The following is a 461,373-nucleotide window of genomic DNA, read 5'->3' as shown; positions in this document are numbered from 1 at the left end:
ATAAAACAAACTCCGCTGGCCGTGCCAGGCCGCTGCCGTACGAGTACCAGGCCGGCAATCTTCACTGGCATACCGTCTGCCATCGTAATAAGCTCCTCCGCAGTAACGGTATGGAGCAATCGCAATTGCTCCCGCACAAAACTTACCGGATGCGCCTTCAGCGAAAGCGACGTAGTCGCATAATCATGGATCACATGCTCACCTGCCGTCATCTCAGGTAATACCGCCGGCGCCTCCACCTCGCTGTTAGAAGGCTGCCCCGCAAAAAGCCCCGTAGGTACATCCTGCAATGCCACCGTCTCCCACAAAGCCTGCCGCCGGTCCATACGCACCGAACGGAAAGCATCCGCATTCGCCAGCCGCTCCAGCACCGCCTCCTCCACACCAGCATCCCGTATCTGCTGAATACTGCAATAACCCGCACCCCGCCCGGCAAGCAGCAACTGCATGTCCTCCTCCCTCACCCCTTTCACCTGCCGGAATCCCAGCCGCAATGCACAATGATCCCCTACCTTCTCCTCCAAAGTATTATCCCAGTACGAATAGTTTACATCCACCGGCCGCACTTCCACCCCGTGTTTCTGCGCATCGATCACGATCTGCGCCGGCTGGTAAAAGCCCATCGGCATACTGTTCAGCAACGCACAGGCAAATACATCCGGATGATAACATTTCAGCCAGGAAGACACATATACCAGCAAAGCAAAACTGGCCGCATGACTCTCCGGAAAACCATAACTGCCAAACCCCTCCAGCTGCTTGAATACCCGCCGCGCAAATGCCTCCTCATACCCATTGCCCACCATCCCATCCACCAGCTTCTTTTCAAATTTCGTTACCTGCCCATGACTTTTAAAAGTAGCCATACTACGCCGCAGCTCATCTGCCTCCGCCGGCGTAAATCCCGCCGCCACGATCGCGATCCGCATCGCCTGCTCCTGGAATAAAGGCACCCCCAATGTCTTCTTCAATATCTCCTCTAACTCCTTCGAAGGATATTCCACATTTTCTATCCCATCCCTTCTCCGCAGATACGGATGCACCATATCCCCCTGTATAGGCCCCGGCCGCACGATCGCCACCTCTATCACCAGGTCATAGAATTTTTTAGGACGCAACCTAGGCAACATCGACTGCTGCGCACGGCTCTCGACCTGGAACACCCCAATCGTATCTGCTTCACTGATCATCGCATATACCTTAGGATCATCCTCCGGAATAGTAGCCAGCGTCCAATCCTCCCCATGATGCTGCCTGGTCAGGTCAAAAGCCTTCCGGACACAGGTCAGCATCCCCAACGCCAACACATCTATCTTCATAAACCCTAAAGCATCAATATCATCCTTGTTCCATTCAATACAGGTCCTGTTCTCCATCCGCGCATTCAATATCGGGCATAGGTCAGACAACTTACCCTGCGTGATCACAAAACCACCCGTATGCTGCCCCAATTGCCGCGGAAAACCAATCATCAGGTCCGTCAGCTCCAGCACCTTCGCCAGGTGAGCATCCGCCGGATGCACTTCCCACTCATTAGCCGCCAAGTAATTGATCATATCCACCGACAAGCCCATCGCCTTTCCTACATCACGGATCGCCCCCTTCTCCCGCTGCTGCGTCACCGTAGCCACAATAGCCGCCCTGTCACGACCATACTTATTGTAGATATACTGAATCACCTCCTCCCGCCGCTCATGCTCAAAATCAACATCAATATCCGGTGGCTCATTCCGCGCAGAAGAAATAAAACGCTCAAATAACAGGTCGAACTTAGCCGGATTCACCGACGTAATCCCCAGACAATAACAAACCGTCGAATTAGCCGCAGAACCCCGCCCCTGACAAAGAATACCCTGCCCCCGCGCAAAACGGACAATGTCATGAACCGTCAAAAAATAAGGCGCATAGTGCATCTCCTTAATAAACCGCAATTCATAGTTGATATTGTCAATCGCCTTCTCCGGTATCCCCTCCGGAAACCGCTCCTTCGCCCCCTCCCAGGCCAGCATCGTCAGCTCCTCCTGCGGGGTCCTCCCCTCCGTCGTTAACTCCTCCGGATACACATACTCCAGACTATCCAGCGAGAATGTACAGGCTGCCACGATCTCCTGCGTATGACGGATCGCCGCCGGATACTGCCGGAACAACCGCGTCATCTCCGCCACCGGCTTCAGATAACGCTCCGCATTCTCATGCAGCAAAAAACCAGCAGTATAAATCGTACACTTCTCCCGCACACAAGTCAGCACATCCTGCAACTGCCGCCGCTCAGGATGGTGGTAATGCACATCGTTAACCGCCACCAATGGAATATCCAGCTGTACAGACAACTGATCCAACCGGTATAATCGCTTCAGATCATCCCCTTGGTAACTCCGCTTCGCCGCCAGGTACAACGATGAGCCCAATGCCTGCCGGTACCCGCGCAGCGCTACCTTAAAATCTTCGTTATAGTCAAAGTGAATATTTAAACCGGCAGGAGGGAGCACAATAAATTTCATACCGGCACTATGCGCAAATACATCCGCCGCATAAAGATGACAATCTCCTTTCTCTGCCCGCAGATTACCTTGCGTCAATAAAGCAGAAAGCCGGCTGTAAGCATCCTTGTTCGTAGGATAAGCCAGCAACGACGGTCCATCCAGCAGGTTTAGCTGGCATCCTACAATAATACGGATACCGCTGGCCTTCGCCGCCGTATGCGCCCGCACAATACCTGCCAGCGTATTATGATCAGTAATGGCGATCTCCTTATAACCATAGGCCGCCGCCTGCTCTACCAATTCCTCCGGGTGAGAAGCCCCCCGTAAAAAAGAAAAATTACTGGTCACCTGTAACTCTGTGTAATACATACGCCCCCTTTTTACAATAACACTCAGGCAAAAAAACCATGTATGAACCAGCCATAGGTCCGCTCGGCATCATAATGCCCCAGCCGGAATATCCAATAACGCTGCCCTTCTTCATCTTCTACCGTATAATAATCCCGGTGCTGCCCCCCATCCAGCCACCACTCCCGCTCTATACGCTCCGGGCCATCCGCCTTTTTCACCACATGCACCCGCTCCTTATAACGGAAATGCATAGGCGGATAATCAGGAATAGGGGCCGCCACCACAATCGGCTCCGGCGTCGCCAGCAGCCTTACCGGCCGCGGCCGGTCTGTTCGCCAGGCAATAGCCGGCTGCTCCTCCAACCCCTCCGCCACCCGCACAGATCGCTCCGGCCAATGATGCTCCGCAGGTAAATAACGATGTACCACCCCTGGCCCCATCTTACCGGCCAACCGTTCCAGCAACCGCGCCAGCCGCTCATCCGCCAACCCCTGCCGCGTACTCCACAACACCTCCTGCTCCGGACTCAATGCCGCCACATGCGTAGCCTCCAGCAGGAAAAGCTCTATCCCCAACGCCGGCGCGATCAACGACAACTTGAGCGCAAATAACTTATATAAATGTTTCACCTGCCGAGAAGGTCGGCTCGTACCAATATCCACCGCCACGATCTTCCCATCTACCCGGTACCCCTTGAACACCGCCGCACGGATACCTTTACCCTCCCGCCGGAGCCGCTCACATAACAGCTCCAACAGCCGCTCCAACGCAATCTCAATACCCGTACGCGTCACAATAGGCTCCAGGCAAGGCAGCCGCTCTACAAACGGCACCGCCGGCTCTATAGGCACGATCACCTCCCGCTCCAACCCCACCGCCTGATCCAGCCGCACCAGCAACTCCTCCCCAAAACGACGCCGCAACGCCGATCGCTGCATGTCAATAATATGCCCGATACGCATTAACCCCAACTTCAGCAATCGCTCCGCTATGCCAGCCTCCAGGCGTAATGCCGCCGCTGGCAATCCGGACAATACCGCCCGCTGCTCCCCCGGAGCCACAATCTGACCAGTACCCCCATAATGAGCTACCGCCCACGCCGTACCAATCGTATCCGCTACCCCCACCGCCACATCATACCCTAATTGCTGCAACCTGCCCATCATATGGTCCAGATAAGCCCGCTCCCCTCCCCACAAATGCGCACAACCCGTAATATCCAGACACAACCCGTCCGGCAAGCCCACTCCCACCACCGGCGTATATTGCATACACCACGCTCCCAAGCCCTGCAGTAACCGCTCCCGCACCCCCGCAGGATCATCAAATCGCTGCAACAACGGTACGATCGCCCGCGCATCCGCCAACACCATCCCCACACTCACTCCTTGCCCCTCCGCCTGCTCACTCGCCGCCGTCACCACCTGCCGCCCATGCGATGCCGTCGTCAACACAAACGCCTCCGGCCGCAAGGCAGGCCTGCGGCGTATAAACCAATCCGTCACCAAATGCCGGAACCATATCACTGCATAACGCACCTGCATACTATCCTATATTACGCCACCGCACCGGCGATATCGCCGGCACAACCGTATCCGCTGCACAAAAACGACCTGCCGACCACCCGATCTTCCATACCCCCGTACGCCCATTCCGCACCTTCAGCAACGACACCTCCCAACAAGGATATCCCACCCCGGGCAAATCCCCCTCCGATATACTCGCCTGCGGCCGCACCTGCCAACGAGCCACACATGCCGTCGCCTCCAGCCTGCGCGGCCGGTAACGCAGCACAAATCCCGTCACATGACTCCGCTCCACCGCCAGCTGCAAACGCCTCGATACCGTAAAACTCACCTCCCGTATCTCCCCCACCACCGCCACCAATCCCTCACATTGCAACGCCTCCTCCATCGCCCACAAAATATCCTTATCCCGCTCCAAACGTATAAAGATCATACGCTCCGGCGCAATACCATACATCGCAAACGCCGGCGGAAAAACACACTCCGTCCTCCCTATCCACAAACATGCCCCTCCCCGCTCCATCATCGCCCCCAATATCCCTCCTATAAATCCCGTCGTAGCCGCCACCTCCTCCGCACTCCCTCCAATCATCTCATGAATAGCTCCCGTAGGAAACACCCCGTTCGGAAAAGCATCCGCCATCATCCCCAACCCCACCTGCACAGTAGTTGCCGCAACTGGCTTAAACCCTTGTAATAAAAGGATGTCCTGCTGCAATTGCGCAATTATCTCCGCTCGCTGACCCCGAATCATGACAGTATTAATAACTTAAAACTAATTTATTTAGCAAAACTACTAATTATATTAGCTTCTCGGGGTAATTTTTACCCACATTTGTGTACTTACTTTCTGGTAAGTAAATTCGTACCGGCAATAAAACCTCCATAGCATGGAAAGACTACAGCACCTGCAGACCTTTATAGGCAAAGTATTTACCGACTCCCCCTCCCCCTTTATGCGATGGCTACATCCTACCGTACTCTCCGCAACAGAAGGACAACTCGAATTCCAATACACCGTTCGCCATGAAATGACAAACCCCGCTGGTACCCTCCACGGAGGCGTAACAGCGGCCATCATCGACGATATTATGGGCGCAACACTCTATACTCTCAATTCTGAAACAGATCACTTCTACAGCACCCTCAACAATGTGATCGACTACTTCGCCAGCGCCAGAGAAGGCGATACCATCATCGCCGTAACCAGCATCGTAAAAAAAGGGAAACAAATCATTAACCTCCAATGCGAAGTCTGGAATAACAACAAAGAAAAACTACTGGCAAAAGGATATTCAAATGTCATTAAGACACCATTACGCTAAATAACTATACCCGCTTCACAAAACCTTGCGTCTTAAATATCCCCCCTCCGGAATAGGATAACCCAAAGCTGTCATAAAATACACTTAGCTATAAGAGCTGAATTTAATACTTTTGCCTTATCCTTATTAAACTGTCCCAACAATTGATGTCAGGTATTGTCCCTTTCATCGCTCCTTTTGTCCACTTCATTAGCCTGTTCCCAAACACTTACCTGATTAATGCTAGATTTGATTATGTTCAAGGCTTATCAGCTCAAATGGGCTATCTTCCTGTCACTCATATTTTTTATCATAGGCCTTCTCTCCCAGGTCAACAAGCTCCAGTGGAATAACATCCCCTACCTGGCCAACATGCTGGTCAACACATTCCTCCTCATCATCCCTTGCTGGCTCATCCAATACTATATCATCTCCCACCGCCTCGGCAACATCAAACAGCCCGTAAAGATCATACTCGCCATACTCCTGTCTGCCGTCGCAGGTGAAATGATCAGCTACCTGCTCATCATATCAGGTGCAGATCCCGATAACAAACCCAATGCTTTCTCCTCCGCACAGGATGTCATCATCTGGTTCTCCCGCATCTCCCTGCTCTGCATGATCATTTATGCCATCGTCCATAGCATATATACCAACATCATCCTGCAAAGGTCCAGGCTCGAAAATGAACGCTTACAACAAGCCAAACTCAGAGCACAACTGCTCTCCCTTCAACAACAACTCAGCCCGCATTTCCTGTTCAATTCACTCAGTACTCTCAAAACAATCGCACCCGATAGCGGTACCAAAACCTACATTATCCAGCTGGCCAACGTATACCGTTACTTGCTCAACTTTAATGAACACCACCTCGCCAGCATCAAAGACGAACTCACCTTCCTCCGCTCCTACCTCTATATCCTCCAGGAACGCTACGAAGAGGCCTTACATATTACCATCGATATCCCCGAACAATATTACAACAACCACATACCCCCGCTATCCCTGCAACTACTGGTAGAGAATGCCCTCAAACACAACACCATTTCGCCCGAACAACCACTCTACATCCGCATCTTCACAGACAACACACCCGCACTCATCATCGAAAATGGATTCCAGCCTAAAATGTACGTCGAAGACAGCACCGGCAAAGGACTACAGAATATCAAAGACCGATACGAACTCATGGGAGGCAAAGCCATCCTCGTACATAAAGACGAACAACATTTTACTGTCACCTTACCACTTTTTCTAAAATGAAAATATTGATCATAGAAGATGAGATCAAAACAGCCAAAGAACTCAAAGGTCTGATCGAAAATGTAGACAAAGACCTCCAGGTCATCGCCCTCCTCCATTCCGTATCCGCAGCCCGGCAATGGCTCGCCGTAAACCCACATCCCGACCTCATCTTCTCCGACATACAACTGGGCGACGGCCTCAGCTTCGACATCTACCGCGATGCCGCCGTTAACGTACCTGTCATCTTCTGCACCGCCTTCGATGAATACGCCATCCGCGCCTTCGAAATCAACAGCATTGACTACCTCCTCAAACCCATAGACGAAAACATGCTGGAACAAAGCCTCCACAAATACCAACGCCTCAAAGGCCTGTTCGACAGCACCGCCAATCAACACAACATGAACAGGATCGCCGGCATGCTCGATGCAGGCTATAAAAAGTCCCTGCTCGTCTACTTCAAAGACAAGATCATCCCCATCAAAACCATCGATATCAACTTCATCCACGCCGCCAACGGCCTCGTACACCTCCACACCACCTACGGACACCGCTATACTACCCAATACACCATGGACCAACTCGAAACACTCCTCAACCCCTGGCAGTTCTTCAAAGCCAACCGCCAATTCATCATCAACCGCGAAACCATCGAAAGCGTAGAACACTACTTCAACCGCCGCCTCTTCATCAAAATAACCGGCGAAACACCCGAAGACATCATCGTCAGCAAAATCAAATCCGCTTCCTTCCTCAAATGGATGGAACAATAGTTCACTTCATCGCCGGTTTTGTCATCTTCACCTTACTCTTTGTACCATTCACTCAGAATTCCCAGGCAGCGCTTTCGCATTCCGGTAATTTCGTGCCGTTATTGTCATCGCTGAGAATATTGAATGAAAAATGAATAGATCCTTTTGCCAGCTGCTACTGCTGCTGATACCGGCTGCCACTGCCGCTCAACAGACATATAGCCTGAAAGATTGCATCACTTACGGCCTACAACATCATCGTAACAACATCATCCATACAAACAATATACAACTGGCCAACGCACAGACCAGAGAAGCCCGTGCCGGATACCTCCCCGCCATCAACGTAGATGGCGGCATCGATAACAATATCAAAGTACAGGAATCCGTCATCCCCGCCGGCCTCTTCGGCGATAAAGACATCAAGGTAGCCTTCACTAAACAGTTCAATACCAACGCCGCCATCCAGCTCGATCAGACCATCTACGATCAATCCCTCATCAGTGGCATGAAAGCCAACAGGTATAATAAAGAACAAGCCTCGCTCAATAAACAACAAAGCGACGAAACAATCATCTATAACATCAGTACCGCCTACTACCAGATACAGGTATATCGCCAGCAACTCACCTACCTCGGGGAAAACTTGGCCAACTACCGCCAACAGATAAATATCGCACAACTGCAGGTAGATAAAGGCGTTACCCTCCAAACAGACCTGAACAAAGTAACGGTCAACTACAACAACACCCTCTCACAGGTGTCCGTCGCAGAATCCAATCTCGCACTGGCATTCAACCAGCTCAAAAATGAAATGGGATACGACCTCAATAAGTCAATCATAGTAGATAGTACAGTGAATAATAACAACGGCGGCACAGCCGAACAAACACCGTTCACCGTCACCAACCGCACCGACTATCAACTCGACATCGTCAACGCCAAACTCCTGGAAATAGACCAGCGGCGCATCAGAGCAACAGGGCTCCCCAAACTCAGCGCCTACGCCAAATACGGCGGCCTGGGCTTCGGTGACAACCTCAGCGAATCGTTCCGGGGCATGTCCTCCTTCTCCAGCGTCGGCATACGCCTGAGCATCCCCATCCTCGATGGACTCAAACGAAATGCACAATACGACCAGGCCAGGTATAAATACCATAACGCCCTGGAACAGGTCAAACTCCATGAAGACAAATTCCGCCTGGAATTCGAAAATAACCGCACTAAACTCATCAAAGCACAAAGCACACTCGACAACGATCGCCGTAACGTATCGCTCGCACAGTCCGTATTCACCACCGTCGACCTGCAACTGCAAAAAGGTGCTACCAGCCTCACTGACTGGCTCAACGCACAATATTCACTCAAAGAAGCACAGAACAACCTGCTCAACGCCCTCTATAATACCTACCTCTCCCGGATCGACCTGGAAAAAGCAAACGGTACACTCAAAACATATTATTCCCAACTTCCTCATTAATATGAAACGCAGATATATTACCATAGCAATAATAGCCGGCATCATCCTGCTCATCAGCTGGAAACTGCTTTCCAATAAAAAACAGCTGAATGAAAAGAATAAACCAGTACTCAATACCAATATCCGGGTCCCCGTTAGCGTAACCGTCGTAAAGTCAGTACCGGGTAATATCAGCTTCCGTAAAACCGGTAGCCTGTCCCCCTTCAAAACAGTAAAAGTACTGGCCACCACCAGCGGCCTACTCCTCAGATTACCGTTCGAACTGGGCGACGCCGTACAACAGGGCCAGACACTCGCACTACTCGATACCCGCCTGCTCAACATAGACCTGCAAAAAGCAACAACTAATATCACCAAACTGAAAAATGACCTCGATACCTACACCGACCTCCTCAAAGGCCACGCCGCCACTCAGGAAAAAGTGAACGAGATCAGACAACAATACCTCGCCGAACTAAACCAGGCCGACAGACTACGCCGGCAGATAAACGACGCCACCATACAGTCCCCGCTGAACGGCATCATCGCCGCCAAAGCAGTAGAACAGGGCGCGTATGTCAACAGCGGCGCCGAACTGGCCACCGTCGTCAACTTGTCAAAAGTAAAAGCACAGGTCAACCTCACCGAAACAGAAGTATACAAGATCAAAACCGGCAACCATGTCAGCATCACCGCCGATGTATACCCCGATGTTACCTACGATGGCAATATCTCTTTCATCAGCCCCCAGGCCGATGCCACCCATAATTACCTAGTAGAAGTGACCATCACTAACACCGGCAGGAACATGCTGAGAGCAGGCACATTCGTCAACGTCGACTTTGTCTACTCCGCCGGCCACGATATACTCGTCATCCCAAGGGAAGCCCTGACAGAAAGCATACAACAGGCATCCGTTTACGTAGTGCAGCAACAACAGGCCGTACGCAGACAGGTCAAAACAGGCCTCGAAATGAATGGACAGATAGAAATACGCAACGGCCTCTCCGCCGGCGACACCGTAGTCACCTCCGGACAGATCAACCTGAAAGAAGGCACCGCCGTTAACATCGCTAAATAAAAAGAAGGAACATGAACATTGCAGAGATAGCCATCAAAAGACCTTTACTGATCATCGTGATCTTTACAGTGTTGATCCTTTTCGGTATACAAAGCTACTTCAGCCTGAACTATAACCTGCTGCCCAGGATCAAGGTAAATGCCGTCACCGTTACCACCATCTACCCGGGTGCCTCCGCCGCAGAAGTCCAGCTCTCCGTTACCAAAAAACTGGAAGATGCATTCGCCTCCATAGAAGGCCTCGACCAAATATCCTCCACCTCCCAGGAAGGAGTATCCAGCATCGTCGTACAACTGAAGGCCAGCGCCGACGTCGATAAAGCAGAACGCGACATCCAACGTAAAGCCGACCAGTCAGAAAATGAACTGCCCGATAATATCGAACGTCCCAACGTCAGCAAAGTAAACCTCGACGAAACACCCGTCATCCGCGCCGCCGTCACCGCCGGCCTCTCATCCCGCCAACTATATGATCTCATCGACCTCCAACTCCAACCTATCCTGCAAAATGTCGCAGGCGTAGGACAAGTCAATATCATCGGCGGCGAAGAACGGCAAATAAAAGTCAATATCGACCAACGTAAAATGCTGGGATATCACCTCAGCATCGCACAGGTGACACAGGCCATCGCCAACGCCAACCAGTCCTTTCCCGCCGGTAGCATCGAAAACAATAAACAACAACTCACCATACAATACAACGCCAACTTCAACTCCATCGAACAACTCAGAAATACCATCGTATTTCATAATGATGAGGGAGGCAACATATACCTCAGAGATATCGCCGACGTCGCCGATGGCACCGCCAAAACCACCGCCATCAATCATATCAATGGCCTCCCCGCCATCGGTATCGAAGTGATCAAACAAACCGATGCCAACGCCGTCAACGTCAGCCGGCTCGTAAAAAAAAGTTTCGAAAAGATCGAACAGCAATACGCATCCAGCAAAATACAATTCACCATATGCTCCGATCAAAGTACATACACACTGGCATCCGCCAATGCAGTAATGGAAGACTTGGGATTGGCCATCCTCATCGTCGGTATCGTTATGTTGGCGTTCCTGCATAGCCTGCGTAGCGCCATGTTCGTCATGGTGGCCCTCCCCTGCTCCATTATCCCCACCTTCATCGGCATGTACCTCATGGACTTTTCACTCAACCTCATGACCCTGATGGCCATGTCCCTGGTAGTAGGTATTCTCGTCGACGACTCCATCGTAGTACTGGAAAATATATACCGCCACATGGAAATGGGCAGCGATCGCGTCAAAGCAGCCATAGAAGGCCGCAGCGAAATCGGATTCACCGCACTCGCCATCACCCTCGTAGATGTCGTAGTATTCCTCCCGCTGGCACTAAGCGGTGGCATCATCGGCGCCATCCTCAAAGAATTCTCCCTCGTCGTCGTCATATCTACCCTCATGAGCCTGTTCGTATCCTTCACCGTCACCCCCATGCTGGCAAGCCGCTTCGGCAAAGTAGCAACACTACACAAAAGAACCTGGTGGGGACGCATCAACACAGGATTCGAACACTTCATCGACACCCTCAGAAAAGACTATGGCCGACTACTGGCCAAAGTACTCCATAAAAAACGTTGGCTCCTCTCCGGCGTACTCGTACTCCTGCTCGGTTCATTCCTCCTCATCGGCTTCGGATGCATAGGCGCCGCCTTCATCCCCGGTGGCGACCAGGGCGAACTCGTCGTAAAACTGGAAATGGACCCCGCCACCACCATCTACCGCACCAGCCTCATCGCACAACAGGCAGAAAAGTTCATCATGGCACAACCCGAAGTCGTAAAAGTATCATCCAACATAGGCTTCGTCGGCGGTGGCGTCGCTCGTGCCGGCAACAATAACAACCAGTCCGAAATCACCGTCACCCTCGTCGATAAAAAACATCGCACCCGCTCCTCCGAAGAATGGGGCCTCCAAATACAACAACAACTAAGCAGCCGCCTGCCGGGCGTAAAAGTCAGCACAGGCATCGCCTCCATCAGCGGACAAGCAGCAGCGCCCATCCAGATCGCCGTAAAAGGAAACGATATCAATGCCATCAGAAAAATAGCACAGGCCTATAAAGACAGCATCGCCAACGTTCCAGGCGCCCGGTTCGTAGAACTGTCCGTAAAAGACCAGAAACAACAGGTAGAAGTATTGCTAAACAGAGACAAAATGACCCGCCTCGGCCTCAACGCCTCCCAGGTAGGTGCCGCCTTACAACAGGCTTTCAATGGCAACAAGGATAGCAAATACAAAGAGAATGGTAACGAATACGATATCTTGATCAGCCTCGATAACCACGACCGCTCCCGCCCCAGCGATGTCAGCAACCTCACTTTCACCAACAACCAGGGCCAGGCATTCGTACTCAGTCAATTCGCCGATATACGCCAAGGCCTCGGCGAAAGCGTACTCCAACGCAACGACCGAATGGATGCCATCACCGTCAGCGCCGAAGTAATAGGACGCCCCGTCGGCGTCGTCGCAGCAGAAATACAACAAAAAGTAAAATCCATCACCTTACCTCCGGGACTATCCGTCGAATACCTCGGCGATGTCAAAAACCAATCCGATGCATTCGGCAGCCTCGGCTTAGCATTCCTCACCGCCATCCTACTGGTATACCTCATCATGGTGGCCCTATACGAAAATGCCGTATACCCGTTCGTAGTACTCTTCTCCATACCAGTCGCACTCATCGGCGCCCTGCTGGCACTCGCCCTAAGCATGGAAACACTCAATATATTCTCTATCATAGGCATGATCATGCTGCTAGGCCTCGTTGCCAAAAACGCCATCCTCATTGTCGACTTCACCAACCAGCAAAAAACCGCTGGCAAATCCGTCCGCGATGCCCTCATAGAAGCGGGTGAAGAACGCCTGAGACCCATCCTCATGACCACATTGGCTATGATACTGGGCATGCTACCCATCGCCATCGCCGCCGGCGCAGGCTCCGAAGTCAAAAGCGGAATGGCTTGGGTCATCATCGGCGGTCTCATCAGCTCCATGCTGCTCACCTTATTCGTAGTACCTGCCATGTACCTTATCGTAGACAACATACTGGCTAAGGTCCGCAAACATCCGCCTCAAGCCATTCATCCGGCCTTAACCCCATAATTCCCTCGTCTTCAATATCCAAACAGTACACATACATTCCACAGCTTGACAGTTGTAGGTTTAAGAAGAGCGGCTGGAGTAATCATACTCCGGCCCTTTTTCATTTTTACATCATTGCAAATGGCTGAAAATCAATAATTAGCATTTTTATTATGTTAAATAGTAACTGGAAACTCACGCCCATAGCGGTTCTAACTTTCACGTCCACGTCTCCCTTTACATTTGTATATCATTCGTATATCATTCCTATAACCATCCCGCCCCTACGACCGCCTTCCAAATACCCAAAAGATAGTATCTTACCTAACTAATACATCTGATATAATGAAAAAATACAGCCTGCTTTGCCTCCTACTCCTATCCGTCGCATCCATCCATGCCCAATCCACAAAAGTCAAATTCAATACCTACTACGGTAGCTTCATCGTCACCCTCTACGACCAGACGCCCAAACACCGCGACATGTTCCTCGCCGAAATTAAAAAAGGCACCTACACCGGCGCCCTATTCAATCGCATCGTAAAAGATTTCGTAGTACAAGGTGGCGTACACGACGATACCGTCGTCCTGCAACAAAAACAACACCCCGAACGCACCATCCCAAGACTACCGGGCGAATTCAACCCCGATATCTTCCATAAAAAAGGAACCCTCGGCGCCGGCAGAGATGACAACCCCCAACAGGCTTCCTTCCTCGATCAGATCTATTTCGTCATCGGCAGAAAATACACCGAAACACAACTCGACTCCCTCGAACAACAAAAACATATAAAAATCCCCGCCAGCCACAGAACCTTCTACAAAACCAATGGCGGACTCCCCTCCCTCGATGGCCGCTATACCATCTTCGGCGAAATTACCACCGGATACCAAGTAATAGAAAAGATCAACCAACTCCCGACAGACAACAAAGAATACCCGCTCAAACAAGTGCCCTTCAGCGTAATTATCTTGTAAATAAACATACCGTGTAAAGACACATTTACCTGCTGCCCAACTTTACATGTCATAAAAAATATTCTCTATAATACTATAAACTTTACTTATATGCATTATCTTTATCGAATATACTAAAAAAGTATATATTCAATTCTATACTCATGAAAAAGACAATTCTGTACTTGACTGTAGCCACCGGCTTTCTATTCGCCTGTTCCAAAAATTCTAAAAACGACGCACCAGGCCCCGATCCAGCTCCTAAAACCGTAAACGTAAAAGATCCGAAAGCACTGACCGCCGCCGTAAAAGTATACCATGGCTCCTTAGTCAATGGCGCATTCCCGGACGCATCCGGCGCTGGCGCACCGGTATTAAGTACCACCAACTACAAAGATGTCATCCCGGCCATCTCCGGCAGGTACGCCGTCCTGCCACTGATACTGAACGTCCCTGATGGACAAAACCCCACAGCTCCCAAAGGTGCCTACGTCAAAATAGTAGGAGCCGATAGCTACTTCGACATCGATTTTTCCAAACCACTCAACGGCAGACAAGCACCGACTAAACACAATGGCATTGCCCGCGATGCATATGCCGACTCCGTTGTCGTGATCAAACTACCCGAAGACATCACAAAAGATACCTTCAAAGTAGAACTGGCTATCTATAACGCACAGAAACAAGTGAGCAACAAAGTAACCATCGCCATCGCAACCATCGCTGCCGGTGGAGGCTCCGCCAACACTGCCTTCCAAGCCACCTGGATACCTAGCCGGTATAAAGACGATTCCACCAATCTGGAATGGAAACCTGCCATGGTAGATCGTGTAGACAGCGGTTACCTCGTTTGCGTAAACAACCAACTGAATTTCTCAGAAACTAATATACCAGGTGCAAAAAAATACTACCTGGGAGAATACCACGATGTTAAAAACGAAACCACGTTTGGCGCTGGCGGACAGGGCTCAAGCGAATACCTGGTAAAAAGAAAAAACCTGGATTATAACAAGTCTACCTGCGACAACCTCGTCTATGTAGAAAACAACGACGGCAGTAAAGAGGTATTCGGCTGGTCTTACAATACCTCCACCCAGTTAATGACCCTCGTCTACGATGGCAACGGCATTAACGGAGAATTCGACTTTGAAGTAATCCGTATGAGGATCGAAAATAATAAGCTCTATATGAATGAACGACTGAAAGGCATCAGAGAATACGTGAAGAAATAATAATCATTTCAAATAAAAAAGAAGGTGTCCCAACAGTATGGCCTGCCCCCAAAAAGTGTCTAACTTTTTGGGGGCAGGCCAAGTAATGGGTACACCCTCTTTTTATTCGCATAAAAGCACCTGCACTTGTACTAACCTAATGTCTCACCCACCCGGACATAACAACATTATCGCTTGAACACATTGAACTTGTGACCGTCAGGATCAGCAAACACAAAACCGTAATACCCCTCGCCAAACGCTTCCGGCTTCGAAACAATAGTCCCTCCTGCTGCCGCTATCTCCTTCTCCCAACTATCCACCTCTTCCTTCGTATCCGCAGAAAGAGTAAAGATAATTTCATTGCCTGCCTTGGTATCAATGATAGGACCCATCATAGCCGGCTCCAGTACATCCCTTAAAAAGAAATGAATGATAAAGTCTTCGTCGCCAAAGAAGAAACTGGTCAATTGATCCGATGCCCCATTGTGCTTAAAGCCAAGTTGCTGGTAGAATTTAGTGGTACGTGCTAAATCCTGTACACTGAAATTCGCCCAGATTTTTTTTGTTTTCATAAACTAATGGTTTTATAGTGAATGCCTTGTTGTAGATACCCTGAATCACTAACGGCATAAGCAATCCAATAGAGCGTGGATATCAGTTTCAAAAGTAAGCCACGAACCTATAACACAGGGTGGCCATTTGTGCGATTTTCGAGGGCATTTCAGCCATCCTTCACACCAGGTCACCACACAAAAAAGAGGCCATCTCAAAAATATTGAGATAGCCTCTTTAAAATGCCTTATTTAATCACTGGTTGTTACTGCTGTGAAGCAGGATTAGTTACAGGCGTAGCCGGTGCATCTGTTGCTTTCTCGGGTGCCTTCTCGATCAACTCCATAAACTGATCCAGCTTAGGTGTAATAATGATCTGCGTACGTCTGTTCCTGGATTTACCAGCATCGCTGTCATTAGGAGCAATCGGGTTATACTCCCCTCTACCACCTGCTGTCAGACGCTTAGGCTCTACACCATAAGTGTTCTGTAATGCCTGTACCACCGAAGAAGCACGCAGCGCACTCAAGTCCCAGTTATTACGGATGTTCGTCTGGGAAATAGGCACATTGTCCGTATTACCCTCGATCAACACATCATAATCCTTGTAGTCCTTAATGATCTTCGCGATCTTGCTGAGCGTAGTACCAGCTACAGGAGAGATCTCATAGCTACCAGACTTATACAGCATCTTGTCAGATAAAGAGATATATACCACACCTTTCAACACCTGTACATCCACATCCTTCGATTCCTCACGGCTCAAAGAACGTGTCAGGTTGTTGGTCAGCACCATATTCAGCGAATCGCTAGTATTTTTGGTGTTTACAAGGTGTTTGATATAATTGTTGGCAGAATTGATCTCATCTACCAATTTGGAAATGTTGGTATTACCCTGGCTGCTGGAATTGAGACATTTATCCAACGCAGCCTGTAGCGCAGCTACACTCGTACGTTGTGCCTCGATTTGCTCTTCCAGGCTCTTTACACGGGTAGTAGCTCCCGATAGCTCACGCTGGGATACCTGGTACCTGCCATCCAGATCTCTGTTCTGGTTGCGAAGCTCATTATAGCTCGTCTGCAATTCGCTAAACTTCTTGTTACTTACACAGCTTTCACCTAATACGGCTACCATCAGTAGCGTTGATAATAAAACCGGTGTCCTCATGAATTTAATGTTTAATATGAAAATTATTTCACCTGATCCCACAACAGCCTAATACGAACAAAGGCTATGCCAGTCCTGCAAGTAACTGATTATCTATGCCTTAAATTATTATTGTCCCGTTGCCAGATCTATCTGAAGTTGTTTGTCCCTTTTTACTAGTCATTCCACATCTATGAATCATTACATCGCCCACATTAAACACAATATCATTGGCAAAATTCGTTGGTGGGTACGCGTAAGTCCCGTGTATAGGTCACCTTAATACCGGTACGCACAGGTTAATAGGAAATCGCAGGCGAAAATAAAGATTTAACTTTTTCCGTGCTACTTAATTATACCCTAACACACCAGATAGGACAATGTTTAACATTTCTTTCAGTAAAATACCCCGAAACCCCTGCCAGTATTAGAATTCTATTAAAAAAGTACTTTTGCCGGATAAATGCACCGTATACCATGCTGCCTTATCTGACACTCATTACTATCATACCGGGTGATGCCACTCCCATATATCTGCAGATCGCTGACCAGCTTATCGCACTCATCCGGCAAGGCAGAATAACTACTGGCGCATTCCTCCCGGGTACCCGCGAGTTGGCCGGCACACTACAGGTACATCGCAACACCGTCATCAAAGCGTACGACGAACTGATCGCCCAAGGCTGGCTCCAATCCCTCCCACGCAAAGGATTCCAGGTAGTCCCCGAACTCCCCCTCACCAAACCGCGCTCCTTCCAACCCAAAAATAACTATGCCCACGATCCGCTCACTCCCGATACCCGCTTCCAGGAAGCCATGAAAACCACCATCCCCACACATCGCCAGTACAATGACCAATCCGTCATCGTCAACGATGGCTTCCCCGACGTCAGAATGGCCCCCTTCTCCTACTTCATGAAAGTATACTACAAACTACTCGCTGACCCAGGCCTCAACCTCCTGGAACAACAACCCGACCTCGGTGGACTCGAATCCCTCAAACATAACGCCGCCCAATTCCTCAACCAAACCAGAGGCCTCAATATCACCGCCGATCACCTGCTGATCGCACGGGGCGCCCAAATGGCCATATACATCGCCGCCGCCCTCCTCCTCCAACCAGGCGATGCCGTCATCACCACCGATCCCAATTATTTCATGGCCGACGAAATGTTCCGCAAAAGAGGGGCCTCCATCCACCGGGTACCCGTCGACAACAATGGCATGGACGTCGATCAGCTCGAACAACTCCTCACCACTGCCACCTTCAAATTACTATACGTCATCCCTCATCACCATCACCCTACCACCGTTACCATGAGCGCCGCCAGAAGACAAAAACTGCTGGCACTCATCAAACAATACCAGCTATGGGTCATCGAAGATGATTATGACTACGACTTCCACTACCAGCACAGCCCCATACTGCCCCTCGCCAGCACCGGCCACGAAGGCCGTATCGTCTACATCGGCTCCTTTACCAAACTACTCGCCCCCTCCCTCCGTATAGGCTACCTGGTAGCCGGTAAAGAATTTATCAAACAGGCCGTCATCTACAAAAAACTGGTAGACCTCAGAGGAGATACCCTCATGGAAGCCGCCCTCTCCGATATGATCCACGACGGCGAACTCGCCCGCCATATCAAACGCACCCAAAAAATATACGCCGCCCGGCTCGACCTGGCCATACATCTCGTACAGGAACTGCTCAGCGATGCCGTCTCCTGCACCCGCCCACAGGGGGGCATGGCCCTCTGGCTCTCATTCAAAAAAGAATACCCCCTCGAACAGATCTTCCGATATACTGCCGCCCATGGCGTATACCTCCAGGGTAGCGCCTATCATAGCGGCAACAACAGCCACCACAATGGCTTCCGATTCGGCTTCGCATCCCTCAACGAACAGGAATTACGCAAAGCCTTACTTACCATCAAACAGGCCATCACACAGTATTCCAGATAACAAACAACAACTGGCCTATCCCACCTACCCCCATCTGGTACCTGCCACCACCTTTCTGAGTTACTAAATTTGTGGAAACAAATATGAATACATGAAAGACAACGTGACATACGCTCAACTAATAGCTCGCCTAGCACTAGGAGTGGGATTTCTCCTGCCCGTAATGGACAGGATCGGATGGATGGGTGCCCCCGGCTCCGGCAATGTAGCATGGGGCGACTGGCCACATTTCCTCGCCTACAACCACAGCCTCATGCCATTCCTCGGCAAATCACTGGCAGATATATTAGCACTCCTCGCCACCACCGCAGAAATCATCATCGGCATCGGCCTCATACTGGGCTTTAAAACAAAATGGATGGCTACAGGCGCCGCTCTCATCACCGGCACATTCGCCGTCTTTATGATCATATCCCTCGGAATAGCAGCGCCCTTTAAATATCCCGTATTCGTCTTCACCGGCGCCGGCTTACTATTATCTAATGTCTATCGCTTCAAATGGAGCATTGACGATTACATCACCACCAAATAATCCACGCAAAAAATAATACGATGAAAAAGAGACTTAACATGCACAACATCTTCCCCGATCTATATAAACACCTCACACAGATCGACCAACAAATAAAAGCCGCAGGTATTCCACCGCTCTACCTCGAACTCATAAAGATCCGTACCTCCCAGATCAATGGCTGCGCATACTGCCTCGACAAACACATCTCCGATGCCATCAAACTAGGAGAAGAACCCCGCAAAATATACGTATTGAGCGCCTGGCACGAAGCCGTCAACTGGTTCTCCGCAGAAGAGCAGGCCATCATCCGCCTCACCGAAGAAATCGCACATATCGGCGAACATGGCATCAGCGATGATGTCTACGACAACGCCCTCCAACTGTTCGGAGAAGAAAAATTAGCCTTCCTCATCTCCGCCGCCATCAGTATGAATGCCTGGAACAGACTGGGCGTAGGCCTCAACCTACACCCGGTCAAGTAAATACATCCACGTCCCCCGGGAACCGCATTGAACAGTCAGCATGAAAAATAAATGAGTGTTATTGTAACATAAGTCACCATTTGTAACCACTCTTTATCGGATACACTGCCTGAGCATAAGCCCCGATTCCGGGGGCCCAGGCTGGGGTAAATAAATCGCGTTCTACTTCCCGGGCTAAGTATATAACCCCATCCCACCATTTTAGCTACTGATCCCCATACCCAATCATAATCCATTGTAAATCAACAATCCTATTGTCTAATTTTTACTATACAGATAATTACATTTCAAATACGTTTGCAACACAATGCTCATGTCAAATGCCCGGATCTATCCTTGTTTTTTCACGTTAAAACATATATCATATGAAAGCATCATTCAAACAATTGCAGTCGTTAGCCCGTACGTTAACCAGAAACGAATTGCAGAAAATCACCGGCGGAGTAAATGCAGTAGCCGGAATATGTGACGACTGGAGATCAAAACCAAACGTCTGCTACAACTGTTGCATCACCGTCTATTCATGGAACTATTGCGCCGAACAGTGCCCTGGGAAAGGTGGTCCCAAACAAGAAGACCAGAACTGACAAAAAAGAGGCTAACCAAATCTTTGGTTAGCCTCTTTTCTTATAAGCAGTTAAAAGTTTACATGCCGACTACTGACCTACTGCCAGATCAGCATCTACATTACCCCAACCAAATTGGTTATTACGATTGTTCGCATACGTAGAAGCTCTGCGCATACGGGCAACGATACTATCTCTCGGATAAGCTGGGTATTTGCTCCACACCAATGCTGCTATCGCTGCAGTATTAGCCGTAGCTACGGAAGATCCTCCCACCGTAGATGGCTCGTCGCCAGTCATCGCAATGGAAAGCGCCAGACGGCCATTGGCAGTCTTTTCCATCACAGAGGTAAACGCTACCTGCGGCCCAACGTGACAGTTACCGCAACGATCAGTCAGGTTGTCTTTCATACCCGTTACTGCATACACTTCACTCATAGTAGCAGGGAATATCACACCTACAAAACTACCGAAGAAACTGGAGGAAGTACCAGCAGCACAGAACATCAGCTTGCCCTTGTTGTAAGCATAACGGATACCGTCAGAGATAGGACTGAAATCGATAATAGTACCCAGGCTCATACTGATTACCTTCACAGCAGGATCATTACCGCCGAGTACATAAGCGTCAGCCACACCGTTGATAGACTCCTTGGACAGGATCACCACGTTCTCCGCAGCATGTACCATCACCAGGTTACAGTTGTATGCAATACCTGCCGTATTACCGGTAGTACCGCGTGGACCTGCCAGCGCACCGGCCATGCTCGTGCCGTGACCACAAAGATCATCCGGCGTACCGCCCTGGAAGGTCACCAGCTTCTCTATCGTACGACCGGTAGAAAGCCCTTGGTTAAAACCACTGCCAAATGCAGACTGCGTAGGGCTGATACCGGTATCGATGATCATCACCTTCACACCCGCACCGGTAGACTTTGCCCATGCCTGCGGGATCTTCTGATAAGGATAGTTCCAGGACTGTTTGGCCGCAGGAGAGATCGTAACATAGTCACTACCACTCACCAGCCCTGGCTCAGGAGTATTACTGCCACAGCCAAAGTTCAGCAGCGTAGAAGCAGCACGCTGACTACTGGTAGAAGCTTCCTCCATGTAAGCACCATAACCAATAGGCTCCGCATAACGCACCATCCCTGACTTACGCAGCGCCGATAACGTCGACAACTTAGTAACCTTCACATCCACGATCGGCAACGTAGTACGTGCATACTTTACAATGGATTGCGAAGTACGCCCATTACCCTCCACACTCTCCTGCTCCGTAATCAGCCGCAACACAGCTTCACGGGCTGCCTTCCAGCTGTCATCATTAAGATCCAGCTGATGAATAGTGCCGGCAATATCCTTATAGCCCGCAGGTTGATAACCCACCGACAATATGCTATCGCCTTGTACTAACGCACTCCATGCCATCTCATCACTGGCCATCTGCCAGTTAAAATGACCCGTGGTCATCAGTCGCTCACGGATAAATGCATTGATCTTAGATTTTGGTACCACCGCTTCGGGGTTTTCATTTCCGGGAACACCAGCACGGGTTACAGGTTGATCCTTCCGGCAGGCAGCCAGGGACAATGCCACCATACCGGCAAAAAGTAAACGAGAGGTTCTCATGTCTGTAATTTAAAAGTGAAAAATTGGAAAAAAACAGCTACAAAAATGAATTAGATCGACGCCGGCTCAGCAGCGGCTAACTTATCCGCTAACGCTTCCACCCAGGCGTCATTATAAATAGTGCTCATATACGTATATCCCTTATCCGGGAAAATCATCACCGCCGTTCCACTACTTCCCGTTACCTCCAAATAAGCCTTGGCAGCATAATATACCGCCCCCGAAGAAGCACCGGCAAATATGGCCTGCTCCTGTAATAAAGCCTTACACCCGGCAATCAGCTCCATATGCGATACCATCACCACATCGTCAATATAAGCGTTGGCAATAATCGGTGGCACCCGGCTGGCGCCAATACCGGAAATATACCGCGACTTCGCCTGCGACTGGAAGATCACCGATCCTTCTATATCCACGCCAATGATCTTCGTCTCCGGCCGCACCGGCTTAATACGACTCGAAAGCCCCGTAATAGCCCCGCTCGAACTCACCGCAACAAATACATGATCCGGCTGTGGTAACGCCTCCAGTATCTCATCCGCCAATCCATAATATCCTTTGTAATTGTTAGGGTCACCATACTGATCCGCAATAAAAGAACCGGGTATCTCCGCATGCATTCGCTCCACCGTAGCTATACGCGTCAACAGGTAACCGCCCGTCTCATCCCGCTCCTGCACCTTCACCACCCGGTACGACAACAACGTCAACAAGCGCTCATTGTCCGTATTGATATTAGGATCTATCACTGGAATAAACTTCAATTGAAGCAACTTGCAAATAGATGCCACCGCCACCGCCAGGTTACCCGAACTGGAAGCAATAATCGTCGTATCCTGGTTGATAAGACCGGCCTCTATCCCTTTGTAAATAATACTATACGCCGCCCGGTCCTTGGAACTGCCCGTGAAATTGTTATACTCCAGCTTCGCAAACAGCTGCGCAGAAGCATGACGGAGTGGTATACAAGGGGTCTGTCCGATAAAGGGGGCTAACTGTTGCAGAACATGTAGCATGGAATAGGGTTTAATAATGGGTTAAACAACTAAATAACAGATCTCGGCTGCAGCTGAATAACAGCTCAGATAACAGCCTAAAGTTTATAATGCTTTTGTAAATGCCGGGCCAGCTCCCGCGCACTCGCCTCCAGGATCATCGTATGATGATCCCCGCTAACAGTCAGCTGGTCTATCGTAAACGCATGCACGTCCCATCCCAGCCACTGTTCATCCTTTTTGCGGGTAGCAGCCTTGACCACCAGTAATGGCGCCTTCACCTGCCCCTCCGGCCGGTAAGGGATCAGCCCGTGACGGATGTCCAGCTCATTCACACGTAGCACAAACGCCGCATGCTCGCTGGCTTCCCCCCAATGCTCCCGTAAATAAGCACCCAGAAATGCCGTCACCTCCCCAAATCGTAATCCCGATAAATGTACCGCCAACGCATCCACCCACTCCGGATAAGGTGTGGCAATAATGTGATACTGCTCCAGGAATTGCATAATAGCCGTAACATGCGCTGGCGTAAGCAGCTCATCAGCAGTAGCACCACTCAAAGCCTGGCTCGTAGTATCCAGTATCACCAGCAGATCAACGTCCGCTCCCGTCGCCTCCAGCTGCCGGACCATCTCGTAAGCCACATAGCCGCCGAAAGAATGCCCTATAAGCCGGTAAGGTCCCTCCGGCTGTATCCCCCGGATCCATTCAATATGCCGGGCCGCAATAGAAGGAATATCCGCCAATGGCGTCTCCCCGGCAAATACACCTTGCATCTGTATGCCATATACCGGCGCAAGTTGCTCCATGGCCCGCCCCAGCTCATCATAACCATTACTCACCCCATAACCGCCGGGAACTATAAACACCGGCGCCGCATGCACCGTTTTATTAAGGGGCAATAAGTGTTTGGATAATAATGAAGGTACTGCCGTCTCCGTTACCACTTCTCCCCCGCCAGCGGCAATATGCGCACTCAACCCCGCAATCGTAGGATGCATATATATGTCCCGGACCAACACACGCGTATGCAGCTGTTGCTGTATCGCCTGAGAAAGCCGGATAACAGCAAAAGAATGGCCGCCCCGCTCAAAGAAATTATCATGGATGCCAGGGGCACTGATGGGTAGCAAATCCTCCCAAAGCGCGGCCAGCTGATGCTCCAGCTCCGTACGGGGCGCCTCATAGGCAACTTGCCGCACCTCCTCATCCGGCAAAGGCAACGCCGCACGGTCCACCTTACCATTACCCGTCAACGGGATCGCCGCCAACTCCACCAACACCGATGGGATCATATGCGATGGTAAACGCTCCCGCAGATAAGCCAGCAACAACGCCTGGTCAAATGCTGCTCCTCCTTCACATACCACATAACCCACCAAACGCCGCTCCCCTCCACTATCCAAGGGTGCCGTCACTAAAGCGGCACTTACAGTACCATGCTCCTGCAACACACGCGAGATCTCACCGGGCTCTATCCGGTAACCACGGATCTTTACCTGCTCGTCTATACGACCCAGGTACACGATCTGACCGTCACTACGACGGTATCCAAGGTCACCACTACGATACAGACGCTCCGTAATACCGGCCAATGGCGCGCCGGCAATAAATCGACTCGCAGTCAGCTCCGCCTGATGCAGATACCCTCGTGCCAATCCGGCGCCACCCACACACAACTCCCCGGCTACTCCTATCGGACACAACTGCTGCACTCCGTCCAGCACATACAGGTCCAGCGTCGGTATAGAACGCCCGATGAGACTGCCTTGCTGCGTCTCCGCAAACCCAATACGCTGGTAACTGACATGCACCGTCGTCTCTGTTATACCGTACATATTGATCAACTTCGCCAACGGATAATGCTCCAGCCACCATACCAACCTACTCGTATCCAACGCCTCTCCGCCAAAGATCACATACCGCAACGCCAAGGGTAATGGGGACGATGCCAACTCCTCCTGCAACAGGTAAAATGCCGCCGGCGTCTGGTTCAATACCGTCACCCCTTCCCGGTGCAACAAAGCCGCAAAAGCAGCCGTATCACGGGCATCCTCCCCAGATACCAACACCACACGTCCGCCGTACAATAAGGCGCCGTATAGCTCCCATACCGAAAAGTCAAAACTGAAGGAATGGAACAAAGTCCAAACATCCGTCGACCTAAAATCATATAACTGACCCTCATGCTCAAACAACCGGACCACATTCTCATGCGTGATCATCACCCCTTTGGGACGGCCCGTAGAACCAGAAGTATAGATAATATAAGCCAGCGAACAGGTGGGTATATGTATCATAGGGACTGTCTCCGGATAAGTACCGATCACAGCGGCTGCAGCATCCAGGCACACCACCCCTTCTACCGGCAACAAATGACGGTAAGCATTACTGCTGACCACCACACTGGCCTGCGTATCCTCCAGTATATAGGCAATACGGCTGGCCGGATAAGCAGGGTCCACCGGCACATAAGCGCCGCCGGCTTTTAAGATCCCCAATATCCCCACCACCATGTCAATATTACGTCCCAGGCAGATCGGCACCAACACATCCTCCCCCACACCTTGACCGCGTAAATAATGCGCCAGCTGATTAGACCGCGCCTGCAACTGCGCATAACTGATCGTAGCCTCACCATCCGTCACGGCGATATGATCCGGCGTACGGAAAGCCTGTGCCTCCAGCAGCGCAACAATACTCACCTCCTGCGGGTAAGCAGCTTCATTACGGCTCATCGCCAGCAAAGTCGCCGCTTCCTCAGCGCCCAACATCGGCAGCAACGATACCGGTTGCTCCACATCCGATACTATACTGCGCAATAACTGCTCATAATGCAACAGCATACGCTCAATACGCCCACGCTCAAAAAGATCCGTAGCATACAACATCCCACAGGACAATCCTCCTTCCACCATCTCTACCGTCAATGTCAGATCAAACTTGGCAGCCTGCAGATCACTGTCCTCCCCGGATAACTGTAAGCCGGATAATTCCAGCGTCGCCGGCGCCGCATATTGCTGCAACAGGAATAATACCTGAAACAACGGCGTCCGGCTCATATCCCTTTCCTGCACAACGGCATCTACCACTTGCTCAAAGGGAGCATCCTGGTGCGCATAACCGTCTAATACGGTCTGCTTTACTTGCTGTAATAATTTGTTGTAACCTTCAGCGCCATCTACCTGGCTCCTCAATGCCAGCGTATTGACAAAAAATCCGATCATATCTTCCGTCTCCTGCTGTGTCCTGCCAGCCACAATCGTCCCCACACAAATATCTTCCTGTGCCGTATACCGGTATAACAACACCTTAAAGGCCGTCAGCAGTGTCATAAAGAGTGTCACCTCTTGTGATTGTGACAGCTGTTGCAATGCTGCCGTCAACGATGGGTCCAGCGACAGGTAAACAGTATCTCCCCGCAGACTGGGGACGGCCGGTCGCACCAGGTCCGTTTGTAACACCAATGGCAACACGCCGGCTAACTGCTCCTTCCAATAACCTAGTAATCCCACTCCTTCCTCTCCGGACAAACGATCTCGCTGCCAGATCGTATAGTCCGCATATTGTATGGCTAAAGAGGGCAACCGTGCCGGTCGTCGCTGTATATAAGCATTATATAATTCCGTTAGCTCCCTAGATAAAACACCCGAAGACCACCCGTCATAAGCAATATGATGCATCGTCAGCACCAGGATATGCTCCTCGCCAGACAAGATCAGCAAACTCGCCCGTAACATATGATCCCGGCATAGATCAAATGGCGCCGTCACCAACTCCCGGATATAACCTTGGCAATAATCCGCATCCGTAAATCGTGGATCAGATAAAATGTCCAGCTGCCAGCCATCCTTGTCCAGCACCTGCTGGTAATTACCCGATGGCGTAGCCGCAATAACAGTCCGCAATACTTCATGGCGATTAACGATCACCTGCAGGCTATGCGATAGCACCCCCCTGTTCAATGGCCCCGTTATACGAAGTACAACAGGTACGTGGTAATGCTGACTGCCTTCCAGCTGGTCAATGAACCATAAACGCTCCTGGCTATACGACAACGGTATCGGTGCCGTCTTGTCCTCCCGCGGAAGCAATGGCAGAGACACAGTACCTGCCTCTTTGATTAACCTGGCCCCTAAACCGGCAATAGTAGGATGATCAAAAATATACCGCACCGGCAAATCCCTTTGTAACTTCTTCCGGATCGCTGATACCAAACGGATAGCAAGCAACGAATGCCCGCCCCGCTCAAAGAAATTATCATGGATGCCAGGGGCACTGATGGGTAGCAAATCCTCCCAAAGCGCGGCCAGCTGATGCTCCAGCTCCGTACGGGGCGCCTCATAGGCAACTTGCCGCACCTCCTCATCCGGCAAGGGCAACGCCGCACGGTCCACCTTACCATTACCCGTCAACGGGATCGCCGCCAACTCCACCAACACCGATGGGATCATATGCGATGGTAAACGCTCCCGCAGATAAGCCAGCAACAACGCCTGGTCAAATGCTGCTCCTCCTTCACATACCACATAACCCACCAAACGCCGCTCCCCTCCACTATCCAAAGGTGCCGTCACTAAAGCGGCACTTACAGTACCATGCTCCTGCAACACACGCGAGATCTCACCGGGCTCTATCCGGTAACCACGGATCTTTACCTGCTCGTCTATACGACCCAGGTACACGATCTGACCGTCACTACGACGGTATCCAAGGTCACCACTACGATACAGACGCTCCGTAATACCGGCCAATGGCGCGCCGGCAATAAATCGACTCGCCGTCAGCTCCGCCTGATGCAGATACCCTCGTGCCAATCCGGCACCGCCCACACACAACTCCCCGGCTACTCCTATCGGACACAACTGCTGCACTCCGTCCAGCACATACAGGTCCAGCGTCGGTATAGAACGCCCGATGAGACTGCCTTGCTGCGTCTCCGCAAACCCAATACGCTGGTAACTGACATGCACCGTCGTCTCCGTTATACCGTACATATTGATCAACTTCGCCAACGGATAATGCTCCAGCCACCATACCAACCTACTCGTATCCAACGCCTCTCCGCCAAAGATCACATACCGCAACGCCAAGGGTAATGGGGACGATGCCAACTCCTCCTGCAACAGGTAAAATGCCGCCGGCGTCTGGTTCAATACCGTCACCCCTTCCCGGTGCAACAAAGCCGCAAAAGCAGCCGTATCACGGGCATCCTCCCCAGATACCAACACCACACGTCCGCCGTACAATAAGGCGCCGTATAGCTCCCATACCGAAAAGTCAAAACTGAAGGAATGGAACAAAGTCCAAACATCCGTCGACCTAAAATCATATAACTGACCCTCATGCTCAAACAACCGGACCACATTCTCATGCGTGATCATCACCCCTTTGGGACGGCCCGTAGAACCAGAAGTATAGATAATATAAGCCAGCGAACAGGTGGGTATATGTATCATAGGGACTGTCTCCGGATAAGTACCGATCACAGCGGCTGCAGCATCCAGGCACACCACCCCTTCTACCGGCAACAAATGACGGTAAGCATTACTGCTGACCACCACACTGGCCTGCGTATCCTCCAGTATATAGGCAATACGGCTGGCCGGATAAGCAGGGTCCACCGGCACATAAGCGCCGCCGGCTTTTAAGATCCCCAATATCCCCACCACCATGTCAATATTACGTCCCAGGCAGATCGGCACCAACACATCCTCCCCCACACCTTGACCGCGTAAATAATGTGCCAGCTGATTAGACCGCGCCTGCAACTGCGCATAACTGATCGTAGCCTCACCATCCGTCACGGCGATATGATCCGGCGTACGGAAAGCCTGTGCCTCCAGCAGCGCAACAATACTCACCTCCTGCGGGTAAGCAGCTTCATTACGGCTCATCGCCAGCAAAGTCGCCGCTTCCTCAGCGCCCAACATCGGCAGCAACGATACCGGTTGCCCCACATCCGATACTATACTGCGCAATAACTGCTCATAATGCAACAGCATACGCTCAATACGCCCACGCTCAAAAAGATCCGTAGCGTAAATAATACTCCCCGACAAGCTGTCCTCCGTAACCGACAGCGTCATACTCAACTCAAACTGCGTAGTGCTGACTCCGTGAGCAACCTCCTCAGGTACAATATCTCCTAATTGTAAAGTGGTCGACCCGGGCACATTCTGTAATACAAACAACACCTGGAATAATGGCGTCCGGTAAGTATCCCGTTGCTTGACAACCGCATCCACCACTTGCTCAAAAGGAACATCCTGGTGCGCATACGCATCCAACGTCGTTTGTTTTACTTGCTGCAACAGCTCCGCAAATGCACTATCACCTCGCACCGTACTACGGAGCGCCAGTGAATTGATAAAGAATCCGATCAGGTTTTCTGTCTCCTGTCTGGTCCTGCCGGCAGTAGCAGTTCCCACACAAATATCCGTCTGCCCCGTATATCGGTACAACAATACCTTAAAGGCTGCCAGCAGCGTCATAAACAGCGTAACACCTTGCGCTTGCGATAACGCCGTTAACTGCTGGGAAAGCATCTTATCCAAATGAAAACCCACACCGTCACCCTGCCAGTTAGCTATCTGCCGCCGCGGATGATCCGTCTGTATCTCCAGCGTAGCTGCCTGGTCCAGCTGCCGCCGCCAGTAGTCCAGCTGCGTCGCCAATAACGTACCCGAAAAATGAGCCCGCTGCCAGATAGCATAATCTGCATATTGTAAGGGCAAAGGCGTCAGAACGGCTTCCTTACCCGCTACCGCGGCATTATACAAAGCAGCCAGCTCACGCACCGTAATACTGTTAGACCACCCGTCCGAAGCAATATGATGCAACGTCACCACCAACAGGTATTCGTCTACACCTGTCACCAGCAAATGCGCACGCAACATGTGATCCCTAGATAAGTCAAATGGCGCCGTCGTCAGCGCCTGCAAATAATCAGATAATCCGGCGGCATCCTTCTCTCCTGCATAGGATATTACAGACAGTTCCCATAGGTCCTTTTCCAACACGCGCTGAAAAGGAATACCGTCCTGCATATAAACCACTGTCCGCAACACCTCATGCCGGTTTACGATACCACGTAAAGCATACGACAGGGCAGCAATATCCAGCACACCACGCAACTGTAACACCACCGGTATATGATAATGCACACTGCCTTCCAGCTGATCAATGAACCATAAACGCTCCTGGCTGTACGATAACGGGATATGTGCAGGACGGGCCTGCACACTCAGCTGCTGTCCGCCATCCTGCACCTGCTGACGAGAAGACAATAATTCACTCATGCCGCCCAGCGTCGGATGATCAAAGACTTCTCCTATACTCATATCAACACCCACTTCCTTACGTACCGCAGAGATCAACCGGATAGCCAGCAATGAGTGACCGCCCATACTGAAAAAGTCATCCCCCAATCCTATACCCGATTCTTCCAGCAACAACGCCCAGATATCGCGTAGCTGCTCCTGTAAGGGCGTCCACAACACATCAGCGGTAGCATCCGCTCGCGGTGCCTGCACCGGGTCGGGTAAAGCCTGCCGGTCAATCTTCCCATTCGGCAACTGTGGCATCACAGGTAATACCGTCACCGTAGCGGGCTGTAAATGCTCCGGCAATCCACTACGCAAATGCAACCACAACGCCTCCTCCTCATAATCAGCATCCACCGTGATATAGGCGTGTAAACCATAAACACCACTGTGATCCGCCCGCGCTATCACCACCGCTGCAGACACTCCCACACACGATTGTATCAGACTGCTCACCTCACCGGGCTCCACCCGGTAACCCCGGATCTTCACCTGCTCATCCACTCGGCCAAGGAATACAATATCACCACCTGGCAAATATTTAACACGGTCACCCGTACGATAAAATCTTAGTCCGCTACCCGCATCCAACGGGTCGCTAATAAATCGGACCGCCGTCTGCTCATCCTGGTGCAGATAACCCAACGCCACACCACCGCCGCCGATATACAACTCCCCGGGAACACCTACCGGACAGCGTTGACCACTGCCACTCAGCACATACACCCGCGTATTCCCAAATGGTCGCCCTATAGGCACCGAGCTGCCCCTAACAGCACCTGGCTGTACTACATACAACAGCTTGCCGATCGTCGTCTCCGTAGGTCCATAGTGGTTGGCTACCACACCCGTATAACCACAATCCCGGATACTATCCACCACGCCTCGATCCAACAACTCACCACCAAAGATCAACACACGATCCGGCAACAATAACCTCCTGCCGCCAGACAACGCACGCCAGTGCGATGGCACGATCTTTACACAGTCTATACGGTGGAGATCGAAATAAGCCGTCAATCGCTCCGCATCATTGATCATATCACGGGAGAACAAATGCAACACACCACCAAATACAAGCGATGCATACAAAACCGTATTACCAAGATCAGTAGCAATACTCGATACCAGCGCATAACTGCTACAATCCGCTATCGGCAATCGCTCACCCAATCCTGCCAGGTAATCATGCAGGTTACCATGACTCACCATCACCCCCTTAGGCATACCCGTGCTACCGGAAGTATAGATCACATAAGCGGTCATACCACTATCTATAACAGGCAATGACAAGGTTACTGCCGCTGTCGCTGCTGAACCAGACAACCAGGACAGCACCTCCAACTGCTCACAACTAGTAACGAATCCCAGTCGCTGACTTACCAGCACTATGGCAGCGCTCGTATCCGACAGTACATATTGCAACCGGCTTTCCGGGTAGTCCGGCTCCAATGGCACATATGCCGCGCCACTCTTCAACACCGCCAGGATCGCCACGATCATCTCCGCAGATCGTTCCATACAAATAGGTACCAGGCTACCGGCGCCAATACCGCGGCTGTACAGGTACATCGCCAGCCGGTCGCTATAGGCTTCCACCTGCGCATAAGTATACTGCTGTCCGCCAAACACCAGCGCCGTCTGCTCCGGATGCTGCGCAACCCGGGCCGTAAACTGTGACGGTACACTACGGAATACACCAATCACCTGACCACTATCTTGCAGACTGTCCAGCTGCAACTGCTCCGTACTACTCAGCAAGGGCAACTGACCGATCGCCTGCTCCACATCCGATACCACACCGTACAACAACTGCAGATAATGACTTCCCATCCGCTCAATAGTCGCCGATTCAAAAAGATCCGTACGGTACTCTATCCTCGCATAAATACCGTGTTCATATTCTTCCATCGACAGGCGGATATCAAATTTGGAGGTCGTATGCTCCACCTCCTCCTGCGACAACACCACATCGCCGAGGGAAAGCTCCGGAGCCGGTGGTACGTTCTGTAGTCCAAATACAACCTGGTATACCGGGTTCCGGCTCAGGTCTCGCTTTTGCTCTATCTCTTCCACCACGCGCTCAAAGGGTACCTCCTGCCGCTCATAAGCGGCGATAGTAGTTTGTTTTACCGCCTTCAGTAAATCAGCAAACGACTCCTCCGGCTGTATCACACTGCGCAATGCCAGCGTATTGATGAACAATCCGATGAGGCCTTCCAATTCCCGCCGGTTCCTGCCCGCAACAGGAGTACCCACACAGATATCCGTCTGCCCGCTGTAACGATATAACAACACTTTAAAGACAGACAACAACAACATGAATAAAGTAACCTCTTGCTGCTGACAAAGCATATATAATTGTCGCTTGAGCGTAGCATCTACCTCAAATAAATAAGCCGCACCGCGTATACTTTGTACCGCAGGGCGCACATGATCCGTAGGCAATAACAATGGTTGCACACCTCCCAACTGCTGCCGCCAGTAATCCAACTGCTGCGATAACCGGCCGGCATCACATTGCCTGCGCTGCCAGATAGCATAATCACCATATTGTACCGGCAACTCCGGCAACTGAGCCGCCCGCCGCTCAACAGCTGCACTGTAACATTCCACCAGCTCCTGCACCAATATACCGGTTGACCAACCGTCCGATGCAATGTGATGCATAACGATCACCAACACACAAGAACCAGCCGACAGCCTTATTAATTCGGCCCGTAACATATAGTCACCGGACAGATCGAACGGACGCTGCAATACACTTGCTATATAAACTTTTAATCGCTCCTCCGTAGCGCTGATACCACCATCCTCCTTTACATGCAGTTGCCATCCGCCCGCAGGTAGCAACACCTGGTATACACCGCCCGCATCCGACCGCATCACCGTACGGAGAATAGCATGACGCTCCATAACCTGCCGGAAAGCATGTTCCAGCGCAGCAATATCCAATATCCCATCCACCCGCAACGCCAGCGGAATATGATATTGTACACTGCCCCCCGCCTGGTCAATAAACCACATCCGCTCCTGCCCGAAAGAAAGCGGAACAGGACCGTCATTTATATCGGCGGCCGACAATGGCAATAACGTCGCTTCCGCTTCCTGCTCCTGCTGACGCCGGAAATAGGCCAGCAACGATGGTTTATAGTTCCGCAGCCGGTCCAGCAAACCTTCATCTATATCGATATCCTCCGCTGCCTCCACCAGCAATTCATCGGCTTCGTAAGAAATAGTAACACCCTGATGATGGGCTTCGTGTAACAGCCCTATGATCTGTGACAAATTATAATCAGACATGTAGCAGTTTTAAATAGGGTTATAGCTTGATGGTTTTCTTTTTGGTGGTCACTGGTATGCCTGTATTACTTTGCTGTACCGCAATATATTGTGCGAGTGCTTCAATGGTCACTAACTCAAAAAATACACCTATAGGTATCTGTAATTGTAATCGTTCATAAATCGCCGCAGCCAGTCGCATCGCCATCAGGGAATGTCCTCCCGATTCAAAAAAATGATCATGGACCCCCACTGTCGTCATACCAAGCAATTCCTGCCAGATATCCGCCAACATCTGTTCTGTGGCATTTCGCGGCGCAACAAATGCTACCGCCGCCGGCACATCCGCTACTATCTTAGCCAGGGCCTTGCGGTCCGTTTTTCCGTTCGCCGTAAGCGGGAAAGCAGAAAGCGATACCAGCGCCGCCGGGATCATATAACCGGGAAGATGCGCACCCAGATAAGTAAGCAATACCTGGTTATCCGCCGCTTCCGTTACCACATATCCCACCAGCCGCTTATTGCCTCGCTCATCCGCCTGCACTAACACCGCCGCCTCACGCACCAATGTATGCGATAACAACACCTGCTCAATCTCACCCAACTCTATCCGGTACCCGCGTATCTTCACCTGGTTGTCTAGTCGTCCCAGGTATACCAGATTACCATCAGGCAACCATTTACCCAGATCCCCAGTACGATACATCTTGCTACCGGCATACGGCCCCCAGCTACATTCCCGGAATTTATCCGCTGTCAGCTCCGGCCGGTTCAGATATCCCAATCCTACCCCTATACCGCTCACACATATCTCCCCTGGCACACCAACAGGACATAACTCACCATGCCTGTCCAATACCTGGATATTAAGATGCTGAATAGGCTTACCGATAGGCACATTGTCCGTCTCCGGCGCCTTATCCATGAAATAATGCGTAATATCATCCGATGCCTCCGTAGGCCCATATACGTTTACCACCGGTATAGTTCCATAATGAAGATGAGAAAACCACTGCTGCAACACTGGCCGGCTAACAGCCTCACCAGTCACCAGCAGATACCGGAGATGAGCGAAAGCAGGCGTATTATTGGCTTGTAATAACGTAGTCAGATAAGAAGGTACCAGCTCCAGGATCGTTACACCATTATTATTCATGGCAGGTATCAGTACATCCGGCTGCAGTAAAGCATCTCCGCCGAATATGACCGTACGGCCGCCACATACCAGCGCCGCAAACATTTGCCATACCGAAATATCAAATGTATAAGCCGCCGTAAAAGCAATTACACTGTGCTCATCCAAATGCAGATCATTCACCTTGGCATACAGATGATTCAGCATACCGCCGTGTGTCACAAGCGCTCCCTTCGGCAACCCCGTAGATCCGGATGTATAGATCGCATACGCTGGCTGCTCCGGCGATAAAACAACTGCGGGTCGCATTGCATACGCCAAAAGCTGCGGCCGGTCAGTATCCATCAATACCGTCGTCGTATCAGCGGGTAACTTCGAACGATAATGACTGCTGCTGACAACAATATTCGCCCCGCAATCGGTCAATATATACCCAATACGGTCCGCCGGATAATCAGGGTCTATCGGCACATACGCACCGCCCGCTTTCATAATACCCAATATGCCTATCACCATCTCCAATGACCGGCCTATACAAATAGGTACCAGCGTACCCTCGCATACACCCTGATCTTGCAGGTAACTGGCCAACCGGCCGGATAGTTCTTCCAACTCCTGGTAACTCAATACTTGTTCATCCAGGATCAATGCAGGCTGTTGTGGCGTACGCAATGCCTGACGGGTTATCAGCGAGGGTAATGTCTCCGTCGCCGGATAAACCGCTTTGTTGGCATTGAAATCATTGATCAGCACTTCCGTCTCGGCCGCCGTCAACATAGGCAAGTAACCGATCAATGCATGCCTATCACCGGCAATCGCCCGCAATAGTTGTTCGTAATGCCGGGCCATCCTTTCAATACTCTCTTGGTCGTACAGGTCGGCATTATATTCTATATATCCGGATACACCAGCCATATGCTCCTGCAACGACACACTAATGTCGAACTTCGCCATCGTATAGTCCGTCTGCTCCCTCGAAAGCGTGACCCCTTCCAGTGTAAGCGCAGGCCCATCGGGCGCATTCTGGAGTTCAAACATCACCTGGAACAATGGTGTTCGGCTGATATCCCGCTCTTTTACCACTACCTCTACCACCTTCTCAAAAGGTACTTCCTGGTGCGTATAAGCCTCCAGAGTAGTTTGTTTTACCTTCCGTAACAATTGTATAAAAGAAGGATGATCACGCAGATCAGTACGCAATGCCAGCGTATTGACAAAAAAGCCGATCAACCCCTCCAACTCCTGCCGCGTCCGGCCCGCCACCGAAGTGCCTACACAAATATCATCCTGCCCGCTATACCGGTATAACAACACTTTGAATGCTGCCAGCAGCGTCATAAATAAAGTACATCCTTCCGACTGCGATAATGTTTTCAACTCCTGTACCAGCGAATAGTCTAACTCAAACCACGCAGCTGCTCCCCTGTTGGTTTGAACAGCCGGACGCGGCCGGTCAGTGGGTAACTGTAATACCGCCACCCCGTCCAACCGGCTCTTCCAATATTGTAATTCCTTTTGCAATACCTCCCCTGACAAATGCCCTCGCTGCCATATAGCATAATCCGCATATTGTAAGGGCAGTACAGGCAATTCAACAGATACGCCGGTTACCGCCGCCTGGTAAAAGGCGGCTAACTCCCGCACCGTAATACTGTTAGACCACCCGTCCGAGGCAATATGATGTAACGTAACTATCAACAGATGCTCCTCCTCATCCAGCACCATAAGATCAGCCCTCAGCATATGATCCGCCGACAGATCAAAGGGTGCATGCAGCAGGTCTGTAATGCGTTTTTCCCTCGCCCGCACATCAGCATGATACAACTCCTCCGTAATAATATTCATCCGCCACTGATCCGTCGGTAATATCACCTGGTAAGGTACTCCTCCCGATGGCTGTATCACCGTCCGCAACACCTCATGCCGGTTTACGATACCACGTAAAGCATACGACAGGGCAGCAATATCCAGCACACCACGCAACTGTAACACCACCGGTATATGATAATGCACACTGCCTTCCAGCTGATCAATGAACCATAAACGCTCCTGGCTGTACGATAACGGGATATGTGCAGGACGGGCCTGCACACTCAGCTGCTGTCCGCCATCCTGCACCTGCTGACGAGAAGACAATAATTCACTCATGCCGCCCAGCGTCGGATGATCAAAGACTTCTCCTATACTCATATCAACACCCACTTCCTTACGTACCGCAGAGATCAACCGGATAGCCAGCAATGAGTGACCGCCCATACTGAAAAAGTCATCCCCCAATCCTATACCCGATTCTTCCAGCAACAACGCCCAGATATCGCGTAGCTGCTCCTGTAAGGGCGTCCACAACACATCAGCGGTAGCATCCGCTCGCGGTGCCTGCACCGGGTCGGGTAAAGCCTGCCGGTCAATCTTCCCATTCGGCAACTGTGGCATCACAGGTAATACCGTCACCGTAGCGGGCTGTAAATGCTCCGGCAGTCCACTACGCAAATGCAACCACAACGCCTCCTCCTCATAATCAGCATCCACCGTGATATAGGCGTGTAAACCATAAACACCACTGTGATCCGCCCGCGCTATCACCACCGCTGCAGACACTCCCACACACGATTGTATCAGACTGCTCACCTCACCGGGCTCCACCCGGTAACCCCGGATCTTCACCTGCTCATCCACTCGGCCAAGGAATACAATATCACCACCTGGCAAATATTTAACACGGTCACCCGTACGATAAAATCTTAGTCCGCTACCCGCATCCAACGGGTCGCTAATAAATCGGGCCGCCGTCTGCTCATCCTGGTGCAGATAACCCAACGCCACACCACCGCCGCCGATATACAACTCCCCGGGAACACCTACCGGACAGCGTTGACCACTGCCACTCAGCACATACACCCGCGTATTCCCAAATGGTCGCCCTATAGGCACCGAGCTGCCCCTAACAGCACCTGGCTGTACTACATACAACAGCTTACCGATCGTCGTCTCCGTAGGTCCATAGTGGTTGGCTACCACACCCGTATAACCACAATCCCGGATACTATCCACCACGCCTCGATCCAACAACTCACCACCAAAGATCAACATACGATCCGGCAACAATAACCTCCTGCCGCCAGACAACGCACGCCAGTGCGATGGCACGATCTTTACACAGTCTATACGGTGGAGATCGAAATAAGCCGTCAATCGCTCCGCATCATTGATCATATCACGGGAGAACAAATGCAACACACCACCAAATACAAGCGATGCATACAAAACCGTATTACCAAGATCAGTAGCAATACTCGATACCAGCGCATAACTGCCACAATCCGCTATCGGCAATCGCTCACCCAATCCTGCCAGGTAATCATGCAGGTTACCATGACTCACCATCACCCCCTTAGGCATACCCGTGCTACCGGAAGTATAGATCACATAAGCGGTCATACCACTATCTATAACAGGCAATGACAAGGTTACTGCCGCTGTCGCTGCTGAACCAGACAACCAGGACAGCACCTCCAACTGCTCACAACTAGTAACGAATCCCAGTCGCTGACTTACCAGCACTATGGCAGCGCTCGTATCCGACAGTACATATTGCAACCGGCTTTCCGGGTAGTCCGGCTCCAATGGCACATATGCCGCGCCACTCTTCAACACCGCCAGGATCGCCACGATCATCTCCGCAGATCGTTCCATACAAATAGGTACCAGGCTACCGGCGCCAATACCGCGACTGCACAGGTACATCGCCAGCCGGTCGCTATAGGCTTCCGCCTGCGCATAAGTATACTGCTGTCCGCCAAACACCAGCGCCGTCTGCTCCGGATGCTGCGCAGCCCGGGCCGTAAACTGTGACGGTACACTACGGAATACACCAATCACCTGACCACTATCTTGCAGACTGTCCAGCTGCAACTGCTCCGTATTACTCAGCAAGGGCAACTGACCGATCGCCTGCTCCACATCCGATACCACACCGTACAACAACTGCAGATAATGACTTCCCATCCGCTCGATAGTCGACGATTCAAAAAGATCCGTACGGTATCCTATATTGATACGAAGCGTACCCTCCTTTGCCTCCGACATGAAGAAAGAAAGATCAAACTTCGCAGTAGTCACATCAAATGCTTCATTATCGAGACGCAGATCCCCCAAACGGAAATCCGGCGTTTCATCAGTGTGTTCGTATACAAACATCACCTGGAAAATAGGATGACGGCTGGTATCACGCTCTTTCACCGTCACCTCCACCACCTTCTCAAAGGGAATATCCTGGTGCGCATAGGCCTGTAAAGCGGTTTGCTTCACCCGTTGCACCAGCTCCCGGAAAGAAGCCTGGTGATTTATTGCATCCCGTAATGCCAGCGTATTGACAAAGAACCCGATCAAAGGCGCAATCTCCTCCTGCTGCCGCCCCGCCGTCGAGATGCCTATGCAGATATCCTCTTGTCCACTGTACCGGGCCAGCAATACCTTCACCACCGCCATCAATAACATATGCAGCGTTACCTGCTCCGCCACGCACAGCGCATGCAATTGTGCAAGCAACGCCTCAGGAACCGCCAATTGTAAAATGCCGCCACTCATGCGCTGCGTAGCAGGTCGTATATGGTCAGTGGGCAGCTGCAATGGCGTAATACCACTTAACTGCCGCTGCCAGTAAGTCAATTGATGATCAGCAATTTCGCCAAACAGATACTGACGTTGCCAGATCGCAAAGTCAGCATACTGGATCGGTAATGGCTCCATTACCACAGGCTGATGGTTTATGTGACCATTATAAAGTAACATCAGCTCCCTCGCCAATATACCCATAGACCATCCGTCAAAGGCAATATGATGCATATTTAGTAACAGGATACTTTCACCTTCAGACAGATACAGCATATGCAACCGCAACATAAGATCCTTCGACAGATCGAATGGCCGCTGTATCAATAGCTGTATTTGCTCCGCTATCCTATCATCCGTTGCGCCTGCCAGGTTGATCCGCTCATACTGCCAATCCTTCACATCCAGCACATATTGATAAGGTGTCTCTTCCGCGACACGTATCACCGTCCGAAGTACTTCATGCCGGGAAAATATATCAGCAAATGAAAGATGCAGTGCCTGCTCATTTATGACACCGTATACCCGTATCGCCAACGGCATATGATATTGTACACTGCCTTCAAACTGATCCAGGAACCAGATACGTTCCTGGTTGTACGACAACGGAATATAAGCAGGTCGCTCCTGTACCACGATAGCCGGCCGTTGCACACCTGTCGTCGTAGCCTCCAGGTAAGCCGCCAGCGTCGATATGGTAGGATGCAGGAAAATATCCTTCACCGCAATAGATATACCCAGACTGCTGGCAATAGCCGCAACCAGTCGTGTTGCCAACAGGGAATGTCCCCCCGATTCAAAGAAGTTATCCGCTACCCCGATCTCTCCCCGCTGCAACAGCGTCTCCCACAATGGTACCAACCGGTGTTCCATCAGGGTACCCGGCGCTTTATATTTTACTACCCTTTGCCCATACAACGCTCCACGCTGTAGCAAGAACTTACGATCTATCTTCCCATTACTGGTCAACGGGAAATAGCTGATGCCCGTCCACTGCGATGGCAGCATATATTCGGGTAATACTTGCTTCAACGCGGCACGGATATCTTGCTGTAGTAATCCGCATATATCAGCAAACAATGGCACATTCGTAAACACCTCACCACCGGATAATGCAGCTGGCCGCACCAACCCCTCCAAAGGATACTTGGTAATGAGCAGCGCCATTGTAAACGCATCCGCTTCCAGGTAATACCTGCTATGATAACCCCGCCGGGCAACAAGAGCCAGCAACGCCTGCACTGCTGCAATATCCTCCGCCGGCCGCGTTAGCTGTGCAAACAAATGACCGGTATGCTGCCAAGGATGATCCCTCATTTCTTTTTCCAACGCACGCTCCCGCCATAAACGCGGATTAGGAACACCCATCAGGGCAATACCGTCCGGTACACCGCTTTCCAACATATCTAACAAGGCTGCCGGCGATTCATCTGCGACCCAGGGTCGCCAGGTTACCGACACCCCTTCCCTTTTAATACCCACATATATCACGACAGTATACCGATATAACGTCAGCTCATTTTCAGCCTTACCTTGCTTCCATTCGAAAGAAATATCCGTAATGGCTGGATATCTTTCCCGTAATGTCTCAAAGAAGGAAGGTGTAATACACAACTCCTCTTCCTGTAATATCGTCTGTTCCGTATCCCAGCCGAACTCCCGTATCGTCTTTCTCTCTGCATAACCGGCAGACAGCAATCTAGCTTTAAAGCCCTTCAGCAATCGCAGATCCCTGACATCCCCTAATACGATCCGGCCCCTTCCATCAAGCAATTGCATACATTTATCCAGGATGTCCGCTAAATACTGCTCACCGGGGAAATACTGAATAACAGAATTCATAATGACCAGGTCCACCGGCTCCATCTCCGATACACACATTTCATGTGCGGCACAAGCCTTTAACTGAGTAACCGGGTATACCCTGGCTCCCCTCGCGATCCTACGCTCTATCTGTCGTATAGAAGCCGCAGAAATATCCGTTCCATAATAATGACTGATATGTCCCACAAGCTGATAGTAGATCAAACCGGAACCACAGCCGATCTCTAATACCCGCTCTGCAGGATGATCCAGTAATACCTGCGTAATGTCATACAACCATTCACGCATGTCCTCCGCCGGTATAGCCATCCCAGTGAAGCTGTCATTCCAGCCGGATATGTTGAACTCCTGCGCATGATCCACTTCCTCCACATCCTGGTCGTACGCAGTATCATACAATTCCTTCCAGTTGTCAGCTTGCTGCTGATATAACAGGATCTCTTTTGTCGCCAACGCCTCCCGTGTAGGCACGTAAAAAGCATGTAGCAGACTACTGTCGCCCTCTTGTTGCACGACCACCGCCGCCTGCGACACATATGGCAACGAAAGCATCGTATGCTCTATTTCACCGGGCTCTATCCTGTAACCACGGAGCTTCACCTGCTGATCTTTACGCCCGGCATAAATGATATGCCCGTTGGGCAGCCGGTAAGCCAAATCCCCCGTACGGTAAAGCCGGGCATTCGCATCCGCGGAGAATGGATCCGAGATAAACTGTTTATCGGTAAGCTCCGGACGCCGCCAGTATCCCGACGCCACACCTGCACCGCCTACGCACAACTCTCCCGTAATACCCACCGGACAATGCTGCTGATGATCGTCCAGTATATATACATAAGTGTTATACAGCGGCAAACCAATACTCACATGATGATCCTGGAATGGCTCATCTGTCAGGCTCGCACATACCGTTGTTTCCGTTGGCCCGTAGGCATTCACTACCCTGATACCCCTGGACTGCAGATGTAAAGCATCTTCTTTATTGATCGGCTCCCCCGCAGACACAATCGTCCGTATACATCCCGTATGATCAGCCACCATATGCTGATACGATGGCGGTAATACAGCCAGCGATACCTCGTATCGATTGATCATCTGCTCAAACAATACAGCAGACAACAGTTCTTCCTGCCTGGGCAATACCAGGCATCCCCCGCTAAGCAGGGTATTAAATATTTCATAACAGGACGCATCAAAGCCGAACGAGGCAAACTGTAAAATCCGTAATCCCACCTCCAGGCGCAAAGCCTCCCGCTGGCTATATGCCAGGTTCACCACCCCACGGTGCCCTACAACCACTCCCTTCGGCTGCCCCGTACTACCCGAAGTATAAATCACGTATGCCGGGCTGTCCGCCGCGGGTACAATCGTCGACGCAACAGTGGATAATTCATCTACACTTAATGCAGGGTCATCCATCACGATGACCTGCAGCGTGTTGCGCTCTTCAGGCAATCTGTTGACATCCGCCTTCCGGCTGATCGCAAAAGCAGCGCCGGTATCAGAAAGGATATAAGCGATCCTCTCTTCGGGATAACCAGGATCAATGGGCACATACACCCCTCCCGCTTTTAATATAGCCCATATAGCAACGATCATCTCATGACACCGCCCCATACATACCGGTACAAGCATACCAGGTCGTATACCCGTCGCCGTCAGGTAATGCGCCAGCTGGGTAGATCGATCCGCTAACACCTTATAGCTCATAGCTCCCTGATCGGACAATAATGCCATACCTTGCGGAGTATCGGCCACCTGTAGTGCAAAACCACTCACCAGGTTGGCATCCGGTGCCAGCAGATATGGCGGCGGGCCTGGTTGGAAACCTGTTTTCAACAGGTGCACTTCCGTCTCCGTCAACATATTCAGCATCCCCGTAGACTCCTCTGGCGCAGCCACAATTGCCGTGAGCAGGGATACATAATGCCCGAGCATCCGGCGTATAGTAGCAGCTTCGAATAGCTCAGTATTATATTCCATACCCAGGTCCAACCCTTCTGGCAACTCCGTCACAGAAAGATTAATATCAAACATACTAGTAGTATGTTCGGCTCCTACCTGCTGCAATGACACATCTCCCATCTCCAGCGCAGGGGCTTCCGGCGTATTCTGCAATACAAAAGTTACCTGGAAAAGCGGGTTCTTGCTGATGTCCCGCTCTCCGCAAACCGCTTCCACCACCTTTTCAAATGGAGCATCCTGATGCTCATAGGCAGCGAGTGTCGTCTCTTTTACCTGTTGCAATAACTGCAGGAAAGTATCGCCTGGCGATACCTCCGTACGCAATGCCAGCGTATTGACAAAAAAGCCGATCAGATCCGCTGTTTCCTCCTGCTGACGCCCTGCAATAGCCACGCCTACACACACATCTTCCTGACCGCTATACTTATGCAACAATAGCTTGAATGCCGCCAGCAGCGTCATGAACAGGGTCACATCCTGCGCCCTCGACAGATGCTGCAGTGCATCAGACAATGGCTGCGGCGTACGTGTACTGATAGTGGCGCCGACATTCTTTTTAACAACCGGACGAGGATAATCCGTAGGCAATTGCAATAGCGTTAAGCCTTCCAGCTTATGCTGCCAGTAACTGATCTTCTGTTTTAATAATGAATCATTCAGGTAACCACGTTGCCAGATAGCATAATCTGCATATTGTATTGGCAGCTCAGGAAGAACGGGCAGACTTGATTCCGCGTAGGAGGCATATAGCGCCACAAATTCTTTCACCAATACAGAAAGAGACCACCCGTCAGCAGCAATATGATGTAGGGTCAACACCAATATGTACTGCTCGCCGGTGGCTATCAAATGCGAACGCAACATATAGTCGGCAGATAGGTCAAAAGGATGATGTACCAGCTCCGCTATATACGCTGCTGCATCTTCCTCCATCCGCTCTTTATCTTCGCTGATAATATCCAGTTGCCACTCATCGCCGGAAATAACCTGCTGATAAGGTCCTTCTTTATCCTGTAGCAGGATCGTCCTCAGTATTTCATGCCGCTGTACGATCATACGCAAACTATCTGCCAGCGCAGATACATGCAGATTACCGGATAGTTTAAAAACAGCAGGCATATGATACTGTACACTGCCTTCCAGCTGATCAATGAACCACAGGCGTTCCTGGTTATAAGATAACGGAATACGGGCAGGACGTCCGCCTTTGGGAATAGCGGGTAATAGTTGCCCCTGTGCGGTTTGTTGTAAATATGCCGCCTGTTGTGCCACTGTTTTATGAAGAAATAGCGACCTGACCGATATCTCCTTCTGAAAACGCTTACGTAATAACGACATAAGACGCATGGCCAGCAAGGAGTGCCCACCGATACGGAAAAAGTCATCATAAACACCAATATTGGAAATACCGAGTAACTCTTCCCAGAGTATCGCCAACAGACGTTCCGTCTCATTACGGGGAGCAACATACGTCCCTGCATGATCGCCCTGATCTATCGCTGGCAAAGCCCGCCTGTCTACCTTCCCGTTTGCAGTAAGCGGCACCTCGTCTATCGGTACTACGAACCCCGGCACCATATAGGCAGGAAGCCGTACCTGTAAATAATGACTCAACTCCTCCGTAGCCACTTCCTGTTGTAGCACGACATAAGCTACCAGTTGCCCGCCTGCACCACTATCATCTCTTAACAGCACCACCGCCTCCTTGACGGCAACATGCTGCAACAATACTTGCTCGATCTCCTCCGGCTCAATACGATATCCCCTCAGTTTTACCTGCTGGTCTATACGTCCCTTATAAATAATATTTCCATCCGGTAGCCAACAACACCGGTCACCAGTGCGATACATACAGCCCCCGGCCCCCGGCTTAAAAGTATCCGGTACGAATCGCTGTTGGGTCAGCTCCGGCCGGTTCAAATATCCTTGCGCTACCTGCACCCCGCCTATATACAGCTCCCCGTCTACACCAGGCGGCAACAAATGCCCTTCCTCATCAAGAATATATAATCTCGTATTGGCAATAGGTCTCCCTATGGGGATCATCGTAATATCATCAGCAGCGGGCACTTCCCAGCAGGTCACGTCTATCGCTGCTTCCGTCGGCCCGTATAAGTTATATAGACTGGCATGCAGCCCACTTTCGTAGAATGTTTTTGTATGTGCAGCCTTCAACGCCTCTCCGCTGCATATCACACGACGCAGACTTGTACAGTCGGACACACCGGGATAGTCCAGGAACAAATGAAGCATCGATGGCACAAAGTGTATCGTAGTGATCTGCTCCTGCTGTATCACCGTTTGCAGATAAGCCGCATCTTTATGACCACCAGGTATGGCGAATACCAGCTTGGCACCACTTATCAACGGCCACCAAAGTTCCCAGACAGATACATCAAAACAATAAGTGGTCTTCTGCAATACAGCATCTGACGTCGTCAGCCCGAAATAAGCCTGCATCCACAGCAATCGGTTCACAATACCGGCATGACCATTGATCACCCCCTTAGGTTGCCCCGTAGAGCCCGAAGTATAGATCACATAAGCAGGATCAGCTCCTGACGGAGAAGTAGATAATGACTGCGATGGATGCCTTTCCCATAAAGAGGTATCGTCCACCAAAACAGTATCAACGGCTATATCGGCAAAGAGTGCTGCATGCTCCGTAGTACTAACAACCAATCTGGCGGCGGTATCCGTTACTATATAACGGATACGCTCCACTGGGTACTCAGGATCAACAGGCACATAAGCAGCGCCGGCCTTCACAATAGCAAGGATACCTACGATCATCGACAACGAACGATCCAGGCATATCGGTACCAAAACACCCTTACGGACACCCTTGGTGTCAAGATAATATGCCAGCTTATTAGAAAGCTCATCCAACTCCCGGTAGGTCAAAGTACGCCCTTCATAAACAACAGCTATTTGCTCCGGCGTATTTAATACCTGTGTATGGAACAATGCAATGAGAGAAGATACTTCAGGGTAAACGACCTGGGTATCATTGAATACATCCAGTACCAGCTCATGCTCACGCCTTGTAATCCACGGTATATCCCTATATTGAGAAGCCTCCCCGTTTACTATCGCCTGCAAAGCAGTAGTAAAATGCCCTTGCAGCTGCGTAATATGAAATGCAGATAACAGCGTCGAATTATAACTGAAACTGATACCCAACTGCTGACCCGCACTTACGATCAAACTCAAAGGATAATTCGTCTGCTCATGGATACGAACATCCGTCAGGTCCAGCGACCAGCTACCTGTACTTAATAACTCACTCACCGGGTAATTTTCAAAAACAAGCAGGCTGTCAAACAGCTCCCCGCTACCTCCCCACAAACGTTGCACCGTATCAAGACCAGTATACTGATACTCCCGGCTCTGTAACTGCTCCTGTTGCAATGTCTGTAACCAGGTGGACACCGGCACGTCCTCTTTGAATTGCTGACGTAACACCAACGTGTTGATGTAAAGTCCCACACGACGCTCTATATCTGCCAGGCTACCCGGACGACCGGCTACCGTAACGCCATATACCACATCCCGCTGACCCGTATAGCGGTACAACAGGTATCCCCATATGCCCTGCACTAACGTATTGAGCGTAATACGCTGTGCCTGCACATAACGATGTGCCTGTGCTGTCGTCGCCTCATCAAATGCTAGTAACGACTGTACATAAGTACTGCCGCCAAGGCTACGTACCCCTGTCGTATGGATAAATGGCAACAGGCTCCCTTGCTCCAGCCCTGACAGATACTGCCGCCAGTAATCACTAGCCGACTGCTCATCCTGGCGCTCCTGGAAACGGATCAACGCTTCATAACTTTCCGTAAAACTTTCATCCACCTCCTGCCCATGCAGCAACTGCTCATAGATAGACAGCAAAGACTCTACTAGTAAGGGTACCGACCAGCCATCCAGGATAATATGATGGAACGTCCATAATAAATGATATCCGCCCCCGGGCAACTGTAACAAACTCAGTCGCATCAAAGGCGCTTCACTTAGCACAAATCCCTGCTGCAAATCCGACAGCTCATAGGCCGCGATCGCTGCTGCAATGTCTACCTCATGTCCGTAATCCAACACCGTTAATGGCAGCTCCGCCTGATGATAAACACATTGCACAGGAATGTCAAAAGTGTCGTAATAAAATCCGGTTCGTAAAATACTATGACGACGGATCAGCACAGACCAGCTCTGTGACAACAACCCTATATCCACCTGCAATAAACGACCGCTGAACTGTTCTATATAAGCACTGCCGCCTTCATCATACAAACTATGGAATAATAGCCCTTCCTGCAAAGGGCTCAGCCGGTAAATACTTGTGATCTCCGACCGCCTCGGCTGTCCCGTTCTTCCTTCAGCAGACAAAAACCGCTCTAACGCAGCATAGTGGATCTCTTTTCCCAAACCATAATCAGAGGGCGTAAAACGACGCGTTCCCTGCTGCACACAATGAGCGATCAATGCAGACAAACATGACAGATAATCTGCCGACAAAGACTCAATCGTAGCTTCATCAAAATGATGACCGCTATATCCCCAGGACAACACCAGCTCCCCTTCACTGATCATACTGTTGATCGACAGCAGGTGGCGTACCATAAAATCACCGCCTACATCTTCACCGGCAGAAAGATCCGATACCGGGGACAATAACCCCGCAGCTCCCGACACCTGGTCAAACTGCCCAAGGTAGTTGAAGATCACCTCCCAACAGTCTCTTGCTAAAGAAGGGGTAGCAGCTAAATACCGCAACACCCCGTAACCCAGGCCACGGTCCGGCACTTGCCGCAACTGTTCCTTTACAGATTGTAACTGGCCACCCGGACCTGCATCTCGTTCCAATAACAACTGCACAGGGTACAGGTTGGTGAACCAGCCCACCGTACGGCTGGTATCCAATGCCGACGCTATGTCTTCACGACCATGCCCTTCCAAGCCGATCGTTACACGATCACTACTATTCCACTTGCTCAACACCTGTAAAAGTGCACACAACAAGACATCATTAATATCCGTATGATAGGCGGCTGGTACCTCCTGCAAAAGCTGACGTGTCAGCGTTGCATTCAGCCTCACCATATGCTCTTTTATAGCTGACGTCCGCACCGGACCTTCCAGGGTATAATTTGTCCGCAATGGTTGATAACCATTTACAATATCCTGCCAGTAAGGAAGCTGTGACAATACACCGGGCCTTGCTGCATAACTTTCCAATGCAGCATACCATTGCCGGTAAGAACTACTCTTACTCCCCAACGGTGCTCCTGACAACAATAATGACAGATCTTCCAGCAGGATACGCCACGAAACCCCGTCTACTACCAGGTGATGCGCTACCAGCAGTAAGTAATCAGGAACTTCAGCTGAAGTCCGGAATAATACCGCCTCAAAAACAGGTCCCTCCTCAATATCGATATTACGTTGATAAGTTTCGCTATATGCTAATACACTCGCTGCCAACTCATCCTTCCCGGCATCTTCCAATCGTACAATAGACATAGAAGGCAAGGCGGTGCTGTAACTTTGTTGCCAGCCAGATGAAGTATGTTTATAGCTGAACCGTAAAGCATCATGCTGACGTACCAACGCGTCAATAGCACCAGCCAGCTGTATCTCATCAACAGTATCAGCTATTTTTAATAATACACTTTGGTTAAAATGAACAGCACTAACACCCCCTTGCTCAACTGTTCGCTCAAAATACCACCGTTGGATCGGTAATAAACCACTCTCTCCACTCAATAAGCCTTGCTCGGTCAGGATACTGGTCACGGCATTACTATCCAGGTAAGCAGCTAACCCTCCTATTGTCTGGTGATGGAACAGATCACGCGGATGTAACGTGTAACCTGCGCGCTTCGCACGGCTCACTACCTGGATCGTGATTATAGAATCTCCTCCCAGCTCAAAGAAATTATCCCGGACGCCTATACGGCTCACTCCCAGCAAATCAGACCAGATAGCACTTAAAGCCTGCTCGGTAGCACTCACCGGTGCCACATACTCCTGCCGTAATAAACTACCCGCATCCGGTGCCGGCAACGCTCGCTTGTCTACCTTACCATTGGCAGTCAGCGGTAAGGAACTTAAACAAAGCAAAACCGACGGGATCATGTAATCCGGCAGATGCGTCAACAGGTAACTTTGTAACAACGATTCTTCATAATCCGATGCAGGTACTATATAACCAACCAGGCGACGAATACCCTGAGCATCGGTATGTAAGATCACTACTGCTTGCTGCACATAACCACTCGCTGTCAGCACATGGGCGATCTCACCGGGCTCTATACGATAGCCTCTCAATTTCACTTGCTCATCCTGGCGACCTACATAGATCACCGTACCATCTGCCTGCCAGCGGGCCAGATCACCGGTACGATATAAACGGCCGCCTGCCACAAATGGGTCTGCTATAAAACGACTCGCCGTCAGCTCTGCCTGACCCAGGTAGCCGATAGCAACTCCAGAGCCGCCTACATACAACTCGCCTATCGCACCTACCGGCAACAGCTGCCGGCTTTCATCCAGGATATATGCACGACGGTGCCCCAAAGGACGACCTATCGGTATGTTCCCGTCTTCGTAATCAGTATCAATAATATGGGTCAGTGAAAAAGTAGTATTCTCCGTAGGACCATAACCGTTGATAATACGGATACCGGGATAGGCAGCCCGGAACCGCGACACATGCGCTGCTGATAGTTTCTCTCCTCCTGCCAGCACCGCTGATAATCCTTCAAATACAGACAGATAACTATCTACCAGCTGGTTGAACCAGCTGGCAGTAAACCACATCACCGTGGCACCGTAATGCCGGATCGCCGCCGTCAGCTGAACAGGGTCCAGCAACTGCTCCTCCGGCAGGATCACCAGCTGACCGCCATGCAGCAATGCGCCCCAATACTCAAATGTCGTCGCATCAAATGAAGGCGAACCAGTCGCGATGATCACCGTATCTGTACCCAGTGACACAAAACCACCGCCCAATACCAGGCTGGTAATATTATTGTGGCCTACCACCGTGCCCTTGGGCTGCCCCATAGAACCGGAAGTATAAATAACATATGCCGCTGCCGTTGCTGCTACTGCCGCCAAAGGAGAAAGACCTGTAATAGCCCTGCGCCAGGGTGCAGCCTCACCTACCGTCACTACAGACAGCTCCGGCCGCAGACCGGATAACAGTGCCTCATAACCGGCGTCGATCACCGCAAAACGACTGTCAATATCTGAGAGAATAAAGGAAATACGTGCAGCAGGATAAGTAACATCTATAGGCACATATACCCCGCCCGCTTTCATAATACCCAGCAAAGCTACCAGTAGACCAACTCCTCTATCCATACATACTGCCACCATGGTACCTGTCGTTACCCCCTGATCCCGCAGATAAAGCCCCAGCTGCTCACTCTCCACATCCAACAAATGGTAACTCAAAGACCGCACTCCATCTGTCACCGCTATCGCATCTGGCCGTAATAATGCCTGCTGACGAAATAATCCGGCTACACTGCTACCCATATCATAAGCGATTGCAGCACCCTGAAATCCTTCCAGTAACTGCAATTGTTCCGGCATAGTTAACCACGGTATATCCCTATATTGAGAAGCCTCCCCGTTTATTATCGCCTGCAAAGCAGTAGTAAAATGCCCTTGCAGCTGCGTAATATGAAATGCAGATAACAGCGTCGAATTATAACTGAAACTGATACCCAACTGCTGACCCGCACTTACGATCAAACTCAAAGGATAATTCGTCTGCTCATGGATACGAACATCCGTCAGGTCCAGCGACCAGCTACCTGTACTTAATAACTCACTCACCGGGTAATTTTCAAAAACAAGCAGGCTGTCAAACAGCTCCCCGCTACCTCCCCACAAACGTTGCACCGTATCAAGACCAGTATACTGATACTCCCGGCTCTGTAACTGCTCCTGTTGCAATGTCTGTAACCAGGTGGACACCGGCACGTCCTCTTTGAATCGCTGACGTAACACCAACGTGTTGATGTAAAGTCCCACACGACGCTCTATATCTGCCAGGCTATCCGGACGACCGGCTACCGTAACGCCATATACCACATCCCGCTGACCCGTATAGCGGTACAACAGGTATCCCCATATGCCCTGCACTAACGTATTGAGCGTAATACGCTGTGCCTGCACATAACGATGTGCCTGTGCTGTCGTCGCCTCATCAAATGCTAGTAACGACTGTACATAAGTACTGCCGCCAAGGCTACGTACCCCTGTCGTATGGATAAATGGCAACAGGCTCCCTTGCTCCAGCCCTGACAGATACTGCCGCCAGTAATCACTAGCCGACTGCTCATCCTGGCGCTCCTGGAAACGGATCAACGCTTCATAACTTTCCGTAAAACTTTCATCCACCTCCTGCCCATGCAGCAACTGCTCATAGATAGACAGCAAAGACTCTACTAGTAAGGGTACCGACCAGCCATCCAGGATAATATGATGGAACGTCCATAATAAATGATATCCGCCCCCGGGCAACTGTAACAAACTCAGTCGCATCAAAGGCGCTTCACTTAGCACAAATCCCTGCTGCAAATCCGACAGCTCATAGGCCGCGATCGCTGCTGCAATGTCTACCTCATGTCCGTAATCCAACACCGTTAATGGCAGCTCCGCCTGACGATAAACACATTGCACAGGAATGTCAAAAGTGTCGTAATAAAATCCGGTTCGTAAAATACTATGACGACGGATCAGCACAGACCAGCTCTGTGACAACAACCCTATATCCACCTGCGATAAACGACCGCTGAACTGTTCTATATAAGCACTGCCGCCTTCATCATACAAACTATGGAATAATAGCCCTTCCTGCAAAGGGCTCAGCCGGTAAATACTTGTGATCTCCGACCGCCTCGGATGTCCCGTTCTTCCTTCAGCAGACAAAAACCGCTCTAACGCAGCATAGTGGATCTCTTTTCCCAAACCATAATCAGAGGGCGTAAAACGACGCGTTCCCTGCTGCACACAATGAGCGATCAATGCAGACAAACATGACAGATAATCTGCCGACAAAGACTCAATCGTAGCTTCATCAAAATGATGACCGCTATATCCCCAGGACAACACCAGCTCCCCTTCACTGATCATACTGTTGATCGACAGCAGGTGGCGTACCATAAAATCACCGCCTACATCTTCACCGGCAGAAAGATCCGATACCGGGGACAATAACCCCGCAGCTCCCGACACCTGGTCAAACTGCCCAAGGTAGTTGAAGATCACCTCCCAATCGTTTCGTCCCGTCATCATTGCTGACGCCGACAGATACCGCAACACCCCGTAACCCAGGCCACGGTCCGGCACTTGCCGCAACTGTTCCTTTACAGATTGTAACTGGCCACCCGGACCTGCATCTCGTTCCAATAACAACTGCACAGGGTACAGGTTGGTGAACCAGCCCACCGTACGGCTGGTATCCAATGCCGACGCTATATCTTCACGACCATGCCCTTCCAAGCCGATCGTTACACGATCACTACTATTCCACTTGCTCAACACCTGTAAAAGTGCACACAACAAGACATCATTAATATCCGTATGATAGGCGGCTGGTACTTCCTGCAAAAGCTGACGTGTCAGCGTTGCATTCAGCCTCACCATATGCTCTTTTATAACTGACGTCCGCACCGGACCTTCCAGGGTATAATTTGTCCGCAATGGTTGATAACCATTTACAATATCCTGCCAGTAAGGAAGCTGTGACAATACACCGGGCCTTGCTGCATAACTTTCCAATGCAGCATACCATTGCCGGTAAGAACTACTCTTACTCCCCAACGGTGCTCCTGACAACAATAATGACAGATCTTCCAGCAGGATACGCCACGAAACCCCGTCTACTACCAGGTGATGCGCTACCAGCAGTAAGTAATCAGGAACTTCGGCTGAAGTCCGGAATAATACCGCCTCAAAAACAGGTCCCTCCTCAATATCGATATTACGTTGAAAGTGCTCACATCGCCTTGGGATTTCCGTTACCAGCTCACTGGTAGATATGTTGGTCAGGTCTACAACCGCCAACGGATTCGGAATATTGTTGTATAGCTGCTGCCAGCCAGATGAAGTATGTTTATAGCTGAACCGTAAAGCATCATGCTGACGTACCAACGCGTCAATAGCACCAGCCAGCTGTATCTCATCAACAGTATCAGCTATTTTTAATAATACACTTTGGTTAAAATGAACAGCACTAACACCCCCTTGCTCAACTGTTCGCTCAAAATACCACCGTTGGATCGGTAATAAACCACTCTCTCCACTCAATAAGCCTTGCTCGGTCAGGATACTGGTCACGGCATTACTATCCAGGTAAGCAGCTAACCGTCCTATTGTCTGGTGATGGAACAGATCACGCGGATGTAACGTGTAACCTGCGCGCTTCGCACGGCTCACTACCTGGATCGTGATTATAGAATCTCCTCCCAGATCAAAGAAATTATCCCGGACGCCTATACGGCTCACTCCCAGCAAATCAGACCAGATAGCACTTAAAGCCTGCTCGGTAGCACTCACCGGTGCCACATACTCCTGCCGTAATAAACTACCCGCATCCGGTGCCGGCAACGCTCGCTTGTCTACCTTACCATTGGCAGTCAGCGGTAAGGAACTTAAACAAAGCAAAACTGACGGGATCATGTAATCCGGCAGATGCGTCAACAGGTAACTTTGTAACAACGATTCTTCATAATCCGATGCAGGTACTATATAACCAACCAGGCGACGAATACCCTGAGCATCGGTATGTAAGATCACTACTGCCTGCTGCACATAACCACTCGCTGTCAGCACATGGGCGATCTCACCGGGCTCTATACGATAGCCTCTCAATTTCACCTGCTCATCCTGGCGACCTACATAGATCACCGTACCATCTGCCTGCCAGCGGGCCAGATCACCGGTACGATATAAACGGCCGCCTGCCACAAATGGGTCTGCTATAAAACGGCTCGCCGTCAGCTCTGCCTGACCCAGGTAGCCGATAGCAACTCCAGAGCCGCCTACATACAACTCGCCTATCGCACCTACCGGCAACAGCTGCCGGCTTTCATCCAGGATATATGCACGACGGTGCCCCAAAGGACGACCTATCGGTATGTTCCCGTCTTCGTAATCAGTATCAATAATATGGGTCAGTGAAAAAGTAGTATTCTCCGTAGGACCATAACCGTTGATAATACGGATACCGGGATAGGCAGCCCGGAACCGCGACACATGCGCTGCTGATAGTTTCTCTCCTCCTGCCAGCACCGCTGATAATCCTTCAAATACAGACAGATAACTATCTACCAGCTGGTTGAACCAGCTGGCAGTAAACCACATCACCGTGGCACCGTAATGCCGGATCGCCGCCGTCAGCTGAACAGGGTCCAGCAACTGCTCCTCCGGCAGGATCACCAGCTGGCCGCCATGCAGCAATGCGCCCCAATACTCAAATGTCGTCGCATCAAATGAAGGCGAACCAGTCGCGATGATCACCGTATCTGTACCCAGTGACACAAAACCACCGCCCAATACCAGGCTGGTAATATTATTGTGGCCTACCACCGTGCCCTTGGGCTGCCCCGTAGAACCGGAAGTATAAATAACATATGCCGCTGCCGTTGCTGCTACCGCCGCCAAAGGAGAAAGACCTGTAATAGCCCTGCGCCAGGGTGCAGCCTCACCTACCGTCACTACAGACAGCTCCGGCCGCAGACCGGATAACAGTGCCTCATAACCGGCGTCGATCACCGCAAAACGACTGTCAATATCTGAGAGAATAAAGGAAATACGTGCAGCAGGATAAGTAACATCTATAGGCACATATACCCCGCCCGCTTTCATAATACCCAGCAAAGCTACCAGTAGACCAACTCCTCTATCCATACATACTGCCACCATGGTACCTGTCGTTACCCCCTGATCCCGCAGATAAAGCCCCAGCTGCTCACTCTCCACATCCAACAAATGGTAACTCAAAGACCGCACTCCATCTGTCACCGCTATCGCATCTGGCCGTAATAATGCCTGCTGACGAAATAATCCGGCTACACTGCTACCCATATCATAAGCGATTGCAGCACCCTGAAATCCTTCCAGCAAAACGCGCGTTTCTTCGCCGCTGAGTAGAGGCAACTGATCAAGCCGGGTAGCCGGAGATGCAATAATGGCGGCCAGTAATCTTTCGTAATGTTCCAGGAAGCGAGCGATGGTATCCACCTCAAACAGATCCGTATTATATTCCAGGAAGCCGGAAATGAGCCCGTTTTGTTCTTCCAGCGATAGCGTAAGATCAAACTTACTGGTCGTATGCGCCGTGTCGAAAGAAGTAAGGATAAGTGAACCTGCGTCCATCATTGGCTGGCTGGCCGCATGCTGCAATTGGAACATCACCTGAAATAAAGGAGTACGACTCATATCCCGCTCTTTGATGACTGCATCCACGATCTTTTCAAAGGGCAGATCCTGGTGTGCATAAGCGTCCAGTGTTGTCTGCCGTAATAATTGCAGGAAGTCGGAAAAGGAAGGATTATTAACCAGGTGGCTGCGTAATGTCAGTGTATTGACAAAGAAGCCGACCAAACCTTCCAATTCCGGTCTTATCCTGCCTGCAGTGGGGCTGCCGACAGTAATGTCAGTTTGCCTGGTATAACGGTATATTAATACTTTAAAAGTAGCCAACAGGGTCATAAACAAAGAAACGCCTTGCTCTCTCGAAAAGACAAGTAGCTGTTCTCCCAGCGACGCGGAAATCCGGAAAGGCAACGCTCCTCCGCTATTACTTCTGACTACCGGACGGGAATGGTCCGCAGGTAACTCCAATGGCACTACTCCTTCCAGCTGATGTCGCCAGTACTCCAGCTGCTGATTCAACGTCTCCGGCGTCAGATGACTCCTTTGCCAGACTGCATAATCTACATATTGAACGGGCAGATCTGCCAGCACCGGCAGGCGGCCATTAGCATATGCTTCATATAACAGGCCCAGCTCTCTGACAATAATATCAGAAGACCAACCATCAGATGCAATATGATGTACGACAATTACCAACACATGTTCCTCCGTTCCTACGGGAATTAATTGCGCCCGTAGCATAAAATCCCTGGACAGATCAAATGGTTGCGCGATCAGTTGTTCCGTATAGCCAGATATTACCTCCGCTGTTTGCACAACAGCAGCAATATCCGGTTCATCCAGTCGCCAGGCTGATACCGGCTGCACTTTTTGATAGGCACGGCCGTCGTGTTCGACAATAACAGTACGCAACACTTCATGCCGTTCTAATAAGCTGTTAAAAGCCTTCTTTAATGCTTCTCTGTCCAAAATGCCTTTTAGCTGTAAGACCGAAGGCAGATGATAATGTGTACTACCCTCCAATCGATCGATCACCCAAATCCGCTCCTGGCTATAAGAAAGCGGAAAAATATCATCCGCCGTACGTGGTGTAACTGGGATAGCTGCCGCCTCCGGCGAAGCGTCACCCTGCTGTTGCAACAGCTGTAATATTGCCTCCCGATACTGCCGTACCTCATCCAGTAATGAAGGATCAGGAACGACATCCGGTAGTAGGGTGTATTTTATCTTATCGTTGTCACAAAATAACAGGATACCATTTGCACGGGCTTTACTGATCACCTGTAAGGCATCATTCAGATTAACTTGGGCCATTTTATTAGGGTTGAAAAGAAGTAGTAGGGTTATTGTCAGCAAATATTAAAGCTCAAAGACTTCAGACGAAGTATTACCAGCCGTATGTCCGGCCTGTAATGCATGTATATATTCGCTTAGCTGGGCAATGTCTTTGAACTGGAACAGTTTATCTACAGATATCTGTAAAGCAAGCTCCTGTCGTATTCGGGCACCGACACGCATTGCCAGCAACGAGTGGCCTCCCGAAAAAAAGAAGTCGTCATAAATACCTATCTGATCACGTTCAAGTAATTCCTGCCATATGGCAACCAGCAGCTTTTCAGTTTCATTTCTGGCGGGTACATATTCCGGTGCCACACTCATATGTGCATCCGGATAAGGTAATGCCTTTCTGTCTACTTTTCCATTGGGTGTAAGCGGTAACTGCGTCAGCGGAATAAATAAAGAAGGAACCATATACTCCGGTAACTGCTTCCTGATAACCGATACGATTCTATCCTGCTCAAATTCTTTCTCCGGTACCACATAAGCCACCAATCGTTTCATACCGCTGGTATCCGCATGAGCGACCACAGCAGCTGTCCTCACCTGTTCGCATCGCTGCAGGACATTTTCAATCTCTCCAAGCTCTATCCGGTATCCGCGTATCTTCACCTGCTCGTCTTTACGACCCAGACACTGGATATCTCCTGTTGAATGCAATCGACCCAAATCCCCCGTACGGTACAGACGACCGCCGCTTAAAAAGGGGTCTGATACAAATCGACCGGCACTTAAATCCTCCCGGTACAAGTAACCACGACCCACCTGCGGACCTCCTATACAGATCTCTCCGATCACTCCCGGGGGACATAAACCTCCTGCCTCGTCCAGTATATAGAGCGGCGTATTGTGCAATCCCTGACCGATCGTCACCGCATCTCCATGATACAGCGCCTTAATACTGGCCCAGATCGTAGCCTCCGTCGGACCATAGACGTTCCATATACAACCGCCACCGGCCGTCAGCTGCTCCTTCAGAATCCAGGGTAAGGCCTCGCCCCCTACCAGCACCTCCAGCCACAAAGGCCGCTCCCAACCACTCTCCTGCAACATATGCCATGTCGCTGGTGTTGCCTGCATATGCGTTGGCCGGTATTGAGACAACTGATCCATTAACAGGTAAGCATCCGAGGCGCCCGAGCGACTCGACACCAACACCGTACCCCCGCTTAACAAGGGCAGGAAAAATTCCAGGTACGCAATATCAAAACAGAATGTCGTTACCGCCAACAAACGGCAACTTTCATCCGTACCAAGTATATCACACATCGAATGTAAAAAGTTCGATAACGATCCATGCGGGATCATCACCCCTTTAGGCTGACCTGTAGAACCAGACGTATAAATAACATAAGCCAGCTGCTCCCCGCTAATCGATACACCGGTAGGAACAACAGGACCAGCTGCAATAGCTGACGTATCCTGATCCAACAAGATCAGTACAGATACACTACCAGGTATTTCCAGACCTGATACACTGTCCGACTCTCCGATCAGGTATCGGCAACCCGAATCTGAAAGCATATACGCCTTCCGGTCAGACGGATAAGCAGGGTCGATCGGTACAAAGGCCGCCCCCGCTTTCAGCACCCCCAACAAAGCGATCAGCATTCGCTCCGAACGATCCAGGCAGATAGCCACCAGCTCCTCCCCTACCACACCTTTACCCACCAGATAATGAGCCAGCTGATTAGCACGCTGCTCTAACTGCGCATACGACAGCGTAGTATCATTAAATACAACAGCTGCAGCACTGGCACGCCTAACCGCCACGCGTTCAAAGACTCCCGGAAACAATTGCCCGCCGTAATCTGCACGACGCGAAGTACTGGCCGACAATAACCTATTGCTATCTGCCCTATCCAGGATAGATAACGCTGCTATCGGCTGTGCAGCATCAACAACGATGGAAAGCAACAACTGTTTATAGTGATCGATCATATAGCTGATAGTCTCCGCGGCAAAAAGGCTGGTAGCATAGGTGAAACTACCGGAAAGACCGTCTGTATACTCATCCATATTTAGCGTAAGATCAAATTGCGCAGTGGATTGCCCGATATTCAGTTGCTGCCAGTTGAAAGAAGGTACTATTTCAGGAGCAGCCGCATGATGCTGCAACTGGAACATCACCTGGAATAAGGGACTCCTGCTGAGATCCCGGGTCGACACTACGGCATCCACTACCTTTTCAAAAGGTACCTCCTGGTATTTATAGGCATCCAACGTAATCTGTCTAACCTGCTGCAGGTAGTCGGTGAAATTCGTTTCACCACGAAGGGAGGTCCGCAACACAATCGTATTCAGGAAAAAACCGATCAACGGCTCCACTTCTTTACGCGACCGTCCGGCTACCGGTGTACCTACGCTTATATCCACCTGTCCGCTATAACGATATAACAATACCTTGAACGCCGCGAGCAACAGCATATAGAGTGTTACGCCATGCTGCACACTAAGTGCTTTCAGCTGCTCATAGACGGCCTTATCGATTTGGAATACCAGTTCCTTCCCGGTATTATCCTGTACCACCGGGCGCGCATAATCAAATGGCAACTCTATAGCGGCGATATCTTTCAGTTGATGACGCCAGTAAGCTAACTGATCATCCAGTAACTTACCTGTCAAATAATTACGTTGCCAGATCGCATAGTCCGCATACTGAATAGCAGGCGCTGTCAATATCGTAGTCTCTTGTAATATACTGGCGGTATAAAGCGCTATCAACGTTCTTACAATAATATCGGCAGACCAACCATCAGAGGCAATATGATGCAATACGATCACCAAAATGTTAGTCTCCTCTCCACATGAAAGCAGTGTTGCCCGCAACATGTAATCAACAGCAAGATCAAAAGGAACAGACACCAGCGCCGCTAATTCCAGCTGCAGCTGTTCCTCACTATCAAATGCCAGTTCTCTGATATCAAGAGCCCATTTATTTGCCGGCATCACTTCCTGGTAAGGAATACCATCTTTCACCTTGATCACGGTCCGCAATATCTCATGCTGTTCGATCATACCTGACAATGCCGCTTGCAATGCCGCAACGGCTACGTCACCTTCCAGCTTCAATACCGCGGGAATATGATATTGTGTACTACCGGAGAGCTGATCGATAAACCAAAGTCTTTCCTGGCTATAGGACAAGGGAATGAATGCAGGACGCTCCTGGGATACTATATCCGGTAATATCATACCAGCATGGCTGATACGCAACTGTTGCGATAGTAAAGCGATGGTGGGATGATCAAATACATCCCCGATCTGTAACTCAACATCCAGCTCTTTTCTTATGATAGATAACAATCGGATCACCAGCAAGGAGTGCCCCCCGCGTTCAAAGAAATTATCGTGAATACCGATCTCGTCTTCCTCCAGGAGATCTTTCCAGATATCCGTCAATACCTGCTCAGTGTAATCTCTGGGGGCGGCAGACACACTACCTTCCGACACCTCGTCGGTCATTGCCAGCAATGCCGGCTTATCGATCTTGCCATGGGAAGTAAGGGGGAAAGCAGCTACAATATATAACCTTCCAGGAACCAGATGCGCTGGCAGATGCTCTTTCAGATAGGCATTGACATCCTGTTTGGCCAGCGTAGCATCAGTAGTAATATATGCACTCAATTGCTGGTATCCGATACTGTCGGCATGTGTTATTACTACCGACTGTGTCACACCTATCATACGGGACAACACCCCTTCTATCTCGCCAGGTTCCACCCGGTAGCCTCTGATCTTAACCTGGTCATCCGCACGTCCGCGGTATTCTAATATTCCGTCTGGCAACCAGCGTACCACATCACCAGTACGATACACAGATAACAGGTCGTCTCCTACACTAATTTGAACGAACTTATCTGCTGTAAGGTCGGGCCGTTGCCAATATCCGGTTGCCAACCCGGCCCCGCCTATACATAGCTCGCCATAAACACCTTCCGGCAAAAGCTGTAGCTGCCGGTCCAATACATACAACTGTACATTATCTATAGCACGCCCGATCGGGATATGATCCCTGCTGCCTGCAGCCGTATCCAATGTATTAAACACAAAGGTGCTACAGCCAACAGTCGCTTCTGTAGGACCATATTCATTGATCACTTCCACATCAAGATGATAAGTGGTCCAGTACTGCAGGTGCTGCCATTCAAGCGCCTCTCCTCCGCATACCAGCCGCTGCGTGAATGGTATATTTTCATTACGCGCCATCGCCAATGCCAGTAATGGCAAATGCGCCGGCGTCAGTTTGATGAAGTCATAAGGTGCATGAGCGATAAAAAGCGGGTCTTCAAATACACTGGTACCCTGATAGCTGCCGAATACCACATACTTCCCTTTCAGCAGCGGCATAAACAATGCAGTGATAGATGCATCAAAAGTATAAGAAAGATGTGCAAAGCTGCCTGCAGGATGTTCATCATCATTCAGATACCTCGTCTGCCCGTTGTCCAGGTAATTCAGCAGGCTGTAATGAGAGACCATCACTCCTTTAGGCTGCCCTGTACTACCCGACGTATAGATAACATAAGCAGGCTGTTCTGCAGATATCTCAATGACAGGTGAAGTAACCGGCAAAAGCTCCAGTAAAGCAATATGCTGATCAGGTACAATTACCTTTCGATCCGGGGACGAGGGGATGATGGATGCCGCCTCTTCACTTGCCAGTAATAATGGAGATGAAATATCCTCCAGGATAAACGCTATCCTGGCAGCCGGGTAATCCGGATCGACAGGTACGTAGGCCGCTCCTGCTTTCAGTATTCCCAATAATACCATCGGCAGGGATACCCCTTGCTCCATACATACGGGTATCAGCATACCCGACCTTACACCAAGCGTCAGGAGATACTTCGCCAATTGATTCGAACGCTCGTCCAGCTCTCGGTAGCTTAATATTCCATCGGATGCCACAACTGCATATCGATCCGGAAATTGCATGGCCGCCCGGCCGAACAAAGTAAGGAACGTATCCTGCGCTGCAGAGACATGTACATCGCTGGTACTGATACTGTGCAGTAAATGATCCGCCTCTCCTGCATCTAACATAGTCAGCTCATCTATTGACGTAGCAGGCGCTGCTGTCACAGCATATAATAATTGTTTGAAATGCCGTATCATACCGGCTATAAACGAGGTACTGAATAAATCACTTCTATATTCTATACTACCCGTATAAGTACTGTCACTACTTTCCTCCAGGAAAAGTGTCAGGTCAAATTTGGCTGTGAGACTGGTGATCTCTTCCTGCATTACGTCCAGTATTTCTGAAGTATATACCGGCAGATCTTCGACCTGTTGCAACTCAAACATGACCTGGAACAGTGGACTCGTTGCAGTATTTCTTTCGCGGACGGTAAGCTCTACGATCTTCTCAAAAGGAGCGTCCTGATGATCATAGGCATCCAGTAACATACGTTTAACTTGCGCCAGCAACAGCGAAAATGATGGACCACCACTCAAGTCCGTACGTAAAGCCAACGTATTGGCAAAGAATCCGACAAGAGATGCCACTTCGGGCTGCATACGACCCGCAATGGTACTACCTACACAGATATCTGTCTGACCGGTATAACGGTATAACAATACTTTGAAAACCGATAACAGCAGCACGAACCGGGTCACTCCTTCCCGGTGGCATAATGCCTGAACAGACGAGGATAAGGATGGATCAAGATCGAAGCGCATGATAGCACCAGGTCTTTGCATACCTGCCCCCCTCGGCCAGGATAATGGCAGCTGCAAAATAGCAGTATCCATTAATTGATGCTCCCAGTAAGAGAGTTGGGCCAACATTCTGTCACCGGTCAAATATGTACGCTGCCAGATCGCATAATCGGCATATTGTACCGGTAATAACGGCAATGAAAATGCTGATCCTTTCACACCGGCATCATAATACGCCAGTAGCTCGCGTACAATAATACCTGCTGACCAGGCATCCGCTGCGATATGGTGTATACATACGATCAGTATATGCTCCTCCGGTTGCAACACCATCAATTGTGCCCGCAGCATAGGATCCTCGGAAAGATTAAAAGGCGACTCCAGCACCTGCCGGATCTGTTCTTCATAAGGTGCCTGTGTATCAGCGGCCTGAACAGATAATTGCCAGCTACCAGGTGCTGCTACTTCCTGCCGTACATGTCCATCAGTATTGATCAACCGGGTTCGTAACACTTCATGCCGGTCCACAACATACCGGAAAGCAGCCTCCAGTAAATCGATCCGTAACACTCCCTTCAACCGTAATACAGAAGGAATATGGTATTGTACACTTCCTTCCAGCTGATCAATAAACCAGAGACGTTCCTGGCTGTATGACAAGGGAACATAGGCCGGCCTTACGGACGCGGCTATAGAAGGTAATAGACCCTGATGTTCATCCGTAGTAATATACCTTGCCAACGCATGAATAGTAGGATGCGCAAATATAACCCTGACCGGTATCTCTCGTTGTAAGGCTTGCCGCAACAAAGCCACCAACCGCATTGCCAGCAGAGAATGTCCTCCCGATTCAAAGAAGTCTTCGTAAATACCGGGCGTAGTTCCCAGCAAATTTGTCCATATATCAGCGATCAATCGCTCTGTTGTATTTCTTGGAGCAACATATACCTGCCTGCCTGACTGACTGGTCTGCGGCACAGGTAATGCCTGTTTATTGATCTTACCATTAGCCAGTAATGGCAGCGCTTCCAGTACCATCCATTGTACCGGCAACATATAAGCAGGTAATCGTTCCTTCAGGTAACCTGTAATCGCAGCATTATCATATATCCCTTCAGGCACCACATAGGCAAGTAACCCCTGGTTCCCATCAGGCCCGGTGAAAGTAACCACGATAGCCTCCTTCACTTGCGGACAATGTTGCAAAACCGTAGAAATTTCGTCCAGTTCGATCCGGTAACCCCGGATCTTTACCTGGTTATCTATCCTGCCCATATAGATCACTTCACCATTAGCATCCCAGCGACATACATCCCCCGTTTTATACAACCGCTGCCCGCTATGTCCTTGCGGATCTGATATAAACCGCGCGTCGGTTAGTGCCGGACGACAGAAGTACGCTCTGGCCACTTGTATACCTCCTATATGTAGTTCCCCTGGCACACCAATGGGCTGTTGTTGACCGTATTGGTCCAAGATCCGGAGATACGTATTCGCCACCGGCTTCCCTATCGGTACTACATCCAAGTTCGTAATATCATTAGGTGCCTGCCAGTAGCTTACTTCAATCGCCGCCTCCGTTGGTCCGTACAGGTTTAACATCTCCACTTGTGGCAACTGCTGCCGGCACGCCTTCACATGACGAGGCAACAATGCCTCCCCGCTGCAGCATACATACTTTAACCCCGCACACTCCCCGCGTACCAGCGTATCCAGGAACACGGGCAGCATAGAGGGCACAAAATGTATCACTGTTATGCCATACCTGTCAACGGTATGCTTCAAATAATCAGCGTCCTTCTGTCCTGACGGTAAAGCAAATACCAGCCGGGCACCTGATAACAAAGGCCAGAAGAGCTCCCATATGGAAACATCAAAACAGAAAGTCGTCTTTTGCAATACAGCATCTCCCGCTCCGATAGGCTTGTAATTCTGCAGCCATTGCAGCCGGTTCACAATACCTCCATGCTCATTCACTACCCCTTTAGGCTGCCCGGTCGAACCCGAAGTATAAATGACATACGCGGCCTGCGTACTGCTGATCTCAACAGAAGGTAAAACAGTACTATAAGAGGATAAAGCGAAGCTTAGCTCATCCATGCAATGTATATCAATACCCAGCTCAGTATCAAGTGACGGAACAATCCCACTATGAGAAAGCATCATGCCTGCATTCACATCTTCCAGGATATAACGGATGCGTGCTGCAGGGTATTCCGGATCGATCGGTACGTAAGCCCCGCCAGCTTTTAGTATACCCAGCAACGCAATGATCATATCCAGGGACCGGTATAAACATACCGGCACCAGCACTTCTGCCCCTACTCCTTTAGCTATCAGGTAGTGAGCCAGCTGGTTACTGCGTTCATCCAGTGTTGCATAGGTAAGTACTGTTTCTTCAAACTGTACGGCGATAGCAGCAGGCGTTTTCGCTATCTGTGCCTGCACGAGTGCAACTATCGTATCGTATGGGTAAACAACCTCGGCTCCTTTGAAAGCTGACAACACCTGCTTTTCATCTGCCGTTAGTATATTGATTTGCCCTACAGTATCCGCCGGTCTTTCCACCACCTCTTGCAGCAATTGCTGCAAGTGCCCTAACATACGATGGATAGTATCCGACCGGAACAAATCGGTACGATAAGAAATACCGGCATATAATCCCCGCTCGTTTTCCTCCATTGCCAATGTCAACTCAAATTGAGCTTTATCCTGCTGCCATGGTAACTGTTCCAGCCGTACGTCGCCCATTTGGGATAACGGTACAGCAGGCACATTCTGCAGTACGAACATCACCTGGAAAATAGGCGATCTACTAAGGTCCCTTTCTTTTGCTACCGCCTCTACTACCTTTTCAAATGGCACATCCTGGTGAGCATAAGCTTCCAGCGTATTATGTTTTACCTGTTGTAGTGTTGTATGGAATGACTGATAGCCATCAATACGGTTCCGCATGGTGATCGTATTGTTAAAGAACCCTATCAGTGGCTCTGTTTCCTTCGACCATCTGCCTGCAACCGGTGTACCTACTACGATATCTTCCTGCCCGCTGTACCGGTGCAGCAACGTCTGGAATGCTGCCAGCAGTAGCATATATAGTGTAACTCCTTCCCGCTGCGCCAACGAACGCAAGGCATTTGTCAACGCAAGATCTAATTGTCCTTCTATCAATGCACCATCAGCTTGTAGCACAGCCGGACGTGGATAATCAAGAGGAAGGTTCAGGGGAAGTACACCCCTAAGCTGTTGCTCCCAATAGCGTAGTTGCTGCTCAAATACGCTGGCAGCCAGCTGCGTACGCTGCCACAAAGCATAGTCAGCATACTGTATAGACAGTATCGGTAATGTTGGCTGCAGTCCAAGGACAGCGGCCTCATATAAGGCAATTACCTCCCGGATAAATATTCCGGTAGACCATCCGTCCGCAGCAATATGATGCAGCACGATCACCAGTTCGTGCAGGGTCGCTTCTTTTTGGATCAGATGAGCACGCAGCATATAATCTGTAGCAAGCACGAAGGGTGCCGCTATCACATCCTGTATGTAATGCTCATCAGCGTCGTTTCCTTCTCTGATCAACAGCTCCCAGTTGTCTGGCGACAGCACCTCCTGGTAGGCGCCTTCCTGTCCCATGACAATCACAGTACGTAATACCTCATGCCGGGTTATAATGGTCTTAAGTGCAATAGTCAGTGCAGCATAGTCCAGCACTCCGGTCAGCCGGACAACCGCCGGCAAATGATATTGCACACTACCTTCCAGCTGATCTATGAACCAGAGCCGCTCCTGGCTATATGACAACGGTAACTTCGACGGTCTTTCAAAAGTACTGATCGGTGGTAGCGCAGGTGCAGCCATCGTCTGTAGATAAGTCGCCAATTCCGCCAAGCGGGGATATTGGAAGATCGCCTTCACCGATAACTCAACCTGTAATACATTCCTAACTGCAGCTATTAACCTCGTTGCCATCAGTGAATGACCACCTAACTCAAAAAAGTGATCATATACCCCGACTTGTTTTACACCCAGCAATTCCTGCCAGCTATCCGCTAGCAACACTTCCGTCTGATTCCGGGGTGCGACATAGACATGCTGCAATACACTTTCCTCCACTGGTAAGGCTGCCAATGCCTTACGGTCTATCTTACCATTGGCGGTAAGTGGCAGCTCCTGCAGACCCATGAATACACCGGGTATCATGTACGCAGGCAATTTTGTCTCCAGGAACGCAGCCATGGCTGCTTTATCCAATACTCCATCAGCTTCTACATAGCCTACCAGGTAAGGCAATAACTGTACATCGTGTTTAACCAATACCACACATGCCCGCACAGCCTCATATTGTGTCATCACACGTTCTATTTCTCCAAGTTCTATCCGGTAACCACGAACTTTCACCTGGTTGTCCATACGACCCAGATGCTCCACTGTGCCATCTGGCAGCCATCTCCCCAAGTCACCGGTCCGGTACATACGTGCACTGTGGAAGAATGGATCCGGAACAAATTTCTGCGCCGTCAACTCAGGACGCTTGAAATATCCCCTTCCAACACCCACACCTGATACACATATTTCACCCACCACACCGACAGGACACAATGCCATCATATTGTCAACAACGTAAATACGCAGGTTCTGGATCGGCTTGCCTAACGGAACATTATCCACAACGGGCGCCTCATACATAAAGTGGTGCGTAATATCGTCCGAAGCCTCCGTAGGTCCATAAGCATTCACCACCGGGATGCGGGACCACTTGTCGTGACGGAACCATTGCACCAGCAAAGAGCGCCGCACCGTTTCCCCTGTTACAAGCAGGTATTGCAGCTGCTGTAAAGCTACCTGCGAGGTAGTTTGAAATATCGCCGATAGATAGGAGGGCACTACTTCCAGGATCGTCACTGCCCTCCGCTCCGTCTCCTCAAGGAAGGAGGCCGGATCGTATATTAATTCCTCTCTATAGATGACCGTTTGTCCTCCGCATATAATGGCAGCAAACATCTGCCATACAGAGATATCAAAGGTATAAGAGGCATTGAATCCGACTATAGAGGCAGCAGTGACAGATAAGTCGTTTATCTTGGCGAAAAGATGGTTCAGCATACCCTGATGTTCTACCAGCACGCCTTTAGGCACACCCGTAGAGCCAGATGTATAGATCATATACGCCAGCTGCGTCCCCTCCGTCGCAGGTAATTCCACCGAAGCAAGATCGCTGGCAGTACTATAGCTGTCTTCCATAGTGATGACTGTAGATACAAGAGTGACAACCCGTTCTCTCAGTGTTTCAACAGTGATCACTACGCCGGCCTCACATTCAGCAATGATATACGCCACCCGATCAGAAGGGGCCGCAGTATCTACCGGAACATATGCACCGCCGGCTTTCCATACGGCCAGTATCGCGACCATCATATCTATAGACCGTTCCAGGTAGAGCGGCACCAACGTCTCCCGTTGTACGCCGGCCCTGTATAAATAAGCAGCAAATTGGCTTACACGCCTCCATAATTCACCATAGGTGATCGTCTCATCACCACACACAATAGCCATTGCCGAAGGAGATTGTATCACCTGCTGTTCCAGCAGACTGCAAACTGATTGTTCTTCAGGATATGTACGGGCCGTATCGTTGAAGCTATAGAGTAAAGTCGCTCTTTCCTCCTCGGTTAACAGTGTAAATGTGCTTATAGATTGCATAGGCGTTTCTACCACCGCCAGCAGTAACTGCCGGAAATGATGCATCATACGCTGTATGGTCTCTTCTCTGTACAGGGAAGTACTATACGTAGTATTAATATAGAGACCGCCCGCAGATGGTTGTATGGATACCGCCAGATCAAACTGTGTAGTACCCTGCGGTATACCTTCCGGTTGGATGCTTAATCCCGCGGGTGTCGTCACAGATATATCAGGCGTATTTTGCAGTTCGAATAGCACCTGGAACAATGGATGCCGCCCCAGATCCCTGTCTTTGATCACCGCTTCCACCACCTTCTCAAATGGTGCATCCTGCTGCTCATAAGCATCCAATGTAGTATGCTTCACACGTTGCAACAAGGTAATGAATGAAGGATCACCTGTCAGGTCAGTACGCAATGCCAATGTGTTGATGAAGGCTCCAATCATCGTTTCCAGTTCTTCTGCACCGCGTCCCGCAATAGACGTACCCACGCAAATATCATCCTGCCCGCTATAACGCTGTAATAATATATTGAAGGTGGCCAGCAAGGTCATGAACAGTGTACTGCCATTTTCATTGGACAATGCCTGCAATGCTGTCACCAGCGTTTGATCAATAAAAGTGCTGATAGCAGCACCCCTGCTATCCTGTATTACCGGACGTTCAAAATCAGTAGGGAGTAGCAATGGTGTGACATTCGCCAGTCGGGACTGCCAGTATTTTACCTGTTTTTCCAGGAAATCTCCCACCAGATGCCTGCGCTGCCAAATGGCGTAGTCCGCATATTGCAGCATCACCGGTGGTAGTATGTTTTGTTTACCTCCTTCTTCCTGCATATACAACGCCAACAACTCACGGACAAAAATATCGGCAGACCATGCATCGGCAGCAATGTGGTGTATAACAATTACAAGGACATAGTTATCCGTATCGCGTACCAGCAGATGTGCACGCAACATCATGTCTGCAGACAGGTCAAAAGGATCTGCGATCAAAGAAGCAATACGGGCCTGTAACATTGCATCGTCCTGCAAATTGTCATCGCAGATCACATCCAATGCCCAATCACCGATATCTGTTATCTGCTGATAAGGAATGCCCGCCGATTCCTTTATCACAGAGCGCAGTATTTCATGACGTACCAATACTTCGCGGAAAGCCACTGCTAGCCGAGTGATATTCACCTTTCCCCTAAGTGTTAACACGGCAGGCATATGATAAGCTACGCTCCCTTCCAACCGGTCAATAAACCATATACGTTCCTGACTGTAAGATAAAGGCACTCTTAATGGTCTGATCTCGGCTGTCACCGGAGGCAGCAGGTTCAACGTCTTTTTGCCTGCCATATGAGCTGCCAGCTCACGGATAGTCGGGTAGTTGAATATGTCCCGTACCGTTATCCCTGTTACAACGACACTGCGTATAGCAGCAACAGCACGGGTAGCCAGCAGGGAATGCCCTCCCATTTCGAAGAAATGATCAGTTATCCCAACCCGCGCTATGCCGAGTAAGCGTTGCCATATATCCGCGATCTGCTGCTCAAGTGCATTTTCAGGGGCTTGATAGATGCCCCCCTGGCTGCCTTTTGTAATAGTATGCAGCGATAAAAACTTACGGTCCTTCTTCCCATTATGCGTTTTAGGTAACTGCTGTAGCGCATGGAGCTCTGCAGGTATCATATAGTGCGGTAACTGCGCACGTAAATATTCCTTCAGCTCCTGGTGCAATAAAGTACTGATATCTGCAAACAACGGGATATTGGTGGTCACAGCCTCCGGAACAATATCCTCCGGTAAACTCACCGCTCCTTCAATAGGAACCAGACTTAGCAACAGATGTATACTCAGTGGATCTGCTGCCACTATCTGCCTGCAATGATAGCCTTTGGAGCTAGCTAATGCCAGCAAAGCCAGCAGCCGGTCCGTATGGCCGGTACGCCCCTTAATGTACGCTCTCAAAGGCCCCGCATGAAGAATAGCAGGCTGGCTCATTCCTTCCTGTAAAGCCCGCTCATAAGTAAGCCTGGGATTAGGTACATGACTAAATGCAATCACCGGCATTCCTGACAGTAGCTGTTGCTCCAATATCGTTTCCGGGTCTTGTAATGCAGACCAGTTCGACCAGGCCGGTGCAAAAGCAGCTGGCTGCTTCCCTACACTGATAACAACCGTATACCGGTATAGCGACATTTCATTAACACTACTTACATTCTTCCAGTTGATGGATATAGCACTGATAGCAGGTATATTCTTCATCAGTGTATAGAAATAACCGGGCGCAACACAAAGTTCTTCCTCTACCATTACTGCCTGATCCGCTCTCCATTCCAACTCCCTCATGTCCGTTTTATCTCCTGCCTGCACCAACTGTAATCGCAGGTGGAACAATGACAACAGCCGCAGGTCCCTTACATCACCAATCACAATATGTCCCGTTCCCTTCAGCTGATCTGCACTTTGTCTGATAACATCTGTCAGGTAAGCCTCTCCGGGAAAATACTGTATCACAGAATTCAGAACGATCACATCAACATCCGGAATCGCGATATTCCTTACCTCATGTGCAGGCCCTACCAATAGCGTTGTTGCAGGGAAGCGCTGTGGCTCTCCGGCAATATATGCCTGTATCTGTTTGATCGAACTGGCAGCCAGATCAGTTCCGGTATAATGGCTGATATAGGGCGCGAGTTGATAGTAGATCAAACCCGTACCGCAACCTATTTCAAGTACCTTATCGGGCGATAAAGACAAAATTGTATGCGCCGCATCGTGCACCCATTCGCGCATGTCCGCTTCCGGAATAGCTTCTCCTGTAAAGCTGTCATTCCAGATAGAAATATTAAACTCAGCATCAATATTGTCACCTGCCACAGAAGCGATATATTCTTCATCGTAAATATCCCTCCAGCTAGCTGTCTGCTGTTCATATAAGGCAGGTGCTTTCTCTGCGACATAGGACATCGCAGGTACATAGTAACCTACCAATCTGTCGTTAAGTCCTCCTTGTGTCGCAGGGATAATCACTGCAGCCTCATTCACAAAAGGACATCGCTGCAAGACATTTTCAATCTCTCCAAGCTCTATCCGGTATCCGCGTATCTTCACCTGCTCGTCTTTACGACCCAGACACTGGATATCTCCTGTTGAATGCAATCGACCCAAATCCCCCGTACGGTACAGACGACCGCCGCTTAAAAAGGGGTCTGATACAAATCGACCGGCACTTAAATCCTCCCGGTACAAGTAACCACGACCCACCTGCGGACCTCCTATACAGATCTCTCCGATCACTCCCGGCGGACATAAACCTCCTGCCTCGTCCAGTATATAGAGCGGCGTATTGTGCAATCCCTGACCGATCGTCACCGCATCTCCATGATACAGCGCCTTAATACTGGCCCAGATCGTAGCCTCCGTCGGACCATAGACGTTCCATATACAACCGCCGCCGGCCGTCAGCTGCTCCTTCAGAATCCAGGGTAAGGCCTCGCCCCCTACCAGCACCTCCAGCCACAAAGGCCGCTCCCAACCACTCTCCTGCAACATATGCCATGTCGCTGGTGTTGCCTGCATATGCGTTGGCCGGTATTGAGACAACTGATCCATTAACAGGTAAGCATCCGAGGCGCCCGAGCGACTCGACACCAACACCGTACCCCCGCTTAACAAGGGCAGGAAAAATTCCAGGTACGCAATATCAAAACAGAATGTCGTTACCGCCAACAAACGGCAACTTTCATCCGTACCAAGTATATCACACATCGAATGTAAAAAGTTCGATAACGATCCATGCGGGATCATCACCCCTTTAGGCTGACCTGTAGAACCAGACGTATAAATAACATAAGCCAGCTGCTCCACGCTAATCGATACACCGGTAGGAACAACAGGACCAGCTGCAATAGCTGACGTATCCTGATCCAACAAGATCAGTACAGACACACTACCAGGTATTTCCAGACCTGATACACTGTCCGACTCTCCGATCAGGTATCGGCAACCCGAATCTGAAAGCATATACGCCTTCCGGTCAGACGGATAAGCAGGGTCGATCGGTACAAAGGCCGCCCCCGCTTTCAGCACCCCCAACAAAGCGATCAGCATTCGCTCCGAACGATCCAGGCAGATAGCCACCAGCTCCTCCCCTACCACACCTTTACCCACCAGATAATGAGCCAGCTGATTAGCACGCTGCTCTAACTGCGCATACGACAGCGTAGTATCATTAAATACAACAGCTGCAGCACTGGCACGCTTAACCGCCACGCGTTCAAAGACTCCCGGAAACAATTGCCCGCCGTAATCTGCACGACGCGAAGTACTGGCCGACAGCAGGGATGCAGTTTCATCTTTATTCAGCATCGCCAGGCGGTCGATAGGGGTTTTCGTATCCAAAAGGATCGATTCCAGCAGTTGCGCATAATGTGACATCATGCCAGCTATCGTACTTTCTTTGAAAAGATCCACACTATATTCCACATAGATGGCCAGTCCCTCACTATCTTCATTTACAGAGACACTCAGGTCAAATAGTGTAGTGGCATGAGCAATATCTTCCTGCGTTAGCAAAGCGGCTCCCAGACGAATGACAGGTTCAGGTGGTGTGTTCTGTAACATGAACATGACCTGGAAGACCGGATGTAGATTAAGTTGTCTTTCTGTCACAACCGTATCCACTACTTTTTCAAATGGTACCTCCTGATGCTCATACGCAGCCAGTGTCGTTTTTCTTACACGCTGCAATAATTCGGTAAACAATGGCGCACCGCTCAGATCACTTCTCAGGGCCAGCGTATTGACGAAAAATCCGATCAGCCCCTCTACTTCCTGTTGTGCCCTGCCAGCCACCGCACTTCCCACACAAACGTCTGTCTGCCCGCTATAACGGTAAAGCAATACCTTAAAGGCAGCCAGCAAAGTCATAAACAACGTACATTCCTGCTCCCGGGACAATTGATAAAGACGCTCCGTCATTGTCCGGTCTAAACGTAACTGATACATAGCACCCTTGGTACCGGGATGCAGCGGCCTTGTATAATCATGTGGTAACTGCAAGACCGTTGTATCCGTCAGCAAATGCTGCCAATAAGCCAGTTTCTTATTCAATAGCGTATCGTTTAGATAATCACGCTGCCAGATAGCATAGTCTGCATATTGAACGGTGAGTGGCGCCAAAGCCGGTGACTGCTGCCGGGAGAAGGTATCATATAGCGATACCAGTTCTTTTATTAATATGCCATTAGACCAACCATCAGAAGCGATATGATGCACTACGATCACTAGTAACCACTCATCCTGTGCCGCTTCCAGCAGGTCTGCTCTCAACATATGGTCAGCTGCAAGATCAAAGGGTCTGGCAATCAACTCCTGAATGAATACGTCAGTAGCTATATCTGCTGGGATTGTTCCCTTCGCCAATCGCCAGCTCCCTGTTTCCAATATCTGCTGATAAGCAACACCATCCTCCTGCAATAATATTGTCCGTAATATTTCATGCCGGTTAATGATCTCCTGGAAGGCATGTTCCAATGATAAAAGGTCTATTGTTCCCTTCACACGCAAGACCATCGGCATATGATACTGAATAGTTCCCTCCAGCTGGTCAATAAACCAAAGCCGTTCCTGGCTGTAAGAAAGCGGTATCTTGTCGGGCCTTGTAACAACAGCAATAGAGGGTAACAGTACTTTTACTTTCTTTTGCTGCAGGAAAGCAGTCAACCTGGATATGGTGGGATAGTCAAACACATCCCCTATTTCCAATTCTACTTCTAACGTTTTTCTGACAGCAGATATCAGTCGTATCACTAACAACGAGTGTCCGCCTGCTTCAAAGAAATTATCATGGACACCGATACGGTCCAGCTCAAGCAAGGTCGCCCAGATATCCGCCATCACGGCTTCCATAGGACTATCCGGTGGGGTATAACCTACGTCTGCAATAGATTCTCCTGAGAACTTGGACAGCGCCTGTTTATCGATCTTACCGTGAGCTGTTAACGGCAGCGACGCAACAAGGGACAGCTGAGATGGGATCATATGTTCCGGCAACATCAACCGGAGAAAGGTATAGATATCTTCTTTATCAATACTCCCGGCTATCTCAGGTACGACATAGCCTGCTAATTGCTGGTAGCCGGCGCTGTCCTTACGGGCCAGCACCACCGCTTGACTTATACCTTCATACTGGTTAAGCGTATATTCAATTTCAGCCAGCTCTATTCTATACCCTCTTATCTTCACCTGTTCATCTGCACGGCCTGCATATTCGAGGCTACCGTCGGGCTGCCAGCGTACAATATCACCAGTGCGATAAATACGCTGACTACCTGTTACAGGAAAAGGTGGAGCTAAAAATCGCGATTCATTGAGGTCCTGCCGTCCGAGATATCCACGGGCCAGGCTGTCGCCGCCTATGTATAATTCACCGAAGACGCCGATCGGCACTGGCTGCGTCTCATTATCCAATACATATAACTGCACATTATCTATAGGCCTTCCTATAGCAATATTTTGTCTATTTTCCGCTGATAAGGCATGGGTATAAAAGCGATGGGTACTGCAACCTACCGTAGCTTCTGTCGGGCCATACTCATTGACGATCTCTACCGCCAACTGATGATCCAACCAGTACTGAAAATGACTGACCTCCAGCGCCTCTCCACCCACTACCAACCTCCGGCTGAATAACCTATCATTTTCATCTATCGCACGGGCGAGCAAAGGCATATGTGCCGGCGTCAGTTTGATAAAGTCATAAGGGGCATGTTCCCGGAAAAGTGGATCTTCAAATACCGATGCCGCTTTTTTACTGCCCAATACGATCGACTTACCTCCCAGCAAAGGCATGAATAAAGCAGTCAGGGAAGCATCAAAGGTGAATGAGAAATGCACAAAGCTGCCATTATTATCAGATAACGGGTCTAAATAGTGTGTCTTTTCATTACATAGATAGTTTACAAGGCTACCATGCTCTACCAATACTCCCTTAGGTTGCCCTGTACTACCAGATGTGTAGATGACATAAGCCGCCTGGTTGGCAACAGGCCACTCATTAATAGCACCAATGGGATAAAACGATAACAGATCAGCTATCGATTCTGGAATAACAAGGGTATAATTTCCGTGGGATAGGTGGGTCGATGCCGATTCACTGCATATTACCACGCTGGCTGCCACATCTTCCAACAGAAAAGTAATACGTGCAGCAGGATAATCAGGGTCGATAGGTACATAAGCTCCTCCGGCTTTCAGAATAGCTGTCAGGGAAACGATCAGGTCTATACTGCGTTCCATACAAACAGGTACCAGCATCCCTTTTGTCACACCTTGCCCTTTTAAATAATGCGCCAGCTGATTAGAACGTTGGTCTAACTCCCCAAAGCTCATTTTTCCGGTAGCCGCAATCAAAGCGGTATTCCCGGCATATCGTTTGAACTGTGCAGCCAATAATGGCAGTATACTTTCAGCAGGGAGCGGTCGTTTACTACCGGTATTAAATCCTTGGGTAACGGCAGATAAAGCGTCCTCTGTCATCATCGGCAATCTGGCAATGACAGTATCTGGCGCTGTTACCACAGCCCGCAGGAGTTGTTCAAAATGAGATGCCATTCTCGCAATAGTATCGGCGTCGAACAGGTCGCTTCTATATTCTATCCTGGCTTCCCAATCTGTTTCGTTTTCTTCCAGGAAAAGCGTAAGGTCATATTTGGCGTTAGGCTGCTCATAGGTCTCCTGGGTGATCGATATCCCTCCGGCATCAAAAGCAGCAGTACTGATAGCCTCCTGTACTTCTATCATTACCTGGAATAACGGACTGTACCTCGTATCACGCTCTGTCACGACAACTTCTACTATCTTTTCAAATGGAGTATCAGGATGATCATAGGCGCCTAACATCGTTTCCTTTACGCGCTGTAACAGCTCAGAGAAAGATGGTTGGCCTCCCAGCTGTGTCCTCAGCGCCAGCGTATTGGCAAAGAACCCTATCAATGGGGTAACCGCCTCATCATTCCTTCCGGCAATAGTACTGCCGACACAGATGTCTTCCTGTCCGGTGTATCTGTAAAGCAATAATTTATAGGCAGCCAGCAATGTCATGAACATCGTTACCTGTTTGGCCTGCGCCAGCTCCCGTAATTCCTGCATCAAAATAGCTGATAAGCGGAATACCTGGCTCGCACCTGGCCTTCCCGCCAGATCTGTCCTGGGATGATCCAATGGTAGCTGTAGTAGGGAGGTACCTGACAACTGCTGCTTCCAATAGGAAAGTTGTGCCGTCAGCTGCACGCCTGACAAATAGTTCCGCTGCCAAATAGCATAGTCCGCATATTGTACAGACAACGCTGGCAATGACATCGTATTGCCGGAACACAAGGCATTATAACAAGCGGCAAATTCCTCCATCAATATTTCCGCAGACCTGGCATCTGCTGCAATATGGTGAATAACGACTACCAGCAATTGTTCAGTTGGTGACACCGCCAATAGCCATGCCCGTATAGGCGCATCATTACCAAGGTCGAATGCCTGTTGCAGATAAGTATTGATCAGGGACTGTTCTTTTCCGGCAACAGATAGATCCGGATATACAACTACCGGTTCCCAGCTTCCCGCCGGTAATACCTCTTGCCAGGTATATTCACCATCTGTCCTGACAATTGTACGCAAGGCTTCATGCCTGTTAACTATCGCCTGCAACGACGCCACCAGATTTTTTTCATTCAAGGCGCCTTTCAACCGCAATACCGCAGGGATATGATATTGGATACTTCCTTCTAACTGGTCGATGAACCATAAACGTTCCTGGCTATAGGACAGCGGAATTCGCATTGGCCGTACGGCAGCTACAACAGGTGGTAAAAGCCCCACACCTTTATCACCACGTACCGCGTCCGCCAGCTGCGCAATACTTGGATGTGAAAATACCGTCCGTACTGGCAGTTCGATAGCCCGGCGCTTACGGAACAGTGATATAAAACGCATAGCCAGCAAAGAATGCGCCCCTATAGCAAAGATGTTATCATAAATACCTATATCTGACCTATCCAGTAAAGACTCCCAGATATCGGCGATAGTACGCTCCAATTCATTCCGTGGTGCTACATAAGCTGGTGCTTGCGTTTGCACTACATCCAACTCAGCAAGTGTTTTCCTGTCTACTTTACCATTAGCAGTCAGTGGCAAATGTTCAAGCGTTACGAAGGCCGCAGGAAGCATATATGAAGGCAACTGTCCCTGCAATACTTCCAACAGTTTCGTTTCATTATAGATGGCTTCCGGTATTATATAAGCAATCAACCGGCCATCACCTTCCACCGTTGTCCTTACTGCTACAAAAGCATCTTTAACATATCCGGAACGAATACATGCCTGTGCTATCTCACCGGGTTCAATACGATACCCGCGTAACTTTACCTGGTCATCCAATCTGCCGAGATAGACGATATTCCCATCCGGCAACCATCTGCAGAGATCGCCCGTGCGATACATACGGCCACTTCCCGCTGCCTGGAACGGATCCTTCAGGAAACGTTCCTGGTTTAGCGCCTCCCGGTTCAGGTATCCCCTGGCTACCTGTACGCCGCCAATGAAGAGCTCTCCGGCCACACCTACCGGCACCGGCCGTAAGTGAGCATCCAGTATATAGAGCTGCGTATTGGCAATAGGTTTACCTATAGGTACCATATGAGCATAAGAATAACCCGCCGTTGCCTCCCAACAGGTTACATCAATAGCTGCCTCAGTAGGTCCATAAAGATTATAAAGCGGGATATGTGGATACAATGCACTGAACTGCTGTACCTGCTCCGCTCCCAATGCTTCACCGCTACATATTACCCTGCGCAGGCCGGGATGGCTGCCTGTTGTAGCAAACTCCAGGAACAAACCCAGCATCGAAGGCACAAAGTGTAAGGTAGTAATATCATATCGCTGGATAGTATCATGTAGGTAACGTGCATCCTTATGCCCATCCGGAGTTGCAAAGACCAGCTTCGCCCCCGTCAACAAGGGCCAGAATAGTTCCCATACAGAAACGTCAAAACAGAACGTTGTCTTCTGCAATACCGCATCTGTTTCCGTCAGGCGGAAGTAATCTTGCATCCAGTAAAGTCGGTTCACAATACCTGCTTGCTCATTCATTACCCCTTTAGGCTGACCGGTAGAGCCGGAAGTATAAATAATGTAAGCTAACTGCGACGGTAGTATATTAACAGCAGGAGCCGATACCGGATAATTATTCAGTGTAGTACGCTCGGCATCAATTATAACAAGGTTCACCTCAGCAGCAAAATCCTGTAGCTGTAAATGGCTGCTACTATCCGTCAGCATAACGGTAGCAGCCGTATCTTCCAGTATATAGCGGATACGTTCAGCAGGATAAGTGGGATCTACTGGCACATAAACACCCCCTGCTTTCATAATAGCCAATATACCAATGATCATTCGTGGAGAACGATCCACACAAACAGGCACAGGCATCTCATGACTGACACCTAAATCCACCAGGTAATGTGCCAGCATATTCACCTTACGGTCCAGCGCCACATAACTAAGCTGCTCCTCTTCAAAAATGACAGCAATATGATCAGGTGTAAGTGTAACCTGCCGTGTGAAAAGACTGATCAATGTCTCAGCGGGGTAATCCTTGGCCGTATCATTAAAAGAGGTAAGTATCAGTGAGCGTTCTTCTGCTGGTAGTATCGGCAGATCATCTATCCGTTGAGATAGCCCTTGGGTAATACCGCATAACAGCTGCTCGTAATGACGCATCAGCCTTTCTATAGTATCGCGATGGAAGAGATCAGTACAATATTCAAATTCACAACAAAGGCCATCCGGCTGCTCCGTGACATTGAGTTCCAGATCAAATTTGGCTGTCGCATGTACCAAAGGCAGCTCTTCCAGGATAGCTTCCCCTAACCGTAAGGCAGATCTCGCAGGTGTATTTTGTAATACAAACAATACCTGGAACAGTGGTGTCCGGCTGGTATCCCGTTCTTTTACAACCGCTTCGACTACCTTCTCAAAAGGTAGGTCCTGGTGCTCGAAAGCATCCAGCGTAGTACGTTTTACCTGCTGCAGTAACATGCCGAAAGCAGGATTATCTGAAAGGTCACTCCGCAATGCCAGCATATTCACGAAAAAGCCAATCAACGGCTCTGTTTCTATTTGTGTCCTTCCTGCTACAGAAGTCCCTACACAGATATCTGTCTGTCCACTGTACCTGTACATAAGTACTTTAAAGGCAGACAACAGCAGCATGAACAGTGTGACGTTTTCTGCGATACACAACTCCTGCAGCGTTACCATCAGCTGCTTGTCTATATGGAACGAACAGGTGTCCCCACGATTACTTTGCTGTAACGGACGAGACTGATCTACCGGCAGCTCCAGCGGCCGCAGCCCTGCCAGCTGTATTTCCCAATATGCCAGCTGCCGGGAAAACAGCACGGACAGATATCCCTTTTGCCAGATGGAAAAATCTGCGTACTGGATCGGTAAGGACGGCAGCTGCATTACTTCCCTGGCGGCAATAGCATTATAGGCGCTGATCAGCTCTGTGATAAGAATCGCCACAGACCAACCATCGGATGCAATATGATGCATCATCAGGAAAAGTACGGTTTCTCCTGAAGCGGGTTGTATCAGGCATGCCCTCAGCATATAGGCGGTGGAAAGATCGAAAGGCGTATGTATAAGGGTCCTGACCGTTTCCGGCACGTTATCAACAGCAGGTATAGCTATGCTGTCCAGCTTCCATCTGTCAGACGGCATTACGCGTTGGTAAGCGCCGCCATCTTCCTCAATGATGACCGTCCTTAACACCTCATGACGGGATACGATCGTTTGCAATGCCTGTTCCAATAGCTGACTGTTCACTACTCCATGCACCTTAAAAGCTGCCGCCGCATGGTAGGCTATGCTGCCCTCCAGCTGGTCGAGGAACCAAAGGCGTTCCTGGCTATACGATAATGGAATATGCGCAGGACGCAGGCTGGGTATAATGGGTGGTAACTTCACTGCTGTATCTTTCGACAGATGCTTCGATAACTGCGCAATAGTAGGATACACAAAAAAATCTTTCACGGTAAGTGACGCGTCCATAGCCTGCCGGATAGCGGACACCGCCCGCGTGGCAAGTAGGGAATGTCCCCCCAGCTTAAAGAAATTGTCGTGTATGCTTATCCTTGAAATTCCCAATAGTCTTTGCCAGATATCAGTCAACAGCTGTTCTGTATCATTGGTAGCTGCGACGGAGTTGCTGGTATCCTGTATATGATATTCCCGGCTGGCCAGAAACTTGCGATCGACCTTGCCATTTTTGGTAATCGGGATATATCGCAGTGGGATCAGGTCTGCCGGCATCATATAGGAAGGCAAGGATGCTTCCAAGGAGGCTCTTAGTTCCTCCTTGAGTAGCATACAAATGTCTGTGAACAGCGGGATATTTGTAACGGGTGTTACAGATGCTGCTTTGAAGGCACTCGGTATCGCTGTGACGGTTGCCAAAGGATCTTTCGTCAGCAGCAGGTACACTTTCAGCGGGTCTTCATGCAGGAACATCCGGTGATCGTAACCAGATTGCCTTGCCTGGAGAATAAGCTGCTCCACAGCTGCCATATAGGTATCTTTGCTATTCATGCCAGCAGCCAACTCTCCTGCATTTCTTATCGCCGGGTCTTCCCACGATGCTGCCAACATACGTTCTCTGTACAAACGCGGATTAGGAACGCCACTGAATGCAAAGAGCTGCCCCGTCAATAATGCGGTCGCCGTAGTCTCGGCTCTCCGCTCATCCCAGGGGATCCATTCGTATCGTACAACTTGTCCTGTAGTTGCGGTCTCTATGACAACAGTATACCGGTAAAGACTCAGCTCATTGACATAATCAGCCTGTTTCCATTGTATGCAAACATTGGAAATAGCTGGAAAGGTAGCCTGCAATTGCTGGAAATAAACAGGAGAGATACACAATTCTTCCTCCTTCATCCAGGCCTGCTCTATGGCCCACTCCGTCTCCGCTAGATTAGTCTTTGCTGCCAAATTAGGCAGTACCAGCCTGCTTTTGAAGGCCTTCAGCAGACGAAGATCCCTGACGTCACCAATAACCAATCGGCCGCCTGGTTTCAGGAACGCCAGACATTTTTCTATCACACCCGTTAAATAACCTTCTCCCGGAAAATATTGTATCACTGAGTTGATCACAATAACATCTACCGGCTGTATGATGTCAACAGTAAGTTCATGTGCAGGCATTGCGATCAGCCGGGTAACAGGATATTTCCCGGGATCACTCTCAACGCGTTGCCTGATCTGCCGTACAGAAGTCTCTGATATATCAGTGCCTGTGTAACTGCCAATATGAGGCGCTATCTGGTAATAGATCAAACCAGTACCACATCCAATCTCCAGTACATCAACGGGCTTAAGTGACAATATGGTCTGTACAATATCTGTCTGCCAGGCTTTCATTTGCGCAGGTGGGATAGCCAACCCCGTAAAACTATCATTCCATCCCGTGATGTTAAAATCATCATCCACAGCAAAACCTTCTGTTTCCGGACGACTGTACTCCGTTTCGTACAACTCCTTCCAGCTACCCGCCTGCCGCACATAGAGCACTTCCTCTTTTTGTCTTAATAAGGCCTCATCCGGCACATAATAGGCCAGCAGTTGTTTATCCTGCCCATTAGTCGTATTGGCTAACACGGCCGCCTGTTTCACACCACGACACTGCGTCAGCAGAGCTTCTACTTCACCAGGCTCAATGCGATATCCTCTTATCTTAATTTGTTCATCTACCCTTCCCAGGTACTCAATATTACCATCCTCCGTCCAACGGGCCAGGTCACCGGTACGATATAACCGTTCTCCGGGCCTGAAAGGATGAGGGATAAACGCACGGTCTGTTAAAGCAGGTTGTCTCAGATATCCTCTTGCCAGCTGATCTCCTCCTACACACAATTCCCCGGCAATGCCAATAGCAGTGAGGGATAGTTTATCATCAAGTATATATACCGTACTGCTATATACAGGCTTACCGATATATGGTATGGTATTATTATCAGCAGTCGTTAATACATGCCAGGTGGTTACTACCGTATTCTCTGTAGGCCCATAATTGTTGACCAGCTGGTAATCCAAACCTGTAATGTCCTGGGCAGGCAGGTAATCCCCACCAGTGAGCAGATGAGTCAAGGATGTAGTGATTCCCCGAGTAGCCTGTACAATGGAAGATACCAATGCCGTGGCAACAAAACTATGCGTAATGCCTCTTGCAGTATAATAATGAGTCACGTCTTCGACTGACAATCGCTCATCGTCCGTCAGCAGGTAGATCGCCGCTCCTTTCGAAAGATAAGGCCATACTTCCCAACCAAATGCATCAAAACCAATACTGGCCATCGCAGTCGCTTTGCTGTCTGCATGCACCTGGTAAACGTCATGATGCCAGCGGGTGAGACAGTATACATTCTTATGAGTGATCATCACCCCTTTAGGCCTGCCGGTAGAACCGGAAGTGTAAATCACATAAGCTAGTTGATCAGCATCATACTGCACGGCAGGGCAATTCAAAGGTAGTTTGGACAGAGATTCGTTAATATCTTCCATACAAATGACTTCGGAAGTACCACCATGCGTGCTGCACAATTCCCGGTAAGTATGTGTTGTAAGTATCAACGGGCAATCCGCTTCCGCTAGCATATAGGCAATCCGCTCTGCAGGATACCGGCTGTCTATCGGCAGATAAGCACCTCCAGCTTTCCATATTGCCAACAGGCACACCATCAGTGGAATGCTGCGTTCCATACAGACCGGTACGATAGTCTCTTGCTTTACCCCTTTCGCTACCAGATAATGAGCCAGCTGATTAGCTTGTGCGTCCAAGGTGGCATAATTAACCTGCATCACTCCTTGGACAAGCGCCATCCGTTCAGGATGGTTGACTGCCTGCCACGCGATATCATCCAATATAGTCAGAGATGCCGATCCTGTAATACGATTGTCAACTGGGTTAAAGTCCACCAGCAACTCTTGCTCCATCTCGTCGCTTAACAAACGTAGCTGACTGATCGGCAGTGCAGGTGATTTCAGGATGGCAGCCAGCAATGTTTTATAATGCTCAAGCATCCTGCTAATAGTAGAGGCCTTGAATATATCCGTACTGTATTCTGCTTCCAGTCGCAGACCTTCCGGCTCCACCCTCGCAGACAAGCTCAGGTCGAACATACTGGTGGTACGGCTGGTAGATACCCTGCTGAGCGTTACATCCCCCAATTTAATAGCTGGCAGTGAAGGAATATTTTCCAGGATGAAAGTCACCTGGAACAGCGGGTTACGACTCATATCCCGCTCATCCAATATTGCGTCTACTACTTTTTCAAAGGGTACCTCCTGGTTAGCAGATGCACTTAACACCACTTGTTTTACACGCTCCAAAAGTATTAAAAAGTCTGGTTCTCCGGCAAGGTCTGTACGTAATGCCATCGTGTTGACAAAAAAACCTATCAGCGGTTCTACTTCCACCAACTGTCTTCCGGCTATAGCACTTCCTACACAGATATCTGATTGCCCGCTGTACCGGTAAAGTAATACCTTAAATACGGACAACAGCGTCATGAATAAGGTAGACCGGTGTTGCCGGGCAAACTGCTGTACATTTGCTGATAGTGTATTGTCGATATAAGTTACTATTACTGCACCCCGAGGACGCTGTATAGCAGGACGTGGGTAATCAGTAGGCAGTGCTAACGGCGAAATATCATTAAGTACATTCCGCCAATAGCCCAGCTTCTCCTCCATGACCGTGTTAACTACCGGAGAACGTTGCCAGATAGCATAATCCGCATACTGAACGGCCAGCGGTGGAAGCGGATCAACCGAACCGGTAGAGAAAGCCTCATATAAGGCCACCAACTCCCTGAAGAGGATATGCGAAGAAAAGTCGTCAAACACGATATGGTGTACTGTTAATACCAGTATATGTATATCCCTTCCGACCTTTATCAATTGTCCCCTGAGTACATAATCCTGCGAAAGATCAAAAGGAACATGTACCAGCGAATCGATATATGCCTGTAATGTTTCGGAGTCGATATTTATGTCGCTATCTTCCGACAGTTGTAAGGTCCAGTCGGCTGCAGGCAATAAATGCTGAAAAGCTTTCCCGTCTTTCGATAGCATCACAGTCCGTAGTGCCTCGTGGCGCGCTACAATATGCTTCAGCGCCTTCGTAAGCGCAGCTGTATCAAGCTGGCCACTGAATTTCAGCACTACCGGAAGATGATACTGGATACTACCTTCTAACTGATCAATAAACCACAACCTCTCCTGGCTGTAAGACAACGGTATATCGGCCGGATAAGGCTGCACCTTAGGTATAGGAGGTAGTGTACCTGCAGCTATACGTGACTTGGCCGGAGTTGGCAGAAAGTCTGCCGCCTGTAATTCGTTAATACTGTCCTCTATTGCTTTTAGTATATGTGCAATATCGTCATCAGTGTGAGCTGCTGACAGGAAACAGGTACGTCCTTCCCAAATATAGATACCCTTATGGATCAAATGGTAAAAGAACAGATCCATATTGCCGGTAAAGGTGAAATAGAACAGAGAACCGAAATGCTGTACCTGCATTGGTACTTCCTGCTCTTTCAACAAGGTGCTGATAGCCTTTACCAGGTAGGCTGTCCGTTCGTTCAAACGTTCCTGCAAGGCAGGTCCTCTTCTCTGTAGCTCTTCCAGCAACGCAATAGTGGTAGACATGCTCAGCGGATGCTTGCAGAAAGTACCGGCAAAAAAGGTCGTATCCGTCGCCGGATAAGATAGGTCTCCATATTGCCACATACCACCATCCAAGGCATTCATATATCGGGCACTACCACCAATGATCCCTATCGGAAGCCCGCCGCCAGCTATCTTACCATAGGTAGCGATATCCGCACGGATGTTAAAGTATGCCTGCGCACCACCGGGATGTATCCTGAAACCGGTGATCATTTCATCAAAGATCAACGCGATACCTGCTGCCTCTGTCATATTCCGGAGTGCCTGCAACAATGCCCGTGGCTGATAGCCAGGGCGCCGGCTTTGCACCGGTTCCACCAATACGGCCGCCAGTTCCTCCGCGTACATCCGTATCTGATCGACCACATCCGGATGCTGATAGTCGAATATCAATACGTCTGCCGCATTGTTGTCCGTTACGCCGGGTGCCATAGGAATACCGCCATGCTCCCCTGCCGGTAAATCCGCAGTGGCCAATGTACCATCAAAATGCCCATGGTAAGAACCAGCGAAAACAGCGATCTTCTGTTTGCCGGTTACTGTCCTGGCAAGCCGTATAGCTGTCATAACAGCTTCTGTCCCGGAGTTATGAAAGCTCACCCGCTCCATACCAGTCAATGCACTTATCAACCCGGCTGCTTTACCTGCCATAGTTGTCTGCGGCCCCAGCTGAAAACCTTTCTCCAGTTGCTTGCTTAAAGCCTGCATAACTACTTCCGGACAGTGCCCTAACAGATCTACTCCAAATCCCATCGCCAGGTCGATATATTCATTGCCATCTATATCTTTGATACGGGCGCCATAGGAGGTATCGGCTACAATAGGATATACCAGCTCCTTGGTAGAAAGCCGGAACCCCGCCGACGTCCTGTTATCTGCCAGTACAGACCGATGTAACTGCGCTGCTGATTTAGAGGCCTGGGTTCTTGCAACATAGCGGGCAATGAAATCATCCAGGTACTGCTGTTGCCGGGGACTATAATTGTTGGCCCCTACAGTCGTTTCTATTTTAGGAAAAATCGACGGTCTCGCGGCTGCTTTATCCGGCTTCACGGACATACGCGGCGTATCTCCTGCTTTGCTGTCCTGTACAGCCTTTACCGGCGTACTCGCCTGCTGCCGTTCCAGTTGGATCAGCTGTTCCATAACAGCCAGATGTCGCTGCAATAAGGAATATTGCCCGTTATGATTAACGGCTATATCAGGCAATGTCGTAGTGGGTGGAAGGATGGATTTCACTTCAACAGCCGGAGGAATAACCGTTTCCTCTTCTGAGGGCAACTGCATGGCAATGTATTTTGACATACGATCAAGGGTATTCAACTCTTCAAATAGTTGTTTCATTGTAAAAGAGACCCCATAACTCTTTTCTATCCGCCGTACGACACCAGCCAGTACCAGTGAATCAGCACCCATTTCGAGAAAATTGGCATGTCGGTCTATTGACGCTGACGGCATCTTTAATAGCTGACCAAAAATATCTGCCAGCGAAGAATATATCTGTGTATGATTACCTGAATTCGTTGCATTAGTTGACATATCCGTGCTTTTTATCACATTGTCAGCAGGAAGTTGATTAAAACGAGGAATATCCAACCAGTACCGCTGACGCTGGAAAGGATAAGTTGGTAGTGCTACTTTATGATAGATTCCTTCACTATATAAGGCAGGCCAGTTGATATGTGTACCGTGTACATGCAGTCCGAGCAAAGACTTTAACATAGTAGCCCAGCCGGCATCTTCTTTCTGCATTACGGGTAATAGTTGCGATGGAGGCAACGGATGTGTCAGCTGCACCATTGCCAGGAGATTGGGATGTGGTCCAAGTTCCATAAAAAGATCGCCTCCCGCATCGATGATGCTGTGTACTCCTTTTGAGAACTGGACTGGTTCCAGGATATGCCGGCACCAATAGGCAGCTGTAGCAATCTCTTCACCAATGGTCATACCACTTACATTGGATACCAATGTCAACCTGGGACTACTAAACGTAATACCCTCAGCTATCTGTCGGAATGAGGCTATCACTGGTTTCATCAGCGGAGAATGGAAAGCATGGGAAACCTGTAGTTCTTTCACGCCGATATTACGTTTACGGAAAACAGCCATCAACGCCTGCACCTCCGTACGGATGCCCGAAACAACCGTCAATGCCGGTCCATTAATAGCTGCGATAGATGCCGATACATTATCAGTACCCATCACGTCTTTTACCGTAACAGCATCTGTAAAAATAGTAGCCATCATTCCGGGTGTCTCCAGTGCGTCCATCAATTCAGCCCTGGTACGTATTAGCTCTAAACCATCTTCTAATGAGAAAACACCGGCTACATATGCAGCAGCATATTCACCAACACTATGGCCTGCTACGATCTCCGGCATGATCCCCCATGAACGCCACATCTCTGCCAACGCGCATTCCAGCGCATACAAAGCCGGCTGTGTATATCGGGTTTGCTTTAACAGCTCATTGCCGCTCTCGCTATCCCCTTCGTACAAAATATGGAGTAGCGAAAGATTCCATTTAGTCCGCAGGAACGCGTCACATCGTTGCAGTACCTCCCTGAACACCTGGTTGTGCTGGTACAGCTCCTTCCCCATTCCCCAATATTGTGCTCCTTGTCCTGTAAATAACCAGACCAGTTTCCCGCCTTGTATTTGTGCAGATTCATTAATGATATAAGAAGCAGGTCCACCTTCCAGATAGGCACGCAATGCCTGGCAAGCATCGTCCTTCGTACGGGCAGCTATCCCCCATCTATAATTGAACTGGCTCCGTGTGATGACACTGCTATAGGCAATATCAGCCAAACTATTGGGGTTGTTTTCCAGATAGGCGATATATCGCTGTGCCGCTGCCTTTAAAGCTGCAGGCGTCTTGGCAGTGATAACCAAGGGATAAGCTGGTAAGGCCTGCGGTAATACAGCTGACCGGGCGCCTGAAATTCCGGCCTCCTCCAATACAACATGCACATTGGTTCCACTCAGTCCGAACGCACTCACAGCTGCCTTTCGGGAGCCATTGCCGGCAGGCCATTCGGTCAAACGGTCCAATACCTGTACTTTCAGGTGCTTCCAATCGATGTAGGTATTGGGGTTATGAAAATGCAGATTAGCCGGCAGCTGTTTATGCTGCAGGCAAAGCACTGATTTGATGAAACCGGCAATACCGGCGGCTGCCTCCAGGTGTCCTATATTGGATTTTAATGCGCCTAGATATAAGGGAGCATGATCTGCCCTATCTTTTCCATATACGGCATTTAGTGCCTGCACCTCCACCGGGTCTCCCAGTTTCGTACCGGTACCATGGGTCTCCACATATTGAATATCGGAAGGTGTTACGGCTGCATCTTCTAATGCCCGGCGGATCAATTGTTGTTGTGCAATCCCATTAGGTGCCGTTAACCCATTACTCATACCATCATGGTTAACAGCAGATCCCCTGATCACAGCAAGCACGGTATCTCCATCCGCCATAGCATCTTCCCATCGCTTCAACACCACAATTCCAGCTCCCTCTCCTCGTACATATCCATCTGCCGCCTCATCAAATGTTTTGCAGCGTCCTGTGGGAGATAAGGCTTGAATATTGCACAGTTTAATTGTCGTTTCCGGTGTCAGCATCAGGTTGACCCCACCCGCTAATGCCAGGTCGCATTCCTTCAATAGAAGGCTTTTACAAGCCAGGTGAAGCGCCAGTAAGGAAGAAGAACAGGCAGTATCCAATTGCAGTACAGGACCATGAAAATCTAACAGGTATGCAATCCTTCCTACCGCAATACTCCGCTCTAATCCCAGACTGCTAAAGGCATCCTCAAAATAATCAGGTAATGTATGCCGGGCCACCAGATGTTGATAGTCGTCGGTACCCATCCCAACGAAAACACCGGTATTGCTCCCGCGTAATTGCAAGGGATCCAGCATAGCATGTTCCAATGCACCCCAGCATACTTCCAGCAGCAAACGCTGCTGCGGGTCCATTGCCGCCGCCTCCTTAGGAGAAATCCCAAAAAAAGAAGGATCAAACTGATCAACACCACCGATAAAAGCTCCCGCCTTTGTATACATCTTACCGGTGGTTACACCGGATGAAGCATAATACGCATCTACCTCCCACCTTTCCACGGGTATGTTGTCGACAGCATCCTTTCCTTGGGATAATAACTGCCAGAAATCCTCGGGAGAATAGACCCCTCCTGGCAAACGACATCCCATTCCAATCACAGCGATACGCATATCGGCAGATGGCTTTCTTCCTGGCAAAACAGCAGGCGCCGGACCGGCAGCATTACCGCTAACCAGATATTCTGCCAATGCCTGTATAGTTGGATAACTGAACAGTACTGTATTATCCACTTGCACACCCAAGTGCTTTTCCAGCTCTCCGGCAAGTGTCACCATTTGCAGAGAGGTCATTCCGGAAGCCTTGAATGTATAAGATGCATCCAATTCGCCGGCAGGTAATCCAAGATGCTGCTGTATCCATTTTATCATCCAGTCAGCGATACCGGCAGCAACCGGCGAATGCACAGAAGCAGTGGCTTCAACGGGATTTTTCTGCACGGTGGAGGCTGTCATCACTGCAACAATATCATCATAAGTTCCCTGGGAATACTCGTTGGCAAAAAGATAACGTTTGACCTTTCCACTGGTGGTCTTTGCAATCTTCCTCACAGGTATTACATGTTTCACCTCCAGCCCAAGTTTTGCAGCAATCCATCTTTTGATCTTACCTGCGGTAGGGATGAACTTGTCGGTTGGTTGTTTGCTTAATACAAACACCAGTAATGATTCTGAGCCGGTTGCCGGGTCTGTTACCCCGCAAGCAACTACCTTACCGGTTTCAAATCCATCCAGCTGCTCTACACATTGCTCCACATCATGCGGGTAGATATTCATCCCGTTTATGATGATGATATCTTTTACCCTGCCGACAACATATAATTCATCCTCCAATAAAAAACCGGTATCTCCCGTATTCAACCATCCATCCTGCCCTATTACTGACCGGGTAGCTTTTTCATTATTATAGTAAGCTCTCGTAACGCTATCGCCTTTAATGAATATAACACCTGCATATCCTTCCGGTAAAGGTTTTCCCTTTTCATCCCCTATACGTATATGCATACCATCGAGCGCGATACCCGTACCTACGATCTCCATCCACGCTTGCTGCTCAGCTGCCTTTACTTTCTGCACTGGATGAACGATATGCCCGGTGAGTACCTCGCTCCGTTTTACAAATACACTCCTGAACGGCTTTTGCTGACGGGGAAAAGTAACTTCCAGCGTTGCTTCCGCTAGCCCATATACCGGCCTGAGAGCACCGGGATGCAGTCCCCAGGCTGACAAGGTCTGGTTGAATTCCCGGCACAACGCAGCCGATACTGGTTCAGCACCGTTAAAAATGATCCTTACCAGGCTCAAATCCAGCCCGGCCGCCTTCGTGGCGTCGAATTGATTGAGATAATACCGATACCCGAAATTTGGAGAACAGGTGATCGTAACCCGGTGTGCAGCTACTTTCTCCATCCATAGTAACGGATGTCTCACAAATAGAGAAGTCGGCAACAGGAAATGTTGCGTACCTGCTGCCATCGGATACAGGTGAAATCCGATCAACCCCATATCATGCGTCAGGGGCATCCAGCTCAGGTGACGGTCCTCACTTGTACAGCCATGAGCAGATAGGGCCGTCAGAATATTATGAACAAGGTTACTATGTCGTAATGTAACGCCTTTAGGTTGGCCTGTAGAGCCGGAAGAAAACTGCAGGAAGGCAATATCATCCGGTGTACGCGGGCAAATACTCCCTTCTATCTCTCCCCGCTGTTGGTCCCCACCGGGTAATACCTGCCGGAAATACTGATGCAATGGCCGTCCTGCTTCAGCAGCCTGCACGATCATTTTCTCCTTATGAGATGGGTCTATTACCAGGTACGGCGAATGCAATGTCTCTGCTACCAGGAACAGTTTCTGCGAATTCTCTCCGTGATAACTTATCGTCAACGGCACAGGGATGATACCACCTAATATACAAGCCCAGAATATTTCAAGGAAGATCCGGTTATCATCTATCTGAAGTACAAGTTCATCGCCAGGCTGCATGCCTTGCTGCTGAAAGTATCCCAGCCAGTATAATGCATGTTTGTAAAGATGATGATAAGAAAGAAAATCTTCCTGTTGTGCACCTGTAATAAAGGTAATACCTCTGTCCTGCTGATGACAGACATGGATCAGTACTTCCGACAGTGTGGAAGGTTGCCGCATTGTGTCCATAAAGGGAGCCATTAGAAATTGAGTGGGATATACGGGCAATAGCATGCCCTCCCGTGTAATATGTACCTACACAGGAAATGATAAGGGAAAGTAAATGCAACTAGTTATTCGGCTATTAATGCCTCTTTGCGTTCATACAACAATTCCTTCTCTCCATAAAGCCGCTCAGCCACGATGCCGCGTTCATTACATTGTTTGATCAGCTGATTCGATTGTATGATCGGGTTTGATTCATCGGTATATTTGATACTGCTGATAAATTCCAGCCAGGGCTCCATCCCCATAGCATACACATACAATTCCTGTGGATCAAATATATCCACAAGTGCCACCCCTTTCTGACAATCCGAACCAGCAAGACGACGGCTGCCATCCTGTTCACGGCTTAGCTTTTTCGTAATGAGGGGGCCATATAGCCAGGTGAGAGGAGCACCATCGCACTCCATTCCCAGGAACATCACATCTACTTTTCCGATCTGATCGAATATGTGTTTATACAACTGTGCTTCGACAATCCTTGAATCTGCCAGGAACAATAACCGGAAGCCACTGATCTCTACAAGAAAACAGGACTTCGTCTGTATGTTTAAATCACTGTGTTCTCCTATAAATGGCAAACCCGTAATGGTTGTATCGGCAAACTCAATAGTCTCCATTTCGTTTACCGCGGTCACCTGCTTAAAACCGATATTCCTGAACATCAACTCCAGGTCCGGATCTTCCAGCTTACCACTGGAAGTACGGGGTACAATCAGGTTTTTGATCTTGTGACGTAAGGGTAAAAGGGTTTCAAACAGGATATGATCCTGGTGATTGTGGGTGATCAGTACATAATCAATTACGTCTGGCAGATCAGCATCGGAGAAATGCTCGAGCTCTGAATCATAGCCATAATAACTAACTAATGGATCTACCAGTATACTTACATCTCTCGTTTCTACAAGTATGCAAGCATGACCGAAATAACGCATACGGATCTTGTCGCCCGTATATTTCTTATAGACAGGGGGCGCTTCGTTAGTGAAGAAAGTATCAAAAAGTGCTTGCTGTGCTGCAGGTACACCTAAAATCTCACTGATCTCATCCAGGTTGCCTGCTTTGCGCTTCATTGCAGACAGTATATCGATGCCAGCATGGTCAAATGTGATGGGAAGATGTAAGATATTGGGTTCATCCAACCTGGGCGTGCTGAGACAGAAAGGACGGTGGTCATTATTGGTGAGCCATAACGCGATACTTTGGGAGCGCCGGTTATAGTAAGGACTCTTATATAAAAGGGATTCAAAAAAACGAAAATCTGCATGGTTATTCCTGTCATAATGCAGCTCTACATATCCTTTCAATGCAGCAGGTACCTTTTCGTATAACGTTTCCAAGCCAAACCCCTGTGCTTCTGTGGATAATAATTTATCCAGTTCTTTAACCGCTTTTGCAAAACTGATTACCTGCTGCTGACCCTCTAGCGTCTGGCGTTGCAGCTCCTTGATTTCTTCTACGCGCTTTACAGGTATGTCCATAAAGGGACCACCTTTCATCTTCGGATTTTTCACCGCATCTTCATGAATATCCGGTGCTGCAATAAAAGAGTCAATGATGTTAAGATGCCGTCCTACAACGTTCATCGCAGCGGTGGCTGGTGAAATAAGATGACTCCAGGCGTACCATCTGTCATAAAGAGGTTCCAATACCACGTTGGGTTTAAGGTAGACTTGATTCCTATTCATAAGATATGTTTTTCTGATATAAGCATTTATTGACGAAGGAATGCAGGTGCATCTTTACCTACTGGCTGCAAATGGTCGGGAGAAACATCCAGTAGAATATGTCGCATGATAATTGAAATACGCACTAATATCTTCTGGCATCCTTTGTAAGCAATTATCTCACCCCGGATACCACACAAAGGCCCGCTTGTGATAACCACATGCTGCCCCCGCTGAAAGGTAGTGGCTACAACTTCCATGGTAGCATCTCCACTCATTAAGATTTGCAGGTTTTGAATAGTGGTGGGAGGTACAACAGCAATTTCTTTTCCGAATTTTATATACTTCAGCACACCGTCCATATCCGACACGTCATAGAACTCCTGAGAATCGCGTATAAATGTGAAAATGTAGGAAGCGAACAGTGGCTCGGTGACAATCTTTTTACGATCATGCCACTGCTTGACTACGCTGGTGGTAGGAAATAAGTGAGTGACACCTCTGTTTTCCAATTGTATGGCTACTTTCTTTTCATGTCTGGGTTTCGTATAGATCAGATACCAGTTGGCTGTAGTTTGCATAGTAGATTTTTAGACAGATTATTCTTTGCATTACACAAATAGCTTCCGCTAAGGTGACTACCAAAACATAGTCTCCTTCCTGTAATTATTCTCACCAGCTGATAATTGATTGCAAAAGCAAATAGGGTGAGTTGGTCCTTAGATATGAAATATGCCTGCTACATGCTATTTCAGGCAAATTAAACGCTCATAAATGTATAGTGATAGGCATAGCTTCCGCTAAGGCCAGTAACAAAACTTCCTCTCCGTTAAGATCAGCTACCTTTTAGCAGCACTTAACATCGTGACATATTCCCATTATTGAAATGTATTTCGACTGTAATTGGCGGTTTACACTTACAGCAGGATAGGTATTGCTGTAGGCACAGTCACAAAGCAAGGTAAAGCCACTAAAAAACGATGACGAGTATTTTTCTATCAGCTTTCATGGGTAGTTCAATGGTATTTTAAAAGTGGAAAATGGTATTCATAGTCTCCCCTCACATTGATCAATCAACATAAAGGCGTTTGGGCTCGTTTCATTTGCAATAATAGAAACGCAAACAGTACCTGTACCTATAGTTAACAAAACTTCGTTCTTCTCATTTGTATGATTTCCCGATACAAGGTATAGCAATAATAAGAAAAATTAAACTATTTCGGGAGTTAACCTTTTATTATGCAAGCCGAAGATCAAACTTACAACAAAATACCTGAAGAATGAGTACAGTAGAGAAATACAGGCACACCTAACAATCGACATAAAAGACAAAAATCAGATGAAAATTCAGAATCTCTGCATCGTAAACAAATACAAAACGCCGCACAGGAAAGAGAAAAATAAGAATGTAAATACATTCTGAATAAATTCTGAATTATACATTAAAAAATCAAAACACACAGTCGATATATAAAATAAAATTATCTATCATACACTTATACTACTACATTCTTTCAAAATGATATGATAAAACTATGATGACCGCCCTCATATTTATAGAGAATATTCCAATCGTAGAAGTTACAGATCTCTTTCACAATGGCCAATCCCAGCCCGGTAAATTCATTATTTTTTACGCCTTTTTTAAACCGGCCAAATAACTGTTCAACCGGAAAATCAAGTGGCGGCGCCTCATTTGAAAATACCATAGCCGCTGGCGATATTTTAAAATATGCACTCCCTGATGGCCGTGTATGCCTGATAGCATTCACCAGCAGATTCGATATAAGTATATCACACAGATATGGATCGGCATAAACGACAGTAGGCAAAGCCATCACCGTAAAATGGATCGCTTTGGGCGCAAATAGATCATCCATAAGCGTCAGGTGCTGTTGTAGCAATTCATCCATTCGTATAGGCGTTCTGCTTTCAAAAGCATTATTATCAAGTTTCGCCAGGAGCAGTAGATTTTTGTTCATCCTGCTTAATCGCTCTACACCGGATTTTGCCTGTACGATACATTGTGCCATTTCTTCATTTACCTCCAGCTGGCTCATCCTGTCCAGTTTAGACAAAATGATGCCTAACGGCGTTTGTATCTCATGAGAGGCATTCTCCGTAAACTCACGCAAAGAAATATACTCACGGCGACTTCTATCTGCCAGGTCTTTAAGCGTCATCCGGAGTTCGTTGAACTCTTTTATAGGAGAATCATATAGCTGCAAAGGTGCCGGATTACTGACAGAGTATTGTTTCAGGCGTTGCAGGTTAAGGAAAAACGGCCCCCATATCCGTTTGTTGGATACATAATTTATCAGGACACCGGACGCTGCAAGTATAAATACCGTAAATAGTAATACATAAAATATGGTCTTATAATATTTATCCCAGCCGATGTAAGTGGTCATGACCATGATCTGGTACCGCTGTCCATCTATCTCATTTACCTGTTTCAGGTAATGATACCCTTCATGTTCGTGTTGTATAGCATCATATATCAAGGTATCTCCGAATACCGGCGCTGCAGTTACCGGTAATGAAGTAAGATCGATTTGCGCAAATGGTGCTCTCAGATGTTGCCCTGAATGCCATTCTTCGCTGACGATAGCAGCCTGCAATCGCAGCTGTTCCTGCATCTCTTCCTTTACAAGCTTCTTCAGAAAAAAATAAAGCCCTACGCCTGCAAATACAAGTATAACAGTTGTGGCAAGCAGGAAATCACGGGTAGCCCGATGTAATAACTTCATGGGATGACAAATTTATACCCCATACCATAGACCGTTTTAATATAATCTTTACCCGCATAGGCTGACAACTTCTTGCGGACATTTACCATATGTACATATACAGCGTCGTAATTATCTGCGATATTATAATGATCTCCCCACAGATGCTCCGCTATGGACTGTTTACTTACCACCCTGTTTTTATTAATAATAAAATACAACAGGAGCTCGTATTCTTTCCGCGTAAGATGGACGACCTGATCTTTGTACCACACTTCCTGCCCGATAGGATCTACTATCAGGTCATCAATATACAGGTGATTTTGTCCGTTGAAATTTTTTCTTCGTATCAACGCGCTAATACGGGCATTCAACTCTTCCAAATGGAAAGGTTTAGTAATGTAGTCATCCGCGCCCATCTTGAGACCGGTGATCTTGTCTGTCAGCGAATCTTTCGCAGATATAATCAACACCCCCGTATCGTGGTGCACTTTTTTAAGCAGGTCCAGGAGCTGCATGCCGCTTCCACCTGGTAATGTAATATCCAGCACGACTATTTCATACCTATATAACATAATCTTGTCCTCTCCTTGCTCAAAATCATATGCCTTTTCACAACGATATCCCTGTTCTGATAAATAGCGCTCCATCTCCTCCATTAGCAACGGTTCATCTTCGACAAGTAATAGCTTCATAATGCTCAGAATTAGGTCAACAAAAATGCCTTACTAGCAGTACCAGACTGGCATTGGTAACAAACTAATAATGCAATATAGCATTATATATATAATTTTTCCGATAAATAAGAGACTTATCTAGAGAGCACGCGAGGAAGGAAATCTATCTACTCTATTTACTGGGCTTCGAAGCGATAACCAATGCCGTAAACCGTCTGGATATAATCGGTACAGCCCGCTACCTTTAATTTGCGTTTCAGATTTTTCATATGCGCATACAGGAATCCGAATCCGGATACGATCGTATGCTCTGCATTGGCCAGATAATTGGCCAGCGCATTTTTCGATATTACTTTTGACCTATTGCTCATAAGATAACATAAGAGATCAAATTCCTTCCGGGTCAGGTCTATTCTGTTATCTTTCACCGTAACAGTCCTTCCGGGTACATCTACGATCAGTTCATTACATGTTATCACCTCATCCTGCTGCCGGTATCCTGTACCCGTAATTGCTTGCAGGGATAAATATAATTCCCTCAGCGAGTAAGGTTTCTTAAGTATCAATATACCTTCACACCGCTGCCGTATTTCACCTGTAAACTCACCGGATTCTACTGTCAGGATCGTTCTGGGGCCATATGAAGAATGCCTTAAAAACTGGAGTAACTTTTGTGCCTCACTGTCCATATCCGCCACATTATAAATAATAGCGTCGTAACTGAATATACCCAAAGCGGCGGCGGCCAATGCAGGTGTGGAGAGATAATCACTCCAATGGCCCTCTACCCTGAGATACTTTTCCACTTTTCTAAAAAGTGCATCATCCGTTTCTATTATCAATACTTTCATCCGTTTCAAATAAGAACAAATGAAGGAAGGAAATCTGAAGAAATTCTTAAGGATGGATGCATCAATATCGCAGCATAGGCCCATACCGCCTGTGCTATTAGAGAAAAAGGGGAATAATCCCCTGTCTTACAGGTTTTTTCCGTTGGCGGGGCGTCGTATTATTGTAACACAAAACGGTTAAGGCCCAATGGTATTGGGGGTTACAATACTATGGCTAAAACAAGTGTAAATGAGAAAGGGCGGTGTCTACCGCCTTTTGAATTACGATTAGTCAAAGCAGATCCAATGCAGTAACCACCGCTAAATTAGCGCCTGTTATCGGTTACTGCCAACAACCAAAATGCTAACGTTATGAAAAAAATGCTGCTTGCTAACTTTAAACAGCTGAACAGAGCTGACATGAGAAAAATTACAGGTGGTCTCAGATTTGCCGGCCAATGCGGTGATAATTGTGACGGATCGTGCATACCGAAAATAAAAACCCCTATGCCAGATCCTACTTCACAAGTAATTGGGACATGCCGCTCCAATAGTTCTGGTGACAGGTGTTATTGTACCAGCGCCTCCTGAGCTTGCCAAACAAATAAATAGGTACTGCGGTTTACTTCAATAGACCGCAGTTTTTTTACATGAATAGCAGGCTATACCGCCCGGCAAACATTCGTTAAATACCAGCAAGAGCAACCTAGCTGACAAAAACCAAGCGTTGGACATTTACGGCCCGCACATTTCGCAGCAGCGACGCTAATGCCGCCACCCTGTATATATTTCATTTCATGACGCGATACGGCGGGAAATTGCTTAAGATTTTTCATAATTGAGGGTTTTGATTTTCCGGCAACACCGTTGTCTAAAATTTCAGAAGGTGCAGCCCTATCTTACAGATTAATGTGATGTTAGCGACTTACACAAATACCTTGTAAGACTGTCGGCGAGTTTAGCCGGCAAAGGCATCTGATCGTATCAGAGGAGCAGGAGCCGGCGGTTAATCCACAGGGACGGCCGGCGACAGGACAGAAAGCCACGGTAGAAATCCCCGCTCCCTTAATGCCTTTCATTTCAGTGCGGGAGATTACAGTAAAGTTGTTGATTGTTTTCATTGTTGAGGGTTTAGTATATCGATGGAAGTAAAAATAAGTGCTGGACCTATCGTATATCAATACAAAGTCCCTGGGAACAAACGCAGTCTCGGATAACCGGACATGGTTGTCCAGAACAGCGTGATCCACCACACCTGGGAACAATAGTACGGCTGCCGCCGCCTTTAATCTTCCTCATCTCAGTACGAGGAACGGTAGGAAATCTATTGATGAACGTCATAGCGGTTTGGATGAAGTTAATGTATATAAGTAACTGCGAAAATGTACAACTATTGATATGGGAACGCTTTTACAAATACAGCCTGAATCGATACAATGAATTGATGCAATATCATACCTAAATGTAAAGCAAAGCCTTTGTGCTAACGGAACACCTACCCCTTATGGTGTTCATTTTATCGCGATGAACTAACGTGAATTTGCTAGGGGTGGCATAATAAGGGGTTTTAAATGAAGTTAAAGATCGCGGCAGCATCTTTAACGCAGCATGTAAAACAAACACTATGATACACGGAAGCCGTTTTTCCGGCATAGGCAATTTCGACTCGGCAGCGGAGTGGATTCTCCCGCAAGCAAACAAGCGTGTCCGTCTATCTCTAAACCTGGTCATCTCCTTATTATTTTTCCGCTCTCATCTTTACCATGAGTCTTCCATCTAGGCTGGTCTGCTGATAACATATACGCCAATCTGCTTCTTTGTTGTCGTGGCAAACTGGTTTGCCATTTTTGCCAAAGCCTTGGCCGGCACTACACCAACGTACAAAAAATGCCTCGCCAGAGCTATATACCTCCATGTAATCCGTAAACTTACCCGTAAGTAAAAACAGGAATATTCCCCCTAATTACCGGTTTTTTCCGCCGGGTCTTTACTATAGCTTCGCATTATGTTAAGAAAAAGATATCTCCCTACACCTCGTGATCCCAAAATGACACTGGCAGAAAAGAGGTTCGAAATAACTTATGAATTGACTACCAGGGGCATGCCGAAGGAATTCGTCAGGGAGGGCGCCGAAATCGCCTTGGAGCACATAAAAATTAAGCGGACAACAATAGCAGAGGCAATAGAATTCGTAATCCGTTGGATAGAAATTGCATCAGAGGAAGATCAAACTGATAGTATAGATTAAAAGGCTGTTTGTTTTCACTTACGAGAGTTACAATACCGACAATAAGCGTGTAAATAACAAAGGCGGTGTCTACCGCCTATCACCTATCCTTATAAATACGAATTTTTTTTATATCCGTATATTCTGGTCGACAGTTGGTGGTATTTCGCACTTGCATAACCTATAGCTGTAGAGACCCATTTTAACACCCAAAACGAAAAAAAACTATGAAATTTTTACCCCGTGTTGTGCTGGCATCTGCTCTGCTGGCCTCTGTACTTAGTTGTAAAAAAGAAACCAAAATTGCTGCAGATCAGCCCGGACAGTTAACAGTGGTCACCGCTCGGAGCTTCTTCGAAAACCAGGTAAAAAAGATAAGCGCAAGACCAGAAAGCGCGGATGCTCTTCCGATTGCGGGCGCGCCCAATTGGGACTCGGTCTACACGAAACATCTTACTGTTGGTGATGCCATCGCCGTACCGTTGCAAGGTGATCGCTATATCTCCATTGGGAAGTATAAGGTGATACCAAACAACTATCTGCTGATCTACAAAGGGAAAGCGGGCCTACAGCACGAAGTGGTAACAGTAATCAAATCGCCTTCAGACAGCGGTGTCGGATTTAGCGGCAACGTGATTGTACAGGATTGGTCGGGCCAGATACTGCAGGGCTACAGCTTTAAAAACGGCCTTTACAGGAAGACCAATATAACCGTTGGTAATAGAGGCCCACAGACCGAAATCGGCCAATTGTGCGCAGAAATGGATATCTGGACCTGCGTGACGGTGGGAGATTTTGGCCCGTATTGCCATTATGACCATACAGTATCTGCTTGCTCCGGCGGCGGCGGCGGAGACCAACCATGGGGTCATGAGCCGGGCACCTATCCAGTAAATCCAGACGATTATCCTGGATCTAATGGAGGATCAGGAACGGTAGGAAATGCCACTACCAACAATATGATAAGAAATCTACTTACAGAGGTAGAAAAGGTTAATGATATTATCCAGCGCGGCAAGGACCCGAATTTTGTTGACGGGGCTAAATCAGGTCTTGCAATTACACAATTATCAATAATGGGAATTGTTAAATATGTCGTAACTTTCAAATGGGATGTTAATAACCCTCAAAATGCCCAGCTAACAGAAATAAACGCAAACCTAACAGGCCTCACAATAGGGCTTGTAGACTTTAAGCAATACACTGCTACGGCGAGTGATTTAAGATATAATACCGAGTTGCGTTTTCAGATAGTTGGCGAATTCATTTATACACTCTTTATAAATGGCGTAGGCACCCTTTTCAAAATACCAATGACTATATCTGGGACCTATAACACTACCAATGGTGAATATATGTTAGTGCAATCAAAACTTAAATAAACCCCTATGGATGATATCCTTTTTAAAGCCTCGATTATCGGATGGTACCTCTTTAACGCCGGGCTTATAGCCTTAGTAATATGGGGAATATTCAAATTTTATGGCGTGCTGTCCGGGCTGCTAAAGAATCTTATCGAACTGATACAATCAGTAAAAAACAACAAAAAGTTGGGTTGACCCTGCCTTTTTGTTATATACCGATTTTTCTTCGCCACTTTGCTATATCGAAAGACGGACAAGCCTTCTTTACATTCGGCAAATCATGATGTACCTGAATGCCTGCCTTCGGATACTTGGCGTGCAATCTCTTTACAGTTAGTTCCATTGTGGCGAACTGTTTATTTGTGCGAGTGTCCATTGACTTATTATCTGCATCCGCACCGCCTATGTAGCAACACTAATTAGAACTAGGGAACTTTCTGCCAAGAAGGTTAGACAGGAATGGCGTATAACGGAAGAAGATACTTGCGAGATAGGCTTCTGTGGTAGAGAAGTTTGTATATCCCAGGCTATCCTTACCATCCATGGATCTACTCCTGCTTTATTTAACATTTGAGCAAAGGGATGTTTAACAACATGGAATGTAGCCTTTGAATTAATCCCGGCAAGTATGGCGATGTGCTTTAGGCATGTATTGTCGAGCGTATTAGCCTCATTTTTTCCATGTGCAATTGTACCTTATCTTTCGGCTCTTTTTTTAATATGGGAAGTGCATAAGGTCCCTCGGAGTGTTAATGTAGGTTAACTCGTGTTGGCGGATCGCCTGAAAGTGATTATTGAAAAGAAAGAGCCGCTACTAGAGCGGCTTTTTCTTTTCTCTTTTGTGACCGCGTCAGGATTCAAACCTGAAACCTTCTGATCCGTAGTCAGATGCTCTATTCAGTTGAGCTACGCAGCCATTGTTGTGATTGGGATTGCAAAAGTAAAAATATTTTTCAACTTAACAAATATTTACAGGTATTTTTTTCTGCAATTTTCTGATTTACACCTACTTTTACAATGTAGTATAAAGAATTGATCACGTGAAAATACAGCTCTGGAGCATTGGTAAGGACAATGATCCCTATATCAGGGATGGTATCGCTATCTTTCAGAAACGTTTACAGCATTATGTCGACTTTGAGCTCAAACTCATCCCTACTGTCAAACAAGCAGCCAGTCTCAGCATTGCTGAATTGAAAAAACAGGAAGCTAAACTGATCCTGGGCATGCTGCAACCTAATGATTACCTGGTGGCATTGGATGAGCATGGAAAGATGAAAACTACCGTAGAGTTGGCCGAATTACTACAACAAAGGACCAATGCCGGCACCCGTCAGTTGATCCTCCTCATAGGCGGCGCTTTCGGGTTAGATAGTACCATACTGGAAAGAGCACAGCTCAAATTCTCGTTGTCACCACTCACCTTTCCTCACCAGCTGGTCCGGCTTATCATGACCGAACAGCTATACCGGGCCTATACGGTACTTAATAACGAGAAATATCACCACCAATAATAACTTTTAACCGCTTTAATATTACATTGCAGTTATGATGTCATTTACCCTGGCCATAATAATATTAACCTGTCTAGTGTCTATTACTTCTTTCAGCCGTCCTGAAAAGATCGATGAGATGAGTATGTGGCCCTATATGATAAAAGAGAAGAAACAATACTATCGCTTTATCACCTCCGGCTTTGTACATGGCGACTGGGGGCATTTGTTCTTCAACATGCTGACACTCTATTTCTTTAGTAGTCAGATCGAAAGCGTATATGCCCAATTGTTTGGCAGCAAATTGTATTTCCTGGCGTTCTATCTGATAAGTATTATTTTATCCGATATTCCCTCTTATATCAAACATCATAATAACTACGCCTATCGTTCTATCGGTGCATCGGGGGCAGTATCAGCCGTGGTGTTCTCCTTCATTCTTTTCTCCCCCTGGTCATCTATCTATGTATTTTTCGTCAAGCTGCCCGCTATCATATATGGTGTATTATTCCTGGGGCTTTCGGCTTACATGTCGCGCCGGGGCGGAGACAATATCAACCATGATGCGCATTTCTGGGGTGCCATTGTCGGACTGGCTTTCCCGCTGATCCTGCGCCCGGAACTATTCAATTATTTCATCAACCAGTTGATGAGCAAGTTTCAATAGTAAAGCACCTAAGCTTTCTTCCATTCCATCAATAACACTTCTGTCGTTGCCGGTGTTACCTTAAAACGATCGTCTATACGCATGCCCGCGATCCAGGCAATCCGTTTGCCGGTTTCAATGATCCATGTCCGCTCCTTTTGGGGAAGTGACAGTTTCTGATCGATGAAAAAACGACTAAGTTTCTTTTTCTTCTGCATACCCAGCGGATAGAAGTAGTCTCCTTGTTTCCACTTACGCAACAGCAACGGAAAATGTACCTGCTTCATATCGAGGCAGGCAATTTCCGCCTCCCGCGGTATGCTATCAAGCGCCGTAACCGGTATGATACGCAATTGAAGACTTCCTTCCGGGGTGACAATGGCCGTATCTCCCTGTTCGATAACTGTAACGGGCCTTTCTGACGTATTTACTGCGTGGATCAACAACCATTGCCGGTTACGCACTATACGATGTGAATCCGTCTGTACATACTTTCCCGATTCACTATCCAGCAACTGTAATACCTGTTCTACCTGTGCAGGCGAACAGCCATAAGCACGGAATATCTCATAAGCGATCGCAGCAAGCGGTACAGCTTTTTTTAGTTTGAGCACGGGTATCATACAGGTATCACCCTGCCTGAACAATAACTGTTTCTTATGCCGGGCCACGGCCTGGTCATATAATATTTCCGCCTCCCGCATACGATCAATACTGGCTCCCATATTGCCAATAGCCTGTGGGAAAGCATCCAATATCGGGGGAATAACGTGATGCCGGAAGTGATTACGTGTATATTTCGTGGTACGATTAGAACTGTCCTCCACATAGGCCAATTGGTATGCCCCCATATATGCAATGAGGTCTTCTTTGCCGGCAAATAACAGCGGCCGTATCAACCTACCGCTTTTGGGTAATATGCCATGCATTCCAGATATACCAGTGCCCTTGGCAAAGTTCATCAATACCGTTTCAACATTATCCTGCATATGATGGGCGGTAGCTATATAGTCGTATCCTGCTTCCTTCCTTACCTGCTCCAGCCATTGATAACGTAGTTCCCTTGCTGCCACCTGAATGGATACACGTTTTTCGGAAGCGTATGCATCCGTATCAAAGTTCACCTTGAATAATGGCACCTGATATTTCCTGGCCAGCTGTGTCACAAATGTTTCGTCTCTTACGGATTCTTCCTGACGAAGTTGAAAATTACAATGTGCAACTGCAAATGAGACTCCTGATTTGCTGAACAGGTCCGTCATCACTACAGAATCAATCCCCCCACTAACTGCGAGAAGTATCTTCTGGGAAGGGGTGAATAGATTTTCTTTTAGCGTATAGTCATTAAATGCTGTCAGTAACACCGCTGCTGTTTGCTGCATGTATGGATACGTAGATTGATTGAATAATAGATCTGATATCGGTATTAGTCTGTAAGATCTTCATAAGCTGCCTGCAATTCGTTATATGCATGCATCTCCCGGGCGGCTTTGGCCATTTCCATTCCCTTTTCGTAGATAGCTATAGCAGATTCGGTAGCACCAGTCCGCTCCAGCAGCTTGCCCAGGTGGTAATACGAACCAATGTAACCCGGCTCATGCGCCAATAGCTCTTCAAAAAGAAGCCTGGCAGTATTATCATCTTCTATCTTAATATATTCCAATGCCAATGCATGTTTCAAAAAACTGTCCTGCGGACTGTCCGCCAGGAATTGTTTCAATTGTGCGATTCTATCCATCTGCTGATATCTTTTTAAGTGTCCGGATAGCCGGCATCCCTGATCTCCCTTACCCTTCGTTCAGCTTTGCGCATTTTTAAATATATTTGCTAATACCGCTTTTACAAACCAAACAGTTAAGGACATGAAGATTTTAGTATGTATTAGTAAAACTCCTGACACTACTGCAAAAATAGCTTTCACTGACAACAACACGAAATTCAATGAAGCTGGTGTGCAGTTTATTATCAACCCCTATGATGAATGGTATGCTTTGGTTCGCGCGTTGGAACTGAAAGAAACATTGGGAGCTACTGTACATCTTGTGACTGTAGGCGGGGCAGACACAGAACAGGTGATCCGGAAAGCATTGGCATTGGGTGGCGATGAGGCGTTCCGGATAGATGCAGACAGTCAGGATAGCTTTTACATTGCCTCCCAGATCGCGGCTCATGCAGCTGCGCAGGGATACGATCTGATCCTTACCGGTAAGGAAACCATCGACTACAATGGTTCCAGTATCGGCGGCATGGTCGCAGAACTGCTGGATCTGCCGTTCGTATCCATTGCAGCCAAACTGGACCTCAACGGTACGGAAGCTACGATCAATCGTGAAATTGAAGGCGGAGAGGAAGTTTGTAAGGTAACATTACCGGTAGTAGTGTCCTGCCAGAAAGGAATGGCAGAAGCACGTATCCCCAATATGCGCGGTATTATGGCCGCCCGTACAAAACCCCTGACAGTCGTTCCTGCAGCAGCAGCAGATACACTTACCACCATCGTCAGCTTCGAATTACCACCTGCCAAAGCCGGTGTGAAAATGATCAGCCCAGACAATGTCGAAGAACTGGTAAAGCTGTTACACGAAGAAGCCAAGGTGATCTAACCTGGCAATTCAAGGGACCCATTATTGTACATTTTCAAAACAAACTATTCCATGTCAGTTATAATATTTGCCGATCAGTTCCAGGGAAAGATCAAAAAAGCTGCTTTAGAAGCAGTACAGTACGGTGCCAAGATAGCGAAGCAACTCGGTACAAACGCCACAGCAGTAGTATTGGGCCAGGTAGCACAGGAAGAGCTTACTGCCTTGGGTAACTACGGCGCAGAAAAAGTTCTGCATGCAGCAGATGCCCGCCTCGATGAAGTCGAAGGGGGCGTATTTACAAAAGTACTTGTAGCAGCCGCACAACAGGAAGGGGCCAAAGTGTTGGTATTTCCCCATAATTTCGATGGCCGCGCTATCGCTCCCCGGGTAGCCGCAAAACTGAAAGCCGGTCTCGTAGCAGGTGCCATTACGCTGCCTGACACCAGCAACGGCTTTGTGGTAAAAAAGACCGTATTTTCCGGCAAGGCCTTTGCGAACGTAAACATTACTTCTGATATCAAGGTCATCGCCGTAATGCCGAATACCTTTCCGCTGGAAGCCGGTAGTGGTAGCGCTACGGTGAGTACCTTCTCCCCTGCTATCGCAGATACGGACTTTAAAGTAAAAGTAAGCAGTGTGGAGACCATTAGCGGCGAGATCCCATTGACAGAAGCAGAGGTGATTGTAAGCGGTGGCCGTGGTTTGAAAGGCCCTGAACACTGGGGGCTGGTAGAAGACCTCGCCAAAGTACTAGGTGCAGCAACTGCTTGCTCCCGTCCGGTGGCAGACTCCGGCTGGCGTCCTCATCATGAACATGTTGGACAAACAGGGTTGACGGTAAGACCTAATTTGTATATTGCTATCGGTATCTCCGGTGCTATTCAACACTTGGCTGGTGTAAACGGCAGCAAGGTGATCGTAGTGATTAACCGTGATCCTGAAGCGCCCTTCTTTAAGGCAGCAGATTATGGTATTGTGGGAGATGCGTTTGAGGTAGTTCCCAAATTAACAGCAGCGATTAAGGCATTAAAAGCATAAAGTATATGTACTTCGGTATCAGTTACAGGGCACTTGCAGGAGAAGATCAATTATTCCGGCATTTGTCACTGTAACTGATGACATTCAACTTTTTTAACTAGGAATATTTCTCTAACTTCACGGTCTTATAAAAATATCAGCGACAACGCGAGACAGATATGAGAAAAATAGAACTGGAAATAGTTGCTCTATCGCACAGCATTACGCAGACACATTCTTATGCGGTGGTATTAGGAGAGGTTAATGGATTACGCCGGTTGCCTATTGTAATTGGTGGATTTGAAGCCCAAGCCATCGCAGTAGCCCTGGAAAAGATGCAACCCAGCCGCCCCCTTACCCACGATCTGATGAAAAACTTTATGAGTGCATTTAATATAGAACTTCATGAAGTAGTGATCAGTAATTTACAGGAAGGTATATTCTATTCCAAGCTTATCTGTTCCAGCAATGATGAAACGATAGAGATTGATTCCCGCACATCAGATGCATTGGCGCTTGCCGTACGATTTGGATGTCCCATTTATACTTTTGAGAATATTTTAAACAGCGCCGGCATCCTCCTGGATGACCCTGCTGGTAAGAAAGGCACTAAACCGGTAACCCCTACCATTTCCGAACATGAAAAAGGTGCGGAAGATGATCTCCGGGCAATGAGCGTAGAAGAATTGACCATGCTATTGCAGGAAGTATTAGACCAGGAAGATTATATACGTGCAATCGCCATCCGCGACGAGATCAACAGCCGTAAAAGCAAATCCTGATAGCCGCCCGGCAAATGGTATTTTCCCTAATATCATTGTTATATCCGATCTTATTCATTTATCAGCATATTAAATGATAGTATTTCCCAATTGTAAGATCAATCTGGGTTTACATGTAACCGGCAAGCGGGCCGATGGTTTTCATGAATTGGAAACGGTCTTTTATCCACTGCCTATTACTGACGCTCTTGAAGTGGTCAGGGCGGATGAGCTGCTGTTTGAAGCCTCAGGCATTCCTATTGCCGGCCCGGTAAACGATAATTTATGTCTGCGCGCCTGGCATTTATTAAAAACGGACTTTCCGGCACTCCCTCCTGTCTCCATACACCTGCATAAATATATTCCAATGGGTGCAGGGCTGGGTGGTGGTTCTGCAGATGCCGCGTTTATGTTACAGTTGCTGAATGACAAATTTAAGCTGAACATAGATACGCCGCGTTTGCGTTCGTATGCAGCACAACTGGGTAGCGATTGTGCTTTTTTTATTAATAATCAGCCCTCTTTTGCTACCGGCCGGGGAGAGATATTGACGCCTTGCCCTGTGTCGTTAAAAGGATATGGATTTCTGGTAATATATCCGGGAATACATGTAAATACGGGTTGGGCATTTGGACAAATCATACCACAGGCACCGGCATTCGCGTTAAGTGAACGGATACTAGCGCCAGTAAATAAATGGAAAGACTTGATTACCAATGATTTTGAGGCACCTGTTTTTAAAGCACATCCGGTATTAGCGCAGGTAAAGCAGCGTTTGTATACACTTGGAGCGGTGTATGCGACGATGAGTGGAAGTGGTGCTTCGATGGTCGGAATTTTCCCAGAGGGAACAGCTATTCCCGAAAAGAAATGGGAACCGGCCTATCAGGTTTTTAGGGTAAAAGGAAGTATGTAAGGAAGGTTTTGCAATAAAGGGGCTGTGTAACTACTGACAATCAGCGGAATATAGCTACATATAAATAAAGCCGGTATCATAATGATACCGGCCTAATTATTTACAATCAGCGGTGGCTTATTTAACGGAAGCTACTAGCGTCTTGAAGGTTTCAGGTTCGTTCATGGCCAGGTCAGCCAGTACTTTTCTGTTCAGATCTATCTGTTTTTCAGACAATTTATGTATGAATTCAGAGTAGGTCAGCCCTTCTGCTCTTACAGCAGCGTTAATACGAGCGATCCACAACTGGCGATAGTTTCTTTTCTTTAACTTACGACCTACGTAACTATAGGTCAGCCCTTTTTCCAGGACGTTTTTGGCTACGGTATAGACATTTTTTCTTTTACCGTAAAAACCTTTGGCCTGCTTTAATATCTTTTTCCTCCGGGCCCTGGAAGCAACTGCGTTTACTGAACGAGGCATCTTATGCTTTTTTACTCAGGTTAATAAATTTGATAATAATTAGCGGAGACAGAGCATTCTCTTTACCAGGTTCAGGTTAGCTTCACTAACCAGGGTGCTCCCTCTCAGGCTACGTTTTCTTTTGGTAGCTTTCTTGGTCAACAAGTGACTCTTGAAAGCCTTAAACCGCTTAATCTGTCCGCTCCCGGTCACCTTAAAAGTCTTTTTAGCACGGGAATGTGTCTTTACTTTGGGCATCTTACATCAAATTTGGTCTGCAAAGGTAGGAAACTTTTTGATAAAGTTTCAGAGTATTATAAAATATTTATTCACGTCGTATATATGTGGATAACTTTTTCGCCTTTCCGCTGTTATATTAAATAATTGACTATCATAACCAAGTCCTATGCAATTTATACAAAATACTGTAAGTTAAAGCTCATAGTATCTTACACATTTTGTTATTCGTATATTATTCATATTTTTAACATCAAAATAGCAATATTTTTTAGCCATACCTTGAAAACTAATCGAAGCCTATGAAAACACTTTACACTATGTCACAAGTATGCCTATTAACGGCTACACAGAGTCTTCATGATGCCAAACCTATCCAGCGACTATTGTGATGAAAGCCGCCAACTGCTTCACCACTAATAGTTTTTTCACTCAACCTGTTTGCATCAATGAAACGATTTCTCTCCCTCATATACCTGCCACTGTTATGCGTATGGGCTAGCGCATACGGCCAAACCAAGGTCCTCATCAATGCACCGGACACTGTTTGTATGTCATCTCGGGGCGAACAGCGCTTTGCTTCCATCAATGCCACTCTTTATGGAGGTTCTGGTAGTAACGTCTGGAGCATAAATACCAACAATGTACGGTGGACCATCACACCGAGTACATATAATGTATTATATACGGCCAATCCGGGTAACCCACTTACCAGCAAATCATTAACGCTGTCGTTCACTGATCCTGGGCAGTATACTATCGTCGCTACGATGGAAGATGATAACGGTGTCACCTATACTAAAACAAATTACATTCAGGCACAGCGATGTGATATACAAGTCTGCGTAGGCCAGTTAACCAGTGCAGTCGATTTTGTCGAGGATTTCGGACAGCCCACCGGCAGGATCTGTTATCCCGGAGATGCTACCAAGCCTGCTAATCAAAAAGTAGTAGGATATACGTGTGCCGGTTATCCCCTGGGGGATAATTTTTATTTTATCAGTTCCAGTAGTAAAGGCCGTGATGAATGGGTAGATGTACCGGATCATACTGGTAACGGTAACGGTGGTATGCTGGTAGCCAACTCGTCTATCCAACCGATCAGGTTTTATCGCCGTTTACAAAAAGGATTATGTACCGGCGCGGTATATAACTTCAGTGCCTGGTTGTTGAATACAAACGGACAACAGGTATTTGAAAGCACCTGTATACTCGGAACAGACAATGGTAAACTGACAGGATACCGATATGCGGGAGTGACTTTCCGGATTGTAGATGCCAATACATTAAAGGTGATCGACTCCTTCCGGACCTATGACGTATCCATGAATCTGGATCAGCCTACCTGGCAGCGATACGGGGGAAGTTTTAAGACACCACCAGGTGTCAGTGATGTATATGTAGAAATTGTAAATAACAACCCGGGAGGATGTGGTAACGATATTGCGATAGACGATATTTCCTTCCAGTATTGTAGTCCATATATATTTGGCTTCATCGATGGCCGGCAGTCTCAGGCGCCGGCCGATAGTCTTTGTGAGGGTGCCCCTGTGGACCTTACCGCTTATTATTCCCCTAAAGACTACTTTAAAAAAGCTGTGTTCCGCTGGCAGCGAAGCGACGATGGCGGCGCTACCTGGCAGAACGTTTCCCATGTAAATGCCAAAGATTCCATATTACGTTTCGGGGTAGGAGAATTGAAAGGAAATCGTCTTACTCCTGTAGTGATCATGTTCCGCGTGAACATTTTCGAACTGGGTAATGAAAACAGTCCTTCCTGTGCGGCGCCCTCCACTCCTATTAAAATAACGATCCTTCCGGCGCCTAAGATTACGGTCTCGCAAGACCAGATATGTTTGGGAGATTCGACCGTACTGAGAGCATCGGGGGGATACTCGCGATACATATGGAAAAACACCTCCCCTCCTATCATCAAAGACACCCTACTTGTAAAACCCACCCGCGACTCCGTCTTTGGCGTGTATGGTATTGCCGACTATGGCAACAACCGTACCTGTAGGGATTCGGGGTTTGCATTGGTGAAAGTATATAATCCACCTGTCGTCAAGGCTACTGCTGATCCGATGATGTTATGTCTGGGAGAGCAGGTCACCTTAAAAGTACATGACACGTTATCTAAATTCAATGTGCTTTGGCAGCCGACCAATAAAACGACAACCACCATTACGGATATACCACCATCGCTTGGGCAGCGGAAATATGTCGTGACTGTTACCAATGTGAAATGCGTAGTCAAAGATAGTGTCACAGTAGATGTGATGCAGGTTCCCGTCGCCAATGCAGGTCCGGATCAAAGTCTATGTAATACCCCTGATTTCATCCTGCAGGGACAGGTAGCTAGCGGTCAGGCGGGAGAGTGGACCATTATATCTGACCCGGGAGGCACTGCTCTGCTGGAAGACAAGAACAAACCGAATTCCAAACTGACCAATGTAAAACCAGGTACCAGCGTCACACTGAGATGGTATGTTACCAATAGTGCATTGACCAAATGTTGGGCAGCCGATACTGTTATTATTACGAGCCTCGCTCCTATTAGTAATAATGTCATTGAGGCGGATCAGATCATCTGCCCTGCCAGCAAACCGGCGCCATTTACTGGTAAGGGAAGTCCTGCAGGAGCAACCGGTACTTATACCTACAGCTGGCAGATCAGTAACGATGGCATCGCCTTTACTAATATCGCCGGTGCTACTCAGCCAGACTATAATTATAATACGATTCCTAACAGGAACGTCCTTTACTTTAAACGTATCGTCACTTCCGGTGCTTGTACCAGTGAGAGTAATATTATTAAGGTCACGGTTTCCAATAATCCACCTACTGCCAGCCCGATGGCAGATATTACTACGGAATGTGAAATCGGTAAGGACTATACGCTGTTGTTTGACAGCCCGGTGTTTAACCACCCGGATGGCATGCTACTGACTTTCTCGTCTCCTGTAGATAATATTACCGGAACCTGTCCTACGCGTATCACTCGCACATGGACGGCGAAAGATCCTTGTAACCGGGTTGCAACAGCCACACAGACAATCATAGTCCGGGATACCAAACCCCCGGTATTCAACCAGCCATTGCCTCCGGCAGATACTACGGTCAACTGTGATGCCATCCCGGCACAACCAGTGATCACCGGAACAGATAATTGTACTACCGGCACTATCACCGCTACTTTACAGGAAACAAAAGGTCCGGTATCACCCGCCTGCGCCAGCTCATACACTCTTACCCGTGTATGGACACTGAAAGATGCATGTAATAATGCGGCTACCTATACGCAACTTATACATGTACAGGATACGACCAGGCCCACATTTAGTGTAAGCATTCCGAAGGATACCACCTTGAACTGTGATAAAGTACCAACAGCACCAACTATTACCGGAAGAGACAACTGTAATGGTAATCAAATTATTACAGCGACGATGGTGGAGACCAGGAGGAACCTGTCTGCCACCTGCGCCAGCAACTACGAGCTGACCAGGGTATGGACACTCACCGATCCTTGTGGTAATACCATGACGGGCAAACAGATCATCACCGTTCAGGATACTACTAAACCGAACTTTATGACCGTGATCCCTAAAGACACCACGGTCAACTGTGACAAAGTGCCTGCAGCGCCGACTGTTACTGGTACAGACAACTGTAATGGTGCCCAGCCCATCACTGCCACTATGGTAGAGACCAGGAGGAACCTGTCTGCTACCTGTGCCAGCAACTACGAGCTGACCAGGGTATGGACACTTACCGATCCTTGTGGTAATATCATGACCGCTAAACAGATCATCACCGTACAGGATACTACTAAACCGAACTTTACAACGGTAATACCGAAGGATACTACTGTCAACTGTGATAAGGTACCAAGTGCACCGACCGTGACCGGTACAGACAACTGTAATGGTGCTCAGCCGATCACAGCTACCATGGTAGAAACCAGGAGGAACCTGTCTGCTACCTGTGCCAGCAACTATGAGCTGACTAGGGTATGGACACTCACCGATCCTTGTGGTAATACTACCACTGCCAAACAGATCATCACCGTACAGGATACTACTAAACCAGTATTTGATGTGACCATTCCGAAGGATACCACGGTCAACTGTGACAACGTACCTACGGCGCCGACCGTGACCGGTACAGATAATTGTAATGGTAACCAACCCATCACTGCCACTATGGTAGAGACCAAGAGAAACTTGTCTACCACCTGTGCCAGCAACTACGAGCTGACCAGGGTGTGGACGCTCACCGACCCTTGTGGTAATACTACTACTGCCAAACAGATCATCACCGTACAGGATACTACCAGACCCACTTTTACTACTATGATCCCCAAAGACACCGTAGTGAATTGTGATAAGGTACCAACAGCACCGACTGTGACTGGTACAGACAATTGTAATGGTAACCAACCCATCACCGCGGCGATGGTAGAGACCAGGAGGAACCTGTCTGCCACCTGTGCCAGCAACTACGAGCTGACCAGGGTGTGGACACTCACCGATCCTTGTGGTAATACTACTACTGCCAAACAGATCATCACCATACAGGATACTACCAGACCGAACTTTACGACCGTGATCCCTAAAGACACCACGGTCAACTGTGATAAAGTTCCTACAGCACCGGCTGTGACCGGTACGGATAATTGTAATGGTAACCAACCCATCACCGCGGCGATGGTAGAGACCAGGAGGAACCTGTCTGCCACCTGTGCCAGCAACTATGAGCTGACCAGGGTGTGGACACTCACCGATCCTTGTGGTAATATCATGACCGCCAAACAGATCATCACCGTACAGGATACTACTAAACCGAACTTTACGACCGTGATCCCTAAAGACACCACGGTCAACTGTGACAACGTACCTACGGCACCGATCGTGACCGGTACAGATAATTGTAATGGTAACCAGCCAATCACAGCTACCATGGTAGAAACCAAAAGGAACCTGTCTGCTACCTGCGCCAGCAACTATGAGCTGACCAGGGTGTGGACACTCACCGATCCTTGTGGTAATACTACTACTGCCAAACAGATCATCACCGTACAGGATACTACTAAAGCGAACTTTACGACCGTGATCCCTAAAGACACCACGGTCAACTGTGACAAAGTGCCTGCAGCGCCGACTGTTACTGGTACAGACAACTGTAATGGTGCCCAGCCCATCACTGCCACTATGGTAGAGACCAGGAGGAACCTGTATGCCACCTGCGCCAGCAACTACGAGCTGACCAGGGTATGGACACTCACCGACCCTTGTGGTAATATCATGACCGCTAAACAGATCATCACCGTTCAGGATACTACTAAACCTACCTTTACAACGGTAATACCGAAGGATACTACTGTCGACTGTGATAAGGTACCTGCAGCGCCGACTGTGACCGGTACAGACAACTGTAATGGTGCTCAGCCGATCACTGCTACCATGGTAGAAACCAGGAGGAACCTGTCTGCCACCTGTGCCAGCAACTATGAGCTGACCAGGGTATGGACACTCACCGACCCTTGCGGTAATATCATGACCGCTAAACAGATCATCACTGTACAGGACACTACTAAACCGGTATTTGATGTGACCATTCCGAAGGATACCACGGTCAACTGTGATAAGGTACCTGCGGCGCCGACCGTGACCGGTACAGATAATTGTAATGGTGCCCAACCCATCACTGCCACTATGGTAGAGACCAAGAGAAACTTGTCTACCACCTGTGCCAGCAACTACGAGCTGACCAGGGTGTGGACACTCACCGATCCTTGTGGTAATACTACCACTGCCAAACAGATCATCACCGTACAGGATACTACTAAACCGAACTTTACGACCGTGATCCCTAAAGACACCACGGTCAACTGTGATAAAGTTCCTACAGCACCAACTGTGACTGGTACAGACAATTGTAATGGTAACCAACCCATCACCGCGGCGATGGTAGAGACCAGGAGGAACCTGTCTGCCACCTGTGCCAGCAACTACGAGCTGACCAGGGTATGGACACTCACCGATCCTTGTGGTAATACTACCACTGCCAAACAGATCATCACCGTACAGGATACTACTAAACCGAACTTTACGACCGTGATCCCTAAAGACACCACGGTCAACTGTGACAACGTACCTACGGCACCGACTGTGACCGGTACAGACAACTGTAATGGTGCTCAGCCGATCACTGCTACCATGGTAGAAACCAGGAGGAACCTGTCTGCCACCTGTGCCAGCAACTATGAGCTGACCAGGGTGTGGACACTCACCGATCCTTGCGGTAATACTACCACTGCCAAACAGATCATCACCGTACAGGATACTACTAAACCGAACTTTACGACCGTGATCCCTAAAGACACCACGGTCAACTGTGACAACGTACCTACGGCACCGACCGTGACCGGTACAGATAATTGTAATGGTAACCAGCCAATCACAGCTACCATGGTAGAAACCAAAAGGAACCTGTCTGCTACCTGCGCCAGCAACTACGAACTGACCAGGGTATGGACACTCACCGATCCTTGTGGTAATATCATGACCGCTAAACAGATCATCACCGTTCAGGATACCACTAAACCGAACTTTACGACCGTGATCCCTAAAGACACCACGGTCAACTGTGACAAAGTGCCTGCAGCGCCGACTGTTACTGGTACAGACAACTGTAATGGTGCCCAGCCCATCACTGCTACCATGGTAGAGACCCGGAGGAACCTGTCTGCCACCTGCGCCAGCAACTACGAGCTGACCAGGGTATGGACACTCACCGACCCTTGCGGTAATATCATGACCGCTAAACAGATCATCACCGTTCAGGACACTACTAAACCGGTATTTGATGTGACCATTCCGAAGGATACCACGGTCAACTGTGATAAGGTACCTGCGGCGCCGACTGTGACCGGTACAGACAATTGTAATGGTGCTCAGCCGATCACAGCTACCATGGTAGAAACCAGGAGGAACCTGTCTGCCACCTGTGCCAGCAACTATGAGCTGACCAGGGTATGGACACTCACCGATCCTTGTGGTAATATCATGACCGCTAAACAGATCATCACTGTACAGGACACTACTAAACCGGTATTTGATGTGACCATTCCGAAGGATACCACGGTCAACTGTGATAAGGTACCTGCGGCGCCGACCGTGACCGGTACAGATAATTGTAATGGTGCCCAACCCATCACTGCCACTATGGTAGAGACCAAGAGAAACTTGTCTACCACCTGTGCCAGCAACTACGAGCTGACCAGGGTGTGGACACTCACCGATCCTTGTGGTAATACTACCACTGCCAAACAGATCATCACCGTACAGGATACTACTAAACCGAACTTTACGACCGTGATCCCTAAAGACACCACGGTCAACTGTGATAAAGTTCCTACAGCACCAACTGTGACTGGTACAGACAATTGTAATGGTAACCAACCCATCACCGCGGCGATGGTAGAGACCAGGAGGAACCTGTCTGCCACCTGTGCCAGCAACTACGAGCTGACCAGGGTGTGGACGCTCACCGATCCTTGTGGTAATACTACTACTGCCAAACAGATCATCACCGTACAGGATACTACTAAACCGAACTTTACGACCGTGATCCCTAAAGACACCACGGTCAACTGTGACAACGTACCTACGGCACCGACTGTTACTGGTACAGACAACTGTAATGGTGCGCAGCCGATCACTGCTACCATGGTAGAAACCAGGAGGAACCTGTCTGCCACCTGTGCCAGCAACTATGAGCTGACCAGGGTGTGGACACTCACCGATCCTTGTGGTAATATCATGACCGCTAAACAGATCATCACCGTACAGGATACTACTAAACCGAACTTTACGACCGTGATCCCTAAAGACACCACGGTCAACTGTGACAACGTACCTACGGCACCGACCGTGACCGGTACAGACAACTGTAATGGTGCTCAGCCAATCACAGCTACCATGGTAGAAACCAAAAGGAACCTGTCTGCTACCTGCGCCAGCAACTACGAGCTGACCAGGGTATGGACACTCACCGATCCTTGTGGTAATATCATGACCGCTAAACAGATCATCACCGTACAGGATACTACTAAACCGAACTTTACGACCGTGATCCCTAAAGACACCACGGTCAACTGTGACAACGTACCTACGGCACCGACCGTGACCGGTACAGACAATTGTAACGGTAACCAGCCGATCACTGCTACCATGGTTGAGACCAAAAGGAACCTGTCTGCCACCTGTGCCAGCAACTATGAGCTGACCAGGGTATGGACACTTACCGATCCTTGTGGTAATATTATGACCGCTAAACAGATCATCACCGTTCAGGATACCACTAAACCTACCTTTACAACGGTAATACCGAAGGATACTACTGTCGACTGTGATAAGGTACCTGCAGCGCCGACTGTGACCGGTACAGACAACTGTAATGGTGCTCAGCCGATCACTGCTACCATGGTAGAAACCAGGAGGAACCTGTCTGCCACCTGTGCCAGCAACTACGAGCTGACCAGGGTATGGACACTCACCGATCCTTGTGGCAATGCAACCATCGCCAAACAGATCATCACTGTACAGGATACCACCAAACCGGTATTTGATGTGACCATTCCGAAGGATACCACGGTCAACTGTGACAAGGTACCTGCGGCGCCGACTGTGACTGGTACAGACAATTGTAATGGTGCTCAGCCGATCACTGCTACCATGGTAGAGACCAGGAGGAACCTGTCTGCTACCTGCGCCAGCAACTACGAACTGACCAGGGTATGGACACTCACCGATCCTTGTGGTAATATCATGACCGCTAAACAGATCATCACCGTACAGGATACTACTAAACCGAACTTTACGACCGTGATCCCTAAAGACACCACGGTGAATTGTGATAAGGTACCAACAGCACCGACTGTGACTGGTACAGACAATTGTAATGGTAACCAACCCATCACCGCGGCGATGGTAGAGACCAGGAGGAACCTGTCTGCTACCTGTGCCAGCAACTACGAGCTGACCAGGGTGTGGACACTCACCGATCCTTGTGGTAATATCATGACCGCTAAACAGATCATCACCGTACAGGATACTACTAAACCGAACTTTACGACCGTGATCCCTAAAGACACCACGGTCAACTGTGACAACGTACCTACGGCACCGACCGTGACCGGTACAGACAATTGTAACGGTAACCAGCCAATCACAGCTACCATGGTAGAAACCAGGAGGAACCTGTCTGCTACCTGCGCCAGCAACTATGAGCTGACCAGGGTATGGACACTCACCGACCCTTGCGGTAATATCATGACCGCTAAACAGATCATCACTGTACAGGACACTACTAAACCGGTATTTGATGTGACTATTCCGAAGGATACTACTGTCGACTGTGATAAGGTACCAACAGCACCGACCGTGACCGGTACGGACAACTGTAATGGTGCTCAGCCGATCACTGCTACCATGGTTGAGACCAAAAGGAACCTGTCTGCCACCTGTGCCAGCAACTATGAGTTGACCAGAGTGTGGACGCTCACCGATCCTTGCGGTAATATCATGACCGCTAAACAGATCATCACCGTTCAGGATACTACTAAACCGAACTTTACGACCGTGATCCCTAAAGACACCACGGTCAACTGTGACAAAGTGCCTGCAGCGCCGACCGTGACCGGTACAGACAACTGTAATGGCGCCCAGCCGATCACAGCTACCATGGTAGAAACCAGGAGGAACCTGTCTGCCACCTGTGCCAGCAACTATGAGCTAACCAGGGTATGGACACTCACCGATCCTTGTGGCAATACTACTACTGCCAAACAGATCATCACTGTACAGGATACCACCAAACCGGTATTTAATGTGGTCATTCCCAAGGATACTACTGTCAACTGTGATAATGTGCCTGCAATACCAACATTAACCGGTACCGATAATTGTGTGACGAATGAAATCAAAGCTGCTGGCAATGAAATAAAAGTGACGCTACCTAATAGTTGCGTGAACAATTACCGACTGGTACGTACTTGGATATTGGTGGACGACTGTGGTAACACCACGACGGCTACCCAAACTATTACGGTACAGGATACCACCAGGCCGGTATTTAATGTGGTCATTCCCAAGGATACTATCGTCAACTGTGATAAGGTACCTGCAGCCCCTACCCTTACCGGCATGGACAATTGTAATGGTAACCAACCCATCACTGCAGCGATGGTAGAGACCAGGAGGAACCTGTCTGCTACCTGTGCCAGCAACTACGAGCTGACCAGGGTGTGGACGCTCACCGATCCTTGTGGCAATACTACTACTGCCAAACAGATCATCACCGTACAGGATACTACCAGACCCACTTTTACTACTATGATCCCCAAAGACACCGTGGTGAATTGTGATAAGGTACCAACAGCACCGACTGTGACCGGTACGGATAATTGTAATGGTAACCAACCCATCACCGCGGCGATGGTAGAGACCAGGAGGAGTCTGTCTGCTACCTGTGCCAGCAACTACGAGCTGACCAGGGTATGGACACTCACCGATCCTTGTGGCAATACCACTACTGCCAAACAGGTAATTACAGTACAGGATACTACCAGACCCACCTTTACTACTGTGATCCCTAAAGACACGGTGGTGAATTGCGATAAGGTACCTGCAGCGCCGACCCTTACCGGTATGGACAACTGTAATGGCAATCAGCCTATCACTGCAACGATGGTAGAAACCAAAAAGAGTCTGTCTGCTACCTGTGCCAGCAATTATGAGCTGACCAGGGTATGGACACTCACCGATCCTTGTGGTAATACCACTGTCGCCCAACAGGTGATCATCGTACAGGATACCACCAGACCGGTATTCAATGTGCGGATACCTAAAGACACTACTGTGGACTGTGACAAGGTGCCGGCAGCAACAGCCATCACTGGTACGGACAATTGTAACGGCAATCAGCCGGTCACTGCTACGATGGTGGAAACCAGGAAGGACCTCTCCGCTACCTGCAACAGCAATTATCAGCTGACCAGGGTATGGACACTCACTGACCCTTGTGGTAACACCAACACTGCAACGCAGGTAATTACTGTACAGGATACGACCAAGCCCGTGTTTAATGTGCAGATACCGATAGACACTACGGTGAATTGTGATAAAGTACCTGTGGCACCTGCTATCACCGGTACGGACAACTGTAACGGAGGTCAGCTCATCACAGCGACCCTGCAGGAGACCAAGAGGAGCCTGTCTGCTACTTGCGCTAGCAACTATGAGCTGACCAGGGTGTGGACACTCAAAGATCCTTGTGGTAATATCATGACTGCTAAACAGATCATCACTGTACAGGATACCACTAAACCGGTATTCAATGTGCAGATACCTAGAGATACAACGGTAAATTGCGACCAGCTCCCAGCAGCGCCAGCCATCACCGGTACGGATAATTGCAGTGCCGGCAACGGATTGACAGCCTCCCTTACAGAAAGTAAGCAGGCTATTCCAAATACATGCGCCAACAATTACATACTGGTACGTAAATGGACGCTCAAAGACGACTGTGGCAATATGATAGAAGCCAGTCAAAGGATCACCGTACAAGATACTACTAAGCCAAGGTTTGGTGTGGCCATACCTCGCGATACCATTGTGGATTGCGATAAGGTGCCTGCACAACCTGTTTTAACAGGTATGGATAACTGTACAACAGGACTGATTACAGCTACCAACAAAGAAACAAGAGTGGATATTGCCGGTGCATGTGCGAACAATTACCGCCTGATCCGTACCTGGACATTGACGGATGAATGCGGTAACTTCACTACAGCTACGCAGAACATCACCGTACAGGATACTACGAAACCGGTGTTTAACGTACGGATACCAAGAGATACGACGGTGGATTGTGACAAAGTACCCGTACAACCCACGCTCACCGGTGTTGATAACTGTACGCCGGGAACGATCGTCGCCAGTGGAAAAGAGAGAAAAGAGAGCATCTTCGGTGAATGTGATAATCGCTACAGATTGATCCGTACCTGGACCATCGTTGACAAGTGTGGTAATGACTCCACCGTAACCCAGGTGATAACAGTACAGGATACTACTAAACCGGTATTTAATGTACGGATACCGAAGGATACTACCGTGAATTGTGACCAGATACCGGCTATGCCGACTATTACCGGTACAGACAACTGTACACCTGGTGCGATCGTCGCAAAAGCAGCAGAAAGGAGAGAAACCATTCCAGGTGCATGTGATAATAATTACCGCTTGCTAAGGACATGGACACTCACAGACCAGTGTGGACTGACGGTGAAAGCGACACAAGTAATATATGTACAGGATACCACCAGACCTGTATTTAACGTAGCAATACCAAGGGATACTACTGTGAACTGTGATGCTGTACCTACGCGCCCGGTACTTACCGCTACGGATAACTGCACACCTGGTGTGATCAATGTGACCGCTACAGATGTGAGGGAGGAAATACCAGGAAGCAGGTGTGCCGCTAACTATCGTATTATTCGTACCTGGACTGCTATGGACCCATGTGGAAATAGCAATACCGTTAAACAGGTAATCACCGTGCAGGATACTACCCGACCTGTATTCTCTATCCCTCAGCTGCCTAATATGACGGTAGATTGTGATAAAGTACCGGAATGGCCGGTGATGACCGCTACGGATAACTGCAGTGGCAGTGTAGAAGTGAAAACAAGCCAGACGAAAGAATTCCTGTCTGGTATCTGCGCCCGCAACTATCGACTGATCCGTACCTGGAAAGCGACCGATGCCTGTGGTAATCTGGCCACACTGCAGCAGATCATTACGGTGCAGGACACCACTAAACCAGTATTCACGGTAATGCCGCCTGCAGATACGACGGTAAGTTGCGATGCTATTCCTGCTCCGCCGGCCAACATCAGTGCGGTGGATAATTGTAGCCCTGGCAGTCAGATCAGGGTAGTGCGTACACAAGAACGCTGGGAAATACCAGGTGCCTGCGCCAATAACTTCCTGATCATCCGCACCTGGACGGCTACTGATGATTGTAATAACCAGGCAATAGTACGTCAGGTGATCACCGTGAAGGACACTACGCGGCCTGTCATCGCCCCTGCCCCTGCAGACCAGACTGTCAAGTGCGGGGAGCTGATACCTCATGCACCAGCACTTACTGCCACCGACAACTGTGACCCATCCTTCCCTAAAAAGGTGACCATGACAGAAGATCCTTACGTGAAGGATGTATGTTCCGGCTACACCATTGTAAGAAGATGGAGCATAAGAGACGCCTGTGGTAATATTGCTGACGAGCGGGTACAACGGATCACGGTACTCCCCTGTCCGAAACCACAGATAGATCCGGCGCTGCCTGTGAACTGTTCTGATAATTCTACCTTTGTATTGCAACTGGCCAGCAAAGTAAACCGGCCTACCTTCACCCTGGTGAGTGTAACACCGGCAAATGCTGTACAGGTACCGCTGTCTCAACAGACCAATATCTTCAACCTGAATGGTGCTACCGAAGCTGCATTTGTGGTGAAAGATGGTGTGACAGGATGTGTGTCCGATACGGTGGTCTTCAAACTTACATACAACGCCAAACCAGTCGTGAACCTGGGCAGGGATACGACCATCTGCGGTGGTAACAGCCTGATACTGGATGCCGGCGCCAACAACTTCGCCTATAATATACGCTGGTCTACCGGAGCCACCACACAACGTATACCGGTGTCACAAGCCGGCACTTACTGGGTGACAGTGACCAATGGTATCTGTTCTACCACCGATACGATAAAAGTAGCGATGGTACCGACGCCGCTGGTTGACCTGCCGGATACGACCATCTGTCGTGGGCAGTCTGTGAAACTGGATGCTTTTGTAGCTGGCGCCTCCTACCTCTGGAGCAATGGGTCTACGAATTCATCTATATTGGTAAGTACACAGGAACAGTACTGGGTGAAGGTGATGAAGAGCGGCTGTATTACGATCGACACCGTGAAGGTGACCGTGAATCCTCCTCCGGACATCAGCTTGAGCCGTGATACGACTATTTGCCCGGATCAGTCCATTATCCTGACGGTGAATGCAAGTGGAGGCCGTATCAGGTGGCAAACCGGTGAAACCACTAATTCCATCGTGGTTTCCAAACCGGGTAACTATTGGGTATCGGTTAGCAGCGAGAACTGTGTGGTAAGAGATACCGTGCATGTACGTATGAAACCATCTATTAAGGTAGATCTCGGTCCGGACAGACAGTTGTGCCCGGGTGCTAAGCTCACCCTCAACGGCACTAACCCGGATGCGGTGTCTTACCTCTGGAACGATGGTGATACCAATCCTGTGAAAGAGATCACACAAGGCGGCAAGTACAAGCTGGCTGTGATGGATCGCTTCTGTCAGCGAATTGTTACTGATAGTATGAAAGTGACGATGGAAGGCGCTCCTGTGATTAACCTCGGAAGGGATACGGTGATGTGTAAAGGAGAAAAACTGGTACTGCGCGCAGATGCACCAGGAGTAACGGGTATCCGTTGGAGTGATGGTTCTACCGGGCCTACACTCACCGTAACAGAAGCTGGCACCTATGCGGTTACTGTATTCAATGAATGTGGTAGCAGCACTGACCAGATCACCGTAGACTTCATCAAATGTGAGCCAAAACCGACGCTGCCGAATGCGTTTTCTCCTAACGGGGATGGCCGGAATGACATTTTCCGCCCTGTAGTAAGAGGACCGATGTACAACTATGAACTGCGTGTGTTCAACAGATGGGGTGAATTGATCTTCCTGACCTCCGATGACCACAGAGGATGGGACGGTAAATACAAAGGAGCCCCGGTTGACAACGGTACCTATGTATGGTGGCTTACTTACAAGAAAGTACCTGGCGGAGAGCCTCACGTACTGAAAGGAGAAGTGACCGTAATAAGATAACGGCAGACCAGCCAGTAAAAAGTCCCACCCTATTATGGTGTGGGACTTTTTTTTATGACGGCTATTTAACTTATGTCGCGCCAGAAATGTTTAATTTCATTGTAGCAGGAAACAGGTGTTTGTGTCCTGTTTGTATATGGCGTTTATAATAAAGCAGAGCTCATGAAAGTATATGACACTATTACGGCTGCACTAACCGATCTTCGGAAGAGAGGTTTCACCGTGGATTTTAATTTGCAGTTTGACCAGATCACTTGTAATGATCCTATTGCCAATGCCCGCATTGAAGATTTTGAAGTATTGGAAACGTATCGTTTTGAAGGTGATACTGACCCTGCCGATGAGTCGATCGTCTATGGTATTGTCACCAAAAACGGGCACAAGGGGGTACTGATCCATGCCTACGGTACTTATGCGGAAGACATATCAGAGGATATGATCCGGAAACTAAAAGTTCATGTATAAGAAAAGGGACCGTATCGGTCCCTTTTTCTATTAGTTATTATGTACACCCTTTTGAGGGTACGCTATTATTCTGTCTTGGCTTTCCCGATCTTTCCGAGATGTGTATCATGGAATCCCGTCAGCTGTTTAAGACCATAGCCGAAAATACGATCCATACTTGCATGAGCAAACAGAATCAGCCCTGCGAATAATAAGGGGTCACTTTCCAGGTAGTTACCTGCCAGGTATACCAAAATGGCGATGCCTTTATGATGCAAAAGATTGTATAAAAAAGCGCCTGCTTTATTCCCTCCCAAATATCCCAACATGCTCAGGTCTGGCAGGAGTATACATGCTGCAAACAACCACCAGGAGTATGGGCTTTGTTGTTGAAATAAGAACAGGGCCAGCAGCAACATACCAACCTCTTCCAATTGTAAAATGCGCTTCATCATGGCTGTAAATTAGTAAGAAAAGCAATACCAATAAAAAGCAAAAGGTGAAAAGAGGGTTTATAAGCTATTCATAATCAGCCAAACACTCTTTTCACCTTTATGTGAATGTTGAAGTTAAAGTTTTAGTACAATATCCTTGTTTTAATGGTATGGTTGACCTCTTTGAGCAGTGCCAATGCTTCCTGTGATAGTTCCATATCTACATCAAGAACTACGTACCCGATACGGTCATTTGTTTTAAGATACTGGCCTAATACGTTGATCTTTTTTCCGGACAAGGCTGTGTTGATCTCGGAAAGTACTCCTGGTACGTTTTCGTGTATATGTAGTATCCGATGTGTATTTTCTATAGCCGGTACGCTCAAAGCGGGGATGGTATGAGAACCGAAGCTGGCACCTTTCTCCAGGTAATTGAGCATTTTACTGCTTACATCCAGGCCGATGTTGTGCTGCGCTTCTTCTGTACTGCCTCCGATATGGGGGGTAAGGATTACGTTGGGTAGCTGTTGGAGTGGCGTTGTAAAAGCGGCGCCGTTTTTTTCTGGTTCTACAGGGAATACATCTATGGCGGCGCCGGCGAGCTGACCGCTCTCGAGTGCTGCTTTCAATGCATCCAGGTCTACCACTTCTCCTCTTGCATAGTTAATGAAGATGGCACCTTTTTTTACATCCTTCAGGGTCTGCTGATTGATCATATTGGCAGTTGCCGGTGTGGACGGTACATGGAGGGAAATGATATCAGCTTTTCCCAGAAGTTCGTGCAATTTCCTTTCCTGGGATGCATTGCCAAGTGGTAGTTTGGTTTCTACATCATAGTAGATCACATCCATGCCCATTCCCTCGGCGAGTACACTTACCTGGCTGCCGATATTGCCATAACCGATAATGCCTAACGTTTTACCCCTTAGCTCAAAGCTGCCGGCAGCTTCTTTTCTCCAGATACCTTCATGTGCAGCTTTGTTCTTATCGGGTATACGACGGATAAGCATGATGGACAATCCTATCACGAGTTCGGCTACAGAACGTGTGTTGCTATATGGTGCGTTAAAAACGGCTACTCCGAATTCGGTAGCGCTTTTAAGATCTACCTGGTTGGTGCCGATACAAAAACACCCGATAGCCTGTAATTTATTGGCTGCTTCCAGTACTTTGCGGGTAACCTGTGTCTTCGATCGTATTCCCAGCAAATGTACATCCTTAATCTCCCGGATCAGCTCTTCTTCTCCAAGCGCACCGTTCAACTTCCGAACATTGGTGTAACCGGCATTGGTAAATTCAGCTACAGCGGCGTCGCTGATATTTTCCAACAATAAAATACTGATCTTTTCTTTTGGATAACTTGTCATCTTTTGCTGGTCCATGTTAGTTTTATTTATATTCCTGTTGCTGTTCCCATGTGGGATAACAGCGTGGGCTTTGTTAAAATCAACCGTCAATTGGCTTAATAATTGTGGTGATGGGGAAAAACAAGTCACAAACCTAGTAGATGTTAAGCAATAATCAAATACCCTTGCGTCAAATTTGATTTTGTCAAAAAATAATGGGTAGTTTGCGACTTCTTTTGAAGTTTTTTTAGTTATATGACTTAAAAAAGCCTTAAAAACGCTTAAATATTGCTTATTTATTTGTTAAACCGTCAGTGGTACAATAAATTTAGCACCTTGTAATTTTTGGAAATCAGCAACTAACTCAGTAGACAGTAATAGTTAATGAAGCGATTGAAATTCATCACTGGTATATTTGCTATATCAGCTATCTCCTTCTCCGTACTCACCGGTTGTCAGAGTAATGCCGCCAGAAAAAAGGCCGCCAATAAGAAAAAAACAGATAGCGTATATACTATAGGGCTCACCGACCAAGAAAAAGCTGCTATCCTGAATGATCCACGTACGAAGCGGATGCAACAGGATCTGGCTACCTTTTATAATACCAGGCTACTTCGTTCCGGTTTTAATGGTGCGATACTGGTTGCCCGCAAGGGGGTTGTTATTTTTGAAGAATATAAAGGGGTGGAAAACTTCAAAACCAAGCAGCCGCTTACTGATAGTTCTTCTTTTCAGCTGGCTTCTGTGTCGAAGACCTTTACCGGTATGGCTACGTTATGGCTGATGGAGCAGCAGAAATTGAAGCTGGACGATACGATACAACAGTATTTCCCGGATTTCCCTTATATGGGTATCACTATACGTATGTTATTGAACCACCGGAGCGGGTTACCTAATTACCTGTATTTCTGCGATAGCCTGGTCAAGGATAAAAAACAGTTTTTAACTAATGAGGAGATCATCCGGTTGATGACTGCTCATAAGCCACCGCTGGCGCATCAGCCGGGCACGCATTTCCAATATTGTAATACCAATTATATGCTGCTGGCTGCTATCATTGAAAAGGTCAGTGGTCAGCCTTATGCTACTTTTATGGAGCAGACCTTTTTTGCTCCATTGGGTATGGGTAATACGTTCGTCTATGATCCTACCCGTGCTCCCCGCCCCCATCAGACGGTTAGTCACAAGTACAACGGACAGGCGGAGCCGGATACGAACCTAGACGGTGTAGAGGGAGATAAAGGCATTTACAGTACGGTGCAGGATATGCTGAAATGGGATCAGGCGCTGTATTCAGGTAAGTTGTTGAAGCCGGAAACTTTAAAAGAGGCGTATACCCCTTACAGCAATGAAAAGCCTGGTATCCGTAATTATGGATTGGGATGGAGACTGATGATATATCCTGACAGCACTAAGATCGTATATCACAATGGCTGGTGGCGTGGCAACAATACCGTATTCTACCGCTTTATACAGGACTCTTCCACATTGATTATATTAGGTAACAAGTACAACAGGGGCATTTACCAGGCGGTAAAGCCTATCCATGAGATTATGGGGCACGGTGCAGGAGAAGAAGCCGGGGAGGAATAATAATCCGATCCTGTGTCATGTCGTAGCGGAGGATTTTTCTTCTACCCCATGTTTCCTGTTGGGTAATACATTTTCTTTCGTCCAATCGATTTTACCGGTAAATGTATGTTGACGTACGGGACATTCAAACAGCTGGCAGTAATGGCAGCAGGAAGGAATGCAAGGGTCAGCGTGTATAAAGAGTTCCGTTTCGCCGGAGGTGATCTCCTGGTTGACCAGGTGTTCTATGGCCTTTAATTCGTCATGGGCATCGACCAGTTCCATATAATAAGGTAATGTGACATGGCAATCTATGTGATAATTGTTGCCATATTGTTGTACCCGCATGTTATGTACATCTATCCAGCTTTTCCGGCGATTCTTTGACAAAATGTCGATCACCTGTTCTACCATCTGCATATCTGTTTCATCCATCAGGCCGGAGATGGAACGACGGAGCAGCTGATATCCTTTCCGCAGGATAAGCAGTCCCATCAGCAAAGAGATTGCGGGATCCATCCAGACCCATCCGGTATAGCGGATTATCAGCAACGCGGCTATAAGTCCGGCGCTGCTATAGACATCGGTCATGATATGCTGGCCATTACCAGAGATGGTGATGGAACGTAACTTCTTGCCGGAGCGTACCAGAAAAAGTCCCAGCAACAGGTTGGCCAAGGTGGTGATTGCGATAAGTATGAGCCCCTGCCCCATTTCGTGCAGCGGCTGAGGTGTAATAAAAAACTGGATGGCTTTAAAAAGTATCAGGCAACCTGCGATAAAGATCATGGCCCCTTCAAAGCCGATGGAGAAGAATTCGACTTTCCCGTGACCATAGGGATGGTTTTCATCTTTGGGCTTACTAGCCAGGTAGATACTGTAGCAGGCAAAGGCGCCAGCGACCACGTTAATGATCGATTCGAGGGCGTCTGACAGGATAGCTACGGAGTGGGTTAAAAAATAGGCGGCAAACTTTACCCCTGTAAGCAGCAAACTTACGATCAGTGATATAAATATTACGCGTAGCTCTTTTTGTAGCAAGGTGCAGGTTTGAGTGGTTGCAAAAGGCAAAGTTGCTGTAAAATGTGTAAATGCAGAAATGTATATTATTGCTTGATTGTTATCAATATACGCCTGCAATTGTGTTACAGTACTTCTAGCTAATATCGTGGTGCCATAACCAGGTATTAACCCCTATGTCACGCATTTTGTTTGGTTGTGTTCCCTATTGGGGGCACATGAACCCCACCATCGCCGTCGCTCAGCAACTTATCAAAATGGGACACACGGTCGCGTACGCGTGCCATCCCGACATGAAGGAAGGTTTGGATAAGGCAGGTATACCTGCTATAGACAAATATGCTTTCGGTAATCTGTTTGCTGTCACCAGTAAGTTAACACATGACAAACGTGCTGCACGTAAAGAAGGTAAGAAATGGAAAAGTGAGCTGGAACAGGACACAACCAATTTCATCAGTCTTATACGGGAATGGCAGCCGGATGTATGTGTAATGGATGTCATTTTTATGCCTGGCATCATTGCGGCGGAAGCCTGTAACATTCCTTTGGCCATCAGTTGTCCTTACCCATTCATACAACTTCCCAGTAAAGATTTACTTCCCAATGGCTTTGGATTTGCTTCTTATCAGAAGCGGCCTGGTTTCTTAAGCGGATTAATCCTGTTACTTGCCGGCTTGTTTACCCGGGTGGTGACGGGGCCGATCAATGACGTGCGTGTTAAGGCAGGGCTTGCCCCTACTTACCGGCCCTTTGGAGATGTAGGGGATCTTCATTTTACCTACACGACGGCGGCATTTGATTTTGAGCGGTCAGACCTGCCCAGGCAGGTGTATTATCTTGGTCCTTCGGTAAGTAAGGAGCTGGCCGGTGCGGATGTTGACTTCCCCTGGGAATGGCTGGACGGGCGTCCGCTGATATATTGTACCATGGGCACGATACATAGTAAGCCTGCCGTGTTCAAAAAGATCATCGCGGCCAGCCGTAATGCGCCCTGGCAGATCGTACTGGCGGTGACCCGGCAGATAGACACTGCTCTGTTCGAGGAAGTGCCGGAAAATGTGCTCATCAGGAACTTTGTACCACAATCTACACTACTCCGTAAAGCTTCCCTTGTTATTTGTGCGGCGAATGGTAATACGACGAATGAATCCCTGTTATTGGGTCTTCCTCTTCTTATGTTACCACAGGTCAGTGATCATTTTGATGCGGCCCAACGTGCCGTAGAGGCGGGTGTAGCTTTAAGAATTGATCCCCCTGCACTTACAGTCGCCAAGGCGCGCAGGGCTATTGAGCGATTATTAAATGAACCAGGTTTTCGGGAGCAAGCCTTGGCGCTATCTCTTGATTTCAAAAAATGTAATGCTCCGCTGGCGGCAGCCGGTTTACTGGAGAAACTAGCCCAATTGAAGCGGCCTTTATTGCGGCCTGTACAGGTGTCACCTACGCTCTACAGTAAGGATCTGGACCAGGTTTTAGCACTACTTAACTAGCGACCCTGTATATGGCCACATTCCTGTGAATGTTAATCTTAAAAGCCATATAATGTCACGTATACTTTTTGGTTGTGTCCCTTTCTGGGGGCATCTAAATCCTACCATAGCCGTTGCGCAGCAATTGATAGCAAGAGGTCATACTGTTGCCTACGCCTGTCACCCTGAGATGCAGCCGGCATTGGATAAAGCAGGGATTCCGTTCATAGCAGACTATGCATTTTGCGAGGTATTTGTGCATCTGAACAAGATCGTCGCGACTGCCAGTTTGCTGACTGTCCGGAAAGAATTAAAGAAGTGGAATGTTTCTTTGTCTGAGTTACCGGTTGCCGGTCTGGAGGAGGATACCCGGCGATTTATGACGCTCATAGCGGAATGGCAGCCGGATGTGTGTGTTTTTGATGCGGCTTTTCTGCCCGGATTGATGGCTGCGGAGGCGTCACAGACGACCTACGTCAGCAGTTGTGCCTTCCCCTGCAGTCAGTTGCCCAGTAAGGATCTGCTACCTAACGGCTATGGCTTTCCCTCTTACCAGAAAAGACCGGGATTCGGAGATACGCTGAAGCTGATCATTGCCGGTATGTTTGCCAAACCGATCAACCGTAAGCTCAACCGTGTGCGTACTGTGTTTGGCCTGCCACCGGCGCAGCCTATGTCTTATGTAGGCTGCATGTATATGATCTACACGACTACCTTATTCGACTTCAAACGAAGTGACCTGCCTGCACAGGTCTACTACCTGGGTCCTTCTTTCAGCAAGGAACAGATGGGAGCTGACACTCCGTTTCCCTGGGAATGGCTGGATGGCCGGCCGCTGGTATATTTTACTATGGGTACTTTTTTCAACAAGAAAAAGGTATTTGACAAAGTGATAGCTGCCAGTAAGGATGCGCCCTGGCAAATCGTGATCAGTGTGTCTAAAAACCTCTCTTTGGATCTCTGGCAGGAGTTGCCTGAAAATGTATTACTACGGAATTTCGTACCTCAGTCTGCGTTATTGGAGAAGGTAGACCTGGTAGCCTGTGCCGGTGGTGTGAATACCACTACTGAATCGTTGCTAAAAGGTTTACCGTTGCTGGTATTGCCGCAAGCCAGGGATCACTTTGATGCTGCGCAACGGGTAGTGGAAGCAGGAGCAGGCATTCGTATTGATCCGGCACAGGTAAGTGTCGTTAACATCCGTAAAGCCATTACCCGGTTATTAGACGAACCTGGTTACCGGCAGCAAGCCGGTGTGATCGCCCGGGATTACCTGCAATGTGATGCGCCGCTGGCCGCCGCCTGTCTGATAGAAAAAGTAGCTTACCGTAAAGCCCCTTTGTTACGACCTGATAATGTTGAACCCACTGTTTACCGCGCTGATATTAACCGTGTACTTCAAATGATATAAATAAAAACAAATCTTATGGCCCGTATCCTGTTCGGATGTGTACCCTTTTGGGGCCACATTAACCCTACCATTGCTGTTGCCCAGAAGCTAATCGAACTGGGGCATACGGTGACGTATGCTTGTCACTCTGAAATGAGGGGAGCATTTGACAAAGCCGGAATCCCTTTTGTTGAAAACTATGAGTTTTGCGATCTGTTTGTCAAGCTGAATCAAATGGTAAGTTCTCATACTATGTCGGACCTTCGTAAGGAGTTAAAAAAGGCTAATGAGAAGCTGCTGCATATCCCGGCGGCGCAACTGGAGCCTAATGTCAATGACTTTGTACGCTTGATCGACGAATGGCAGCCGGATGTATGCGTGTTTGACATTTTCTTTCTGCCCGGTCGGCTGGCGGCAGAGGTCCGGGGTATCCCCTTTGTATTCAGTTGCTGTGCGATGTCTTTGATGTTACCCAGTAAAGACCTGTTACCGGTAGGTTATGGCTTTCCTTCTTACAGGAAGCGTCCGGACCTGCACGGCGCCATTAAGTTATTATTATCAGGTTGGTTTGCCAACAAATTGCTGCGTTACATCAACTCCATACGCGCCCGGTTCTCCCTGAAGCCGCAGGGGCATGTAGGCCAGGAGCCAGGTTATCTGTATATCAATTACAGTACGCCGGCGCTGGATTTCAAACGATCTGACCTGCCGTCACAAGTATATTATCTGGGGCCATCTATCAGTAAGGACCAATATGGTGCTGATACGGAGTTTCCCTGGGATTGGCTGGATGGGCGGCCGCTGGTATATGTTACGATGGGAACATTTTTCACCAAGAAGAAAGTTTTCGACCAGGTGATCGCTGCCAGTAAAGGGGCGTCCTGGCAGGTGGTAATGAGTGTGACCAAACATATGGACGTATCTCAATGGCAGGACATACCTGACAACGTGTTGATCCGGAATTTCGTGCCGCAATCGAAGCTGATGAAAAAAGTGTCTGCGGTGGTATGTGCCGGTGGAAGTAATACGACAACAGAGGCGCTATTGTTAGGTATCCCGTTGCTGGTGATGCCGCAGGCTACGGATCATTTTGACAATGCTCAGCGTGTAGTGGAAGCGAAGGCTGGTTTCCGGCTGGACCCGAAGCAATTATCGGTGAAGAAGATCCGGCATGCGATCACGAAAATGTTGATTGATCCTTCTTATCGTCGTCATGCCCGGGAGATTGCTGCAGATTATGAAAAATGTGATGCGCCGTTGGCAGGAGCGCAGTTGGTATTGAAGCTAGCGGAAAAAAAGCAACCGCTTTACCGTCCTTCACATATAGGCCCTACTATTTACAAGGATAATATGAACGAAGTACTGGCCAGCATTTAACACTATCCTTGTATTTTTGCAGGACGATGGATTTAAGACAAGCCATATTGCAGGAACATTCCCGTGCCCAGTGTTTGCTCATTACGAAGTGGGTAGGTCGGGACAGTAATCGTCTGGCCGTATTGCTGGCCTTATTTATGGAAGATGAATACCGGGTGGTGCAGCGGGCGGCCTGGATTATCAGTATGATCGCCCAGGAGCATCCGGATATGTTGGCACCGCATTTACCCAAGATGGTGCAACGGATGCAGGAGGACGGGGTGCCGGTGGCTGTCAAACGTAATGTGACGCGGGTATTGCAATATTTACCTATTCCGGAGGCGTTACATGATCCGGTGATGGATACCTGTTTTATGTTGCTGGAGGATGTGCAGGAGACGATCGCGGTGCGTTGTTTTGCGATGACGGTATTAGCCCGGCTGGCGAAGGCTTATCCGGACATATCGCGGTCTATCCGGCTGATCATTGAGGATACTTTACAGCAAGGTGCTTCGCCGGCTTTCCGTAGCCGTGCGCGTAAGGTATTGAAGGAATTGGACTGATAACAAACATCCAGATATCGGTCAGATATCAGCATAAAAAAGCCCGGAACATGGTATTCCGGGCTTTTTCTATTTGTAGTAAGTATACTTCCGAAGGAAGACAGGTCTATTCTTCTGACTTAGGTTCAGCGGGTGCTGCAGGTTTGGGCTCTGCAGGAGTGGCTGGCTTAGGTTCGCGAGGTTCTCTCGGTTCTTTGGCTTCGCGAGGTTCTTTACTACCACTGCCTTCTTTCTTTTTGGCGGCTTTGGGTGCAAAGATGGCGATCATCCGTTTACCTTCCATGGTCGGCATTCCTTCGAGGGCACCTACTTCTGCGAGTCTTTCTGCGAATTTAAGGAGGATCAGCTCACCACGTTCTTTGAACATGATTGCACGCCCTTTGAACTGTACGTAGGTCTTTACTTTGTTGCCATCTTTAAGGAATTTTTCCGCATGTTTGGCTTTGAAGTCGAAGTCATGATCATCGGTGTTGGGCGTAAAGCGAATTTCTTTCACTTCGCTTTTGTGCGCCTTCGCCTTCATTTCTTTTTCCTTCTTCTTCTTTTCGTAAAGGAATTTATTATAGTCGATGATGCGACAAACGGGAGGGGCTGCATTAGGGGAGATCTCCACCAGGTCGAGTCCTTGTTCTTCCGCCATACGCAGGGCTTCTTCAGTTCTGTAGACACCAACTTCAATATTCTCTCCTACCAGTCTTACTTCAGGAACACGGATCATTCTGTTGGTGCGGTGCTCCTGTTGTTGTTCTCTTCTAAAGTTCGGGTTGCGTCCCCGGTTGTTAAAATTTGGTTTGGGTCTTGGTTGCATTAATAAAAATAAGAATTACTAAATATTATTTGTTTAAGGTCCGGATACGGACGAGACCAATGTGAAAATACGAAATAGAAAATTAAAAAACAGACACTTGTAAAAGTAACACAGTCTTGTCAACTGTCAAACTTTTTATGTGTTCATTTTCCACCAGTTATTCCCATCACACGATCTGTTAGTGGTTTACCTTCAGCACGTTATTCAAACGGTTTACGATTAATCACTTCATCCTGCACCAGGCTGATGAACTGGTCTATTTCCATGGCGCCGAGGTCCCCTTTTGCTTGTCTGCGTACGGCTACTTTATTGTCAGCCGCTTCTTTTTCGCCCAGGACGAGCATATAAGGTACTTTGGCCAGTTCTGCTTCCCGTATCTTTTTACCGATCTTTTCGCTTCTTTCGTCAATCTCAGCGCGAATTTCCGCTTTTTTTAACAATTCGGCCACTTTTTCTGCGTAAGCCTGGCTTTTATCGCTGATGGGCAGGATCTTGACCTGGGTAGGTGTGAGCCAGAGGGGGAACTTACCGGCACAGTGTTCGATCAGTACGGCGATGAAGCGCTCGAGGGAGCCGAACGGTGCGCGGTGGATCATTACGGGGCGGTGCTTCTGGTTGTCGGCGCCGATGTATTCCAGTTCGAAACGTTCGGGCAGGTTATAGTCCACCTGAATGGTACCGAGCTGCCATTTGCGACCCAGTGCATCTTTTACCATAAAGTCCAGTTTTGGACCATAGAAAGCTGCCTCTCCATATTCCACGACTGTTTTCAGGCCTTTTTCGGTGGCAGATTCGATAATGGCCTGTTCTGCGAGGTTCCAATTTTCGTCGCTACCGATGTATTTGCTGCGGTCTTCCTGGTCACGCAGGGAGATCTGTGCTACATAGTCTTTAAAATCGAGGCTGGAGAACACGTACAGCACCAGGTCTATCACTTTCATGAACTCTTCTTTCACCTGATCGGGGCGGCAGAAGAGGTGGGCATCATCCTGGGTAAATCCGCGTACGCGGGTCAAGCCATGCAGTTCACCATGTTGTTCGTAGCGGTACACGGTACCAAACTCTGCGAAACGTACCGGCAGGTCTTTGTAAGACTTGGGGGATGCTTTATATATTTCACAGTGGTGTGGGCAGTTCATGGGTTTGAGCATGAATTCCTCTCCTTCTTCCGGTGTATGGATGGCCTGGAAGCTATCTTTCCCATATTTTTCGTAGTGGCCGGAGGTGATATACAGGTTTTTGTTACCTATATGTGGTGTTACCACCGGCAGGTATCCGCTTTCTAACTGAGCGCGTTGCATAAAGGACTGTAGGCGTTCGCGCAGCATGGCTCCTTTGGGCAGCCATAATGGCAATCCTAATCCTACTTTCTCGGAGAAGGTGAACAGTTCCAGTTCTTTACCCAGCTTGCGGTGATCGCGTTTTTTGGCTTCTTCCAGCAATGTCAGGTATTCGTCCAGTTCTTTCTGGCTAGGGAAGGTAATGCCATAGATGCGGGTCAGCATCTTGTTTTTCTCATTACCTCTCCAATAGGCGCCTGCGATATTGGTGAGTTTGATGGCTTTGATAAAGCCAGTGCCCGGGATGTGGGGTCCCCGGCAAAGGTCGGTAAAGCCACCCTGTGTGTAAAAAGTGATGGTACCATCCTGGAGGTCGTTGATCAGTTCCAGTTTATACTCGTCGCCTTTTTCTGTAAAAAATTGCAGGGCATCCGCTTTGCTGACTTCTTTACGCAGATACTCGTTATTCTGTTTGGCCAGTTCGACCATTTTGGTTTCGAGCTGACGCAGGTCGTCATCGGAAATAGTGCGGCCGCCAAGGTCGATATCGTAATAGAAACCATTTTCGATAGCGGGTCCTATACCGAATTTCACTCCCGGATACAATGCTTCCAATGCTTCAGCCAGCAAGTGTGCGGAGGAGTGCCACATCGTCGCTTTACCATCCGTATCTACCCACGTCAGTAACTGTAAGGTGCTGTCTTGCGTGATGGGGCGGGTGGCATCTACCACCTGTCCGTTCACTTTTGCAGACAATACTTTTCTCGCCAGTCCTTCGCTGATGGACTTGGCGACATCTAATGCAGTTACTCCTGATTCATACTGTCGAACTGCGCCATCCGGAAATGTAATATTGATCATAAATTTTAACGATTGGCAACCGGCTCCTTACCGGCGGCTTTATATCCAAAATAAAATGTTTGCGAAGTTAATAATTAGTTTTCAGTTTACAGCGCACTGTTAATTGCAATACAATTGAATATGCATGCAAGAAGTATATGCTGTAGCTGGTATGGGCTATGGGTAAACAAGTGATAACCTAAAAAAGTGGCTGGTACCATCGTCATTATCGGCTACCAGCACCAGCTGGCATTGGTCTGTACCTGGTACAAGGCATACAGATTCGATCTTTTGCTGATGAAATATGGGGGAAACGGAGGTCAGGGGCAACAGATAATCTGCCTGTACGACAGCGGCCCTGATTGCCTCTTTTGCCTGATAGATGATTCCCAGCATGCTCTCTCCTATTTCGCCGTCGTCGTAGGTACTGGCGGTCGTTTCTGTCGAGGTGGTGAAGAAGAGCCAGTCTTTTTCCGGCCAGTAACACATGCCGGATATTCCGGCGAATTCTTTTCCATATGGCAGATGCAGGGCTGTGATGAGTAAGGTGCTGTTATTTCCTTCGGGGGATGGTTGCCATATATGCGGGGGCGCACAAAGGATCAGGTGATTCTCACGGGATCCGGTATGGCCTCTGTTGGCCAGCAACAAACCATCTGGTAAGGTTGCTGCGGCTTCGATGTTCAATTCCCGGATGCCCCGGGCTACCAGTTGGGCATAGAAGGAGGTTAAGGCAAACTGTTCTACTATGGGACTTCCGTCTGACCAGTGGATGACGGCGGCAAAGTCCCGTTGCGGGGACAGGGAGCCGGAACCCAGCAGGAGTAATATAGGGTTACTGTCGTCGTCTTCCAGTACGGTGATGGCCTCCCAGTCCTGTTTTTCTGCTTTGGGCAGGCGTTCGCCATCATTATCCCGCAGGCGGATATTACCGGCAGGGCGCCATTGCTCATCGAGGCAATACACCATAGTGGCTTCGTCTCCAGTTATATAGAACCTATGATGCAGATACTCTATACCGGAAGCGGCGGGAATTTCTTTAAAATGCCTGTCTTCTATCAGTTTTAAGTGGATATTGTCGATCATATGTCTATAAATATAAGCTATCTGCCAGGAGTATGCGCCACCCGTATCCGGTGAAAGGATAAATTTAACACCCGGCGGCGGCAAACGCATGTCAGTTGTTTCCCATCAGAATTTAAAGTTCCAGGTGACGGAGGGGATGATGGGAAAGAGGGATACCTGTTTGGGTTTTATCTGCAAGCTGCCTTGCAGGACACCACCTTTCTGATCGAAATAGAGGAAATAAGGGTTCAGATGATTATAGACATTATAGACGGAGAAGACCCAGTTACTACGTAAGCGCCGGTTGGGTTTGCGGGGTTGCGGGGTGTAGGTAGCGGAAAGGTCCAGCCGGTGATAGGGGCCCATCCGGTAGCCATTGATATCGCCATATTCCTGTACGAGGTTGCCCTCGATGAAGTAAAATTTTTCGGGAAGCGAAGTCGTATTTCCTGAGCCAAATATGAAGACTCCGGAGAGGCTCCATCTTTTGCTGAGCGCGTAGTTTGCGACAACTGACAAATCATGCCGGCGGTCATATTTCGCGGGGAACTGACGGCCTTCATTGAGATCGGGGAACTGGCGCCAGGACCAGGCCAGGGTATATCCTATCCAACCGGTAAGTTTTCCTTTGGTTTTATTGAACAGGAATTCGGCGCCATAGGCCCAGCCTTTGCCGAACACGAAATCTTCTTCGGGGTCTTTCAGGGAGGGGGTATATCCTTTCCGGTATTCGATCTGGTTCTTCATGTCTTTGTAATACAATTCCACGGAAGCTTCATAGGTATTGTTGTGCAGGTTGCGGAAGTATCCCAGGGCGTACTGCCAGGCAATCTGTGGTTTGACGCCCAGCGAACTGGGTACCCAGAGGTCGGTAGGTAGTGTGGTACCGGCGTTGCTGACGAGGTGGATGAACTGGTGAGCGCGGGAGACACCCAACTTGAGTGCATTTTTGCCATTCCAGGTGTATCGTAATGCCATCCTGGGCTCCAGTCCTCCATATGCCCTAACACGTTCTCCATTGCCATATACGGTGCTGTCGGTCTTTTTCCCACCGGCGTCTCTGCTGTAGCGGGTATAGGGGCCGACCTGCAGGAAACCGCTGTAGCGAAGTCCTATATTCATTTTAAACGACGGAGATATTTCCCAGTCGTCCATGATATAGGCGGCAGCTTCGTGTGCATATTTGACGGCAGCATTTTCGGGATTCAACAAGGTCTTTTTCTGGCTGGCGGTCAGCGATGAAGGTGTAAAGCGATGATAGATATAGTTACCTCCGAGCCGGATGTGGTGTCGTGGATCGAGGTAGTAGTCCAGGTCCAGTTTGACATTATAATCCCTGATGCCGGATGCCATGCGGATATCGAAGGTATTCTGACGCCCATTGAAAGCGAACTTGTAATCGTTATATATCAGGGAGAGATTGGCAAACAATCTTCTGCTGAATACGTGGTTCCACCGCAGGGTGGCGGTGGTATTTCCCCAGGGTATCTGTATGCCGAAGCCACGGGTATTGCTACGGAAGGTGAATTTATCCTGCCCGAAGTATCCGCTGAGGTATAAGCGATCTTTATCGGAAAAGGTGTAGTTGGCTTTCAGGTTGAGATCGTAGAAATAATATCCGGAGCCATTGAAGGAGCTGCTTTTGCCGGCGAAGGGTTTTACGAGCAAGTCGACGTAGGTACGTCTGCCGGAGACGATAAAGGAGGATCTGTTCTTTTTGATGGGACCTTGTATGGACAAGCGGGAAGCGATCAATCCGATGCCCCCTTCGGTTTGAAATTCCTGGTTATTACCATCTTTCATGGTCACCTCGACGACGGAAGACAGGCGTCCACCGTAATTAGCAGGCATCCCTCCTTTTATCAACGTGGTGCTGCTGATGACATCTGCGTTAAATACGGAGAAGAAACCGAACAGGTGGCCGGTATTATAGACTGGTGCTTCGTCGAGCAGGATCAGGTTTTGATCCGGCCCACCTCCTCTGACGTAAAACCCGGCGTTGCCTTCGCCGGCAGCTTGTACACCTGGCATGAGCTGTAAGGCTCTCAGTACGTCCACCTCTCCCACCAGTGCCGGTAGCTTTTTCACCTCGCTGGTACTCATCTTAATACGGCCCATGTCGGTACTTTGTACCTGTTCGTCCTTTCGTTTTTCGGTGACGACAAATTCCCTTGTCTGGATGGAGGCGGGCGCGAGCCGGACATTAAGATGGAGGTCTTTTTTAAGCTCGATGTGTTGTTGTTGTTCCCGGAAGCCGAGGAAACTGCAAACCAATATATAGCTACCCTTGGGAAGGGTCAGCGAGAAAAAGCCGTAGGCGTTGGTTTGAACGCCTTTGTCGGATCCTTTAATAAAGATGGTAGCGCCGGGGAGGGATTCTCCATTGGTGCTGTCCCGTGCATATCCACTGATCGTCACCCTTTGCTGGGCGGATGCGGTTATGGAGGACATTAACAGACAAAACAGGATCACACATGACGGCATTGTGCCGAAATTAGCAGATAGTAACCGGGTCATAAACGATTTGCAACTGTTAGCGGCAATAGGGCAAACAGGTTATAATAAATGATATGGTCTTCTTACTCACACGGGCAAAAAAGGACAGCTGATAAGGATAGTAAATTTGCTACTTACTGAAGGACTATTGCATTCCTTAGCGGAAAGATAGCACTTTTTCTGTTATTCTGCCTCTTACCCAATATGACCTTTTCTTTAATTAGTATGCAGCGGGGATGCAGACATGACAATTAGGGTTGCAGGGGTAATGTGATGAAATATTGAGCCACAGAGATGTAAAAATAAAGATCACCGGAAGCCGGGGAAATATGCTGTAATATTGCTATTATAGCACCTGGAAAAATTTGACCTATACCATATAGCATTGCGAGCAGTATACATCCCCACGTTTGATACATGCCTTTATCATTTCTGTATGCGTGTCAGTCAGCCAAACTATTATCAACAATCCTACATCTATGAAAAGATTATTATTTACACTATTGGTTAGTGCTATTGCACACGGCATTTATGCGCAATCTGCCGAGCCGCCTCACTTTCGTTTTACCCTGAATGGTGGTTACAGTTATCGGTTAGGTAAGATACCGGAGAGTTTTCCTGCGGAGACCAAAAACTATCTGAAGAAATTGAAATCCGGGTTTAATATCAGTGCGGACGCTTTATATTATTTCAATGAAGCGTTGGGAGTGGGCGCCAAATACAGTCGCTTTCAGCGTAACCATAGTGCTGTAACGACCATCAACTATGGTGGAGGTACGATGCGTACAAATGTAGCTGATAATATTTCCATCAACTTTATCGCAGCTACTTTTGCTACCCGGGTGTTCAACTTTAAAAAGACCAATTCCTTCCATGCCAACATATCTATTGGTTACCTCGGTTACAAGGACAAAGGCTTTGTATACCGTGACCATATGACCCTTACGGGAGGAACGGTAGGTTTTGGATGGGATCTGGGCTATGACATCCGTATTACCCGTAAGCTTTCTGCCGGTGCGCAGGCTTCCCTGATCACGGGAAAGCTCAGCAGCGTAACGCAGGAGAATGCGTCCGGCAGGACAACGATAGCACTAAAAGACGATCGGAAGGAGAACCTTTCTCATGTGAACCTATCTTTGGGATTAAGGCTCAATCTCTAATTCATGGAGGTATATTCTATAAAAAATCCCTGGAGTAATTCCAGGGATTTTTTATTTCGTAACTACTTCAATATGTCCACCCTTCTTAAAAAGATCGTGTGATACAAAGTACCCCCGGATTGATTTCCCGTTCACTTTAATATCCTTCAGCATCCTGGACGTTCCTTTATGTGTGATCGTGAGTAGCTTACCTGTGTTTGTTCGCCATTTCACTTCATCGAACAATGGTACTGAAACCAGGTATTCCGGATCGGTGGCCGAAAAGGTGTACAGCCCCACGGCACTTAGTACGTACCAGGCTGACATCTCCCCTGCATCATCCATTCCGCAGAGTGCAATGTCCGGGTTGCCGATGCCATAGAAGGTATTGAGGATGGTATCAATTATTTGCTGGGATTTCTCTGGTTTATTGATAAAATAGTAAGAGAAAGGCGCTTCATGATCCGGCTGGTTACCATGGCAATACTGACCAATAAAACTTTCTACATTGCGGGCAATGTATTGCGGATTCCATGGGATGGTGAAAAGGGAGTCGAGCTTGGATTCGAAGGCGGCGGGGCCTCCGTAGAGGGATATTAGTCCTGGCATATCATGCGGTGCGAAGAAAGATATCTGCCATGCATTGGCTTCCCGGTACATATATTCGTAGTATGGATATTGTGGATTAAAAGAAGTAATCCAGCTGCCATCTGCCAGGCGGCCACGCATAAAACGGGTACCCGGGTCGAACATGTTCCGGTAATTTTGGGAGCGGGCCATCAGTATACGGTAGTTAGCAGTATCTCCAAGCTTTTTGGCTATTTGGGCCAGGGAATAGTCGTCGTATGCGTATTCCAGGGTTTTGGACACGCCGGCAGCTGCCTTCGTTTCTACGTGTGGGTTAGGAACATCCGGGTCAGCGATATATCCCTTTTCGATATATTCCCTGATGTGTGCGCGGGCACCCGGCTCCATATTGGCATTTCTCAGCAATAATTTATAGGTGGCAGCTATGTCGAAGTTGTCAATACCTCTCAGATAAGCGCCGGCAATGGAGGAAGCCCCATGGTCGCCATGGAAGAAGGTAGGAATAAAGCCCGTCTTCTCTCCTACGTCTTTCATAGATTTAATTACATCCAATGCCACGTCGGGGGAAATCAGTCCTAATAGAACATCCTTGTTCCGGTAAGTATCCCAAAGAGAGGGTTCTGTATAATAGTTAAAGTCGGCCTTTACCACCTGGCCTTTGGCATCTGTATATTCTTTATTTACGTCGCTGCGGAGTGCGGGCCAGAGCAGGGAACGGTACAGGCTGGAGTAAAGCATCGTTTGCTGTTTTTCCGTGCCTCCTTTCAGTTGGATGGCCGACAAGGTTTTTTCCCATATCTGCGTAGCCTCGTTGCGAACGGTTTCAAAGCGCTTGCTGTTAATTTCCTTTTCGAGGTTTTGTTTGGCATTGGCGATGCTTACATAGGAGATACCGATCTTTAATTCTACCGGATTATTGCCATCTGCCAGTTGTACGATTGCGTAACCCGTCTGCTGCCCCTCCTCTACTTTGTCAAGTTTTGCGATGGGTGTATTCAGTTCTGCATAAAAGTATACGCGTTCTCCGGGTTGTTGATATCCCTGAATAGTATGATCATTTACCTGTTCTATTTTCCATTCCCTGATCCGGTTATTGGATTTAGCCAGGTCGAAGAGTATCTGGCGGTCTTTACTGTTGGTATATTCATATTTATGATAACCGGCTCTCAATGTTGAGGTCAGTTGAACGTTTACTTTGTAGTCGTCCAGGTAGACCTGGTAGTAGCCTGGTGCGGCCTGTTCGTTTTGATGACGGAACCTGGATTTAAATGGTTTGCTGGCATTTGACAACGGCATTAATGGGATATTACAGAGATTCCAATGGCCTTTGTTGGTATGCGTGAATCCTAATATGGTATCATCTTCATACTCATAACCAGCGCCTGATCCGTATTTCGTGATCGGGCTCAGCTGTACCATCGCATTGGGAAGTGCGCTACCCGGGAAGGTCAAACCCGACCAGGGGCGCCAGTCTTTGGGAGGTTCATACCCGATGATTTTAGGGTCTGTTACGGCTAAGGTGCCAATAAAGGTGTTAACATACCGGGTGTATTGCGTTTTTTTGCTGTCCTACACTGATATTAACGCTGACAGTGGCCAGCAATAAGGCTCCCGATAATTGTATGAACGATTTCATAACGCGGAATATTTAGTTGCTAAAACGTTTAAATATAGTAAATGAAGTTTGTAAATTATATGCAATTATGAGGAGGGCGTAACAGGATAATGGGGTGGAGTGCGATGTGCGTTAATGAAGATGTTTTGTACCCTGTCTTTTGCGGTGTCTGCGTCAGCGTTGTGTCGTAGTAAAAGGCTGCTATCTTTTTATCCTTAAAATAAAGAGGACGTCTCGGCGGTGAGGCGTCCTCTTTGTTAGGATCGTATTGCTGATTATCAGTAGTGTAAGGTATCTGTTACTTCTCCGCAGTGGAGCATTTTATCGCCGAAGTACGGGTTGAGTACTTCGGTGGTATCGCTGAGCCAGTAGGCCCCTTTGTTATTGAATGCCATGGGACAATATTGGCGGTAGATGGTTTTTCCTTTGATCCCGGTTGTTTTGACCAGGTCAAAGAGGAGGTCGGAGATCATTTCGAAGGAGGCGCGTTTGTTGTCCAGTGTTTTTTCGAGGAGGAGTCCTGCTACTTCGGCGCTGATGCTGCCGGTATTTTCCCGGATGACGGACAGGCGGCTGGAGTCTACCTGGAGGAGGCCGAGGGGGAGGCTATCGAGGTGTTGCCGGAGGGTGAGGGCGGCGGCATTGGCGGCATTGGTATCTGCTTTCACCAGGGCGCTGCTGAGGGTATAATAATCTGCTATGACGAGTTGGAGGCTATCGTAAAACACGTCGGCATAGGGCGCTTTCAGTATGGTAGTATCGGCGGCAGAGTTGTCTGCCGGGGCTGGCTGTTGCTGGCAGGCTATGGCGGCCATCAGCCACAGGGCGAGCAGGCATCTGCTGGCTATTTTAGTCATATCGTTCTCTATTTTGGGCAAATATAGCGGAATATGCATTAGTGTGACCCTGGGGTAAAAGCTGTTGTCCGTTGATTATCGGCTAAATAAATGCTAACTTTGCCCCCTTTAATCAATTTCACATAAAGTTGTTTTATGCTGTTAGCGTTGCAGGATATAACGTTTGAGTTTGGTGCAAGGACTATTATCGAGGATTCTTCCTGGCATATTGTGCCTGGTGACCGTGTGGGGCTTATTGGCCTGAACGGGACCGGTAAGTCTACCTTGCTGCGGATCATCAACGGTGAATATTCTATCTCTAAGGGGAGTATCAATAAAATCAAAAACCTTTCTATCGGGTTCTTTAACCAGGATCTTTTAAGTTTTGAGACGGACGCTAACATCCTGGATGTGGGGATGATGGCATTTGGGGAGGCTCTTAAGCTGGAGAAGGATATTGAGCGTATCACGCATGAGCTGGAGCATAGCCAGACGGAGGAATTGCTGCATGAATTCAGTGACAAGCTGCATGCTTTTGAGGCCCTGGACGGTTATAATATCCGGCATCGGACGGCCACCGTGCTGGAGGGGTTGGGTTTCAGTACGAAAGACCTGGAGCGTCCCTACAGTGAGTTTTCCGGAGGATGGCGTATGCGGGTGCTGCTGGCGAGATTGATATTACAGCAACCTGATGTATTGATGCTGGATGAACCGACGAACCACCTGGATCTACCCTCTATTGAATGGCTGGAGAAGTATTTGCAGAACTATAACGGAGCGGTGATTATCGTATCGCACGACCGGTTCTTCCTGGATAAGATGGTGAACAAGATCGTGGAGTTATACCAACTGCAGTTGCATCATTATGCCGGTAACTATGAGGACTATGAGCGGGAGAAGGATCTTCGCCGGGAGATGCAGCAGCGGGCTTATGAGAACCAGCAGGAGTATATCCGTCAGCAGGAGCGGTTTATAGAACGATTTAAGGCGAAGGCCAGTAAGGCGGCCCAGGCCCAGAGTGCGATGAAGCGTCTGGACAGGCTGGAGCGCGTGGAGCAGGCCGACAGTGGTCCTTCCAAGATCCGGATCAACTTCAGTGTGGACAAGATGCCTGGTAAGATACTTTGTACTTTACAGGATGTTTCCAAAAACTTTGGCGACAATGTCATTTTAAAACATACGGGTGCGGAGATCAACCGGGGTGACAAGGTGGCCCTGATCGGTGCCAACGGTAAAGGTAAATCTACCCTGCTGCGTATCATTGCGGGTACGGAACCTATGAGCGGAGAGCGTATCCCGGGGCATAACGTGGTAACCAGCTTTTATGCCCAGCATCAGCTGGAGAGCCTGCAGCTGGACAATGAGATACTGGAGGAGTTGAAAAGCTGTGGCAGTGGCCGCTCTGAGATGGAATTACGTTCTTTGCTGGGATGTTTCCTTTTCACCGGTGATGATGTGTTCAAAAAGATCCGTATCCTGTCGGGAGGTGAGAAAGCGCGGGTGGCTTTAGCTAAAACTATCATCAGCCAGGCTAACTTCCTGCTGTTGGATGAGCCGACGAACCACCTGGATATGAATTCCGTACAGATGCTGATCGATGCGTTGAGTAAATATGAGGGCTCTCTGGTCCTGGTATCGCATGACCGTTATTTTGTGAGTCAGACGGCTAATAAGATCTGGGAGATTGTAGACGGTGAGATCAAGGAATTCAAGGGTACGTACGGAGAGTGGGAAGAATGGAAGAAGAGGCAGTTGGCCAACCAACAAGCTGCAGCCGCGGCGCAGGCAGCGGAAGCCAAAAGGGAAAATCAACCTGCGGCCAAGTCAGCCGCCTCTACACCTGCTGCTACACCTAAAGGCGCCATCAATAAAGAAGTACAGCGTGAGTTGCAGAAACAGCAGAAGCAGTTTCAGCAGATAGAGGGACAGCTGGCCAGCCTGAATGCACGTAAGGCAGGGTTAGAAGCACAGATGGGAGATCCGGCTATTTACGGCGACAAACAACGTTTTAAGCAAACCGAGGATGAGTACCAGGAAGTGAAAAAATTCCTTGAGCGTACCAATCAGCAATATGAGCAGGTATTTGATAAAATCATGAAACTGGAAGCTGAGATGAGCAACTAGTCAGATCATTCATAATATATTTCGGCAAAGCGCCGTCTCTATAAAGAGACGGCGCTTTGTCATTAGAGGGTTATTATCTTGATAACAAACTGTTAACAGGTAACTCCGACGTATATACCAAAACATTCATTAATTTAGTTTTTAATTCTAGAGGAGCACAACCAAATTGCGAATTCATATTTCCCTTACCTGAGTAACCGTTTCTCTATACATGATAGTAGGCAAATATCTGTCATCATTTATTCGATGCTTTCGAGAGTCAAGTATCACATTCTATAGGTAAATATCAAGGGTCCGTAGGGCGTATTGCCATTACGATCCAGTTTTCGTGTATCACGCCGTTATTATCCGTGTACCGTGTTCCATTGTCATTATCCACGTATGCATATGCAGGACATTCCAATCGAAATTAGTTTTTAGCCCTCTTTGAAATCTATACTTATGCGAATATATATCACGGTAAAGCAGCTGTTGGTAGTGGCTGTATTCATTATTACAAGTAGCGGGCCGGCGGTGGCTCAAGATGCGGAAGGTGCAGCATCTATTAATACGGGCAGTAATATGGCCGGATTTAGGAGAGCAAATGACGATGACAAATACAGGTCACCCGTTATTTTCGGTATCCAGGGTTTCTGGGGGAAGTCAAAGATCAATGATCTAAAGACGACTATCATGCCTGAGCCATTTTTCATTCACTATGATATGGATGAATTGGAGCGGCCTACCTGGGGACTGGGTATGTTTGTTAATTACCGTGACGACGAGCATCCTGTATTTGGTGGTCAGCTGGAGTTAGGCTTTTCGCAGCAAGGTAGCCGGTTGTTCTTCCAAAACTATGATAAGCAATTTAACTATACGATGGACTTCCGGTATAATTATTTTGGCGGGGCACTGCTGGGGCAGATATATCCTTTTTCCTACGGGCAAACGCTCTGTGGTTTAAAATTTGGGGGAGGTTTGCAAGTAGATGGCGTCCTTGGTTCGGAGAATATCTTTTATAAAGCGGACGGTCCGGGATATGACCGGACGCTGTTTGGCGCGGATGAGGAACAACAGGAGCAATTGCGGAATGTGATAAAGGGCAAGTTGAATATTGGTGTGGTGGCTAACATAGGATATGAATTCCCTGCAATATTAAATGTGATACGTTTAGCCGTAGATGTGCGCTATGTATTCAGCACCAATGATGTTGTGGCTACCCATGCCAATTCTTATAATTTCATCGACAATTATAATAATAGTAACTCCTGGCAGATAAGGACCTTCATCTACTTTAAAACCAAAAAGGACGATTAGTCTTTTATTAACCCCTCATCGATGAAAGTTATTCCTATATTATTAGGGTTACTCTTGCAGGTAACCGTTACACTCCATGCACAATCTATTTCTCCCGGAGGGATCAAGGCACCGTTCCGGTGGTATATTGCGGATACGGCGCTTATGCCGGCGGTGTTCAAGGCGGTGGGGATGGCCAGTGACAGTATGCCCGTATTGCAGGATGTATCTGTAAAAGCCGGGAATCTGAATGGGCATCCTGCCCTATTTTTTGCCGAAAAGAGTAAGATACGGCTGCCGTTGGATACACATCGCCTGCATGAAGCCTGCTATTTTACGGTGTATCAGTCTGCTCATCCTTCGGCAGAGCAGGTGATCTGGCATACTGCCAAAGATGAGCGGACGGGGCTGGTACTTACGACCAGCCGGATGGCGGACCTGGAGGATCTCCGGTATCTTAACTACCGCGATGTGGTACCTCAGCAGGCCAAGGTAAGCGCCTATATACAACATAAAAACATTGACAGCATACCACCGGTAAGGCAATACCTGGAGATAGGGCCACGCCCTTCCCAACCTGCTATCCCGGTCCAGTCTTTTACGGGTATGATCCCGGAGTTGGTCATTTATAACCGGGCATTAGCGGATCGCGAATTATTACGTGTCAACTCTTATCTCTGTCTTAAGTACGGTATTACGCTGGGAGAGCCGGATGGTATCTATCTCAACAGCCAGGAGGAAAAGATATGGGAGGGGCTCTCCTACCCTTCCTATCATCATAATGTGGCGGGTATTATCCGTGATGATTCGAGTGGTTTGCATCTACGGCAATCCGGCAGTAGTAATACACCGGGGCTGCTCACCATCAGGGCAACCGATTCTCTTTTTAATGGCTATTCCCTGGTATGGGGTGATAATGATAAGCTGCTGGTGCCAGCGGCTCCTGTTGCGGGCATACCGACGTTGCTCGAGAAACAATGGTTGATGGTGCAATACGGTACCACGGATACCTTCCATACGGATATCACATTGGATGCCAAGGCAATTGATGCGCCATTGCCGGCGAAGCCGGTATATTGGATGGTGGTAGATGAGAGTGGCACCGGGGATTTTACCCTTGCTGCTACCAGGTATTACAGGATGTCAGGGATCAGTCCGCAACAGGTGGTTCACTTTAAAAGTATTCCCTGGGTCAAAAATAAGGAGGGCAAAGTCTATTTCGCATTTATTGCTGCCGGAGCGCTGCTGGTATCGAGCCATATCAAGTCGCCCGAATGCCAAAGCGGATCATCCGGAAGTATCCGCATAAAAATATCGGGCGGGACATTTCCCTGCCGGATACGTTTAAAAAGAGACGGTGGGGGTGTCATCGCGGAGCGGGATGTATATGCCAGTGAGGATTTGACTATTGCAGGGATCAGTGCCGGACAATACCAACTGGAAGCTACGGATGCGTTGCGACACCGGTATACGGATGTCTTTGCGGTCAGCAACCAGGATAGTCCGGTGCCCGGTGCGGTACAATCAAGTTACTATTTGCTGCCCGGACAGCGTCAGTCTGTTAACGCAGCGGAAGGCATGCCTGCCGGCCTGCAATATGAATGGAAGGGACCTAATGGTTTTTATGCACAGCGCCCGGACGTACAGCTTACCCACGCAGGCCTATATACGCTTAAATGTGGCAAGGACGGTTGTTTTCACTATAAAACCGTGACTATACGTACGCCGCCCAAAAATATATTTGAGCGGATCCTGGTATATCCGAACCCTTCATACGATGGCGACTTTAATGCCCGGCTATCCCTTGATAAGCCGGCCAACGTGGTGATGCAGATATTTTCGGGGGATGGTCACCTGGTGAAGGAAAGGCGGCTGGATGGATATGCCAATTATTCTTTTGCTGATCACATTGACGGCAGCGGATTGTTTTACCTGACCTTCAGATCGGGTTTATCTATTTCCACGCAGCAGATCATTATTCAACGATAGTTATAGCACGACGTTCTTATGAAGCGATATCACTTATCTGTTTCGGTTGTACTTACTTTATCTATATTATTAGCGGTTATCGGTATTTCGAGGTCTTCCCTGCCGCTGGTGTCTGCGCGCTCCGGAAAGCGGGTGGACAGTGTATCAAAGACGACCGTCAGCGGGGTACGCCCTCCTGTCAGCCATATGCTTTCTTATGCGCAATATCCTGCTGATCTACCGGCCGGGCTTATTGGCGTAACCGCAGCTGTACCTGTAGATGATCCTACGGACAATCTCTTTCATATTTCGCTGCCCGGCAAGATCGACCCGGATGTTACAGCCTACCTTACCTATGAGTTATACGGTGTAGCCGGTAACGAGGGCGTAGCGCGGAGTATTAACGAGGGGGTGGCTGTTGGCGGTCAGTTTGTGGACATTCATCATAGTTGGACAACACAGACGGAGGCCATTCCAATATCTGCGCTTAAAGCCGGGGATAATATTATCCGTTTTGGATTGCCGGTTCATGCAGACTTCTACTACCGTGTGAGGCATGTCGCTATTCTTTTAAAGCAAGCAGTAGCACCTGCGGTGACTATAAAGACGGCCTTGCGTTATAGCGGTACGAACAAAGTATATATCCGGGGGATGCTGGCTACCGGATATCCACACGCTCCTGCGGAGGTATTGTGTAATGGTTATGCCGCTAACCTTTCGGGTGATGAGTTTGAAGTAGTCTTGCCTGCTGAGGCAGGCGTTGGTACGGTGGCGCTGAAGGCCATTTTTACTGATGGACGTACGGTGTCGAAACAGGTAGTGCTGACGGATCATCTATCATCGACGGTGACTTATATTCCTGCGGGAGGTAAGGCGCTCAAGGCATCTGTGGCCACCCATGTGGGTCAGGCTTCTCAGGTATTGTTGCCTACTGGTGCGGGTATCCGTATTCCGGGCGGTGTATTGTCTGAGGACCGGATAGTTACGGTCAGTACGCTGCGGGACGTGGATATAGTAGCCATGAATGTCGACCTGGTGAATGTAACCGGCGGAGCTGCGGCATATCGGTTTTCTCCGCATGCTACGCGGATGAACGGATATGCGCTGGTTAGCCTCCCGTATGACAGTGCGCTTATTCCCGAGGGATATACACCGGAGGATATACGTACTTATTATTTTGACGAAGTAGCGAGAACCTGGAAGATGCTGGCACCGGACAGTCTGATGACGGAGGGGCAGGTGTTGCAATCCGTCACCCCCTATTTCTCTGATATGATCAACGGTATCATTAAGGTACCGGAATCGCCGGAAGGGCGGGCGTATGTGCCCACCTCCATTAAAGATATACAAGCAGCATCTCCTGGCAGCGGCATATCGATGATGGCACCTCCCACTCCCAATATGCAGGGGAATGCCAGTATGGGTTTCCCTATCCGGCTGCCGGCTGGCAGGCAGGGTATGCAGCCTTCATTGGGGTTATATTATAATAGTGACGGCGATAACGGGTGGCTCGGAATGGGATGGGGTATGTCTGTTCCCAGTATCGGCATTGAGACCCGTTGGGGTGTTCCGAGGTATGATGTCAATCTGGAGACAGAGACATATACTATGGGAGGGGCGCAACTTGCTCCGCTGGCGCATCGTGCCGCGTTTGTGAAACGGACTGCTGAAAAGCAATTCTATCCGAGGGTGGAAGGCAGTTTTATGAAGATCATCCGGCACGGGGATCACCCACGCAACTATTGGTGGGAGGTGACGGATAAGAGAGGTATTCGTAGTTTTTATGGTGGCAGGCCAGGCAAAGGCGTTGACCAGTCGGCGGTATTGCAGGATGCCACTGGTAACATCGCTTATTGGCCTTTGGTGATGACGGTGGACCTGCATAATAACACGGTCATTTATCAATATGAGCTGGTGCGTGATCCTGGGGTTGCGGGAGGTACGGTGCCGGGTCAACAGTTGTATGTGAGCCAGATCTCTTATACGGGCACCGGTGACCGGCCTGGTGCTTACCAGGTTGCTTTTGTGCGGGATCGTCAACTCGGCGGAGGTCGCAGGAAGGACGTGGTGATCAGCGGGCGGCTTGGATTCAAGATGGTGACGGCGGACCTTTTAAAGCAGATCCAGGTCCGTTATCTCAATCAGCCGGTACGTAGCTATACGCTTCAATATACGGAAGGTGCTTTTAATAAGACATTGCTAAAAAGCATTGCTGAATCAGATGCGGATGGGGTGGTCTTTAATACGCATACCCTTGATTATTATAATGATGTCTATTCCAATGGGGTATTCCGGCCATTTGGCAATGTGGAGAACTGGCAGGTTGGGGATGACCAGGTAACCGGAGATATCAGTAATCCCGTACCTGGCTATGGCAATGAAAGTTCGTTACTCGGAACTTCAAAAGCGAAAAATAGCAGTAAGAGCCTGGCGCTGACGATGGGCATATGGGATGGCAACTGGTCTAAAAGTATGACTGTCGGCGGTAGTACCGGTAGTGGTACCACGAAGACGGAGGGATTGACGCTGCTTTATGATATTAACGGGGATGGGTTGCCGGACAAGGTGTTCCGGTCCGGTGGGCAGTTGTGGTATCGGAAGAACCTGGGGAGTACCGGGCGTGGATTTGGTGACAGACGGAGGATAAGCGGTATTACGCAGTTTCACGTTACGAATACGAAAAGCAGTTCCCGGGGATATGAGGTGAATGTAAGGGTTGCTTTCTGGGGTAATAATAAAACGCAAACGACGACGACAACGACGGACTATCTCGCGGATTTTAACGGAGATGGGTTACCGGATCTGGCGAGTAACGGTCAGGTATATTTCAACCGGGTGGATGCGCAGGGTGACCCTGTATTTTTGCCTGGCAGCGGAGGTACCAGCAATCCTGTTACGGCAGGTAGCAATGTATCTCCGCTGTTCCTGGCGCCGGATACGGATCTTCAGGCACAACAGGAGCGGGAATTTCCCTTACAGGATATTGTGCGCTGCTGGCAGGCACCACGAGACGGTGTGGTGGCCGTTAGTGGTGCGATACAGTTATTGAGTCCTGTTAGTGGCAGCAATAAACAGGACGGCGTACGTGTCAGCGTACAGCGCGGCGGGCAGGTATTGTGGGCTACTGTCATCGCTGCAAATGATCAGACACCTAAGATACCCGCAGCTGTTGACCACATTACGATCAGCAAAGGGGAGCGTATTTACTTCCGGATGCAATCTGTTTACAATGGGGAGGATGACCTGATTAACTGGGACCCGGTAGTACAGTATGTGACACCCGTGGTACCGGCGACGGATGCAAATGGCAGGAGTACGATGCGGTATCAGGCATCTGAAGACTTTGTGCTGCATGACAGCAACGGCATGCAGTTTAGTAAGGCCGGTACAATTAATATAGACGGGTTATTCAAAAAGGGCATTGTCTCTGATAGCGTGCGGGTGGTTATCCGGCAGGAACGTGGAGGGGTGTCGACGATTGTTGTGCAACAGGTGTTCGCAGGGCCGACTGCGCTTCAGCAACCGATACAGGTAGCTGGTTTATCGGTGCAACCGGATGACCGGTTGCGGTTTGAGTTGCTGAGTGATTCTTATATTGACCGGTCGCGTTTGCAATGGGCACCTCATTATACGTATACGATTTTTACCGACGGTACCCCTGCTACGCAAGCGAATGGGCAGCCGGTGATAGCCGGAGATATCGTACCGCGGAATGATAATTTTAACGACTGGTTCTCTCCTACGCCGGTGCTGGCAAACGTGCCACCTGATGCCGTTGTAATACATCCTTTTATTGAGAACATTGCAAGTGCTAATGGGCAGATTACATTCACTATCAAGCGTAACGGGCTACTCGTTGGCAAAACAAGTTTCGGTGCTGTCGGCGGTAACATACAAGGTGCAGCAGATATTCCTGTTGACGGTACTGTACCTGGTGCAATTTATTGTGAGTATTCCACGAATGACCGTGTGCTGGCAAAGGCGTTATCGCGTCCGCGATATGTATTGATCAGAGACAGTACGTATACTGATCTCACTGGTAACATGGTTACCGTCACGCTGCGGGACACATTGGAAGCCGGTCTTTTCACACAACCGAAGGAGGATTTCCTGGGAACGCAGTATCGGGGATGGGGACATTTTTCTTATAAAGGTACTACCCATGGTACTGCTCCGCTGGATGAAAGTAAGATCAATGTGCAAGGGTTTGCCAACTACTCGCAGAACCCGGATGTATTTGCAGACAGTAGTTTATTTAACCAGATCATAGATGCTTTCCAGGCTGATTTTATTCCTTTATATGCTGCGCAGCAAAAAGGGGTATGGGTAGGATTTGACAGCAGTGTATATGTGAGTGCTACGCAGATGAGCAGTGCACGCTTATGGATGCACGATGTTGCAGTGGATAGTTTGATGAGCGGCGGTAATGTGAAGGTTGTCAATAAGATCTCGCGGACGCAGACGAGGAGTACGGCGCTGGGATTATCGTTGTCTGATGATTATACGGGTATAGGTGGTAGTATCAGCAGGACTACTTCTGAAACCGGTACTACTAACGACCTGGATATGCAGGATATGAACGGGGACCGGCATCCGGATGTGCTGCGTAATAATGATATACAGTTCACTTTACCAACGGGGGGCTTAAGCGCCGGTACTACCCGGCATGGATTAGGGGCAGCCACTTTTAAGGGGGAGCTGAAAGGGCATTCTCTCGGCGGCAGTGGTACTTTGCCAAACGCATTCAGCAAACAGACGCCGGCTGCGGTAGCCAGTGCGCAAGCGCATAATGCAGCAGGTACTATAGGTATATCCGTTACCGGTAGTGGCAGTCTGGCAGAGAATAAGAATGAGACTGTCAGTAACTGGATGGATATCAACGGGGATGGATTGCCGGATAAGCTATATCAAAGCGGGGCGGTATCACTTAATCTCGGTTATGGGTTCAGTGCGGCAGAGTACTGGGGAAGTGCGCGAATAGAGGAAGGTGAGACGAAGGAAAAAGGGATTGGACCCGGGGTGGGACTCGGCCCAATCAAAGGCTTTAGCCGGGTGAATGGCTCCTTCCAGGCAGGGTCTAGCGTCCAGCGTAGTGAGGGGGCATCCAATACGTCTTATGCCGATGTAAACGGAGACGGTTTACCTGATAAGCTATTTTTGAGTGGCAACCAGGTAGCGGTACAGTTCAACAGCGGAGGTGGTTTTGCCTCAGCGATCAATTGGAACGGGCTGACAGAGATATCTAAGCAGACCAGCACCAGTGAGTCTTTCAATGCGGCAGTTACGGTGGTTATTCCTGTATACCTTATTTTTGTTACACTCAAGTTCTGTATCAATCCGGGATATGCAGACGGTAACAGTGTGTCGAGGGAGCAGTATCAGTTGGCGGACATTGACGGGGATGGTTATGCCGATATTTTACGCTCCATTGATGACGGAAATTTGTCGGTACAGCGTGCTATGATCGGGAGGACCAACCTGTTACGCGCGGTGAGTCGTCCTATGGGTAGTTCTTTTTACCTGGACTATGAACGTACGGTGAATACGTACGATATGCCACACAGCAAGTGGGTGTTACAATCTGTTACTTTAGCTGACGGTGTAAGTGGTGACGGTGCGGACACGACCAGATCCCGTTATACTTACAGCGGAGGGTATTATGATCGTCGTGAGCGGGAGTTTTATGGTTTTAAGCAGGTGACTGCTCACCAGCTGAATACGGAAACCGGCAATAGTATTTATCGAACTTCGGTACAGGAGTATCTTAACAAGTCTTACTATTCAAAAGGGTTGCCTGTTAAGGAATGGCTACAAGATGCCAATGGTACTACCATATATACGCAGACAGCCAACACCTATGACCTGCGACCGGTGGTGGATAGCAGTCAGTTTCCGGCGTTGGTACGTATGGACAAGCTATTTAATGAGGCTGGAGCGGGCAGTGGATTATCGACTTATAGTTTATATGACTATGACCTTGCCGGTAATGTGACGATGATTACAGATATAGGCGATGGTAGTCAGAACGACTATTTACGGGCGCAGGTGAGTTATCATAATGATGATGTGCGATATATCAAGTCTGTCGCTTCGCGTATTGATCTACAAACACCTGCTGGTTTATTACGCAGGAGGAGTACGGTGATGAATGCGCAAGGTGATGTTACGCGTATACAAACTTATTCCAGTGAAGATGCAGCGTCTGTTTATGACCTGGAGTATGATGAATATGGGAATCTATCCAGGTTGACAAGGCCAAAAAATCATAAGGGAGAGCGTCTATGGTATTGTTATACGTATGATGCGGCGGTACATACCTATCCGATACAGGTCAGGGATGCTTACGGGTATTCGAGCAGCAGTACCTACGACTATCGGTTTGGCAGCTTACTGAACAGTACCAGTATTAACGAGACGTCTATACGTTATGAGATAGATGCGAAGGGCAGGATTGTACGGATTACCGGGCCTTATGAGCTGGCTGCCAACCGTCCTTATACTATTGCATTTGAGTATCATCCGGAAGCAAAGGTACCTTATGCGTTGACGCGTCACTTGGATCCTGAATATCAATCCGACATCAGAACGATCTCATTTACTGATGGTTTAGGCAGGTCATTACAAATAAAGAAAGAAGCTGCCATCTTCAAAGCGAGGCATCAACCTGATGATGTGAAGATGATCGTGAGTGGTCATCATATCTATGATGCATTTGGAAGAGTGACCAGTACTTATTATCCTACGACAGCGAAGATAGACGCAGCAGCCGATATCGTATTGTCAAATACAATAGGTAAACTGGCCGTCAGTAACCGATACGATATACAGGATCGTCCATTGCAAACGGTCTTTGCTGATGGTGCTACTGACAGTTATCTATATACTATTAGTAACGGATATTTCAGTAGCCGGATAACAGATGCTTTGCGGAATCAGCGGGAGGTATTGACAGATGTAAAAGGTCGTAAGCGCCAGGAGAGCATTGCCGGTGCTCCCGGTGGTGGTATTACGACCCGGTATCATTACAATGCATTGGGAGCGTTACTGCAAGTGATGGACGCTGGTAATAACGTTACCAGTTATACGTACGATCTGCTGGGGAGGAAAACAAGTATGCAGCATCCGGATGCCGGATTGACAGTATTAGAATATGATGCTGCCAGCAACCTGATAGCCAGGATCACTCCGCAGATACGTAAGGAGATCCCTACCGGAGGTGCTGTTAAATATTATTATGATCATGAGCGGGTGACGGATATAGACTATCCCCGTCAATATCAGAATAAAGTAAGGTATGCGTATGGCGCACCCGGTACCGGCAACCGGGCGGGCAGGCTGACTCTCCAGATAGATGCCAGCGGTGGGCAGGAATATTATTATGGTAAGTTGGGCGAGATCACGAAGACGATCCGGACGATGTCGGTCAGCAATGTATTCTTTACCACTTATGTGAGCGAGGCGACCTATGACACCTGGAATCGTATCAAGCAACTGACCTACCCCGATGGAGAGGTGGTGACCTATCGGTATAATAAAGGAGGCAGTTTATTCAGCGTAAGCGGGTCCAAAGCCGGACATGACTACCCATATGTGAAGCAGCTGGGATATAACGAGTTTGAGCAGCGGGTATACCTTCAGTATGGTAATGGTACGGAGAACAAGTATACTTACGAACCGGATCGGCACCGTCTTTCTACTTTAAATGCTGTTGCGGCCGGTGGGCGTGTATTCATGAATCAGCAGTATCGGTATGATCCGGTAGGCAATGTATTGTCTATCCGTGATGACGCACCTGCGCAGGGTGCTATCCCCGGCGGTTCGATCGTGCACCAGTATACCTATGACAACCTGTACCGCCTTACGGCAGGTGAAGGGATGTACCGCGGTATCAATGACACGGCCTCGTACAAACTGCAGGTAGGCTATGACAATCTGTATAACATTACCAGCAAGGACATGGTCATGTCTGGTAAGGATAAAAGCTACCGGCAGGACTATCGTTATAGCGGGACGGTACCTCACCAGGCTATCCGGATCGGCGCCGCCGACTATCTCTATGACCTGAATGGCAACCTGACGACATCCGGTAAGCGGCAATATTTCTGGGACGAAGAGAACCGGTTGATGGCCGTGAAAGATGGCGGTATACTCAGTCAGTATACCTATGATGCCACCGGCGAGCGGGCGGTAAAAAGCAGTGGCGGTTATCGTGGCTCCTGGGTCAATGGTGCGCCCGCCGGTGTAGTCGTGCATGATACCAACTATATCGCCTACGTCAGCCCCTATATCGTAACCCGGCGGACAGGCTTTACCAAACATTACTATATCGAGGGACAGCGCATTGCCAGCAAGGTCGGTATCGGGCGGTTTACCAATATTTCCTTCCCCAAGCCGGCACTTACGGCGGGAGGTATCAACTACCAGGAACGTAATGCCCAGCTGCAACGGGATCGTTATGCTTACTATGCCAGCCTGGCCGTCAGCCCCGGCCCTCCTACCGACAAATACTTTTATGCCCTCCCCTATAACAACGGGATTGCCGCTCCTATCACCTACGACACCACCCGTAACAGCGTACCCCGGGGTTGGCCAGGTAACACTACCCCTGCTCCTGGTGGCCCGCCGGTCAGCGTCTCCCCCATCCCCAGCAATGACAGCGTAAAAGCAGGATATGGATTTGTAGGAACCGGTCACTTTTACGAGCAACAACAGTATTACTTCCACCCCGACCACCTGGGCAGCACCAATTACCTCACCAATGTGTTTGGCGAAGTAGCCCAGTATAATGCCTATACGCCGTATGGGGAGCTGTTCGTCGATAAACATAAGAACGATGCATTAACACCATACTTGTTCAACGGGAAAGAGCAGGATAATGAGACCGGCAATTATTATTACGGAGCGAGGTATTATGATCCGAAGGCGTCGTTGTGGTTGTCGGTGGATCCCGAAACAGCAAAGTTTGCCAACCTGTCGCCTTACAACTATACGCTGAATAATCCTGTCAAACTGATCGATCCTAACGGCGCCGCTCCTGTATATAGTTCTACTGGCACCTTTATGGGGATTACGGATAATGGCTTGCAAGGAAAAGCACTGATCATGAATCAACAGGACTTTACACAAGGCATGTCTCATTCCAGCGGTTTGGCGTCGAATTTGGGTCCCGAAGGATTACAAAAATATGCCATTCCTACTTTTATGTATAACTATAACAAGCTAAAAGACCGTCCTGACTGGGATGGCTTTGTGGGTATGCAGGAAGGAATTGACTGGGCGAAAGCGCATCCTAACCTAGACAACGACGGTAATGAAAGTAACGGGATGGGACTGGCGATACCGGAAGACTGGTTGTATGTAGATGCCAGCAAATTGGATTTTGGCATACTTGGTACCAATAGTTTGACGCAGGGTAAACGTACAAGTGTCAATTTGCTTAACTATACCCTTGAAGAAATGATGATAGCAGGTCTTTTCATTGAAGACCCTTTAATAGCAGCTATATTAGCCCCTTCTTATTCATCACTAGCCACCACCTATGCGCTTGGCAGAACGGAAATCACCCTTCTTGATAAACAAGGGCATGTGCGGGTAGAGAATGGTCCCCATAATATTTATAACTGGGATAGAGGGGGTAATGCACTTAGAAAATTCCTCATAGATGTTAACAGAGGGATTTCGGGTTTAGATGATAGTCATGGTTTTCCACTGTTTATTTATGGTACGGGTAAGTTAAATACCTGGTAATTGCTTGTAAAAATAAGAGCGGGCTCATTTCAGTAGGCCCGCTCTTATACTTTCTTGGTTTGGCAATTATTTCTTTCTGAGCAGTTGTGCTCTATTGTAATAATTTACATTGGTGATACGTTCTGTCTTCTCATCAGAGAATACCACTTCTACCTCATAAAACAGCGGCTGTTCTTCTTTATCGTCGAAATAAGTATAGCGATAAATGCGCTTAGGTCCGTCGAACAGCCACATCGATGTAAGTGATTTTCCATTACTTATCGCTGCAAGTTGTTGCCCTCCTTCAAGGAAACGCTGTTTAAACATTTCCAAGTTTTCGATGTGTGCAGTATCCGTAATCAACAAAACCTTATCAAGTTGCTGATGGTTTAAGAAAGACATGAACTTTATTGCGGTAAAAGCTTGCGCCTTATTTTCATATTCCGGTTTACGGGTCTTAGTAATTACCGGAGGCGGAGTTGATGGAGGTGGCGGCGGTGCAGATGGGTCAAATATCAGCTCATTTTTCTTTTCCTCTATCAGATATTTCTTGTCATAGTACTTTATATTACTGATTTTCTGGCGATCTTCATCATTAAAGTAAATATCCATTTTATAGACCATATCCTCCTTATCTTGTTTGTTGTAGTAACGGCAGCGATAAATGCTGGTATCTTCACCTCCGCCTCCAGTCCACATTATGGATGCCTCTGTATTATGCTTTAATGCAATAAGTTGTTCTGCTGCCGATATCAATTCCTTTTTAACCTTTGCTTTATTCTTCAGCATAGCAGGGTCCAGACATAAGAGCGCCATATTAAACTGGCGATTCTCCAGGAATTTCAATAATTGCATACTGACCTGTTTCTGTACAGGGTTTTGGAAGGATTGTGCATTAGCTGTAAGAGTTATAAAAAGAGCATACATGATTGATGTACACCTACGTCTGTTCAAGAACAATTTCATTAACCTTATTTTAATTACTATTTTTTGAATTGATTGAATGTTATTCACTCATTAAATCCCTGATCCATTTTAGGCTATCGGGTAACTCAATCGAATAATTTTCAAATTGTGCGGGAGTTGTTACAATTACACTGACACCTGGTTTCGTAGTGTCATATACTACAGGAAAACTTTTATTTACCATCAAATACCCCTTATCAGCATTCATCTGTCGATTAGCGCTTACATTCTCAAATATCACTCCTTTGATATTATATTGATAATGTATTCTACCACCTAATCCTTTTTGATCTCTAGCAAAGAAGGTAACAGTTCCTGTCGTTATACCTTTATTTGAATTCAAATGTTCCTTTTCAATTATGCTTTTCAACATAATTGAGGCCAAGGCCGCTACTAATACACATGGTATTATAGCTTTTAAAATCTTTCGTTTTGTCTTTCTCTTTAACTTAAGCATTTCTGATAAGAGCCTTTAGCTATTATTTGTGACTAATTTGCGCTTTGAGTATTTTGTTCGTATTTCAACATATCCAGGATTATGGTATTTAACAAATTAAATTGATATGCCGTCATTCCTGTTGTTGTAATATGCAGACCATATACTCCTGTTTTCCCTACTCCTTTTTTTACTAATTCTCTACTGAGAGATATATTTCCCAACCCCAAATGCGACATTCCGGCATCCACATATTTCCCAGCAGCGCCTCCTAAAATAGTTTCCCACGTAAGTGCTTGCATGGTCTTTGTCTTTGTACTCTTACCATCAAAATCAAAAATAGAGTTCTCCCAATATCCATTAAGTCTAAAATCTAAAGCATTTCCTGCCATTGCTGCTCCAAAAGGATTTTTCATAAAAGTCCCAGCCAATACCCCCGTCAAATTTACATCCTTTAATTTATTTACAAATCCCTGTTCACTACTCATAGTTACCTGAGCTGCCACATCTGCTAACCCTCCTCCTAAACCTTTAGCGGTTAGTCCCTGTATTCCAAAGCCTCCTAGCACTGCTGTAGTACCAGTTACTAACATTGACGCATATCCTTTGCCCAATACATCAGCGGTTTCGTAAAGGGCTTGTGCCATTTTGGCATTATTTTCCATTTCTGTAACAGGAGGAAATTCTTTCCACTTTGACGCTTTCCGATCATAATATTGATGTACCATGTTATAAGATCCGGACTGCATATTTACCCAATAGCCATCAATAAGGAATGCCTTTTGCCCATTTTTATAAGTATGTGATTTTGCGGTCTTCAAATTCCAGCTCTCTACAGCCGTTTGAGGTTCCAATCCATCCAGATCTATATTTCTAATTGGATCATTACCTGCATATTGATATGGAGTCAATTGTGGAAAATCATTTGCTAGTGGGTCTACTCTAAAAAAGCGACCTACCTGAGGATCGTATTCCCTATTACCATAATCATACCATTCCAGGCCTGATCCATCTTCAAACTCTTTGCTCTCTAATTTTTTACCGTTGAACTTTTCTTTATTTTCGAAATATCTCCCTCCTTTTATAGCTATATTACTGATACCCGCCATAGTCAACCCAAAAGGATAATAATGTGTTTCTTCCAATATAGATCCGGCCCCCATACCTACAACAACATTGTCAAAATAAACGTCCTGTGGACTTTCATTTGAAGTATACACATAGAGATATCCACTTTTACTCATAATCATTTTATCTCTTGAAAGTGTCTGTAGTTGGTCTGGTTCATTTCGGACTTGCCTTACTCCACTACTTTCATCTACTAATTTAAACTGTTCGTCAAATAATACAAAGTTCAAATAGGCTTTGGGCCTTTGTATATTCGCCTGAGTATTTTCTTTCTGTTTTAACCGCTGGTAATCATTACTATAAAAACTATTAGTAAAGGGGTTCTGCGTCTGATCTGCACTACTAGCATGCCCCGTAATCCCTTGAAAAGCAGTATTGAAGGCCCTAGCCAGATCTGCTACAATATCTTCAATAGGAGCATCTTGTTGATTGTTGGATGGGCCTTGAGATTTATAAAATGCTTCTGCATTAATACTTATAGTGTCTCCAGACATCACCTTTAATACTATTGAAGGGCCGACTTTTTTCCCATCAGCTTTCCCGCTCAATTTGGCAACGTACTCATTAGTTGATGTTTGCTGACTAGAAGGATAACCAACAGGCTTAGGGTTACGGGTTTCTTCAATATTACTGAAAAGTGCATTTTCCTTCGAGGCATTGGCGGCTTCCATAGTAGCTCTATACATGCTAAAATCGGTCTGTTCGGTTAATACTATGCGAATGTTGCCCAAATGATCTTTTACAAAATAGTCAAAGGCAAACGTTCCGGGTTGATTGTTTTTTGCTACCCAACGAATCCTTCCTTCTTCGTGATGCAATTGCTGTAATGTATCATTCTTATAAACAAATCCACCTATATAATCTGTCAATGTAGTCTTAGTACTTCCTCCTGTATTGTCGACTACAGTTTTCCGTAATTTACTGCCATTGGCATCATATAAGTAGAAGATAGTTCCTTTGTCTTTTATAACGGCCTTTTCCGGCAGTCCTAAATGGTTGTAAGAAATTGCATTCAATGCTATTCCTTTATTTGCATCTCGGATCATGCTACCATTATCGTCATATGTATAATCGTCATTGCCTTTCCCTTCAATTTCTTTAAAGTCGCCTAACGTAGAGTTCTTGTTATCAATCTCATCTACAACGCCCTGTAGGCGGTTACTCATATTGTTATTTTGGTAAGTATATTTCAAATCATCAATCAATCTGCTTTGTGCACCATCAATACCATAATGCTTAAGGGCTTTTATATTACCATTAGCATCATAGGCAGGTTCAGGGTTAGTACCATCTCCTACTATAACATCAAAGTTAGCATCTGTACGGTTATCCCATACATCATAAAACTGAGAGAAATCAGCTTTAAGCAATCGATTTGCGGCATCGTATGTATATCCATAGGAGCGATATTTGTTATCTCCAGCACTTCTCCAGGTGAGACCTGCTACACTTCCATTCATGAAATTATTATTGTAGCCGTAGTCGTAGTGTAGTTCTGTTCCAAAAAAGTGGCTGCCTCCTGACTTAGCATACTCCTTATTAATTCCTTTCAGCCATCCTCTTATATTGTAAGTATACTCGAGAGATTCCAAATTATTTCCCAATATCTTTTTAGACAATTCGCCCTGGTCATTATATTCTGTTTGAACTGTTACTTTTAAGGGGTCATCATTTAATTGCTTTCTGACCTGCACAATTCGTGCTGCATGGTCATAATCAATAATTGTCAATACTCTGGTGTCTGGTGTCTGATTACTTTTTGCATTATTGTGAGTCAGATAGGACTTCCTAATTTTACCGCTAAAATTGTACATATTACTTTCTACTTCCTGATTTCCATTAACATGGTCTGAGATAGACTGTAGTACTCTGTTTTTATCATCATAATAGGTGGTGGTAGTAAGCCATTGTTCGGTATTCAGGATTCGTACCTTAGTTCCAGTTACCAAGCTATTTGTCATAATGCTTGATCTATTAGTAAACTCATCTGCCGGCCCTTCAGCGGTAAGTTTAGTAAAATCCTGTCCCCGGAAAGCATATGCACCATTATATTCATAGTTGTCGTAAAATGTATAACTTAACGGATATAGCTTTGTTTTATCTAATGAGGGTAAGGGATTTGTAACAATTAAAGTAATTACGTTACCCTCTCCATTAGGATTTATCTTTATTTCAATTTCATTACCATCTCCGCTATCAAATCCCTGATTAACATCTACTGAGTTAGCTGCTTCATATAAAACTCTTCCATCATACTTATTGATTACCAAATCGGCAACAGGTTTAATCTTCTGCTCAATCTCGGTTGTGGTTGATGTCGTGTTATTCATGGTGTTTTGCAGAGTATTGCGACTTTCACTACTATTGTATAATGCAGTCATTACCTGCCTATCAAGACCGTCATAAAAGTTCGTCAACCATTGCCCATTCACTTTCATGTTAGGTGTACGTGTAAAGACTAATCGATTTCTTAAGTCATATACTAATTCTGAAGCTCCAGTCATACCAGGTACATATTTTTCAATAAGCCTCTTTCTGTCATCATATTTGTATTGAAAGCACAAATCTGCAATTATCGTAGCATTAAGTTGCCAGTTGTTGTTTATCAACCATTCGACAGCCTTAGGGGGTAATACCATCCTTAGGTTTCCTAGATCATCATATATATTAAAGGTGCATAGCCATCCGACATAGGTATAGATATCGTTAGGATTTTTTGCAACTTGCTTTTTTTTCAGGATTAGTTGATTAGCTTTATTTCTATATTCAATCGTACTTTTTCCATCCTCATCAACTATCACTTGTTTGAACAACTGCCCTGGTTGGTATTCTCCTGTTTTAACGGGTATGGATGCTCCTTGTGATATATCCCAGATTATCACATGATCGGCTACAGTGTTTGATAGAAATGAGGTCGTAATCGGTTTATTACCCCCTATCCGAGCCCAACTATTACCTGGGTTATAAACCTTTAACTCTCTATTTAACGGAGATCCTTCGATTTCTGTTTCTCTATAAAAAATCTTTTCAATAGGGCCATACTGATTTCCCAGGAAAGCAGCTTGCTCTGCGAAAGGATTCTTTTTGAATTTACCATTACTTTCCGAAGATACGTAAGGCAAATATTTATATTGCTCCCTTCCTAGGCCGTCATAGATCATCATATTGACAATATCCTGTTGCTTGGCTCCCAGCGCCCGATCTATTGTTTGTATGGGACGGCCAAGTCCATCAAAATATTGAGTTGATTCTTTGCTCGATTTTATATCCGCTGATGCTATATCAGCAATGCTTTTTACTGGAACATTGGGTTCCCATGTCCTTATGTAATTAACAAGTCCGGATAAATAAGCCGCTGGAAATGGCTGAGAAGGCAAAACAGGTTGAGTGCTATTATTAGCTGGCCTATTCTGCGCATTAACAGTACAGGCTACTATCACATAGCACATGGATATCATGAATCGAATAAAATATCTCATAATTAGATAGAATAGTAGGTTTATTGTTGTACTGGCACCTGTATTTGATAGTCAATTAGTTTTAATATCTGACCGGTTTGATCCCTGATTAGTCTTAAGCGGTTAAAGGCATCATATTCATAGGTCATAATTATCCCATTTTCACTAATCTCGCTTGTGATACCAATAAGTGGTATATGTGTGTAAGTCGTCATTTTACTATCAACAGGATATAATTTCAATTCATCAATCACGGCGGCTCCTGTTATAGTGATAGTACCATTACTCAAATTTGTTAGCTTGTGCTTGTAGAAGGTGAATCCTTTGGCTGTACTTCCCGCTTCTGTCTTGTTACTTGCACCAGATATATTCAACGGTCCATTTTTACTCCAATAAGACAAATAATAATTTTTGCTAACAAGTAAATTATTTTTGACGATATTACCACCACTTAGATTGAAAGACTGAGTACCTGTCATTCCTTCAGTGAGACGAGCTCCTCCTGTGATATTCCAGTTCCCAGATCCATCTGCTTCAAACGACGTATAAGCTATATCCGTAACGTTTGCATTTAGAGCATGTGCAATAGGGAGATCCATATTATAGTCATACAGATATGCCTCTGGGCCTCCGTTTGCTTTATGTACTTGCTGAAGGTTGCCTATCAGGTCATAATTGTCAAAATAAAGTTCAGGTGTATATGCGCTATTTAGTATTAGTTGATTAGCGGCAGTTATATTAGAAGTACTCGTATCGGTCAGCGGTGTTTCAATCCGTGTTTTATAAATCAGCGCTGGTTTATAAACATTATTAACTGGCACAAAGGTGGTAAATTGTCCGTCGACTAATTTCTTATTACCATTTCTAATCACCAAGCTACTTTGTTCTATTGCTGGTTCAATGATATGTCTATTCTTCATTTGTCTGACGAATGATACATCTGCTGCATCTGTAAAATCACTCGGGTATTTATATCTATTAATGGTTAGACTACCATCACTCATTTCAGTTTCTTCCCTGGTAACCTGTTTATGATCGATATTTCCATAATTAGATGTCTTTTTGCTCACAATTGTGCCTGTTGAAGCGTATTGTGTTGTTTCTTCCCATGCTTGAGTCACCCATTCTGAATAGTTATCATACCTTTTAACAGCAAAGTCTTCCTGCATTGAACGGGGAATACTATTCAGTACTACTCCGACCATTTTTGCTGTGTTCTCAATATTATAGGAGTAATTAATTTTCTTCAGGATATTTCCGTCCTTATCATAAGTTAATATTTGTATAGGGCGGCCGTCAGTGCTATTTCTCCGAAACGGCATTCCAGGATAGTTAACATCACTTGAAAGACCCCCTACATTGATATATTGAAACTCTGTCTTACCACCTTGACCGATTGCACCTAAGATTTCTGTCACTTTGCTATACCCCACTATACCTCCCGATGCACCAAGACCCTGGGGGTATTGTGTCGTTGAAGTTGCATATCCATATAAACCATAATAAGAACAACGAGGTTCCGGTCCTCCTTGATGATAGCCATTGTTAACCATCGTATAGAACCCCGAGTATCTGAAAGGAGTCAGTAGTTTGCCGGAGGATTTTCCAGCATCTGTATAATCGTATTTTTTAACAAAAGAAATACCTTCCACTGTACTGTCAGTAATTGACTTAATACGAATTCCGCCGCCTTTTCTACTGTCTACTTTTACCTTGGACTCCCAGCCTACTGAAGCGAACATCGAATATTCCTGCGTATAGGATAATTCCAGCTGATATTTCCCTGGAGGTAACCTAACTTCAACGATCTCATTTATCCCTCCTTGCTTCATTTCGGAATTATAAGATTTCACTATGGCACCTTTACTATTCCGGATTGCAACAAACGATTTCTGTGTAAATCTCAATTCACAGGTTTGACAGTTTATTTCGGAATATCCGTAGTTCAATTTAAGTGGTACAAGTGCATAGGGATCGTCGGATGGGATATCTGTCTCCAACAATTCGAATTTTGTTACCTGATCATAATGGTCAACAGGATTAGCCCTAATGATCTGAAATTTAGAAATCACATCATATGCATCATCAAGAATTAGATTACCATATTCATTTAATTCGTATTCAAAGTTTGTACTACCTCCGGTTGGATATTTGACCCATGTTAAGGTGCCAGGCAAAACTAAACTAGAGTCTTTTGCAGGCGTTCGTACTGCGCCACTAGTAGCTTGGAATACTTTAGGTATTAGGGTCGAATTAGAAGTATTTCCGTTATAGAATCCCCAGTGATCTATTGCCTTACTTACTTTTGAAGGCAGCGTATTTCCAAAATAGTTAAGTACATATGCTGGTTTACGTAAATTCCCCTGACCAATCTCAACCACGGAATCCAGCCTTAGTCTCTTTTCCAGAGCATTGAAATTGTCCTGATTAAAGTAGCTATGATAGAACTGAAATTTCTTCAACAATAACCCGTTCCTATCTTTCGCCGTGATAGCGGTTAATCGCTGCGGACGTTTGTCAGCAGTCCTGGCCTCAATATCGTCCCTTGGAGCTGTCTCAAACTCAATCTGACCGTTATCAAACGTTATTTTCTTAAGGTATATGTCAGTATTTAATTGACGGGAGGCGGCGTATGTCCATTGCATAGGCGGTGGAGAAAGGGAGCCTGCCGTACAATCCCATTGCGGATAAGTATAGTAAACTGATTCATTTTTACCAACCCGACTAAGGCTTTCGGACTTAATATACTCGAATTTCATCGTATTGCCTGCGGCTGAGACAATAGAATCAAGGTACCATGCCGTAGTTATATCATCTTTTTGCACATCAGCAATGAAATAGCTAAGATCTGCATTATCCGGGACCTCACTATATAATGACGTAGAATAGTAATCTTTACTATATTCAGCAGAAGAAAAATAATAGGAATAACCGTTTCCATCTTTTATCACCCAGGTCCCCTCCTGGTACTTGATTTCCAGGTTATTCTGTTCGTTGAGATAAACTGGTCCGCCATCTATTCGTTTGCCTAAGACAAAACTGCCAGAAAATGGCCCGAAATTATAGTTAAAGATATCTGGTTCTCCATCTACCTCCCCTCTTGAAATAGCGTCAAAATAGGCTCTCTCACCGGTAGGGTTGGGCCCTAATGGAATAGGTTCCTGGTAAACGCTGGGGGGAAAACGGGAAGCATAATAGTAGCCGGCATTGTTCGTTTTTGTAAAATCCGGTATCCCTCTTACGATACGTGTGATGGCTCCACCAGCCGACAAATTCCATCCGAGACCCGCCCAACCGGCTTCCTGTGCTACTTTAACGCCCGTAGCACTATAGTCCAACTGGATACTGAGACTGTTATCCCTTGACTTGATCTCATAAATAGGAATATTAATCACGGGAACTCCTGTATAAGTACCTACTTTCAGGTTGCCATAAGTACCTATTGAGGCCGCTGTCGGTGTAGGAGGAATTATTTTATTAGCGGCATAAGGAGACTGTGCTTGTACACGTGCCAACAATACAGTCAAAGTGAAGAAAAGGATTACTCCCCATCTTTGTAGACAATTATTCATAGATATTTTAAATAGCGGTGGTTCTAATTTTGTAACTATTCACAGGTAAACCTTCTAATATCAACATTAGATATCATCATATTTCTCACCTGTACAGGTGAGATTATAACAAGACAAAGTTGACTTAGCATTTAACATTGTATCTGCGTTGTTAAAAATATAGGTATTAAGTAAAAATCTTATAACGCATAACGCTGAAAAACCGGGGCAAATAAAATACTTTTCTAGCAAAGCAACAACAATTTAGGGGAATAGGATGGCTTGTTTGTCACGCCGTTGTTCGTAGCCCACGATAGATCGCAGGCATATAATAGATATAGTCTTACGACTTTTACAATTCATATTTCCGGCAAATCTCCTTATAGAAATATGAAAAACGCCGCATGCTGTAACCAGCATACGGCGTAAATTATAACAAGACACAATAACGAACCTTTTATTTGAGCTTCACCTGTTTAAGGTCGGCGCCATTACGGACTTCTTCATTGGCAGTTTCCAGCAGGATATCGCCGCTGTTCAGTGGGCCGAATATCTCTGTTTTGCCTTCCGCATCGCGGCCTTTTTTCACTTCCACCCACTCCGCTTTCTGATTGTTGACACGGATGACCATTGTCTTTTCGGCCGTGGTTACTACGGCTGTGCTGGGGATCACGAAGGTACTGTCGCTACCGGCAAGGGGTATCTGTACTTCAGCGACCATGCCTGGCAGCAGGAGTTTACCGTCGTTGATCACGTCCATTTCGATCCTTTGGGAGCGGAGGCGGCCATCGAGTGCACCGGCGAGACGGCTCACTTTGGCGGTGAACGGATGTTCCGGTAGTGACTTCACGGTGAATGTGACCTCGCTGTTGTTGTTCAGGTAGCTGGTATAAGCTTCCGGAACGGATACTACCAGACGGAGTTTCTTTTGTTCCTGCAAGGTGAACAGCGGGAACTCGGAGCCTTTACCGGCGGGGCCTACATAGGCACCGGCGCTGACATTCTTCTGGCTGATGATGCCGCTGAATGGTGCGCGAATCTCCAGGTAGTTCCTGTTGTCGCCGATCTCTTTATGAGCGGCTTTGGCAGCCTGCAGCTGTGCGTAATCGGATTTCTGACGGGCCAGTGCGAGGTCCAGATCGTTCTGAGATACGGTACCTGGTGTCAGGCTGGTTTCGTACAGACGATCGTAGTTAGCTTTGCTGGCCAGGTAGATGGCCTCCTGTGATTTCAGGCGGGATTCTGCGCCGGAGAGTTGTGAATTGATTTCCGGAGCTTCCATAGAAGCGAGCAGCTGGCCGGCGCTCACCTGGGAGCCTACATCTACATAGAGCTTTTTTACAAAGCTGTTCACTTTTGCATATATATCAACCTGTTGGAAAGCGATGAGCTCTCCGGGTATACGTAAGGAGGAAGAAAGCTGTCCTTTCTGCAGGGAGAAGGCCGGGAGGGCTGCCGGTGCGGCGGCTGTCGTTTCACTTTTTGATTTGCTTTCGGAGGTACCACAGCTGTTGAGGGTAACAGCGGCGGCCAACAGACCCAGCCACAGCGGGCTTACACCAGTGCGAAGATTTATTGTATTCATACTACGATGATATAAAGATTCAAAATTAATATTTAATGCGCTATCCTTCCTGTTGCTCATTGTTATTCAGGTATTGCTGTGATTCTGCATAGAACTTGCTCTCTTTGTTGCCCGGATACAGTGATACGGAGGCGGTAGAGGTTTTCTTTTGTATCCATGCGAATACGAGCGGCAGGATGAAGAGTGTTGCGAACGTAGAGGCTATCAGGCCTCCTATCACTGCTCTTCCCAGCGGAGATGCCTGGTCACCACCTTCGCCGAGGCCGGCCGCCATAGGTATCATACCGGCCACCATGGCGAGGCTGGTCATGAGGATGGGACGGAGACGTAATGCTGCCGCTTCTTTTGCGGAGGCGATCGCATCGCCGTTGTGGCGGCGGAGGTGTTCTGCATTGGTGATGAGCAGTACCGCATTCGAGATGGATACTCCAACGGACATGATGATACCCATATATGACTGGAGGTTCAGCGTAGAACCGGTCGCAACGAGCAGTAGCAGGGAGCCAAGCAGTACCGCAGGTACGGAGGTCAGTACGACCAGGGACACCTTAAAGGACTGGAAGTTGGCCGCCAGCATAAGGAAGATCACGATAATCGCTACGAGCAGTCCTGATTGCAGGCTATCCAATGTTTCATCGAGGGTGTTGATCATACCGATAGGCTCGATGAACACACCACGGGGGAGTTCTCCTAATGAAGCGACGGCTTTACGTACATCTTCGGAGGCGGCGCCGAGGTCTTTATCGTTCAGGTTGGCGGTAACGGACAACATGGATAATGCACCGAGGTTGTCTGTCTGACCGTAGGTGGTCGTGGGTGTGAGGGTTGCTACATCACTCAGTACCGGGCGGGAGCCGTTTCTCAGTACGGGTATCTCTCCTATATCGTTGATGGATTTCATTTTGCTTTCAGGCACCTGTACCTGTACGTTGTAGCTCAGGCCGATGCGTTCGTCGATCCATACGTTCTTTTCGGTATAACGGGAAGAGGATGTGGAGGCGATAAGAGAGCGGGACACATCCGACATGTCTACGCCCAGCTGTGCGGCCCTTGTTCTGTCTACCTCTACATTGATAGCCGGATATTTATTAGACTGTGAAAGCTGTACATCGCGCAGGTAAGAGATCTGTTTCAGTTTGTCGATCACTTTGGCGGCGTATTCTTCGTTCAGTTTTTTATTACGACCGGAGATACGTACTTCTACCGGTGTTGGTGAGCCCTGGCTCAATACTTTATCGGTTAGTTCGATCGGTTCGAAGGACACGAGTACATCCGGCAGCTGTTGTTTGAGTTTGTTGCGGATGTTTTCCTTGAGTTGTTCCAGGTTAGTATGATAGTCTTCCTTGAGGCTGACTTGCAGCACAGATTCGTGTGGGCCTGCCATAAAGAGGTATAGCGGGCTGGTGGAGAACAAGGAAGGATGTTGACCGACGTAGGCGGAGGTGATGGAGATATTTTCTTTACCCACGATAGATTCTATGGCGTGGGTGGCGGCGATGGTTTTTTCTTCCGTGCGTTCCATACGGGTGCCTTCGGGGGCGCGCATACGTAGCTGGAATTGTTTACCATTTACTTTAGGTAATACATCGCGGCCAATGCTGGATAGCATCCATACTGCCAGTCCGCTGATGATCACCAGGTAGAGTACTCCTACGATGGTGCGGTAAGGAAACAGGCGATCGAGGAAGCGCATGAATCTGTTACGGAATTTCTCGAAGCGGCTGATCTTACCATCGTTGTTACTATCTGCTCTTTCTACCAGTGCTTTTTTCTGATCCCAGGTATCTCCTTCGCTTGCGGCGATGGCGGGTAGGGCGTGACCACCTTTATGATGGCTTTTCATTACCCAGTTGGCCATTACGGGTACGAAGGTCTGAGACAGGAAGTAGGAAGTGACCATGGAGAAGGCGATGGCCATAGCGAGTGGCAGGAAGAGTGATCCTGGTATGCCTTTCATGGTGAATGCCGGTGCGAACACTGCCAGGATGCAGAAGAGGATGAGCAGTTTTGGCAATGCGATCTCTTTACAGGCATCCCATATGGCGAGGGCTTTGGGCTTGCCCATATCCATGTGCTGGTGAATATTTTCTATGGTCACGGTGCTTTCATCCACAAGGATACCGATGGCTAGTGCGAGACCGCTGAGGGTCATGATGTTGATGGTCTGACCGAAGAGGTTGAGGAACAGTACGCCGGAGATGATGGAGGTGGGGATGGTGAGGATCACGATGAGAGCGCCTCTGGCGTCGCCGAGGAATATCAACACCATGAGACCGGTGAGGATGGCGCCGATGGCACCTTCGCTCAGCAGGCTTTTTACGGCATTGATCACGTAGGTGGACTGGTCGAATTCGTAGGTCAGCTGAACATCTTCGGGCAGCTGTGCTTGTAGTTTGGGTAATGACTTCTTCAGGTTTTGTACTACTTCCCAGGTGGAGGCATCGGCGGATTTGGCGATGTTGAGGTATACGGAGCGTTTACCTTTTACCAAGGCGTAACCTACGGAGATATCGGCGCCATCTTCTACGGTAGCGACGTCTCTCATGTAGAGGTTTTGTACGCCCCCTTTGAAGATGGGAATATTTTCGAAGTCTTTGATGGTATGCATGGAGGTGTTGGTCGGTGTCAGGTAGTTTTTGTCGCCGATGCGTACGTTACCTGCCGGTGCGGTTTGGTTGTTGATGCGCAGGGCTTCTACCAGCTGGTCGGGTGTGAGCTGGTGGGAGCGCATGAGTTCCGGGTCTGCTTTGATCACGACGGTGCGGACGTTACCACCGAATGGCGGAGGAGCAACGAGACCGGGGATGGAAGTGAACGATGCTCTTACGTAGGTGTTGGCGAGGTCGAGCAGCTGGTTGTTTGTTTTGGTGGGGCTGCTTACGACGAGTTCACCGATGGGCAATGTGGAGGCATCGAATCGGATGATGAACGGGGGCTGCGAGCCGGGCGGGAAGATGGCCTGTATCCTGTTGGTGAAGGCAGTCAGTTCCGCCGCGGCTTGTGCCATGTTAGTACCCGGATAGAAGTTGAGCTTCATCAGAGTGAGGCCCTGAATATTTTTGGTCTCTATGCTTTTCAGACCATTAACATAGAGGAGGATGTTGACATATTGTTTACCGAAGTACGCCTCCATTTGAGCGGGGGTATATCCACCAAAGGGGTGGGCGATGTACATTACGGGGAGGTCTAATTTTGGAAAGATGTCGATCTTGATTTCCCTTACGGCTTTGATACCGAAGAAGAACAATCCGGCCACCAGTACGAGGATGGTGATAGGTTTGTTCAGTGCGCTTTTAATAAGTCCCATTGTTGCGGTTTAGAATTTCCAAAAATGCTGATGCGGAAGGCGTGGCCTTAAAATTCCCGCATAAACAGATCAAAGTTGCCTACGGCGGCGGCTTTCAGCAGTAAGGCCTGCCATACGTTGCTGTAGGCGATATCGCGATCCGTTTCGGCGCGGCTGACGGTATAGAGTGCCTGCGTGACTTCTACCAGGTTGGACAATCCGTTTTTGTACAATACGGTCTTTTGCAGGTAGGCATCTCCGGCGGCTTTCACTTGTACGGGTGCTTCATGGTAGTTATCCAATGCATTTTTCATTTTGGTATCGGCCAGTACGGTTTGTGCTTTGAGTTGCTGATCTATCAGGCCGTATTCTTCCTGGAGGCCTTTGGAGGTGAAGCCTTGTGCGCTGCTTTGCTGGTGGATGCGGAGTATGCCTGTGAGGTTCCAGGTGACGCCGATACCGACGAGGTAGTTACTGCGGCTGGGTTTGATCCCTTCCCAGTAGTCGTGGTTGAAGGCGGTCTGGTCCTGGGCGTAGGAGGAGCTGAATCCTGAGCCACGGGTCTGATAGACGGAGAACAGTGAAAACGCCGGGTATTGTAAGGTGCGGATGTAACGTTGTTGTTCATCGCTGAGAGCAATACGGCTTTTGTAGAAGTTGAGTATCGGGTGATCGGCCATGTTGGCGGTGTCTGTGAGTACGGACGGTATTCTTGTCAGGAAGAGGGTATCTAACTGGAAGGTTTGTGCGGGTACACCCATGAGTTGGGCCAGTTGGTTGGCCTGTTCTTGTTCGAGGTCTCTGGCTTTGGTGAGGGTGATGCGGGCGTTGGACACTTCTGCATTTGCGAGGGAGGAGTCTACGCCGGCGATCAGGCCGTTCTTTACTCTTCTTACGACTACGGCGCGGAAGGTATCAGCCCGTTCGAGGTTGCGTTCCCAGGATCGGGTGAGGCGTTGTGCGGCGAGCAGGTTGAGGTAGGCGCCGGCGACTTTTACGCCTTGGCGGAACTGTTCCTGCTGGTAGTCTTTTTCATTTTGGAAGGCGGTGGCCTGGGCGGTCTTTATCCTTTCTTTTGCGCGGCCGAATGCGAAAAAGTCCCAGTTGATGTTGGCCAGGTAGGAGGCGCCGAATGCGGCGTTCCAGTTTTGTTTGGGCAAGGGTAAGCCGGAGGAGGCTACGCTTAAACCATTCAATCCGTAGAGGGGGCCGTTTTGGCCGTTCACAGTACCATAGTCTTGTTGGCCAGAGATATTTACGTTAGGCAAGTATTCTCTTTGGGCTTGTTTTACTGAGGCTTGCGAGGATTGTAGGTAATAAGCCTTTGCTTTAATGGTTCCGTAATTGTTCAATGCTGTTTGGACAGCATCTTTCAACGTCAGCACCTGCGCTCCGGCACTACTGCTGCATAGGCAGCAGACTGCCAGTACGCACAGGCGTAGCGGGTGATTTGTAAACATCGTAAATAAATGAGCGTTATTGCATGCCAGTTACTACAACTGGATTCTCACGCAAAATGAGCGCATCATTTTGAAGCAATTTTGAAGAAGGCTCCTCGGTAGGAAATTTTACTCTAATTATGTGATGAGTGGCAACGTATTCATATTGGATATCGAAGTGACTGGAGTCGCATATTTGTTTAACGATGGCCAATCCTATGCCAATGGAGTCGTTGCATTGATTGCTTTTCTTAAAGCGGCGGAACAGTTCCTGGGTGGGTACTTCGGGGGGTCTGCCGGTGTTGCTGATCTCGAGTTGTTCGTCGTTGAGTGTGATGGCGATATAGCCACCTCTCATATTATGACGAATGGCATTGCTTACCAGGTTGCTCACGAGGATATCTACGAGTGCGGGATGCATTTTTACTTTCACCGGTTGAATATAGCTTTTGACCTGGATATCTTTGAGATGTATAAGGTCGCGAAAGGTTGCCAGTGTTTCCATCATACATTTGCCGAAGCCTACTTCTTCCCGTTTATCATATTCCTGGTTTTCCAGGCGTGTCAATAAGGCTAATGCCCTATGGATACGGGATAGTTTTTCGACGGCGTTTTGCATGTCTCCTATCAGTTTGGCTTGTTGGCCATGAATCTCTGATTCGGAGAGGAGGTCGAGTTTACTGCGGATGACGGATAAGGGTGTCTGAAGTTCGTGGGAAGCATTTTCTGTAAACTCTTTGAGGGATGCGTAGTCTTCGATGGCCTTGTCGGTCATGCGGGTGAGGAAACAGTTCAGTTCCTTAAACTCTTCGGTGTTGGTGGCAGACAGCGTCAGTTTTTGTTTGTTTTTGAGGCTAAACTGCTGGATGCGGCTCATGGTGTGATGAAAGGATGCCAATATATATTTAGACACGAGCCTTGCGGTGATGCCGACGGCGAATACGAGCAGTACCAGTTTCCAGAGGATGGAGTACAGTAGACCTGCCCTGAGTTGTTGTGGTCGCAGTACGTGGTCGGTGGCGGTGAGCTGATAGTGCTGTCCGTTGATCTTATAGTGATTGGTGAGGAGCAGCTGGGTATCGGCTTGTTTTAATTCGGGATCTTCTTCGATCTCACGTTGTTGTACTTCTTCTGTCTTCTCGGGCAAGGGAGATGACAAGGGAATAACTGCGATGGCTACGCCATGAATATATGGGGAAGGCTGTACGCCTCTTTGTACTTGGGAGGCTACTTTATTATTAATGGCTCTTAGTTTTTCGATGGCGCCATTGTCAGCCTGGTGTTTAATATTATAATAGGTGATCACACTGCATACCGGAATCAGGATGACATTGATCCCGAGGTACCACAGTGTAAAGCGGTCTACTAACTTCATTGTTTGGAAGTATTAAATTTATAGCCCAGGCCGTATACTGTACTGATATAATCTGTACCCTGTGCTGCACTTATCTTCTTGCGGATGTTTTTTACATGTTGGTATACGAAGTCAAAGTTAGACAAGTTATCTGTATAATCGCCCCACAAATGTGCGGCGATGGACTGGCGGGAGAGCACCCTGTTTTTGTTTACTACAAAGTATAGGAGTAGTTCAAACTCTTTACGGGTGATATCCAGGAGCTGGTCGTTGACGGTGGCTTCGAGGGTATCTGTGTTGAGGCATATCTCATTAAATATGATGATATTGCTTCCATTGAGTTTCTTCCGGCGGTAGATGGCTTTGAGGCGGGCATGTAGTTCCGGGAGGTGAAAAGGTTTGGTGAGGTAGTCATCGGCGCCTTCGTCGAGGCCCATGATCTTATCGTCGAGGGAGTTTTTAGCGGAAATGATGAGTATACTGCTTTGGATGTTCTCTTTACGGATGAAGGACAGCAAGTGGAGGCCGTTGCCATCAGGCAGCATGATATCCAGCAGGATACAATCATACTGAAAGGACACGAGGCGGTCCTGGGCGTCGGTAATATTATAGCTTACTTCACAGATATAGCCTTCCCTGGCCAGGAAGTCGTGGATGCTGCTGGCCAGCTCTTCATTGTCTTCAATCAAAAGCACTTTCATACCGATGCAAATTTATTTATAAATCTGAAGCAATTTTGAAGTCCTTCCTGTGACGGCCCGGGGCGGTATATCGCTTGTAGTGGCGGGTATGGTGTGGCTCCTCTCCTATTGCGGGATTGCCCTGTAAAGTTTTGGTCAGAAATTTATTTCCTGTTTTAGTTGCAAAATCGGATTATTTGCAACAATATTGCAAATAATTACCTTAGACACATGATCAGCATACAGACCACCGATCTAACGAAACGATACGGTACGCATACTTCATTGTATCAATTGAACTTAAGCATTAGCAGGGGGACGGTTTATTGTTTGCTAGGGCAGAATGGGGCCGGCAAGACGACGACGATCAACCTGTTATCTGGTTTTACGCGACCCAGTAGTGGTACGGTGCATATTAACGGGCAGGAAGTAAGGCCGGATGATCCAGCGGTGCGGAAGGCGGTGGCTTATATCCCGGAGGTGGTGCAGTTGTACGACAATCTGAGCGGAATGGAGAACCTGCGTTTTTTCAGTAGCCTGGCCGGTTACCGGTATAAGCCAGCAGAGTTGTCGGTTTTTTTGCGGGAAGTGGGATTGCAGGAGGAGGCGCATGAGCATCGGTTGGGTACTTATTCGAAGGGGATGCGTCAGAAGGTGGGTATTGCGATTGCGCTGGCGAAACATGCGGAAGTGATATTAATGGACGAGCCTACGAGTGGATTAGATCCTAAGGCGACGGCGGAGTTCACGCGGATATGCAAGGAGCTGGCGGCGGCTGGTAAGACGATCTTTATGGCGACGCATGATATATTCAATGCTGTTAATGCCGGTACGCAGATCGGCATTATGAAACAAGGGATACTGGTGCATACGGTGGCTACGTCTGCTATCACGGCGGACGAATTACAACAGCTCTATCTGGAGACTATTTAATCCAATCAACTATATACGATATGAAATTATCAGCGCTTACGGGCTGCCTGTTATTGTCGTGCCCGGGCGTCACAGCACAGCTATTGCCTGCTGGGGATACGTTGACCCGGCGGGATACCAGCATACTTACTACTGCGGCATCGCGACGTCAATTGCAGCGTGTGGAGGTGGTAGGCCGTACGTCTAAACAGTACAACAGCGACTATTCTTTTTCTGTGACTAAGATCGGTGTATTGAACAAGGATATTCCGCAAAGTATCAGTACGGTCACGAAGGAGTTCATTGCCGACAGGCAGGCATTCCGGGCTGGCGATGCGATCAAATATATCAACGGTGTAAGTCCGGTGAGTTTTTATAGTCATTATGCGATCCGTGGGTTGACGCGGAATGAGGAGACGCGTATTTATAATGGGATGCGTACTTCTCAATATTTATTCAACCAGCCGCTGACCAATAATATAGAGCGGATAGAGGTGATCAAGGGGCCTGCCAGTGCGACTATATCCAATGCTGATCCTGGTGGGAGTATCAATATGGTGACGAAGAAGCCGTTGGCGGAAGCCCGGCGTCAGGTGAGTTTGGGCACCGGTAGCTTTGACACTTACCGGGCGGCGGTGGACCTTACGGGCCCTTTGAATAAACAAAAGACGCTATTATACCGATTGAACATTGGGTATGAAGATGCGCAGAGTTTCCGTAACCTGATCTACCGGAAGGCCTTTTTGCTGGCGCCCTCTATGACCTATATCATTAACGAGAAGAGCCAGGTGAATGTGGAGCTGGTGGTGGGCAGGGACCAGTCGCGGCTGGACCGGGGGCAGCCAATTTTTGGAGCGGTAGATGGCAAGACGCCGCTGACCACTACGCCGATCAACTATTCCATGAGTATGCCTAATGATCGTAATGTGCAGCAGGATATTAAGTTCTTCGGCAATTTCACGCACCGTTTTTCTTCTCATATTGGATTTACCCTGTCTTATATGAAGCAGGTATGGCGGGAGGATCTTTTCGAGCACCGCACGAATAATGCCTTTGCGGTAGATAGTGCCGGCAAGGCGATACCTACGCTGGCGGCGATGCAGATCTTCCAGCGGTTGCAGCGATGGACGACGGACAATATTACCGCGTATTTCAATATTGACTGGAAGACGGGGCCGGTATTGCATAAGATCGTAGCCGGGTATGATTACCTGTCGCTGACGAAGCCGAGGGGTAATACACAGAATACGGCGAAGGGGTACCGTAATGCTGACAATACTGGTTTTATCAGCAATTATGATCCGTCCAAACCATCTCAATACCAGTATACCACTATTGACGGTAAGCGGGTGCCGGTACCGAATGTGCCCTATTTCAATCTAGCTGATCCGCAATACCTGTTGCGGAATGAAGGTGATTTCCTGTATTTGCGGGAGGAGTTTGCGCCATCGAAATACCAGGTGAACGCGATCTATGTACAGGACCAGTTGTACTTCCGGGGATTCATACTGACGGCCGGTTTGCGGCAGGAGTGGTACCAGGATGTGCTGAATCATCAATTGCCGCAGGAGCAGCGAGTGAATCAGCATAAGCTGATCGGACGTATGGGATTGAGTTATGCGGTTAATGAGCATATCAATACGTATGTGACCTATATACAAGGATATAATCCGCAGACGGCGTCCAGCCTGGTACAACCTAATGCCGGCGGTCCTTTTGATCCGTTGATCACGGATATGCGGGAGGGAGGTATTAAAACGGAGTGGCTGGGCGGCCTGTTGAAAGCCAGCATGGCGTATTACGATGTGCGCTCGCGGAATATCCTGGTATATACCGGGTTGGATAAGCCCGCGTTGGCGCAGCGTGGCGCTGAGGGTAGCCATGGGCTGGAGGTAGAAGTGAGCGGGCGTATTTTGCCCGGATGGCAGGTGATGGCCGGGTATGCTTATACGGATGCGCGGATCACCGATGACATCAAGCAGCAGAATATTGGTTTGCGCAAGGAGAACACCCCTTGGAATAGTGGTAGCCTGTGGACGCGATATGATTTCCGCAGTGCGGTCATTAAAGGACTCGGGTTGGGTGCGGGGATGCAATATCGCGGCGAGCGTATTCCCTGGTTAAGCCGAGCTTTCCTGATACCCGGTTATACGGTGGTAGATGCGGCGATCTATTATAAGGTCAAGGGTATACAGGTGGCGGTGAATGTCAATAATCTATTTAATAAAACCTATTGGACAGGTGCGTATAGTTTCTTCCAGCTGTTTCCCGGGGAGCCGAGGAATGTGCAGGTAAACGTCACCTATCAATTCTAAATCTGTTCACGACATGCATTTTTCGACGATCAGGATCATTGCTGTACAGGAGTGGCAGCTTATTTTCCGGAACAGGACGGCGCTGATACTATTTGGTGTGCTGGCGGCTATCTTGCTAACGGCAACGGGTATAGGCTGGCAGCAGCAACGGCAATATCAGCAGCAGCGAAAGCAATACCAGGCAGAGGTACAACATCAGTGGATGAACCAGCCGGACCGGCATCCGCACCGGGTGGCGCATTATGGTTACCTGGTATTCAGGGACCGGTCGCCCCTCTCCTTTTTTGATCCCGGTTTGTCTTCTTTCGCCGGTAATGCTTTGTTCTTGGAGGCGCACCGTCAGAATACGGTGAATATGAGCGAGGCTGGTTTTTCGAACGGTATGCTTCGTTTCGGGGAATTGAACATAGCGATGGTGTTGCAGTTGCTGGTGCCGTTGTTTATCTTTTTCATCGGCTTTGGTACGGTGGCGGCTTTACGCGAGAGCCAGGTATTGAAGCTGCTGATCAGCCAGGGTGTTAGTTTTACGGAGCTGCTGACTGGCAAGACGCTCGGTATTGCGGCGGTGACATTGGCATTGTTCGGACCGGTGGTCATCGTGACGATGGGCGGCTGGTTATTATTATACCAGGGTACTGTGAGTGCGGATACCTGGTTACGGATGCTACTACTGCTTTTAGTATACGCCGCTTACTTTGTAATCTGTGCCTGGATCACGGTGCTCCTATCTGCGATCAGCCGGAGTGCCCGAGGCGCGTTACTGACGCTGCTGGTGTGTTGGATCACCTTTTTCATCATAGTGCCGAAGGCGGCGCAGACGGCAGGGTCCAATCTTTACCAGGCGCCGGATAAGATCGCTTTTGAGCATATGCTGGAAGCTGCCCTGGAAAAAGAAGGGGACAGTCATAATCCTGACGACCCACATTTTAAGGCTTTCCGGGATGCTGTGTTGCGACAATATCATGTGAAGGATGTGAAGGAGCTACCCTTTAACTACAGTGGTTACCTGATGGCGGAGGGGGAGCGCATTACGGCCCGGATATTTAATATCGCGTATACTGATCTGATCGATACTTATCAACGGCAGAACGATGTAGCCGGTATCCTGTCTTTTTTTGACCCTTATCTGGCGGTACGTATCAGCTCTATGAGCCTGTCGGCTGCTGATATGCATCACTATGTCGATTTTCAGCGGGAGGCGGAGCGGTATCGTTTCAATATGGTGCAAGGGTTGAATGACATTCATGCGCACCAGATAGATGCGCGGCAGAATTCTACGCAGCGGGTCAGCAATAAGAACTGGCAGCGGCAGGCGGCATTCTTTTATCAGCCTAAAACTACGGGGTGGTCTGTACGACATCAGTGGGTACCTTTGGTAGCTTGTGCCTGGTGGGTGCTGGCAGGTATTCTTCTCATCAATATTGTTTCAAAACGTATTCATGTTTAATATGGATTACAGGAGTATTATATTATTGGAGGCCCGGCAGTTCCTTCGCGGGCGGACGATCCTGGTGGTATTAGTATCGGTATTTATTTTAGGCTGTTACGGGTTGTACCACGGGCGGCAGGTGAGGGATCACCAGGAGACGGTGATCAGTGCGATACCTACTATTGAGCAGGAGCATACGGCGAAGAACATTTCCTATAATGCCGGTAAGCCGGTGGGAGGCCCGCTGTATTACCAGTATTTCTATACGACGAATCCGCCGACGCCCTGGGCGGCTTTTGCTATTGGTCAGCGGGATGTGAACCCTTATCATCTGAAGGTGAAGATGCTGGCGATCGAGGGTCAGTTGTATGATACGGATCTGAGCAACCCGGTTACGTTGCTGGCCGGCAACCTGGATGTGGCCTTTGTCTTTGTGTTCCTGTTGCCATTGGTGATGATCGTGTTCTGTTATAATACATTGTCGGGCGAGGAGGAATCGGGGGTATGGAAGATCGTGCGATCTATGCCTATCTCTCCGGTACGGCTGCTGGCGATGAAGCTCGCGGTACGATTTCTGACGTTGCTGGTGCTGGCGGTCTTTTTGTTCTTTACGGCGCATGTGTGGCTGGGGTTGCCGGTGGGTTTGACCTCTTTATATATGGGGCTGGTCCTCTTTTTATACCTGTTGTGCTGGTTTAGTATTATCGCGTGGGTGATCACGTGGCAGCGGTCGTCGGGGATGAATGCGGTGATACTGGTAAGCATCTGGATAGGGCTGACGATATTACTGCCCGGGTTGGCGAATACGTTGCTAAACAGTGCTATACCTGTTCCGGAATCTTTTGAGACGACGGTGGCGCAGCGGCAGGGGTATCATGAGAAATGGGATCGTCCGGTGATGGAGACGATGGAGCGTTTTTACCAGGTGTATCCGCAATACCGTAATTATCCATTTTCGAAAGATACTTTTTCTTATGCCTGGTATTATGCGATGCAGCTGCAAGGGGATGAAGCGGCGGTTCATTCTTCGAAGACGCTATTTGACAAGTTGGGGCAGCGGCAGCTGTGGGCAAACCGGGTTGGTTATTTGCTACCTACTATTAATGCGCAGCAGCAGTTGAATCACCTGGCTCGTACGGACCTGGCGGATCATATTAGTTACCTGACGGCGGTGAAGGACTATCACCGGGAGGTGCGGGAGTACTTTTATCCATATATTTTCCGGCATCAGGTGACGGAGCAGGCGGACTGGCTGCATATGCCGGTGTTTCGTCCGAAGGTGTTTGCGGCGGTGACATTGCCTTATAGCAGTTTATTATCGTTGTTCGTGTTCACGATCGTGTGTGGCGGTTTGGGATGGAGGAGAAGCAGGCGATTGTTTGTGCAGGGAAGTTGATATACAGGGATGCTTATACGAATGTTATACCTTAATTAAAGGAAAGCTATAGGATAGGTGGACGTGAGCATATAAACAATTCATTTTCAGACACTTGAAAAACGCCTATCCTCTATTGACGCGGCTTTCCGGGATATGCATATAAATAATTGATCTTTAAACAGATACAATACATAATTATTATCTGAAATATATAAATATGATTGGCGGGGTAGCATTTGGTTGTTTGGCAGTCGTTGCTTGTAATAAGAAAATCTTGGCATACATTTACCCTTTGGGAGATCATTGATTCCCGGGAAGAATTTAAAGCTGATCATGCAAAAGATCCTTATTGTAGAAGACGAAGTTAAGGTAGCGAATGCCATCCGCAAGGGGTTGGAGGAGAATGGTTTTGAGGTGGATGTAGCATATGATGGCCGTGTGGGTAAGAGTTTGGCGACGGGTAATATATACGATATGCTGATATTGGATCTGAACCTTCCTCATAACAATGGTTATGAGGTTTGTGAGGCGGTTCGGCGGAGTAATAACCGGGTGCCTATTATTATGTTAACGGCATTGGGGGGTATGGAGGATAAGATGCAGGCATTTGGGTTGGGGGCGGATGATTACCTGGTGAAGCCATTTGATTTCCGGGAGTTGCTGGCGAGGATACGGGTATTTTTAAAGCGTGCTGGTGCTGACACGCCGTTGAACACACAATATAAGATTGCGGTATCGGACCTCGAGATAGACCGGGAGAAGAAGGAAGTGACGCGTGCCGGTAAAAAGATCGCGTTGACGGCCAAGGAGTATCAGTTGCTGGAGTTTCTGGCGCTGCATAAGGGTCGTGTTATATCTAAGCTCACCATTGCGGAGAAGGTGTGGGATATTGATTTTGATACGGGCACCAACGTTATTGAGGTGTATATTAATTTCCTGCGAAAGAAGATCGACAAGGACTTTGAGCAAAAATTGCTGCATACCAAGACGGGTATGGGTTACTATCTCTCTGAAGAATAAAAACGGCCGTTCTCCCCGGTGAAGATCAAATATAAAATAGCACTTTATTATACGCTTAGCGCGGCATTGTTGCTGGTGGCCTTTGCGACGCTGGCATATTATCTGTCTGCGAAGTCGCGGCAGCAGGAGTACCTGGAGCGGTTGGAATACCGTGCCCGGTCTATTGCCAGTGTGGTGTTGGAGGGTAATATAGTGAAGGTGGAGTTATTGCGGGAGCTGGACCGGACGACGTTCCAGGATCTGTATAAGGAAGCTATCCTGGTATACAATACGAAGTATGATGTTCTTTATTCGAATATAAAAGATACGGCTATACGTACGAACCGTAGTTTGCTGGATCATATTGTCAAGTATAAATTTTATTCCAACGAGTCGGCTGGCCGGGAGGTGGTGGGTGTATTCTATACGGAGGAGCAGCAGTCGGTGATTGTGCTGGTATCGTCTTTTGACAAGTATGGGTTTCAGAACCTGCAGAGCCTGGAGCAGATATTGATCATTGAGTTAGCGGTGGCGGTGATCATTTTGATTGCGGTGGGTTATTTCTTTGCGAAAAAGATGATGAAGCCGGTGGATCAGTTGGTACAGCAGGTGGACAGTATCAATGCGAACAACTTGCAGGATAAGCGGGTGGCGGTGAAGGGGCGGGATGAGATTGCGCAGTTGGGGGCGAACTTCAACACGATGTTGCAGCGGCTGAGTAGTTCTTTTGACTTACAGAAGAGTTTTGTGAGTAATGCTTCTCATGAGTTAAGGACGCCATTGGCGGCTATGATCAGCCAGTTACAGGTGATATTGTCGAAGGAAAGGGAGAAGGATGATTATATCCAGACGTTGAATTCGGTGTTGGAGGAGGCGGAGAACCTGTCGGATCTGACGAACGGGTTGTTGCAGCTGGCGCAGTCTGACCTGGGGCAGCAAAAGCTGATATTCAGTCCGGTACGTATTGATGAGTTATTGCTGGAGATGGGTAATTTGGTGCGGATGAAAAATAAGAGCAGTTACAAGATCGAGTTGCGGTTTTTGAAGGAGCCGGAGCAGGATACGCAGGTAACTTGCCTGGGCAACGAAAGTTTACTTAAAGTATTATTTATCAATTTATTAGATAACGCCTGTAAGTTTTCGGCGGACAATACGGCCAGTGTTTCGATTGATTTTTATACCCGTCATATTATGGTGCAGGTGCAGGATAATGGGATTGGTATACCATCTGGGGAGGTGAGTAAGATATTTGAGCCATTTTACCGGGCTAATAATGCCCAGCAGGTGCGCGGGCATGGTTTGGGGCTTTCTATATGTAAAAAGATCGTGCAAATACACCAGGGGCATATTTCTGTCAGTTCGGATGAGGGCCGGGGTACGATCTTTACGGTATTATTGCCGCAGTTACCTCTGGATGTGCCGGACAGTGATGGATCTTCTACGTTGATATTACAAGGCGGCAGCTTCCCTCCTGCTTTGCCATCGTTATGATAATGTTTGTTGGCTTCTCTTTCTATCTCCTTCAGTTTTAATGTGTTTTTAATGTGGCTTAAAGGCGTCTTTAATTGGCGAGTCGGAATTTTGTATCATCAAACCAAAGCGATAGATGCGAACAACCGAATTTATTTTAATGATCTTTTTAAGTCTGGGAATTGTGGTACCTGCCTCAGCACAGCAAGAGCTGCGGCAGCCGCTTACGATGAGGGCGGCGGAGGATAGTTTTTTAGTGAAGAATTACCTGCTCCTGGCGCAGCGCTACCAGGTAGATGCAGACAAGGCGTTGATCCGGCAAGCGAAGTTATGGGACAATCCCTCTTTCAGTGCGCTTTTTGGATTTAACAGTACCAACAACATCAAGCCTTTTTACATAGGGAAGGGAGGTCAGACGCAGTATACGATCGACCAGGTGGTGCAGTTGGCGGGCAAGCGTAACAAGAATATACAGCTGGCGACGACGAAGGCTACTTTGAGTGAAGCGACTTTTGATGAGTTGCTGCGTACGTTGCGGATGCAGTTACGGCAGAATTATTTCAATCTTTATTTTCAGCAACAGACAGAGACGGTGTTAAGGACGCAGCTCCGGAATTTACAGGAGATTGTTGAGGCTTATACCATTGCGGATAAGAAAGGTAGTGTAGCGCATGCGGACCTGATCCGGCTGAAGGCTTTACAAATAGGTCTGGAGAATGACTATGCGGATTTCAAGCAACAGGAGTTGGAATCGCAGAAGAACCTGCAACAATTATTACATACCCAGGATTTTTACAGTGCGGAGATGCAGCCATCTGATACGGAGCGTTATTCACTGGATGGCCTGAACCTGCAACAGTTACTGGACTATGCGGCACAGAACCGTCCGGATGTGAAGATGGCGCAGGCGGAATATCTTTCTGCCACTGCCAACTACCAGTTACAGAAGGCGTTGGCGACGCCAAACCTGCATGTGGGCGCCAACTACGATAAGCACGGTACTTATATTGACAATTTTATAGGCTTACAGGTAGGGATAGATCTCCCGTTCTGGAACCGTAATCAGGGGAACATACGCTCTGCCAAGTTGCAGGTTGCTTCTGAGGAGCAGCAGTTGAAGCAGCAGCAGAGTGTAGCGCAGACGGAGGTGTTGAATGCTTTCGAGCAGATACGTGCGATAGAGAAGCGTTATCCTGGTGTGATACTGGAGGATTTCCAGCAGGAGTATAACAAATTGATTGACGAAGTAGCTAAGAACTTCAGTAAAGGAAATATATCGCTGCTCCAGTTTATCGACTATTTCAACAGTTACAGTGACCACGTTAAGAACATCAACCGGTTCCTCGCCAATCGCATGAATGCGTACGAAGAACTTAATTATGCAACAGGACAAGAACTATTCAACAAAAAGTAAGTACATGAAACGGCCCTTTATAATTATCGGTATTTCCCTTCTGATGGCGGTAGCTATCAGTAGTTGCAAACGTACTGAAGCCACGCAATCTGAGAAAAGCACTTTCGTACTGAGCGATACTATGCTGCAAGCTATTCATATAGATACTGCAGCGATGCGCCCCGTGTTGAATGAATTAAGATTATCAGGTAAAGTAGCCCCTAACGGAGGAAAGGTATTGAAGGTATATCCTCTGGTGAGTGGTTATGTAGAAGATATAAAAGTACAATTAGGCGATTATGTGCAGAAGGGTCAGGTGTTGGCGGTGATCCACAGTGCGGAGATCGCGGATTATGAGAAGCAGCTTGCCGAGGCTCGTTCTGACAAGGCGGTAGCCGAGAAGAATTTGAAAGTGGCGCAGGACCTGTTTGAGAGCAGGCTGAGTACGGAGCGGGATGTGGTGAATGCGAAAGGTGAGCTGGCGAAAACGGATGCGGAGATCACCCGGTTGAATGACCTGTTCAAGATATACCGGAAGGGCAAGGGAGCGACCTACCTGGTGACGGCGCCTATCTCGGGGTATGTGATCGAGCGTAACATCAATAACAATATGGAGATCCGTTCGGACAACAGTGCCAACATTTTCACGATCTCTGAGTTGGATGATGTGTGGGTGGTAGCGAATGTATTTGAGACGGATATAGCGAGGATGAAGGAAGGATATGAAGCGGACGTGGTGACTATCAGTTATCCGGATGTGACTTTCCATGGTAAGATCGATAAGATCTACAATTTCCTGGACCCGGCTACGAAGACGATGCAGGTGCGTATCAGTATTGACAATAACAATATGTTGCTGAAGCCGGAGATGTTTGCTACGGTGTATGTGAAATACCGTGACAATGATTCCAAGATAGCGATTCCTTCTTCTGCGGTGATCTTTGATAACAGTAAGAACTATGTGCTGGTATTCAGGGACAAGAACAATATAGATGTAAGACAGGTGGAGGTAGCGAAGACGGCTGGTGATACGACTTACCTGGACAATGGTCTTAAGCCAGGTGAGCAGGTGATCTCGAAGAATCAGTTGTTGATCTATGACGCATTAAAGAACTAATGACTCAACTCCCCCTGTTTAGGCAGGGGGTCTATTGAACCGCTTCAACAGACCGTCTTACCAAAGACTATCAACCTTATGAACAAATTTATCAGAAATATAGTCGCCTTTTCACTGAAGAACAAGCTGTTTGTCTTCATTATGACGGGCGCCCTTATAGTGGCGGGGGTATTCAGTTTTGTCCACACACCTATTGAGGCATTTCCGGATGTGACGAATACGCAGATTGTGATCGTGACGAAGTGGAATGGCCGTAGTGCGCAGGAAGTGGAGCGATTTGTGACGTTGCCGATCGAGGTGTCTATGAATGCTGTGCAGAAGAAAACCAGTGTACGTTCGGTGACGATGTTTGGTCTTTCTGTGGTAAAGATCATATTTGACGATGATGTGGAGGATTTCTTTGCCCGTCAGCAGGTGAACAATATGTTGCAGAGTATTAGTCTGCCGGAGGGTGCGGACCCGGAGATACAGCCACCTTATGGTCCTACTGGTGAGATCTTCCGTTATTATCTGAAAAGTGCCAAGCGGGATTCGCGGGACCTTCTTACCTGGCAGAACTGGGTGATAGATCGTCAGATCCGTAGTGTACCTGGTGTTGCGGATGTGGTGGCTTTTGGTGGTCAGGATAAGATTTACGAGATCTCTGCGGACCCGGTGAGGCTGTTGAAATATAATATTACGCCCCTGGAATTGTACCAGGCTGTAACCAAAAGTAACGTGAATGTGGGCGGCGATGTGATAGAGAAGAACGGGCAGGCTTATGTGGTAAGGGGTATTGGTTTGCTGGTGAGTATACAGGATATTGAGAACATCATCATTGAGAATATAAACGGTGTACCGCTGACGGTAAAAGACCTGGCAACGGTACGGGAGGCCTCGGCTCCCCGGGTGGGGCAAGTAGGTTTGGGTCACCAGGATGACCTGGTGGAAGGTATCATTGTGATGCGTAAGGGGGAGAATCCGTCTGAGGTGATCGCCCGGGTGAAGGATAAGATCAACGAGTTGAACGAGACGGTGTTGCCGGAAGACATCAAGATGGCTACGTTCTATGACCGTGACAACCTGATGGAGTTTTGTACGCATACGGTGATGCACAACCTGATAGAGGGGATCATTTTTGTGACCGTGATTGTGTTCATCTTCATGGCGGATTGGCGGACGACGGTGATCGTATCGATCATCATACCATTGGCGCTGTTATTTGCGTTTCTCTGTCTGCGTATGAAAGGTATGAGTGCAAACCTGCTGTCTATGGGAGCTATTGACTTCGGTATTATTATAGACGGTGCGGTGGTAATGGTAGAGGGGATATTTGTGATGTTGGATCACAAGGCGCATAAGTATGGGATGGAGCGGTTCAACAAGATGGCGAAGATGGGTTGGATCAAACAGACCGGAGGAGAATTGGCGAAGGCGATCTTTTTCTCGAAGCTGATCATCATTATCTCTTTGATCCCGATCTTCTCTTTCCAGAAAGTGGAAGGTAAGATGTTTTCTCCGCTAGCCTGGACGTTAGGGTTTGCGTTGTTGGGAGCGCTGTTGTTCACGCTTACGCTGGTGCCGGTGCTCAGTAATATCTTATTACGTAAGAATGTAAAGGAGAAAAATAACCCGGTTGTTAATTTCTTTGACCGGATCGTTATAAGCGGATTTAACTGGACCTATGCGCACAAGCGACTGAGTCTGCTGATTGCGCTCGCCTTTATGGGACTGACGTTCCTGTCGGCCAAGTTCCTTGGTACGGAGTTCCTGCCGCAGCTGAATGAAGGGTCGTTGTGGGTGACTACGGAGTTGCCGATGAGTATGTCGTTGACGGAGAGTGTGAAGATGGCGCATAAGATACGGGAGGACCTGAGTGCGTTCCCCGAGGTGAAGGCGGTGTTGTCACAGACGGGACGTTCCAACGACGGTACAGACCCTAACGGTTTCTACTTTGTGCAATACCAGGTGGACCTGTTGCCTAAGGGTGAATGGAAACGTAAGATCACGCAGGATGAGCTGATTGGTCAGATGGAAGGCAAACTGCGTAAGTATCCCGGTATTATACTGAACTTCTCGCAGCCTATCTCTGACAACGTATCTGAAGCAGTGGCAGGTTTTAAGGCCAGCAACGGGGTGAAAATTTATGGGGATGATCTTACTAAACTGGAGAGTTTGTCGCAGCAGGTGATCAAGGAGCTGAAGACGGTGCAGGGGGTACGTGACCTTGGGGTGATCCGTAATATTGGTCAACCGGAGATGAGTATCAACCTGAGTGATAATAAGCTGGCGCTGTATGGAGTATCTACGGCAGATGCGCAGGCGGTGATAGAGATGGCGATCGGTGGTAAGACGGCTACGCAGCTGTTCCAGGGTGAGAAGAAGTTCGACATCAGGGTACGTTATGACGAGAACTACCGTAAGACGGAGGATGACCTGGCGAACTTGATGGTGCCTACGTTGAATGGCAATAAGGTACCGCTGAAGGAGCTGGCAACTATTTCTACTATTACGGGACCGGCCTTTATCTATCGTGACGGTAACAAACGATTCATTGGTGTGAAGTTTTCTGTGCGGGACCGTGACCTGGGAAGTACGATTGCGGAAGCGCAGCAGAAAGTAAATAAAGTAGTGTCTTTACCGAAAGGGTACAGCATAGGTTGGACCGGTGAGTTTGAGAACCAGGTGCGTGCGACGAAACGTCTGGGGCAGGTGGTACCGATCAGTATCATTGCTATTTTCCTGATCCTGTTCATTATGTTGGGAAGTGTGAAAGATGCGGGGCTGGTGTTGATGAACGTGCCATTTGCTTTGATCGGCGGTATCCTGGCGTTGCATGTTACGAATATGAACTTTGGTATCTCTGCGGGAGTTGGTTTCATTGCGCTTTTTGGTATCTGTATACAGAACGGGGTGATATTGATATCGGTGTTCCATAAGAACCTGGAGGCGAGGATGTCATTGAATGAGTCGATCAAGATGGGTGTGCAGAGTCGAATACGACCGGTGGTAATGACTGCATTGATGGCGGCTATTGGTTTGATCCCGGCGGCGATATCTTCGGGTATAGGATCTGAAACGCAGAAGCCCTTGGCGATTGTGGTGATCGGAGGATTGATCACGGCGACTACGCTGACGTTGCTGGTGTTCCCGCTGATCTTCTATACAGCGTACAAGAATAAGACGGAAGCATTATAAGAGGTGTGAATCGTATTGACCTCATTATTAATGCAGAGGGAGCGGTTATTGAAATCATATTCTAACAGATTGGCCACAATGAAGACGAACAAACAGGAAGGTATAAACGAAAGGTCATGAAAAGAGAGCATGTTGTATACATTTTTTATCAAAGGACTGTTTACACCATGCTCATTATCAAGCATTCATCATCACTTTATAAACTCAAGTTTTAATCAAAACAAAACGTCAAACATGAAAAAGTTCATCCTCGCAATTGCCGTAGCTGCTTTCGCTATTTTCAGTGTAACCGGTGTTAATGCACAGCAACCTGCTAAAACAGAGCAAGCACCAGCTAAAGCTGAGAAGAAAGAGAAAAAAGAAAAGAAAGAGAAAAAGGAGAAGAAAGAAAAGAAAGAAAAGGCTGCTGCTTAATCTTACCACTACCACAACATTTATCTACGCTTAAAATACAAAAGCTATGAAAAAAATCATGTTAGCCATTGCTGTAGCTGCTATTGCTACTTTCAGTGTAACCGGTGTTAATGCACATCCTCAACAACCGGCAAAAACCGAGCAAGCTCCTGCTAAGGAAAAGAAAGCTGAGAAGAAAGCAGAGAAGGTGTCCAAAAAAGAGCATGAGAAGAAGGCAAAACCTGCTGAGAAAAAAGGAGCATAATCTGCCAACCGTAACTAAAATTATTAAGCTTAAAAACATAGCGATATGAAAAAACTTATGTTAGCCATCACCGCATTAGCTATTGCTACATTTAGTATCAGTGGCGTAAACGCACAAGCTGCTAAGCCGGCTCAGACCACCACCCAGGCACCTGCCAAGGCAGAGAAGAAAGGTGAAAAAGCTTCCAAGAAGGAGCATGCTAAGAAGCACGCTGCCAAGGAAGCGAGCAAGCCGGCTCAAAAGTAGTCAGCAAACGTTTTAGTTCGCATATAGGTTGATAGAATGGACATGTAACTCTCCATTGAGGTTTTCGGACCAATCTGGAAACAGTTTCATGCTCAATTTCTCCGCCCCGCCGCATAGGAAAAACCGCGGGGCGGATTTTGTTTTTTTAGGGGCTTCCCTCCTTTTTATGTTAAAATCTGTTGATCCGGGAAGTGGACGATCGTGGATCATTGGGAGCTGTTGCGGTGGTGCCTTACCCTATTTGGTGAATAAACGGCTGTATATTATTCCTTTACATAAAAAATATGCCCTCTTTTTTCGTTCCTGGTACGGAGGTAATATCTTTGTAAGCATGAAAAAACTACAGGAAGGAGTGCCTTCTTCCTCTCCGCTTGCTTTCGGATTTGTCGTAGGTACTACCAGTCTTGCTTTTGTGGTATCGCAGCTGGATGTATCGATTGTCAATATTGCCCTTCCCCGTATTGCTGAGTCTTTCTCTGCCGGTATCAGTGTGTTGCAGTGGATAGTAGATGCTTACACGATTGCTTTTGCGGTATTGATGTTATCTGCCGGAGGGATGAGTGATCTGCTGGGGGCGAAGCGTGTATTTCTATTCGGGCTGCTGTTGTTCGGCGTTGCATCTGTTGGATGTGGTGTAGCCTGGGATGCGGGCAGTCTTATTGGTTTCCGGGCGTTGCAGGGGGTTGGGTCGGCTACGATGATCCCCAGTTCGCTGGCGATACTGAACCAGTCATTTTCGCATGACCGGGAGCAACGTGCCAGGGCGGTAGCGCTTTGGACGGCGGCCGGAGGGGTGTCGATTGCAGCGGGGCCGATATTGGGAGGTTTTCTTATTCATCTCAGCAGCTGGCGGCTTATTTTCCTGGTTAACATACCTATCTGTCTTGTTGGTATATTATTGGGGTTACGGTTGCCCGAGAGTGAGCGGCATCCGAACAGGGGTTTTGACATTCCGGGTCAGCTTACCTGGCTATTGGCATTGACTGCATTTATCGGGGCTATTATAGAGTGGAATGAGCTGGGCTTTTCGCACCCTTTTATATGGGGTGGGATATTATGCAGCGGGTTACTGATCTTGTTGTTCCTGCGTATAGAGCGACGTTCGGCGGCTCCTATCCTGCCGCTGGATTTCTTCCGGAGCGCCAACTTTAATGTGTTAGTGTTGCTGGGGGTATGTTTGAATAATTCCTATTACGGTACAGTGTTCGTGTTGAGTTTATACCTGCAGGATGTGTTGCATTATACGCCGTTGCATGCCGGTCTGGCCTTTTTGCCATTGACGGCGGGGTTTATTGTCTCGAACCTGATCAGTGGCAAGCTGATGGCGAAATATGGTACCCGGCTGCCGGTGTTGGTAGGTGCGTTGGTGGGTATGAGTGGTTTTATGGGGTTGTTGATGATCAATGGCCACACTTCGTATATTCAGTTATTCCTTCCTTTTTTCACGATCCCTATGGGTATGGGGCTGGCGGTGCCGGCGATGACCACGGGCATTCTAGCTACGGTGGACAGGACCCGTTCGGGTACGGCCTCTGCGGTGCTGAATACGACGCGGCAGGCGGCCGGTGCGCTGGGCGTGGCTGTTTTCGGTGCTATGGCTACCGGGGGGCCGGTTGCTATTGTAGACGGTATTCATCTGAGTGCTCTTATTTCAGCAGCTATGCTGATGGGATGTTTCCTGCTGTTATTCCGGCATGTGGAATGAGTACAGCCGGTATGGGGCATGACAGCCGTTTGTCAGAATAATCATGTAACTTATCAAGCAAAAGTAACGGCAGGTGTAAGCATACTGCTATTATCTGCGTGAACCCGTAATATTGGACCGGATAAACGCTTATGATATGACGGCACAGCATTGGTTTGCCCGCTATAAGTTACATCACCTGTTATTTTGGACGGCTTTTTTTGTGGTGTGGCTGACACTGCGGATCGACGATTATCCCACTTTATCTCTTACTATCAAGGCTGGTGTATTGAAGGTATTTACCCTGGCAGGTGCGGTGTATGTGACCAACCTGTTTTTGATTCCCCGTTTGTTATACCAGCGACAGTATCTTGCTTTTGTGGCAGGCTTCACCCTTCTTGTGATGACTACGGGCTGGCTGGTGATCCGTTTGTTGGATCATTTATTACAACCTTATGTGGCGCAATTTAAGCGGCTTCCAAACAGTGATCTGGGTACACAGTTGTATGATGTATATATTCCCCTATTCTTTATGGTAGGTGCGGCGGCCGGTATTAAATTTTATGTGGACCAGCTACGGACCAGTCACCGGTTGCAGCAGGCTTTGCGGAGCCAGGCGGAGCAGGAGTTATTGTATTTAAAGGCGCAGATCAATCCACACGCGATCTTCAATTCACTCAACGCCATTTATTTCCTTATTGACAAAAAGAACACTGCTGCGCGGGATACGTTGATGAAGTTCTCTTCCCTGCTGCGTTATCAGTTGTATGACTGTAATACGGATACTATTCCGGTAGAGAAAGAGGTACTGTACCTGGAGCATTATGTAGCGATACAGCGGGTTCGCCAGAATGAAGACCTGGAGGTGAGGTTTGAAGCAGACCCGGCATTACAGGGTTTGCGGATAGCCCCTTTGCTGTTGATCCCATTTGTTGAAAATGCGTTTAAACATGTGGCGACATCGGGCGGGCAGCAGTACATCCGTATTTCATTACAGCGGGAAGCGGATGATATTGTATTATCTACCAGTAATACCTGTTATGAGCATGTAACAGCGACACCCGGCATCGGGCTTGCCAATGCAAGGAGGAGGCTGGAGCTTTTGTATCCGGGGCGGCATCATCTTTCTTTATACCAGGAGGGCGGCGTATTTCAGGTCTTCTTAAAACTATCCCTGTTATGAAGTTAAAATGTCTGATTGTAGATGATGAGCCGATGGCCCGCAAAGGTTTAATGGAATATTGTGAGGAGACTGGTTTTCTCGAACCTGTCGCCAGTGTTCCATCGGCTGTAAAGGCGCTCGCTATTTTGCGGGAGGAGCCGATACAGTTGTTATTCCTGGATGTGCAGATGCCCGGTATGACGGGTATTGAGTTATTAAAGGTGTTGGCACAGCCACCCCTCGTGGTATTTACCACTGCTTATTCCGAATATGCGGTAGAGAGTTTTGAGCTGAATGTATTGGATTACCTGTTAAAGCCTGTTGCTTTTGACCGTTTTTTAAAGGCGGCTTTAAAGGCACAGTCCTGGTATGAGTATCAACGGGCTGCACCTGGCGCCGGCAAGGATTTCTTTTTCATCAAGTGTGACAATAAGCTGGAGAAGCTGTTTTTTGACGATATCCTGTATGTGGAAGCGCTTCAGAACTATGTTGCTATCCAGACTACGCAACGGAGATACCTTACCTATGTGACCTTTAAGGGAGTGGAAGCATATCTCCCTTCGGATCGTTTTATCAAAGTTCATAAGTCTTACCTGGTTGCCCTTTCTAAAATTGACAGTATTATGGGCAACGAGTTAAGTGTTGGCGTCCACCAGATACCACTTAGTCGCAGTATGAAGGAGGAAGTGCTATCGCGTATTCTTGACAACCGTTTTCTCAAGAGGGAATAGTTATCCCGTTACAGACACTATGGTCTGTTAAGGGTGTAAAACCATCTAAAGTGTTAAGCGGTCAGGAAGTTAGTGGCGGCGAAAGCAGATCGGGGTATTCATAGTGCCGCTGTAGTTGGTCATCTGTTCAGGTCGGGCTACTATTAACGGCACTTATTGATTGCGATATTTTTTCGCTTTATAGGAGGTACGTTCGCCGGAATTATCGAAGTAGTAGGACAACAGTCTGTAGATCCACAGGGCGATGATCACGTAAACAAAGTAGAGGATAAATGTCATAAAGTTTGATTTTAAAGGGTGAATAAATATTTTCCTTGTCAAGTACTATATTTTCAAAAGGTATGCCAAAACCTGACCCTTATTTTATATACGATAATTATCAGATAGTTACACCGGTTAACTAAAACTTTACTGTGGTGAACTATTCTCGCATTGTCAGTGTTTTAATGGATATATTAATATCAGATACTACGACTTGTGGAATTTCCTATAAGCCTGGCATTTGGAAGCGACAACATGTGGATGATTCCAGACTACGTTCACCCTTATCGGCATTTATGAAAAGATTTGTACACATCATTTTTTTCCTCGGTATCTTACTGATTATCAGTTCTTATTTGGCAGAACAGTTACAATGGCTCCGGGTACAGGACTATCTGACCCTTACCTTTATCGGGTCCTTATTCATTATCAGTGCGGCAGCCTACCTCCTACTGGACCTGTTGTACCGGCGGTCCCGTGATGCGGAGCATTTACAGCATTGATATCCGGGAGGATATGATTATCCCAGCAGCACCTATTACCGCTGAGCAGCAGCCGGCAGGTAGTTTTTTAGCTTTACTCTCTCTTTATTTTCCTTAAAAGACGGCAAAAAACAGGATTAATCCCCGTAGCAGCCCGGTTTTTTCCGGTCCGGCGAAGTTTTATTTTGCAGGTATGACCAAGGAAGGACTGATCGACATATTGCTGGAGGCAGGGTTGAGTCGGGAGGAAGCGGAGCGTACGGCAGCCATTGGGGCCAGATGGATAGGGAAGTTCACGGATGAGCAGGTGATCATTTCCTGTTTGTTCTTTCATGCCAGCAATGTGATCAACAGCCGGAAGATCCGACTTTATTGAGAAAATACCGGAAAAAGCAGGAGGCTGTTGCCTGCTTTTCCCGGGGTAATCATGGCCTGATAGTTATACGCACCATCCTTCCGGCTGATCGGGGAAATTGGGCTTACACCAGCAGCCAGGTGCGCAGGTTACGATCAGATCACATTCATATCTGAGGCAACGCGGTTGTTTATCCGGTTTAATGCCAGTACCGGTGATACGACTGAGTGCTGCTCTTGAGAGCGGGCGTAGGTGGGTCTTAAAAGGTTTCATAATTATGAGGGATTTGATTAGCTATTTGTATCTGAGCATCGCGCAATGCCATTCGCGTGTGCTATTGTCCCTCCTATCATTCACATAGCAAAGGCGCCCAGGACACAAAATTTTTGAGTGATTTCATGATTGGAGGTTTAGCCACGTTGATACGGGGTAAATGCCAGGTAAATGAGGACGTAGTTTTAATCGGGGTGAGTTAGTAAATATATGCCCGACACAACAAGTTGTCATCACAATAGCACCATTTTATGGGGCAAGGTTTGAGATCGCATGCGAAGGCTTCACATACGGGTACATTTACTTTTTGCCCACCACCTTTGATAGTCTTTATTTCAGCGCGGGATGCAATGTGGAATTTCTTGACAGCTATCATGATTCAGCGTTTGATTAAATATAAGTGAGGGCAGCGATCTTACACTGCAGTATGTAAATCAGACGCTATGTCATAGGGAAAATATATGGAATCAATATGCATCTGTCCTGGGAAATGATTGGCAATGGATGAGTTAGGTATAAAATTACTGTAGGAAGCGGTATGGGCGGCTGACGAAGGGCATTTTAGCGGTCAAAAGGCGGCTATCAAACAATTAATTCGTAAATTGCAGCCCTATTTTGTCAGGAGTAGACATACTTTCAGACATAATTCAAGAAATCAAACTTTAGAAAGTCAGTCTGATCAGGGGTTTGATTGAAATTTTGTTCACCAGGCAAGTGTCCTTAAAATTTCAAGGCAGCAATGACATTACACAACAGAGTATCTGCAGCGGAGCTGAAGCAGCGGCTGCAACAGGAGACATTTCCTCGCACTACCATTTCATTTTACCAGTACGCAAAGATTGAAGATCCCCAGGTATTCCGGGATGAACTGTATCTGGCACTTAGCCAGTGGGCGGTATTTGGTCGTATTTATGTGGCCAGCGAAGGTATTAATGCACAGATCAGCGTGCCTTCTCACTATTTTGAGGCGTTGAAATCTCATCTTTACAGTATCCCGTTCCTGCACGGCATCCGGCTGAATGTAGCCGTAGATGACGATGGGAAGTCGTTTTGGGTATTAAAGATCAAGGTAAGGGATAAGATCGTAGCCGATGGCATCGACGATCCTACTTTTGATATGGCGAACAAAGGGAAGTATCTGGATGCGCGCGCCTTTAATGCGCTAACGGATGATCCGGACACCATTGTGGTGGACATGCGTAATCACTATGAATTCGAGGTAGGACATTTTGACAAGGCGATAGAGATCCCCTCTGATACTTTCCGCGACCAGTTGCCGATGGCGGCATCTATGCTGGAGAATAACAAGGATAAGAACATTGTGATGTATTGCACGGGAGGCATCCGCTGTGAGAAGGCGTCGGCTTACCTGTTGCACAAAGGGTTTACCAATGTGTATCATCTGGAAGGCGGTATCATTGAGTACACCAACAAAGCGAAGGAACAGGGTTTGCCTGTCAAGTTTAAAGGCAAAAACTTTGTGTTTGACGATCGTTTAGGCGAGCGTATCACGGAAGATATCATCAGCCATTGTCATCAGTGTGGGGCGCCATGCGACACCCATACTAACTGTAAGAATGACGGTTGTCACCTGTTATTCATACAATGTGCGGCCTGTGCGGAGAAACATGCCGGCTGTTGCAGTGAAGCGTGTCATGATGTACTCCTGCTTCCAGCGGAGGAGCGTGATGCACTTCGTAAGGGAGTGGACAAAGGTCTGATGTACTTCAATAAATCGAAAAAGCGATTGCGGCCCAGATTAGGAGAGACTTCACAGGACTAACATTATTCTGATCAACATAAGGAGTAATAGGGATACTGCCCGGTTGCGTTTGTGAGCGCTTCCGGGCAGCCATATTTTTCGACTGTTGGGGCTAGTACTGCTATTTACCTCTGGCGCTGTTAACCATTCCACCTAATAATCCACCCATTCCCAGTCTTACGCCTACGCGGGTGTTGTCTTTGCTTTGATAACCCGCTACTACGTCTACTCTCAGTACCTTAAAGATATTCTCCAGGCCTGCGAATATTTCCACGTAGTTATTGTCGCTGTTCACATAGAAGGCATTTGATCCGGCGACGAGGTTCCATTTTAGTTTTTGCAACAGCGGTATTTTATTAGTCAGGAGGCCATTGAAGTGGTGTTCTACATGGCCTGTTGCGTAGAATGCGGCGGTTGTGCTGTATTGGTAATATGGCGCCAGCGAGAAGCTATTCAGGTATTTATCGTTGAAGAAGGTTTGATTCCCGTTAAAATGGCGATAGTCTGGCAGGCCGACTCTTTTGTCGTTGATAAAGCCACCCGCTCCGATGTTGTAATGAAACTCTCCGAACAGTTTGAAGTTCATCTTATCGAATACGCGTACCTGCCATTTGTCGAAGTCGACGTCGCTGCCGGCGATGTTGTAGATGCCTTTGCTGTATGCTACTTCAAAGGTTGGCAGGTCGGACCCTATGGCGAATTTACGATCGGGCATTTCTATGAAGCGCTGCCCTGGCTGTATACGGAATCCCAGGTCGAGTACCAGTGCCTGGTGTCTTACCATTGGTACAGATGTCAATTCTACCGGATAGTTAGGTGTGAAGGATTTCTGATCATTTTTAAAGAGTACGAAGTCGGTGGTATTGACTACGGGGATACGGTCTTCGTAGGTCAGGCCTGCTGAGAGTACGGCGCTATTCTGGAACTCGCGTCGGAATTGTAGTTGTCCGAACCAGTTCTCATAGAGTTTCATGTAGTTTTCTTTGAGGAGCAGGGTATATATTTCGTTGATCAGCGGGCGGATGGGTTCTTCTTTATTGAATTGCGAGATGCGCTTCCCTCCTGCGAGCGACCAGGTGTTTGTTCCCAGGCGTTGGCCCAGCCGGGCGTTCTTTGTCCAAGTGAGCCGCGTGTAGGCATTGAGGTGTGTATTGCTGAAGCCATAGCGGATTACTGGAGCTATCGACAGGCTGTTATTGCCTTTGAGGGATAGTCGTAGTTCTGGTTTTACGTTGACTACCAGTCCTTCTACGGTGTTGTATTCCAGCTGTGTCAGCAATGGTTTAACGTGTAGGATATGGCTGCCGATGCCGGTGTCTTTGCGGAAATAGTAGTGCCGGGTGATACCTCCGAAGAAGGGTGCGGACCATTTGACAGGCGGCTGATGTTTGCGGAGGGAATCGATGTTCTTTCTGGCGGCCAGGCTGTCTTTCATGGCGTGGGCGATACTATCTTTCTGGTGGAAGTCTTTTTGTTCATCGACTTCGAGTGGTACGGGCCGGATGCTATCCCAGTAGGCGATTTTTTTATCATTGAAGGCCGTATCGTATTTCATGATGGTCTTATTGAAATACTTAGGCTTAAAGTCGGGTTGGAGGTTATAGTTAGAATATACGTTTACGAAGGTACCTGCTACGTTGAAGCCGAATTGTTTCAAGGCGATGTAGAGTACCTGGTCTTTGGTGCGCCATACGTCTGTGGTGACGGGTACGTGGGTTTGGCGGATGCGCAGGGTATCGATCAGTTCGAGCTGGTAGTCTTTGGTGAGTTCCAGGTCGGTGCTGTGGATGCGCCAGTCGCCATCGGTGATGAAGATATGTCCGGAGAACAGTGGTTCGTATTTACGTCTGGGTATGACGGCGATTTTGTTGACGGTTCTGCCATCTTCCACGAATGATCCTTCCAGGCGGTATTTATAGAATGAGATTGCGTTTTGTGCGATGGGAGATATGTATCCGCGGGGGCTGACCTGGGAGATGACGGCGGTTACGTTATTATCGTAGAAGTTGATATAGGTGGGGAAGTTAAATCCGAATCCGCCACCGCTTTGGCGGCCGGAGATTACTTCGAGTTTGAGTTGATCCGGTGCCTGATAGGATATTTTGGTTAGTGATTCGGAGAGGAATACGATTCCTTTTCCTGCGGAGTCTACGCCCAGGTCTTTGGTATCTACTTTTTGTCCGAAGAAGGATTTGGGTACTCCTCTCAATTTGAGCAGTCCTTTGATATATGCTTCGCTTGTGTAGGCTTTCACCTGGTGCTGGTAGTAGTTTCTTTTTTTGATGGCCTGCCGTATGATGGCGTATGCGGGGTCCTCTCCTCCTGCTTTAACGACTACTTCTTTTATCTGAAGGCTTAGTGGTTCGAGTATGAAGTCGAGGGTGTTGGGTGTGTTGCTGATGGAGGCAGTTTGTTCTTTTTTGCGGTAGCCGATATACTGGCATACTACGGTATAGTTTCCATCTGGTGCGTCGAGGCGATATTCTCCATTTGCGTTGGTGGTAGTGCCGATGGTTGTTCCTTTCAGCATGACGGTGGCAAAAGGCAATGGTTGCTGGCGGGCGTCTGTTATTCTACCGCGGATGATACCTGCCTGGCAACAGGCAATAACGAAGACGAACAGCAAGGTTAGCTGAAACCTGATCATATTAACTTAGATGTTACAGTATAGGTGACTACGTGTGCTCCCGAGGGAAGTATTAAGTGATTATGCGGTGGCGACCTGTTTGGCTGGTTTGCGCAGGTAGCTGGCGGCAGTGCTGGCAAATCCTGCTACGAGCCCGCCGATGAAAGCGCTTATGAGGCCGATGCCTACGGGGCTTTTCACCTGCATGATAACGAGGCTCATTCTGTTGGCCAGTATGTGATCATTGCGGACATCGATGTAGAAAGCTAAAGCGAGCCACAGCAGGAATACGCCCAGGAAGCCGGTGAAGAAGGCTTTGCCGGGGGACATACGGATCAACAGGGATACTAAAAATGCCACCAGGGCGACGGACCACCAGGGCAGGAACATACCCGCTAGGTAGCTGAGTATGACGATCAGTAATAGGGTGCCAATGAATTTCATCCCAGTAAATTACACATTTAAGCCGGATAATTGGCTAGTGAATTGTTAAAATCTGAAAGCGATATGTGCACGTGCCCAGGTGGGTGTACCTGGTGTGAAGTGGATTTCGGATACGGGATCCGGTTCGTCTTTGAGGCGTGATTCTGAATAGAACTGTGCTTCCCGCCATTTTATGTTGAACAGGTTTTCTACCTGTAGGCCTATTTCCCATTTTTTGCGGCTGTAGCTAATGGCGAGGTCGTTGATAAAGTATCCTTGTGCGGTTGCGGTGTTGTCTTCATTGGCAGGTCTGTCTTTGATATAGCGGTAACGCAGGTTGGCGGACAGTCCGATAGGCAATTTGACGGCGATGCCGCCGGTGCTGGTCAGTACGGGCGCCAGGGGTACGTATTGTTCTCCTTTGGGTGCGGAGGTAAAGCGGGCGTTGGCGTAGTTGACATCTATGTCGAGGTATAGCCAGGACAGGGGTTGATACCGGATACCCAGGTCGGCACCCAAGCGGCGTGATTTGCCGGACGGTTCTACTACGGCTTCGTCGCCGACGTATACGAATTCCTGTTCGAGGAACAGGTACCAGAGGGCAGGTTGTAAGATCAGGCCAGGTATGGGTCGGATAACGGCACCGAGGTCGGCGCCATAGGAACGCGGCAGGATGTGTTTGCCCTGTTGGGCGAGAACTACCCTGGCATCGTTGGAGTGGAAGCCCATACCGGTTTTGAGGTATAGCTGCCAGGATGGTGTGAGCTGGTAGGCCATGTTCAGTTTCGGGCTGACGTTGGTTTTGCGGGCGGCCTGCAGTTGATAGCCCGGCAGGAGTTTATCATCATAATTAAATATGAAATGGTTTACGCGCAGGGCCGGGTTGAGGGTGAATTTGCCGGTTTTCCATTCTGCATTCAGATAGGCGTAGAGGTTATGTTCATCTACATTTCCCCAAGCTTTGCGGTTGAGGAGGCTATCGCGCTGGTATACCTGACTGAGCTGGAGGTCATTGATATCGTCGTAACGAAATCCGAGGCCTGCCAGCCAGTTGAGGGAGCCTTTACCGAGGGTTTGCTGGTGGCTGTATTGGTGATCGAAGCCATATATACTGCGACCTTCTGCCTGGTGTATTTCATCGCCGTTGACGGGATCGTTGAGGAAGAAGGTAAAGTTGGAGAACAGGGAGAAGTCGTATCGTACGAAATAGAACAGGCTTTTCAGGCTGCTATGTTCGTCTATGATGCGGTAGTAGTTGGCGGCGAGGTTGGTGCGGCTGGTGTTGCCACCTTCTGTGGGGTCGATGGTACCGAAGCGGCTGATCTTTCCTTCGTTGACGGCTCGCAGGGGGATCTGTCCGGAGGCGTCCCATTTGGAGCTGAAGGTCGATGCCTGCAAGCTGAGATAGCTATGTTCGTTGAGCCAGGTATTGTATTTACCCATGAAGTTGAGGCGGTTGAAATGCTGGGGATGATCGAAAGGACCATCTGTGAGGTAGTATTCTCCGGCTATGTAGCCATTGCTTTTAGCGGCGGAGGTCTGTTGACCGGTGAGATCAATGAGGGCTACCATGCGTTTGGTATTGAATTGTCCTCCTTCCAGTTTGATGAGGCTATGATCGAGGCGGTCGAAGGTGGAGAAGTTGACGTATCCGGCGGTATTAAAATCTCCTTTGTTGGCGTAGTATGCTCCTTTTCCGAAGTCGATATCGCGGATGGTTTCCGGGATGAGGAAGTGGAGGTCGGCATATCCCTGTCCATGTGCATGGGAGGGCATATTTACGGGGAGGCCATCGGCGGTGATGGTTACGTCGGTGCCATGATCGACGTCGAAGCCACGGAGGAATATCTGTTCGGCTTTACCACCGCCGGCGTGCTGGGCGATAAAGAGGCCTGGCACTTTACGCAGGAGGTCTTGTGCGGAGCGTACGGGTGTCATTTGCAGGTCTATTTTGGCCACCTGGTTCCAGACGGGAGCGCCGGAGCTGACGGTGACCTGGTCCAGCCTAACGGCGGCTGGGGCCAGGGATATAGCGAGGGTTTGGCCGGCGGTATTGACGGCTATCTGCTGGGGTTCGAAGCCGATATGAGAGATCAGCAAGGTATCCGGCAGTTGTTGCAACCGGAGGGTGAAGGTACCGGCGCGATTGCTGTGGGCATGTGTGCCCTGGCGGGAGGCGATGTTGGCATCTTCCAGCGGGAGGTTGGTATCCTTATGGCGGATTATTCCTTTGAGGATGTATTGTGCGCAGGTATGCAGGTGAGCGGTGACAGCAATGGCTATCAGCAACAGTAATTTGTAGCGTTGGATCATAAGCGAGTTCAGATATTGGTTTCTCTACATTGCCTTGTTTCAGGTGGGTTGCAAGGTACAGTAATGTATTGCAATATACAATTCACCATTCGAGGAAGACCATTCCAATTCCACAGACGGTTACTGCGGCACCACTGATAGCGGCCATGTAACGTTCTATCCAATTGTTTTTTAATAATGAGAAGCCGAAGTATCCGAGGAGTACCATTGTTACCATTGTGAGTACGGTGAACAAGGTGAATGTGGTGATCAGCAGGATGATGCTTTGTACGGACTGCTGGGCACCGGAGTAGGTTAGTAATGGCAGGAGAGGTTCGGAGGGGCCCATGACGAAGATAGCGAAGAGGACCCAGGGGGTGACTTTAAAACGTTGTTGCGGGTATACGACGGCGGAGCCATGTTGGTGTTCGTAGACATACATTTCTCCATTATCATAGATATCGAAGTGTTTGTGTGGTTTATTTTTCCAAGCGCTGCGTATGCCCCAGATGAGGTATACGATGCCTAGCCAGAGTAGTGTCCAGCCGGCGATGCCCCCTCTTATTTCGGAGATTGCATCGAAGCGGGAAAGTTGCCAGCCGAGGAATATGCCGACGAGTCCTATGAGGAGGGAGCTGAGTACATGTCCTAATCCGCAGAGGACGGTCCACAGGATGGTTTTGCCAATTGACCAGCGGCGGGTGCGTGACAATACGATGAACGGCACGTAGTGGTCTGGTCCGGAGGCGGTATGTATACAGCTGATGGTGATGGCGGTGGCCAGTAGGGCGCTTGTTTCTATGTTCATGTTCATGCCTTAACCCGGTTATGATGTTTGTTGTGTAATGTGTTGTTGTGTGAGGGCTGCGATCTGCTGCATCTGATCGTACAGTAGTTCTGCACCCTGTGCTAACAGGCGGACGACGATGCCCGGTCCGGCGGTGAGGGATATGCCGGCGGTGATGCCGGCGGAGCTTTCCAGTATGTTGTAGATGTTATCTGCCAGTGCGGGGAGATCGGTGCCGGTGTGGGTATCGAATAGCAGGAAGGTGCCCTGGTGGGTGTATCCTTCGAGGCATCCGACGGCAGAGAGGTCCATGATAGCTGGTTCGAGCAGGAGGTTATCGAGTAGGACGAGTTTCTGGCGGTATCTTATTTCGGTCCGGATGTGCAGCCGGGTGAAGTGGAATATTTCGCCATTCAGTTTGCGGCCACAGGTGACGATCTCGCCCCAGTAGAGGCGGCAGTTTTCTGTCAGGTTGATGCGGTTGACGGCGGTGTAGTGGGCTTGTTTTTGTGGTACGAGTGGATGTGGTATGAAGTGGAGGGTGCTGCCGTTGTCCATTTGTATCTCCATATGTTGGGAAGCGCCCTGTTGCATCGTATACAGGCGTTGATAGGCCTGTGTCTGCAGTTTCAGGGAGGTTCCCGGTCCGGTATGGATGTACATGCGATAGTGGTCTCCATCCAGCATTCCCGGGGATGCGCTCATGAGGATAAGGTGAAGGCATTCGCTATTGCGGCTGGCGCTTACGTTGGCGATCTTAAACGGCGGCGTGAAGAATACATCGGCCATGTAGGAGGTGATGCCCCGTAGTGCGGTCGTGAGTTTTAGTTCGCTGATCATCTGGTCAGTGGCGGTTCGTCGGCTGTTTCCAATAAGGCATATTTGCGTATCCATCCGATTACGGTATCGAGGCCCTGTTCGCTGACGAGGTTGGTGAATACGAAGGGTTGGCCTTGTCTCATGCGGCGGGCGTCCTGTTCCATTACCTGGAGGTTGGCGCCTACGTATGGGGCGAGGTCGATTTTGTTGATGACGAGGAGGTCGGAGCGGGTGATACCTGGGCCACCTTTGCGCGGTATTTTATCTCCTTCGGCTACATCAATGACGAAGATGGTGACATCTGCGAGATCGGGGCTGAAGGTCGCGGAGAGGTTATCGCCGCCACTTTCTATGAATACGATGGTAATGTCGGGGAAGCGGGTTACCATTTCATCTACTGCTTCGAGGTTCATGCTGGCATCTTCGCGGATGGCGGTATGGGGGCATCCGCCGGTTTCGACACCTATGATACGTTGTGGTGGCAGGAGGCTGTGTTTGGTTAGGAATTCCGCATCTTCTTTTGTGTAGATATCGTTGGTGATGACGCCGAGGCTGTATTGATCTGCGAGGCGGCGGGTCAGTCTTTCGATGAGGGCGGTTTTACCGGAGCCGACGGGACCGGCTATACCGATCTTCACATATGTACGTTCATTCATGTTAGTTAGTTTACTGATCAGGACATATACAATCTTGAGTACAGTCTTTCGTGTTGCATGCAGCGGATATCGAATGCCGGGCTGCAAAGTCCGAGGCGATCTGGATCGGGCTGTAAGGTTGCGAGGGCTAGCTGTTGTAGTGCGGGTTGCAGCCGGAAGAGCATATCCTGTCCGTCGAGCTGGCCTAATGGTATCAGTTTGACACAATTGGTGACTATGCCGACGGTCGCATTATAATAAAACGCGTATAGGGCTGCTTCTTTGGGTATTTGCCAGGCGGCGGCGTATGCGCCGAATGCGATGGCATAGTGTCCGGCGGCGTTGCCATTGCGGATGGTCTGGTGATAGGCGGTGAGCAGTGGCAGGTCTTGCTGGCGGCTGAATATTTTGATCAGCCGCAGGCAGAGTTTCTGGCTGGCCTGGCGTATTTCCCTGGGGGCTTTCAATGCTTCTGCCGTTTCGTCGAGGAGCAGTAGTGTTGTGATATCATCAGCAGTGGCGGCGTCATAGGCCAGGCTGGCGAAGGCGGCATCGTTGTAGCGGATGTTGACCTGCAGCATCTGGCGGATGTATTGTTCTGCGCTGGCGACATCTTTTACGAGGCGTTGTTGTACGTATGTTTCCAGGCCGGCGCTATGGCTGTATCCACCGACCGGCAATGTGGGATCGGACAGGTGCAGGAGGCTGGCCAGGTGGTGTAGTTGCATCATCATTATTTTGAAGCGATCTGCATGATACGGGAGAACAGGGAGCTACCGGCGCTGCCGTGAGCATGCGGTGTTACTTCGGAGCGGAGCATATTGGTGAGCTGTCGTTGTTCGAGTACGGGTGCGTAGCCATTGGCATGCAGCCAGCGGAATAGCGGGCCTTCTGCCGGTATGAGTACCTGATCGTCCTGTATGAATATGGGCAGGTGTTTATTGCCTATTTCGTAGCAGACGGTGCCCATTTCCAGTAAGGAGCGGGGGGTGATGACGATGGTTTCGCAAGGTAATATATCGACGCTGATAATGATTTGATCATCTATATAGAGGATATCTCCCTGTCGGAGGCGATGTCCTTCCTTGAACAACTTCAACGCTATTTCCCTGCCCTGGGCGGTGTGTTTGCGCTGGATGCGGCGGGTGGTTTCGTACCAATGCAGGGATAGTTTGTCGTGCTGACGATTGTCTGCCGGGTGATCGGCGATATTGCCTGTTATGGATTGTACCATTATCATATCAATCTTTTAGCGGTCGGATGTTGTAATTAGAACAGGAAATACCGTTGTGCCATAGAGAGGCTGGTAGCCGGTTCGCAGGTGATCTTCTGACCATCGAGGCGTACTTCGTAGGTCTCCGGGTCGACGGTGATATCCGGTGTTTTGTTGTTGTGGACCATATCTTTTTTAGCGATGTTGCGGCAGTTGTGTACGGGCAGTAATGTTTTCTGCAATCCGTATTCTTCTGCGATCCCTTTCTGCAAGGAGGATGCGGATACGAAGGTGACGCTGGTATGGTGCAATGTTTTGCCAGCGGCGCCGAACATGGGGCGGTAGATGACTGGTTGCGGTGTGGGTATGGACGCGTTGGGGTCTCCCATCCGGCTACCGGATATCATGCCTCCTTTGATGATCATTTCTGGTTTGACGCCGAAGAAGGCGGGTTTCCAGAGTACGAGGTCGGCGATCTTACCCGGTTCGACGGAGCCGACATATTCGGATATGCCATGAGCGATGGCCGGGTTGATGGTGTATTTGGCTATATATCGTTTGACGCGGAAGTTATCGTTGCCGCTGTCTTTATCTTCAGGCAGGCAGCCTCTTTGTTGTTTCATTTTATCGGCGGTCTGCCAGGTTCGGATGACTACTTCCCCTACTCTACCCATTGCCTGGGAGTCGGAGCTCATGATGCTGAAGACCCCTTCATCGTGCAGTATATCTTCTGCGGCGATGGTTTCGGGGCGGATGCGGGAGTCGGCGAAGGCAACATCTTCGGCGACGCGTTTGTCCAGGTGGTGGCATACCATGAGCATGTCGAGGTGTTCGTCTATGGTATTGACGGTGTATGGGCGGGTGGGGTTGGTAGAAGCCGGGAGTACATTCGGGAAGGAGGCAGCGCGGATGATATCCGGGGCATGCCCCCCTCCTGCGCCTTCGGTATGGAAGGTATGTATGACGCGGCCGTTGATGGCGTTGAGGGTATCTTCGAGGAATCCAGCTTCGTTGAGTGTATCTGTGTGTATGGCGATCTGTATATCGAGTTCATCGGCTACTTTGAGTGCGGCATCTATGACGGCCGGAGTGGCGCCCCAGTCTTCGTGTATTTTGAGGCCCAGTGCGCCTGCTTCTATCTGTTCGACGAGGGGAGGTAAGGTAGAGCAGTTGCCTTTGCCGAAGAATCCCAGGTTCATGGGATATGCTTCGGCCGCCTGCAGCATACGTTGGAGGTTCCATTTACCCGGCGTGACGGTGGTGGCGTTGGTACCATCGGCGGGGCCGGTGCCTCCACCTATCATGGTGGTGATACCGCTGTAGTGGGCATGTTCTATCTGTTGGGGGCAAATGAAATGGATATGGGTATCTATGCCCCCTGCGGTGAGGATGAGGTTACTGCCATTATGTACTTCGGTGGAGGCGCCAATGACAAGTTTTGGATGGACGCCATCCATGGTATCGGGGTTACCTGCTTGTCCGACGGCGGTGATGATGCCATCTTTGATGCCGATATCCCCTTTTACGATGCCCCAGTGGTCGATGATTATGACGTTGGTGATGACCAAATCGGCGACGCCCTCTTCGCGCAATGCGGTAGCGGATTGGGCCATGCCGTCGCGTACGCTTTTGCCGCCGCCGAATTTGCTTTCGTCGCCGTAGACGTTATAGTCTTTTTCTATTTCTATGAACAGTGATGTGTCGGCGAGCCGTACTCTATCGCCGGTGGTGGGGCCGTAGGTGTTGACGTATCGCTGGCGGTCTATTTTCAAGCTCATGGCAGTTCGTTTTTAAAGTTGCCCGCTTTGGCCTTTTCGAGGCTGAGGGCTTTGTTGTGGGCATTTGTTTCTCCATCTACGAGGTTATTGATGCCTATTACGCGGCGGGCGCCTCCCAGTGCTACGAGTTCTACTTCTTTTTCTTCGCCCGGTTCGAAGCGGACGGCATTGCCGGAGGGCACATTGAGGCGCATGCCGTAGGCCTGGCTGCGATCGAATGCCATCATCCGGTTGACTTCAAAGAAGTGGCAATGGGAGCCTATCTGTATGGGTCTGTCGCCGGTGTTGACAGCTTTCAGGCGTATGGTAGGCCGGCCTTGGTTGGCCACGATATCTTCATGTCTGAGCAGGTATTCTCCTGGTATCATCGACTGATGTGTTTTGTGGTGTTATCGTATCGGATCGTGTACGGTGACGAGTTTACTTCCGTCGGGGAAGATGGCTTCTATCTGCACTTCATGGATCATTTCCGGGATGCCCTCCATGACATCTTCGCGGGTGAGGATGGTAGCGCCATATTGCATCAGGTCAGCCACGCTGCGGCCGTCGCGGGCGGCTTCCATCAGCCGGCTGCTGATGAGGGCGATAGCTTCCGGATAGTTAAGTTTCAGTCCTCTGGCCTTTCGTTTTTCGGCTAACTCACCAGCCAGGTGTAGCAATAGTTTTTCCTGTTCCCTTGGTGTCAGGTGCATATGTCAAGTTTAGATCAGACAAGGATGTGCTTTAGCTTGCGATAGGGAGATTTTGGTATTGCAGGTGTATGGTTGTGAGAGCAAAATAGGGAAAAAAACCGAGTAGTGTGTTAAGAAGACACAATTACTGTATAAGATCTTTTAAAAATTTGCGATCTGCTTCATCGGGGATGAAGGAGTGGTTGCTGTTTAACCGGGGAAGATATTTTTCGATCAGACTGGCGAGGTCGTTTACTATTTTATCTTCTGAGTAAAAGCTTTGCAACCTGTTGATCAGATCGTCGGCAGACTTAAATATCTGCTCCCATTGACCGTATGCATATATAGCATCCCGCACTCCATATCTGCGTGTAAAAAATTCTTTGATGAACAGTTGCATCAGGTGATCGTTTTTCATCAGTTTTTCCCGATAGTATGCGGCGACTTCCGGGAGTATTATCACTTTGGGACCCGGTGCTTCCTTGTCGTCGTTTAGCAGCAACAGGCGTCTAATGGCGTCCTGACTGACGTAGGGGCTATCCAGGGAATTCCTTAATACTGTAAAGATGAAATCTTCCAGTTCTTTTGTATCGAACCCGGGAAGACCTGCCCCTATGAGTTTGTGCGCCAATTTGGCTTTACAGATATCGACGATTGCCGGTTCTTTCAGTTCTTCCAATACTTTTCGTTTATAGCCATTTATCAGTGTAGTGGAAGTAGGCTTTGCGGTGAGTACCGGGCTATTTTTTACCAGGAGGAATGCCCGCTCCAGGTAATCTCCCAGTAAGTCATCTACATCTAACCTGAGAAAGACATAGAGGAATTTCATTCTTTCGTCGTCGTCGCGGAAGGGTCTGAAGCCATCGAGTACGTTTGCCAGTTCACCCGGTGCTTTCCTATTCCAGTCCAGGAATTTCTTTGCGATGTTGTATTTACTTTCTTTGATAGCGGCGGTGAATTCTTTTAGTGAGATCACGTTAAAGCTCTGGAAGTTGAAGTAGAGCCAAAAATAGGCGGCATCGCATACGCGTCCTTGTCCGCTGGGCTTTGTGAAAAGTTCTCCCAGTATCTTTTCCATTGTCCGGCTTCGTTTGGCATCCATGGGATGCCTTTTCAGGTAGCTATTCCAGCTATCTATATCGAGTTCATAGTAGTCACTGCCGGTATAACCATTTACTGTGATATGGGACAATATTTTGCGTGTACGCAACTGATGGAACAAGTGGAAATCTGTTACCTGGAGGAGTGCGAGCAGGAAGTAGTCGCCTAAAGCGATTTCGTCTTTCAGCAGTTCGAAGTGTAATTTGATATTATTGGCCAGTCTTTTCAGGTCGCGCATGTTGTCGAGCAGCAGTTCCAGTGGGCCATCTGCGTCTTCATTAAATGCCTCTTTCAGCATCATATGCTGTAGGGCATCTTCTATCTTTTGCTGATCTTCTTCGGGCATGCCGGTGAAGTCCAGTGCTGTTTTGAGTTCGGGGATATAGCTTTTGGACTGGATGACGGGTAATGCGATGGTGAGCTGGAATATTTTTTTCAGGTATTGTTCTTCTTTAGGGAACTGGCCTGTTTTCCGGATGGCATTGACGGTGTATTCGTAGTCGAGGGCGACGATAAAGAAGGTGTTGGCGAAATCGGCGGTGCTCCGGATGATTTTGAGCAGGGATACGATCTCTCTACCGCTCAGGCGGTCGACATCGTCGATAAAAACAATGAACCGTTTGCCGGTTCTTTTGATCGCGGTATTGATTTCCTGGTATTTGGATAATATGGTAGACGGGCCGGCAATTCCGGACAGGGCGGCGCCCAGCAGCCGGATACGCAATGAATCGTCTGTTTGCAAGAGCTGGCGGGAGTATTCAGTGATCAGCGTTCCTATGGAAGCATTATACGGGCGGACGGCATCGGCCAGGGAGGCAAAAAAGTCATCTACCAGTACTTCCGAGGAATTATTTCTCCACGCGGAAAAATGGATCATTACATTATTCCTGTTCTTAAGTGCATGGATATGGTTTTCCACCTGGCGGAGAAAGTAGCTTTTGCCCATGCCCCAATCTGCGAATACGCCGATCGCGAAGGACTGTTCTTGTGTGGAGCTATTGTCGATGTGGCTGGCGATGGTGAATGCATATCCTTTGAAGTTGTGATCGTGTGTTGTTTTGCTGATGGCGGGGCTGTCTTCGATGAGGGCGGACCTTTCGACCTGTAATTGTTTTCTGTAAGACTTAAAATCCAGCAGGAACAGCCATATTGCAGCTAACAGTACGTCGCTGTATTTCAGCCAGGGCATGTGCCAGGAGGCAAAGGAGACAAAGTCGTAGTTAGGGTTCTCACGGCCATAGTAGGAATAAATGCATACTGCCAGGAACGAGCCTATCCAGGTATGGATACCCGGTAAGAGGGTACGACGGATTTTGGGTATGATATGTATAATACCTGAAAGCAGCAAAAACAATAAAAGAATGTTCAGCAAGTGTTGTTCCTGTATATCGAACAGGTAGGGCCCGAATACCTGGCTATCCAGGAAGTATTGCAGTTTAGGTCTGAGGCCTAGTAGCAGTAATGTTACGATTACCAGATTGCGGGTTCTTTTCCCTTTAAAACTTTGTTTGTATTCTTCCCAGGAATAATCATCGTATGGCAGTGAAAAGGGGCGTCCGTATTCTTCGAAGGGACCCAAGAGTAGTATTGCCCAACATGCGATACCGGAAACATAGCACCATAGTGGCAGCTGCCAGTTGCTATCGTCGGGGACCCATATGTGTGAGAAATGGACTATTGACAGCAAGGTCAGGAAAATGATCAGTTTCAGCAGGAGTGTATTGGGGTCGGGATATTCCCCCTCTTTGGTCATTAATAACGTCATGGTGACGCCAAAAGAGGTAAAGTACAAGAGGGTCCAGGCGAGTGTTGCTTCCATGGAGCCATTGCTGGCGCTGGCGATGATATATGGGAAAGCCGGTAATGTTTTCAGGCGATCTACGTCTCTACAGACGGCCAGTATGTTTGTGTTGGCCAATAGTGTTACGACTACTATTCCTATGGCTGATGTTATTAACAATGGCCGCAGTTCGATATCGTTGAGGTATTGTTTCCAATTGAATTTTATTGCAGGCATACAGGGATATTCACTTTCAAATGACAATTTGGGGGCCTTTGGCGCTGCGAATGATTTTCGCAGGGGTTGGGGCAATATGTCCAATTTAGTGTTTTTTTACCAGGAATAGAAATATCTCCTTAGGAAGGGGTAATATCCTACCAATAGCACATTTCACATAAATAATTAGCTATCAAACAGTTGCATACTTGTTGCATATAGGTTGTATAAGCGTTGTATAAGCATTGTATATGCAACTATATGCCTCGCTTATACAATGACTATACGAATGCTATAGGAATGATACAGGAGAGCTATAGGAAGGCGTCAGGATTTGAGGTAGGGAAATGCTTTGAGAAATTTGGTCATGAGGCGGCTTTCGTCTCCTTGCTCGGTGCGGAGAAGTTTGTTGGTTTTCAGGTGGATATCTTCAATCCAGATGAGATCTCCGGTTTTGCCATCGTGGATACCGATGGTGAGGACTTTTTTGCCATCGAAGTAGTGGTAGGCTGACATGATGGGTGACATGAGTGTAGGTCCTACGTATATGGTGGATTTGCTGAAGGTTTTGAGGTCGCCGGTGACTACTTCGTCTACCTGCAGGTATTGGCAGAGGCTTTGTTTGTCGAGGAAGTTGACTTTGCGGAATTCGATGCCAGCTTTTCGGAGGAGGGAATCGGTGTGTTCCCAATGTTGGACGTTGACGAGTAGTGAGATATCTTCATTGACGAGTGCTTTGTAGATGAGGGATTGGCCGTATATGGACAGTTCGTGTTCGCTTTGCATGCGTTCGGCTACTGTTTGTGCTTCCCTGGTAGGCATATATATTCCGGTTTTAACCGGCAGGATGGCGATCGTCTTTCTGGGTTGGGTAGTTTGTTGTGCGAAGGTGTATAATACAGCTATAAGGCATGTAAAGGTCAATAGTAAGCTTTTAGCGAGGTGCATAACAGTGCAGGTATATGGATTTGATAAGCAATCGCCAGGCAGTCTTTTGGGTTGCCTGGCGATCTTGTTTGATATAATGCTGTTGTGTTTATTTGCTTTGTTCGAGTGCCTGAAGGATATCGTCGAGGATATCCTGCGGATGCTCGAGGCCGACGGAGATGCGTATTAGTCCGGGGGTGATCCCTACGGAGCGGCGTTCTTCTTCGGAGAGTTTGGCGTGGGTGGTACTGGACGGGTGGGATGCGATGCTTCTGCTATCGCCCAGGTTGGCTGTCAGGGACAGTACTTTGAGGGCGTTGAGGAAGCTGATACCGCTTTGCAGGCCGCCTTTGAGTTCGAAACATACGATACCGCCGCCGCCGGACATTTGTTTTTTGGCGATCTGGTATTGCGGATGGCTTTCGAGGAAGGGGTACTTCACGAAGGCGAGGTGTTGGTTGCCTTCGAGTGCTTTGGCGATGGTCAGTGCGCTTTCCGTGTGGCGTTGCATGCGGATATGCAGGGTTTCCAGGCTTTTGCTTAGTACCCAGGCATTGAAGGGTGACATGGCGGGGCCGGTGCTGCGGCAGAAGGCGTATACTTCTTTGACCAGTTCTTTGCGGCCCAGTACGATACCACCTAATACGCGGCCTTGTCCGTCGATCCATTTGGTGGCGGAGTGGGTGACGATATCGGCGCCATCGAGGATGGGACGTTGGAGAACGGGGGTGGCGAAGCAGTTATCGACGTTGAGCAGGATGCCATGTTTTTTGGCGATGCTGCTGAGGTAGGCGACATCTACGATTTCGAGTCCTGGGTTGGAAGGTGTTTCTATAAAGATCATTTTGGTATTGGGCTTTATAGCGGTTTCCAGGGTGGAGGGTTCGTTGATATCGAAGTAGGTATAGTCGATGCCCCATTTGGGGAGGAACTTTGTGATGACGGTGTGTGTAGAGCCGAAGATGGAGCGGGCGGCTACGAGGTGATCGCCGGCTTTGAGGAGTGCCATGAAGCTGGCGAATACTGCGCTCATGCCGGAGGCGGTGGCATATCCGGCTTCGGCCCCTTCGAGGGCGCACATTTTCTGTGCGAACTCGTCGACATTAGGATTGCTGAAGCGGCTGTAGATGTTGTCATCCGTTTCATCAGCGAAGGCGGCTCTCATATCTTCGGCGTTGTCGAAGCAAAAGCTGGAGGTGAGGAACATAGGTGCAGAATGTTCCATTTGCCAGGTTCTGGCGGTTTGTATCCTCACAGCATTGGTTTCCGGGCGAAGATGCTCAGGATGATTGTTCATGAAAGGTTTGGTGCTGTCTTTATTGATTAAGAATAACTTCCCAGGTAAGTTTGGTATTGGCCTGGCGTAACGTTTCTGCTACGGAGCAGTATTTATTCATTGACAATTCCACTGCGCGAGCAGCTTTATCTGGGTCTACGTTGCCGGAGATATAGAATTTGACGTGACCTGTTTCCCAGAGGGCGGGTTCTTTATCTTTTTCGCGATCGGCTACGATTTCGATGCGGAAGTCGGTGATTTCCTGGCGTTGTTTTTTCAGGATCATTACCACATCGATCGCGGAGCAGCCACCGAGGCCCATGATAAGCATCTGCATGGGTCTTACGCCATTGCCTTTGCCACCATTTTCGGTACCGGAATCCATTAATACCTTATGTCCTGCTTCGTCGACAGCTTCCATATTAAATCCGTCATCGATCCGTTGTAATGATATTTTCATAGTTGCCTGTTTTGTATATCAAAGATAGGCTGAAATGTGAAAATAGCATAACACAATGCGTCTTTAAAAGGGAGGACTGGTTGTTTTTGCTTGCTCTTATGATGTTTGTGACGTAGGTTTGCGCAAATTTCTACAAGGTTGGGTGTTCAGGTTTATCAAAGTAAGACGGCATTTACATTAGAATCGGGCATTACTTTGCCCGGGATAGACATTGCGTATCATACTTACGGTACGCTGAATGATGACGGCAGTAATGTGATCTGGATCTGTCATGCGCTGACGGCTAATTCGGAGGTGGCGGACTGGTGGGCGGGTCTGCACGGTAATGACAAGGTATTTGATCCATCCCGGTATTTTATTGTATGTGCCAATATACTTGGTTCCTGTTATGGTTCTTCGGGGCCGCTGAGCATTGATCCTGTTAAGGGGGTGCCTTATTACCATGATTTTCCGGCGGTCACGATCCGGGATATGGTGCAGGCGCATATATTGCTGCGGGCGCACCTGGGTATTTCCCGTATTCATTTGCTGGTAGGCGGTTCTATGGGTGGTTACCAGGCGTTGGAGTGGGCGTTGGCGGAGCCGGCGGTGGTGGAGCGTTTGTTCCTGTTATGTACGGGGGCTGCGGAGAGTGCGTGGGGTATTGCTATTCATACGGCGCAGCGTTTGTCTATTGAAGCGGACAGCAGTTGGCGGGAGGAGCGTCCGGATGCCGGGGCTGCGGGGTTGAAAGCGGCCAGGGCGATCGGGATGCTGACTTACCGTAACTACCAGACATTTGTGCGTACCCAATCTGACTCTGATAAAGAAAAAACGGATCAATTCAGGTCTTCTTCGTATATCAATTACCAGGGCGATAAGCTGGTAAAGCGATTCAACGCCCAGTGCTACTGGTTGTTAACCAAGGCGATGGACAGCCATAATATTTCCAGGGGGCGTGCCGGTGATCTGGCGGCTACGCTGGCTACGTTGCAGCAGCCTGCTTTGCTGATCGGCATTACCAGTGATATTCTTTGTCCGCCGGAGGAGCAGCAGTTCCTGGCGCAGTATCTACCCCATGCAACTTATCATGAAATAGACTCTTCTTATGGACATGATGGGTTTTTGATCGAGTTTGAGAAGATCGGCCGGATCGTTGCGGCCTGGTTGGTGAGTCATTAATTTCCCTGGTTATAATTGTCTTATCTGGCGGTTGATTTTTTGGTCTCCGCCGGTGCGGTTGTTTTTCTAATATGCGATAAAATTCACTGTAAATGAATTTTACTTATATTTAGAAAAACTATTTTCTATTTATTCCCCAACAACCAAAATCACGAGTATGAAAAGCTGCTTAGAAAAAATGAGCTTATGCTTTCTGGCTACCCTATTATTCCTATGCCAAATAGTACAAGCGCAACAATCATCCACGATCACGGGGACTGTGACGAACAAATCCACCGGGGAGAAGATCCCGGGCGTAACAGTGACTGTCAAGGGTACTGCCATTGGCGCTATCAGTGATGGTAATGGTGTATTCCGACTGCATACGACCCGTTCTTTCCCGTTAACCCTGGTTTTATCCTATGTTGGGTTTAAAACGGAAGAACTGACGGTAGCGAGCGCAGCCTCCTCGATACCGGTACAGCTGACTTCCACCGAAATTCTTGGTCAAGAGGTGGTGGTAGCGGCGAGTCGTGTAGCGGAGAGTATCCTGCAGTCGCCGGTGTCTATTGAAAAGCTGGATGCGCGGGCTATCCGCAACTCCCCTGCTCCTACTTTCTATGATGCGCTGGCTAATATGAAAGGCGTGGAGATGAGCACACAGAGTCTCACCTTCAAGTCGGTGAATACCCGTGGATTCAATTCCAATGGTAACACCCGAGTGTTACAGTTGATCGACGGTATGGACAACCAGGCGCCCGGTCTGAACTTCTCTGTGGGCAATATTGTGGGTATTACAGAGCTGGACATGGACAATGTGGAGCTGATCCCCGGTGCGGCCTCTGCCCTATATGGGCCGAATGCGCTGAACGGTATCGTATTGCTGAACAGCAAGAACCCGTTCCTGCATCAAGGTCTGAGTGCCAATGTGAAATCCGGCATCATGAGTGATAACGGGCGTAGTGGTACCAACACCGGCTATTATGATGTGACGCTGCGTTATGCCAAGGCCTTTAACAACAAATGGGCGTTCAAGGTAAACTTCGGTTATGTAAGTGCCAAGGACTGGCAGGCGTACGACAAGCGTGATCAGAGCTTGCTCAACGGCTATACGCTGGAAAACGGCAGCCGGCTGAATCCTGGCTATAACGGTGTGAACATTTATGGTGACGAGACCAATGTAAACATGAAGGCACGTTTGCGCAGTACTGCGATGACACCGGGTAACCCGCTGAGTGCAGGTATACAGCAGATTTCAGCGGCTACCGGTGGTTTGCTGACACCAGGCGCCATATATAACGCTTTCATGCCAGACAGCAGCAATGCCTGGATATCCAGAACCGGATATGACGAAAGGGACGTGGTGGATTATAACACGAAAAACATAAAGATCAACGGTGCGTTGCACTATAAGATCAACGATAACCTGGAGGCGTTCATACAAGGTAGTTACGGTACCGGTACGACGGTATACACTGGCGCCGACCGTTATGCGCTCCGCAATTTCCGGATGGGCCAGTATAAGGCGGAGCTGAAGGGCAGTAACTTTTACGTGCGTGCTTATACTACGCAGGAGCGTTCGGGCGAATCGTATGCTGGCGGTATCCTGGCCCAAGGTATCAACGAAGCCTGGAAGCCCAGCACGCAATGGTTCCAGGAATACTTCGGTGCTTATGCGACTGCGGCGCTGGGTACTTTCGGACAGACGTTACAGCAATCACTCGCTGCGGGTCAGTCTCCGACACAAGCGCTGGTATCTGCGCAACAAGCTGCCAGGGGCGGTGCTGCGAATTTCCATACCAATGCACGTAATGTGGCAGACAGGGGCCGGTTGCTGCCTGGTACGCCTGAATTCGACGCGGCTTCCGATAAGGTAAAGAACAAAGCGATCCCTGGTAATGCGCAAGGTGTAGGTGCCAAATTCACCGACAAGACCAACCTTTACCAGCTGGAGTTCATGTATAATTTCAGTAACCTGATCAACTTTGCAGAGATCCTGGTAGGCGGTAACTACCGTATCTATGAGCTGAACTCTGAGAAGACATTGTTTGCTGTAAAAGATGACGGCAAAGAATTCCGTATCAATGAATACGGTGGCTACGTACAAATAGCTAAGCGCCTGTTTGAAGAGCATGTAAAGGTGACAGGGTCGTTACGTTATGACAAGAATGAGAACTTCCAGGGTCAGTTCTCTCCCCGTCTTTCTGCGGTGTATACTTTCCTGAAGACGCACAACTTGCGTGCTTCCTATCAGACCGGTTTCCGTATTCCGCATAACCAGGATCAGTACATTGACCTGATCACGCCACAGGCGCACCTGATCGGAGGGCTGCCTATTATGCGTCAGCGGTACGGGCTGGATAAAGAGCCGGTATTCACGCAGGAGTCACTTCAGAGCGGCAACCCTACTCCTTATCAGTTCCGTGAATTCAAACCGGAGAAGATAGAAGCGTTTGAGTTAGGTTATAAGGGCTTGTTTGGTAACAAGCTGTTGATCGATGCTTACGCTTATTACAATAACTTCAAAAACTTCAATGCGATCCAGATATTGATCAAACGTCCTGGCACTGCGGAGCAGGAGGTATTCTCTTTACCTGTGAACTACCAGGGCGATATCAAGTCATGGGGATGGGCACTAGGTGTTGATTATACATTACCCCGCAATTTTGTGGTGGGAGGTAACGTATCATTCAATGAGCTGACCAATGCCAATGACCTGAAGGGGCTGATCGTTGGTTATAATACACCCCGTATCCGTTATAACCTGTATGTGGGCAACCGTAACTTCGGCAAGTCCAACATAGGCGCTAATGTTACCTGGCGTTGGCAGGACAGCTTTGTATGGGAGTCTTCTTTCGTAGGACCGGCGGTACGCGGTGCTTCACAAAGTGTGGTACCGGCTTATGGCACGCTTGATGCGCAAGTGACCAAGCTGTTCCCGAGCATCAAAACTACTGTTAAGATCGGCGGCGCCAATATACTCCGTAACGTATATACACAAGCGTGGGGTAACCCATCTGTGGGTGCACAATATTATGCATCTATAGGTTACAACCTGTAGGGGATTCATCTTCAGCAATAAAAAGCGGCTGCTCTGTATAGGGCAGCCGCTTTTTTATGTGGAGGGCCTGTTTGTTATCAGTTGGTACCGCCGGTGGCGATATTTGCGTTGATCACGCCCCAGCCGAACTTGGTACTTTTATTATTATACAAGCTGGCGGCCCTTGCCATGCGGTTGAGGATAGCGGTGTTACTTTCGGAAGGGTATTTACTCCATACCAGAGCGGCGATACCGGCGCAGGTAGCGGTAGCTACGGAGGAGCCTCCTACTGTAGAAGGTACGTCGCCTGTGGCTGCCAGCGCTAGTGGGTGGCGTTTGTTGGACGCGCGTTCCATTACTACGATAAAGTCTACCTGTTGGCCTTCGTGGCAGTCATCGCAGCGATTCGTCTGGTTGTCTTTCACGCCTGTTACTGCTACTACTTCGTCCATGCTGGCGGGAAATATCACGCCCACGAATCCGGCTGTGAAGGAGAAGGAAGTACCGGCGGCGCAGAATATGAGTTTGCCTTTGTTTTTAGCGTAACGGATGGCATCAGCGATTTTACTGATTTCGATAATGGTGCCCATGCTCATGCTGACGATCTTTACATCTGCGCTGTTGCCAGCGAGGGTGAAGGCATCGGATACGCCTGTTATTTCTTCGTTGCTGCTGATGAATACGTCATCGGCGGCACGTACGCTTACCAGGTTAGCGCCGTAGGCTACTCCTACTGCTGCGCCATCTATGCCTCTGGGGGCGGTACATACGCTGGCCATCTTGGTACCATGTCCGCAGTCATCTGCTGGGGAGCTACCGGGGCGGGTTACTTTCTTTTCGATGGTCCTGCCGGTAGACTGTCCCTGGTTGAACTGGGCACCCAGGTTATCCTGGCTGGCGCTAACGCCGGTATCTACGATCATTACCTTTACATTTTTGCCAGTGGCGTTATTCCAGGCCTGGTCAATTTTGTGATAGGTATAGTTCCATGATCTTTTGGCTGCCGGCTGAACGGTCACGTAGTCTGTGTTAGCGACGAGTCCGTTGTCGGGGTTGTTGCCACCGCAGCCGGAACCGGAGTCGGAGGATTCTGTTCTAACATTGGTGGAGGTACGTAACATAACATCGCCATAGCCACCTGGTTCGGCATATCTAACCAGCGGGGACTTTCTCAGTGCCTGGATGGTGGCGAGCCGGGTCACTTTCAGGTCGATCACTGGTAGCTGACCTTCGGGGATGGCGATGATGTCTGCAGCGGATTTACCGGACAGTTGTTCATGGGCGATGACCAGGCGCAGGATCTCTTCCCGGGCGGTTCTCCATTCATTACTATGAATATCGATATCCTGGATACGTTCGTTGAGGTTAGTGAAGCCCAGGGGTTGATAGCCGATGGTCAGGATGCTATCGCCATGTAGTAATGCGCCCTGTACCATGTTGGCGGTGGCGGCGGCCCAGTTAAAGCGTTCTTTGCTATGTAGTTCCTGTTGTACAAAGCGATTGATTACTTCGGGGCTGGCTACGGTCGTGTCGTTACCACCTGGCTGGAGGCCGGCGGTGAGCTGTTTGTCGGATTTGTTGCAGGAAGCAGCCCAGCACAAGGCGGTGCCGATGGCGACAAGGTAAGTCTTTTTCATTCGGTAGATATTTGTAGGTTAAAAAAAACAAGATGGATACAAATTGGGTTTGATCATGGACAGTTCTGCGCTGGCGCTATCGGGTTTTCATGAAAAAATGGTGTCCTATGGGACATACTCTCCAAAAAAGTATGCGGCAATATAGGCATAAATCTGAGGTAAAGCAGCTTATTAAAACATTAACAGGGAAAAGCGGCGGTGGCCTGCGTTTTCCCTGTTATTTACAGGTTGGCCTGTAATAATACGGCAAACTGTATGCATGGTTTGTCAGAGCGGTTACTCCAGGCATGGTTGGTACCCCGTTGGATAACTATATCGCCAGCTTTCAGCAAGGTTTCCCCCTCTTCCATGATCAGGTATAGTTCACCGGATACGATGAGGATATAGTCGAGTGTATCTGTCTGATGCATCAGTGGATGTTGTTGTCCGGGTTCGAGTGGCGGTACGCCCAGCATGCTATCTGGCGGAATAGATACATAACGCATATAGCTACCGTTGGGTAGTATTTGCGGGAAGGGTGTATTTACTATAGGTACTTCGCGGGTGAGATCGACGGGCATGGTGTCTGTTGCCCAAACGTCGGAGATGATCAGGGAAGGGAAATGTTCTTTTACGTTGGTGGCCGGTGCATCTTCCAGGATAGCGGAGCGGCCGTTCTTTATGCCGGTGACTATGCGGCGTGGGATGTTGGGAATAGCAGACATGTTATTTGTTTTTTATGATGTTATGGTCATTACGAGTTTATGCCCCTGACTTTTATTTTGTTGCAGTTGTGATAGTGCGGTGTCGACGGTGGCTGCGCTGAGCGGGCCTATGATACGTATGGGAGGCGGTTGCAGGGCGCCTTCGTACAGTAAGGCAGCTATCTTCTCCAGCTGGCTGCCGTAGTAGTGATATTTCCCTGGCTGTGCATAGGCATAGTTGGAGATGTTCAGTATGGTAGCGCCGGTGTTAAAGAGCTGTTCTCTTGCTGTGGTGGTGGTGAGGGCTGTGACATCTACATAGGTGCCATTTATTTTCAGTACGGCGGCGCTTAGTTCGGACATTGGCCCTCCTACGAGGTCGACGACATGATCGAAAGGGAGGTTGTCGTTGGCACTGAGCAGTTGTGCTTTGACGGCAGTGGTATTATAGTTGACGATGGCATTGGCGGGCAATCCTATATGCTGCAGCTGGCGATGGCTTTCGGGATTGCCGGCGGTGGCGGTGAGTTGTTGATGGCCACGAGCCAGCAGCAGCCTGGTAAGCGGATTACCGACTCCACCGGCGGCACCGCAGATGAGGATACGGTCGGTGGTATCGGGGCGGAGGCGTTCATAACACTGCAAGGCCGTGAGGGCGGTGATGGGCATTGCAGCGGCGGCTTCGAAAGATAGGGTGGCCGGTTTGTGGGCCAGTATCTCCTGTGGTACGACCACATATTCTGTGAAGGTGCCGTTAGAGCCCATGCTTCCGGCGGCCATCCACACCTCCTCTCCCACCCGGAAGCCACTTACACCGGCGCCGATGGCGGTGATGATGCCGGCGCCTTCCCGGCCCAGGATGCGGGAGTGCATGCGTTTCCGTTCGGTGGCGCCATTCCTCATCTGGAAGTCGATGGGATTAAATGCTGCGGCATGTAGTTGTACCTGTATTTGTCCGTCAGCGGGTACAGGTATGGGTACCTGTTGTATTTCGAAGCGGTTATTATCCGCCAGGATGATTGCTTTCATGAGCAGTTGCTGATTGATGATACGGCAAAATTATTCTTCAAAAGGCTTACATTCGCTAGGGTTAACCAGGGGTAACTAGTTACCCCGATGAAACTATTATACTATGGCGATCATCTGCAGGAATGGTGTAGCCCGGGAGGCTACCTGTACGGAGGAGTTGAAGGCGATGCGGGACAGCATCGATGTGCTGGGAGGAAAATGGAAGCTACGTATCATGCGTTACCTGGCTAACAGGACGCATGAACAGAATCATTTTAAGAAGATACAGCGGGAGATAGACGGGATATCCGCCAAGATGCTGACCAAGGAGTTAAAAGAGCTGGAATTGAACCTGCTGATCAGCCGGACGGTGCTGGACACGCGTCCGGTATCGGTGGCGTATGCGATCACTTCTTACGGGGAGAGTGTGCTGCCGCTGACGGACAACCTGGTACAGTGGGGGCTTAATCACCGGGAAAAGATCAAAGGGGATCCTCACGTACAGGGATAAAAATAGCGACGGCCATCCTGTGTCCAGGCGGCCGTCTTTGTTGTAACCTTCACAAATAAAGTGAAGTATCTTTTAATGGTATAATTATACGTTGAAACGGAAGTGCATTACATCTCCATCTGCCACGATATATTCTTTTCCTTCTATGCGGAGGCGGCCGTTGTCGCGGCAAGCTGTTTCTGAGCCATATTTCACATAATCATCGTAGGAGATGACCTCTGCTTTAATGAATCCTTTTTCGAAGTCGGTGTGGATCACGCTGGCCGCCTGTGGTGCTTTCCAGCCGGTGTGGATGGTCCAGGCGCGTACTTCCTGTACGCCAGCGGTGAAGTAGGTGATCAGGTTGAGCAGTTTATAGGCGGAACGAATGAGGCGGTTGAGGCCTGGTTCTGTCAGTTTGTATTCGGAGAGGAACAGTTCTTTATCGGCGGGATCTTCCATTTCGGAGATCTGGGCTTCGATAGTGTTGTTCATGATGATCACCTCCGCGTTTTCTGCTTTTACGGCTTCTTTGAGGGCATCGGAGTATTTATTGCCGGTGTGGATGGAGGCTTCGTCGACGTTGGCTACGTAGAGTACTGGTTTTTCTGTGAGCAGGAAGAGGTCGGCTATTGCGTTACGATCTTCTTTGCTGAGGTCCAGTTCGCGGATGTTGCGGCCTTGTTCCAGGTGTTCCTGGCATTGTTTGAGTATTTCGAATTCGCGTTTGGCTTTAGGATCTCCGCCTGTTTTGGCCATTTTTTCGGTACGGGCTACCTTTTTTTCTACGCTTTCGAGGTCTTTGAGCTGTAATTCTGTATCGATGATACCTTTGTCGTTTACGGGGTTGATAGCACCTTCTTCGCGGAGGATGTTATCATCTTCGAAGCAGCGGATCACGTGTACGATGGCATCTACTTCGCGGATATTGGCGAGGAACTTGTTGCCCAGGCCTTCTCCTTTGCTGGCGCCTTTAACGAGGCCGGCGATATCTACGAATTCGATGGTGGTGGGCACCACGCGATTGGGTTTTACCAGTTCTTCGAGTTTCTGCAACCGTGCATCGGGTACATCTACCAGTCCGATATTGGGTTCTATTGTACAGAAGCGGTAGTTGCTCGCCTGTGCTTTGGCGCTGTTACTCACCGCATTAAACAAGGTCGATTTTCCTACATTCGGCAATCCTACTATTCCTGCTTGCAAAGCCATTTTTAAAAATTTGCGCAAAGATACTACTTTTCGATGTTAGATTTACGATTTAAGATTTAGATTTGGCGCTGGGTTTCCCGGATGGCTTACTACGGGCTGGCGGGCGATACGGCATACGCAACTGAAAACTCAACTATGGCATTAAACTACGTTTGGCTCGCATTTTTCCTGATCGCTTTTGTGGTGGCTCTTTTCCGCTTATTGGTACTAGGTGACTATGGGGTATTTTCCAATGTGATGACGGGCATGTTTGAGAGTGCGAAGACAGGTGCGGAGATCTCGCTGGGGCTGGCGGGGATCATGACTTTCTGGCTGGGGGTGATGCGTATCGGCGAGAAAGCCGGTATGATACAGGTGTTTGCCCGGGCGGTGAATCCTTTCTTTTCCAAGTTATTTCCTGGTATCCCGGAGCGGCATCCTGCGATGGGGTCGGTGATGATGAACTTTTCTGCTAACATGCTGGGGCTGGATAATGCGGCGACGCCGGTGGGATTGAAGGCTATGAAGGAATTACAGGAGCTGAATCCGACACCGGATACGGCTACCAACGCCCAGATCATGTTCTTAGTGCTCAATACTGCCGGCATCACTATTATCCCTACCAGTGTGATCGCTCTGCGTATTGCCAGTGGTTCGGCCAATCCTGCGGACATATTCATACCTACGCTTATCGGCACATTTATCTCTTTTGTATCGGGCATGATCGCGGTAGCCATCTACCAGCGTATTAACCTGTTCCGGTTGCCTATACTGGTGTTCCTCGGTGGCTTTGGGCTGCTGATGCTTGGTATGTACAGCTGGTTCCGGCATCTGACACCGGAGGCTATCACTACCTATACATCCTTGCTGGGCGGTCTCATCATCTTTTCGATCATCGTATCGTTCCTGGTGATGGGGTTGCTCAAACGTATTAATGTGTATGAAGTATTCATAGAAGGGGCAAAGGACGGTTTTACGACGTCTGTACTGATCATTCCTTACCTGGTGGCTATGTTGGTGGCCATTAGTGCCTTCCGTTCGACCGGTTGTATGGACTATGTGGTGAACGGTATCGGTTATTGTTTTGCGCAGCTGGGGATCAATACGGATTTTGTGCCCGCCTTACCGGTGGGATTGATGAAAACCCTTAGTGGCGGAGGCGCCCGTGGGTTGATGGTAGATGTGATGCAGCACTATGGTGCTGACAGTTTCCAGGGGCGGCTGGCCAGTATCATGCAGGGATCTACGGAAACGACCTTTTATGTATTAGCTGTTTATTTTGGCTCTGTCAATATCCGCAAAACCCGGCACGCACTTGCCTGCGGCCTGATAGCCGACCTGGTAGGTGTGATTGCTACCATCATCATCGGCTATATCTTTTTTCACTAACGGAAACACTTGCATACCCGGCAGGCAGGTATTACTTTTACCGGCATTGCTGTTTATTAACATCAACCAACCTATATCATGCCAAGACAACCACTACATGAAGACTGGATTGCGGTCATCGTTGCATTCCTGACCATCGGCCTTGTATGTGCCGGATTAAAGCCTACCCTTCCAAAATTCGGCTGGAACAGTATGGAGACCCTTTCGGCGCAATTATTCCAGGCACAGACCTGGATACAGGCCGGCACTTTATTGCTCTGGGTGCTGGGAGGTCTTTTTATAGCAAGACTACTGGCGGGACAGCGACAGTTGCTACCACTGATTCCCAGTTTGGTGGCTATTATGGCCATTTCTTTGCTGGCACAGATCATTACCAGTAACAAAGCGGTGAAAGACCTGGGTATCGAGGTGGTACTGTTCAGCCTGTTGCTGGGATTGTTCATCAAGAACGTACTGGGGGTACCGGAATGGATGAAACCTGCGATACAAACGGAGTTATATATCAAGATCGGCCTGGTATTACTCGGCGCGAATGTGATCTTTAAGGATATTCTTCAGGCGGGTGCCCTGGGCATCCTGCAATCTGTTGTCGTGGTATTTACGGTATGGTACTTTACTTTCTGGTTATGTAAGCGGTTGGGGCTGGATGATGAGTTCCGGATGATGATATCCAGTGCGGTCTCTATCTGTGGGGTTTCTGCAGCGATCGCTACCAGTGGTGCTATAGAAGGTGATAATAAGAAGCTGTCGCATGTCATTTCCCTGGTGTTGATCGTAGCGATCCCTATGATGCTGTTTATGCCTTATCTGGCTACCTGGGCCGGGATGTCGCCGGCGGTGGCAGGCGCCTGGCTGGGAGGTACGATCGATACTTCCGGCGCTGTAGTGGCAGCGGGAACCATGTTAGGAGAAGAAGCGCTGAAATATGCTACGCTGGTAAAGTTCTCCCAGAATGTGTTGCTGGGGCTAGCCGCTTTTTTCATTTCGGTGTATTGGTCCTATACGAAGAAGGAAACTGCTACGGAAAAGCCCGGGCTGCGTACGATATGGGAGCGCTTTCCTAAGTTCGTGCTGGGATTTGTGATGGCATCGCTGTTATTTTCTTTCGCGTTGCCACCGGAAGTAGTAAGTGCTGCCAAAGGGTCCCTGAAAGAATTGCAGACATACTGGTTTGCGCTTGCCTTTACCTGTATAGGCTTGGAGACAAAATTCACGGATATTTTCAGTATGGAAAACGGCCGGCCGGCGATCGCCTTCATCGTGGCTCAGTTGTTTAATATCATCTTTACACTTATTATTTCGTACCTGGTATTTGATTACCTGGCCGCAGCGTAATATATTACTACTATTCTTTTTCAAGTCAGCCATCCTGTCAAGAGGAAGGCTGGCTTTTTTGTTTTCCTTCCTATTTGACAAAAAGGAGATCGTTATGTACATTTATAGCTCAGATATCTGTACTGTATCAACTCTATTATGGCGTCTTTCGGGGCGGCACCACTCACCCGGTGGAAATGTGTAAGGAAATATGAAACGTATTACTGTAGCTTTTTTCATTAAAGGAATACTACCAATCCTGTTAGTCCTAGGCTATACCATTGCTGTAGCTCAAGGTTATAATTATACCCAATACAAGACAGACCAGGGGCTGGCAGGTAACATTGTCTATTCTATTACCCAGGACAAGGAAGGATTTTTGTGGTTTGGTACGGAAACAGGTGTTAGCCGATTTGACGGGACCAGTTTTCAGAATTTTACTATCAAGGACGGCTTGCCGGATAATATTATTTATCAAGTGCTGGCAGACTCGAAAGGGCGTGTTTGGTTTGTACCGTTTAAACAGGCTATCGCCTATTATTATAAAGGTAAGATCCATAATTCCAAAAATGATACGCTGTTAAGACAAACCAATTATACTACGCTCATCCGGTCTGTAGCGGAGGATGCGCAGCATAATATAGCCATTGCCAGTAACTGCGAAGTATTTGTTATTTCTCCCGACAATAAGATAAACGCACTCCACAACAAGCCATCAGCCAAGGGGTTAATTACTGCGCTGGGACAGGATGAGTATAAAAAGTTCAATATTTTATCTCCTAATGGTATATACCAGATCAATGATGAACAGTTGACCTATAGAACCTCGCTGCCGGGAGCGGACAAGTTCTATACTATTCAGATGGAGATCAGGGGACGGAATGTCTTTTGGCGTACCAACAAGGGTTTTTACGTCAAAAAAAATGAGCAGGTAAGGCACTTTGACATCCCGCCTGTCAACAATTTCCAGGTACAGAATGACAGCCTGGTATATGTCAACACTGCGACAGGCTCTTATCAATTAAATATTAACAGCTCCTGGCTGGAGCGGGAATATTTACCCGGTAAAAGCGTCAGTGCTTACTTCCGGGATAATGAAGGCAATACATGGTTTGCGACACTGGGAGAAGGTATATTTAGAATACATTCGGAGCTTTTCCGGAGTTTGCGATATACGAGCGACAACCGTCCGCTGAAAGTATTCAGCTTATTTGACAATGGCAACAATATTTTGGTCGGCACTGACAATGCCTGCCTGAGGCTGGATCTATATCCTTTCAAACAACTTGCCAAGGAGCCGGTTTTCAAAACGGAATGGCCTGTTCATATTATCTACAAGAACGAAGATGCTTTGTTTCTCGCAACAAAAACAGAATTATTTGTCAGGCATCACAACGGTATTTATAAATACGATGCCTTTAAACATATCGTGAAAAAGATGGCGATACATCAAAACCAGCTGGTGATCGCCACCTCGTCTTCTTTACGTAAACTGCCCTTTCATATATCAGATCTGGTCAAAAACCCTTCCGATCAAGTCCTTTATCAAGGCCGCACGACAACGGTATATGTAGACAACGACAGCCTCTATTTTGGGACACCAGAAGGCTTATACAAGCTGGTCGGGGACAGTCTGCTTACCAAGCTTAGTGATATATCACCCCATCTGCAGGACAGAGTGGCGGATATTTGTAAAACCGCTGACGGGATACTTTGGGTAGGTACCGGCGGCAATGGTATTACTGCGTTGAGGAATGATAAAATGGCCTTTCATATGACTGCTAATACGGGCATCAGCAGCGATGCCATTCATTTTATGACGCCGGACACTGACGGTTCCATCTGGGTAGGTACGGAAAAAGGGCTGGACTGGCTGAAAATCATAAACGACAGCATACATGTTGTGAAATACACAGCGGCAGATGGTTTGATATCCAATGCTATCAATGCCATTGTTGTAAAAGGTGATACGGTGTATGCAGGCACTCCTGAGGGCTTAACATACTTTGACAAACGCAATCATAATTTTCATTCCCGTTGCGACCTGAAGATAATGGATGTATCTGCCAACGGTAAACATATCAGCCTTAAAGACCTGACCAGGCTTACATATGGGAATAACCAGGTCCGTATCAATTTTACGGCTATATCGTTTAAATCTGCCGGTGATATCCGATATATGTATCGTCTTAAAGGCCTGGACAGCAGCTGGCAAATGACAAGGCAGCGGCAACTGGACTTTATCTCCCTTCCTCCCGGTGAATATGCGCTCGAACTCTATGCCATCAACCGGTTTAACGTTAAAAGCAAAACGATACTGTTGCCTGTCACGATCCATCCGCAATTTTGGCAAACGGGCTGGTTCAATGTCGTAATTATCCTTTGTGTGATCCTCTTAACATGGGGCGTAATTGCGTGGAGCAACCAGCTAAGTGACCGCAAAAAGACTGTCCAGCGGCAGATGGAGAGAAGACTACAAGACCTGGAGCAAAAAGCATTAAGAGCACAAATAAATCCCCATTTTATTTTCAATTGCCTGCATGCTATACAAGGATACATTATCGACCGGGATATTCCCAGTGCTAATCACTATTTAAGCAGTTTTGCCCGGCTTATCAGGCAGACATTGGATAACTCGATGCAGACCATGATCACTGTCGCTGATGAGATCACTTACCTGACCACCTACCTCAACCTGGAGCGGCTACGATTTGAGGACGCGTTCCTGTTTAACTTTTATATCGACAAACATATTGATAAAGACCATACTTTTTTACCAGGGATGATGCTGCAACCCTATGTCGAAAATGCCATCCGGCATGGAATACAAAATAAAACCGACGGGCAAGGCACTATTAATATCCGTTTTATTCAACGGGAGCAGTATCTTATCTGCATAGTGGAAGATAACGGTGTAGGAAGAGCCGTTGCGCAGACGCTCAAAACGTCTCAGCATATAGAGTATCAATCCAGGGGGATGCAGCTCACCGAAGAGAGGATACGGTTACTCAGCAGCAGTTTCGATACGCCTATCGAAATAAACATTACAGATAAGCTGGATGAGCGGCTAAACGTTATTGGTACAGAAGTGACTATAAAACTAACCTTGATATACGGTAGCAGGCCACCCGAAAAGCACTCCTGACAACGCTTTTATTAAGCGATTACTTACGGTTACTTATTAAAAAATAGCAGTTATTAATATTCTCTTGTCAGCGTCGTTCTTATATCTGAATATTGCACCGGGCAGTATCTAATAGGTACTGAATAAAAATTATTACACTGGTAATCGCACATAGATTAAACTATACCTATATTTTGTGCTAATTACATTTAAGCTGTTCATGGCTTAATTGTCAGACAGCTGGCGTTACTATCGTCCAGCTGTTTTTCTGTTTCTTATAATTGCATATCCCCCCACAAACATCTCTTTCCCCTTACGTAAAGCAAGCCTACTTTTCCATGTTTCTTGTTAAAAAACAGAAGGTTATGTACATTTATTGCTAGTAATAACCAACTATGAAGAAAAATATCAGTCCATTGATTGCTGCTGAGGACGTCAGCCAATATTTGTCAGACAGCCATACTATAATAATGGATGTAAGGACGGGCGCTGATGCTAAAGGCAACTATACCGCACAACACATCCAGGGCGCGATATATGCAGATCTTAATAAAGACCTGGCATTAATACCTGAGGATGCTGCCAACGGCGGGCGTCATCCGTTACCTTCTCCTTCGGCATTTGCCGCTTTTCTTGGTAAGTGTGGAATTACCCCTCAAACAAACGTCCTGGTCTATGACGACAAACAAGGGAGTAATGCGGCGGCCAGGCTTTGGTGGATGCTTCGTGCAGCTGGCCATGAAAAAGTAGCGATGATTGACGGAGGCCTTCAAGAAGCAATAAAGGCAGGGGTGCCTATTACAGACCAGCCCTCGCCTATTCATCCTACGAGTGACTACCCTTTTCAATCGTGGCAATTGCCGGTAGTAACAGCAGATGAAGTAGCTACCGCCACGGATGATCCGCGATCGGTAGTTATAGATGTTCGCGATGCCTATCGTTATCGCGGCGAAAGTGAGCCGATTGACACCGTCGCAGGTCATATTCCCGGAGCTATTAACATTCCCTATGCAACGAATCTAGATAAAAATGGCAGATATCTACCTGCTGATAAATTGGCCGACATCTACCTAGAGGTCAGTAAAAAGAACAATATAATTGTACATTGCGGTTCAGGGGTAACCGCCTGTCATACCTTACTTGCCTTACAAGTTGCTGGTATTGAAGGGGCAAAATTATATGTAGGCTCCTGGAGTGAATGGTCCCGCAACAACCGGCCACAAGCGAAGGAGGTATAACGGAAAATATGAGTGAAAAATATTCCTGCCATATTTTCATCCCGTGTATTCTACTATCATTACTGGTTCTGTGCTATACTTATGCCATAGCGCAACGCTATAATTGTACACAATACAAAACAGAGAACGGGCTTACAAATAATATTGTTTATTCCGTAGAACAAGATAAAGAAGGTCTTTTGTGGTTTGGTACGGAAAAGGACGAGTATGGTGTCTACCTTTCAAATATACAATATAGCGGCAAAATGTATCATACGCAGAATGAGTCCTTGCTGCGTAAGCTCAAATTCACCAGTATTATACGATCTATTTAGGAAGACGATCAGCAGTACATAGCAGCAAAAAAAATCAATGTATTATACGCCAATAGATATAAATATTTCTGACTGCTACGATCAACAGGGAAATTTCGCCGGTACACGGGTAAATATCCGCTACGGTTGATCCTTGCACAAAAAAGCTGACATATGATCCAATGCATTATCGTTGACGATGAACCTAAAAATATATCTACCCTAAGTAAGATGTTGCAGCTGTACTGCCCTGATGTCATTATTGCAGGCAGCGCTACGAATATAGAAACAGCCCTGGCATTGATCCAACAGCTATCTCCGCAACTCCTCTTCCTGGACATTCAGATGCCCAAAGGCAATGCTTTCGACCTGCTAGACCAGATCATGCCGGTTACCTTCGAGATCGTCTTTGTAACTGCCTTCGATAATTACGCTATAAAAGCTTTTAAATATAATGCTCTGGATTACCTGTTAAAACCTGTCGACATAGAAGAGCTTAAGGCAGCAGTACATAAGGTCCGTACCAGAGTGGGGATGCAGCATATCAATACCCGCTTGGACAACCTTCTTAAACAGGTCAGAGATAACGATAATGCTAAGATTGCCCTGCGTACACAACAGGGTATGTTTTTCCATACCATTTCCGACATTGTATTATGTACCGCAGAAGGAGCCTACACCCGTTTTGAATTTCTGAATGGCAAAAGCCTGTTGGTGACCGGTACGCTGAAAAAATATGAAGAGACCCTGCCCTCGCGGGACTTCTGCCGTATACACGACGCCTGCCTGGTCAATCTTAATCATATTGTCCAGTACCATGTCGGCAAAAGCGGTTATGTGGAGATGGTAAACGGCAGAACAGCAGAAGTATCACAAAGAAGGAAAACCGAATTCCTCAATAGATTCCGGTCTTAAATACTTAAAATAGTACTCTTATTCGCCAATGAACTGCGTTTATTTATTAAAAAACAGCAGTTATTAATATAGGCTTTATGTTCTGATGGTCAAATACGAATATTGTATCTGAAAGATTGACTCATTGACACTAAAGGATACAAATACACGTATTACAATCGTACATAAATAGTAATAAACTATACCTATATTTTGTGCTATCTACTTTTAAGTTTTTTGACTTAAATGCAGACAGCTGGCGCTATTATCGTCCAGCTGTCTTTACTTTTAACCTACTTTATATCGGCACACAGAGCGTTCCACCGCAGAAACAATCCACTTGTCCACCCGTAGGACACGGATTCCCGAATGCGCAGGATACATTAGCACAACTCACGTCCGCCAGTTTGACGCCACCGCCTTAAATAGCCCGTAATTGACTCCGGACAATTACATTAAAATGTTACTTGTTTACTTTTCATAATCGTGGTTTGGATAACGGTCAGGGCTGTATATTATAAAGTACATTCTTTTCAGGCAGACCAGCAATTGATATGGGCATTTTTTTGGTCGTATTTTTCTTTACTTTTCTGGTTGCCTGCTGGCACATGCATATTTAAAGCTGGCAAATATAGCGGACGGCTATTTTTCGTATACGGTCTTCAATAAAGAAGAATTGAACAATTCTCCGGGAGAGATCATCAACTCATCCAATGGTATATTTTTCCCATAGCGCTCTTCCATAGTTGCTTTCACTATAGGGCTGGAAAGATCAAAATGCTGCAGGGGATAACGTTTGCCAAGTTCAATCCCCGTTGTACGTTGATATATTTTCCATACCAACTCTGAACAATAGATACGTTCATCTGACCAGCCAAAATAGCCATCGTAATCTTTGCCCTTGAAGGCGGCTCCGGCTGCTTTCATTTTGTCGATTATTACAGGTGTCAACACGCTGTCTGCCCGGAGCCTTTTTACTACAAAATGTCCTTTACTACGGGAGATCCACTGTTGCAAAGGAGTAAGCCTGACTGGTTGTACGGCTTCGTATACATAATATTTTCCTTGTTCCCGGTATATTAAACCGCAATGTGTGATATCCGAATGTGTAGCCGCTTTGATGGCTGCACATTGCGGGGAGATACCGCTTTGAAAAACGATATCTCCTTCTTTCAATGGTGGTAACTGCTGCCAACTGGTAAAGCTACGCTGATAGCCTCTTCCCTGCAGAAATAACAAAGCTGCCATCAATAGTACGCCCGAGAGTACTAGGAACGTTATCGGTTTTCGTTTCATGTATACCAGTTTGATCGTATGCTGAATATAGCTATTTTTAACGATCCCACCAGACACGACCGTTCAGATCATCTCTTCCATTCAGTCCTGGTTGGGCGTTTACCGCATCATTATAATGTGCGGTATTGATGTTACGCTCTTTTACTGGATAGCCCTGGCGCCGGGGAATGGGTACATTACCATTGTCTGGTGCGGGTTGCAGCAAGGGAAATCCAGTTCTCCGCCATTCCGCCCATGCCTCATAACCATTCATATACAAGTGTACCCAACGCTGATATCCAATCTGTCGTAAAGCATTAGCCGGATCATAGCTGACACCCGGCTGTGCCAGGTAAGTTGCAGCACCATTTTCACTACCGGTCCACTGGCTCACAGACGCGGTGACAGCCTGTTGATAATAACCGGCAGCTGTACCATCCCCCCCTGGTATCCAGCCGATCCGGGCAGCCTCAGCGTAAGCGAACAATAGCTGCGCATAGGTCATTACGTAAGAAGGTGCATCCTGTGCACGAATACGCGCACCCAGGTATGAAACGCTGTCGGACGGGAAGTTCTGCGCTTTATCTCCTGTTATACCATAAGGCATCCCTACATAGTCCACTCCTGCCCTATCCGGCTTGTCTGCAAATACAGGTAATCTCGGATCGCGCAGCGGCCGCATGAAGTCTACCATCGGCTGGCTGATACAATACCAGCGCCGATTCAATACGCTGAACACATTATACCAGTAATTTTCATTGGCTGCTTCGGCAATATGTTTATAGACTACATTGTCTGCATTACCGGTAAAACCGCCCATTGTCATTGCATCGTTCAGCTCCGTCTTACCTTTAGCAGGATCAATTTTGGACAAACGTAGCGCCATCAATACCCGCATGCTGTTGGCAAAACGTTTCCACTTGACCATGTCTCCGCCGAACAGGATGTCGCCTTTCACCGGCGTACCATTGTCAATCTGCAGAGCAGCTTCTTTCAACTCTTTGAACAGGTCGGTGTAAATATCCTGTTGCTTATCGTACCGGGGCGTAAAATTATCCTTCCCCTGCAGGGCTTCCTTGTAAGGGATATCACCCCAACGGTCCGTCATAAACCAGTAATAATAAGCCCTTAGAATGCGGGATACGGCCTGCTGATTAGCAGGCGAGCCTTCCACATCTGCAAAAGTGCGGGATGCCAGTATCGACTGCAGGTTCGCCAGGTACGCCGTATACAGGTCATAGAAATCAAAACTGATAATAGTATAACGGGAAGCGTCCGTGTAAGGCTTCTCTGACAGCTGTTGCGCATACAATACGCCATTGGGAGATTCGATCGTACTGGCTAGTCCCGAAATGGCGTAGGTCAGCAATTGAGGATTAGAGGCTGTGGAGGGCTTATTAGGGTCTACATTGATATCATCATTGAATTTACTGCAACTCCCCAGTAATCCTCCCAATATCAGCATATATAGCAAGTAATAACGTTTACACATAATCGGCTGTTTAAAAGGAAACATTAAGGTTAACACCAAAAGACCGTGTAGTGATCAGCTGTCCTGTCTCCAGCCAGCTGATCGGCGCACTACCGGCAGACAATTCCGATGGATCTAATCCTTTCGGCGCTTTCTGGTAGATCATAAAAGGATTACGCGCAATAAAGGCGATGTTCAGGCTGCTGAATGGTAAGCCTTTGAACTGTTCCTTGCGGAAAGTATATCCTGCCCGTAGCTCCCTCATTTTAATATACGAAGCGTCATACAACCATTCCTCGTAAACAGATGTCCCCAACCGGCTGCGGAAATAAGCCTTAGCATCTACATAAGTGGTGACCTCCTGCCCGGTTGCTGCGGAAATACCATTCACTTTCACCCCGCCGCCTTCCGCTACCGGGTCGCGTACATTTTTACCGCGATCATTCATAGCTGCCGTCTCCTCCGCCTGACCCGATTTCACAGCCAACATCCGTGACCAGCTGAAGAAACGGCCTCCAGATTGAAAGTCGATCATCGCACCGATATCAAAGTTGCCGATACGGAAAGTATTTTGCCAGCCGCCGATGAACCGGGGTAATACCGACCCAAAATCATGATTCTGCTCAAACAGCGGCAGGTTCTGCGCATCCAACAGTATCTTGCTCGTCTTCGGGTCACGTTGATAAGCATTCCCTATCAGCGTTCCGAAAGTACCGTTTACCGTAGCATTCAGAAATACAGACACCCGGGAATAGGTGTTCTGATCTAATATCAGGTTGTTGATACCAGGATAAAGAGATTTGATCAGGCTGGTGTTCCGGCTGATATTGAACACCGTCGTCCAGTTGAACAATCGGCTTTTCACCGGTTGTCCATTCAGGCTCACTTCGATCCCCTTGTTCTGAATATTGCCGGCATTTACCCAGTAATAGGAGAAACCGCTGGTACCTGATACATCCAGCCGGATTACCTGGTCCTTGTTCTGCTGGTTGTAGTAAGTTACATCCAGTCCCACACGGTTGTTGAGAAAACGCAGCTCCACCCCTGCCTCGAAAGAAGTGCCTATTGCGGGTTTGATATTCGGATTGTTGAGCGTATCCGGTACTGACATAGGATAGGTAGTACCGATCGGCGCGCGCAGGTTATAGGTCTGGCTGATACGGTAGGCATCCAGGTCAGAACCGGCCTGCGCCAGGCTCACCCGGAGTTTACCAAAGGATAATGGTTCCCATTTCAACAGCTCGCTGAATACAATACTGGCTGCACCGGAAGCATACCAGTAAGAATTGTTGCCTTTAGGCAGTGCAGAAGAGCGGTCATTGCGTAAGGTAGCATCCAGGTAGTAGATATCTTTATATCCGACTGTAGCCGATCCGAAATAGCTGTAGATCTCTTTACGGCGAAGATAATCCGTGATGCTGGGCCTTTCTTTCGATGCGCTGATGTTAAAGAAATTCGGCACACTCAACCCGCCCTGTGTCGCCGCCGACAGGTAGGAATACCGTTGTGTGAGCAGGTTGGCGCCAAGATTAGCATTCAGCGAAATGTCTCCCCATTCCCGGTTGTACTGGGCCAGGAATTCATAGTTCATCTCCTTGTTCTGATATTTGCCGGTAGAATAACTATTCAATCGCCGGCCGCCGATGGCCTCCCGCTTATCCAGTTGTTGTATGTACATGTCTCCTCTTACAAAACCGCTTAGCTTCAATCCCGGCAGCGGGTCATATATCAGGCCTACATTTCCGAAGAACCGGTCCCTGCTGTCATGAGCAGGGTTCTCATACGCTTCAAAGTAGGGATTATTCCAGTCGCTCACCGACTCGAGGAATCCCGGTTGTGTCGGGTCGTTCAGGTTCCAGTGATAAAAACGGCCATCCGCATATTTATACTGCCGCAGCTTTTTCATATCCAGCGATCGCTGGAACCACTGTACGAAGTTACGCGACCCTTCATAGTATCCCTGTGAAGGTCGCTGTGCATTGTTGTTTGCATAATTCAGACTGGTGTTCACCTGCAGCGAGGGGGTGATGTTGAGTGATCCGTTGAAACCCAGGTTATTCCTTTTCAACCAGGTATTGGGCTCCACCCCTTCTATGCGGGTATTGTTATAGGATAACCGGAAAGAGCTGTTCTCTCCGCCGCCGGATATGGAGATGTTGTTGTTAAAGGTATATCCTGTGCGATAAAAGTCTTTGATGTTGTCCGGATGAGGAGAAAAAGGTGTCAGCTTGCCATAGTCAGGATCTGCTGGGAACCAGCTATACATATGTCTTACAGGTCTTCCGTCCATCTTGGGCCCCCAGCTTTCATCCGTGCCGGACACAAAAGGCTGCTGTACACCGTTTACATTGATCGTAGAAAAGGTCTGACTGCCACCACCACCATAGGTGTTCTGTAAAGGCATGAAGTTGCCGGCTCTCTCCAGTGAAAAGGCAGAGCTGAAGTCTACACTCACCTTTTTATCCCCTTTACGGGAGCCTTTTTTTGTAGTGATCATCACTACGCCAAACTGACCACGCAAACCATACAGGGCGCTGGCCGCGGGTCCTTTCAGGACGGAGATAGAAGCAATATCATCCGGGTTGATATCCTGTGCCAGGTTACCCAGGTCCGGACCATTACGCTCCGCAGAGAAGTTACTGTTAGACACCGGCGTACCGTCTATCACGATCAGCGGCTGATCCGCACCATTGATGGAGTTGACACCGCGTATCTTTATCTTCTGCGTACCTCCCATGCTGGCGCCGGAAGAACCGGTTACCTGCACACCCGCGATCTTGCCCGACAAAGATCCGATCACATTCTGTTCTTTCGTCAGCGTCAGGTTCTCTCCCTTCACCTGTTGGGTCGCATAGCCTACTGAACGCTCCCGCCTTACAATACCTAACGCCGTTACCACCACCTGCTCCAGGTTGCGGGTATCCGGCTTCAGCGATACGTTGATCACCGTCTGCCCGGCCGCCGGCAACGATACCGCCAGGTAACCAATAAAACGAAAGATAAGCTGCGCGTCAGCCTGCTGAACAGTAATACGGTAATTACCCTGTGCATCAGTGGTAGTACCTTCGTTGGTGCCTTTAACCTGTATGGTCACCCCAGGTAATGGTGTACCGCCTTCCGCAGCACTGACCTTCCCGGTGATCGTCCGCGACTGGGCCAAAAGCATTAGTGGACATAACAGGTGACACACCATGAAAATAGCGTAGATGGATTTCATGCCGTGCGATTTTAGATTTGGTTTCTATAAATGGGTTCTACCAACAATATACCGTAAACTAATCGGAATCAAAAAAATATCATCACAAAATGACGAACAGACGAAAGGCCGGAAAGTATGTCGCGACATACATCTTCCGGCCTTTTGTCATCATATCGATACTATCTTATACGCCTACTCGTACTTTCCCACCTTCTCTTCCATCGTCACATCCCTGTCGGGTCTGATCTGCATTTTTATATATACCAGCAGCTGGGAGGCCCCTGCTTTAAAGCATACCTCCTGTGTCTTTCGCACTACTGCCATCAGCTCATCATAAGTGCCTTCCATTACCGTCTCAAAAGGACATACCTTGTAAGGCACTCCTGATTCCTGTATCACAGCAATCGCTTCGTCTACAACTGCATACACCTTTTCCGTTGCTACCTGTGGAATGATCTGTAACGCCAGATTGATCTTGTGGTCCATTGTTTTATTCTTTTTGTTTTATCAGTATAACTTATCTTGTTCATTGTCCGGAAGATCCGCCGTTACGAGTTACTCCCTTATAATTCACCTGATACAGATCAGGCCGCATGTCCTTTTTCGTATGTACGCTTCCGAATGCATGCAGCTCTTTCAGCAACACGAGGTCTACGTCAGCGATCACTACCATTTCCGTATTAGGCGTCGCATCTGCTTTCACACCTGTCACCGGAAATGCAAAGTCCGACGGCGTCAGCACAGCCGACTGTGCATATTGCAAGTCCATATTATTCACCTTCGGCAGATTACCCACACAACCCGCGATCGCGACATAACACTCATTTTCTATCGCCCGTGCCTGCGCACAGAAACGTACCCGGTTATAGGCGTGTTGCGTATCCGTCAGGAAAGGTACAAAAAGTATCTGCATGCCTTGCTCCGCCAATACCCTGCTAGGCTCGGGAAATTCCACATCGTAGCATATCTGTATCCCTATCTTACCGCAATCCGTATCAAACACCCGCAACTCATTGCCGCCCTTGATACCCCAGGCCGACACCTCACTTGGTGTCGGATGTATCTTGATATAATGGTCGTGTGTACCATCCCGCCGGCACAGGTAAGTGATATTGTACAACTGCTCCTCTATCACAATAGGCATACTGCCGGTGATGATATTTACATTGTAAGCAACGGCATGTTTGATGAACTCATCCCGGATCTCATGGGTGTACCTTGCCACACCCCGGATTGCTCCGGCCTGGTCCATCTGGTTGAACTCCGCCATCAATGGCGCATTAAACAGCTCCGGGAATACGACGAAGTCTGAACCGTAGTCACTCACCGCATCAATGAAATATTCCACCTGCTGCAAAAATCCCTGTAATGACTGGTAGTCCCGCATCTGCCATTGCACTAATCCAATACGTACCGTCGATTTATTATATCGTATCGTATCTACATCTTTTTCATAATAGATATTATACCATTGTAGCAACGTCGCAAATCCTTTCGAAGCCTCATCATGCGGCAGATAGTTCTTCAGTATTTTCTTTACCAGGAAATCATTGGAGAACTGGAACGTTAACGTAGGATCATAGATCTCTTTATCACGCACCTTTTCAATATACTCCCTGGGCGATAGCTGATCCGCATATTTCTCATAGTTGGGAATACGACCGCCGGCAACGATACCTCGCAGGTTCAGCCGCTCGCACAAGGTCTTACGTGCATCATACAGGCGCCGCGCCAGCCGCTTCCCGCGGTAGTCCGGATGTACAAACACTTCAATGCCATATAATACATCCCCCTTGGGATCATGCGTGCTGAAAGTATAATAACCGGTGATCTGCTCATAGGTGTGTTCATCACCATATTTCTCATAATCTACTATGATGGATAATGCACAACCCACCACCTTATCATTGACGGTCACTGCGATCTGCCCTTCCGGAAACAGGTTCATTAACCTGCGGATAGTAGGCTCCCGCCAGTAACTACCTGCCATATCTGAATAAGCGGATACCATGGATTCTTTCAGGTCCAGGTAATCCTCTGCCGTCAATTGTCTTATTTCTACTGTTTCTGACATGCCTGTATACTTTTTTTATTACTCCTTTTTAAGTTACTACAAATATGAAGCCGGTCAAAAAATGGAAATCCTGAAAATATGTCTTTACTTTGCACCGCGTAAGTTTTTTTCCCTGCTACCTTAACCACTAATGCTATTCGCTCTTTAACGGTTTATTATTTCATTTGTTCATAAAACAAGCCAGGCCCCATTTATGCCGCTTATACAAAATAGAGATATTGTTATCGTAGGATTACAACAATGGTACACGCCAATAGGCAGCAACTGTAAAAACATTGCATTACAGTTCGCCCGCCACAACCGCGTACTGTATGTCAACGCACCGCTCGACAGACGTACCGCGCTGAAAGAGAAAAATGATCCGCAGGTACAATACCATCAAAAGGTACTAAAAGGGGAAGAAGCTGCCATCATCCCTATCGGAAATAATCTCTGGAACCTCTATCCCGAGACCGTACTGGAGTCGATCAACTGGATGCCTTCCACCGCTGCCTTCTCCTGGTTCAATAAACTTAACAACCGCCGCTTCGCGAAAAGTATAAAAAAAGCCGTGACACAACTCGGCTTTAAAGATATCATCCTGTTTAATGACAATGACATCTTCCGCGCCTTCTATCTGAAGGAAATGTTACGCCCCTCCTCCTACGTGTACTACAGCCGCGACTACCTGGTAGGCGTAGATTACTGGAAAAAGCATGGCGAATACCTGGAGCCGCTCCACATCGCTAAAGCAGATGCCGCCGTCGCCAACTCTCTATACCTCCGCGATATGCTCCTGAAATACAATCCCAGGAGCTTCTACGTAGGACAAGGATGCGACCTGCGCCTGTTCGATGCCACAGCTTCTCATCACCGTCCTGCAGACCTGCCCGCACCAGCACAGCCGATCATCGGCTATGTCGGCGCCCTCAACACACTACGTCTCAATATCGATATACTCCTACGGATCGCCCAGGATCGCCCTGACTGGCAGCTGGTACTGGTAGGCCCCGAAGATGACGGCTTCAAAAGCGCTGCCTTACACCAGCTACCCAATGTATATTTCCTTGGCAGAAAAGAGGTCAGTGAGCTACCGGGCTATATCAGCTATTTCGATGTCTGCCTCAATCCGCAGGTCATTAACGCGGTCACCGCCGGCAACTACCCACTGAAGATAGATGAGTACCTCGCCATGGGCAAACCAACAGTAGCCACCGCTACCAAAACCATGCAGCTGTTTAAAGATCATGTCTATCTCGCTCAATCCCCGGATGAATACGTTCCCTTGATAGAAAAGGCCTTACACGAAAATAATTTGTCATTACAACAGGCGCGGATCACCTTTGCACAATCTCATAGCTGGGAGAACTCCGTAGCTGCCATCTATGACGCTATATTACAATCGTCCGGTCGACCATGAGCCTGAAAAGTAAAATAAAAGATAATCCACGCCTCAAAGCGCTGACATTATATCTCCTGATGCCTAAACATCAGGCACGTCCCCGTACCTGGGTACGCTGGTTCGTAAATCCCTTCGTACATAAAAAAGGAAAACAATCCTCCATCCGCCGCCGCACCCGCATGGATGTATTGCCGTTTAACGGCTTCACATTGGGCAACTATTCTACCATCGAAGATTTCGCTACCGTCAACAATGGTATGGGCGCCGTTACCATCGGCGATCACGTACGCGTAGGTATCGGCAATGTCATCATCGGCCCCGTTACCATCGGTAACCATGTCATCATGGCCCAGAATATCGTCGTTTCCGCCTTAAATCATGGATATACAGATCCCCATACACCGATCTCCTTACAGCCCTGTACAACAGGCGAGATCGTGATAGGAGAAGACTCCTGGATCGGCGCCAATGCGGTGATCACCGCCGGCGTACATATAGGAAAACATGCCGTAGTAGCAGGTGGCAGCGTAGTGACCAAAGACGTCCCTCCCTACACCATCGTTGCCGGCAATCCCGCCCGCATCATCAAACAATACAATCCCGACACCCAAACCTGGGACAGGGTCCGTAGTTAGTACCAAAGCACCCTTTACGGTACTTTGGTAAAATGCCCGGTCCAGCGGAACTTATCATCCCCAAACACCTCCACCAGGTAGTGCCCTACCGGGATCGTCTCTATAGAGATCAGCTTATCCAGCCCGTCATCAGCCGTAAACTTATTGGAATAATGCATCTTTCCGGTCAGATCATAGATCGAAATGCGCATTTGTGTATTGCCTTTATGATTTACATTCAACCGGATATAGTCCCTGGCAGGATTAGGATACAATATCGACACAGCCGGACGCTGGTCTCCCTGCTGTATCTTCACCGTAAAAGTAGCCGCTCCCTTCGCTCCTTTATCGTTCGTCACCGTCAGCTCAAATGTATAGATACCCGCCTGTAACGAGGCAATCCTCGTCTGTGCACGATCTGCCGCCCAGATACTAGCCGGACTAGGGCCTGTCAGCTGCTGCCAGCTATATCGCACGATATTTCCTTCCGGGTCATAAGAACGGCTGCCATCTGCCTGTATGAAGTTCACCGGCAAGGTGATTGTCCGGTCTCCCTGGGTCTGCGCCACAGGAGGCTGATTGGCAGGTACAGACAGTACCTGCACCGACACCCGCGCACGTCCCTGTGCACCCTGGTTATCCGTTACGGTCAATTCAAATACATAAGTACCTGCCTGTAGTCCGGTCACCATGGTCTGTGCCAGCGCCCGGTCTACGATCGTACCGCCCGCAGGCCCACTCACTTTCTCCCATGCCCAGCGCGCCACGTTCCCATCCGGATCATAAGAAGCGCTGCCATCCAGCCGTACACTGTTCACCGGTAAGGTGATGGTCACCGGGTTACCGGCAATCGCTATCGGGTCGCGGTTGACAGCAGCTGCCACCACAATGACCCGCATCCGTGCCGTCGCCGTCTGGCCGCCGTCATCCGTTATAGTCAATTCATATACATAGGTGCCGGCCTGCAGATGGCTGATCGCTGGCTTGGGTATATTGACAGGGGTAGGGTCACCGCCCGCAGGACCGCTGATCTTCGCCCAACGCCAGCTGGCAATAGTACCGTCAGGGTCCGTAGAACCGCTGCCATCCAGCTGTGCCGTATTCACCGGCAGCTGTATAGTGATATCGCTACCTGCATTGGCTACCGGCGGTTGATTCGCGGGCTGCACCACCACGGTCACCCGCGCTGAAGCAGATGCTCCGGCATTATCCGTCACCGTCAGTTCGTATACATAGGTGCCTGCCTGTAAATTGTTGATGCCCGTTCTGGCGGTATAAGGACTACTCAGGTCACCGCCCGCAGGACCGCTCACTTTCATCCACATCCAGCTTACAATACTACCGTCCGGATCACTGGAACCACTGCCGTCCAGCTGAGCCGTATTAACGGGTAATAAGATCGTCTGATTATTGCCGGCCCTCACCACCGGCGGACGGTTACCACCGCCTGTCGCCAACACCACCACCGTCACACGGTCGGTAGCCGTCAGCCCACCATCATCCGTCACGGTCAGCTCATATACATATACGCCAGCCACTAAGCCGGTCAGCTGCGTCATTGCCGCTCCGGGCGTCCCGATAATACCAGCCGCAGGGCCGCTTACTTTCATCCACTGCCAGCTCACAATTGTGCCATCCGGGTCCCTGGAAGTATTGCCATCCAGCTGTGCAGTATTAGTGGGTAAGTTGATGCTGATATCACCGCCGGCATTGGCTACCGGTGGCTGATTAGCAGCTATCACAGTTACTGTCACCCGGCCGGATACACTGGCGCCGCCGTCATCCGTCACGGTCAACTCATAAATATATACCCCTGCCTGCAAATTGCTGATAGTCGTCCTGGCGACATTGGAAGTACCCATATCACCGCCCGCAGGCCCGCTGATCTTCACCCACTGCCATCTTACAATACTACCGTCTGGATCGGTAGATGCACTACCGTCCAGCGTTGCATTGCTGACAGGCAACGCCACCGTCAGCGGTGCAGGCATCCGCACTACCGGCGGCCGGTTTACAGGAGCTGCCAGCACCGTCACCGTTACCCGGTCACTGCCTGTCATACCTCCATTATCCGTCACCGTCAGTTCAAATACATATATCCCTGCCACCATACCCGTCACCTGCGTAATAGACCGGTCCGGATTGCTGATATCTCCTTGTGCAGGCCCGCTGACCTTCGTCCATCGCCAGCTGGCAATGGTACCGTCCGGATCACTAGATGTACTGCCGTCCAGCTGTACCGTATTAATCGGTAGCTGTACACTGCGGTCCGTACCGGCATCCGCTACCGGCGCTTTATTAGGCGCCGCCGTTACCGTCACCGTTACCCGGTCCGTAGCCTTTTCACCACCATCATCCGTTACCGTCAACTCATACACATATACGCCAGCCTGTAAGCCGGTAATATCCGTCTTAGCCTGCGTAGCATTGCTGATAACGCCTCCAGCAGCGCCGCTGATCTTCGTCCACTGCCAACCCACAATACTGCCGTCCGGATCGCTGGAGGCACTGCCGTCCAGCTGTGCCGTATTCACCGGCAGCTGTATCGCTTTGTCCGTGCCAGCTTCCGCTACCGGCGGTTTATTGGCAACTGGTACTACCGTTACCGTCGCACGGTTCTTCGACTGCGCCCCGGCATTATCCGTCACCGTCAGCTCATATATATAAACACCGGCTTGCAACGCCGTGATATTAGTCTTAGCCTGGTTAGGACTGCTGATGGTACCACCCGCAGGGCCGCTGATCTTCGTCCACTGCCAGCTCACAATCGTACCGTCCGGATCATTGGAAGCACTACCGTCCAGCTGTACAGTGGTAACAGGCAGCTGTATGCTTTTGTCCCCACCGGCATTGGCTACCGGCGGCTGGTTACTGCCCGGATTGATCACTGTAATAGTGATACGGTCCGATCCGGTAGCGCCTGCATTATCCGTTACCGTTAATTCAAATACATACACCCCTGCTACCAGCCCGCTCACATCCGTGTTGCTGGCGTCAGGGATGCTAATCGTACCGGCGGCCGGCCCGCTCACCTTCTTCCACTCAAATTTTACGATCATCCCATCCTGGTCAATAGAGTTGCTGCCGGATAAGGCCGCAGTGTTATTAGGCAGCGTCACCGTTACATCAGTACCAGCCGTGGCAATAGGTGCTTTATTGGCGGCTGCCAATACGTTCACCGTTACCTTCGCACTGTCAGAGACGCCTTTATCATCCGTTACCAACAGCTGAAAGATATAGGTGCCTGGTGTCAGCCCGGTTACATTAGTCTTGCTGATGCCGGCATTGACAACCGTACCTGCATTCGGGCCGGTCAGTTTCGTCCAGCGATATACACTGATCGTTCCGTCTACATCCGCAGAACCACTGCCGTCCAATATAGCCGTCGTACCAGGCGCCGCTATCACCGTATCTTTACCGGCATTCGCTGCTGGCGGGATATTCGTCGCCAGTGGTCCCGAATATTCATAAGCGCCGGCATCAAACAACACATCCTGCGGACGCGCCATATCATCATAGTCCGTCAGTAATCCCAGGTCCTGCATGTTACGCCCGGCATTCACCGCCGTCGATCCGGAAGTGAGGTGGTAATTGCGGCCGGCAGAATCCGCGAAAAGACCCTGCTTCGCATTCCGATAACTGATGTTGTTGCTGAAGTCAAATAAGATCTGTTTCGACCCACGGATATAATATCCCTGCTGCGGATAATCCCAGGGAGACCCTGGCGCCACCACCACGTTATTATACACCTTATGCCCCACCGTCGTCAGGTCCGCATATATCTTCAATCCCACAGAGCCAGTATTATATACCGTATTGTTATAAATGTAACCGGTCACCGGCTGAAATAATAACTTATCCGTTACATTGATCCCCTCATAGTAAATGTTGGAGATCACATTATTATATACATAACTTACACCACTGCCAAACAACTGTACACCCGGACTGAATCCCTTGTCAATCCGGTTATTGTAAATACGCAATGTGCTGCCACCCCCACTCAGAATACCATACCCGTGTGCACTGTTACGCGCCATCGCATAGTTGACGATCCGGTTATGATGCACCAGGTTTACACCCATATCCGCCATCGCGATCTGTATCCCGTCACTACCCACATTCTCCAGGTCATTATTATACACCTCCAGATTCTCCAGGTGATGCGATTTCAGACTCTTACAGTTCCCATCATCCCAGAGATAATGCGTGTTACCTATATAAAAACCTTCCCAGGCCGAGTTACGGCACAACAGGTCATGTATCTTCACATTACGCATCACGAACGCGCCTTCGAGAAACTGTGGCTGCTGACAGTTTTGCAATGTCTTCGCCTGCAGGAACATACCCGCATCGTGCACATAACAGTGATGCACTTCAAAATCGCTGGCGCCGCTGCTGAATAATAAACCGAATAACTTCACCCCCGTCGCACTGGTGCCGTTGATATCAAAACCATAACGTAATCCCGGATGTCCATCGCCTTCCACTTTGAAGTATTGCCCGCCGGGCAACAAGAAAGAGGCAACCGTCGTCGTACTGTTTACCCCTACCCTTACCAGTCCGCCACAGTTGCGGATGATGATGGGTTTCGCCGCCGTACCTACCAGGTTACCCATATGAATGAAATCATAATCGCCCGCATTGATACACAATGTATCGCCGGGTTGCACATTCAGGGCTGTTTTGGCGTCTTCATAATAAATGGCATTCCCCCTTGACCGGGGTACTACAATACGTCTGCCGCCGTTAACCGGATTAGGCGCACCGCCTTGTTTATACTTCAGCATCCACTCGTACACATTCGTACCGGTCTGCGGATCTTTATACGCAGGATCAAATGCTTTGGTCCACGCATCATGCGAATTGCTCTGGAATATCGTCAGCAACGCCGGTGGATTCGGTGCCGGCACACTGGCGTTGATCAGCTTCACCCAGTTTTTGGACCAGGTAGACGATACCGTCGGGTCATTGTCGTTATGAAAAGCCCATACCGGCGTATTGTTAGCAGCGATCACATTGGCCAGCGAGGGCCGCGAATCCGGGTCCCAGGCACCACATACAATCGCCGCCGCTGCATACTGTTTCGCTTTTACCGCATTCTCAGAGAGTACTCCCCAGGCCACACCGCCGCCCATACTGATACCTGTCACATAGACACGACTACTGTCCACCCGGTACACCGATTCCGCATAGGCCAGCAACTTGTTCACATCATCCGACCCCGGCCACACCTTGAACTGCGGCGTCAGCACAATAAAAGAATAACTTTGCCCACCTACCGTAAAAGAAGCGGGAAACTGATTATTCCGGATGTAATTAGGAATACCATTCTTCAACACATTCTGATTGATCTGCGTAGCATTGTTACCTGCCAGCTCACCTACCCCGTGCAGAAAAATGATCAGCGGATATCGCTGACTGGTATTAGTAGCATAACCCTGCGGCAGATGCTCATAATAACCAACAATATTGGATATACTGGAAGGAACCGACTTAGCGGCTTGCTGCTGCGCTACAGCAGGCAAAGCAAGGTATAGCAGGAATACATAAAGGACATAACATGCCCAATTCCTTTGCGAAAAATATTCTCTCACAATGATGTGGTTTTTCTTAGGTACTATGGTAACTTGAGGTCTGACCTGTGTGTCCTTCGGCGTTCCTCTTCCTGAATAATAGGGCCTGTTGTCTGCAAATATTCCACTGAAATTAGGTCAGTAACTATACAAGCAATTACAATCTTTGCGTCCCCTTTGTTTTAAATTCTCAACGATATAAGCAGTACAAAGAAAACATTTTTTTCTATACAAATGAGAAAAAAAACGCATATCTATGAGTGTATTTAATAAATTATTTTTAAAATGTATCTATAACGAACTGTTCCATTATAAATAATAAGTTAAATACCCATCACCATGGTTCCACATTCCGGGGAAAAGTGTATATTGCGTCCTCATTTTGTACAAGGATCGCGTATAGCCTACGCTTACCCCTTCTTCACTTTAATTATATCCTGTAAAAGACCGGCTTTTTTTATTAACCGGTAATAGTTTGATTCATGGCTTTTGGGCTAGCTAACGCCATCCGCAGCAGGCACTTTCACTCATTGTTAGGCAATGTGGTCACCGCTTTCTTTAACGTTCTCTCCTTTGCCATGCTGGTAAGGATATTATCCCTCACCGCCTTCGGCGAATGGGTATTATTCATCGCCACCTACAATATATTGGACCAGATCCGTACTGGTCTGCTACAGTCCGGCATCATTAAATTCTACGCTGGTGTAGAAGAAGAAACGGGCAAACAAGTCACCGGCGCCGCCTGGTACATCTCCCTGCTCGTCACGATGGCATATGTACTTGTCTCCTTTATCGTACTAGCCGCCGCCTACCCATATTTCAATGCTACCTGGCATTTCTTCCTTACCTGGCTGGGTATACTGACGCTCTTGTCACTTCCCATGAACTTCGCCACCTGGATACTGCAGGCCGAACATCGCTTCGATAAGATCGTCCTGGTTCGCCTCATGCAAAACGGCTCCTTCCTCGTCATACTTTCCGTACTCTTCCTGCTCAAACAGGTGAACCTTCCAAACGTATTATATGCTTATTCCGCCTCCATGGCCATTTCAAGCATATACTGCCTGCTCCGTAAATGGACGCGCATCCGCAGCATCTGGTTCCGGACCAAAACACAGGCCATGCAACTATACCGCTTCGGCCGCATGATCGTAGGCAGCATGGTATCCTCTACCTTACTCAGCTACTCTGATAATCTCGTCATACGTACCATGATGAACCCAGCTGCCGTAGCCCTCTACAGCATCCCGCAAAAGTTCATGGAAGTCATTGAAATCATCCTCCGCAGTTTCGTCGCCACCGCACAGCCGACCTTGTCCGCTGCCGCCAACCGCAACGACTACCGCGCCGTCGCAGTGGCATTCGCCCGGTACACCGGCACCGTAAGCATCATCATCATCCCGTTCATCATCGGATTACTGCTGCTCACACAACCACTGATCATCCTCCTCGCTGACAAAGCCTATCTCGACGCCACCGATATCGTACGCATCTTCCTGCTGTCCGCTATCTTCTGGCCCATAGATCGATTCATCGGCGTTACACTCGATATGATCAATCTGCCCAACATCAATTTTTATAAAAACTTCCTCAAACTCGTACTCAACATCGCTTGCGATATCCTCTTCGTATGGCTGTTCACCGACATCCGCTCCGTAGCACTCGCCTCCTTCGTCAACGTGCTCTTCGCCGTCGCATTTGGATACTACTTCCTGCAGAAAAGAGTCGATATCAGCGTTAAGAATATATGGCTGTTCGGATGGGCCGAATGTAAGATCATCTTTAATAAAATAAGAGCCGCCCTGGGTGCAGGCAAAACTCAGGAGTCTAACAGCAATTAATTCACCATACTAGTATTATAGTTCGAACATGAAACTGGCATTTATCATACTGGCACATAAAAACCCCGCGCAATTACAACGTTTGTTACTACGGTTACAACACACACAGGTAGACTGCTATGTGCACGTGGATGCAAAATGTAATATCGACGAATGGAAAGAAGTACTCTCCCTGCCACAGGTATATCCCGTTAGCGAAAGAGCCAACGTCACCTGGGCCGGATGGGGCATCATTCAGGCTACCCTCAATGGCATGGAAGCCGTTATGGCCAGCGAACATCGCTACCACTACATCACCTTACTCAGCGCACAGGACTATCTACTGCAACCCATAGAGAAAATATATGAATTCCTCTGCACACAACAGCACCAACAATTCATGGATGTTATCTCCGAAGAAGCCTTGCAGCCCAACCTCTGCAAAATGGATCGCTACCACTTCGTAGAATACAACTTCCCAGGCAAATACATGCTGACCAACATACTGGCCAAAATATTACCTCCACGCAAAGCACCACTAGGCCTCAAACTCGAGTGTGGCTCTGCCTGGTGGACACTCACCCAGGACTGCGTCGCCTACTGCCTGGAATATGAACGCAAACACCCCGCCCTCCGCAGGTACCTCAAACTCACCTGGGGCGCCGATGAATTCATCTTCCAAACCATCCTGCTCAACAGCAACCGCTACCGCGACCAGATCACCAAAACCAATCTCCATTATATCGACTGGTCCGCCGGTAAAGAACATCCGAAAACTTTCGGCATCGAAGACCTCAATACCTTACTCAATAGCGGCAAATATTTCGCCCGCAAATTTGATATGAAAGCAACACCAGAACTGCTGGATAAAATAGACAACGCACTCAGTACCGATCCTGTCACTACCATATAGGGCTAAAACAAAACTGGTGGCCATCCTAAGTGGCCACCAGCAAATACTCGATCTAAACTTCTTCCTTTTTCTTCTTCTTGAATGGATTAAATGGCTTTGGCGGCTTACGTGGCTCCTTCGCCTCCGTCACCTCACTGGTACCTTTCGCGTCCTTGTCCGCCTTCGCAGCTGCCCGCTTCTCATCACGCTCCTTCTTACGCGCTACATGCTTCTCATGCTCGCCTTTCCAGAAATCACGCTGGTTCTCTCCTACCTTAGTCCAAAACTCTTTGTGTTTCTCCCGGCGGGCTTCCGCCGCCTCTCTTTTCGCTTTCTTTTTTTCTTCTTTGTCGCTTTGCGCATGCGCAAACGTTACGCTTCCCAGCGTAAGCCCCAGGGCAATAAATAATACTTTTTTTTTCATTATTAGCGGTTTTTGCATCTCGGGAGGTAAACCCTCATAGTTGGCTAAACGAAAGATACAGACAACGAACTTCGCTAATTTTCTACTCATTTACAAGTAAATCCACCGGGAAAATCGTCCACACCCGCAAAAACATGCTCATTTTTATCAGGGTGCACAGGCTAAAACATGAGGCCTGCACTTACAGGTAAGACTTATACACTTTAACCTGTCATACGGCGTTATACAATCACCCGTACAAATGCGGGCTGCAACCGCCTGGCCACCTCCCAAAATATCTTTTAGCTCCTGACGACTCAATAGCATACTTGGGAAAACAACTTTTTTCATATGGAATTTATTTTAAGCGTAAAAAAATCTAAACAGTACAGTTAACATCATAGTCGGGACATAACAATATTACACACATCCACTGCGCTATCCATACATTCCCTTTCTATGCTATTCATAAATGCTTCTCACCTGATACTATCTTACCTCCTACCCCACTCATCCCCTTTCAGGATAACTATGCCATACCTCAGGTATACCTTTCCTATAGCATTCCTATAACATTCGTATAGTCATTGTATAAGCTAAGCATATACCAGCTTATACAATGACTATACACCGGCTATAGTTTGCCTATACAACACTTATAGAACGCTTATAGAAGCTATAGGCAACAAGGATACAACCTGATAATAATCAACGCATTAAACACTCACCCCCTGCTTATCATGTTCCCCTCTTCATCTCATGTTTCCCCTTTTTTACCACCTACATTCCCCTTTTTCACCGCCAATAACACCCGCCTTGTCGCAATCCCCCCCTTAAATTGACGTTTCTCCTACCCTTACTTCCCACCCAGCTATGCTAAGTTTGTATCAGCAAACCATCAGACGCCATGCTCACCAGAAATATATTATTCACCGTATTATTGTTCCTCACTCACTTGCATATGAACGCACAGACATCAGCGCCTAACGGACATTACGCTACCGTAAATGGCCTCAAGCTCTATTACGAGATACAGGGCAATGGCACACCGCTCATCCTGTTACATGGCGGCGGTTCCACCATCAGTTCTACCTTCGGCCGCATCTGGCCCCTGCTACTGCCTGGTCACCAGCTCATCGGCGTAGAAAGCCAGTCGCATGGCCGCACCGCCGACAGGGATACACCGTCCAGCTTCGAGCAGGATGCAGACGATGTGGCCGCCTTGCTGCAACATCTACATATTGAAAAGGCCGACTTCATGGGCTTCAGCAACGGTGCCACCACCTGCCTGCAGATCGCGATCCGGCATCCGCAGCTGGTCGGTAAACTTGTACTCTGCGCCGTCGCCTACCGGCGCGATGGCATGATACCAGGCTTCTTCGAAGGCATGGAACAAGCCACCCTCGCCAATATGCCCCAGGAACTGCAACAAGCCTATCTCGCCGTCAATCCCAGCCAGGAAGGACTACAAAGGATGTTCCACCGCGACTCCCAACGGATGATCCATTTCAAAGACATTCCAGACACCGCACTCAAAGCGATCCATGCACCGGCGCTACTCATTCACGCAGACCAGGACGTTATCCTCACCAGCTCCGTCCTCACACTCTCCCATACCCTGCCACATGCCCGGCTCGCAGTACTGCCAGGCATCCATGGTGAATGCATCGGCGAAATAGCCACCTCCCATCCGGACCCGCAAACCCTCGCCTTCGTCACCGCTATGATCCAGAAATTCCTGAAGGAATAAACTAGTACCTAACGCACGATCATCACCGGATACGCACTTTCTCCCACTCCCTTCAGATAATAAATACCGGCGGGTAACATACTCACATCCAGACTTACCTTCACCTGGGGAGAGACGGTTACCCGCTTCCATATCTTGCCGCCCGCATCCATCAGCACAATCGTTCCGCTACGCGCCGAAGTAATATACAACTGCGTACTGGCAGGGTTAGGCGCCACCACCCAGCTCAGCAGTGCCGGCGTTGTCGCCACCGTCACCGGTGCCCGCATCTGCGCACCGGTACTACCGCTCTTCAAGTAAAAGGTAAGCATGGGTTGTAGACTGCTGTCCGTATTCTCCCGCGAATAAAATGCTGCATCCGTTTTGGCATCCCCTCTGCTAGTAGACACCGTATGCAATGAAATCGCAGGATCATGCTGCCCCACCGCCTGTTTCACCTTCGCTGTAATGTCAAACACAGCGGTCGTACCGGCTACACTACCATCAACAGTAGCCAGCAGCTCCGCCGATCCGGGTTTATTGTTCCAGTTGATACCCGACTCCGTCCAGCTGTTATCCGCCACATACCGCACCTGCCAGCTGGTCGTAGTAATAGAAGTATTGGCATTCCGCACCTTCAGCTGTAACGTCACCTTACTGATAGCAGCACTATCAGTCACCGGCAGCGGAAACTTAGTATATACCTCCCGGTTATATCCCTGGTTATCTTTTTTGATGACCAACCCAGTAGCACTCCCATAGTTGGTACCTGCCGTAGCGCCGTCGTTTACATAGGCATCCGCCATCGCATATACCCGCTGCTCCGGTGCCGGACCAGTATAGTCCGGTGTCTGATCATGCACGAACAACCGCAGCGTACTACCCCGGTAAGGCGCTGCAGGCATATTCGCCTCCAGCAATTTCTCCCGGGCAATACCTGGCAGGCGTAACCGCAAACGAAGCGTATTCAACTGCTGCGCAGGATCCGCCAGGTGTACCGTCACTTGCGTAGTACCCACCCCTTTCAGTATCATCACACATCCGGCCTCCGCTTGTATGGACATATCCCCGGCGGTGAATGTAGCCGCTTTATAAAACACCAGCTGCCAGATGCCCAGCGTACGGTGCTGCACCACCTGCATAGAATCCGTATTGGCATATACACGTATGCGAGTAGTATCGTAAGCCTGCATCGCGGCGGCACTACCTTTACCTGGCAACAGTATATATGCATACGCCGCTCCCGCCGGCTGACTTCCATGATCCAGCCACAACTTCATCACCTGCTTGCGTACCGTATCAGCAACAGAGGTATTGTTGATCGACTTCCAGGTACCGGCCTGCTCTCCGGCACTTAACCGCACCTGCCCGCCACCAGGGAAATAATATCCTACCCCTGCATGTGTCAGCCAACGCAGGTTATTATTGTAACTATAAGTACCATTGGTAAAACTCGCCACCTGCCCGCCTTGTAATACCGTCACCGCCCCATTCAGCAGACATTGATCCATCGTCGTATGAACAGGAGCACTCGCGGTAGATTGAATATTCGCACCCAGGCAAACGATCTCGTCATCAAAGTAAAACCAGGACTTCCGCGCACTGGTATTAATGCTGTAATTGTTATCCGCGTAAGCATAGGCACTCACGCCATACAGGCTATCCGATACCCCGCCCGCAAAAGCCACCGTACCGGCAGTCCCCCATGCCGCCGGTAATGGAAGGTTACTCAACACCGGGGCCGTTACACCGGGTATATGCGCCCAGTCCCAGGCCGGGAATATATTGTAGTATTCGCCGCCCACAGTAGACAGATTAGTGGCACCATCCGCCAGGAAATACCCTTTCAGGTGCTCCCCATTCCCGTTCTCATTCCGTAACGTACGGGTAGAGACCATACGCACATCGAAACTATAACCGGGTCTTATATGCAGGCTGTAATCCGATGTCCAGTAATGCGTATGGGCAGGGCGTACCCCATAACCGGCTGGCTGCACACCACTCAGCCGGCTGATCGCCGTATCGTAGGCCGCTGCATGAGCAGGGTCCAGCACCTTCATATTAGTCACCCATTGCGTACCAGCCTGCCGTATCGCATTGGTACGGCTGATACTCCGGCCCATCGTGTTATAATGCGCATACTGCCCGCGGATCACAGCAAGGTAGGTCTGCAGGGCAAACCGGCTTAACAAAGAGAGCTGCCCGCCCGCCAGCGCATACCGAGTACCTACCGTATACAACGCCACACCAATTTCTCCGTTCAGCAATACCGATCCGTAACCGCCTATATACAACTGTTTACCGTGCTGCTGATAAGACAGATCATATTGAATACCCTCTTCCGTCGTCTGTACGATCGGGTAATACGCCTGCGACACCCCGAAAGACAATACCGCACTATCCTTCTGCAGGCAGCCCCGGTATATCCAATGGGTCGCAATATCCAGTTTGTTGGCGCCCGACCCCAACGAACCGGGTTGATCCGGCCGCCCGCCCTCCACAGCCATACGCCCCAGCAGGTTATCTTCCGTACCCGGAGGTATAGCCACCTTGCCCATACGCAATAAGATCAGCAGGATGCCTATCCGCTGCGGACTCGCAATCTGCTGCATATACCAGTTCGTACTGGTAGGATGCACCCGGTACCAATACGCCAGCGCGGCACTGATCCGCTGATGCAACTGCGTATTACCATAATAATAGCCACCCGCCAGCGTGTAGGCCAGCACCATCGGCTTCAGCCTGTCCAGGTGCGCGATCGGCAACCAGTTCGTCTGCGAACGGTCCGCATAGTTAATGTCCGGCCAGGAACTATCCCCTTGCATCGTCGCCAGGAGATTACTCACATTGTTACGCAACGCCACCGTATCACCCGCCAAAGCCCATTGGATAGTACGGATGTTCGTCATAACGGAATCATACACCGTAGTCGCCGGAGATTGGGCACGCAGATGGATACCATGGGTCCATAAAAAGCCCAGCAAGGCCAGCAAAAGAGTGGTCGGGTATTTCATTTTCATAGTACGTTGGAATTACCTCATGCCTGTCCGCAATGACAAGTCACGGGATGGATTATTTCAATTGTTCACCTGGATATTATACAACCGTATTATTCTTCACTCGGATATTTGTTCCGCCATACCATCGGCAGTCTGGATACAGTTCAACTGCATTGCTGTTCACCTGTTAGCTGAAATTAAATATTTACCACCGGGTTTGCAATACGCCGGAGAATATTTTATACGTTTCAATATTTGATCGCCGAAGCATTTACTTTAGTACCTGCAATCAAAGACATGGCTTTTCACTCACAGATATCTCATTTTATTATATTCACCAGCCTGGTAATGGCTTGCTTTTCCCATTTGTACCAGCTAAAGGCACAGTCGCCTGTCATTACAGGTATGTATCACCTACCTATCGTGGTTAGTCATCTCGATAGCGCGATCGCCCGCTACAAGGCTTTCGTCTTCCGCCAGATAGTATGAAAACCACCGGTACAACCGTAAGGCAGCCACTCCGCTACCAGGCAGTCCCAGGCTTGCAGAAAACGCAAGCGTTTAGTAAGCAATGAAAAAGGAAACACGTCTTCCACGAAATTACTCTTGGCAAAACGTACGATGCAAAATTGACTACGCTGTGCCAGCGCCCGCAGATCACGTCGTGTAAAAAACTGTACATGATCCAGGTTATCCGCCGCCGACTGCACCGTCGTACCGCGGAATCCCAGCAAACGCTTCGCCTGGCAGATCATAGGCCACAGTACTTTGTTATTGCGTGCCTTCAGCATAGGCCGCGTCACACAAAGCTCCCGCGGTCCCTGCCCGTTAGGGACCGTAACGATCAGGATGCCCTGATCTTTCAGGGAAGTATACAATGTGCGTAATAACTGCTCCGGCTCCTGCAGGTGCTCCAGCACTTCACTGCAGATCACCGCATCATACCGTTGACCCTGCGCGGTCAATGCTTCCGCACTGATCGTCTCAAACCGGACATTGGGCAACTGGTTACGCGCATTGGCCGTTTCGATCGTCTTGGCACTCACATCGATGCCCAATACATTATAGCCCAACTGCCCCAGGTAACGGCTGATCACACCATTACCACAACCTACATCCAGTACCTGGCTGCTGGCCGGCAACTCCTGCAGACTGTCTGCTATAAATCGTAAACGTTTGATATCGGCAATTCGCTCGTACTCATACGAATGGGGTAAAGTTCTCATAACAATAGGGGAATTGGGGGTATTAATTTATGTAGTCGCCTAGGTTGAATAAGCGGTTAACTAGTGCGCATAGAGGTATCTTTAAAACGGGACGTTAAACAAACATTACGATCAACTACAGATTCAATTTATACATTTTATCCGGCAATATCATTCACATCATTGTGTGAAATAATATAGCGGATAATAAGCCCAGACGCGGCCACGACACGTAGCCGAAACCGCATCCGTAAAACAAAAACACTTACTATATAGCCTTCGCCGTTGTACCGATCAGATCACGGTACACCGCTTCTATCTTTCTTGTCATTCCCGCTACGTTGTATTCTGCCAGGATGGTATTACGGGCAGACTGTGCCAGGCGCTCGCGTAAAGCCACGTCGCTGGCCAGCTGCATGATCGCATTCGCCAATGCCGTCACATTCTTAGCAGGCACCAGCAAACCATTCTCTTCATGACGCACCGCTTCACGGGTACCATCCACATCAGAGGCGATCACCGCCTTCCCCATCGCCATCGCTTCCAACACACCGATCGGGAACCCTTCCCACAAAGAAGGTAAGCAATAAATATCCACCGCATTCAGTACCGCCGGTACATCCTGCCGGAAATTATCAAATACAATATAGTCTGACAGGCCCAGGGCATTCGCCGTATCAATGGCCGTCTGCTTCAACTCCCCTTCTCCTACCATCAGTAAGGTCATATTCGGCATCAGCTTATGCACTTCTGCAAAAGCATGAATCATGCTCACCGGATCTTTCTGATAGGTCATCCGCACAATATAGCCCACTACCAGGTGATCCTCCGGTATGCCATAAGCCTTCTTCACATCCGCATAGTTTGCCTGCGGATCAAAACGCTGCAGGTTCACCCCATTAGGCACCACCACTGCATCCAGTTTGCCAAACGCCTTCTGTCCCGTCTGCCGGTTAGATTCCGACACGCAGATATTCACCTGCGCACGGCTGGTAATAAACTTCTCCGCAGCAATACGCGCTTTTTTCATCAGGGGATGCAGCCCCCCGTGAAAGGACCATCCATGTACCGTATAGATCACAGGCAATTTCAGGTTCCTGGCCGCCCAGAGCACATTCGTATTGGCACGGGTACCATGTACATGCACCAGGTCAATACGCTCGTCTATCAATAATTGTTTGACGCGCTTCCATACGCTGATGTCAAATGGTTTCTCACTGGCAATAACATGCGCAGGTATCTGCATCTTCTCCAGTGCCTGTATCATCGGCCCGTCGGTAAACGATAACACCACCGGTTCATACTGCTCCTTGTCGAGATTGGCGACAAGATCCAGCACATGACTTTCTCCTCCGCCTATTTTTCCCTGGCGGATCGTTTCGAGTACTCTGATCTTTTTCTGTTGCATGGGGGTTATAGTAGCAGCATTCACAATCAGCTCCTTTTACAATTAAATGATAGTTTACACACGACAGATTTACAGTACTGCTATCCAGCGGTTGTACCACAGCTGGAACACCAATATGTTCCATAGCTTCTGATGACTGACTTTCCCGCCACTGAGATAGGTGTTCAATAGCTGTTGTACCTGCGGTACATTAAAGAGTCCTGTTTGTTGCAGTCTTTCAGGTGCAAGGAAATACTGCATCTGTTCTTTTAACTCTTCCCGGAACCAATGTTGCAAAGGTGCAATAAATGGCCGCTTCGGACGATCCATCAGTGGTTTGGGAATATAACGGTGTACAATAGACTTCAGAATATATTTGTTGATACCATCCTTCACCTTCAGAGAAGCCGGTACCTGTGCCAGGAACTCCACCAGGCGGTGATCCAGCATAGGCTCACGCCCTTCAATACTCACAGACATAGTAGCCCTGTCCACCTTCACCAGGTTGTTATCCACCAGGAAGGTCTTATAATCTACCGCCAGCAACTTATTCAACGGATCATTGATATCCGTTAGCTCACCGTTCAGATCGAAGTTAGTCTTGTAATGGCCCGGCACCTCGTGCATATATCGCGCTACCTCCGACTCCGTCAGGTACTGGCTGATATACTTCAGCGCCTGCTGCGGCTTACCCGAAGCCCATATCAGCTTCATCTTCTCATAACGGGACGAGAAATTGTATTTTTTGTTGAAATAAGGAATAGCATCCGGATTAACCAGGCCCATCGCACCACTCAGCAACTGCTGCACGCCACGCGGAAACTTGCTGGTGTAAGACAACGATTGGTTGAACTTGTTATAGCCGGCAAACAGCTCGTCACCGCCATCAGCAGATAAAGCTACCTTCACCTGACGGCTGGCCAGTATACTCACCAAAGTAGTAGGCACCGTAGAGTTGTCCGCAAATGGTTCGTCATAGATCTCCGGCAAGCGGTCCAGTACGCTCAGCGCATCTTCCGGCCCGATGATCCATTCATTATGATCCGTACCCAGGTGGTTCGCGATCTTCCTCGCCTCCGCAGACTCGTCAAAAGCCTTCTCCTTATAGCCTATTGTAAATGTCTTGATACGGCTACCGGCATCCGCCTGTAAAATGGCCGCTACACTGGCGCTGTCATATCCGCCACTCAGGAACACCCCCACCGGCACATCCGCTACCATACGATAGTTATAAGCACTCTTCATCAGCTGCTCCGTATGGTTGATAATGTCGGCCTCACTCATATCCGTCAGCGGCTGCTTATATGCCTCCAGTACATTCCAGTACTGTTGCTCACTCACCCCCGCATTACGCAGGTCTACCTTCAGCAGGTGACCTGGCTTCAGCTTATGCGTATGCTGGTAGATGGTATAAGGCGCCGGTATATAACTGTATTGCAAAAACAGCGACAGGCTGTTCACGTCGATCTTCTTTTCAAATGCCGGATGCTCACACAGGCTCTTCAACTCAGAAGCAAACAACAATACCCGCTCATGCCAGTAGTAATACAACGGTTTCACACCGGCACGGTCCCTGCACAATATCACCTCCTCCTGCTGCGCGTCGTAGATAGCAAAAGAGAACATACCGATACATCTGTCGATGATCTTCTCGCGCCAGCAGTCATAACCTTTCAGCAACACCTCCGTGTCGGAAGTAGACAGGAAAGTATACCCCTTCGCTTCCAGCTCCTGACGCAGCTCCTTGAAATTATAGATCTCACCATTGAAAATGATGGTGAAATATTTATAGCTCATCGGCTGGCTGCCACCATTGGAAAGATCCAGGATAGACAAACGGCGATGCCCTAAACCAATATTGGCAGTATTATGTACATGCGTCTCATAACCCGCACTGTCGGGCCCGCGATGCACCAATGCATCCGTCATCCGTTGCAATTCCTCACTGCCTGTTCGCTTCGTAAAGTCAATAAATCCTGCTATGCCACACATACTTCCTTACTGTTTTTAAGATGTCTGAGATGCCAGAATATACCGTTCCAGAAAGCCTTCAAATGTACTTTCTCGCGTTTCAGTATAAATACCAGCGTATTTTTCGGAATAGTGAAAAAACTGAAATAAAGCAGGAATACCATCCGGGACGGTAACTGTACATTCCTGCGCATAAATAGAATGCGGTTGCGGGTCAGATAATACGTCTTCAGCGGACTGTTCTTTCCCGTCGTCATCGACTCCTTATGATAGAGGAGCGACTTATACTGATAGTAGATCTTATACCCTTTACGTTTGAACATCTCACACCAGTCAAACTCTTCGTAGTAAAGGAAATAAACTTCCGGCATCAATCCTACTTCCTCCAATGCCCTGCGCGAGATCATCATCCCGCCGCCATGGGCATAGTTGGTCGCTGATAACTGGTCATACTGACCATTATCCGGCTCGTGACAACCGACCATACTGTTACGGCCGGTCAGCCGGTCTACCTCATTATAACCTGCATATTCAATTGTACCGGGATGGAAGAAGTAATGGAATTTAGGACTCACCACCCCCGCATCTGCATGCTCCCGGAATACCTCTACCAGCCCCTCTATCAATCCTTCTGTGAATTCTGTATCGTTATTGACCAGAAATAGGAAATCCCCTTTGGCTGCTTTAATGCCCAGATTGTTGCCCCCTGCGAACCCCAGGTTCTTGTCGCTCCGGATCACCCGCACCGTCGGCATCAGCGCCTGCAAAGCCGCCGTAGGATCTTCAGCGGAAGCATTATCCACTACGATCACCTCGAGGTGGGTATAGCTGATACGGCCGATGGAAACCAACAACTCCTCCGTTACCCGGCTGTTGTTATAGTTAACCGTGATCACAGAGACCAGTGGTGCAGCTATATTACTTGTTGACGGCATCTAACAATGGATTATTGATTCCTGTTTTCGTATGTTTCGTGTGAATGAATTTCTTGTTGGCGCCTTTTAGACGGAATAACAACCCTATCATGATCAGCATCGCTTTCGGCAGATTGATCAGCGCTGTCCACAGATACCGGCGGTAAAACAAGGCCGGGATCGGTACCAATAGACTGATACAGTTCAGCACGAACAAAGTGATCCACCAGATAGGCTGAATGGAAAGGTAAGGCTGCAATAACAGGCTTAGTACACACAACAGCGTAGTCGCCGCTACCAGTATCATCCGGGGGATCATCAGGTTCTGGCAGATGGTCATATTGAAATAATCCACCTGTCCCCTGAACAATGCCGCCCAACCTTTACTCCAATATTTACCCAGGTATACAAACTGAGCAGAAAGCCAACGCCTGCGCTGATGTTGGAAAGCCTCCTGGTTTTCTACCTTCTCATCATAAATACGCGCTTCCTCCAGGTAGAAAATACTATGTCCCTTCGCGATCACCAGCTGCTGTAATACCTTGTCAAAACCACCGATCGCCTGTATCTCCTGCATCATGGATTTGATCAGCGGCCAGTGAAAGGCCATGCCGGACCCGATTACAGAGGCAGAAAGCCCTAAGGCATTAGCGCCCTTACGATACATATGGTTGGCAATGATCTCATTGGCGGCATCTAATATGGCAAAAGGCGTATCCAGGTTTTTAGCCACCCGTTGCGCCTGTATAGCATATTCTCCATCCTGGAAAGCTTTGTTCACTTTCAACAGGAAGTCATTTTCCAGCATATTGTCCGCATCACATATCAACCCCAGGTCATACACATCATCCAGTCTTTCAAAAGCCGCGTTCAATGCTTTGGCTTTAGTACTCTGTTGAAAACTCACTTCCAGTACCCGTACACTGGTCTGTGACAGCTTATGTAACGTCGCTGGTTGCAGGCTATCTGCAATCACGATCACTTCGTAACGGTCTGCAGGATAGTCCAGCCGCGCATAACTGTCTGCCACCGAAAGGATCACTTCATCCTCCTTGTAAGCAGGTACCAGTATAGCTACCCGGGCATAAGCCGTTTCACCCGGTACAGGTCGCACCGGTTTACGCCGGATAATACGGCCCGCAAGTGATAAACATAGATTGTAAATGATGCATCCTCCTACGTAAGAAAAGAAAACGAACTCAATGACAGTAACTAATATTCCAAGCATTACACATTATCTTTTTGGATCATCGCGAATGGCGTATTGACCATCAGCCACATATCGTACGCGAATGAGTTTTTATGCGCGTAGTCAATATCAAGACTGATACGCTCTTCGGCAGACATCTCCTTTTTACCACGTTTGCTGATCTGCCACAGGCCGGTAATACCAGCAGGCGCCAGGAAACGTTCTGCCCAATCATCTGTTGTAAGGGTGGTAGCCTCATATAATGGCAGCGGACGGTTACCTACCAGCGACATATCTCCTTTCAACACATTCAGCAACTGCGGGATCTCATCCAGGCTGCTGTTACGCAGGAAGTTACCCAGGCGCGTTACACGCGGATCATTGGCTACTTTGAAGAATTTGGCGCCTTTACCATCTTTATACTGGTTTTCCAGCATATGCAGCTTTTTGTCTGCATCAGGCACCATCGTACGGAATTTATAGAACTTAAATATTTTATAGTTACGGCCAGCTCTTTTGGAAGTATAGAAGATAGGTCCTTTTGATTCCAGGCGTATGGCGGCGGCTACCGCCAGCATCACCGGGCTCAAGACTACCAGCGCAGTGGCAGCGGCAGTAACATCCACGGTACGCTTCAGGAAATTGCTGACACGTCTGCCTTTATAGACCACCTTCTCCTGCTCCTGCAACGGCATAAATGTATGCAGGCGTTTGAACTTGTTCACGAAGTCTACCTTAGGTTGCAGCTGCTGCAACAGGCAGTCTTTGGTGATGATCTCGTCAATGAAGGTATATTTCCTTACAAAAGATTTCAGGGTATCAGAAACGTCTTCAGTATATAAGAAAAACGGAATGGAGCACAATACTTTATGAGAAGCAAAATAAGACTCCCATTGTGCAAAGGCAGTCTCATAATCGCTCTTAAAACGAAATATGATCACCGCAGGGATCTGGCGGTATACATTCAACAGTTGTGCAATAGTTTGCTGTGCACCTTTTACGTCCTCAGCTACCAGGCAACGGAAACCAGCTACTTCCATTGAAGCGGCAGGAAATGCTGCGCCAACGAACAGTAACACACGCTCCTGTTCTAAAGGGCGTTGCGCTGTTCCGTTATTTTTTCCGGCAATACCGAGGCCTGTAAGTGGGGCCATCGTAGGTGTAATCGTCTCCATATTTAAAATAAAGTTATGGTATGAATGGTCTTCGGTAAAGATCTGCTAGGAGTTGATAGTGGCTAATTCGCCATTGATAATTTCCCCTACCTGCTGTAACAAATTAGCAGGATCAAAAGGTTTCTGGATCACTGCATGTACATTGTTGTATTTGCCAACGAAATCGTCTGGCACAGACTCTAATGCACCGGTGATTACTATAGCTGGAATATCCTTGTATAAATAGCTGGCAGAAAGATGTGCAAGCAGCTCCCATCCATCGATGTTGGGCATGTGCAGATCTGTAATGATGAGGTCAGGTGTACTACCTTTGGAAAGCCATGACATGGCGGCCAATCCATCCTGCGCTGATACTACGGTATATTGATGGCCAAGTATTGCTTCGAGCAAATATCTGATCGGTAAGCTATCGTCTATTATTAAAATCGTTTTTTTCATTATCTTCTTTTCCTTTTTCTGTTATGATTATTTGTACCGAGCGCACACGAATATGAATTCCTGGCTCAAGCGAGGCTTTTTATGGATAAGGTCAAGAAAGATGATCTGGTAGCTTTCCAGGGGATATGATGGCAGTTATAGCAGGATTAACCCTAAATTCGGCTTTAATAATACCTGTGTTGTATGGTACAACAGGTCGTCTTGTAAAGACCGCGTTGGCACGGCAGCTATTATCAAAGAGGTTTTTTGTAACGGGTGTAAAAGTAGTACTCTTTGTTTTAACAAACCTGGGTTTTTGGTAAACGAGGTATTTTTTGGGGTGAATGCAATAAAAAGCACCGTAAACGAATTTTGATATTGCAATATAGGTTTTCGGAATCGAAATCTTATAAATTACTTGCACTTTATCATTTTTTTTATAATAATTTTGCGCCGAACAATTCTGTTTCCGTATATAGATATTTATATAATCTTTTCAACGCATTACATCCCCTCCTAACACTGTTCCAATCATGAGTTTTTGGTATTTCGTCTTCTGGATAGGCCTTGCTATACTCTTTTACAGCTATATCGGCTACGGTATTGTATTGTACATCGTACTCCGGATCAAACGCCTGCTGTTCGGGCGTCCGCGTACCAGCGAACATGCTTTCTTACCCGATGTCACCCTGCTGATCGCCGCCTACAATGAAGAAGATTTCATCGCAGAAAAAATCCATAACTCCCTCGCCCTCGAATACCCGGAACACAAATTACAGATCGTCATCGTAACCGACGGCAGCACCGATAATACCAATAATATCATCCGTCAATATCCGCGTGTACAACTACTGCACGATCCGCAACGTAATGGGAAAGCAGCGGCAGTTAACCGCGCTATGCAGTATATCAATACCCCGTTTGTTGTGTGTTGCGACGCCAACACCGTGCTCAACCGCGAAGCCGTATATCACCTGGTTCAACATTTCGCCAACGACAACGTAGGCGCAGTAGCCGGTGAGAAAAAAGTGATCGCCGCCGATACCGAAGGCCAAGGAGAAGGCATGTACTGGAAATACGAATCCCTGCTGAAAAAATGGGATGCAGAACTATATAGCGTCATGGGCGCCGCAGGCGAGCTGTTTGCCATCCGTACCAGCCTCTACGAGCCCATATCACCCGATACCATCCTAGACGATTTTATGATCTCCTTCCATATCAATATGAAAGGCAAGAAGGTGATGTACGAACCCAAAGCTTACGCCATGGAATCGTCCTCCGCCTCCCTCACCGAAGAGCATAAACGTAAGGTACGTATCAGTGCCGGTGGCTTCCAGTCCATCCTCCGGCTGCTGCCCTTGCTTAATTTCTTCCGCTATCCCAGGATCACCTGGCAATACGTGTCACACCGCGTATTACGCTGGACATTAGCCCCCCTCTCCCTCCCCTTGACATTAATAGCCAACATCCTGCTCGTAATAGGACGTGCGGGTTATATATATGATATACTGCTGGTGCTCCAGGCAGGATTTTACGCGGCTGCTTTTGCCGGTTATACCTTGGCCAAAAGACAGGTAAAAAATAAATACCTCTACATCGCTTTCTACTTCCTGTTCATGAACATGGCCGTATTCCAGGGATTCGCCCGCTTCATCCGCAAACGCCAGTCCGGCGTATGGGAAAGATCCCAGCGTAGCCAGATGGTATTAGAACAAGGACAGTAGCAAAAAAACAATCATTAAAAATATTTTTATCTATATAACGCTATTATCACATGATCATTTATTGCAGTAAGTGGGTATTCTCTCCGGTCAATTATCTGCACTTGAATACAATAAGCAGCCATTCACGGGGAAAAATAGACCGTTCACTAGCTAAAAAACTATTTTCGCCCAAAAAGCTACTTTTTTTGTGATCTTCCGTTTACTTTTGCGCAGCTAAACCGAATACACCTGAGGATCAATAAAAACCGGGCGCAGACCACGCCAGGTCCCCATAGTGATATACGGTCCATTGTTAGGGTCAAGATCTGCAACACGTCTTCCCATTAGCCTTATCCTTCGAACAAGCCACTTTAAAGTCGGTAGGAATAACTCTCCACCGTACTGTGATTTTTACCATTTCCTCTGAGCGGATCGCTTTCATGGCTCAATAAACCATGTCTGTGATATTCAAGCCTGCGAATGCTGATACCTTGTTGTATCCGCTATGCAAATGAAACGCGAACGCTGTCCCAGAACCACCCGATTTATTAATAAGTGCACTTCGCAGATACCGGTGTAACCGGTTTTTTAAGGAGTGATAATTGAAGAAAAATAATAATTGATATGGATATAATATATTTCGTTAAGGCCCTGCTGAAAAAGAAATGGTGGATCATCATCAGTACCATCGCTGCATTGGCACTGGCGTTCGTCTTTACCATGGACCGCCCGCGCTTATATGTATCCAATGCCCAAATGTCTACCGGATTCACCACCAACGACCAGATACGCCTTCGTGACGAAAACACCAACGTATCCGAGATGGACCTCAAGTTCGGTAATGTCATCCAAACCATGCAATCCCCCATCGTGATCAGCCTCCTGCAATACGACCTGCTGATACACGACCTGACCTCCAACAAACCTTTTACCCGCCTTACAAAAGACGATATGAAATCGCCTGAGTATCGCGAATTCGATAAAGAAGCCGCCTACCACCTCTGCAAAAACAAACTGGATAGCCTCCAGATGCTGACCTCCTACCGCCCGGAAGAGAGAAAAGTACTGGAGTACATGAAACTCTGTAAATACGATTATGAGTCTATCCGCAAAATGCTATCCGTCAACAGAGCACAGCGTACCGATTATATCGATATCTCCTACCGTTCCACCAACCCGGAGCTATCTGCTTATGTAGTGAACACCCTCTATAAAGAATTCACTAAATACTACCGCAGTCTGCGTTCCGAACGCTCTGTAGAAAATATCGAGAGCTTCGAAGGCCTCGTGGCCCAGAAAAAAAGCGAACTGGATATCAAAGTGGAAGCACTCCGCGCATTCAAAGCCTCTCAAGGACTGCTGAACGTAGAAGCCGCCAGCGGCAACGAGCTCAGCCTCATCGCACAGCTCGAAAAAACACTGCTCGACGAAAAAGCCAACAGCAACATCCTCTCCTCTTCCCTTCAAAGCACCAATCAGCAGATCGCTGCACTAAGCGAAGGCAAGACCGCATTCAATAACAACAACGAGATCGTAGCCCTGCGTAAACAGCTGAATCAGGCTAACGAAGAATACCTCCGCACGGGTAGCTCCGACGACGAACTGGGCGCTAAAGTGAAATCCTTACGCTCCCAACTTCAACGAGCCATGACGTCAGGTAATACGGGCGGCGGCGGACAAGCACTGTCCAGAGAAGAACTGCAGCAAAAGAAAGCCTCCCTGGAAGCAGATCTCAATGCAGCAAGACTTAACATCGCCAACCTGCAAGCTAAAATAGGCTCCCTTAAAAATTCCGTAGGCTCTTACGCCAACAAGGAAGCTACCGTTAGCACCTTACAACAGGAAGTAACACTGGCACAGGATGAATACAATAAACTAAAGGAAAAACTCAACGCAGCTGTCGACAACCGCAATGCACCACAGGACAACTTCCGTCAGACGCTACAGGGACAGCCGGCTTTCAAACCGGAATCCTCCAAACGTATCGTACTCATGGGCATGGCAGGTGTATCCGTATTCCTGCTGTCTACACTGGGTATCCTCTTTATGGAGTTCTTCGATGGCTCTATCAAATCACCGTCTATATTTGAAAAAAACGTAGGCCTTAAACTGATCAGCACCATCAATCACACCGACCTGCATAAACACAGCATACTCGAAGTGATACAACGCCAGGAAGTACATAAGAAACTGTCCCGCCAGAACAGCTTCCGCGAGCTGCTGCGTAAACTGCGTTATGAAATAGAAAGTAGTGGCAAGTCCATCTTCCTGTTCACCAGTACAGAACCACAACAGGGTAAGACCACCCTCGTACAGGCGATCGCTTACAGCCTCAGCCTGAGCAACAAAAAAGTACTGGTGCTGGATACTAACTTCTGTAATAACGACCTTACCGTTCAACTCAACGCCAAGCCGACATTAGAGTCCTTCTCTATAGAACCGGAAAATTTCAGCATTGATAAAGTGAAAGAGATGGTGACCACCTACTCCATCGAAGGCATCGAAGTCTTCGGATGTAAAGGAGGCGATTACACACCATCAGAGATACTGCCTAAGAACCACTTGCTGAACTACCTGCCGCAACTGGCACAATACTATGATTTCATCCTCATGGAAGGCGCCCCGCTCAATGACTATACCGATAGTAAGGAGCTGGCGCAATATGCAGAAGGCGTGATCGCCATATTTTCATCCAGGGCCACCGTCAAGCAGAATGACAAGGAGTCTATACAGTTCCTGCAATCGCTGGGGCCTAAATTCATGGGCGCCGTATTGAACGCTGTGAAGGATGACTATCTAGAACTATAACAGGTAATGCGTAAAGGGCTGCTCCCTGTTTTTACCGCGCTTGAACTAAATATTTACTATCAACCCAAAAAAAAACCTAAATGCAGTCAAATGAGCCAACAGTTCCCACATACTGGATCAATCTTCTCATTCCGTCCACAACACAATGGACGCCATGCCTGGATCGACTATGCTAAGGGAATTGCTATTCTCTTTGTTGTATATCGTCACGTGATCTACGGACTGCTATATAGCGGTGTGGAGATCAATGATACCATGATGGATGCCAACGAAATGCTGTATGGCTTCCGCATGCCTTTGTTCTTCTTCCTCTCTGGCCTCTTCTTTTCATCCAGCCAGCGTAAGTACGGACCGAAGAACTTTGCTATCACCAAGGTAAATACCCTACTGTATCCTTACCTGTTGTGGTGTATCATTCAGCTCACCCTCCAGATCATGTTCTCCGAGTATACCAATTTCAAACGGGATGCCGGAGACTATATAGATATACTCATTCATCCACGTACCATGCTTCAGCAATGGTATTTGTTTGCCCTCTTCAACACGTCTGTACTTTATCTTTTCTTCAGCCAGGTATGCCGGTTTAAAGCGCCGGTACAGCTGCTGATAGGATTGGCCCTGCTGTCGCTCAAGCCTTATGCCGGCGATATCAGTACGCTTACCGACGTGATGATGCACTATGTGTTCTTTGCATTAGGCGACCTGGCCGCTCCTTATTTCTTCCGCGAGAAGATACTGGATAGCCTCACCTCTGCCCCCAAAGCATTACTGCTACTCCCGGTATTTATCGGCATTCAGTACTATTGTATGAAACATCCGGGTATGAATATCTACATATATTCTGCGATGGCACTGTTCGGCGGGCTGCTGGTGATCATACTCTCCCTGTTGCTGGCCAAACACGAGCGGCTGACTATACTACGTACGATCGGTCATTACTCGTTGTACATCTACCTGCTGCACCTGGGCATTGTGTTCCTGCTGCGTTTTATGGTACTGAAAACAGGTCTGCAGATCAACATGCCACTGCTGACCCTATTCCTAGTCACCGCCGGCATCTATGGGTCCATGCTCTTATATCGCGTATGTATCCGCCTGGGGATGAACTTCCTGTTCAAAGGACCTTTTAAGCAAGTGAATTACACACCGGTGCAAGGCAGTCAGCCTTTAAAACCGATAGAAAATTAATGGCTGATATGAAACAGAAAAATGAACCGAAGGTCATCAGCGAATCTTTACACAAGACACTGATCATACTATTTGCAGGACTGGTGATACTGGCCCTGTGTTTTAAAACAGTATTCTCGTAACGAAGTGATCACTACACGAAGAAATATCAAACCGGCGTTATTGGCTGCAGTATGGATCGTACTGGTGCCGCTGCTGGCCTGGCTGGCAGCCTCCGATGTCAAAGCAGGCGCCATGATAGCCGTCGGCATTATAGGTGGTGCCATGTGCCTGACCTGTCTGGTCAATTATCGCCTCGGATATTATATCTATATAACTGTCACACTTTGTATCCGCCTCGGCGAGCGTATGTCGGGCGCAGAACAACAGGTAGGACTTGTCATGGACGCCTTGCTATGGTGCGTACTGTTCGGTTGTATCTTCCAGCGCGGACATGAAAGCGCCAAAAAAGTCAACTATGCCAAAGACCCCCTGCTGATCACCCTCTATCTCTATACCCTCGTACAGATCATAGAAGTAGTGAATCCTGCCGGTCCCGGCTTCTTGGTATGGGTCATCTTCATGCGCGTATTCATCCGTAACCTCATCATGGTGTACATCGGCTTGAATATCTTCAACAGCATGAAGGACGTACGGACCTTCTTCAAGTTCTGGCTGGTGATCTCTACGCTGGCTGCTGTCTATGCCTGCATACAGCAATGGTTCGGACTCCCCTCCTACGAGCTGGCATTCATTGCCCGCTATCCTGAGAAGTTTAGAACCGTGATCATCCTAAGCGGCACCCGCGTATATTCCTTTATGTCCGATCCCGCCGTATTCGGGATCCTTATGGCAGGCAATATCGCCATCTGCGTCATCCTGCTCACCGCCAGTAAACACGCTATCAGCATTCCCAAAAAACTGCTGATACTGATATCTGCCGGCCTCCAGATGCTGGCCCTCGGCTATTCCGGTACCCGTACCGGTTATGTAATGCTGCCATTGGGCCTGCTTATCTTTTTCATCGCCAACCTGCAAAAAAGAAATACCATCATCATCGCCATGGTATGTGGACTCGTGGGACTCGTCATTCTTTATGGCCCCTTCCACGGCAATCCGACCATCATACGTGTAAGAACGGCTTTCCTGGGAAAACAGGACGAATCTGTAAATGTGCGAGAGGTGAACCGCCACCGCATACAACCATACATATATAGTCATCCCATCGGAGGAGGACTCAATACCACCGGCGGTAATGGCGCCACCTTCGCACCCGGCCACGAACTGGCCGACTTCCAGACCGACAACGGATACCTCCGTGCCGTACTGGAGACAGGCTGGCTTGGCCTCCTGGTATGCGGCGCCTACTTTTTCTTTATCATACAGGCAGCTATCATCAACTTCTTTAAAGTCAAAGACGAGCTGGATAAACTACTGATGATATCCATCGCCGCCGTAGTGTTTTCCATTGCTATCGCACAATACGCGCAAGATGCTGTTTCTCTTGTGGAATCTGCGCTGCTGCTGAATATCTTTATCGCTATCGTTATTAAAGTGAGATATACTTATGATGCGTCGTAAAACAATCAATATGAAAAAAATTCTAGTGGCCATGCTGGCGGTTTCGCTGGGTAGCGCCGTACATGCTCAACAGCGTTTGGATACTGCTGTATTACTGAAATTGCCGGCAGACCCTGCTAACGTAACTCGTTTCAAACAGAAACTGGTAGAACTGGCAATACAAAACCCGGACGTACGTAAATACGCCCTGGAAAAACAAATGGTGAAATACGAAACAACGATCGCCGGCGCTAAGTGGGCCAACCATTTCTCTGCCTCTGGCAACTTGAATGAGTTCACCCTCGAAAACAAAGGCAGTGCCAACAACTTCTTCCCTCGTTACAACTTCGGGGTAACTTTACCGATCGGTAACCTGATCGCCATCCCTGCAGAAGTAAAACGTACCCGCGCCAACGCCAAACTGATCGACGTACAGCGAGAATCTGAAGTACTGCAGATCAAAGCCCGCGTATTACGCTACTACGAAGAGTATGCGGCTAACAAACGCCTCCTGGAATTACACCAGCCCATCCTCGAAGATGCTTTGGTATACTACAACCAGGTAGAAGAGAAATTTAAAGCCGGCGAAAAAGAAACTAACATCACCACTTACAAAGAAGCCTACAAATTCTACAACGATGCCATGACGCAACGCGTAGTATTAGAGCGCAATCTCCGCCAGTCAAAAGTAGACCTCGAAGGTATCGTAGGTATGACACTGGAAGAAGTAATGATGCAGCTGTAAACAGTACTAGCGATTTTTTATACGTATTTGCTACAAGGGGACAATAAACAGGTATTGCACCACCGGGCTGCTGCCCGGAACACGTTACATCTATCGGGAAACAATATAACAGGGGATCACTGAACTGTCCTTCTATTCCACTAACTGTCAAACATACTGTTCATGAGTAAGCTGTTGACAATGAAAGCGCTATTGTGCGCCATGATACTATTAACCACCAAAGCAAGCGCTCAGTATGAGCCCATGCAACAAACAAAGGTAGCCATCAGCCCCTGGCAGACAAGACAGGCACTGATCTATCTGCCTAAAGATTACAAAGCCGGAAATAAATACCCGCTGTTGGTATGTTTTCACGGCAGAAGCATCGCCGGTAACGACCTCTCCAAGATATTCCGTGAAGGCGTTACCCGGCAGTTGAAAGAAGGGAAAAGCATAGCCGCCGTAAACCCTAAGGATGGTAAACGCTATGAGTTCATCGTGCTGGCCCCGCTAGCAGAACACTGGTCTTTCTCTCCGCAGGATGTAGGTCCTATGCTGGATGATGTGATCAAACGCTATGCGATAGACACTACCCGCATATACCTCACCGGTTACAGCGCCGGCGGATGGGCGGTGGAGTCTGCCAAAAACCACGACAAAAGGCAGGCAACCCGCATCGCCGCCTGTATAACCATGTCGCCCGCCCGGATCGACGAAGCTTATCTGAAAAGATACAACGTCTCCGCCGGTGCCGGCATACATACCTGGTACTTCGCCGGTCAGGATGAAGCCTACTTCCGCGACAACGTGAAAGACTTCGCCGACAGTACCAACAAGTATAAACCCGGGATGGCCCGGCTGACCCTCTACCCGGGTGGTCACAGCGGCTGGTACCGGTTTTATAACCCCGACTTCCGGGAGAATGGCATGAACATATACGAGTGGCTGTTACAGTACCAGCGCCCTGCCTCGCGTACTTCCAACGTCGCCCGCCGATAATAGTCAAACTACGAAAGCAGTAAGATATGGATACCACATCAACATCAGCTACCCTCCCACCACCTGCCCCTAAGCCGACTGCAGGTGGCAAGAAGTTCATTAGTTATATCCACAATTTCCGTGGTATCGCTATCATCTATGTAGTGGCAGCACATATACTCGTAGCCTGGCCACAGGGCTCCGTTACCCAGAAGATACTGGATATCGTGTTCCAAAACTCCACGATCCTGTTCCTCTTCATCGCCGGATACCTGTTCCAGCACCTTTCTGCTAAGTTTGAATACAAGGACTACCTGATCAAGAAGTTCCAGAACGTGATCTGTCCTTACCTCATTATCTCCGTACCTATCATCATCTATCGTATCGTCAGCCATGACGTACCCGGCTTTACGATAGAAGAACATCCGGATTTCCTCAGCTGGACACGTGGTCAGCAGGCCATGCACTACCTGTTCCACGGCGCCCACCTGCAACAGCTGTGGTTCATCCCCATGATCACCATCTACTACCTGATCGCACCGGTATTACTGTACATCGACCGGCACCCAAAGCTATACTACGTACTGCTGCCGCTCATCGCACTGTCCCTCATCATACAACGTAGCGCCCTCAGCGATACCCTGGGCATGGCAGTACACTTCCTGTCCGTATATGTGTTTGGGATGTTCCTGAGCCGGTATAAAGACGAATACCTGGAGTTCGCCAAAAAGTACTGGGTGCTGATCACCGTGCTCTCTATAGGGTTCCTGGTGCTGAATTTCTTCGTACCGAAGGCGTGGTACGACCCAGTAGACTACACGCAGAAAATGCTCTTCTGCTGCTTTTACATCTACTGGCTCTGGCGGCTGGAAAAATATATGCCTAAGTTTGTAGATACACTGGCAGTGCTGAGTTTCGGTATCTACTTTGTACACTACTTCTTCGTATTGTTCCTGCGCGGCGCACACATGAAAGTGTTCCACTCCGAAGTACCGGGCAACCTCCTCTACTGGACCGTCAGCTTCCTCATCGTGATGGTCGGCTCCATCATCGCTTTACAGATCGCCAAAAAGATATTAGGTAAGAATAGCAAGTATTTCGTTGGATGTTAATGATAAGATCATCAGTCAGCCTATGCGCGTTTGCATAGGCTGACTTTGTTTCGTCCTTATCTGGCATTACAATGGGTGGAAAGTTTGTTATACGTGCTCTTCGGATTACTCTTTCTTTTATCTTTTTTTGTTATAGTACGCTGCGTATGTATATTCCATAACTCCTTCCTGCGGTATTTCAACGATAAATACAGCTCCGTCAGGATACAAGACAAACAGCAATCATCCTATGTCGAGGTACTAACGTTTGATGAATTTTTGTCTTCCGGCAAGTACCCCTCGATAACTTCTCTCCACCACTCTTCCTTCCGCTGGCCATTCACAACACAACATTGAAAATGCCTCCTCACTCCCGCGGGATAAAGGGATGGGCGGATGGAGAAGGATAAAGATGCGCATCCGCAACATCCATCCGTCAAAAAGCCTCGCTAAAAGGTAAAAAGTGAACTTTTTATTGTCTAATTTGCCGCCATTCCGCTGAACTATTGGACTAAGAGATGTGAATATTCAAATACACTTGTGATTGGGGCAGTATTGATATGCCATTCCCGTATCCATGTTAAAAGGTCATTAAACATCCAATAATATCTTAGTCATGAGAATCAAATTCCTATTATTCGTACTGTTAGTAAGTCTCGCCAGCTGGCAACCAAAAGGCAAAAAAGTCTTAACACATGAATTAGTCAGAACAACAACGGACAGCATCTATGACAAACTCGTCAAAATCAGAAGGGACTTCCATGCCAATCCTGAACTAGCAAAAAATGAAACGCGCACCCGCGAAGTCATCCGGCAATATTTGCTGGACTTAGGCATGGAAGTAGACACCAGCACCTATGGGCATGGTATCATAGGTATCCTAAAAGGTAAAAAACCAGGCAGGAAGATCGCCTGGCGCGCAGAGATGGATGCCTTACCCAATAGCTTCCCCGACGACGTGCCGTTCAAGTCTACCGTAAAGGGCGTACAACATGGTTGCGGACACGATGTACATCTGGCTATCGCCCTGGGGATAGCAGACATCCTGGCAAAGAATAAAGAATCATTGGCAGGCACCGCCTACTTCATCTTCCAACCAGAGGAAGAAACATTTGTTGGCGCCAAAGCCATGGTAGCCCAGGGCTTGTTCTCTAAAATAAAGCCGGATGAGATCTATGGTCTGCACGTAACGGCAATACCGGTAGGAAAGATCGTCGCTAAAGCCAATGAAGTATTCGCCTATCAGAAGCAGGTAAGGATCAAACTGAAAAACGAAGTATCCAAAGATGAAGCAAAAACATTGGCGCAAAAGATCAACAAGGCTTTAGTCCGTGTACAACCCAATACTAAGCCTTGGGAGATACAGCACATCGTCGATCCTCAAATGGGGCTGTCCAATCCCAATACCATCTTTAAGGACTACCTTATCATGGATGAGAAATTCAGGATCTATGCAGACAAAGACGCGCTCTTTATGGAAACATATTTATATGAGACCAACGCCGCTAATCTACAAAAGATTATCCCGAAGATCGAACAAGTGATCGAAGCAGAAAAGTATAAAGACAAGCTATTATCTGTATCATTCATTCAGGACAACCCAACCGTTATAAACGATGCAAAGTTGACTGAAAAAGCCTCCAATACACTAAGCAGCATCTATGGCAATGATCTGATATCGCCAGACTACGGACAAGTTCCCTACTTCAATGATGATTTCGCCTACTTCCAACAAAAAGTACCAGGTGTGTATTTCCTTTTAGGGGGTTCTGATTTCCAAAAGGGAATTATCGCCATGAATCATGCGCCTAATTTTAAGGTGGATGAACAGTGTATAAAAGTAGGTGTCAGAAGTTTCACCTCTTTGATGATCGAAAGACTTCACAAGAAATAAACCAACACACTTCCTGACAAATGAGCAGCGTCTATGATGCTGCTTATTTTTTTTGGTGCCCCTCCTAAAAATACTCCTTCCATACATTTTCATACAAATCGTAGAGATTTGAACACTTTTACCGAACCATTCCGAAAGACCTTTGAGTATAAAAATCATTGAACATGAAAATCGTACTTACCGGCTCTCTCGGGCATATCAGTAAACCGCTCACAGAAATACTCGTACAGCAAGGACACCAGGTCACCCTCATCAGCACGGATCCTGATAAACAAGCGCAGATACAGGCAATGGGTGCCCAGTCCGCTATCGGCAGCATCAGCGACCTGCCCTTCCTCATACAGACCTTTACCGGGGCAGATGTCGTGTATTGCATGAACCCGCTAGACTTCACAACGAGGGCCATCGATGCCTGGGACAGGAATATGGACCATTACGTAGAGGCCATTCGCCAATCCGGCGTAAAACGCGCCATCGTACTCTCCGGATGGATAGCCCACCTGCTGAGCTCCGTGCAGCCGGAGAAGAAATTTGAGGCGCTTAAAGGAGTCTCCGTTACCTTTGTACGACCAGGGCCGTTCTACAGTAATTTCTATCACATGAAAGAGATGATCCGCCAGCAGGGCATGATCGTTTCCAATTATGGTGGAACAGACAGGATCGCCTTCGTAGCACCCGAAGACATCGCCGCCGCTATCGCAGCAGAGATGAACACTCCTGCCACTCCCGGGGCTAAACCGCTGTACGTGGTCAGCGAAGAAATGACCTGTACACAGGCCGCCGGCATAATAGGAGCAGCTATCGGCATACCAGACCTCCAATGGATAATACTCCCCGGAGACCAGGTACAACAAGTGCTCGAAGCAAACGGCATATCCCCCGAAGCTGCCGGACTACTGGTAGAAATGCAGGAAATGATGCACAACGGTAAAGCACAAAAAGACTACGACCAGCACACACCGGTAACAGGCAAACGGAAACTGCAGGACTTCGCCAGGGAATACGCCACCTGGTATCACCAAAACTAAATATCATGGCTGGAAATCTGCCCCTGAAAATAAAAGGTATCAGCGAGCTGTTGCGACTGCGAGGATTACCCGATACCAAACATCCGCTTATCAGCATACTCAATACTGAAGCGCTCAAGAGACAATCGGGCAACACCGGCATCGTAGTAACGACGGATTTCTATTTCATCGGCATGGGCAACTCCGCACAGTCCTGCCTGAGAATGAAATATGGACAAGAGGAATATGATTTCGACAAAGGGATCATGAACTTTATCGCCCCTGGCAGGGTATTTAGTTTTAATGCCGGCCAGGCAGAGGATGTAAATGTGTTCGGATGGTTGCTGCTGCTCCATCCGGACTTCCTCTGGAACCATCCCCTGGCAGCCAAGATGAAACAATACGAGTTCTTCGATTATTCGACTAATGAAGCCTTGTTTCTCTCCGATAGCGAGACACAGACCATCGGCGGTTTGTTCAGCAACATCCAGCAGGAATATCTTACCAACATCGACACCTTTAGCCAGGATATCATCCTCTCCCTCATCGAATCTTTACTGGGATATGCCGCCCGCTTTTACCAGCGGCAGTTCATTACCCGTAAGATCACCCACCACGGTATCGTCAGCCAGCTGGATGCCTTGCTCGAAAAAGCTTTTACACCCGAAGTACTGGAAGAAAAAGGTATCCCTACGGTAAAAGAGATATCCAGCCAGCTGAATATCTCTCCCAACTACCTGAGCGGCCTGCTCAAAACACTCACAGGCAACAGTACACAGCAACACATACAAGAGAAGATCATAGAAAAGGCGAAAGAAAGATTGATCGTGACAGACCTCTCCGTCAACGAAATCGCTTTCGAACTGGGTTTTGAATATCCGCAGTCTTTTTCTAAATTGTTCCGGACAAAAACGAACCTCTCACCGCTGGAGTTCAGAAAAGCAGGCAGGTTCTGATCCGACAACCATTCACCCAAAACCTCCCGTCATGACACCTGAATGTGCAGCCACCATCTTCTCCGTCAGCGACCTGGCAGCTTCGCTGAAGTATTACGTAGATACCCTGGGATTCGCCATCGACTTTGAGTATGGCGCCATCGCTGGTTTGTACTATGGGAATGTCTTACTGCAACTGTCCGGCCCCGATCATGCCGGCAACAGGAAAGCAACCGGCGAAGGTCATATGTACGTCTTCTGTGATGAAGTAGACCAGTATTTCCAAGACATTGTTGCCAAAGGCGCCCTCGCCATCGTCGCACCGGCCGACCGGGAGTATGGTATGCGGGATTTTGCCATCCGCGATGCAGATGGGAATATCCTCGCATTTGGTAAAGCTAACCATAGCTGATATAGCACCCGCCTCCCCTTTGGCGCCCTCCCTTTTTTCCCGTAACTTCAGGGAAACCTATATTCAATGGCAAAGCAACCCCGCGCATTTCCATTCACCGGCAGGTGTGGTAATTTGATCGGTTACCGCCGTAACGGCCATTATTTTCTCCGTACCCGCCCCGACACCGTCCGCCAGACACCCGCTACCCGCCGGGCAGCCAAAGAGTTCGGCATCGCCAGCAGCAAGGGTAAACTGATCCGCCGTGCACTCAGCAGCCACCTGGATACCCGCTATGATGGCACGTTGATCAACCGGTTGAATAAAATACTGATCACCGCCGGCAAAAACCTTTCACCACTCACCGGCTTCCGCTTCAACAAACAGGCAGGCACAGAAAGATACCTGCACCTATCGCTTACCGCCAATAACAGCGAAGTGTGCCTCACCCCTCATACAACCGCCCTCCTGGAGATCAAACTGATCGCTACCCGTATCTGTTTTGCTACCGGTAAAGTCATCACTTCCCGGGCACTCATTACCGCCATGGCCGGGCAAAGCATCCGGATGGACGCTACCCTGCCGGGTAAAGGCACCCTGATACTCACACTACAGGTACATGCCCTCTCCCACGGCAACCACAACAAAAACATCGTGGCAGATATCATCGCCATACAGCCGCCGGCACCGCCGTCTCCTAAAAAGCGTTTTAAGCACCCTAAAAAGATGTCTCCTGCGTTATTCATCACCTGGCCCCGCCAGCTACCTGAAATGCCGGCATTCCGCCATTATAAGCCACCGCTGCACGAATAGCACCTCCCATTTGTCCCCGTTCAAAAAATAAATATAGTACGCAAGTCAGGCAGCATGCCTGCGGCACTCCCATGCCATCCCGGCTTCCAATCACGGGCAAAAACAGGAGCATTCCCCTTCCCATCTCCTCCAGGTACCCCCAAATCACGCCGATCTCCCTGTCCAACCAGGTGTAATACCCCAAAACTTACAAGTCCACCTCACGAACACCTCTCCCCTAATTCCCCTATAGTGACCGTATATCACAACCGGCCCCAAACAAAACATCCCATGGCAAAGCGCAGAACGATATGCTACCTTAATAGCACATTCGCCTAAACGACCACTAACAGCACAAATACATTACGTTGCGCTTGTACAAAAATGCTAAAACAAAACACCTCCGGACCAGTATAACTGACCGGAGGTGTCTGAACCTACTAACAACTATTACTTACAGATACGGAAAGAATACCCGGCCACTACCACCGCAGCACCGGTATTGTTCTTACCATTGATGTCATTTTCCTGAATATTGATGAATCCATAGTTGCCACCGCCTTCGATGAACACACTGCTACGCGCCCATCTGTAGGCCACACCTACATGCCCGTCTATACCGGCATTGAACGGACGGATCTCATTTTTGATATCCACCGTACGATCAAAGGATTGTGGCGGCAACACCTGCCCGCCCGGCAACGGGAGCGGCTGCGTATGTGCATCGTCCAGGTAAATAGTACTGGTGCCCTCCGTTACATTCTTGGCACTCAGACGCAGGCTCACAAAAGGTCCTGCCGCTACATACAGCCCCCAATGCTCACCGAGCCGGAAGTTATACTTCGCCAGTATCGGCAACATCAGGTAGTTGATCTTTGCCTCACTTTTGTAATCAGCGTAAAAATACTTAGGCACCATCTCCGGCGGCACACCTTGCGTAAGCGCTGCCGGTGGCGTAAATGCTTGTTTGCCATTCTTTTTACCGCCCTGCTGCGAATAACGCAACTCCGGCTGTATAGAGAACTGTTTGGTCAGATGAAATTCAGCATGTATGGCTATATCCAGTCCCGACCGGGAACCATAGCCGCTGTTAATAGGATTGTCCGATTTACCACCGGTCAGATTGGGAATGCTGATACCAGCCTTAACTCCCAGATCTACCTGGGCCTTCACGATGGATTGTTGGACAAAAAGTAAACTTGCACTGCATGCCGCAATGCGCAGGATGTTTTTCATAAGGATAATTATGCGGATTAATTAACATTGTGGTGGCTTCCGATAGCTAAAGCTACAACTTCATAACCATATAACAAAAATTCGTTATTCTTAAAAAGGAAAAGGGCAGCTGGTTATTAACCAGCTACCCTCTAATTATACACAAAGAATAGAACTATTATGGGATCACATAGGTCTCAGGTCCCTTCTCTATAGTAGCACGATCCCAGGGAGCATTACAACCGCTGGGCACCGTCACAGTAGCACTGGTACCATAAAAACCCTTCGCCACCTGCGACATTCCATTGGTAGAACCACTGGTCACATTAAATAACATCACACCGGCATAACCGTTGTTCTTCGCTTTGGTAGCATCCGTCTGGATAGAACTGCTGCTCGCCTGGCGGGAGAAGAACAGCTTGTTCTTCGCAATGCTGCTCAGGTAGTTGTCAGGATTTACATTGTAGTCAGGCAATGCATAGTCAATCATATCGGCAAACTTACGGCCGTCGGCAAACTTATACGCCAATACGGAAGAAGGGCTTACCTTATCGGAAAACAGGTAATGCCCGATAATGATATTGGGCAACAGCTTACGGATCGCATCTATCGCTTTCGGCGTAGACTCCACCGTAGCTGATGAAGCATCAGAATATTCATCATCGATCTCAATACCATCCAGTCCATAAGTCTCTATGGTTTTCTTCACACTCTTGGCAAAGTAATCCATTTCCGCCTGGTTCTTAAAGCTACTCCAACCACTACCATCATGGTTATTCAACAAAGATAGCGTTACCTTGATACCTTTGTTCTTCAGGTCCTGTACATAAGTCGTCTTCGTCAACAGGTAGGTTACCTGGGCATTCAGCTTCACCACCGGATTTTTAGCCCCGGTCGAAGGATTTGTATAATAGTTGATATTACCGGCAAAGATCACCGCAGTATTTACCACGGGCTTGCCATTACTGAGCGTAAAACAACCTGCATTCTTCAATGCATTGTCATTTACCTCTACATACGCAATACAATGCGGAGTAGGCGTGATCGCTTCTGTGGAGACATTACGGTCGCCTTCACTCAATCCGCCCTGATCCGGCTTTAGGTTGTTGTTTTTTGAACAGGACACACCTGCTAACATAGCTGCTATAGCCAGCAGCAATAAACGTGGATGCTTGTTTTGCATAAGTAGAATTTTAGCGTAAATAAAGGTTCATTGGAAATAAGAGGTCACACAACCAACCCGTAGGTCTGTTATGGGTTACACAAGTGATGCCGGCATTAGTAAAAAGATACGCGTTTTTTCTTTTTTCACCCTCAGTCATCTTATTTTTTTTCTGAAAAAAAACGAAAAAGTAACGGCGCCTCCAAAATGAACGGTCGATAACACATACTATCGCATCCGTAAAGAGGGCATAGCAACACACCTACCCTACTGTAACTCAATTTAAAACTAAAAGCCACTGCATTTATTCATCATCCTGCCTCTCCATTCCGGCAGCAGTAAATATAGGAACAAAGAATACATACCCTCATAGACGTCTGGTCGTTAAAATAAAAGGGGCTGTCTCAACAGTAATGTTTATCCGATTTTATTCGGATACCTGATGGAGAGAATTTCCATATATAGAATTCTCAAGTCCCTCAGATTACTTTTGAAACAGTCCCTTACGACAATTTGCCGGTGCACATAGCAAACAATGCCGCTCAAAATGACACGATAAACAGTATCGCTTATAATCGCGTCCCTGCCTTGTAATAAAGCTCCGCTAATGCCTTCTGATAACTGATCACCAGGTTCTCCCGTTTGATCTGCATGTCAATAAGTTTACTCTCTCTGCTGTTGATCAGGAAAAGCGTGGTCTCGCCCAGGTTGAACTTCTGCACCTCTCCGCGTAGCAAGACTTCCTGGTCCGCAATATTTTTGACCTGCAGCCGTATCTGTTCGCTATATGCCGTGAGGTCGTTATATTTCATGGTCACATCGTTGCGGATATTTCTATCCGTGATCAGCTGATCATACCGTAACTGCTCCTGTTTGATCCTCACCTCCTTGAGCTTACCTCGCTCCGCTCGTAAAAATATCGGAAAAACGAAGTCTACGCCTACCTTATAATTACTCCAATTAAAGTCATAAGCCGCAGGGATAAACTCGTTGAAACGGTTGCGACTAGAGATCAGCGTTCCGGTCACATTCAGCTTGGGCTTTAACATTTCCTTCCGGTAACGCTCTTCTATCAGCAGTTGCTGCCCTTTGCTCTCCAGCTTTAACAACTCCGGATGGATTTGTGGTACCTGGTCCAACAGCTTCTCCAGTACTTTCTTTTCGGGGAGCAATTTAGCGTGATCCACCGTATCAGGAATAGCATTACCGGGAAGCTCCACCGGCAGCTGGCGTTCATTCCACAAATGATTGGACAACAACAAACGCATGTTCTGCAGCGTGATTTCATATTTCGCCAATTCCATCTTCCGCTCCTGGATAGTGATCGCGGCCTCTACCGAATCAATGGCAGGTTTGTCACCCAACAACACTTGTTCCCGTATTGCCTGAAATCGGGTTTGAGCAAGGTCCACCCCTTCATATAACAAACGATACTGCCGGTATGCATAATACCAGTTCCAATAGTCCGATATCGCCTGGAGCCATATAGTATTGATCTGTTTGATCTGCTCCGCTTCTGCATAGTTAAGCATGGCTTTAGCTTGCCATAGTGTGTTCCGACGGTTGTCAATAAAAAAGCCTTGCCCCAGCGGAATACTGAGCCCGACAGCAGACAGGCCCGCATCATTTGTCACTGTTTTTGGATTGGCATAGGCGCCCACATTCCGGTCGTAAGCCACTTTCAGATCAGCGCCTGCCAGCCACAACGGCACCTTCAACTCACTATTCCACTCATTATAATAGTTGGTATTGCCAAAATGTTTGTTTTGAAAGGCAGCGTAAATCGTAGGATCGAATTTACCGAGTGCCTGCGCTACCTGCGCCCTTGCCGCCGCCCCCAAAAGCTGCGTCTGTTTAACGACAGGATGATGTGCCATCAGCAAGTCCTCCAGATCCTCCGTGGTGAACACAGTAGCAGCAGTAGCTGGCTGATACACCTGCGCAAAGGTGATCGACCCTGCCAGCAATTGGCAAGCGATGAATAAAAAGTAAAATCTGATCATGGTAGTCCCTTATTTTGATGTTTCCCCTTTGGGTTCTTGTTTCAGACTTGGCGGGAAGCCATTCAACTGCCGCCATATCTCATACCACAGGGGTACCGCTTCTAATATAACCCGGCCATACACCCCCGAGCCTAACCGTAGTTGCTGCGGCCAGGTCTCGTCCCCCTCCGGAACAGGTTCCGTAGGACGTATTAACAAGCGATATTGGCCGTTGGGACTACTTACTTTATCGATAACGGTTACCTTCCCTGCAAAGGTACCTACCGCCACCGATGGCCAGCCGGAGAACTGAACAGAAGGCCAGCCCTCAAATTGCAGCCTGGCATTGCTTTCATTCAGGATCAGCGGTACATCCATAGCATTTACATAGATCTCCGCAGCTAATGCAGGATTATAAGGCTGCAGCGTAGCGATGGATTCCCCTTCCTTAATATTTTCGCCAATACCTGCTTTAAATGTCTTCACGATATAACCATCCTGGGGAGCCCTCACCACATATAATTTCCGACGAATATCGATGTTCGTCATTTCGTTCCGCAGCTTGGCAATGTCACCCTGGACAGAAGCCTTGGACGAAAGCGCTGATCCCAGGTCCGATTGCGCCTTCGCCAACGATTCACTGTACTTTGCCCGTATATTGTCCAGCTCAATAGTAGCATTCACCAATGTCTGTCTCGAATTGATCAGTTTATTTTCGGCACTGACCACCTTCGCCTGATCGTTCTGCAGGTTGAGTCTTCTCGTTTCGATATCCGTCAGGGAGAATAAGCCGTCTTTATAGCCTTGTTCATAACGGTCTAACCGCGCCACGCTGGTCGCGTAAAAGCTCCGTACGGCAAGCAGGTCAGCACTGTCGGTCTTGACCAGATTATGCGCCTGCACCACCTTATTTTGCGCCGCCTGGAGTTGGTATCGTAGCCCATTATGCAATGCACTGATCTGTGCATGTGTCGCTTCCATTTTCTGGTCCGCAGCATCTTCGCTGTTACGTTTGGCCACAAGCTGCTCCTGCAAACGTAAAGGCAGCTCCGGATCAAAGTAGGATTGAGACGTTTCAGACAGCACCATGATCGTATCTCCTCGATGCACTTCATCTCCTTCCCGGACCGCCCAGCGTTCAATACGTCCTCCGATCTGGTTCTGCACCGTTTGTGGCCGGTCTTCTGGCCGGAGCGCCGTTACAACACCTCTCCCGGGAATCGTCTGCCGCCAGGGCAGAAATAAAATGATGATAAAAACAGCAGCAGCAATAAGCAGCAACCGCCCCAGGTAGATTAAACCCTGTTGCTTTAATAACTTTTCGCGTCCCACCTGGGAAAGATCGTCCCAACGGACTACTTCTGTTGAATGATGTTTGTTAGTCGCCATATGCCGTTACGCCCTCCTCCAGCGCTAAATCCGTTACCGCACCTAACTTGACACTACCTGTCAGCATATCAAAAATGGTATTCAGGTTGGTCAGTAGTTTTTCAATCGCATAGCCGATCTGTACAATCACCACTTCAGCAGCTACAAACTGCCCGAACGTCATTTGCCGTTCCATCACGAAGTAAGATCCCAGCAATAGCATCGCTCCGAACAACAGGGTCCGGATAGCGACAGCACTTAGGAAAAACCGCTTAAGTACACTGAAGTGATGGTTTCTGGCAGATAAATATTTACCGCTCATCCGATCCGTATTCATAATGATCTCCTGCATCTTCTCCTGGTTATCCCGATACGTTTCAATGTTAGCTGCCACATTTTCCAAATAAGCCACCGTAGCATATTTGTGCTCCGACTCTTCAATACTGGTATTGAGACCGCGCTTGTAATACACCGCTAATATGACAGCTACCGCAATCATAACGACCAGGCCAAATGTCAGGAACACCGGATGGTAAAAGGAAAGGAGTACCACACTAAAAGAAACCGTCATGATCGCCGAAACAATATCCGTCAGCAATTTGATGATCCCTTTTTGGATAATTACCACATCAAAGAAACGATTGACCAATTCAACCAGGTTAGCCCCCTGTAGTTCGGTTCGCTTGATCCGCGGCAACCGGTAAGCAAATTCAAGCGCCGATTTCAAAAATATCTTTTGCTCAAGATATTCCACCAGCGTTAACTGACCGATCAATAAAAGACCGGCTACGATCACCCCTATTATCACGAATGTAACCAGCAGGTAAGTGGAGCTGTACATCGCCCCGTTGCTGAGTAAATTAAAGGTGGCGGTAATTCCCAATGGAATTGTCAAACTGATCGCGCCAATAACAATGGCATAGATAAAGATATAATTGATAGTTTTTCGTTCTGGATGAAGCAGCTTCACCAACCGCCGCAAGGGCGTAGGACTACCTTGTTGATACATCATAAATTAAAGTGTATGGATTATCGAAAATGATATGCGGACAGATCTAGCAGCTACTGCTATGATAGGTGTATCAGGTTGTACTGTTATTGGGAAGCGGCGAAAGTTTACAGCGACGGGTACCTGTGTTAGATCATGCTATTGTCGGGAGGCGGTGATGGGATAGTATCAAAATGGTCGGTAGTATAATTACAACAGTAAGTATTGTGCATAGGTGCTTTATCCTGTTCTGATAAAGACGATATAGTATGTGTATCGGTCAGGAGTAAGCATATCAACTTATCCGTTTCAGTGCTTTCTTCATTTTCATTATCCTCCGTATCCGTCGATATATCGATTTGAACACGGTGTTTTTCCGGAAATAGATGAAATAAAACACCTCCCGTCTTTAGCACCAGCAACATTAAAAGAACGATACTTACAAACGGAACAAATGATCTATTACTATTTCTCAGATAATTCAACACGGCGCAAAAATAACTACAACGATAATGTAGTTTTGTCAATTTATTGTTAAAAACTATATAATAATCCCCTTTCACTAATCACTGTGAGCACATCCATCAAATACACTACACCTCAAAGCAATCGTGGCGTTGACGCCCACATCAGCAAATAAAATGCCGAAACAACGTATCGCCTATATATAACAGCTACGCTTACACAGCCATAGTAGCATCAAATATCTTCATGATCCCTTAGCCACCAAGGTAATCCGTCCTTTGCAAAATATTTTTCCAAGTCCTCAAAATCTTTCCCGTCATTACACGCTGACACATATTCCATCACCTCCTTTTGCCCCGCTTTTCTTAAATAAGCAACATTAGCAGCTACTCCCGCAAAATAAGCCGCTTTAGTAACGCTGTCGCAAAATCCCTGTCTGCATACCTTCTCAGGTGCGTCACTAATGCTTCATTTAATGTTTTGTTGTCTTTGAATTGCTGAATATCTTCCGGTGAGAAAAATTGCGACTGCCAGTACTTCTCAATAAACTGCCGCGATACGATAGGTTAATTTTTATACCAAAAAAACAGGGCGCAAAATAAAAAATGCTACCGTTATTTCTACTCCTTCATTATCTTAGGCAGGTTCACACATTTTTCCACCTATAAAAACACCGGTACTATGAAAAAAGAGCAACATCAAGCCAACCGGAAACTATCCCTCCAAAAAATCATCATCGCACACCTAAGTCCCTCGCAGAGAGCTACGGCTGCAGGCCGCAACGGCTACCGCGAATCCAATGGTAACACTACCGTAGATACCCATTGGCCTACAACAGCGGTAGTAGCTGTCAACGCGTGCACCACCGTCGACACACATTGGCCCACTACCGCCTGATCCTGCCCGGTACCATAACGGTTATTTACCGCCTGCAAATCCGGTAAATAACCGTTATTCCTACAGTTATCACCTCGCAAAGCCCCTGATTATTTGATTTTTACAAGCATTTGTTTCAATTCAATAAGTGCCATTGCATGATTGTACCCGAAATTTGTCTATCCAAACGAATTCCGTATGAGCGCTTCACAAACAATTACATTATCACCTGCAAGGTCCTACGCGGCCGAATCTGCTACCTCTGAACTGGGCCCATTGACTATACAACGTCGTGAACCAGGCCCCCATGATGTAGCTATTGAAATACTTTATTGTGGCGTATGCCACTCCGACCTTCACCAGGCCCGCAACGAATGGCATAATACCGTATATCCCTGCGTACCCGGACATGAGATCGTTGGGCGTGTAACCGCCGTAGGCCAGCATGTTAAAAAGTTCAAAGCCGGTGACCTGGCCGCCATCGGCTGCCTGGTAGACTCCTGCCGTACCTGCGAAGCCTGCCAGGAAGGCCTGGAACAATACTGCCCTTCACCGGTATATACTTACAACGGCCCAGACAAACACACCAACGGCGTTACCTACGGTGGATACTCCGACAGCATCGTCGTAGATGAAGCCTACGTACTCAGTGTTCCAACCAATCTCGACCTCGCTGCCGTAGCGCCCCTCCTCTGCGCCGGCATCACCACCTACTCCCCCCTCAGACACTGGAAAGTAGGCCCCGGACAGAAAGTAGGTATCGTAGGCATCGGTGGCCTCGGCCATATGGGCGTTAAATTCGCCGCCGCCCTAGGCGCACACGTAGTAGTGATCACCACCACCGCATCCAAAGCAGAAGATGCCAAAAGACTGGGCGCACACGAAGTGATCCTCTCCACCGACAAAGAGCAGATGAAACAACATGCCAGAAGCTTCAACTTCATCTTGGATACCGTTTCCGCGCAACACGATATCAATGCCTATCTCAACCTCCTCAAACTGGATGGTAACCTCGTACTGGTAGGCGCTCCCGAGCACCCATTGCCAGTAGGCGCTTTCAGCCTCCTCACCAATAGACGCAGCCTCGCCGGCTCCGGCATCGGTGGCATTAAGGAAACACAGGAAATGCTCGACTTCTGCGCCGAACATAATATCGTAAGCGATATCGAATTGATCAACATACAACAGATCAACGAAGCCTACGAAAGACTCCTGAAAAGCGATGTTAAATATCGCTTTGTGATAGACATGGCGTCTCTTAAACAATAACCAGTTGTAGATAAGCAGATAGCGTTTAAAACGAAAAAAAGCGGCAGCACCAGCTGTCGCTTTTTTAATGTCGTCCGATCGGAGCCCCCTACCACTTTGCATGATCCTATTTGTTTACTCCGGCACAAAATTATCCGGCTGACGTAGGCAACACTTAGACAAAACAACCGACTCATCCGGTATCGCCGGCAAAACAATCCCTGCATAAAAGCTGTTTAGAGTGTAACTTGCATGGCCGATGGCAACACGTATCATTACCCTACTGATCACAGCAGCGACCCTGCTCAGCAGCTGCACTTCCACACAGCATGTATCCAGATCACGCTATGTATCCGGCTATTGCGACCCGCCGCAGACATTCCCGGCAGATCCGCAATTCTCTTACACAGCAGATCCCGCCGTGCTCACAGATACCTTGCTACACCGGCATTACTCACAGAAAGATCTCCTGCTGGCCCATGCTGCCGGCATCACCGGCGCTATACGTACTTTAGACAGCCTGCAGCGCCTCCCCGGATCACCACCACCATTACTACAACTGGCCCTGCAACAACATATACAGCTAAAACTGATGCTGCTGTCCACCCAGATATCCAGCGTCGCCGCCGAACTGGATTGCGAAGGCGAAAGGGCCGACCAGATGGCCACCTACCTCTCCGCTCGTGTAGCCCGGCGCACCAACCTGCTCACCATCTCCTCCATTGCAGTAGGTGCCATAGCCGGCATCTTCACCGCGGCCTCCAACAACGACCAGGCCAATAAGGTAGTAGGTATCAGCGGTGGCGCCATCAGCGCAGGACTAGGCGTCATGGCCCTCTTCTCCTCCCGCAAAGTCACCTTCCAACATCCCCGCAACCTCCTCCGCGATATATGGCTGCAGTCCCCAGTCGCACAAAACTATCCACAGGCCGTCTGGTTCATCCTCAACGAAAAACATTTCAGCAACAGCCAGGACTTCTCCATCAGCCACAATATCCGCCAGCGCTGGATCACCTTCGGCTATGTAAAAGATGGCGCCCCCGATACCGGTGTGCCCTTCTTCGGACCTGGTGGCCGCTACAACGAAGACGATCTCCGCACCCGCGCCAATATGCTCAACGAACTGCAATCCTCCGTAAAATTGATCAGCCAGGACCTGCAAATACTACTGCTCAAAATATCCCATACCACCAACGTCACCCGCTCAAATAGCAAAGGCCCCCGGCCACCTGTCCGGCAGCCGGGAGCCTCCTCCTGATCACTATTCGTTTTAATGTGGTGGTCTAATCGATCTAACGGATCGTTACTTCCGGTGCAATGATATATCCCGCTCCGGGCAACAGCTTATACGTATGCTTACGCGTCACCAACGTACTACCGGGATACTGGTTGTTGAACGACTCTACCTCCGAAGACAGGAACAACTCGTTCGATAAAAGGATATAGTTACCCTTCAACTCATTCTTCCGTAGCTCGTTAAATGGATAAGTATAGGAATAGCCTTCCGGACTACGTACATAATATTCGGATCGCTCTACGTTAAACCCAACGAAATTGCGCGCCGCAACCGGTTGCGTACAGGCCGAATTACTATAGAAACCAATCCGCAAATCACCCACCCGGGCTGTCTTACTCCAGCTGGTCTGTCCCTCCCCTATCTCATCAGCAGGGTCATTATATACTGGCGGCAGGAACCTTACATTGCGGTATTCAAAACGGGCATATACCTTGTCTATACTACCATAGTTAATTTCAAACTTCGCCTTATAAGCCGCATGATCGCTCAGATATCGCAGACTAAAGGTAATAGGTACCCCCGGTGCATCCGCTGAAAAGGTCTGCCCACCACCCAGGTAGCTCTTGAAGTGCTCAAAACCATTGATAGTAGCCACCGCCTGACTGCCGTTGCCGCCCACCAGGTACACCTTGATATCTGCACTGTTGATGACGTTCAGCTCTTCCTGCGTCAACGTATTACTGCCGTTGATGCCAATGATGTTAAAGGCTTTCTTGAAAGCCGTGTTCAACTTGTCAAAACTATAGTTCGACTCTACCGCAATAATGCCCAGCCGTCCATAGGTTACAGAACTCACATACAAAGGGGAATACTGCCCCAACGCCGCCACATCCGCAGCATCCAACAGTTGACCCGCTTTTGGAATATCCATATCCACCGTAAAGTTCTTCTGGATAAACTTTGCCATCAGCCCAGTCTGACGGGCGATCTTTTTCACATCCCGCGTACCGCCCGTACTCTTGTTAAAAAAGATCGCGTTCGTATTGACACCGGTTGCAAAGAACTCTTTTAGCTCATCATAAAAACTGAACTCTTTTATATTGAGGTTATACTTGGAAAAACCGCCGTTAGGCACCGAACCGCCCAACAGGATGTTGTTCACCAGCCTGTCCGTAGCCGTACGGGAGGGTAGCGGAATAGTACCTGCCACTGCGCTGGGCTGTGCCGGCAACGATACAGATACCGTTATAGGCTTCGGCGTATAATTACCGATCACCGGGTTGAATTCAAAGGTCTCTACCGACTTGCCGTTGATCAGCGCACCGGGATAGATCTGGTCCGCATAATCATCATATACCGCATGCTCGTTAGATTCGAAGAAGATGGAATAAGACGAAGTAGCTCCATCCAGGTCAAACACTTTGTCGCGTACCGGGTTCACATAACCAATCGAACCCGGACGACCAGGAAAATCCGGATCACCGGACAACTTCTGCTGATCCAAGGCCTGGCGTACACCAATAGGGTCCATAGAGGCATATGGGGCATTTTTTACCTGTATCCGGATCATTTGCTCCGGGTACTTCGGCATCTTGGAAAAAGCAGATAATACATTACCCGACACGGGGAGTTGGGTCAACTCCTGCTCTTTTTTCTGGCAAGCCGCCAGCAACAGACAACTCATGCCTGTTAACAGGATCATGGAATAGATTTTCATAAGTAATAGCGTTTTTCAGTTTGGGTGAATAGTGATCAACAGTTTTATTTGCTATAGGATGGCCACAGTATCTTCCGGAATGGGCTACAGTGACGTGGGTTAGTACTTTTAAGAATATTATATATTACGTTGACAATAGGTCCGGGACCGGCTTTGCTAGACCGGCTTACAATAATAACGCTTTCACGACATCCTTATGAGGCACCCCTATTACTTTTTTGTTAACTTATTAGAAATTTATTTAAACTTTCCTTGTATACGATCACACCCCGTTTTTTACTCTTCCCGGCATTTTTCCATACGTTCACCAAATTGCATATGGGGAAGCAATTTTATTCTCTAAATTGCATCAGCTTTGTTTTATGTCATTACTAAGTCGCTCAGTCAGCCACACTGATCGTCAGTATACGAGGGGGCCAACACAAAGCGACATCTTTCCTAACCATCTTCCTGTAAAGAACCTCAAAGTTTACCAAGTGATATAGACTGGTCAAGCAGCTATAATACCTGTCAGGCTTTTTTACTATCCTTTCAGCATGAAAATCTTCTTTGGCAGTATGCCAGACAGGATTTCCTGTGAGGTAACGCCTGCCTGTATAAACACCATTCTAATTATAAAACACCGGAGATACGCAATTCAGCATACATATGGTAAAACTCTACTCCTTTCTTCTGCTTTTCCTGGCAGGCCTACACACTGCTGTTGCACAATCGGTACTCAATCCAAACGATCCGATCGTGCCCTACAACTCGGCAAAACCACCTACCGAACCTCAATGGGGACAAATAGGTAAATGGGTAGTCGCCAATCCAAGCCGGCTTAACTGGGCTTCCGGCGCCCCTACCTACAAAAGTTACATCTACAAGGGCATGCAGTTCCGGCTGAAATTCCCGCGTAATTACGACGCTACAGGTACCAAAAAATACCCTGTTATCATATTCTTCCATGGAATAGGTGAAAAGGGCTCCAAATACGACAATGAATACCAGCTCTTCCATGGTGGAGAACTGCACCAAGGCAAAGTCGACAACGGTACCTTCGACGGGTTCCTCCTCTACCCGCAAAACCTCACAGGCTACTTCGGCAATAGCTATTACGACGCTATCGCAGAACTGATCAACAACTTTTTCGTACCGCAGATCAACGTAGACCCCTTCCGGATCTTCGTAGAAGGTCTCTCCGGCGGTGGTAATGCCACCTGGGACTTCATCCTGCGCTATCCCAAACTGGTAGCCGCCCTCGGCCCTATCAGCTCGGCTAACCTCTCCCTCAAAGATACTATCAACGTCTATAAATACACCCCCATCTGGTGGTTCCAGGGCGGTGTAGATCCCAACCCGCCGCGTAACATCTCCGAACAAGTATATGCCGCCGCCAAAGCAGCAGGCGCCAATATGAAACTCAATGTATACGAAGGAAAAGGCCACGCTATCTGGTACAACGCCTGGGGCGAAACCGACTACTTTCCCTTTGTGAACAGAGCCTACAAGTCAAACCCCTGGCCCTTATTCGGCCGCACCGAATTCTGTCCTAACGACACCGTAAAAGTAACATTAGGACTGACCGCAGGCTTCGATGCCTACGAATGGCGTAAAGATGGACAACTCATCAGCACCGCTACCACTAATACCCTGGATGTGACCGAGCTAGGTACCTACGATGCCCGCGTAAAAAGCGGATCCCTCTGGTCCCAATGGTCACCTATCCCCGTTCAGATCAAAACCAAAGGTGGCACCGTCAGCCCTGATATCGCCACCGATGGCCTCCAGAGCGTGGTACTCCCTACACCGGAAGGTAAAGACAGCGTAGTACTGCAAGTACCCGATGGCTACACCTCCTATGTATGGAAAAAAGTAAATGACAACGCTACCCTCAGCACCACCCGCACCCTCACGGTAAGACAACCGGGGCAGTACGTGGTGAAAGTAACCGAACAATATGGTTGCTCCAGCGACTTCTCCACTCCCTTCCGCGTCGTACCTGCCAACGGTAGCCAGGCGCCCGATGCCGCTAGCAGCGTAATGGGTACCGCATTGTCTAAAACATCCGTACAGCTGAACTGGAACGAGCGCCCTAATCCTACCTACAACGAAACCGGCTTCGAAGTATATCGTGCCACCACCGCCGGCGGCCCCTATACCCTCGCTGCCATCGTTAACGCAGATATCCTCACTTATACCGATAACGACCTCTCACCGGGTAAACAATACTTCTACGTCGTACGCGCCGTAAATGCAAATGGCGCCGCCTCCCTGAGCAACGAAGGCGCTGTCACCACGCTGTTGGACCGCCAGCCACCTACCCCTCCGGGCAACCTGAAAGTAGATCGCTCCACCGCCAACGCCATCTACCTCTCCTGGAACGCTTCCACCGACGATGTAGGTGTCGATAAATACGATGTGTATGTAAATGGCGTAAAAGCATACACCGTCGCCGGCGACCAAACCTCTTACATCGCGTATGGTCTCAGCCCCAAACAGGCATATTCCTTTACCGTAAAAGCCAGGGATATCACCGGCAACGTATCCAATCCAAGCAACCAGGTAAGCACGGCTACCGTATTACAAGGCCTGCGCTATAAATACTACACCGGCTCCTGGACCTCCCTCCCGGATTTCAATACGCTCACCCCCGTGATGACCGGCTACTCCGACAAACCGGATATCGCCGTAAGAACACAGGAGAGTAACTTCGGATTCCTCTGGGAAGGATTCATCCGTATACCAAAAACAGGTAGCTATACCTTCGAAACATACTCCGATGCCGGCAGCAAGCTGTATATCGGCAACTACAGCCATACCGCTACCGCCCTGGTGAACAACGATGGCGTACATGGCTCCGCCTACAAGGAGGGTACCATCACGCTCAACGAAGGCGTATACCCTATCGCGATCACCTACTTCGAAACTACCGGCTCCAAAAACATGCGGGTATTCTGGAAGAACACCGCCGCCGGTGTTACCAGCCGCCAGGAGATACCCATCACCTTCTACAACGAAGGCTTTACCATGCCAGCACAACCGCCGGCATTACCCAGCAATATCACCGCTACGCCGACATCTTACAATAAGATCACGCTGAACTGGGTAGACAACAGTAAGGACGAAACCGGCTTCGAAATATACAGGTCCACTAACCTCGCCGGCCCTTACGATATCATCGCCACCACCGCCGCCAACAAAACATCATATGTAGATAGCTCACTGACGCCACAAACCGCTTATTACTATAAGCTCAAAGCGGTAAATAAATACGGTGACCAGGGCTTCAACTTCGCAGAACAGGATGGTCTCCGCTACGACTACTACGAAGCCACCGACTATACCGTACTGCCCGACTTCACCACCATCACACCGGTGAAGAGCGGCAACGTAACAGATATATCCCTGAGCATCCGCAGCCGCGAAGACAAATTCGCACTCAAGTTCTCCGGCTATATCAACCTGACCAAAGCAGGAGAATACACCTTCTACACCTCCTCCGACGATGGTAGCAAATTGTACATCGACGGCTTCGACAACGCCCACCTGGTAGTCAGCAATGACCACACCGGCAGCGCGGTAGAACGCTCCGGCAAAGTCACCCTCACCGAAGGTAAACACACCATCTACGTCACCTATTTCAACCGCACCGGCGGCAAATCACTGGTGGTAAGATACCTCGCCCCGGGTGGCATAAAAGCAACCGTTCCGAACACCATATACGGTAACCAGCAGATGACAGCCACCACACTGCCCCTGCCTATCACTCCCGTAGCGCCGTCCGAACTGGCAGCCACTCCTGTAGCCGGCAACAAGATCAGCCTGCAATGGAAAGACAATGCCAACAACGAGACCGCTACAGAGATCTACCGTTCTTCCAACAATAACAACAACTACATCCTGCTGGCTACCCTGCCTGGCAACATCGCAGCCACCGGTACTTTCACCGATTCCCTGCTCTTTGCCAATGCCGTATACTACTATAAAGTGCGCATGAAAAATGATGGTGGTATCTCTACCTTCTCCAACGAAGCCCATACCACCACCCTTAACAACGCACCGGTACTCGCCAGCATCGCCAACCGCAAAATGCGTTTCGGCACACAATGGCAATTGACCATCAACGCAACAGATGCAGATGAAGAGCCACTGACGATCTCCACGGTCAACCTGCCGGCTTTTGCCACACTGGCCGATCAGGGCAACGGTAAAGGTATCATCACCTTCAACCCCGCTGCCACCGACCAGGGCATATACGCCGACATCCAGGTGAAAGTGACCGATCAGCATAATGGCGTAGCTACCCGCAGCTTTACCCTCACCGTAGACGATAACTACGAACCGGTGATCAGCCCCGTTAGCAACGCCTCCCTGGCAGAGAAAACAACCAGTCAGCTCACCATCACCGCCAATGACCTCAACAGCGCCGATGTACTCACCTGGAGCACCACCGGTCTGCCTTCCTTTGCTACTTTAAGTACAAATGGTAACCAAGCCACCATACAACTTGCTCCGGGTTATGCAGATGCCGGTGTATACAATGTAACCGTGAAAGTAGATGACGGCAGAGGTGGTATAGACACTAAACAGTTCACTATTACAGTAACGGATGTAGTGTCTGATTATAAAGTATATATCGACTTCAGCGACGGTGGCACCGTATCTTACGCGCCCTGGAACGCTACCAATAAAAAACCTGCCCTGAACGATGTGCTGAGTGATTTCAAAGACGACAAAGGCGGCATCAGCGGCATGGGCATCAAAGTATTGACAGCCTGGCAGAATGTAAATGGCGGATTGAACACCAACAACCAGGGCTATAGCACCTGGCAAAACACCGGCCTCTATCCTGATGGAGTGATGCAAAGCAGCTGGTGGACCAGCGTATCACAAAACTTCCAGCTCACCGGCCTCAAACCGGGTTATAAATACCAGCTTACCTTCTTCGGCAGCCGTTCTGGTGTTAGTGACAACCGTACCGCTACTTATACCGTAGGTACTGCGTCCGTAAGCCTGAATGCAGCCAACAATGCCACTAACACAGTAGTATTGCAGGACTTGTGGCCTGATGCTGACGGCAATATGACCATCAACCTCAGCCCTGCCGCCGGATCAGGTTTCGCTTATATCAACGCCCTGATCGTCTCGGGTAAATACGACGACCTGCAGGCCGCCGCCAAACCACGTAACCTGTCCGCCCGCATCCTCCCTGCCGGCATCCGCCTGAAATGGGATCAGCAGACCTTCAACGTGAACGCATATGAAGTGTATCGCGCCACCACACAAACCGGCCCTTACACTCTCCTCAATCCTAACGCAGCCAATGCGGCCGATACTGCCTACACAGATGCTGCTATCAATGGTGGAGTGACTTACTACTACGCACTCAAAGCGGTGAACAGCTATGGCGCCAATTGGAGCGATACCGTTACCGTAGCCGTACCTAACCGCGCTCCTGCCATCGCTGCGCTGCCTAACCTGAGCATTAAAACAGAAGCCACTCAACAGGTAGCGATCACCGCCACCGACGATCCAGCCGACGTCATCACCCTCAGCGCCACCGGCCTGCCTGCCTTCATCACCTTAACAGACAATGGCGGCGGACATGGCGTACTCAACATCGCCCCTGGCGCCAATAACATCGGCAGCTATACCATCACGGTAAAAGCCACCGACAACAAAGGAGACGCCAGCACACAAACTTTCACCCTCCGCGTCACAGATAAGAACGTGACCGCCGTATACGTGAACTGTAACGAAGTGACACCCGTAGGTGCCCCCTGGAACAGCTTCAACGCATGGCCTAACGCCGGCATCGCCATCAGCAACCTGAAAGACGAAAGCGGCACCGCCACCGGCATCACCATCACACTCATCGATCCCCTGTCCGGCGCCAACAATGTAGGGACCTCTACCGGCAACAACAGCGGCGTATATCCCGACGATGTGATGAAGACCTTCTTCTACGATATGAATGGTACTGCCCGCCGCATCCGCCTGAGCAATGTACCAACCGGTCGTAAATACAACCTCGTATTCTTCGGCAGCCGCGAAGCAGTAAGCGACAACCGCAACACCATCTACGAAGCAGGTGGCCAAGCCGTAACGCTCAACGCCGCCAGCAACACCACCAACACTGTTCAGATCAATGGTCTCAGCCCTGACGCCAGCGGCAACATAGACTTCACCATCAAACAGGCACCCGGCTCTTTTGCGGCCTACCTGAATGCCCTCGTGATACAGTCCTATGTAGACAACGGCCTCCCACTGTCGCCATCCAACCTGACTGCCGCTGCGAAATCCCGCAACAGCATTCAACTCAACTGGGCAGATAAATCCAGCAACGAAACCGGCTTCGAGATCTGGAGCACCACCGATGCCAACAGCGACTACTCCCTGGTAACCACCGTAGGGGCCAACGTCACCAGCTACCAGCATGATAACCTCACGGAAAATACCTTGTATTACTACAAAGTGAGAGCAGTAGCCGGTACCGCTAAATCCGATTTCAGCAACACCATCAGCGCCGGTACCCTGGCATATGGCGTGTACTTCAACTTCAACACCGTAAATCCGGCACCTGCTCCGTGGAACAGTACTACCGCACTCCCCTACCTCGGACAGACCATGAAACAACTGGTAGACGATGGCGGCAACCTCACCGGTATCCAACTGAGCGTGATAGATGCCTTCACCGGTACCAACCCGGCAGGTAAACAAACCGGCAACAACACCGGCGTATATCCTGACCTGGTAATGGCCGAGTCCTACTATGTAGAAGCCGGAGACACTGCCATCGTAAAACTCACCGGACTGGATATCTCCAAAGAATATTCATTCACCTTCTTCGGCAGCCGCGCCAGCGGTGGTACCAGGATCACCGGCTACCGCATCAATGGTAAAGCTGTTACATTGGATGCCAACGATAACATCAGCAACACCGTACAGCTAACCAAGATCGTCCCCGATCAGAATGGCGAACTCCTGCTCTACGTGTACGCGGTACCTAACTTCGGTTACCTCAATGCTATGGTACTCCAGGCATATCCAAGAGATCCGAATACCGTTACAGAAACACCGTCACAGTCCCTCAACCAAAAGGTAGCCAACAACAAGATCGCCGCCAGCAAACCGCAGCAACCATTCGGACAACCGGCTAAGATCGACGTACCGGTTACCACCGCTACCATTACCGTAACGAACGTATATCCGAATCCGTTCCAGTCCTTTGTATATGTTGCCTTACAGCAACCAAAAGATGGTGCAAGAATCATCATTCGCCTGGTAGACCTGAACGGCAGGCAAGTACTGGTAAAAGACCTAGGCACCAGAAGCCGGGGTGCATACAACGAAAGGCTAGATGTACCTTCCGCAGTGAAAGCAGGTATCTACATCCTGCAGGTAACTGCCGATAACACGCCTGTCAAATCAGTGAAGCTGATCAAACAGTAATGAACGATTGTATACAAAAGCCCCTGGTAGCAGACTGCTACCAGGGGCTTTTTCTTGCCCAACAAATTATGACGCTCCCCAAACGTTAATGTTGAATTTTCGACATTTTACCCGCCATTTCAAGCCATTTACCAGATCATGCTTCCCCTTCTGCCAAAAATTGCTACATTTGTTCCAATTATTCGGGACAAGGATATACCATGTACAGTCATGCACAACAAGCATGAGGCTCTGATCAATTACTACCTTGCCAACATTATCCTCCGCAAACCTTTATTTATAGCGTGGTGCTTTCGCTAGCCACCGTTATAGTTTTGCCATTATCCAGCTAAACCAGTTCAACTGTTGTTGTAAAACGACAGTAATAGTTCTGTGTACTTACCAAATAAGAATATATGAAGAAACTCTACTATTTATTAGTGTTGTTTTTATTAGCTGGATTTTCAACTGTATGGGGTCAAAACGTAATTGATCCCAATGATCCCATCGTAGAATACAATTCGTCTGCTCCTCCTGCAAGGCCACAGTGGGGACAAGTGGGCAAATGGGTAAGGACCAAAACGGTAAGTTGGAATACCAATTCTTTCAAAGCATATATTTATAAGGACATGCCTTTTCGGCTAAAATTCCCGAAAAGTTATGATCCCAGTAATCCTAATAAAAAGTATCCGTTACTGTTAGTGTTTCACACAGTCGCGGAATACGGTACCGTATATAATAATGAAAAGCAACTGAACGAAGCCGGTCAATGGCATATGGATGCCGCAGACGCGGGTAAGTTCGATGGCTTTCTGCTGTTCCCGCAGAGCCAGAACTCTTTCTTCGGCCCTTCACAATATGATATTATAGCAAGTTTCATATCTGATGTATTATTCCCTCAGGCGAACGTAGATCCTTATCGTGTGCTGATATCCGGGTTCTCCGGAGGCGGACAGGCGGCATGGAATTTTACCATTGCCTATCCTAAACTGGCTGCCGCCACTACTCCGCTCAGTGCTGCTAGTTTTGATTATAAAAAGTCGATCGAAACCCTGAAATGGATGCCCATCTGGTGGTTCCAGGGTGCTAAAGACCCTAACCCTCCTCCTACCATTGCCAGGGATGTTGCCAAAGCTATGGAAGATGCGGGCGCCAACATAAAACTGAATGTATACGACAATTATTTCCACCAGATATTCGCAGCCGTACGCCAGGAACAGGACCTGTTCCCTTTCTACCTGCGAGCTAATAAAGCCAATCCCTGGCCACTATTCGGCAAAGCGGAATTCTGTCCGGGTGAAACTGTCAGCGCTGTTCTGGGACTTACGCCCGGTTTTGATGGTTATGAATGGCGGAAGGACGGTCAGCTGATCCCAGGCGCCAACACCAACAGCATCACCGCCACTGAATTCGGCACCTACGATGCCCGCATAAAACGTGGCAACGAATGGTCGTCGTGGTCTCCTACGCCGGTGCAGGTAAAAGCAAAAGCGCCTACCGTCAGCCCCACGATCAGCGCCAATGGCCTCAGCAGTATTGTACTGCCTACACCAGCAGGAGCAGATACCGTTGTGCTGAGTGTTCCCGATAACTTTTATACTTACGAGTGGACCAATACCGCCACCAACGCCGTAGTCGGCAACAGTGCCCAGGTAACCATCCGTCAACCGGGTCAGTATGCCGTGAAAATGGCAGAGAAATTCGGTTGCGCCAGTGACATTTCCGCGCCATTCAAAGTAGCGGCTGCCAATGGTACACCAGCACCCGATGCGGCCAGTAGCCTGATCGCATCGGCCGTTTCCAAAGAAGCGATCGCACTTAACTGGAGCGATAAAGCCAATCCAACAGTCAATGAGACTGGCTTCGAAGTATACAGAGCCACCAGCGCAGGTGGCCCCTATACCCTGGTCGCTAAAGTAGGCGCTGACATACTCACTTATACCAGCACCGGGCTCAATCCCAATACCGTATACTATTACATCATCAGAGCGGTAAATGACAACGGTGCAGCGCCGGTAAGCAATGAGGCTTCCGCCCGCACCCAGGCGGATACACAAGCGCCTACTGCACCGGGCAACCTCAAAGCAGCCAGTACCAGTACGCCCAACTCCATCCTGCTCACCTGGACCCCCTCCAAGGATGACGTAGGGGTATACCAGTATGATATTTATATCAACGGAGACAAAGCCTACACCATCAGCGGTGATAAACAATCCTTCACCGCCTACGGCCTCGATTATAAACAAACCAACGTATTTACTATAAAAGCCAGGGACCTGGCCGGTAACGTATCTCCCGCCAGCAACCAGGCAGTAGCCGGCAACGGTGGCGGATTCACTTACAAATACTATGAAGGCTCCTGGTCTACATTACCCGACTTCAGCAAACTGACACCTGTTAAAACAGGCATCACTGCCCGCCCGGACATTACCTTACGTAATAAAGAAACCAACTACGGTTTCCTTTGGGAAGGTTTCATCCGTATCCCTGCAGCTGGCAGCTATACCTTCGAGACCTATTCCGACGATGGCAGCAAACTGTATATCGGCGGCTACAGCCCATCCGCTACTGCCCTCGTAGATAATGACGGCGCACACAGCGCCCAGTACAAGGAAGGTACCCTCACCCTGGAAGCAGGCGTTTATCCGATTGCCGTTACCTACTTCCAGTCCGGCGGCGGACAGGATATGAAGATATACTGGAAAAATACCGCCAACGGCGTGACCGATCGCCAGGAGATCCCTTCAGAGTTCTTCACCGGCGTACAACCAGCCGCTGCCAACACACCTAATATCCCCACCGGTATCAAAGCCACAGCCCAGTCTTACAAAAAGATCAATGTAAGCTGGACCGATAACAGCAATAACGAAACCGGTTTCGAAGTATATCGTACCACCGATCCGCTGGGTAACTACGAGATTGTAGGTAGCACCGCTGCCAATATAACCAGCTTCACCGATAGCCTGGTAACTGCACAAACCACCTATCACTACAAGGTGAAGGCTGTCAACAGCAACGGTGACAAAGGCTTCAGCATGACAGAATTCACCGGTCTGCAGTATGACTATTACGAACAATCTTCTTTTACCGCCATCCCCGACTTCAGCACCCTGAAGCCTGTTAAAAGCGGTGTGGCAGATAAGTTTTCGCTGGTATTACGCAACCGGGAATCACAATATGCCGTTCGCTATATCGGTGCTATCAATATCCCTACTACCGGCTCCTATACCTTCTATGTAAGTGCTGACGATGGCGCTAAGCTGTATATCGACGGTCTTGCAGAAAGCAACGTACTGGTCACCACCACCTGGCAACAAGGGGAAAGAAGCGCCAGCAAGACTCTGAGCGCCGGCCGGCATATCATCCAGCTGGCTTACTACGCCGCCGGTACGCCTAATTCTCTCACCGTACGTTATGCCGGTCCCAATATCACCAAACAGGAAATACCCGTTACCGCCTTCCAGTATAGCGCCAACCAGGCCACTACACCGGCCGTACCAGATGCTCCTGTTGCACCAGCCAATGTAAGTACTACCGATGTTTCCACTAACAAGATCGGCTTACAATGGGCAGGTGATAATACAGCGACCAACTTTGAGATCTTCCGCGCCAGCAGTGAAACCAGTCCTTATGTACTGCTCACGACCGTGCCAGCTAACGGCACAACAACCGCTGCTTATACCGACTCGCTGCTGCCGGCTAATACTACCTATTACTATAAAGTACGTGCCCGCAATGACGGCGGCCCGTCCACATATAGCAATGCCGTCAATGCAACGACACTCAACACTGCACCTGTACTCAATGAGATCAGCGGTTTCACCATGCGTTACGGTACGCAAAAAGTCATTGCACTCACTGCTACCGATGCTGATGGAGACGCCCTGACACTGTCAGCCAGCAGACTCCCGGCATTCGCTGCCTTTACCGACAACGGTAACGGAACAGGTACTATTACCTTCAGTCCCGGTGCTACCGATCTAGGCACCTATGCCGACATCGAGATCAAGGCCGCTGATGGCCACAACGGCGTAGCTACCCGCACCTTCACCGTTAAGGTGGATGATAACTTCCAACCAGTGCTGGGCAGCATCCAGAATGTGTCGCTGGCAGAAAAGACCCAGACACAGATCACCCTCAGCGCACAGGATGCCAACGCAACTGATCAGCTGACCTGGAGCGCCAGCGGCCTGCCCGCTTTTGCTACCCTGACAGGGGATGGTAACAACGCGACTATCAACGTACAACCAGGATACGGCGCTTTCGGTATCTATAATGTGAAAGTAAAAGTAGACGACGGCAGAGGTGGTATAGATGAAAAGTCTTTCACCCTCAGCGTAACGAAAGTAGATCCTAACTTCAAAGTATATATTGACTTCAACGACGGTGCAACACCCTCCACTGCGCCCTGGAACAATACCAACAAAAAACCAGCGCTGAATGATGTTTTCACCGACTTTAAAGACACTAACGGGAAGAACAGCGGCATTGGCATGAAAGTGTTGACAGCCTGGCAGAATGTAAATGGCGGATTGAACACTAACAATCAGGGCTACAGTACCTGGCAGAATGTAGGGCTCTATCCGGATGCCGTCATGCAGAGCAGCTGGTGGTCTAACAACACCCAGACCTTCCGGCTGACCAACCTGCCTGCTAATTTCAAATACAGCTTTACCTTCTATGGCAGCCGTACCGGTATCACCGATGCCCGTGTAAGCGCCTATACCATCAACGGTACCAGCGTAACACTGAATGCTACCAATAACCAGAGCAATACTATCTCGCTCAACAATGTATTCCCGGATGCAGGCGGTAATATCACCATCGACCTCTCCCCTGCGCCGGGCAACAGCTTCGCATATATCAATGCGATGATTGTAAATGCTACTTACGACGACAAGGTGGCTCCTGTTAAACCGACCCAGCTGAATGCACGTATCCTGCAAACGGGGATACGCCTGCGCTGGAACGACCAGGCTTACAACGAAGATGCTTACGAAGTATACCGCGCAGCAGAGAAAGCAGGGCCTTATACCCTGTTAAATCCCTCCGCGGCCAACGCCAATGACACCGCCTACACAGATGCTGCGGTAAGTGCCAATAAGACCTATTTCTACGCCGTAAAAGCCCTGAACACCTATGGTGCGACCTGGAGTGACACCATCGCTGTGACCGTACCGAATATCGCTCCGGTGCTGACCACCGTCACCAACGTAAGTATGAGAACAGATGCCGTACAGCAGATCGCCATCAAAGCAACGGATGATCCGGCAGATGTTATCACCCTCAGTGTAAGCGGATTGCCCTCCTTCGCTACCTTCACCGATAACGGTGGCGGTAACGGCTCCATCTCCCTGTCGCCGCGCAGCGCACACATCGGCAGCTATACCATCACCGTTAAAGCGGCAGATGATAAAGGCGGCAGCAGCACACAGACATTCACCGTACTGGTGACCGATAAAACACTGACCAGCATCTATGTAAACTGTAACGAAGTGCTGCCCGTGGGCGCGCCCTGGAACAGCTTCAATGCCTGGCCGAACGCCGGTGTTTCCATTGCCAACCTGAAAGACGAAAGCAATACGGCTACCGGTATCAGCATTACGCTGTTAGACTCCTTCTCCGGTGCCAACAACGTAGGTGCCACTACGGGCAACAACAGCGGTGTATATCCCGACGATGTGATGAAGACCTTCTTCTATGATCAGAACAGCACACCACGTCGTGTACGCCTCAGCAATGTACCTGCCGGCCGCAAATACAACCTGGTATTCTTCGGCAGCCGCGAGGCTGTGAGCGATAACCGTAACACCATCTATGAGGCTGGTGGACAGTCGGTAACCCTCAATGCCGCCAGCAATACCACCAAGACCGTTCAGATCAATGGATTGAGCCCTGATGCCAACGGCAACATTGAGTTCACCTTGAAACAAGCCTCCGGTGCATTTGCCGCTTACCTGAACACCCTGGTGATACAGTCTTATGTAGACAACGGTATACCATTGTCTCCTGCTAACCTGACCGCCAGCGCAGCTGCCAGAAGTACGATCCAGCTCGCCTGGGCAGATAAGTCCAGCAACGAGACCGGCTTCGAACTTTATCGTGCTACACAACGCGATGGAGCGTATAAACTGATCAGCACCCTGCCGGCCAATACCACCACTTTCAAGGATGGTAACCTGCCAGATAACGCTCTTTACTACTACAAGGTAAGAGCGGTAGCCGGCACACAAGCATCTGACTATAGTAATATTGCCGCTGCCGGCACCATGGCATATGGTGTTTACTTCAACTTCAACAGTGTAAACCCGGCCCCGGCTCCGTGGAACAGCACCAATGCGCTCCCCTACGACGGACAGCTACTGGACAATATCAAAGACGATAACGGTAATACTACCGGCATCGTGTTGAACTTTGACGAACGTTTCTCCGGCGCCAATCCTGCCGGCGCGCAGACAGGTAATAATACCGGCGTGTTCCCGGATATCGTGATGGCAGAGTCTTATTATCTCGACCTTGGCTTTACCGCCAAATTGCGTTTGTCCGGCCTGGATCAATCTAAAGAATACACCTTCACCTTCTTCGGCAGCCGCGCTTCCGGTGGTACCCGTGTAACAGGTTATACGATCAATGGCAGAATGGTTTCCCTGGATGCCAATGACAATACCCAGAACACGGTGCAGCTGGAACGTATACGACCCGATGAGAACGGGGAGATCCGCATACTGGTTTCCGTGGTGTCCAACTTCGGTTATCTCAATGCAATGGTAATGAAAGCTTATCCGGCTGATAAGAGTGCTCCTCCTGCAGCACCGGTAGCTTCCCAGCAGCTTAACAATAACAAGCTGATGGTCACACCTACCAAACCTTCCGGTGTAACACCAGTACAGGTGAAAAAGGAAGAACAGACGGAAGAGACACTGACGGTGACCAACGTATATCCTAATCCGCTCCAATCCTTCGTGAATGTATCTCTACAACAGCATAAGGATAATGCACGGGTGATGCTGAAACTGATCGATATGAACGGCCGCCTGATCCAACTGAAGGATCTGGGAGCAAGAAGCCGTGGTATCTATCTCGAACGCCTGGATATCAATAATACCATCGGTACCGGCATCTACCTGTTGCAGATCACGGTAGACAATCAACCGGTTAAAACGATCAAGCTGATCAAACACTAGATGGCAGGAACATCCAACCTGTCGATACAAAACAAAAGCCCGTGTATATACACGGGCTTTTGTTTTGTATCAAGTAGCTGCTGTATTGCGGGCATAAAAAATCCCCTGTGCCTGGTAGCACAGGGGACATATATTTTAGCTGTCTGTCGCTTACAGGCTGAAGGCAGCTTTTACTTTATCAACATAGTCTAATTTCTCCCAGGTGAACAGTTCTACTTCTACTTTCTTTTCGGACTGTTTGCCTTTGTTAAATACTTTGGTTACTACCTGGTGCTCACGGCCCATGTGTCCATAAGCAGCAGTTTCACTATAGATTGGATTACGCAGTTTCAAGCGTTGTTCGATCGCATAAGGACGCAGGTCGAATATTTCTTCTACTTTACGGGCGATCTCGCCATCGTTCAGGTCTACTTTAGCAGAACCATTGGTGTTGATATACAAACCACAAGGTTTAGCCACACCTATAGCGTAGGATACCTGTACGAGTACTTCATCGCATACACCGGCAGCAACCAGGTTTTTAGCGATGTGACGGGTAGCGTAAGCAGCAGAACGGTCTACTTTGGAAGGATCTTTACCAGAGAAGGCACCACCACCGTGTGCACCTTTACCACCATAGGTATCTACGATGATCTTGCGGCCGGTCAGGCCGGTATCACCGTGAGGACCACCGATCACGAATTTGCCGGTAGGATTGATATGGTAGGTGATCTGGTCAGTAAAGAGTTGTTGCAGTTCGGGTTTCAGCTGTGCTTTTACGCGGGGGATCAGGATGTTGATCACATCTTCTTTGATCTTGGCCAGCATTTGTGCATCTTCGGCGAAATCGTCGTGCTGTGTGGAGATAACAATGGTGTCTATACGAACAGGCTGATTGTCATCAGAGTATTCGATAGTTACCTGGGATTTGGCATCCGGACGGAGATAAGAGATCTCTTTATTTTCGCGACGGATGGCAGCCAGTTCCAGCAGCAGTTTATGCGCCAGGTCCAGTGCCAGCGGCATATAGTTGTCGGTCTCTTTGGTAGCATATCCAAACATCATACCCTGGTCGCCGGCACCCTGCTCTTCCGGGCTGGTACGGTCAACACCCTGGTTGATATCCGGGGATTGCTCATGGATAGCGGAGAGAATACCACAGGAGTTAGCTTCAAACATGTATTCGCTCTTAGTATAGCCTATGCGCCGGATTACTTCGCGGGCTATATCCTGTACATCCAAATAGGCATCGGATTTTACTTCACCAGCCAGAACTACTTGTCCTGTGGTCACGAGGGTTTCACACGCCACTTTGGATTTGGCGTCATATGCCAGAAAATTGTCGATCAGCGCATCGGAGATTTGATCCGCTACCTTGTCGGGGTGTCCTTCAGATACGGATTCGGATGTGAATAAATAAGGCATAAAATAAATTAATTTGCTTCGTTAAAGTTTAGTGTAAATTATACGTAGTTTGAGGTTATACTGAGAAAGTTTGCCTCCTCCCAATTTTACACGACGCACATCCAATCTGCTGGAAGGATTGACTTGTAGTCTGAATCCGTAATTAGTTTCCTGGTTTCTCAACAGATACTGCATGTAGTGCGCAATATTGAAACTATATTGTACTACTCTTACTCCTCCAAAGTTAGTCACTTCTGTTCTTGCTCCGCCAAAATAAGGATCTTGTCCGTTACCGAAGTCTCTTAACGGCAGGATACTATCCTGGGCGGCGGTGGCATATTTATACAACATGAGTTGTGAAGGTGCCGGGTAGATATCATTCGGGCTACCGATACCGGTAGTGATCTCTGTCATTACTAATTCGGCTTTATTGATCACGGAAGCCGGGAATTGTTGTAAAGTAGGTATTGTCAGCTTAACAAAGGTACCGGGGCCGGAAAGCAGATACAGTTGGTTGTCACCTTCTGGACGGTTGGTATTCAGGTATTGAGCGGCTTCAGAACCGGCGAAGTTACGGGTGTAGTAGTTAGAATGGGCAGCAGCTGTACCAATGAAGGGGAAGGTAGCTACCAGGCTGTCGTCTACACTGTTTTTGTAGTATACGGTCAGTTTACTTTCTATCTGTGCCAGGTTCATGTAGAACATAGCTTTGTTGTTACCGTTCATCGTATCGGGTACGATGGCAAATCCTTTCAGGTAAGCCCTGAATGCGGAGTCGGTAGCAAATGCGCCGGTAGAGGTCTGTTTCAGCAGGTCGCTACCAAAGTTGTTGTTCAAGCGTATTCTTAACTGCGGGCCTTGTTTGGCATTATAAATGGATACGGAGTCTTTTAATGAGACACCACTGGCAGTGGCGGTACCCAGTAACTGGCCTTGGTCATAGCTGAGGGGTCTGAAGTACCTGTAGGCGGAATCCAATCTGAAGTTGGTTTCATTCATACGATACACCCGGAAGGTCTGCTGGTTCGTAGAGTCGCCATATACGCCCTGGTAGGCAATGGATAACACCACGGAGTCCAGTACCTGACCGGTACCCTGGAAGCTAAAGCCGGGGCTGGTCAATCCCATCTGGGTATAGACGATGGCCTGTGCATGCCCGAAGATGGGGTCTGCATTGATAGAGCCTAAGATCTTAGCGGTAAAAGTGCCTCCGGTGATATAAGAGGAGTCTACTTTAAAAATATTACTGGAGGTGATATCAGTGAGTACAGTATCTCTGCCGTTAACGAAATCTCCGCCAGGGATCAGTTCGGAGCCTAAAATAGTAGACTCGTTACAGCCGGGAGCCAGGTATACAACAGCGGACAAAGCGGCCAATAAGCCAAGGTTTCTGAAATTGATCTTCACGCGCAATGGTGTTGATTATGAATGTAATTATCCTATGCATGAACGGTCCACTTATCAGTATCCGGTGACGGCACAGGAGGCAGCATCCGGATGATGATCGGTGGACCGTGGTATTACTAAGTTATTTTCCCAGCAGCTGATTATACAGTTGCAGGTAGTCGGACAGATCGTCGTTTTCTTTTTTGAAAGGTACAATGATCTTACCTTTTTCTGTCTTTAGTTCGTCTGCGATCTTTTTGTCTACCTTTTCACCAGCCAATATTACTGCGTCGGCATATTTGCTGGCGCCGCGATTAAGAGCTGCACTGGTACCATCTTTGAACAGTTCCATATCTTTCTCTTTGATCTGGGTGCTGATCATAGCTTTCTTCACAAAGGTAGCGCCTAACTTCTCTTTAAAACTGTTAGGGCCCAACGAATATACAACCTTTGAATGGGCAAATACAGGTTCTTTTTTATAAGCGGTCTTCAGGTACATTGGGATGAGGGATGTCATCCAGCCACTGCAGTGAATAATATCCGGAGGCCAGCCGAATTTTTTTACTGTTTCAAGGGCACCTTTGCAGAAGAATACGGCACGGGCACCATTGTCATCGTAAAACTGCTCATTCTCGTCGGCAAAAACAGCCTTGCGTTTGAAATAATCCTCATTATCCAGGAAATAAACCTGTAAACGGGCATTAGGTAAAGATGCCACCTTAATAATGAGCGGGTAGTCATCATTGTCTATCACAATATTGATACCCGACAGTCGTACCACCTCGTGGAGGCGATGCCTTCTCTCATTAATAATTCCAAAACGCGGCATGATAACTCGCACTTCCAATCCTGCCTCGTTGGACTTAATTGCCATTTTATTGACCATCGCCGCATATTCACTTAGGTCTAAGTATGGCGACATCTCCTGGGCAATAAAAAGAATTCTTTTCTTTGTGGACATTTAACGCTGATTATTAATGCAGTAAATTTTAATTTGGCTTGCAAAATTACGTATTATTTACGGAATTATGGACAAATTGGCACTTTTAACATCCTTTTAAGCAATGTTTTATGTATCTATTTAAGCGGAAAGACGAGCTGATGAACCACCTGGAGAGCGCCCGCAAACAAGGAAGCAGCATAGGTTTTGTTCCCACCATGGGGGCTTTGCACCAGGGACACCTTTCTTTGATTAACATGGCAAAACAGCAGTGCAACCTCGTCGTTTGCAGCATATTTGTCAACCCTACCCAGTTCAATGATCCTGCCGATTTTGAGAAATATCCCATTACAATAGACCAGGATATCCTACAGCTAACGGCTGCGGGGACAGATATATTATTCCTTCCGGCGGTGGCCGAGATGTATCCGGAGGGGTTGGCAAGCGACATCCACTATGATTTCGGGTCATTGGAGACAGTATTAGAAGGGGCTCACCGTCCGGGGCATTTTCAGGGAGTAGGGCGTATTGTGCACAAACTGCTGGATATCGTAGCGCCTGACCGCCTGTTTATGGGTCAGAAAGACTTGCAGCAATGCCTTATTGTGAAACGTTTGTTAAAATTGATCTCTTCTCCTGCGGAGCTGGTGGTCTGCCCTACTTTACGGGAACCCGGCGGGTTGGCGATGAGTAGCCGGAACATGCGGCTTTCTCCCGAAGAGCGGGAACTGGCTACCATTATATTTAAAGTGTTGACATTCATTAAGGAAAACGGACAACAGACGGCATTGGCGCCCTTGTTGCAGACCGGACGGGAGCGGTTGGCCGAAGCGGGGTTCCGGGTTGACTATCTGGACGTTATCACACTGGAAGCGGATGGAAAGATCGATTTTCCCGAGCGGTTAACCGCCGGACAACCCTCCTATGCGGTCGTTGCTGCTCATCAACAGCGTAGTCAGGTAAGGTTAATCGATAATATGTTAGTTAATTAAACTTTATTAGCTGTAGATGAATGCTGGCAGCAGCTTAATTTAGCGCGGACCGGGGACTTAGGTGCGGTTCTCCGCAAACTTGACCGTTTCGCAAATTTGCCTACCTTTGCGAACATACTTTTTAATCACCGGCCGGAAAAAAAGTACTATGTATTTTGTCAAGAAACCTGTTTATAAACCCGTCAAGCATCCGCATTAAAGATCCCGGATAATTTAAGTTATGCAAATTGAAGTACTTAAAAGTAAAATACACCGTGCAGTAATTACGGAAGCCAACCTCCAATATGTAGGAAGCATTACAATAGATGAAGACCTGTTGGATGCTGCCAATATGATTCCCAATGAAAAAGTACAAGTTGTAAATGTGAACAATGGTGAACGTCTGGAAACATACATTCTGAAAGGCAAACGCGGTTCTGGCGTTGTCTGTATGAACGGGCCGGCTGCGCGCCTCTGCGCGGTAGGAGACATTGTGATCATTATTTCTTATGCCACTATGGACTTTGAGGAGGCCAAGCAGCACGAACCTATTGCCATATTTCCTAAAGAAGGCAACAAATTATAAGTCTAAACCTCATTTATCAGCGCTATCACCATTATGTCGAAACGCCTTCAAAGCATTCTGAAATTTATTGTCTTCCTGGGCATTGGCTTATTGCTGATATGGCTGGTTACAAAAGATCTTACTACACAAGAGAAAGCAGATATACGCGCTGCTTTCGAACGCGCCAATTACTGGCTGGTGATCCCTGCTATGCTGGTAGGGATTGCCAGCCATTGGTACCGCGCTATCCGCTGGCGGCTGCTGATGAAACCCCTCGGCCACCAACCGGGTAAGTTCAATACTTTTTTTGCCGTGATGGTCGGCTACCTGGCCAACCTTGCCGTACCCCGACTGGGTGAGGTGGCCCGTTGTGGTATACTGGCCCGTTATGAGAAGATCCCGGCAGACAAGCTGGTAGGTACGATGATCGCCGAACGGGCCATTGACCTGCTTTGCCTGATCGTTCTCATGATCGTAACGGTGTTGATGCAGATCGACATTGTCGGTGCTTTTTTCCAATCACATATCTGGATCCCCCTGCAAAACAAGCTGGCAAATGCCGGTACCGGGCAGTGGTTGCTGATCGGCGGGGTGGCCATTGTTGTTGCTGCCCTTTTCCTTTTCCTGTATAAACGCTTTCAGCGTTCCAAAGCAGCTGTTACCGTCCGCAACCTTGCTAAGGGGGTATTGGAAGGCATATTATCCATCGGCCGTATGGAGAACAAAGGCTGGTTTATCTTCTACAGCCTGCTGATCTGGGTATTGTACTTTACGATGATGTACATCGGCTTCTATTGCCTGGAGGACACCCGTCATCTAGGTGTTAAAGCCGCTATGGCCGTACTGGCATTCGGCAGCATCGGGATGATCGTTACGCAGGGTGGTATAGGCGCTTACCAGGTGCTGGTACAACAGACCCTCTTACTCTATGGCGTACACGCTACCATCGGTTACGCTTTCGGCTGGATTATCTGGCTGGCGCAGACATTGCTGGTGCTGGTACTGGGCTTTATAAGCCTGATCGCCCTTCCGCTGTTCAATAAGGACAACGTTCCTGCAGTCAAATAGCATTAACCATATTGTTTATTCTGAGCAAAGTGATCCGGTTCCTACCGGAAGCCTGGCAAGTTTATTGCTTGATTTGCCGTAACTTTAATTTAACTTCTCGTCTTAAGCAAAAAATGTATTGTTGCATGAATAAAAATGTGAATGCCTTACTATTAAACTTAGCCTATGCGAATGACGAAGAGTGCATCAAATGATGATATAACCGTGACGGATATGCTTCAGGAAACGAAAACCAGTAAGAAGAAGAACACCGGATCTAAGAAGAAAATGATAGCCCGCGATATCAGCTGGTTGTCTTTCAATGGGCGTGTATTGCAGGAGGCGGCAGATAAAACGGTCCCACTTCGTGAACGTATCCGCTTTTTAGGCATTTTCAGTAACAACCTGGATGAATTCTTCCGTGTGCGTGTGGCGACTCTTCGCAGGATGCAGGCCTTTGGCAAGTCAGCCAGGGTACACCTGGAACAGAACCCGGAAGCTATCCTGGAAGATATTCAGCACATCGTTATTGAACAACAGCGGGAATTCGACCGCATCTGGAAGGATATTACGGAAGAACTGCAGGAGCAGCATATATTCATCCGTACCGAGAAACAGCTCAATAAGGAGCAGCAACGTTTTATCCTGAACTACTTCAACGAGGAGGTGCGTACGAATATCATCCCGCTGATGATAGAAAGTATCCAGCATTTCCCGTATTTACGTGATAAATCCATCTATCTTGCTGTGGTACTGGCTCGCCAGGACAACTCCGTAAGACAGAAATTCTCGCTGATAGAGATTCCTACCGCCATCCTGCCTCGTTTTATTATCCTGCCATCCAAGGAAGAGGAGCATGAAATTATACTGCTGGAGGACGTGATCCGTTTCTGCCTGCCACATATCTTTTCTTACTTTGGCTATGATAAGTTCAGCGCGCATATCGTTAAAGTGACCCGGGATGCGGAGTTGGATATAGACAATGATGTGGCGACCAGCCTGATCCACCAGATAGAAAAAGGGCTGAAAGCCCGTCGTAAGGGTAAGCCGGTCCGTTTCCTGTATGACAAGGACATCGATCCGTTGCTGCTCGAATACCTGATGCGCAGGCAGGGATTATCCGGTAAAGACAATATTATTCCCGGGGCGCGTATCCATAACTTTAAGGATTTTATGGATTTCCCTGCTTCGGTGTTCACCCGTCAGCAGATACAGCACCGTAAAACATTCATACATCCGCTGTTCGTGAATGCGACCAGCGTCATGCACGTTATTCAGCAACAGGATGTGCTGCTGAACCTTCCTTATCACTCTTTCGACTCTATCATAGACCTGCTGAGGGAGGCTGCTATCGATCCTAATGTGACCAGTATCAAGATCACTGCTTACCGGCTAGCACGTAATTCCAAGATCGTAAATGCCCTTATCAATGCCGTAAGGAACGGGAAACAAGTAACCGTGGTGATAGAGCTTCGCGCCAGGTTTAACGAGGCAGACAACCTGGATTGGAAATCGAGACTGGAAGAGGAAGGAGTAAAAGTGCTGATCGGTATTCCGAATATGAAAGTGCATGCCAAGCTATGTGTGATCAAGAAGCGGATCGGTACCAAGACGGTACAATGTGGCTTTATAAGCACTGGTAACCTGAACGAGAAGACGGCCCATATATACGGCGACCATTGCCTGCTGACAGCCAACAGGAACGTCATGGCTGATATTAATCGCATATTCAGCTACCTGGAGAGTCCCCGGCATGATATCAAGTTCCTGCAGGACTGTAAGTTACTGCCGGTGAGCCCTTATAATATGCGCGGTCATTTTATACGCCTGATAGATAAGGAGATCAAAAATGCCCAGCATAAAAAGCATGCGGCTATTACTGTAAAGCTGAATTCTCTTTCTGATGCGGAACTGATCAGCCGCCTGTATGAGGCAGCGCGTGTAGGGGTGAACGTAAAATTAATCATTCGGGGTATCTGCTGTGCCTACACGGAGAATAAAAAATGGAAAAAGAATATTTCCGCCGTGAGTATAGTAGACGAATACCTGGAGCATGCCCGTGTGTTTATTTTCCATAATGGCGGCCAGGAGAAAGTGTTTATCTCTTCGTGTGACTGGATGGTGCGTAACCTGGATCACCGGGTGGAATGTGCATTGCCGATCCTGGACCCTCATATCAAACAGGAGCTGATAGACATCATCAAAATACAGCTGAGCGGCAATGTAAAGGCTCGTATACTGGATAATGAGCAAAAGAACGAGTACAAACGGGAAGGAGATAAAAAGGTCCGTTCCCAGATAGAGATCTACAAGTACCTGCATGAAAAGCAATATCCGCAATAGGGATAATTGAATAAGATATGAAGGTGGCTTACCAGCCTCATAATCGCTGGTAAGCCGGTCCTTTATCCTCCCCGCTTCCTGCAATTTAGGCCCCTGCCCGACCCCTACCAAGTAAATACTGCGTATACCTTCTCAGATTTTGTTATCTTTCCGGCTCGTTACGGCATTTATACAATAAAATTGTAATGGATGAAACTGGCTGCCATAGATATTGGATCTAACGCTGCACGTCTGCTGATCTCGGAGGCATCTCCGAATAGCAGGGGTGAAATGGATTTTACCAAGGTCAACCTTGTCAGGGTTCCGCTTCGATTGGGGTTTGATGTATTCAATACCGGCAGTATATCAGAAAAGAAGGCCGCTGATCTTTTGAACACCGTTAAAGCGTATCAGTTACTTCTGCAGGTGTATGAGGTGAAATACCTGAAGGCCTGTGCCACCTCTGCGATGCGTGATGCCGAGAATGCGCAGCAGATATTACAGGAGGTCAGGCAGCAGACCGGCATTGATATCAAGGTCATCACTGGCGATGAAGAAGCGTCCTACATATATGAAAATCATATTGCGGAGCAGATGGACAAGACCCAGTCTTATCTGTATATAGATGTGGGTGGCGGTAGTACGGAACTGACTTGTTTCAGCAGGGGCAAGTTGTTATTCAAACAATCTTTCAATATTGGTACGATCCGGCTACTGCAGCATATGGTTACTGATGAACATTGGACGCAGATGAAGGACTTTATCAAACAGCAGTTAAAAGGGCATATGCCCGTAACGGCGATAGGTTCCGGCGGCAACATCAACAAGGTCTTTTCGTTATCCAAGCGAAAAGAAGGGAAACCACTCTCCTTTGATACCATTAAAGATTACTATAAAGAATTCAGCAGCTTTACCGTAGAAGAACGTATACATCTTTACAACCTGCGGGAAGACCGTGCGGATGTGATCGTACCGGCTTTACAGATCTATGTGAATGTAATGCGCTGGGCGGATGCCGGCGAGATCTACGTTCCCAAGATCGGATTGGCGGATGGTCTTATACAGGCATTATACACAGAGATCAGTAAAAATCTGATATAAGCAGCTCCCGCTGCTTTTCATTTCGTTTATTATTTTATTCATTTCCTTATTCCACACCCATGTCAGTTCATAAAGAGATCAAGCGTGTGACCACGCATATATTACAGAAGATGAAACTGGACGGAGAGAAGATCTCCATGCTTACTGCTTATGACTTTTCTATGGCCCGCATCTTTGATGATGCCGGAATAGATATAATATTAGTAGGTGATTCGGCCTCCAATGTGATGGCTGGTCATGAGACTACGTTGCCTATTACGCTGGACCAGATGATTTATCATGCTGCCTCTGTGGTGCGGGCTATCAAACGTTGTTTTGTGATCGTCGATCTACCTTTCGGCTCTTACCAAGGCAATTCGAAGGAAGCACTTAATTCTACCATCCGTATTATGAAGGAGACAGGGGCGCACGGTATTAAGATAGAAGGCGGTGAGGAGATCATTGAGTCGGTAAAAAGGATCATTTCTGCTGGTGTACCGGTGATGGGTCATCTTGGGCTGACACCGCAATCGATCTATAAATTCGGTACTTATGCGGTGAGAGCTACAGAGGAGGCGGAGGCCCGCAAGCTGATCAGCGACGCCATATTGTTGCAGGAGGCTGGCTGTTTTGCGATCGTGCTGGAGAAGATACCTGCTGCGTTGGCCAAAGAGGTAGCGGAAAAGGTGCAGATACCGGTAATCGGTATTGGTGCCGGGCCTCACGTGGATGGGCAAGTATTGGTGATGCATGATATGCTGGGCATCAACAAGGAGTTCAAGCCACGTTTTCTCCGTCGTTACCTGAACCTGTACGAGCAGATATTGAAGGCGACCACGCAATATATTACAGACGTGAAAAGCCGGGATTTTCCCAATGAAAAGGAACAATATTAATACTGATAAAAGCGAAGGAGCAGTGTACTGCTCCTTCGCTTTTTCCGCTCCTCTCCTATTTTGAAGATAAATTTTGTCCGGCGGACGTTCTACTAATATATTTTTTTATATTTGCTGATAGTGAACTATTTGCTGAACATACAACTTTCATTGCTCTCCTTCCTCAGGAGCACTTGTTCGCATGTGCCATGATAGATGGCTTTTTCCCCCTTTACAGTTTATTATAGTTTTTGTGTCGTGCCACGACCAGTAATGGTGTGCAGGCCGTTATGCATTGCTGTTGATGTTCAGCTGCGGGTATTTACATTCGCGTTGGCGTTATTAGCGCAATAATAGCGACGTGTATGACTGTATGCGGGTATGTTTCTTTTTATATCATACTACTCTATAAACCACGACAATCGTTATGACAAAAGCAATCATTATCGGCGCCGGTAAGATAGGAGAAACGGCTGCCTTTCTGTTACAGCAATCAGGCCGTTACCAGGTAACGCTGGCAGATAACAATCCTCAATTACTGGCTAGTGCTGCCGGTGCAGGTATACAGGCGGTACAGCTGGATGTAAACGACCATACCCGTTTATGCGAAGTAATGCAGGATCAGGATATCGTACTGAGTGCCTGCCCTTACTTTCTGAATGTTAAAATTGCGGCGGCGGCAGCGGAAAGCAACACACATTATTTCGATCTGACGGAAGATGTGGCGACTACCAATGCTATCCGGGAGATCGCGGATACGGCCAATGTAAGTTTTATGCCACAATGTGGGCTGGCGCCTGGTTTCATCAGTATTGCCGCTTATGATATTGCACAGCAATTTGATGCGCTTGACACAGTAAAACTGCGGGTAGGTGCATTGCCTCAGTTTCCTACTAATAGCCTGATGTATAACCTCACCTGGAGTACAGACGGGCTTATCAATGAATACTGCAATCCTTGTGATGCGATCCTGGAAGGCCGCCGTAAGGAGGTGATGCCGATGGAAGGTTACGAGCGTTTTGCGTTGGACGGTATCGAATATGAGGCCTTCAATACTTCCGGTGGATTATCTGCACTGGCGGAGATACTGGACGGTAAGGTGTACAACCTGGATTACAAGACGGTTCGTTATCCCGGTCATTGTCAGCTGATGAAGATATTACTGACCGAATTGAAGCTGGGTCAAAAGCGGGATATGTTGAAAGAGATCATGGAAGACAGTATTCCGTTTACCCCCCAGGATGTGGTACTGGTGTTTGTATCTGTATCAGGTACGATCAATGGGCGTCATGTACAGCGTTCTTTCTCGCGTAAGATCTATAGTCAGGAGCTGTATGGCCGTCACTTTACTGCGATACAACTTACTACTGCCGGAGCTGCCTGTGCCGTGATTGATCTGCATGTAAATGGTAAACTTCCTGCGAAAGGTTTTATCCGTCAGGAAGATGTACGTTTTGCGGACATGGCTGCCAATTCCTTTGCACAATGCTATAATTGATCTACAGGCAGGTCAAACAAGAAAAAAACAGAACTTAGTTTTACTTTTACCGTAGCGTATGCATAGCCAACGGCTACACGATAACATTACAGTTATGCTGAACGATGTATTAAATGGCCTGATAAGCCGCTATCAGGAGCGGGTGCCGGATGTAGCAGCCATCATAGACACAATGATCAGAGAAGGGGTAATCAATCAGGCATCAGACATAGAGAATGACCATATTGCATTCCGTACGATGGGTGTTCCACAGTTGGGAATACAGTCTCTGGAGAAGATCTTTCTTCATTACGGGTATGAAAAACGTGACGCCTATTATTTCAAGGAGAAGAAGCTGGATGCCTATTGGTATGCGCCACCTGATCCTGCTTATCCCCGGATCTTTATCAGTGAGTTACGGGTTGGGGATCTGAGTGCGGAAGCGCAGGAGATCATTACCAGTTATACCAGTGAGGTAAAGGCTGATCCCGCGGATCAGCTGGACCTGGATAATGCGGCGGCGGTAGATGATTTTCTGCACAGCGGTTTATGGCGTACGCCTACGCTGGAGGATTTCAAACGGCTGGCGGCGGAGAGTGAGTATGCAGCCTGGGTGATCTATAATCACTATTACCTCAATCATTTCACGATCAGCGTTCATAATCTGAAGGCCGGTTACAATACGGTGGCTGACTTTAATGATTTCCTGGAGCGTAACGGGTTCAGGCTGAATGATGCCGGCGGTAAGATCAAGACTAGTCCTGACGGATTGTTATTACAAAGTTCTACGGTGGCTAAGATGATTGATGCTACCTTTGCTGACGGTGTGGCATATCCGATCGCCGGTTCTTATGTAGAGTTTGCCGAGCGGAAAGTATTACCTGCGTATCAGCATCTTGCTGCCGAGGCCATCCAACGGGAACACCGCCGGGAAGGTTTTGAGGCTGGTAATGCAGATAAGATCTTCGAGAGTACTTACAGCAGTCAGACTGCCAAACAGTAAATAAATTAGACCGGGTATCTGTATTTTTCACGTTTAAATATAATTTCACGTCATAAATAGCAAACCTGCATTAAGATGATACAAAACATACTACAGACTTTTCATATCGCTGCCGAAAACAGCGGTGTGAGTACAGGGAACAAATGGATCAAAGCCGGGGGCAACAGTATTACTTCTTCTTCTCCGGTTGACGGGAAGACCATTGCAGCGGTACTGGCTGGCAGCCGGGAAGATTACGATACGGTAGTCGCTACTGCCAAAGAAGCTTTTGAGGTATGGCGTCAGTGGCCGGCCCCCCGTCGCGGCGAGATCGTTCGCCAGATAGGGGAAGCGTTGCGTCATCATAAAGAGGCGTTGGGTAAGCTGGTTTCTTATGAAATGGGGAAGAGCTTGCAGGAGGGGTATGGAGAGGTGCAGGAGATGATCGATATCTGTGATTTTGCGGTAGGTCTTTCCAGGCAGCTTCACGGTTTGACTATGCATTCTGAGCGTCCGGGTCACCGCATGTACGAGCAGTGGCATCCTTTGGGTATTACAGCCATTATTTCGGCTTTTAACTTCCCGGTGGCAGTATGGAGCTGGAACTCCATGTTAGCCTGGGTATGTGGCAATGTATGCATCTGGAAGCCATCTGAAAAGACACCGATCACCGCACAGGCCTGCCAGCATATAGTTGCGGAGGTATTTGCGGCCAATAATGTACCGGAAGGTGTTTGTTGCCTGGTGCAGGGAGGCCGTGAGGTAGGAGAATGGATGAGTAACGATCACCGCGTACCGTTAGTATCTGCTACAGGATCTACCCGTATGGGCAAAGCTGTGGGAGCTGCGGTAGGCGCCCGTCTGGGACGTGCGTTACTGGAGCTGGGTGGTAACAATGCGATCATTATCTCTCAGGATGCGGACCTGGATATGTCACTTATCGGAGCCGTATTTGGTGCGGTAGGTACAGCAGGTCAGCGTTGTACATCTACCCGTCGCCTGATCATACATGAGAGTGTGTATGACAATTTCACTTCCAAGCTGGTGAATGCTTACCAGCAGATCCGTATAGGTGATCCGTTAGATGAGAAGAACCACGTGGGTCCATTGATCGACCAGGATGCGGTGAAATTGTATCTGCAGTCTATTGAAGCAGTGAAGAAAGAAGGCGGCACTTTCCTGGTGGAAGGTGGTGTGCTGGAAGGGGATGCTTACGGTTCCGGTTGCTATGTAAAGCCCTGTATTGCGGCGGTGCAGAATACTTTCTCTATCGTCCAGCATGAGACATTTGCACCTATTTTGTATGTGATGAAATACAGCACATTGGCGGAAGCGATTGCAATGCAGAATGATGTACCGCAGGGTTTATCTTCTGCTATCATGACATTGAACCTGCGGGAAGCAGAGCAGTTCCTATCAGCCGCCGGATCAGACTGTGGTATTGCGAATGTGAATATCGGCACTTCAGGTGCTGAGATCGGAGGAGCTTTTGGAGGTGAAAAGGAAACCGGTGGCGGCCGTGAAAGCGGTTCTGACTCCTGGAAGGCCTATATGCGCAGACAGACCAATACAATCAATTACTCTACCAGCCTGCCATTGGCGCAGGGGATCAAGTTTGATCTGTAATCATACGGGAAGAACACTTCTATACGGCCGGGGCCGGTACTGTATGGTACCGGCCCCGGCTTTATTGTATGCTATTTTAACAATATGTTAAAATTACACATTGTTGATTTTATCGAGTAACATTCCTGTATTTTTCCCGTTTTAAGACTAATCTTCGCTTAGTTTGAAGGCAATGGGACCAGGGGGACTGTTAGCACAAACAAAATAGCGAGGTTAGATAACCTCGCTTTTCGTTAAACGGAAACCATGCTTATGAGAAAAATATCTGAATGATCATGAGATTGACCATCATTTATTCTTCCAGCACTAAATATTACACTTTTTTTTGGAATTTCATATTCAACGTTTGTGCTAATTCCCTGCGCCTTCATTGTTATTTTTTAATGAACGCCATTTTTGCCGGCTTTATTATACTTGTCTTGATAAACAAGTAGTTGTATTCCTTTCCTCTCTTCCTTCCTGCTACCAGTCCCTGCGGCATTACTGCATTTCACAAACTAAGTTTTCACATTAAAATTTGATTTACAGCACATTACATTTTAATACACATCATCGAAAAGCGTGATTTGTGTTACGTTTGATATTCGTGTGATGGTGGATTAAATTACCGTTCATCCCTACAGGCGATCGCGGCAATAGGCTTAAAGCGGAAAGAGAGCAGTACGAGGACTATAACATGAAATTACACACAGCCCTTGATTAGTTTAGGACCTCAACTAATCTTGCTCGAGGGTCGGTTCCCGGTAAGCAGGGGTACGCAAAACGCTTATCACTAATGTAAAGACTATGAATTTCATTTTACATATCTTTAACCAATTGTGGTATTCAAATTGTTAAATACAATCGGAAAATAATCAAGAACATGAATTTGTACAGAAGAGCGGCCGTTGTGGCAGGTGGTGTTGCTATGATGGCGGCGTTCAGTGTTGAACAGACTTTTGCCCAATCCACGTCGGCACCCAAGAACTGGCAATTATTAAGCTATGATAAGGATAGTGTGCTTGGTACTGGTACTGAAAAAGCGTACCGGGAATTACTGAAAGGAAAAAAGAGCACCCCTGTTATTGTTGCTGTAATAGATTCCGGAGTAGATACTACCCATGAAGATCTGCGTCCTATTCTCTGGAGAAACCCTAAAGAGATCCCTGGTAATAACATCGATGATGACGGTAACGGTTATGTGGATGATGTTTTCGGCTGGAATTTTTTGGGTGGTAAGGACGGCCGTTCGGTAAAGGAAGATTCGGATGAGGCTACCCGGGAGTATTTCCGGATCAAACACAAATATGGCAATCCGGATTCTGCGTTGGCGCAGAACTCAGCGGAATATGCGTATTGGAAAAAGCTATATGACAAGGTAGAAAAGCCTCGTACGCAGGATAAGATGTCGTATAAGACGATGTCCAAGTTGCAGGAGAACGTGGATAAATGTGGCCGTATATTGACGACCTATCTTAAAAAAGACGACTTTACCATTCCGCAGCTGGACAGTATACAAACTACGGCAGAGGATGTGATGGTAGCGAAAAACTTTATGAGCCGTTTCCTTAAGAGTGCAGGTGATGATGACATTACCTATAAGAACTTCAAGGATGAGTTTGAAGAGTATATGAAGGATTTGAAGCGGAAAGCGGAACGTACAGACGGGGAGCCTAAAGATACCCGTGCGGATATCATAGGTGACAAATATGATGATATTAATGACCGGTATTATGGCAATAACGACGTAATGGGTAATTTCGGATTCCATGGTACGCACGTATCGGGTATTATAGCCGCTGCGCGTAATAACGGCATAGGGATCGATGGTGTGGCAGACAATGTGCGTATTATGGCAGTAAAGGTGGTTCCGGAAGGGGACGAACGTGATAAGGATGTCGCATTGGGTATCCGTTATGCGGTAGATAACGGGGCTCAGATCATCAATATGAGTTTCGGAAAGGGATTTTCTCCTCATAAGGATTGGGTAGATGATGCGATCAGGTATGCCGAGAAAAAAGGAGTGTTGCTGATACACGCAGCAGGGAACGACGGTAATAATAATGACATGGTGGACAATTTCCCTAATCCATTCTTTACAGATAATAAGGTTGCTAACAACTTCATCACTGTCGGAGCGAGTGCCAGTGGCAAACAGGCTTCCCAGATAGTGGCCAGTTTCTCCAATTACGGTAAAAAGGGTGTGGATCTGTTTGCACCCGGTGTGCAGATCTATTCGACTGTACCTGGCGGCAATAAATATGCAAGTGCAAGCGGTACCAGTATGGCAGCACCTGTAGTAGCTGGTGTAGCTGCCCTGGTCCTCTCCTACTACCCTACGTTGAGTGCAAGCCAGTTGAAGTATATTTTAGAAAAGAGCGCTACGCCCTTGCCTAATGGGATGACCAAGGTAAATAAACCAGGTTCAGATAATGAGGAAATTGATTTTTCTGAACTGTCTAAAACGGGCGGTCTGGTGAATGCTTATGAAGCATTAAAATTGGCCGCTACCATTAAAGGTGAGAACACTAAAAAGCAAAAGTCGAAAATGGCACCTGTTAAAAAAGGATAAGCTGGTTTCATTTTGCAATAGATATTAGCAGGGCTGACCTATATACGAGGTCGGCCCTGCTCATTTACCCCATTTTTCATCGCATATTCAGCTAATTCGGACAACACGGTATTGATCATTGTTTGTTATTTCATTTTGGTCTGTTAGCATCAGCGTCTCTTTCTTTCCCTTTACCAATAAGCATTACAGCCATCTTCCAATATTTTTGCGGACAAAAAGAAAAATAAGTTTTGAACTTTTTTTTTATGTTAACGTTAGTGAATATACCGATGTTATCCGGCAAGTAGCCTTTGAAAATTGCCGAGCATGGTAACATACACTTCGTTGGAATATAATTTGGCTTGGGACAGACAGATTATAAAAACCCCTTTTTACAGACCACCTTAATCGTTGTTCGTATTTCTTTTTTTAACCAGTAAAATTTCAGACCAGCCCGTCATTACAGCAATAAGTGTCATTTCCTGCTTACAATAATTTGTTGTTGCTACTGCAGCGAAGTCTTTCATAACCTTTACCATACTAGGTATTCAGCAATAAATCATGCTGGCAGATCAGTTATTGTGTGTACTGATCTGCAGCGAAAGGGTATTTAAACATAACTGGTAAAAGTTACCGAATGCAGCAATGCTACTATTCTTCGTTTGTCAGGAGGTTCCGCCTGTCCGGCATTTTTATGCTCTTATTTCTCCAATGCGCGATGCAGGTATATGGAGAAGGTAGCAAGGAACTCAATCAGAGTGGGGGCTACCGGCCTTATCTCAATGCGAGCACCGGTGTGACTACTACTAATCCTTTTCCTACGCTGGGTACGGTCAAGGTATATGTGAATGTGGGAGAAACTATTTACCTGGGGTCCAGTGCGCAAGGTATTGGCAACGGCACTATTAATCTCAGGGCACCTAACGGCGCCAGCTATACGACAGGCTCCAATGTACTGGTGGGGCGTATCCTATCACGTTCACAGGAATTGATAGGGCCATCTGTTTCTTTACTGGATGGGGGGTATACGGCAGCAACGGTGACGGTAGCAGCGGGCCAGGCGGGTATCTGGGAGATTGATTTTGTACCTCCTAATGCCAGCAATATCACCAATCCGACGGCGATACTTTCGACAGGTAACTGGGCACAGCCTACGAGCAGCAGTTTCATCGCTGCTTTTGATGTGAGTATACGTAATACTGCCAATACCTCTTTTATCAAAGGGCGTGTATACAGTAATATATACAATGCCAACCTGGGATCTACAAGTGCTACATTTAATGCGATCTTCAATGTTTTGACCAGGGATGGTTATATCTATACTGTCAATAATAACGGACAAGCTGGTTTTGGCTTTTCTTTCCTGGTGAACAACAAGGGGTTTCGGGATACTAATGGTAATCCCACTTACAAAAGTGTGGATGACCTATCAGTGCTGCGGTTAAAGGACCCCCGTACGGCGGATACGGAGTCTGACATCACCCATAAGATATTTTTCAATGCTCCGGCGGCGGATCTACCTGCCAGCGCACCAACTCCGGGAGGCAGTACTACTTGGCTGCTGACGCCCCCTCCTACCCTGACGGCTTCCAATATAACATTTACAGGCGTAGAAGGATCTATTAATACTGCAGGTACCCATCCTGCCGGGGGCAATATTAATTTTACGGCAAGTGCTGCGAGCAACTATGCCATTGACCTTGACATCAACAATAACGGCGTATATACGGATGCGGTAGACCGTCGTATCACCGGTACAGCTGTCGCCGGTGCAAACAAGGCTTATTGGGATGGTAATGACGGATTAGGAGTGAAGGTATCGGTAGGTGTCATATCGTATAATATCCGCGTTTATTTGTTGAGCGGAGAAGTTCACTTTCCGTTTATAGACGTGGAAAATAACCCTAATGGTATCATTATCACCCGCTCCAACGGCTCGGGTGCGGGAAATAATATCGTATACTGGGATGATAGCGGACTAATTGCCACCGGGACAACTTCCAATCCAATCAAGACGAGCAATGTTGGTATTTCCAGTGCTATCAACGGGCATAAGTGGGGATCTACGGCTTATAGCGGAACGGATTTCGGTAATGAGAATGGTCTTGATACCTGGGCGTATGTACAGAGTATTCCTGCTACTGTGGGGTTAACTATTACATTGCGGGAAGCTGACCTGGAGGTGGTGAGCCTTGGCAAAACGCCGGCTATTCCCTGTCAGGGGCAAACGGTGACTTATACTACCGTGGTGCGTAATAATGGCCCCAGCAATGTATCTGGCGCCGGTTATCAGTTCACCTTTCCATCGGATCTGACGAATGTAACGGTCAGCAGTGCAGTAACCACTGGTACCGCCAGTGTAAATGGCGGTAGTGTCAGTGGTAACCAGTATAAGGCAACTTTGAATATGAACAATGCGGCGGTGCTTACATTTACGATCACCGGTACGCTCAGTACTTTTCCTGCAGGCGGGTCTATAGCTGTACAATCTGCGGTAATCCGTCCAGCGGATGTTACGGATCCGGATGCTACGAACCCTGACGGAGGGCTACCTACTGACCCTCAATCGGAATGTGATGCAGCGCCATCCGGGATTGGCTGTAATAATATCCAAACGGATGTTGCGTTGGTATCGCAGCCCCCTACTGTAGCAAATGCAGGTGCCGCACAGGTGTTATGTGCGGCTTCGGCGGTATCGCTTACTGGTAATGTGCCTGTTGTAGGTATAGGAGTGTGGAGCAAGATAAGCGGTCCTGGTAATCCCATTATTACCAATGTTAGTTCAGCAGGCACTACGGTCACTGGCTTGGCGTCGGGCGTATATGTATTCAGGTGGTCTATCAGTAACGGGGACTGTAATCCAAGTACCAGCGATGTACAGATCACGGTACAGTCTGCGGTGGCCGGCAATACGATCACAACACCGGCTACCAGTACCTTCTGCGGGTCGGGAGATCCGGCTGTTATCAGTGGCGCTACGCCCATCGGCGGTAGCGGCACCTACACCTATCAGTGGCAATTGTCTACTGACAATATTAATTTCAGCAATATTACGGGGGCTACCAGCGGCAGTTACGATCCGCCGGTACAATCTGTGACTACCTATTATCGTCGGTTGGTGACCTCTGGCAGCTGTAATACTCCGGTGAACAGTAATGTCGTTTCCATTACGATACAGGCTGATATCGGCAGCAATACGATCACACCTCCGGCGGTGACAAGTTTTTGTGCGACGGGAGATGCCGATGTTATTGCCGGTAGTCTACCGATGGGAGGTAATGGTACTTATACTTACCAATGGCAGAGCAGTATTGATAATACGAGCTGGTCGAATCTCTCTGGTGCCAGCAATATTTCTTATGATCCGGTACCGGTATCTGTTACTACGTATTATCGGCGTATCGCCAGGTCTGGTAGCTGTACAGCCGGTAATATCAGTAATGTGGTAGTGGTCAATATATCTCCTGCATTGACGGCCGGCAGTATTGGCGCCGGTCAGTCTTTCTGCGTTTCAGGTGATCCGGTTGCCTTTACGCAGATGGCTGCGCCTACGGGTGGCAATGGTAGCTATACTTATCAATGGCAGCGATCTGTGAGCAGTGCTACCAGCGGTTTTACGGACTTACCTGGTATTACTACCGTCACTTATGATGCCCCTGTTCAGACACAGACCTCTTATTACCGGCGTATCACCCGTTCGGGATTGTGTACGGATGCGATCAGCAATGTACTTACTGTTACTGTTCTTCCGGCGCTGACGGCCGGCAGTATTGGTACGCTGCAATACTTCTGTATCAGCGGGGATCCGGCGCCCTTTACGCCGCTCAATTCGCCTACGGGTGGTAACGGTACTTATACTTATCAATGGCAGAGTTCTGTTAGCAGTACTTCCAGCGGTTTCAGCAACATTACAGGCGCCAATGGTGCCAGTTACGATGCACCACCTTTGTCGAGGACTACTTATTTCCGGCGGATCGTGAGCTCCGGTGCTTGTATCAGTATCAACAGCAATGTGGTACCGGTGACGATATATCCAGCTGTTGACAACAATACGATATCGAGTGATCAGACTATCTGTACCGGTACTTTGCCCCTTACTATCACCGGCGGCATCGTATCCGGCGGCAGTGGCGCTTATAGTTATTTATGGGAGAGCAATACGGAAGGTGCCGGTTTTGTACCTGCGGACGGTGTCAATACGGAGCCTGACTATACACCTCCATTCGCACTGACGCAAACTACACAATACAGGCGGACGGTAACGACGGAGCCATCTGAAAGTATCCCACCACCACAAAAGCAGGTTCTTCACCATGATCCTGCTGCGGATGTGTTGGCTACCGGTAATCCTTGTAGTAATCAAAGTAATATTGTTCAGATCACGGTGGTGCCTACTCCAACTGTTGCCAATGCAGGTAGTGACCAGGGGCCGCTTAACGGCAGTGATGTGACCTTAAATGCCAATACGCCTGTTGTAGGAATCGGTACCTGGTCTCAGGTATCTGGTCCGGGGCAGGCCAACATCCTCAATACGGCCAACCCTGGCACGGCGGTAAACGGACTGGCACCCGGTATCTATGTATTCCGTTGGACTATTTCCAACCTACCTTGCGGTCCTTCTGCCGATGATGTACAGATACGCATCAATGCGGCGCCAGTAGCTGGCGATGACCAGGCAGCAACGGATGAGGATGTACCAGTGACCATTAATATATTGGATAACGACACGGATAATGATGGCAGTCTTAATATGGGCAGTGTGCGCATCATTAAGCAGCCGGCCAATGGCACCCTCAGTATCGGCCCTGCAGGTGTAGTCGTATATACGCCCCGCGCTGATTATTACGGCAATGACGGTTTTACTTATACGGTGAATGATGATCTTGGAATTACTTCGAATACGGCTGCTGTCAGCATTACTATCAGCGCGGTAAACGATGCGCCGGTAGCTGCTGACGACCAGATCAACCTGGAGGAGGACCAGGTCATTATCATTCCGGCGCCAGGTGTGCTAGACAATGATACGGATGTAGACGGCGATCAACTGACTGCTACTATCGTCACTCCTGTGAGTACGGGGGTATTAGTGCTGAATGGCAACGGATCGTTTACTTACACGCCGTCAAAGGATTTCAACGGCAATGCCAGTTTCTCTTATCGTGTCTGTGACGCTTCTGGCGCCTGTGATACGGCTACTGTTACGTTGGTGGTGGGTAACGAAAATGATCCGCCGGTAGCGGCTGACGACAATTTCAGTGTGGATGAAGACGCGATATTACTGATTGCGGCATCCGGTGTATTGGCTAATGACACGGATGTTGACAATGACCCCCTGACAGCTAACCTGCTTCAAGGGCCATCTTCCGGCAATCTTACATTAAATGCAGATGGTAGTTTCCGTTATTCGCCGGCACCTAATTTCAACGGGATAGTAACGTTCAGCTACCAGGCCTGTGATGGTAGCGGCGCCTGCGATACCGCCCTTGTTACCATTACGGTGAATAATATAAATGACGCACCGGTAGCAACAGATGACAGCTATAGTACTGACGAAGATGTACCGTTAAGTATTACAACGCCCGGTGTGCTGTTCAACGATACGGATATTGACGGTAATGCACTTTCTGTGGTGATAGTAGCAGCACCGGCGAATGGTACACTTACCTTGGGAACGGACGGCCGGTTCGTCTATACACCCTTGCTCAATTATAACGGTATAGACCGGTTTACTTACCAGGTTTGCGACAATGGCAATCCCTCTTTGTGTGATACCGGTATGGTAACGATCACCATCCGTCCTGTAAACGATACAGTACAGGCAGGTAATGACAGTTATACGACTGCGGAAGATACGCCACTTGCGATCGGTGCACCTGGTGTATTGGGTAATGACATTGACCCCGAAGGAGACCCGCTTACCGTGAGTGTGTTGGAGAATACCAGCAACGGATTACTCACCCTTAACGCCAACGGAGGTTTCAGTTATGTGCCTAATCCAGATTACAACGGCGGTGACCGTTTCACTTATGTGGTATGTGATCCATCGGGAGCCTGTGATACGGCGGTGGTGGTGATCAATATTACACCGGTCAACGATGCACCGGTGGCAGGTAATATCAGCTTCCATGGTGTAGAAGATGCAGTACTGACTATCGATGCTCCTGGATTATTAAGTGCCAGCAGTGACCTGGAAGGCGGTATACTAACGGCGTCATTATTGGGCGTACCTGGTAGTGGTACGGTAAACGTTAATGCGGACGGTAGTTTTGTTTATACACCGGTACCTAACTTCAACGGTGTAGTAACCTTCCAGTTCCAAGTGTGTGATGATGGTACGCCGGCATTATGTGATACGGCTACGGTAACTCTTACTATTGCGGCGGTAAATGACAGACCGGAGGCCGCAGATGATATTTATAATGCGACAGAAGATACGCCATTGACGATAGCTGGTCCCGGCGTGTTGGTGAATGACCAGGATATAGACGGGGATCTGCTGACTGCCAGGGTGCTCACGGCTCCTGCCAATGGTAGTATTCAGCTGAACAGTGACGGTAGTTTCACCTATACGCCAAGAGCGCAATTCAACGGTAATGATACTTATACGTATATCGTATGTGATGGCAGCGGAGGTTGTGATACGGCAACGGTAACCATCCTGGTAGCTGCAGTAAATGATGCACCTATAGCCGGTAATACCAGCTATACGGCAACGGAAGATGTGCCTTTAGTTGTGGCTGCGCCGGGCGTATTATTCAATGACAGTGATCCTGACGGAGATGCATTGACTGCCGCATTGGTAAGAGGAACTGTTCACGGTACGCTGCAACTGAATGCTGACGGTAGTTTCTCTTATGTTCCGTCGCCGAACTATAATGGGGTGGACAGCTTTATTTATAAGGTATGTGATCCATCCGGCGCCTGCGATACTAATATCGTGCGGTTGACGGTGCAGGCGGTAAATGATATACCCACAGCTGCTGCTGATACCTATACGGGTATGGAAGATACGCCAATGACTATTGCTGCGCCGGGCGTGTTGTCTAATGATACGGACCCGGACGGGGATGTGTTACAATCGAGCGTACTTACACCGCCAGTGAATGGCCAACTTATCCTCAACGGTGATGGCAGTTTCAGCTATACTCCTGGGCCTGATTACAATGGGATTGACCGTTTCACTTACCTTTCCTGTGACGGCAGCGGCGCCTGCGATACTGCGACGGTGACGCTAACCATCAATGCGGTGAATGATGCGCCATTGGCGGTGGATGACAATTATACCATCAACGAAGACAATGTACTACGTGTGCCAGCCAATGGAGTGCTCTTCAATGACCTGGATAAGGAAGGTAATACCCTGACCGCCAGTGTTGTCGTTCCTCCCGGTTCGGGTACGCTGGTATTGAATACGGACGGTTCCTTTATATATACGCCTGCGAGTAATTATAATGGTACGGTGACGTTCAGTTACCGGGTTTGTGATGACGGCACGCCATCTTTATGTGACACCGGTACGGTCACTATCCAGGTGAACGCGGTGAATGATGCACCTGTAGGGGTATCTGACAGTTATACGGTAACGGAAGATACGCCGCTGAGTATTGCTGCGCCGGGCCTCCTTGTCAATGATACTGACGTGGATGGCGATCCGTTGCGGGTGAGCGGTATCATGCTGCAGCCGGTACACGGTACGCTGATCTTTAATGCAGCCGGTGGTTTTGTATATACGCCGGCGCCAGATTATAACGGTGTGGATTCCTTTGCATACACTGTATGCGACAATAATATTCCCGCTGCTTGTGATACGGCTATAGTACGGCTTACCATTACAGCGGATAATGATGCTCCTAGACCTGCGGAGGATTACTATACCACGGCGGAGGATACGCCGTTAAGTATTATGGCTCCCGGTATATTGTTCAATGACATGGACCCTGACGGAGATCCTATGACAGTAAGCGCCATTACGGTAAATCCGGCACACGGAGTGTTGACTTTCAATGCTGACGGCAGTTTTTCCTATACGCCGACACAAAACTACAACGGTGTGGATACGTTTGGTTATCGTGTCTGTGACAATAATAATGCCTGTGCTACCAGTATGGTGCTAATTACGGTGACACCTGTCAATGACCAGCCGGTAACTGTTGCCGACAACTATACGGTTACGGAAGACATTTCGCTGAATGTGTCTTCGGTGAACGGTGTATTGGTTAATGATGGTGATCCGGACGGAGATGTGCTTACGGCGGCACTGGTAAGCGCTCCGAGACACGGCAGTGTGACACTCCAGGCAAATGGAGGGTTCATATATACGCCGGCGGCCAATTTCAACGGTAGTGACTTCTTTGTCTATGAAGCCTGTGACCCTACTGGTGCTTGTGTCACTGATACTGCATACCTGCTTGTCAGGCCGGTGAACGACACAGTACAGGCGCGCAATGACCTGGTGAATACAGATGAGGATACCCCTGTATCGGCTAATGCGGCTGATAATGATGACGATCCTGACGGAGACATTCTTACCTATACTTTATTGCGTCCGGCAGCTCATGGAACGCTGGTGTTGTTAGCGAGTGGTGTATTCACCTATACACCCGGCCAGGATTACAACGGACTTGACTCTGCGTTATACCGGGTGTGCGATCCATCCGGGGCCTGCGATAGTGCTTATATCATTATCAATGTTGGGGATGAAAATGATCCTCCGGTGGCTAACCCGGATAGTTACACGACTACGGAAGATCAGGTATTGGCGGTGATAGCGCCCGGTGTGCTGGCCAATGATACGGATGTAGATTTGAATACGCAGCTGGATGCTGCAGTGGTGACAGGACCGTCCAACGGTACTTTAGTATTACAATCTGATGGAAGTTTTGTATACCGGCCCAATGCAGATTTTAACGGTGTAGATCAGTTTACTTACCATGCCTGCGATGCGAATGCTGCCTGCTCGACCAGCACTGTCACCATTACGGTAACACCGGTCAATGATGCGCCGGTGGCCGGTGATGATACATTTACGGTAGACGAGGATACGCCACTGAATGGTAATTTGGTGTTAAACGATCGTGATATTGACGGCAATACATTGACGGCTGTGCTTATCGGCACTGCAGGTCATGGGGATATTATATTAAATCTGGATGGGACCTTTATCTATACCCCTTCAAAGGATTTCAACGGTACAGATATATTCTATTATCGGGTATGTGATAACGGGACACCATCTTTATGTGATACGGCAACAGTGACTATTACTGTCAATCCTGTTAATGACGTACCGACCACTACGAATGACAGTTATGATGTGGATGAAGATAATACCTTGACAGTAAATGTCGCAGACGGTGTGTTGAGCAATGATCATGATGTAGACGGCGAGGTATTAGTGTCTACGCTGGTGGCGCCCTCCAATGGCTCATTGATCCTGCATACAGACGGATCTTTCGTATATCGTCCTAATCCGAACTTTAACGGTACAGATAGTTTTGTCTATCAGGCATGTGATCTGAGTGGCGCATGTGCTCCTGCTACGGTGACGATCATTATAAAAGCGGTGAACGATGCACCGATAGCGATTGATGACCGGTTTACCCTTACGGAAGATACGTTGGTGATCTTCTCTCCCACTATTATACTGGCGAATGATACGGATGCTGACGGTGATGCGTTGACGGCACGACCTATCGGTAATCTGGCCCATGGTAGCCTGGTTGCGAATCCTGATGGTACGTATACCTACTTGCCGGCACCGAACTTCAACGGGCTTGATAGTATCCGTTACCAGGCGTGTGATCCTTCCGGAGCCTGCGATACGGCCATTGTGGTGATAGATGTTCTGGCTGTAAATGATGCACCTACTGCTTTACCGGATGTATATGAAATAGCGGAAGACGGCACGCTAGATGTGGCAGCTACAGCCGGGGTATTGATCAATGACAATGATCCCGACGGGGAGATGCTGGTATCTACCCTGGTGACTACGAGTAATGGGTCGCTACAGCTAAGGCCGGACGGATCGTTCATTTATCGCCCGAACACTAATTTCAATGGCATTGACTCCTTTACTTATCGGGCCTGTGATGTAGCCGGGGCCTGTGATACGGCTCAGGTACGTATCACGGTATTGCCTGTTAACGATGCGCCGGTAGCTACCAATGATTACTTCTCTTTACCGGAGGATACGGTAGTTACCTTTGCTCCTGTCATCATATCAAGCAATGATATAGATGTGGACGGTGATGTACTTACTGCGCGTCCTATTGGCAGCTTTACAAAAGGTACGTTGGTCGCTAATCCTGACGGTACTTATACTTATCAGCCGTCTGCTAACTTTAACGGTTTGGATAGTATCCAATACCAGGTATGTGATCCATTTGGCGCCTGTGATACCGGGATCGTCATCATCAATATTGTGGCGGTGAATGATGCGCCAGCAGCTACCAACGACATCTATAGCACACAGGAAGATGAGACGCTGACCATTGCCCAGCCAGGTATATTGGCCAATGATACCGACGTGGATGGCGAGCCGCTGGCAGCTACCGTGGTTGCGAGAGCCAAACACGGTGTTTTCACTGCAGACAGGTCAGGAGCATTCAGCTATGTGCCTAATAAGGACTACTATGGAATTGATACGGTGCTCTATCGTGTCTGCGATCTGTCGGGGGCCTGTGATACGGCTGTGGTATACATCCAGGTGTTACCAGTAGCTGATCCGCCGGTGGCTGGTGATGATGTCTATATTACGGATGAGGACATTGCGTTAAACGTTGTTGCTCCAGGCTTACTGAGCAACGATACGGACCCGGATGGATTCCCGCTAATTACTACACTGGTACAAGGACCGCGGCATGGCACTGTCGTCGTTAACATCAATGGTAGTTTTATCTACACTCCTGTCGCTGACTTTAACGGTACAGACTTATTCACCTATCAGGTATGTGATACCAGTGGTGTGGTTCAATGTGATCCGGGCACTGTAACGATTACGGTCCAGGCAGTAAATGATGCACCTGTTGCCGAGACGGATATGTACAATCTTAATGAGGATACCCTGCTGCAGGTCAATGCACCCGGCGTGCTTGAGAACGACATTAACAAAGACGGAGATGTGCTGCGGGTAACATTACAAAACGGCGCGTTACACGGGCAACTGCAGTTGAACCCAGATGGTAGCTTTACATATATGCCAGATAAGGATTACAATGGCCGTGACAGTGCCGTATATGTGGTGTGCGATCCCAGCGGCTTATGCGACACAGCACGTATACTACTGAATATAGTACCGGTGAACGACCGGCCGATGGCAGTGGATGATCGGTTCTTACTTGCGGAGGATAGTTTTGTTACATTCAGTGTTGTAGCTATTCTTGGTAATGATGTTGATCCTGACCGGGACATTTTAAATAGCAGGCCATTAGGGTTGCCAGCTAAGGGTAGCTTTACTCAAAATATAGACGGCACCTTCACGTACAAACCCAATGCTGACTTCAATGGTATTGACAGCGTACAGTACGAGGTGTGTGATCCTTCCGGCAGCTGTGATTCTGCCTGGATAAGGTTTATCATTCAACCGGTCAATGATATACCGGTGGCCCTGCCTGACAGTTATCAAACGCCGGAAGATATTACCCTGAATATCGCAGCACCTGGTGTTTTAACAAACGATACCGATGTAGATGGTGACATATTGAACATCAGTGTGCTGTCTGCTACACGCCATGGTCAGCTAACCTTATATCCCGATCATTCGTTCAGCTATATTCCTGATAACAACTACAATGGGATAGATAGTTTCTACTATATTATCTGTGATCCGGGCGGTCTATGTGATACGGCTATCGCTACTATTACCGTGACGCCTGTCAATGACGCACCGGTAGCATTGGATAATGCTTACGCATTGCCTGAAGATGGATCTATTAGTGACAATGTTTTAAGTAATGATAGTGATCAGGAGGGTGGTGTATTGACAGCCAGTTTGATAGGTAATACCAGCAATGGAAGCATCATATTCAATCCGGATGGTACATTTATCTACAAGCCAGCACCTAACTTCAGCGGTACAGATGGTGTGTACTACCGCGTATGTGATGACGGCAATCCCTCACTCTGTGATACGGCGTTCATTTCATTTACAATTACGGCAGTGAATGATGCACCTGTCGCTGTAAGGGATACTGTGGCGGTGACAGAAGATGTGCCGGCCACAGGTAATGTCCTCACCAATGACAGCGATCCGGAGGGGGATGCATTGGTAGCATCGCTGGTGACTGCACCGGTGAACGGTACGGTGGTGTTGAACGCAAATGGCAGCTTCACTTATATACCGAATGCGAACTTCAATGGTACGGACAGCCTGACTTACCAGGTATGCGATAACGGTACACCATCACTTTGTGATACCGCGACGGTGGTGTTCAATGTCGCAGCTGTCAATGATGCGCCGGTAGCGGTGAGGGATACTGTGGCGGTGACAGAAGATCTGCCGGCCACAGGTAATGTCCTCACCAATGACAGCGATCCGGAGGGGAATGCGCTTACCGCATCACTTGTGAAGGCTCCTGTAAACGGCACGGTGGTGTTGAATGCCAATGGCAGCCTCACTTATACGCCGAATGAGAACTTCAATGGTACGGACAGCCTGACTTACCAGGTATGCGATAATGGTACGCCGTCACTTTGTGATACCGCGACGGTGGTATTCAATATCGCAGCTGTCAATGATGCGCCGGTAGCGGTGAGAGATACTGTGGCGGTGACAGAAGATCTGCCGGCCACAGGTAATGTCCTCACCAATGACAGTGATCCGGAAGGAGATGCATTGGTAACATCGCTGGTGGCTGCACCGGTGAACGGTACGGTGGTGTTGAATGCAAATGGCAGCCTCACTTATACGCCGAATGAGAACTTCAATGGTACGGACAGCCTGACTTACCAGGTATGCGATAACGGTACACCGTCACTTTGTGATACCGCGACAGTGGTATTTAATGTCGCAGCTGTCAATGATGCGCCGGTAGCGGTGAGGGATACTGTGGCGGTGACAGAAGATCTGCCGGCCACAGGTAATGTCCTCACCAATGACAGTGATCCGGAGGGAGATGCATTGGTAGCATCGCTGGTGACTGCACCGGTGAACGGTACGGTGGTGTTGAACGCCAATGGCAGCTTCACTTATATACCGAATGCGAACTTCAATGGTACGGACAGCCTGACTTACCAGGTATGCGATAACGGTACACCGTCACTTTGTGATACCGCGACAGTGGTATTTAATGTCGCAGCTATAAATGATGCGCCGGTAGCGGTGAGGGACACTGTGGCAGTGACAGAAGATGTGCCGGCCACAGGTAATGTCCTCACCAATGACAGCGATCCGGAGGGAGATGCATTGGTAGCATCGCTGGTGACTGCACCGGTGAACGGTACGGTGGTGTTGAATGCCAATGGCAGCTTCACTTATACGCCGAATGCGAACTTCAATGGTACGGACAGCCTGACTTACCAGGTATGCGATAACGGTACACCGTCACTTTGTGATACCGCGACGGTGGTATTTAATGTCGCAGCTATAAATGATGCGCCGGTAGCGGTGAGGGACACTGTGGCGGTGACAGAAGATCTGCCGGCCACAGGTAATGTCCTCACTAATGACAGCGATCCGGAGGGGGATGCATTGGTAGCATCGCTGGTGACTGCACCGGTGAACGGTACGGTGGTGTTGAATGCCAATGGCAGCTTCACTTATATACCGAATGCGAACTTCAAAGGTACGGACAGCCTGACTTACCAGGTATGCGATAATGGTACACCATCACTTTGTGATACCGCGACGGTGGTATTTAATGTTTCAGCTGTCAATGATGCGCCGGTAGCGGTGAGGGATACTGTGGCGGTGACAGAAGATCTGCCGGCCACAGGTAATGTCCTCACCAATGACAGCGATCCGGAGGGGGATGCATTGGTAGCATCGCTGGTGACTGCACCGGTGAACGGTACGGTGGTGTTGAACGCAAATGGCAGCTTCACTTATATACCGAATGCGAACTTCAATGGTACGGACAGCCTGACTTACCAGGTATGCGATAACGGTACACCGTCACTTTGTGATACCGCGACAGTGGTATTTAATGTCGCAGCTATAAATGATGCGCCGGTAGCGGTGAGGGACACTGTGGCAGTGACAGAAGATGTGCCGGCCACAGGTAATGTCCTCACCAATGACAGCGATCCGGAGGGAGATGCATTGGTAGCATCGCTGGTGACTGCACCGGTGAACGGTACGGTGGTGTTGAATGCCAATGGCAGCTTCACTTATACGCCGAATGCGAACTTCAATGGTACGGACAGCCTGACTTACCAGGTATGCGATAACGGTACACCGTCACTTTGTGATACCGCGACGGTGGTATTTAATGTCGCAGCTATAAATGATGCGCCGGTAGCGGTGAGGGACACTGTGGCGGTGACAGAAGATCTGCCGGCCACAGGTAATGTCCTCACTAATGACAGCGATCCGGAGGGGGATGCATTGGTAGCATCGCTGGTGACTGCACCGGTGAACGGTACGGTGGTGTTGAATGCCAATGGCAGCTTCACTTATATACCGAATGAGAACTTCAATGGTACGGACAGCCTGACTTACCAGGTATGCGATAATGGTACGCCGTCACTTTGTGATACCGCGACAGTGGTATTCAATGTCGCAGCTATAAATGATGCGCCGGTAGCGGTGAGGGATACTGTGGCGGTGACAGAAGATGTGCCGGCCACAGGTAATGTCCTCACCAATGACAGTGATCCGGAAGGAGATGCATTGGTAACATCGCTAGTGGCTGCACCGGTGAACGGTACGGTGGTGTTGAATGCCAATGGCAGCTTCACTTATACGCCGAATGAGAACTTCAATGGTACGGACAGCCTGACTTACCAGGTATGCGATAACGGTACACCGTCACTTTGTGATACCGCGACAGTGGTATTTAATGTCGCAGCTATAAATGATGCGCCGGTAGCGGTGAGGGACACTGTGGCGGTGACAGAAGATGTGCCGGCCACAGGTAATGTCCTCACCAATGACAGCGATCCGGAGGGAGATGCATTGGTAGCATCGCTGGTGACTGCACCGGTGAACGGTACGGTGGTGTTGAATGCCAATGGCAGCTTCACTTATATACCGAATGCGAACTTCAATGGTACGGACAGCCTGACTTACCAGGTATGCGATAACGGTACACCATCACTTTGTGATACCGCGACGGTGGTATTCAATATCGCAGCTGTCAATGATGCGCCGGTAGCGGTGAGAGATACTGTGGCGGTGACAGAAGATCTGCCGGCCACAGGTAATGTCCTCACCAATGACAGCGATCCGGAGGGGGATGCATTGGTAGCATCGCTGGTGACTGCACCGGTGAACGGTACGGTGGTGTTGAATGCCAATGGCAGCTTCACTTATACGCCGAATGAGAACTTCAATGGTACGGACAGCCTGACTTACCAGGTATGCGATAATGGTACGCCGTCACTTTGTGATACCGCGACGGTGGTATTCAATATCGCAGCTGTCAATGATGCGCCGGTAGCGGTGAGGGATACTGTGGCAGTGACAGAAGATGTGCCGGCCACAGGTAATGTCCTCACCAATGACAGCGATCCGGAGGGGGATGCATTGGTAGCATCGCTGGTGACTGCACCGGTGAACGGCACGGTGGTGTTGAATGCCAATGGCAGCTTCACTTATACGCCGAATGAGAACTTCAATGGTACGGACAGCCTGACTTACCAGGTATGCGATAACGGTACACCGTCACTTTGTGATACCGCGACAGTGGTATTTAATGTCGCAGCTATAAATGATGCGCCGGTAGCGGTGAGGGATACTGTGGCGGTGACAGAAGATCTGCCGGCCACAGGTAATGTCCTCACCAATGACAGCGATCCGGAGGGAGATGCATTGGTAGCATCGCTGGTGACTGCACCGGTGAACGGTACGGTGGTGTTGAATGCAAATGGCAGCCTCACTTATACGCCGAATGAGAACTTCAATGGTACGGACAGCCTGACTTACCAGGTATGCGATAACGGTACACCGTCACTTTGTGATACCGCGACAGTGGTATTTAATGTCGCAGCTGTCAATGATGCGCCGGTAGCGGTGAGGGATACTGTGGCGGTGACAGAAGATCTGCCGGCCACAGGTAATGTCCTCACCAATGACAGTGATCCGGAGGGAGATGCATTGGTAGCATCGCTGGTGACTGCACCGGTGAACGGTACGGTGGTGTTGAACGCCAATGGCAGCTTCACTTATATACCGAATGCGAACTTCAATGGTACGGACAGCCTGACTTACCAGGTATGCGATAACGGTACACCGTCACTTTGTGATACCGCGACAGTGGTATTTAATGTCGCAGCTATAAATGATGCGCCGGTAGCGGTGAGGGACACTGTGGCAGTGACAGAAGATGTGCCGGCCACAGGTAATGTCCTCACCAATGACAGCGATCCGGAGGGAGATGCATTGGTAGCATCGCTGGTGACTGCACCGGTGAACGGTACGGTGGTGTTGAATGCCAATGGCAGCTTCACTTATACGCCGAATGCGAACTTCAATGGTACGGACAGCCTGACTTACCAGGTATGCGATAACGGTACACCGTCACTTTGTGATACCGCGACGGTGGTATTTAATGTCGCAGCTATAAATGATGCGCCGGTAGCGGTGAGGGACACTGTGGCGGTGACAGAAGATCTGCCGGCCACAGGTAATGTCCTCACTAATGACAGCGATCCGGAGGGGGATGCATTGGTAGCATCGCTGGTGACTGCACCGGTGAACGGTACGGTGGTGTTGAATGCCAATGGCAGCTTCACTTATACGCCGAATGTGAACTTCAATGGTACGGACAGCCTGACTTACCAGGTATGCGATAACGGTACACCGTCACTTTGTGATACCGCGACAGTGGTATTTAATGTCGCAGCTGTCAATGATGCGCCGGTAGCGGTGAGGGACACTGTGGCGGTGATAGAAGATGTGCCGGCCACAGGTAATGTCCTCACTAATGACAGCGATCCGGAGGGGGATGCATTGGTAGCATCGCTGGTGACTGCACCGGTGAACGGTACGGTGGTGTTGAATGCCAATGGCAGCTTCACTTATATACCGAATGCGAACTTCAATGGTACGGACAGCCTGACTTACCAGGTATGCGATAACGGTACACCATCACTTTGTGATACCGCGACGGTGGTATTTAATGTTTCAGCTGTCAATGATGCGCCGGTAGCGGTGAGGGATACTGTGGCGGTGACAGAAGATCTGCCGGCTACAGGTAATGTCCTCACCAATGACAGCGATCCGGAGGGGGATGCATTGGTAGCATCGCTGGTGACTGCACCGGTGAACGGTACGGTGGTGTTGAATGCCAATGGCAGCTTCACTTATACGCCGAATGCGAACTTCAATGGTACGGACAGCCTGACTTACCAGGTATGCGATAACGGTACACCGTCACTTTGTGATACCGCGACGGTGGTATTTAATGTCGCAGCTATAAATGATGCGCCGGTAGCGGTGAGGGACACTGTGGCGGTGACAGAAGATCTGCCGGCCACAGGTAATGTCCTCACTAATGACAGCGATCCGGAGGGGGATGCATTGGTAGCATCGCTGGTGACTGCACCGGTGAACGGTACGGTGGTGTTGAATGCCAATGGCAGCTTCACTTATATACCGAATGCGAACTTCAATGGTACGGACAGCCTGACTTACCAGGTATGCGATAATGGTACGCCGTCACTTTGTGATACCGCGACAGTGGTATTCAATGTCGCAGCTATAAATGATGCGCCGGTAGCGGTGAGGGATACTGTGGCGGTGACAGAAGATGTGCCGGCCACAGGTAATGTCCTCACTAATGACAGCGATCCGGAGGGGGATGCATTGGTAGCATCGCTGGTGACTGCACCGGTGAACGGTACGGTGGTGTTGAATGCCAATGGCAGCTTCACTTATACGCCGAATGAGAACTTCAATGGTACGGACAGCCTGACTTACCAGGTATGCGATAACGGTACACCGTCACTTTGTGATACCGCGACGGTGGTATTCAATATCGCAGCTGTCAATGATGCGCCGGTAGCGGTGAGAGATACTTTCCAAACCAGACAGACAATACCGGTATCTGGAAATGTATTGACTAACGATACTGATCCCGAAGGGAATGCTCTTAGTACTAATGTTATAACAGGGCCGCTCCATGGTACTCTTGTTCTTAATGCTGATGGCAGCTTTATCTATACCCCCAATGCTGCGTTCAGTGGTATTGACCAGGCCCTCTATCGTGTGTGTGACAATGGTGTGCCTTCACTTTGTGATACTGCGACAATAGTATTTGTAGTGACTGCCGTGAATACTGCGCCGGTAGCTGTTAACGATAGTTTCCGTACTGTGATGCAAGTACCTGTCAGCGGTAATGTATTGAGCAACGATATTGATCCGCAAGGAAATGGCCTACAGGTAGCGTTGGTAGATAATGTGAAACAGGGTAGCCTACAGCTGAATGCGGATGGTACCTTCCGGTATGAGCCTACTGGTACATTTACGGGTATTGACAGCTTTGTATACCGCATCTGTACACCCGGAGCCAGTGGATTGTGCGACAGTGCTACCGTACATATACAGGTGACAGGTGTGAGCGAGCAACCAATGATAGGCGCTGCCTTAAGCGTGAGTACACCTGTGCTGCAACCGGATGGCAGCTATCGGGTCACTTACCTGTTACGCATCCGCAACTATGGCAATGTAGCATTAAGGCAGATCGAAGCGACCGATGATCTCAGCCGGGTGTTCCCTGCACCTGCCGGATTCCGGGTAGTCAGTATCACAGCCGACGGTGGCCTGGTGGCCAATGGTACGTTTGACGGCCGCAATGATATCAACCTCTTATTGTCTTCAAGTGAACTGGCGCTGAATGTCACCAGTGCCATCAGCCTGGTGGTAGACATAATTCCCAACGGCAGTTTTGGACCATTTAATAACAATGTGACCGTTCAGGGAAGTAGCCTCTCCGGTACGATCGTCACCGATGTGTCTACGAATGGCAGCAATCCTGATCCAAGTGGCAATAATGATCCCAAAGATCCCGGTGAAAACCTGCCGACACCGCTGGTGTTGCAGCCGAAGGCAATAGCCGGCCTAGCTAAAGCAGCGACGGCACCGACAGCTGAAATCAGCGGCAATTATGTGGTTACCTACACTTTTGTCGTGAAAAACTTCGGTAATGTAGCCCTGAATAATGTGCAGGTGACGGATGATCTTTCCAAAGTATTCTCATCGCCGGCCAGCTTCCAGATAGTCGGGGATATCCGGACAACCGGCGGCTTAGTTGGCAATAACCAGTATAACGGTATCAACAATACCAACCTGCTAAGTGCGGGCAGCGGTGTGAATGCGGGCGCTGCCGATACCATACAGGTGACGGTGCGGATCATTCCGAATAAACAGTTTGGCACCTTTAATAACAGTGCTGTGCTGACAGGCGCTGCCGCGGGTATGGGTACTACGCTGACGGATCTATCTACCAATGGTTTGAATGCGGATCCTGATGGAAACGGTGTACCGGATGAACAAGTTGTAACGCCTCTCCTGCTCAATCCGACCAGGTTACGTATTCCGGAAGGCTTCTCTCCTAACGGCGATGGCATCAATGATCGCTTTATCATCGCCAATGCGGGTAATGACAAGATACAACTGGAAGTATACAACCGCTGGGGCAACCTGGTATACAAAAATGTGAATTACCGCAATGAGTGGGATGGTAAATGCAACACGGGCATCCATATCAAAGAAGATATACCGGACGGTACCTACTATTATATCGTGACTGCCACGGGCAGCACCGGCACGGAACGGTATGTTAACTATATCACAATAATCCGTTAAACATGAAAAGAGTCGTCCTTATCATCGTGATCGTCTGTTTGTATGGGGAGGCGGTACAGGCGCAACAGGATGCGATGTATACGCAATACATGTTCAATATGATGGGTGTCAATCCAGGTTATGCCGGCAGCCGGGGGATATTGAGTGCCACTGCTATGTACCGCCGGCAATGGGTGGGTATAAACGGGGCGCCGGAAACCGCCACGGTATCATTTGATATGGCCACACGCAATAATAAAGTGGGGCTGGGTATACAGGCTTTTGACGACCGGGTGGGTATTGTACATTCCACCGGCTTATATGCTACCTACGCTTACCGCATCAGATTTGAAGATAAGGGCTCACTGGCTATTGGCTTGCAGGGCGGTTTTAGCAACTATAAAGCCAACCTGACAAAAGTAGGCCTGATAGATCCTAACGATCCCTCCTTTGCACAAAACATCAATACTATCCTGCCAAGTTTTGGCGCTGGGGTCTATTATAACAGTGACCGTTTTTATGTAGGGTTTTCTGTGCCTAATCTCGTTAAGAGCTATCTGCGGAAGGATGAGGTACAATATAGGGCAGATGTGATCGCCAAAAAGTACCTCCACTTTTTCTTTATCGCCGGTTATGTATTTGACCTTGGTAACGAATTCAAGCTGAAGCCTTCTACTTTAGTGAAGGCCGTAAGAGGTGCACCAGTTCAGCTGGATGTGAATGCCAACCTATGGATCAAGGATGTGGTGTCTGTAGGTGCTTCTTATCGTACCGGGGATGCCGTATCCGGCTTGCTGGAAGTACAGATCACTCACCAGCTGCGTATCGGATATGCTTATGATCATACGATATCCAAGCTGGTCAAATTCAACCAGGGCACACATGAGATTATGTTGCGTTATGAATTCGGATGGGAGAAAGGCCGGATATTATCTCCCCGTTATTTTTAAACTGTATCCAAATGAAATATATGTTCCGGATCACCTTTCTTTGGCTGCTGGTCCCGGTCCTGCTAAGCGGGCAACAGCGTTACTTATTGTCACAGGGGGATAGAGCTTATCAATCATTACAATATGTGGCTGCTATCCCTTTTTATGAGAAGGCGCTGCAAAAAGATTCGCTGCGTAGCGATGCGTTATCTAAACTGGCAGATTGTTATGACAGGACCCAACAATATACTCCTGCACTGGATTGTTATGGGCGCCTGATTCAGCTGGATACGACTGCCCATGCTGAGCTCCGGTATGCCCAATTACTTGCGATGCATAGCCGCTACGTAGAGGCAGCAGCGCAGTACCGGCACTGGCTGACCCGGTATGGCCATGATCCGCTTATCACGGCTACTGCAGCGCTATATGAAAGAGGAATGGATAGTCTTTACCTGGATACATTACAGGCGCGAACTGTATTACTGAATATCAATAGTGGCTATTCAGATTTTTCCCCGGTATTTTATGCACGAGGGCTGGTATTTGTATCTGACCGGCCCAAGAGTGGTACTTCCAGCAAACGGTTTGCATGGAATGGTGCGGACTTTCTCACTTTATACCGGGTAAACGATACGGCACACGTGATCGATGCCAGGTTGCGTACTCCTGCCTTGGAGCATTTACTTTCCTATGCGGCCAAAGACCGGCGTAATGCTGATAACAGTACCGCCAGCAGTAACGATAGCCGGCGGTTGGCTGTAAATCCCAAACTTAATTTCCTGCCTGTCGACAACCAGCTATCCAGGAAGATGGTATTTCCGTTTCATGTACAGCTGAACAGGAAATATCATGAAGGACCTGTTTGTTTTAACCGTGGCCAGGATACCGTGTATATTACGCGTAATAACCAGGTAAGCGCGGGAGATGGGCATATCAACCGGCTGAAGATGTACCGGCTGGTGGCGCGCAATGGCAACTGGGTCGGGCAGGAAGAATTCCGGTATAACAGTAATGACTATAGTACCGGGCATCCGGCGCTTCATCCGGATGGTAGTGTCTTGTTTTTTACAGCGGATATGCCCGGTGGATCGGGTGGTAAAGACCTGTACTATTGCCTGCGTACAGACAGCGGATGGGCAGCGCCTGTTAATGCTGGTCCTGGTATTAATACGAGTGGTGATGAGATGTTCCCTTACTTCGATGAAACGGGTGTGCTTTATTTTTCTTCGGACCGGTGGCCGGGTCTGGGGGGATTGGATATTTTCCGTGTGCGACTGGATGCGGCTCAGCGGCCTGTGCAGCTACCTGAGAATCTGGGTGCACCGATCAACAGCGCGCGTAATGATTTCGGGATCGTTTGGTATGGTCAGGGGCAGGGAGCCTATTTGAGTTCTGACCGTCGGGGTAATGATGATATCTACCAATATATCCGTCGTAAATAAAAACGCCGCGTATCTTATCGTAACGCGGCATTTCCTAGTATTGTCAAGCCTTTTTATTTAACGATACGCAGACATATCGGGTAACGGTATGGTATACCGTTGCTGCCTTTAATAGCGGCGATGATAGAGAAGATGACATTAAGCACCCATACGATCCCATGTGCGCTACTTCTCAAGCCCCAGAAGTGAAAGCCTGGAAAAAACCAGTTGGTATCTCCATTAAGAAAATGTGTTAATGACCACAGGCCGCTGCTGAGGCCAAACAGGATACCGATGGCGACGTTGAGGAAACTTAAGGTAATCTGGAAATTAAGTGCTTCTTTTCCCTGGCTGTCGATAAAGGAAGAATCGTTTCGTCTGATAAGCCACATGACCAGTGCGCCGATCACATTGCCTACGTATGAAAGGAATATCATCCCAATCAGGCCCCCCAGGTGTACCAGTGCTCCCCATGTACGTTCATCTTTTTGATTCATATGTATAGTAGTTAATTACAGGAAAGTTAACGGCTTCCTTCGATATATCAAACAGGTTCTGTATGGCCGGAGCAGAAAAAAAGGGACAGGAAAAGAATAAACTACAAACCTATAAGCCGGATTCTGTTCGCCTGCCGAAGCGGGCGATGCTATCATTTATCTGCGATAACGTTCGCACGTTACCTGTATCTGCCTACCCTCGGTCTTGGACGAGCAGCCCTCAAGCGACCGTATACATGGCATTTCAGCACACAAGGTTTACCCTCTCATGATGTTACCACCACAGGACGCAGGCTCTTACCCTGCATTTTCACCCTTACCGGGAGCAAGCTCCCGGCGGTTATTTTCTGTGGCACTGTCTGTACCTGGTTTGCACCAGGTCCCACCCGTTAGGTGGTGTGTTGCTCTTTGCTGTCCGGACTTTCCTTCCTCCAGGTTTGATCCTGGAAAACGATAGCACGGTTTGTAGTTTAGCCTGTAAAGATATAAAAAAGCGCCGCATGATGCGGGTTTTACTGTCGTTATCTATAGCTATGAAAGAATATCTCTGTAGCGCCATACCCATATTTGGGATGGTATTCATTCACGTAATAGTTGACTTCGGGTGTTTGTTTAAGTATTGCGTGCAGTTCTTCCCGGAGTTTTCCTTTGCCGATACCATGGATTACAACCATACGTGGTAGTTTATGCGAGATAGCCAGGTCGAGGTAGTGTTGGAATTCATTGAGCTGGATGGCAAGGATGGCGATATTGCTCAACCCTCTGTGATCTTTGATGAGGTTTTCTATATGCAGGTCCAGTTCTTCTTTGGGTTCTACCGGGGAGTCTGGTTGCAGGGTGATAGTTTTGCCCATGATGGTGTACTGACTGCCTACAGGTTTCTGTTCGATCTTTTGCTGGATGGTTTCTTCCGGTGTCCATTCAGGATATTTATCGAACAGTGGATAGCTGACGGTGGCGTCGCGTCTGATCCTGAGTTCGTTGACATGCTGGAAGATTTGTTTGGGTTTCATCTTCCAGGTCTTATGGAAGTTCCTGGCCAATTTTGGATTGGGTTCTTTGAGGGAGAAGGTGAATTCGAAGCGGGGATTGTCGTTGAGGGCTTCGAAGGCCACATCCGTCAGGTAGAAGTGATTCCAGGGCAGCAATTCGTTCCTCATTTCGAGTTCCATCCCATTTTTCATCCACAGCTGGAAGTGGAACTGGAGGGCGAGGGAAGTTTCATTAACGAGATGGAATTTGAGTAATTGTACGCCTTCTTCCATTCCATCGTGTTGAAATACCGGCAGCATGGAGAGGGATACGCCTTTTTCCGTTCTGAACACTTCGTGTTTTTTCTTTTGTTCGGTGCGGATCTCTTCGCCCGGCAGTTTGCGGGGCGGTGGGGCGGTCTTCTTCTGTGTAAACCGGTGGAAGTACGGGAAGTCGATCTGATCGAGGTATACGGGGAAGCTGGTGTTGCCTACTTCTACCATTACCATTTTGTCGTTGATGATATCTACTACGGTACCTTCTTCTTTAGAGTGTACCAGTAATATCCTATCTCCTATTTCATATTTCATAATTGCATTCGCTCGTCGAAGTTACTAATATGCAGGTTGATCTTATAAAAGATTATCTGCACGTATACAAATAGCAAAGCTAAAATCTTAAATCGGAAATCTGAAATCGGGATATCTTCCTGAAAATAGGATAGCGAATCATACTGCCCCTCCATTCAACAACGGGACGTGTACAATTCGCTATGTCAGTAAAGCCAAATGTGTGATAGTGGCGCCTATGGCTCAGCCTTATCAGGATGGCGGCGCATGTATTCATCGATGGAAAGGGGACCGCTGCCTTCTATGAGGAAGAAGAGCAGCAATAACAGCACAAGGATAGAAAGGCCAAGTTCTGCGTGCACATTAAAAAGCCCTGTAGGGCTATTTACGAAAATGATGGCACCCACTAAAACAGGGAGTTGTGCCAGTATTGCCGGCCGTGTAAGTAGTCCCATAGTGATCAAAATACCTCCAGTCAAATGAGCAAAGACAATGTAATGAGCCAGCCAGAAAGATACTACCGTTAGAAATGGTTGTTCATTTATCAGGGATTTCAGCACGTCAATGTTTTGAACAAAGACTACACCTTTCCAGAAAAGGAATATACCCAAAGCCATTCGGATCGGGTCAATCCATTTAGGATGATGTGCTTCTCCCCAACGGTCGATTCGTTGTAGCATGTTCATAAACGAGGATTTTAGTATCAAAGATCTTATCCTAAGTTACAAAAAATAAGTAACAACAGCTAATTCCATGCAGGGGGAGGCCTCTCCCATGGAGAAGGCACTTTTAGTTATTTTCTGCGGGGGGTATTCTTAAGTGGTGGCTGTTTTAGGCTTTCCCAGTTTGCTGTGGCCGTAGCCGTAAGCGAAGTAGACGGTAAGGCCTACTGCCATCCAGCCGAAGAATACCAGCCAGCTTTTAGCAGGTATTTCGATCATGAGGTAGAGGCAGCATAGCATACCCAGTACCGGGATGAGGGAGAGTTTGCGAATGATGGTGACGATGGTGATGGCAAAAGCCAGTATGAGGAAGATGAGGAAGAGTATTTCCTGATATGCTTCATGGGAGAGGTTGAAAACGCTGTCATATATTCTTTCCCGGAAGGTGTAACAGAATACGAACAGGAGGAAGGGTACTATAAACCGGCCGTTGATATAGGGGAGGTTGAATTTTTTGGTCCCTTTATTTTCCAGTTTGGGCAGCAGGAGTACGCCGCCGCACACCAATACGAAGGCGAAGAGGGTGCCTATACTGGTCAGGTCGGTTACTATGCCACTTTCAATGAATAAGGAGGGGATGGCTACCAGGAAACCGGTGACGATGGTGGCAAAGGACGGTGTTTTGTACCGGGGGTGCATTTTGGCGAAACGTTTAGGCAGCAGTCCGTCGCGGCTCATGCTCATCCAGATACGGGGCTGTCCGATCTGGAATACCAGTATTACGCTGGTGGCAGCTACTACGGCGCTGATGGAGACGGCATAGCCGATTTTGCCCATGTTGACCTTTTCGAATACGTATGCCAGTGGGTCGGATACGTTCCTGAATTCGGAATAGTGCACCATACCGGTAATGACCAGGGTGACAATAATGTATATGATGGTACAGATGATCAGGGAGTAGAGCATGCCTTTGGGCAGGTCAGTTTGTGGGTTGGCACATTCTTCCGCGGTAGTGGAGATGGCATCGAAGCCGATGTAAGCGAAGAATACGGCGGATACGCCCTTGAGTACCCCTGCGAATTTATTGGGCAGGAAGGGTGTCCAGTTGTCGGTATTGATATAGAAGATCCCTACGGCCACTACGGCGGCCAGGACGACTATCTTGAGGCCTACCATGAAATTGGCGCTACGTTTACTTTCCTGGATACCGATATAGGCGACGATGGTGATAATGACTACGATGACGAATGCCGGCAGGTTGAGGATAAGTTTGGTATTGCCCAATAGTGGGGCGGTAGCCCATGCCAGGTTGGATACGTCTTTGCCATCGGTCAGGGCGGTCTCGAATGCCAGTTTGGCGGTGCTGTAGTCGGTGCTGAGCCAACCGGGCAGGTGGACACCCATGCCATCGAGTACGTTATTAAAATAGCTGCTCCAGGAGATGGCGACCACGATGTTGCCGATGGCATATTCGAGGATGAGGGCCCACCCTATGATCCAGGCTGCCAGTTCTCCGAAGGTAACGTATGAGTAGGTGTAGGCGCTACCGGAAACGGGGACCCTGGATGCGAATTCGGCATAACAGAGGGCGGTGAACCCGCAGGTAACGGCGGTGATGAGGAAGAGGAAGATCACGCCGGGGCCGCCGTCGTAGGCTGCCTGTCCGATAGTACTGAAAATCCCTGCGCCTATCACAGCTGCTATTCCCATAAAGGTCAGATCTTTCACTTTCAGCACTTTGTGCATGTTGCCAAAATTATGGCAATCACCTCCATTCTGGGTAGTGTCTTGTAAAATATTGGTGATCGATTTCTTTCGGAATAACGACTTAGACATTGGCAGGAATTACTATTATCAAAGTTTTAAAAATAGAAGTACGCGCTAATATAACGATTTATTACCGTGGAAAAACAGGTATAGCACCTGCCGCGGGAGGTGTGCCGGCGGCAAGTAAAAAATATTATTGTTGTCTGCTCAGCAGGTACTCTGCCAATTCTTTCAGTGCTTTTTTTCTTACGGACAGGACGGCGATATCTTCAAGGTTGCTGAAGGCCATTTCCTGGAATCGCGCTTTTTCTTTTTCGGCCCAGGTGTCGACGCGACAGTCATGGAACAGTTCCAGCATTTGTGTCACTTTATCATCCGGGTTGGTACGGAGTAAGGTATGGAGTTTCTCTTTCTGTGCCGGATTGCAGCGTTCCAGTGCTTTGAGGAGCAGGAATGTTTTTTTATTGACGAGTATATCTCCGCCTTGTTGTTTACCGAATTTTTCCGGATCGCCAAAGGCATCGAGGTAGTCATCCTGTATCTGGAAGGCGATACCGATATGTTTACCGAACTGGTAGAGGTGTTGTTGATTCCCTTCGCTGCCGCCGCCGATGATACCGCCCAGTTGGAGGCTGGCGGCGAGGAGAACGGAGGTTTTTAGTGCGATCATGTTCACATAATCGGCGTATTGTACCTGTTCCAGCTCCATTTGTTCGAAGTCCATGTCCATTTGTTGTCCTTCGCATACTTCGATGGCAGCCTTATTAAAGACGGAGATGATCTTTTGTTTGTATCTGGACTGTACCTTATTGAGATGTTCATAGACGGAGATAAGCAGGACATCGCCAGCCAGGATGGCGGCCGCTTCACCGTAGGACGTATGTACGGTGGGGTTACCTCTGCGCAGGGGAGCTTTGTCCATGATATCGTCATGAACGAGGGTAAAGTTATGAAAGAGTTCTATGGCGTTGCCTGCGTGAAAGGCATCGGCATGTATGGTGTCGAACAGTTCGTTACCCATCAGGCAAAGTACCGGGCGGATGCGTTTCCCTCCTATCTCTAAAATATGGGCTGCCGCGTCATACAGTCCAGCAGGTTCTCCAGGAAAATGGCGCTTATCAAACTGTTGGGTAAACTGCTGAATGAGCTCTTTAAATGAATGCATGAATGTTGTAACTGATTAGTATTGTTGGCAAAGAAACGGAAAAAAGGATGAAGATAGAAAAGAGAAAATCCGGATGCTGTCAAGATCCGGATTTTCGTGTGTTATAAGGCGTTGTTAGTTTTTATTTTTCTTTCCTGTTTTGCTGGCGGCGGCCTTTTTAGGTGTTGTTGTTTTTTTAGCGGATGTTTTAGCCAGGTTGGCCGTTTTTTTGGCGGCGGCTTTAGCAGCTTTAGGCGGGGTGGCGGCAGCCTTTTGCGTAGCGGGCTTGGGGGCCGGAGCCTTCTCTTTTGGAGGGGCGGCGGCTTTCTTTGGCGGGGCCGCCGGTGGTGCCTGGGCTGCTGGTTTTGCTTTAGCCGGTTTTGTCGTTTTAGCGGTCGGTTTGGCTGCAGCTTTCTTTTTGGCTGCAGGTTGAGCCTTTGTTTTTACCGCTTTGGGAGTTGGTGCTGACGCCGGCAGGTCAACGCTAACTGGGCCTGCAACCGGTAGTGTTGGTATTTCTACCGGAGGGTTAGTTTTTGTTTTCTTTTGTTTTTTTGATTTTTCCGGTGCGGTGGCTGGTGTATTGGTTACTCCGGCTGGTGTGGTTACAGGCGGCTTTGTGATAGACGCGGTATCCTGGGAGGCAGCCGGTTTCGGCAGGGATACCGGCTTATCAGCACTTACGGGTACGGTTGCGGGCTGCTGTGGCTGCCGGCGTTTTTCGGCCGGCTGCTGGAAGCGGCCTTTTTCTTTCCGGGCAGGGTCTTTGCGGCCCTGATCTTTGCGCTGTTCGCGATTGTTATTAGGTTGTTCGTCGGCCAGGTCGTAGTCAAGCTGGCGTTTGACGAGGTTAGCTGATAACACGCGGATCCTTACTTTATCGCCTATGCGGAATTTGCGGCCGGTGTGCATCCCAATGAGGGCGTATTCTGATTCATCATGGCGGAATTCGTCCCTGGCGTTGAGGTTATGCAGGCTTACCAGGCCCTCGCATTTGGTATCAACGGTTTCTACCCAGAACCCAAAGTGGGCTACGCCGCTGATGACACCCTCGAAGGCATCTCCGATGAATTCCTGCATGTATTCGACCTGTTTGTATTTATTCCCTGCCCTTTCTGCTTCCATGGCTTTGCGTTCCATTTCAGAGCAATGTTTACAATGCCGTTCCATGTGTTTATCCGGACGGATCTCGTTGTCGAGGCATTGTGCCAGTACGCGGTGTACGAGTACATCGGGGTAACGGCGTATGGGGGAGGTGAAATGACAGTAGTGTTCAAAGCCCAGTCCATAGTGACCGATATCATCGGTGGTATAGATCGCTTTGGCCATGGTACGGATGCCGAGGGTTTCGAGAACATGTTGTTCCGGTTTGCCCTGTACGAGTTGCAACATGGTGTTAAAGGAAGTTGCGATGGTATCCGGGTTATCCATCTGGAATTTATATCCGAATTTGCGGGCGAATACGGAGAATACTTTCAGTTTCTCTTCGTCCGGGGTATCGTGTACCCGGTACGGGAAAGGTACCGGTTGTTTGTTGACTTTGAGTTTGAATACATATTCTGCAACGGTCCTGTTGGCCAGGAGCATGAATTCTTCAATCAGCTGGTGCGCTTCTTTACTTTCTTTGATGGTGATGCCGATGGGTTTACCATTGGGATCGAGCTGGAATCGTACTTCCTGCGAGGAGAAGTTGATGGCCCCTTCATTAAAACGTTCTTTACGCAGCCGTTGAGCGATATCATTGAGCAGTAATACTTCCTGTTGGTAGGGCCCCTCTCCTGTTTCGATTACGTCCTGTACTTCTTCGTAAGTGAACCGGTGTGCGGAGTGGATGACGGTACGGCCGAGCCAGTATTGTTTGATCTCTCCGGTGACTGTCATCTGGAATATGGCGGAGAAGGTGAGTTTATCTTCATGCGGGCGGAGCGAACACAGTTCATTGGATATTTTCTCAGGGAGCATGGGCAGTACGCGATCCGGCAGATAGACGGAGGTAGCGCGTTTGGCTGCTTCTTTGTCGAGGGCGGTATCCGGCAGGACGTAATGGCTTACGTCTGCGATATGTACGCCGATCTCATAGAGGCCGTTTTTGAGGCGGCGTATGGAGAGGGCGTCATCGAAATCTTTGGCATCGACAGGGTCGATGGTGAAGGTGAGTATTTTACGGCAGTCTTTGCGTTTCTTTATTTCTGCAGCTGGTATCTGGTCCCCAATATGTGCCAGTTCTGCTATGACCTCATCGGGGAAGCTAAGCGGGAAGCCGCTTTCGATGAGTATTTCTTTCATGGCGAGGTCGTTGGTGTTGCTGGCGTCGAGTATTTCGAGTATTTCCCCTACTGGTTTACGGGATTTTTCTCCCCAGGCGACGATGCGAACGACGGCTTTATCGCCGGTTCTGGCATCTTTCAATTCGTTGGCCGGTATATAGATATCGGGCAGGAATGCGCCTTTTTCGGGTAAGAGGAAGCCGAAGTTCTTACTTATCTGTAAGGTGCCGGTAAATTCTGATTTCTTTCGTTTAAGAATATCCGTTATGACCCCTTCCATGCGGCCCATATTTTTAGCCTGGCGGATGACGTCTACGAGCACTTCATCTCCATCGAGCGCGGTATTGAGGTTCTTTTGTTTGACCATGATATCGCGTGTCAGCCCTTCTACGGTAACGAAAGCCATGCCGGAGCGTGTTACTTCGACGGCGCCGCGGTAGGTTTTTTTCTGGTTACCCCCTTTCTTATTCTTATTCTTTTTTTTCTTATTCATTAGTTGTCATATAAGGTGTATCTGTCGCTATCTGCGGTGCAGGCGTAGCGATCAATTGTCTATAACAGGCAGGGAATATGCATTGTTCATAATCGTGCGCTGATCATTATTCGATTGCATCCTTGGTGTCTGGCAGTTGCCCGGTATGGTATGCCGGGGCGCCTTCGGTTTCCGTGTATTTGCGCTGTATATAGTCAAAAATATAATTATTAAATGATACCTGTTCATCAAACAGGAAAGATATTTCCACCGGTATGATGGCGATCTGCCAGTTCCTGGCGGTGATCTGTTCCTGCAGCAGTGAAAGTCTTACTGCATCTTTCTCTGTGGTGACGATTAGTTTTTGTTGTCCGGGCAGGTCTTCCAGTTCTCTCTGTATTTTTTCCAGGTCGCCATTAGTATAATAGTGATGGTCAGCGAAAGGGAGGAGGAAGACTTGCCGGTAGTTTTCCTTCAAATGTTGTACCAATGGTTCCGGGCGGGCGATACCGCATACCAGTAAGATGGTGGTGTCGGCGGAAACGGGCGGCAGGGAGGCCAGTGGCAGCATGGGATATTGTTGGCCGTATTGCAAGGAGGTGAAGAACAGCTGTTGGTGAGGCAGCGGTGCTATTTCTTTGCGTAAGGCGGCCTGATCTGCCGTACTTAATGTCGGGGGGCATTTGGACACGATGATGCAGTCTGCCCGGTGATAGCCATTTCTTCCTTCGCGTAGTCGGCCGAAAGGTACGATATGATCGCGGGTAAAGAGGCGGCTGTAGTCGGTGAGCATGATATTAAGTCCCGGTTTGATGGAACGATGCTGGAATGCGTCGTCGAGGAGTACGGTGGCGATGTAGGGGCGTTCTCCCAGTAGTTCGGGGATGGCGAGCATTCTTTCTTCGCCTACGCACACACTGATATCCGGGAATTTCTGATGGAACTGCATGGGTTCATCTCCTATTTCTGCGGCGGTGGTATTGGGGCCTGCCAGGACAAAACCTTTGGTACGCCGGTTATATCCTCTGCTGAGGGTGGCGATGGGCATGAATTGTTTGAGCAATCGGATGAGGTATTCGACATGCGGTGTTTTGCCGGTTCCTCCTACGGAGAGGTTGCCGACGGCGATGGTTGGTATTTCGAATTCGACGGCGGTGAGGGCGCCGTTGTCGTAGAGGCGATTGCGTATCCACATGATGAGGCCGTACAGCATGGAGAAGGGATACAGTAATATTTTCAGGTATGATAGCACGTCAGTTGTTTTTATTGAAATGATAGATCTGTTCCGGGGTGATGACGATGTCGAGCGGTACATCATCCGGGGAGGCGTCGGCTATCAGCGGTACGGGGCCGAAGAAGCTGAGGCCTATTTTACGGGTATCGGGTCGACAGGCGCTGAGGAAGCGATCATACATTCCTTTGCCATATCCTACGCGTTGGCCATGGCGGTCGAATGCCAGGAGGGGGACAAATACGAGGTCGATCTGTTCCGGTGCAATGGGGGAACCATTGGTATCTGGTTCGGGAATGCCATATTTATTTTCCGTGAGCGGCGACACGCCATTCCAGGTGAAATGGGTCATGGCAGCTGTTTGCATATCGGAGTGGGACAATACCAGGGAGATACCAGGTTGCTGGGTGTGTATCCAGCTGGCGATGGGCCAGGTATCTACTTCCTGCCGGCGGCTGATGGGTAGAAAGAGGTGAAGATACCGGATGTTAGTGTAGTCCAGTCGGGTACATTGCAGGTAGATTTGCCTGTTAAGGTCTGCGACGGTGATGGCGGGCAGGTTCAGGCGTTTTTCGAGATACTCTTTTCGTATATCCTTTTTAGTGGCCAAGTGTATTCGTCGTAAGTTAAAAATGCGGACGGATCAGGATGTCTGCAGGGCTTTTTCCAGACCAGGTCTGAGGTTGGCTGCCTGTTCGGCGATAAAGGCCGGGGTGATCTGTCCTTGTTGGATGCGGCCGATGAGCGGAAAATTGCTCCACCGGATGACATCTGTTTCGTTGGTATGGTAGTCTCCGCTAAATATCCAGCCAAGTACGGGTATACCACTTCTTTGCAATTCCCTGGCAGTGAGCAGGGAATGATTGATACTGCCGAGATAGTTCTGTGCGACGATGATCACGGCAGCATTGAGTTGTGCGATGAGGTCGATGGTAAAGACCGTTTCGTTGACGGGGACCAGCAGGCCACCGGCGCCTTCTATGATGAGGGGGCGTCCATTAGTACGGATGTTGTCTGCCTCATGGAGGATGGTATTGATATTGATCTGTACTTGTTCCATGCGGGCAGCCAGGTGAGGTGATGCTGGTTCCCGCAGGCAATATACTTCTTTATGTTGTATGGATAACGAATTTGACAGCAATGCGTGTACGGTAGCTGTATCTGTTCCATCTTCAAAGCCTGCCTGTATGGGTTTCCAGTAGTCTGCCTGCAGTGCCTGTGTGACGCATGCTGCTGTAACTGTTTTTCCGACTCCTGTGCCTATTCCTGTTATAAAAATCCGCTTCATAATTGACAAAGATAGCCAATACTAGCGATGAACGCTGTGTTGACTATTTTCCCTATTTTCGCCGGGATTCAATATAAACTGTTTTTATGAAGTATTGTGACAACATACTGGAGACAATAGGCAATACCCCGATGGTGAAGTTACACCGCGTAACTGCATCTCTTCCCTGTCCTGTGCTAGCGAAGGTAGAGTTCTTTAACCCCGGCAACTCTATAAAAGACCGTATGGCATTAAAAATGGTAGAGGAAGCTGAAAAGAAAGGCCTGCTTAAACCCGGCGGCACTATTATCGAAGGCACATCCGGCAATACGGGTATGGGGCTGGCATTGGCAGCTGTTATCAAAGGCTACAAGTGCATTTTTACGACGACTGATAAGCAATCGAAGGAAAAGGTGGACATTCTGAAGGCGGTGGGTGCGGAAGTGATCGTTTGTCCGACCAATGTGGAGCCGGAAGATCCCCGTTCTTATTATTCTGTGTCCAAACGGTTGTCTACGGAGATCCCTAATTCCTTCTATGTCAATCAATATGACAATCTGGCGAACCGGGATGCGCATTATGAGCAGACGGGGCCGGAGATATGGGAGCAAACGGATGGTAAGGTGACTCACCTGGTGGTGGCTACTGGTACGGGCGGTACTATTACGGGTACAGGTAAGTACCTGAAGGAGAAGAATCCCAACATACAGGTGTGGGCGATAGACAGTTACGGCTCGTTGCTGAAGAAATATTTTGAGACTGGTGAGCTGGATATGCACGAGGTATATCCTTATATCACGGAAGGTATCGGGGAGGACTTTGTGCCGGAGAACTATGATATGCAGGTGATCGACAAGTTTGAGAAGGTAACGGATAAGGACGGTGCGGTGATGGCCCGTCGTATCACGAAGGAGGAAGGGATTTTTGTCGGTTATTCTGCCGGTTCTGCCATTGCGGGTCTGTTACAGCTGAAGGCGAACCTGCAGCCAACGGATTTGGTAGTAGTGGTATTCCATGACCATGGCAGCCGTTATGTAGGTAAGGTTTATAATGACCAGTGGATGATGGAGCGTGGGTTCCTGGATGTGAAGACGGTGAAGGACATTGTGAACAGCCGTCGTAATCAGCCTTTAGTGACCATTAATGCGGATGAGAAGGTGAGTGAGGCGATCTCCAAGATGAAAAAATATGATATTGAGCATATCCCGGTGGTAGCGCATGACGAGATCATAGGATCTGTTTCTGAGAGCGGTTTGTTCAACAGGCTGATCGACGATGCGAACCTGAAGGATGCGGAAGTGCAGGCGGTGATGCAGGCGGCGTTTCCGGTGGTGAGTATGGACACGCGGATAGAGAAGCTGTCGGTGTATATTAACAAGGAGAATGGTGCTGTGTTGAGTAAGGATGAGAGTGGTAACAGTCATATCGTCACCAAGTACGACATTATCCAGGCTTTGGGTAATTAAACCATTAAGCTATTGACCGGTAACGGACATATATTAGTAAAAGATCAGCTGGGGCGGGAGGTATCGATACCTTTCCCGCCCCGGCGTATTATATCGCTGGTGCCATCGCAGACGGAGCTATTGTATGACCTGGGGCTGGATACGGCCGTGGTTGGTATTACGAAATTCTGCGTGCATCCTGAGCGTTGGTTTCGTGAGAAGACGAGGGTCGGCGGCACGAAGAAGGTGGATATTGAGAAGGTGCGGTTGCTGGCGCCGGACTTGATCATTGCTAATAAGGAAGAGAACGAGCAGGAACAGGTGACTGCGTTGATGGAGGAATTTCCGGTGTGGGTGAGTGACATTCACTCGCTGGACGATTCGTTGGACATGCTTTCGCATGTGGGCGGTATTACGGACCGTCATGCGGAGGCGGCGGTGTTGACGGAAGGTATACGGCAGGATTTCCTGACATTATCGGCGCGTGCGGGGCAGTTCCCTCCTATTCCGGCTGCCTATTTCATCTGGCGGGAGCCATGGATGGTGGCTGGTGGTGACACCTTCATCCATCACATGCTGCAGCACTGCGGACTACAGAATGTGTTCGGGCACCAGGCCCGTTATCCGCAGGTAGATGCTGAGGCGATACGCCTTAGCGGGGCACGGCTGGTATTGTTGTCGTCGGAGCCTTATCCTTTTAAAGAAAAACATGTCGATGAATTACGGGCGGTTATCCCTTCAGCACATATTGTGCTGGTAGACGGGGAAATGTTTTCCTGGTATGGTAGCCGGTTGCGTTATGCCCCCTCCTATTTTAATGAATTGCTGGACCATTGCCTGCAACAGGAGCCCCTGACCGATCTCTTTTAGTTTCCCACCCTTATATTGACGAATAAATTCATGTAACAAGGACACTTATGTCCGGTAATGGCGTTGTACGGCCTTTCCCGGGCTATCTGGTATTTGGCTACAAACAAAAAGGATTAGGCTACAGGCGTCTCCATCCTATGGCAGACATTTGTGGTGGATTACTTAATTTTAACATTGACGTTTATGAGAACGGTACTGATCACCGGTGCGAATAAGGGCATTGGTTTTGAAACAGCCAGGCAGCTGGCGCAATTGGGTCACTTTGTATACCTGGGCAGCCGGGATATTCATAAAGGGCAACAGGCTGTGGAGCGGTTAAAAGCGGAAGGCTTCCCGCATGTGGCAGTTATACGGCTGGATGTAACGGATCCGGATGCTATCGGGAGGGCCAAAGCTATACTGAGCAATGAGATGGACGCACTGGATGTGCTTATTAACAATGCGGGGTTTCCGGGTGATGCGTTCCAGCGGTTTTCCGAATGCGGTATGGATACGGTTCGTCGTTTATTTGAGACCAATTACTTTGGGGCGGTGCAAACAACGCAGTTATTGCTGCCCCTGTTACAACGCTCTTCTGCGCCGGCTATCATCAATGTATCGAGTGAGGTGGGATCTTTGACGATGAATATGGCCCCTGACAGGCGGGCTAACTGGGATCATTATTCTGTTTATGGTGCGACTAAAGCGGCGTTGAATGCTTTTACGGTGATGCTGGCTAATGAGCTGCGGCAGCAGCGCATTCCGGTCAACAGTGTTACGCCAGGCTATACGGCTACTGATCTTAACGGATTCAAGGGATTTAAGACTGTTGAAGCAGGTGCGAGGCCTATTGTACAACTGGCGTTGTTAACAGACCCATCGGTGACGGGTAAGTTCTTCCAGGATGGTGGTGAAGTGGCCTGGTAGTAGTGGTTTACAAACATTAATTTATGGCACAACATGTTATTGAGCGGGTAAAGAGTATCAGCGATTATCATCGTATCCGTCGGCTGCCGGCGCCGGAGCATCCATTGATAAGCCTGGTGGATTACAAGGATATCCGGCATTCGGCGGCGTACAATGATATCAGCTGGATGTATGATTTTTACCTTATTGCGTTGAAAAGGGGGTTGGATGGAAAGATCAGGTATGGGCAGCAGGAGTATGATTTTGATGAAGGAACGATGTTTTTCATATCTCCCGGGAAGGTATTCAGGATTGAGGTAGCGGGGGATGCGGCGGACAAGTCGGGTTGGCTGCTGCTGGTGCATCCGGATTTCTTCCGGAATATGCCATTGGCGAAGACTATCAAAAGATATAAATATTTCGGGTATTCTGCACAGGAGGCTTTGTTCCTTTCGGAAAGGGAGGAAGCTATCCTTGCAGGGGTGGTGCAGCATATCCGGCAGGAATATCAATCGAACATTGATGTATTCAGTCCGCAGATCATTACGGCTCACCTGGAGGTGTTGCTGAATTATGCGGACCGTTTTTATCACCGGCAGTTTATTACGCGACGGGGGAGTAATCATGAGATCTTGGAGAAGCTGGATACTTTATTAGACGATTATTTTGATCACGTTACCATAAGTAACGGTTTGCCGACTGTCAACTATCTGGCGGAGCATTTACATCTAACGCCTGATTACCTAAGTAGTTTGCTGAAGGTCGCTACGGGTTTGAATACGCAGCAGCATATCCATGAAAAGCTGATTGAGAAGGCGAAGGACAAGCTGACGGGGACGACGATGTCGGTGAGTGAGATCGCTTATGAGCTGGGATTTGAGCACTCCCAATCTTTCAGCAAGTTATTTAAGGCGAAGACCCGACTTTCGCCGCTGGCGTTCAGGCAGTCCTTTTGCTGAGGGGCGAGGCCGGTAAAGATTATCCTATACTATGCTGAGGGGAAAGGTGAAATCTTTACATTAGCGTTATGTTATCAAACCGACATCTGGCATTTATGGAAGTGGCCCGGTTGCAGAGTTTTTCCCGGGCGAGCGAGGCTTTATTTATTTCCCAGCCGGCTATCAGTGCGCATGTGAAGGCATTGGAGGAGCTGTATAAGACGAAGTTGTTTGAGCGGAAGGGGATACAGATTGCGTTGACGGAGGCGGGTCGTTTGTTGTACAAGCGATTGCTGACGGTGAAGGTGATCCAGGAGCAGACGGAGTTTGACATTTCGGCGATGCATGATCAGCAGCAGGCAACTGGGATGTTGAATTTGGGAGCGAGTACAACGGTGGCGTTGTATATTCTGCCGAAGGTGATGTCTGCTTTTCACGAGGAGTATCCGAAGGTGGAGATCACGTTGTTGAACCGTAACAGTGAGATTGTGCAGGAGGCGTTGCTCAACCATGAGATCAACCTAGGTATTACGGAAGAGAAGGGTAAGTTGACGAATGTGACATATCAGCCATTTCTGAAGGACCAGATCGTGCCGGTGTGTAGTTCGAATAGTCCGCTGGCAGGGCAGCGCAGTTACCGTTTGCGGGATATATTGCGGATGCCGGTGGCTTTCCGGGAGCGGGGCAGCGGGACGCTGGAGGCGGTGAAGCTGGCATTGGCGCGGCATAAGATACGGCTGAATGACCTGGATGCGAAGGTGCGGTTGGGAGGTACGGAAGCGCTGAAGAATTTCCTGATCGCATCGGGTAGTCTGGGTTTTTTGTCGACGCGGTCGATCATCAAGGAGTTGCAGCATGGGGAGTTGATCCAGCTTCAGTTTGAGGGGTTGCGTATAGAGCGCAATTTCTACTTTATCCAGCGCAAGGGTGAGGTTAGTGAGTTAAGCCGGCGGTTCATCAAAATGGCTCGTTCTATCTATAACAAATCCTGATAGGTTATAGTAATTTCATATGATCTGGCTTATAGGTTTCTCCCTACTTTTGTTCGGGTCCACTATTAGGGACCCTTATTTTACTACATCAAAAGTGCTTGGTCTATGAACATGCTTTTTTATTATGATGAGATCTATAATGCTGCTGTTACCCGAATCAAACAAATAGCTGGTATTTCTGTACACCGTAAGAACCGTCTGGTGAATATGCTGAAAGAGAATATTCCTTCTTTTGTGGTAAAGCCGGAGGATATCGATGAAGTAAGTACGAACACGCGTAATTCTATTGGGTTGATGTTGTGTCCGGAGGCGTTGGCGGAGTATGCCGGTATCAGTAAGTTGCTGGAGAAGGACATTGACGAGGGGTTGGTGGCGAGCTGATTGGCGCTGCCCTTCTATTTACTATAAACTTTTACAGAAGCCTTGTATGGCGCGGGGAGGTGAGGTATTTATGACTGCCGCCTGCCTGCGTTTGCAAGGTATTATCTTTGCTGGTGAGTAGCTGGCGATAGTGTTTGTTTTTCCCATTTTTCGTTGCGGGCCGATTTTCTTCTTCATTAGCGGCTGATGATTCCGACGACATTTTGCTGATACCTGTGGGGTAAGTGGCGGTAGCTTTCGGGGAGCTACCGGCAGGAAACTAATTTGCGATTTGCGAAACGGCTTTTTATATTTGCTCTCCTGAAAATTAAATCAACTCAATAACTATGGGAAAATACAGAGCTGGCGTATTATTCGGCGAAGAGCTGGAAGCGCTGTACAAAGATGCAAAGAGCAGTGGATTTGCCATGCCTGCAGTCAATGTGGTGGGCACAAACTCCGTAAACGCTGTCTTGGAAACAGCCGCCAAAGTGAACTCTCCGGTGATCATTCAGTTCTCCAACGGGGGTGCACAGTTCTTTGCGGGTAAGGGTATGCCGAATGACAAGCTGCAGGCTAATATAGCAGGTGGTGTATCTGGCGCCAAGCACGTACATGAGGTAGCTAAATATTACGGTGTGCCTGTAGTGTTGCATACGGACCATGCTGCCAAGAAGTGGTTGCCCTGGATCGACGGTTTGCTGACTGCTGGTGAGGAATATATGAAACAGACGGGACAGCCGTTGTACAGTTCACATATGCTGGATCTTTCTGAGGAGCCTATTCACGAGAACCTGGAGATTTCCAAGGCATATTTTGAGCGTATGAATAAGTTGGGCATGTCTATAGAGATCGAGCTAGGTGTGACTGGCGGTGAGGAAGACGGTGTGGACAATTCTGGTGTGGACAATTCCAAGTTGTACACGCAGCCTGAAGAGGTAGCGCTGGCTTATGAAACCTTGTCCCAGGTAGGCAGCCGTTTCACTATTGCTGCTGCATTTGGTAATGTGCACGGTGTGTACAGCCCTGGTAATGTGGCGTTACGTCCTGACATTCTGAAGACGAGCCAGGATTTCATCCAGGAGAAGTTTAAGACCGGAGAGAAGCCTGTTTATTATGTATTCCATGGTGGATCTGGTTCTCCCAAGCACCAGATCACGGAGTCGCTCGGTTATGGTGTAATTAAGATGAACATCGATACGGATATGCAATGGGCGTTCTGGGAAGGTGTACATGATTTTTATGAGGCTAAGAAGGATTATCTGCAAGGTCAGTTGGGCAACCCTGAGGGAGCGGATAAGCCGAACAAGAAATACTACGATCCGCGTGTATGGTTACGTAAGGGTGAGGAGACTTTTGTAAAACGTTTGGAGGAGGCTTTTGCTGATCTGAACTGTCTGAACCGCAACGCGTAATCTGGTATATACCATATTAAATTTATATTTGGGAAAGAGAGGCGCAGGTCTCTCTTTCCTTATAAATGCACTGATTAACCCTATTATTACCCCATTATCATATATATTAATTATCCCCTACAAACTGGTTTCCAACCCCTTTACGGGTAATATTCCTAAACTGAAAGTGCAGAACTGAATTAAATTTGTATCTTGCACCACTATTTTTTAATCTAATAGAAAAATATGTCAAGCTGGTTTAAGCGCATCAAACAAGGCATTTTAACGTCTACAAGTGAAAAGAAGGAAGCACCGGATGGATTGTGGCATAAATGTCCTAATTGTAAAAAAACCACCACTATTAAAGATCTTCGTGCACATTACTATGTTTGTGACAAGTGTAATTATCACAACCGTATAGATTCTGCCGAATATTTCGATATTCTTTTTGACGACCAACAATTTGAAGAACTTTTCCCGAACATTTATCCGAAGGATATGCTGGGTTTCAAGGACCTGAAGCCTTATGGTGCTCGTCTGGTAGAGGCGCAGAAGAAATCGGGGCTGAAGGACGCGATGCGGGTGGCTACGGGCCAGGTGTTAGGTAATGATCTGGTGGTGGCTTGTATGGATTTCAGCTTTATCGGTGGTTCTATGGGTTCTGTTGTTGGGGAGAAGATATCGAGGGCGATCGACTACTGTATCAAACATCGGTTTCCGTTGATGATCATTTCGAAGTCTGGCGGTGCGCGTATGATGGAGAGTGCGTTTTCGCTGATGCAGATGGCAAAGACTTCTGCTAAGCTGACACAGCTGGCCAATGCACGTCTTCCCTACATTTCGTTGATGACGGATCCTACTACGGGAGGTGTGACGGCCTCTTATGCGATGTTGGGAGACCTGAACATAGCGGAGCCAGGGGCGTTGATTGGTTTTGCGGGACCCCGTATTATCAAGGAGACGATCAAGAAGGATCTTCCTGCTGGTTTTCAGAGTTCGGAGTTTTTGCTGGATCACGGCTTCCTGGATTTCATTATGGATCGCAAGGAGCTGAAGACCAAGCTGGCCCAGGTATTGACTTTATTTAAGCATTAATACGATACATTTATCGAAGTGCACGTAAGGGGTATGGTCGGGAAGGCCAGCCTTTTACGTGTTTTTTGGTTATTTCCCCATTTCATTCATGGCAGAATTAAAGAACAGATCGGCTTATTTTGAGTATGCAATAGAAGACAAGTTCATTGCAGGTATGGTATTGACAGGAACGGAGATCAAGTCTATCCGTGCCAACAGGGTTAGTTTTAACGACTCGTTCTGCTATTTTTCGAAGGGGGAGTTGTATGTGAAGAGCTTGCACATTGCTGAGTATTCTCACGGTACTTATTCGAATCACGATCCTTTGCGGGAGCGGAAGTTGTTGTTGACAAAGAAGGAGTTGCGCAAGTTGGATAACAAGATGAAGGAACGGGGCTATACGATCGTTCCATTGCGTGTATTCATATCTGAAAAAGGATATGCCAAGATAGAGATTGGTCTTGGTAAGGGTAAGAAGCTGCATGATAAACGGGAGTCTATCAAACAGCGAGAGACGGACCGTGAGATCAGGCGATATCTCAAATAGTCTCCCCTACTCTATCTTTCTATGATCTGCGAAATGACTGTCTGTAAGCGTACCTATTATTTTGTACTTCCTTAAACGTTAGCAATATGTTAATTATATTATAGTGTTTATGGAATAGTGTTTCTTTTGTACATCCTTCCCGTGGATCATTATCTTTCATATATGCGTTACGGACGTTTATTACTTATCTGCACCACACTGAGTATTTTCTTTTCTGCCTGTAAATCGGGCGAACAATTGTATCAATCCGGTCGTTATGACGAGGCGGTGATCGCCTTTACTAAGAAACTGCGGCAGCGGCCGCAGGATGCGGTATCGCGGGATATGTTGCCGAAGGCCTATGCGCAGGCGCAGCAGGTGCATGAGGAGCGTATCAATTCGTCGTTACGTACGGACAATGATTTAAAATGGGAAGCTGCCCGTAAGGAGTATCGTTCGTTGCAGCGGTTGTATGACGCGTTTCAGCGATCGCCGGCAGCTAAGGAGCTAGTACAGCCAAAGGACTACCGTAATGCGATCACGGGGGCACAGGAGAATGCTGCGCAGGCCCGTTATGATCGCGGGATGTATTTGTTATCACAAGGAGACAAACCGGCAGCCCGGCAGGCTTACGATGAATTTGCGGCGACGCTGAAGCTGGTGCCGAACTACCGGGATGCGAAGCAACGGCGGGATGAGGCCTATCAGCTGGCGGTATTCAATGTAGTGGTGAGTGAGGTGGATATGTTGAATACGACCTATAAGTTCAGCGCTGACTGGATGCGGGATGATCTGACGCGCACTTTGCAGCAGAAGGTAGGCAATCGTTTTGTGGAGTTTACGAACGAGTGGCTGGCCAGGAACAATAGTCAGTTGCGGCCGGATCAGTACCTGGATCTGCGTATCTATGATTTTGCGGTAGGACAGACTTTTGTGGATCGTTATGAGCGGGAAGTATCGCGGCAGATCGAGGTAAGCTCGAAGACGGACACGACAGGAAAGGTCATCCGGCGGTATGAGGTGGTGAAGGGTACGATCTATATCACTAAAAAGACGGTGGTAACGGGTGGGTACCTGGATTTCCGGGTGCTGGATGCTGCCAGCAAGACGGTGTTGATACAGGATCGTATTCCCGGTAATTACACCTGGGTGAACCAGATCGGTACTTTCCGGGGAGATGAGCGGGCGCTGAGTGATGAAGACCGGAAGCTGCTGGGTGGTGTTGATGGTTTTCCACCGCCGGCGCAGGAGCTTTTCAAGGCGTTTGCGCAGCCGGTCTTTGAGCGACTGGCCCATGAATTGCAATACTTTTATAACAGATACTAGCGCGTAAAAAAGCAACAATACATGAAAAAGATATTATTCGCTGCTATAGTTGTTGTAATAGCAGCAACGGCCTGCAATTCTGCCAGGCGTATGGTAGCCGGGGAGGAATCCTACATTTACAATAAGGAGTGGAAACTGACTACCTTGAATGGCAATGCTATTGATACGATCCAACATAGGAGTATTCCCACATTAGTGTTTGACAAGAAAAACCAGCGGGTGTCGGGGAATGCCGGTTGTAACCGGATGATGGGTAGTTTTGAGATCAGCGGAATGGACAATATCGCGTTTTCCAAATTGGTTAGTACATTGATGGCGTGTGCGGACATGGAGCTGGAGGGCAATTATATGAAGACGTTGGAGCAGGTGAATAAATTCAGTGTAACGACTACTGATAACACCTTATTACTACTGAAAGGGGATGTAGTGGTAGCCCGATTTATTGCAAAATAACACGACTAAAAAACAGATACCGGGATCTGGCGGTACGGCGCGGCTGTACTACCAGGTCCCGGTTCGTTTATGGGAGCTATTTAAATTATGAGAGGATATTTTAGTTCATGTACTGGGGCAGTAGTTTAAGCAGTTCGTGTGCGGGTACTACCCCACTCTGGCGCCAGCGCAGCTGTCCTTTATGAAAGAGTAATAAGGTGGGTACGCCACTGATCTGCCATTGGGCGGCAAGGGCCTGGTTTTTATCTACATCGATTTTAATGATGCGGATCTTATCTCCCAGTTTGTCTTTCACTTCCTTTAAAATTGGCGGCATCATTTTGCACGGGCCGCACCAGGTAGCGAAGCAATCGATCAACACGGGGGTGTCGGATTGTATGATGGTTTGTAGATTGTCCATACGGTTATTCTCCTTTACGGAACAGGTGCAAAATATATGCCTTTCCTGGCGGGTGCCAGATTGACAAAAGAAAAGCCCTTGTCTGCAACGACAAGGGCTTTTTCATTATCATCAGCAACGATTAGTTATCGAGGTTGGGGTTGTTGCGGTATTCTGCATCTGGTATGGCGAAAATATAATATGGGCTATTGGCGACAAAGGGGGTCCCGTTCGGGAATCGTAAAACAGTATGTCCTTTAGCAATTACTTTTTTAACGGTGCCGTCGGCCCTTGGTACATTGATGGTAATATCTTTATTATTAGCATCTAAATATTCTTTACGCACTACTGTACCACCTGTACGCAGGATATCAGAAAGGGAAAACCCTTCGCCCCATAGTTCTTTTCTACGTTCTATTAAAACTTCACTGATCACTTCCTGCTGGGATTTACCAGTAATATCAAGAGGTTTAGCATTACGTACGCTTCGCAATTCGTTCAGTCGGGAGGCAGCGGTGGTCAGGTCGTTATTACGCGCTGCTGCTTCTGCTTCTATCAGTATCATTTCTGAAGCGCGCATCAGTACGATATCACCGGTCTGATCGTCTTTAAAGCGGAATTTATCATAGCGCAACAGTCCTTCACGTCCGGGGAGGGTATCCCAGGAGAAGAGTTTGCTACGGATATCGTCTTTATCGAAACGTTCCATGAAGAATGGGTCCGGGCGGAAGCTATAGTAGTAAGATCCTGCGGAAGACACATCGAGGAAGTGAAAGTTGTAGCTGGCGTTACTCTGGTCGGGACGCTGACCATGTCCCCATATCCATTCTACATTCTGCGAGTTATTAAAGCCCCCATAGTAGTCGGCAGCAGGCATGAGTGTGTAACCTTTGCGTGCATTTGCTGCGTAATTGGCGGCATCGTTCCATCTGCCTGCATTGAGGCTAGCTCTTGCCAGCAGTCCGTTGGCAACGGAAGTATCTATTTTATACCGGCTGGTATTGCCACGGACATAACCTGCCAGCAGTTTACGGCCATTGTCCAGGTCGCTGAATATTTGTTCATACAGCCGAGTGTTGGTCACTCTGGGTTTACCAACTGTACTGAGAGTCGTTGGCTCCGTATAAAGCGGTACTGTTTTAGCGTTTGGATTTGTTTGTACGTTGAGTTGATAAAAGCTTGCTAGTGTGAGGTAGCAGTAGCTTCTTAGTACCAGTGCCTGGCCTTTGATGTAACGGCGTTTGTTATCATCTCCCGGTACATTGTCGATACGAGCGATAATGTTATTTGTATTATCGATCACTTTGTACAGCAGGTTCCAGAAGCCTGATACCCTGCCGGTGGTGCGGTCGGAAGCATCTACAAACTGGTAAGAGGCCGGATAACCATATTTACTTGTCAGGATAGCCACATCGCTCCCCATAGCATCACTGGTACGCAGGATAGCGCTGTATCCGGGGTTAGCAAATGAGTTAAACGTTTCCATCAGGTAGCCCCATGTGCCGTTGATGACGGTTTCTGCATTTGCTACGCTGTTGAATACCACTTCCTCCGGTACGGCATTAGTAGGTGATTGGTCGAGGAAATCTTTGCTGCAACTGCCAGCTAGTACACTACTGATCAATGCGATGCCTATATATAGTTTATTTTTTTTCATGTTTCTCATTTTTAATGATCACTATGCGAGACTTCTAGAAGCTCAGGTTGATACCTGCTGAAAAACTTTTGATAGCCGGATAGCGGAAGTAAGTAGTCCCCCCCACTGTCTGTTCCGGGTCCATTCCTTTGTGTCCGAACCAAGTGAGAAGATTGTCACCTTGCACATATATACTAAGGCCGCTGAGGTGTATATATTGGAGTAGCGAATGCGGTAAGGCATAAGTCAGCGTTACATTTTTCAGCCTTGCATAAGAAGCATCGTATAGGAAGCGGGTGGAGGTAGAGGTCCAGTTGTTATTGACGGTGGATAATTTCGGGATATCTGTATTCCTGTTTTCCGGGGTCCAGCGGTTGATCATGTCTGCATGCCAGGCCCTTCCCGGGGAGGAGCCATTATGATACAACAGGGGAACGTCGCCATCCAGTACTTTACCACCTACGCTATAAGTCAATAATACGGAGAGGGATATTCCCTTATAAGTAAAGGTATTGTTTAGACCACCAAAGAAGTCAGGCAAAGCGGAGCCGGCATATACCTGTGTAGCATCTGCGTACACGGAAGTACGTGTTTTCTTGCCGCTTGCATCTACTTTATACCATTCGGGGTTACCATTATCCGGGTTTACGCCGGCCCATTCGCGGATGAAGAAATCATAGATGGATTTACCTACCATTAATTTCTTGGTACCGCTGATGATCTCTTGTTGTGGCAGCGAGGTGATCCTGTTTTTGTAGTGAGAAACATTGAGATCTACTGCCCAGCTAAAGTCTTTAGTTTGTACAGGAATACCGCGCAGTTGTACATCTATACCTGTATTTTTGAGCGCACCTATATTTTCATCTACGGAACTGAAGCCGGTAGAAGGTGCCATTGGTCTGGCGTATAAAAGTTTTTGTGATTTACGTTGGAAGTATTCGATGGTACCACTAAGGCGGTTTTGGAACAGGGAGAAGTCTACACCTATATTCAGGTTAAGGTTTGTTTCCCATTGCAAATTGGGTGTACCCAGCCGGCTTTTATATGTTCCTCCTTCTCCCAGGTTGCTGTACAAGGTGTATAGGCCCTGGTAGGCGAAATAGTTACCAATGTTATCATTTCCTTGTCCACCATAGCTGGCTTTCAGGCTCAGGCTATTGATCCAGGATTGATTTTTCAGGAATTCTTCACGGTGTAGCAGCCAGGAGGCACCCAATGACCAGAATGTACCCCAACGACGATTGGGAGAGAACCGGGAAGTACCATCTGTGCGGAGGGATCCGGAGAGGTAATATTTACCCTGATAGTCGTATTCTGCGCGGCCAAGATAACTGGCGAGGCTGTAGTCGATGCTATAGCCGCCAAATCCTTTCAGCTGAGAAGCTGCTGTTGGTTCCTGCAGACCAGGCAATGCAAAATTCTGGCGTTCACCATTAATATATCGCCAGTTGTAGCTATAAGCTTCTTGTCCTGCCAACAAATTAATATGGTGGTTGCGGTTAAACGTCTTCTCGTAGGTAAATATGTTACTCAATGTCCAGCTTAATGTGCGGCTGTTATACCTGGAGACGGTACCTTTTATTGGTGCATCCCATCCAAATTCCGGATTGGTGTAATCACTTGCGGTACGATTGGTATAGTCGATATTAAAACTGGTTTTAAATTTCAGTTCCTTTAAGATAGCGATTTCTGCAAAAAGGCGGGCAGAGACGTTATCCCGGATACTGTCATGTTTGTCCAGGCCGGCGGTACCTATAAGGTTAGTGTTAGCGTTGGCGGCACTAGGGCGATAAGCTCCATAATCCAGTATCTGGTTGCCTGCTGCATCAAGCACGAACTGCCCGTCGGGTGTGCGTTGATAGATGGGATAGATCGGAGCCATTAATCGTCCGTAGTTAATAGAGTTATCGGTACGACTATCTTCAGAGGGAGGGCTATTTTGCAGTGAGTGGGCAGCATTCATGTTAAGGCCAATTTTCAGCCATTCTTTGGCATTTATCTCCAGATTGGTCCTTACTGAATATCTTTTAAATCCGGATGCCAGCGCGATTCCCTGGTCATCGAGGTATCCACCGGAAATAAAGTAACGGACATTTTCGCCGGCGCCGCTGATGTTCAGGTTGGCTTCTGTACGATTACCTTGTTGCTGGGTTGCTTTCTGCCAGTTATCATTCCAAAGGAGGCGGGCACCAGGGGCTAATTTACCATCTGTGCCTACGGGGCGAGGGAATTGCGGTCCATACGGGTTGATGCCCAGTCTTTCGACCAGTCGGTTGCTGGCTTGTTCTGCCGCCAAGGCTGCTGGTGTACCATTGGCTAATGCAGCGTTTCGCAGTGCTTCCCAGGTTAGTTCAAAATATTGATCGCCACCAAGCTGTGTATAGTCTTTTACGGCTCTATTGCTGATACCACGGCTTACTCTGGCGTTGACAGTTGCCCCTTTGGCGGTATTTTTACCTTGCTTCGTCGTAATGATGATAACACCGTTGGCTCCTCTGGATCCGTATAATGCGCTTGAAGCGGCATCTTTCAGTATGCTGATGGATTCGATATCAAAAGGATTGATGGCGTTAATAGGTCCGGAGTAAGGTGCGCCATCCACTACATATAGCGGATCGCTGGAAGCATTTATGGAGCCAATACCACGGATGCGGATAGTGGCCTCTGTTCCCGGCTGACCGCTAGCAGATACTGATTGCAGGCCAGGTGCGAGTCCTTGCAATGCCTTCGAAATACTGGATACCTGTAAACGTTCGATCTGATCTTTTTTAATCTGGGATACTGCGCCGGTATAACTAGACTTTTTCGCGGCGCCATAAGCGACAACAACATATTCATCAATATCCCTACTGGCAGGTCTTAAGAATACTTTCAATGATGTATTTGTGATGGCCACCTCCTGTTGTTGCATTCCCACATAAGTTATCACTAATGTGGTGGCGGTGGCGTCCACGTCGAATTTGAACTGCCCATCTGTGTTAGTAACGGTACCTTTAGCGGTTCCTTTTACTTTTACGGAAGCGCCTGGTAGTGGTATATTGTCCTGTGCAGACAGGATGGTACCGCTTATTTCTTTCGTCTGCGCATACAACGCAAACGGCAGCAGTAATGCCAGCAATAAAAGAATACGTTTGTACATAAAATTCATGGATTCTTATGTTTTTTAAATGTGTTGGTGCTTGTGTCTTGTCTTTTTGTGTCGGGGGATATAGATATGAGATATCCTACCCGCAAATGGTTGGCAGTTATTACATGACAGTCCTCTCCCGTCTATATCTGGCAGGATATATTACGGACGATATGCGATCAGTAAAATATGATGGATTATGCTGCCATGTATGTACAGCAACAGCAGCTATGTTGGCGGGTGAGTATAGTGCAGTTGGTTTTAATTAGACTGATTTCCATTATTTTCTCCATTAAAAATTAATAAGCATATAGCAACGCCTCTAATGGCTGGTACATATCCCCGTTTTTTACAATTATTCTACCATTTTGGTAGGCTAAGTAGGGTGCAAAGCTATAGTTATAATATAAATTGACAAAAAAAATGTTAAAAAAATATTTGGGGGGCATCCTAAGAGGTTCGATAGGGAACTCGACCTCTCTCAAAGACAATCAATAAATCGGCTGTATGTTTTCCATAAAAAGAGCTACCGCAGTAGATATCATAACTGCATGAACAGGAAGGTCCGGTGGCTCTATTATTTTGCGTATTTAATTTCTCTTCTTCCATCACTTTTGTTCTTAAGGCTTTGAATTCAGTTTCAGTTAACCAGGTATTGGTATTAAAGAAAACTTTGGCGCTATCCCATCCCATTTTTTTGGCATCTTCTTCCCATCGTTTAGCATAGACAGCAAAATCACTTCTTCCCTTCGTTGATTCATAGTGATAAGGCTGGAGGTAATTGATCAATTTTCGCAAATGTGTTTTATCACTTTCGCTTAATTGATTGCCGGCTAAAACGATATTAATTTTCTCCTGCCATAGTTTTACTTTTTTTTCAGGCGTTAGTGCTCTGAAGATTGCCATTTGATAGTTAAAACTATATTTCAGTATACTATCTCTGCTTAAATTTTAAAGGTGATCGAGGTTTTTCACTACCCAAGCCTGTGTTGCAGGATCGCATGCATATTGTGCAGTGGGTTCTTTACGGCAGGCGAGGAAGGAGACGACTATTAATAAATAAATAGTAAGTACTCTACAGTTTATTAGGGCCATGGAGGCACTTCCAAGATTTTTGGGCTTTTTCATTAAATAGGGGTTTAAGGGGTACAAAAAGGGGTATACTACATACAGCCGATTTTTAAGAATATAAGGTTGACTGTAAGGTAGTAAATTCTCAAGATTAAAAGCGTATAAAATGGAGGAGGCGCATTTTCAGGCCAGGGCGCTACAAGCCTTTTTCGGCCTGTTCGAAGCCTTCATCGATGAGCCAGTTGCCGCTATCGGCTGCGGAAGTGGCGAGTTCGTCGCAGCGGTTATTGAATGGGTTGCTGGCGTGTCCTTTTACCCAGTTCAGTTTTACTTGGTGTTGGCGGAAGAGGGGGATGAAGCGTTTCCAGAGGTCGGCATTTTTTTTATCCTTGAAGCCGATCTTGACCCAATTCCACAGCCAGCCTTTGGTGACGGCGTTGACGACGTATTCGCTATCGGTGAATATGTTGGCGACGAGGCCTGGTTTTTTGAGTGCTTCGAGAGCGACGATGACGGCCAGTAGTTCCATGCGGTTGTTGGTGGTACGGCGATATCCCTGGGATATTTCTTTACGTACCTGTCCCCACATGAGGATTACGCCATAACCGCCGGGGCCGGGATTGCCACGGGAGGAGCCGTCTGTATAGATGATGAGATCTGCCATATTAAGAGGCGCAAATATACACAAACAGTCGTAACGGCGATCGTTTATGACGATGATACGCGGTTACGACTGTTTACTATGATGAGAGTGGGGAATGATTATACCTGGAATACTCCCAGCTGGAAGGGATTATCTACCGGGGCCTGGTTGGCGGCGGTGAGGCCTTCTGATATTACGCGGCGGGTGTCTGCGGGGTCGATGATATCATCTACCCAGAGGCGAGCGGCGGCGTAGTATGGTGTGGTTTGGCTGTTGAATCGTTCGGTGATATCGGAGAGTAGTTTTGCTTCTTCTTCGGGGGTGATCTCTTTGCCTTTGGCTTTTAGGGAAGCGACCTGTATCTGCAGGAGTGTTCCGGCTGCTTGTCCGCCGCCCATTACTGCGATCTTGGCGGTAGGCCAGGCATATATGAAGCGGGGGTCGTATGCTTTGCCGCACATGGCGTAGTTGCCGGCGCCGTAGGAGTTACCTACGATGATGGTGATTTTAGGTACGACGGAATTGGATACGGCGTTGACGAGTTTTGCGCCATCTTTGATGATGCCGGCATGTTCGCTGCGGCTGCCTACCATGAACCCGGTGACATCCTGGAGGAATATGAGCGGGATCTTTTTCTGGTTGCAGTTCATGATGAAGCGGGCTGCTTTGTCGGCGCTATCGTTATAGATGACGCCGCCCATCTGCATCTCTCCTTTTTTGCTTTTTACGATTTTGCGTTGGTTGGCGACGATGCCTACGGCCCAACCGTCGATGCGGGCGTATCCGCAGAGGATGCTTTTGCCATAGTCTTCTTTGTACTGATCGAATTCGGAGCGATCGACGAGGCGCTGGATGACATCGATCATATCGTAAGGGCGGGTGCTATCTGCGGGGATGATGCCATATATTTCTTTGGGATCGTGCAGGGGTGCTTCTGGTTTTGCCCTATCGAAGCCGGCGTTAGCGGGGGCGCCCAGTTTGCTCATCATTTTTTTGATATGATCGAGGCATTCCTGGTCGGTTTTGAATTTATAGTCGGCGATGCCGGATATTTCGGTGTGGGTAACGGCGCCGCCCAGTGTTTCGGCGTCGATATTTTCGCCGATGGCGGCTTTTACGAGGTATGGTCCTGCGAGGAAGATGAAGCCGTTGCCTTCCACCATGAGCACTTCATCGCTCATGATGGGCAGGTAGGCTCCGCCGGCGACGCAGCTACCCATTACGGCGGCGATCTGTGTGATGCCCATGGCGCTCATCCTGGCGTTGTTGCGGAAGATGCGGCCGAAGTGTTCTTTATCGGGGAATATTTCGTCTTGCATGGGCAGATAAACGCCTGCGCTGTCGACGAGGTATATAATGGGCAGGTGGTTTTCCATGGCTATTTCCTGGAGCCGGAGTTGTTTTTTGCCGGTTATGGGGAACCAGGCACCTGCTTTCACGGTCATGTCGTTGGCGACGATCATACATTGGCGGCCACTCACGTATCCTATGCCACCGACGGTGCCTGCGGCGGGACAGCCACCATGTTCGGCATACATTTCATATCCGGCGAATGCGCCTAGTTCGACGAAGGAGCTGTCTTTGTCCAGCAGGTAGGCGATACGTTCCCTGGCGTTGAGCTTACCTTTTTCCTTTACCTTTTCGAGGTTCTTTTTACCACCGCCCTGTTCTATTACTGCCAGTCGTTGTTTTACCGTACTAATGGCCATCCGCATGGCATCTTCATTCTTGTTGATCTCCAGTTGCTGCTGCTCCATAAACGTGTAATGGTTTTAAAATTTGAGTACGGAAGTTAAGTTAAAATACAGATACAAAGACGGACGGCCGAGCCTGTCGTAAACCTGTACGGATAAACGCGTTGTTGTTACTGAACAATCTCGAGGCCAGGCGGCTGTTATTTATACAATATCCGTGGGGAGAGCGGTTCCGTAGAAAATGAATTAAAAAGTAAGTTGTAAATTTAGTAGGTGTTCATAGTTCATGCGATAAACCTTTCCCGATGTCATTACATAGCAAGACCCTGGCGGATTCGCTACAGCAGTTATATAACGGGGATCCCTGGATCTCTGTGAATTTCCACGATCATCTGAGCCGTATGAATGCTACGCAGGCTACGAAACGGTTGGGGGATTCCCATTGTGTGTGGGAGCTGATCAATCATCTGATCTACTGGCACCAGGAGGTGATGCGTTATCTAAACAACGAGCGGTTGCAGCAGGACGGTGATCTGCCGGATTTTTATTTGCCGGAGAATCATGGTGAGGAGAACTGGCAGGCATCGTTGCACCGGTTCAAGCATTCGTGTGAGGAGATGCTTGCGGTGATCCGGGATTATCCGGAGGAGCGGTTGTATGAGGCGGTTCCCGGTACGGAACAGGCGGTGATCTATTATTTGCAGGGAGTGATCGAACACGCGGCCTATCATCTGGGTCAGATCGTGTTATTACATAAGTACAGTGAGGTGGCTCAGTAGCTGAGGTCCATATCATATCTTTCTTCGAACAATTCCTTTCCCCATTGGTGGAGGTGCTTCTCCCCTGTCTTACGGAATCCTGCTTTTTTGTATAGCTCTATAGCGGTGGTTTGCAGGCTGGTGGTGAGCAGGTAGACTTTTTCATATTTTTTTTCTTTGCAGAAGCTGAGGGCATCCTGTAGTAGTTTTTTGCCCAGGCCCAGGCCGCGGAATGCCGGATCGAGGAGGAACCAGCGCAGTTGTGCGGTGGTTTTGGAATGTCCGAGTATGGCTACGGCGCCGATGATGTGTGCTTCATGGATGGCCATGAATACGCGGTCTTTTGAGGGGTTGTAGGTACGAAGGAAGTCCTGGAAGGTGCCGCAGACGTACTGTTCGAATTCGAGGTTATAGCCGGTATCGCGGGCATAGAGATGGCCATGGAGGTAGATGAGGTATCCTACATCGCCCGGCAGGAGTTCATGCCGAAATGTTATTTGTGAGGTATTTGGCGCGGATGTGTTGTCGGCGGACAGGATATCGCGGATGTTTTTCATGGCATTGGCGACGGCCTGTTGGCTGGCTGGCGGCAGTGGTTGCAGGAGGTTACTGATCTGTGTATTGGAGCGATCGTTGAGCAGGGAGATCAGTTCTCTACCTTTATCGGAGAGGAGGAGGTGCCAGGTCCTGCCATCGTCTGCGCAGCGTTTTCTGGTGATCCAGCCTTTCTTTTCGAAGGCTTTTAGGACGCGGCTGAGGTATCCGCCATCGATGCCTAATACGGTGGTGAGTTGGCCGGCGGTGCAGTCTGTGCGTTCTCCTATTTCGTAGAGGACGCGTACTTCTGAGAGGGAGAGGTCGCTGTCGAGGATATGTTGGTTCAGCAAGCCGATGACGCCGGTATAGTACCTGTTAAATTCTCTTACGGCGGCTACGGTGCTTAATTGCGTGGTCATCGTCCTTTATTTACAGCGAAAATATCACAGATAGTTGACTAAAGCAAGTAAATTATTTGACTAAAGCAACTATTTATATGATTATTAAAAAAGGCGATCCGGAGTGTATCCGGATCGCCTTTTTATTTGGGCGGATCAGCATCGAAGATCATGTCGAGGCAAGGCAGTGTTCGTGGCCGTCATTATGTTTTACGCGACTGTTCAGCCTTGAAGATCATGCCAGGAGGGGCAGTTGCTGTGGCCTCCTATTATTTTGTTTTACGGGCAGTGCTTACCTGGGCTGGCGTGATGGCCGGTGCTTTGTTGGTGAAGCTGTTGCGGATGTAGGTGAGTACGTCGGCTACTTCCTGATCGTTGAGGGCCGGTTGAGGCGGCATTGGATTGGAGTAGTATTCGCCATCGATTTCTACATCTTCGTTGAGACCGTTGAGGATGATTTTGATGAGTCGGTTTGGCTCGCCCAGCACGTATTGTGTTTTGATGAGTGGCGGATTGAGCCGGGGCACTCCGCTGCCATCTACCTGGTGGCAGGCGATGCAGCTTTTCTGGTACACTACTTTACCGCGGGCGATGCTGGCAGCCAGGTTGGCGGTAGCTGCGGGTTTGGCTGCGGTTGGTTTGGTCGTAGCAGGCTTTTTTGTCTGGGCCATTGCGAGGTGGGTACCCAGCAGGATGGTGAGCGCCAGCACTAATTTTTTCATACGCACTATTTATTATAAACGATTCTGTATACGGTGCCTTTGACGTCGTCGGTGACGTAGAGGGAGCCATCGGGGCCCTGTGCGAGGCCGCAGGGGCGGTGTTGGGCCTGGTTGGGGGTGGTTACCTCTTTAACGCCGGCGAAGTTGTCGGCGAAGATCTCCCACTCTCCTGCCGGTTGGCCATTCTTAAACGGTACAAATGCTACGAAGTAGCCTGCTTGTTTTTCGGGCGCACGGTTCCAGGAGCCATGGAAGGCGATGAAGGCGCCGTTGCGGTATTTTTCCGGGAACATGTTGCCGGTATAGAACAGGAGGCCGTTGGGTGCGAGGTGTCCGGGGAATGCAACGGTAGGATCTATTGCATCTTCGCCCGCTGTTTTTTTGCCATCGCCGCCAAATTCGGGGGCCAGTATTTTTTTCTTTTGCAGTTGGTCATAGTATATATATGGCCATCCGGCGTTATCGCCTTTTTTCAGGCTGTACATGGCTTCTGCCGGCAAGGTGGCGGAAGCCTGTTCGTTGTAGAGGTCTGGGAAGAGGTCATGGAGTTGATCGCGGCCATGTTGCATAACGAACAAGTTGTTGGTCTGTTGGTTCCAGTCGAGGCCGACTACGTTGCGCAAGCCGGTGGCGTAGTGGACGCCATCGCCTATTTGCTGGTTTTGTTTATCGGCTTTGAATTGCCAGATGCCACCTGCGGAGTCGAGTACGGGGCAAGGGCGCATGCCCGGGGAGCCTTTGGTACGGTCTTTTTCCTGGCAGGCATTGGAGTAGGCGCCGATGTTGACATAGATATTGCCGTTATTATCGAGTACGAGTGATTTGGATTCGTGCTGGCGGCGGTCGATGAGGCCTGTTACCAGTTTTTCGACATTGCTGGTATCGGCTACGGCCCCTTTGTTATCGAGTTTGTAGCGGAATACTTCTGTGTTGGAGGAGGCGTAGAGGTAGCCATCTTTTACGTAGATGCCGGTGCCTCCGTAGTTGCCGAAGCCGGATTGCTTATCTGTTTTGCCATCTCCGTTGGTATCCTGGAGGAACAGGATGCCTGTACCCTGTTTGAGGCGTTCCAGTTTTACGTAGATACCGCCCTGTGGGGTAACGGCGATGTGCCTGGTGCGGCCCAGGTTTTCTGCTACTTTGAGGGCGCCGAACCCTTTAGGTAGTTTGAGGCCGGCATTGTCGGCATCTGGTTTTACCTTATTGGTATTTTCCGGATCACCCGGGCCTGCGGGGCTGGCGAACGAAGGGGAAAAACAGCTCGCCACGAGTGCGATCGACAGTAGCTGTGCGCTTATTCTTTTCATAAGATCTAAATAATTAAGGTCAAGGTGATGAAGGTACAATAACCAATCAATAGCTTCCTGCCGTTAAATTAAACGGTTTTTTTCTATTAATGAAATGCGGACCTGCAATTTCCTTCAAACGTTTGCATTGAGCAAATTGCAGTCAGCAAAGGGGAATTTCCTATATGCTTATGGGAGGTGGATGTATTAGTTTTAGATAAAACCCACAGTTATGAAAACCTGTTTACAACTAGTTACCTGTTTCAGTTTATGTATTTTATCGTTGCACAGTTGCAGCCGGCAGCAGGACTTGCCGGGTCCATTATCTTCTTCGCCGGTTGTTACGGAAGCGGCGGGGTCTTTGCGGACGGTGTTTTGGGACGGGGATGCGTCCCGTGGTGCGGCGGCGGTGTGGAAGGTGCAGAATATAGAAGGTCAGGGTACGATTACGGCGGTGCATGACGGTGTTAACGGTAAGATCTGGCGATTTGACAAGCCGGTGGGTAGTCATCGTACGGAGGGGCACGGGGCGAAGGGTTACCAGGCGGCGGAGGGGTCTGACATTTATATCGGGTGGCGATCGAAGTTGGTGATGTCTGTCAATGAGGTGACGAATGCGTTGTTTCAATGGAAGGCATACGGAGGTGATATGCAGCAGAATTTTCCGATTGTGATCAAGACTACAGGAGGGCAGTTGCGGTTGTTTCATTTTGCTCCCGGAAAGATCGGTACGGAGTTGTGGAGTGTGCCGGTGGCGGCGGATGTGTGGCAATCGTATGTATTACGGATCAAGGTATCGCGGGATGCGTCGGTTGGTTTTATTGAGTTTTGGTATAATGGTCAGGCGCAATCGTTGAAGACGGGCGGTCAGCGGTATTATGCGCGGACGCTGGATGCGGACTATTGCGATCCGAAGTGGGGGGTATACGGTGCGGATGCCAGTGCTATTACGAATTACGTAGACAGATTGCGTATAGGTTCGACTTATGCTGATGCTGCTCCATGAGCGACGGGGGTGGTATTAAGCAGGAAGCAGCGGCCACGGTGACCGCTGCTTTTTTTTGGGGGGGGTGTATGGAAGAAAGGCGAAGGACGGATCAGGAGCCAGATATCTCGAAGTCCTGCGATTGTTGTGGTTGCAGGTCTATGCTGAGTGGATCGAGGGACCTGATATAGAGTATGGTATTGCTTTCGACTTCTATGAGGGCGAGGCAATGCCAGGTGTGGCCATGGGGCAGTGACAATGAGCAGGCTACTTCCTGTACGACGTAGAACCGTCCGGGTTGTACGTAAGGCGATACGGGAGGGAGCCGGAGTTGCCGGAGGGAGGCCAGGGAAGCGGAGGCATGGCGGGGGAGGCGTCGGCTTTCGCTATAGCGGTAGATGCGCAGGCGTGTCCAATGTAGCCGATGTCCCCCCTCCCCCCCTTCATCGCGTTCGCGGGCTTCGGGAGGCTGGACGGCATGTTGGAGGTCGGCGTTGCTGTAGTGATAGACGCGGCTGGCAGCAGCTGGGGAAGGCAGTTGCACGGAGAGGTTAGCGTAAGCGGTGGAGCTGGAGCTGATGACCTGCAGGGGATTGGTGTGCATGTTGACTTCGAGGCCGGCGGCCCAGACGGGGACGCCGAAGTAGGTTTGGGCGTAAGTAATGATGACATTATTATCCTTTATTTCTTCGCGTTCGAAGCGAAAGGATGCTTGTTCTACTACGAGGCGGTTGGAGGCGGAGAAGGGTAATCCATATAGTTGGGCGGGGCGTATTTCGTATAAGCCAGCTATTTCCATGATATAAGCCTGTGCCAGTAGTTGGGGTGTTTCAGATCTTACTTTGAAGGAGACGGGGTGATGCAGGTGATTGAGTACACGCACACGTCTGCGGTCGTCTTTCCACAGGGAATGGCCATTTGTAGGGTTCATGATTAGGTTATTTTAAGGGTACAATAAATGCACACGGCACGGCCATAACAGCCTACAACGGTGATGTATGGTAACTGCCGGCTGTTGTCTGATCTGTCTTTACGGGGGATATTACGATAAGCAACTTGTACACACGCATATATGCCGGAACAGGCGATGTTTTCAGGATAGGACGGGGTTTATCAGACAGTGTGGTCTGTCAGTATTTCATTTGTTTTTAAAACAATTTGAGCGACAAGGCTGCTATATAAAATTCCCTTAAAGGGATCCTTGTATGGTTAATGATCACGCAATACTCGTAAAATTTCAATTTTCTTAAAAAATGATAAAGTAGTAAGGTGCGGTTACAAATAATGGGTTTTGCTGGCTCCGATAGTGATGATTTAAAGGTGAATGCATTTCCGGGCGCTTATCAGATAAAACAGGGTTTACATTTTATTTTTTGGCTAATTCTCGTAATTGATGCTATTGTATCCTTTATGAAGATACGTAAAATTCCCTATCCCAATTGTTAAAGTTTGGTGTATGGCACTACAAGAGAATGCCAGTCCTATCCTTGCAGAAGGCAGGACTGGCGGGCCCTTCGGGCGGAAGGGGGATTACTGCGGATGGGCAGCAATGCGTGTGTGAGGATACGTTAGCGTGACCAGCAGCGAGCGATGGAGATGATGCAGGTACAGTATGCGCCGCCGCCGGCATTGCGGCAGGTATCATCGGAGCCGCAGGCCATATCTACGCAGAGGATGGCGCGGGTATTTTTACCACCGCCGTTGATTTGGCCAAGTGCTTCGCGGGACAAGGATTTGGTTTGTTGGAAAAAATGATTCTTTTTCATTGGAATACAAATTAAACATGAGTGATGGTGCTTACTCTTTTCTAAAGGTTTTCAGCGATCCCTTTTTTTCCGGTATATGTTGTTTTATTGCCGGCGGACGGGTTGTAGCGGGCACGGGTATTCCTGCTCCGCTGAGGGAGTGTCTTATCAGACATCCGGGGGACTTACCTTTTGCACGGGATCGCCGGTTGGAGACCGGTGGGATCATACGGGAGATATTTACCGGGGGCGTTGCATTGCTGCGGCTCCGGTGTATCTGTTGGTATCATGATTTGGGTAGATAAACCTGGCGGGGTTTGGGTGGATCATGTGCGTAATTTGCGACGAGCGCAATACGAGATAACGTGTTACTGTGAAAGTAGTAAAAAAGTGGGGGAAATAAAATAGTCTGTGATGAAAAATGGAGATTGATAAGGGACCGTCAGGACGGTTGCCGTGGAGTGGCGTCCTGACGGTGGTATTGGAGGGGGTCAGCTATCGAGTAGCTGGCTGAGGTATCCTATCCTGTTGGCCGTGGTGGATATGACCCGGAAATGGCCTCCTACGGAGATGATACCGGCGGTGACGGAGGCATCGACGAGGATGGAGATGAGTGTTTGGTCAGACATGGAAGCGGATTGGACGAGGTTGGCATCTTCGTCGGTGACGAACAGGTACTGGTACTTTTTGACGGTAAAGATGTTGGAGTTAAGGAAGGAGTGTACCTGTCGGAGGTCCTGGAGGCCGACCCGGAAGGGGGTGGTATGCAGGGCCTGAGCGATTTCGTTAAAGGGAAAAAAATACACGTAATAATTCATTTGCACGAATAGTTTTGGATCAGCAATCAAAATGTAGGATCAACTTGAAAAGCGGGTAATCAATGTGTACGCGACCTTTCCTCCCAATATATGTTATATGTATGATAACAGGGAAATCATGAGGTTATGATGCCAGCAGGTGATGTGCTATGTGGGGATTATGTAATGAGGTAGTGTAACAGTAATTGGTGGTGACGCTGCTGTGGGGCATGCTGTTGTTATCTGCCGGTATATACCGGAAGTTACGGGCGTTACCAGCGGCGTCACCAGGAGTATTATTGTTGTCAGATAGAACGAGGAAGGCGGTGATCAGGCATAAGATTCGTATGCGTATCCACCGACGGCGAGGAGTTCGCGGCTGACATCGTCATCATCGAGGCAGATATAGAATTCTGCTTCTTTTCTGAACGGGTCGTCTGGTTCTCCGTATTGCCATTCTTCGAGTGTATCATGGAAGATGCTGAATACGACGGGCCGTTTATCCTGTTCTTCTGCGAGGAAGGAGGCGGTATACCGGATGTATAGCATGATCCTGGAGGCTGCAATCCAGGAGAGGTCTCTGATCATTTCTTCCAGGCTATCCAGGTTGTGGTGGAAATAGTCTGGGAATGTCAGGATGCGGGCGATCTCCTTGTAAAAATCTGACAGTGTACGGGCATTACGGCCATCCAGCACGGCGATGAAAGTACATGCTTCCAGCGGCATGGGGCTGTCGGGGGTAATGAGCAGGAAAGTTGTAGTTTGGTTTGTCATCGCATTTTTATAAATGAAGCATAATGATCTGCTGTATAGTAGGCGCTGCCGTTGTTTCCTGTGACCAGTCTTCTGGGGCCTCTGTTAACGCCAGGCTGGTATTTGGTGATATCCCATTCTTTATAGCTCACGTTTTTAGGCAACAAACCTTCGCGGTTCTGAAATACGGTACCTCCTTTGAATCCGGCGGGAGGTTGGCCGGTTTTGTCGATAGTTGCCAATGTGGACCATGCTTCCGGCGGTATGCTGGTGGTTGCTTTGGCGGATGTTTGCTCAGTTGTAGCCGCTACAGTGGAATTGTCCTTTGTTACTTGCGAGGAAATATCTTTCCGGCAAGCTATCTGGCACAACGATAATAATAAAAATACGATAGAAAAAGAAAGGATTTTCTTCATTTTTTGGGTGTTTAGAGGTGTAACAATGGGATGAAGGTAAACCTGATATATTAAACGCAGGTTAATAATGGGATAAGGCTTCGTTAATTTGTTGGTTTATATTTTGGGGGGTATATAAAAAAACTGAGGCAGGTAAATACCTGCCCGTTCATGAGTCTTTTTCCTTGTACTGTCGATACAGTCGGGGAAAAAAACATTACCGTGTTGTTTGTTTGACTACCGTTTAGCTCATTAACGGTTAGTCGCATTTATAGGGAACAGTTGCTCAGTGTGCATAGGGATAAAATCTGACAATTATAAGCGTTTACAATAATCTGGTATCGACGTTCCTTTCGTGCAGAGGCAGTAGTACGGTAAAGGTGCTACCGGCTCCCGGGCTGCTGTCTACACTGATCTTTCCCTGCAGTACGCCTACCAGTTTTTTGGTAATAGAAAGGCCGATACCTGTGCCCGGCACTTTTTTATTGAGGCGGCTAAATGGCTGAAAGATCTTTTCCAGGTTTTCTGCGGCGATCCCCTCTCCTTCGTCACTGATCTGCATTGTCCAGTAAGGGTACCTGCGAGACAGGGATATCCGTACGATTTTACCCTTTGGGGAGAATTTAACGGCATTTGTCAGGAGGTTTTGAATGATCTGTTGCAGTTTGTACCTGTCCTCTATGATAAAGGGGGGCATATCGGGTGACAATTGCAAATCGACTTGTACATCTTTACGCCCTATGCTATAGATAGCGAGGATCTCTTCGAATAAGTGCTGGAGATCTATTTCTTCTCTCGCGATATCGTCTACTGCGATCCTGCCGGATTGGGTAAGGCGACGGATATTGCCGGTCTTTTGCACCAATTCAGCGATGAGGTAACTAATACCTTTCTGTAAGGCAGCTGATTGCCCTGGTGACAGTTGGCCATTGCTCTCCTCTAAAAGTTGCATAATACCCTGTAGTCCATCCACGTCCCTACCTATTTCATGGTTCCATTCTCTGACAAATTCCCATGTTGTGATCAGTTCGTGCCGAAGTTCTTCAGTTCTATCCAATACTTTTTGCTTCTTTAGTTTCTCAATATTGTACTCAAAGTCCAGCATATCACAGTATTTATAGTCATGATTGAGGGCCCCTCAGCTAAGTATAGGGACAAATAGAACATGGCGTTACAGGTTATAACAAAGCGTTCTTATTTACTTTTTTGCGGACAATAGGGTTGCTCATATCCTAGGGTCTATGGCACAAAAGTGCGCCATTCGGGTTAAAAAGAAAATAAGTAGATCATAGTAATTTTCCTACGTAAAAATACGTACTACTATTTACAATTAATTAAAAATCAATTATTTATAAAACAACGTAGTCTACTACTACTTTGCCCGTAGTTATCAAAAAAACGGAAAAACGGCGGAGACCGGTGAGTAAATCGGAGCTATAGGAATGATATACCCTAACTATGGGAAAGGTGGACGGGAGGTATAGGAAATGATTGGTTGGAGGCTGGGGTTAATCGTCCCCAGCTTCAAGTTTATTGATGAGTTGCACCTTATTACGGATGGCAACTTTTTCGAAGATGTTTTGTACGTGTTTGGTAACTGTTTTTTCCGAGATGAATAGGGTGGTACCGATGTCTTTGTATTTATGTCCTTCACAGATGAGCCGGGCGATGTCTATTTCCCTTGAGGTAAGGTGGTATCGCTGGCAATTCTGTTCGAAGCGGCTGCCGACACGTGCGGCTGGTGCGGGCACATTTTCAGGTACAGGATCTACTGGTGTGGAGGGTGGTGGCGGTATTTGTCCGAGATTTTTGAGGGCACTGAAGGCGGAGTTGAGTAGCACTTTCCGTTGGCGTTCGGCATTTTCCAGGATGGATGCGATCTTCTGGCTAAGTTCCGGGATGCGGAATGGTTTGCGGATAAAGTCGATGGCCCCCAGTTGGAGGCCCTGGAGCCGGTCGTCGCTGGTATATTTAGCGGAGAGGAAGATAAAGGGGATGTGGTTGTACCTGGCATCTTCGGAGAGGATGGAAGCAAACTTATAGCCATCTACCTTATCCATCATGACGTCGGAGATGATGAGGTGCGGTAGTATGGTGGCTTCCCGGATCTTTTTGAGGGCTTCCTGTCCGTTGAGGGCGACGATAATATTATATTGTGTGCTGAGTTTACGGGTGAGGTATTGGAGCATGGCGAGGTTGTCTTCGACGATCATGAGTGTCTGGTGTTGTTCGTCGAAGGGGGAGTCTTCTACCTGGAAGGTCTCGGGGTAGAGACGGGTATGTTGGTGTACGGCATAGATGGCGGCCTCTTCATTGATGCCGGCCTGGTATATGGGCAGGGAGACTTTCATGGTGGTACCGGTTTTTTTGTCCGGGTTACTTTCGACGGTTATTTTGCCGGCGAGGCCATCGACGATCTGGCGTACGATGGGGAGTCCCAGTCCCATGCCCTGGCTACTTTTTTTCGCGGTATATATCTGGAAGTAGGGTTCGAATATTTTCTGCTGCATATTCCTGGGGATGCCCATTCCTTCATCTTGTACGGAGAAGTGCAGCAGGTCCTCCTCTCCTACCCGGAGGGATACGTGAATGCGGCTATTTTCGCGGGAATAGCGAATGGCGTTTTCGACGAGGTTATTAACGATGCGGTTGATGGCATCGGGGTCGGCTTTGACATGCAGGTCGGGGGTGATATCGGAGGATATGCTGACCTGGCGATGGCTGGCATAGTGCCGGAATAGGACCAGGTTGTCATTGAGCAATTCGCTGAAGTCGGTGACCTGGTCATGATTATAGACATCGAAGCCTTTGGAATAGCGTTCGAGGTCGAAGAAGTTGCTGATATCTTTGGTGAGTTTGTCGATGTTTTTACGGATGACGGTTAGTTCTGTTGTTTCTCCATATTTATCGATATACTCTTCGAGGTAGTTGCTGATGAGCGTAAGCGGTGTTTTTGTTTCGTGGGCGAGGTTGACGAACGTATGTGTTTTTTGTTCGTTCAGTTCTTCGAGTTTGCGGGTACGTTCCTTCACTTTTTCGGTGAGGGTGCTATTGAGTTCCTGAAGTTCATCGTATTCCTGTCGGGATTCGCGGACGGTGCGCCGGATGAACAGGACGGTGATAACTAGGAATCCACCGTTGGTGATGGATACTTCGAGGGCCTGGCTGGCATTAAAGTATGACAAGAGGGTCATGGAGGCCCAAGGGATAACGGCGAGGTATACGGCGAATATTTCTTTCAGTTCGGCTTTGCTTTTATCTTCGCGGTACTTGATCAGGACGGCCTTTGTCAGCGCCCATACGAGGGATATGCTGTACAGGAATGGGATGATGACGCCATACCGGCGGGTCCAACCCAGGTCTTTATTGATGGAGTATCCGATGACGAAGAACAGGAAAAAAGGGAGGATGAGGAACAGGAATATACCGTAGAGAGCATGGAACCTCAGTCTTTTGAGGTTAAATGCTTTGTAGAAGTAATACGGGAAGAAGGAGGCCATGGTGAAGCCTGTTCCGTAAGCGATAATATTCTGTACGACGATGGGAATTGGAATGGCAGGATCGGGAAAGAGCCCGCCTGTGATATTGTACCCCAGTAACAATACCAATAAAATGAGGTACCACAGTCTACTTTTATCCCGTGGTCTTGAAAGGTAATATATCATTTGATATAAGAACATCACCATTTCAATTACCACAAAGAAGAATGTGATAAGATGCATTTCTGTCCCCGGAAATAACATACAATATTCTTATTTGCTTGGTTCTCTTCTCAAAAAGCTCAATTTGTAGCTTAAGGTCAATTCGTTATAGATGTGGAATCCGTGGCGTTGGTACCAGGGAATGTTTCGTTCTGTGGAGGTCTCCAGGCATATGGGTCTTCCCATTGCGTTGCCTACGGCGATGACTTCATTGAGGAGATGGCTGCCAATGCCCTGGTGGGCGTGGGCGGGATCTACTCCGATGAACCAGAGGTAATAGATGGCCTCCTGCGGCAGCAATGCTTTGACTTTGGCTTCGCGGTCCAGTGCTTTTTTGACGTTACCGAGGCCTGTGCAGGAGAAAACCATCTTAGCATCGAGGAGGATGGCTTTAAGATTTGTCTTTTTTTGTTCTGGCAGCATGATGAGCGCGCAGGCATTTTTATCGTCGGAGAGGTATACTTCTCCGAATTGATAGCATAATTCGAAGGAATAGTCCATGAGTGCTGCAATGCGCTTTTCCCGTTTGCTGTCTTGCGGAATGATATAGTTTACGCTTTTGTTGGTGTCAAAGGATTGCCGGAGGATATCAACGATTCGTTTTTTATCATCATAGGATGCTTTGATCATAATCTTATATAGTTTGGGTTTGACTGATTCGTGTTTTGCCGGCTGGTTAGGACGTTGGCATTAAATATCCCTATAATATCAACAACGGTTCTGCGCACTAATATACAGCTTTTTTTTTCGGTGCAAGTTTGTGCCAATGAGGCTATTGTTAAGTTTAGATACGGTATTGCGTAAAAAATTCCCCCCGAAATATTTTGTTTTCTAAACAACTTAGTCTATTTTAGATACAATTGCAATCGAATGTAATTAGATAGTCACAAATTCCACGGCCACATTTATGAATAAATTGTTTCCATTTAGATCTACCGTTTAACTTGGTTATATACCGGGGTCGTTTTACAATATATTTAGTTGATTGTATGACGAGCCGCTGCCCGGCGGTGCTTACATCTGCCGGGTATTTTATGACCCATTTATGCAAACGTTCGCACCAGATTGGAAGACCTATTATTCCAGATTAGAAAAAGAATAGCAGCCCGGCTTTAACAGCTTCTATCAACCGCCCGAAATCGAAACGCTAACAAGTAATTATCAGCCAGTCAATCGTTCACCGTAAATGACAAACATATGAAAACGCTATTGTTACCTCTGCTCAGGGAGTAATTCCGGTATCTTTTATGTCCCTTCAATATTGTGCGTGTCCCTGCGGGGATGTGCTGGTATTGTATTGCCCTAACGCAAATATCTCCACTTACATATTGCTCTCCCAAACATTTCATCACCGTTAATGAAAAACATCATGAAGTCAACATCAAGATTCCTCGTTCACGCCAGCTGGATGCTGGTTACACTCGGTACCCTGGGCACATCCTGTCAGAAGGAGAACGCTGCAGACCCCATAGCCAACACAGAGACAGGTACCGATAGAAGCCCCAATACAGAAGCGATCCCCAGCAGTCTGTCTATTAACTGGAACAATTATGCTACAGGTGCTTACAGCAGTGGTAATGCGGCCAGTGATTTCGGTAATGCCGGAGGCTGGAATCAGTCCCGTTCTTATATTTCCGACGGTACGCTGCGGGTAACCCTGTTAAAAAATGCGCTTTCCGGCGCGGGCGGTCTGATCTCGAATATCGACGTATCAGACGGTACGGAGTATGAGCTGGATTACGACGTGCGTTTCCACAGCCAGTTTGACTGGAGTCGTGGTGGTAAGGTAGGTTTTGGTTTCTCCATAGGAGAAGGTAATACCGGCGGTGATCCCGGATGGGATGGTAATGGCGGTACACTGCGTATGATGTGGTACCAGACCGATGCCGGCCGCGTGTTCTTCCAACCTTACATTTATCATAAGGATCAACCCGGACAGTATGGTGATACTTTTGGCAAGTCTTATCCCTCTTCGGGCAGTATTACCAAAGGTACTACCTATCACGTACATGTATATATTAAAAGTAATACCGGTAGTAACAGGGATGGTCGCGCTCAGATCATCATCAATGGTACTACGGTGCTTGATACAGCGATCCGCTGGACTACCAATGATGCACAGCGTTTGATCAAAAACATGACGTTCCATACGTTCCGTGGTGGCAGCCAGACTTACTGGCAGTCTCCTGTAGACAGCTATATCTACTACGATAACCTGGTATTGCGTAAGATCCGCTAGTCTATGCTTCGCTTTTGAGTTTATGACGAAGGGCTAGTACAGGTTGGATGGGGAGAGTGTATATTATCCCCTGTACTGTCATCACTTGTCGTTCATATACGATCATCTGTCTGATCGGCCCGTTCCGTTATGGAGCGGGCTTTTTTTTGTATAAAAATGGCTGCTGACAGATAACCTGCGTCAGCAGCCATTAACAGACACAAAACTAAAAGGGAGAGAGACCGTTCAGTTTCTCTCTTCATAAAGGTACGAAAAAGAAAAATAATACAATCATTTCTTGTATCAATATTAACTCCTTTTATATAATCGTTGTTGTCTTTAGAAGGCAGAAAAGTTCATATAATAGATATCACCGAGGCCGTTGCCCGGGCGATATAACTGTGTTTGTTTGTACACCCGGAGCGGCACAGGTGCTGATGGGACGGATGCCGGGATACTGCGGGCGCTGCCGAAGAACAGATATTTTCCATCGCGGGTGACTTTGGGGGACCATTCGGAGGCAGAGGTATTGATAGGCGGTGGTAGTTTGCGTGCAGGGGACCATTGTCCGTTCTGGCGGCAGCTGATATAGATATCTCCGTTTCCCAGTCCGTTGGGAATGGTCGCCATAAACAGCAGGTAGCTTTCATCGGGAGCGATGAAGGGTTCGTATTCGTTGCAGGCGGTGTTAACGGCGCTACTGAGGTGTTCACGGACAGTGTATTTTCCATTCACCAGACGGCAGCAATAGATATCTGCGCCCCCCAGGCCTCCTTTTCTGCCGGAGCTGAAGTACAAGGTGCCATCGTCGGTCTGGGTGGGATAGTATTCGCTTTCCGGGCTGTTGATGACCGTATCGAGGTGTACGGGCGCTGACCAGCCTGCGGATGTACGTTCGGTCTTCCAGATGTCCCAATCTGTGCGGATGCTTTCTCCCGGGTGTATAGGTCTGTCGGAGGCGAAGTATAAAGTGTTACCATCTTTGGTGACGAAGGGATCTACATCGGTATATCTGCCGGAGAAGGAGGCGATGACAGGGGCGGTCCATCTTCCTGCTTTTTTATAGGAGACGCAGATGGTGCAGGCGTTGATATCTGGTGTGCATTTGAGGAAGTATAGCGTATCTCCGGAAGGAGAAAAAGCGGGGTGGGTATCGTAGTCGCCGGTACTAATGACACCCGGTTCAAAGAGGGCCGGTTCAAAGAGCACTGCATTGGTGGCAGCAGCGCTCTTTTCCGGCCGGGCATCTGTGCAGGCTGCCAATATAACCGCAGCCAGGCATAAGCACCTATAAGCATGGTTCCGATAACGTATCATGCAGACAATTTAGGTGGAGTTGCAGGCAAGGAGTTTAGATTTCTTGCCAAAATCTTGTGTTTTAGTGATAGCGTTGGTGGTAGCGGGTGGGTGGCACTTTAAATCGCCGGGTGAAAGCGGCTGTGAAATAGTCGGTATTTCCGAATCCTGCTGCATATGCGATATCTGCAATGGGCAGGTGGGTATTACTGATCAGCATTGCCGCATGTTTGAATCGTATTTCCCGGAGGTACTGGTGTGGTGGCAGTCCTGTCATGGTTTTGAACAGGCGGCTCAGGTAAAATGGGCTTACATAGGCATGGCGGGCCAACTGGGCCAGCGAGATATCCTCGGTGAAATGGTTCAGCAGATATTGTTTGGCTCTTTCTATTGCATAGAGGTGTGCATCTTTACCGATATGCGGGATGATGTCTTCATTTGCCGGCTGCAATCCTGTGATGACGAGGCGGAGCAGTTCGAGCACCAGGGTATCTTTTTTCAACTGTTCTCCTTCCCCACCCTGTTGTATCTGTGTGTGCAGGTATTCGATGGCTGCGGTAGCCGGTATTTTATCTGCCAGTATGTTATGCTGCTTAAAAAAAGGGATGTCGCGCAGGTCACAGGTTTCCTGCAAGGACGCATACCATTCCTTACTGAAGTTGAAGACAGTGCAATGGGCTGTGCCGGGCAGCAAGGTGTATTCGTAGTCCGGCTTATCTACGATCAGCTGGCCACTATGCAGTTCGTAGTGACGATGACCGAGTTGCCAGGCTACCCTACCGCTATGTACCAGTACGAAGCAGAAGCAGTCATTGTATGCTTTTGACGGGGAGGTCTGTACTTGTTTATCCAGGCGCCAGTCTTTCAGTTGATACCAGTTATCCGGGTATGTGCTGTCTATATGCATGAGGCCGGAGTGATACTGTTATTAAAGGATGAAGCGCGGTGCATGATATATTGCCGTACCTGCCGGCGATACGAATGTATGGGAATAATCTGGGATAGTAACGCCCGACGGGGGCCGGGCGTTAGGTTGTTAAATACTTTTGTTTTTTACATTATCTCCGGGCCTTGTGGTTGCAGGGAGGTACAATTTTCATGATGGGAGCAAACGGTGGTACAGATGGCGATGCTATCTGTGATTGGTCCCGGGCCGGAGAATGCGGATTGGTTCAGGCGAGCGATCTTGATCTTCTTCAGGGATAGTTTGGCTGTGGTTTTCTTTTTCATAAAGGGATTGGGTTTTAAGGTTGATAAATATGTTACTTACAATTTAGGAAACTTCGGATAAATAGTGAGGGGCATGCGATATCCCTGCATGCCCCTTTTTACTGATCAATGGAAATGATTATTTACTGTCCTACGGCGAGGTCGGCATTTACGTTGCCCCAGCCGAATTTGTTATGTCTGTTCTGACCGAAAGAGGCGGCGCGGCGCATGCGGGCTACGATGCTGTCTCTTGGATAGGTAGGATTTTTGCTCCATACGAGGGCGGCAATACCTGCGCAGCTGGCGGTAGCTACGGAAGATCCTCCTACGGTGGAAGGCACATCGCCGCTCATGGCAGTGGACAGGGGGTTTCTACCGGTAGATGTTTTTTCCATTACTACGGTGAAGGCTACTTCGGGGCCTACGTGACAGTTGCCGCAACGTTCGGTGAGGTTGTCTTTCACACCGGTAACGGCGTATACTTCACTCATGGTGGCGGGGAATATTACGCCTACAAAGCTACCGAAGAATTTGCTGGAGGTACCGGCAGCGCAGAAGATGAGTTTACCCTTGTTATATGCATAGCGGATACCATCTTCGATAGCGCTAAAGTCGAAGATAGTACCCAGGCTCATGCTGACGATCTTTAATGCAGGATCGTTTCCGGCCAGTACATATGCATCGGCTACACCATTCACAGATTCATCTGACAGCAGGACTACGTTTTCGGCGGCGTGAACCATTACGAGGTTGCTGTTGTAGGCGATGCCGGCGGTGTTGCCACTGGTACCGCGGGGGGCAGCCAAAGCACCTGCCATGCTGGTGCCATGTCCACAGAGGTCGTCAGGAGTACCACCTGCGAAGGTCACCAATTTCTGAATGGTACGGCCACTGGAAGCACCCTGGTTGAAGCCAGTGCCGAAGGCATTCTGATTCGGACTAACTCCGGTATCGATGATCATCACCTTAATGCCGGCGCCGGTAGATCGGTTCCATGCCTGTGGGATGTTATGATAGGTATAGTTCCAGGATTGTTTGGCAGCTGGCGTGATGGTAGTATAATCTGAACCAGCGACAAGGCCGTTGAAAGGATCGTTGCTACCACATCCGAAGTTGAGTAAGGAAGAGGCAGCCCGGCTGTTGTCGGAGGATTGTTCTTCCATATACTGGCCGTATCCGATCGGCTCTGCATAGCGTACCAGTTTAGATGCTCTGAGGGCTTTGAGGGTAGCCAGGCTACCAACTTTGACATCTACAATGGGTAACGTTTTACGATCATAGAGCACTGGTGACTGGAGGCGTTGACCGGCGACTTTGCCTTCATTGGTGAGTACGATGTCGAGTACTTCCTGGTGAGCTTGTTTCCAGCTATCGTTGTTCAGATCTATCTGATGGATAGTGCGGGCGAGGTTTTCGTAAGTGGCCGGTTGATATCCAACGGACAATACGCTATCGCCTTGTACGAGTGCGCTCCATACCATTTCATCGCTGGCATTGGCCCATTTAAAATGGCCGGTGGAAGACAGGCTTTGGCGGATGAAGGCATTGATCTGGTCTTTAGGAATGACGGTACCAGGTTGTTCAGTGCCAGGGCGATTGGAGGTGATAGCGGATTGGTCCTTACGGCACGCAGCCAATGCGAGAAGGAATAACCCGGAATACAGTAATCTGGTGTTCATGTGTAGTGTTTAGGGGATGAAGAAAAGTGCTCTTTTTCCTGATCAGTTGTATAGTGGCATAGCAGGGATATTGCTCATTTGTGATTTGCGGAAAAGGTGACGTGAAGTAATTCAGGAGACGGGCCGGAGCCACCAGTGCTCCGGCCATACATGCTCCAATAGATTGGAAAGAAGCGCAACAAGCCGATATTTTATCAGGCCGGGGACTGCACGATAATGCATATTGACCGCACTATTGTGCTGTGACATCACGATGCGCTTGATGAAGGATAACCCGGTAAAGTATTCCCGGTATACGCAGAAAAGCGGACAAATTAAACGATCATCAGGTTCAGGTTAAAACATACGGATAGTTGACACACTTTGCGGACCGGGGTTATATGGTTAAAAGATGGCCCTTGTATGCTGCAGGCTACCAAAGGCTTTTAAGGTCAGGTCAGCGCTACAGGTAATAGATCGCTGATAAAATACTGCATGTTGAAATATGATTATCGTTATGGTGGATCAACGATAATTGCAGTATCCAAGATAGTACAATATTGGGGAATAAAAAATGGATGCTGTACAAAATATGAGCAGCATCCATTTTTATTTATTTACTGTTGCGCTGTTAACAGCTACAGGTAAGGCTTTTATTTATCCTTGTCTTTCATTTTCACGCGTGTCTTTTCGGCTGAATCTTCTTTCTTTTCGGGCTCGGACAATTTCAGGCCGCTATTGAAGCGATAGGTAAAGGTTACTCTTACAGACTGTGTCTGCCATCTGTTGTTAATATACACGTCTACGTTATGATACCGGCTGGTAGCTTCATATTTGTAGAAGCGGAAGATATCGGCACCATAGAGACGGATAGTTGCCTTTCTCTTCATGAAGTCTTTTGACACGCCTACGCTGATAGCACCGGTAGGTTCCTGCACGAAGGTACCATCGATATTGCGAGAGGTATAGATGGCTGCCACTTCTGCTTTCCAGTCTGCCGGAAATTTAACCTGCTGACGGAGGATACCATTGAACGTGTTCTGACTGAGGGAGTAAGGCAATTTATTAATCGTGCCATCGAATTTTCTGTTATTGAATTCTAAATACGCAACGGTTACCAGGTTTTCGCTCAACGGTATCTGTGCATTGACATTGACACCCAGTATACGGCGGGTGCTTAGGTTTTCCGGACGTACATATGATTCTTTGGTATCGGTGTTCTGTTGTACTACTTCCTGGATCACATCAGTGGTTTTGCTATACAGCAAGGTGGTGGTGAGTGCTCCTTCTGCGTACATGTGACTTAGTTCGATGTTGTTGCTATACTGGGGTTTCAGGTAAGGGTTACCTTCTTCGTAGGTATATTGGTCCACGAACAGCCGGAATGGGTTGAGGCTGCGATAGTCGGGGCGCTCGATACGGCGGCTATAGCTTAACACTACTTTATTTTCGGCATCCATGTTGTATCCGATGAAAGCGGATGGGAACCACTGTAAGTATTTGCGATCGAAGGATTGATTACCATTTACCTGGTTGCCTTTCATCTGCATTTGTTCTGCACGCAGACCTGCCTGCAATTCCCACTGTTCCATGGTTTTCTTATAGTTCAGGTAGCCGGCGTATACGTATTCTTTATAGAAGAAGTGGTTACCCAATACATCGTTCCTAATCCAGGAATTGCCTTTAAGGTCGAAGTATTGAGCGTTGTTGTCGGTGTTTACGTGGCTATATTTTGCACCCAGTTCGAGTGCACCGCCTACGCCCAGGGGTCTGGTGTAGTCCGCTTTTACCGTATATATTTTGATAACACCCGGCATATCTGTTCTGAACAATTTGGCATCTTCGGAAGGGTTACCATTACCATCAAAGTAGTAGTTGTTAAACTGCTGGAGATTGGTGGTATTGTAATCCAGGTAAGTTGCATCTAGCTGCAGGGAATGATCTGTAGAGTCGAAGCGATGTGTAAGGGAAACATTTACTTCTTTGTTATCCCATTTACCTTTTGTGGTAGCTGGCGCTACTACTTTTGTCTGTACGGAGCCATCGGGATTTTTGAGCAATGTATTATTATCGGTAGTAGATTCGGAGGGGTTATGGAATCCGCTTACTGCCACACCGAGGGTAGTACGTTCGCTGGCGTAGAAGTCCAGTCCTAGTTTGCCAGTATAGCTCTGGTTCTTATTAGGGGAATAAGAATTCTGGTCGTAGATGGACACGATGTTTTTACCATCATCGGAGCGGAAGTTGCGGCGGATATACATGTCTTCGAATCCTTTTTTCAGGCTATATCCGAGGTCACCGAAGAGATTAATTTTGTTGCTGCGGTAGTTGAAGTTAAAGTTTTCGTTAGTGCCCGGATAGCGTCCCTGCTGGAAGGTTGCTGACACTACGCCTCTGAAGCCGCTGGTATTAGTTTTTTTAGTGCGGATGTTGATCACACCGTTACCAGCTGCATCATATTTAGCGGAAGGGTTTGAGATGATCTCGAGTTGATCGAGCTGACTGGCCTGCATGTTGCGTAGCATAGCAGCCAGGTCGTTTCCACTAAGAAAGGTAGCACGACCATCGATGAATATTTTGATGCCAGGTTTTCCTTTGATGGATATATTTCCCTGGTTATCGACCAATATGCCCGGAGCTTTCTCGAGGACATCCATGGCGGAGCCGCCGGCGGACATGATATCCGCCTCTACGTTCACAACCGTGCGGTCTACGTATTGTTCTATCAGCGGGCGTTTAGCTGCCACTGTTACTCCTTTGAGGTTTTGTTCGCCTGCCTGTAATGTGGCAGGCTGTAAGGTATATGTTGGGGATTGTAAAGTAAATTCGGGGAGGTAGGTATCTTTATACCCAATATAGGTAAGGCTGACGAAATAGTTGCCATAGGCGATCTGTTCGAAGCTGAAGGCACCTTTATCATCGGAGAGCGCTGCCTTTACGATAGCAGAGTCCGTAGTCCGTTTTAGCAGTACGGTGGCGGCTACGACGGGTTGCCGGGAAGCGTCCTGCACCTGACCGGTGATCTGTCCTGTCTGTGTTTGCGCATAAGTTGTACAGATGCTCAGAAACAGCAGCATTGCACAAATGAATGTTGTTTTCATCAGTTGGATTCTTTTGATAAGCTCGGGGCACTCCTGTGTACCCTTCAGGTGATTAACGGATACTATTATTAGTTGTGGTTCATTGAAATGGCGTTCTGTACGGCAGGCTTAGCATGCGTATCACTGACGATCTGGCCGTAATCAAATTTGATCAGGCGTTCACCGCAATCGAAGTAGGCATCGTCATGCGTCACAACGATCACCGTCTTTCCCATTTCCTTTAGTTCGGGGATAATCTTTTTGTAGAAGAAGGCACGGAACACGGGGTCTTGTTCTGCCGCCCATTCATCCATTACCATGACATCTTTATCTTCCAGCAAGGCGTATATGAGCGCCAGGCGTTTTTGTTGTCCTTTGGAGAGGTCTGCCCTGATAGATTTGCGTTCTGCATCGAAGGATATTACGTCTTGCAATTCCATTTTGCGGATCAGGTACATGAGTCGTTCGTTGTTGGGATCGAGATCGAGGTTGCTATAGTTTTCTGCGAAGAGGCAGTTATCCGTAAATATAGCAGCGATGCGATCACGATATCCGGGGTAGGTATTCTCTCCTACCGGGTTTTCGTTGAGATAAATGGAGCCGCTGTGTGGGATGTATAATCCTGTGAGAAGATTGACGAAGGTACTTTTACCGCTACCGTTACCACCTGTAATGAAGATGCTTTCTCCTTTTTTTATTTCTATGCTCAGTGGTTTGAGGCGGAAAGTCTGCGCGCGTTTGGTATCGTAGTATTCGTAGGTTACACTTTCGAAGCGGATGCTTTCGAATTCACCGCTCATAGTTTTCACATCGCCATGGCCTATTTCGATTGCTTTAGAGGCATTAATGCGCTGGTGGAATTCCTGCAGGCGTTCTACAGCGATCTGCATCAAGGTGAATTCGCGGATCTGTCCGACAGCGATACCGATAGGTCCCATGAGGTAGAGCAATGTTACGATGAAGCTGCTGCTTACTACGGCACCGGTACCTAATAATAAGGGCAGTAAAAAGATGATGGCACCTATCAGCATATAGAACACGTAGTTACCCATCAATTCATTACCCATATAACTGATCATGGTCTTTACCGTCAGGTGTCTTACGCGATCGCGGTTGGTGGTGATATGATCATAATAGAGGGAGTCGCTTTTGCGGATGCTCATTTTTACTTCTTTGAAACCTTTAAGGAAGTCATTCACACTTTGCTGATATACGTTAGCCAGGTCTCTCACCGTGTTAAGGTCGCGTTGTATAGCGATATTGCGGATATAGTACAAAGCACCCAGCAGTATCAACACCCCTGAGATCACGAGTGCCCCCAGCAAATTGACAAATAAGAGGTAGGTGACCCCTACCAGTATCATCACCCCAGCATTGAAGGCTTCGATGAATATCTGTGGGAAACGTTGTAAAGTGGTTACGTCTGCGGTGGCGGTACGTACTTTATCTTCGCCCAGACTTACATACTCTTCATAGTTGGTGAAACGTAGTTTTTCAAATATGGAGAGACCGAGGTCATTACCCAGCTCATAGGTCAATTTAATGGTATAGGACTGGAAATATACAGATGTGATGAATGAGGCAATTATGAGGCCTACATAGATCTGCCAGTCATATCCATTTACAAAGGGCAGTGGTGTACCTGATACTTTGCTATTGATGAGCAACAGCAAAGCACTGGACCAGATACTGTTGACCAGTCCCAGGAGCAGAAGCAGGACATAAAACAATTTGGATTTTCTCTGCAACAAACTTAGCAAGTTCATACTATTGGATTCAAGAGATTAGATAATTAGTGTTTGTTTATGACCTCGGTTTAACTTGTTTTAAAATCAATGCGGACAAGGCGGTGGCGTTATCGTTCTTGAGCATGGAGAAGTGATTCCCTGGGGATACGTGTGACTGTACGGCGGCATGTGCGGCCCATCCAAGGTCGGCTTGTAATCCCGGCCAGGCTTCCTGTTCTGCCTTGACAACGACTACAGGTGTATTTACGCTACCGCCTACGGTATGCGTATTCAACACTGCTACGTTATTCACCTTCATATTCAGCACTCTTAATGCCAGGCAGAGGCTATCCAGTTTTTCTCCGCTGAGATGTGATCTCAGATACTTTATCACCGCCGGGATGATCTCTTTGGGCGATAATGTTGCGATCTGAGCGGTCAGTACCTGCTCTGCGTCGGCCGGCAATTTGTCTTCCATACGATGTTCTACTATCAGTGCGAAAGCTTCATTTCTCAGGACGGCAGGGAGGTCCTCTCCTTTTCCTTCGTCTTCCAGCTTCAGAGGTACAGGGTGTGCCGCTGCATCCAGCAATATGAGTATGGACACTTCTTTACCCATTGCTTCAAGCTGTTGCGTAAGTTCCCAGGCTACGTAGCTACCAAAAGAGTGGGCAACGAGGGTATATGGACCTTGTGGCTGCAATGACAGGATACGTTCGCGATAGGTCGTCGCAATGGCGGCCATGCTATCTAGCGGGGTATCCCCTTCGTTTACACCCGGCATTTGGAGACCATATACCAGGCCAGCTGTTGTGAGACCGGCGGCAACGGCATCATAACCATTTGCCAGGCCATCCTGTCCGGGGATGAGGAATATGGGTCGGGTTTTATCGCCTTTGTTGAGCAGAAGGACGTCGGGGTCTTTCTCCGGGGTCTTTGCTGCGGTCGTATCTGTTGTTATAGCGGAGGCGGCGGCGATCCTATCAAGTACGGCGGCCAGTCCGGCTACTGTCGGCACTTCAAATACCTGGCTGAGGGACACGTCTATTCCCATTTCTTTTTTGATCGCTGACACCAACCTAATAGAAAGCAGCGAATGTCCACCTAATTCAAAGAAATCGTCGTTGATACCTATATGGTCAATTTCGAGCAGTTCTTCCCACATGCTTACCAGCTGTGCTTCCAGGGCATTGCGGGCTGCGCTGTATCCTGTAGCGGTGGTTACGATGGTTTCCATGGACAGCAGAGCTTTCTTATCGATCTTACCGTTGGCAGTAATGGGGAAGCTTTCTACTGAAACGAACTGCGCGGGCACCATGTACTCCGGCAATCGACCGGCAAGGTAAGTCATCACTTCGTTACGATCAAATCCTTGTTCAGGAATTATGTACGCAACAAGTCCGCGGCTGTCTCCTTCGCCTTTAGCGAGGACAATGGCCTGGCTGACGTGGCCGGATTGTTCGAGCGCATGTTCTATTTCACCCGGTTCGATACGGTAGCCACGGATCTTCACCTGCTCATCTATTCTACCCTGGTATTCTATGTTACCATCAGGTAGCCAACGACCGAGGTCGCCCGTTTTATATATCCTGTCGCCAGGTATGTTACTGAACGGATGTGGGATAAATTTTTCCGCTGTCAGTTCGGGTCTGTGGAGGTATCCTCTTGCCAAGTTGGCACCACCTACACAAATTTCTCCGCTTACGCCAACCGGTGCCAGAGAGCGATCAGGACGCAGGACATAGATCTGCACATTGGCGACCGGTTTACCGATCACGATAGCAGTAGGCAGGATCGGATTATCGGTAAGACTGGTACATACTGTATTTTCTGTGGGGCCATATGCGTTTACGAGGCGGATACCTTTAGACTGAAAGTATGTTCCATCTTCCCTGTTGAGCGGTTCGCCAGCGGAAACGATCGTGCGGATGCTGCCTAATTCTTCACGAATAGTATGTTGATAGGACGGCGGTAATGTTACCAGGTCCACTTGTTGGCTGCGAACGAGCGCACCAAATTGTGCGGCAGACATAAGGTCTTCCTGGCGGGGTATTACGAGGCATCCGCCGCTCAGGAGGGTGTTAAATATTTCGTAGCAGGATGCGTCGAATCCGAATGCTGCGAATTGTAATGTTCTCATACCAGGTTCGAGACGCAGGGATATGGCCTGGCTCATGGCGAGGTTGACAACGCCACGATGTTCGATCATCACACCTTTAGGGCGACCGGTACTACCGGATGTATAGATCACATAGGCCATATTCTCCGCCGTTAATGCGGTCTGCGGAGCCTTAACAGACATGCTACGGATCAGCGTATCATCGGTATCCAGGTAAATCATCTCCGGACCGGCAGGCAGCTGTAGTTGTTCTGCGAGGTCTGAGGAAGTGATCATTACAGTGGCGCGGCTGTCTTCTATCATGTAAGTGATACGATCCATCGGATAAGAAGAATCTATCGGCAGATAGGTAGCGCCCGCCTTGAGGATACCAAAAAGTGCCACTACCATATCGAGTGAGCGGAGTATACACACCGGCACCAACATTTCTTCTTTTACTCCTTTGTTGCGTAGATAGTGAGCGAGCTGGTTAGCTCTTTCATCGAGTTCTGCGTACGTCAGGAAGTCATTATCAAATACCAGGGCGGTGGCATCAGGGCGTACTTTCACCTGTTCATCGAACAGATCAAGGACGGTAGTACCCTTTGGTATATTGAGTTCAAAATCACCTTTATTGAAGTCTACCAGCAGTTGTCTGGTAGCCGCTGCAGTGAGCAGGGACAGTTCTTTCACTTTCACCTGCGGGCGATCGCAAAGCTGACGGAGGATATGATCGAATCCTTCCAGTATCAGCAGGGCATATGGAGTATCGAGCAGCGCACGGTTGTATTTGAGTGCGAGGCGGATGTCTTTTGATACTGTAGCGGAGATGCCTAAGGGGTAGTTCGCGTGGTCCTGCATGAAGGTTTCGTCCAGCTGGAGTTGCCATTCCTGTACGGAAAGCAGGTCATCTACAGGGAAGTTTTCGAATGCGAGGAAGCTGTCAAACAGTTCACCGGATACTTCGAGCCAACGTTGTATATCATTGAGTGATGTATACTGGTACTCACGGCTTTGTACTTGTTCCTGCTGGATCTGCTGGAGCCATGCGGTCACTTCCTGTTCGGGATCTACGGCAGTACATAGTGGCAGGGTATTGATATATAATCCGACGCGTTGTTCTACACCTGCGAGATCGTCCGGACGACCTGACACTGTTACCCCGTAGGTAACACGTTGCTGGCCGGTGTAGGAAGATAACAGATATGCCCATACTGCCTGTATAACCGTATTAACGGTAACACGCTGCTGCTGAGCGTAAGCCAATATAGTGGCGGTACGGCCGGCATCCAGTATCATTTCTTCCACCTGGTAGTCGCCTTTACCTTTCGTCCTTTCGGCAGTTTGCGGCACGAAAGGCAGCAGGGTACCGTTACCTGCTTCAGCCAGGTATTTACGCCAGAATGTTTCTGCTCCATACTTGTCTTTACGCTCGATATGGCGAATATAGTCTTCGTAGCGATCTTCCTGTACCAAAGGCTGCTGGCCATTCATCAGGTCTTCATAGTTCTGTAACAGCCCGGAAATAAGGATAGGGAGTGACCATCCATCTACCAGCAGGTGGCTGAACGTCCAGACCATGCGATAGTGATCATCCTGTAGGCGGACCAATATCAGTCTCATCAGTGGCGGAGTATCGAGATCGAATGGTTTGCTACGTTCTTCTTCTTCGATACGATCTATCGCTATTTTTCTATCTTCTTCGGTCATGCCGGTGAAGTCCAGTTGTGTTACTGGCATGGTTACATTGCGGAATACGGACTGTACAGGCACCTGGAAGGCGTCGTGGAAGAATGCACTACGCAATATCGTATGCTGTTGCAGCAGGTATTGCCAGCTTTGGATGAACATCGGTACGTTGAGATGATAGATCAAGCCGGTGAACTGGATGGTATAGTGACCTGCGGAAGAATCATATAAGCTGTGGAAGAACATTCCTTCCTGGAGGCTACTCAATCTGTATACAGAAGAGAACTGCTCTGTGGTAAGGCGATGATAGATGAAGCTATCCAATTCCGCATTAGTGGCGAGACCAGTGAGACCGAAATCTGAAGGTGTCGCTATGGGATGTTGTTCCAGCTGGCGGAGTGCATGCAGGATCAGCTGTTCGAGCTCCTGTACATATTTTTCTGTCAGCTGTTGTATAGTTTCCTCTTTGTAGTGGCGTTGGCTGTAGCTGATGTATACCAGTAATTCTCCTTTTTCGACGATGCTACTTACGGAGAATTTATGTCGGATGCGGTAGTCATCTCCTACATCTGAGCCAGCGCTTTCCGTAGCAGTCCGGAACCATTTGTTCTGCTGCAACACGCTATCGAACTGACCAAGGTAGTTGAATGTGATATCCCAAGGTTCGTTGCCATGGAAGGCTTCGTCGTTCAGGATGTACTTGAATACGCCATACCCAAGCCCCTTGTCAGGTACCTGTCTGAGGTATTCTTTTACTTCTCTCAACAGGCGGCCCCTGTCAGTTCTTGTAGAGGCATCTGGTTGTATAGGATACATGGTGGTGAACCAACCTACGGTCTGACTGATGTCGATATCGGCAGAGATATCTTCTCTACCATGGCCTTCGAGGCCGATAGAGATATTAGCACCCGCCCAGTCGTACAGTACTGCCGATAAAGCACTCAGCAGTACATCGTTGATCTCTGTATGGTAAGCACGGGGCACTTCCTGCAACAGTTGTCTGGTCAGTTCCGGTGACAAGCGGAGTGAGCACAGGCCCATGTCGTCACCTCTTAGTACGCCATCGAAAGGCATATCTACAGGTACCGGGTGATAGTTTTGCACTACACGCAGCCATTGATCACGCTGACGTTGCAGGCGAGGTTGCCGGCTGTATGTATTTAGTGCATTATACCATTCGCGGTAAGAGCTTCCTTTAAGGCCCAGGGAAAGTTCGGCTCCGCTGGTAGCTGCTTCAAGTAATCTTTCGATATCCCCCAGGAGTATACGCCAGGAGACGCCATCTACTGCCAGGTGATGTACGACAAACAAAAGACGGTGACATTCTTCCTGTTCCGGCATTTGTATGAGTACAGCACGAAACAGTATGCCATTGTTAATATCAAGGCTGCGGGCATACTGATCGCCCAGCATATAGAGCTGTTCTTCCAGTGAGTCACCTTCGGCAGTGGTCACATCTGCAATCTCCAGGGCGCCAGTAGCGGTACCATATGTTTGTGTCCAGCCGGTAGAAGCCTTATCGTATACAAAACGTAAGCTATCGTGATAGGCGACTAATTGTGTGATGACAGTGGAGAGGATAGCTGTATTCAGTTTCTTGTCTACCGCCAGTAACATACTCTGGTTGAAGTGAGAGAGTGTTGTGCTCTCTGACTCGAAATACCACTGTTGTATTGGCAGCAATCCGCTTTGGCCAGTAAGTACTCCCTGCTCCGCGGACACTGCCTGTGTCTGCCTGGAGGCCAGCAAGTTGGCCAATGCGCCTACTGTCTGATGTACGAATAGATCCCTTGGCTGCAGCGTATATCCAAAACGTTTGGCGCGACTTACTACCTGGATAGTAATGATAGAATCGCCGCCCAGTTCGAAGAAGTTGTCATTGCGACCTACTTGGCGGCGGTTCAGCAACTCCTGCCATATTCCTGCCAGTTGTTTCTCTATTTCATTATGTGGTGCTACGTAACTATTGGTTAGGAGCACATCTGCATCTGACGGAGCCGGCAGTCCTTTCTTATCGATCTTACCATTTACAGTGAGTGGCCATTTTTCCATGCCGATAAGCATGGACGGTACCATGTAATCAGGCAGACGTCCTTTGAGGAATGTTACGATGGCCGATTTATCGAATTCACCCTCTGGTATTACATATCCCAGTAGCTTTTTGGTGCCGTTGGCATCGGTATGGACAGTTACGATGGCTTCGCTTACCTGCGGACATTGCAGGAGAACTGTTTCGATCTCACCTGGCTCGATACGGTAACCGCGGATCTTCACCTGGTTGTCAGCGCGACCGGTGTAGACAATGTTACCATCCGGCAACCAGCGGCCAAGGTCCCCGGATCTATACCAGCGCCCGTCTTGTCCAGGGACGGTAATGAAACGTTCGGATGTCTGTTTTTCGTTGTTTACATATCCGATCGCTACGCCATCACCACCGATATATAATTCACCATTCACACCCGGCGGTACTACCTGTCCATTGGTATCGAGCAGCAGAATACGGGTATTTGCCAGCGGACGCCCGATCGGGATATGTCCATGTGGTGCGAGTTCGTTTATTGCATAATAAGTAGCGTAAGTAGTCGTTTCTGTTGGACCATATACGTGTACCATCTTACCAGGTCCCAATACTGCAAATGCTTTCTTAACATGTGTCAATGACACCATTTCACCACCGAATAATACCATACGGAGTGGTAACAGATGTTCTACAGCCGTATCTACAAAACTGTTGAACAAGGCGGTGGTCATGAAGGATACATTAACTTTTTCTTTAGCGAGGATGGCTGTCAATGCATATATATCGGAGGCCTGTTCATCGCGGATAAGGACCAACGTAGCCCCCATCAGGAATGCACTGAAGATATCGTAAGTGGAGCCATCAAATGCATAATTAGACCATTGCATCAATATGTCGTCGCCATTGATAGCTATAGGGCCATCATCATATACCAGTTTCAGGATATTACGGTGATCAACAGCAATACCCTTGGGGCGACCAGTAGTACCTGACGTATACATCACGTAGGCTGCCGTTTCGGGTGTGATACGGATATTGAAATGTCCTTTACTGTATACCTGTGAGCCGCTGATATGTAAACCAATGTTAGCGTCTATACCGGCACTCTCGAAAAGTTCCTGATCGGTGTAAAGCACGTGTTGTATACCCGCATCTTCGATCATCATCTGGTATCTTTCGGCCGGGTATTCTATGTGGAAAGGCACATAGGCGCAGCCGCTTTTCAGTATACCCATCATAGCGACCATCATGTCGAAACCTCTGTAGGCAAGCAACCCTACCATGCTACCTGCCGGGATACCACTGGCAGCCAGGAAATGTGCTACCTGGTTGGATCGGGCATCGAACTCTTCGTAGGTAATACGGTCATCTCCGAAAACAATGGCAGTATGTTGAGGCTTGTTTCTTACCTGTACAGCAAACAAATTAGTGATAGTCTCGTTATCAGGGTACGGCGCCGCTGTGTTATTGAATTGTTTATCGAGGACCTGTTTATCAGCTTCAGCCATTAAAGATAACGCAGTGATAGGTGCATCTGCCATTGACACCAATTGTGACAATACAAGGTCGAAGTGCGTCTTTAGCTGATGGATGTATGCCACATCCAAGAGGGCAGAATTGTACTGAAACAAGATAGCTATTTCCTTTTCTGCACCAATCGCAATACTCAACGGATAGTTGGTATGTTCTTCTACCGGCTCCTGCTCTCCTTGGAGACCACCAGTTACGCTGGTAACTTTACGATCTACAGGATAATTTTCATATACCATCAGCGTATCGAACAGATCGCCGGGAATACCAGTCCAGCGTTGCGCTTCCTGTATTGGGGTATATTGATACTGGCGACATTTTACCTGCTCCTGCTGGATCTGAAGTAACCAGTCGATCACCCGTTGTTCTCCGGAGATGGCGGTATGGAAAGGCAGGGTATTTATATACATCCCTACTCTCTTCTCAATACCCGGCAGTTCATCCGGCCGGCCGGATACGATGATACCATAGGATACATCGTTACTACCCGTGTATTTATATAGCAGATATGCCCATGCGCCCTGCATGAGGGTATTGACGGTGAGTCGTTTTTGTTGTGCGAACGTATTAATGGAACGGGTGCGTTCTTCGTCGAGGTGCAGTTGTTCGATCAGATAAGTACCTTTTCCTTTAGTTCTTTCAGCGGTAGCGTTGACAAAAGGCAGTAATGTATTGGTGCTGACGTTGCCCAGGTAATTTTTCCAATGTTCGTTCTCCGCACCTTTATCTCTGCTTTCAAGGAAGCGAATATAGTCTTCATAACGATCTTCTTCACCAAGTGAAGGTGTAGCACCATTGACCAATGCTTCGTATGCCTGCGAAAGTTCTTCGATGAGGATAGGCATGGACCAACCATCTATGAGTAGATGGTGACAGGTCCATATCATTCGGTATTTATCATCTGCTACCCGGATCAATCCTACTCTCATGAGCGGCGCTGCGGCAAAGTCGAAACCTTTGCTTTTGTTCTTGTGCTCGTATTCTTTACAAGCCTGTTCCAGCAATTCTTCCTTCAGGTGACGGAAGTCAAGTTCTTCCAGCGGTAATGTTACGTTGCGATATACACACTGTACAGGTATGCGGAAGACGTCGTATATAAAGGCGCTACGAAGTATACTATGTTTTTGAAGGAGATATTCCCAGCTCTGTACGAATATATCGCGATTCAGGTTTTTCAGGTGCCAGGTGAACTGTTCGGTGTAGGCATCTTCTTCGTTGCCGTCGTAGAGCCCGTGGAACAGCATCCCTTCCTGCAGACCACTGAGGCGATATATGCTGCTGATCTGCTCATTGCGGGTGGATCCATCTGGTAGCGGGGTATAGAGGAAGTTATCCAGCTCAGCAGCCTGTACGAGGCCCCCCAGTCCGAGGTCGGATGGGGTGAGCCATTGTTGTTTTTTCACCTGGATAGCTGCGTGACTGATCAATGCGGTAAGAGCCTGTACGTATTGTTCGGCCAGCTGATGGATGGTATCAGGGTTATAGTGTTTGGTGCTATAGTCCCAGTCGAACAGTAATGTGCCCTCGGCCACCATACCATTTACGGATATGCGGCGGCGGATGACGTATGCTTCTCCCATTGTACTACCAGCTGCTTCTTCTGCAGGCGTTATCCACTTGCTGTTTTTCCCACCCAGGGAGTCTAGCTGTCCAAGATAATTAAATGTGATATCCCAAGGGGTTTCTCCCTGCAATGCCGTGTGGCCAGCCAGATATTTCAGTACACCATATCCAAGACCTTTGTCTGGAATCTGGCGTAGTATTTCTTTGGTATGACGGATTAGCAGACCATTGTCGGTGATACCTGTAGTATCGAGCGTGAGTGGGTACTGGCTGGTGAACCATCCAACAGTACGGCTGATATCTACTTTTGTAGAGATATCTTCTCTACCGTGCCCTTCGAGGCCAATGGTTACAGGTCGGCCAGCCCAATTATTGAGCACTCGGGCCATGGCGCTAAGCAGCAGGTCGTTGATATCTGTGCGGTAGGCAGGGGCTACTTCCTGGAGGAGCTGGCGGGTAAGGGCTGCATCCAATTTTACCTGGTAGGTAGCTATGTCTTTGCGATGCAGCGGGCCATTGTAGGAGTGATCTACCGGTGCAGGTCTATATTGTGCGGTAGCTGTTTCCCAGTAGTCGGCCTGCGTTTGTACTGCAGGACGTTGTGCGTATTCGCTGAGAGCCTGATACCATTCTCTGTACGAGCTTGTTTTTTCTCCAAGGGAAACGGCGGTACCCTGTTGTAAGGCTTCGAGTAATATTTCGAGGTCTTCGAGTATTACGCGCCAGGAGATACCATCTACTGCCAGGTGATGTATGGCCAGCAGGAGGCGGTTTTGTTTTACGTCTTTGTGAGTAAGTATCAGTGTAGCGCTCAGTAGTGTGCCATTAGACAGGTTGACGCGGCGTTGGCCCTCCTCTCCTGCTTTGGCGATGGCTGCGGTGAGTGCATCCGGTTTTGTTTTCCGGAGGTCTTTTACGGACAGCAGTGTTTCGAGTTCGCTATATTGCTGTATCCACTGACCATCGGTGTGGTGGTAAGTAAATCTTAAGCTATCGTGTTGTTGTGTCAGCAGGCGAATAGCGGCGTTCCATACTTCCTGGCTGATATTTTTATCTACTTCGAGGAGGATGCTCTGGTTGTAGTGGGTATCGACGCCCTGTTCTTTCTCGAAGTACCACTGTTGTATTGGCAGCAGGCCGGCGGCTCCAGTAAGGAGACCTTGTTCAGCATTGATGGCTTTTACACCACCGGTACGTGTAGCCAACAAAGCAGACAGTGCAGCAATAGTTTGGTGATTAAAGATATCTGCTACCTGAAGGCTGAGGTGATGACGACGAGCCCTGCTAACTACCTGAATCGTGATAATAGAGTCACCTCCCAGTTCGAAGAAATTGTCAGTGACGCCTATTCTTTGTGCTCCCAATACCTCTTCCCATATCTGTACCAGTACCTGTTCTGTTTCGTTACGAGCGGGTATATAGGCATCAATAGCGGGTGTGATCTCCGCTTCAGGCAATGAACGTTTGTCGATCTTACCATTGGCTAACATGGGGAATTGATCCAGTACCTGTATTTGCGCGGGTACCATATAGTCAGGCAACTGCACTTTAAGGTAAGTATTGATCGCATTTTTGTCTACTGACGCATCAGCGACTACATAAGCGACCAGGCGCTTATTGCCCTGTGTATCTGCTTTTGCAAGCACAACAGCCTGACTGATATGTTCATGTTGGTTAAGTACTCTTTCGATCTCACCCAGTTCAATACGGTATCCGCGGATCTTGACCTGATCATCGGCACGTCCCTGGAATATGATATTGCCATTGGGGAGGTATTTCACAACATCTCCGGTGCAGTATACCTTTCCATTGGCGGGGTTTACGGGGTCGGTAATGAATTTTTCTGCGGTGAGTGTTTTATTGTTGAGGTAACCTGTGGCCACGCCATCACCTCCGATATATAATTCGCCGGGAACGCCTACGGGGCATAGTTGCTTTCCGGGGCCGAGGATATACACCTGTGTATTGGAGAATGGTTTTCCTATGGGGATTACTTTACCATATTCGCTGACATCGCCCACGATATGGAGGAGTTTACCTATAGTGGTTTCGGTAGGACCATAGTGGTTCACAACTACGCAGGAAGCTCCTGCGGCGCGGATATCTGCTATTACGGATGTTTCGAGCACTTCACCACCGAATACGAGCAATTTCTGAGGCAGCAGCAAACGGCCTGGTGTTGATAATGCTTTCCAGTGAGATGGCACTATTTTGATACAATCTATCTGCTTCTCCTGGAAATAGGTAGCAAGTATATCAATATCGTTAATGGTTGTTTTGGAGAAAAGGTGTAAAGTACCTCCGCCCAATAGCGAACCGAATAACACGGTATTACCAAGATCTGTGGCAATACTGGAAAGTAAGCCGAAGGAATCGCTATCGGCGATCGGGGTCGCTGCTCTTAATCCGTAGAAATAGTCGGCCAAATGACGATGTGCAATGATCACCCCCTTGGGGCGGCCAGTACTTCCCGAAGTGTAGATCACGTAAACGGGATCATCACCATTCACCTGTAATGGAATGTTGGTAGCCGGATACCAGTTTATCTTATCCCAGTCACTATCAAGGGCGAGCAGTTGTGCAGATGTGGATGGGAATTTTGACAAGCAGGACTCACAGGTTATTGCGATAGACGCTGCTGTATCCTCCAGTACCCAGGCAATACGTTCGGTAGGATGTTCAGGATCAATTGGTACATATGCTGCTCCTGCTTTGATAATACCCAGGATACCCACTATCATGTCCACAGACCGTTCAATATAGAGCGGTACCAGGCTACCCTTTTTTACGCCGTTACTATTGAGGTAACGGGCAAGCTGGTTGGCTCTGTCGTTAAGTTGCTGGTAGGTCAGCGAAGTATCTTCGAATACTACCGCATTTGCAGAAGGATATAAAGCTGCTTTATGTTCAAAAAGTTCTGTAACAGTGAATACATGTTTCGCTTTGTAGGATACAGGTGCGCGTTGGAAGAATTCTTTCAGTTGTGTCTGTTCCGTTGCTGTAAGTAAGGCAAAGCTATCTATCGCCTCATCAGGTTGCGCTACGATACCTTTCAGCAGTTGTTCGAAGTGCGACACCATACGATCAACAGTGGCCGCATTGAACAGGTCTGTACAATACACTACACTACCTCCTATTCCCTCTTCCTGTTCTTCCATAAGGAAGGACATTTCAAATTTGGAAGTGGTGTGTTCGTATTTCTCTTCTTCAAAGGCCAGTGTACCGAAGGAGAGGCTTGTGTTGTCTGCGATTTTCTGCCAGCCGAAGAGCACCTGGAAAATGGGACTTCTGCTGAGGTCACGTTCTTTTACTACGGTGTCTACTATCTTTTCGAAAGGCACTTCTTGGTGTTCGAAAGCGTCTAATGTGGTTCGTTTTACCTGTTGCAGCAGTTTACGGAAGGACGGTTTTCCGCTGAGGTCTGATCTAAGAGCCAGTGTGTTGACAAAATAGCCGATTAGTTCTTCTGTTTCCTGTTGCATGCGGCCGTCTACGGGCGTGCCTATGCAGATATCCTCCTGGCGGCTGTATCGGTACAGTAATACTTTGAATGCTGCCAATACGGTCATGTAGAGTGTCGCGCCCGTTTGGTGTGCCAGTTGTTGTAAACCGGCATACAACGATTTATCGAAGCGGAACTGCTTCATGGCACCATTGATGCTTTGTGCGGCAGGTCTGCTATAGTCAAGGGGCAGTTCCAGGGGGGTGACACCTGAGAGTTGGTGTTGCCAGTATGCCAGTTTATTATCGAGTATAGCGCCGGTGAGGTAGGTACGTTGCCAGATGGCGTAGTCTGCGTACTGGAGTGGCAGCGGCGTTAATAACGGTGGTGTGTGTCCGCTGCTGTAGGCATGGTATAAGGCGACCAGTTCTTTCACCAGGAGGTTTACGGACCAACCATCGGAGGCGATGTGGTGCATTACCAGTACCAGAATATGTGTTTCTTTACCCAGCGATATCAGCTGTACGCGCAGCATATGATCTTTAGCCAGGTTAAAGGGTTGCTCTGTGATTTCCTGTATTAGTGCCTGCAGAGCGGCGGGATCTTTTTTGTAGAGCGGTTTATCGATAACGCCCATTTTCCATTTACCATTGGGCAGTACTGTCTGGTAGGCGCGACCATCGTCTTCTTTGATAACTGTGCGTAATGATTCGTGGCGATGTACGATTTGTGTGAGGGCGAAGCTGAGGGCGGTTTTATCCAGTATACCGGAAAGACGTAATGCTGCAGGCATATGATACTGTACAGACCCTTCTAGCTGATCGATGAACCATAGTCTCTCCTGGCTGAATGAAAGCGGTATACGTTCCGGACGTACAGCAGGTGTGATCGTTGGCAACAACGCCTGTTGTCCCTTTTGTTGCAGGACATGCTCTGCCAGAGTGGCAATGGTGGTATGTACGAATAATGCCTTTACGGGCAGCTCTACACCCAGACGTTTCCGGACAGCTGCTATCAGTCGCATGGACAACAGGGAGTGTCCACCCAGTTCAAAGAAATTGTCATGAACACCCACTTTTTCTACCGCCAGCAGTTCCTGCCATATATGCGCCACTATTTGTTCTGTTTCAGTACGTGGTGCTACATACTCACGGGTAGCCAGTCCGTCTACAGTGGTAGGTGCGGGCAAGGCTTTCTTATCTGCCTTACCATTGCTGCTCAGAGGGATACGATCCAGTGGTATAAGTATTGCGGGGACCATATAGTCCGGCAATTGCTGACGGATAGCCTGATAGATACCTTCTTTGTCGAAATCTCCTGCTGGAACAATATAAGCCGCTAACTGGTAGTTACCATCTACACCAGTAAAGGCGGTCACTACCGCATCTTTCACCAAGTCAGATTCCTGCAACACACCTTCAATTTCACCCAGCTCTATACGGAATCCACGCACTTTTACCTGATTATCTATCCTACCCTGGTACTCGATGTTACCATCAGGCATCCAGCGACACAGATCCCCTGTTTTATACATCCTGGTACCCGGAACAGCGGCAAAAGGATCAGCGATAAAACGTTCTGCGGTGAGATCAGGAAGATTGAGATATTCTCTTGCTACCTGTACACCACTAATATAAAGTTCACCCCAAACACCTTGCGGTTGCAGATTACCGGTGGCATCCAATATATATAATGCAGTATTTGATACGGGCCGCCCTATCGGTACTATGCTGATCTTTTCTTCTCTCGGAGCATGCCAATAGGTGACATCGATAGCAGCTTCCGTTGGACCGTATAAGTTATACAATTCTGCTGCAGGCAGTTGGGTATGTAAGGCTCTCACCTGGGCCGGCTTCAGAGCTTCACCACTACAGATAACACGGCGCAGAGAACTGCAACTACCGGCAGGTAGCTGATCCAGGAATACACTCAACATGGACGGTACAAAATGGATCGTCGTGATATGCTGGTCTTCTATTACCTGTTGGAGGTAAGAAGGATCTTTATGTCCTTCTGGATGAGCCAATACCATACGGGCGCCGTTCAGAGAAGGCCATATGAGTTCCCATACAGAAACGTCGAAGCAGAAAGTGGTCTTTTGGAGGATAGCGTCGTTGCTATCTATGTTGAAATAGGACTGTTTCCACAATAAGCGGTTGACGATACCGCCGTGTTCGTTGACTACACCTTTGGGGCGGCCGGTAGAGCCGGAGGTGTAGATCACATAAGCCGCGTGCTGCGGGGTGATGTTTACGTCAGGTGTTTTATCTGCGGCCTTGTTGATCTTATCCTGGTCTTTATCGAGCAGCAGTAATGTGGTGGCAGCTGCGATGGTCTGTATTTCGTTGGCGAATTTCTCCTGGGTGAGGATCAGGGCACCGGCATCTTCGAGCATGTAGCCAATACGGTTAGCCGGGTAAGCCGGATCTACCGGCATGTAAGCGGCGCCGGCTTTGAGGATACCCCATATACCGACGATCATTTCGAGGGACCGTTCTACACAGAGTGCCACTGGTTTTGTGTTATCGGCACCATTGGCCAGCAGGTAGTTGGCCAAGCGGTTGGAGGCGGTGTCCAGTTGTGCGTAGGTTAAGGTATTTCCTTCGAACACTATTGCGGTAGCTTCCGGTGTTTTTTGCACCTGTTGGCGGAAAAGACTTATCAACGTCTGCGTAGCAATATCCGGGTAGTTAACAACTGTCTGGTTGAGGGTATGTACGAGGTGGTATTGTTCTGCCTGATCCAGCATGCCGAAATCGGACAACGCCCGTGCCGGATTAGCAACCACCTCCCGCAGCAAATGGCTGAAATGTCTTGCCATTGCGCTGATGGTGGTCTCACTAAAGAGGTCAGTGTTATATTCGACATGACCTTCCAATCCATTTGTTGTTTCTTCCAGGGAGAACGTCAGTTCAAACTGACTGGTGCGTTGCGCTACCGTTTCGTAGGAAAGATCCAACTCACCCAGTTGCAGGTCTGGTGTGTGTGGCGTATTCTGAAGAATGAACATTGCCTGGAAGAGGGGGCTGCGTGTCAGGTCCCTGTCTTTTACGACTGCTTCTACTACTCTTTCGAACGGCACGTCCTGATTAGCGAAAGCATCCAATGCAGTTTTTTTCACGTCTTGCAACAAAGACAGGAATGATTTCCCTGCTGATAATTGAGTACGTAAAGTGAGGGTATTTACAAAGAACCCAATTAGCGCTTCAGTTTCCTGGCGGGTTCTGCCGGATACCGGGCTACCTACCGTGATATCTTCCTGTCTGCTATAGCGATGCAATAATACCTTAAATGCGGCGAGTAATGTCATGAACAAGGTAGCACCCTGTTGCTGTGACAGCTGCTTGAGTTGTATCAGAAGGTTGTTATCGAGATTAAAATGCCAGGAGGTACCGTTTACGGTCTGTGTAGCAGGACGGTTATAGTCCGTTGGCAGATCGAGGGGGGTAACACCAGTCAATTGTTCTTTCCAATATACCAGTTGCTTACTAAGTTGTTCTGCCTGTGCCGAATTACGTTGCCAGATGGCATAGTCTGCATATTGTACAGGCAGTGGTGCCAGTGGAGAAGTATAGTTGGTAGTGAATGCGCGATACAGGTCGATCACCTCATTTACGAGAATACTCATGGACCATCCGTCGGTAGCGATATGGTGCATGTTTAATACCAGGAGATGTTCATGCTTACTCAATACAATGAGATGAGCGCGTAACATATGCTCACTGGCCAGATCGAAAGGCGCGTATATTACACTTTCCAGGTATTGTTGTCTGGCAGCAAGGTCGTTTACATACAATGGATCATTTACTATCTGCAGCTGCCAACTATTTGCCGGCAATACATGTTGATAAGGTTGTCCATCAGCCTGGCGTATTACTGTACGGAGGGATTCGTGGCGTTGTACGATGTTGCTGAGTGCTTCCTGCAGGGCGTTAGATTGCAATGTACCTCTTAGCCGCAGGATAACTGGCAGATGATATTGCGTTGTTCCTTCGAGCTGATCGATGAACCAGAGCCTTTCCTGATTGAAAGACAGCGGTACTTTATCCGGTCTTATGGTAGCTACGATGTTGTCTATGCCTCCCTGCTGTGTTTGCAGGTATGCTGCCAGTTGTGCTACCGTAGGATGTGTAAAGAGGTCTTTTACCACTAATGCAGTTTCGAGTTCCTTACGTATGGCGGATACGACGCGTGTAGCTAGCAAGGAGTGTCCACCCAGTTCGAAAAAGTTGTTGTGAATACCTACCTGAGCTACTCCCAGCAGGCGTTCCCAAATAGCGATGATTGCTGTTTCTTTTTCGTCACGGGGGGCTGTATAAGGTGTTGTATTGAATAACGCATTATCGTCGGGAGCAGGTAATGCGCGTTTGTCCACCTTACCATTCGCGGTGAGCGGGAGTATTTCCATTCGGATCAGGAATGCAGGCACCATATAGGCCGGCAGGCGATCGCGTAAGTAGTCGAATATCTGCTCGTGATCGTATTCGGCAACGGGGACTACATATCCTACCAGTCGTTTTTCGCCATTACGGGAAGTATCTACGGTGACTACGGCATCTTTTACACCCGGGCATTGCCGTAATACAGCATCGATTTCACCAGGCTCTATACGGAAACCGCGGATCTTCACCTGTTCATCTATACGGCCCATGAATTCTACGGTGCCATTAGCGAGCCAGCGAGCCCTGTCTCCGGTCTTATAAAGTTTTGCTCCCGGCACATCGCTAAACGGATCGTTGATGAACCTTTCGGCTGTAAGATTTTCCTGATGGAGATATCCACGGGATACCCCTACCCCACCTAGGTATAGTTCGCCCGGCACCCCTACCGGTAATAATTGCAGGTCGTTGCTCAACACGTAGGCGGTACGGTTAGCCAGGGGTTTACCGATGGGAATTCGATGTCCTTCTTCGAGATGTGGGATATCGTGCGTGAGGGAGAAGGTAGTATTTTCCGTAGGACCGTATCCGTTCATTACCACGATATGCGGGTGAGCTGCCTGGAATTTACGGATATGCGTTTCTGAAAGTTTTTCACCACCTGTCATTACGGTCTTCAGACCTTCGAAGATGGTGATATCTTCGTCGATAAGCTGGTTAAACCAGCTGGCCGTGAACCACATCAGGGTTATCCCCCTTTTCTTTATTTCCTGTTTCAGCAGTGTTTGCTCCAGCAGTTGTTTTTCTGACATGAGTATCAGTTGTCCGCCATTGAGGAGCATGCCCCAGTATTCGATAGTAGTAGCATCGAAAGACGGAGAACCGGTGGAAAGCAGGACGTCCTGTGCGGTGAGACTTACAAAACCGCCGCCGGTGGCCAGGCTAGTTACGTTCTTATGGGTTACCAAGGTGCCTTTAGGACGGCCGGTAGAGCCGGAAGTATAGATAACATAGGCTAAAGTATCAGGTGTATTTCGGGCAGTGAAAGGCGCTACCACCTGCTGACGCCAGTCATCCTGGTCAATCAGTACGGTGGTCATTTCCGGATTTACTCCCTTTAGCAGCGCGGTATAGGCACTATCTATCAGTGCTACTTTTCCATTAGTATCCCGGATCATGTAAGCAATACGCTCTTGGGGGTAAGCAGGATCGATAGGTACATATGCCCCACCTGCCTTAAGTATACCCAATATTCCCACCATAAGGTTAAGGGAGCGATCGATGCACATGGGCACCAATACTTCTTCCTGCACACCATTGGCGCGAAGGTATACCGCCAGTTGGTCCGCTTGCTCATTCAGCTGTTGGTAAGTCAATTTTTCGTCGCCGAAAACTACAGCAGTTGCTGTTGGGGTAGTGGCTACCTGCTTTTCGAACAATGTTGTAATAGCATCCTTTTCGGGATATGGAAGTGTATTATCGTTGAAGGATACCAGTTCTTTTTCTTCTGTGTCAGTTAGCATCCGGAGAGAGCTGATAGTTCTTTGCGGATCATTAACTACTGCTTTAAGCAAGTAAGTGAAGTGATCGAACATCCGGTGAATGGTGTTGCCAGAGAAGAGTTCCGTGCTGAACTGCACGGTGAGACGCAGGCCAGTAACGTGTTCTTCCATTGACCAGAGAAGATCGAAGAGACTCGTGCTGCGTACGAGGGGTTCGTCCTGCATCTGAAGGCTGCCCATTTCGAGTTCAGGAGAAGCCGGCACGTTCTGAAGAGCGAACATAACCTGGAATAATGGCGTTCTGCCCGTATTCCTTTCTTTCACAACTGTTTCCACTACTTTTTCGAATGGTACGTCCTGATGTTCGTAAGCATCGAGAGTGGTGGTGCGTACCTGGCGAAGGAAATCCACGAAAGCTGGTTGCCCCGCGATGCGACTTCTGATCGCTAGTGTATTTACAAAAAATCCGATGAGTGGCTCCAGTGCGCTTTTTACTCTACCTGCTGCTGGTGTACCTACACAGATATCATCCTGGCCAGAGTAACGGTATAACATTACCTGGAAGGTGGCCATCAGTGTCATAAACAATGTGCAGTCATGTTCTTGTGACAGTTGCTGTAATTGTGTCAGCAGATCGCTATTGATATCAAAGGTGAGGGTTTCACCTTTGTTACCCGGTGTGAGGGGGCGTTCGAAGTCGGTAGGAAGTTCGAGTGGTGTGGTGGCGTTGAGCTGGCGTTTCCAGTAAGCCAATTGAGCATCGAGTACTTCTTCTGTGAGCTGGTTACGCTGCCAGATGGCGAAATCGGCGTACTGAATATCGAGCTCCGGTAATTCGGCCGGGGTATTTGTCGCATCTGCGCGATAGAGCTCTGTCAGTTCTCCCACAAGAATGCCAACAGACCAACCATCTGAAGCGATGTGATGCATAACCAGGGCAAGTATGTGTTCCTGGTCGGATATTTTTACTAGATCTGCCCGTAACATGTGGTCACGGGACAGATCGAAAGGTTTATCTACAAGTGAGGAGAGCAGCTGTTGTAATGAAGCTTCATCCTTTACGTTTGTTCCATCTACATGTTGTAGTTGCCACAGGTCTTTAGCAAGAATGCGCTGATAAGCAGTTCCTTCTTCTTCTTCAATCACTGTGCGGAGCACTTCATGCCTGTTGACGATGGTACGGATGTGTTTCGCCAGTGCTTCAACATCGAGCGTCCCGGTAAGCCGTAATGCTGCCGGCATGTGATAGGAGACGGTACCTTCGAGCTGGTCGACAAACCAGAGTCGTTCCTGGCTGAAGGATAGGGGGATGCGCATGTCCTCTGCCCTGGGCACGGCGGGTATTTTACCAGCTAATGCGGAGGACTGTTCTTTGGGCAAGTGCTGTTTGAAATAAGTAATCAGGTGATGCTTATTGTCTTTCAGCCTGGTCAGGAAGAGGGTATCTATTTCTCTGTCTTCCGGTGTTTGTACATATAACCTTTCTTCTTCCAATGTGAAGTTGATACCACTCTCATTCGCTTCTTTCAACAAATCTAAGATGTCGGCCAGATTAAAACCACTCATGTATGATGGATTTACGTATAGGATTAGAGTTCAATGGTTTTCGTTTTCCGGTTGCCGGAGGCGGTGGCCGGAGTAAATTGCTGAACGGCGATATATTTTGCCAGGGCACTTATATTGGTCAGCTGGAAGAATGTGCGTACGGATACCTGAAGGCTGAAAGCATCTTCTACGGCGGCGGCCAGGCGCATAACCAGCAGCGAGTGCATGCCTAGTTCAAAGAGGTCGTCGTAGACGCCTATTTGTGTTACTCCCAGTAGTTTGGTGCAAATATTTTCCAGTTTTTCTTCTGTTTCATTTTGCGGGGCTACGTATGCAACTTTTGCCGAGAGGACTGTTTCGATTTCGTTCAGTTTTTGTTTATCTATTTTTCCGTTACGGGTAAGCGGCATTTCGTCCAGGGGCACTACGATTGCGGGCACCATGTATTCCGGCAGCGTATCTTTCAGATACGCGGTGAGGGTCTCTTTATCGTATTGTTCTGCCGGTACGATGTACGCAGCCAGGAATGCATGATCGCGTTCATCTTTTTTGACCAGTACGGCAGCCTGTGTTACGAGTGAGCTTTGTGTGATAGCTGCTTCGACTTCGCCCAGTTCAATACGGTATCCCCGTACTTTCACCTGGTCATCCATACGGCCAAGGTGTTCGAGGGTGCCATCGTGCAGCCAGCGACCCAGGTCGCCGGTACGATACATGCGGGTGTTATCGTTGCGGAAAGGATCCTGTATGAATCTTTCTGCGGTAAGTTCGGGGCGTTTGAAATATCCTCTACCTACACCGATACCAGATACGCAGATCTCACCCGGTACACCTACCGGTGATAGCTGACCAGCGATATCGCGTACATAGATACTGAGATTCTGTATTGTTTTACCCAGTGGTACATTAGGATGTACCGGCGCCTCATACATGAAGTGATGCGTGATATCGTCGGAAGCTTCAGTAGGCCCGTAAGCATTTACTACGGGGATGTTACCATAGGCAGGATGCGAGAACCATTGTGCCAGTACTGCCTGACTTACTGTTTCGCCTGTTACCAGGAGGTATTTCAGGTCACTAAGTGCTACCGGTGCTTTCAGTTGAAGTAAGGAGGAGAGGTATGAAGGCACTAGTTCGAGGACGGTCACTTTCTCATCGGCTACTGACTGTAACAATGCGGAAGGTTGGAATATGAGTTCGGTACTATATACTACGGTACGACCGCCGCAGAGTAATGCGGTGAACATTTGCCAAACGGAGATATCAAATGTGTAGGAAGCGGTGAAGGCTACTACAGTTCTATTGTCCAGTTCCAGTTCGTTGATCTTGGCATATAGGTGGTTGAGCATACCAGCATGTTCTATCAATACTCCTTTCGGCGTACCAGTGGAGCCGGAGGTATAGATCATATATGCCAGCTGGCCTGCTAGGATGGGCGGAAACTGTGTATTTGCAGGTTGTTGTGCGATCAGTTCGTTATCTGCGTCGAGTGCTATTACTTGTATACCTGAGAGCTCAAGTTGATTGCGAAGAGCATCTTCTGTTACTACAACACGGGCATCGCTATCTTGGATCATGTAGTGTATGCGGTCGGCCGGGAAAGTAGGGTCTACGGGAATATAGGCACCGCCTGCTTTCCAGATAGCCAGTATTGCTACTATCATGTCTACTGACCGGCCAACGCACAATGGCACTAATGTATCTGTTGTAACCCCCAGTTGTCTGAGATAATGTGCTAATTGACTACTACGTGTGTTGAGTGATCCGTAGCTGATCTGCTGATTACCGAACACCAGTGCTATCGCATCGGGCGTGGCGGCAGCGACAGCTTCGAAAATAGCTATGGCGTTGCTTTCTTGTGGGTATGATGTAGCTGTGTTATTGAAGGTGTAAAGGAGTTCCTGTTCTTCTTCGTCACCCAGCATTTTCAGGTCGTTGATCTTCGTTTGCGGTTGTGCGACGATGGATCGGAGGAGTTGTTCGAAGTGGGCCATCATTCTGTCTATGGTAGTAGGTTCGAACAAGTCGGCGCTGTATTCTGCGTACCAGGTGAGGCGACCGGCAGCCTCTTCCATAGAAACAATCAGATCGAACTGTGCAGTGGTGTGTTCTACCTCTTCCTTGAGGAGTTGCACCTGGCCAAGACGCAGGTCTGGTACCTCCGGCGTATTTTGTAATTCGAACATCACCTGGAAGAGTGGGTTCCTGCTGAGGTCGCGATCTTTCACGACTGTTTCCACTACTTTTTCGAATGGTGTCTCTTGATGGGCATATGCATCCAGCGTAGATCTTTTCACGCCCTGGAGCAGTTGTGCGAAGGTAGGGTTACCACTGAGGTCATTACGGAGCGCCAGCGTATTTACGAAGAATCCTATGAGCCCTTCCAGTTCTTTGCGGGTTCTGCCGGCAATGGAAGTACCAACGCAGATATCATCCTGCCCGCTGTAACGATATAAGAGTACATTGAAGGCGCTCAGCAATGTCATGAACAAAGTGGTACCCTGTTGCTGTGCAAGCGCATTCAATGCTGCCGTCAGCGCCGGATCTATTTCGTAGTCAGATACACCACCACGTGAGCTTTGAATGGCCGGTCTCGCGTGGTCTGTAGGCAGTTGGAGCACGGGAACACCAGACAGTTGTTTATTCCAGTAGTCCAGTTGTTTGCCCAGGTTGTCGCCGGACAAGTATTTGCGTTGCCAGATGGAGAAGTCTGCATATTGCAGTTCTAACGGTGCAAGGGTGGACGGAGATCCAGCTTCTGCTGCTTTGTAAAGTTCTACCAGTTCCTGTACCAGCACGCCGATGGACCAGCCATCGGATACAATGTGGTGAATATTGATGACCAGTATATGTTCTTCTTCTCCCAGTACTACCAGGTGTGCTCTGAGCATGTGATCAGCAGCCAGGTCGAAAGGTTTGACCATGAACGCTTGTATCTGTTCACTCAATGCAGTTGCGTTTTCCCGATATATTGGCTGATCGATCACTTCGAGCTGCCAGCTATTTTCGGGAAGCATCAGCTGATGAGGTACGCCACCAATCGCTTTGATGATAGTGCGGAGGGATTCATGGCGGTTAACGATGCCATTGAGGGCGGCGGCCAGCGCGGAGCGATTCAGTTTACCTTTGAGGCGGAATGTTTCCGGTACGTGGTATTGAACGCTACCCTCCAGCTGATCGATGAACCAGAGGCGTTCCTGGTTGAAGGACAGCGGTATCTGTGCGGGTCTTTCTTCTTTTACGATATCGGGGATGCGTGCTGTTTCTTTCAGCGGTCCCAGCTTATCTATAAAGAGTGCTATGGTTGGATAGTCGAATACGTAAGAGATAGGTATTTCGATTTCGAGTGCTTTCCTGATGGCAGAGATGAGGCGGATTGCCAGCAAGGAGTGACCACCTGCTTCGAAGAAATTGGTATGTATACTCACCTGTTCTACGCCGAGCAATTCTGACCAGATATCTGACAGCGCCTGTTCTCGGGAGTTGCGAGGAGCTACATATTCTTCTTCGCTGCTGATAACGGGCATGGGTAATGCACGTTTATCTATCTTACCATTTACGTTGAGCGGGAATGCTTCCAGTGGTATGAGATGTGCTGGGATCATGTAGGCCGGCAGACGTTCCTGGAGGTATTCCAAAATGGCTTCCTGTTCATAATCGCCGGCGGGCACAATGTATCCCAGCAAGCGTTTTTCTCCTTCCTGCGGGGCATCTACAATTACGATGGCATCCTGTACATAGTCGCTTTGGCGTAGTACGGTGGCTATTTCTCCCGGTTCGATGCGGTATCCACGGATCTTTACCTGGTCGTCTACCCTACCTACATATTCTATTACACCATTATCGAGCCAACGGGTGCGGTCACCAGTGCGATACCAGCGGCCAGGGGCATATGGAAGCGTTACAAACTTATCAGCCGTCATCGCTTCATTGTTCACATATCCTATTGCCACACCGTCGCCTCCAATGTATAATTCACCACTCACCCCAATCGGCACAAGTTGTCCGTTGGTATCCAGGATGAGCCCCTGTGAGTTGGACAAAGGCCGGCCGATAGGCACAGTACCGGAGGCATCGGTGCTATCTATCGCATATGAAGTAGCATAAGTCGTGGTCTCTGTAGGGCCATATACATGGGTGAGTTTGCCGGCCCCCATGACTGCCAGGGCTCGGCTTACGTGGGGTAGCGATACTTTTTCACCACCAAAGAGCAGCTTGCGCAGGTGTGTCAGGCTGTCGATGGCACTGTCGACGATATTATTGAACAAGGCGGTAGTAACAAACCACACGGTGATATTTTCACTTTCGATGATACGCGCCAGTTCGAAAGCATCGGATGCTTGCTTATCCTGGATCAGGTACAATTTAGCTCCTTTCAGGAATGCGCTGTAGATATCGTAAGTGGAGCCATCGAAGGCGTAGTTAGACCATTGCAACACGGTATCGTCAGCGCGTACAGCGATGGGGCCGCTATCAAACACCAACTTGGTAATATTCTTATGAGACACTGCGATACCTTTAGGGCGACCAGTAGTTCCGGAGGTATACATAATATATACACAGGAATCATTACCAGACTGCAGGTCAATAGTAGCTATACTATGCATCCAGGCATCTTCAATAGGCAGTCCTTCTACTACATCGGCAAGGTCACGGTCAGCATATAGCACACCATCTGTATACAATAGGTGCGTAATACCGGCATCCTCTATCATTACCTTTAGGCGTTCCCCCGGGTAATCGATATGGAAAGGAACATAGGCGGCTCCACTCTTAAGGATCCCAAGCATACCGCTGATCATATCCAAGCCACGATAGGACAGCAATCCTACTTTATCGCCAGGTTTTATGCCATTGGCAATAAGATAATGTGCTACCTGATTAGCACGCAGGTCAAGTTCGAGATAGGTCAGATGTTGCTGTTCGAAAGCTACCGCGATGTGGTCGGGGGTACGTTTTACCTGGTCTGCAAACAGGGCTGTAACCGTCTTCTCCTCGGGATATAGCGTTGCTGTATCATTAAAGACCTGCAGTAGCTGTATCTTTTCGTTATCGTCGATCAGTGGCAGTGTATCTATTGACTGATCGGCATTTTTCACTATCGCTTCCAGCAGAGATACATAATGTCGGAATATACGCTCTATGGTAGAGCTCTTGAATACATCGATACTGTATTCTATGTCGATTGCTATACCATCAGGTCTTTCTTCAATAGACCAGTTCTGATCGAACTGACTGGTTTCACGAGTGATGGGTTCATCCTGCATTACCAGGTCACCCATACGCAGTTCGGGAACTTTTTCACCGTTCTGCAATACGAAAATAACCTGGAACAAGGGGTTCTTACTGGTATCTCTTTCTTTCAGTACGGCCTCCACTACTTTTTCGAATGGCACATCCTGATGCTCGTAGGCATCGAGGGTAGTAGTTCTTACCTGCTGGAGCAGCTGATTGAAGGTTGGTTTCCCGCCCAGGTTACTTCTTATTACAATGGAATTGACAAAGAAGCCAATGAGTTCTTCCAGCTCTACTTTCATCCTGCCTGCAATAGCGCCACCTACGCAGATATCTTCCTGGCCGCTGTAACGGTACAGCAAGACTTTGAATGCAGCTAGCAGGGTCATGTAAAGGGTAGCCTCCTGTTGTTTCGAGAGTCGATTGAGGGCATCACTCAATCGCTTCTCTATGAGGAAAGAGGCAAGCGCGCCACGTGTACTTTTACCGAAGGGACGTTCGAAGTCAGTGGGCAATTGAAGCGGAGTTACTCCTTCCAGTTGTTTCCTCCAGTAGTTCAGTTGTTGCTCCATAACGCCATCCTCTTCAAGGAATTTACGTTGCCATATAGCATAATCAGCAAACTGTACTTCCAAATCTGCCAGCCCATGATCCCCTCCTTCGCTGAAGGCTCCATAGAATGCTACGAACTCCTTCACGAGTACAGAGATGGACCAGCCATCAGATGCAATGTGGTGCATGGCCATTACCAACACATGTTCATCATTTCCAAGTGCGATAAGGAATGCCCTTAGCATGTGATCCTGTGCTAGATTAAAGGGGGTATGCAGCAGGTCTGCTATATATACTTTGAGGCCATTTTCATCGTTTTGGTAGCGGGATCCATCGAGGTGTTGCAATTGCCAGCTTCCTTTGTCGAGGATGTACTGGTATGCTTGGCCGCTATCTTCGCGAATGACGGATCGTAATACTTCGTGACGATCTACGATGGCGCTGAGTGCCTGTTCAAGAGCTGGTATATTGAGGGCTCCTTTGAGGCGTATAGCGGCCGGCACATGGTATTGTACGCTACCTTCCAGCTGGTCTACGAACCAGAGTCTTTCCTGGCTGTATGATAGTGGAAGGCGGGAATTTTTATCCCTGGGGAATACCGGTATTTTTTCGTTTCCAGCAACAATGCGCGCCTGTTCTTTGAAATAGGCGATGAGGTGTTGCTTACTATTTTTAAGTTCATGCAGGAACAATCTGTCAATCTCTTTGGTGCTTTGTGACTGCACGATCAGGCCATCGTCATCATAGGAGATGCGAATACCGAAGTCCTGTGCCTTCTCAAGCAAACCTACTACTTCCTCTAAATTGAAACCAGACATATGGATAGCATTTTTAGTATAATAAAAATTAACAGGGCTTTACAGTCTAATGGTCTGTGCTGCGTCCGCGTCGGGGACGAAGCTGTGATCACTTACTTTTATATACCGTGCGAGTGCCTCTATCGTCGTGAATTTGAAGAACGTCTTTACCGGGATTTTGATACCGAATTCCTCCTGTACGGCAGCCACAAGGCGCATGAGTAGTAAGGAGTGCATCCCCAGTTCGAACAGGTGATCCTGTACCCCGACCTTTTCTAGTTCGAGCAAGCGGCAACAGATATCGGCCAGTTTTTGTTCTATCTCATTACCAGGCGGTACGTATGTAGCAGCCATAGCAGCGTGATGTTCTGGGCTGGGTAATGCTTTACGATCTACTTTACCGTTAGCAGACAGCGGGAGGCTTTCCAGTTCGATAAAAACATCAGGCACCATGTATTCCGGTAATTTTTCTTTCGCATAGGCGATGATGGCCCCTTTATCGAAGTCCCCTTCCGGTACGATATACCCTACGAGGTGTTTAGGTGCGTTGGCTACGCTCTCTGTATGCAGCGCGCGCGCCATTACCACTGCTTCTTTCACCTGCTCAGATTGGAGGAGTACATTTTCAATCTCGCCCAACTCGATACGGTAGCCACGGATCTTCACTTGTTCATCTATACGACCCAGGTACTCAATGTTGCCATCGGGTAACCAACGACCGAGGTCACCGGTGCGGTAGGTTCTATGAGCACTGTCAGTACTAAACTGATCACGGATAAATTTCTGTGCACTCAGTGCTGGGTTATTGAGGTAACCACGGGATACACCCACACCCGCTACGCAGATCTCACCAGGTACGCCTATAGGACATAACTCACCAGACGGGTCGAGAATATATATTCTCATGTTCTGGATGGGTTTACCCAAGGGAACATTACTACGGGAAGGCGTATTGTGCATGATATAGTGGGTAATATCATCGGACGCCTCTGTAGGACCGTATGCATTTACTACGGGTATGGTACCAAAGCTGGCGTGACTAAACCATTGTGCAAGCAGCTGTTGTGTTACGGCTTCTCCGGTTACCAGCAGGAATTGTAGTTGGGGTACTGCGATGTGTACATCTTCCTGCAGTAATGAAGATAAATAAGACGGTACCAGCTCAAGTATGGATACTTTATGTTGTGCTACCGAGCGAAGGAGTTCTACCGGGCGATAGATATGTTCCTCCGTGTACACTATTGTGCGACCACCGGTGAGCAGTGCAGCAAACATCTGCCATACGGAGATATCGAATGTATAGGTAGCAGTGTAGGCCAGTACTGTTTCCTCGTTCATCTTCAGGTCGTTGATCTTACAGTACAGGTGGTTAAGCATACCTCTGTGTTCGACCATTACGCCCTTAGGACGACCGGTGGAGCCGGAAGTATAGATCACATATGCCAATTGATGTGGTGTCGGCGGCATAGCAGGCGATTGTACGGGTAGTCCGGCCAGCAATTCAGCATCTTCATCAAGTGCCACGAATGTGATGCCGGCGCCTGTCGCATCAATCTTCTGTTTACCATAGCTGCTACCTATTACGAGAGCGGCATCAGTGTCTTCCAGTATATAGCGGAGGCGTTCAACCGGGTATTCAGGATCGACAGGTACGTAAGCACCACCGGCCTTAAGAATTCCCATGATGGCCACAATCATGTCTAGTGAGCGTTCTATACAAACAGGCACCAGCATATCAGCGCTCACACCTTGAATGCTGAGATGGTATGCCAATTGGTTGGCACGCTCATCTAGTTCTTTGTAAGTAAGGAATGTGTCATCCAATACCAGTGCTATTGCAGCAGGCGTACGGGCAGCTTGCGCTTCGAAGAGGTCAACGAAAGTGCTCTTGCTTGGATATGCTGTTTCCGTGTCGTTAAAGTCAATGAGCAGTTCATGTTTTTCGACAGGACTCAGCATTGGCAATACACCTATAGGGATAGCCGGTGATTTCACCACCGCACGAAGCAGGTATTCGAAGTGAGACATCATACGATTGATGGTCTCTTCACTGAACAAGTCAATGCTATACTCTGCATACCATTTAAGGCCTTCAGGACTTTCTTCCATGGAAATGGTCAAATCGAACTGCGTAGTAGTATGCACCATTTCCTCCTGCAGCAGTAGTACTTCTCCAAGGTCTATCACCGGTACTTCTGGTGTATTCTGCAATTCGAACATTACCTGGAACAGCGGATTTCTACCCAGGTCCCGATCTTTCACTACTGCTTCTACTACTTTTTCAAATGGTACTTCCTGGTGTTCATAAGCTCCAAGAGTAGTACGTTTTACCTGTTGAAGAAGCGAAATAAAGGACTGTTCGCGGTCTACGTTGCTACGCAGTGCGAGTGTGTTGACAAAGAAACCGATCAGCCCCTCTAGTTCCTCGCGTGTTCTACCGGCTATAGAGGTACCTACGCAGATATCTGCCTGCCCGGAATATCTATGTAACAATACTTTGAAAGTAGCGAGGAGGGTCATAAACAATGTAGTGCCCTGTTGTTGTGCCAGTTGTTGTACCTGGCGGAGCAATTCATTGTCTATAGAGAACCATTTCATAGCGCCTTTCGTGCTTTGCACTGGCGGACGTTGATAGTCTGTCGGCAGATTCAGTACTTCAGTACCTCCCAGCTGCTCTTTCCAATATTCCAGTTGTTTATCCAGTATGTCGCCTGCAAGCCAGCGCCGTTGCCAGATGGCATAGTCCGCATATTGCACCGGCAGTTGCTCCAATACAGGTTCGCGGCCGCTAGTACGGGCACGGTATCCTTCCATCAGTTCTTTAACAACCACTGATACAGACCACCCATCGGATGCAATGTGATGCATTACCAGTACAAGTATGTATTCGTCTGCGGACAAACGTATCAGATCAGCGCGCATCATATAATCATTGGCGAGATCGAACGGTGCATGTGTTAGTGAGGTAATATGAGATTGTAACGCAAACGGATCCTGGCTGTAGTGTTCGTTTTCTGTAACAGTCATCTTCCAGGCATTCTCAGTAAGTACACGCTGATAGGCGGCTCCCTGTTGGTGTTCCAACAAAGTGCGAAGCACTTCATGACGTTGTACAATGCTGTGCAATGCGTAATCCAGAGCCGATATATCCAGCTGACCTTTCAGTCGAAATACGGCCGGCATGTGATATTGTACGCTACCTTCCAGCTGATCGATAAACCAGAGTCGTTCCTGGCTGTAGGACAACGGTGTTCTGTCAGGACGTTCTTCTGCTACGATGGCAGGGAGTACGAGACCTTTTTTCTGGTCGGCAAGATATGCTGCCAGTTTGCCTACCGTCGGATAAATGAAGAAGTCTTTCACACTCAGTTCCACTTCGAGATCTTTACGCACGGCAGATACAACACGTGTGGCAAGAAGGGAGTGACCACCCAGTTCGAAGAAGTTGTCGTGCAATCCTACCCTTTCCACACTTAGGAGACGTTGCCAGATATCTGCTAATTTGATCTCCGTAGGGGTAGCAGGCGCTTCATAGTTGATAAGACGCTTACGTTCAATATCTTCCCAATCACTGAGGAATTTGCGATCAACTTTACCGTTGCTGGTAAGCGGAATGTATTGGAGTGCTACAAGTTCTGACGGCACCATGTATTCGGGCAGACGATCCAGGAGTTTGAGACGGAGGTCTTTCTGCAGATTAGCGCAAATATCCGGAAACAGCGGGATGTTAGTTTTATTGCCGGTCGGACGTTCGGCACCGCTGTAATATACCTGTTCAACAAATCCGGTGAACGGTGTACGCTCGAGGAGCAGGTTGATCTTCATGGGATCCTCATCCAGTAAGAAACGATATTTATAACCGGCAGCTTTGGCCTCTGCGAGGAGTTCATTTACTGCACGGGTGCCATGATCCGGCGTTACGAGGTAATCAGTGAGATCGCCCACAGTATTGACAGCAACTGGTTTGGTTTCCAGTACTTCTGCCAGAAGCCTTTCTCTCCAGAGACGTGGGTTAGGTACATCTTTCAGAGCGATACGATCATGACCTTTGCCTAATTGAGAGATGATGCCGTTCTTGTCAGCGATATCATCCCACAGGTGCCAGGCCGGATGCAGTACGGATTGTTCAGTGCCCACATAAATAACGGCAGTGTAACGGTACAAAGTAAGTTCATTGATAGCATCTCCCTGTTTCCACTGAATATCAATATGTGTGATCTCAGGGAAACGTTCCTGCAGTGCATAGAAGAAAGCTGGAGAGATACATAACTCCTCCTCTTTAGTCACCTCCTGGTCTACATTCCATTCGAACTCTTTGAGGCGGGTGCGGTCCTGTAGTTTAGCCAGTTGCAGGCGACCTTTGAAGGAAGGCAGCAGGCGCAGGTCCCTGATATCACCCATTATGATACGACCTTTACCTTTAAGCAAGCTGATACACTTTTCAACTACAGCGGTAAGGTATTGTTCGCCCGGGAAATATTGAACGATAGAGTTCAGTACGATGTGATCAATAGATTCATGTTCATCCAGTACCACCTCATGCGCGGCGCACAGTTTAAGGTCCGTATCAGGGTATTTTCGGCTGCCTTTGTTGATATATTGTTGTAACTGCCCCATTGATACTCTGGAGAAGTCAGTACCTATGTATTTCTGTATATGCTCTGCCAGCTGAAAGTAAATCAAACCCGTACCGCTACCGATCTCTAGTACCCGCTGCGGATTGCCGGATAGAATCAGCTGGCTGATATCATCAAGCCATTCTCTCATCTGTTCGGCAGGGATAGCGCTGGCACCGCCAGTGAAGCTATCATTCCAACCGGTGATATTGAATTCCTGATCCAGATCTTTTACTTCTTCTGCTTTGCTGTAGGCAGTCTCATATAGTTCATTCCAGGTCTCTACCTGCTGAAGGTATAATTCTGTTTCTTTCTGGCGAACAATGGTATGCTCAGGGATGAAGTAGCCTACCAGGCGTTTGCCGGTGCCCGCCTCTTTTACTACTACACAGTTGCTGGCTACTTCGTCAAGATTGTTGAGTACGCGTTCTATTTCTCCCGGCTCGATACGGAATCCGCGGATCTTCACCTGATCATCTATACGGCCGAGGTATTCCACGGTACCATCAGGCAGCCAACGGGCGCGGTCGCCTGTTTTATAAAGGCGGGCTCCTGGAATCTCGCTGAAAGGATCAACGATGAAGCGTTCAGCGGTGAGAGCATCCTGATGAAGGTAACCTCTGGATACACCAGCGCCACCCACATATAGTTCTCCCGGCACACCTACGGGCATAAGCTGGAGATCCGTATTCAATACATAAGCAGTACGGTTACCCAGCGGACGACCGATCGGGATACGCTCTCCTTCACGGAGATTACGGATATTATGTGTGAGGGAGAAGGTAGTGTTCTCCGTAGGACCATAACCATTGATTACGTCTATGTCCGGATGAGCCGCCTGGAATTTCAGAATATGCGTCTCAGATAGTTTCTCACCACCTGCCATTACCGCCTGTAGACCGTCAAAGATGGAAATATCATCGTCGATCAACTGATTGAACCAACTGGCAGTAAACCACATTTTGGTTACACCGCGCAGGCGGATCTCCTGCTTGAGGAGCACCTGGTCAAGCAGTTGCTTTTCAGGAAACAGCACCAGCTGGCCTCCGTTGAGCAACATACCCCAATATTCGATGGTCGTCGCATCAAAAGACGGAGATCCGGTAGAAAGTAATACATCTTCGGCGCTTAACGGTACGAAATTACCACCGGTAGCAAGGCTGGTTACGTTGCGGTGTGTCACCAACGTTCCTTTAGGCCGGCCGGTGGAACCGGATGTATAGATGACATACGCCAACGATTCAGGGGTGGTAGATGTAGCCAATGCTGTTGACGGCTGACCATTCTGCCAGTTGTCCCGATCAATGCAGATCAGTTCTACTTCCGGTCTAGCATCTTTCAGAATGTCTGCATGTTCCTGGTGTATCACGGCCACATCGCCACCAATATCCTGAAGCATATATGCAATACGATCTTTAGGATATCTCGGATCTACAGGAACGTAAGCACCGCCCGCTTTGAGGATACCCAGGATGCTTACCATCAGGTCGGTGGAGCGATCTACGCACATGGGTACCAGTACTTCTTCCTTCACACCTTTGGCGCGGAGGTAGTGTCCCAGCTGGTTGGCTTTTTCATTCAGCTGCCTGTAAGTCAGCTGCTCGCTGCCGAAGATCAGCGCCGGAGTGTCTGGTCTGCTCGCCACCTGTTCTTCGAACAAGGTCACGATGTTTTTGTCTGCCGGATAAGGCAGGGATGTATTATTGAAGGATAGTTTCAGTTGTTGTTCTTCTGCACTGCTTAACATATGCAATGAGCCTACTGATAATGCCGGTTCTTTTACGACTGATTTCAGCAATGCTACAAAGTGTTCGAACATGCGGGTGATGCTTTCTGCCTTGAAGAGATCCAGACAGTATTCAATCTCCACCTCAATATGATCAGGACGTTCCCTGATAGACCAGAAGAGGTCAAAGAGGCTGGTAGTGTGTTTCACCGGTTCGTGCACCATTACGACATCACCGATACGCAGTTCAGGAATAGGCGGTGTGTTCTGCAATGCGAACATTATCTGGAACAAAGGGTTCTTGCTGACATCCCGTTCTCCCATTACTGCTTCTACCACTTTTTCGAATGGCACTTCCTGGTGCTCGTACGCATCAAGGGTATTATTACGCACTTGTTGCAATAAGGACAGGAAGGATGGATGTCCGCTAAGATCACTGCGCAGTACCAGCGCATTTACGAAGAACCCTACCAGGGACTCTACCTCTACTTGCATCCTTCCCGCGATGGCGCCACCTACACAGATATCTTCCTGGCCGGTATAGCGGTACAACAGTATTTTGAATACTGACAGCAAGGTCATAAACAAGGTAGCACCCTGTTGCTGCGACAGCTGCTGCAATTCAGTTGCCAATTCCTGATCTATGGTAAAGGTGAGCAGCGCGCCGCGGGTGCTCTTCACAAGCGGGCGTTCGAAGTCAGTAGGTAGTTCCAGTAAAGTAGTTCCCTCTAGTTGTTTTTTCCAGTAAGCCAGCTTCTTGTCGAGCAACGCACCGGATAAGTATTTGCGTTGCCAGATGGAAAAATCGGCGTATTGAATGGGCAGTGGTTCGAGCACAGCTTCTCTGTTGCCTACATATGCACTATATAGTTCTATCAGTTCTCTAACGAGTACGGATAATGACCAACCATCGGAAACGATGTGGTGCATCATCAGGAGGAGCATGTGTTCCTCTTCCGACAGACGTATGAGGTAAGCACGTATCATATGATCTTTAGAAAGATCAAATGGTGTGTGGATCAGTTCAGACAGGAAGGCTTCGAGAGCATCCGGCTCGGCATATGCAGTCCCATCTACTGTGATCATCTCCCAGGTATCTTTTTCCAATATGCGTTGGAATACCGGTCCATCTTCCTGCTCCATAACACTCCTTAATACTTCGTGGCGGTTCACAATAGTTTGGATAGCGTATGCGAGGCCGGTTTCATCCAGTTTACCTTTGAGACGGAGCGGTGCCGGTACATGGTATTGTACACTACCTTCCAGCTGATCAATGAACCAGAGGCGTTCCTGGCTAAAAGATAGCGGAATACGGGACGGGCGTGGGCCGGCCTCGATGGCAGGCATCAGCAGGCTCTTGTCCTGTACCTGTAAGTACAAGGCGAGGCGCCCTATCGTCGGATAGAGGAAGAAATCCTTCACAGTCAGTTCCACGCCCAGTTCCTTACGTATTGCAGATACAACACGGATAGCGAGCAGCGAGTGACCGCCTATTTCGAAGAAGTTATCGCGTACACCTATACGATCTGCCCCCAGTAAGTTTTGCCAGATATTGGCCAACTGTTGTTCCATCACAGTAACAGGCAACTGGTAGTTGAGCAAGCTCTTTCGTTGCATGTCTTCACGCTGTAAGAGGAACTTACGGTCTACTTTACCATTGACAGTGAGCGGCAGATGCTGCAGGGCGGTGAAGTCTGCCGGGATCATATATTCCGGTAGTACGCCTTGCAGGTAGCGACGGATATCCTGCTGCAGGAGTTCGGCGATATCGCCGAAGAGCGGGATATTAGACGTTACGGGACTTACGATGCCCTGTTCTGAGAAGACATCTTCTATAAAGCCATCAAAAGGTACCTGTTCGAGGAGCAGGTTGATTTTGAGTGCATCTTCGTCTACGAGGCAGCGGATGTGGTATCCATTTGCCTCGGCGGCATCCAGCAGTTGTTGTACTGCGATGGTGTCTTCGTCCTGGTGGGTGATATATTCAGCGAGATCGCCTACTACGATGAGGGAAGGTTCTCTCAGTCCTTTTTCGAGCAGTCGTTCTCTCCAGATGCGAGGATTAGGCACATCTTTCAACGCGATGGTTGCCTTACGATGAGCTACCTGATCGAGCAGCTGGTTGCGATCTGTGATCTGATCCCAGTACTGCCATTCGGGGCGGAGTACGGGTTTGTGTACATTCACGTAGATCACCACGGTGTAGCGGTAGAGGGTGAGCTCGTTGATGTAATCCCCCTTTTTGAGTTGGATGTCTATATGTGTTACGTCGGGATAGAGGTCTCTGAGGTGATAGAAGTAAGCCGGTGTAAACAGCAGTTCTTCTTCTTTAAGGATCTCCTGGTCTACGCCCCAAGTGAATTCTTTTATGCTGGCGCGATCCTGGAATTTGGTCAGTTGGATACGGCTCTTGAATAATTTGAGGAGTCGTTGATCGCGGATATCTCCCAAGAGGAATTTACCTCCCTTGCTGAGCATGGGGATAGTTTTAGAGAAGATGTCGGACAGGTATTTTTCACCCGGGAAGTATTGTGCTACCGAGTTGATGACTACCATGTCGATCTCTTCGTCGGCTACCTGTTCTATTTCGTGTGCCCCTCCTACTTTGAGGACGGTCTTCGGATACTGGCGATCGCCAGATGCTATTTTCTTACGGATCTCTCCTACTGATACGGAGGAGAAGTCCATCCCTACATATTTCTGGAGATGATCTGCAAGGCGGTAGTATAGCAGCCCTGCACCACAACCCAGTTCGAGCAGTTGTGTTGGTTTTTCTGCCAATATTGCTTTTACAGATTCATCTAACCAGATGCGCATGTGTTCTTGCGGGAAGGCTTTGCCGGTGAAGCTATCATTCCAACCGGTGAGATTGAATTCTTTTTCGGATGCGGCTTCTTCCTGCGTTCTGGCGTACTCGGTTTCCCAGAGTTCGTGCCAGTTTTCGCGCTGTTGGTTATATAATTCTTCTTCTTTTCTTCTTACGGTTTGCTGATCGGGTACATAGAAGCTTACGAGGCGTTTGGTATCGCCGTTATCTTCTTTGGCGAGTACTACAGCCTGGTTTACTAGTTCACTCTGTTGGAGTACGCTTTCGATCTCACCCAGTTCTATACGGTATCCTCTTACTTTCACCTGATCGTCTATACGGCCAAGACACTCAATGGTACCATCGGGGAGCCATCGACCGAGGTCACCGGTGCGATACAGGCGTACGTTGCCTTCCTGGAATGGATCTATCAGGAATCTTTCGGCGGTGAGGGCGGGGCGTTTGAGGTAACCGCGGCCTACGCCTACCCCTGATACGCAAATCTCACCAGCTACGCCCACGGGGCAAAGTTGGGTGGATTGATCGAGGATGTAGATGCGAAGGTTCTGGATGGGTTTCCCTAAAGGCACGTTCTTTCTTGCCGGTGCATCATACATGAAGTAGTGGGTGATATCATCGGAGGCTTCGGTAGGGCCATAAGCGTTGACTACCGGGATAGCGCTATAGTCGCGGTGATTGAACCACTGAACCAATACGCGCTGGCTTACGGCCTCTCCTGTTACAAGGAGGTAGCGGAGGTGGTTTAGTTTTACGCCTGTTTCTTCCTGTAGTAAGGACGCCAGGTATGACGGTACCAGTTCAAGGATGGTTACTTTATCTCGGTCAATGTTATTGATCAGGGTTACCGGATCGAATATGAGATGTTCTGCATAGATGACCGTGCGACCACCGTGTAGCAGTGCAGCAAACATTTGCCATACAGAGATATCAAAGGTATATGCTGCGGTGTATGCCTGGATAGTAGTGCCATCCATTTTGAGATCGCGGATCTTGGCATACAGGTGATTGAGCATACCTGCGTGTTCTACCATGGCACCTTTAGGTTTGCCGGTAGAGCCGGAGGTATAGATTACGTATGCCAGGTTGGCCGGCTTAGGCAATTCCGGCAATGCGGTGGTAGGTTGTGAAGCGATCGCTTCGTTGGTATCGAGGAGTACGGAAGTTACGTTATCCAGTACGCCCGTTTTCTGACGGGCAACGCTGCTGGTTACTAGCCATTTGGCATCACTATCATCCAGCATGTAGCTAATACGATCTGCAGGATATTCCGGATCGATGGGGATGTATACGCCACCCGCCTTCATAATACCGAGGATACCGGCGATCATGTTAAGGGAGCGTTCGATACAGATGGGCACAAGAGTTTCCGATGTAACGCCCAGGTTGCGCAGGTGATGTGCGATCTGGTTGGAACGTTCTTCCAGCTGGCGGTATGTCAGCTTTATATCGTCGAATACGATGGCCGTTGCATCTGGTGTGCGGCTTGCCTGTATGCTGATCAGGTCGATGAAAGTGTACTGATCAGGGTATGGTTGCAGGTTATTATTGAAATCTACCAGTATCTGGTGTTTTTCTTCTTCTCTCAAGATGGAGAGGGAAGCGATGTTGCCCTCAGGTTGCTCGATGATACAACGCAGGAGGTGTTCGAAGTGTCCTACCATTCTTATGATGGTGGCTTCGCTGAAGAGGTCGATGCAGTATTCCACATAGCCCAGCAGGCCATCGTTGTCTTCCTGCAGGCAGAAGCTGAGGTCGAACAAGGAAGTGGTGTGTTCTACTTTTTCTTCTGTGAGACTGAGGTTACCCAATTTCAGTTCCGGTACGTCCGGGGTGTTGAACAATTCGAACATCACCTGGAAGAACGAAGTACGGCTCATATCACGCTCTTTCTCTACTGCTTCTACTATTCTTTCAAACGGTACATCCTGATGATCGTAAGCGTCTAGGGTATTTTGTTTTACCTGTTTGAGTAATCCGGCGAATGTAGGATTATCGCTCAGGTCACTTCGTAGGGCCAGGGTGTTGACGAAGAAGCCGATCAGCTCTTCTACTTCTTCGCTCATACGGCCGGCTATAGAGGTACCTACGCAGATATCATCCTGGCCACTGTAGCGGTAGAGTAATACTTTAAACGCGGCGAGCATGGTCATGAACAAGGAAGCGCCCTGTTGACCTGCGAGTTGCTGCAGTTGTTTATGCAGTTGTTTATCGAGGCGGAACCAGTGCATGGCACCTCTGGTGCTTTGTACTACCGGGCGCGCATAGTCAGTAGGCAGATTGAGCGGGGCAAGGCCGTTCATTTTCTCCTCCCAGTATGCTAGGCCGCGATCCCAGGTACCGGCGTCGAGGTGAGCTCTTTGCCAGATGGCGTAGTCGGCGTATTGTACTGCCAGTGGTTTCAGCTGAGGGGTACTACCGGTGAGGTGAGCGTTATAGAAAGCCATCAGCTCCTGTACTACTACCTGCAGGGACCAACCATCGGCTACGATGTGGTGGAGTAAGAGGAGGAGTACGGATTCCTGATCAGATATACGTACCAGATAGGCACGGAACAGGTGTTCTGTCGCCATGTTGAAAGGCTGGCGGATCAGTTCCATGAGATGTGCCTGCAAAGCAACGGGGTCGTTGGCGTATGCTGCACTATCAACTACATTGATTTCCCAGCCATCGGTACCGAGGATGTGCTGATATGGATGTCCACCATCCTGTTCTATTACGGTACGGAGTACTTCGTGGCGGTTTACGATCATGCGGAAGGCATAGCCCAGTGCATTGATGTCGGGAACGCCTTTCAGGCGGAGGATATGCGGTACGTGGTATTGTACGCTACCTTTCAGCTGATCGATGAACCAGAGGCGTTCCTGGCCGAATGACAAAGGAATGTGTGCCGGTCTTTCTACTGCTACCGGTAATGCGGACAGTTTTTCTACTACTACGGTTGTATTTTTCTTACCACTCTTATTGGGCAGCGGCAGGAAGCCTTCGCGTTGCAGTGTTTTGATGCTGTCTTTGATGGTGCTAGCGATGAAGGCAACATCTTCGTCGGAGTGGGCGGTGGAAAGGAAGCACGTTCTTCCCTCCCATACGTATACCCCTTTTTCGAGGAGGTGGTAGAAGAACAAGTCCATGTTCGTGTTGATCGCGAAGTAGAATAGCGAGCCGAAGTGATGTACCTGCATGGGCACTTCTTCCTGAGTGAAGAAGGTGCTGATATCATTTATGAAAGCGGCGGTGCGTGCATTCAGGCGTTCCTGTAATGCCGGCCCCTGTTGTTTGAGTTCTTTTAGCAGCGCCAGTGCAGAGGTGAGACTAAGCGGATGTTTACAGAATGTACCAGCAAAGAAGGTAGTGTCTGTCGCTGGATAGGAATTATCGCCATACTGCCAGTTACCACCATCAAGAGCATTCATGAAAGCAGCGCTGCCGGCGATGACACCAATGGGTAATCCACCACCGATGATCTTACCATAGGTAGCGATATCTGCGCGAACGCCGAAATGAGCCTGAGCACCTCCCGGATGAATACGGAAGCCGGTGATCATCTCATCGAAGATGAGGGCAATACCTGCTGCAGTAGTCATTTCGCGTAGTGCATGGAGTAATGCTTTAGGTTGATAGCCCGGCTTGCGGCTTTGTACGGGTTCTACCAGCACGGCAGCTAACTCATGAGCATGCTGTCCAATTTTGCTGACAACCTCCGGATCGGTATAATCAAATACGATCAGGTCTGTTACCATATTAGGCACTATACCGGGAGCCATCGGCACACCTGATCTGCGGCCGGTTTCCATATCTTCTGCTACTGCCAGCGTACCGTCGAAGTGACCATGATAAGAGCCGGCGAAGATCGCCACTTTATTTCTTCCGGTAACAGTACGAGCCAAACGGATAGCAGTCATTACAGCCTCCGTACCGGAGTTATGGAAGCTTACACGCTCCATACCCGTGAGTTCGGCGATGAGGGTCGCTACCTCTCCTGCCTGGCTGGTCTGTGGGCCTAGTTGATACCCGGTATCCAGCTGTTTTTGCAGCGCCGCAGTAACAGCGGGCGGACGGTGACCAAGCAAATTCACACCGAATCCCATTGCAATATCCACGTAAGAGTTACCATCAGCATCGATGATGCGGGAACCACTGGAAGATACCCCAATGATCGGGTAAAGTATTTCTTTAGTGGAGAAACGGAACCCAGCAGAAGCCCTGTTGTCAGCCAACACCGGACGGTACTGCTGTGTAAGTGCTTTGGATGACCGTGTCTTCTGTGTATAACGTTGGATAAATGATGCAAGGTAGTTTTCCTGTTCCGGAGTATATCCTGTTTGTACCGGCTTCGTTTCCATTTTTGGGAAAATGGATTTATGCTGTTTGGCACCATTCTGTGGAGCAGCCGTCAATTGGATACCATTGGTAGAAGGTATAGCTACCTGAGTGGCAGGTATTGCCGGAATAGACATAAGCGGCAGGGCCTGGCCGGTTCCTACTTGCTGGGATAACCACTGGAACTGCTGTGCCATGACATTGAATTGCTGATGTAACAGCTGGAAATGCCCCTGTATGCCTGATGCATCCACAGTCGTCATTGCTACCGGCGCTGTTGCGGTCCCCAGTTGTTGTGGCTGAGCGATTGCTACAACAGCAGGTGGCGCAGCCTGTGCCAGTATATAGCTGGCCATTAAGTGCAATGATGTCAGCTCTTCAAACAGCATGCGGATCGAGAAGTTCAATCCATAATGCTTTTCTACACGACGTACTGCACTGGCAAGTACGAGTGAGTCAGCACCAAGTTCGAAGAAGCGGGCATGTATGTTGATATCAGCCGGCTCCATTTTGAGAAGGCTACCGAATACGTTGGTCAGATAGTCAATGATATCCTGTAGCTGATGGCCGGCGGGAGCGGCTATCGGCGCTGTTACTACGTTGTTATTGGCCGGAACAGCAGCTGTAGTAACTATATGCGCTGTTGGTTCGGGTATCTCTATCCAGTGGCGTTGACGCTGAAAGGGATATACCGGCAGTTGCATACGGTGATAGGCACCTTGTGCGAAGAACTGAGGCCATTGTACCGGGAATCCTTTGACATATAATGACATCAGGCTGTACAACATCGTGCTCCAGGAAGACTGTCCTTGTTGCATGCTGGCAAGCAGTTGCTCTTCTTCATGTGGCACACTCAATTGAGCCATAGATAGGAGGCTAGGCTGTGGACCTAGCTCCATAAGCACCTGTCCTCCTAGTTCGCGGATGCTCTTAATACTCTTGGAGAAGAGCACAGGAGATAGTATATGACGGAGCCAATATTCTGGTGTGGCAATCTCGTTGTTGATCACATCACCGGTTACGTTGGATATGAGTTTGAGTTTAGGTGCCTGGAAGCTGATATCTTCCGCTATCTTGCGGAAAGCGTTTATCATGGGCTCCATCAGGGAAGAATGGAATGCGTGGGATACCGCCATTTCACGGCTACCTACGCCAGCTTCTTTGAGAGAGGCAGTCACTGCACTAAGAGCATCACGTTTGCCGGATATTACAGTCAGCTCCGGACCGTTGATAGCAGCAATCGCAACATCTTTGCCATAAGGGCGGATCATTTCGAGTACCAGCGCTTCAGCAGCAAAAACTACATACATAGCACCCGGCTCATTGAGCGCCTGCATGAGTAGCGCTCTTTCAGTGATCAGTTCAAGGCCATCTTCTAAGGTGAATACGCCTGCTACATATGCAGCAGCATATTCGCCTGCACTGTGGCCTGCAACAATGTTAGGTGAAACTCCCCATGACTTCCACAACTCTGCCAGGGCACATTCTACTGCAAAAAGTGCTGGCTGAGCAAAACCAGTTTCACGAAGCTGTTTACTAGCAATTGCCTGTTCCTGACGGTACAGTAAATCTACCAGCGAGAATGGCCACTTAGTTTTGAGATAAGCGTCGCAACGGTCTATTATAGCTTTGAACACGCTGCTGCTTTCGTACAGCTCCTTTCCCATCTGCCAGTATTGTGCACCCTGACCGGTGAACAACCATACGAGTTCTCCTCTTTGCTCCTGTATGACTCCTTCAAGGAGCGTTTTTTTCGTAGTACCGCCTGCGTAAGCCTGTAACATCTGATGTACGGCAGGGATAGTTGTTGCTTCGAAGGCTAACCTATAACGGAAAGCATCTCTTGTTACAGCCGCATTGTATGCGAGATCAGGTAGGTAAGGAGATTCTTCTCCCAGTACGCGGATATATTGTGCTACCAGTGCCTGTAAGGCCTGTGGTGATTTGGCGGATAATACGAATGGATAAGAAGGCCAGCTGTGCTGGCTGCCCGTTTTTTCTTTAGCAGGGGCAGCCTCTAAAATTACGTGTACGTTAGTACCACTTAAGCCGAACGCACTTACAGCAGCACGGCGAGTACCATTGTAGGCTGGCCATGGAGTAAGTTTGCTGGCTACTTTAATGTTGATATCTTTCCAGGGAATGAATCTATTCGGCTCGTCGAAGTGAAGACTGGCGGGGATAAGGCCATGTTGCAAACTCAGGATCGTCTTTATCAGGCCAGCTACACCAGCAGCGGCTTCAAGGTGACCGATATTACTTTTCAGCGCACCGACCAGTAGTGCCTGTTCCTGGTGCCGGCCTTTGCCATATACAGTATGCAGCGCCTGTACTTCTACCGGATCTCCCAGACGGGTTCCCGTACCATGTGTTTCTACATACTGAATATCCTGTCCTTTGAGACCGGCAGCAGACAATGCTTTCTCTACCAGTTGTTGCTGTGCTACACCGTTAGGAGCAGCAAGACCATTACTTTGTCCATCGTGATTAACGGCAGAACCGCTGATCACAGCGAGAATGTTATCACCGGCAGCTAATGCATCTGCATAACGTTTTAATACTACTACGCCAGCACCTTCTCCTCTTACATAACCATCCGCTTTGTCGTCAAAAGTCTTGCATTGACCGGTTGGTGAAAGGGCCTGCATGCGGCAAAGCTTCACAGTAGTATCCGGAGAGAGCATCAGGTTAACACCACCCGCAAGAGCGAGTGTACATTCGCCATTGAGCAGGCTTTGTGCAGCCAGGTGTACACTGAGCAAAGAAGAAGAGCAAGCGGTATCGAGCTGTACTACCGGACCATGAAAGTCAAGCAGATAAGCGATACGGCCGGCAGCCACGCTTCTTTCTATACCCAGTCCGCTGAATACATCTTCATAATGCTCCAGCCCTCTAGTTTGTTGAATAAGCAGTTGATAGTCGTCAGTTCCCATACCAATGAACACACCGCTTTCGCTTCCTCTCAGATTGCTAGGCGCAATGCCCGCATTTTCCAATGCTTCCCAGGTCACTTCAAGGAGTAATCGCTGTTGTGGATCCATTGCGGCAGCTTCTCTCGGTGAAATGCCAAAGAACAATGGATCAAACTGATCTGCATGGTTGATGAAACCACCACGAGTGGTATACATCTTACCGGTAGCCTGCGCATCCTGGTCGTAGTATGCAGCAGCATTCCATCTGTCAGCCGGTACTTCTGCAATGGCATTGCGACCTTCTGTAAGAAAAGACCAGAAGGAAGCGGGTGAGTTGACATTGCCCGGAAGGCGGCAGCCTACGCCAATAACAGCGATACGCTGATCATCTTTCAGCGGTATTGCAACTGGTGCAGATACAGACGGTGATTGATTCTCCACGGTTATGCTGCCTGACAAGTGTGTTGACAAGCTGCGAATCGTAGGGAAATTATACACAATAGTATTGTCTATAGGGGACTGCATAAATATCTCGAGATCAGCGGCCAACTGTACGGTTTGCATGGAAGTAAGGCCGTATTCGGAGAATGTTTTATCAGCAGCGAATTCTTCTGTGGTAGCCTGCACTCTTTGTTTGAGCCAGTGCTGCAGCCACTGGCGGATCACTTCCGGACTATGCACCGGTGTGTGATCATAGCCAGCTGCAGGTGAGGCAGCCTTCTTTTCAGCTGCAGGAGCGGCATTTGCTGTCAATGCCGCCATTTCACGTATTATTTCATCATAAGCACCGTTGATATACTCTTCGGTAAAGAAGTGTCGTCTTACTTTGCCGCTGGTTGTTTTAATTACTTTACGAATGGGGATTACCTGTCTTACTTCGAGCCCCATTTTTGTAGCCACATATTTTTTGATAGCGGACGCTAGAGGCATAAATTTCTCGACAGAAGTTTTATGTACGGCAAACACCACAATGGATTCCGAGCCGGTTTCTTCGTCGGGTACGCCACAGGCCACTACTTTACCACTTTCGATGCCCTCCATAGTTTCAAGGGTATGCTCAATATCGTGGGGGTATACGTTGGCACCGTTCAGGAAGATGATATCTTTCACACGGCCTACAACGTATATCTCGCCCTTGATGAGAAACCCGGTATCTCCGGTGTTCAGCCAGCCATCTTTGAAGAATACGGATTTAGTAGCCGTATCATTATTGTAATAGCGGGACATTACACTATTACCTTTGATACTGATGATGCCCATGTGACCTTCACTAAGCTCCTCTCCTTTCTCATTTTTGATCTGTACGTTCATGAGGTCAATCGGTGCTCCTACACAGGCTACTTCAAGGCTATCCTTTGCTCCTTTTTTGGTCTTTACGATCGGTTGACCCAGTACCAGGGAATCTCTTTGTACATTCACTGTTTTGAATGCGGTACCACAGCCGGGAAAGCTCACTTCCACAGTAGCCTCTGCCAGGCCATATACGGCTCTCAGCGCATGCTTATCTAATCCGTATGCAGCCATCCTTTCATTGAACTGACGGAATAGCGGTGCCGCAATAGGTTCTGCACCATTGAGGATGATACGGATACTGGAAAGGTCCAGGTTTTCACCTTTATCATCCGAAAACTGATTGAGGTAGTAGCGATAACCGAAATTGGGCGAGCAGGTAATAGTGGCTCTATGATCTGACGATTTCTGCATCCATAAAAGCGGATGTCTGACGAAGAGGTCAGTCGGCATAAGATAATGATTCACGCCACCGCCTACAGGATTGAGGTGGAACGCGATGAGACCCATATCGTGGGTCAGTGGCATCCAGCTGAAAAAACTGTCCTGGTCTTTCAGCTTAAACGCTTTGAGAGCCGGGTACACGTTGTCAACTAGATTACGGTGCTCGAGTACAACGCCTTTGGGATTACCGGTAGAGCCGGAAGAAAATTGAATAAAGGCGATCTGCTCCGGTTTAATTTCCGGAAGCAGACCGACTTTACCTTCGGGTTTTATTTCGTCAAGGAATAATACATGTTTGAAGTCCTGCATGCTACCTTTTTCTTCAGGTAGTTCCTGTTGACACAATTTCTCGTAGTGGGTTCTGCCGGTGAGCAGGAACGGACGCTCAAGAAACTGCACAATCTTAATCAGTTTGCGGGCATTTTCTGTATAATGTGTGATAGATACGGGCACAGGAATAACGCCGCCCAGTATACAAGCCCAGAAGAACTGAATGAAAGTTTTATTATCATCAACCTGGAATACCAGCTCATCACCAGGTTTCAGTCCTTTTTCCTGGAGGTATGCAAGCCAGGAAAGTGCATTTTGATACAGTTGGTGATAAGAAAGGAACTCTTCCCGTGTAGCGGACTGGATAAAAGTGATCCCTTTATCCTGCACATCTTTTAGCCGGGATAACATCCCTGCTAAAGTCTGCGGCTTCAATGTATTTTCCATGAGGTATTTAAGTGTTTAGGGGCGGTTTATAGTGTGACTATCGCATTTATACCGTAGCAGCGGCTTCGGCGGGTTGTTGTTTTCTTTCGTACAACAATTCTTTTTCACCATAAAGTCTTTCTGCTACGATACCCTGTTGTTTGCACAGTTCTACCAGTCTGTTCGATTGGATAATGGGGTTAGATTCGTCTGTATATTTGATACTGCTTATAAATTCAAGCCAGGGTTCCATTCCCATAGCGTACACATACACTTCTTTAGGGTTGAAAATGTTAACCAAGGCCATACCTTTATCACAGTCAGAGCCAGCGAGCCTGCGGCTACCATCCTGTTCACGCGTGATCTTTTTGGTGAGCAATGGGCCATAGAGCCAGGTAAGCGGCGCTCCGTCACATTCCATACCCAGGAACATTACATCAACATCCCCGATAGCATTATGGATATGTTTGTACAACGCAGATTCTACAATTCTGGAGTCTGCCAGAAACAGCAATTTGAAACCGCTGATCTCAATCAGGTAGCAGGCTTTAGTAAGAATATTGAGATCGCTATGCTCACCGGTAAAAGGCAAACCGGTGATAGTGGTATCGGTGAATTTAATAGTTTCCATTTCATCGATAGCCACAACGTTGTCAAAACCAATGTATTCGAACATCAGCTTGAGGTCTGGATTTTCGAGTTTACCGCTGCTGGTACGGGGTACGATAAGGTTTTTAATCTTATGTCTCAGTGGCAGTAATGTTTCGAACAGAATGTGATCCTGGTGGTTATGAGTGATGAGTACATAGTCGATCACCTCTGGCAGATCGGCATCGGAGAAGTGTTCGAGATCAGAATGATAGCCATAGTAGCTGATCAGGGGATCCACGAGGATGGAGACATCTTTAGTTTCTACCAGGATACATGCATGACCGAAGTAGCGCATACGGATCTTATCGCCGGTATATTTCTGATAAGGTGGTGGCGGTGTTTCAGTAAAGAAGGTTTCGAACAGCGCTTCCTGATCGGGAGTAATACCCATGAGTTCTTTGATGCTCTTCAGGTCACGTGCAGTGCGGCGCATTCTGGCGAGTTCGTCTATACCCGGATGATCGAATGGGATGTCGAGGTGTAACACGTTGGGTTCATCCAGTTTAGGAGTACTGAGACAGAAAGGCCGTTGATCATTTTCGGTGATCCAAAGTGCGATACTTTGAGAGGATTTGTCGTAATATTCGCTTTTGTAGAGAAGTGATTCAAAAAAGCGGAAGTCAGCGTTATTATTTCTATCGTAATGCAGTTCCACTAATCCTTTCAGTGCATCCGGCACCTTATTATAGAGCGTTTCAAGACCAAACCCTTTGGCTTCCGTGAGGAGGAGTTTATCCAATTCTTTAACGGACTTTGCCAACTCAAGCAGTTTCTCCTGTTTTTTTACCGTTTTGTCTTTTAAAACCTGGATATCATTTACTCTATCTACGGGTACATCCATGAACGGACCACCTTTCATTTTCGGATTCAGTACGGCCTCAGCGTGAATGGAAGGAGCGCTGATAAATGAATCCATGATGGTCAGATGACGACCAACAATGTTCATAGCCGCAGTTGCCGGAGAAATCAGATGACTCCAGGCATACCATCTGTCGAACAACGGTTCCAGTACAACATTTGGTTTCAGATATAATTTACGTTCATTCATGATGATATTTTTTAAAAAACATGAACACGGCCACGCTGCTTTGGGCAGCATGACCAACGGGAAAGACAAGGAATAATATTGTGAAGCAATAACCTCTACCTACGTATGGATAAGTACGTATGAGTATTGTGACAGTTATCGCAGTAGCATATAGGGTTTACAGGTAGGGCTCCGGTGGAAAGAGCCCTACCACGTGACTAGTCTGCAAGTACAGTACCGATACCGGACTGTTGCGCTTTATCGTAATAGTAGGCAGCTGTTGCTATATCAAACACGGCCATTCCCATAGGATTGAACATGATCACATCATCAGCGCCTGCATTTTTGAGTATCTCCTGAGTAACGACATCTGCCAGGGAGTGCGTATCTTTTTCCTGCAACCCTTTGGTTTTGTGCATCACTTCGATATCCGTATTTTCTCTGCAGATCTCCTCCCAATCATCTACGATCATTACCTGGGTATAATCCAGGAAGTCAGCTACATAGTCTCTGAGAGAAACATTCAGCTGCAGGGAACCTGGTTTGGGTTTTTTGTTGATGTAAGGAGCTTTTGATACCGTACAGGTCATGAAGATATCTGCATTTTCAAACGCTTCCTCCCAGGAGTTAACAATACGTACTTTATCTTTCAGGGTGTCTGGTATCAATGCCTGATCTACAGGTCTAAGGTCATAAATACAGATCTCTTTGAGTTTATCACCCAGCAGATCGCCTATCATCTGGAGGTGGAGTTGTCCAATAGGGCCAAAACCAGTCATGCCTACTTTTACTTCATCTACTGTTTTCGCGGCGAGGTATTGACGAACTACTAGTCCGGTTACCGCAGCAGTACGAACAGCACTGATGAAGCTGGTATTGACGATACAAACGGGAACACCGGTATCTGCATCATTGAGGATGGTTACAGAGTTAGCGCGCGGAAGATTTTTGTTGATGTTGTCAGGAAAGCTGGCAATCCATTTGATACCTGCAAAAGACACGTTACCACCAACGTACGCCGGCATAGCGATGATACGGTTGGTAAGGTTACGGAACCGGAGGTAAGGTTTGATAGGTTGCGCATAATCGCCATCTTTCAATGTCAGTACAGCATCATTGATCCTGTCGATAACGTCGTTCCATTTGATGCCGATGTTCAGCAAATCGTCTTTACTTAAGTAGTGCATAGTATTTTATACGTTTACGGTGACTTTTAGTTTTTCCATCATATTGTTGACCCATTGCTCATTGTATACATTGTTAATATACGAATCACCTTTATCAGCGCAGATGAACAATACGTTTGGATTACCTTCTATTGCGCGGGAGCTGAAATAGCTGTCAATAGCGCTATATACGGCGCCAGTGGATGCACCGGCGAAAATGTTATGATCTCTTACGAGTTCATGGCAGCCGCTCACGAGTTGCTCGTGGCTAACATGCATCGTTTCGTCAATAGTAGCATATTTGAGTATAGCGGGTACTTTGCTAGCGCCGAGTCCGGATACGTAGCGTTTTTTAGGAGGAGTACCGAATATTACGGAACCTTCCAGATCAACACCTACTATGGTTACATTGGGGAATTTTTCTTTTACTCTTTTAGATACGCCAGCAATGGTTCCACATGAGCTCACCGCGATGAAGAGATAGTCGAGCTGCTCAAAGCGATCACATATTTCTTTACCAAGCGTATGGTAATATCCCATATAGTTATCCGGATTTTCGTATTGATTAGTCCAGAAGCTATTGGGGTTTTGGGCACATATCTCTTTTACTTTTTCGATACGGGTCAGCAAATATCCGCCGGTGCTATCTACCTGATCTACCTTTACGACTTCTTCATTGAAAAGCCTGATGATAGCCTCGTTCTCAGCATTAATATTGGGGTCAATAACGGGGATAAAGCGGAGACCGAGGTCCTTACAAAGTCTCGAAAGGGCGATAGCGAAATTACCAGAGCTGGATTCTACGATCAGTGTTTCGTTGTCGATACGATTGTTATGGATGGCGTTAGAAAGGATACTGAGAGCTGCGCGATCCTTTACACTGCCACTGTAGTTTTTGTACTCCAGTTTTGCATACAAGGAGATACCGGGGTAATCTAGGGGCACTACAGGAGTGTTACCTATCAGGTGACTGATTCGTTGCAGGGAGGAGATCATAGATATTTGTTTTGGCACAGTTTTATCAGGGTTAATACTGATAGCTTTTAAATTGTGCGCTGTTAAGTAATATATTTATTTAACGGTTTGTGTGACATTCAAAATATTCTCTTTGGCAACAGGTCTATGGCATAGAACATACAATCACATGTACGGGTTTCTTCATCAACGGTAGTTCTATCAGTTCGCTTTGGGTGGATCTACATTCAAAGTTTCACTTATTGTCTCTGCCCCTGGTTTTCTGTGAAATAATAATGTATCAGTATAAAGATTTCGGGATGGCATTTAAGCTAAAACGCCGCTTGCCAATCACGGAATTTGAGCTGCGCACGTTTTAGCAAAATACCGTTTTTTGCCCACAACTGCAGATATGAGCAATTTATAGCACACATCATCCGTCTGGTAGTAGCAAATTTCCACCAATGCTGGCGTACCTGAAGATGACGATAAGCTCTAAGAGGAATTGATTATTGGCAGTTAAACCTGAATTCTTGACTCAATGCTAATTGGACTTTCTGGGTTATCGAATAGCGTTTTCATTATCTCAGATCATTAAATAGCGTTTTTATATGATCGTTCTCTCCCAACTGTTTTTTAACATGATAATACAGTTCTTTGCGATTAGGATTAAGTGATAGCAGGTACAAATATACCTTTCTCTAAGTCAATATCCATCAACTTACCTGCACGTAAATCTCTAAAAGGCAAACAACAGCATTGTCATAATAAATAAACTGTGGAAACAGTGACAGCCTGGGGTATATAGAGATATGGTGGAAAAATCTCGTACTTTCAGTGCCTATAAAGATCAGTCATCGCATTCCGTGTACAATTTCTAATCTGGGGGTAAAATAAAATAATAAACCCGATATAACCAAATTGCATTCCCTGCAACCAGGCGGTTTAATAATATTTTAATGTGTGACAACAATTATAGATCATATGCGTATCCCTATTGACTATACGTTGCCACAGGTTATTTCAAAGGGCCTGCCAGCAAAGGGATAAATCAACAAGTAGATCATTCTTCTCTCCAAAAATGGTGCTTCTTTTTCTTTTTCCTAACCCAATAATAATACCTTTCTCTGCATCAAAACTGCGGTCATTTATTGATAAATGTGGCCTTTGCAATGTTAATATAGTATCATATTTTGGCCTCAAAATTACCACCTCAGCTAAAAAATTCCGCCGTTTAGCATATAACCTATGCTTTTCTCACTTTCTCTTCCCAACAAAAAGAGGGTAGTGACCACCATAATCACTACCCTCTTTTCACCGTTTTACTATTGCTTAATGAATTTATAGGTCTTATGCTTTCCCGTACTATCGTCGATCAAAAGAAAGTACATGGCAGGCTGGTAAGCCGAAATATCCAACTGGTACTGCATATCATTAATATGTCTTACCTCTTTCATAATATTGCCCTTCATATCTACACAACGGATACTGTTGATCCTCGTACTGTTCCTTATCATGATCCGGTCTTTGGCTGGATTAGGATAAAGGATCGTTCCGCCAACTTCTCCCTTTTCCAACGGTGCTATCATCCTCGCAGTATTGGCACTGTCTTCCCGATGAGCCGGTAGTTCAAAACGGAAAATACCTGCATCAGATCCCGGTATGGTCACCTGCAGGCTACCCTTTGCCGTATATAAACTATCCCGGAAAAGCTCCCTGGCCACATAACTACCTGGCCAGCCGATCCGATCCAAAGAAATATTGTACTGCTTAGCAGCCTGCGTAAAGTTAAACACTGCCAAGTAGTAATCGTCCCCTACCCTGCGAACATATAGCTCGCCTGGCTGAGTGCCCGTGTTACCGTCCACAGGCCGGAATGCTTTCCCATTACCTCGTTTGGCAATATCAAGCAATTCCGTACGCTGTAAAAGGCGTTGAGACTTGTCGACCAGCGAAGCATTAGGTACAGAATAATCATCCCCCATGATCAAAGTACCAGTCACAATACCAGATGCCAACCTGGCCCTGTTCGTGCCTTCTGTCTCATTCCTGAAAACAAGATGATCCGCATCAATATAGTTATACATAAGCGACTGCCACCAGCCATAGTTCGTACTGTTGAGCGTATAGGCGGAAGCTCCGATATTACTTTCTGCATCACAGGCAATACGTCGCATATGTACATAGGGCATAGTAGCCATACTGGGAGATATAGCCGCATATACCAGCATCTGCCCACCGAGCTGATCTACCAGGTATTCCATTCCTTTTCTATATGCCTGCATACCAGTGGTAACAGTTGGGTCATAAAACGCGTCAGCTTCTATAGCCGCATGCCCCAGGAAGTCTATCTTGATCATCTTAAACCCACAGGCTTTGAATTTACCAATAAGATAAGCAAGACGCTGACGGGTACCTGGATGCGTCGGATCCATCGCCCGGCACCCATCCAGGTCATGATACTGTCCATTCTGTTTTAGCCACGTATCCTGGTAGTTAAAACTACTACCCTCCAACTGGCGATCAAACTTACCCCAGTCCACAAACGGCGCCCAGTAAATGCCTGGCTGCAGACCTTTGCTTTTGCAATAATTGGCAAACTGTGTCAGCTGGCTGAAGTCACCCGTAATACCTCCCGAAGAAAGATTATCCCAGTAAGAATCCAGATCAATAAAAGCGGTGCTGTCACTACGGAAAACAGGCAGCTGTGTGGCAAAGAAATCTACTACAGCATTAGCCCGGGCCAGCGTAAGGTTGGTTTTCATTTCTCCCCAGCTATTCCACCCAAAGGGCGTACCACCCGTCCAATTAGGCAAATATCGGGGCGTAGTCTGGCGAGTTACATTGGCAAAAGCTTCCAGCCCCTGGCGCCAATCGCTGACATAGCCTATCATTACCTTCGGAGAGCGTATACTGTTGGCACTGATGGTACCGTGTGGCTTCTTGTCCCGGGTAACCTGCTCTTCCGAATAGCCACCCCAAATGGTCCATTCAGATAGCTGGCTTCCTTGCCCGCTGCTCCTTACACCCGTTTTCCATATACCATGTTCCACTGAACCGGTAAATAATCCCTTACGCGTCACATTATCGTATACTACCCCTACCTCCGCACTGGTATTGGCCTGCGCCGTAGACATCGACTTGGCATTATAACTGATAAACGTGTCATTATCGAACGGTACAAACAGATTGTAAACGTTTACGCTACCGGGCAAATTAACAAAACTGGCTATGAGAGGGACCATTTTATTACTCTTCAAAGCGGTGCCAGCCAGTACGATCTCAGTCAAGAAATAAGGCAGATGAGGATACACGTAAAATATCTGCTGCAGCGTCGGCAATCCGTTCCCGGTATGTTTAATGATATACTTCCGGCCAGCGCCTAAACTATCAAGAATCGCATTGCTGTCAACCGTTCTTCTGGTATATTGGAGACTGCTATAGGCAACCCCACTATTGTACCCAATAGCATAAGCATCGCCGATGATACGATCATCGTTATAATACACATCTATTAGCCCCGATGCAGTATCACAGAGGATACGATTAGCACCACCAAAGGCGATAGACCATGAACGAACAGGCGTCACCGTTATTTTGTCGATATTAGGTGCCCATCCGCTATTATTATCCAACCGTACACTATTTACACCGGCATTAAGTTGTACAGTAAGCGCAGCGGCAGATACAGTCTCCCACCCTCCGGAAGCTTCACAGGCAATCAGCCGGGTATTCGCATTATTGATACTAACAGCGATCGTACGGGGATCCCCTCCCGCATAAAATATCTTCAATACATACTTACCTGCCGTAGTAACCTGTACGGGTATAGTAACCGTACCATTCGTATTACCACCGAGGTAACCGACTAACTTTCCGCCAGAGCAACTGCTACAGTTACTGATCTGGCCACCATTGGATACAGTGCCGTTTTCGGCTTCATAAGTATTTTGCTGGGCATAAGACGTGCTGGCCCCGAGCACTAGAAAAAAAGATAGTAAGAGCAGGCGTAACCGGCATCCGTTGGTTGCGCCCGGAAATAGATAGACATGGGATTTCATAACCGTGGTTTTGACTTGATGGTTAAATGATGATAAGTGAAACGAAATATATATAATATTCCCCGTGTTCCATAATCCCGTGTATTATTGACAATAAAAAGGCCCGTAAAACAAATACGGGCCTTTTGGTATTCTGAGGGTTAACTATACTATTGCGCACAAATCCTTATAGACTCACAAGCGATAATACCGCTATGACATGCCTCGTTAAAAGGACAGGAAATACTGGTAGGAGCCAATGCTCGTACCGAAGGGGCATCCAGTTGACTCAAATAGGCAACTTTGATCTTGCTCAAGTGCAATTTTTTTTCTGCAATCTTTTTCATGAGAAGGGAATTTTATAATAAGATGTTAACCGAATATAAATGAAACAACAGGGTAATCCTCTCCCGTAAAAAGGTGATTTTAGAGCACGCCGATCCAGGCCACCACCTGCGTATCCGGTTCCACCTCCCGGGAAGCAATGCTGTTCAAACAGTGATACAGACCATTAATAACTAAACGGACAAGTGGCTCAAAAACAAACAGGTGACAGCAGTACAGATAGATACCTATACCCGTGAGATAACGCATGGCTCAACGCCTTCTGCCTGGACCTCCCACCAAAAATCTCCCTGATGCTCCCCCAAACAGGGTTCTCCCGGGAGTTTGAAGGCGGACAATCATTACGACACTGCCTCAATGATAAATACCGTACACACAAACGTCAGCTTTTAGAACTATTCGCACCGGCTGTCTTGTCAATACCTATCTGCACATGTTTATCATCCGGCTCTCTACTGCCGAGCATCGTAAATATGAACTGAACCTTTATGCACGGCTGCTAAAATATTATAAAGCAGTGGCCGCTCTATAACAACAATACCAGCAACCACAATAATCCCCCGAATAGCTGCGTTGCATTATATTATAGTGATCTTGTTTTTTTTTTCATCCACTTTTGAAAACTGCTTATCATGAGAAACCTTGCACTTCCCGGCCTGCGCCTTAGCAGGAACGAAATGAAAACTATTAAAGGGGGTAAAATGACATCCCGCGATTGCCTGGGCATCAACAGATGTATCAGCGAAGCTAATTGCAATGGATTTTGCAATGAAAATGGCTGCGGCGTCGGTACCTGCCATGTAGTAAACCAGGTCAACCGTTGTATCTGCGGCGCTCCTTAATGACCTGATTCGCTACTTCATGTATGAAGGCCACCTTACCGGTGGCCTTTTTTATACTTATAACCAATTGAATACCTTTTAATTATGCCCATAAGCAGTTCTTTGGCATAGTTTTGGCATTTGCCGAATAGAAGCAAAAATTTTAACCATGAGACAGTTATTAATAGCTTTAGTCACAATGACAGGTTTTGCTGCCTGTACCTCTCAGGCTGGTACACATACGCCAGATACCGCTATTGCTATAGAGAAAGCCAAGAAACAAACCATAGACTCTATGAACGCCATTCAATCCGTGAAACAACGTGTAATAGACTCTATGAGTACACTGAAGAGAAGTGCGGACAGACATAGCACAGCTTCTCATAGGAATAATAGCAGTGCCGGCTACAGTGCCAACACTTACAATGAACCAGCAGCAGCACCGGCTGCAACAACAACCGCCGCAGCCCCGGTAGCCAAAAAGAAAAAGGGCTGGAGCCATACCGCTAAAGGTGCAGTCGTAGGTGCCGGTACAGGCGCTATCACTGGTGCCATCATCAATAAAAACCATGCCCAGGGCGCCATCATAGGAACCCTTATCGGTGCCGGTGTCGGTGCTGGAACAGGTGCCATCGTGGACCATGTAAAAAAGAAAAAAGGACAACAATAAGAACCAGGCAATTATAAGCACAACGACGGCGTCGTACCAGCTGGTACGACGCCGTCGTTTTGAGACCGTCCCGGTCATAAAGTACCTTCAAACCACAATCCGGACGTCTCTGACTCCAGAACACTTCGTAAAAAGGGCTTTTCATTATCAACATATAGATTGGCATCTATGTAGGGCAAACGCCGGTCTTTGATACACTGTTCCGCAAAATCGCTACGGATCAGGCTTTTATCCTGAACATTCGCTTCAAATGCCTTCAGCTTGGTAAAAGCATTGGTGCTATGTTGCAACCACGAATGATGGAAACCCATAAACCCCTCCGTACAATGCACCGTCTGCTGCAGCCCCCCGGATATCCCCTTTTTCCGCAAGTAATCACCCGTAAATGGCATCTTCCTGAAATATTTACCTGTCATCAAATACGTACGGTAACTGAAATCGTCAATCCCGTGGCTTTTATCGGAAAACAGGTTCAGATAAAATACCGAAAAATGCAGCTTTACCGTAATGACCTGGTGTCTCTTTACCTCATCAATAATCTTATCAGCCAACCTGCTATCAATAAACTCATCCAGATCTGAAAGGATGATAATATCCTCATCTCCAACCACATCTTTCAGTACACCGCAATAATTTCTTTGCATAGCCTCATTGTGATAACCCATATTGTGCGTAAGCAGGTGCCAATACCATTGATCAAACTGTGCCGGTGTACACCTGTCCGGATGGTAATAAGACTGCTCCGGCAAAGCAGGCCGGAAAAGATCGCCTGCATGAATAGGATGATACTTGACCTTAGCCCCCACCTGGGCAGGATCAAATTGAAAGGGCTTATCCTCGTAGCTGAAGTTTTTATCTGCCTCACAAATATGTAATTCATCGATCCAGTAATCTGCTTCCTTAATCTTTAGTGAAGCGATCTTATGTTCATTAAAAAATGGGCAATACTCAAATATTTTCATGTGTCCTTATTTTTGAGGATGGATAATATGTTGTAAATGTCGTTGGAAAGCCGCCGCCAGGGCAGTAATCGTCTTTTCATAAAAATGCGCCTGGCTAAAGTAGAATGTTAGCTTCACCCCATGGGGCGACATTGTAGCCGTTATGTTGATCAGGTAAGCTGAGGGGTTATTCATATCGTGTGTTATGCCAACGGGTAACTGCAATGGCGTATAAAAATCCGTTCCTTCTTCCGCCGCCGGCAGGTTCAGATAATGGAACAATATAGGGTATTCCATATCCGCACCCTTATGGGCTTCCGCATGAGGTGGCATATGTTTCAATACAAAATAATCCAGCCCGCCCTTCGGCACCCGTAATAAAGTGTTTTTCACCATCTGTATGATCTTTTCGTATTCGATGGCGGACCCATTATATGCCAGGTGTATCGGATATGCGCCGGCAAAAAAACCTACCGTATCCGAAATATCTATATGGGGGAAGAAAGACTCCCGCTGTGCAGTCATCACATATAAGGACATTGCCTTGCTTCCTTGCAACTCCTCGCACGCACAATAGAAAGCCGTTAAGAGCAGGTTGAATACATTCCCCTTGTAATGACCAACAGCTTGTTGCAAATAAACTACTTCCGCCTCATCCTTCAGGATATCAGCAATAAAATAGGTCATCTCCTTCTGTAAAGGCTGCCGCCCGGGTAACAGATCAGGAATAAAAGAGGCAGCTCCTTTTTTCCTCAGCTGCCGCCAATAAGTATTGGCGGTCTTAAACTTGCCGGACCGGGCATACTGCTCCAACCGCAGACACCAATCGCGATACGTTATACTCGAATGACCGTTATCCGCACCAGAAAATGGCAAACAACGACGACGCAATTCGTCCATCAACACCTGCCACGAGATCCCGTCGAATATCAAATGATGAAAGAGGAAAAAGAGTGCCTGTTGCCCGGGCTCCAGGTAATTATCAAATAATAATACCCGGAGCAATGGCCCTGTTGTGAGCGAAAACTGCCCTTGCAAAGCCGCACAATGAGCCGTAACAGTCGCCTCATGCTGCGTCACCGGAATACTACCCAGATCTGTTTGCAGGAAATAATCCGCTGGCGAAAAGTCACCTGTACACTGCTCCCACTCCCCATCCGCCTGCTGCTTAAAATGTACCGTAAGTATAACGTGTGCCTTCAGTATCTCCTGCATAGCAGTTCGGATAACTGCCGGGGCTACATACGTCTTAAGCAATACCAGGAAAGGACTGTTAAAGATGTTCCGGTTGATAAGCGGACGCTGAAAGAATCGCCGCTGTACCGCCGACAAAGGGAACATCCCGGCCGCAGCCCCGGAGTTACGGCTCTTCTCTCTTTTTTTAATGGGTAAACGGCCCTTGTGTACAGCAATATTAGCAGCTAATTCTTCAACAGTTGGATAGCTGAACAGGTCATTGACCGTAATCAAATACCCCTGCTGCTGCAACAAATTTACCACCTGCAAAGCTTTCAGCGAATGCCCTCCTAGTGTATAGAAGTTATCTTGCTTACCAACATCAACCAATCCAAAAACATCACACCAGACAGCAGCTACCGCCTTTTCATTCGGCGTCTCCGCAGGCACATATGTCTGCAACCGCTGTAGTTGAATAGTCTCCCCATCCGCAGAAAGCATAGCACCCAACTCCTTCTTGTCGACCTTACCATTACTCGTCAGGGGCAACAACGGTAGCTGCAAAAAGATATCAGGTATCATATAGAAGGGCACCTTCCTGCTTAAATATTCTTTCAGCGTGTCTGCATCAAGCGCTTCCTTTGAAGTATAAAAAGCACAAAGCCGCTTATCCTGCGTGTCAGCATATATATGCACGATAACCGCACATTGATCCACATCCGCATGTAATGACAACTGCTGCTCCGTTTCTCCTGGCTCTATACGGAATCCGCGGATCTTCACCTGCTGATCTGCCCGCCTCACAAAAACCAGCTGCCCGTCCCCATTCCATTTGACAATATCGCCCGTACGATACAACAACCCCTCCTCCAACGCATGCCGGACGAAACGCTCCGCCGTAAGCGCTGGCTTGTTCCAGTACCCATCACTCACGCCCGCCCCCCCCAGATACAATTCACCGGGTACTCCAACAGGATGTAACATATTCGAACGACTCAACACATACGCCCGCGTATTCGATAAAGGAACGCCTATGGGTACATGATCCTTATATGCACTGCCATTGATCGCATAAGCCGTACTGAAAACAGTATTCTCCGTCGGCCCGTATACGTGAATGAGCTTATCAGTACCCAGGCATGCAATGGCCATATTCACATGTGCCGGTGAAACCTGCTCCCCGCCAAACAATAGCTTCCGCAGTGGCAGGAAACATTGTGGATAGGTCTGCACACAGGCATTGAACAATGCCGTCGTCACAAACATCACGCTGATGCGTTTTTCCCGGATCACCGTATCCAGCTGTTCTATATCTATAATAGCCTCCTGGCGTATAAGCACAAGCGTAGCGCCGTTCAGCAACGCTCCGAAGATATCAAACACAGACCCATCAAATGCATAGTTGGACACCTGCAATAAATGATCTTCAGGATAAATAGTAACGTAGTTAGTGTGCATCACCGTACGGATCACATTATGATGTGCGACCGCGATACCCTTCGGCGACCCCGTAGACCCCGAAGTATACATAATGTACGCAGGAGCCGCAGGAGCTTGCAGCAAGGGTAGCTCCGCAGGTAAAATGTTGACATCACTGCTTACGATCAATCTTTTCCCTTCAAATGACCAGTTGATATATGGGTAAATAGCATACGTAGTCATATAGATGGTCGCACCACTATCTTCCAACAGGAACAGTATCCTTTCTTCAGGATAGTCAGGATCGATCGGCACATAAGTACCTCCTATCCGCAATACCGCCCAGATGGCGATGATCATTTCCAGGGACCTGTCAGTAAGCAACGCCACCTTCGTACCTGCCCGCGCACCGGAGGCGATCAGCTGCCCGGCATAATGACTGGCCTTTTCATGCAACTGCTGGTAAGTGAGCGCACTATCGTCAAACTGAACAGCCACTTGTTCAGGTGCCCGCGCTACCTGTGCCAGCAATAGCTGGTAAAGCGATTGATCACCTGGAAAAGAGGTTGCAACTGGGTTAAAGTCCAATAACTGCTGCCGCTCCCCGGTAGTAAGCATGTCCAGCGCAGACAACTTGTGATGCGGATAAGAAACGATAGCCGATAATAACTGCACATAATGCCCCGCCATCCGGTGAATAGTAAGTTCCTCAAACAACTGCGTATTGTATTTAAAACAGCAGCGTAACCTTCCCTCCAGTTCAAATATCTCTACCGTCAGATCGACCTTCGTCGCATTATCCTGAATAACATATGGGCTCACATGCAAACCATTGATCGCAAGCAATGGAATACCTGTCTGTTGCAATACAAAGATGGTATCGAACAAGGGATTACGGGACGGGTCCTTTTTTAGTTGCAACTGCTTCACCAGCTGCTCAAATGGATAAGATTGATACTGGTAAATATGAGCAGCAGCCTCGATCACCTCCCTTAAGTACAGGGTAAAGTATTTCTCCGCAGCAGGTGCTGTTCGCCAAGGCACCATGTTGACAAACATCCCCAGCATGTCCTGTAGCTCCGGATGCATCCGGTTCGCCATCGGTACCCCCACTATAATATCTTCCTGATCCGTATACTTATGCAACAATACCGTATACGCACAATACAACACGACAAACAACGTAGTATGCTGATCACCGGCCAATGCCTTTAAACTTGCTGCTAACATCGCATCTGCTTCCACAGTGACCATCCCCCCGTCAAAAGTAACCTGCGCAGGACGTGGGTGATCATATGGCAATTGCAAAACAGGTACTTCATCCTTTAAATGAGACAACCAGAACTGCTCCTGCTGCCGATAGTAGCCCGCCCCCCACTGACGTTGCTCCCAGGCAACATAATCCCTGTACGGCCTCGCCGGCAGCAACCGCTGCCCCTGGTAAATACGGCTGATCTCATCCATCAATACTGCCTCCGTAACACCGTCAGAAATAATGTGATGATTAGCAAATGCCAGGAAATACTTGTCCCCACTTATCTTTAACAAGCCCGCACGCAGCAATGGCGGCTGATCCAGGGCATATGGTTCCCGTAGTCTATCTACCAGCCCCGCAATACCTTTCTTGCTACCCTGCCGGTATATAAGTGATATAGATACCCGCTCCAATACCGTCCGCACCGGCACTCCGTCCTTCAGCAGGTATCCGCTACGAAGTATCTCATGCCTTTGTATCAGCTCATTCAGCGCCTCCTCCAGACGATCCTTATCCAGAACGCCAGTGATCATCATCGGAAAAATAGAATGATAACTATGATTCTGACGGGTACTGTTCTGGTGCACATAGACCATCCGCTCCGGAAAACTTAGTGTATAATATTTTTGCTTCCTGCTGCGTGGAATCTTATCCTTATCACCCACCTCCTGCTGATAAACGGCAATACGTGCCGCCATACGCGCAATAGTAGGATACTGGAATACTTCACTGACAGGAAATGTCACCTGGAAATATTGTTGCAACCGCACCGATAATACAGTAGCCGTCAGCGAATGCCCCCCACAGGCAAAGAAATGCCGGTGAACATCTATCGATTTCAATTGCAACAACTCCGCCCAGATAGCAGCTACCTGCTTCTCCAGCATCGTCACCGCCGGCGAATGAACAACTTCCGCCTTATCTTCCTTCGTCACTAATGCCGCCAGCCGGGAATGATCTATTTTACCGTTCGGTGTCTGCGGTAGCTCCTGTAAATGCGTATAGCCGATAGGTACCATAAACTCCGGCAACCGGTCCCGTAAATAGGTCCGCAACAGCGTATCCGGAATAGCAACCGCCGTATCCGTGAGGTAAAATGCATGCAGATACAAATCTCCCGCACTGGTCTTTAGTACCGATACAACGCCGTCCCTGACCTCCGGATGACCGCGCAATGCAAACAGAACCTCATCAGGCTCTATGCGATACCCGCGTATCTTCACCTGGCTATCCTCCCTTCTGATAAATATCAAGCGCCCCCTCGCATCCCGCTTTACTATATCGCCGGTACGATACAACAACTTGCCGGGTAATAAAGGAATAGTCACAAATCGCTCCTTCATCAGCTGCGGATGAATGTATCCGCTGGCTACCCCGTCTCCGCCAATACACAGCTCTCCCGCAATACCATCCGGTACAACCGTAGTACCATTGAGTATATACAACTGGGTATTGGCAAGCGGATAACCTATAGGAACCGTGTGATCACCTGCCCCAATCTCATCCACCGGGTAATAGGACGCATATACCGTACTCTCCGCTGGCCCATACATATGCAGCAGCTTTCCCGATCCCAGATAAGACAACGCTGATTGCATATGCCGCAGCGATACCTGCTCCCCGCCAGTCAATAATTTACGTAAGGGAAATAAAGCACCAGGACGATTATCCACCATCACATTGAACAATGCCGTCGTCATAAAAGCAACAGTAACACCCGTAGCCGTAATCAGCGGCTCCAGCAACGACAGATCCCGCCGCACGTCCCGGTCAGCAATGACCAACGTCGCACCATTCAGCAGCGCACCAAATATCTCGAATACCGATGCATCAAATACATAGGTAGACAACTGCAGTAGTTTATCCGTAGCAGTGATATCGATATAATTCACGTCCCGCACAGTACGGATCACATTCCGATGCGTGATCACAATGCCCTTCGGCTGCCCGCTGGAGCCCGACGTGTAAGCGATATAAGCGGGCCGCAACGCATCGCCGGGTAATAACGGCCCTTCCGCCGCC

Annotated in this window: 236 protein-coding genes, 1 tRNA gene and 1 other RNA gene (2 of these 238 only partly in view); 111 read left to right on the top strand and 127 right to left on the bottom strand. The window is 48.4% G+C overall.

Features of this window, described 5'->3' with window-relative positions:
- The 3 genes in view from KTO58_RS09300 to KTO58_RS09290 are tightly spaced (at most 23 nt apart) and all read right to left on the bottom strand, a layout consistent with a single transcriptional unit that may run on beyond the window.
- Positions 1–2,852, bottom strand: partial view of an error-prone DNA polymerase gene (locus KTO58_RS09300; RefSeq protein ID WP_095839626.1) — the 5' portion only. 331 nt of this gene lie to the left of the window's left edge; the window shows 2,852 of its 3,183 coding nt (coding positions 1–2,852); its start codon is at positions 2,850–2,852; the stop codon falls past the left edge of the window.
- Positions 2,853–2,875: 23 nt separating this feature from the next.
- Positions 2,876–4,378, bottom strand: a complete 1,503-nt coding sequence (locus KTO58_RS09295; protein WP_095839627.1) for a Y-family DNA polymerase — start codon at positions 4,376–4,378, stop codon at positions 2,876–2,878.
- Position 4,379: 1 nt separating this feature from the next.
- Positions 4,380–5,114, bottom strand: coding sequence for an ImuA family protein (locus tag KTO58_RS09290; RefSeq protein ID WP_095839628.1), 735 nt, complete (start codon positions 5,112–5,114; stop codon positions 4,380–4,382).
- Between the two features lie 136 nt (positions 5,115–5,250).
- On the opposite strand from KTO58_RS09290, the gene KTO58_RS09285 reads away from it, so the two are divergent.
- The 9 genes from KTO58_RS09285 (at position 5,251) to KTO58_RS09245 (ending at position 15,500) form a co-directional block, all read left to right on the top strand.
- Positions 5,251–5,685, top strand: a complete 435-nt coding sequence (locus tag KTO58_RS09285) for a PaaI family thioesterase (RefSeq protein ID WP_095839629.1) — start codon at positions 5,251–5,253, stop codon at positions 5,683–5,685.
- Between the two features lie 219 nt (positions 5,686–5,904).
- On the top strand, positions 5,905–6,927 hold the full coding sequence (locus KTO58_RS09280; protein WP_095839630.1) for a sensor histidine kinase: 1,023 nt from the start codon (positions 5,905–5,907) through the stop codon (positions 6,925–6,927).
- Entirely contained in the window at positions 6,924–7,682 is a 759-nt protein-coding gene (locus KTO58_RS09275; RefSeq protein WP_095839631.1) for a LytR/AlgR family response regulator transcription factor, read from the top strand. Before KTO58_RS09280 ends, KTO58_RS09275 begins: the two co-directional genes overlap by 4 nt.
- Positions 7,667–7,816 carry a hypothetical protein gene (locus KTO58_RS09270; RefSeq protein ID WP_225860162.1) on the top strand — a complete coding sequence of 50 codons (150 nt, stop codon included), beginning with the start codon at positions 7,667–7,669 and terminating at the stop codon, positions 7,814–7,816. Before KTO58_RS09275 ends, KTO58_RS09270 begins: the two co-directional genes overlap by 16 nt.
- Positions 7,813–9,141 (top strand): TolC family protein, encoded by a 1,329-nt coding sequence (locus KTO58_RS09265; protein WP_095839632.1) that lies wholly within the window; start codon positions 7,813–7,815, stop codon positions 9,139–9,141. Before KTO58_RS09270 ends, KTO58_RS09265 begins: the two co-directional genes overlap by 4 nt.
- 1 nt (position 9,142) lies before the next feature.
- Positions 9,143–10,201: an efflux RND transporter periplasmic adaptor subunit gene (locus tag KTO58_RS09260; protein ID WP_095839633.1), complete on the top strand. Its 1,059-nt coding sequence runs from the start codon at positions 9,143–9,145 to the stop codon at positions 10,199–10,201.
- A gap of 11 nt (positions 10,202–10,212) precedes the next feature.
- Complete coding sequence (locus KTO58_RS09255) at positions 10,213–13,332, top strand: efflux RND transporter permease subunit (protein WP_095839634.1); 3,120 nt, start codon at positions 10,213–10,215, stop codon at positions 13,330–13,332.
- A 324-nt stretch (positions 13,333–13,656) separates the two neighbouring features.
- Positions 13,657–14,289 carry a peptidylprolyl isomerase gene (locus tag KTO58_RS09250; protein ID WP_095839635.1) on the top strand — a complete coding sequence of 211 codons (633 nt, stop codon included), beginning with the start codon at positions 13,657–13,659 and terminating at the stop codon, positions 14,287–14,289.
- Between the two features lie 143 nt (positions 14,290–14,432).
- Positions 14,433–15,500: a hypothetical protein gene (locus tag KTO58_RS09245; protein ID WP_095839636.1), complete on the top strand. Its 1,068-nt coding sequence runs from the start codon at positions 14,433–14,435 to the stop codon at positions 15,498–15,500.
- Positions 15,501–15,667: 167 nt separating this feature from the next.
- Here KTO58_RS09245 and KTO58_RS09240 read toward each other — a convergent pair whose 3' ends face one another.
- Positions 15,668–16,054, bottom strand: coding sequence for a VOC family protein (locus KTO58_RS09240; protein ID WP_095839637.1), 387 nt, complete (start codon positions 16,052–16,054; stop codon positions 15,668–15,670).
- Positions 16,055–16,299: 245 nt separating this feature from the next.
- On the bottom strand, positions 16,300–17,202 hold the full coding sequence (locus KTO58_RS09235; protein WP_095839638.1) for an OmpA/MotB family protein: 903 nt from the start codon (positions 17,200–17,202) through the stop codon (positions 16,300–16,302).
- Between the two features lie 456 nt (positions 17,203–17,658).
- Here KTO58_RS09235 and pdxR point away from each other — a divergent pair, with 456 nt between their 5' ends.
- From pdxR to KTO58_RS09215, 4 genes are all read left to right on the top strand, one after another.
- On the top strand, positions 17,659–19,143 hold the full coding sequence (pdxR, locus tag KTO58_RS09230) for a MocR-like pyridoxine biosynthesis transcription factor PdxR (RefSeq protein WP_095839639.1): 1,485 nt from the start codon (positions 17,659–17,661) through the stop codon (positions 19,141–19,143).
- A 91-nt stretch (positions 19,144–19,234) separates the two neighbouring features.
- Positions 19,235–19,675, top strand: a complete 441-nt coding sequence (locus tag KTO58_RS09225; RefSeq protein ID WP_095839640.1) for a DoxX family membrane protein — start codon at positions 19,235–19,237, stop codon at positions 19,673–19,675.
- Between the two features lie 20 nt (positions 19,676–19,695).
- On the top strand, positions 19,696–20,139 hold the full coding sequence (locus KTO58_RS09220; protein WP_095839641.1) for a carboxymuconolactone decarboxylase family protein: 444 nt from the start codon (positions 19,696–19,698) through the stop codon (positions 20,137–20,139).
- Between the two features lie 365 nt (positions 20,140–20,504).
- Positions 20,505–20,726: a hypothetical protein gene (locus KTO58_RS09215; protein WP_157753059.1), complete on the top strand. Its 222-nt coding sequence runs from the start codon at positions 20,505–20,507 to the stop codon at positions 20,724–20,726.
- A gap of 69 nt (positions 20,727–20,795) precedes the next feature.
- On the opposite strand, the gene KTO58_RS09210 is transcribed toward KTO58_RS09215, so the two are convergent.
- From KTO58_RS09210 to KTO58_RS09165, 10 genes are all read right to left on the bottom strand, one after another.
- A complete protein-coding gene (locus tag KTO58_RS09210) occupies positions 20,796–22,337 on the bottom strand; it encodes a S8 family peptidase (RefSeq protein WP_095839642.1) in 1,542 nt (513 codons plus the stop codon).
- Positions 22,338–22,387: 50 nt separating this feature from the next.
- Positions 22,388–23,353, bottom strand: coding sequence for a pyridoxal-phosphate dependent enzyme (locus tag KTO58_RS09205; RefSeq protein WP_225860161.1), 966 nt, complete (start codon positions 23,351–23,353; stop codon positions 22,388–22,390).
- Between the two features lie 77 nt (positions 23,354–23,430).
- Positions 23,431–33,960 (bottom strand): non-ribosomal peptide synthetase, encoded by a 10,530-nt coding sequence (locus tag KTO58_RS09200; RefSeq protein ID WP_225860160.1) that lies wholly within the window; start codon positions 33,958–33,960, stop codon positions 23,431–23,433.
- Between the two features lie 19 nt (positions 33,961–33,979).
- Positions 33,980–57,184 (bottom strand): non-ribosomal peptide synthase/polyketide synthase, encoded by a 23,205-nt coding sequence (locus KTO58_RS09195; RefSeq protein WP_225860159.1) that lies wholly within the window; start codon positions 57,182–57,184, stop codon positions 33,980–33,982.
- A 45-nt stretch (positions 57,185–57,229) separates the two neighbouring features.
- Positions 57,230–91,618: a non-ribosomal peptide synthase/polyketide synthase gene (locus tag KTO58_RS09190; protein ID WP_225860158.1), complete on the bottom strand. Its 34,389-nt coding sequence runs from the start codon at positions 91,616–91,618 to the stop codon at positions 57,230–57,232.
- Positions 91,619–91,722: 104 nt separating this feature from the next.
- Complete coding sequence (locus tag KTO58_RS09185; RefSeq protein ID WP_225860157.1) at positions 91,723–93,342, bottom strand: MBL fold metallo-hydrolase; 1,620 nt, start codon at positions 93,340–93,342, stop codon at positions 91,723–91,725.
- 26 nt (positions 93,343–93,368) lie between these two features.
- A complete protein-coding gene (gene nusG, locus KTO58_RS09180) occupies positions 93,369–93,902 on the bottom strand; it encodes a transcription termination/antitermination protein NusG (protein WP_095839656.1) in 534 nt (177 codons plus the stop codon).
- 933 nt (positions 93,903–94,835) lie between these two features.
- Positions 94,836–96,071 carry a sensor histidine kinase gene (locus tag KTO58_RS09175; RefSeq protein WP_095839657.1) on the bottom strand — a complete coding sequence of 412 codons (1,236 nt, stop codon included), beginning with the start codon at positions 96,069–96,071 and terminating at the stop codon, positions 94,836–94,838.
- A complete protein-coding gene (locus tag KTO58_RS09170) occupies positions 96,068–96,745 on the bottom strand; it encodes a response regulator transcription factor (protein WP_225860156.1) in 678 nt (225 codons plus the stop codon). The genes KTO58_RS09175 and KTO58_RS09170 overlap by 4 nt, the downstream gene beginning before the upstream one ends.
- A 158-nt stretch (positions 96,746–96,903) precedes the next feature.
- On the bottom strand, positions 96,904–97,578 hold the full coding sequence (locus KTO58_RS09165; protein WP_157753062.1) for a winged helix-turn-helix transcriptional regulator: 675 nt from the start codon (positions 97,576–97,578) through the stop codon (positions 96,904–96,906).
- Between the two features lie 1,984 nt (positions 97,579–99,562).
- On the opposite strand from KTO58_RS09165, the gene KTO58_RS09160 reads away from it, so the two are divergent.
- Together KTO58_RS09160 and KTO58_RS09155 are read left to right on the top strand one after the other, a co-directional pair.
- Entirely contained in the window at positions 99,563–99,805 is a 243-nt protein-coding gene (locus KTO58_RS09160) for a hypothetical protein (RefSeq protein WP_225860155.1), read from the top strand.
- A gap of 206 nt (positions 99,806–100,011) precedes the next feature.
- Entirely contained in the window at positions 100,012–101,166 is a 1,155-nt protein-coding gene (locus tag KTO58_RS09155; RefSeq protein WP_095839660.1) for a hypothetical protein, read from the top strand.
- 397 nt (positions 101,167–101,563) lie between these two features.
- Here KTO58_RS09155 and KTO58_RS28775 read toward each other — a convergent pair whose 3' ends face one another.
- Together KTO58_RS28775 and KTO58_RS09150 are read right to left on the bottom strand one after the other, a co-directional pair.
- The gene (locus KTO58_RS28775; RefSeq protein ID WP_255408016.1) at positions 101,564–101,692 is read right to left on the bottom strand and encodes a hypothetical protein; all 129 of its coding nucleotides are present in this window, start codon (positions 101,690–101,692) and stop codon (positions 101,564–101,566) included.
- 298 nt (positions 101,693–101,990) lie between these two features.
- Positions 101,991–102,064, bottom strand: a tRNA-Arg gene (locus tag KTO58_RS09150).
- 124 nt (positions 102,065–102,188) lie between these two features.
- Here KTO58_RS09150 and KTO58_RS09145 point away from each other — a divergent pair.
- Both KTO58_RS09145 and KTO58_RS09140 read left to right on the top strand, forming a co-directional pair.
- Positions 102,189–102,662, top strand: a complete 474-nt coding sequence (locus KTO58_RS09145) for a 23S rRNA (pseudouridine(1915)-N(3))-methyltransferase RlmH (RefSeq protein ID WP_095839661.1) — start codon at positions 102,189–102,191, stop codon at positions 102,660–102,662.
- A 76-nt stretch (positions 102,663–102,738) separates the two neighbouring features.
- On the top strand, positions 102,739–103,308 hold the full coding sequence (locus KTO58_RS09140; RefSeq protein ID WP_225860154.1) for a rhomboid family intramembrane serine protease: 570 nt from the start codon (positions 102,739–102,741) through the stop codon (positions 103,306–103,308).
- An 8-nt stretch (positions 103,309–103,316) separates the two neighbouring features.
- On the opposite strand, the gene tilS is transcribed toward KTO58_RS09140, so the two are convergent.
- Complete coding sequence (tilS, locus tag KTO58_RS09135; protein WP_095839662.1) at positions 103,317–104,669, bottom strand: tRNA lysidine(34) synthetase TilS; 1,353 nt, start codon at positions 104,667–104,669, stop codon at positions 103,317–103,319.
- Positions 104,670–104,713: 44 nt separating this feature from the next.
- Positions 104,714–105,025 (bottom strand): hypothetical protein, encoded by a 312-nt coding sequence (locus KTO58_RS09130; RefSeq protein ID WP_095839663.1) that lies wholly within the window; start codon positions 105,023–105,025, stop codon positions 104,714–104,716.
- A gap of 124 nt (positions 105,026–105,149) precedes the next feature.
- Here KTO58_RS09130 and KTO58_RS09125 point away from each other — a divergent pair, with 124 nt between their 5' ends.
- The 4 genes from KTO58_RS09125 (at position 105,150) to ispE (ending at position 108,566) form a co-directional block, all read left to right on the top strand.
- Positions 105,150–105,890 (top strand): electron transfer flavoprotein subunit beta/FixA family protein, encoded by a 741-nt coding sequence (locus tag KTO58_RS09125; RefSeq protein WP_095839664.1) that lies wholly within the window; start codon positions 105,150–105,152, stop codon positions 105,888–105,890.
- A gap of 51 nt (positions 105,891–105,941) precedes the next feature.
- Positions 105,942–106,910, top strand: coding sequence for an electron transfer flavoprotein subunit alpha/FixB family protein (locus tag KTO58_RS09120; RefSeq protein WP_095839665.1), 969 nt, complete (start codon positions 105,942–105,944; stop codon positions 106,908–106,910).
- A gap of 158 nt (positions 106,911–107,068) precedes the next feature.
- Positions 107,069–107,671, top strand: coding sequence for a bifunctional nuclease family protein (locus KTO58_RS09115; RefSeq protein ID WP_095839666.1), 603 nt, complete (start codon positions 107,069–107,071; stop codon positions 107,669–107,671).
- Positions 107,672–107,744: 73 nt separating this feature from the next.
- Positions 107,745–108,566 (top strand): 4-(cytidine 5'-diphospho)-2-C-methyl-D-erythritol kinase, encoded by an 822-nt coding sequence (ispE, locus tag KTO58_RS09110; protein WP_095839667.1) that lies wholly within the window; start codon positions 107,745–107,747, stop codon positions 108,564–108,566.
- 117 nt (positions 108,567–108,683) lie between these two features.
- Here ispE and rplT read toward each other — a convergent pair whose 3' ends face one another.
- The gene (gene rplT, locus KTO58_RS09105) at positions 108,684–109,028 is read right to left on the bottom strand and encodes a 50S ribosomal protein L20 (RefSeq protein WP_095839668.1); all 345 of its coding nucleotides are present in this window, start codon (positions 109,026–109,028) and stop codon (positions 108,684–108,686) included.
- A 39-nt stretch (positions 109,029–109,067) separates the two neighbouring features.
- A complete protein-coding gene (gene rpmI, locus KTO58_RS09100) occupies positions 109,068–109,265 on the bottom strand; it encodes a 50S ribosomal protein L35 (protein WP_095839669.1) in 198 nt (65 codons plus the stop codon).
- A 428-nt stretch (positions 109,266–109,693) separates the two neighbouring features.
- On the opposite strand from rpmI, the gene KTO58_RS09095 reads away from it, so the two are divergent.
- On the top strand, positions 109,694–124,225 hold the full coding sequence (locus tag KTO58_RS09095) for a T9SS type B sorting domain-containing protein (protein WP_225860153.1): 14,532 nt from the start codon (positions 109,694–109,696) through the stop codon (positions 124,223–124,225).
- 162 nt (positions 124,226–124,387) lie between these two features.
- Positions 124,388–124,690: a phosphoribosylpyrophosphate synthetase gene (locus KTO58_RS09090; protein WP_095839676.1), complete on the top strand. Its 303-nt coding sequence runs from the start codon at positions 124,388–124,390 to the stop codon at positions 124,688–124,690.
- Positions 124,691–124,755: 65 nt separating this feature from the next.
- Here KTO58_RS09090 and KTO58_RS09085 read toward each other — a convergent pair whose 3' ends face one another.
- Both KTO58_RS09085 and serA read right to left on the bottom strand, forming a co-directional pair.
- Positions 124,756–125,124 carry a DUF4260 domain-containing protein gene (locus KTO58_RS09085; RefSeq protein WP_225860152.1) on the bottom strand — a complete coding sequence of 123 codons (369 nt, stop codon included), beginning with the start codon at positions 125,122–125,124 and terminating at the stop codon, positions 124,756–124,758.
- Positions 125,125–125,246: 122 nt separating this feature from the next.
- Positions 125,247–126,485: a phosphoglycerate dehydrogenase gene (gene serA / locus KTO58_RS09080; protein WP_095841640.1), complete on the bottom strand. Its 1,239-nt coding sequence runs from the start codon at positions 126,483–126,485 to the stop codon at positions 125,247–125,249.
- A 348-nt stretch (positions 126,486–126,833) separates the two neighbouring features.
- Between serA and KTO58_RS09075 the strand changes: the two genes are divergently transcribed.
- Complete coding sequence (locus KTO58_RS09075) at positions 126,834–128,042, top strand: serine hydrolase domain-containing protein (protein WP_095839677.1); 1,209 nt, start codon at positions 126,834–126,836, stop codon at positions 128,040–128,042.
- Positions 128,043–128,057: 15 nt separating this feature from the next.
- Here KTO58_RS09075 and KTO58_RS09070 read toward each other — a convergent pair whose 3' ends face one another.
- On the bottom strand, positions 128,058–129,062 hold the full coding sequence (locus KTO58_RS09070) for a cation diffusion facilitator family transporter (RefSeq protein ID WP_095839678.1): 1,005 nt from the start codon (positions 129,060–129,062) through the stop codon (positions 128,058–128,060).
- A 155-nt stretch (positions 129,063–129,217) separates the two neighbouring features.
- On the opposite strand from KTO58_RS09070, the gene KTO58_RS09065 reads away from it, so the two are divergent.
- Genes KTO58_RS09065 through KTO58_RS09050 form a run of 4 tightly spaced genes read left to right on the top strand, consistent with a single transcriptional unit; the run spans position 129,218 to position 133,819 of the window.
- On the top strand, positions 129,218–130,531 hold the full coding sequence (locus KTO58_RS09065) for a glycosyltransferase (RefSeq protein ID WP_095839679.1): 1,314 nt from the start codon (positions 129,218–129,220) through the stop codon (positions 130,529–130,531).
- Positions 130,532–130,583: 52 nt separating this feature from the next.
- A complete protein-coding gene (locus tag KTO58_RS09060) occupies positions 130,584–131,921 on the top strand; it encodes a glycosyltransferase (RefSeq protein ID WP_095839680.1) in 1,338 nt (445 codons plus the stop codon).
- Between the two features lie 15 nt (positions 131,922–131,936).
- Positions 131,937–133,277: a glycosyltransferase gene (locus KTO58_RS09055; RefSeq protein ID WP_095839681.1), complete on the top strand. Its 1,341-nt coding sequence runs from the start codon at positions 131,937–131,939 to the stop codon at positions 133,275–133,277.
- A 26-nt stretch (positions 133,278–133,303) separates the two neighbouring features.
- The gene (locus KTO58_RS09050; protein WP_095839682.1) at positions 133,304–133,819 is read left to right on the top strand and encodes a HEAT-like fold family protein; all 516 of its coding nucleotides are present in this window, start codon (positions 133,304–133,306) and stop codon (positions 133,817–133,819) included.
- A gap of 106 nt (positions 133,820–133,925) precedes the next feature.
- Here the strand turns inward: KTO58_RS09050 and infC are convergent, their stop codons facing one another.
- The 4 genes from infC to KTO58_RS09030 form a co-directional block, all read right to left on the bottom strand.
- Positions 133,926–134,627 (bottom strand): translation initiation factor IF-3, encoded by a 702-nt coding sequence (gene infC, locus KTO58_RS09045; RefSeq protein WP_095839683.1) that lies wholly within the window; start codon positions 134,625–134,627, stop codon positions 133,926–133,928.
- A 200-nt stretch (positions 134,628–134,827) separates the two neighbouring features.
- Positions 134,828–136,768 (bottom strand): threonine--tRNA ligase, encoded by a 1,941-nt coding sequence (gene thrS, locus KTO58_RS09040; RefSeq protein WP_095839684.1) that lies wholly within the window; start codon positions 136,766–136,768, stop codon positions 134,828–134,830.
- Positions 136,769–136,924: 156 nt separating this feature from the next.
- Complete coding sequence (locus tag KTO58_RS09035) at positions 136,925–137,833, bottom strand: DUF6929 family protein (RefSeq protein ID WP_157753064.1); 909 nt, start codon at positions 137,831–137,833, stop codon at positions 136,925–136,927.
- 105 nt (positions 137,834–137,938) lie between these two features.
- Entirely contained in the window at positions 137,939–140,263 is a 2,325-nt protein-coding gene (locus KTO58_RS09030) for a TonB-dependent receptor (RefSeq protein ID WP_225860151.1), read from the bottom strand.
- A 524-nt stretch (positions 140,264–140,787) separates the two neighbouring features.
- Here KTO58_RS09030 and KTO58_RS09025 point away from each other — a divergent pair.
- Positions 140,788–141,468, top strand: a complete 681-nt coding sequence (locus tag KTO58_RS09025) for a hypothetical protein (protein WP_095839687.1) — start codon at positions 140,788–140,790, stop codon at positions 141,466–141,468.
- Between the two features lie 51 nt (positions 141,469–141,519).
- On the opposite strand, the gene KTO58_RS09020 is transcribed toward KTO58_RS09025, so the two are convergent.
- Both KTO58_RS09020 and KTO58_RS09015 read right to left on the bottom strand, forming a co-directional pair.
- Positions 141,520–143,532 (bottom strand): GH92 family glycosyl hydrolase, encoded by a 2,013-nt coding sequence (locus KTO58_RS09020; RefSeq protein ID WP_255614435.1) that lies wholly within the window; start codon positions 143,530–143,532, stop codon positions 141,520–141,522.
- A 396-nt stretch (positions 143,533–143,928) separates the two neighbouring features.
- A complete protein-coding gene (locus tag KTO58_RS09015; RefSeq protein ID WP_157753065.1) occupies positions 143,929–144,507 on the bottom strand; it encodes a DUF3347 domain-containing protein in 579 nt (192 codons plus the stop codon).
- Positions 144,508–144,642: 135 nt separating this feature from the next.
- Here KTO58_RS09015 and KTO58_RS09010 point away from each other — a divergent pair, with 135 nt between their 5' ends.
- The 4 genes from KTO58_RS09010 (at position 144,643) to KTO58_RS08995 (ending at position 159,600) form a co-directional block, all read left to right on the top strand.
- Positions 144,643–146,610, top strand: a complete 1,968-nt coding sequence (locus KTO58_RS09010) for an ABC-F family ATP-binding cassette domain-containing protein (protein WP_095839690.1) — start codon at positions 144,643–144,645, stop codon at positions 146,608–146,610.
- A 441-nt stretch (positions 146,611–147,051) separates the two neighbouring features.
- Positions 147,052–147,906, top strand: a complete 855-nt coding sequence (locus KTO58_RS09005) for a porin family protein (RefSeq protein ID WP_095839691.1) — start codon at positions 147,052–147,054, stop codon at positions 147,904–147,906.
- 21 nt (positions 147,907–147,927) lie between these two features.
- A complete protein-coding gene (locus KTO58_RS09000) occupies positions 147,928–149,874 on the top strand; it encodes a T9SS type A sorting domain-containing protein (protein WP_095839692.1) in 1,947 nt (648 codons plus the stop codon).
- Between the two features lie 18 nt (positions 149,875–149,892).
- Positions 149,893–159,600, top strand: a complete 9,708-nt coding sequence (locus KTO58_RS08995) for a SpvB/TcaC N-terminal domain-containing protein (RefSeq protein ID WP_095839693.1) — start codon at positions 149,893–149,895, stop codon at positions 159,598–159,600.
- Positions 159,601–159,666: 66 nt separating this feature from the next.
- Here KTO58_RS08995 and KTO58_RS08990 read toward each other — a convergent pair whose 3' ends face one another.
- The 9 genes from KTO58_RS08990 to KTO58_RS08950 all read right to left on the bottom strand — a co-directional run bounded on the left by KTO58_RS08990 (position 159,667) and on the right by KTO58_RS08950 (position 177,483).
- Positions 159,667–160,434: a hypothetical protein gene (locus KTO58_RS08990; RefSeq protein ID WP_157753066.1), complete on the bottom strand. Its 768-nt coding sequence runs from the start codon at positions 160,432–160,434 to the stop codon at positions 159,667–159,669.
- A gap of 151 nt (positions 160,435–160,585) precedes the next feature.
- Positions 160,586–161,002, bottom strand: a complete 417-nt coding sequence (locus KTO58_RS08985) for a hypothetical protein (protein ID WP_095839695.1) — start codon at positions 161,000–161,002, stop codon at positions 160,586–160,588.
- 32 nt (positions 161,003–161,034) lie between these two features.
- On the bottom strand, positions 161,035–165,588 hold the full coding sequence (locus KTO58_RS08980) for a DUF6443 domain-containing protein (protein ID WP_095839696.1): 4,554 nt from the start codon (positions 165,586–165,588) through the stop codon (positions 161,035–161,037).
- Between the two features lie 20 nt (positions 165,589–165,608).
- On the bottom strand, positions 165,609–169,139 hold the full coding sequence (locus KTO58_RS08975; protein ID WP_225860150.1) for a hypothetical protein: 3,531 nt from the start codon (positions 169,137–169,139) through the stop codon (positions 165,609–165,611).
- Between the two features lie 436 nt (positions 169,140–169,575).
- Positions 169,576–170,703, bottom strand: a complete 1,128-nt coding sequence (locus KTO58_RS08970) for an efflux RND transporter periplasmic adaptor subunit (RefSeq protein ID WP_095839698.1) — start codon at positions 170,701–170,703, stop codon at positions 169,576–169,578.
- 40 nt (positions 170,704–170,743) lie between these two features.
- Positions 170,744–174,010 (bottom strand): efflux RND transporter permease subunit, encoded by a 3,267-nt coding sequence (locus KTO58_RS08965; protein ID WP_095839699.1) that lies wholly within the window; start codon positions 174,008–174,010, stop codon positions 170,744–170,746.
- Between the two features lie 47 nt (positions 174,011–174,057).
- Complete coding sequence (locus KTO58_RS08960; RefSeq protein WP_095839700.1) at positions 174,058–175,449, bottom strand: TolC family protein; 1,392 nt, start codon at positions 175,447–175,449, stop codon at positions 174,058–174,060.
- 16 nt (positions 175,450–175,465) lie between these two features.
- A complete protein-coding gene (locus KTO58_RS08955; RefSeq protein WP_095839701.1) occupies positions 175,466–176,803 on the bottom strand; it encodes a sensor histidine kinase in 1,338 nt (445 codons plus the stop codon).
- Entirely contained in the window at positions 176,800–177,483 is a 684-nt protein-coding gene (locus tag KTO58_RS08950) for a response regulator transcription factor (RefSeq protein WP_095839702.1), read from the bottom strand. Before KTO58_RS08950 ends, KTO58_RS08955 begins: the two co-directional genes overlap by 4 nt.
- Positions 177,484–177,693: 210 nt before the next feature.
- Between KTO58_RS08950 and KTO58_RS08945 the strand changes: the two genes are divergently transcribed.
- The 15 genes from KTO58_RS08945 (at position 177,694) to KTO58_RS08875 (ending at position 196,133) form a co-directional block, all read left to right on the top strand.
- Positions 177,694–178,395 (top strand): ABC transporter ATP-binding protein, encoded by a 702-nt coding sequence (locus KTO58_RS08945; protein WP_095839703.1) that lies wholly within the window; start codon positions 177,694–177,696, stop codon positions 178,393–178,395.
- 20 nt (positions 178,396–178,415) lie between these two features.
- Positions 178,416–180,689, top strand: a complete 2,274-nt coding sequence (locus tag KTO58_RS08940; protein WP_225860149.1) for a TonB-dependent siderophore receptor — start codon at positions 178,416–178,418, stop codon at positions 180,687–180,689.
- Positions 180,690–180,702: 13 nt separating this feature from the next.
- Entirely contained in the window at positions 180,703–182,136 is a 1,434-nt protein-coding gene (locus KTO58_RS08935; RefSeq protein WP_095839706.1) for an ABC transporter permease, read from the top strand.
- A gap of 1 nt (position 182,137) precedes the next feature.
- The gene (locus KTO58_RS08930) at positions 182,138–183,514 is read left to right on the top strand and encodes an ABC transporter permease (protein WP_157753067.1); all 1,377 of its coding nucleotides are present in this window, start codon (positions 182,138–182,140) and stop codon (positions 183,512–183,514) included.
- A 315-nt stretch (positions 183,515–183,829) separates the two neighbouring features.
- On the top strand, positions 183,830–184,516 hold the full coding sequence (locus tag KTO58_RS08925) for a response regulator transcription factor (protein WP_095841641.1): 687 nt from the start codon (positions 183,830–183,832) through the stop codon (positions 184,514–184,516).
- Positions 184,517–184,534: 18 nt separating this feature from the next.
- Complete coding sequence (locus KTO58_RS08920; RefSeq protein ID WP_095839708.1) at positions 184,535–185,986, top strand: sensor histidine kinase; 1,452 nt, start codon at positions 184,535–184,537, stop codon at positions 185,984–185,986.
- Positions 185,987–186,101: 115 nt separating this feature from the next.
- Positions 186,102–187,379 carry a TolC family protein gene (locus KTO58_RS08915; RefSeq protein ID WP_095839709.1) on the top strand — a complete coding sequence of 426 codons (1,278 nt, stop codon included), beginning with the start codon at positions 186,102–186,104 and terminating at the stop codon, positions 187,377–187,379.
- A gap of 4 nt (positions 187,380–187,383) precedes the next feature.
- On the top strand, positions 187,384–188,475 hold the full coding sequence (locus KTO58_RS08910) for an efflux RND transporter periplasmic adaptor subunit (protein WP_095841642.1): 1,092 nt from the start codon (positions 187,384–187,386) through the stop codon (positions 188,473–188,475).
- A gap of 78 nt (positions 188,476–188,553) precedes the next feature.
- Complete coding sequence (locus KTO58_RS08905; protein WP_095839710.1) at positions 188,554–191,652, top strand: efflux RND transporter permease subunit; 3,099 nt, start codon at positions 188,554–188,556, stop codon at positions 191,650–191,652.
- A 234-nt stretch (positions 191,653–191,886) separates the two neighbouring features.
- Entirely contained in the window at positions 191,887–192,066 is a 180-nt protein-coding gene (locus KTO58_RS08900) for a hypothetical protein (RefSeq protein ID WP_095839711.1), read from the top strand.
- Positions 192,067–192,112: 46 nt separating this feature from the next.
- Positions 192,113–192,310: a hypothetical protein gene (locus KTO58_RS08895; RefSeq protein ID WP_095839712.1), complete on the top strand. Its 198-nt coding sequence runs from the start codon at positions 192,113–192,115 to the stop codon at positions 192,308–192,310.
- Between the two features lie 45 nt (positions 192,311–192,355).
- Complete coding sequence (locus KTO58_RS08890; RefSeq protein WP_095839713.1) at positions 192,356–192,556, top strand: hypothetical protein; 201 nt, start codon at positions 192,356–192,358, stop codon at positions 192,554–192,556.
- Positions 192,557–192,887: 331 nt separating this feature from the next.
- Positions 192,888–194,261 carry an MFS transporter gene (locus KTO58_RS08885; protein ID WP_157753068.1) on the top strand — a complete coding sequence of 458 codons (1,374 nt, stop codon included), beginning with the start codon at positions 192,888–192,890 and terminating at the stop codon, positions 194,259–194,261.
- 136 nt (positions 194,262–194,397) lie between these two features.
- On the top strand, positions 194,398–195,423 hold the full coding sequence (locus KTO58_RS08880; RefSeq protein WP_157753069.1) for a sensor histidine kinase: 1,026 nt from the start codon (positions 194,398–194,400) through the stop codon (positions 195,421–195,423).
- Positions 195,420–196,133 carry a LytR/AlgR family response regulator transcription factor gene (locus KTO58_RS08875; RefSeq protein WP_095839716.1) on the top strand — a complete coding sequence of 238 codons (714 nt, stop codon included), beginning with the start codon at positions 195,420–195,422 and terminating at the stop codon, positions 196,131–196,133. Before KTO58_RS08880 ends, KTO58_RS08875 begins: the two co-directional genes overlap by 4 nt.
- A gap of 153 nt (positions 196,134–196,286) precedes the next feature.
- Here KTO58_RS08875 and KTO58_RS28770 read toward each other — a convergent pair whose 3' ends face one another.
- Positions 196,287–196,412 carry a hypothetical protein gene (locus KTO58_RS28770; protein WP_255408018.1) on the bottom strand — a complete coding sequence of 42 codons (126 nt, stop codon included), beginning with the start codon at positions 196,410–196,412 and terminating at the stop codon, positions 196,287–196,289.
- A gap of 278 nt (positions 196,413–196,690) precedes the next feature.
- Here KTO58_RS28770 and KTO58_RS08870 point away from each other — a divergent pair, with 278 nt between their 5' ends.
- Together KTO58_RS08870 and KTO58_RS08865 are read left to right on the top strand one after the other, a co-directional pair.
- Positions 196,691–196,897, top strand: coding sequence for a hypothetical protein (locus KTO58_RS08870; protein WP_095839717.1), 207 nt, complete (start codon positions 196,691–196,693; stop codon positions 196,895–196,897).
- 172 nt (positions 196,898–197,069) lie between these two features.
- The gene (locus KTO58_RS08865; RefSeq protein ID WP_095839718.1) at positions 197,070–197,252 is read left to right on the top strand and encodes a hypothetical protein; all 183 of its coding nucleotides are present in this window, start codon (positions 197,070–197,072) and stop codon (positions 197,250–197,252) included.
- A gap of 63 nt (positions 197,253–197,315) precedes the next feature.
- Here KTO58_RS08865 and KTO58_RS08860 read toward each other — a convergent pair whose 3' ends face one another.
- Entirely contained in the window at positions 197,316–197,504 is a 189-nt protein-coding gene (locus KTO58_RS08860) for a hypothetical protein (protein ID WP_157753070.1), read from the bottom strand.
- Positions 197,505–198,243: 739 nt separating this feature from the next.
- On the opposite strand from KTO58_RS08860, the gene trhO reads away from it, so the two are divergent.
- Complete coding sequence (trhO, locus tag KTO58_RS08855) at positions 198,244–199,287, top strand: oxygen-dependent tRNA uridine(34) hydroxylase TrhO (protein ID WP_095839719.1); 1,044 nt, start codon at positions 198,244–198,246, stop codon at positions 199,285–199,287.
- Between the two features lie 100 nt (positions 199,288–199,387).
- Here the strand turns inward: trhO and KTO58_RS08850 are convergent, their stop codons facing one another.
- The 15 genes from KTO58_RS08850 to KTO58_RS08780 form a co-directional block, all read right to left on the bottom strand.
- On the bottom strand, positions 199,388–201,913 hold the full coding sequence (locus tag KTO58_RS08850; protein WP_095839720.1) for a DUF5686 and carboxypeptidase regulatory-like domain-containing protein: 2,526 nt from the start codon (positions 201,911–201,913) through the stop codon (positions 199,388–199,390).
- 60 nt (positions 201,914–201,973) lie between these two features.
- A complete protein-coding gene (locus tag KTO58_RS08845) occupies positions 201,974–202,336 on the bottom strand; it encodes a hypothetical protein (RefSeq protein ID WP_095839721.1) in 363 nt (120 codons plus the stop codon).
- Between the two features lie 45 nt (positions 202,337–202,381).
- On the bottom strand, positions 202,382–204,628 hold the full coding sequence (locus tag KTO58_RS08840) for a TonB-dependent receptor (RefSeq protein ID WP_095839722.1): 2,247 nt from the start codon (positions 204,626–204,628) through the stop codon (positions 202,382–202,384).
- Positions 204,629–204,710: 82 nt separating this feature from the next.
- A complete protein-coding gene (locus tag KTO58_RS08835) occupies positions 204,711–205,415 on the bottom strand; it encodes an urease accessory protein UreH domain-containing protein (RefSeq protein WP_095841643.1) in 705 nt (234 codons plus the stop codon).
- 18 nt (positions 205,416–205,433) lie between these two features.
- The gene (locus tag KTO58_RS08830; protein WP_095839723.1) at positions 205,434–206,288 is read right to left on the bottom strand and encodes an urease accessory protein UreD; all 855 of its coding nucleotides are present in this window, start codon (positions 206,286–206,288) and stop codon (positions 205,434–205,436) included.
- Complete coding sequence (gene ureG / locus KTO58_RS08825) at positions 206,231–206,869, bottom strand: urease accessory protein UreG (RefSeq protein ID WP_095839724.1); 639 nt, start codon at positions 206,867–206,869, stop codon at positions 206,231–206,233. Before ureG ends, KTO58_RS08830 begins: the two co-directional genes overlap by 58 nt.
- A 17-nt stretch (positions 206,870–206,886) precedes the next feature.
- A complete protein-coding gene (locus KTO58_RS08820) occupies positions 206,887–207,576 on the bottom strand; it encodes an urease accessory protein UreF (RefSeq protein WP_095841644.1) in 690 nt (229 codons plus the stop codon).
- A gap of 5 nt (positions 207,577–207,581) precedes the next feature.
- A complete protein-coding gene (ureE, locus tag KTO58_RS08815) occupies positions 207,582–208,088 on the bottom strand; it encodes an urease accessory protein UreE (RefSeq protein ID WP_095839725.1) in 507 nt (168 codons plus the stop codon).
- A gap of 29 nt (positions 208,089–208,117) precedes the next feature.
- Positions 208,118–209,839, bottom strand: a complete 1,722-nt coding sequence (ureC, locus tag KTO58_RS08810; protein ID WP_095839726.1) for an urease subunit alpha — start codon at positions 209,837–209,839, stop codon at positions 208,118–208,120.
- Positions 209,836–210,207 (bottom strand): urease subunit beta, encoded by a 372-nt coding sequence (gene ureB / locus KTO58_RS08805; protein WP_225860148.1) that lies wholly within the window; start codon positions 210,205–210,207, stop codon positions 209,836–209,838. The genes ureC and ureB overlap by 4 nt, the downstream gene beginning before the upstream one ends.
- A 21-nt stretch (positions 210,208–210,228) precedes the next feature.
- Positions 210,229–210,531: an urease subunit gamma gene (ureA, locus tag KTO58_RS08800; RefSeq protein ID WP_095839727.1), complete on the bottom strand. Its 303-nt coding sequence runs from the start codon at positions 210,529–210,531 to the stop codon at positions 210,229–210,231.
- 124 nt (positions 210,532–210,655) lie between these two features.
- The gene (locus KTO58_RS08795) at positions 210,656–213,628 is read right to left on the bottom strand and encodes a KAP family P-loop NTPase fold protein (RefSeq protein WP_095839728.1); all 2,973 of its coding nucleotides are present in this window, start codon (positions 213,626–213,628) and stop codon (positions 210,656–210,658) included.
- 306 nt (positions 213,629–213,934) lie between these two features.
- A complete protein-coding gene (locus KTO58_RS08790) occupies positions 213,935–214,531 on the bottom strand; it encodes a hypothetical protein (protein WP_157753072.1) in 597 nt (198 codons plus the stop codon).
- Between the two features lie 112 nt (positions 214,532–214,643).
- Complete coding sequence (locus tag KTO58_RS08785) at positions 214,644–215,831, bottom strand: O-succinylhomoserine sulfhydrylase (protein WP_095839730.1); 1,188 nt, start codon at positions 215,829–215,831, stop codon at positions 214,644–214,646.
- A 19-nt stretch (positions 215,832–215,850) separates the two neighbouring features.
- The gene (locus KTO58_RS08780; protein ID WP_095839731.1) at positions 215,851–216,270 is read right to left on the bottom strand and encodes an OsmC family protein; all 420 of its coding nucleotides are present in this window, start codon (positions 216,268–216,270) and stop codon (positions 215,851–215,853) included.
- Between the two features lie 138 nt (positions 216,271–216,408).
- Between KTO58_RS08780 and metX the strand changes: the two genes are divergently transcribed.
- Together metX and KTO58_RS08770 are read left to right on the top strand one after the other, a co-directional pair.
- Positions 216,409–217,431, top strand: a complete 1,023-nt coding sequence (gene metX, locus KTO58_RS08775) for a homoserine O-acetyltransferase MetX (protein ID WP_198314967.1) — start codon at positions 216,409–216,411, stop codon at positions 217,429–217,431.
- A 157-nt stretch (positions 217,432–217,588) separates the two neighbouring features.
- Positions 217,589–220,471, top strand: coding sequence for a TonB-dependent receptor (locus KTO58_RS08770; protein WP_095839733.1), 2,883 nt, complete (start codon positions 217,589–217,591; stop codon positions 220,469–220,471).
- A 77-nt stretch (positions 220,472–220,548) separates the two neighbouring features.
- Here the strand turns inward: KTO58_RS08770 and KTO58_RS08765 are convergent, their stop codons facing one another.
- The 3 genes from KTO58_RS08765 to KTO58_RS08755 form a co-directional block, all read right to left on the bottom strand.
- Positions 220,549–222,087 carry a S8 family peptidase gene (locus KTO58_RS08765; RefSeq protein ID WP_095839734.1) on the bottom strand — a complete coding sequence of 513 codons (1,539 nt, stop codon included), beginning with the start codon at positions 222,085–222,087 and terminating at the stop codon, positions 220,549–220,551.
- A 221-nt stretch (positions 222,088–222,308) separates the two neighbouring features.
- Positions 222,309–222,791, bottom strand: a complete 483-nt coding sequence (locus tag KTO58_RS08760) for a cupin domain-containing protein (RefSeq protein WP_095839735.1) — start codon at positions 222,789–222,791, stop codon at positions 222,309–222,311.
- 12 nt (positions 222,792–222,803) lie between these two features.
- Complete coding sequence (locus tag KTO58_RS08755) at positions 222,804–223,799, bottom strand: quinone oxidoreductase family protein (RefSeq protein ID WP_095839736.1); 996 nt, start codon at positions 223,797–223,799, stop codon at positions 222,804–222,806.
- Positions 223,800–223,902: 103 nt separating this feature from the next.
- Here KTO58_RS08755 and KTO58_RS08750 point away from each other — a divergent pair, with 103 nt between their 5' ends.
- Positions 223,903–224,289 (top strand): winged helix-turn-helix transcriptional regulator, encoded by a 387-nt coding sequence (locus tag KTO58_RS08750; protein ID WP_095839737.1) that lies wholly within the window; start codon positions 223,903–223,905, stop codon positions 224,287–224,289.
- Between the two features lie 84 nt (positions 224,290–224,373).
- Here KTO58_RS08750 and ychF read toward each other — a convergent pair whose 3' ends face one another.
- Positions 224,374–225,477: a redox-regulated ATPase YchF gene (gene ychF, locus KTO58_RS08745; RefSeq protein ID WP_095839738.1), complete on the bottom strand. Its 1,104-nt coding sequence runs from the start codon at positions 225,475–225,477 to the stop codon at positions 224,374–224,376.
- Positions 225,478–225,612: 135 nt separating this feature from the next.
- Between ychF and KTO58_RS08740 the strand changes: the two genes are divergently transcribed.
- The 6 genes from KTO58_RS08740 to KTO58_RS08715 all read left to right on the top strand — a co-directional run bounded on the left by KTO58_RS08740 (position 225,613) and on the right by KTO58_RS08715 (position 233,729).
- The gene (locus KTO58_RS08740; RefSeq protein ID WP_225860147.1) at positions 225,613–226,845 is read left to right on the top strand and encodes a spore maturation protein; all 1,233 of its coding nucleotides are present in this window, start codon (positions 225,613–225,615) and stop codon (positions 226,843–226,845) included.
- 78 nt (positions 226,846–226,923) lie between these two features.
- On the top strand, positions 226,924–228,180 hold the full coding sequence (locus KTO58_RS08735) for a YeiH family protein (RefSeq protein WP_095839739.1): 1,257 nt from the start codon (positions 226,924–226,926) through the stop codon (positions 228,178–228,180).
- A gap of 190 nt (positions 228,181–228,370) precedes the next feature.
- A complete protein-coding gene (locus tag KTO58_RS08730; protein WP_095839740.1) occupies positions 228,371–231,304 on the top strand; it encodes a sensor histidine kinase in 2,934 nt (977 codons plus the stop codon).
- Positions 231,305–231,678: 374 nt separating this feature from the next.
- Positions 231,679–232,521 carry a sulfurtransferase gene (locus KTO58_RS08725; RefSeq protein WP_095839741.1) on the top strand — a complete coding sequence of 281 codons (843 nt, stop codon included), beginning with the start codon at positions 231,679–231,681 and terminating at the stop codon, positions 232,519–232,521.
- Entirely contained in the window at positions 232,482–232,835 is a 354-nt protein-coding gene (locus tag KTO58_RS28900) for a two-component regulator propeller domain-containing protein (protein ID WP_095839742.1), read from the top strand. Before KTO58_RS08725 ends, KTO58_RS28900 begins: the two co-directional genes overlap by 40 nt.
- 153 nt (positions 232,836–232,988) lie before the next feature.
- Positions 232,989–233,729, top strand: a complete 741-nt coding sequence (locus KTO58_RS08715) for a LytR/AlgR family response regulator transcription factor (protein WP_095839743.1) — start codon at positions 232,989–232,991, stop codon at positions 233,727–233,729.
- 621 nt (positions 233,730–234,350) lie between these two features.
- Here KTO58_RS08715 and KTO58_RS08710 read toward each other — a convergent pair.
- From KTO58_RS08710 to KTO58_RS08690, 5 genes are all read right to left on the bottom strand, one after another.
- Positions 234,351–235,004 carry a YiiX family permuted papain-like enzyme gene (locus tag KTO58_RS08710; RefSeq protein ID WP_095839744.1) on the bottom strand — a complete coding sequence of 218 codons (654 nt, stop codon included), beginning with the start codon at positions 235,002–235,004 and terminating at the stop codon, positions 234,351–234,353.
- 37 nt (positions 235,005–235,041) lie between these two features.
- Positions 235,042–236,475 carry a SusD/RagB family nutrient-binding outer membrane lipoprotein gene (locus KTO58_RS08705; RefSeq protein WP_198314968.1) on the bottom strand — a complete coding sequence of 478 codons (1,434 nt, stop codon included), beginning with the start codon at positions 236,473–236,475 and terminating at the stop codon, positions 235,042–235,044.
- 10 nt (positions 236,476–236,485) lie between these two features.
- Entirely contained in the window at positions 236,486–239,671 is a 3,186-nt protein-coding gene (locus KTO58_RS08700) for a SusC/RagA family TonB-linked outer membrane protein (protein WP_095839745.1), read from the bottom strand.
- Positions 239,672–239,845: 174 nt separating this feature from the next.
- Positions 239,846–240,139, bottom strand: a complete 294-nt coding sequence (locus KTO58_RS08695; protein ID WP_095839746.1) for a thiamine-binding protein — start codon at positions 240,137–240,139, stop codon at positions 239,846–239,848.
- 40 nt (positions 240,140–240,179) lie between these two features.
- A complete protein-coding gene (locus KTO58_RS08690) occupies positions 240,180–241,727 on the bottom strand; it encodes a bifunctional GNAT family N-acetyltransferase/carbon-nitrogen hydrolase family protein (protein WP_095839747.1) in 1,548 nt (515 codons plus the stop codon).
- 193 nt (positions 241,728–241,920) lie between these two features.
- Between KTO58_RS08690 and KTO58_RS08685 the strand changes: the two genes are divergently transcribed.
- Positions 241,921–243,126: a glycosyltransferase gene (locus tag KTO58_RS08685; protein ID WP_095839748.1), complete on the top strand. Its 1,206-nt coding sequence runs from the start codon at positions 241,921–241,923 to the stop codon at positions 243,124–243,126.
- Positions 243,123–243,743: an acyltransferase gene (locus KTO58_RS08680; RefSeq protein ID WP_095839749.1), complete on the top strand. Its 621-nt coding sequence runs from the start codon at positions 243,123–243,125 to the stop codon at positions 243,741–243,743. Before KTO58_RS08685 ends, KTO58_RS08680 begins: the two co-directional genes overlap by 4 nt.
- A gap of 14 nt (positions 243,744–243,757) precedes the next feature.
- Here KTO58_RS08680 and KTO58_RS08675 read toward each other — a convergent pair whose 3' ends face one another.
- The gene (locus KTO58_RS08675; RefSeq protein ID WP_225860146.1) at positions 243,758–249,319 is read right to left on the bottom strand and encodes a PKD domain-containing protein; all 5,562 of its coding nucleotides are present in this window, start codon (positions 249,317–249,319) and stop codon (positions 243,758–243,760) included.
- A 461-nt stretch (positions 249,320–249,780) separates the two neighbouring features.
- On the opposite strand from KTO58_RS08675, the gene KTO58_RS08670 reads away from it, so the two are divergent.
- Both KTO58_RS08670 and KTO58_RS08665 read left to right on the top strand, forming a co-directional pair.
- Entirely contained in the window at positions 249,781–251,139 is a 1,359-nt protein-coding gene (locus KTO58_RS08670; RefSeq protein ID WP_095839752.1) for a lipopolysaccharide biosynthesis protein, read from the top strand.
- A gap of 28 nt (positions 251,140–251,167) precedes the next feature.
- Positions 251,168–252,031 (top strand): beta-1,6-N-acetylglucosaminyltransferase, encoded by an 864-nt coding sequence (locus KTO58_RS08665; protein WP_095839753.1) that lies wholly within the window; start codon positions 251,168–251,170, stop codon positions 252,029–252,031.
- 52 nt (positions 252,032–252,083) lie between these two features.
- On the opposite strand, the gene KTO58_RS08660 is transcribed toward KTO58_RS08665, so the two are convergent.
- The gene (locus KTO58_RS08660) at positions 252,084–252,434 is read right to left on the bottom strand and encodes a hypothetical protein (protein WP_225860145.1); all 351 of its coding nucleotides are present in this window, start codon (positions 252,432–252,434) and stop codon (positions 252,084–252,086) included.
- A gap of 886 nt (positions 252,435–253,320) precedes the next feature.
- Here KTO58_RS08660 and KTO58_RS08655 point away from each other — a divergent pair.
- Positions 253,321–254,163: an alpha/beta fold hydrolase gene (locus KTO58_RS08655; RefSeq protein WP_095839754.1), complete on the top strand. Its 843-nt coding sequence runs from the start codon at positions 253,321–253,323 to the stop codon at positions 254,161–254,163.
- Between the two features lie 8 nt (positions 254,164–254,171).
- Here KTO58_RS08655 and KTO58_RS08650 read toward each other — a convergent pair whose 3' ends face one another.
- The 8 genes from KTO58_RS08650 to KTO58_RS08615 all read right to left on the bottom strand — a co-directional run bounded on the left by KTO58_RS08650 (position 254,172) and on the right by KTO58_RS08615 (position 265,420).
- Positions 254,172–257,162, bottom strand: a complete 2,991-nt coding sequence (locus KTO58_RS08650) for a polysaccharide lyase family 8 super-sandwich domain-containing protein (RefSeq protein ID WP_095839755.1) — start codon at positions 257,160–257,162, stop codon at positions 254,172–254,174.
- A gap of 434 nt (positions 257,163–257,596) precedes the next feature.
- Positions 257,597–258,367, bottom strand: coding sequence for a class I SAM-dependent methyltransferase (locus KTO58_RS08645; protein ID WP_095839757.1), 771 nt, complete (start codon positions 258,365–258,367; stop codon positions 257,597–257,599).
- Positions 258,368–258,614: 247 nt separating this feature from the next.
- Complete coding sequence (locus KTO58_RS08640; RefSeq protein ID WP_095839758.1) at positions 258,615–259,754, bottom strand: glycosyltransferase family 4 protein; 1,140 nt, start codon at positions 259,752–259,754, stop codon at positions 258,615–258,617.
- Positions 259,755–259,823: 69 nt separating this feature from the next.
- Complete coding sequence (asnB, locus tag KTO58_RS08635) at positions 259,824–261,725, bottom strand: asparagine synthase (glutamine-hydrolyzing) (RefSeq protein ID WP_095839759.1); 1,902 nt, start codon at positions 261,723–261,725, stop codon at positions 259,824–259,826.
- Positions 261,713–262,639, bottom strand: a complete 927-nt coding sequence (locus KTO58_RS08630; RefSeq protein WP_225860144.1) for a glycosyltransferase family 2 protein — start codon at positions 262,637–262,639, stop codon at positions 261,713–261,715. The genes asnB and KTO58_RS08630 overlap by 13 nt, the downstream gene beginning before the upstream one ends.
- Positions 262,623–263,846: a glycosyltransferase family 2 protein gene (locus KTO58_RS08625; protein WP_095839761.1), complete on the bottom strand. Its 1,224-nt coding sequence runs from the start codon at positions 263,844–263,846 to the stop codon at positions 262,623–262,625. Before KTO58_RS08625 ends, KTO58_RS08630 begins: the two co-directional genes overlap by 17 nt.
- A complete protein-coding gene (locus tag KTO58_RS08620) occupies positions 263,846–264,982 on the bottom strand; it encodes a sugar transferase (RefSeq protein ID WP_225860143.1) in 1,137 nt (378 codons plus the stop codon). Before KTO58_RS08620 ends, KTO58_RS08625 begins: the two co-directional genes overlap by 1 nt.
- A gap of 45 nt (positions 264,983–265,027) precedes the next feature.
- The gene (locus KTO58_RS08615; protein ID WP_095839762.1) at positions 265,028–265,420 is read right to left on the bottom strand and encodes a response regulator; all 393 of its coding nucleotides are present in this window, start codon (positions 265,418–265,420) and stop codon (positions 265,028–265,030) included.
- 512 nt (positions 265,421–265,932) lie between these two features.
- Between KTO58_RS08615 and KTO58_RS08610 the strand changes: the two genes are divergently transcribed.
- The 12 genes from KTO58_RS08610 (at position 265,933) to KTO58_RS08555 (ending at position 280,470) form a co-directional block, all read left to right on the top strand.
- Positions 265,933–267,123, top strand: coding sequence for a glycosyltransferase family 2 protein (locus KTO58_RS08610; RefSeq protein WP_095839763.1), 1,191 nt, complete (start codon positions 265,933–265,935; stop codon positions 267,121–267,123).
- Positions 267,124–267,726: 603 nt separating this feature from the next.
- Positions 267,727–269,910: an exopolysaccharide transport family protein gene (locus KTO58_RS08605; protein ID WP_095839764.1), complete on the top strand. Its 2,184-nt coding sequence runs from the start codon at positions 267,727–267,729 to the stop codon at positions 269,908–269,910.
- Positions 269,911–270,000: 90 nt separating this feature from the next.
- Positions 270,001–271,098, top strand: a complete 1,098-nt coding sequence (locus tag KTO58_RS08600) for an acyltransferase family protein (protein WP_157753076.1) — start codon at positions 270,001–270,003, stop codon at positions 271,096–271,098.
- Positions 271,099–271,224: 126 nt separating this feature from the next.
- Positions 271,225–272,658: an O-antigen ligase family protein gene (locus tag KTO58_RS08595; protein WP_095839766.1), complete on the top strand. Its 1,434-nt coding sequence runs from the start codon at positions 271,225–271,227 to the stop codon at positions 272,656–272,658.
- A 10-nt stretch (positions 272,659–272,668) separates the two neighbouring features.
- Positions 272,669–273,382: a TolC family protein gene (locus KTO58_RS08590; RefSeq protein ID WP_157753080.1), complete on the top strand. Its 714-nt coding sequence runs from the start codon at positions 272,669–272,671 to the stop codon at positions 273,380–273,382.
- 162 nt (positions 273,383–273,544) lie between these two features.
- Positions 273,545–274,360 (top strand): carboxylesterase family protein, encoded by an 816-nt coding sequence (locus KTO58_RS08585; RefSeq protein WP_157753082.1) that lies wholly within the window; start codon positions 273,545–273,547, stop codon positions 274,358–274,360.
- Positions 274,361–274,386: 26 nt separating this feature from the next.
- The gene (locus KTO58_RS08580) at positions 274,387–275,451 is read left to right on the top strand and encodes an acyltransferase family protein (RefSeq protein ID WP_095839769.1); all 1,065 of its coding nucleotides are present in this window, start codon (positions 274,387–274,389) and stop codon (positions 275,449–275,451) included.
- A 595-nt stretch (positions 275,452–276,046) separates the two neighbouring features.
- Positions 276,047–277,324 (top strand): M20 metallopeptidase family protein, encoded by a 1,278-nt coding sequence (locus KTO58_RS08575; RefSeq protein ID WP_095839770.1) that lies wholly within the window; start codon positions 276,047–276,049, stop codon positions 277,322–277,324.
- Positions 277,325–277,488: 164 nt separating this feature from the next.
- On the top strand, positions 277,489–278,352 hold the full coding sequence (locus tag KTO58_RS08570) for an SDR family oxidoreductase (RefSeq protein WP_095839771.1): 864 nt from the start codon (positions 277,489–277,491) through the stop codon (positions 278,350–278,352).
- A 5-nt stretch (positions 278,353–278,357) separates the two neighbouring features.
- On the top strand, positions 278,358–279,287 hold the full coding sequence (locus tag KTO58_RS08565; protein ID WP_095839772.1) for a helix-turn-helix domain-containing protein: 930 nt from the start codon (positions 278,358–278,360) through the stop codon (positions 279,285–279,287).
- Between the two features lie 31 nt (positions 279,288–279,318).
- Entirely contained in the window at positions 279,319–279,678 is a 360-nt protein-coding gene (locus tag KTO58_RS08560; RefSeq protein WP_095839773.1) for a VOC family protein, read from the top strand.
- Positions 279,679–279,744: 66 nt separating this feature from the next.
- Positions 279,745–280,470, top strand: coding sequence for a hypothetical protein (locus KTO58_RS08555; RefSeq protein WP_095839774.1), 726 nt, complete (start codon positions 279,745–279,747; stop codon positions 280,468–280,470).
- A gap of 429 nt (positions 280,471–280,899) precedes the next feature.
- Here the strand turns inward: KTO58_RS08555 and KTO58_RS08550 are convergent, their stop codons facing one another.
- The 5 genes from KTO58_RS08550 to KTO58_RS08530 all read right to left on the bottom strand — a co-directional run bounded on the left by KTO58_RS08550 (position 280,900) and on the right by KTO58_RS08530 (position 287,188).
- Positions 280,900–281,685 carry a porin family protein gene (locus KTO58_RS08550; protein ID WP_095839775.1) on the bottom strand — a complete coding sequence of 262 codons (786 nt, stop codon included), beginning with the start codon at positions 281,683–281,685 and terminating at the stop codon, positions 280,900–280,902.
- A 157-nt stretch (positions 281,686–281,842) separates the two neighbouring features.
- Complete coding sequence (locus KTO58_RS08545) at positions 281,843–282,847, bottom strand: glycosyl hydrolase family 18 protein (protein ID WP_095839776.1); 1,005 nt, start codon at positions 282,845–282,847, stop codon at positions 281,843–281,845.
- A 548-nt stretch (positions 282,848–283,395) separates the two neighbouring features.
- Complete coding sequence (locus KTO58_RS08540) at positions 283,396–284,829, bottom strand: TolC family protein (protein WP_095839777.1); 1,434 nt, start codon at positions 284,827–284,829, stop codon at positions 283,396–283,398.
- A gap of 9 nt (positions 284,830–284,838) precedes the next feature.
- A complete protein-coding gene (locus KTO58_RS08535; protein WP_095839778.1) occupies positions 284,839–286,197 on the bottom strand; it encodes an HlyD family secretion protein in 1,359 nt (452 codons plus the stop codon).
- Positions 286,187–287,188 carry an ABC transporter transmembrane domain-containing protein gene (locus KTO58_RS08530; protein ID WP_095839779.1) on the bottom strand — a complete coding sequence of 334 codons (1,002 nt, stop codon included), beginning with the start codon at positions 287,186–287,188 and terminating at the stop codon, positions 286,187–286,189. The genes KTO58_RS08535 and KTO58_RS08530 overlap by 11 nt, the downstream gene beginning before the upstream one ends.
- Before the next feature lie 1,122 nt (positions 287,189–288,310).
- Here KTO58_RS08530 and KTO58_RS08525 point away from each other — a divergent pair.
- From KTO58_RS08525 to KTO58_RS08515, 3 genes are all read left to right on the top strand, one after another.
- Positions 288,311–288,526, top strand: a complete 216-nt coding sequence (locus KTO58_RS08525; protein ID WP_095839781.1) for a class I lanthipeptide — start codon at positions 288,311–288,313, stop codon at positions 288,524–288,526.
- Between the two features lie 177 nt (positions 288,527–288,703).
- Positions 288,704–289,774: an NAD(P)-dependent alcohol dehydrogenase gene (locus KTO58_RS08520; RefSeq protein WP_095839782.1), complete on the top strand. Its 1,071-nt coding sequence runs from the start codon at positions 288,704–288,706 to the stop codon at positions 289,772–289,774.
- A 238-nt stretch (positions 289,775–290,012) separates the two neighbouring features.
- The gene (locus tag KTO58_RS08515) at positions 290,013–291,011 is read left to right on the top strand and encodes a hypothetical protein (RefSeq protein ID WP_095839783.1); all 999 of its coding nucleotides are present in this window, start codon (positions 290,013–290,015) and stop codon (positions 291,009–291,011) included.
- 34 nt (positions 291,012–291,045) lie between these two features.
- Here the strand turns inward: KTO58_RS08515 and KTO58_RS08510 are convergent, their stop codons facing one another.
- On the bottom strand, positions 291,046–292,707 hold the full coding sequence (locus tag KTO58_RS08510) for a thiol-activated cytolysin family protein (protein ID WP_095839784.1): 1,662 nt from the start codon (positions 292,705–292,707) through the stop codon (positions 291,046–291,048).
- A 648-nt stretch (positions 292,708–293,355) separates the two neighbouring features.
- On the opposite strand from KTO58_RS08510, the gene KTO58_RS08505 reads away from it, so the two are divergent.
- Positions 293,356–300,141 (top strand): fibronectin type III domain-containing protein, encoded by a 6,786-nt coding sequence (locus KTO58_RS08505; RefSeq protein WP_225860142.1) that lies wholly within the window; start codon positions 293,356–293,358, stop codon positions 300,139–300,141.
- A 395-nt stretch (positions 300,142–300,536) separates the two neighbouring features.
- Entirely contained in the window at positions 300,537–307,304 is a 6,768-nt protein-coding gene (locus tag KTO58_RS08500; protein ID WP_225860141.1) for a fibronectin type III domain-containing protein, read from the top strand.
- A gap of 150 nt (positions 307,305–307,454) precedes the next feature.
- Here the strand turns inward: KTO58_RS08500 and metK are convergent, their stop codons facing one another.
- The 3 genes from metK to KTO58_RS08485 all read right to left on the bottom strand — a co-directional run bounded on the left by metK (position 307,455) and on the right by KTO58_RS08485 (position 311,034).
- On the bottom strand, positions 307,455–308,708 hold the full coding sequence (gene metK / locus KTO58_RS08495) for a methionine adenosyltransferase (protein WP_095839789.1): 1,254 nt from the start codon (positions 308,706–308,708) through the stop codon (positions 307,455–307,457).
- A gap of 21 nt (positions 308,709–308,729) precedes the next feature.
- On the bottom strand, positions 308,730–310,094 hold the full coding sequence (locus KTO58_RS08490) for a DUF4270 family protein (RefSeq protein ID WP_157753086.1): 1,365 nt from the start codon (positions 310,092–310,094) through the stop codon (positions 308,730–308,732).
- A 121-nt stretch (positions 310,095–310,215) separates the two neighbouring features.
- Positions 310,216–311,034, bottom strand: a complete 819-nt coding sequence (locus KTO58_RS08485; protein WP_095839791.1) for a glycogen/starch synthase — start codon at positions 311,032–311,034, stop codon at positions 310,216–310,218.
- Between the two features lie 110 nt (positions 311,035–311,144).
- On the opposite strand from KTO58_RS08485, the gene panC reads away from it, so the two are divergent.
- The 13 genes from panC (at position 311,145) to KTO58_RS08420 (ending at position 346,801) form a co-directional block, all read left to right on the top strand.
- On the top strand, positions 311,145–312,005 hold the full coding sequence (panC, locus tag KTO58_RS08480; RefSeq protein WP_095839792.1) for a pantoate--beta-alanine ligase: 861 nt from the start codon (positions 311,145–311,147) through the stop codon (positions 312,003–312,005).
- 220 nt (positions 312,006–312,225) lie between these two features.
- Positions 312,226–312,570, top strand: a complete 345-nt coding sequence (panD, locus tag KTO58_RS08475) for an aspartate 1-decarboxylase (protein WP_095839793.1) — start codon at positions 312,226–312,228, stop codon at positions 312,568–312,570.
- 33 nt (positions 312,571–312,603) lie between these two features.
- Positions 312,604–313,617, top strand: a complete 1,014-nt coding sequence (locus tag KTO58_RS08470) for a lysylphosphatidylglycerol synthase transmembrane domain-containing protein (protein ID WP_095839794.1) — start codon at positions 312,604–312,606, stop codon at positions 313,615–313,617.
- Between the two features lie 165 nt (positions 313,618–313,782).
- On the top strand, positions 313,783–315,939 hold the full coding sequence (gene ppk1 / locus KTO58_RS08465) for a polyphosphate kinase 1 (protein ID WP_095839795.1): 2,157 nt from the start codon (positions 313,783–313,785) through the stop codon (positions 315,937–315,939).
- A 189-nt stretch (positions 315,940–316,128) separates the two neighbouring features.
- Positions 316,129–317,019 (top strand): Ppx/GppA phosphatase family protein, encoded by an 891-nt coding sequence (locus KTO58_RS08460; protein WP_095839796.1) that lies wholly within the window; start codon positions 316,129–316,131, stop codon positions 317,017–317,019.
- Between the two features lie 59 nt (positions 317,020–317,078).
- Positions 317,079–317,894, top strand: coding sequence for a 3-methyl-2-oxobutanoate hydroxymethyltransferase (gene panB / locus KTO58_RS08455; RefSeq protein ID WP_095839797.1), 816 nt, complete (start codon positions 317,079–317,081; stop codon positions 317,892–317,894).
- 406 nt (positions 317,895–318,300) lie between these two features.
- Positions 318,301–319,371 carry a saccharopine dehydrogenase family protein gene (locus KTO58_RS08450; RefSeq protein ID WP_095839798.1) on the top strand — a complete coding sequence of 357 codons (1,071 nt, stop codon included), beginning with the start codon at positions 318,301–318,303 and terminating at the stop codon, positions 319,369–319,371.
- 94 nt (positions 319,372–319,465) lie between these two features.
- Entirely contained in the window at positions 319,466–320,353 is an 888-nt protein-coding gene (locus KTO58_RS08445) for a DUF1338 domain-containing protein (protein WP_095839799.1), read from the top strand.
- 75 nt (positions 320,354–320,428) lie between these two features.
- Complete coding sequence (gene amaB / locus KTO58_RS08440; protein WP_095839800.1) at positions 320,429–321,958, top strand: L-piperidine-6-carboxylate dehydrogenase; 1,530 nt, start codon at positions 320,429–320,431, stop codon at positions 321,956–321,958.
- A gap of 862 nt (positions 321,959–322,820) precedes the next feature.
- Positions 322,821–324,509, top strand: a complete 1,689-nt coding sequence (locus tag KTO58_RS08435; protein ID WP_198314969.1) for a S8 family serine peptidase — start codon at positions 322,821–322,823, stop codon at positions 324,507–324,509.
- Positions 324,510–325,125: 616 nt separating this feature from the next.
- Entirely contained in the window at positions 325,126–344,451 is a 19,326-nt protein-coding gene (locus KTO58_RS08430) for an Ig-like domain-containing protein (RefSeq protein WP_225860140.1), read from the top strand.
- Between the two features lie 2 nt (positions 344,452–344,453).
- Complete coding sequence (locus KTO58_RS08425; RefSeq protein ID WP_095839805.1) at positions 344,454–345,380, top strand: PorP/SprF family type IX secretion system membrane protein; 927 nt, start codon at positions 344,454–344,456, stop codon at positions 345,378–345,380.
- A gap of 11 nt (positions 345,381–345,391) precedes the next feature.
- Positions 345,392–346,801 carry a tetratricopeptide repeat protein gene (locus tag KTO58_RS08420; protein WP_095839806.1) on the top strand — a complete coding sequence of 470 codons (1,410 nt, stop codon included), beginning with the start codon at positions 345,392–345,394 and terminating at the stop codon, positions 346,799–346,801.
- 53 nt (positions 346,802–346,854) lie between these two features.
- Here the strand turns inward: KTO58_RS08420 and KTO58_RS08415 are convergent, their stop codons facing one another.
- From KTO58_RS08415 to bioD, 10 genes are all read right to left on the bottom strand, one after another.
- Positions 346,855–347,277 carry a DUF4870 domain-containing protein gene (locus tag KTO58_RS08415; RefSeq protein WP_095839807.1) on the bottom strand — a complete coding sequence of 141 codons (423 nt, stop codon included), beginning with the start codon at positions 347,275–347,277 and terminating at the stop codon, positions 346,855–346,857.
- Positions 347,278–347,373: 96 nt separating this feature from the next.
- Positions 347,374–347,747: RNase P RNA component class A (gene rnpB / locus KTO58_RS08410), an RNA gene on the bottom strand.
- 51 nt (positions 347,748–347,798) lie between these two features.
- Positions 347,799–348,839 carry a Smr/MutS family protein gene (locus tag KTO58_RS08405; protein ID WP_095839808.1) on the bottom strand — a complete coding sequence of 347 codons (1,041 nt, stop codon included), beginning with the start codon at positions 348,837–348,839 and terminating at the stop codon, positions 347,799–347,801.
- Between the two features lie 215 nt (positions 348,840–349,054).
- Positions 349,055–349,504, bottom strand: a complete 450-nt coding sequence (locus KTO58_RS08400) for a DoxX family protein (RefSeq protein ID WP_095839809.1) — start codon at positions 349,502–349,504, stop codon at positions 349,055–349,057.
- A 129-nt stretch (positions 349,505–349,633) separates the two neighbouring features.
- Positions 349,634–351,316: an amino acid permease gene (locus KTO58_RS08395; protein WP_095839810.1), complete on the bottom strand. Its 1,683-nt coding sequence runs from the start codon at positions 351,314–351,316 to the stop codon at positions 349,634–349,636.
- A 124-nt stretch (positions 351,317–351,440) separates the two neighbouring features.
- Complete coding sequence (locus KTO58_RS08390) at positions 351,441–352,412, bottom strand: polyprenyl synthetase family protein (protein ID WP_095839811.1); 972 nt, start codon at positions 352,410–352,412, stop codon at positions 351,441–351,443.
- Between the two features lie 114 nt (positions 352,413–352,526).
- Positions 352,527–355,151 (bottom strand): ribonuclease R, encoded by a 2,625-nt coding sequence (gene rnr, locus KTO58_RS08385; protein ID WP_095839812.1) that lies wholly within the window; start codon positions 355,149–355,151, stop codon positions 352,527–352,529.
- 106 nt (positions 355,152–355,257) lie between these two features.
- On the bottom strand, positions 355,258–356,382 hold the full coding sequence (lpxK, locus tag KTO58_RS08380; RefSeq protein ID WP_225860139.1) for a tetraacyldisaccharide 4'-kinase: 1,125 nt from the start codon (positions 356,380–356,382) through the stop codon (positions 355,258–355,260).
- Position 356,383: 1 nt separating this feature from the next.
- On the bottom strand, positions 356,384–356,971 hold the full coding sequence (locus KTO58_RS08375; RefSeq protein WP_157753090.1) for a 5-formyltetrahydrofolate cyclo-ligase: 588 nt from the start codon (positions 356,969–356,971) through the stop codon (positions 356,384–356,386).
- A 33-nt stretch (positions 356,972–357,004) separates the two neighbouring features.
- Positions 357,005–357,649 (bottom strand): dethiobiotin synthase, encoded by a 645-nt coding sequence (bioD, locus tag KTO58_RS08370; protein ID WP_225860138.1) that lies wholly within the window; start codon positions 357,647–357,649, stop codon positions 357,005–357,007.
- A gap of 86 nt (positions 357,650–357,735) precedes the next feature.
- Between bioD and KTO58_RS08365 the strand changes: the two genes are divergently transcribed.
- From KTO58_RS08365 to KTO58_RS08315, 11 genes are all read left to right on the top strand, one after another.
- Entirely contained in the window at positions 357,736–359,094 is a 1,359-nt protein-coding gene (locus KTO58_RS08365; RefSeq protein ID WP_095839814.1) for a pyridoxal-phosphate dependent enzyme, read from the top strand.
- Between the two features lie 12 nt (positions 359,095–359,106).
- Positions 359,107–359,943, top strand: a complete 837-nt coding sequence (locus tag KTO58_RS08360; RefSeq protein WP_225860137.1) for a helical backbone metal receptor — start codon at positions 359,107–359,109, stop codon at positions 359,941–359,943.
- Between the two features lie 183 nt (positions 359,944–360,126).
- Positions 360,127–360,849, top strand: a complete 723-nt coding sequence (locus tag KTO58_RS08355) for an SDR family NAD(P)-dependent oxidoreductase (RefSeq protein ID WP_095839815.1) — start codon at positions 360,127–360,129, stop codon at positions 360,847–360,849.
- A gap of 23 nt (positions 360,850–360,872) precedes the next feature.
- The gene (locus tag KTO58_RS08350; protein WP_095839816.1) at positions 360,873–361,787 is read left to right on the top strand and encodes a helix-turn-helix domain-containing protein; all 915 of its coding nucleotides are present in this window, start codon (positions 360,873–360,875) and stop codon (positions 361,785–361,787) included.
- Between the two features lie 68 nt (positions 361,788–361,855).
- The gene (locus tag KTO58_RS08345; protein ID WP_095839817.1) at positions 361,856–362,758 is read left to right on the top strand and encodes a LysR substrate-binding domain-containing protein; all 903 of its coding nucleotides are present in this window, start codon (positions 361,856–361,858) and stop codon (positions 362,756–362,758) included.
- Between the two features lie 105 nt (positions 362,759–362,863).
- Positions 362,864–363,139, top strand: coding sequence for a hypothetical protein (locus tag KTO58_RS08340; protein ID WP_095839818.1), 276 nt, complete (start codon positions 362,864–362,866; stop codon positions 363,137–363,139).
- 326 nt (positions 363,140–363,465) lie between these two features.
- Positions 363,466–364,533, top strand: coding sequence for a class II fructose-bisphosphate aldolase (fbaA, locus tag KTO58_RS08335; protein ID WP_095839819.1), 1,068 nt, complete (start codon positions 363,466–363,468; stop codon positions 364,531–364,533).
- A 225-nt stretch (positions 364,534–364,758) separates the two neighbouring features.
- Positions 364,759–365,607 (top strand): acetyl-CoA carboxylase, carboxyltransferase subunit beta, encoded by an 849-nt coding sequence (gene accD / locus KTO58_RS08330; protein WP_095839820.1) that lies wholly within the window; start codon positions 364,759–364,761, stop codon positions 365,605–365,607.
- An 88-nt stretch (positions 365,608–365,695) separates the two neighbouring features.
- Entirely contained in the window at positions 365,696–366,133 is a 438-nt protein-coding gene (gene smpB, locus KTO58_RS08325; protein ID WP_095839821.1) for an SsrA-binding protein SmpB, read from the top strand.
- 162 nt (positions 366,134–366,295) lie between these two features.
- Positions 366,296–367,438 (top strand): tetratricopeptide repeat protein, encoded by a 1,143-nt coding sequence (locus KTO58_RS08320; RefSeq protein ID WP_095839822.1) that lies wholly within the window; start codon positions 366,296–366,298, stop codon positions 367,436–367,438.
- A gap of 21 nt (positions 367,439–367,459) precedes the next feature.
- The gene (locus KTO58_RS08315; protein WP_095839823.1) at positions 367,460–367,891 is read left to right on the top strand and encodes an META domain-containing protein; all 432 of its coding nucleotides are present in this window, start codon (positions 367,460–367,462) and stop codon (positions 367,889–367,891) included.
- A 100-nt stretch (positions 367,892–367,991) separates the two neighbouring features.
- On the opposite strand, the gene trxA is transcribed toward KTO58_RS08315, so the two are convergent.
- The 6 genes from trxA to KTO58_RS08285 form a co-directional block, all read right to left on the bottom strand.
- Positions 367,992–368,291, bottom strand: coding sequence for a thioredoxin (gene trxA, locus KTO58_RS08310; protein WP_095839824.1), 300 nt, complete (start codon positions 368,289–368,291; stop codon positions 367,992–367,994).
- Positions 368,292–368,412: 121 nt separating this feature from the next.
- A complete protein-coding gene (locus KTO58_RS08305; RefSeq protein WP_225860136.1) occupies positions 368,413–369,927 on the bottom strand; it encodes a RagB/SusD family nutrient uptake outer membrane protein in 1,515 nt (504 codons plus the stop codon).
- Positions 369,928–369,961: 34 nt separating this feature from the next.
- Positions 369,962–373,054: a SusC/RagA family TonB-linked outer membrane protein gene (locus KTO58_RS08300; protein ID WP_225860135.1), complete on the bottom strand. Its 3,093-nt coding sequence runs from the start codon at positions 373,052–373,054 to the stop codon at positions 369,962–369,964.
- A 429-nt stretch (positions 373,055–373,483) separates the two neighbouring features.
- The gene (locus KTO58_RS08295; RefSeq protein ID WP_095839827.1) at positions 373,484–373,939 is read right to left on the bottom strand and encodes a bacteriocin fulvocin C-related protein; all 456 of its coding nucleotides are present in this window, start codon (positions 373,937–373,939) and stop codon (positions 373,484–373,486) included.
- A 361-nt stretch (positions 373,940–374,300) separates the two neighbouring features.
- A complete protein-coding gene (gene rnhA, locus KTO58_RS08290) occupies positions 374,301–374,768 on the bottom strand; it encodes a ribonuclease HI (RefSeq protein ID WP_095839828.1) in 468 nt (155 codons plus the stop codon).
- Between the two features lie 98 nt (positions 374,769–374,866).
- Positions 374,867–376,504, bottom strand: a complete 1,638-nt coding sequence (locus tag KTO58_RS08285) for an acyl-CoA carboxylase subunit beta (protein WP_095839829.1) — start codon at positions 376,502–376,504, stop codon at positions 374,867–374,869.
- A gap of 242 nt (positions 376,505–376,746) precedes the next feature.
- Here KTO58_RS08285 and KTO58_RS08280 point away from each other — a divergent pair, with 242 nt between their 5' ends.
- On the top strand, positions 376,747–377,220 hold the full coding sequence (locus KTO58_RS08280; protein WP_095839830.1) for a DinB family protein: 474 nt from the start codon (positions 376,747–376,749) through the stop codon (positions 377,218–377,220).
- Here KTO58_RS08280 and KTO58_RS08275 read toward each other — a convergent pair.
- The 3 genes from KTO58_RS08275 to KTO58_RS08265 all read right to left on the bottom strand — a co-directional run bounded on the left by KTO58_RS08275 (position 377,214) and on the right by KTO58_RS08265 (position 380,163).
- Positions 377,214–378,155 (bottom strand): bifunctional helix-turn-helix transcriptional regulator/GNAT family N-acetyltransferase, encoded by a 942-nt coding sequence (locus KTO58_RS08275; RefSeq protein WP_095839831.1) that lies wholly within the window; start codon positions 378,153–378,155, stop codon positions 377,214–377,216. The genes KTO58_RS08280 and KTO58_RS08275 overlap by 7 nt on opposite strands.
- A 248-nt stretch (positions 378,156–378,403) precedes the next feature.
- The gene (locus KTO58_RS08270; protein ID WP_095839832.1) at positions 378,404–378,856 is read right to left on the bottom strand and encodes a c-type cytochrome; all 453 of its coding nucleotides are present in this window, start codon (positions 378,854–378,856) and stop codon (positions 378,404–378,406) included.
- A 5-nt stretch (positions 378,857–378,861) separates the two neighbouring features.
- Positions 378,862–380,163 (bottom strand): PQQ-dependent sugar dehydrogenase, encoded by a 1,302-nt coding sequence (locus KTO58_RS08265; protein ID WP_095839833.1) that lies wholly within the window; start codon positions 380,161–380,163, stop codon positions 378,862–378,864.
- Positions 380,164–380,374: 211 nt separating this feature from the next.
- On the opposite strand from KTO58_RS08265, the gene KTO58_RS08260 reads away from it, so the two are divergent.
- Positions 380,375–381,148: a heparin lyase I family protein gene (locus KTO58_RS08260; protein WP_095839834.1), complete on the top strand. Its 774-nt coding sequence runs from the start codon at positions 380,375–380,377 to the stop codon at positions 381,146–381,148.
- 91 nt (positions 381,149–381,239) lie between these two features.
- Here KTO58_RS08260 and KTO58_RS08255 read toward each other — a convergent pair whose 3' ends face one another.
- From KTO58_RS08255 to KTO58_RS08220, 8 genes are all read right to left on the bottom strand, one after another.
- The gene (locus KTO58_RS08255) at positions 381,240–382,058 is read right to left on the bottom strand and encodes a hypothetical protein (protein ID WP_225860134.1); all 819 of its coding nucleotides are present in this window, start codon (positions 382,056–382,058) and stop codon (positions 381,240–381,242) included.
- A 637-nt stretch (positions 382,059–382,695) separates the two neighbouring features.
- Positions 382,696–382,893 (bottom strand): hypothetical protein, encoded by a 198-nt coding sequence (locus KTO58_RS08250; RefSeq protein ID WP_095839837.1) that lies wholly within the window; start codon positions 382,891–382,893, stop codon positions 382,696–382,698.
- Between the two features lie 470 nt (positions 382,894–383,363).
- The gene (locus tag KTO58_RS08245; RefSeq protein ID WP_095839838.1) at positions 383,364–383,690 is read right to left on the bottom strand and encodes a hypothetical protein; all 327 of its coding nucleotides are present in this window, start codon (positions 383,688–383,690) and stop codon (positions 383,364–383,366) included.
- Positions 383,691–383,999: 309 nt separating this feature from the next.
- Positions 384,000–384,443 carry a barstar family protein gene (locus tag KTO58_RS08240; protein WP_095839839.1) on the bottom strand — a complete coding sequence of 148 codons (444 nt, stop codon included), beginning with the start codon at positions 384,441–384,443 and terminating at the stop codon, positions 384,000–384,002.
- Positions 384,440–384,838, bottom strand: a complete 399-nt coding sequence (locus KTO58_RS08235) for a guanyl-specific ribonuclease (RefSeq protein WP_095839840.1) — start codon at positions 384,836–384,838, stop codon at positions 384,440–384,442. The genes KTO58_RS08240 and KTO58_RS08235 overlap by 4 nt, the downstream gene beginning before the upstream one ends.
- A 304-nt stretch (positions 384,839–385,142) precedes the next feature.
- Positions 385,143–385,922, bottom strand: coding sequence for a sensor histidine kinase (locus tag KTO58_RS08230; RefSeq protein WP_095839841.1), 780 nt, complete (start codon positions 385,920–385,922; stop codon positions 385,143–385,145).
- Between the two features lie 403 nt (positions 385,923–386,325).
- Positions 386,326–388,497, bottom strand: coding sequence for an ATP-binding protein (locus tag KTO58_RS08225; protein ID WP_225860133.1), 2,172 nt, complete (start codon positions 388,495–388,497; stop codon positions 386,326–386,328).
- Positions 388,498–388,569: 72 nt separating this feature from the next.
- Positions 388,570–389,148: a GNAT family N-acetyltransferase gene (locus KTO58_RS08220; RefSeq protein WP_095839843.1), complete on the bottom strand. Its 579-nt coding sequence runs from the start codon at positions 389,146–389,148 to the stop codon at positions 388,570–388,572.
- Positions 389,149–389,887: 739 nt separating this feature from the next.
- Here KTO58_RS08220 and KTO58_RS08215 point away from each other — a divergent pair.
- Positions 389,888–390,757 (top strand): polysaccharide lyase, encoded by an 870-nt coding sequence (locus KTO58_RS08215; RefSeq protein WP_157753094.1) that lies wholly within the window; start codon positions 389,888–389,890, stop codon positions 390,755–390,757.
- 318 nt (positions 390,758–391,075) lie between these two features.
- Here KTO58_RS08215 and KTO58_RS08210 read toward each other — a convergent pair whose 3' ends face one another.
- From KTO58_RS08210 to KTO58_RS08145, 14 genes are all read right to left on the bottom strand, one after another.
- Positions 391,076–392,053 (bottom strand): TolB-like translocation protein, encoded by a 978-nt coding sequence (locus KTO58_RS08210; protein WP_095839845.1) that lies wholly within the window; start codon positions 392,051–392,053, stop codon positions 391,076–391,078.
- 61 nt (positions 392,054–392,114) lie between these two features.
- Complete coding sequence (locus tag KTO58_RS08205) at positions 392,115–392,939, bottom strand: helix-turn-helix transcriptional regulator (protein ID WP_095839846.1); 825 nt, start codon at positions 392,937–392,939, stop codon at positions 392,115–392,117.
- A gap of 146 nt (positions 392,940–393,085) precedes the next feature.
- Positions 393,086–393,262 (bottom strand): hypothetical protein, encoded by a 177-nt coding sequence (locus KTO58_RS08200; RefSeq protein WP_157753096.1) that lies wholly within the window; start codon positions 393,260–393,262, stop codon positions 393,086–393,088.
- 122 nt (positions 393,263–393,384) lie between these two features.
- The gene (locus KTO58_RS08195; RefSeq protein WP_095839847.1) at positions 393,385–394,920 is read right to left on the bottom strand and encodes a S8 family peptidase; all 1,536 of its coding nucleotides are present in this window, start codon (positions 394,918–394,920) and stop codon (positions 393,385–393,387) included.
- A gap of 632 nt (positions 394,921–395,552) precedes the next feature.
- Entirely contained in the window at positions 395,553–398,000 is a 2,448-nt protein-coding gene (locus tag KTO58_RS08190; protein WP_095839848.1) for a TonB-dependent receptor domain-containing protein, read from the bottom strand.
- 68 nt (positions 398,001–398,068) lie between these two features.
- Positions 398,069–399,745 (bottom strand): cyclic peptide export ABC transporter, encoded by a 1,677-nt coding sequence (locus KTO58_RS08185; protein WP_095839849.1) that lies wholly within the window; start codon positions 399,743–399,745, stop codon positions 398,069–398,071.
- Positions 399,746–399,782: 37 nt separating this feature from the next.
- Positions 399,783–419,495 carry a non-ribosomal peptide synthase/polyketide synthase gene (locus KTO58_RS08180; protein WP_225860132.1) on the bottom strand — a complete coding sequence of 6,571 codons (19,713 nt, stop codon included), beginning with the start codon at positions 419,493–419,495 and terminating at the stop codon, positions 399,783–399,785.
- A 23-nt stretch (positions 419,496–419,518) separates the two neighbouring features.
- A complete protein-coding gene (locus tag KTO58_RS08175) occupies positions 419,519–426,079 on the bottom strand; it encodes a non-ribosomal peptide synthetase (RefSeq protein WP_225860131.1) in 6,561 nt (2,186 codons plus the stop codon).
- A gap of 39 nt (positions 426,080–426,118) precedes the next feature.
- Positions 426,119–444,907 carry a hybrid non-ribosomal peptide synthetase/type I polyketide synthase gene (locus KTO58_RS08170; RefSeq protein ID WP_095839854.1) on the bottom strand — a complete coding sequence of 6,263 codons (18,789 nt, stop codon included), beginning with the start codon at positions 444,905–444,907 and terminating at the stop codon, positions 426,119–426,121.
- 46 nt (positions 444,908–444,953) lie between these two features.
- Entirely contained in the window at positions 444,954–446,585 is a 1,632-nt protein-coding gene (locus tag KTO58_RS08165) for an MBL fold metallo-hydrolase (RefSeq protein ID WP_095841650.1), read from the bottom strand.
- 197 nt (positions 446,586–446,782) lie between these two features.
- Positions 446,783–447,751, bottom strand: coding sequence for a 2,3-diaminopropionate biosynthesis protein SbnB (gene sbnB, locus KTO58_RS08160; RefSeq protein WP_095839855.1), 969 nt, complete (start codon positions 447,749–447,751; stop codon positions 446,783–446,785).
- A gap of 6 nt (positions 447,752–447,757) precedes the next feature.
- Positions 447,758–448,744, bottom strand: a complete 987-nt coding sequence (gene sbnA / locus KTO58_RS08155; protein WP_198314973.1) for a 2,3-diaminopropionate biosynthesis protein SbnA — start codon at positions 448,742–448,744, stop codon at positions 447,758–447,760.
- A gap of 1,265 nt (positions 448,745–450,009) precedes the next feature.
- On the bottom strand, positions 450,010–452,745 hold the full coding sequence (locus KTO58_RS08150; protein ID WP_157753099.1) for a T9SS type A sorting domain-containing protein: 2,736 nt from the start codon (positions 452,743–452,745) through the stop codon (positions 450,010–450,012).
- Positions 452,746–452,894: 149 nt separating this feature from the next.
- Positions 452,895–453,071 (bottom strand): hypothetical protein, encoded by a 177-nt coding sequence (locus KTO58_RS08145; protein WP_157753101.1) that lies wholly within the window; start codon positions 453,069–453,071, stop codon positions 452,895–452,897.
- Between the two features lie 630 nt (positions 453,072–453,701).
- Between KTO58_RS08145 and KTO58_RS08140 the strand changes: the two genes are divergently transcribed.
- Together KTO58_RS08140 and KTO58_RS08135 are read left to right on the top strand one after the other, a co-directional pair.
- Positions 453,702–453,911 carry a hypothetical protein gene (locus KTO58_RS08140; RefSeq protein ID WP_157753103.1) on the top strand — a complete coding sequence of 70 codons (210 nt, stop codon included), beginning with the start codon at positions 453,702–453,704 and terminating at the stop codon, positions 453,909–453,911.
- A gap of 148 nt (positions 453,912–454,059) precedes the next feature.
- Positions 454,060–454,560 (top strand): YMGG-like glycine zipper-containing protein, encoded by a 501-nt coding sequence (locus tag KTO58_RS08135; protein WP_198314974.1) that lies wholly within the window; start codon positions 454,060–454,062, stop codon positions 454,558–454,560.
- A 74-nt stretch (positions 454,561–454,634) separates the two neighbouring features.
- Here the strand turns inward: KTO58_RS08135 and KTO58_RS08130 are convergent, their stop codons facing one another.
- Both KTO58_RS08130 and KTO58_RS08125 read right to left on the bottom strand, forming a co-directional pair.
- Positions 454,635–455,522: a hypothetical protein gene (locus KTO58_RS08130; RefSeq protein ID WP_095839860.1), complete on the bottom strand. Its 888-nt coding sequence runs from the start codon at positions 455,520–455,522 to the stop codon at positions 454,635–454,637.
- Between the two features lie 6 nt (positions 455,523–455,528).
- Positions 455,529–461,373: the 3' portion of a non-ribosomal peptide synthetase gene (locus KTO58_RS08125; protein WP_095839861.1), read on the bottom strand. The gene runs 1,775 nt beyond the window's last position; 5,845 of the gene's 7,620 nt are visible here — the last part of the coding sequence; the start codon falls outside the window, past its right edge — the gene reads right to left on this strand; its stop codon occupies positions 455,529–455,531.

The organism is Chitinophaga pendula (genome assembly GCF_020386615.1).
Classification (GTDB): Bacteria; Bacteroidota; Bacteroidia; order Chitinophagales; family Chitinophagaceae; genus Chitinophaga; species Chitinophaga pendula.
This window is presented reverse-complemented; position numbering and strand designations above follow the sequence as displayed.

Coding starts and splice junctions, on each gene's coding strand:
- KTO58_RS09095 (WP_225860153.1), top strand. CDS start 109,694: ATGAAACGATTTCTCTCCCTCATATACCTGCCACTGTTATGCGTATGG.
- KTO58_RS09155 (WP_095839660.1), top strand. CDS start 100,012: ATGAAATTTTTACCCCGTGTTGTGCTGGCATCTGCTCTGCTGGCCTCT.
- KTO58_RS08830 (WP_095839723.1), bottom strand. CDS start 206,288: ATGGATACGCAAATATGCCTTATTGGAAACAGCCGACGAACCGCCACT.
- KTO58_RS08610 (WP_095839763.1), top strand. CDS start 265,933: ATGAGTTTTTGGTATTTCGTCTTCTGGATAGGCCTTGCTATACTCTTT.
- KTO58_RS08640 (WP_095839758.1), bottom strand. CDS start 259,754: ATGCAACAGAAAAAGATCAGAGTACTCGAAACGATCCGCCAGGGAAAA.
- KTO58_RS08415 (WP_095839807.1), bottom strand. CDS start 347,277: ATGAATCAAAAAGATGAACGTACATGGGGAGCACTGGTACACCTGGGG.
- KTO58_RS08140 (WP_157753103.1), top strand. CDS start 453,702: ATGAGAAACCTTGCACTTCCCGGCCTGCGCCTTAGCAGGAACGAAATG.
- KTO58_RS08590 (WP_157753080.1), top strand. CDS start 272,669: ATGAAAAAAATTCTAGTGGCCATGCTGGCGGTTTCGCTGGGTAGCGCC.
- KTO58_RS08225 (WP_225860133.1), bottom strand. CDS start 388,497: ATGTTCTTATATCAAATGATATATTACCTTTCAAGACCACGGGATAAA.
- KTO58_RS08405 (WP_095839808.1), bottom strand. CDS start 348,839: ATGAAATATGAAATAGGAGATAGGATATTACTGGTACACTCTAAAGAA.
- KTO58_RS09175 (WP_095839657.1), bottom strand. CDS start 96,071: ATGAAGTTATTACATCGGGCTACCCGTGATTTCCTGCTTGCCACAACT.
- rplT (WP_095839668.1), bottom strand. CDS start 109,028: ATGCCTCGTTCAGTAAACGCAGTTGCTTCCAGGGCCCGGAGGAAAAAG.
- KTO58_RS08420 (WP_095839806.1), top strand. CDS start 345,392: ATGAAATATATGTTCCGGATCACCTTTCTTTGGCTGCTGGTCCCGGTC.
- tilS (WP_095839662.1), bottom strand. CDS start 104,669: ATGCAGCAAACAGCAGCGGTGTTACTGACAGCATTTAATGACTATACG.
- KTO58_RS08875 (WP_095839716.1), top strand. CDS start 195,420: ATGAAGTTAAAATGTCTGATTGTAGATGATGAGCCGATGGCCCGCAAA.
- KTO58_RS09220 (WP_095839641.1), top strand. CDS start 19,696: ATGAAAAAGAGACTTAACATGCACAACATCTTCCCCGATCTATATAAA.
- panC (WP_095839792.1), top strand. CDS start 311,145: ATGTATCTATTTAAGCGGAAAGACGAGCTGATGAACCACCTGGAGAGC.
- KTO58_RS08515 (WP_095839783.1), top strand. CDS start 290,013: ATGGCAACACGTATCATTACCCTACTGATCACAGCAGCGACCCTGCTC.
- KTO58_RS08690 (WP_095839747.1), bottom strand. CDS start 241,727: ATGTCAGAAACAGTAGAAATAAGACAATTGACGGCAGAGGATTACCTG.
- KTO58_RS09200 (WP_225860160.1), bottom strand. CDS start 33,960: ATGTCTGATTATAATTTGTCACAGATCATAGGGCTGTTACACGAAGCC.
- KTO58_RS08870 (WP_095839717.1), top strand. CDS start 196,691: ATGAAAAGATTTGTACACATCATTTTTTTCCTCGGTATCTTACTGATT.
- KTO58_RS09075 (WP_095839677.1), top strand. CDS start 126,834: ATGAAGCGATTGAAATTCATCACTGGTATATTTGCTATATCAGCTATC.
- thrS (WP_095839684.1), bottom strand. CDS start 136,768: ATGATCAATATTACATTTCCGGATGGCGCAGTTCGACAGTATGAATCA.
- KTO58_RS09270 (WP_225860162.1), top strand. CDS start 7,667: ATGGATGGAACAATAGTTCACTTCATCGCCGGTTTTGTCATCTTCACC.
- KTO58_RS08210 (WP_095839845.1), bottom strand. CDS start 392,053: ATGATACGTTATCGGAACCATGCTTATAGGTGCTTATGCCTGGCTGCG.
- KTO58_RS08625 (WP_095839761.1), bottom strand. CDS start 263,846: ATGCTTGGAATATTAGTTACTGTCATTGAGTTCGTTTTCTTTTCTTAC.
- KTO58_RS09235 (WP_095839638.1), bottom strand. CDS start 17,202: ATGAGGACACCGGTTTTATTATCAACGCTACTGATGGTAGCCGTATTA.
- KTO58_RS08345 (WP_095839817.1), top strand. CDS start 361,856: ATGTTATCAAACCGACATCTGGCATTTATGGAAGTGGCCCGGTTGCAG.
- KTO58_RS08930 (WP_157753067.1), top strand. CDS start 182,138: ATGGATTACAGGAGTATTATATTATTGGAGGCCCGGCAGTTCCTTCGC.
- KTO58_RS08925 (WP_095841641.1), top strand. CDS start 183,830: ATGCAAAAGATCCTTATTGTAGAAGACGAAGTTAAGGTAGCGAATGCC.
- KTO58_RS08795 (WP_095839728.1), bottom strand. CDS start 213,628: ATGCCTGCAATAAAATTCAATTGGAAACAATACCTCAACGATATCGAA.
- KTO58_RS09090 (WP_095839676.1), top strand. CDS start 124,388: ATGAAAGTATATGACACTATTACGGCTGCACTAACCGATCTTCGGAAG.
- KTO58_RS09025 (WP_095839687.1), top strand. CDS start 140,788: ATGAAAAGATTATTATTTACACTATTGGTTAGTGCTATTGCACACGGC.
- ureC (WP_095839726.1), bottom strand. CDS start 209,839: ATGAGCTTGAAAATAGACCGCCAGCGATACGTCAACACCTACGGCCCC.
- KTO58_RS08260 (WP_095839834.1), top strand. CDS start 380,375: ATGAAAACCTGTTTACAACTAGTTACCTGTTTCAGTTTATGTATTTTA.
- KTO58_RS09285 (WP_095839629.1), top strand. CDS start 5,251: ATGGAAAGACTACAGCACCTGCAGACCTTTATAGGCAAAGTATTTACC.
- KTO58_RS08320 (WP_095839822.1), top strand. CDS start 366,296: ATGCGTTACGGACGTTTATTACTTATCTGCACCACACTGAGTATTTTC.
- KTO58_RS08935 (WP_095839706.1), top strand. CDS start 180,703: ATGCATTTTTCGACGATCAGGATCATTGCTGTACAGGAGTGGCAGCTT.
- KTO58_RS08520 (WP_095839782.1), top strand. CDS start 288,704: ATGAGCGCTTCACAAACAATTACATTATCACCTGCAAGGTCCTACGCG.
- KTO58_RS08460 (WP_095839796.1), top strand. CDS start 316,129: ATGAAACTGGCTGCCATAGATATTGGATCTAACGCTGCACGTCTGCTG.
- KTO58_RS08560 (WP_095839773.1), top strand. CDS start 279,319: ATGACACCTGAATGTGCAGCCACCATCTTCTCCGTCAGCGACCTGGCA.
- KTO58_RS08220 (WP_095839843.1), bottom strand. CDS start 389,148: ATGATCAAAGCATCCTATGATGATAAAAAACGAATCGTTGATATCCTC.
- amaB (WP_095839800.1), top strand. CDS start 320,429: ATGATACAAAACATACTACAGACTTTTCATATCGCTGCCGAAAACAGC.
- KTO58_RS08780 (WP_095839731.1), bottom strand. CDS start 216,270: ATGAAAATATCATTACAACGGATCGATGACGGATTTAATATGGAAGCT.
- KTO58_RS09195 (WP_225860159.1), bottom strand. CDS start 57,184: ATGGCCCAAGTTAATCTGAATGATGCCTTACAGGTGATCAGTAAAGCC.
- rpmI (WP_095839669.1), bottom strand. CDS start 109,265: ATGCCCAAAGTAAAGACACATTCCCGTGCTAAAAAGACTTTTAAGGTG.
- ychF (WP_095839738.1), bottom strand. CDS start 225,477: ATGGCTTTGCAAGCAGGAATAGTAGGATTGCCGAATGTAGGAAAATCG.
- KTO58_RS08680 (WP_095839749.1), top strand. CDS start 243,123: ATGAGCCTGAAAAGTAAAATAAAAGATAATCCACGCCTCAAAGCGCTG.
- KTO58_RS28775 (WP_255408016.1), bottom strand. CDS start 101,692: ATGGATGGTAAGGATAGCCTGGGATATACAAACTTCTCTACCACAGAA.
- KTO58_RS08450 (WP_095839798.1), top strand. CDS start 318,301: ATGACAAAAGCAATCATTATCGGCGCCGGTAAGATAGGAGAAACGGCT.
- KTO58_RS08860 (WP_157753070.1), bottom strand. CDS start 197,504: ATGAAACCTTTTAAGACCCACCTACGCCCGCTCTCAAGAGCAGCACTC.
- ureG (WP_095839724.1), bottom strand. CDS start 206,869: ATGAATGAACGTACATATGTGAAGATCGGTATAGCCGGTCCCGTCGGC.
- KTO58_RS09250 (WP_095839635.1), top strand. CDS start 13,657: ATGAAAAAATACAGCCTGCTTTGCCTCCTACTCCTATCCGTCGCATCC.
- KTO58_RS08865 (WP_095839718.1), top strand. CDS start 197,070: ATGACCAAGGAAGGACTGATCGACATATTGCTGGAGGCAGGGTTGAGT.
- ureA (WP_095839727.1), bottom strand. CDS start 210,531: ATGCACCTGACACCAAGGGAACAGGAAAAACTATTGCTACACCTGGCT.
- KTO58_RS08240 (WP_095839839.1), bottom strand. CDS start 384,443: ATGACAAACCAAACTACAACTTTCCTGCTCATTACCCCCGACAGCCCC.
- KTO58_RS08215 (WP_157753094.1), top strand. CDS start 389,888: ATGAAGTCAACATCAAGATTCCTCGTTCACGCCAGCTGGATGCTGGTT.
- KTO58_RS08180 (WP_225860132.1), bottom strand. CDS start 419,495: ATGAGTGGTTTTAATCTGGCCGACATCTTAGATTTGTTGAAAGAAGCG.
- KTO58_RS08150 (WP_157753099.1), bottom strand. CDS start 452,745: ATGAAATCCCATGTCTATCTATTTCCGGGCGCAACCAACGGATGCCGG.
- nusG (WP_095839656.1), bottom strand. CDS start 93,902: ATGCAAACTACAGCCAACTGGTATCTGATCTATACGAAACCCAGACAT.
- KTO58_RS08835 (WP_095841643.1), bottom strand. CDS start 205,415: ATGAACATAGAAACAAGCGCCCTACTGGCCACCGCCATCACCATCAGC.
- KTO58_RS08575 (WP_095839770.1), top strand. CDS start 276,047: ATGAGAATCAAATTCCTATTATTCGTACTGTTAGTAAGTCTCGCCAGC.
- KTO58_RS09240 (WP_095839637.1), bottom strand. CDS start 16,054: ATGAAAACAAAAAAAATCTGGGCGAATTTCAGTGTACAGGATTTAGCA.
- KTO58_RS08570 (WP_095839771.1), top strand. CDS start 277,489: ATGAAAATCGTACTTACCGGCTCTCTCGGGCATATCAGTAAACCGCTC.
- KTO58_RS08655 (WP_095839754.1), top strand. CDS start 253,321: ATGCTCACCAGAAATATATTATTCACCGTATTATTGTTCCTCACTCAC.
- KTO58_RS09125 (WP_095839664.1), top strand. CDS start 105,150: ATGAAGATTTTAGTATGTATTAGTAAAACTCCTGACACTACTGCAAAA.
- KTO58_RS08545 (WP_095839776.1), bottom strand. CDS start 282,847: ATGCAAAACAAGCATCCACGTTTATTGCTGCTGGCTATAGCAGCTATG.
- trhO (WP_095839719.1), top strand. CDS start 198,244: ATGACATTACACAACAGAGTATCTGCAGCGGAGCTGAAGCAGCGGCTG.
- infC (WP_095839683.1), bottom strand. CDS start 134,627: ATGCAACCAAGACCCAAACCAAATTTTAACAACCGGGGACGCAACCCG.
- asnB (WP_095839759.1), bottom strand. CDS start 261,725: ATGTGTGGCATAGCAGGATTTATTGACTTTACGAAGCGAACAGGCAGT.
- KTO58_RS08235 (WP_095839840.1), bottom strand. CDS start 384,838: ATGAAGAAAATCCTTTCTTTTTCTATCGTATTTTTATTATTATCGTTG.
- KTO58_RS08750 (WP_095839737.1), top strand. CDS start 223,903: ATGGCGATCATCTGCAGGAATGGTGTAGCCCGGGAGGCTACCTGTACG.
- KTO58_RS08305 (WP_225860136.1), bottom strand. CDS start 369,927: ATGAAAAAAAATAAACTATATATAGGCATCGCATTGATCAGTAGTGTA.
- KTO58_RS08555 (WP_095839774.1), top strand. CDS start 279,745: ATGGCAAAGCAACCCCGCGCATTTCCATTCACCGGCAGGTGTGGTAAT.
- KTO58_RS09035 (WP_157753064.1), bottom strand. CDS start 137,833: ATGATCGACAATATCCACTTAAAACTGATAGAAGACAGGCATTTTAAA.
- KTO58_RS08845 (WP_095839721.1), bottom strand. CDS start 202,336: ATGAAATTCATTGGCACCCTATTACTGATCGTCATACTCAGCTACCTA.
- KTO58_RS09060 (WP_095839680.1), top strand. CDS start 130,584: ATGTCACGTATACTTTTTGGTTGTGTCCCTTTCTGGGGGCATCTAAAT.
- KTO58_RS08525 (WP_095839781.1), top strand. CDS start 288,311: ATGAAAAAAGAGCAACATCAAGCCAACCGGAAACTATCCCTCCAAAAA.
- KTO58_RS08285 (WP_095839829.1), bottom strand. CDS start 376,504: ATGGAGCAGCAGCAACTGGAGATCAACAAGAATGAAGATGCCATGCGG.
- KTO58_RS08145 (WP_157753101.1), bottom strand. CDS start 453,071: ATGAAAAAGATTGCAGAAAAAAAATTGCACTTGAGCAAGATCAAAGTT.
- KTO58_RS09015 (WP_157753065.1), bottom strand. CDS start 144,507: ATGACTAAAATAGCCAGCAGATGCCTGCTCGCCCTGTGGCTGATGGCC.
- KTO58_RS08685 (WP_095839748.1), top strand. CDS start 241,921: ATGCCGCTTATACAAAATAGAGATATTGTTATCGTAGGATTACAACAA.
- KTO58_RS08265 (WP_095839833.1), bottom strand. CDS start 380,163: ATGAAAAGAATAAGCGCACAGCTACTGTCGATCGCACTCGTGGCGAGC.
- KTO58_RS09190 (WP_225860158.1), bottom strand. CDS start 91,618: ATGGACACAATGCGGCAACCTTCCACACTGTCGGAAGTACTGATCCAT.
- KTO58_RS08535 (WP_095839778.1), bottom strand. CDS start 286,197: ATGGCGACTAACAAACATCATTCAACAGAAGTAGTCCGTTGGGACGAT.
- panB (WP_095839797.1), top strand. CDS start 317,079: ATGTCAGTTCATAAAGAGATCAAGCGTGTGACCACGCATATATTACAG.
- KTO58_RS08955 (WP_095839701.1), bottom strand. CDS start 176,803: ATGAAGTTAGTAGACCGCTTTACACTGTGGTACCTCGGGATCAATGTC.
- KTO58_RS08985 (WP_095839695.1), bottom strand. CDS start 161,002: ATGCTTAAGTTAAAGAGAAAGACAAAACGAAAGATTTTAAAAGCTATA.
- KTO58_RS08630 (WP_225860144.1), bottom strand. CDS start 262,639: ATGCCGTCAACAAGTAATATAGCTGCACCACTGGTCTCTGTGATCACG.
- KTO58_RS08340 (WP_095839818.1), top strand. CDS start 362,864: ATGAACATGCTTTTTTATTATGATGAGATCTATAATGCTGCTGTTACC.
- KTO58_RS09120 (WP_095839665.1), top strand. CDS start 105,942: ATGTCAGTTATAATATTTGCCGATCAGTTCCAGGGAAAGATCAAAAAA.
- KTO58_RS08890 (WP_095839713.1), top strand. CDS start 192,356: ATGAAAAAACTTATGTTAGCCATCACCGCATTAGCTATTGCTACATTT.
- KTO58_RS08205 (WP_095839846.1), bottom strand. CDS start 392,939: ATGCATATAGACAGCACATACCCGGATAACTGGTATCAACTGAAAGAC.
- KTO58_RS09290 (WP_095839628.1), bottom strand. CDS start 5,114: ATGATTCGGGGTCAGCGAGCGGAGATAATTGCGCAATTGCAGCAGGAC.
- KTO58_RS08185 (WP_095839849.1), bottom strand. CDS start 399,745: ATGAACTTGCTAAGTTTGTTGCAGAGAAAATCCAAATTGTTTTATGTC.
- KTO58_RS08620 (WP_225860143.1), bottom strand. CDS start 264,982: ATGGAGACGATTACACCTACGATGGCCCCACTTACAGGCCTCGGTATT.
- KTO58_RS08500 (WP_225860141.1), top strand. CDS start 300,537: ATGAAGAAACTCTACTATTTATTAGTGTTGTTTTTATTAGCTGGATTT.
- rnhA (WP_095839828.1), bottom strand. CDS start 374,768: ATGGCAGATCTCATCATCTATACAGACGGCTCCTCCCGTGGCAATCCC.
- rnr (WP_095839812.1), bottom strand. CDS start 355,151: ATGAATAAGAAAAAAAAGAATAAGAATAAGAAAGGGGGTAACCAGAAA.
- KTO58_RS08165 (WP_095841650.1), bottom strand. CDS start 446,585: ATGAATGAACGTAAATTATATCTGAAACCAAATGTTGTACTGGAACCG.
- KTO58_RS08505 (WP_225860142.1), top strand. CDS start 293,356: ATGGTAAAACTCTACTCCTTTCTTCTGCTTTTCCTGGCAGGCCTACAC.
- KTO58_RS08585 (WP_157753082.1), top strand. CDS start 273,545: ATGAGTAAGCTGTTGACAATGAAAGCGCTATTGTGCGCCATGATACTA.
- KTO58_RS09050 (WP_095839682.1), top strand. CDS start 133,304: ATGGATTTAAGACAAGCCATATTGCAGGAACATTCCCGTGCCCAGTGT.
- KTO58_RS08840 (WP_095839722.1), bottom strand. CDS start 204,628: ATGATCCAACGCTACAAATTACTGTTGCTGATAGCCATTGCTGTCACC.
- KTO58_RS08715 (WP_095839743.1), top strand. CDS start 232,989: ATGATCCAATGCATTATCGTTGACGATGAACCTAAAAATATATCTACC.
- KTO58_RS08230 (WP_095839841.1), bottom strand. CDS start 385,922: ATGCTGGACTTTGAGTACAATATTGAGAAACTAAAGAAGCAAAAAGTA.
- KTO58_RS09010 (WP_095839690.1), top strand. CDS start 144,643: ATGCTGTTAGCGTTGCAGGATATAACGTTTGAGTTTGGTGCAAGGACT.
- KTO58_RS08550 (WP_095839775.1), bottom strand. CDS start 281,685: ATGAAAAACATCCTGCGCATTGCGGCATGCAGTGCAAGTTTACTTTTT.
- KTO58_RS09295 (WP_095839627.1), bottom strand. CDS start 4,378: ATGCAGGTGCGTTATGCAGTGATATGGTTCCGGCATTTGGTGACGGAT.
- KTO58_RS08645 (WP_095839757.1), bottom strand. CDS start 258,367: ATGAGAACTTTACCCCATTCGTATGAGTACGAGCGAATTGCCGATATC.
- KTO58_RS08975 (WP_225860150.1), bottom strand. CDS start 169,139: ATGAATAATTGTCTACAAAGATGGGGAGTAATCCTTTTCTTCACTTTG.
- KTO58_RS08350 (WP_095839816.1), top strand. CDS start 360,873: ATGGCACAACATGTTATTGAGCGGGTAAAGAGTATCAGCGATTATCAT.
- KTO58_RS08965 (WP_095839699.1), bottom strand. CDS start 174,010: ATGGGACTTATTAAAAGCGCACTGAACAAACCTATCACCATCCTCGTA.
- KTO58_RS09275 (WP_095839631.1), top strand. CDS start 6,924: ATGAAAATATTGATCATAGAAGATGAGATCAAAACAGCCAAAGAACTC.
- KTO58_RS08885 (WP_157753068.1), top strand. CDS start 192,888: ATGAAAAAACTACAGGAAGGAGTGCCTTCTTCCTCTCCGCTTGCTTTC.
- KTO58_RS09265 (WP_095839632.1), top strand. CDS start 7,813: ATGAATAGATCCTTTTGCCAGCTGCTACTGCTGCTGATACCGGCTGCC.
- KTO58_RS08250 (WP_095839837.1), bottom strand. CDS start 382,893: ATGAAAAAGAATCATTTTTTCCAACAAACCAAATCCTTGTCCCGCGAA.
- KTO58_RS08425 (WP_095839805.1), top strand. CDS start 344,454: ATGAAAAGAGTCGTCCTTATCATCGTGATCGTCTGTTTGTATGGGGAG.
- KTO58_RS08760 (WP_095839735.1), bottom strand. CDS start 222,791: ATGTCTGCTATTCCCAACATCCCACGCCGCATAGTCACCGGCATAAAG.
- KTO58_RS08735 (WP_095839739.1), top strand. CDS start 226,924: ATGCCAAGACAACCACTACATGAAGACTGGATTGCGGTCATCGTTGCA.
- ispE (WP_095839667.1), top strand. CDS start 107,745: ATGATAGTATTTCCCAATTGTAAGATCAATCTGGGTTTACATGTAACC.
- KTO58_RS08580 (WP_095839769.1), top strand. CDS start 274,387: ATGGATACCACATCAACATCAGCTACCCTCCCACCACCTGCCCCTAAG.
- KTO58_RS08530 (WP_095839779.1), bottom strand. CDS start 287,188: ATGATGTATCAACAAGGTAGTCCTACGCCCTTGCGGCGGTTGGTGAAG.
- KTO58_RS08275 (WP_095839831.1), bottom strand. CDS start 378,155: ATGACCACGCAATTAAGCACCGTAGCCGCCGTAAGAGAATTTAACAGG.
- KTO58_RS08400 (WP_095839809.1), bottom strand. CDS start 349,504: ATGAACATGCTACAACGAATCGACCGTTGGGGAGAAGCACATCATCCT.
- KTO58_RS09210 (WP_095839642.1), bottom strand. CDS start 22,337: ATGAGAACCTCTCGTTTACTTTTTGCCGGTATGGTGGCATTGTCCCTG.
- panD (WP_095839793.1), top strand. CDS start 312,226: ATGCAAATTGAAGTACTTAAAAGTAAAATACACCGTGCAGTAATTACG.
- KTO58_RS08245 (WP_095839838.1), bottom strand. CDS start 383,690: ATGAATTATTACGTGTATTTTTTTCCCTTTAACGAAATCGCTCAGGCC.
- KTO58_RS09055 (WP_095839681.1), top strand. CDS start 131,937: ATGGCCCGTATCCTGTTCGGATGTGTACCCTTTTGGGGCCACATTAAC.
- KTO58_RS08705 (WP_198314968.1), bottom strand. CDS start 236,475: ATGTGTAAACGTTATTACTTGCTATATATGCTGATATTGGGAGGATTA.
- KTO58_RS09170 (WP_225860156.1), bottom strand. CDS start 96,745: ATGAAGCTATTACTTGTCGAAGATGAACCGTTGCTAATGGAGGAGATG.
- KTO58_RS08135 (WP_198314974.1), top strand. CDS start 454,060: ATGAGACAGTTATTAATAGCTTTAGTCACAATGACAGGTTTTGCTGCC.
- KTO58_RS09130 (WP_095839663.1), bottom strand. CDS start 105,025: ATGGATAGAATCGCACAATTGAAACAATTCCTGGCGGACAGTCCGCAG.
- KTO58_RS08770 (WP_095839733.1), top strand. CDS start 217,589: ATGAAAAGCTGCTTAGAAAAAATGAGCTTATGCTTTCTGGCTACCCTA.
- KTO58_RS08430 (WP_225860140.1), top strand. CDS start 325,126: ATGCAGCAATGCTACTATTCTTCGTTTGTCAGGAGGTTCCGCCTGTCC.
- KTO58_RS28770 (WP_255408018.1), bottom strand. CDS start 196,412: ATGACATTTATCCTCTACTTTGTTTACGTGATCATCGCCCTGTGGATC.
- KTO58_RS08700 (WP_095839745.1), bottom strand. CDS start 239,671: ATGAAATCCATCTACGCTATTTTCATGGTGTGTCACCTGTTATGTCCA.
- KTO58_RS08900 (WP_095839711.1), top strand. CDS start 191,887: ATGAAAAAGTTCATCCTCGCAATTGCCGTAGCTGCTTTCGCTATTTTC.
- KTO58_RS08660 (WP_225860145.1), bottom strand. CDS start 252,434: ATGAAAAAAAAAGTATTATTTATTGCCCTGGGGCTTACGCTGGGAAGC.
- KTO58_RS08365 (WP_095839814.1), top strand. CDS start 357,736: ATGAAGTATTGTGACAACATACTGGAGACAATAGGCAATACCCCGATG.
- KTO58_RS08390 (WP_095839811.1), bottom strand. CDS start 352,412: ATGCATTCATTTAAAGAGCTCATTCAGCAGTTTACCCAACAGTTTGAT.
- KTO58_RS08175 (WP_225860131.1), bottom strand. CDS start 426,079: ATGTCTGGTTTCAATTTAGAGGAAGTAGTAGGTTTGCTTGAGAAGGCA.
- KTO58_RS08910 (WP_095841642.1), top strand. CDS start 187,384: ATGAAACGGCCCTTTATAATTATCGGTATTTCCCTTCTGATGGCGGTA.
- KTO58_RS09260 (WP_095839633.1), top strand. CDS start 9,143: ATGAAACGCAGATATATTACCATAGCAATAATAGCCGGCATCATCCTG.
- KTO58_RS09225 (WP_095839640.1), top strand. CDS start 19,235: ATGAAAGACAACGTGACATACGCTCAACTAATAGCTCGCCTAGCACTA.
- KTO58_RS08695 (WP_095839746.1), bottom strand. CDS start 240,139: ATGGACCACAAGATCAATCTGGCGTTACAGATCATTCCACAGGTAGCA.
- KTO58_RS09085 (WP_225860152.1), bottom strand. CDS start 125,124: ATGATGAAGCGCATTTTACAATTGGAAGAGGTTGGTATGTTGCTGCTG.
- KTO58_RS08820 (WP_095841644.1), bottom strand. CDS start 207,576: ATGCAACTACACCACCTGGCCAGCCTCCTGCACCTGTCCGATCCCACA.
- KTO58_RS09185 (WP_225860157.1), bottom strand. CDS start 93,342: ATGAATAGGAATCAAGTCTACCTTAAACCCAACGTGGTATTGGAACCT.
- KTO58_RS08850 (WP_095839720.1), bottom strand. CDS start 201,913: ATGATCAGGTTTCAGCTAACCTTGCTGTTCGTCTTCGTTATTGCCTGT.
- KTO58_RS08510 (WP_095839784.1), bottom strand. CDS start 292,707: ATGAAAATCTATTCCATGATCCTGTTAACAGGCATGAGTTGTCTGTTG.
- ureE (WP_095839725.1), bottom strand. CDS start 208,088: ATGATAATGGTACAATCCATAACAGGCAATATCGCCGATCACCCGGCA.
- KTO58_RS08600 (WP_157753076.1), top strand. CDS start 270,001: ATGAGCCAACAGTTCCCACATACTGGATCAATCTTCTCATTCCGTCCA.
- KTO58_RS08300 (WP_225860135.1), bottom strand. CDS start 373,054: ATGAATTTTATGTACAAACGTATTCTTTTATTGCTGGCATTACTGCTG.
- KTO58_RS09205 (WP_225860161.1), bottom strand. CDS start 23,353: ATGCTACATGTTCTGCAACAGTTAGCCCCCTTTATCGGACAGACCCCT.
- KTO58_RS08670 (WP_095839752.1), top strand. CDS start 249,781: ATGGCTTTTGGGCTAGCTAACGCCATCCGCAGCAGGCACTTTCACTCA.
- KTO58_RS08565 (WP_095839772.1), top strand. CDS start 278,358: ATGGCTGGAAATCTGCCCCTGAAAATAAAAGGTATCAGCGAGCTGTTG.
- KTO58_RS09115 (WP_095839666.1), top strand. CDS start 107,069: ATGAGAAAAATAGAACTGGAAATAGTTGCTCTATCGCACAGCATTACG.
- bioD (WP_225860138.1), bottom strand. CDS start 357,649: ATGAAGCGGATTTTTATAACAGGAATAGGCACAGGAGTCGGAAAAACA.
- pdxR (WP_095839639.1), top strand. CDS start 17,659: ATGCTGCCTTATCTGACACTCATTACTATCATACCGGGTGATGCCACT.
- KTO58_RS08725 (WP_095839741.1), top strand. CDS start 231,679: ATGAAGAAAAATATCAGTCCATTGATTGCTGCTGAGGACGTCAGCCAA.
- KTO58_RS08540 (WP_095839777.1), bottom strand. CDS start 284,829: ATGATCAGATTTTACTTTTTATTCATCGCTTGCCAATTGCTGGCAGGG.
- metK (WP_095839789.1), bottom strand. CDS start 308,708: ATGCCTTATTTATTCACATCCGAATCCGTATCTGAAGGACACCCCGAC.
- KTO58_RS08740 (WP_225860147.1), top strand. CDS start 225,613: ATGGCATTAAACTACGTTTGGCTCGCATTTTTCCTGATCGCTTTTGTG.
- KTO58_RS09245 (WP_095839636.1), top strand. CDS start 14,433: ATGAAAAAGACAATTCTGTACTTGACTGTAGCCACCGGCTTTCTATTC.
- KTO58_RS08950 (WP_095839702.1), bottom strand. CDS start 177,483: ATGAAAGTGCTTTTGATTGAAGACAATGAAGAGCTGGCCAGCAGCATC.
- KTO58_RS08990 (WP_157753066.1), bottom strand. CDS start 160,434: ATGCAATTATTGAAATTCCTGGAGAATCGCCAGTTTAATATGGCGCTC.
- KTO58_RS08980 (WP_095839696.1), bottom strand. CDS start 165,588: ATGAGATATTTTATTCGATTCATGATATCCATGTGCTATGTGATAGTA.
- KTO58_RS08915 (WP_095839709.1), top strand. CDS start 186,102: ATGCGAACAACCGAATTTATTTTAATGATCTTTTTAAGTCTGGGAATT.
- KTO58_RS08445 (WP_095839799.1), top strand. CDS start 319,466: ATGCTGAACGATGTATTAAATGGCCTGATAAGCCGCTATCAGGAGCGG.
- KTO58_RS08710 (WP_095839744.1), bottom strand. CDS start 235,004: ATGAAACGAAAACCGATAACGTTCCTAGTACTCTCGGGCGTACTATTG.
- KTO58_RS08315 (WP_095839823.1), top strand. CDS start 367,460: ATGAAAAAGATATTATTCGCTGCTATAGTTGTTGTAATAGCAGCAACG.
- KTO58_RS08170 (WP_095839854.1), bottom strand. CDS start 444,907: ATGGAAAATACATTGAAGCCGCAGACTTTAGCAGGGATGTTATCCCGG.
- KTO58_RS08970 (WP_095839698.1), bottom strand. CDS start 170,703: ATGAATACAATAAATCTTCGCACTGGTGTAAGCCCGCTGTGGCTGGGT.
- KTO58_RS08960 (WP_095839700.1), bottom strand. CDS start 175,449: ATGTTTACAAATCACCCGCTACGCCTGTGCGTACTGGCAGTCTGCTGC.
- KTO58_RS08255 (WP_225860134.1), bottom strand. CDS start 382,058: ATGAACCCTACAAATGGCCATTCCCTGTGGAAAGACGACCGCAGACGT.
- KTO58_RS08940 (WP_225860149.1), top strand. CDS start 178,416: ATGAAATTATCAGCGCTTACGGGCTGCCTGTTATTGTCGTGCCCGGGC.
- KTO58_RS08895 (WP_095839712.1), top strand. CDS start 192,113: ATGAAAAAAATCATGTTAGCCATTGCTGTAGCTGCTATTGCTACTTTC.
- KTO58_RS09280 (WP_095839630.1), top strand. CDS start 5,905: ATGCTAGATTTGATTATGTTCAAGGCTTATCAGCTCAAATGGGCTATC.
- serA (WP_095841640.1), bottom strand. CDS start 126,485: ATGGACCAGCAAAAGATGACAAGTTATCCAAAAGAAAAGATCAGTATT.
- KTO58_RS08435 (WP_198314969.1), top strand. CDS start 322,821: ATGAATTTGTACAGAAGAGCGGCCGTTGTGGCAGGTGGTGTTGCTATG.
- KTO58_RS09215 (WP_157753059.1), top strand. CDS start 20,505: ATGAAAGCATCATTCAAACAATTGCAGTCGTTAGCCCGTACGTTAACC.
- KTO58_RS08485 (WP_095839791.1), bottom strand. CDS start 311,034: ATGTCCACAAAGAAAAGAATTCTTTTTATTGCCCAGGAGATGTCGCCA.
- KTO58_RS28900 (WP_095839742.1), top strand. CDS start 232,482: ATGGTCCCGCAACAACCGGCCACAAGCGAAGGAGGTATAACGGAAAAT.
- ureB (WP_225860148.1), bottom strand. CDS start 210,207: ATGATACCAGGAGAATACCTGCTCAGACATGAAGATATCGTGGCCAAC.
- trxA (WP_095839824.1), bottom strand. CDS start 368,291: ATGGACAATCTACAAACCATCATACAATCCGACACCCCCGTGTTGATC.
- ppk1 (WP_095839795.1), top strand. CDS start 313,783: ATGCGAATGACGAAGAGTGCATCAAATGATGATATAACCGTGACGGAT.
- KTO58_RS08905 (WP_095839710.1), top strand. CDS start 188,554: ATGAACAAATTTATCAGAAATATAGTCGCCTTTTCACTGAAGAACAAG.
- KTO58_RS08665 (WP_095839753.1), top strand. CDS start 251,168: ATGAAACTGGCATTTATCATACTGGCACATAAAAACCCCGCGCAATTA.
- KTO58_RS08280 (WP_095839830.1), top strand. CDS start 376,747: ATGTCATTACATAGCAAGACCCTGGCGGATTCGCTACAGCAGTTATAT.
- KTO58_RS08785 (WP_095839730.1), bottom strand. CDS start 215,831: ATGAACAATCATCCTGAGCATCTTCGCCCGGAAACCAATGCTGTGAGG.
- KTO58_RS08945 (WP_095839703.1), top strand. CDS start 177,694: ATGATCAGCATACAGACCACCGATCTAACGAAACGATACGGTACGCAT.
- KTO58_RS08130 (WP_095839860.1), bottom strand. CDS start 455,522: ATGAAAATATTTGAGTATTGCCCATTTTTTAATGAACATAAGATCGCT.
- KTO58_RS09160 (WP_225860155.1), top strand. CDS start 99,563: ATGTTAAGAAAAAGATATCTCCCTACACCTCGTGATCCCAAAATGACA.
- KTO58_RS09000 (WP_095839692.1), top strand. CDS start 147,928: ATGAAAGTTATTCCTATATTATTAGGGTTACTCTTGCAGGTAACCGTT.
- KTO58_RS08765 (WP_095839734.1), bottom strand. CDS start 222,087: ATGAAAAAGACTTACCTTGTCGCCATCGGCACCGCCTTGTGCTGGGCT.
- KTO58_RS08730 (WP_095839740.1), top strand. CDS start 228,371: ATGAAACGTATTACTGTAGCTTTTTTCATTAAAGGAATACTACCAATC.
- KTO58_RS08395 (WP_095839810.1), bottom strand. CDS start 351,316: ATGTCTAAGTCGTTATTCCGAAAGAAATCGATCACCAATATTTTACAA.
- accD (WP_095839820.1), top strand. CDS start 364,759: ATGTCAAGCTGGTTTAAGCGCATCAAACAAGGCATTTTAACGTCTACA.
- KTO58_RS08995 (WP_095839693.1), top strand. CDS start 149,893: ATGAAGCGATATCACTTATCTGTTTCGGTTGTACTTACTTTATCTATA.
- fbaA (WP_095839819.1), top strand. CDS start 363,466: ATGGGAAAATACAGAGCTGGCGTATTATTCGGCGAAGAGCTGGAAGCG.
- KTO58_RS08355 (WP_095839815.1), top strand. CDS start 360,127: ATGAGAACGGTACTGATCACCGGTGCGAATAAGGGCATTGGTTTTGAA.
- KTO58_RS08880 (WP_157753069.1), top strand. CDS start 194,398: ATGACGGCACAGCATTGGTTTGCCCGCTATAAGTTACATCACCTGTTA.
- KTO58_RS08195 (WP_095839847.1), bottom strand. CDS start 394,920: ATGAACACCAGATTACTGTATTCCGGGTTATTCCTTCTCGCATTGGCT.
- KTO58_RS08295 (WP_095839827.1), bottom strand. CDS start 373,939: ATGGCAATCTTCAGAGCACTAACGCCTGAAAAAAAAGTAAAACTATGG.
- KTO58_RS08270 (WP_095839832.1), bottom strand. CDS start 378,856: ATGAAAAAATTAGTGCTGGCGCTCACCATCCTGCTGGGTACCCACCTC.
- sbnB (WP_095839855.1), bottom strand. CDS start 447,751: ATGCACTACTTAAGTAAAGACGATTTGCTGAACATCGGCATCAAATGG.
- KTO58_RS09255 (WP_095839634.1), top strand. CDS start 10,213: ATGAACATTGCAGAGATAGCCATCAAAAGACCTTTACTGATCATCGTG.
- smpB (WP_095839821.1), top strand. CDS start 365,696: ATGGCAGAATTAAAGAACAGATCGGCTTATTTTGAGTATGCAATAGAA.
- KTO58_RS08650 (WP_095839755.1), bottom strand. CDS start 257,162: ATGAAAATGAAATACCCGACCACTCTTTTGCTGGCCTTGCTGGGCTTT.
- KTO58_RS08470 (WP_095839794.1), top strand. CDS start 312,604: ATGTCGAAACGCCTTCAAAGCATTCTGAAATTTATTGTCTTCCTGGGC.
- KTO58_RS09005 (WP_095839691.1), top strand. CDS start 147,052: ATGCGAATATATATCACGGTAAAGCAGCTGTTGGTAGTGGCTGTATTC.
- KTO58_RS09065 (WP_095839679.1), top strand. CDS start 129,218: ATGTCACGCATTTTGTTTGGTTGTGTTCCCTATTGGGGGCACATGAAC.
- KTO58_RS08605 (WP_095839764.1), top strand. CDS start 267,727: ATGGATATAATATATTTCGTTAAGGCCCTGCTGAAAAAGAAATGGTGG.
- KTO58_RS08755 (WP_095839736.1), bottom strand. CDS start 223,799: ATGAAAGCAATCATCCTGGCGGATAATAACCGCTTCGAAATACAACAG.
- KTO58_RS09030 (WP_225860151.1), bottom strand. CDS start 140,263: ATGTCCTCCATAACCGCATCCGCCCAGCAAAGGGTGACGATCAGTGGA.
- KTO58_RS08190 (WP_095839848.1), bottom strand. CDS start 398,000: ATGAAAACAACATTCATTTGTGCAATGCTGCTGTTTCTGAGCATCTGT.
- KTO58_RS09165 (WP_157753062.1), bottom strand. CDS start 97,578: ATGAAAGTATTGATAATAGAAACGGATGATGCACTTTTTAGAAAAGTG.
- KTO58_RS08615 (WP_095839762.1), bottom strand. CDS start 265,420: ATGAAAAAAACGATTTTAATAATAGACGATAGCTTACCGATCAGATAT.
- KTO58_RS08200 (WP_157753096.1), bottom strand. CDS start 393,262: ATGAAAAAGAAAACCACAGCCAAACTATCCCTGAAGAAGATCAAGATC.